Origin of the sequence: Chryseobacterium gleum (assembly GCF_900636535.1) — a bacterium.
Taxonomy (GTDB): Bacteria; Bacteroidota; Bacteroidia; order Flavobacteriales; family Weeksellaceae; genus Chryseobacterium; species Chryseobacterium gleum.
The window spans coordinates 2595214-3056586 of sequence record NZ_LR134289.1 but is presented as its reverse complement, the minus strand read 5'-3'; the positions used below and the strand labels follow the sequence as shown (position 1 = coordinate 3056586).

Here is a 461373-nt window from a genome sequence, read left to right as displayed (position 1 = left end):
TTGGATGAATATAAAGTACAGGGTTTTTAGGATTGGGAAAGCTCCCGAATCCATCCAGTTCAATTTCAAAAGGATCCATTTCTGTACTGATTTTCTGGAAAGCAGTGTGAATATCACCTTCCAGTTCCAGTTCTCTTGGAAAAGGAGGGAGAAGAGTAATATGGGCCTCATTCTGCAATGCTTTGGAATTGTCATAATGAATAGCCAGATCTCTTTTAAAGTTTTTTACTTCTTCAATAATCTCTTGTGGAGGATAAACTGCTATGAAGTACATTTTTTTCATGGAACAAGTTTGATGTGCTTTTATAATGTAATGTCAGATTATTGTTTTGATCTCAGTTGCGAAAGCGTATTTTCAAGATGGTCAGTAATCTTTTTTACTTCAATATGAGGTCTGAAGATCACTCCTTTTCCTTTTTCTTCATCTGCAATATTAGATAAAATAATGACAGAGGTTTTTGTGTCCGGATAATAGATGTTCAGAGAAGGTGAACCTTTTACATAACCACTGTGGAAATAAGAACTGGGTTGGCCGATATTCAGCATAATTCCATAGGCATAACCCATTTTTCCAAAGATGGCATGGCGCCTTTCCGCACTTTTTGCCATAAAAAGTTTCAGTGTTTCCGGTTTTAATATTTTTCCGCCATACAGAGCGTTATTCCATGCATGAAGATCCTGAATGGTAGACAATATTCCGCCAGCCGGAGTTCCGATTTCCTTTCCTCCTAATCTTTTCGGCATGTTGGGAACTTCCTGAAATTTAGCAGGCGTGCCAATATAGGCACTTGCAAAATTATATCCTTTAAAAATATCTCCCGTAGAAGAATGTGTCATTCCTGCCTTTTTGAAAAGTTCCAGAACATTCTCATCATATGATTTCCCGGAAACCTTTTCCACAATTTTTCCAAGTGTATTGAAGCCGTCATTTGAGTAGAAAAAATCTGAGCCGCTCTTAAACATCAGCTTTCCACCCATGATATTTAACCCTGAGGTGTGGTTTAACAATTGATGAATCGTTATATTCTCATATTCTTTGGTCTGAAATTCCTTCAGATATTTTGAAGCTTTATCGGTTATGTTCAGTTTTCCCTGTTCCATCTGCAGTAAAATTAAAACGGCAGTGAATTGCTTGCTTACAGAGCCTATGGCAAAAATAGTATTGCTGTCAATTTTTGTTTTTCTTTTAAAATCTGAATAACCGTTTTCTCTTCTGTAAAGAGGTAAAGAGTCTTTGAAAACGGCAATGCTTCCATTGAAGTGATACTTTTTAAAAGTAGAATCAATCTGTTGTTCCAAAAGTGTTTTCTGAAAAGCTGAGATAGTAGAGTCTATAATTGCTTTTTTATCAACGGCATTGACTTTTGGAGCTTCAGTGGTACAGGAAAACAAAAAACAGAAAAGGGACAGGAATATTAAATTTTTGATCACAGGTGTTGTATTTTTAAATGATGATTGTATTATTAAAGATACTAAAATATCCAAAAGAGCATTATGGGATGCAAATTGCGTGCTAGAAAGGGGTTTTTATACCGGCTCTTTGTCATTTTATGGTTCCCTTTTAATATTTTTGAATAATATTTGTCACAAAATTATGAATGAACAGTTGAAAAACGATTCAGCAAACGTACGCCATCTGCTGGATATTGTCAAAGAACAGGGAATAGAATACCTGAACTCTATTGAAGAAAGATCTACATCGGTAGTCAACCATACATTAGAAAAACATACACTGCCTGATTCAGGATATGGAACGGAAGAGACTCTGCGGATTTTTAACCAAAAATTTGAACCGGTAATGGTAGCTTCTTCCGGGCCAAGATACTGGGGATTTGTAACCGGCGGCGCTACTCCGGCATCTGTTGCGGGAGACTGGCTTACAACTATTTATGATCAGAATACCCAGACTATGAAAGGTCAGGGAGATATTTCAGGAGTTATAGAAGTGGAAGCAATACGGCTTTTGCAGGAGCTTCTTCAGCTTCCGGAAAGTTTTTTGGGAGGTTTTGTAACGGGTGCTACCATGTCCAATTTTACCTGTCTTGCTGTTGCCCGTCAATGGCTTGGAAAAGCGCTTGGAAAAGATATTGCCAGAGAAGGGATTTCTGAGAAAATAAAAGTGCTGGGTGCCACTCCTCATTCTTCTTCTATTAAATCACTTTCGTTATTGGGGTTGGGGAGCAATAACATTATTCAGATTAAAATTCAGGAAGGAAACAGTGAAGCTATTTGCATAGAGGATCTTGAAGAAAATATCCTGAAACTTAACGGTGCACCATTTATTTTAATTTCCAGCGGCGGAACGGTGAATACAGTAGATTTTGATGACTTTAAGGCAATCAGCAGGCTAAAAGAAAAATATAACTTCTGGTGGCATATTGATGCTGCTTTTGGTGGTTTTGCAGCCTGCTCAACCACACACAGGCATCTTGTAGAGAACTGGGAACTTGCGGACAGTATTACAGTAGACTGCCACAAATGGATGAATGTACCTTATGAGAGTGCTGTATTTCTGATTAAAGAACAGTATAAAATCCTGCAGATTGAAACTTTTCAGAACTCCAATGCTCCTTACCTTGGAGATCCTTTGGATAATTTCAATTATTTAAATTTTCTTCCTGAGAATTCAAGAAGGCTGAAGGCACTGCCGGCCTGGTTTTCTCTTATGGCTTATGGTAAAAAAGGATATCAGGAGATTGTAGATGATAATATATCCTGGGCGGAAAAATTTGGAGACCTGATTGAAAACAGTAATGATTTTAAACTGCTCGCTCCGGTAAGATTGAATACCGTTTGCTTTACATTAAAGGATGATACAAGGCAGAATGAGGTTGATTTATTTTTGGAAAAGGTCAATGATACAGGGAAAGTCTTCATGACTCCAACTTTTTACAATAATCATAAAGGGATTAGAGCAGCTTTTGTTAACTGGATGACCGGTGAAAAAGATGTTCATACCGTATTTGAAATTATGAACGAAGTTTTTACTTCATTAAAATAACATCTTGAAAAGCTTGTGGATAATAGTCCACAGGCTTATTTTACTAACAGATCACAAAACCAGAAGGTATATTCTCCGTCTTCCTCTTCAGGAGTTGTTTTGGGTTTAGGATAGGTTTTCTTGACTGTTTCTCCGATTTTAAACCGGATTGGCTTTTTGAAAATTGGGCCGTCAAAAGTAAAGGTGTGAAATTCTCCGTTTTCTCCGCACGGATCCACATTTTCAGGAAGATCATCAATGAATTTCTCATCAATAATCCGGCCTGCAAAACTTTGATCAAGGTAAGATCCGTTCACACACGTTACAATCGTTTTAAAACCAAGGGCTAAAAATTCATGGATGAGGTTGGAGGTATCTTTTTTCCAAAGCGGAAATACTGCTTTCATACCGACTGCATGTAATTGGTCTTCCCTATATTTTCTCAGATCCTCCAGAAAAATATCCCCGAAAACGGAATGCGTAATACCCTGAGCGTGAATTTCAGCCATTGTTTTACTCATGATTTGCTGATATTCTTCCATGGACGGTTCTTTAGGAAGTTCCATTTTAATTAATGAAATTCCCAGGCTTTCAGCCTGCTTTTCTAAAAGAGAAATAGGTACCCCATGCATAGAAATCCGTTGAAATTCCTGATTGATACTGGTAAGCAGAGTGCAAATCTCGTATTGATCCTCCTGTAGTATTTTGTAAAGGGCAAGCGCAGAATCTTTTCCGCTGCTCCAGTTGAATAAAGCTTTTGGTTTCATTGTAAATAAAAATCTTCCAAAAATAGGGAGATTTTATTGATTTGATTTTTTATAGAAAATTGAACAAAATAGGAGAAAATCAATGGTGTAGGATTTCTATCTTTTCGTGAAATTTACTTTTGGTAAGATATTCTTTTTTTAATTGTTCGCTTGCCTGAGTATCAATAAGTTTTGATGTATATGGTTCTTCAAAATCGGAATAACTGATTTCTCTTTTGTATTGAGTGTTGGAATCAAAGGATTCATTATCTTTTTTTCCATATGTTGTAAGATAAATATGTTCCTGGTTTAGAAGTTCAATCCAGTTATTGTGTTTATCAAACTGATAGGTGCTTTTTGTAAAGACATTATCACCTTCATTCCGTATTTCTTTATCATAAGTAATATACCCAAAATCATCATATGAAAGCAGATGATGCGTTTTGTTTTTATTGATCGGGCTCTCTTTCAGGTTGTTGCTGTAATTTTTTGTTATTGTTATTCTTTCTGCCTGATTTTTTGAGTTAAAAATTGTTTTATCTACAGAAGAGAATTTTAATGGTTCAGAATCTAGGGAATTATAAATAAGATCTCCATTATCATTATATTCAAAGACTTCAGTTTCCTTATTATTTCCAACAAAATTATGGGTTTCTTTTTTTGTTACTTTTTCAGGAAACTTTGAGTTGCCATAATAGTAGATCCTTTCATATTTTAGTTCAAACTTATTGGGAATGCGTAAAGCTCTCTCTTCTTTAGTCATTCTCTGCTGTTTGTCAAAAGTGAGTTTTCTTTTTTCAATATTTAATCCTGTTCTTTTTTCAATGATGTATACCTGAACAATTATATTGCTGTTTTCAATATGATATTGATATTCAGTATAATTTCTGAAATCAAGGTTTCCATCTGTTCTATTGTACTCATATTTACTTTTCAGGTTACCAATATTATCATATGTATATTCTGTAACAGCGTCGTAGTCATCATAATAATTTATTATATGAGAAATAAGAGCATTTTCATTATATATGACTATTGAACGGAATCCGTCAGAATACTGTTGTACACTATTTAATTTTCCTGATTTGTTAAAATGTATTTCTGCGAGTAATTTTTTTGCGTCTTTAGGGTTCTTTTCCAACAGGGATTCTTCATAAATCTTTGCAGAACCGACAGGATGATTAAAACTAAATCCCTTTTCAGGATACCGAAGGGCATAATAGGTAGTAAGTAAAAAGTTTTGCCCTAAAATCATTTCCAGTTTTTCAGGTGGTAAATAATTGTTTTTATTTTTATTCTGGGTAAAATATAAGTTGAAAATAAGAATTAGAGAAAGGAATATGATTTTGGTCATTGAGGTTAGTTTAATGTTAAAAATACAAAACCTCAAAGAAATACTTTGAGGTTTTTATTAAAAAATGTATGTCAGATTCCGGACTTACATATTTCTTCTGTATTTACCACCTACTTCAAATAAAGCATTGGTGATCTGTCCTAAAGAACAGTATTTCACAGCATCCATCATCACTTCAAATAGGTTCTGCTGGTTGATGGCTGCGTGCTGAAGTTTTCTTAAGGCTTCCTCAGACTTGTTTTCATTGGCTTTCTGGAAGTTATGAAGAGATTCAATCTGTGCCTGTTTTTCCTGTTCTGTAGAACGGATAACTTCTCCCGGTAAAACCGTTGGTGAACCATCTTTTCCTAAGAAGGTATTTACTCCGATAATCGGATATTCGCCGGTATGCTTCAGCCATTCGTAATGCATAGATTCTTCCTGAATTTTTGAACGCTGATACATCGTTTCCATCGCTCCGAGAACACCTCCTCTTTCCGTAATTCTGTCGAATTCTGCATATACTGCTTCTTCCACAAGATCCGTTAATTCTTCAATAATGAATGATCCCTGAAGCGGGTTTTCATTTTTAGCCAAACCTAATTCTTTATTGATGATCAGCTGAATTGCCATCGCTCTTCTTACTGACTGCTCAGTAGGAGTGGTAATCGCTTCGTCATAAGCATTGGTGTGGAGAGAGTTACAGTTATCATAGATCGCATAAAGCGCCTGAAGAGTAGTTCTGATATCATTGAAATCAATTTCCTGAGCGTGCAGAGAACGTCCTGATGTCTGAATGTGGTATTTCAACATCTGGCTTCTTTCATCAGCTCCGTATTTTAATTTCATTGCTTTTGCCCAGATTCTTCTTGCCACACGTCCGATTACTGAATACTCAGGATCGATACCATTGGAGAAGAAGAAAGATAAGTTCGGTGCAAAATCATTGATGTCCATTCCACGGCTTAAGTAATATTCCACATATGTGAAACCGTTAGCGAGGGTAAATGCCAATTGGGAAACCGGATTAGCTCCTGCTTCGGCAATATGATATCCTGAAATGGAAACAGAGTAGAAGTTTCTTACTTTTTCTCTGATGAAATATTCCTGAACGTCACCCATTAATCTCAGGGCAAATTCTGTAGAGAAAATACATGTATTCTGAGCCTGATCTTCTTTTAAAATGTCAGCCTGAACGGTACCACGAACGGTAGCAATCGTTTTAGCTTTAATTTCTGCATATACTTCGGCTGGGATCACTTCATCACCTGTTAATCCTAAAAGCTGTAGTCCCAAACCATTATTGGATGGAGGAAGCTCACCGTTGTATTTCGGCCTTTCTAATCCTTTATCATCAAATTTTTCTTTAAGTTTAGCCTCTACTTTAGCTTCTAAACCATTATCTTTGATATATTTTTCAACATTCTGATCGATAGCAGCATTCATGAAGAAAGCCAGCAGCATCGGTGCAGGACCATTGATTGTCATTGAAACCGAAGTTAATGCATTTACAAGATCAAATCCTGAATACAGTTTTTTAGCGTCATCCAATGTAGCGATAGAAACTCCTGCATTTCCGATCTTACCATAAATATCCGGTGGTAAAGCAGGATCCTGGCCATACAATGTTACAGAGTCAAAAGCTGTTGATAAACGTTTTGCAGGCATTTCTGCAGAAACATAGTGGAATCTTCTGTTGGTTCTCTCAGGACCTCCTTCTCCTGCAAACATCCTTGTCGGATCTTCACCGGTTCTTTTGAACGGATAAATACCTGCCGTATAAGGGAAACTTCCCGGAAGGTTTTCCTGCCCTTTCCATTTGATCAGATCGCCCCAGTCATTGTATTTTGGTAATGCTATTTTTGGAATTCTCAGATGAGATAAAGATTCAGTTGATGTTTCAACTTTAATTTCTTTTCCTCTTACAAAATAAGAATAGAACTCAGCATGGAATGCTTTTTTCGTATCATCCCATGTTTTAAGGAAATCGATGTTCTCCTGCTGAAGCTCTTTTTCTGCTTTTTGGTATTCTGCATCCAAAGCTTCATTGGAAATTATATTTTTTACTCCTTCAATATGATACATTTTTCTGGCAAGCTCAGCCTGCTTTTCAACATTGGCATCATATTGTTTGTTGTTTTCGACAATTTCAGAAAGGTAACGAACTCTTTTCGGAGGGATAATGGTTACTTCATCTGTGATTTCCTGCTCTACAAAAGTATTTAAGTGTAGATCTGAAAACTTTTCGTTTACTTTTGAAACTAATCTGTTGTATAATTCAGTAGTGCCATGGTCGTTAAACTGAGACGCCTTCGTTGCATAAACCGGCATATCTTCCAGCTGACTTTCCCACAAAAGGTGGTTTCTCTGGAATTGTTTTCTTACTGCCTGGAGAGCATCCAATGCACCACGTTTGTCAGATTTATTTAAAGCGACAAGATCTGCATAATCTAACATATCGATCTTCTCCAGCTGTGTGGAAGCTCCGTATTCAGGAGTCATTACATACATAGAAACATCTGCAAAATCCGAAACTTCTGAACCGGACTGCCCGATTCCTGAAGTTTCAAGAATAATAACGTCCGGATGGGCCAGTTTCAATACATTCAGTGCAGAATGAATAAACGGAGAAACGGAAACGTTATTTTCTCTGGTTGCCATGGAACGCATATAAACTCTTGGATCATTGATCGCATTCATACGGATTCGGTCTCCCAAAAGAGCACCTCCTGTTTTCTTTTTCGAAGGGTCAATAGAGATAATGGCTATTTTTTTATCAGTATTCGAACGTAAAAAACGTCTTACCAATTCGTCTGTTAAAGAAGATTTACCTGCTCCTCCGGTACCTGTGATACCAATGATCGGAATGGTTAAATCTTTGGACTTCTCATCGATTGCTTTTACCAGCTCAGGCTTCTCATCTGAAAAGTTTTCAACCGCAGAAATGATTTGCGCAATGCTTGAAGGGTTTTCAAAACTGATATCATCAAGATCTTTTGCTGTAACATCTTTTCCTGTAGCAAAATCTGATCTTTGTACCAGATCATCAATCATTCCCTGAAGACCAAGTTCACGGCCGTCATCCGGAGAATAAATTCTGTCGATTCCGTAAGACATAAGGTCTTTGATCTCTTCCGGCAGGATTACACCGCCGCCGCCGCCAAAAATTTTGATCTGAGGCGAGTTTTTCTCTCTCAGAAGGTCGTAAATATATTTAAAATATTCATTGTGACCTCCCTGATATGAAGTTAATGCAATGGCATTGGCATCTTCCTGAATGGCTGTGTTTACAACTTCCTCTGCCGATTTATCGTGTCCTAAGTGGATCACTTCGCATCCTGTTCCCTGTATAACACGACGCATAATATTGATCGCAGCATCATGCCCATCAAATAATGAAGCAGCCGTTACGATTCTTACCTTGTTGGTTGGAGTATATTTTTGGGTTTCCATAAAAATTCTAGACAGTTTCTAAGTTCTCAAATATAGTAATAAAATGAAAACCTCGTATCGTGAGGTAAAATTCTGATTTTTAAACGTTTATGGTAATTGTTTTTTAAGCTCGAAATACTTTGTTAGAGGCTAGGTCTGTATTTTACAGATTACTACGCTATTCTGTAAAAATATAAATGTCAGCAGATAATAACCCGCTGACATTTTTTCTTTTGTGTCATGAAGCTTGGTCTTTATTTCATAAAAAATGATCTGTATTATTATTTTTCTGAAAAAAGTGTTTTTCTTTTGCTGTCCAATCCCCAGTTTAATCCTAAAAATGTAATGAGATTATTTTTGTCGCCATAATTTTTTCCAAATGCAGCATTGATGTACACACTGTCAGACACTTTATAGTTGATAATTCCGTTGGAACGGTAGGTATCATCCAAATCACTGCTTCTGTAGATGAACTCATATCCGATAGAAAATCTGTTGTATACAAGCTCTATTTTCCCACCGAAATCATAATTATTGCTTCTGCTGAATCCACTGGCTGCATTATAAATTGTTCTATCCTGCAGGTATCTTGCGACGGCATAGAAGTTTAATCTTTTCTCAATTTTTGAAGGTTCTGTAGAGGTCTCTCTGATTTTTACTTTTGATTTTTTCTGATTTTGATTTTCGGATGAGTCTGGCTTCGGCTTTGGTTTGGACTCCAGATTGATCCCAGAACTCATGGTCATCCAGAATCCTAGTTTCCCAAACTGATTATTTTTGAACTGATTATCTAAAAAGAAAGTACTGTAGGCCGAAGCAATATCTAATTGAAAAGCAGGTTTTTCATCAAGATACTTTTTATAATTTTCAGTTTTCGTTTTGTAATAATCTGTGACAAATCCTTCTAATGCTTGTGCTAGTTTTTTCTCCTTTTCACTGTTGCTGATATTGGAAGCAACTATATCTTTATATTTCTGTGATTGGTAAAATTCACTCTGGATGTCAGTTAATTCTCTGGAAATATTATTGCTAGAAGTGGTAATGGCTTCTATATTTTTTTTATTTCTGATTTTAAATACTGTGGTTCGTAAAGAAAAAGATACCGAAGGGTTTTCCGTCTCAAGGTCTTCAATTTTATAATTTCTCAGAAAGGCAAATGAGACAGAAACGTTTTTGGCTTCACTGAAAATGTTATTTTTATACTCATAACTTTCATCTGTTTTTTTAATGCTTTTAATGCCTGCATATTTTAAAGCATCCATCTCTGTTAAAGGAAATAAATGGGTAGGGGTAAGCTCTACCGCATAGGCATTGGGAAGGCCATCATTTTCGCTGAATGAATTGACAATACTGCTCATAAAAGCCTTTTTTGATTTCGGGGTCTCCAGATCAGAACTTGCTAAGCCGAGAAGCATTACACTTGGTGCATTGGAAAGTTCCAGTTTGTTTAATTCTGCACTGATTTCTTTGCTTTGAGCAAACAATAATGCCATATTAGACACCAGCGCTGCTAGTAGTACTATCTTTTTCATAGCTCAACTTTTATGTATTTATAAACACCATAGATAAACTTACCGGCTAGATCATCGGTTGTTTTACCTTCAAAAGGATTGAAGTGAAAACTCTTGGAAGGAATCTGAGGGAATTCAAACTTTATCCTGCATGTATTGATTAAGATCTGCAGATGATTCACCTGCATATTAATATTGAAAGAAGTAGCGAAAAGTAAATTGTCTGATGCTAAATCTGCTTTTGGAATGGTAAAAGAAAATTTATCATCATTTAAATTATTGTCATCTATTCTCTTTCCGTTAATGATAAAATGCGGGTCGCCAAATTGTGTGTTGGCACTGATTATTACATTCACTTCAACATTATTTTCTTTAAAGTGCGTAATTTTTACTGTTTTTTGAGGGATTTTTTTCATGTCTGTTAATTTTGGTGTTGTGTATTCCCTTCCAAATCCTATCTTAAAATGAGGAAGAAATTTTAGTTTTGATTACTTCAAATTTATGGTTTATAGCACTGGTTGTCAATTACCTCTTTGGGTACTATTTATTTAATATGATGAAGTTAACCGATTTTGCTTTATCAGTTTATGAAATCTGCTTTTAATTCATTTATTAAAATATTTACAACGATTCCATAGCCCGTTTAAATTCTCTACTTTTGCAGAATATTTCTACAGACATGCAAAAAGCTTTGATGTATTTCGCCCTGGGAACCGTAGTAAGTTTCCTTATCAATTATTTCTTTTTAAGTTCTGAAAACATCGGACTGGATAGTTACTATGCCTTTGCCTTTGGCTCAGCCTGGGGAATTGCTTATTATCTGGATACTCCTGATTTTACGCTGCCAAAGAAATTAGGCCTTTCATTTGTGGCAATGGGGCTTCTGGTTCTTTTAGGAACATTGATTTTTACGCTTGAACTGGCAATCCCTTCTATTCTGAAGTTTTCAACAGTTTTCGTTGCCTATTATTTATTTGCAAGTTTCAGAGGTAATAAATCTCTTAGAAACTAGTGCAGCATAATAAAGCTCAGATACATCAGCACCAGGAACATCAGAAGCAATCCGATATAATTAACAATAAATAATAAGGAGCCTTTCAGTATACTTATTCTTTTTTTTGTTTCATATACCCTGTGGTGCGCTACAAAGAAATAGATCGTCATATAAGTAGCCAGCGCCAGACATGTCAGAACATATAGTAAGGTAAGTATACTATTGTCCGGTAGGAAACTTGTGATTTTTTCTCCTACGATAAACATCAGCACTCCTAATAAGAGAAAGGAGAAATAATGAAGGGTGAAAATCCCATGATCAAAATACCACCATTTTCTCTTATTATGGAACAGCCATAAAAAGAATGCAAATATCGGGAGGTACACAAAAAGTGCTTTTGGAATAGTATGGATGAAGTTTTCCTTATATTTTTCCCAGATCTGATGTTTACTATATCCCTCTTCTTTTAGATCAAATACTTTATTTGCAATGGGACGCATCAATGTATAGATGCCAGTATTATCTTTAGCACGAATAGAATCATATTGCTTCATCGTGTAGGCTTTCATAATGGATGCTTCTTTAGTATCAAATGTACTGTCAAAAAGCTCATCCTTTTCCTGTTCGTCTTTTATCTTTAAAGTATCCAGCGTTTTTTGTGCTGCAGCAGCTGTTTCATGAGATAACAGACCTCCTTTCTGCAAATCTTTTACAACGTCTTTAGAGATTTTCTTTTGCTTTTCTGCTTTTACTTCTGTTTTAATAGAGCTGGGTTTCTCTGCCTCCTCTTTGGCATGAGGTATAAGATTGGGAAGAAAGAACGTAATAAAACTTATGAAAATATATAGTTTTACAGGTGCTACATACAATTGTCTTTTTCCTGCCAGATATTCCTTCGTAAGTTTGCCGGGACGGGTAAAAAGATACTGTATAGTTTTCCAGAACTGTCCGTCATAATGGGTGAAATCCTCTATGAAATGAGTAAAAAGAAAATGAAACGGCTGTCTGCTTTCAATGTTTTCCTGCCCGCAGTGGGGGCAAAACCTTTCTTCAACCTGATGTCCGCAGTTAAGACAGGTTTTATCATCTCGTAGTTTTCCGTGGCTCATGAATTATGGAATATGATTGTCACAAATATAATTATTTCAGTGAAAATATAATGATATGGGATGATTTTAAAGAGAACGTTAAAGTAAATTTAATAAAAGAAAGAGTTGAGGGAATAAACTCTTTGCTGGTTCATTGTGCTTTCAGAATCTTCGAAAGTGTTTTTTCATCGCCCATCAGTTCGCAAGATTTATGCCAAAGCTGTAAATAATGTTAAAATCTATTGATACTGGGGTATATAGCTAATAATATATAGATTAAATAAAATATGTTTTTGGGTTACAAAAATAATTTGTACCTTTGCACACCCTTTTAGGGGTAAATTATGTTTAATCTTTAACTAAAACGTGTGAATACATTAAGTTACAAAACTGTTTCAGCGAACAAAGCTACTGCTAATAAAGAATGGGTTGTGGTAGACGCTGAAGGACAGCCGTTAGGTAGATTAGCTTCTACGGTTGCAAAGATTTTGAGAGGTAAGCACAAAACGAACTACACACCTCACGTAGATTGTGGTGATAACGTAATCGTTTTGAATGCTGGGAAAATTACACTTTCCGGAAACAAGTGGGCTGATAAGACTTATATCTGGCATACAGGATATCCTGGTGGACAGAAGTCTATGACTGCGGCTGAACTTCAAAAGAAAGATTCTTTAAAGGTATTAGAGAAGTCTGTAAAAGGGATGTTACCTAAAAACAGATTAGGAGCTGCTATCCTTAAGAACCTTTATTTATATGAAGGAACTGAGCACAAACATGAAGCTCAACAGCCTAAAACAATTAATGTTAACGAATTTAAATAATTAATTATGTCTATAGTTCACAAAATCGGAAGAAGAAAAACTTCTGTAGCTAGAGTTTATGTAAAACCAGGTTCTGGTGTTATTACAGTAAACGGTAAAGACGCTAAAGAATATTTCTCTACAGATGTAATGGTTTACAAATTAAACCAACCGTTCATCCTTTCTGAGACTGTTGGTCAGTATGACGTTACCGTAAACGTATTCGGTGGTGGAAATACAGGTCAGGCAGAAGCTATCAGATTAGGTATTTCAAGAGCTTTATGCGAAATCAACGCTGAGTTCAGATTAGCATTGAAGCCAGCTGGTTTACTTACAAGAGACGCAAGAATGGTGGAAAGAAAGAAGCCAGGTCAGAAAAAAGCAAGAAAGAGATTCCAATTCTCAAAACGTTAAGATTTCTCGTTGGCAGATGGCTTATGGCTATTGGCTACAGGAATGTATTAAATTTTTTTTAAACTTAATCTCGGCGAAAAGCCCATTGCCAAAAGCAAAAAGCAGACCGCCAATTGCCCGTTACGTTTAGCATCCAAACGCTTCTCCCATCTAAAGAAGTTGTTGATTGTTTAAAAGACGGAAAGTAAACTAACAAAAACAGAAAACATGGCAAAAGCAAATGTAAAAGACCTTTTAGAGGCTGGCGTACACTTCGGTCACATGACCAGAAAGTGGAACCCAAATATGGCTCCATACATTTTTATGGAGAAAAACGGTATTCACATTGTAGACTTACATAAAACAGCAGTTAAATTGGATGAAGCTTGCAACGCTTTAGAAAAATTAACTTCTGCAGGTAAAAAAGTTCTTTTCGTAGCTACTAAGAAGCAGGCGAAAGAAGTTGTTGCAAAACACGCTTCTGAACTTAATATGCCTTATATTACAGAAAGATGGCCAGGTGGTATGTTAACGAACTTCGTTACTATCAGAAAGGCTGTAAAGAAGATGAATGCTATCGACAAAATGAAAAAAGACGGTACATTCGAAACTTTATCTAAAAAAGAAAGATTACAGGTTGACAGACAAAGAGCTAACCTAGAGAAGAACTTAGGTTCTATCGCTGACATGGTTAGACTTCCATCTGCTGTATTTGTAGTTGATATCTTAAGAGAGCACATCGCGGTAACTGAAGCTAAGAAATTAGGTATTCCAGTTTTCGGTATCGTTGATACAAACTCTGACCCAAGAAAAGTTGACTTCGTTATCCCAGGAAACGATGATGCTTCTAAGTCTATTGATATGATCCTTAGCGTAGTTTCTGAATCTATCAAAGAAGGTCAGTCTCAAAGAAAAGCTGATAAAGAAAAATCTAAAGAAGAAGGAGAAAAAGTATCTGCTGATACAGATGCTGATTTCGATGCAGAATAATTGAAGATTTTCTTTAATATAGGAAAAACGCTGGATCGAAATCCAGCGTTTTTTTATTTTTATATCGGATTACAGGCCGTCTTAGAGTACATTAGATGTATTGGTTTAATATTCCATTAAAAATAAAAACCTGCAGAATCCTGCAGGTTGTATTTAGTTTGAAAGCTTTATAGAATAAGAAGTGGTTATGAATTTTGTAGATTGGTACGTTGAGTTACATAAAACTCCGGATAATCTGTAGTTTTGATTTTTAGGAACCATCGTGTATCCAATCTTCCCTGCACCGATAGGGATTTTCTTGAAAAAATTACCCCCGCTTATTGTAAGTACCATATTACATGGCGATTTATTTTCAACCGAAATAGAAGTTCTGGGATTCTGTGGATCATCATTGTTAAGAAGATCGTTAAGAACTTCAGCTGTTTCCGGTTTGTAGGTCTTTATGAGTTCATTATATTCTCGTTCTGTATTGGCTCTGTTACCTGTTGAATTACCGTAGGATGTTCTTCCGGGATAACCGCCGTAATTTACATTACAGCCGGCAAGAATCACTGAAAATCCGGCAAAAACTAATAGCTTTTTCATACTACTATTTTATTTTTTGATTTTTCTTTTGTTTGATGGCTTCTTGTTCTGAACTTCATCCTTTTCGGTTGTGCTGTTTTCTATTTCTGCCGTTTTCGGGCTGTCAACCGTTACAAATATACTTTTTTTAATATCTTTCTGGGAGAAATATTTTATATCACAGATATTACTGCTTAGGGTATATGAACCTTTATTGATTACAATAAAATTTTCTCCGTGTGCAGGAACAGCGAGGTTATAATAGTCTTTTCCCTCAACCCGTAATACAATATTACAATCCGAATTATTTTTAAATAAGAGTATAGCCTCCTTTCGTGTAATATCTTCATTGAACATTGCGTTCAGAAGCTTCACTGTCTTTTCCTTATGTTCAGAAGAAGTTTCTGCGATAAGTTTTTTAAACTCTTCAGCATCATCTGAATTAGGATTTCTCATGATGTTTTTAGGAATATCGGAGATAACAGGCCTTGCTTCCATAGGCTTGGCTGTACGGGCACCTTTGGTCCATTCTGCATTTTTTAAGGCAATAAGCTTGGGCTTCAGTACGCTTTTCTTCGGATCATCAGGGTGCGTATTCTTAATATACTCTTCAATTTCTTTGATATCAATGCTTTTCAGAATGTCTTTATTTCTTTTTTTCTGTGCAGATATCAGGTTGGGGAACAGAAATGTGAAGATTAAAAATAATACGATTAAACGTTTTCTTTTCATCAATTGTTATTTTTATATCATCAGCTTATCCGGAATTTGATGTAAGTAATGGTTTTTCCTTTGGCTGAGAAAAGTTCTTCATAATATGTTTTGATATCTCTCAGATGTTCGGTGTTCGGGTCATACTCCGGAGCTCCATAGATGTCGTGATGAGCACTGATGATTTCATAGCCGGCTCCCTGTAAATAACCTAATGTATAGCCATGTAAAAACTCTGAATCTGTTTTCAAATGGATGATACCACCAGGCTTCAGAAATTTTTTATATCGGTTCAAAAAGTCAGGATGAGTTAATCTGTGTTTTGTTCTTTTGAATTTGATCTGTGGATCAGGAAACGTAATCCAGATTTCATCCACTTCATTTTCAGCAAAGAAATAGTCAACAAGTTCAATCTGGGTTCTCAGGAAAGCAACGTTATTCATATTGTTTTCTACAGCTTCTTTAGCGCCGAACCAGAATCTTGCCCCTTTGATATCAATTCCGATAAAGTTTTTCTCAGGAAATGCTTTTGCGAGTCCTACAGAATATTCGCCCTTTCCACATCCTAATTCCAAAACGATTGGATTGTCGTTCTTAAAAAAGTTTTCTCTCCATTTTCCTCTGAGTTCGAATCCTTTTAAGGCATCTTCTCTTGTAGGTTGGATTACATTTGGTAATATTTTGTTTTCTGCAAATCTTGCTAATTTATTCTTGCCCATTGAGTTATAAAATGAGTGCAAAAATACTAAAAATTTATGGAGAATCTTTGTCTTTTGAAGGTAAAAGACAGGAAGATACTTCAGTTAAAATTAAGATTAATGGCTTCCTAACGCTACCATAATTGGTCTTTCAATGGTTTTTTGTGAAGCATATTGAGCTCCGCAAACCAGACTGGAGAAAAGATACTGGCCTTTTTCAATAACAATAGAACCTTCACCCTGAGCCGGAACTGCCAGCCTGTACTTGGTGGTTCCCACGCCTTCAATCCTAACAATGATATTGCAGTCTGATTTATTCTGAATCATGACAATGCATTCCTTGGCATTAGGATCATTATTGAATAGAGAATTGAGGATTTTTACGGTTCTGTTTTTGTGCTCTACCGGGGACACTGCCATCAGCATATTGAATTCTTCAGCTTCTGCATTGGGAATCGCTGTATTAGCTGTTGCATTTACAACAAATGTATTCTGGGCATTACTTGGAGTATAGACAGTAGTGGGTTGTTTTGCTGCTAATTCAGCCTTATATTTTGCAATCTGTTTTTGTTTGATGATGGCGTTCATTTCATCAAAGGTAATCTTTGTAGAAGGCCTTCTTTTCAGCATAGCAAGCATTTCCTGCATATCTTTTACCTTCTGATCAGCAGGATGTGCGTTTTTGATGTATTCTCTCATCATTTCCATAACCCTGGGTTTCAGAACGGATCTTCGGGGATCATCAGGATGAGCGTCTCTTAGAAAGGCATTGATCTCATAGATATTTTTACTTTTCAGAATATCACTGTAGTCTTTCCCTTTTTTTTGAGCAGACACAGTAAATAAAAACATACAGCTAAGAAGTAAAAGTACTTTTTTCATTAATTAATATTTAATTAGGAATTCGGTGCTCCTCCTTTAATTTGTGTTTTGGTTGTTTAGTTTTATTGGATAACGAAATATCCTGTGTTTTTATTTTTAAACACATGTTTGTGAGATAAAATTAAACATATTTTTGAATAATGAAGAATTATATGTGGTAAAAGTTGAATAATTCATATTGAAAACATTGCGAATGGCTATTGGAAGACATTTTTCGGATATTCGAAAAAAAATAATCCATGTGTTGACATGGATTATTTAATTATTATTTGATCTGAATTTTTAGTTGCTGCTTACAACCTCTTGAAGATGAGAACTCCTAAGTCTTTTCTGATAGATCGGAAGATATTTTTCAATAGGAATTTTAATCGCTTCAAAATTGCCCGCCAATACATAAGCCTGAATATTTTCAGATGTATAAACAAACTGAAGGAAGTTATCAATCAGATTTTCAGGAATTTTAAATTTCGCAAAATAATCTTTTCCAAGGTAATTTTTAATCTGTGCAACAGAGCTATTCATTCTTTCGTAAGCCTGATAACGTTGTTTTTTCTTTCTTTCTCCGGAAAGGATGTCATAAATACTTTCAAGACTGAAGGTAAGACCTCCGTCTCTCAGCCCGGCTACAGGAAGTTCAGGTGGTGTTCCGTCACCTTTCGGCTCGGGAAGGCCAATAACTTTCTTAAGCGCATATGCTTTGTCTTCTTTTCTTAAAGCGTTCACATCATAGCGAAGATTCCCTGTAGGTTTGAACCTGCTGAGAACGATTTCCTGAATTTCATAATACGCGATTTTAAGCTCAACAAGGTTTTTTTGTTGCATTAACTGAGGAGTCAGCTTAATATCTTTTCTTTCAGTAACAATAGAGGTAAACCGGATCACATCCCCTGCGTTGGCAGGAATATTAAAATTACCGTTGTAGTCCGTAAGAACGGTTTTCTGTGTATTCAGGTTTGTGACATAGACCTGATTGAGATATAAAATAGAGTTGTCTCTCAAAAATACCTCACCGGAATATATTTGTGCATTAATTTTTGCCAGAAAAACCAATAGCAGTAGAGTAAACAGTTTCTTCATATAATGCGCAAAATTACATAGAAATAAAGCAATTCTACCTTATTAGATTAAGAATAGTGGTTAAAGTTATATTAAACTTTGGGATTTAATTGTTAAGGAGTGTTAGAAATTTACCATTCATTTAAAAAATGGAAGATTTAAGTAAAAAAGCCGGAAGAAAAAGCAATTGAAATACTTTACGCTTTCTTCCAACTTTTTTGCTATTGTCTGTGTTTTACCAACAGCCAGCTCGAGTATTTTACCAAGAGGGTAGAGCCATATTCTGTCCAGGTGATAAAATACCAATAATTTGCTGTAGGAACATATCTGCCACCAACTCTTCCGTCCCAGGTATATCTGTTTTCTCGAGTCCCTCTGAAGACTTCCGCACCATATCTGTCAAAAATACGGAATACCAGATTTTCATTCTTCATTAATTCAGAATAATCTATTGCTTCATTATAGCCATCTCCGTTCGGTGTAATTGTATTAATCAGATTAATGACAGCAAATGATTTCTTAACATCTTCACACATTCTGGAATCTTTTACAAATACATTGTGAGCTCCTCTGGGAACGTTATAGAATACATTGGAACTTTGCCAAACCACACCATCCAATGAATATTGATAAGGAGGTGTGCCTCCACTTACCCCAACTTTTACTGTTGTTCCGTCAATCTCAATAGATGTTATGACAGGAAGGGGTAATTCTGTAACGTTTACATATTGCTTATATACGCAGCCATTAAAGGTGAGTTCTACCCAATAACTTCCCGGAGGAACATTGTTAATAGAAGGCGTAGTAGCACCTGTACTCCACAGGTATCTTTCAAAGCCAGGTCCGGCATCAAGTTTCGTAGTGGTGTTAGGGCAAATAGTTTTATCTTTTAATATATCCGATTTTTTAGGCACTTTAATGTTTATTTTAAGTGTACCTACTTCAGGGCAAACCCCATTTTTTTCAAAACGGATATAATAAGTCTGTGAATTTGTAATATTAACAGGTGATAAAACCGCATTTACATTGTTCTGAGCATCTGCTAAAGTAGCATGGAAAGTGAACGTAACACCCGGATCCAATGTAAACTGAGGAATAAATTGAGCTAAATTGACACTTTTTATTCCATCCAGGTCATCATCACAGGTACTTTCTGTAACGTTTTGGGTAATCAATGTTAGCTTTGCCCCGATACTCAACTGTAATGGCTTGATGACAGAAGCACATCCATCCGGAGAATCTACTCTGATGTAAATTGTCGTAGTAGCCGTGTAGCTCCAGTTGTTGGGAAGTGTATTATTGTTTCCGGCGTTAGCATCTGCCATACTTGCATAATATCTTACATTGGTAAAATAATTTGGATTATTAAGTACAATAGGGGTAATGTTGGAAAGTGTAACAGTCACTGTTCCGTCCAGATTATCATCACAGAAAACCCCGTTGTAATTGTCCAGAATAATAGCTTTATTGAAAAGAGATAATGTTATCTGCGCAATACTTTTACAGCCAATATTGTTATTTACAACTGCGTATATAATCGTACCATTAGGGGCAGTGTAAGCTGTTGCATTGGTTATTAATGCTGCAGCATTTTCATTCTGAGCATCTACAAGTGTAGGATAATATGTAATGGTAACAGGAGAACTGCTGCTAACATTTGCTGTAGTCAGATCAAAGGTTCCCTGTCCGTTGATATCACAGGCATGTAATGCTGCATTCGTTACTGAAAGAGTCTGAATATTGATGGTTACAGTTACTGTTTCACAATCCGGAAAGTCAGGGTCATTTCCGCAGAATGTATATGTAAATGTATCTGTTCCTGTTGTACTGGGATTATTAACAGTGTAAGTAATAGCGCCTGTAGCAGGATTTATAGCAATCGTACCTAGTGAAGGAGCTGTTGTAATTGCTACAGTGCCGGGATCTGGAGTTTGTGATGAACTACTGAATGCAGGAATTATAGTTTTTGCATTACAGACGTTGTATGAAATATTGGATAATTTTGTGCAATTCAGAATTTTAAACTGTTCAGTGACTAAAGGAGCACAACTACCCATCGTTACAGAGCAGGTATAATACCCCGGTAATGTAGGAGTGATAGAAGAAGTAGTGGCTCCGGGAATAATAGCCCCGTTTCTGTACCATTGGTAGGTATCATAGATGAGCGGGTCCACAGTAAGGACTACTCCGGGAATACAACCGCTACCAGATTGTAAAATAACGGGCTGCGTTGGAAAACCTGCAAAAAAACCTCCGTATCCTACAGCATCACTGCCAGCAGTAATTCCTGCCATAATTGCTTTATCTGAAACTATAGTAATATTCCCTGCTACATTGGGGATCCCGTAAGTAACCCAGTTGGTGGTACCTGTCATATTATAAGGTCCGGTAAATGCAGGAGGATTGGTGCCGTTTACTGTAAGGTTAGCTCCTCTTTCAGTAATAATATTTAGTTTTGTTGGAATGTTCAGAATTCCCCCGGGATTCCCATTGGAATGAACAAAGTTTTCATTGATAAGTCCCAGTTCATTAATCTGTTTCGGAAGGTAACAGTTCAAAGCCGGAATAAAATTGAATCCTCCGGTAGCTGTTTCGTTTCCTGTATTCGAAGCTCCTGCTAAAATTTGATAAACATAAGCGTTTTTAGATGTCTTCAGGTATAAATTGTAATGTCCGTTTCCCTGAAGAGTATATTTGGAATCAGGAATAACAAAATATTTTCCTTCATTTATAGTTGCTATAGGAAGAATTTCATTATTGACAAAGATCTGAGTATTGTTTTCAGTAGCAATTACAATGGCTCCTTCCATGTGAGAACCAATCGGGCCGTTGCCCTTTACAAGAGCAAACTCATTTCCCAGCCTGTTGACAGGTACTGACTGGTCCATTAAAATATCTGAACTGGATGGAAAGTTTCCTGCATATTGTCCGTTAAAATTTCCATTAGTGACATTAATGGGCTTATTTGAAGTGATTTTTGAACCAATAAAGCCGTCAGAGTTTCCGGCTATATTGCCGATCCCGTCAATAATGTATGATTGTCCTTTATTTAAAGTAAAAGTTATTGTCGGATTCGTAGCTCCGGTCATTCCGTTTGAAAACTGAACAGTAGGGCTATATCCGGAAATGGTAACAGTTGTATTATCTTCAGTTGCGAGTACACTGGTCATAAAGTTCAGAATACCATTGCTCACAGTGATAGGAGCAGAAGCTGTATAGAATTTTTGCCCTGTGGAGGGAATTCCTTTGGAAGTAATTATTTCTGCATGATTGAAGACTGAAAATCTTAAATTGGCATAAAAAGGAAATTCTGCCTTAAGGTATAATCCTTTGGTTGTTGGTGTAAATAAATCCGTCTGCAGTTTGGTGATAATATAATTCCTTAATACATCAAATTTCTGCGGGTTATTTTTACTGATATTAACGGTTCCGATCAGAACATTATTGTTATAAATACTTACTGGAAAAGGAGTTGTTCTGTTGGTAGATAAATACAACTTCTGATAGGGAGTGGATGAAACTGTTCTGTCTATCATGGGGGCAAACCAATGCTCTCTGTCCAATTGGGAAAAAGCAGAGGTGAAAATGCAAAACATAAACAAAAAAGATAAAATTTTTTTCATTCAGCGGTAGTCTTTATCACAAATTTAGTAATAAAAAGTATTAAATTTTTGAAAACAGCATAAAAAAAATGATTTCGAAATTGCAGTTAAAAATAAATTAAATCTATATTATTTTTTTGTTTTTGCACTATCTAAAAAATAAATTTAGAGATAAAATAAAATAAGCTGCGATTGTACAATCGCAGCTTATTAAATATAGTTTTAAACTAATTATTACTCTCTGTTCTTAACAAGGATCCAACCCGTATATTTTATTGGAGTCTTCTCCTTATTAGATTCATTCCATGTAATATGATACCAGTATGTTCCTGTTCCCAATTTCTTATCAAAATGTTTTCCGTCCCATCTGTAGTTATTGAATCTGTTTCCGGTGAATACCATATTTCCGTATCTGTCATACACTACAAAGCTTAGGTTTTCTTTATAAGCAAGCTCACTGTAATCAATGTAATCATTTACGTTATCCCCATTAGGAGTAATAGCATTTAACAGATTAGGAATGGTAAGTTCTACAGCAATAGGGGTACAGTTATAAAAATCTTTTACATAAAAAGTATGCTGTCCTCTTGTCAAACCCGTAAAAGTATTTGAATCCTGCCAGTTAGCAGTTCCGTCAACTGCATATTTGTAAGGAGCTTTACCGCCGTTGACAATTACAGTTGCTGTATTGTTGTTGATCTCAACAGTTTGGATTACCGGATCTTCCACTTTTTTAACTTTTACTGTCTGTGTAAGGAAACATCCGCTTTTACCAAGAATTACTGTATATTCTCCAACACCTACATCTCTGATGCCTGAAGTGGTAGCACCAGTGCTCCATTGGTATGAATCGTATCCTGGACCGGCATCCAGATTAGTTTTTGCGTCCATACAGATATACTGATCTACAAGTACCGGTGACTTTTTGATAGGAAGTACAATCAGTTCAATTTTCGCATTTGCGGTACATCCTTCAGCAGTGGTTACTTTTACATATACAAATCCTCCTGTTGAAGGGAAGTTTTCCGGAGTGGTAATTTCATTGATCCCTGCAGTAAGATCATTCAGGGTACGATAATATTTTTTTACAACAGCGTTATAGTCTGTTACCTTAGCTTTCGTAAGATCGAAATAAGCATAAGGTGCCACATCATACCAGCAAGCTTTAATGGATGTATCCGTAACAATGAATGGTACTACAGTAAGGTTTAACGTCACCTGTTCACAATCGGTAAACTCAACTGAGTTTCCGCAGAATTTATAAACTATTTTATCCGGGCCTAAATATCCGGGATTAGGTGTATAAGTGATTGTTCCGTTTGGATTCACTACAGCTGTTCCTTTCGTAGGAGGGGTTAAAATTACTACTGTACTTGGAACCACCGTTTGTGTGGAAGAAGTAAATGTAGGAGTTATAATTTTTGTAGAACAAGCATTTAATGCCTGAGTTGTTTCTTTTAAACAGGTTTGTACTTTATAGATTGGAGTTGTCACAGGTGGACACGTACCCATTGTTACTTTTACGGTATAGTTTCCTGACTGTGTAGGTGTGTAAGTATAAGTAGTTGCTCCAGGAATAGCTACTCCGTCACGGTACCATTGGTATGTTTCGTATCCGTCATCTACTTCCAGAATAATTCCCGGAACACATTCTCCTGCTTTCTTGGCGATAACAGGAATGGATGAGAATCCGGCAAAATATCCTCCGTACCCTGCTGTACTATACCCCCCATTGATCCCTGCTGTTACAGCTTTTGTGGAATTAATTTTAATATTTCCTGTTACTCCTGTTATTCCATAAGTAACCCAATTACTGTTTCCTGTTAATGGAAATGGTCCGTCTGTAGCAAGGGGAGGAACATCGTTTACTAATACAGTGGCGCCCGCTTCAGTTAGAATATTTAATTTTACGATTAAGTCTCCTTGTGTAGTACTTGCTCCGCCTGGACCAAGTGGCATCTCATTAATTTTACCGATTTCATCAATTTTTCTCGGCAAGAAACAGTTTAATGGCGGAATATAGTTGAATCCGTTGGTTGCAGCATTTGATCCGATTCCTATAAACTGGTAAAGATATACATTCTTGGTAGTTGAAATAAACATATTGGAATGTCCAGTACCTTGGCTTACATAGCTTGTTTCATTGATTCTATACCATTGTCCCGATGCAAGTGTTGCAACAGGAGTGGTTCCACCGTTTAAATAAACTTCCGTGTTATCTTCAGTAGCAATAATAAGTCCTCCTTCCATGTTCAGGTTAGGAGCTGTAGATCTGGTTTTTACCATTGCGAATGTATTGCCAAGCCTATCAACCGGAACTGATTGATCCAGAATAGGATCTGTACCGGATGTTGGGGTTGAGAAGTTACCGTTGCAACTTCCATTGGTAAGAGTTACAGGCTTATCTGCAACCACTTTGGCTCCCATGAATCCTGTTTTGTTAGCAGATTGCGTTCCAGAGCCTGCAAAAATGAAAGATTGTCCTTTCTGTAATGTAAAGGTATGAGAATTGCTGGTTGGAGTTCCGTTGATAAAAACTACTCCGGCAGTAGGGTTCCATGTTACAGTGACATTAGTATTATCTTCAGTAGCCAGGATGCCGGCAGTAAAATTGTAAAAACTGCTGGTATCAGTATTAGGACTTTGAGCAACAAAAAAAGTTTTCCCAATTCCTGCCTTTCCTTTGCTGGTAATAACCTCCCCGTGTATATCCTGAGCAAGTCTTAAACTGCAGTAGAATGGTTTTGCTCCTTTCAGATAGAGTCCCTTATTGATAACAGTAAAAGCATCAGTTGTTGAACCTGTAGAAATAAGGCCGTTGGCAACCTTATAGGTTTGTGGGTTACCTTTGCTGATCGTAACTGTAGTAATAGGAGCGTTATTGTTGTAGATTATCACATCAAAAGGTGTAGGCGAGTCAGTAGAAAGATATATCATGTTGGTATAGCTTCCGTAACTGTCATAATAAGGAGCAATCCAATGCTCGGTATCCCTTTGTGCAAAGAGTGTATTAATTGTCAAAAAAATTAATACCAGACTGAGTAGAAATCTTTTCATGTGTATGGAATTAGGATTTCTACAAAAATAAAATAAAAAATGAATTACTTTTAATAAAATTTAAATAAATGTTAAAAAAATACCCTCAATTTTTAACTAAAAGCTATATTGGGTATGAAACTGGTAATTTGAAGTTTGCTTGGTCATAATATATAAGCTGAATTGTTATAATTATAAAGGTATTTAGAATAAAAAATCCCGGTGAATTCACCGGGATTCAATATTTTTTTGGAAAGATTGATTAAGCTAAGCTTACTCTTACAAATCCTGTTACTTTTAAGTCTGCGTTTACAGATTTTACATAATCAGCAACTGAGATACTTCCGTCTTTAATGAAATCCTGGTGTACCAAAGTGTTGTCTTTGTAGAATCTCTGCATTTTACCTTTAAGGATGTTATCGATAATGTTTGCAGGCTTACCTTCTTCAGTAAGTTTGTGTCTTTCGATCTCTAGTTCTCTGTCAATAGTTTCCTGAGAAACAGCGTTTTCGTCAAGAGCAATTGGGTTCATTGCAGCAACCTGCATAGAAACAGCTTTAGCAGCTTCTTCAGCTCCGTCTACTTTAGCAGAAAGAGAAGTAATAGCAGCAATTTTGTTTCCTGCGTGGATATAAGCTCCTAAGAAAGCTCCCTGGATTCTTTCGAAAGAACCGATTTCAATTTTCTCACCGATAACTCCTGTTTGCTCAACTAATTTCTCAGCAACAGTAATTCCGTGGAAGTCAGTAGCTAAAAGTTCTTCTTTAGTAGCTGCGAAGATTGCCATTTCAGCTAGTTCGTAAGCTAGCTCAATGAACGCTTCATTTTTAGCAACGAAGTCAGTTTCACAGTTTAAAGAAATTACAGCACCTAAAGTGTTGTCTTCGTTTACTCTTGCGATTACTGCACCTTCAGTAGACTCTCTGTCAGCTCTGTTAGCAGCAACTTTTTGTCCTTTTTTTCTAAGGATATCTACCGCTTTTTCGAAGTCTCCTTCAGCTTCAACTAGAGCTTTCTTGCAGTCCATCATACCTGCACCTGTTTGGTTTCTTAATTTAGCTACGTCTGCAGCAACTGGTGTATAAGACATAATATCTATTATTTTTTATTTAAAGATTAGTATTAATTTTTAGCTTAATTTTAGAGCAGTGCAAAGATAATGATTTTAATGATAAACTAAAAAATGACTTTTCACGTTATTAATATATTTAATACTATTTTAAAGGTTTGATTAATGAAAAAAATCTTCTTCCTTCTATTTATATGCATTTTTGCTCTAGGTTTTTCCCAAAAAAAGAAAAAAACAAAATCTAAAGCTGTTGTTGAGAAAGAAACCGTAATTATCTATACAGAACAGGAAGCTGAGACTTCAAAAGAGGCGAGAGTAATTGCCGGCTTTTTAAAACAGAATCCCGGACATGCCAAAACAGACTACTTCAAAAGGAAACTGATTGATATTATTATGGCGGATAATTCCCCTGAAGCAAAACCAACCATTAAGCCTATCAGTAAGGAAAAAATTGAAAATATTGTTAAGAATAATGAATTGAACAGCGGAAAGACGATAGCCACTAATAAAACATATACTGCCAATGGGAAACCTGTTTCTAATAATACAGCAGCTGCTATAGAAGCTTTAAAAGAGGAAAGAAGAACAACTAACTTTGCATCTGTAGGTTCTGCAAAAAGTGCCGGTACTTCTAAAGCTGGACCCAGTGAAGAAAATAAAAGAACAGCAGCAATGCTTACACACCTTTTTAATAATGATATTAATAAAAACGAAGCATATATCAATATTAAAAACAGATCCACCTGCAATCTTATTGTAAAGATAAGTGGTAAGAAATATTATAATCTCAGTGTACCTGCCAAAGGAGAAAATTTTATCCTTGTAGATAAAGGTGAATATGTGCTGACCACAATGGTTTGTGATGCAAAGTATTCATCCTTGAAGAAAATCACCCAGGATATTGAAATTGCACTGAATATTGAATAGGATTTTTAATTAATAGAATAGAGGAAAACTAAAGCAAAAAGGTTAAGAAATTTTTTCTTAACCTTTTTATTTTTATCCTTTAAACTGACCCATCGCAATGAACTTGTCCTGTCTCTGGGTTTCAAGCTCCTGTCCTGTGAATTTGGAGAAAGTTTTGATGTTTTGTAAAATCGAATTTTTCAGGTTCAAATAGGTTGTCTCCTGATCATAATGAGCGCCACCAAGTGGTTCTTCAATGATTCCGTCAATGAATTTTTCTCTTAATGCGTCCTGCGGAGTAAGATTTAATGCATTGGCTGCATCTTCCTTATGATCCCAGTTTCTCCATAAGATAGAAGAGCAGCTTTCTGGTGCAATTACCGTATACCATGTGTTTTCAAGCATATATACTTTATTTCCAACACCTATACCTAGTGCTCCGCCGCTGGCTCCTTCTCCGATGATGTAAGTGAAGATCGGAGTTTTCAGCTGCACCATTTCAAAAATATTTCTTGCAATAGCTTCTCCTTGTCCTCTTTCTTCTGCTTCCAATCCAGGATAAGCTCCCGGTGTATCTACTAAGGTTACCACAGGGATATTAAATTTTTCAGCAAGCTTCATTAGTCTTAAAGCTTTTCTGTATCCTTCCGGATTTGGCATTCCAAATCTTCTGTGCTGTCTTTCTTTTGTCGTTCTTCCTTTTTGAGTCCCTATGATCATTACTCTCTGACCATCCAAGGTAATCAATCCTCCAATCATTGCCGGATCATCAGCGAAATTTCTGTCTCCATGAAGTTCTAAGAAACTGCCTTTATCTGCCATTCCGTGGATGTAGTCTAATGTATAAGGACGATCCGGATGACGGGACAGTTGTACTCTTTGCCAAGGTGTAAGATTTCCATAGATTTCTTTTTTCTTTTCTAAAATCTTATCCTCAATCTGGCTGCATGCTAATTTTACATCAACACCACTTTCTTCTCCTACTAAAGAACACGTCTGGTATTGGTCCATCAATTCTTTGATAGGAAGTTCGAAACTTAAATATTCCATTTCTTGAAGTAAATTAAATCTTTCAAATGTATGAAAAATTATGGTTATTCTATTTAAAATTATTTATAGCATTGTTTATTCTGGAGATACTTTCCTCTTTACCAAGGGTTTCCAGAATATCCGGTACATCCGGTCCTTTCAATTCTCCTACCAGGGAAAGACGTAAAGGCATCATCACTTTACCCATGCCTAATCCTTTATTTTCGGCGAAATCATGCATGGTTTGCTTCAGGATTTCAGCAGTAAAGTCGGCAGATTCAAATGTTGAAGCCAATTCACCTAAAATGGACGATGTTTCATCATTCCATGCTTTTTTCGAAGCCTTTTCATCATAGGAAGTTGGTGCTTCAAAGAAGAATTTTCCGTTTTCATAGATATCTTTAGGGAAAGTTGCTCTTTCTTTCATCAGGTGAATAACCTTTAGTAACTTTTCATCAGATACACCGGAAAGATCAAGGTCTGTATTTTTCAGGATCTGAAGAAGTTCTTCGTCAGAATTCATCTGAATATACTGATGATTAAACCATTCCGCTTTTTCTTTACTGAATCGTGCGCCTGCTTTATGTACTTTATGAAGATCGAATTCCTTAATCATTTCCTCCAAAGGAAGAATTTCCTTATCATCTGCCGGAGACCACCCCAATAGCGCTACCATATTGATGAAAGCATCAGGAAGATAACCGTTTTCTCTGTAACCTTTAGAAATTATACCAGTAGCGGGATCTTTAAAATCAAGAGGAAATACCGGGAATCCGAACTTATCTCCGTCTCTTTTGCTTAATTTCCCTTTTCCTTCAGGTTTTAAAATTAAAGAAAGGTGTGCAAATTGTGGCGCTTCCCATTGCATGGCTTCATATAATAAGGTATGAAGTCCCAAAGAAGGGAGCCATTCTTCTCCACGGATAACATGAGATATTTCCATTTCATGGTCATCGATAATGTTGGCAAAATGGTACGTTGGCATTCCATCATTCTTTACCAGAACTTTATCATCTAAAGTATTTGTATTTACAGAGAATTTCCCACGGATAATATCCTCAAGATTCAATACTCTGTCCACAGGCATTTTAAATCGTACTACATAAGGAATTTTTTCATCCAGCAATCTCTGAACTTCGTCTTCTGAAAGGGCGAGACTGTTTCTCAAACGGTTTCTTGTTTTATTATCATAGGAAAAGACATCACCTCTGGCTTCGTATTCTGCACGGATGGCATCCAGTTCTTCTGCAGTATCAAAAGCGATATAAGCATAATCTGTTTTCAGGATCTGCTCAGTATATCTGTCGTAGATATCTCTTCTTTCAGATTGTCTGTAAGGAGCAAACTTTCCTCCTTTTTTAGGACTTTCATCAGGGATGATTCCGCACCATTCTAATGCTTCCTCAATATATTCCTCAGCTCCTTCTACATATCTGGCGGTATCAGTATCTTCAATTCTCAATACAAACTCACCACCCTGGTTTTTAGCAAAAAGGTAATCATATAATGCGGTTCTTACGCCTCCCAAATGTAACGGTCCTGTAGGACTTGGAGCAAAACGTACTCTTACTTTCTCCATTTCAATTTAAATTTTTGCAAATTTACTTAATTTATAGTTTTTAAAAGTGCTGTGGAACTTAATTTTAACGAGTTTTTTTAAGAAGTACTTAAAACAATATAGCAGGCCTTAAGACCTGCTATATTAGATGTGTATTGTTTAGTTTACCATTGGAAATCACTAGCTCCTTCAAGCTTATATTCATTTCCGTTTACAGTGGTAGTAAATGTACCTCCAATTCTTGCTGTTTTAGGAGCCCAAACATAATCTTTTTTGCCACCTGTATTTCTTATAACGCTTCCATAATCTGACAAAAATCCAAGTGTCTCAATCTCACCTATGCCTGAACCATAAAATCTTGCATAAGCATCTAATGCAGGCCTCATTGAACTAGGATATAGAACCCATTGGCCATTAACATATGCATTAGATCCTATTTGAGTAAAATTACGATAAAATGTAAGTCCTAAGTCATCCTTATGCTTCTCAACACCCACATGCCATGTAAGATTGTATACTCCATTTGATAATAAAACGCCTTCTTTCACTGAAACTACTCCTATATATTTTCCTGTTGAAGTTTCGGACTTTATAGTAGAAAGTTCATTAATATCTGTAGTAATAGCTGTTTCATAATCGAGTGTTGGCTCCACTGTATAGATTGACTTTCTTAAATACTTAGAATATTTCTGGAATAAGCTGTCTGCTTTTTCTTTATCAAATAATACAAGAAAGTTGATTTCGTCTGCCAGATTCTGAAGACTTGTAAATTTAAAAGATTCTCTTTCCTTATAGACTGATTTTAGCTTTAAATCATGATAAAAGGTAGCATTCTTTTCAACATCGTTAGATGGTGAGGTTGCTGTAAAGCTTTTGAATTCAGACGAAATTCTTTTTTCTTCGTCTTGTCTGAATTTGCCAATTCTATTAGTCAGATCAGAGACTTTTTCTGTTGCTTTAACTTCATTTGAGTTTTCTATGCTGTCATTTGTGCAAGAAAGCATAGTAGCTCCAATTGATACCGCCAATATAAGATTTGTTAATTTGAAAGATTTTCTTTTCATGTCTGTTTTATTGATTATTTTATTTGAATGTCGTATTAAAACTATAGTACCATATTTTTTGAATGGTGCGAATATAATAATTATTTCTTTATTTCGTGATTAATTAGATTTAAAATTTCCAATATTAAATAGGGTTTAATTATGGTTGTTTATAATTTTAAATTCACTATGTTATGATATTTTGTTCTTTTTCTTTAAAATATTGTAATAATAACATATGGTTTATAATATTTTTTAGCATAATATAATTTTATGATAAGTTACCTCGCCATTTACTTTTCAGTTTTGGATTATTGCTGGTAGCAGATTCTTATTAATCTTATTTTAATTAAAAATTAAATTCACGTAATAATGATATATATCAGTGCTTAATCCTTTTTTCACTCGTTGTTGAATATTATATTTGCAAAAACTTTTAAATAACCTATGAAAAAACAAATTTTATTTTGCTTCAGTAGTCTACTGATGCTTTTTATGAGTTCATGTTCTTCAGAAGATCTGAATCCTGAAGTAACTCCGGAAAATTCTGCTAAAACCAATCGTTTGTCAGCCGCTAAATTCGCAGGAGATGGAATTTACGATGTGCTGGGACATGGTTATAATGTTGCCGGTGAGTATGCCAATGCTACTGCTGCTGGTTTTAAAGTGATCGACATTGACCGTTTTAAATTGGAGCAGGCAAGCAGATTAATCAGCGAAAATACATTCTCACAGGAATACACCGAAGAATATGGAGAAAATGCAGAATCATATTCTAAGATGGTTTCCACTAAAGTCAACGCTACTGCCGGTATTCCATTGTTCAAGAAAACACTTTCAGTAGGATTCAATTCTGCAGTAACTACCAACAATAAGTTTGAGGGAAAATACATCTACGGAAGCTATAATCTTACGATTAAACAAAAAAGAGTAAGATTCAATGCTACTACAGATATGCTGGGAGATTACCTGACCCCGGAATTTGCTCAGGATTTGCAGACAAAAACCCCACAGCAGATTGTACAGGATTATGGAACACACGTAGCAGTTGATATCTATACTGGAGCGAAACTGGATGTTTTATTCCAGGCGGAAACAAGAAGTCAGAGCCGTGACCGTGCTGCAAGAATTGGTGTAAAGGTAGGAATGAAGGATATCTTTGATGTAGATGTTACCAATGATGTAAATACTTCAGAATCATCCATGAACTATTCTAAAAAATTGGCTTATAAAACAAGAGGGGGAGATCCTTCAAAAGGGCTTGTGGGAGATCTGAATCTTGATCAGACCAATCCTAAGATTAACATTTCCAACTGGCAAAACAGTTCTAATGCGAGCAATTCAGTCCTTGTAGATTTCGGAAGTAACGGATTGGTTATTATTTATGACCTAGTAAAGGATGCTGCTAAAAAAGCTCAGCTTAAGGCTTATGTAGATCAGTATCTGATTGACAATAAAGTGTACATGGAATTCAATACAATTCCAATTTACAGATATTACAATGGAGTAGATCATTATTATACAAAAACTCCGGGAAGCTACAGCGGATATTCTTTTGAAGGAACAGAGTTTAATGCATTCTTATATAAAGCTCCGAACACTATTCCTATCTACAGATACTGGAATGGTAAAGATCACTATTATACAAGAACTCCGGGATATTACCAGGGATATGTAGATGAAGGAATCGAGTTTAACGCTTTTGCTACTCAGGAGCCTAATACAGTTCCAATCTACAGATATTGGAATGGTAAAGATCATTATTATTCAAGATCAAGTGTGAGACCTTCCGGATATGTATATGAAGGAATTGAATTCTACGCATACTAAATAAAATATTGATATTTTACAAAGGAGCCGTCTCAAAGCTGAGACGGCTCCTTATATTAATAAAATGAGTATTCAGAAACATTTTCGTTGTAAAAAGAACACTGAAAGAATATTTCCGGTGCGCTTATCATTAAAAATGTATTTTTGTAGCTTATAAATTTATTTATCAATGAAAAAAGCAATATGCCTTTTTATAGTTGGAGAAAAATATCAGAAAATATTTAATAAAAGTAAGGTTCAGTTTGAGAGGTATGCACAAAAATGTGGAGCAGATTTAATCATTCTTGACAAGCCTTTGGATGAAACTTTTTATCGCCCTTTGTTATCCCAAAAATTATTGATACCATCTCAAACAAGGCAATACGATATTGTTTTGTTTTTGGATCTTGATATTATGATATCGGAAAAAGCACCATCTGTTTTTGAATATCTTCCCGAGAATAAATATTTTGGAGCAGTCCTTGATCCAAGGGGTACAGAAGAATTTAACAGGACATGGGGGCATATCCCAAGAATATTAGAAGAAACTTCCGAAATATATTTTACAGATAGGCATTTTGAAACTCATCCTTTATTAAAGGGAAGTATTAATGGAGGAGTATTTATTTTTCGCCCAAAGAAAGTGGCTGATATATTTAAAGACTATTATTTTTCTGAACATAATCAGGGAGAATTGAATAGCTTTGAGGAAACTCCCTTGGCATATATCTCTCAAATCAATGAATGGTTTGAAGCGCTGCCCCCTGAATTTAATGTTCAGGTTATGTATAAAATAAAAGGAACCAATAAAGGAAATCAGATTGAGGCTGAAGAGAAAAATATTCCAAAATTCATAAAAAAGTATTTTTATAAAAAGAATGAATACTGTATGCTTCCTACAAAAACATATAAAAACTTTGTAAGAAATATTATTGCAGAAAATTATTTTGTTCACTTTGCAGGTAACTACCCGATAATTTATAATTAATGAAATGAAAGTCATTAGAAAAATATTAAAAAAAATCGTAAGCATTTCTTATGGTATAACAGTGAATAACGAAGCTGATGAAATTGCCCGCCTTTTAAATGCTTTGCTCCCCTCCATAGATAAAAATGATGAGGTTATTGTGCTGCAGGATATTACTCATAAAAATCAACAAGTTGCAGATATCCTGGATACATTTGGCAACAAGATTATCCGGATAGAAGCACGGCTGGATGGAGACTTTGCAACCTTCAAAAATAATCTGATAAAAATTGCCGCTAAAGACTATTTGTTTCAAATTGATGCGGATGAGATCCCTGAACCTTCCCTGATAGAAGAAATAAAGCCTTATCTCTTTAAAAAAAGGAAAAAAGATGTTTTCATGGTTCCCAGAATCAATATTGTAAACGGAATTACCGATGAGCATATAGAGCGTTGGAAATGGCAGGTAAATGATAAAGGATATATTAATTTTCCGGATTATCAGCATCGTATTTTTAAACTTAACAGAGGTATCAAATGGGAGAATAAGGTGCATGAAAAACTTTGTAATTATAAAAAAATTGCAGGTCTTCCGGCATCAGATTATTCCATGTGTCTGCTCCATATTAAAGAAATTAAAAGACAGGAGCAGCAAAACTCTTTTTACGACACTATTGTATAAATAGCCTATGAGTATAAAAGTAATTTTAGACGCAGATGTTATAGCAGATTTCTACAAGGATAACAGGACCGGAATTTTCAGGGTTACTTTGGCCTTTTTTCGGGAATTAATTAAGAGTAATGGCATAGATGCATTCTATTCTCACCTGAGTGTATTTCATAACGAGACCTCTACAAAAGAAATTGATCATTTTTTTTCTGAAAATTCCCTGTCAGTAAAAAAGGCTAACCAGAGATACAGAAGGCCTTTTTTACCGTTTAGAAAAGAAAAGCTTTTCCGTCACTTTTACTATAAAATGGGAATTTATAATTATAAAAACATCCATTTTGAAGAGGTTTTTAGCCAGGCTGAAATTTTTCATTCTTTTTATTATCCCATTAATAATGAGATCAGGAAGTATGAAAATCTAAAAAAAGTGGTTACCATCCATGATCTGATACCAATTATGTTCCCGGATCTGCACTTTAATGCAACGCTTATAGAAAATATAATAGAAAGTATAGGAAAGGATGGATATGCTGTCTGCGTCTCAGAAAACACAAAAAGAGATTTGCTTAATTACGCGCCTCATCTCAACCCTGAACATGTATTTGTTAATTTACTGGCAGCCTCAGACTCTCTTTTTTATGTGTGTGACAATGCTGAAAAATTTAACTCGGTAAAAGAAAAATATAATCTTCCGGAAAAGTACTTTTTAAGTGTAGGAACTTTAGAGCCACGCAAAAATGTAGATTTTGTAATCCGTAATTTTATTAAAGTTATAAAAGAAAATAATATTGAGGATTTAGGGCTGGTGCTAGTAGGTGCTAAAGGGTGGGATTATGATAAAATTTTTGATGAGTACAATAATGCACATGAATTAAAAGATAAAATTATCATTACAGGAAGGGTACCGGATGAAGATCTTGCCAGTTTGTATAGTCATGCTCACTCATTTTATTACATGTCTTTTTATGAAGGCTTTGGGTTGCCTCCTTTAGAGGCTATGCAGTGTGGTGTGGCAACTGTTACATCTAATACTTCATCTTTGCCGGAAGTCGTGGGAGATGCTGGAATTATGCTGAGCCCGGATGATGATGAATCACTATCGCAAACAATGCTGAATTTATATGCAGATGAGGATTTGAGAAAAGAATATTCAGAAAAAGGATTGGAGCGCTCTAAGCTGTTTTCCTGGAAAAAAAGTGCAGATGGACTGGTTGCAATTTATCAGAAAATTAGTAATAATAATTGATCATAAGTTATTTATACTGAACTGTATGTAAGAATAATAAAAAAATGTTTCCGCAGCATGGGAAACATTTTTTTGATTTATTTAAGCAGTTCAAAAATTTCTTCTCTCTGAGCTTCAATAGAAAATGGATAGATGGCTTTCTCAGAGTTATTATGCAGAGTATTCCAGGTAGCTTCATTAGTGCAGATTTCAATAATGTTATCTGCGAATTTTTGATAATCTTCGTTTCCTGAAATTAAGGCTGTCACCCCGTTTTCCAAAAACATACCTTCAGCACCAATCTCTGTCGTTAATACAGGAAGAGTATATTCCAAAGCCTGACCGATTTTACCTTTCACGCCGGCTCCAAACCTTAGTGGTGAAACCGAAGCAAAACATTTTTTGTAATAAGGAATAACATCTTCTACAAAGCCGGCAATTTCAAACCTGTCAGAATTCATTTTCTCAATAGATTCAGGAGCTTCTGAACCGATAATGGTGATTTTGAGATCTGGTAAAATTTTCCACACCAAAGGCATGATCTGATGATAAAGAATTTCTACCGCATCCACATTAGGATCATGCAAAAAAGTTCCGATAAAGAAAATACCTTCACGTTTTTCAAATGGCGGCATATCTTCCGGTTTCACTTTTAAGTTATGAACATTACTTACTGTAAAAAGTTTGGAAGGATCCACAAAAGAGGTCATAAACTCTTTTTCTTTATCACTTATTACCGCTATTTTATCAGCCTGCTTGCAAAGTTCAGTTTCTATGTGCTTGTAATATACCAGCTCTTTGGCTCTGTTCTTATCATATTTTATTTCAAGACCTCTTTCCATTCTAAGATAATGGATGTCTACCATATCATAAACAATCTTGGCTTGCGGAGCTTTTTTTCTGAAAAAATCTAAATAATGTTCAAAAAGCTCGGGTCTGTGACACCACACAAAATCCAGCTTTGGCAGCAGCTTATTAATAAAATGTTTTTTGCCTTTCATAATGCCATATTTCCCTATGAAAGGGGTGTAAACAATTACATTATGGTCATTAAGGTTTTGTATATATTTTTTTGATTCAAGCTTAGGAATAGCTTTTCGCCAGTCCATCAGATACACATTATAATGTTTTGCCAGAAATTTTGCAATTTCGGTAATTCTATTTGATGCTGAATCTTTATCAAAGGTAGGAATCTGGCTGTCTACAATGAGAACATTCTTTTTATTAGGATCAGGAGTAATGTCCTTTACAGATAAAGGATAATGCCTTTTTAAATATACATAATTTTTAATTTTTCTTTTGATACCCATAATCTTTATAATTTGAATATTTTCTTTGTAAAGTTTCTGACACTATATTTATCAATAATATCTTGAGAAATTGGTTTATACTCCAGCTCCAGAAAATTTTTAATTTCATCTGTATTTAATCTGCTGCTGTCTATAATCAAAATATTATTGGGGTGATAAAATTCGTATTCTTGTACTGCTGTGTTGGTTGTAATGAGTTTTTTTCTGTATCCTAAACTTTCAAACGTTCTGAAAGATAATCCTTTCTGATCTTTTCTCTGAATGTCAATCATTGCTTTAGACTGAGCAATCAATTTCTTGGTTTCATCAAGTGAAAGATATCTTGTGGTTGAAATTAAATGAGGATATTCTAATTTTTGATACCAAAATAATACAAAATAAATATTTAATCCACCTTCAGCCAAAGCTGCTGAAACTGCATTGATTTCATCAATTCTGGAATCGTAAGATGAAACATTGAAAATGTCATACTTTATTTCTTCATGTTCTAAAGTCTCATCATAAATGAAATTAGACGTTTCAATAAAGTTGTATTTTTTAATATCCTCTTGTTCATATGAGTAAATTTCGTCAAAAAAATGGGCAATTTCAAGCTGTCTGGGAAATTTTTTACAGCTGTCATATAAATACGCTGTAAATGTCTCTGTATTATTCTTTAATTGTTTTAATAAAGAATCATCCAGCATATCCGGTCTGATCACAAAAATAATATCCTGCTTCTCTTTTATCCGGTTTAAAATCTGCTGATTGAAATATTTTTTTTTAATATTACTTCCAAATAATTTGGTAATGCCATTCCAGACTTTTACAAAAATATTGGGATACTTATATTTTATAGTATCTGTTTTAATATCAGTGACCACAATATTATGATGAAAACTCAGCTCCTGAACAACAAAATCAAGATAACCGTACGCAAAAGGGTAAATTAAAGTAATTTTCTTAGGCGTCATTTCTTAAATATTTCTTTCAACTTGTTTTCAAATGCAATTTCTTCATTCAAAACCATATTTTTATAGCTGCTAAATTGTGAAATATGATCAGGATAGTTGTCCAAAACCTCTTTTATTTTTGCAATAATTTCAGGAATTATTTTTTCATTAAAATTGAATTTGTATTGATCAGGAATCATTAAATCTTCATAAAAAGCAGAAGAACCGTTTTTTCCGGAAATAATGCAACAATCCTGAGATACAGATTCCCTCAGCATTTTGTCTCTCCCCGGATTTTCACCAAAATCCACATACAATAATGATTTTGCCATCAAATCCTTAATTTGATCTGCATTCATATTTTGTACAGGAACCCACTGTAGATCCGGCGAATTCTTAATGAGTTCAGAAATCTCTTTTTTTCCTTTTCTGGGGTTGTATAAAATAGTTTTGTTAGAAAGATCTTTCTCTATTCGATCCGTATTTTTCAAAAAGCTTGGATTGATATAGTCACATACAAAATCTATCTGGCTGGCAGGAATTCCATGGTCTTTTAAATAAATGGAAGATCTGTAAGACTGTGCCCATTGATATACGTTGGGTAAATGTTCAAAATGATATTCTTTATCATTTTGTTTATAAAATAATTTTGTAAAGAAACTTTGTCTCCGTATTCTGTGATCCATCAGAATTTTATAAAAATCAACGCTTAGCCACCAGATTACTTTTTGACTTTCAGGATATTTTTTTACAAGGAAAGTCATAGATTCCGGGATGATCAGAATGTTTTGGGGCTTATCTTCTACAATTTCAATTTCTTTAGTAGTATAAACATTGTAATTAATAGGCTTTGCATTTTTTCTTTGGGGGATATAATGCATAAAAACATTTTTAATCCTCAAATTATACAACTTATCAGCAAGTTGGTGCAATGCTTCCGGCCCGCCGGTAACACTGTTGGGAGGACAAAATATGATGATTTCGGATTGATCTGTATACGTTAACATGATTTTGTTACTTCAAATATATTTAAGATAATTGAAAAACTCTCTCCACCCAACTATCCAAAGTATATCTGTAGTAGATTTCTTCCGGAATTTTCTCGTAAGGCTTTTCAAAGAAAGATTTGTCAAGATTACTAATATTTTTGTTTAAAATCAAAATATTATTGGGATTGTAAAAGTCATAGGTTTTAATGGCTTCGTTATCAGTAATGATTTTCTTATCAAGGGCCATGGCTTCAAAAACTCTGAAGCTGAGTCCGTATTGCCCTTCACGCATAAGGTCCAGTAACACTTTAGAGTTTTTATAATACTTGGGAAGATCATTATGCGGAATTTTTTTGATACTGAAAATCAAGAAAAGATTTTTCGGTACCGTCATGAAAATATTGGTCAGCTGATGCTTCCATGATTTCTTTCCGATAATCATGATCTGAAACTTAAGTCCCAGTTCAATCAGTTTTTTAGCCAGTAATTTGATGAGTGAGACCCTTCTGTTATCATAAGAAGTAATGTAGAAAAGGTCCATTTCGGGTTGTTGGCTTTCTTCTGAGCAGTGCGGAAGGTAAATATAATTCGTTAATTTTTCGAATCCGTGTTTTTTAACATCAATATGATCGAAGGAAAATACTTTGTCAAAAAGATACAGTTTATCTTCTACAGGAACTCTTTCAAGATTATCATAAAGGTAGGTAACCAGGCGGTCTGTATATTTACGGATTTTTTTAAGCGTAGAAAGATCAAACGTATCAGGATTCATCACCAGTATCTGGTCCTGATGTCCTAATTTTTCAAGCGAGTCCAGAACGTATTTCTGTCTTTTTTCGGTCTTGAGATTTTTATTTAAAAAAGTTTTGCTGAGAGCATTTACAGCCCTTTCATTAAAGTTGGAATGAGTAACAGTACTGATCTTTATATGATGAGCATCAATACCTCGTTTGCATAATGTTTCAACAATATACTTATCATAATCCCAAAAATCATAACTAATGATACAAATCTTCATTCAACTAATTTTGCTCTTTTTTTAATGATTCATAGGTTTCATAAACACTTAAAGATTGCAGGTATGATAGCTGATACCCTTCTTTTCCGTCTAAAATTCCAAGTCTCATTATATAGGCTTTAAAGAATTTAAAAGCTGTTTTAAGATATTGAACTAAAACATTGTACTTTTTTCCTTTTGCAGCCAGTTCTTTCCCCTTTAAAACTCCGTAATGAATCATTTTTTCTTTGTAGGATTCATAATCTGAAACGGAGTAGTGGAGTAATTTATTTTTTAAAACTCCGATGGTCCCCTTCACCTCCAGAGTTTCGTGTACCTTTTTACCTGCCATATATCTGGCCTTCGATTTTCTGAACAGTCTGAAGTTTTTATCAGACTGAGTTCCTGAAAAATGTATAGGTTTCTGGGCAAAAAAGAATTTCCTGTAAAAATAGTAGGCATCCTTTTGCCCGGTTTTTTTCAGCTCATCAATGATTTCCTGCTTCAGGGCCGGCGTAATTCTTTCATCACCGTCCAAAAATAAAACCCAGTCGTTGGTTGCAGCATCCAGAGCTAGATTTCTTTGCTTTGTAAAGTCTTCAAATTTATTCTGAATTACTTTTACATGCGGGAATTTCTTTGCAATTTCTACAGTTTTATCCGTACTAAAAGAGTCAACGACTATTATTTCATCACAAAAATCAAAGGACTCAAGGACAGCCTGTATATTTTTTTCTTCATTATATGTTATGATTAAACCACTTATATTCATCACAACGCTTTGTTTGATAGAGAAGTACATAAATACTTCCCTTAATATTGTTTTTTAAAATAGTTTTAATCTGCCAAAGATAAGTTTTAATTTGAATTTTATGATCGAATCTTTGCCTTTTATATCAATTCTACACAGCTCGTAAGGATGCCGGGTAGGATAATAATTCACTTTATTTCCTATTCTTACTGCAAAATCAATTCCTAATTTTTTTAAAATTGAAAAAAAAGCGGATTTATCCTCTTTTTTTTGAGGATATTTACCATAAGGATATGCCAAAACCTTGGAATAGCTGATGTTTTGGGCATCCAGCACCTGCATATTCTTTTTTAGATCTTTTTCTATAAAATCAACAGAAGCATCTTTCAGATTTACATGGGCATGGCTGTGGAGTGCAATCTCAAAGTATTTTTTATCGAGACTTCTGATTTCATCAAAGGTCATCATCGGATAATTTTTATATCCATTTTCAATAAATCCGGTTGGGATGAAAATAGTTGCTTTCAGATTATATTTTTCTAGCAAGGACGGCAGGTATTCAAGGTTATTTTTGTATCCGTCATCGAAGGTGATTATAATATTCTTTTTTGATGAAAGAGTAAGCTCTGAAAAAAAATGCGGTGTATATTTTTTACGGCTCAGATAAGAAAACTGCTGCTCAAGATTTTTTAAGGTGACTGTAAGGTCTTCATGGCTTTCTTTTTCAATCTGGTGATACATGAGGATAACCAGTCTGTTATAAGGAAGTGCAAAAAGATACAGACGGAAATACACGACGATAAATATCGCCAACACAACAGGAATCAGGTAAAGAACCATACTATCTACTGTGTTTTTTCAATTCCGACAATCTTATTTTTTCACGAAGCTTAATATATTTTAAAAAGGTATAGTAAGACATTGTTTTAGCAATATAAAAGCCAGGAAATCCATCCAGAAACCCAAGTCTGAAAATAAAGACCTTGATAAACTCGAATACCGGGCTTACAATGATCTTAAATCTTTTGACTTTCATTCCTCTTTCAAACATTTTCTCAGCCATCATATCAGAATATTTATTGATTTTTGAGACATGATGATGGATGCTTTTGTAGGTATAATGATTCAGCCTTCCCTCCATCATACAGGCTTTCTGGTCAGTAATCAGAAACTCATGAACTTTATCATCAGAATACCTTGCATATTTTTTTCTGAACAGCCTTTCACGGTATACATTTCCCCATCCTCCGAATCTGATCAGATGAATTCCCAGATGATTATTGAATTTCGCTTTATACACATTGCACGCTTTGCTTTCAGAAGAAACAATCTTTTGTATGGATTTTTTCAGCACTGCATCAGGAACTTCATCTGCATCCAGAAACAGAACCCATTCGTGGGAACATAAATCAAGGGCATGGTTTTTTTGTTCACCATACCCGTTAAATGTTTTCTCAAAGAATTTTACCTGAGGATATTTTTGAGTGCAAATCTCTTTTGTCTTATCTGTTGAAAAGCTGTCGACAATGATGATTTCATCAACGATGTCTGTTAATGAATCTAAAAGTCTTACGATGTTCTCTTCTTCATTATAAGTAATGATTGCAAGGGAAAGAGCCATTTCTATTTAAACTCTAGAATAGTCTTTTCAATAATCTTCACACAATCCAGTAATTGTTCTTCGGTAATTACCAATGGTGGTGCCAGTCTTATGATATTGCCGTGGGTAGGTTTTGCCAGCAATCCGTTTTCTTTCAGTTGTAGACAAAGATTCCAGGCAGTGGAACTTTCGGGAGTATCATTGATAAGGATAGCATTTAAAAGGCCTTTTCCTCTTACTTTGGTGATAAGATCTGTCTTTTCGATCAGTTTCTCTATTTCAGCTCTGAAAAGTTTCCCTAATTCTTCAGCTCTTTCAGATAGATTTTCTTCAGCTACTACATCCAGTGCAGCAACGGCTACAGCGCAGGCAATAGGATTTCCTCCGAATGTAGAACCGTGTTGTCCGGGCTTAATTACATTCATAATGTTGTCATTCGCTAAAACAGCTGACACAGGATACATTCCTCCGGAAAGAGCTTTCCCCAAGATCAAGATATCCGGCTGCACATCTTCATGGTGGCATGCAATAAGTTTTCCTGTTCTTGCAATACCGGTCTGAACTTCGTCAGCAATAAAAAGAACATTGTGCTTTTTACACAGCTCAGAAGCATTTTTTAGAAAATTTTCATCCGGAACATATACTCCGGCTTCCCCCTGAATAGGCTCTACAAGGAATGCCGCAATATTTGCGGCCTCTCTGTTTAGGACTTCCTCCAAAGCAGCAATATCATTGTAAGGAATTTTAATAAATCCTGGGGTAAAAGGTCCGTAGTTCTGGTTGGCATCCGGATCATTGGAGAAAGAAACAATAGTGGTTGTTCTTCCGTGGAAATTGTTTTCGCAAACGATAATTTTTGCAGCGTTTTCTGCAATTCCTTTCACCTCATAGCTCCATTTTCTGGCTAATTTTACAGCTGTTTCCACAGCTTCAGCCCCGGAGTTCATAGGTAAAACTTTATCAAATCCAAAAAGACTAGTAATTTTTTGTTCGTATTCTCCTAACTTGGAGTTGTAGAACGCTCTTGAAGTTAAAGCCAGCTTTTGTGCCTGCTCTACCAGGGCTCCTACAATTTTAGGATGAGAATGTCCCTGGTTCACAGCAGAATATGCTGAAAGAAAATCATAGTACCTTTTCCCCTCCACATCCCAAACGAAAACACCTTCTCCGCGGTCCAGAACTACTGGAAGTGGGTGATAGTTGTGCGCTCCATGTTTGTCTTCAAGGTCAATAAAATACTGTGAGTTTTTTGTTTGTTCTGCTGTTGACATAAATTTTGGTTTTCAACAAATTTACACAATATTAATGATACCCATAAACAAAAATAGAGTAGAGTATAAGGCTTTGATTAGAGTATATTTTGAGGGAAAATGAATCCTTGAATGGAAAATATTTTCTTAACGGATAACAGTTGCAGGTATTCTATCTTTAAGAATAAGAAATTTATACTGAGAAGATAATTCTACATTTTAGTGATTCCAATATTGATTTGCTGTTCCATCAGGACTATAATTTTTAAATACTTTCCCCTAATTAGCTTTTGATTGGGGGTTGTCTTATAAATTGTTCTGGTACGAAATATCAAAAACTTTTTCCATTTGTTTTTCGTTAACAGAGCCAGGTGTTGCCTTTAATAAAGTATTGCGGAGCCAAACTGCCAGACTGTTTTCATAATGGGATATTTTACCGATGGCTGAGCTTGTATTGACGATGTAATGTGCTTTTTTCATACGCAGTTTTTCGTATTGAGTGAAAACTTCCTCTACGTTTTTCCCTTCACCAAAAAGTTTTCCGAGGACATATGCATCTTCAATGGCCTGGCAGGCACCTTGTCCCATATTAGGAGTTGTTGCATGGACTGCATCTCCAATCAGGCAAACGCGGTCTTTTTGCCATTGATAAATCGGTTCCAAATCGATAATGTCGCTGACAAATATTTTTTCTTTCGGTGTTACGGAAATCATTCTTGGAATTTCGGGATTAAATTCAGCAAAAAGCTCAGCAAGATTATTGGGATTTTTAACCAGGTGCTCGTTAACCACAGCATACCAGTAAACTTTGTGATCGCTAATTTTCACGAAGCCGAAGCGTCTACCTTTTCCCCAGGCTTCATAAGCATGGTGATTATATTTTTCTGTCCAATCAGATTCGATGACAGCACGCCAGCATTTTTGCTTGGAAGATCTGAGTTTTCCAATATTTAAAATTTGATGACGTACTACTGATTTAATGCCATCTGCTCCAATAACAGCATCTGCACTAGCGATAGTTCCGTCTTCAAAAGTGAGTTGATAACCGTTTTCCTGTTCGATTTTGGATAAACGTTTAGAAAGTTTAATGTTTTCAAAACCAATTTCTTCAGCCAGAATCATTTGCAAATCGGCACGATGAATGGCAATATTGCTTACTCCATATTTACTTTCGAATGTATTCAGTTGTACGTCCGATAAGGTTTTGAGTTGTGGATCAGTAATGTTAATAGTTGAAATTTTATGACCTGCTTTTTCGATTTTGTGGCGAATGGCAAGTTTGTCAAAAATCTGCATGGCATTATTAGCCATAATGATTCCGGCGCCCACAGGTTTTATTTCGGGTGCACTTTCATAAACGGTAACGTCCAGATTATTTTTTTGTAAGGCTAAAGCGGTTGTCAAACCACCAATTCCGCCACCGATAATTGCTATTTTCATTGTGATTGCATTTATATTATGAGGCAAAATTACAGGTTGGAAAAACCAAAAACGTTCACTTAAGTTAATTTTCAGAAATTAGTAAATTCTTTTCCGGATTCTGCTTAGCGATTGTGGTGTAATTCCTAAATAGGACGAAATATATTTCTGTGGAATTTTGTTCAGAATTTCGGGTGACTTTTTCAGGAGATTGAGATAACGTTCTTCCGGTGTATAAAAAAACAGCTCGTCCAGCCTTTGTTTTGCATCCAGAAAAGCTAAATCGGATATGCGTTTTGCCAGCCCAAGCCAGAAAATATCTTTCTGAATTAAAATCTCAACATCTTTTTTATTAAAATATAAAACTTCAGTTTTTAGAAGAGCCTGTATAACAGCCATTGATTTTTTTCCGGTAATATAGCTTGCGTAATCACCAATTACGTCATTATTCACCTGTAAAAGATAGCTGATATCTTCGCCTTTCTCGTTGATGTAATAAATCCGGACGGCGCCATTCAAAATGAGTCCTAAACGATCGAATACTCCATTTTTAGGTTCTATCATTTTGTTTTTATCATAAGTTATGATATAGCAAATATCCAAAAATTCCTTCGCACGCTCCATAGAAATCTGAAGTGTCTCTGCTAATTTCTCCTGTATTGCTGATGTCATCACTCCCATGTCGGTTTTAATTGATACTGCAAAAATAACTTTTCCCGCTTTATTACAACGAAATAGAGTATACGACTAAAGAAGGCGCCTTTTCGGACGCCTTCTTTTTATATCAATGATAATTCTTTTTAGTGATTATCGTATTTTTTATCCATTACAAAATCTTCCATGAATTTTGTAGTATAGTTTCCTGAAAGATAATCTTCATTATCCATCAGCTGTCTGTGGAAAGGAATAGTGGTTTTTACTCCTTCAATATAGAATTCTTCAAGAGCACGTCTCATTTTTGCAATAGCTTCTTCACGGGTCTGAGCCGTAGTGATAAGTTTAGCAATCATTGAGTCATAGTTGGAAGGAATTGTATATCCGGAATACACGTGAGTATCTACTCTGATTCCGTGTCCGCCAGGGATGTTTAATCCTGTTATTTTTCCCGGAGACGGTCTGAAGTCTGCGTAAGGATCTTCTGCGTTAATTCTACATTCGATTGAATGTAATTTAGGATAATAGTTGATTCCTGAAATAGGAGTTCCTGCAGCAAGAAGAATTTGTTCTCTGATCAGGTCATAATCAATTACCTGTTCAGTAATAGGATGCTCTACCTGAATTCTTGTGTTCATTTCCATGAAATAGAAATTTCTGTGCTTGTCTACAAGGAATTCAATAGTTCCTACCCCTTCGTATCCAATGAATTCAGCAGCTTTCACAGCAGCAGCACCCATTTTTTCACGAAGTTCATCCGTCATGAAAGGAGAAGGAGTTTCTTCAGTTAATTTCTGATTTCTTCTCTGTACGGAACAGTCTCTTTCGGAAAGGTGGCAAGCTTTACCGAATTGGTCACCGGCAACCTGAATTTCGATGTGCCTAGGCTCTTCAATCAGTTTTTCCATATACATACCTCCGTTTCCAAAGGCAGCTACAGCTTCCTGAATAGCAGATTCCCAGTGATCTTTAAGGTCTTCAGCTTTCCAAACAGCTCTCATCCCTTTACCACCACCACCGGCAGTTGCTTTAATCATTACAGGATATCCTGTTTCTTCAGCAATCTTTACAGCGTGTTCATAAGATTCAATTAATCCATCAGAACCTGGTACACAAGGTACACCTGCTGCTTTCATAGTAGCCTTAGCGTTTGCTTTATCTCCCATTTTTTCAATCTGTTCAGGGGAAGCACCAATGAACTTGATGCCGTTCTTCTGGCAGATTCTTGAGAAATTAGCATTTTCAGATAAGAATCCGTAACCTGGGTGAATGGCGTCAGCATTGGTAATTTCCGCAGCAGCAATAATGTTAGGGATTTTAAGATATGAGTCTTTACTCATTGCAGGACCAATACATACCGCTTCATCAGCAAATCTTACGTGAAGACTGTCTTTATCAGCAGTAGAGTATACCGCAACGGTTTTGATCCCCATTTCTTTACAAGTACGTAAAATACGCATTGCAATTTCGCCACGATTGGCTATTAATATTTTTTTGAACATCTTAATACGATTTGAAATTTGAAAATTTGAAATTTGAAATTGACTTATCATCAATTATCAATCATCATTAATCAATATTTAATTAAGATGGATCTACTAAGAATAATGGTTGGTCGTATTCTACCGGAGTAGCATCGTCAACTAAAATTTTAACAATTTTTCCGCTGATTTCAGATTCAATCTGATTGAATAACTTCATTGCTTCAATAACGCAAACTACTTTACCAGCAGAAACTTCATCACCTACATTTACAAATACATCTTTATCAGGAGATGGTTTTCTATAGAAAGTACCGATCATTGGAGATTTGATCGTTACATATTTGCTGTCATCAGATGCCACTTCAGCCTTTTCAGCAGGTGCAGCAGCCGGAGTTGCAACAGGTGCCGGAGCAGCTACTGCTTGAGGAGCAGTGTGATATACTGCAGGTTGTGCATAAACAGCATCGCTTCCAGCTAATGGAGTTTTAATAGTGATTTCGAAATCTTTAGTTTTGTACTTCACTTCTGAAACTTCAGCCTTAGATACAAACTTGATAAGATTTTGTATGTCTTTAATGTCCATAAATTTGATATTTGATTTGATGCCAAAGATACCAAAAAAACGTAAAAAACAACAAAAAACCGCCAAATTTTATCAAAATTGGGCGGTTTTTGTATTAAAATGAGGCTTTTTCAGCGAAAAGCGACTCTTAGTTTTCTTCAGTAGCAGCTACTTCTTTTTCCAATACTACTTTACCTCTGTAGTACAATTTTCCTTCATGCCAGTGAGCTCTGTGGTATAGGTGAAGCTCTCCTGTTGTTGCATCTTTAGCTAATTGAGGAACTACAGCTTTGTAGTGAGTTCTTCTCTTATCTCTTCTTGTAGACGACTGTCTTCTCTTTGGATGTGCCATTTTCTAATAACTTTTTTAATTGATGAGCGATGAGATTCATCATCTCATCATATTTAAATTATTCTATTTAATTATTGTCTCTTAATTTTTTTAAAGCATCCCATCTTGGATCGCTTTCATGTTCTTCCTCTTCTGCTACTTCAATATCTTTAGGACTGAACTGGTCAAGAATTTTAAGATCTTCATCACTTACATTCGGTGAAATCTTTTTCATCGGGATAGAAAGCATTACATTTTCGTAGATCAAATGCGCTACGTTGAAGGCGTGCTCTCCGGTAGGAATGGTAATCACATCTTCATTGCTGTCATCATATTCTTCCCCGAAATTTACCAGAATCTTGATCTCATTCTCTATAGGATAGTCGAAATTTTCATTTGTGATGTCACAAACCAATTCAACCAGTCCTTTAATTTTAATCTCAAACTCCAGGAAAGTAGTGTGTTTATCAAGTGATACATTCACTTCTATTCTGGGATTTGTAAATTCCTGCTCAGTGTCAAATAATTGAAAGAACGTTTTATCTATCTCAAACTTGAACTCGTGTCTTCCGTTTTTAAGTCCGGAAAAGCTTACGTCATAGTTTCTTAACTTGTCCATAAAATGAGTGTGCAAAAATATGCATTTTTTTTATAATAACAAATAAAATCTGAAACAAATTAATTTAAAATTTGTTTTAAAGATTTATGCTTCAGTTTCCTCCGGTAGATCTTCATCTATTCCGTTGTCTACAGCCATTTTTCTAGGCTGCAGGCGGTCGCTCATCAGTTCACTGTATTCACTTCTGTTTTTGAAAACCTTAATAGCAGTGAAGATGGCTTCTGTAAAACTTTGTTCATCAGCGATATTTTTTCCTGCAATATCATACGCAACTCCATGATCCGGAGATGTTCTGATAAAAGGAAGTCCTGCAGTATAATTTACCCCTTCTTCATACGCTAATGTTTTGAACGGAGCCAGCCCCTGATCATGATACATTGCGAGCACTGCGTCAAAATTTTTGTATTTGTTGGGCTGGAAAAAGCTGTCTGCCGGAAAAGGTCCGAATGCCAGTATTCCATTGTCAGAAAGTTCTTTAATAGCCGGGCTGATGATTTCAATTTCTTCATTTCCGATAACACCTCCGTCACCAGCATGTGGATTTAACCCTAATACAGCAATTTTAGGTTTTTGAATGCAGAAATCTTCTACAAGCGTTTGGTTCAATACTTTGATCTGCTTCTTTATTTTTTCTTTGGAAATATTTTCAGCTACCTGTGCAATAGGAATATGATGCGTAGAAACAGCCACTTTAAGATCTTCAGTCACGAGGAACATGAGTCCTTTTTTGTTGAATTTTTCCTCAAAATACCCTGTATGTCCTGCATGTTTAAAGCCCATCTTTACCATTTCATCCTTGTTGATCGGTGCGGTTACCAGTACATCAATATCACCTCTTATCAAGGCTTCAGTAGCTGCTTCCAGAGAATCAATCGCCATTTTGGTAGACTCTTCAGTGGGAACTCCCAATTCAACATTCACGTTTTCTTTCGTGAGATTCACCATATTAAGCTTACCTGCCTGGGCCTGTGAAGCTTCATTGATGTAGTTGAAATTGAGATTCAGCTTAAAAATATTTTTCTGATAAGTGAATAATTTCCCCGAACCAAAAATTACAGGAGTGAAAAAATCTGTAATGGTTTTGTCTTTCAGAGACTTCATAATGATCTCCGGACCGATGCCGTTGAAATCACCGATTGAAATTCCTACTCGTACTTTATGGTTTTTTGGGCTCATTTTGATTATCTTTGAAGATTATAATTTACAAATTTAGCAAAAAATAATATGTTCACAGGAATTATTGAAGCAGTTGGTGTTATTGAGAAGATTGAAGAAAAAGGAAGCAATATAGATTTTACCCTTACATGTCCTTTTACAAACGAGCTGAAAATAGACCAGAGCCTGGCACACAACGGCTGCTGCCTTACGGTTGTAGAGATTAAAGACAATCATTATGTGGTTACAGCAATCAACGAAACATTGGAAAAAACCAACCTTGGGAAATGGGAACTGGGAACTGTTGTGAATCTTGAACGCTGCATGAAGATGGATGGAAGACTGGATGGTCATATCGTTCAGGGTCACGTTGATAAAACCGGTGAAGTGGTAAGTATTGAAAATAAAGACGGAAGTTATTTCATTACCATGAAATATGACAATGACGGAAGTTTTGTAACGGTGCCTCAGGGTTCCATTACAGTAAACGGGATCAGTCTTACTGTTGCTAAAAGCGAAGATGCTCAGTTTTCCGTAGCTATTATTCCTTATACCTGGGAATTTACAAATATGAAACATTTGAAAATTGGTGATAAAGTAAACCTGGAATTTGATATCATTGGTAAGTATATTGCTAGGTTAATTAAAAAGTAGAATGTCAATTAATAAGTATAAAGGATATAGCTTAAGGAACCGGGTGTTTTTCGGATTTCTGCTGGTATGCTTCTTAAGTGTTGTTGCCACCTCGCTTGTTCCTTATTTTGTGTTAAGGAATAACTCCATGCAGCAAAGTAATATTGACATGCAGGAGAAGACCAATGCTGTGATGCGGTATCTGGACTATGCGGTAAGCCGTACATTGGTGGAGACTGAGGATCTTCCTACGGTTTTAGGGAACAAAATTTTTGAAATTGCAGATATTAACCAGCATGATATTGTTATTTATGATCTGAAAGGGAATTACCTGCTTTCCAACAAAGATGAAAGCCTGATAGACCAGAAAACCATTTCCATTGATATCATTAATAAAATTCTTTCTACTGATGCAAGGGTTGATCTGACTAGGTATGATACTGCTAAAGATGCTAAACTTACCTCTTCCTATCTTCTGCTGAAAAATAATGAGCTTGAGCCCATCGGGATTGTTTATATTCCTTTATATCATAATGAGTCTGCTTACCTTGATGTTCTTCATCAATATGTAAAATATATTCTTCTGGTCGATATATTCCTTATCCTTTTTAGTATCTGGATCAGCTGGGTTACTTCTAACAGCCTTGCAAAAACCATTACGAAGTTCTCTGATATGATTACGCGTATTACATTGTTTGAAAACGAAATGCGCCCTATCAGATATTATAAGAATGATGAGCTTAATGCGCTGGCGAGAGCTTATAACAGAATGATTCTGCAGATTCAGGACCAGAAAGAGAGGCTTAGATTTAAAGCTTCTGAAGAAGCTTGGAGAGAGATGGCCAAACAGGTAGCCCATGAGGTGAAAAACCCATTAACCCCGATGAAGCTGACCATCCAGAATTTTGAAAGAAAATTTGATCCGGAAGATCCGAATATTAGAGAAAGGGTAAAACAGATGAGTAAAACCATTGTGGATCAGATTGATCTGATTGCTACGGTAGCCTCGGCTTTCTCAGAATTTGCAAAGCTTCCTGAAAAAAATAATGAAGTCATCAATCTGAATACAGAAGTTGAAGATATTCTCCGGGTATTCAATGATGACAGTATTTTTATGCATGCCAATAAGAGCAATATTATGATCAATATGGACAGGATTTATCTTTCCAGAATCATAACAAATCTTGTTACCAATGCAAAACAGGCAGAAAGCGACCAGAGAAAACTGATCATTAATGTAGATGTGGAACAGCATCAGAGAAGAGTAATGATCTCTGTTCAGGATAACGGAATAGGAATTCCCGAAAACATGTACGAAAGAATCTTTGAACCGAATTTCACGTCTAAAAACAGCGGAATGGGGCTTGGGCTTTCTATGGTGAGAAAAATGATTGAAGATTATAAAGGTGAGATCTCTGTGAAATCTGAAGTAGGGAAGGGATCTACATTCATTATTACACTGCCTACTAATTTATAGTGAAACCTTTTACATTTAAGCAATTTGAAATCCAGCAGTCTAAAGATGTCTTCCGTGTGGGAACAGACGGTGTTCTGCTTGGTGCTTTGGCTGATGTTGAAAGTGCTTCCAATGTTCTGGAAGTAGGAACTGGTACAGGGCTAATCTCTCTGATGCTGGCGCAAAGAAATCCGCATGCTGAATTTTTAGGATTAGATATTAATGAAGATGCAGCACAGCTTACCAGACTCAATTTTGAAAATTCTCCTTTCCGTCTAAGGCTGAAAAATAGCCATCAGGATTTTAAAACTTTTGAAACGAGTGACCGGTTTGATCTTATCGTATCCAATCCTCCGTATTTTGAAGAATCGGGATCTGAAAAAGATAAGATAGCCCGTCAGACCGTAGAACTGAACTTCAGCCAGTTGATAACCAGAGCGGCAGAATTGTTGTCTGGCAGCGGAATTTTTTCCTTGATCATACCTGTTGAGGCGGGAGAGATTTTTGTTTCGATAGGTAAAGAGAATAATCTGTATCTGAAAAGAAAGATTAATATTAAAGGAATTGAAGGTTCAAAGACCAAAAGACTTATTCTGGAGTTTTCTTCGGAAGCTAAAGAGGTTGATGAGTCTGATTTTATTATAGAAAAAAGTCCGAGACAATACTCGGACCCATATCTTGAACTCACCAAAGAGTTTCATGTTTTTAAGTAAAGAAGCTAGAAATTAGATTTTAGAAGTTGGTTATTTCTGACTTTCTTAATCTTTTAGTTCTTATTCGAATAATTCTGAAGTATCCAATACAGAAACTTTTCCGTCCTCGCATCTGATCGCTTCACCAGGGAAGTTCTGGATCATATGGTAATCGTGTGTTGCCATTACTACAGCGGCACCATTTTCAAGAGCAACCTGCTTCAATAATGTCATAATTTCGTTGGAAGTTTCAGGGTCAAGGTTTCCTGTAGGCTCATCTGCCAGGATAAGATCAGGATGGTTAAGAAGAGCTCTTGCGATAGCAATACGCTGTTGTTCTCCTCCGGAAAGTTCATGAGGCATCTTATGCTTTTTGCTTTTCATGTTCACGCTTCCCAGAACCTCGTTGATACGGTCTTCCATTTTTACTTTGTCATTCCAGCCTGTGGCTTCAAGAACAAATTTTAAGTTCTTTTCAACTGTTCTGTCCGAAAGTAACTGGAAGTCCTGGAATACGATTCCTAATTTTCTTCTCAGGTTAGGAATGTCAGAAGGCTTTAGCTTTGCCAGATCAAACCCTACAACCGCTCCGTGCCCTGATGCCAATGGAATATGTCCGTAAAGCGTTTTCAGAAGAGAGCTTTTTCCGGAACCTGTTTTTCCGATAAGATAGCAGAATCTGCCTTTTTTAATGTTAAGATTTACATCAGAAAGTACAGTAAAGTTTTTTTGCGCAATCTTGGCGTGTTGTAAACTTATGATGTTATCTCCGGAGATATGTGTATGTGGCATAATTAAATTTTAAAGGCTGTTTTCTAACAAAAAAATTTCAATCTTTAAAAATAGAAAAAAGAAGTCTATCTGACTCTAATTTTAGTAAATTTTAACAACAAAAAATGCCTGAAAAGTAACTTCTCAAGCATGTTTTGTATATGATAATGTAGAAATTACCTCTTAGCGCGTGCAGCACTTACAGTTAATCTCTTTCTGCCTTTAGCTCTTCTCGCAGCCAAAACTCTTCTTCCATTTGGCGTAGACATTCTTTCTCTGAAACCATGTTTGTTTCTTCTCTTTCTTTCTGATGGCTGGAATGTTCTTTTACTCATTACTATATGTTTAAATCGTAATTAATCTATTAATTTTCAGGTTGCAAAGATATATAAATTTTTATAAGTTACAAACTTTAATTATCTTTTTTTAAAATTAAATTTAATGTTTTTCGGTCAGGCTTTTACAAACCCTCATGGCAAAACCATTTTCCGGTACAAAAATAATATTTAAATGATTTATATAAAAGCTCTATCTTTGAAAACTTTAATTTTAACGAAAAATAAACACCGGATGTTTACACCAGCAGAACTTTTAGATATCAATACATTACTTACCCAAGACAGCAAAATAGTGATCCTTACCCATTATAATCCGGATGGAGATGCTATTGGTTCAAGTTTGGGATTGAAACATTATCTGAAAGCAAAAGGAATTTATGCAGAGGTTATTGTACCTAATGATTTTCCAAAGTTTCTGAAATGGATGCCGGAATCTAAAAAAGTTATTATTGCTGAGTATAAAAGAAAGCTGGCTTCTGATATGATTGCAGGAGCAGACGTTATTTTCTGTCTGGATTTTAATTCTCCGTCAAGGATCGGATTACTGGGAGACTGGCTGATAAAAGCTCCGGGAAAGAAAATCCTTATTGACCACCACCAGCAGCCGGAAAAATTTGATTTTGTGTATTCGGATACGGTAATCCCGGCCACTTCACAGATGATCTATCATTTCATAGAAGCAATGGATGATGAAAAACTGGTGAACCAGGATATGGCAGAATGTCTTTATACAGGAATTATGACAGATACCGGTGGTTTCCGTTTTCGTTCCACCAGTGCCACCACACACAGGATTATTGCTCATCTGATTGAAAATGGGGCAGATCCTGCGATGATCACCTCCAATACATGGGATACCAATACGGTTTCGCGCCTGCATTTACTTGCCCTGGTTCTTGGGAGAATAGAAGTGGTGAATGATGGTACAGTAGCGGTTTTGAGCCTTACAAGAAACGAGCTGAAAGAATATGGTTTCCAGAAAGGAGATACAGAAGGTTTTGTAAACTATGGCTTAAGTATTGCCGGCGTTAAAATGTCAGCATTCTTTATGGAAGATTTATATGAAGACTTTGTTAAAATTTCTTTCAGGAGCAAAGATGATGTGGATGTAAACCAATTCTCAAGAAAATATTTCAATGGTGGCGGGCATATTAATGCAGCGGGCGGAAAATCTTTAGATTCTCTGGCAGGGACCATAGAAACCTTTAAAGATAAAGTCAAAGAGGAAGGCTGGTAGGAATACATAAAAGGCAAACTATAAAAGTCCGTATATTCTTTATCCAAAATCCTGGATACTTTTACGATATCCCTTTTCTTCAAGCTCCTGACAGGTATATTCGTACACCTGCTGAAACATTTCATCCATATATCTTTTATTGAAAAGACTGTATTTTGTCATTTTGGGCGGATCCAGAAATATATTGCAGTATTTGGCTTTAGAATACACGGATTTTGCAATCGCCAAGTGAAGGATTCTGTCAAACTCCTTCATCAGGCTCATTTTTTTTAATTCATCATAACTGATGGAGTTGACATGGGAAGCAATCAGGAAGTTACATTTATCAATGATAGGCTCAATGGGAAGATTGTCCAGAACACCTCCGTCCACATAAATTTTCTCTCCCATCCTTACCGGAGGAAGAATAAAAGGAACACTTGATGAGGCCAGCAACGGTCCGAAAAGTTCTCCCTCAGAAAAGAAATCTACGATACCTTGCGTCATTTCAGTAGCTGCAACATAGACAGGAATTTTTAAAATACTAAAGTTATCTTCAGGAAAATAATCTTTGAATAATTTTACAATAAAGTTGGAGCTGAAAATTCCGTTTTTTGATAATTTTAATGCAGATCTGGAGAAAAAAGAAGTTTGTCTTACAATTTCCATCATTTCGTCCGGTGTCTTTCCAAAAGAATAAAAAGCACCAATAATAGAGCCTGCGCTGGTTCCGGAGATAATGTGCGGTTTCAGATTATATTCTTCCAAAGCTTTCAGTACGGCAATATGAGCAATTCCACGCATTCCTCCGCCTGAAAGTGTAAGCCCGATAACCGGTGGTGCCGGTGGTTTCTTTTTTTTGAATGAAAATAAAGCCATTACCAAAATTATCCTCTACTAATATACAGGATTTTTTGTTAAATAAGACTTTAATCTATCAGGAAGAATGTTATAAAACCAGTTTTTTAGGTAGATTGTGAAGAAGTTCCGTATTGATGATTTCTGCACAGATACCTGGCTTTTCCCAGTGACCGTTATGTCCGCAGTCCAGGATATAAGATTTGATATTCGTCCTGTCCGGAAGATGTTTGATCATCATATCGGTTTTTACGGCGTTATCATGTTTACCGGCTAATACCAAGATTTTAGCTTCCAGGTTTTCAAGGACATGTTTTTTGTCTGTTCTTTCTACCATACCTTTTACACAGGCTAGAGCCCCTAAATTATTGGTGGAAAGAGCTGTTTCGAGTGCTGTTTCAATTTTTCCTTCCAGAATATCCCTTTCATTTGGATTGAATAAATTGGGTACTCCGGCTCTTGCATAATGGGCAAATGCATCTTTTATAATCCTGTAACTCTTGATGCGCTGCTGTTTTTTCTCTTCATCATCCGGAAAATAAGTAGAGAAAAATAAAGTTAAGCTTTTTAAAAGACCAGGGTATTTTTCAGCAAAGGCAAGTGCAGTATATCCTCCCATCGAATGGCCCAAAAGGTGAACTTTCTCTAAATGCTGATCATCCAGTACTTTTTTTACCTCCCCTGCCATCAGTTCCATGGTATGAACCTCTGCGAGAATTTCAGACTGTCCGTGGCCCGGAAGGTCAATTTTAAGGAATGAAAAATCTTTGGAAAGATGATGTTCCATGTCGCTCCAGATGGATAGATTTTCCATAAAACCGTGAAGAAGCACCAAAGTTTCTTTTCCGTTTCCTTTTCTTTCAAAGTTCAGCATAATTCCAAAAATTTAGAAGGTTAATAATACAGCAGGTTATCTGCAGACGCGTTTCTCCTTTCAAAATTAATCAAAAAAAGAGCATTTAAAAAATGCCCTTGTCTTTTATTGGGTTAATTCTTTATAAACCTTTGTTTCCCAGGGTTTGATATCCGTTACACCATATCTTTCCTTTTTAGAAATCGCAAGATTGTCCAGCATGTCTACAAAATTTTTGTAATTGGCTTCGTCTGTTGGTTTTACAATCACTGTGAATTTATCAGGCGCCGGAGCATTTTTATACGCTTCAGCAATGATCTTTGAAATTTTTAGTCCACTGAAATCTGTTTCTTTCAGATTTCCAACATTCAGATCTTTCTGATTGCTCTGATGATAAAATACGCGGTTGTCTTTTCCAAGGATAAAGGTAATCTGGTTTTGATCTCCGATTACAGGAATATCCGTAGGATGAGGGTTGGGATCTTTTGCCGGTAATCCTAAATCCATTACGTTAGGTTTTGTAAAATTAGTGGTGAACATAAAGAATGTGATCAATAAGAATCCCAGATCAACCATAGGAGTCATGTCTACTCTGATCATTTTTTTCTTTTGTTTGCTGCCTTGTTTCTCTTGTGCAATTACTTCTGCCATGATTTAAAGTTTTTAAATATTAAACGGTATTTGTTGGGTAATTCAAACAAAACACATGCCTTGTTTGCTGAATAATCAATAGATTCATGAATTTATTGATAGTTTTTATATTGAATTTTAAAATTCCGTTTCTTCTTTTAAAACTGATTAATTAATGATGTTTCTGGCTTTCTGATAATTGTATTTTCAGTATCATATTTTTCAAAATTGATTCTAAAATTTTTCATCAAGTGCTGCAAAAAAAAACTCACACGGCAAAGTGTGAGTTTTCAAATGATATGTAAATAATTTTATTTATTCTTTTTATAGTAATTAACCCCGCATTCTAGGAATTTTTTAAAATCCTCTTTTGGCATGTATCCTGAAACCGGTGTGTTGATTACTTTTCCGTCCGGAGTGATCAAAACATAGTGAGGCTGTGAGTTATTATTAAAGTTAACCTGCTGGAATAAGCTCCATCTGTCACCAATTGTTTTTACCTTTTTAATCTGCCCGTCGCCAAGGTCAATTTTTGTTTTCTGATCTTCAGGAAGCTCTTCCTTATCATCTACATATAAAGAAGCTAGTACTACATCATTCTGAAGGATAGGCAAGATGTCTGCTTCACTCCAGACAAACTCTTCCATTTTTCTACAGTTTTCACAACCGTATCCGGTAAAGTCAATAAGAATGGGTTTATCTTCTTTTTTAGCCAATTCCACCGCTTTGAAGAAATCATGTTCAGGGTGCATTCCCAGAATTCCGTCTTTTTCATCATGGAAATAACTTACATTCAGTGGAGGTAAAATTCCGCTTAATAGCTGAAGTTTCGGACGGTCAGATGGAATTAATCCCTGGATCAGGTAAATTACAAAACCGATTCCCAATACCCCCAATACCTTTCTTGTAACAGAGATTTTAGGTTTTTTATCATCATGCGGGAATCTGATAAATCCTAATAAATATAGTGCCAATCCTAATGCAACAATGATCCAGATAGCGATAAAAAGCTCTCTTTTTAAAAGGAAAGTTTTGGATACAAGGTCTGCCTTAGATAAGAATTTCAATGCTAATGCCAGCTCTACGAAACCTAAAACTACTTTTACGGTATTCATCCATCCTCCTGATTTCGGAAGACTTTGCAGCGCTTGCGGGAATAAAGCCAGTAGTCCGAAAACAATAGCCCAGGCAAGACCAAATCCTGCCAATGCAAATGTCAGCAACATCGGGACATTTGTAGAACCTGTTACCGCACTTCCTAATAAACTTCCTAAGATAGGTCCTGTACAAGAGAAAGAAACAATTACCAACGTTAATGCCATGAAGAAAATTCCGATAATTCCTCCCGCTTCTTCAGCTTTGGAAGATTTGTTGGCTATTGAACTTGGCAACGTGATATCATAATACCCGAAGAAACTTCCAGCAAAGAAGATGAATATAATAAAGAAGGCAATATTAAGCCATACACTTGTGGAAATTTCATTGAAGATATTTCCTGCAATACCGTCGATAACGTGGAATGGAATACTTAATAAAACGAAGATAAGAAGAATGAAAAAACCATAAATAAGGGCATCTCTTTTTCCTTTGGCTTTATTTTTAGTTCCTTTTGTAAAGAATGAAACTGTCAACGGAATCATCGGGAAAACACAAGGCGTAAGCAATGCGATTAATCCTCCGATAAACCCTAAGAACAAATAAGTCCAGTAATTTTCATCCACTTTTGCGGAAGCTGTACCGCAATCTGTTAATGGTTTTTTGAAATCTATTGTCTCAATTTTCAGCTGCTTAGGATCCAGTTTTGACGTTTCTGTGATCGTAGCTTCGTTTTTTGCAGGATTTTCATTAACCGTCTCAGTTACTTTTACTGAGTCTTTTACAGGAGAAGCTGTTTCTTCAGTTACCGTCTCTTCCGTTGCACCTTTTGGTGTAACTTTCTGGTTGAATTCTAACGTATTAGGAGCAAGGCAAACTCTGTCATCACAAGTCTGATACGTAATTTCAGAAGTGACATCTGCAGGTTTTGCCGGATCTTTTAGCTTAAACTTCTGCTTAAAACCGGCTGAATTAGAATAGTAAACAATTGTTCCCCCGAATGCTTCAGAAAATTCTTCGTGTTTTTTACCCACTTCGGTAAACTTTCCGATCAGTTCGATATTCTTTCCTGTAACTTTATATTCAGTAGGAATTCCGGTGTCTTCCGGTAAATCTTTGGAATAAATGTGCCATCCGCTTTCCATTGTCGCATTCAGCACTGCTTCGTACTGGTTGTTGCCAAGGTCATTGATGGTGAATTTAAACTTTACAGGATTTTTTATCTGTGCATTAATCCCCGTCGCTAAAAATAATAGAATTAATAAAAACCAATTTCTAAATTTCATTGTTCATTTCATTAAAAATTTTGAGACTCCATTTCGTCTTCTCATTCATTGCATATCGTCTGTCCTGTCTGATTGGGATAACCCCAAGTACAGAATCATTGCTGTCAGCAAGTATCCAGATTTTTTGCCTCGCTAAAATAGATAATTTTTCGTCCCTAAAAAATTTAGAAACTTTCTTTTTCCCCGAAAAACCTGTGGGATAGAATTCATCACCTTCTTTTTGCTTTCTTAAACGCAGTGGGAAATGAAGTTTTTCAGCATCAAAATCCCACTCAAAGCCTTTATTGATTCCATCAATGCTTTCAATATGATCTACGAGATTGATGGTAATCTGGTTTTCGGAAAAATCAAAATGATCGATCAGTACAATTTCTTCATCAGATTTCTTTTCCTGACTTCTGCTAATAAAAATCAGTTCGTCACGGTTAACAATTAACTGATATTCTTTTGAAAAAAAAGAACTGTTGTTTTCCGCTTTAAAAATTTTGGGGATTTCTTCCTCCTGGTTGAAACCGTATTTTTTTAAAATTTCAAATTTTACGAAATCGCTTTCCTGATTCAGCTTTTCCTTTGATAAGATTTTATAGTCCTGGTTAAATACTGTAAGGTTATTTTCTATTTCCTGAATCTGTTTCTGAACAAAATCCTTGGTTTGATTCAGCAGAGAAGAACTTTTTCTAAAGTTGTCCAAAAAATGATCGTTGGTTTCCATCAACATCGGAACAATCTGATTTCTAATCTTATTCCTCAGATAATCATTTTTTTTATTGGAGAGATCTTCCCGGAATTCAATATGGTTCAATTCTGCAAACTGATAAATTTCTTTTTTTGAAAAATTTAAAAGCGGTCTGAGAATATTATTGTCATGGGAAGGAATGCCGCTTAATCCGTTGATGCCGGCAGCCTTGGAAAGATTGATGATAAAAGTCTCCAGCTGATCATTCAAATGATGGGCTGTTACCAGAAATTCCAGTTTTTCCTTTTCCTGGATTGTTTTGAAAAACCTGTATCTGAGTTCCCGTGCCCAAAGCTGAATAGAGTTTTCCGGTTTCTGATCTTTTTCTGAAACTTCATACAGATGAAATTTTATATGATTTTTCTCACAAAAATCCTGTACTGTTTTCTGATCCAGATCCGAATCATTACCACGAAGTTTATAATTGATATGAGCAACCTGAAACCGGAACTTTGAATCCTGAATTTCCTGCCCGAAATCCCTGAACAAAGAGGCCAGGACCATAGAGTCAACACCTCCGCTTACTGCCAGAAGAAAGGTGTGCTTTTCCGGCTCGTGAACGAGATTTTTTAATTGATTGATAAAGGTTAATTTTTTCAACATATATGTTGAGAATTTCTTTTATGCAAAGATAACCGATATAATTCAATTGAATTTCCCTAACTTTGAGTAGTCTAAAAATGATTATTTATGAAGATTTTAAAAATTTTAGCAGTTTCTGCAATGGCGCTGGGAATGACATCTTGTGTCAGCAAAAAGCAGTATGATGCTTTGAGCACAAACTATAAGCAGTGTATTGAAAACATCGGGGAAAGGCAGAGAGAAATTCAGGATTTGAAATCTCAGAACTCTGCATTGACAGGTGAAAACAATTTGCTGAAAAGTCAGCATGATGCTTTAAAATCATCATTGGATGCATGTTTGTCCAATACCGGAAAAAGTTCTGCTAACATTGATAAGTTGGTAGGAGAAATCAATGCTTCCAATTCTTATATCAAGCAGCTGATCTCAAGTAATGCGAAGAACGACAGTCTGAACCTTGCATTGTCTAACAAACTGAAGAGATCTTTGGATAATGTATCAGATGAAGATGTTCAGGTAAAAGTATTGAAAGGAGTAGTAATGATCTCTCTTTCTGATAAAATGTTATACAAAACGGGGGATTACAATATTTTACCTGCCGCTCAGGAAGTGTTAGGTAAAGTAGCGAAAGTAATCAATGATTATGATAAATATTCAGTGCTGATCGAAGGTAACACGGATAATGCTCCATTAAACTCACCGAATCTTCCGAGAGACAACTGGGATCTTTCTGCATTAAGAGGGACTTCTGTTGCTAAAGTTCTTCAGACTCAGTTTGGTGTGGATCCTGCAAGAATTACAGCCGGTGGGCGTTCTGAGTACAACCCGAAAGCTACAAACATGAGTGTTTCAGGAAGAGCAGAAAACAGAAGAACAGAAATCATCATTATGCCTAAACTTGACGAGTTTATGAAACTGATGGATATCGCTCCTAAAAAATAATCACTCAATCATCATATATTAAAAAAATCCCGAAGCAATTCGGGATTTTTTTATGTTAATTGTCGACATTAAGCTTATTAATTCTTAAGTTTCAAGTACCGTTTCAGACAAAAATAAACCCCGAAGGTGGGCGGGGCTTATTTTTAATCAAATTAATTCTTCCTTTTTCAGGAGCGAAATAATTCGTTGCAAAAATGAAGTGGATATTTCTGTCTTACTTTTTGCTGCAGAAGAATCAGTTCTACCTCTCGGTAAAACTTTTTTCTGATTCTCATGGTTAGTTTGTGTCTCTCCTGCAATCATCTTGTTTCTCTTAGTGTTTTTACCCCTTATTCTTATGGCAAACTTAGCACTAATACCACAAAAATACCATCCGTGTTTTCCCGGTATTTTATATGGGGTTTTTACTGATATTTAGATTTTATACATTTAATAGTTGATTTTTAAGTATATAATTAGTTGATTAATAAAAGAATGTGTATATTTATATCTCCATTAAAGGAAATATTATAGAGATGTCCGAAAATCTAAAGAGTAGGAAATTAATACTAAACTAAAATTATTATGAAAAATTCAAAAAAACTTTCAAGAGGAGAAATGAAAACTGTACAAGGTGCTATTAACGGGTGTAATCCACAGATATTTTGTACCAGCCTACAAACAAAGTGTTGCCCAGGATGGGTTTGTGCTGGTATAAGAGAATATTGTATTGCGATATAAAATTCTAAAAGCTAAGTACACGAATAAAGAGGGATTAATTTCTCTCTTTTTTTATATCTTACTTTGCAGTGTAGAAAGAAACTTTAAAATCCTTAAATTTGTTTAAATTAAAATTATATGAGTTTTTTTGAAGAAAAGAATCCTGAAATGGATAGATATTTGGAAGCACATGCTTCTTCGGAATCTGAAATTCTGAAAAAGCTGAGAAGGGAGACTTATCAGAAGACGACACAGCCTCATATGATTTCAGGATATCAGCAGGGAAGATTGTTGACCATTATTTCCCAAATGTTGAAACCGAAAAGTATTCTTGAAATAGGAACTTTTACAGGATATGCTACTTTGTGTCTTGCATCAGGATTGGCAAAAGACGGAAAAATTACAACATTGGATGTGAATGAGGATCTTGTCTATCTTCCGAAAAAATATTTTGAATCTAGTGAATATGCCAGCCAGATTGATTTTAAACTTCAGGATGCCAAGGAATATTTAAAAGAAACAGATGAATTTTTTGATTTGATTTTCGTAGACGCTGATAAGGAAAACTATGCCGAATATTTCAGATTGATAAAACCACATACGAAGTCCGGAACTGTAATTCTGTTTGATAATGTTCTGTGGTACGGAAAAGTATTGGAAGAAAATCCGAAGTTGAAGTCTACCCAGTCTATTCAGGAGTTAAATGATTTAGCGGCAAAAGACGAAGATTTTGAAAATCTTATTTTACCTTTGCGTGATGGAGTCAACTTTCTTCGCAGAAAGTAACTGAAATATTCAAGGATTAAACATTTAAAGAGATACAGCATAGTATTTTGATCTTTAAATTATTCAATCTTTAAATTGAGAATTAATGAATAAAGGAATTTGTATTGTTACAGTAGCGCCGGTCCGTGCAGAGAATTCTGACAGGGCTGAAATTGTTACGGAAATATTGTTCGGGGAAAGTGCCGATATTTTGGAAGTAGATAAAAACTGGACCAAAATAAAGATGCACTATGACGGCTATGAAGGATGGATGGATACCAAACAGCTAAAACCGGTAACAGATGAGGAGCTCGCTAATAGAAAAGTGACTGTCGTTACTGAAGATTTCTCTTCCGTACTGATGAATGACGGGAAGACTTTACTGTCGATGGGTTCAGAAGTGGAATTTCCGGTGGTGGCCTCAAGAAGAAGCCATGATGTACGTGAAAGTATTGCGCTGACGGCAAAAGAGTTCCTTAATGTACCCTATCTGTGGGGAGGCAAAAGCTTTTTTGCAGTAGATTGCTCCGGCTTTACCCAATTGGTCTATAAAATTCACAATATTAAAATTCCAAGAGATGCTTCACAGCAGGCTGAAGTGGGAGAACCGCTTACCTTTGTAGAAGAAACACAGCCCGGGGATCTTGCTTTCTTTGAAAATGCTGAAGGGAAAATTATCCATGTAGGAATTATGCTGGACAATCAGAAAATTATTCATGCTTCTGGAAAAGTAAGAATTGACACTTTGGATTCCACCGGGATTTTCAATAAAGAAATGAATAAGCATACTCACAAGCTTAGAGTGCTGAAAACTGTAATCTAGCCTCGGTTAAATCTCATTTGAAATGGAAAATATTCTTTTTATAATTTTTGATATTTTTAATTTTGGATGGGTAGCTTTTTTATGGTGGTTTACCCTGAAAAATTATAGTGCTTTGCCAGATCGTATTCCTGTGCATTTTGATCTGGAAGGAAAACCAGATGGCTTTGGAGGGAAAATCTATGCCTTTCTGATGCCAGTACTGGCGCTGGGGCTGTATGCAGTGTTCACCTATGGAACCAGACATCCTGAGGATACTAATTTCCCGGTAGAGATTACAGATAAGAATATGAATGCCCAGTTTTTAATTATGAAAATCGGATTGAGAACTCTCTTTCTTATATTAGGCATGATTTTTTTGAATATTCAGGACTATATGTTCAGATATGCTGCTGATGATAAGGCTAAACCTAGAATCTCAATCGCCACCATTTTTTTATCAGTTGTATTGTTTGTTCCTTTATTACTTTTCATTACTCACTTGTTTAAATGATACATTCTAAAGAAAATTCAGAACACTATATCTGGGGAAACCAATGTGACAGCTGGGTCCTTAAAAATACGCGAAACTTATCTGTGAAGCAGGAAAAGATGCCTGCCGGAACTTCAGAAAAACTGCACTACCATGAGATAGCGGATCAATTTTTCTACATCCTCAAAGGAGAAGCAGTATTATTTATCAATGAAGAAAAGTTTTGGGTTAAACAAAATGAATCTATTTCTATTGCACCGGGAACAAGGCATTTTATCTCCAATGAATCTGAAGCGGAAATTGAGTTTTTAGTCGTATCAAATCCTCCTACGGATCATGATAGAATTGAAATTAAAGAATAATTAAAAATGGCTTTTCTATATAATCTATTTATCAGTCTGCTGACTTTTGGAATGAAGGTTTTCGCCTTGTTTAATGATAAAACTAAAAAAGGCGTTGAAGGGAGGAGCGAGTCTTTGACCAAAGTAAAATCTTCATTTTCACAGACAGATAAGGTAATCTGGATGCATGCTGCCAGTTTAGGAGAATATGAGCAGGGATTGCCGGTTCTGGAAAAGCTTAAGGAAATTTTTCCCGACCATAAAGTCCTGGTAACTTTCTTTTCCCCGTCAGGATATGAGAATGTGGTGAAAAAGAAGCATATGGCAGATGTAATCTGTTACTTACCTTTCGATAAAAAACATACTGTTAAAGAGTTTATATCACAATTTAACACTGAACTATTTTTTACGGTTAAATATGACTACTGGTATAACCTGCTTGCTGAACTTAAGAATCAGGGAGCAAAGGTTTATGTAATTTCAGCATTGTTCTATGAGAGACAGTCCTTTTTTACCTCGTATGGGAAATGGTTTGTAAAACAGCTTCAGGACAATGTAGACTGGTTTTTCCATCAGACTCAGTTTTCATTGGCCCTTGCGAAAAGTGTAGGGTTGATAAAGTCTTCTGTAACGGGAGATACAAGGTTTGACAGGGTAAAACAACTTCGTGAGCGCAACAATCATGTAGACTTTATTTCTGATTTTAAAGGAGAAAGTAAAGCCATTGTTTTCGGAAGTTCCTGGCAGGCTGAAGAGAAAATAGCAGAAGCTGTTTCCCGTAAAAATAATACGGTGAAGCTCATCATAGCACCTCATGATCTGAAAAGAGTAGAGCATCTTAAAAATATATTCCCAGATGCCTTATTGTACAGTGAAATACATAATTTTCAGTCTTCAATTCGCAATTCCCAGATTTTGATTATAGACAGTATAGGCTTGTTATCAAAACTATATTCATATGCAGAGGTGGCTGTTGTGGGAGGAGGATTTCACGATGCGGGCCTTCATAATATCCTGGAGGCGGCAACTTTTGGTGTTCCTGTGGTCTTTGGAAATCATTACAAAAAGAATCCCGAAGCTGATGATCTGATCGCTGCTGGTGGCGGAAAGTCTTTTAAAGACGAATATACGACTGCAGAATTTGTTTTATTTCTTACCAATGAGGATAATAAAGAAGAACTTGCGGAGATGTCCCGGAATGCAGGAAAGTTTATAGATAATAAGCCTGATTCTACCAGAATGATTCTTCAGAAAATCTTATCTTAAAAATCCCTGGCTTTTAATTTCTTTCATGATCTGATCAATATTCCCTGGAATTTTATCACATTCAAACCAATTAAGATCAAGCCCATTATTAATACACAGCTTTTGCAGGTAGTGATTTTCTAAGATTTTATCTGAAGTTTCACGAAGATATTCATCAATTTCCAGCCAGTAATCTTCATCCAGTTTTTTAATTAAAAGCAAAGATTTAAATACTTTGTTGATCATATAAATATAAAGCTTGTAAACATTATCAAACCTCTGCCTGCTGAGGTCGCTGTTGTTTTCCAGTACTTTGTTGATCAGAAGAAGATTCAGTGAGACTTCCCCGAATTTGTCAGTGGTGATTTTGACGTGTTCAGTAATTTCAGCGCTTATTTTTCGAATAATGGTCAGAAAATATTTGGCGTTTCCGATATATTTTGCAGCTAGGAGGACCTGTTCTTCCACATGTTCTTCCATGGCATTTCTTTTATCATCCGTAGTTTCCGGGTCAATCAGTTCGAAATACAGCTTTTTGGATAACAATTTGTCCTTCCTAAGGAGTCTGAAAATGAGTTTGTCTTTCTCGGCACCTGAAAAAGCACTCAGAGCGGCTTTGAACTCTTTTGAATACTCCATTAATTAAAAATTTTCGAATATTTGAGGAATCCATTTAGCGCCCAGTTAGCCGTATAGTATAATGATTTTAATGTTGAAAATCCCATGAAATCTTTATAGACAAGGTATTGATCTTTGATGATGTTTTTTTTATTTCTGGAAACACTGTTTTCCCGCATTCTGTACTTTGCCAGCGTTTTTTTTACTGGCATCCCTTCCGGAATGACCTTTAAAAGATTAAGCCACATCACATGGTCCTCGCGTTTGCTTTTTACGGGGAACAGGAATTTACCAACTCTTTGGGTATCATACATGGTAGAGACAGGAGCAAGACGGCATGTCTTCAGCAGATTGGAGAAAGTAACTGTTTTGTCAGCCAGAAAGTCTTTCAGAATTGGCTGCAGCTGCTCATTACATCTGGAATAATTACAGTAGACAAGTTCTACATGGTGTTCCTGCATATAACCGGTCATTGTTTCAAGATATTCGGGATACCAGTAATCATCAGAATCCAGAAAGGCAATATATCTTCCCTGGGCTCTTTCCAGGCTGTTGTTCCTTGCATTTCCTGCGCCTCCGTTTTTCTCCAGTACCTGCAGCTTTATTCTGGGATCATTATATTTCCTGATGATCTCAACAGTATTATCTTTAGAAAGGTCATCAGTGATCAGCCACTCCCAGTTTTCATAGGTTTGGTTAAGAACAGACTGTATGGTTTCCTCGATAAATTCTGCAGAATTATAACATGGAGTAATAATGGAGACAAGATCTTTCATTTATGCTTTTTGAATTGTAAAATTATAAAAATCTTTTTTCATAAAGATGCCAGGAAGCAATTCCTACCCCGATTACTACCAACATGCATACCAATCCCATTAAATAAGGATTGTAGCTGGCGAAAAGCCCCAATGTTGCAAATACCCTGATAATAGGGAAGTGGAATATATAAATGCCGTAAGTGAAATCTCCGTACTTTCCAAAATTGTTCAGGAACTTAAATGAATAAGCAATGTACAGAACAATAATACTGATCATCATTGGAGAAAATAGTTTTATTTTAAAAATAAGATCTATCCAGACAGTAATTATGGCAATGATGAATAAAGCATTTTTATGTTTGATAAACTTATCAAAGTTAAAGTAGATCAGCATTCCGCCAATGAAATAACATAATGATCCCGGTAATTGTCTGGAAAGGGCAGCTTTTCCGGCCATTTCAAAATAGTTGAGATAAATTAGTGAGAGAAAATACAATACAATCAGACTGATATTCCGGTATTTGTTATTTTTTCCAAACAATAAAAACATCAGTGGAACAGCAATATAAAAGCACATTTCTATTTTAAGGGTCCACAATGCTCCGTTTACCGCCTGGTTTCCGAATACTCCGGGTAGCCATGGCGCTTTAAAATTCATGAAAATTGAATTCCAGAATAGGTATTTATACACCTGTGTATTGCCAAAATATTCAGAAAAAGGTAAAGTGCTGACCAGACTTAATAATGTTGCACATAGAAATACAACTAACAAATAGGCAGGAACAATTCTGTTAAATCTCTTTTTGGCGTAGCTTTTTAAGCTTGATGATCTTTCATAACTTCTCGCAATAAGAAAGCCACTAACGATAAAAAATGAGAAAACAGCCACTTCCACAGGGCTGTACGTTAAAATTGTAAGCTGGTCAGCGCCGCTTAATGCCCCCAAATGTCCTACAAAGACAATGAAAGCAAGGAGAACACGTATAAAATCAAAATTGTTTCTCGTTATATCCTGCATTTGTATTTTGTTTCATGCAAAAATAACTTTTTTAATACAATGAATGATGCTCATATATTCATTATTTGTTAAATAAAGGGAAAAGTACATCAGAGTGTTTTAAAATATATATAAATAAAGCCCGATGAAATAATTTTTCATAAAAAATAGTAATATAAATCAAAAAAATTATAATTTTAGCGCTTGAAAAAATTGATCTATGAAGAAATTAGCATTACTATTTGCAGGTTTGTCTTTGTTTGCAGCTACAGGATGTAGTGATAATAATGATACTGTTCTGGAAGCTCCTCTGGTTGGGACCTGGCAACCATTAAAAGAAGTAGTTACTACTGTAGAGACCGGCGAGGATCCGGTGTCTAACACAATTACTTATACTGACTGTCAGAAACAGACCAGATGGTGGTTCAGCGCTGACTCCAAGGGAGGGAAAACAAACTGGGGAGATACTGCTACGCCCGGTCAGTGTGCTATTCTTTCAGAAATAAAATTCAACTATACCTATAATAAAGAAGGAAAAGATGTCCAGATGAAAATTCAGGGAGTCGTAGAGCCACAGAATGCAAAGATTATTACTTTGAATGAAACAACGCTTAATCTTGCAGTAAGAGAGGAAACTCAGGATCCTAAGATATTCCAGACAAGAACATTTACCTTCAAGAGAGTTCCTCAATAATAGTATATACTTCAGGATATAAAAACAGATCTCATCTCCGGATGGGATTTTTTTGTTGAAGCCGGAATTGCAATTCATCATAAATTAAATTTCTATTTCCTTTAAAATCATTATTTTTGTGATTCTTGTAAAAAGGGAAAAATAATTCAATATTAAAGTCTAACATATAACATCTATATAAAGTGTTTTACGATCATCAGCAGATAGAAAAAAAGTGGCAGAAATACTGGGAGGATAATCAAACCTATAAAACCTCTAATAACACAGATAAACCTAAGTTTTATGTACTCGATATGTTTCCATACCCATCAGGAGCAGGACTTCACGTAGGTCACCCGCTGGGATATATTGCATCGGATATCTATGCGAGATATAAAAGACATCAGGGGTTTAATGTTCTTCACCCGGTAGGATATGACAGCTTTGGTCTTCCTGCTGAACAGTATGCTATCCAGACAGGGCAGCATCCGGCAATTACTACAGAACAGAATATCAACAGATATGAGGAGCAGTTAAGAAAAATAGGTTTTTCATTTGACTGGAGCAGAGAAGTAAGAACTTCAGATGCATCTTATTATAAATGGACGCAATGGATTTTTATCCAGCTATACCATTCCTGGTATAATAAAAATACAGACAAGGCAGAAGCTATTGATTCTTTGATTCAGCATTTTGAAGAAAAAGGAACGGAAGGCTTAAATGCAAATCAGAACGATGAATTAAATTTCACAGCAGAAGAATGGAAGAATGCTTCCGATCTTGATAAAGAAGATATCTTATTAAACTATCGTCTTGCCTACAGAGCAGAGACAACTGTAAACTGGTGCCCGGCATTAGGAACAGTACTGGCAAATGATGAGGTGAAAGATGGAAAATCCGAAAGAGGAGGATTCCCGGTTTTCCAAAAGAAAATGATGCAGTGGAGCATGAGAATCTCTGCATACTCTGAAAGACTGTTACAGGGATTAAATACTTTAGACTGGCCACAGCCGTTGAAAGATTCTCAGGAATACTGGATTGGAAAATCTCAGGGAGCGCAGGTTAAGTTTCAGGTAGAAGGTCATGACGAGATTGTTGAGGTATTTACAACAAGACCTGATACCATCTTTGGAGCAACCTTTATGGTGTTGGCTCCGGAAAACCCTTTAGTGGAAACGATTACTACTGATGCTCAAAAAGCAGAAGTAGACACTTATATTGAAGAAACTTCTAAAAAGACCGAAAGAGACAGAATGTCTGACGTGAAAAACGTGAGCGGTGCTTTCACCGGAAGTTATGCAATCAATCCGTTCAGCAATGAAAAAATGCCGATCTATATTTCAGACTATGTACTGATGGGATATGGAACAGGTGCGGTAATGGCCGTTCCTGCACATGATGAGCGTGATCACAGATTTGCTAAGAAGTTTAATCTTGAAATTAAAAAAGTTGTAGAGACTGAAGAAGACGTTCAGGAGAAATCTTTTGATTCTAAAGATTCCGTTTGTGTAAACTCTGATTTCTTAAACGGATTACATTATAATGATGCGAAAGCAAAAATAATTTCCGAGATCGAAACGAAAGGAATCGGTCATGGAACTACCAACTACAGACAGCGTGATGCTATTTTCTCAAGACAGCGTTATTGGGGAGAACCTGTTCCTATATATTATAAGGATGGAATGCCATACACGTTGCCAACTTCCGCTTTACCTCTGGAACTTCCTGAAGTTGAAAAATACTTACCTACAGAAGATGGAGATCCGCCACTAGGAAACGCAAAAGAATTTGCATGGGATGAGGTTAATCATAAAGTAGTTGCTACAGACTTAATTGATGATAAAACTATTTTCCCTTTAGAATTATCTACTATGCCGGGATGGGCAGGAAGCTCATGGTACTTCCTTAGATATATGGATCCTAATGATCAGGAAGCTTTTGTTAAAAAAGAACTGGCAGACTATTGGGGACAGGTAGACCTATATATAGGAGGAAGCGAGCATGCAACCGGCCACTTATTATATTCCCGTTTCTGGAACATGTTCTTAAAAGACAGAGGATATATCAGCCATGAGGAGCCATTCCAGAAATTGATTAACCAGGGGATGATCTTAGGGATGAGTGCATTTGTGTACAGAATTGATGGTACAAATCAATATGTATCCAAAAATCTGGCTAAAGATTATAAAACTCAGCAGATTCACGTAGATGTATCCTTATTAAAAGGTACCTCTGATGAATTGGATACAGAAGCTTTCAAGGCATGGAGGCCGGATTATGCTGATGCAGAATTTATTCTGGAAGATGGAAAATACATCACAGACCGTGAGGTAGAAAAAATGTCCAAGTCTAAATATAATGTAGTAAACCCTGATGACATCTGTGAAGAATATGGTGCGGATGGTTTAAGATTATATGAAATGTTCTTAGGACCATTGGAGCAATCCAAACCTTGGAATACACAGGGACTAAGTGGAGTATACGGTTTCCTTAAAAAATTCTGGAATCTTTATTTTAATGGAGATGTATTTGAAGTTTCAGACGAAGAACCTGCAAAAGCGGAATATAAAGTTTTACATACCTTAATAAAGAAGGTCGTATATGATATTGAAAACTTCTCTTTCAATACATCCGTATCATCATTTATGATTGCTGTAAACGAACTTCAGAAAATAAAATGTAACAAACGCAATATTTTAGAACCGTTAGCCGTTATCATTTCTCCTTATGCTCCTCATATCTGTGAAGAATTGTGGAATTTATTAGGACATGATACTTCGATAGAATTTGAAAAATTCCCGGTATTGAATGAGGATTATCTTGTTGAAGACGAAATTGAGTATCCGGTAAGCGTAAATGGCAAAATGAAGTTCAAAATTTCACTTTCAGCTCAATTATCTGCCAAGGAAGTGGAAGATTTGGTGATTTCGAACGAGAAAATGCAACAGATTTTGGAGGGTAAAACCCCTAAAAAAATCATTGTAGTCCCTCACCGTATTGTGAATATCGTAATTTAAAAAAAAATTAACATTGGGAAATTAAAAAAAATGAGAGTCTAATTTTTTTGATTTTTTAATTCAAACGTTAAATTTGGAAAAAATAAGTAAAATAATTTAAAATAATTATTATTTCGAAATCGTATTAAAATTTCTTTATCAAAAAAAAGCAAAATGTTTAATTAAGACTCTTGCATTTTAATTAATTTTGCCTTTAATTTACACCCTGTAAAATTTTAAAACAATATAATTTAGTTAAATATGGAAATGAATGTTTCAAAAAATGATGAGCAAGTAGTTGCTAGAAAGGCAGGAGGTTTAAATCCAGCTGTTATTATTCCTATTCTATTTGCTATAGGAGTATGTATTTATTTATTCGTTCTTGGTAGCCCAGGAAACTTTAAAGATGCAGACAAACTAGGAAGTGGATCTGTAGCTTTTTCAAGTGTTGAAGGAAAAGACATTCACCCAGAATCGTTTTTAGGTATTATCTACAAAGGAGGGGTTATCGTACCAATCTTGATTACTTTCATGATTACTGTAATCGTTTTCTCTTTTGAAAGATATTTCGTTCTTGGTAAAGCAGCTGGAAAAGGAAACTTAGACAACTTCGTTGTTCAGGTAAGAAGCTTACTAAACCAAAACAAAATCGACGAAGCTATCGAAGAGTGTGACAGACAACAAGGTTCTGTTGGTAACGTAGTAAAAGAAGGTCTTACTACTTATAAAGCACTTGCTCACGATACTACATTAAATAAGGAGCAGAAAATGGTAGCACTTAACAAAGCTATCGAAGAAGCTACTACTCTTGAGATGCCAATGCTTGAGAAAAACATGATGATCCTTTCTACTCTAGGTACGGTTGCAACGTTAGTAGCACTACTAGGAACGGTAATCGGGATGATCAAGGCGTTCTTCGCATTAGGTTCAGGAGGTGGTACTCCGGATGCTGCTGCTCTATCTACAGGTATCTCTGAAGCCTTGATCAACACGGCATTAGGTATCGGTACTTCAGCAATCGCTATTATCCTTTACAACTTCTTTACATCTAAAATTGACGGATTAACTTACAAGATCGATGAGATCTCTATGAGTATCCAACAATCTTTCGCTGAATTCAACTAAGAATTAGCAAGATATTTGCATTAGCAATTAAAAGAAGTTTAATTAAAAATATTTTATAATAATGGCGAGAGTCAAACCAAAAAGACATGGAGTAATTACGGACATGACTGCAATGTGTGACGTTGCGTTCCTACTCCTTACGTTCTTTATCTTGACCACTCAGTTTAAAAAACCTGACGTGGAGCAGATCAAACCGCCATCTTCAATTTCGGAAAAATTGCTTCCTGATGCTAGTTTAATGACTATCAATGCTACTCCGGACGGAAAATTCTATTTCCAGCCAGTAGAAAATGCATCAGAAAGAGTTGCTCTTTTGGATAAAATGGGACAAAAGTATGGAATTACTTTTAACAACAATCAAAAGGCTGCTTTCCAGAAAGTTCAGGCAATCGGTGTTCCAATGAACCAGCTTAAAGGCTACTTGGATATGTCTGAAGATGAGCAGAAAAATTATAAGAGTCCTACAGGAATTCCTATGGACAGTACAAATAAGCAATTAATTGATTGGGTAAAAGAAAGTTTGAGCGTTAATCCTGACTACAAGTTAGCAATTAAAGGTGACGTTACTACTCAATACCCTAAAGTGAAAAGCCTATTTGAAGGTTTAAGAGATATTGATTTTCTTAAATTTTGGTTGATTACATCACAAGAAGGTAAACCTAACGAATAATATCGATAGAAATGGCAGAAGTACAAGTACAAGAAAAAGGCGGCAAGGGCGGCAAGGTCCGTTCCAAGAAGCAGAGTACCAGAGTCGATATGACTCCGATGGTGGACTTGGGTTTTCTATTGATTACCTTCTTTATGTTCACAACTACGTTCAGTAAACCGAATGTTATGGATTTGGGTCTTCCGGCGAAACCGAAAAAAGATCAGCCGAAACCACCTCCAACAGAAATTAAACTTTCGAACTCTATCTCTATATTATTAGGTAAGAACAACAGAGTATTTTGGCACCAGCAGGATGCTACATCCCTGAATGACCAGACTCTTATGGAAACTACCCTTGATAGAGAAGGAATCAGAAAAGTAATTCAGCAGGCAAAATCTAGAGCTGCAGATCCGGCTAAATTTACCGTGATCATTAAGCCGACTGACGATGCTGTATATAAGAACTTTGTTGATATTCTTGACGAAATGGCAATTACCAAGAGTGAGCAGTACGGTGTTACTGATATCAAGCCTTGGGAGAAAGCTGTGTACGAGAAAAAAGTAGGAGGTGCTGCTGCACCGGCTGCTGCTACAAAGTAATTTAACCATAAAATTGTTATATCTAATCTATGGCAGATGAAAATGTATACGGTCAGAATCTTACTTTAGACGAGATCGTATTTGAAAATAGAAACAAGGAATATGGTGCCTATGATCTTAGACATCAGTATCCGAGACTTTTAACAAAGTCTTTTATCATCGGAACAGCTTTATTCCTTTTGGCAGCTTTGTCTCCGTTCATCTATCTTACGATTAAAAATCTTACAGCTCCGCCTAAACAGGAAGTAAAGGCAGATCTTGTAGATATTATCGAAGAAGATCCGATTATCGAGCAGCCTAAAGAAGAAGAACCACCTCCACCACCACCACCTCCAAAAGAAGAGGAGAAAATTGAGGTTATTCAGAACGTGGTTCCTGAGCCTGTAAAAGCTCCGAAAATTGAAACTCCACCACCACCGATCTCTAAACAGTTGGAAACTACAACCGGTTTACAGAATCAGGAGGGGGTAAAAGCTCCGGCTTATACACCACCACCGCCACCACCATCTACAGGTACTAAAGCAAGTACAGTAGAAGTAAAAGCGAACAACCCTAACGAGATCTATAAAGATGTTGACCAGTCTGCAGAATATCCTGGAGGTATGGGAGCATTAAGAAAGTTCCTGGGTGATAACTTTGATACTTCTTTGATGGAAGGAGGAGAAGGAACACTTAAAGCTAAGCTTAAGTTCGTTGTAGAAAAAGACGGAACTGTATCAAACGTTACTATTGAAGAGAAATCTCCAAATGGCGACTTTAACAGTGAAGCTGTACGTGTAGTTAAGAAACTTAAAAAATGGACTCCTGCGAAGAGAAACGGGGAGAGCGTTAGATCTTACTATAGCGTACCATTTACTATGAACTTTGAATAAGACTTATTTATTCAAAATATAAATAAAAAGAGAGGCATATGCTTCTCTTTTTATTTTTTTTGGTATTTTTGTTACATGATGTTCAATTGGTTATCCCTGGTTACGGGATTGTTTTATATCGTTTTAGGAATTGTAGTGATTGTCTACAAATTCTTCTTTACTATTTTAGAACCTGCTGTTGCCTACGCATTAGGAGTAGTACTGGTTATTTATGGTATTTTCAGAATTTACAGGGCGATCTCAAGAATTAAACAATCGAGAAATGAAGAATAGTTTCAAGCTTGCAGTAATTTTTGCTTTGAGCATAATGCTGGCAGGCTGCAAAAAGGAGAAAAATGCTCCTTCCTATCACAAAGGTGATCTCACAATTTTTACTGACGAATCCTTTCAAAGCGTTACAGAAGCATTAGCTGAAGGCTATATGATCAACTACCCTGAAACCCACATCAAAGTAGAAACCAAGAAGGAAGATTTAGGACTTCTTGATCTTTTAAAAGGAAGTGCTAAAGTGGTGGTAATGTCCAGAAATCTTACTCCCGAAGAAATAAAAACATACGAGGAAAGAACAGATTTAAAGTTTCTTCCTGCCAGATTCGCTGCAGATGCAGTCGTTTTTGTTGTGCCTAAAGATTCTCCGAAAGAAAGTATTTCTATGGATGAAATCAATAACGGGCTGACGTCTGATAAAAAAGAATTTATCTTCGACGGAACCAATTCAAGTAATCTGAATTTTGTTGCTGAAAAATTTAAAAAAACAGCCAAAAGATTTGAAATTTTCCATTATTCCCGGAAATCAGAAGATTATTGAGGAGTTAGGGAAATATCCGGATAAAATAGGCGTTATTGGCCTTAATACTTTTAGCCGTCCTTATGATAAAACTTCGGAAAGACTAAGAGAGATGGTAAAGGTTCTTCCTGTGGTAGATAAAGGAAAATCATATAACGCAGATTTTGATGGGCTCCGTACTATGGAATATCCGTTTACAAGAGTACTTTACTTTCTGATTAACGAAGGTAATTTTAATATCGCCAATGGATTTATAAGATTTTCATGTACCCATTTGGGGCAGAAAATTGTACAGAAAGAAGGTTTGCAGCCTTATAATCTGTATAAGAGAGAAGTGCAGATGCGTTAAAAAAAATTAAATTCACAATTTATTCCCATTAAAAATAAAGATTTGGTCTGAAAATTGTGTAGAATATAACTCAATTATTTAGAAAATATAAAATGAAAGATATAATGAATATGAATGTAAAGAAGATTGCTTTTGGAGCAGCCGTGGTATTTTTTACCGGTTTTGCCTCTGCACAGACATTGCAGGATGGTATCAACAGTATAGACAGTGATAAATTTGCACAGGCAAAAACAAACTTCACTGAAATGATCGCTAAAGAGCCTACAGCTGAAAACTACTTCTATTTAGGAAATACTTTCTTAAGACAAGGAGAGCCGGATTATGCTAAAGCAACTGAGAACTTCAACAAGGGATTAGCTGCTGACGGTAAAAGCTATCTTAACAAAATCGGTTTAGCTGCTGTTAAATTAGGTAAAGGGGATAAAAATGCCGTTGCTGAAATTCAGAAAGTAGTTACTGATTCAAAAGAAAAAGATGCTGAAGTATTATTCAGAGCTGCAGAAGCTTTAACTTTATTTGAAAAGAACAGTTCTCCTGATCTTGCTATTCAGTACCTTAATAAGGCTATTGAAAAAGCTGAGAAAAAAGGAGTTCCTGCACATTATTATTATACATTAGGAGACGCTTACAGATTGAAAAGATCTCCGGGGGAAGCAATGTCGGCTTACGACAAGGCGTTACCTGTAGCTAAAAATAAAGCTTCCGTTTACACGAGAATGGCTACATTATGGATGGCTGCACAGGTATGGCAAAAAGCGAAAGAGAGCGTTGATAAAGCAATTGCAGTAGACCCTACTTATGCTCCGGCATACAAGGCATTGGCTGGTTATGATATCAGATACCAACAAAATGCAAAAGCTACACAAGACCTTATCAACTATACAAAATATGCTGATGAAGATCCATATACTCAATTAGAAATTGCTAAATTATACTTCACCAATGAAGATTATGCAAACTCTAAAATGGTATTGGACAAGATTTTTGATAAAATTGACGATCCTATTAAGTTCAAATTAAGAGCTTACAACGCATATGCAGACAGAAACTATGCAGATGCTAAACAGAATATGGATACTTTCGTTTCTCAGGCTGAGAAAACAAGAATATTGCCTGCGGACCAAGGTTTACAGGGACTTATTGCTGCTGGTTTAGCAAAAGATGAAAAAGATGCTGCTAAAAAATCTGCTTTAATGGCTGAAGCTCAGCAAAAAGTGGGTATTGCAAAAGCTGCTAAGGATGAAACAATGAAGTGGGATCTTGAATTGGCTAATATCGCAGGTGGTGGAGGTGCTTCTCAGGCAGAAGCAGACAAAGGACCTACTAACCCTACCATTGAAGCGTTGAAAAAGCAAGTGGCCGCAAACAGCCAGGACTCTGATGCTTTATTTAAGTTGGCAACCGCTTACCAGAATGCTAAAAACTGGAACGGAGCTATCCTAACATGGCAGAAAATGTCAGCTCTTCTTCCAGACTGGGCACCGGCATACTATAGTCAGGGATATTCTTACCAGCAGGCAGGAAATAATGAGGCTGCAAAACTGGCTTATGAAAAATTCATCAGTACAGTAAAACCGGCTGATCAGGAAGCAAACAAGCAGACCCTTGCTTATGCTTACTTTGCTGTTGCATATATGAGCAAAGATTCTGATCCTGCAAAAGCAAAAGATTATGTAGCGAAGTCTTTACAGCTAGATCCTACTTACCAGGATGCTGTAAAATTAAATGCAGAAATCAACAAGTAATTTAAAATTTAAATTATAGATATTAAAACTTCCCATTCGTAATGTTTGGGAAGTTTTTATTTTAAATCCTATCTTTGAATCTATGAAAACTGATATACTTGCTTTTGGTGCGCATCCTGACGATGTGGAACTGGGATGCGGAGGAACTATTGCTAAAATGGTTTCTGAAGGGAAAAAATGTGTGGTTGTAGATCTTACAAGAGGTGAGCTCGGAACAAGAGGAACAGATGAAACCAGAAAAACGGAAGCGGCCGATGCTGCCAAAATCTTGGGTCTTTCCGCAAGAGAGAACCTGGGGATGAAAGATGGATTTTTGGTAAATTCAGAAGAATATCAGATGAGGATCGTAAAAATGATTCGCAAATACAGGCCTGAAATCGTCTTAGCGAATGCGATTGATGATAGACATCCGGATCATGCAAAAGGAGCGAAATTAGTGTCAGATGCGTGCTTTTTGTCCGGACTGAGAAAAATTGAAACGGTATTGGAAGGGGAGAGCCAGGAAGTATGGAGACCGAAGCATGTTTTTCATTACATCCAATGGAAAAATATTCAACCGGAATTTGTGATTGACATATCTGAGTTTCTTGATAAAAAAATTGATGCATGTATGGCCTATAAAACCCAGTTTTATGATCCAACTTCTAAAGAACCTGAAACTCCAATTACCACAAAAGACTTTTATGAGAGCTTGACTTACCGTGCACAGGATTTAGGCCGGTTATCGGGAGTTACTTATGCTGAGGGGTTTACGTCTGAGAAGTTAATTTCTTTGAAAAATTTTGACGGAATTGTTTGGTAGTTGAGGAAATTGTCCTATATTTGCACTCAGAAAACGGTGATTGTAGCTCAGTTGGTTAGAGCGTCGGATTGTGGTTCCGAAGGTCGTGGGTTCGAGACCCATCATTCACCCAAAGAAAGTACACTTTTTGAAAGTGTACTTTTTTATTTCCTATCCATTTTCAATCATTTGCAACTCAGTTTTCATCTACTTTTTATTGAATACTTTTTTCAGTTTGTACTTATAAATCTTGTGTAAATATGCAAAAATGGTTTTTACTAAAATCTTTAAGTACTCTTGAAGCAGTTGAAATTATATTCTTTTAAATAGGAATGATGACTTCAGAGCATAAAAAAAGCATCTTTTTCAGATGCTTGTGTTTTTAGATATTCTTTTTTAAACTTCGTCGTCAGAATCTATTGTATAAGATCTGCTTTTGAAATCCTTGTCATGTTTTTCTGAAATTACATCCTCACCCTTTTCATTAATGATGAAATCTGTGGACTCATTAAACATCTCCTGGAAACTTTTAAAATCTTCTTTATAAAGGTAAATTTTATGCTTCTCGAATGTAGCTTCCCCATTCTCTCCGAAATTCTTCTTACTCTCAGTGATTGTAAGATAATAATCTCCCGCTTTCGTCTCGCGCACATCAAAGAAATAAGTTCTTCTTCCTGCTTTTAACACCTTCGTGAAAATCTCATTTTCATGGCGTTCCTTGTATTCACTCATTGTTAGATATTTTTTAATCTTGTTAAGAACAAATATAAAAGAATTCTTTTAATCACAAAATTTTTTTTATGATTTATTTAACAATTGAGAACGAAATGGCTATGCGGTTACAGAATTGGCAATTTCAGTCAGGTTGATAATCTGGTGGGCTTTTTGAGCGCTAGACTCTCTGTGTGTGATAATTATGGAAGTGGCATTACTGATTTTTTTATCAATATTTTCCAGAATATTGTGTTCGGTTTCGGTATCTAAAGCGGATAGAGAGTCATCAAAAATAATGATATTAGGGTCTTTAATTAAGGCTCTGGCGATACAAATTCTCTGCTTTTGGCCCCCTGAAAGCATGACGCCACGTTCACCTACAAGTGTTTTATATTGGTCTTTGAACTCAACAATATTTTTGTGAACATCTGCAATTTTGGCATACTCTACTACTTTTTCGTGAGAAGGATGGTCGATGGCAAATCCAATATTATTTTCGATAGTATCTGAGAATAAATAGCTTTCCTGAGGAATGTATCCAATAAAGTTTCTATAGTTATCCAGATTATGGTCTTTAAGATTTTTACCATCAATCAAAATTTCACCCTCAGTTGGATCTATCAGTCGGCATAAAAGAAGGGCAATTGTTGATTTTCCGCTTCCGGTTTTACCCATAATAGCCAGAGATTCGCCAGCTTTTACTTTGAAGCTTAAATTATCCAGTGCCTTGATTCCCGTATTAGGATATACGTAAGAAACATTTCTGAATTCTATATCTCCTTTAATAGGGTAGTTTTCAAAATTAGTGTTAATGATCTCGGATTTCTTATCCATAAATTCATTGATTCTTTGCATAGATGCTTCAGCCCTCTGGTTCACGGAAGTTACCCATCCAACCATAGAGAAGGGGAAAATCAGGGTGTTGATATACATGAAGAAATCAGCAATTTTACCAATGCTTAACTCTCCGGCAATATACTTTGTACCGCCTATCAATATGATGGCAACGTTCAATAATCCAATAACAAAAAGAATAATGGTGAAGAAATAAGCTTCTGTCTTCGCAAGATCTAAAGCCTTATTCTGGTAATCAGTAACTTTAACTCCGTAGTTTTTTTCAATATATTTTTCTCTCGCGAAAAATTTTACGACACGGATTCCGGAAAAACTATCCTGAACAAAAGTGGAAATTGCAGACTGGCTTTTCTGCATGATCTTCGATTTTTTGTTAATAATCGAACTTACTTTATAAATTGCATATGATAAAATAGGAAGCGGAAGTAAAGTCCACATCGTCATGGAAGCATCCGTTTTTACCATATAAATAGCAGTGATCAGCACAAGAACAATCAGGTTGGCCACATACATTACTCCGGGCCCGAGATACATTCTTACAGCCACTACATCTTCACTCAGCCTGTTCATCAGGTCTCCAATAGTAGTCTGCTTATAATCCGTTAAAGATAAATCCTGATAATGTCTGTAGATTTTATTTTTAAGCTCATATTCTATCCTTCTGGAAGCAACAATAATGGTCTGTCTCATCATGAAGGTAAAGAATCCGGTTAGAAGAGAGCATCCTATGATAATTCCAACATAAATTAAAACCTGTTGGTTAAAGCCAAGATTCCCACTTTTAGTAAGTTCATCTACAGATTTCCCTACAAACTGAACCTTATATATGTTAAAGAAATTACTGGCAATAATAAATAGTACTCCCCAAAACAATAATATTCTGTGTTTCCAAAAATAAGGATTTAAGGTTTTTAGCGCTTTCATATAGTTTGACAAAATTACAAAAATGTCATCACACTACGAATTTCATCAATTTTAAATTTTGTATCTTTGCACCCATAAAAAAGCTCTTTGAATGTTAGGAAGACGACAAATCCGTGAAAAAGTAGTACAGACAGTGTATTCATACTACCAGAATCCTGTAAAATTTGATGTTTTAGAGAAAAACATGTTTGCCGGGATAGAGAAAATCTATTATCTGTACATCTACCAGCTTAATTTTTTGGTAGCTCTTAAAGAATTGGCAGAACACCAGATCGAAATTGGTAAGAATAAGTTTCTTAAAACTGATGCTGATATCAATCCTAACCAAAAATTCATCAACAACCAGGTATTGCTTAAACTGGAAGAAAATCCTGAAAGATTATTTTTTACCGGCCAGCACAAGCAACTGAAATGGGATATGCATGATGATTTATTGGTGAAAACTTTCCAAAGAATTACTGCAGGGAAACGTTATCAGGATTTCATGAAAGAAGAAGGTTACTCTTTTGAAGAAGATCAGAAATTTATCGGTAAATTATTTTTAAGATATATTGCTGAGAATGAAGATTTTCATGATTATTTAGGAGATAAGGAACTTTCATGGTATGATGATATCCACATTGCCAATTCAATGGTACAGAAAACAATTGGTTTCCTGAGAGAGGATGAAGAAAGCAGAACTTTGATCAAGATGATTAAAGATGAAGATGATAAAACTTTCGCTGCAAAACTGTTGAAAGACACATTGAACAACTGGGAGAACAATGAAAAGAAACTGGAAGAAAGACTCGAAAACTGGGATCTGGAAAGAGTTTCTCTAATGGATAAAGTAATTTTGTCTACAGCAATTGCTGAACTTGATAACTTTGCTTTCACGCCTTCAAGAGTCATCATTAATGAATATATTGAGATTGCAAAAGTATTTGCTACAGACCGTTCCAATATTTTCATCAATGGTATTTTAGATAAATATTGTAAAGATCAAAATAGAATATAAAATGAAAAAGACGTTATCAATTATCGCCTTGTCAATTATAGGCTTTGGGTTAGTTTCATGTAAAAAAGAAAATAAAGAAACTCAAGGTACTGAAACTGCAGCTACTGACTCTGCAACCGTTGCTGCTCCTCTAACTACTGATTCTGCAGCAGCACCTGCAACTGGTGAAGCAGCAGCTCCGGTTTCTAATCAACCTTCTACTTCTGTTGCTTTATCTGAAAACAGTTTCGATTTCGGAAAAATCAAAAAAGGAGATAAAGTAGAGCACGTATACGAAATTACCAACACGGGGAAAAACCCATTAATCATTTCTGAAGTGAAGCCAGGATGCGGATGTACAGCTCCGGACTTTACGAAAGAACCAATTATGCCTGGTAAGAAAGGAAAAGTTACGTTGCACTTTGATTCTTCAAGCTTCGACGGAAACGTTCAGAAGTATGCAGATGTTTTTGCAAACGTAGAAAAAGCTCCGATCAGATTAACGTTCACTGCGAACATTCAACCATAATAATTAAAATATGCTGACATTATTTTTACAGGCACAGCCTCAGGGATCTTCATCAATGATGCTGATCATGATGGGTGTAATGTTTGTAGGGTTTTATTTCCTGATGATAAGACCTCAGATGAGAAAACAGAAGCAGGAAAAGAACTTTCAGGAAAACCTTAAAGTAGGAACAAGAGTTGTACTTACATCAGGTCTTCACGGAAGAATTGCTCAGGTTCAGGACGATGGTTTTGTAATCGAAACTTTATCCGGAAGCTGAAATTCGAAAAAGCTGCGGTTTCAAGAGAAATGACAGAAGCCCGCTTTGGAGCAAAATCTGCTGATAAGGCAGACGATAAAAAAGAAACAGCCACTGAAGAAAAAAATAATTCAGTCTGAAAATATCTGGTTGCGGCGGGTGAACGAAGTTCACCCGCCGCAGCTTTTTTATGCACAATTATAAAAGCAAATTCATCCTGTGTTGATTAGCGAAAACATATTGTTTAAATAAAATTTATCTTTGTGCTATGAATCAAAATACAAACAAAACGGTCCTGATTTTGGGAGCTAATTCAGATGTTGCCAAACAATGTATAAAGCAATATCTTGAAAAAGGATTTTCAGTAATTGCTGCCTCCAGAAATACAGCTTCACTGGAAAATTTTATCGGCTCAAATAATCTGGATCAATCAAAAATTTCTGTTTTGTATTTTGATGCTGCGGATTTTGATTCCCATCAAAAATTCTATTCTGAACTTTCTGTAAAACCGCATATTGTAGTGTATGCCGCAGGCTTTTTAGTAGACAATCAAAAAGCACTAACTGACTTCAAGGGAGCTAAACAAATGATGGAGGTCAATTACATGGGAGGTGTATCTGTTCTGAGTATTATTGCAATGGATGAAGGCAATAAGAATCTGGAAAGGATTGTCGGGCTTTCTTCATTGTCCGGAGTAAGAGGAAGGAAAAGCAATTTTGTCTATGGAAGTACAAAGGCCGCATTTACACAGTTTCTGGCTGGATTGAGACAGGAGCTGGCTTCCCGTAAAATCATTGTGAATGCTTTGGTCATCGGCTATATCAGAACAAAAATAAACGAAGGGCTGGATTTGAATGGATCTCTGATCATGGAACCAGAGTATGTAGCGAAATTCATTGTCAATGCAGGAAATTCTTTTACTATTGTTCCAAACTTTAAGTGGAAAATTATTTACCATATCCTGAGGCTTTTACCGGAAAATCTGGTGGCAAAATTACCTTAGGTAATATTTATTTAATTGTTATTTTCTTTAAGGTTAATACACTTCGGTACCGTTTTTGTAATTCTATGACCCGAAAATTATTTCTTCCTGCAAAATTCAATTTCTGAATGATTATTGAGTAAAGCTGAAACATTCCGTTCTGCTTGCAATCTGTTTTTAAGGATCAATATAATTTACTTTCACTCCGGGAGTGTAAGGTAAATTTCTGTTTAAATTTTGCAGGAGATATCAATACCTTATTGATATAAATAGTAAAACACATATAATACAAAAATGGACGATTTAGAATTGAACAACATTCAGCAGCACTGGGATACATTAATCTCTTCAGCAATTTCATGGGCTCCGAGAATTTTTACTGCAATCATTTCTGCATTATTAATTTACCTGATTGGATCGTGGATGATAAGAATGATTAAAAAATTGGTTGAAAAAGCTTTCAAAAAACGGAATATGGAAGCTTCTCTGCAGCATTTTCTTTTAAACATTATCAACTGGGGACTGAATATTCTTTTGTTCATCGTAGTTGTAACTCAGCTGGGCGTGCAAACTTCTGCATTTGTAGCCATGATTGGTGCCGCAGGTTTGGCAGTAGGTTTAGCTTTACAGGGATCCTTAACGAATTTTGCCGGTGGAATTTTGATTTTATTATTAAAACCTTTTAAGATTGGTGACTTTATTTCTACCAATTCAGGAGTTTCAGGAACTGTAGATGCTATAGATATCTTTCATACAAAACTCATTACACCACAAAACCAACTGATTGTTATTCCTAACGGCGTTGTTTCCAACAATAGTATTACCAATTTTACTCAATTGGGGACAAGAAGAACATCATTGGATATCGGAGTTGCTTATGATGCAGATTTAAGACATACAAAAGATCTTTTAATGAATGTCATTAAAAATAATCAATATGCTCTTTCAACACCTGCTCCACAGGTAGTGGTAACAGAACTTGGTGAGAGTGCTGTCAATTTATCTGTAAGGGTAAGCTCCTCCACTGAAAACTTCTGGGCTATGAATGAGGAACTGATCATTAGTTGTAAAGAAGCTCTCGACAAAGCAGGAATCGGAATTCCTTTTCCGCAAAGAGATGTACATATTTACAATCAATAATTATATTTAATTTTTTAAGAAACTCCTGCATATATTATGTGGGAGTTTTTATTTTAATCTATATTCTGCAGCGCCTCCAAAGCCTTCATCATATCAATTCCCTTACCTAAAACCGGCTTGAACAAATCACCCTTTTCTTTAATCCTTTCAAGAGCGTTATCAATATTAAAATCCGTAGGCTTCACTCCTGGTTTTAATTCATCCCAATCCAGAGGCATAGAAACTGAAGCTCCCTGTTTAGGTCTTAAGCTGTATGCACTTGCCAGGGTTTGCCCGGTTCTGTTCTGCAGGTAATCAAGATAAATTTTTTTGTTATCTCTTTTCTGAAGGCTTCTCTCTAAAGTGGTGAGTTCAGGAAGTTTTTCATTTACCTGTTTCATCAGAATATGGGCGAAGTCTTTTACCTGGTCAAAATCATATTTACCACCCATCGGAATATAAACGTGAATGCCGGTGCTGCCTGAGGTTTTGCAATAGCCTTTTATTTTAATCGATTTTAAAACTTCATTCACCTGAAGCGCTGTTTCAATCACATCATCAAATGTATTCTTTTTTGACGGATCAAGATCCAAAACAAGGTAATCAGGATGTTCAAGATCAGGAAGTGAACTGTTCCACGGATTCATATCAATACATCCTAAATTATTCAGATAGGCTAAGGTTGCTTTATCATTACAGTAAATGTAGTCGATGTATTTGTCATTCGATTCAGAATATACCTGCGTGGTTTTTATCCAGTCCGGTATGGTGTCTCCTGCATCTTTCTGATAAAAGCCCTGTTCTTCAATTCCATTGGGAAAACGGTTCAGAGAAAGAGGGCGGTTCTTCAGATAAGGTAAAATATAAGTCGCCACAGACTGGTAATAGTCAATAACATCTCCCTTTGTAATGCCATCTTTAGGAAAATAGATCTTATCCTGATTGGTCAGTTTAACTTTATGCTTATCTAGTGTGATCTCCTTTTCTTTCTCAGAATTTTCAGTTTTTTTAGATGATGTTTTTGTCTTCATTTCTTTAGGTTTTTCGGTGAAGGGTGATTCCTTGATATCTTCTGGTCCTTTGTCCTCTCTGACGGTTATAAAAACAGGATGTCTGAATATTCCGTCCCGGGTAATTTCAGAGTATTTGATTTCGCATACCAGTTCCGGCTTTATCCACGTTACAGGCATATTCGTGTTAGGAATTTTTTCGAAAGGGGAGGATTTTACAATTAATTTCTCAAGTCTTTGATAAAGTTCCTTTAAAGACGTTTTATTAAATCCTGTACCTGTATGGCCGCAATAGGTAAGTTTTTGATGAATATATCTCCCCAGTATCAATGCCCCGAAACTTTCACGTGATCCTCTCGGTTCTGTAAAACCACAAATAATTACTTCTTCAGTATTTGAAAATTTTATTTTAAGCCAGTCACTGGTTCTGTGGTTTTCAATATATAAACTGTCTGCCCGCTTTGCAATCATACCTTCCAGCTGCATTTTTTTCATTTGTTTGAAAAATTCAATACCTTTTTCAGGAATATGATCACAATATTTAATGGTATCAGTTTCAATTAAAGCTTCTTTTAAAAGTTCTTTGCGCTGAATGAGCGGAAGTTCTTCAGTAGAATGGCCGTTCAGCCAGAGAAGGTCAAAAACCTGGTAAACAAGTGGAGTGCCTGGATTATCCCCGATTTGCTGTAGAAGCTGGAAGTTGGGTTTCCCCTGTTCGTCATAGGCGACAACTTCGCCATCCAGAATCATCTGATATTTTTGCTTATCGAAATCCTGAACAATTTTGTCAAATTTTGTTAAAAATGAAATCCCGTTTCGGGAATAGAAGAGTGGGCTTTCATGGCTGAGGTCCGCAATGGCTCTGTAGCCGTCCCATTTTATTTCAAATATCCAGTCTTTATCGTTGAAAGCATCTTCGGAAAGTTTGGCCAGCATTGGCCTGATGAAAGATTTAAGCTTTTTTTCGTTTGTTAAAGAATTGAAGCTTCTGAATGGTTTTTCAGAAGTTACGACTTCTTTTCTTCTTTTCTTTTTAGGCTTTTTTTTTCCTCTAAAAATTTTGTGACCAAAGATTTTGGTGATGTGTTTTCTTCAGCATCATACGGACTTTCTGCAAATTCGTCTTTATGCTTAATGAGCAGCCATGAGTTGTCATCCGTATTTTTCATTTTTACCAAAGCAAATTCTCCTTTTAGTTTTTTGCCGTGCAAAATAAACTTTAAAGAACCAGCATGAAGTTCTTTCAGAAGTTCTTTTTCATCAGAAAGCTTAGAATTCTCTTCCAAAGGTTCGTAAGTTCCGCTGTCCCATACTTCCACTTGTCCGGCTCCATAATTTCCTTCTGGGATATTACCCTCAAAATCTTTATAATCGTAGGGATGATCTTCTACCATCATGGCAAGACGTTTGTCTTTTGGGTCTAAAGACGGACCTTTCGGAACAGCCCAGCTTTTCAGTACACCTTCCATTTCAAGCCGGAAGTCATAATGAAGCCTGGAAGCTGCATGTCTCTGTATAACAAATATCAGCTTGTCTTTGCTTTTCTTTGTTTTTCCCTTTGGTTCGCTGGTTTCATTGAACTTTCTTTTGTTATGATAATCTTTGAGTGCCATTACGATGCGGATTTGGATTTAGAGGTATTCAGGCTGGCTTTTAATTGGGCCATAAGGTCGATCACTTTACCTTCTTTTGCAGGCTGAGCTTTGTTGGCTTTTACGTTTTTGCCTTTTGCTTTCTGTTTGATGATCTTCATCAATTCATCAGAATAGGTATCTTTATACATAGCGGGATCAAATTCCTGTGAAAGCTGCTCAATCAGACTTACTGCCATTTTGAGCTCTGCAGGTTTGGGAGCCTTTTGGGCAGGGATTTTTAAATCTGCATAATCCCTTATTTCCTGAGCAAACCTTAAACGGTTCAGGACTAAAATTTCATCATTGTAAGGACGTATCATTCCAATAGCTGCGCTGTCACGGAGTACAAATGTCCCTACGCCTACCATGCCGGTTTTTTCAAGTGCCTTCAATAAAAGCCTGTAAGCACTTTCTCCATTTTTCTGAGGTTCCAGATAATAAGGTGTTTCAAAATAAACACTATCTACTTCCTCTTCTTTAACGAATTGGTCAATAGAAAGTATTTTTGTCTTTTCAGGGCTTGCTGCTTCGTAATCTTCTTCATCAAGAACGATGTATTTGTCGTCCATGAGATAACCTTTGACGATGTTTTCCCATTTTACTTCTTTTCCCGTATTTTCATTCACTCTTTTGAACCGGATATTGGAAAAATCAGACTTATCGAGCATGTCGAGATCCAGTTTTGTGGTTTCCGTTGCCGAGTAAATTTTAACAGGAATGTTTACTAAACCGAAGCCAATGGCGCCGTTCCAAATTGCTTTCATTGTCTTACGTTTTTAAAAATCAAGCAATTAATATGCCGCCAGAAGATCATGTGGTACCTTTTGTAAACTTTGTTACCAAATGACAATTGTTTTTTGCGGTGACTTTTATACCTTTATATTTCCGCAATTCGTGGCTGATAATACATATGGAAGAGCTTTTTACTTATATCAGAAAATTCGTAACACTAAATCCTCAGGATGAGTTTTTGATTGCTGAGGGAATTCAGGAAATCACTGTAAAGAAAGGGGATCTTTTTGTAGAAGCCGGGAAAGTAAGCCAAAGAATTGCTTTTGTAAAGAAAGGTGTTTTCAGATCTTTATATTATAACAGACTGGGAGATGATTTTACCAGATATTTCATTTATGAAGGACGGTTTATCGGGGATTTTCAGGGCTTTACTGATCAGTTGCCTGCCCATGAAGATATTGAGGCTATTACTGATGCTGTTCTGTTGGTGATTGATTTTAAGCACTTTAAAATTCTGGAAGATAAAATTTCCGTGTGGCCTGTTTTGTTTGCAAGAATTCATGGCTTTGTTGCCGAGAACAAACTCAAAGTGGCGAGCATTATGCTGAATCAGGATGCAAAATCACGGTATATTCACTTTTTAAATCATTATCCCGGCCTTGCCAATAGAGTTCCGCAGTCTATGCTGGCATCCTATCTTGGGGTTACACCTTCTTCGTTGAGCAGGATCAGGAGAAATATCTTATAAGGTTTGAGAGTAGGAGAGTATAGTGTTTATGAGTTTTACCAACTTCTGATATCTCATAATCGCTTTTTGTCAAATGACAATGGTCTTTCTGTCTGACTGCCATAGCTTTGCCTCATAAAATTTAAAGTACAAATATGGATATTGTATTAGGACTACAATGGGGAGATGAAGGTAAAGGTAAGTTTATTGATCTTATCAGTGAGAATTATGATATTACAGCTCGTTTTAACGGCGGATCTAATGCTGGGCACAGCATAGAAAGAAACGGCCGCAGAATAACGCTTAAAATGATTCCTTCGGGAATCTTTATGAATAGTGTGCAGAATGTGATCGGTACCGGAACTGTTATTGATCCGGTAAGTTTTAAAAAAGAAATTCTGAATCTTCAGGTATTTGATAATACTATTCAGCCGGAAAACAATATCATTATTTCTCAAAAAGCACACCTCGTAATGCCAACACATAAACTCCTGGATATTTTTATGGAGGAAAGCTCTGAGTATACCACGATCGGAACTACAAAAAATGGGATTGCTCAGGCATATTCAAACAAAATACTAAGACAGAACCTGCGAGTAGGAGATATATTTTCATCGGATTTTCAAAGCAGGGCGCTGCATATTCTCAATAGAGATTACAGGATGCTGGAAGAAGGAGGAATGATTGTTCTGCCTGCTTTAGAGGAAATCAGTAAAGAGTTTTTTGATGCGGTGGAATTCCTTAAAAAATTCAATTGTACAGACACGGAGATTTATCTTAACAAAGCTTTATCTGAAGGTAAAAAAGTTTTGGCAGAAGGATCTCAGGCAGCGATGCTGGATATTGATCACGGTACTTACCCGTATGTAACATCTTCTTCAACGACCGCATCAGGGGCAAGTAGTGGTTTAGGTATATCACCGAAAAAGATCGGTGAAATTTATGGAATAGCAAAAGCATATTGTACCCGTGTGGGGAATGGCGCATTCCCAACGGAACTTTTAGATGAATTTGGAGATGATCTCAGAATGAAGGGGAATGAATTTGGTTCCAATACAGGTCGTCCAAGAAGAGTAGGCTGGCTGGATCTTCCTGCTTTAAAGTATGCGGTGATGATTAATGGGGTTACTCAATTGGTTCTGACAAAAGCCGATGTTTTAAGCGGATTGAAATCTGTAGCAGTCTGTACTCATTATGAACTTGAAGACGGAAAAAAAGTAACGGTTTCGGGATTGCTTCCGGAGAATGGAAAACCGGTATTCAAATGGATGAATGGCTGGAATGCTGATTTTTCCGCAATGAAAAATCCTTCAGAGCTGCCCAAAGAAATGAATGAATTTCTATCATTTCTGGAAGCGGAATTGGGAATTCCGGTGGCTTATATTTCTACCGGGCCGGGAAGGGAGCAAATGTTGAAATTGGGCATAAAATGATTTTAGACAGTTATAAACAGAAGAGGTTAGAAAATTTATTTTCTAACCTCTTTATTTGTGTAAAAAAGCTTAGTTAACTTTTGTAAGAGTAAAGCGCTGTTTTGTAGAAGGCTGAACCGTTTGATCCGTAGTGCCGATTATAATCGGGGTAAGATTCGTTGTTAAACCATCTTTTACCTCCAATCTTAATGCCGGCGCATTCTTGGGAGCGAATCCAAAACCATTGTTCCCAAGATTAAATAATAACCATTTCTGGGAATCTGTATTAGCATTGGTTCTTAATTCAACAGCTGTTCCACTTGTTGTTCCGTTACCTTTTACAGTCAGTACTTTTGAAGGATCCAGTATGGATTTGATGATGTAATACCCATGATCTGATTTGCTGAAAGTAAACCTCTGGTTATTTCCTGTAGATGCTGAATAAAGAATTACGCTGGTGCCGTCTGTAGTAGAACTTCCGGAAATATCTACATTTTTATCATTCGCTAAAGCTGTTGTCATAGTATAAGTTCCGTTGATTGCAGAGCTTGCATTGACTGGTCCGTACAAATGATTGATTCCTGCATAATCACCTGCAGATAATCCTGTTCTTTGCTTGGTAAATGTAGATCCGTCAAGTTTAGTCATTACAGGCTGGCTTGGATCTATAGCAAAATCTGTAGACTGATACATCATGACTGAACCGAAATCAAACGCACCATATCCTGCGTAATCATTGTAAAGGTTGAAGTTATGGCGGCTTCCTTCTACGGCTTTGTTAACATCTACAATTATGTACTGGTCTCTGTCCGGACGACACTGTTCATGCATGATTCCCATGGAATGCATTATTTCGTGGGCGATAATGGCGGGATATGTGATATTATAAATTTTAATACCGTTTACTCTGTTTTTCTGCCATCCAAGCGGAGAGCTGTTGGAGGTTGTATAAGTAAAGGTGATGTATTCCGTTTGGTTCGTACGTTGAACAAACTGCATACTGGTTTGAGAAGAGATCATATCAAACGCTTTGTTGATATTGGTAAGGAACGTATTATAATTCTGGGTGCTCATAGTTCCCTGGCTGGGTAACGTATAATAGACTGTTGCATTCGGCCATGTCTTAATAAATGAGCTTACAATAGTGCTTTTTTCAGTCGTGGATATTTCAGAATTGGCCTGCATTTTTAACTTGTCAAACTGCTCGGCGCTAATCGTAATATCATCTGCATAAAAATATTCACCATTTACTTCATTAACGTAGGTATATTTTCCGTTAATTAATAATTTGTGAATCTTTGTATTGTCCAGTTTTGTTGTTGTTTGATCTATTGAATCTGATTGTGCATTTTCAATATCCGACCTGCATGAATTCAGTGCCAGAACAAGGCATCCTGATAAGAGTAATAGTTTGCTTTTCATATTATTTAATATTGGTTGGTGATCTGGTTTTAAATATGAACAGCTATATTATTACCCACGCAAAAGGTTAAATCTTCATTATAATTCAGCTGTGTGCTGTAAATATATTAATAAAAGATTATTATTGTATATAACATAATATAATGATTGTTTTATTAGATTATTATGAAATAAATGTAAATGTTTCGTTAATTAATTTGAAATATTTTATTTTTTACTATTAAATTTAAAATTAAGTTATTTCACTAATATTTGATTTGCAAATGAAAGTTGTACTTTATACTACTATAGAGTTGATTTTGTTGATGAATTAATAAAATGCACTGAAATTTGTAAGGCTATAAACTCCAAATAATGCTGTCTTATGAACATGCATTTTTGTAAGAGTTGAATTGAATATTCCTTTAATTAAGAATATAAAAAAAGCGGGGTAAATACCCCGCTTTACATTTATGCTTTTAAGTTCAATTGTAATTCCAGTTCGTCTAGCTGTGCATCGGCAATAGAAGCAGGAGCATCAATCATTACATCTCGTCCTGAATTGTTCTTAGGGAAAGCGATGTAATCTCTGATCACTTCATTTCCGTCAAGAATAGCTACCAGACGGTCAAACCCGAATGCTAAACCTCCGTGTGGCGGTGCGCCATATTTAAACGCATTCATTAGGAATCCAAACTGAGCTTCAGCTTCTTCTCTGGTAAATCCTAATAAATCAAACATTTTAGACTGAAGATCTTTATCAAAAATTCTGATAGAACCTCCACCGATTTCGTTTCCGTTCAGAACCATATCATATGCGTTGGCTCTTGCTTTTCCAGGATCAGTTTCCAATAAATGAATATCTTCCGGCTTCGGAGAAGTGAAAGGGTGGTGCATTGCATGATATCTTTCAGTTTCTTCGTCCCATTCCAACAGAGGGAAGTCAACAACCCAAAGTGGTGCAAACTCATTGCCTTTTCTTAATCCTAAACGGTTACCAAGTTCCATTCTCAACGCAGAAAGCTGAGCTCTTACTTTGTTTTCGTTTCCGGAAAGAATCAACATTAAGTCTCCTTCTTTTGCCCCGAATTTTTCGATGATTTTCGCTAAATCCTCTTCATTGTAGAATTTGTTTACCGATGAGGTTTTTACTCCATCATTCTGGAATTTTACCCAAACCATTCCTGAAGCACCAATCTGCGGGCGTTTTACCCAATCAACAAGCTCATCAATCTGCTTTCTTGTATATTCTGCACATCCTTCTACATTGATTCCGACAACCAATTCAGCATCATCAAATATCTTAAAGTCTTTTCCTTTTACAAGCTCATTCAGTTCTACGAACTCCATTCCGAAACGGATATCCGGTTTGTCGTTTCCGTATTTTCTCATCGCATCTGCGAAAGTCATTCTTGGAAAATCTCCGAATTCCTGACCTGTAATATCTTTTAAAAGAGTCTTAGTCATTCCTTCGAATACATTCATAACATCTTCCTGCTCTACAAAAGCCATTTCACAGTCGATCTGTGTAAATTCCGGCTGTCTGTCAGCTCTTAAATCCTCATCACGGAAACATTTTACAATCTGGAAATATTTGTCCATTCCACCTACCATCAAAAGCTGTTTGAAAGTCTGTGGAGACTGTGGCAATGCATAAAACTGTCCCGGATTCATTCTGCTCGGTACAACGAAATCTCTTGCTCCTTCAGGAGTAGATTTGATCAGAACAGGTGTTTCCACTTCAATGAAACCTTCGTCAGACAAATAATTTCTTACTTTCTGCGCCATTTTGTGACGGAAGATCAGTTTATCTTTTACCGGATTTCTTCTGATATCCAGATAACGGTATTTCATTCTTAATTCCTCACCGCCGTCAGTTTCATCTTCAATGGTAAAAGGTGGCAGCTGAGAATCATTCAGAATCGTCAGTTTTTCCACAAGGATTTCAATTTCTCCTGTCGGAATATTAGGATTTTTGCTTACTCTTTCAATAACTTTTCCGGTAGCCTGAATCACAAATTCACGGCCCAGTTTTTTAGCCTCTTCCATCAGTTGTGCTGAAGAACGCTCCTGGTCAAAAACCAGCTGGGTAATTCCGTAACGATCTCGAAGATCTACCCAAATCATAAATCCTTTATCACGGATAGTCTGTACCCATCCTGATAGTGTAACTTCTTCATTCAGATTTTTCAGAGATAGCTCTCCGTTGGTGTGTGATCGAAACATAATTATTTGTTTAAAGTTCAATGTTTAAGGTCCAATTGCGGACCTTGAATTTTTCGTTGGCAAAGATAAGATTTTTGCAGGTTTTATAAATAAAAAAAACTTCCTTTCGGAAGTTTCATATATTGTTTTTAGATTTTTTAATCTCTATTGCCGCCTTTTGCGATCAGAATTTTCTTTATTTCTTCACTGCCTTTTGTTTCGTCAGCTACTTCAAGAGGTGTTTTATTCTGACATTTTTTGTTAACATTGGCTTTATTGTCCAAAAGGAAATTCAGAATATTCTTTCTGTCAGCCATCACACTGAAACCAAGAGGTGAATAAAGTATATCTCCAACAAGGAAACATTTGTTGTAATCTCCCGGTGCAAACTGTTTTTTAAATGTTGCTATATCATCAGAATAAATGGCTTTCATCTTTTCCTGAGTCATTCTCTGGGCAGATAGCATGCTTCCGGACAGTAACATTCCAAATAGAAAGATAGTAGAGATTATTTTTTTCATAAGAATAATTTTTAAGAATATACAAATCTAAATTAAATTTTATTACCAATTGCTAAGTTTTTCTAATAATTGGATTTGTATTTTTGAGATTATCTAAATTAATAATTGTGAAATGACAAAATATGTTGAATTTTTGAAAAAAGCGTTTAGCGGGGAAGAGACAGATTTTACCAGAGTAAATATCAGAAGTGCCGTATTGCTTTTAGCTATTCCCATGATGCTGGAAATGGCTATGGAGTCCGTATTTGCGCTTGTAGATCTTTATTTTGTCGGCCATTTGAAAGAAAGTGGTTTTGCTATCCAGACAGTTGGGCTTACGGAATCTGTACTTTCAGTAATGTATTCTATTGCGATAGGGATGAGCATGGCAGCAACAGCTTTGGTGGCAAGGAGAATCGGGGGAAAAAATCCGGAACAGGCTTCCAGAAGTGCTGCGCAGGTATTGCTTGTTTCCTTTGCTATTACGTTTGTTTTAAGTTTACTGGGAGTGATCTATGCAGAAAAAATTCTGATTCTGATGGGGGCTAAACCAGAGGCTGCATATTATGGAAAGAATTTTACCAGGATTATGATGGGAAGCAGTACGATTATCATGCTTTTGTTTTTAATCAATGGGATTTTCAGGGGAGCTGGAAATGCGATGATTGCGATGAAAAGTTTATGGATAGCCAATATTGCCAATATTATTCTTTGTCCGGTTCTGATAAAAGGCCTGGGTCCTGTGCCTGCTTTGGGATTGACCGGAGCTGCTCTGGCAACTACCATAGGACGCAGTATTGGGGTTATTTATCAATTATACCATCTTTTGGTGGCAGATACTCAGATAAGAATAAGACTTTCTTATTTTAAACCCAATTATGAATTAATCCAATCCATCATAAAAATTGCAACACCGGGAATCTTTCAGTTTGTCATTGCTTCTTGCAGCTGGATTTTCCTTGCAGAATTGGTAGCAACTACAGGAGGAGAGAATGCATCGGCAGGTTATCAGACTGCTTTGAGATTAATGATGTTCTTCATGCTTCCGGCCTGGGGATTGAGTAATGCAGCCTCCACATTGGTAGGGCAGAATATGGGAGCTAATGAAATGATGAGAGCTGAACAGTCGGTAATGAAAACCGTAAAATATAATGTCATCTTTATGCTGGCAGTAAGCCTGATATTTATTTTTATGGGAAATTTTTTAGTAGGTTTTTTCACTCAGGAAACAGCCATTAAAGACTTTGCCAAAAATGCGCTTCAGATTATGAGTACCGGATTTATTTTTTATGGAATCGGAATGGTGATGATTAATGCTTTTAATGGTGCTGGTGATACGTGGACTCCAACCTGGGTTAATCTTTTTGGGTTCTGGCTGTTTCAGATTCCTCTGGCCTATTTTTTATCGAAATATTTTGAATTGGGGCCTAAAGGAGTTTTTATTTCAATTCCTGCAGCAGAAACCTTAATTACCATTGTCGCTTTTATTTTATTTAAAAAAGGAAAATGGAAAACGATAAAAGTTTAAGAGGCTGGATGCTGGAAGTCCTGGCAGCCTGAATATTTAAATAGCCTTTTGTTATCAAAATGTCCCGTCCTGAAATAAGTTGACAATTAATCGACTTATTTATGAAAGATCAAGTATTAAAAAGAGAAAAGCGCACACAAAGAGACTACAGTATAGCCTTTAAATTAAGAATAGTTTCTCAAGTAGAAAACGGCGATTACACTTACAAGCAGGCTCAAAAAGAGTATGGTATCCAGGGAAGAAGTACTGTTTTGGTTTGGTTGCGAAGATATGGTAACTTAGAGTGGAGTAAACCTAAACTTCATACTATGCCTAATTCCAAAGAAACACCAGCTCAAAAAATTAAACGTTTAGAAAAAGAACTAGCTGATGAAAAGCTAAAAACCAAGGTTCTTAATACGATGATTGATATCTCAGATAAACAATATGGGACTCAAATCAGAAAAAAGTTTTCCTCCCAACAATCTTCCAACTCCACAGACAAGGAATAAGTATATCAAGACTGTGTAGATTGTTTGGGATAAGCCGTCAGGCTATTTATCAAGCTAAGCAAAGGATTTTAATCCGGGAAAACCAATTACTGAAGGTAAAATTTCTGGTTCAGGAAATACGAATGAAGTTACCTAAATTAGGAACAAGAAAACTTTATCATCTTCTTAAAGAACAGCTCATACAGGAAGATGTCAAATTGGGAAGAGATGCTTTATTTGCCTACTTAAAAAGAGAGAATATGCTAATCCGTAGACAAAAGAAATATATTAAAACAACATTTTCAAAGCATTGGCTTAGAAAGCATCCCAATCTGTTGAAGGATTTGAGAGTAGAAAAAGCGGAACAGGTGTTTGTAAGCGATATAACTTATCTTAAAACCAAAGAATCTACATGTTATTTATCTTTGGTAACAGATGCCTATAGTAGAAAGATCATGGGATATTCATTAAGTTCAAATATGAACACTGAAAATGTTGCGAAAGCTTTAAAAATGGCAATAAAAAATAGAGGTTCAAGTGGCCCATTAATTCATCATTCAGATAGAGGTTTGCAATATTGCTCTGGTTATTACCAGAAAATACTTAATAAGAATGAAATCAAACCGTCAATGACTGATGGTTATGATTGCTATCAAAATGCACTGGCAGAAAGGGTGAATGGAATATTGAAACAAGAATTCCTTTTTTATAAAACAAAGAATATGCAAGATCTAAACTCATTAGTAAAAGAAAGTATTTATCTTTATAATACTAAAAGACCACATCTAAGCCTTAATATGCAAACTCCAGATAAAGTGCATAAAAAATCCGAAGAAATAAAATATCTCTCCGGATTAAATATTGTTTAATTTATGTCAACCTATTTTAGGACGACTCAAAATGAAAAAAGATAAGTGATCTGCAGATTGAGAGTCGAAACAGATAACCTGATAGTAACTTCCAGCCTCCCACTTCCAGCTTCCTTCTTATTTTATAAAACTTTAACAGCTTCTTTAATTGGATTTTAGCGCTGTATTTTTTAAATTCGTAGGAACAACAAATACATCATACTATGGGAAAAGGAGACAAAAAATCAAGAAGAGGAAAGATTAATTCCGGAAGTTATGGTAAAAGAAGACCTAAAAAAGCCTCAAAATCTTTTGTAGCTTCTGAAGAAAAATCTAAAAAGTAATTAAAAATAAAAAGACCGAAGATTATATCTCCGGTCTTTTTTATGAAAATTAAATTAATTATTTACCTCCAAGAATATTACCAAGGATGCTGCCTAAGCCACCACCTCCTTGTTGCTGGTTTCCACCGCCGCCCAATACACTTCCCAGTATATCATTCAGGGGATTTCCAGATGATTGAGATTGTCCGCCGCCTAAAACACTTCCAAGAATATCATTTAAAGGATTAGACTGCTGAGCCTGAGCCTGATTTGAAGCATTTCCAAGGATTCCTCCCAACAAATCTCCCAAGCCGCCTGCTCCTACATTATTTTGTTGCTTTTGTTGACCGATGTAACCCATTACAACAGGTGCAAGCATAGCAAGAATAGGTCCAATTTTATCTATTGAAATCCCGGTGTTTTGTGACAACTGGTTTTCGACAGTACTTTTTTGTCCGCCAAAGATATGATCAAGAATAGATCCGCCTTCAGCCTGTCTTGCTTCAATTTGTGAAGCGTCATTTAAAATACTTCCGTTATGGTCTTTATCTAAAGCATTATTTAAAGCTTCTGCTTCTTTTGCATCCTGAGACTTATTTCTAAGGTAAGAAATAATAAGAGGGGTCGCTACAGCTAATAGGGCGATCACCTGGTTTTTGCTGATTCCGAATTTGTTTTCAGCCTGTTCAGCAACCTGGTTGCCTGTATTCCCTGTAAGTAGGTCAATTAAACTCATTTTTTGTGTTTATTTAGTATTAAGTACACCAAAGTTATCAAAAAATATGCCTCATAAAATGACCGTCTTTCATAATTATTGTTAAAGTTTTCTGATCTGTTCCTCTGTATATCCTTTGCTTTTTAGCAGCTTTATATATTCTACAGCACTATTGGTCATCCATTCAATAGATTCCGGTGCCTGTTTTTTATCAATGGTAAACTCCAGAATCCCTACATTGTTGTTCATCCATGGAAGCACATAATAAGAGAGCCCGCCTTTATACTCCTTAAAGGAATGGAATTCTTTTCCTTTCTCTGTTAAGGATATGACTTTATAAAGCAGAAGATATCCCACAGGAATTAACAGACAAATCCATGAAAATTTTCTCAGATGAGCATACTTTGCAGCAGAAAGACCATACCCGATAGACAAAGCAAAAATAATATTGAAAGGCAGGAAGAAAACGTAATTGTCTGATACTGCATAAAAGGTTGAAAATCCATATACACATATAGCTCCCACTGCAAAAACAAAAAACATTTTTCTATTGGCCTTGTACAGAAATAAGATACCTGCGACTCCGAAAAATGTAAAAAGGTTGAAATTATAAATAAGATATACAAAAGATTGAAAAAAATCCTTTACATATTGAATGAAATCTTTTCTCAGAGAATCTTCTACCCATGTTCCCTGGTCAGAACTATAAGGAGATTTGAAAGGAAGCCCCTGGGATATATTTAAAATGAATAATGAAATGAATAGCAGAATAAAAATCAATAATGATGCTGCCGCATATTTTTTTTCATTCCTGAAATAAAATAGAAAGACCAGTAAGGCAGGAATCAGAAGAATATTCTGAATATGCACCCATAAGCTTATCCCTAAAAATAAACTGCTTAACAGGATATATATTCTTTTGTTTTCAGTAAAACTTCTGATAACCGAAAAGAAAAAAAGACTTACCCAAAGCGAATTATAAGTATATACTTCTACGATTTCAGCATTTCTCCAAAAGGTAAAACTGAAACCAAATACAAAAGCAGCCGTAATAGATGCCCATTCTTTTTTTGAAATACTTTTTACTGTAAGATAAATGACAGAAACTGTAGCTGCTGCCGAAGAAACTACTAAAAACCGGCTTGCTTCAATTGCGTTGATGCCTGCCAGATTTTTAATGAAAATAACAGTATTAATATATAAAAAGTGACTGGTTGCAGTAGCGGTTGTTTCCCATAGGCCTTTTTCTGCACTCAGTACAAATCCTATACAGTCAGCAAAAGGAATTTTTGAAAAACTTCCACAATAATAAATACCAAGAAAAATAATAAATAAAAATACAGCTGATAAAGATTTGTTCATATCAGTTCTTTACAATGGGAACATTAGAACAAGCTTCTCCGAACATCAGCGATTTTACTATTGGTTTTAATTGTTCTACCAATTCAATATAAGCATTTTCAGGAATTTCCTTATCAGAGCAGCCTTTTACAAGCACTCTTTTTCCTCTCATTTCCTCAAAATCATAAGTCTGGATAGCATTATGCATTAAAATAACCTCCAGATCTTCCCTGCTTCCAAAAACTATTTTCCTGGCCACGTCTGTAAGTTTTGCTGTTAAAACAAAATAAGCCCAAAGTGGAATAATAGTATCTACAGAATTGTAGATGTATATATAAGTGTCTTTATACTGTTCAGTATCTATTGCATCTACCTTTTCACGGAAATCTTTTTCTTTGAGAATCATCTCCTGAAAAAGAAAATCTTTAAGGTCAATACCCTTTCTTTCCCCTTTTGGAAGTAAAGTGGTAAGGTCAAAATTGATAAGGCCGCTTTCTGCAACTTTATTCCTGATTTCAAATTCTTCTGACATTTTTTATCATTATCTTTGAACAAATTTACGAATTAAGATCATATCTGTCTTAATTTGTTCTCTATCCTTACTATAGAAATGAAATATTATATTATTGCAGGAGAAGCTTCCGGTGATTTGCATGGAAGCAACCTGATGAAAGCCTTGAAACATAAAGATCCTAATGCGGAATTCAGATTTTGGGGAGGTGATCTGATGAAAGCTCAGGGTGGAACATTGGTAAAACATTATCGTGACCTTGCTTTTATGGGATTTCTGGAAGTTGTGATGAACCTCCGCACTATTCTGAATAATATCAAATTCTGTAAAGAGGATATTCAGAAGAACAGACCTAATGTTTTGATTCTGGTAGATTATCCGGGTTTTAACCTGAGAATTGCCAGATTTGCCAAAGAGCTTGGAATCAAAGTCGTCTACTATATTTCTCCGCAACTTTGGGCGTGGAAAGAAGGCCGTGTAGAGATTATTAAAAAATATGTGGATGAAATGATGGTCATCCTTCCTTTTGAAGAAGATTTTTACAGAAAACATGGAGTCCATTCTCATTTTGTAGGACATCCTTTGCTGGATGCTATCTCAGATTTGCAGGAAATCAGTGTTGAAAAATTCAAATCTGAAAACGGACTCAATGAAAAAGAAATCATTGCTCTTTTACCGGGTTCCAGAGAACAGGAAGTGGAAAAGATGCTTGAAATGATGCTTTCTGTAAGACCGCAATTTCAAAACTATCAGTTTGTGATTGCCGGAGCGCCAAGTCTTCCGAAAGAATTTTATCAGAAATATGTGGATGATAATGTTCACTTCGTTTCCAATAAAACCTATGACTTGCTAAGATGTTCAAAGGCGGCTCTCGTAACTTCCGGAACGGCTACTCTGGAAACCGCTTTGCTGAACATTCCTGAAGTGGTTTGTTATCGCGGAAGCAAAATTTCTTATGCCATTGCAAAAAGACTGGTGAAAAATATCAATTACATTTCTCTGGTTAACCTAATTATGGACAGAGAAGTGGTGAAAGAACTGATTCAAAACGATCTGAATACTAAAAATCTGGTAACAGAACTCAATAAAATTCTTACAGGAGAAAAAAGAGAGCAGGTTCTGAATGACTACCATCTTCTGAGAGAAAAACTTGGTGGAAAAGGAGCCAGTGAACATGCTGCTGAGGTAATCTTGAAAGTGTAATATTACCAAGGTCTTTGAGAATTTAATTACTTTTTAACTATGAATTATTTTAGCCGTTTCCTGCTACTACTGACAATTACATTTTTTTCAAACAGCTTTGCTCAGCAGAATGATGAAAGAGATAAAGTCCAGATATTTTATTACGGATGGTACGGAAATCCTGCAACAGATGGAAGTTATCAGCACTGGAATCATGAGATCCTTCCTCATTGGAATAATCCGAAATGGAATAACCTCGGGCACCATAAAGGAAGAGATGATATTGGTGCTAATTTTTATCCGGCACTGGGGAATTACAGCTCCAATGACCCAAAGATCATTGAGAAGCATATGAAAATGATCAGGGATGCCGGAGTGGGAGTAGTTGTAGTAAGCTGGCTGGGAAAAGATTCATATACAGATAAAAGTCTTAACAAATATCTGAATATTGCAGACCGGTTTAATTTAAAAATAGCATTCCATATAGAGCCTTTCTATAAAAATACAGCAGAATTAAAAGAACAGCTTTCTTATCTCATAAAAACCTATTCTCATCATCACGCTTTCTATAAAAAAGAGGGGAAACCACTTTTCTATATGTATGATAGTTATAAAATTCCTAAGGAAGAATGGGCTGAAATACTATCCAAAAACGGAAAAAAAACAGTTAGAAATACAGATTTAGATGCTGTTTATATCGGGCTTTGGGTTGAAAAAGATGATGCGAAATTTTTTGATTCAGCAGGTTTTGACGGCTTTTATACCTATTTTGCCAGCGAAGGTTTTGTGTATGGAAGTACAATTGCCAACTGGGATTTTATGGCAAGTTTTGCTAAAGAGCATCACCTGATTTTTATCCCTTGTGTTGGGCCGGGCTATTCAGATACAAGAATACGTCCATGGAATGAAGCTAACTTTAAAAGCAGAAACAATGGAAAGTATTACGAAAATATGTTTGATGCTGCCATCAAAGTTAATCCGGATTTCATTGGAATCACATCATTCAATGAATGGCATGAAGGAACACAGATAGAGCCAGCTGTTCCTAAAAAAGCAGGGGATTTCAAATATGAAGATTATGGGAAAGATCCTTTATTTTATATTAAAGAAACAAAGCGTTTGACGGATAAATTTCTGAAAAAGAGATAACATACTTTCAAACGTAATTTTTGTAAAAATAAATTAAGCGTTCTGTTGACATCTTTGATGGATAACGAGGCGCCTATCAGTTATTAAGGAGATAATACATCACTCATTAATTATCTAATTTTTACAGATAATTAATTGGAATTGCAAAAACAACCTCTTCTTATTCTCGCAGTATGCTTTATTCTTGGAATTTTTTTCCAGGATGAAATGGTGTTGGCAGAATATGCTATTTATTGGGCTACTGCAATTTGTTTAATCCTTCTGGCTATAGTATGCTTTCATTCTTATTTTCTGTACAAAACCAGGACAGCTTTACTGATGCTTTTATTTTTTGGAGCGGGAATTATTCTTCATTATTATAATTCCTTTTCATCAGATGAACATTCGCAGATAAAGCAAAAAGAAATAATTGTTTTTAAGATTTCTCAAAAACTGAACTCTACGGAAAAATATAGAAAATATGAAGGAACAGCACAAACCGGAAACAAAAGTTTAAGTTCAATTTTTTATGTTCCAAGAGATTATAAAGAGCTGGATTTTATTCATTACTACAAGACTGAGGCTTATATTACACAGCCTAAAGCTCCTCAATATGATTTTCAGTTTGATTACGTCCGGTATCTCGCAAGAAAACATATTTATTATCAGACTTATATTTCAAAAGAAGTCGGATCTGCAGAACGGTATGATTTAACAATAACAGATAAGTTGCGGCAATACAGGTTTAAAGTTCTTAACAGAATTGATAAAACCGGAATGTCAGGAAAAAGCAAAGAATTTTTAAAAGGCCTTATTCTGGCGGATCGAACAGAAATTGATGCGGATACTGTCAGAGATTTTAATAAATCCGGGTTGGTTCATTTTCTGGCGATCTCCGGAACCCATATTGTTGTGATTTTCGGGATGTTTTACTTTTTGCTGATTCGTTTTACCCCTTTAAGCTTCAGAAAATATGCAATGGTTATCAGTTTGGCTTTTATCTGGCTGTTTGCTGCTTTTATCGGATTTGGAAATTCGGTTCTGCGTTCCTGTATTATGCTCAGTGTTTATTTTACCTTCATTTTACTTCAACGGAAATCGGATCTTCTTCATTCATTGGCATTATCAGCCTTCTTTATTTTAATTGCTGATACACAACAACTTTTTGATGTAGGATTTCAGCTCAGCTTTTTAGCTGTTTTGGGAATTTTTTGGTTGAATCAGCCCTTGTTAAAATACTTTCCCAGGCAAGATAGTTATATCAAAAAAATACTGTTTAATACCATTACAGTATCTCTGTCGGCTCAGCTGGCAACACTGCCTGTTGTGCTGTATTATTTTCATCAGTTTTCATTGATCTCGATCATTGCGAATTTTGTTATAGTTCCTTTCTCCGAAATCATTATTGTGTTTTCATTCTTAATGACTGCGCTCATTTCTGCCAGCGCCGATTTTGAATTGATAAACAGGTTATATGATTTTGTGATTCAGATTTTACTCAAGATGATCCATTGGTTTGCTGAGGTAGATGTATTGTTCTTTGAAAATATTCCGATGAATGGGATAGAAGTACTGTCTGTTTCTGTTGTTATTTTTTTACTAAGACCTTTGATACTGAAATTTAATTTTAAAAATTCAATGACATTGATAATGGCCGCTTTAGTATTTCTGATGATAAGAACGGGGAGTACAGCTTTTGAAAACTGTAAAGAAGAAATATTGGTTCATACCTTTGGTAAAAACAAAGTTTTCTCCATAAAAACGGGGAGTAAAGTATCTTTCTGGATTTCGGATATGAAAAGTGAGTCGAAGATTGTACAGTATGTCATCAATCCCTATTGTGCTTCCAGACGAGTGAAATATTTTGAGATAAAAAGCATGTCATCCTCTGCCCAAAAAGTGGTTTTCAGAGATAAAATTTACCATCTGAAATGATGGTTCTTAAGATAGAGATTTTCGTGCATTTATAATGGATGAATTCTTATTTAGAAAGATTACAAACTGTCTAATTGTGAGATTTCTCACTTTTTGATATTGTTAAACTTTCTTAATTTTGTGGAAATTCAAATTTAAACTTATATGGCAGGTTTAACGAGTTCTACGATAGGTAGAAAATATGCTATGGCATTATCAGCTCTATTTTTGCTGATTTTTCTTATACTGCATTTGACGACCAATTTGTTATCAGTTCTGAATCGTGATGCATTCAATACAGCATCAGATTTTATGGGCTATAATCCTTTTGTGCAGTTCTTAATGCAGCCTATTCTTGGTTTTGCAGTAATTTTCCATTTCATTATGGGGTTTGTGTTGGAAATTAAGAATAATAAAGCGCGTCCTATAAAGTACGCATCTAACAATCCTTCTGTGAACTCTTCATGGATGTCCAGAAATATGATTATTTCAGGAGCAGTTGTTTTAGCTTTTCTAGTGCTTCACTTTTACGATTTCTGGTTACACGAGATCAACTACAAGTATGTAGAAGTTTTGACTCCTGATGCAGAACGTTTCTGGCCGGAGCTTCATGAGAAGTTTGCGGATATCTGGAGAGTGGCTTTGTATGTAATTGCTTTTGTTTTATTAGGCTTACACTTAGCTCACGGATTCCAGTCTTCATTCCAGTCTATCGGGGCAAGACATCCAAAATATACACCGGTAATCAAAGCTTTCGGGAAATGGTATTCAATCCTTATTCCTGCAGGGTTTATTTTTATCGCAATTTTTCACTTTGTAACTCAATAATATCAATATACTAATATGAGTAAATTAGATTCAAAAATTCCAGCGGGTCCTTTAAAGGATAAATGGAAAAATCATAAAGACCATATGAACCTTGTTGCACCAAACAACAGAGATAAGATTGATATTATTGTTGTAGGTACAGGTTTGGCAGGAGGTTCTGCAGCAGCTACATTAGCTGAGCAAGGATACAATGTAAAAGCATTCTGCTACCAGGATTCTCCAAGAAGAGCTCACTCTATTGCAGCTCAGGGAGGGATCAACGCAGCTAAGAATTATCAGGGAGACGGTGACTCTACTTACAGATTATTCTATGATACCATCAAGGGTGGTGACTATAGAGCAAGAGAGGCTAACGTTTACAGACTAGCTGAAGTTTCTGCAAATATTATTGACCAGTGTGTTTCCCAAGGAGTTCCTTTCGGGAGAGATTACGGAGGTCAGTTAGATAACCGTTCATTTGGTGGGGTTCAGGTAAAAAGAACTTTCTATGCAAAAGGACAAACCGGACAACAGTTATTATTAGGTGCTTATTCTGCAATGAGCCGTCAGATCGGTAAAGGTAGAATCAAAATGTACAACCGTCATGAAATGATGGATCTTGTAATTGTTGACGGAAAAGCAAGAGGAATTATCGCAAGAAACCTTGTAACAGGTGAAATTGAAAGACATTCTGCTCACGCTGTAGTGATTGCTTCAGGAGGATACGGAAACGTATATTTCCTTTCTACCAACGCAATGGGATCAAACGTTTCTGCAGCTTGGAAAATTCACAAGAAAGGAGCTTACTTCGCAAACCCTTGCTATGTACAGATTCACCCGACTTGTATTCCGGTTCACGGAACACAGCAGTCTAAACTGACTTTGATGTCTGAATCATTAAGAAACTCAGGAAGAATCTGGGTTCCTAAAAAGATTGAAGATTCGGTAGCCATCAGAGAAGGTAAACTGAGACCTGAAAATATTAAAGAAGAAGATAGAGATTATTATTTAGAAAGAAGATATCCTGCATTCGGTAACCTTGTACCTAGAGACGTTGCTTCAAGAGCCGCTAAGGAGAGATGTGATGCCGGATTCGGAATTGAAAATAATGATACAAAAGAAGGTGTTTACCTTGATTTCTCTACAGAGATCATGAAAAAAGGTAGAGAAGCTGCTATCGAAAAACATATTCATAACCCGACAGATCAGCAGATCTATGACCTTGGTAAGAAGTGGGTAGAGGAGAAATACGGTAACTTATTCGTAATGTACGAAAAAATTACAGCGGATGATCCTTACAAAACTCCAATGAAGATCTATCCTGCAGTTCACTATACAATGGGAGGTGTATGGGTTGATTATAACCTTCAGTCTACCATCCCTGGATGTTTCGTAATCGGTGAGGCCAACTTCTCAGATCACGGTGCAAACAGATTGGGAGCTTCTGCATTGATGCAAGGTCTTGCTGACGGATATTTTGTACTTCCTTACACGATTGCAGATTACCTTTCTGCAGATATCAGAACAGGAGCTATTCCTACCAATTCAGGAGCGTTTGACGAAGCTGAGAAAGGAATTAAAGAGAAAATTGATTTCTTCTTAAATAATAAAGGAACTCATTCAGTAGATTATTTCCATAAGAAACTGGGACACATCATGTGGAACAAAGTAGGTATGGGAAGAACTCCTGAAGGATTGAGAGAAGCTATCAAAGAAATCGAAGAAGTAAGAAACGATTTCTGGAAAAACGTAAAAGTACCTGGTGAAGGAGAAGGGATGAATACTGAGCTTGAAAAAGCATTCAGAGTGGCAGACTTCCTGGAACTTGGACAATTAATGGCTATCGATGCACTACACAGAAACGAATCTTGTGGTGGACATTTCCGTGAAGACCATTCAACTCCGGACGGAGAAGCGGAAAGAGATGACGTAAACTACAAATACGTCGGAGCTTGGGAATATCAGGGAGCAGATATCAACGCGGAAGTGTTGCATAAAGAAGAACTGATCTACGAGAACATCGAGGTTAAAACTAGAAGTTATAAATAATCTCCAACCTATAAATATAACATTATGAGTGCAAAAAAAGGCTTACATCTTACGCTGAAAATTTGGAGACAAAAAAATAGTAAAACTAAAGGTCAGTTTGAGACCTATAAAATATCAGATGTATCTACAGACTCTTCATTTTTAGAGATGCTGGATATTCTGAACGAAAATTTAATTAACGAAGGTAAAGAACCTATCGCTTTCGATCACGACTGTCGTGAAGGAATCTGCGGGATGTGTTCCCTTTACATCAATGGTAGAGCTCACGGGCCGGATACAGGAATTACTACCTGCCAGCTTCACATGAGAATGTTCAAAGATGGTGAAACTATCGTTATCGAACCATGGAGAAGTGCTGCTTTCCCGGTTATCAAAGACTTAATGGTGGACAGAAGCGCATTCGACAGAGTAATGGCCGCAGGTGGTTTCATTTCTGTGAATACTTCTGGTAATACATTGGATGCTAATGCTATTCCGGTTCCGAAAGAAGATGCTGACAGAGCAATGGATGCTGCGGCTTGTATCGGATGTGGTGCTTGTGTAGCTACATGTAAAAACGGATCAGCAATGCTTTTCGTAGGAGCTAAGGTTTCTCAGTACGCATTGCTTCCTCAAGGTAGAGTAGAAGCTAAGAGAAGAGTTCTGAACATGGTAAAAGCTATGGATGAAGAAGGATTCGGTAACTGTTCAAACACAGGTGCGTGTGAAGTAGAATGTCCTAAAGGGATTTCGCTTGAAAACATTGCAAGAATGAACAGAGAATACATGGCTGCTCTTGTAGATCAAGGATAGAATTGATTCAAATACATAGAAAATCGCCTTCATTTTTGGAGGCGATTTTTTTATGATAGGGATTGGCCTGTTAAAGTTTGTTAACTTATTGCCGGGTTTTTGCTGTTTTTTATTTATTAAGTATATATTTGGAGCGTAGTTGAATGGGTTTCAAAAAACACGTTCAATTGCTTTTTTACCATGAAAAAGAGATTATTAGACAATACAAATCCTGCTTTTGAACGGTAATAATAAAATTTTTAAAAAAAATTGATAGTGTGAATTAGCAAGCCCTAAAAAGCGTATTTTTGTGTAATATTAAAAATTGAAATGAAAAAATATCTTTTATTGTTTATCATCGCATTTTTTGTGATGTCTTGTTCAAAAAAAGTAGAAGTAAAAGGAAAAATTACTGGAAGCTCACCATTAGAAAGAATTGAATTTGTAGAAGCTTCAGGAGTAGGAACCCTGCCTTTAATTAATATAGGTCTGGATAAAGACGGAAACTTTTCAGGAAATTTTGAAGCTCCTAAAGATGGTATGTACGTAATCAACTATGCGGGCAGACAAAACCTGATCTATCTTGAAGGAGGACAAAAAGTAAATATCTCCGGAAACGGAGCTACTTTCCCAAATGAATTCGTCATTACCGGAGATGCTAAAAAGAACAATGATTTCCTTACAGCTTCTCAGAAGTTTTTAGCTGAATATGGTACTAAGGTTAACTTACAGGTATTAATGAGTGGAGATGAAGCTGCATTTTTGAAAGGGATGCACAAAATTGAAAATGATATTAATAAAAATGTAGATGATCTTGCAAAAAAGAATAATCCAAGTAAAGCACTTTTAGAATGGAAGAAAAACGATGTGAAAGTAACCATTCTTAATTTACTTGCCAATTATGAAATGTCTCACGGGCCAATGTCCGGAAACCCTTCTTACAAAGCTTCTAAAGCTTTCAAAGATTACGAAACACAGTTAGAAACTGATAAAGATGCGATGGTGAAAACTATTCCTCTTTACAGACAGTATCTTCTTGTAAAAATGACTCCAGATTTCCAGAAATATGCTGAAGCAAACAGCAAGGGAAAAACAGGAATTACAACTTCTGAGATGTTCGCTCAGTATTTAAAAACTAAGAAAGATTTGTCTCAGACTGCAAAAGATTATCTTTTGGCATTTGTAATGGCTCAGGCTGATATTCATCCTACAACTCCTGCTGCAAACATTGATAAGATTAAAAAGATTATCGATTCAGATATTAAAGATGCTACGATTAAAAGTGATCTTTTAAAAATGCAGGTGGCTATTACAGGACTTAAAATCGGAGAAGCAGCTCCTGAAGCGACTTTGGTAAAACAAGACGGAAAGGCATATAAACTTTCTGAAAACAAAGGTAAACCTTATATGCTGTTCTTCTATGCTTCATGGAATCCTTACATCAGCGAAGCTACAGTACCAGTATTGAAAGAAGTGGTGAACTTCTACAAGTCTAAAATGAATTTTGTATATGTAAACGTTGACGATACAAAAGATCAGTTCATTAAGACAAGCAACTCTCTGTTAAAAGGAATTCAGGGAGTAAATGTTTACGGAGAAGGAGGTTTGAACTCTGATATTGCTAAGAAATATGGAGTATACGGATTCAAATTACCTTGCTTTGTCATCATTGATAAAGATGGTAAAATTGCCAGCAGATCTTTCGTAAATCTTGGTGAGCAGGAATTAGTAACTATTCTGGATAAACAAACAGGTCTTTCAGCGCCAAAAGTAGATCCGAATGTTCAAATGCAGCCACAATTACAGCTTGATCCTTCTGCCGCACAGCAGAAAGCTCCACAGCCAGCAAATCCGCAGCCGGCTCCGACAAAATAATAAACTTTAACACAGTATAGAAACCTTATCTTCGGATAAGGTTTTTTTTATTGTATTTTTGCAAACTGAAACGTAAGGTTTCAATTAGGAAAATAGAAAATTTTAGAATGAGCAGGAAGAAAAAAAGAGATATAGTTCTTGAAAATATAAAGCTGTTAACAGCCGGTGCAAAAGGCGTTGCAATCGGAAGAACAGACGAAGGTAAGACCGTAATGGTCTCAGGTGCAATTCCAGGTGATGTTGTCAATGTGAGAGTGAAAAAAGCGAAGTCAAAATATTATGAAGGCGAAGCTGTGGAAATTCTTGAAAAATCACCTTACAGAGTAGAGCCTAAATGTATCCACTTCGGTACCTGCGGAGGGTGCAAGTGGCAGAATATGAGCTATGAAAAACAGCTTGATTTTAAACAGGAAGAGGTCTACAATAATATTAAAAGAATCGGCGGTATTGATGATTTTGAAACCGTGCCAATTCTAGGATCTGAAGAGCAGTATTTTTACAGAAATAAAATGGAGTTTTCTTTCTCCAATGCAAGATGGCTTACCCAGTACGAAATCAGTTCTGAAGAAAACTTTGGAAGCAAAGACGCTTTAGGTTTCCATATTCCGGGAATGTGGAGCAAAATTCTTGACCTGAAAGAATGTTTCCTTCAGGAAGATCCTTCCAATGCCATAAGACTGGCTGTAAAAGAATATGGAGTAAACAATGGACTGGACTTCTTTGATGTAAGAAATCAGGAAGGGTTTTTAAGAACCTTAATGATGAGACAGAATTCCAAAGGAGAGTGGATGGTTCTTTTCCAGCTTTACAGAGAAGAAAAAGAAAACAGAGAAAAGCTTTTTGAATTCTTATTAGAGAAATTCCCTCAGATTAAAACGTTGGTGTATGCTATCAATTCTAAACAGAATGATTCTATTTATGATTTGGATATCAATGTATATTTTGGGGAAGGATACCTTATGGAAGAAATGGACGGACTGCAGTTTAAAATCGGCCCGAAATCGTTCTTTCAGACCAACTACAAGCAGGCTTTGGAACTGTATAGAAAAACTCTGGAGTTCGCAGACCTGAAAGGAGATGAAGTGGTGTATGACCTTTACACAGGAACAGGAACAATTGCGCAGTATGTAGCAAGAAACGCAAAACAGGTCATCGGAATAGAATCTGTGCAGGAAGCGATAGATGCAGCTATAGAACATGCTGCATTGAACGGACTTACCAATACAACATTCTATTGTGGAGATATGAAAGATATCTTCAATGATGAATTCATGGCTAATCACCCTAAAGCAGATGTATTAATCACAGATCCACCAAGAGACGGAATGCACCAGAAGGTGGTAGAACAAATCTTAAAACTTTCACCGGAAAAAGTAGTTTATGTAAGCTGCAACTCAGCAACGCAGGCAAGAGACCTTGCTTTGATGAAAGATCATTATACTTTAGTAAAGATCTTACCGGTAGATATGTTCCCGCAGACACACCATGTTGAGAACATTGCATTGCTTGTTAAAAAATAAATTATTTAAATTTGAATTTCCAAATCTTAATATGAAATACTTTAAATTTCTCATTGTAATCTGTTTTTTAGGGATGCTTTTTTCCTGTGGCGGTGATGATGATATCTGTGAAAGCGGGGAAGGAACTCCCAGAATGAAGGTAGGTTTCAGGACACTGGCAAGCGGAAAAGATACAACCATAGATACTTTGTATGTATCAGTAGACTATGGTGCAGGAAAGGTGGATCTGGGAAAACTTGCAAACATTGATTCCAGGTTAATTCCTTTACGTGTAGACAACTCACCCTATACAGATGTTTATTTCAAAACCAGATTAAAAGGGCCGGAGTCTCATGTAAGAATAAGTTATAGCACAAAGTCAACCTATGTGTCTCCTGGATGCGGAATCAAAAAAACTTATGAAAATTTAACTTCAGAATTAGTAACTCCGAATCCTGTTCAGAAACTGGAAGCCGGACAAAATCAAATAGAGAATGAAGACAAGACTAATCTTTACCTTTCTTTTTAGTTTATTGGGAATAATAAGCTCGGCACAAGAGAAAAAAAAGGAAGCAGAGAAGGAAGTTCATGAGAAATATAAGCCTAATTTTATGGTTGGGCTTGATGTATTGAATACCGGAGTTGGGTTCTTTTCGGACAGAAAACTGTATCAGGGATTTATTTCTTCGAAAATCAGAGGAAATGTACATGCCATTGCAGAAGCAGGTTTTGAAAAAAATATATACCAGAAGAACGGTTATGATGCTAAAGTAAATGGTCCTTTCGTTAAGCTGGGAGCCTTCTACATGTTGGCAAAAGATGCAGAAAATGAATTTAACGGATTTTATGCAGGAGGGAAGGCTGCCGGATCATTCTACAACCAGGAATATATGGCCGTGCCCGTTCGTGGATTTGGAGGAAGTAACTCTTCTGAAGCTTTTCCTTCATCATCGCAGTCTTCTTTCTGGCTTGAGGGAACTATAGGCGGCAGAGTACAGTTATTTAATTCCAACTTCTATATCGACGTGAATCTTCAGCCAAGATATCTGGTGTACACTTCCAAGCAGGACGATATTTCTCCAATGATTGTTCCCGGCTTTGGAAGAAGTTCTTCAAAGTTCAATATGGGATTTGCATGGAATGTTGCTTATAAGTTTTAAAAATAGCAAACCTTAACTTTTAAAATATATAAAATACAAACTTTAGAATATTCTAAAGTTTGTATTTTTTTTAATGAATAGGCTTGATGGGTATATAATATTAAAAAATATTAACTTATTTTATCTGTGTAAGTTATAAATTAGCTATATTTGGCGGAAATTATAATTGTGTTTTAATTTATGAAAAGAGTATTTACTGCTTTAATGTTTACTTTTATAGGAGGAGCAGTGTTCGGCCAATGGACACCAACTTCTTTTAAAAAAGGAGACGATAACAAAAGAAGTACAGGATTTAGAGTAGATCAATCTAATGTAAGAGGTAATGGGTACTATAAGTTAGACCTGAACTTACTGAGATCTCAGCTGAAGAATGCACAGGAAATGGGAGCAAATTCCACTCCTGTAGTAATTTCTCTTCCTACTATGAGTGGGAAGATTGAAAGATTTAATGTATACAGTTTTCCAGTAGTTGTAAAAGAGCTGGCAGATAAGTATGAGTTAGGATCTTATGTTGGAACAAGTGTCGAGGACCCAACCAAATATTTAAGATTCAGTATTGCTCCTAATGATTTTCAGTCAATGATCATCCATGGGGATAAGTATGAATTTATTGACCCTGCTTCTGCGGATAAAACAGTTTATGCTGTTCATCCAAAAACAAAAAAGGAAAAAAATGGGTTCTTATGCTCTACGGAAGAATCTCCTGCTGCTAAGAAGGAAATAGATGCTTTATTAAAAAACGGACAGTCGTTCACTAATCAACCAACAACTTTCAACAAGAGTTCTGATAAAAAATACAGAACAATGAGATTGGCAATGTCTGTTACAGGGGAGTACACTCAATACTTTATGACACTTGCTGGTGTACCTGCTACCGCTACAGATGACCAGAAAAGAGCTCCTGCGTTGGTTGCTATCAACAATACTCTGACCAGAGTAAACGGAGTTTTTGAAAAAGATTTTGCTCTGCATTTGAATTTACAGAATTTTCCCAATGTAATTTATATTGATCCAGCTACAGATCCGTATGCCGCTGCTGCAACCGGGGCACAAGGTGCATGGAACGGACAGCTGCAAGCAGCTTTGACAGCCAATGTAGGAAATGAAAACTATGATATCGGACATTTGTTCGGTAAATCAGGAGGTGGAGGAAATGCCGGATGTATCGGATGTGTATGTATTAATCCTACCACTACAGTTCCTAAAGGAAAAGGTTCAGGGTTTACTTCTCCTGCAAACGGAATTCCATCAGGTGATAGCTTTGATATCGACTATGTTGCACACGAGATGGGGCACCAGTTAGGAGCTAATCATACTTTCTCTCACAATATTGAAGGAAGTGGAGTAAATATGGAACCTGGTTCAGGATCTACCATTATGGGATATGCCGGTATTACTGGTCCGGATACAGATATTCAGCCTAATTCTGATGCCTATTTCCATAAAGCAAGTATCGGTCAGGTTCAGGCTAACTTAATCGCGAAAACCTGTGATGTGGAAACTACAATTACCAACAATCCACCGGTAATTAATGATCTTCCAACATATACGATTCCTAAGGGCACTGCTTTTGCTCTGACAGGTACTGCTACAGATCCGGAAAATGACCCGATGACTTATTCTTGGGAAGAAGTAGATGATGCTACACTTTCTATTGATAAATATAACTTAGGAAATACTACCTCAGGAGCTTCATTCAGATCTGTCGCTCCAAGCACAAGCCCAACAAGATACTTCCCGAAATTTACATCTGTAATGAGCGGAGTATTGAATAATGCAAACAATACCTGGGAAGCTGTATCTACTAAAGCTAGAACTACAAAATTTGCATTAACCGTAAGAGATAATAATTCAGTTGTATCTCAACAGCAATCAGCTTTTAAAGTTCAGACAATTGTTGTAGGAGATAATGGCCCTTTCAGATTAGCTAACCAATATGCTGATGTGAATACTCCGACTCCGATTCAGTGGATTGTTGCCAATACCAATGCAGCTCCTTATAATGTTGCTAATGTAAAAATTGATTATACTACAGATAACGGAACAACCTGGACTGTATTATCTGCTTCAACTCCTAATGACGGAACTGAAAACTTCACTTTCCCTTCTTCATTGAACGGTCAGACTATTAAGGTAAGAGTTTCTTCAATAGGAAATGTTTTCTATGCTGTAGGACCTGTTAGCATTGCACCTCTATCTGCATGTAGCAGTGCTGCACCAACTAATGTTGCTGTAAGTAATATTACTGTATCTTCAGCGAGTGTATCCTGGATGTCTTATACCGGAGCAACATATAAGGTACGTTACAGAAAGGTAGGTACAACTGCATGGACTGAAGCTGATGCAACAGTTCCTTCAATTAATCTAAGTAATTTAATTGATGGTACAACATATGAAGTTCAGGTAGCTTTAGTTTGTGGTACTGTAGTAGGTACATATTCGACTTCTGTAAACTTCAGTACCCCGGCTATGACTTACTGTCCTGCTTCTACTAATGCTTCAAACTATGAGTATATTGCAAATGTAACACTTGCCAACGTAAATAATACTTCTGCAAGCAGTACATATACAAACTACACAACAAATACAGCACTTCAGATTAACATGACAAAAGGAAATGTTTATCCTATGTCTGTTACGGTTGGAAACCCTGATGTTGCAGATTATGATACAGTAGCTGCATTTATTGATTTTAACAAGGATGGTGTATTCAGTGATTCTGAAAGAGTACTGAATTACCCTGTAACATTAACACAGCCATCAACTGTAGTTAGTGGAAATGTTACAATTCCAGCTGATGCCGTAGAAGGACAGCCGTTAAGAATGAGAGTGGTAGCTTTCTATGTAGGTGCTGGTACTGGAAACGGAAACGTTGGTCTGTCATTACCTACAGATTATATATGTGGAGATAATTTTGATTACGGAGAAGTTGAAGACTATAACGTAGTTATTACAGGTAACCTTGCTACTGCTGAGACTGCTGTTAAAAATAATGGTATTCAGATTTATCCGAATCCGGTAAGTGATGTTCTAAACATTACTAAAGTTTCAGACAAAGCAACTTATAAAATCTATAGTGCTGCAGGACAATTAGTAGATAAAGGAAATATCAATAATGGAAAAGTGAATGTTTCCGCTTTAGTTAAAGGTGGTTATGTAATTACAATAGATGATAAAGGAGTTGAGCAATTCAAATCTAAATTCATTAAGAAATAAGCATAACTTTTAAATATTAGTAAATCCCCGGAAATTTCCGGGGATTTCTTTATTTAAAGCATAAAGAGATAATTTGCTATTTTTTTTCAAAAAAAACCTAAATGCACTTATAAATTAATAATAAAAAATGATTAGATTTGTCTGATTAATATATAATGAAAACATTATGAAGAAACTCTTTACCTCTTTAATTCTGTTTCTCTGTTTGATTTGCACAGGCTTTGTATCTAAAGTCTCGGCTCAGGCAGGCCAGATCGGGACAGGAACGGGTACCTCAGTGTATCTCCCCATACGTTCCTATTACGGGTATAGTTATTCCCAGCAGATTTATACTGCTGCGGAAGTTTCGGCTGCCATTGGTACGTCGACCTATATCACAGCCGTAAAGTTTTATGTAGACACCGTATCAAACTCTCCGGATTCCTACAAGGATTGGGTTGTTTACATGGGAAACACCACCCAGAATAACTTTACGTCCAACACAAACTGGATTCCATTAGGTTCCTTAACTCAGGTGTATGCAGGAGATTTACCTGCCATATCAAATGGAAACTGGGTTACTCTTCAGTTGAATACTCCGTTTATCTGGAATGGAACAGACAATCTTGCGATTGCTGTAAATGAAAAAACGCCAGGCTATTCATCTTCTCCGGGTACAGCCTGGGGAACTTATAATGCTGGGGCTAACAGAGGTATTCTTTATTATGAAGATACAACAAACCCAAATCCGGCTTCACCGCCTTCTGCATCAAGCAGATATTCTGATATTCCCAGAATACAGTTGGTAAGCCATCAGCTGACTCCATGTACTACTGCTCCGCCAACGAATATTACTGTAAGTAATATAACTACGGTGTCAGCAGTTGTTAACTGGTATACGGCTACAGGTTCTACTTATGTAGTAAGATACAGAAGTTTACCTTCAGGTACATGGCAGCAGGTTAACGTTACAACTCCTCTTTCAGGAAGTGCAACAATTTCCGGACTTACAGAGCAAACCCAGTACGAAGTACAGGTGGCTACTGTCTGTGGAGGTACTCAGGGAGCATTTTCTTCCAGTGTAAACTTTACAACTCCGGCACTTAGTTATTGTAACTCCGGTGCTACGAGTACTTATATTGATGGATATATCAACCAGGTTGCAGTTAACGCACAAGGTGCCCCATCTATGTATAGTAACTCTGATCAGAGCGGTTATACAGATTACAGTACAGATCCTTCAAGAGTGGTTACTTTGGTAAGAGGAGGTAGTGCTACGGTTTCTGTTTCAAAAACGTGGCCAGGTTATCAGTATGGCTTCTTAACAGGAGTTTGGATTGACTTTAACCGTAATGGTATTTTTGAAGCATCTGAAAGAGTACTTACTTCACCAAGTAATACCACAACTCCGGTAACAGCTACATTTACAGTTCCAACTGCTGCCGCTGGTGCTTATACAGGAAACCTGACGACAAGAATGCGTGTTGTATTAAATGAATACAGCCCTATTAATGCTTGTGGAACATACTCTTATGGTGAAACTGAAGACTATGCAGTAAAACTGATAGATCTGTCTGCTTGTAGTACAGCACCACCTTCCGGCATCATGGTGAATAACGTAACTCCTTCTTCAGCTAATGTTACCTGGGTTTCTACTACAGGAGCTACCTATATTGTAAGATACAGAGTTTCTCCTTCTGGAGCATGGCAGCAAATTGCAGTCAACACACCATTGATCAGTAACCAATTACTTTCAGGATTGTTGGAACAAACAACATATGAAGTACAGGTAGCTACTATTTGTGGAGGAACAACAGGTGCTTTCTCTCCAAGTGTTACTTTTACAACACCTGCTCTTACCTATTGTACAGCTGGTCCTACAAGTAATACTGCAACAAGCGGTTATATTAATAATGTAACGGTTACTCCGACGAACACTCCTATAATGATAAGTAATTCTGTATCTGATAATTATAAAGATTATACAACAGATGCAACGAGAGTAGTTATCTTTGAAAGAGGTTCGGCCAATAATAAAATTTCTGTAAACAAATACTGGCCTGGTTCTCCTACATCATATGGAGTTTCAGCATGGGTAGACTTTAACAGAAACGGAACGTTTGAAACAAGTGAGAGAATTCTTAACACCACTTATAACACAACTACTCCGGTAACGGCTACTTTCTCAGTACCTACTGTTGCGAGTGGTAATGTATATACAGGAAATCTTCCTACCCGTATGCGTGTTGTAATGAGATATTTTGATAATGCTAACCCTTGTGGAACATTCTCTCAGGGAGAGGTGGAAGACTATGCAGTAAAATTTGTCGATTCTCAGAACTGTTCAACGGCTCCTCCTACAAATATCACGGTAAATAATATTGGTGCAACTACAGCAACTGTATCATGGGTTGCTACTGTAGGAGCTACTTATAATATCAGATGGAGAACTACTCCTGGAGGTGTTTGGCAAACTGCTACAGTTCCTGCCGGCCAGAACTTCTATGGAATTACTGGACTTACAGAACAAACGAATTATGAAGTTCAGGTTTCAACAACTTGTAATGGTTCTACAGGATCTTACTCCGGCTCAGTAACATTTACAACACCACCGTTGTCTTACTGTCAGATGACAGGTACAGGAACAAATGACCACATTTCAAATGTAACAGTTACCTCTTCGAACCTTGGTGTTCCACCAATGAATAATACTTCGGTACAAGGTAACTATACCAGCTACACTACTCCTGAGACACTGATTACTTTAGATGTAAATTCTCAAAATAATAAAATCTCAGTAGCAAAAGGCTGGACGGGTTCAACAGGAAACGATGCTGTAACAGCCTGGATCGACTTTGACAGAAACGGACAGTTTACAGATGCAGAGAGAATTTTAATTTCTCCGGCTAATACAACTACTCCTGTTACGGCTACATTTGCAGTCCCTTCAACAGCTTATACTGGTGCATTGACGACAACAATGAGGGTAGTACTGAAACGTTCAAATGCTCCTGTAATGTGTCAGAATGCTGTGGATGGAGAAGTTGAAGATTACAGAGTAAGAATCAGACCTTGTAGCAATGCAACTCCGAACGCTCCGACATTTACAACTACTCACACAACAGCTACTGTTACTATCACAGGAACAGGAGTGAGCTACGTGGTAAGATACAGAGTTCAGGGAACAACAGCGTGGACTGAAGTATATGCTTCTACACAATTAGGTAACCTTCCGCTAGTTATCAATAACCTTACACCTGCTACTACTTACGAGGTTGAAGTAGCTGCAATTTGCGGGGATGTTGTAGGAACGGCTACTCCAATCAAGACATTTACAACAAGATGTGATCCTACACCTCCTAATGTAACCGTAAGTAATATAACTCCAACAACCGCATTGATTACATGGGCTCCATTAGCGGCAAGTTCTACGTACACTATGAGATGGAGAAAAGTGGGTACCACTACATGGACAACTGTAAGCTTACCTGCGCCACCAGCGAATACTTATGTTTTAGGAAGTACAACTCCATTAGAGTCGTATACAACATATGAAGTTCAGATCGCTAACCAGTGTAATGGTGAAACGACACTGAATCCATATTCAAATCCTAAAGTATTTACAACAGAAAGAATCTGCGAGATCCCGCCACCAGGATTAACAATTACTCAATTGCTTCCTACATCAGCGGCAATTCAGTGGGATCCTTTCCCTGGAGCAACGTATGTTCTTAGATATAGAAAAGTAGGTATTCCAAGCTGGACAGAAGTACCATCATTAGTTAATAACCTTGTACTGACAGGCCTTACAGAATTAACAAAATATGAAATGCAGGTAGTAAATATCTGTAACGGTACGCCAGGAAACTATACTCCTCCTTACTACTTTACAACACCTACAGTAATCTACTGTAAGATGAAGGCTGAGAACTCTACAGGAGAGCATATCTCTAAAGTAACTGTTAAGCCTACAGGTAAGAAAACAATGGAGAATGAGTCCGGAGCTTCTACATATACAGATTATACAGGAGTGCCTAAAACATTCATCGAGATGATTCAGGGATCAACGGATAACGAGATCATTATCGAGAAAAAATGGACCGGAACTACTTACAATGAAGGAATCGCTGTATGGATTGACTTCAACAGAAACGGAGAGTTTGACATCAACGAAAGAGTATTCACTTCTTCACCTAATTCAAACAGCCCGGTTTCAGGTAAATTCAATGTACCAGCAGATGCATTTGTAAGTATGACAGACTATAAGTACGTTGTGATGAGAGTAGCAATGTCCAGAGATGGTATTCCGGTAAACTGTACAGACTTCAAGAACGGAGAGGTAGAAGATTACACGGTAAGAATTTCTAAACCTGCTGTTTCCAATCCGATTGATCAGACAAGTGTTATGATTTATCCTAACCCGGTAAGTTCAGTATTGTTTGTGAAAAATGTTAGCAAGAGAGCTAAATATAAGATCTACAATGCTGCAGGGCAGGTAATCGCAGACGGTATCTTATTAAATAACCAGATCAACGTAAGCAGATTGATTAACGGTGTTTATGTAATCGATATCGATGATAACGGTAACACTACACAAAAGAAATTTATCAAAGAATAAGACATAAATTTCAAATAGAATAAGCCTCCAGAAATGGAGGCTTTTTTTGTATTGGATTCTCAACACGTAAATGCTTTTCGCAAAAAAAACTCGTTAGAAAGCTTCTAACGAGTTTTTATTTATTCAATGCCGAAGATTACCTTTTCGGTCTGTTCCTTTAATTCTTCCAGATTGGTATTATTGTAAATAATGCAATCTGCCATTTTAATTTTATCCCTTTCAGGCATTTGTTTTTCCATGACTGCTTCTACCTCACGGTAGGTTTTGTTATCTCTGTCCATCACTCTTTTGATTCTGATATTATCCTCAGCGGTTACCAAAAGAGATTTATAACATTGTCTGTTCAGTTTGAGTTCAAAAAGAAGAGCTGTTTCTTTGAAAACTAAATATTTGCTTTGTTTGTTTACCCAGTTTTCAAAATCAATTTTTACTGCAGGATGAATGATTTCATTTAATTCTTGAAGCAAATCTCTATTGTTAAAAACTTTATCTGCAACAAATTTTCTGTCATACAATCCGTTTTCATCGTAAGCATCTTCACCAAGAAGTTCCTTGATTTTTATTTTCAGTTCTTCGCTTTCATTGACAATAGCTTTGGCCCTGTCATCAGAGTAATAGACCGGAAAACCGAATTCCTCTATAAAATGAGCCACAGTAGTTTTTCCGGAGCCTATTCCGCCGGTTAAACCTATGATCTTGGGTGCTGGTTCCGGCTCTGTCTGCTGTGTTTCTGAATGTAATTCTTCCATAATTAAAAATTAATATCCAAAAACATCATTAAAGCTGAATGTCTCATCAAGTCTTACCCCTTTATCGGTCATTTTCAAACTTGCAAGTTCATTGTGGGCATCATGTTCAAAGAACAATAAGTATTCATTATCTACACACTGCTTAAGGAATTTTCCTTTTTCTTCCAGTGTTAAAAGAGGTCTGGTGTCATATCCCATCACATATACCTGGTTGATATGTCCTGCTGTAGGAATAAGATCGGCTGCAAAAACAATAGTTTTTTCCTGGTATTGAATTACCGGGAGCATTTGCTTTTCTGTGTGGCCGTCTACAAAAATCACATCCATTTTAAGATCCGGTGCAAAACCGTAGTTTCCGGTGGTAGGAAGAGGCAAAAAGTTAAGCTGTCCACTTTCCTGCATCGGCATAATATTTTCCTTCAGGAAGCTTGCTTTTTCTCTTGGATTAGGTTCTGTTGCCCACTGCCAGTGGTTTTCATTCGTCCAGAAGTTGGCATTTTTAAAAGCCGGTCTGTATCCGGTTCTGTCATCGTTCCATTCTATAGCGCCCCCACAGTGGTCGAAGTGGAGGTGTGTAAGGAACACATCCGTAATATCTTCCTTTACAAAGCCGTATTTTTTAAGATTTTTATCAAGGGTATCATCGCCCCAAAGAGAGTAGTGACCGAAAAATTTATCATCCTGTTTATTGCCAAGACCGCAGTCTACAAGGATCAGTTTTTTTCCGTCTTCAATGAGCAGGGAACGGGTTCCCAATTCGATCAGGTTTTTTTCGTCTGCCGGGTTGGTTTTTTCCCACAGACTCTTCGGGACGACTCCGAACATGGCACCGCCGTCCAGTTTAAATTTTCCACATTGTATTGGATATAACTTCATATGTATATTTTGATTATTTTTTTATTAATTTCATTTTCTCCGCAATTTTTCTTGCGTTATCATCAGATTGCTCAAGCTGGGTGATGATATTGTTAAAATCATTTTCTTTTCTGTTCTGAGAAAGTTTTTGTTTAATAAATATCTCAGTTGGAATAATTTTAATCCCAAAAGCTCCCTTCATTTCTTTTTCCACAAACTCCCTTCCCATATCTTTCACCATCATCGGACATTGCTGGAAACTTTCATATTTAGATGTTAATTTATCCAAATGGGTATACAGTTCATCATGATCCATTATTTCAACTTTTCCGTGAATCTGTACAGCTTCATAATTCCAGGTGGAAACATTAATATGATCATACCAGCTGCTGGATATATAAGTGTGGGCTCCCAAAAAGTCACAAAGAACTTCATCACCGTTTTTTAAGGTTTTTGCCTGGGGATTAGCCCTTGAAATATGAGTTTCAATATAAATATTTTCAGGATCGTCTTCGTTGAGCATCATCATTGAATGAGTTGCCCGTATCTTATCAACTGAAGAAATCAGTAAAGCAAAAGAATTTTCTCTGATGATCTCTCTCATCAAATTATAATCTTCACTTTTGTATAATTTAGGTATAAACATAAATTAATCAATTCTCATTAATTTTAAACTTTAAACCTTGAACCTTGAATTTAAAATAGCTCTCCCGGGTTTTTAGGTCTTGTAATATTCAGATGTCTGTAGGCTTTGTCCGTAACTTCTCTTCCTCTCGGAGTCCGGATAATAAATCCTTCCTGAATCAGAAAAGGTTCGTAAACCTCTTCCAGTGTTTCCGGATTTTCACCAATGGATGTTGCCAGGGCAGAAATACCAACAGGCTTTCCTTTAAAATTTTCAATCATAACACGCATGATCTTATTGTCCATCTCATCCAGACCAAATTCATCCACATTCAGAGAGTCCAGCGCATATTTAGTGATCTTAATCTCAATTTCACCATTTCCTTTTATTTCAGCGAAATCACGTACCCTTCTCAGCAATGCATTCGCAATCCTCGGAGTTCCGCGGCTTCTTCTTGCAATCTCAATGGCTGCATCTTCATAAATGATGACTCCCAGAACTCTTGCACTTCTCTGAATAATCATAGACAGAAGTTCAATAGAATAATATTCCAGCCTGCTTTGAATCCCAAATCGGGCAAGCATTGGTTTGGTAAGCATACCACTTCTTGTAGTAGCTCCTACCAAAGTAAAAGGATTTAATCCAATCTGTACGCTTCTGGCATTGGGACCTGTTTCCAGCATAATATCAATCTTGTAGTCTTCCATTGCAGAATACAGATATTCCTCTACAACAGGAGAAAGGCGGTGAATCTCGTCAATAAAAAGCACATCATTTTCTTCCAGATTGGTCAATAAACCGGCTAAACTTCCAGGTTTATCCAATACAGGACCAGAAGTAATCTTGCAGTTTACTCCCAATTCATTGGCGATAATATTGGCTAAAGTAGTTTTTCCAAGCCCCGGCGGGCCATGCAATAAAACATGATCCAGAGCTCCGCCACGTCTCTTCGCGGCAGTAACAAAGACCTCAAGATTTTCCAGCGTTTTTCTCTGTCCCGCAAAATCTTTAAAGCTCTGGGGACGGATCTGCTCTTCCTGCATCAGCTCCTCTCGTGAGTAGTTTTCCTTATCTGGATGTAAAAAATCTGGCATTAATTCATTTCATTTACCTCAAAGATAGCAAATTTAGACTAAGATTAAAGGGCAGATTGAGAAAACGTTTAGATTGAAGTCAAGGTTCTTTCCAAGGTTAAAAATGAGAAGACCTAAGATTTAAATAATTGGGATATTTTAAGTATTTTTGAGAGGAGAAATTATTAATAAAAATTAATAAAATTTTGAATGTTTAGCAGAAAGATACTGATTGTAAAATGAGTCGGTCTCAATCTAAGCATTACATTAACTTTAAGCGAATGAAATTAATAGGACCATTCAGGCAGGTGGTAACGCTTGCTGACCTTCCTTTAAGAGGAAAAATTTCCGATGAACAGCTGGAAATTATTGTAGACGGAGGAATAATAGTAGATCAGAATACCATTCATAAGGTTGGAAATTTTGAAACATTAAAAACAGAAAATCCTGCCATAGAAATTGAGCATATTGAAGGAGAACAGATTGTTCTTCCTGCTTTTGTAGATTCTCATACCCATATTTGTTTCGGAGGAAACCGTGCCAATGATTTTGCCATGCGTAATGCAGGTAAAACCTATCTGGAAATTGCAGAAAGCGGCGGTGGAATCTGGAGTTCTGTACAACACACAAGAAATGCGTCAGAAGGAGAGTTGCTGAAAGCCTTAGTAGAAAGAATCAATTTTTTGGTTGGCTTGGGGATTACCACAATTGAAATAAAGAGTGGGTATGGTCTGGATGTGGAAAATGAACTGAAAATGCTTAGGATCATAAAAAAGCCCAGAGCGAAACAAAGGCAACTTTAGTTCCTACATGTCTTTCAGCACACTTGAAACCAAGAGATTTTGAAGGAAGTAATCCTGAATATCTTGACTATATTCTTACTGAAATTTTACCAAGAGTTAAAGAAGAGGGCTTGGCAAACAGGGTAGATATTTTTATTGAAAAATCTGCATTTCAACCTGAAGAAAGTAAAGAATTCTTACGTAAAGCAAAAGAATTAGGCTTTGAAATTACGGTTCATGCGGATCAGTTTACTCCCGGAAGCTCAAGAATTGCAGTAGAAGTAGGAGCAAAGTCTGCAGACCATCTGGAAGCAACCATTGATGAAGATATTCAATTCCTTGCAAAGTCTGACACTGTAGCAACAGCTCTTCCCGGAGCGAGCCTGGGATTAGGAGAAAAGTTTACTCCTGCAAGAAAATTATTGGACGCAGGTGCTATTGTAGCCATTGCAAGTGACTGGAATCCCGGATCTGCACCTATGGGCAATTTAATAACCCAGGCCTCTATTCTGGCCACTTTTCAGAAGCTTACAACAGCTGAAGTATTGGCAGGCATGACATTCCGCGCTGCTTATGCATTGAACCTTGAAGACAGAGGACAGCTGCATGCAGGCAAGAAAGCAGATTTTGTCACTTTTAGAACTAATAATTTCCAAAATGTATTGTATAATCAGGGGAGTTTAAAAGCTGATAAAGTATATATTGATGGAAATCTGATATAAAAATTATAAATTAACCATATTTGTTCTTCAGGCAGCCGGTTTCCAATGTCTGCTGAATGAAGAACAGACAATAGGCAAATGACTGAATAATGAATAATATTTGGCAAGGCAGATTGGACGGAGAAGAGCTTCTCTATCACAGGATATTTCAACGAGTAAAAGAAGAGCGTAATTATGACAATATTTCTACAGGTGATTTTGCATTGCATGGTTTTGCCGTAGATGAAGGTGTCAGAAGAAATAAAGGCCGTCAGGGCGCTAAAGATGCTCCCGATGTTATCAGAAAAAACATGTCTAATTTTCCTGTAATCCTTCCGGATTTTTCAATGCTGGATTTTGGAAATGTTACCTGTGAAAACGGCAATCTGGAAAGTACACAGAATGATCTTGCCAAAAATGTTTCAAAAGTACTTTTAAAAGGCGGAAAATCACTTGTTCTGGGTGGAGGTCATGAAGTGACTTATGCGCATTATTTGGGGGTTAAAACAGCTTTCCCTGAACAAAAAATAGGGATTATCAATATTGATGCTCATTTTGACAACAGACAGCCTGAAAAAGGAGTCGGGCCAAGTTCAGGAACAGGATTCTGGCAGATTGCGCAGGAGGGACCGATCAATTCTCTGCATATTGGAATTCAGAGAAACTCAAATACATTGAAACTTTTTGATACAGCTCATCAATACGGGATGAAGTACATCCTGGCAGATGAATTATTTTTTGAAAATCTTCCTTCCATTTACCAGCGCATTAATGATTTGCTGGACAATGTGGATTTTGCCTATCTTACTATTTGTATGGATGTTTTTAATGCATCAATTGCTCCCGGAGTTTCCGCCGCAGCGTACAATGGTATCTTTGCAGATACAACCTTTATGCATTTTTACAGGCATATCTTAAAAAACAAAAAACTGGTTGCACTGGATGTCGCAGAAGTGAATCCTTCTTTCGATATTCAGGACAGAACCGCAAGACTGGCAGCGTGTCTTGTGAATGAATGGCTAATGATGTAAGGTAAAGCTATATTCTTCCGATAGAGAAAATCATTATTTTATTGACCCCTAAGGAATGGAATTTGCTGATTTCACCGTGCTTTAAAATAAAAGCACTTATAAATTCATTAGCTGAATTTAAAACAGAAATTTATATTATGGAACAATTAATTGAAAGCAAGCTTATTAAAGCAGATAAAGCGTTTTCAGTGTGGAGAAAAGTGCCGTTTGAGGAAAGGCAGAAGTTAATTGCAAAAGCAGCAGAGATTTTAAAGAATAATTCGGAGAAATTTGGAAGGATCATTACAACAGAAATGAATAAGCCCATTTCTGAATCCATTGCTGAAGTGGAAAAGTGCGCATTAATGATGAATTATTATGCAGCTGCAGAAAATATATTAAAACCTGAAAAAGTAGAATCTGAATTTGCTTACTCTGAAGTTCATTATGCTCCGAAAGGGGTGATTTTAGGAGTAATGCCCTGGAATTTTCCTTTCTGGCAGGTATTGAGATTCGCTATTCCCGCGATTCTGGCTGGAAATACAGTGGTTTTAAAGCATGCATCAATTTGTTTCGGAAGTGGAAATGCTATCGAAGATGTTCTTTTGGAAGCTGGTTTCCCGGAAGGGATTTTCCAGAATCTTGAAGTGGGACACAAGGATGTAAAAGAAATCCTTGAGCATGACACTGTAAAAGGAGTGAGTTTGACAGGTAGTGGAAAAGCAGGCGGTGAAGTAGCTTCAATAGCAGGATTAAATATCAAGAAATCTTTACTTGAACTGGGAGGAAGTGATTCTTTTATCATTTTTGAAGATGCTGATCTGGAAGAGGCTGCAAAGGCAGGAGCAAAATCAAGGCTTCAAAATTGCGGGCAAACCTGTACTGCAGCTAAAAGATTTATTATTGATGAAAAGATTGAAGATCAGTTTTTACCTGTTTTCATTGAAGAATATAAAAAATATGAGATTGGAGATCCTTTAGATAAAGAAACAAAATTAGCAGGAATGGCAAGACCCGACCTGGCAGATCAGCTGGAAGCCCAGTTCAACAGAGCATTGGAAAATGGTGCAGAGATTATTATTCCTTTGGAAAGAGTTTCAGAAAATGAATTTAAACCAGGTTTAATCAGAGTTCAGGAAGGGAATCCCATCTTAAAAGAAGAGCTTTTCGGACCGCTTGGTATGGTAATGACTGCAAAAAATGACGAAGAAGCTTTACAAATGGCGAATGATATTCCTTTTGGACTTTCCAATTCTGTTTGGACCAAAAATAAAGAACGTCAGTTATTCTTTATTGAAAACCTTGAATCTGGAACGGTCAACATTAACAGAATGACAAGCTCTGATCCGCGTTTTCCGTTTGGAGGAACAAAAGCTTCAGGATATGGAACAGAATTGTCTCTGTTAGCCTTGAAAGAATTTGTAACAGCTAAAACTATTGTAGGTAATTAAAATATATACGGATGTCATCCTTTATAAGTTAATAGTATACTTTACACTATAAATAAAAACTCCCGGAAAGTGATTCTCGGGAGTTTTTGTATGTTTTTACAAAAGTAATTTTGTTTATTGCTTATACTGTCGTCAATCTCAGTGTATTTGTTTTTCCACCTTCATATGATGGAGTAGCATTGATATTGATTACAAAGTCTCCTGTCTCAATATAACCATAATTATGAGTCAGCATATTTACCTGGATGATTGTTTCATCTGTAGACTTCTTCATGTCATAATAATAGGCGTGGACACCCCAAAGCAGGTTCAGCATTGTAATCACTCTTCTGTTACCACTGTATACAATAATGTGTGAGTTTGGCCTGTGTGCTGCCAGCTGGAAAGCCGTATATCCTGAATGAGTAAGTGTTACAATAGCAGAAACGTTTGTTGTTTTGGCAATTCTTACTGCTGCAAGACAAACCCTGTTTGTAATAAATCTCTCATCGATGCAGTTATAATCTTTCTCGATAGGCTCATTTTTATGCTGATAGAAATGAGTAGTTTCAATATTCTTTACAATTTTAGCCATGTTTTCCACAACCTGTACAGGATATCTACCTACAGAAGTTTCTCCTGAAAGCATTACTGCATCAGCTCCATCCAATACAGAGTTGGCTACATCATTTACTTCCGCTCTGGTTGGCGTTAAGCTGTTGATCATAGTTTCCATCATCTGGGTAGCGATAATTACCGGTTTGGAATAAAATCTTGCTTTCTCTACCAGGTTTTTCTGAATGGCAGGCACTTCTTCCATCGGAACTTCTACTCCCAGGTCACCACGGGCAACCATTAATCCGTCACATTCAAGAAGGATTTCGTCAATATTTTTAACCCCTTCAGGTTTTTCAATCTTCGCAATAATCGGAGTCTTGAATTTACCATTCGGATGGCTTGCAATTAATTCTTTCAGGTCAATGATATCCTGAGCATGACGCACAAAAGAAAGAGCAATCCAGTCAACTTCCATATCAAGCATGAAATTGGCATCCTGAATATCCTTTTCTGTCAATGCAGGAAGAGATACCTGTGTATTAGGCAGGTTAACCCCTTTTTTTGAACTTAGAGGCCCCCCCTGGATGGTTTTAGCTTTTACAGTATCTTTTTCATTGGTTTCAGTAACTTCCAGTACCAGCTTCCCGTCATCGATAAGGATTCTTTCCCCTACTTTTACGTCCTGTGGAAACTGTTGATAAGTCATATATACCTTTGTAGAATCTCCCTCCATCTTTTCATTGGTGAAAGTAAGAATATCACCAGGATTAAGGTAAGATCCTTCCTTTACTACACCTACTCTCAGTTTAGGACCCTGAAGGTCTCCCAAAATACCCACTGAATAACCATACTCGCTGTTTAGCTCTCTAATTATTTCAATATTTTTTCGGACTAAGTCGTAATCTGCATGGGAAAAATTTATTCTGAAAATATCAACACCCGCTTTCATTAAATCTAACATTACCTCCTTTGACGATGAAGCAGGTCCTAGTGTTGCGATAATTTTTGTCTTCTTTAAATACTTATTCATAATACTGGATAATTTGATAAAGTTCCTCTTCAGAACTCAGTGTATAATCTTGAATTGGAAACACAAGATTTTCAGGGAGCAAAATTACGGAAAAATCAGGAAACTGTTCCGAACTATGCAAAATATATTCTACATCTACCTGATTATTTAATAAAAATTTAATGTTTTCTTCTTCTGTAAAGAGTTCTGTCTGAATTTTTTTTTGCTTACTTTCAGAAGATTTATTTGAAATGAAGGTAAAACAGGTCTTTGTAGACTTGTGATAAGCCTCAAATCTTGGAAAAAAATAATCATAATATCCTCCGTGAAAGACAAGATCTTTCTTTCTTGAAAAACAGAGGTTGTTGGTTTGATTTATTTTATAGAAAAACTCATGAGCGGGTATATCTTTTGCTAATCTTACCAGTCCTATGGCAATATCTTCAAATTCTATATCATCAAGATCATAAAGTTTTTGAATTTCCAAGTATATTTTCTTTTTTGTTTAAAATATAAAATGCCCTCTGTGCTGCCTTTTCCTCTGCTTTCTTTTTGGAAGTCTCTGTTGCATTAGCAATTTTCTCTTCTCCCAGCCATACATGACACCTGAATACAACAGATTTATTGGCCTGTATTTCCTCACAGGTTTCGTACTTTATATTGACCTTTTTCTTTTGGCTCCATTCGAGCAGAAGACCTTTATAGCTTACAATTTTATTTTCCAGCTTATTGATCTCGGAAGGGGTCAGCAATTTTTCCAGAATGATCCTTTTACAGGCATCATAATGGAAGTCTAAATAAACGGCACCTATTAAGGCTTCGAATAAATTCCCGGAGATATTCTCTCCCAAAGCTGAAGAACTGTTTTGCTTTTGCAAAAGGTTGGTAAGCTTGAGATCTTCTCCTAATTTATTGAGGTTTTTCCTATTAACAATCTTAGATTTCATTTGTGTCAGGTATCCTTCATTAGCCTGAGGATAGGTCTGGAACAAATGACAAGAAATAATTGTACCCAAAACAGAATCTCCCAAAAATTCAAGTCTTTCGTAATTACTGTCTTGATTTTTAGAAGAATTTTTCAAAGAAAAAGCTTCACGGTAAAGAGCAATATTCTGTACCTCTGTACCCAACACTTTTTTAAGTTCGGTACTGAGAAAATAATCTCTCTCCGTTAATTGTCTTTTTCTTTTTTTGAGAAGGAATTTAGAAAAGTATTTCTGTAACTCCATTCATTGAATTTAGATTTTCTTAAATAGAACGCAAGCGTTGTGCCCGCCAAATCCAAAAGTATTGCTCATGGCTACTTTTACATCTTTCTTTACAGCGGTATTAAACGTAAAGTTTAATCTGCTGTCAATGTTTTCATCATCAGTAAAATGGTTGATGGTAGGAGGAACAGTACCATGAATAATAGTTCCCAATGCAGCGATAGCTTCAATAACACCTGCAGCACCTAAAAGGTGGCCAGTCATTGATTTTGTAGAATTAATCTGAATATCGTAAGCATGCTCGCCTAATAATTTCGAAATTGCATTGGATTCTGCGATGTCTCCTAATGGAGTAGAAGTACCATGCATATTGATATGATCTACTTCATCAGCAGTTAAGCCTGCATCTTCCAAACAGTTTTTCATTACCAGATAAGCGCCCAGACCTTCAGGATGTGGAGCAGTCATGTGATGTGCATCAGCACTTAAACCACCTCCCAATAATTCTGCATAAATTGTAGCACCACGTTTTACCGCGTGTTCATATTCTTCAAGAACGATACATCCGGCTCCTTCACCTAATACAAATCCATCTCTGTCTTTGTCGAATGGTCTTGATGCTGTTTTTGGATCGTCATTTCTTGTAGAAAGTGCCATCATTGCGTTGAATCCACCGACACCACTTGCTGTAACGGCTGCTTCAGAGCCTCCACACACAATCACGTCTGCTTTTCCTAACTGGATCAGCATTTTGGAATCAATTATAGCATTTGCTGAAGATGCACATGCAGATACAGTAGTATAATTAGGTCCGTGGAAACCATATTCAATTGAAATATGTCCAGGAGTAATATCCGCAATCATTTTAGGAATAAAGAAAGGGTTGAATCTCGGAATTTCCGTATTGGCCCATCCTAACACTTCAGTTTCAAAAGTCTCTAATCCTCCGATTCCGGAACCCCAGATTACACCGACTCTGTTTTTATCTACATTATCTTCAATAATTCCGGAATGCGCTACTGCTTCTCTTGCAGCAACAAGTCCCAATTGAGTATTTCGGTCCATTTTTTTAGCCTCTTTCTTATCGAAATGCTGTAGCGGATCGAAGTTTTTTACCTCGCAAGCGAACTTTGTTTTAAAGTTTGTGGCATCAAAAAGAGTAATCGGAGCGGCACCGCTCTCACCTTTCACAAGATTTTCCCAGTATTCTTTTGCATTATTTCCTATTGGTGTTATTGCTCCAAATCCGGTTACAACTACTCTTTTTAATTCCATAAACTTTGTTTAATTTCTTTTTTTGTTGAAGAATATTATTTATTTACTACTTCTTCGATGTAAGCGATAGCGTGTCCTACAGTAGTAATTTTTTCAGCTTGGTCATCAGGGATCTGAATGTTAAATTCTTTTTCAAATTCCATGATTAACTCAACTGTATCTAGTGAATCAGCTCCTAAATCGTTAGTGAAGCTAGCTTCAGGAGTTACTTCTGTTTCTTCAACGTCAAGCTTATCAGCGATGATAGCTTTTACTCTTGATGCAATGTCTGACATAGTAAATTATTTTTTTAATTGTTAGATGGTGCAAATATATAAAATTCTTTACGATAAAACATTTTTTTAGTCTTTTTTGTGGACCAGAAGGTTTTATTTTGGGTTGTGGAGTTTTAGTGTTTTAGTTTTCAGTAGGTTATATTTATTATCAGAAGATGAATGTAAAATCATTATTTAGAAAGACTGGAAGAGTCCCGGAATGATATGCTTTTAATTTCCATCTTATGGACTCAGTTTTCAGAATATCATCTTACAATTAACTATTTATTTAGCTAAATAGGTTTTTTACTTTTTGAAACATACTTATATATAGTATATAATGCATAGAATATTCTAAATATTAGAATGTAATAAAAAAACCATCGAGAAATCGATGGTTTTGTGGAGTTGGAGGTTTTCGAACCTACTATATTTTAACATATTTCAAAATATGTAATATGTCTATTTATCAGTATTTTAGCTATATTTGTATAAACTAATATACTTAGTTTTTATGTCTAAATATAGAAGAAGTAGCACCTAAACTGGCACCTGATGAACTACACTTTTAAACTTAAGCAACCCAATGGTACAAAGGAATCTTTGATTTATTTCCGTTCTTTTTTCAACAATGAAAATAAGAATTTTATCTATTCTACGGGTGAGAAAATAAAGCCAAGCGAATGGGATTTTGAAGGTAGGCAACCAAATGATCTAAACGGAAGAACTAAAAGAGCAGAGATTCATCGAAGTGTAAAAATGCAATTAGATCGATACAGCAGTTTCTTTACCGAGATTGTTAATCGATATAAGAATATAAATGAAGAACTTACCGTCGATATTCTTAAACAAAGATTTGATGAAAAGTTCAAAAAAATTACTGTTAAAAGTGATTTCTTTAGAATTTATCAGGAGTTTTTAGATGAGAAAGAAAACGACTATACTGGAAATTCAATTTCAAACTCTACTTTGAAGCGTTATAAATGCAATAAGAATTTACTCGAAGATTTTGAAAGTACTTGTAGAGTTAAAATCAGTTTAGGTAAATTTGATGATAAACTTTATAATAAGTTTTTAAAGTATTGTATTGAAGAAAAAAAGCATTCTGCAAATACATTACATAGAAATGTTGGTCTACTCAAAACTTTTCTTCTTTGGGCTCTCAATAAAAAATATACATACAATAACAATTTTATTACTTTTAAAAAACCTGCGAAATTCACAACTGATGAAATAGCTCTAAATTATGAACAAGTTGAGCTCATTTACAATTATGACTTCAGTGATAATAAAAGATTGGAAAGGGTACGTGACCTTTTTGTTTTTGGATGCACTACAGGAATGAGGTTTGGCAATTACAGCACGATCTCAAGAAGTGATGTTGATGGTAATTTCATACGGGTTATTGATTTAAAAAGTAAATCTAAAAACTTAGCAATTCCTTTAAACAGTATTTCTAAATCAATACTTGAAAAGTATGATTATAATCTTCCAAGTATTACAAATCAAAAGATGAATGAATATATTAAAGAGGTTTTTAAAAAGCTGGAATTTACTGATGAAATAAAGAAGACTATGAAGTATGGTGATGAGTTGGTAGACCAAAAAGCTGAGTTTTGGACAAGAATTTCCTCACATACAGCAAGGAGAAGTTTCATCACTATAATGAAGAACAAACGAGTTCCGGATAAAGTAATTATGAGCTACACTGGTCACACCAGTTTAGAAGTCTTTAATGCCTACTACAGACCAAGTGAAGATGATAAGATCAACTATATGAATGAAGTTTTTAAATAATCAATAATTTAGATTATGGATCAGAAAAAGCTTTACGGACGTTGGAATTTTTGGGAAGAATTTGTAAGCTATCCAATGATGATTTATTTCTGGGTTAGAAGGCCAAAAATTCACGAACGTTTGCGAAGTAAAATTGAAAAAGCCCAACAAAAGTCCTCTAAAATCGTTCTCGATGAAAAGTTGAGAAATGAATTTTTGATTAGATATGAAAAGTTAGATAATTTCTTCAGTTTTCATTTCAAAGATATTGATCAATCAAGAAATCACAATTTTGAAGAAAAGATCCAATACTGTTTTAATCAATATAAAAAAGAATCAAACAGCCTGTTAAGTTCAAGTAATCTGATGAAATTGCAGGGCAATTTTTTAAATGGTGCCGAAACTACACTTTTTTTATATTTCGCCCTAAAACACAAAACAAATAGAGAAATTGCTTTATCAGATATTATAATTGGTGATAACAGTTCAAAAATTTTCCTCGCTTTTTTAAAAGACAAAAAATTCATCGATGAAAATCATAACCTGCTGGTAGATCAGAAATCTTCATTCATAAGAATACACCGATTCTTGAAGGACAATCATATCATCAACCCCGATTATCAGGATACCACAATTATTGAGGCTATGGAAAATGAATATAATACTACTTTTGACAAAGGAACATTTTCACGAGCAATTACTGTAAAACCAAATGACTTTGAAGAAAATATCTACAAAGAATTATCGAAGTTACTTAATATAGAGTATTGACTGTATAGCTGTTAGAGTTAAATTAATTTTTAAATAAATAGCAGAAATTTTAAACCTGATATAAAAAATTGAATCCGTAACAATGAATCAAGTTGATTTTAATTTAGCAATGCAAAGTGTGATTAAAGATCATTTAAATGCTCCAACAGAAGAATTAATTATGAACGTAACTGCCTCTCGTTGGGAACATCACAACTGGGCAATTTCTGGATTTGAAAAAATTTTAGAAGGAAGAAAATTGTCTTTTAATATATATACTGAGAAATTTTTCAAAGAAAAAATTGTTGAGAAATTCTCTAGATCATATCCTGGCTGGGCAGATAATATTCGAAAAATGATGAATGAATTAATAGAAAACGGGTGGAATCTATCAATCCCTCTAACTGCTAAAAATTATCACGGAAGTTTTGAATGTTACATTGATACTAATGACATAATTTTACAGAAAATAATTGAATCGAATTGTGATTTGATAAATTTAAAATGCTCAAGATGTGGATTATCTGGTGACGAATATATTTCTGACGGAGTATGTGAAAAATGCAGATGAGAAATAAATAAAAATCCAGTATACAATATCCCTTCGTTTTAATTACAGAGACATTACCTCACGATGTCAATTCTGAAAATTAAGAAATTCTCTTTGGTCTTTACATTACCGAGGAACAATATGTCTACACCATTAATTTATATATAACTAAATATCAGCTATCAAACTTTACGCAATTGAGTAGAATTGCATCATTAGTTATTCCGATCATACAATTTTGTCTGCAAATAAATACAACAGATTATGCAGACAACAAATCCATTCCAAACCATTCTCGACGAATTAGGGGAAGTAAAAGACTTACTCTATTCCCTAAAAAAAGAACCTGAAATCGAGTTGAAAAAGAAACTATACTCTATCAAAGAGTGTTCAGAAATTCTTAAACTGGATTACCAGACCGTACGCTCACACATTTTAAAAGGCAACATCAAAGCAGAACAAATAGGAAGATTCTACAGGGTCAATCATTTTGATCTGATGGATGCTTTAAACGAGGTCAAATCGCTTAAGTATAGGAGATAGATAGAGATTTTATTTATCAAATAATCTAATTCACCCTTCCGCATTTCATGTACGGAACCAAACCTTTAAAATATGAGCGAAAAAATTCCATACCTCAGAGTAGGGATAACCTATTATAAGACTATCGAGAAACCATTGATCTCAGGAGACAAAATTTCAATTTTGGTACGATGGAACCGTGAAACAATTATTAGCGATCACGGAAAAATCTACGTTTCAAAAGTTTCAAAATATGATGGCTTCTGCTGTATTCCTTCTCATCTTAATTATAAGCAGATCATCGACGGATTCTACAATATGTACAATGAAATTCCTTATCAACCAATCAATGAAAGTATAAGTCCTGAAGATTTAGAAAACAAAATTCCATTCTCACTAAAATTTATGGAGCATATTTTCGGAGAGCAATTGGAGCTAGGCCTAGATTACATAAAGATATTGCTTGAACATCCAACGCAGATACTTCCAATTCTTTGCTTGGTAAGTAAAGAAAGAGCTACTGGAAAATCAACTTTTATCAAATGGTTGAAATCTATCTTCGGATTAAATATGACCTACATCAAAGGAGACTCATTCAGCAGTCAGTTCAATTCAGATTGGACTTCAATGCTGATTGTTGCAATTGATGAGGTATTCTTTGATAAAAAAGAAATCACTGAACGCTTAAAATATCTTTCTACTACTGACAAAGACAAAAAGGAGGCAAAGGGAAAAGACCGTGAAGAAGTCGAATTCTTTGGCAAATTTATTCTCTGTTCCAATAATGAAGATAACTTCATTCAGATCGATGAAAATGAGATCAGATTTTGGATCATCAAAGTAAAATCAATCAAAAGCGAAAACACCGAATTTCTAAAAAATCTCAACAAAGAGATCCCTTATTTTCTTCGATACTTAATTCAAAGACCTTTCCACAGTCGTAAGGAGACAAGGATGTGGTTCACAGACTCCCAGATCAGAACAAAGGCTCTTCAGAAACTGGTGTGGAAAAATAATAACAAACTGGAATCCAAGATCATCGAACTTTTATATGAGTTTTTCGAAAGTACTGAAGACAGCAAAATCCATTGTATTCCTCAGGACATTTTCAATATGCTTGGCAAGATGTTCAGCAAACAATACTGGACAGTCAACGATGTCCGGAAAATACTGAAAGAAAACTGGAAACTCGAACCACAAAGTAATTCTTTGGCTTACATCAAATACGATCTTGATCATGGTTTAAATTTTTTCCAACAGAACAAAACAGGACGGTATTTTACAATAGATAGGAATTTTATTCTTCAAAGATTTGATGAAATGATGAATTAATTGATAAAGAAAATAAAATCAATTAGTTAGATCTCATCAAAAGCCTCATCAAATTTTTAAACCTTGATTTTTGATGAGAGGATGATGAGAAGAACATTTCTACTTTGCTGAGATGATGAGACTTTGATGATAGTGCAATTTATTATTATTCAGTTTCTTATATGGTTTTCTCATCAATTCATCAAAAATTAGTCAAAACTAAACTCTTCCGCCTGAACTGAAAGGACATCTACTATTAATCACTAAAAAACATTAAAAATTACAAAAATGAACTGCAAACAATTCAACAGCATATCGTTGCAAGAAGTCCTCCTTTCTCTCGGACACCTTCCAACGAAACAAAATGAAAAAGAAGCTTGGTATCTCAACCCCTTTGCCAGCGAATCCCAAGCCTCTTTTAAATTAGATAAAAGGATTAATGCCTGGTATCTCCATTCAGAAGGTATCGGCGGGAACAATACCGACTTTATGAAAAAATATTTGAACACTTCGGTCAATGGAGTTCTGGACTGGGCGCAAAAACAAAATTTTTCTTCTTTTCATCAGCAAGCACAGATCAAAAAGTCGGAACCAAATTACAGAATTACAGAAATGCTGAATTTAGAAAATCCAAACCTGAAAAAATATTTACAGGAGCGTGGATTGAGTCCTAAAATCTATGATTACATAAAAGAGGTGCGATTTACAGTCGGAGAAAAGGAACTCTACGCAATTGGCTTTGAAAATTTATCCGGAGGCTTTGAGCTTCGTAATTCTTTTTATAAAGGGTCATTGTTGAAAAAGGATATTTCAATAATTAATCTCAATTGTGGTTTACAGGACATATCAAGTGTTGAAGTTAAAAATATCAAAAGTGCAGCAGTTTTTGAAGGCTTTATGGATGCCTTGTCTTTTGTAGAAATGCAGAGATCTTTCGCAGGAGATATTCTCGTAATGAATTCCATTGCTCTTTTAAACAAATCCATAGAATGTTTGAAAAACTACTCTGATATCAATCTGTTTCTCGACAACGATAATGCGGGAATTAAATGTAAATCTCAGATTATAAAATCATTTCCGGAAGCCAAAGATCATTCCGGAATTTATTCCAACCATAAAGATCTAAACGAATTTTTGATACATCGAATAAAAAATGATGTAGCTGATAAATCAGGAAAACAATCTGAAAAATTTCCTGAGCCTGATAAATTAGAAGAGATAAAGCGGGAACCGGAAATTAGAAACTCAAATAGTTTTAAAATGAAGCGTTGATAAAGCGTGCTGTATGTTTTTTCCAACTACCCGCAGAAGTTAGGAGCGCATTCGCAACTTTGAAGGTCGTTCCTCCCAACAAAGTTTCAAATACGCTCTGCGAGGCTTTAACCTGAGTAAGATAGGATAAGGTTGACTGGTACCAACCTGTATAAAAAATACGCAGGTCTATTAACGAAGGTGCGTAAAAAATGCACAGGTAAAATTAATTGCTGTATAATTTTTATACAACAGTTTTGATTGGAAACATATAGCACAAACTTAAAAGATGAAAACTAATGAAGACTTCAATTAATTTCAAAGCAGTCAAATCGGACTCTGAAACTCATAATTTCAGAAAGAAAACTTTCGACTACATCCGTAAAGATCTGACACCAAACAATGAATATTGGTTAGAACAGAAAATATCTGATAGAATGCAAAAGATTGAAGCATATTGCAAAGCTAAGTCAGGAAGAAAATTGCAAAAGAATGCAATGCCAGTTCGGGAAGCTGTAGTTGTTATCAAAGAAAATACAACGATGTTGGAACTTCAAAACTTGGCAAAAAGACTGGAAGATGAACTGAAAATCCGTGTTTTTCAAATTGCTATTCATAAAGACGAAGGACACACCGATAAAGACACGAAAGAATGGAAACCGAATTATCACGCTCATTTAGTAGCTGACTGGCAAGATTTGGGAACTGGTAAAACACTTAAGCATCAATCTTACCATTATTCAAAAATGCAGGATCTGACAGCAGAATGCCTGAATATGGAAAGAGGAATTTCAGGTTCAAGAGGAAGATTGGAAGCAATTGAGTTTAAGATTCAGCAGAAAGAAGAAGATCTCAAAGTTTTGGAAGAAAGATTCAATATATTGAAATCTGAAATGAGTTCGACTAAATCGGAGGAGCTGGTTGTAAAGGAAAATGATTTTCTAGGTTTTATAAAAATTAAGACAGACAAGACCATTGCGAATTATGAAAAAGCATTTCGAAGCTACAGAAGTATAATTCAAAAAAATAAAACAGAATTGGAAACTAAGTCCAAGCAAATTTTCGAACTCAGTACAAAGATTGATAACTCTAAGAAAGAAGTTCAACTATTTGAAAATAAAATCTCTGTGCTGTTGACTGATCCAAACGTCTTTGCTTCAGAAAAGAAAAAATATTTAGATTCTGTCACCAATATTCTCGAAAGAGAGATCAAATTTGAAAGATATAGATATCCCAGAGTTGAAAGATCTGACAGAGAAACTCTGATCTCTGAAATGGGTAAGATAGCAGAAAAAGTAAGTAAAGAAAATAATATTCCTTTTTCAGCATTTAATGAGATCTTTAAAGATTCAGAAAATAGTGTTAGATTTTTATCATTATTACGTTTTGGAAATGAAAATCTGAATTATAATAATGAAGATATTCCAATTCAGAAGAAAAAAAAAGGTAGAAAATTTTGATTAGACTAAAGCCCAAAGGAAACTTAGGATATGAAGCATCTAAAAATTAAATCATTATATTAGCAATAGAAAAAGCTCTTAGAAAGTTATTAGTAATAAATAAATCTCAAAGTTATCTTACATTTTATGAATACGCCAACAGAAGAAGATATCCTAAAAGCGATCAATGAATCTGGATATTTATTTGAACAAGAAATCGGATTTGTTATTGAAAAATTCGGATTTAATATTCAAACCAATTCTGCATTTAAAGACAGTGAAGAAGAAAGATCAAGAGAATTAGATGTAACAGGTTATAAGAGATTTTTTTATGATGAAAAGAATAAAATTTCAATCGGTATAAGAATATTATGTGAGTGTAAGAATAACAAAAACCCATTTGTTTTTATAACCCGTAATAAAGGTAAAATTGATAAGAATTATTCTCCTCCTAACTTTCTGTATCCAGCGGCAGAATATATGGTTCCTGTAGATGGGCAAAAAAATTCATTTTATAGAAAAGATGGATTTATGTATTATAATATAAATGAAATCTTTCCATATAGTATTAAAGATTACAAAGCAGTACAATTCTGTAAGCTTGTTCAAAAAAACAAAGAATGGAACGCATTTCATGATGGAATTTATGACTCTATATTAATGCCATTAAGTAAAAGTTTAGACTACTATAAAAATAAAGATATAGCTATTAGAAGTGAAACTTGGAAAAACTATATTATTTATTTTCCAATTGTAGTATTAAATTCGAAGATATTTTCAATAGATTCTCATATAGACAAAAGTAAAGTGAATGAAATTGGGTATATTTCATTTACTCGAGAAATTGAATCTAAAAAACAAAATAATAAATACCTAATTGATTTTATTTCTAAAGAATTTTTAGAAGAATATCTGGAAAGTCATGTAAACGATTTTGCTGAAAAGTTTAAAGAAAATATTTTAAAGAAGGAGTCTGATAACAAATTTTTGTAGTATTATTTTATCGAAACTTGTTGTTTTGACTGGAAATTTCGGCTTTGAAAATCCTACAAATGTAAAATATCAAGAAAGTTTTGTGTAATTTTTTACAATAGAAAAAATGAAATCAGTTAAAGAATCAGTTGAGATAATTTAATTAGTAGAAATCTTAACAAAAATGTGTGATTATTTAGAAAATTTAGATTTTGAAAAATTTATAAAAATAGCAACTTTTATAACAACTATTGTTTTGGCAGTAAAAGCACTATTAGAATATTCAAAATCACAAAAATGGAAGAGAAATGAATTTTTAGCAAAAGAAATGAAGGATTTTTTCTCAGATAGAGATGTAAAGAAAGCGCTTCTCATTCTAGATTGGAATCGAATTGATATACCACTTTATGAGAATGAAATTCCAAGCAATAAAGAAAGATCAATATTTTTTGTTGATGAAACTCATTTAGAAAATTCGTTGTCAGTTTCTCCAAATTCCGAATTCAACGATGAAGAAACTATAATTCGAAAAAGTATAGACGAATTCTTAGTTCGTCTATCAACTTTACAAAATTATATTGATAATAACCTTTTTACAACCAAAGATCTTAAGCCATATATCATTTACTGGATGGGGCTAATTGGCGATAAAAATAGGGCAAATAAAAATCCCATCTATATAGAAAAATTATGGCTTTTTATAAAGAGATATGAATACAGTCAAGTTATCAAAATGCTAAAAAATTATGGATATGAAATCTAATAAAGATTTCTGCTAAAATATTCTATGCTACAAAATAATACCGCCTCTTTCTTATAATTAATTGAGAAGTTGTGTTTTTCAAGATCCTCAAAATTAAAGGGGTCTATTTAATGAAGTCGCCAATTCATATTTTCTTTGTAAAAGAGCCCACGCCGTTGTATATGCTACAAGAGTATTTAGTGAGTGTCCAAGACCTCACCCTACGGGTGTACAAGCACCCTCGATATTTTTCAGCTATCCAATAATTAATTCAATACCTGCTTTTTCAGCTTTGTATTTTATTTTGGTCTGCAATTCATAATAATTCCAATTGCGAAGCACAAATTCCTGTTCCTTTGCAATCCCAATTTTGTCCTCCTGATTTTTAAGGATCAATGTGCCAGCTTGTTGCTGTACGCAGAAATCGATAAGCTTTCGGCTATACATATGAAGTCGGTGAGTTACATATCTACTTTCAAGATTCTCTGTTTTGTACAATGCCTTTTGTTTGCGTTTGGATCCATTTCCTGAGCGTGCGTAGGCGATACCGTCTTGAATCCTTTTTTGACTTGCCTGAATCGCTAACCTTCGATACAAAAACTCTTCTTTTGAGCCAATATTGATTCGTAAATTGTTAGCTTTTGCAACTATTGGGTGTTCCAGAGACAAGGAGGCTTCCGCAATGATTTCGGGTTTTAAATGATTCTCTTCCTTTTTGAATTCAAAAACTGCAAGCCAGAAGATCTTCCTGTCTTTCAGTTGAATTTGTGATGTGCATAGCTTTATGTCTCCTTTTAACAGGCGTTCCATTGTCACTCGCTTATCAGTATAATCTTTTCCTAGGTATGTTTTGACAGGAATCGCAAACATATTGAAGCAAAAAGCTTTTTTATCGGGATCATATTTCATTTTGCTGATGCATTTGACCGGAAGCGGGATCGGAATGTCTCTTTTGTAATTTCTAACTGATTTTGTTCCTTGCCAATAATCAGCTTTGTTTTTGGAGAAAGTTGATTGAATCGTGTTGTTCAGGCTTCCCAAAATGTCTGTTGGGATTTCTCCTTTGAAACGGTCAAATACCATTCGTGCCGTAGTGCCAGTTTTCGAACGGTTAAACATTCCCATCTCATCTTTTTTTTCATCAGCTAACTTATATTGTATTTCTTCTGTAAGATAAAAGAAATCTTTGATCATTTCCTGAACATACAAATGGGAAGCGATTAAGTTTGCGGCTCGGAAACATAGGTTCTGATATCGGTAGAGTTTTTCCCACATTTCATTTTTTTTATCTGACGGTAGATCAATCATCAACTGAATTTTTCGGGTCAGTGTCATCGTGGATTTTTCCATATCAAATAGTTATTTCAGAGTTGTTTTGATTCTGTAAATATTGATAAGCATAAAGAAAGTCCTGATGGACTTCCTTCTCAGAAAGTTTGAGCTCCCGTGCAATGATTGCAAAAGAAGATTTCTCCCTAAATCTTCTTTTTATAATTTCAATTTGCTGACCGCTGAGTTCATTTTGTTTAACCTCATTTTTTTTAGATTTAATTGGTGGCTCGTCATTAGAATTTTCCCTTAGGATTTTTCTTAAATCATTTATTGCCCTAGTTACCTCATTGCTAATATCTTTGACACTGCTTCCCATTGCTTCTGCAATAGGTTTGTACTGAAAGCCATATTGAAGGCAAAGTTCGATCAGGTATTTTCTTTTGGGGCTTATCACCTTTAAAACCTTATTGACTTCGTCAAAATTTTTCTGATCTGATTCCTGACGAAGAAGATGTTCTTTGTCTTGCACAGGATCATATCCAACAATATAATCCTGATAGTTCTCAAAACTTTCAAGTGAAGCTGTTAGGCGAGCGAATTTATTTTTCGGAGTATTGAAATAAGTTATGCAGTCTCTTTTCAGAACAAACCGTAAAAAGCCAAGAATATGATTTGGAGTCTCAATCGAATCACGGTGTAACCAGAGTTTAAGAAATGTATCCTGCACCAGCGTTTCCACGGCAAAATCATCCTCAAGCATTTGTTTTCCTATCCAGAAAAGGAGTCGTTTGTACCGTAAATGGATATGTTCTAATGAGGATGGATTGCCTTTTTTCAGTAGTTTATATAACTGAAAATCAGTTAGTTTTAAGGGTGGTGAGTTTGTTCTTTTCATAAGCGGTATTTTTCAGCTTATTGATTGCTAAAAGAAATTGCTTAGATATCCGAATGAATTATCTGTACCACTTTATGCACTATCTCACTGCATATTGCCCAAAATAAATGGCGTGAAACTCAACATATCCGAACTGGGGCACTGGTATACCTTATATGCAGATAAGTGAGCTCACGCCTAGGTCGTGAGCTACTTTACTTATCCTCTCGCATATTAAAAATTACCAGTTTTCAGTTCGAGATTCTAAGCAATAGCTTCTATATTTCTTTGAAGTATCGCAAAGTTACATTTCAATAACTTATTTTACAAATATAAAAATATTTTCTAAATTATGTACTATAGTACATAATTTTTTTTGATGTTTTTCATTCACTTTGGTTTATGAATGAATCATTAGAAGAAATAGAAAGATATGTTATAAAACGTGTTAAAGAAATACGAGAATCAAAGAATGTCACCCAAGAGGAGCTCTCACTTTCTATTGGGAAGAATATTGGATTTATTTCACAGATAGAAGCTCCATCTAAAAAAGCAAAATATAATTTGATCCATCTAAATCTAATTGCAATAGCATTAGGATGCTCCATTAAGGATTTTCTTCCTGATGAGCCGATCCGAGATAAGAAATACGATATTAAAGAAATCCAAAATAAAAAATCTTGATATGAGTTGGTAATTTTGATTTTAGGAAAGAAGATAACTATTATCATTGAGAGAGAAGAACTAGCAAAAAGATATTAGTTGTTTGTATTGAGAATTTTGCTAATACTTATTTTTAAGTGATCCTCTTCGCAGTGTATTATGAAACTTGATGCTGCAAATCCCTTTGAAAGCTTATTTATTAACAAAAGAATTCGCTTTGTATACCTATAAAAATTGGTTAAGGTTTAGAAGATATAGTCAAATTATCAAATCTTATAATAAAATCCTCATCAGTATTAAGTTTGCTTTCCTTCTCAGATCTTTTAGCAGGATGTAACGTTTTAATTTTTAAAAACATTTCACGTATGGGATCATTAAAATATGTTTTTACGCTTGCTAAGCTTTCTATTAATTGATACCAAGAAGTCCAGGCAACTGTTTCGTCAAGATCTACACCTGTGAAATTCATCTGATTTCGGGATACGATAAATAAATATATTTCTTTTATCTCAGTTTTAGTATTAAGTTTTTTTTCTATCTGTAGTGCATTAAGTAAAGTATTACTATCATTTAATGAAATCCACTTTTTTATTTTCGCAATCCACTCATTAGCTTTAGGAAATAGATTAGATATTCTGCTATAACGTTCTTTCATAGAATAACCATATCGATCCTGCCATTTTAATTGAAAAAGTCCTAATGTTCCCGTCGCCTCATCGAAAACAACTGCATCAATATCTGTTCTAATTCCATTGAAAGAAATATTTATTTCTTTTGGAACTTTAATAACATTATTTTGCGGAAACAATTTAAACAATTCATTTCTGAATCTGTTTTCTCTATTATTTACAGCTTTATCATAATCCTTTTTATATTTACGTTTAAGTTCCCTGTTTAAAATTGAAAAAGGATTTGAAAAACAACCTGAAATAGATCTTATTAATAATTCGCCTCCGACTTCAATAAATATTGGTGGCGGTGTACAAGGATACTCCAGGTAATAATCAAAGTTGTCTTTCGTCAATGTTATTGCTTCAAATATTTGTTTTATCTCATCTTCTGACCAATCCATATAGTCAGCATAATCACTAATTGCTTTTTGTTTAGGCTGTGTATATGTTAGAAGATTTTCAAGTAATACTTTAGGATTTTCTTCTTTTAACATAAAACAGGCGTCGGTATGCTTTATTCCAACTCCTACAATTAACTCTACAATCGTTACATACTTCCAATATTCAATTCCTCCAAAAATATCTTTATTGTCAAAATCATCATATCCCTGCATCATCAAAAGCCTATAATGACCCTCTTCATTATAGTAATCGTCAATTTCAGGAGTAGTATCATAACTTATCAACTGACCGAAAGGATTAAGGAGTAGTTTTCTGAAATCTGTTTTTATCTTTTTTACATTAAAATATTTTGTCTTTCTTTTTTCTTCGACAAATCTTCTAGCAATCTTGTCTACAAAAAAATCAAAACTATCTCTATCAAAAGATTCAATATCATTATTACTATTAATAAATCTAAATGTGTAATGTTGATTATTTACTTTTTCAAATTTTATTAAACCAGCTTTATCATAGGAAATTAATTGTTTGCATAATTCAATTTTACCGCAATAAATAATATTTGATGTCGTCCAGCCTACTGACTCGTCTGTCATAATTGCAAACGGTAAGTGCTTGTTAATATCAATATTAAAATAATAAGGTTTTAAAAGCCTTGGCCAACCATATTCAACTAATTTTCTATAAACTTTAACTTGTTCATCTGATAATTCTTCAGAGTGCATATAAAATGGCAGAATTGTATCTATACAGCGAATAATATTTTGTATCGCCATATACGGAGAGCCTGTATAGGTAGTTCCAATTATTTTGCTGTTCTCTTCTAATAGTAAAGTTATTTCATCTGTTGGTGTCATTATTTTGTTTTAACCAAGATATTAAAACTTATTTAATTCAGATGTTGGAATTTAAATTTAATGTATTTATCATTAACTTGTAGACATGTAGATTACTTGAGAATGAGGTAAATATTGTAGTTAATGAATTGCTTTACTCCATTAAAAAAAAATCTTTTATTTTAAAAAGTTATTAAATACTTTTGTATATTAAACGAATTTTGTATACATGAAAACTAACAACCTATATATCGATCTTTTTGCAGGCTGTGGGGGCCTTTCTTTAGGGCTACATAACGCAGGTTGGAATGGTTTATTCGCAATAGAAAAAAATCCAGATGCTTTCAAAACATTAGAACACAATTTAATAAATAAAAAAAAACATTTTGATTGGCCAGAATGGTTGCCTAAAAAGAATCACGATATAAATTCTGTCTTGAGAACTTACAAGAAAAATTTAAAGTCTTTGAGGGGTAGTGTTTCACTGGTTGCTGGGGGGCCTCCATGCCAAGGCTTTTCAATGGCGGGCAGACGAAATGAAACTGATGAACGTAATGACTTGATAAATTCATATATTAAATTCGTCGAATATGTTATGCCAAAAGTCATTTTTTTTGAGAACGTCAAAGGCTTTACTATGGAGTTCAAAAAAAATAAAGAAAAGGGCATCGCATACTCTTCGGTTGTAACACAAAAATTACAAAACCTTGGATATTATGTCAAAGGTAAGCTAGTAAATTTTGGCGATTATGGTGTTCCACAGAAACGAACCAGATTTATACTTATTGGAGTCAGAAACGATATTGTAAATTCTTCTCAGGAAATAGTGGATAACTTTTTTTCATCTCTTGAATCTAAATCTTTTAGTTTTCTGGAAAAAAGAGGGTTATCAAAAGACACCAATTTACAAGATGCTATTTCTGATCTTCTTAGATCAAATGGTACACAGGAGTCGCCAGATACAAAAAATTTCCAAGCAGGGAAATATGGTCAACAACAGTCTTCTTATCAAAAATACATGCGTAAATGGATACGACGTGAAATAGCTGATAGTCATAGATTCCCCAAACATACTCCCGCAACATCTGAAAGGTTTAAAGTTATACTTGATTTATCAACTAATCGTAGAAATTTAGATGTAAGTAAAGATGTCCGTGAAAGATACAATTTAAAAAAACATACTATAATTCCATTATGTGGTGACAGTAAAAGTCCTACAATTACCACTTTGCCGGATGATTATATCCATTATTCTGAACCTCGTATACTTACGGTTAGAGAATATGCGCGTATACAGTCCTTTCCTGATTGGTACGAATTTCAAGGTAAATATACAACTGGTGGAAAAAGGAGAACGCAGGAGGTTCCACGATATACTCAAATAGGAAATGCTATTCCACCATTGTTTGCAGAACAAGCTGGTATTTCATTAATAAAATTACTAATACCAAATGAGCAGAGAGAATTTACATTTTAAAACAAATATCCAAATTAAAAACATCATTGGAAAAGATCTTATTAATGATGATAATATTGCGATTTTAGAATTAGTTAAGAACTCATTTGACGCTGATGCTAAAAAAGTTAAAGTCACATTTAAGAATTTGAAAGAAAATGATGATTTAAGTGTCGAACAATTTTCTAAAAATACTTCGAGAATTATTATTGAAGATGATGGAGTCGGTATGAATTTTACCGACATCCAGAATAAATGGTTAAATATAGCCTATTCTGAGAAAAAAGAAAATAATCATCAATACAATAGGATGATGGCGGGGGCAAAGGGAGTTGGTAGATTTTCTTGTGACCGCCTAGGGGAATATTTGAATCTCTATACTAAAACAGGTGCAGATAATGAATTTTTAAAATTAAGTATTGATTGGAAATTATTTGAGGTCAATGATATAAAAAAGGAAATTAATGAAATAATCTTAGATTATTCTTTTCTAAATAAAAGTGAATTTGATTTATTAGGATTTGATATCTCAAACCATGGAGTAGTTTTGGAAATTATTAAATTAAGGAGTAAATGGGTTTATTCTGAAACTGATAAAGATGGTAATACTTTTTGGGACACTGAAAAGTTTACCAATTTAAAAAAATATTTAGAAAAATTAATTAATCCAAATCAGGCATTCGAAAAAAATGATTTTGGCATTTTTATCAGTGCGCCAGAATTTGAATCTGAAAATAGTTTACTTGAGGGCCATAAAAAATTTTTAGGACAGGTTGAAAATACAATTTTTGAAAAATTAGATTTTCAAAGCACAAGTATCGAAAGTTCTATCATTGAGAATGGTAGTGTTATTTACACGGAATTAAAAGATAAAGGTGAAACGATTTTTTGGATCAAGGAATTAAATGAATATTACCCTCTAATAAAAAATGCAAGTATTACTTTGTATTATCTCAATCCTTATGCAAAAGCTTTTTTTACTAAACAAACTGGAATTAGATCGGTTGATTATGGATCAATATTTTTATTTATAAACGGTTTTAGAATACCACCATATGGTGAAGTCGGGAATGATTGGTTGGGAATAGATCAGAGAAAAGCTCAGGGTTTTGCAAGATTTATTGGTTTGAGAGAATTTGTTGGACGTATAGAAATCTTAGATGATAATAATGACTTTCAGATAGTTTCGAGTCGAGAAGGTATTGTTAAAAATGAAAATTATAAGGCGTTAACTTTAAGGGATGATAACAAAAGCTATTTTTTTAAAACGCTTCGTAGATTAGAAAGATATGTGGTTGAAGGTCTAGATTGGGATAGTATTCCAGAGGAATTAAAAAATAAGATAGCTGAAATAGAAAAAAAAATCATTTCAGGAGAAACAAAGGAAGAAGATTTATTATTTAGAGAAGAAGCTGATGTCAAACGAAATAGGGTTTATGAAAGTATACATAATATTATTGGTGCTCGTGCGGATACTGTCTTAGAATTATATATAAATGAGGAGCTTATTTTAGAAAAAATTCAAATAGAAAAAGAAAATTCTGAAAAAGAATTTGAAAGAATTTTAGATGATTTTGAGAAACATAAAATAGATATTGATTCTTTAAATCAAATACTTTTACGAAAAGCGGAACAAGACAAAGCACTAGAAAAAGAATTAAATTCTTTAAATCGCTTTACAATGAATGAAGCGACTTCTCATGGTATATTACAATTGCAATTATATAAAAACCGAAATAAAGAACAATCTAATATAATTTTACAGCTCAGAAAAGAGTTAGAAGACGCTCAGCTAAAACAAAGAGAGGCAGAAGAAAAATCAAAAAAGGCAGCTGATGAAGTAAACTCTGCAAAGGATGAGCTTGCTAAAGCGAATGCGGAAGTTGAAAAAGCCAAAAATGAACTCAATGAGACAAGATCTCAAAATCTTTTCCTAAAATCGGTAAAGTCACAAGATTTAGATGATATTGTAAATCTTATGCATTTAATTGGTATTTCAACCGGAACGATACAAAATTATGTTAAAGGAACTATTTATAGACTAGAAAATAATATTGAAATTTCAAATAAACAGTTGAAGGATGTTTTTTCTAATCTTAATTTTGAATTGAACAAGATTTATTCAATATCAAAATTTGCTACAAAGGCTAATTTTAAAATAGACTCTAAAGATTCGTATTTAGACTTAAAAGCTTTTATTGAAGAATATTTAATAAATATTTCCAAACCGTTTTTTGGATCCACTATTGATTTTATTGTTTATGACAATGATTTGAAAGATTTTGTGACAAAATTTAAGCCACTTGAAATTACCATAGTTTTAGATAATCTGATAAATAATTCAAAAAAGGCGATATCTGCAAAAAAATTAAATGAGTCAAATATTAATTTTAAAGGTAAGATCGAGGTCGATTTTGACAGCCCAAATACTGAAACATTATTATTAAGATTTAGAGATAATGGAATTGGAGTTTCAAAGGAGATTCAGAATAAGATATTTGAGTACGCATTTACGACCACTGAAGGTTCTGGTTTAGGATTGACACACATACAAGAAATATTAAAAAAAATGAATGCGAAAATTGAAATTAATAAAGAGTATTCTGACGGAGCGGAATTTATAATAACTTTTAAAAAAAATAATTAGAAAAAAAACAAATAATATGGATTTTACAATTTTAATGTATGAGGATGATCAGCAATATAAAGATTCATTTGAATATAATTTAGCACCAAAAGTAGAAACAAAAGGAAGAAATTTGGTAATACGCCACAGGCTAAATGGTGATAGTATTGAACAAGATTTAATGATGATAAGCCCCGATCTAATTATGATTGATCACGACTTAGGCGCAAGTACTGGTGATGAGTTAATTGAGATTTTAGATAGTACACCAGAAAATATTAAAGTGATGCTAATTTACTATTCGGGAGGGGAAACATTGGATGATTTGCAAGAAACTGTAAAAAAATATAAGTGTCATGTGCAATGTTTTACCAAGGAAGGTGATGAGTTAGAAAATGCAATACTTAGTATGATTAGATGATTTTTTATTAATAATAACAACTAAGTACTCTCTAATAAGTATTTAATGAATTGAGGCTTAGAATTTACTCTGATGATTTTCACAGAAAAAATATTAAATATGATTATGCCAATGCATAATCATATTTAATATTGTCCATCAAAGAAGTTATAAGATCAGCTTAATAAAAAGATATTTTGAATTTTTCTGCTTTCCTTCCGTATTTAATATTTTATTTAAATAAATTTATTTAAAGATTATAATCGTTATTAGTAAGTGTCAGAATATCTTCACCAATTTTCAATATAGCTTTTTTATTTTCCTCATATAATTTAATTTTAAATGTTCTATTTTCTAAATCTTCAGAAATTACATTTAATATTCTATTATAAACATTGTCCAAATTTTTTCTATTAATTTCGCATTCCCAAATAACTATAACATTCCAGCCTAATAGAATATTGTCTTGAACATTTTTATAATCCCTTTCAATATTCTTATCTATTTTATGTTTCCAGAACTCAGTATTTGTTTTTGGTATGTGAGCAATTTTACAAGCTTCGTGGCCATGCCAAAAACAACCATTAACAAATACAATCAATTTGTATTTAGGGAATACTATATCTGGTTTACCAGGAAGCTTTTTGTAATTGATACGATATCGCATACCTTTAGCAAACAAGAATTTTCTTAACAACAATTCAGGTCTAGTATTTGTAGACTTTATCTTACTCATTACGTTTGATCTTTTCTCCTTATTCCAAATGTCCATACTATAATGTAACTAATTATATACCAATTAATTTTTGAAGATTGAGTAAATACTGAATTATTTGGAATTTGAGATTGCTAGATTTTAATATTTTTAATTTTTGAAAAGAGTGGGAACTTATCTATTATCATGTGCACCTAGATTGGCACCTAAAAATAAAAAACCCTGTAAATTAATAATTTACAGGGTTTTAAGTGGAGTTGGAGGGATTCGAACCCTCGTCCAAACAAGCAATACATAAGCTTTCTACATGCTTATTCTGCTATTGGTTTTCGACGGGAAGCAGAGAGCAGACGCCCAACTTCCGGCTTATCTTCTAAGGTTTTCGTGCTTTAGCCGAAGCTTCTAAAGCCTTATTTCCGCATTCCTATATCCCAGGATCAAACGCCGCAGAACAGAGCATTTGTGGAATATCTTGCTTCCCTACTGAAATCTTCGGGAAAACGCTTGAATCTACTATACTTCGATATTAAGCTGCAAGAGCGAACTCTTCGTTGCCAGTTAAAATTCTGTAGCAAGGGATTATAGAGATCGCGCTACGGTTCTCTGCATGCTTACTTACCCATTCGTCTTGCTGTCGAAACCAGTCAACCCCATGAATAAAGTGAATGCAAAGATAGTATTTTTTGTTTATATTTCGTTAATATAGATGGTTTTTAATGGAAATCAGAGTTTAAAAAATTTACTTGAAGGAGGTGAGAATTGAATATTAAGTTATTGTGGATAAAAATATTATTGTCTGCTAAGGTCCTTTATTACGGCGGTTTTTCGAAGATCCGGGGCAGAGTGGTGATGGTTTATTGTAATATATTTTGTGTTCTCATAAAAAATGTCTATTTTTGCAATCCAAAATGAGATGTAAAATATGTTAATAATTCCAGTAAAAGATGGTGAATCCATCGACAGAGCTTTAAAAAAATACAAGAGAAAATTTGATAAAACAGGTACAGTTCGTCAATTAAGAGCTAGACAACAGTTTATTAAGCCTTCTGTAACTTTGAGACAAGCTAGACTAAAAGCTGCTTACAAACAAAGAACACTTAGCAAAGAAGAGCAGGCTTAAGATTTTTTCTTAACCATATATTAATTCATTTCTTAAATTCTTATATTTGAGAAATGAATTTTTATTTTTATACTCCATGATGCTGGAAAAGTTTTTAGAATACCTGGAATTCGAAAAAAGGTACTCTCCTCATACTGTCACAAGCTACAAAAAAGACCTTGAAGACTTTTCCCATTTCTTTCTCCGAACAGAATCTTCCGACAATTTAGCCAAAGCAGACAAGAAAATTATCAGGAATTTCATTGTCGAATTGAGTGAACATAATATTTCCAAGAGAAGCATTAATAGAAAGCTGTCTTCTCTCCGTAGTTTTTATCTTTTTCTTTTAAAAATTGGTGAAATTAAAGTTTCTCCCACTGAAGGGATTTCTTCCCTGAAGTTTTATGCTGAAAAACAGATTCCTATGTCTAAAGAGGAAATGGCAGATCTGAATGATAGGGTTTTTGAACAGGTACATGATGTGCTTGAAAAATGCATTATGGAAGTTCTTTATCAGACTGGCATGCGTAAAGCTGAACTTTGTGGCCTGATATTTGAAAATGTTGACTTATACGGAAAAGAATTAAAAATAATAGGAAAAGGGAATAAAGAAAGGGTAGTTCCCATATCCAGTGAACTGGCTGAACTTCTTACAAGTTATCTTGAAATAAGAAATCCGCAGACAGAATATAAATCATATTTTTTTGTCAATAAGAAAGGGAAAAAACTCAACGAAAAATTTGTTTATGTGGTAGTTAATAAGTACCTTAGTCTTATAACAACAAAAGAAAAAAAAAGTCCTCACATCCTTCGGCATAGCTTTGCTACACACGTTTTGGATAATGGGGCGGAGATCTCCAAAGTGAAAAAAATATTAGGGCATTCCAGTCTTGCCAGTACTCAGGTCTACACGAATGCTAATATTGAACAATTGAAAAAAGTGTTTAATCAGGCTCACCCTCGAGCATCAAAAAAAGAAGAATTATGAAGATTTCAGTACAATCAATTGGTTTAACTCCACACGAACCACTAGAATCACACATCGACAAAAAAGTAAGCAAATTAGATACCTTCTACGACAAGATTCAGGAGTGTAAGGTATTTTTGAAAGTTGAAAATAATTCGGATAAAGCGAATAAAACAGCCGAGATTATTTTAGCGGTTCCGGGAGACGATATCGTAGTAAAGAAGACTACTACAAGTTTTGAAGAAAGTCTGGACCTTTGCGTTGATACTGCTAAAAAGCTATTAATCAAGAAAAAAGAAATGGCATAGGAAAAAAAGTTAAAAAAAGTTTATAAAAAATTTGAGAATTCAAAAAATCCGTTCTATATTTGCACTCGCAAAAAAGGAACAGCGATCTTTTGAATTCTTTTTTATATTGCCTCCATAGCTCAGTTGGCCAGAGCACGTGATTTGTAATCTCGGGGTCGTGGGTTCGAATCCCTCTGGAGGCTCATAAAATATAAAACTTTGGGGAGATTCCAGAGTGGCTAAATGGGACTGACTGTAACTCAGTTGCTTCGGCTTCGTAGGTTCGAATCCTGCTCTCCCCACTTTATATTTTTATAAAATAAACTTGCAGGATTAAAGAAGTTTTCTTAGTTTTGCACAGCGTTTACCAATAATTTTGGAAACAAAATTGCGGAAGTAGCTCAGTTGGTAGAGCGTCAGCCTTCCAAGCTGAATGTCGCGGGTTCGACCCCCGTCTTCCGCTCAAAAAATCACTCTTATGGTGTGATTTTTTTTAACACTGAAATGTGTAGAGTAGAGTTTCTCAATCGCTTTCAGTCCTTATTAAAATGCCTCCATAGCTCAGTTGGCCAGAGCACGTGATTTGTAATCTCGGGGTCGTGGGTTCGAATCCCTCTGGAGGCTCATTTTAATATAAACATGAGGGGAGATTCCAGAGTGGCTAAATGGGACTGACTGTAACTCAGTTGCTTCGGCTTCGTAGGTTCGAATCCTGCTCTCCCCACATTTTATATTATAAAAAAAACTTGCAGGATTAAATAAGTTTTCTTAGTTTTGCACAGCGTTACCAATAGTTTTGGAAACAAAATTGCGGAAGTAGCTCAGTTGGTAGAGCGTCAGCCTTCCAAGCTGAATGTCGCGGGTTCGACCCCCGTCTTCCGCTCAACGAAAAATCACGCTACTTAGTGTGATTTTTTTAGTTGATGCCGACTTAGCTCAGCGGTAGAGTGCTTCCTTGGTAAGGAAGAGGTCACGGGTTCAAGTCCCGTAGTTGGCTCTCCATTTTCCCGAATTTGTTCGGGATTTTTTTTACCCGTCAGGAAAAAAAATGGCAGTCTACAGATGCTTATCGTTAAACATCTGATTGGAAAAATTCTAGAAATCATTTCCCATCCTTCATAAGCTTTCTATTGATAAACCGAAATGCAGGCATCATTGAAACTTTTGCTTCACCTTTAGAATCACAATCATAAATTTTCTTTAAATTCGTGTAAAATAAATTTTGATGAATATTCTTTTATTGGAAGATGATCTCATTCTGTCTGCGGAGCTTTGCAGATTTTTAGAATCAAATAATTTTAACTGTGATAAGATCTACGACGGGGAGACTTTTCTCCGCCAGATAAAAAATAATACCTATGATCTGTATCTGCTGGATATCAATGTTCCTAAAATAAACGGACTTGATGTTTGCCAGACAATCCGTTCTTTTGATAAAAATACCCCAATCATTATCATTTCTGCTTATGGAGATATCTCTGATAAAAAAGATGCTTTTACAAGGCTTGCTGATGATTATCTGGTAAAACCTTTTCAGTTTGAAGAGCTTCTTTTAAGAATCAATTCATTGTTGAGAAGAAAAGCTCCTTCTGATAATGCAGATCAGGATATTCTAAGAATTGATGACCTTATTATTAACAAGACAGAACAGAAGGTGTATCGTGGAGGAAATGAAATAACCCTTACGCTAAAAGAATTCCAGCTGCTGGTTTATCTTGCCGAGGCGCAGGGAAGAACAGTTTCCAAGCAGCAGATCACAGAACATGTCTGGGAACATAATTTCAATACGAATACCAATACGGTGGAAGTTTATATCAACTTTCTGAGGAAAAAGATTGATAAAGATTTTAAAATAAAACTGATCCACACCCGTTCAGGTTTCGGATACTACCTAAGTCCATTATAAATGTCTTTAAAAAGAAAGATAGCTTTAACGATCAGTATCGCCTTTTCATTACTTTTTGGAATGGTGATGGCGGTCATTTATTTATCTTTTAATGATTTCAGGAGAGATGAATTTAAAGAACGGTTCCGACAGAGACTTGAATTTACTTCCCATTTTATCTCAAAATCCAAAGACTTTGAAGAAGAAGCTCCCGTTTTTTTTAATGAGAATTCTGATAATATTCTTTTGAATGAAAAAATCTTAATTTTCAACGAGAAAAAAGAGTTAATCTACAGTACAATCAAAGATCGGAATGTTACCTGGGACAGCGCCATGCTGAAAGAGCTGGATAAAAAGAAAATCATTTATACCGAAAAAACAGTTCCGGAAATTTATGCAGCACTCAGGAATATTAATGGTGAAAACTATTATATCCTTACCAGCGCCTTTGATACTAACGGAAAATCCAAGCTGGGATACCTGAAATATCTTTTGATTACAGCTTATGTGATGAGTACCATGCTTATTGGGTTTTTCAGCTATTACTTTGTTGAGAAGTTTCTTCGTCCGCTGGAAGACCTTAACAAAGAAATTTCCGAGGTTACCGCTCATAAACTGACCACACAGATTCCTGTTGAGCAATCTAATGATGAAGTCAGCGTTCTAGCAAAATCTTTTAATACAATGATTGCAAGACTGGATGATGTATTTCAGTCACAAAAGGATTTTACGGCAAGTGCTTCGCATGAGATCCGGACTCCTATTACAAGAATGGCATTTCAGCTGGAGAATCTTATTAAATTCGAAGAACACTCACCGGAAACATTATCTTCTTTAAAACAAATTCAACGGGATATCTATCAGTTGTCAGATCTTACCAATTCGCTTTTGCTGCTGACAAAGTTTGATAAAGAAAATATTCAGAGCATTTATGAAGAAGTAAGAATTGATGAAGTAATTTTTGAAGCTTTTGAGGCTGTAGAAAAAAGTTATCCACAGCTTAAACTGGATTTCCTGATTAATGAAGACAGCTCCGAAAATGCGTTTCTGACGATAAAAGGAATCCAGTCACTCCTGGTGATTGTCTTTATCAATTTGTTCAAAAATGCTGCCGTTTATTCTGATAATACAGAAGTAAAAGTTTTGATTACCGAAACAAATGATAATCTTTCCATTGAAGTTATTTCCCATGGCAATACCATCCCTGAAGAAGAGCAGAGTAAACTGTTTGAAGCTTTCACAAGAGGAAACAATTCTCAGAATATTGCAGGATCAGGTTTAGGACTCAGAATTGTCAAAAGAATCCTGGAATATCATGATGCAGATATCATCTACTCTTCACCTGAAGAATACATAAACAGGTTTACACTATATTTTAAAAAATAAATTAAAGCAGCTGATCTGGAAAACAGTTGCTTTTTTTGTTAAACTCCCGATTAAATTTTTAATAAAAATATCAACGTTCCGGGAAAAAGATTTCTTTTTTTATTGATGAAGCTTTCATGAAACAGCCTGTTTAAGGCTATTTTAATTTTTTTTAAGCGTCATTTAAGTTTCTTTTAATCGCATCAAAGCAATTTTGTATTTTAAAAAGAAAAATAATGAACAGAATTGCAGTGCTGTGCCTCGCCGTTTCCTCGTTCATGGCGGCACAACAGCAGATGTCTCTTTTGGAATGTGAAGAAGCCTTTCAGAAGAACAACCTCCAGCTGCTCGCCGAACAATATAACATCAATATGGCTGATGCGGATATTCTGCAGGCTAAAATCTGGGAATTACCTCAGTTAAGCGGGCAGTTCAATGCCTATAATCCTCAGGATAAAAAGTTTTTTGATGTCGGACACTCAAAAGGAGCAGGAATTACACAATTGATTTATATGGGTGGTAAAAAGAAAAATGAAATCGCTTTTGCCAAATCCAATAAAGAACTGGCGCAGCTTCAGTTTTCCCAATTACTTGCCGACCTGAGAGCCCAACTCCGTTCTGCTTATTTTAATCTTTACTACGAAAAGCTAAAACTTGAAAATACCAACAGGCAGCTGGGATATATGAATGATCTTTTGAATGCATATCGTATACAGTCAGCAAAGGGAAACGTTTCTCTCAAAGATGCTGTAAGACTACAAAGTATTGTAATCCAGCTGAATCATGACAAACTTGAGATTAATAAAAATATTCTGGATTTCGAACAGAATTTAAAAGTCTTAACAGGTGTTTCAGAGGATATAGAACCAACAATGTCTGAGGCAGAAGCCAAAGAAGCTTTGTCAGCACAACCTTTTGGCGATGAAGAAGAACTTAAAAGTAAAGCTCTTGAGAATAATGCTGATTACCGGTACAATCTTAAACTCATTGATAACAGTAAGCTCTATGCGCAGTGGCAGAAATCTTTGAATGTACCGGACGTCACAGTAGGTGCTGCATGGGATCAGGCAGGAGGAACCTTTAATAATGAAGCAAATCTGACATTAGGAATTCCTTTACCTTTATGGAAAGCCAATCAGGGGAATGTGGAAAAAGCTAACTATGCTATTCAGCAGAATCAGAAAAATGCTGATTTTCAAAAACTGACCCTTGAAACCAAAGTGCAGTCTGCTTATAAAACCTGGAAAGCTCAGTATGACCAGCTACAGGATGTTAAAACCACAGATCTTCAGAATATGGAGCTTGTCTACACCGGAATGCTGAACAATTTCAGAAAAGGAAATGTGAATCTGATTGAGTTCACAGATTTTATGGACAGTTACAGGGAAACAGCCCTTCAGATCTATGATATGAAAAATGAGATCATGCAATCTGCAGAACAGCTTAATCAACTAGTACAAACGAAAATCTTCTATTAAAATCATGAAAACATATATTATCCCCGTATTGATGGTCCTTTCGTTAGCGGCCTGTTCAAAAAAAGAGGAAGAAAAAACCAACCAGGCCAAAAAAGGATTTGAATTAAGCAATACCATGTTGAATTCCATTTCCTTAGCCAAAGTTGAAAAAAAGAATATAGAAGATGAATACAGCTTTTACGGCAAAATCTCTGCAGACAAAAACAGCTATATAGATGTATACCCATTGGTAGGAGGAAACGTAATGAGTGTCAATGTGGAACTGGGAGATTATGTGAAAAAAGGGCAGGTTTTGGCTACTATCAGAAGTACTGAGCTTGCAGAAATCCAGAAAGATGTCAGTGATGCCAAAACCGATCTGGTAGTGGCAAAAAATAACCTTCGTGTTGCCAAAGAACTCTACGAAGGAAAGCTGAATACCGAAAGAGATGTTCTGGAAGCCAAAAGCCAATTACAAAAAGCCGAAGACCAATTGCAGAGAGCAACAGCGGTAAGTACTGTTTATAATGTGAAAACCGGAAACATATACAGTGTGGTGGCACCGATAAGCGGATACATTGTTCAGAAAAGTATCAATAAAGATATGCAGCTGAGAAGTGATAGGAGCGATAACATTTTTGATGTTGCCAATACCACCAATGTATGGGCCATTATGAATGTCAATGAATCTGATATCGATAAGATCAGCCTTGGAATGAAAGCTCAGGTTTCTACACTTTCTTATCCGGATAAAGTTTTTGATGGTAAAATTGATAAAATATTCAAGATTATTGATCCGCAGACCAATGCTATGCAGGCAAGGGTGGTCCTGGATAACGCCAACGGACTTCTGATTCCGGACAGTAAGGCAACGATAAAAGTTTCCAGTCTGGAAAGTAATACAACCTTAACGGTGCCTTCCAAAGCCGTCATCTTTGATGATAATAAAAGCTTTGTAGTGATTTTTAAATCCAGAACGGATGTAAAGATCAGAGAAATTAAAGTGCTAAAGCAGGTAGGTGATATCACTTATGTTGCCGACGGACTGAAAGAAGGAGAAGAAGTAATTACCAACAACCAGCTGCTGATCTACCGCTCACTGAACAGCTAATCTTATGAAACCCTTAAGAATGCTACATTTTTCTTTAACGGCTTTTTTAGGTCATCAATTTATCTGTCATGAATAAATTCATTAAAAATATAATTGCTTTTTCATTAAAAAATAAAGCATTTACCTTTATCTGGGTTGCAATTTTAGCCATCTCCGGATTTATAAGTTTCAAAAATATGCCTATTGAAGCTTTCCCGGATGTTACCAATACCCAGATCGTAATCATTACCCAATGGAATGGACGTAGTGCGGAAGAAGTAGAACGTTTTGTCACCACACCCATCGAATTGGCGATGAGCCCGGTTCAGAAGAAAACAAGTGTGAGAAGTACCACTATGTTTGGACTTTCTATTGTTAAAATTCTGTTTGACGACGGGGTGGATGATACTTTTGCCAGAAATCAGGTCAATAACCAGTTAAGAACCATTAGCCTTCCTGACGAGGTAGATCCCGAAGTACAGCCACCCTACGGGCCAACCGGGGAGATTTTCCGATATACATTGGAAAGTAAAACAAAAGATTCCCGGGCATTGCTTACTTTACAAAATTGGGTGATAGACCGTGCTTTAAGAGGGGTACCTGGTGTTGCCGATATCAATGTCTTCGGAGGGCAGGATAAAGTTTTTGAGCTGAGCATTGATCCCAGAGCACTGGATAAATATAATCTGACTCCGCTTCAGGTATATGATGCCGTTACCAAGAGCAATCTGAATGTTGGCGGTGATGTTATTGAAAAAAACGGGCAGGCTTATGTGGTAAGGGGGATTGGTTTGGTAAAATCAGTTGCGGATATTGGTAATATTACCATCCAGAATGACAGCGGAAACCCTGTGCTGGTAAAAAATGTAGCAGATGTTCATGAAAGCTCAATGCCAAGGGTAGGGCAGGCCGCGTTGAATCATCATGACGATACGGTGGAAGGAATTGTTGTGATGAGAAAAGGAGAGAATCCGAGAGAAGTTCTGGTAGGAGTAAAAGCTAAAATCAAAGAGCTTAACGAAAAAATTCTTCCCAAAGATGTCAAAATGGTCACTTTCTACGATAGGGACAACCTGATGGATTTTACCACTCATACCGTAATGCATAACCTTATTGAAGGAATTGTACTGGTAACGGTAATTGTTCTGATCTTTATGGCCGACTGGAGAACAACGCTGATTGTTTCCATCATCATTCCATTATCTCTGTTGTTTGCATTTTTATGCTTAAAACTGGCTGGAATGAGTGCCAATCTCCTCTCTTTAGGAGCGGTAGACTTCGGGATTATTATAGACGGAGCCGTCGTCATGGTGGAAGGACTCTTTGTGATGCTCGATCATAAAGCGCACCGGTATGGAACAGAGAAATTCAATAAACTAGCGAAAGGGGGCTGGATCAAGCAGACCGGTACCGGATTGGGAAAAGCCATTTTCTTTTCAAAATTAATCATCATTACTTCTCTGATTCCTATTTTTTCATTCCAGAAAGTAGAAGGGAAAATGTTCTCTCCGCTGGCCTTCACACTTGGGTTTGCATTAATGGGAGCACTGATATTTACTTTAACCCTGGTCCCTGTTCTTTCCCATATCCTTTTGAATAAAAATGTGAAGGAAAAAAATAACCCTTTTGTTAACTTCTGGGACAGAATCGTTTTAAAAGGCTTTAATTTCACATTTAAGCATAAAAAAACCAGTATGATCGTAGCGGTCTCCTTCCTGGCAGTTACTCTGTTTTCCGGAAAATTCCTTGGAACAGAATTTTTGCCGCAGTTGAATGAAGGTTCATTGTGGATTACTGCAGAAATGCCGATGAGCTCCTCACTGAAAGAATCTCTGAAAACCGCAGACCTTCTAAAGAAAGACATTATGAGCTTCTCTGAGGTAACCGATGTGCTTGCGCAGACCGGAAGAAGTAATGATGGGACGGATCCCAACGGATTCGGATTTGTACAGTTTGCAGTAAACCTCAAGCCAAGAGAAGAATGGAAACGTAAAATTACTTATGATGAACTGATTAATGAAATTGACAAAAAGCTCAGAAGCTACCAGGGAATTACTTTCAACTATTCGCAGCCTATTTCAGATAATGTGGCAGAAGCCGTAGCAGGCTTTAAAGCAGAAAACGGGATTAAAATCTACGGTGATAATCTGGAAACACTGGATAAGCTTGCTCATGAAGTTTTATTGAAAATCAAAGATGTGGACGGGGTAAAAGATCCCGGAATAATTAAAAATATCGGCCAGCCGGAAGTAAGTGTTGTTTTGGACAGAGATAAAATGGCAGCTTATGGAGTAATGCCGGCAGATGCGCAGGCTGTGCTGGAAATGGCTTTTGGGGGTAAAACTGCTTCGGAAATGTTTGATGGTGAAAGAAAATTCCCGATCCGTCTCCGGTATTCGCAGGAATACAGAACCGATGAAAACGACATTGCTTCTTTGATGGTTCCTACTCAGGATGGAGCCAAGATTCCTTTAAAGGAAATAAGTACGATTGTTAAAGATAACGGAGCTGCATTTATTTACAGAGATAATATCAAACGTTATATCGGGGTTAAGTTCTCAATCCGTGACAGGGACCTGGGAAGTACGATTGCGGATGCTCAGAAAAAAGTAGCAACCATTGAACTGCCGGATGGTTATTCCGTAGGATGGACCGGACAGTTTGAAAATCAGCAACGTGCCTCTCACAGACTTGCGCAGGTGGTGCCGGTGAGTATTCTCATGATCTTCTTTCTGCTGTTTATCCTGTTTGGAAATATTAGGGACTCGCTTCTTGTATTAGCTAACGTACCTTTTGCCTTAATCGGAGGAATTATCGCCTTGCATGTTACCGGAATCAATTTTGGAATCTCTGCCGGAGTAGGGATGATTGCCCTTCTGGGAATTTGTATCCAGAACGGAGTAATCCTTATCACAGAATTCCACCAGAATGTTAAAAACGGCCTTGATATAGATACTGCTATTTTAAATGGAGTGAAATCAAGAACAAGACCGGTGATTATGACTGCCCTTATGGCATCTATCGGGCTTATGCCCGCGGCGTTGTCTACAGGAATCGGTTCAGAATCCCAGAAACCTCTCGCCATTGTTATTATTGGAGGATTGATTACAGCAACCATGCTTACCCTGCTTATTTTCCCGATTATTTTCTGGATTTTCAACAGAACCAAAAAACTAAGCCAAATCTGATCTTATCTTTCATTTATATTAATTGAGCCTGGAATATTCTGTATTTCAGGCTTTTTAGTAAAAGGTTTCAGAAAGTTTTTTTCAATCCGGAAAAATGTGTAAATTTGCAGTCTCAATACGTTAAAATATAAGGTTTGTCCTTCACTGGATGAGAATATTGAAAGTTTTTTTAATAAAAAGTTTTTGGTATTTAAAAATTCATTATATTTGCACACCGAAAATTTGAAAAACAATAAATAAATAATTTTAAATCATGGCAAAGGAAACGTTTAATCGTAACAAACCACACTTGAACATTGGTACTATTGGTCACGTTGACCATGGTAAAACTACACTTACTGCAGCTATCAGTAGTGTATTAGCTAACAAAGGTCTTGCTGAGAAAAAAGACTTCTCTGCTATTGACTCTGCTCCAGAAGAAAAAGAAAGAGGTATCACTATTAATACAGCTCACATCGAGTACGAAACTGAAAACAGACACTATGCACACGTTGACTGTCCAGGTCACGCTGACTACGTTAAGAACATGGTAACTGGTGCTGCTCAGATGGATGGAGCAATCTTAGTATGTGCTGCAACTGATGGACCAATGCCTCAAACTAGAGAGCACATCCTACTTTGCCGTCAGGTAAACGTACCAAGAATCGTTGTTTTCATGAACAAAGTTGACATGGTGGATGATGCTGAGCTTTTAGAGCTTGTTGAACTTGAACTTAGAGATTTATTATCTACTTACGAATATGATGGAGATAACTCTCCAGTAATCCAGGGATCTGCTCTTGGTGCTCTTAACGGAGACGAGAAGTGGGTTAAAACTGTAGAAGAATTAATGGATGCTGTTGATACTTGGATCGAGCAACCAGTAAGAGATCAGGATAAGCCATTCTTGATGCCAATCGAAGACGTATTCTCTATTACAGGTAGAGGTACTGTAGCAACTGGTAGAATCGAGTCTGGTGTTATCAACACTGGTGATCCAGTTGATATCGTTGGTATGGGTGATGAAAAATTAACTTCTACAATTACAGGGGTTGAGATGTTCAGAAAAATCCTAGACAGAGGTGAAGCTGGTGATAACGTAGGTCTATTGTTGAGAGGTATTGAAAAAACTGACATCAAGAGAGGTATGGTTATCGCTAAGAAAGATTCTGTTAAACCACACAAAAAATTCAAAGCTGAGGTTTATATCCTTTCTAAAGAAGAAGGTGGACGTCACACTCCATTCCACAACAAATACCGTCCTCAGTTCTACGTAAGAACTACTGACGTTACAGGTGAAATCTTCTTACCAGAAGGTGTAGAAATGGTAATGCCTGGTGATAACTTAACAATCACTGTAGAATTGTTACAACCAATCGCTCTTAACGAGGGTCTTAGATTCGCGATCAGAGAAGGAGGTAGAACAGTTGGTGCTGGTCAGGTTACTGAAATCTTAGATTAATATCTTAAAATATAAAAGCTTCCGTAAGGAATCTCTTTACGGAGCTTTTTAACTACGGGCATCGTCCAATGGTAGGATACCGGTCTCCAAAACCGTTGATCAGGGTTCGAATCCTTGTGCCCGTGCAAATATAAATTATGAGTTCATTTGTCGATTTTTTAAAAGGTTCTTATAACGAATTCAGACATAAAGTTGAATGGCCAAAATGGGCTGACCTTCAGTCTTCTACAATTGTAGTGACTATTGCGACAGTGATTCTGGCTTTATTTACCTTTGGAGTTGATGAATTGTTTTCAAAAGCAATCAGCAACATAATAGGAATGTTAATCAACTTGTTTAATTAACAAAAAAGTATTTTCCCATAATGAGCGAATTGAAATGGTATGTGCTGAAAGCTATCAGCGGACAGGAAAATAAAGTGAAAAACTATATTGAGACAGAAATCAAACGTCTAGGGTTTGAGCAGTACGTTACTCAAGTGGTTATTCCTATGGAAAAGGTAATCCAGATTAGAAACGGTAAAAAAGTTCCTAAAGAAAGACCTTACTATCCTGGCTACTTAATGATCGAAGCTGATCTGATGGGAGAAATTCCTCACGTTATCAAGAATATTCCTGGAGTTATTTCTTTCTTAAGCTTAACAAAAGGAGGGGATCCTGTTCCAATGAGAAAATCAGAGGTTAACAGAATGCTTGGAAGAATGGATGAACTTTCTGAATTTGCAAGTGATGTTGAGATTCCTTATGTAGTAGGTGAAAACGTTAAAGTAATCGATGGACCTTTCAACGGTTTCAATGGTACAGTTGAGAAAATTCTTGAAGACAAAAAGAAAATTGAAGTTTCTGTATTGATCTTCGGTAGAAAAACTCCAATGGAACTAAGCTACATGCAAGTAGAAAAAGTTTAATATTATTTTATAAAATATAAGAAGACTGCTTAATAGCAGTCTTTTTTTATTTATAGAATTCTGGTATTTTACAGAGTTAAGTTCAGATAAAGACATTGTGAAGATGTATCCTTAAAGAAATTCAATGATGCTTTCTAAACTCTATAACATTAAGGTTGATTTTAAAATTCTAATATTCTATTAACTTATAATATATAGATATTTAATTTTCATAATTTTTCCCTGTCATTAGAGTTTTTTTAAGTTTACTTAAAATTATTTTGCTGTTGTTTAAAATTAATAACTCTGTTAAATGCTTATGGAGAATAGTTTACTTTAACATTTATATCACCATTTTGTGATTGTTTTTATTTTTTTGTAGAGATCACTTTCAAATCGGTTAATTCAATTTTGGATGGCATGTTTCTTGCAGCCAAGGTGTTAACTAATCCATTAATTTTATATTTTTAATTTCATACACTGCTTGCAGTTGTAGAATAATTTTCTGTTTTAAGTAGAAAATAAAAAAAATATAAAAAAATGGTTGGTTAAAAACACAAGTCTTATATAAACACATACCCAATGACAAAAATTATTTCGATGATCACTCTGGTGAGTACATCTGTGCTCGCGAACGCACAGGTTGGTATCAATACTGCGACACCTGAAAAGGAGCTTACAGTAAATGGTACGATGAAGACATCAGGAATTGTTTTCAAGCAGCCAATGGAAAAACTGAAAGCGGATGAGAATTACACTTTCATTATCAAATCGCCGGCTCCGGAGAACAAAATTACTGCTTATAATGACTCTTTTGTACCTAATTCACCGGCTCCCATTAACCTTATTCAGTTCAAGATTACGTGTGATCCTGCAGATAAAGATTGGGTGAATCAGTTTGATACAAAAATCAATTCTAAAAAATTTCTGGTAGTCATTTCTTCTTTTGGCTTTACACAACCTACAAGAACATTTTCCGCCAACTGGCTAACTCCTGTACCTCAGATTTTTGCCTATTCGTCGGGAGGAACATGGAAGCTGAAGGCTGATTATCAAGGATTCTCTCCGGATTCATCACTTCCTACCGGGGTTTGGACACTCAACCTGTTGGTATTTGACAGATCATATGCCAAGGATTTCAATTCTACACAAAACCTTAACTCTTCAGGAACGGGGGCTGCAGCAGCTCCATTAATTCAATAAAACATAAATTATTATATGAAAAAAATTATTGCGATACTCTTTACGGGTTTTGCTGCATTAAGTATGCATGCCCAAGTAGGAATCAATACAAATACGCCGAAAGGAACTCTTGATGTGGAAGGAGAAACATTGGTAGAGTCCTATTTGATAGATACGGAAAATACGAAGGCAGGAGGAAACTATCTTCTTCTTACCCGTTCAAAAGACAGCTCACCGGTAGGTAAAGTTAAGCTGCTGGATATAACGCTTCGTAATGTAGCGCCTGTAAATATGTATAATATTGTATTGAAAAATGTGAGACAGGATGAAGTTGTAAATCTCAATACAGGATTAGATGCGAGCAAATATGTTGTGGCTATTACAGGTGCTGTTTTTACAGAAGCGGTTTCAGCGGCAAATATGACAACAAATCCAAAATCGTACGGATCTTACTCTACAGAAATTACTCAGGTAATCAGTGGCGGTAAAAGTTACCATGCTATTAATTTAGCTTTTAAAGGGGCCGGAACTGTTTCATCTCAAAACGGTACATGGACGTTTACTTTAAATGTCTTTGAAAAATCATTAGTTAAAGACTGGGGAACTTTCAACGGTTCTGTTTCAGCATCAGCTTCGCCTGGCTATTCAGGAGTTTCAACCAACACACCTCTAGGACTTCAATAAAAAGCTATGAAAAGAAAAATTTATATCACAATAATCATGTGTCTGGGATTGTTTATAAATGCCCAGCAGGGAAAAGTAGGGATCAACACAGCAAATCCTACGGAAACACTTGATGTTAATGGTAAAACATATACCAATTCTTTATATCTGAGAAATCCGGGAGAGCCTACCATGTCGGGAGGTAGCTTTCTGGCAACTTCAGAAAATGCTTTGCAGCTATATGACCCAAATTTGGAAAGCAGCGGATTGTTTAATTACCTTAAACTTACCCTTACCGGAGTGCCAGGTACAGGAATTGAAGATTATGACACAAAGATAGACGCTAACAATTTCCTTGTTGTACTCCATAACTATTCATTCAAACTGAATGATGGTACGACCAGTGTAATGCTTGACTACGGAGATAACGGTATTAATGATAACAAACAGGGATCTCCTAATGTTGTTGCATTCAAAAGTAACGGGACATGGCATATCAGAGCAAAATTTACAGACAGCAGAATTATTGCTATGAATGCATCCACACCGTCAAGAACGTATAATAACTTTACCGTTGATCTGTATCTGATGGCATACAAAAGATTAATTGAAAAACAAAACATCAGTGATGTTAATGCCGATCTGGGAGGAAATGATGGCTCTACCCAGACGATTAATAAACCATCGGGTTTTTAACAGATTTTCCCGTAAGAATATATGAGACGGCTATTTAATTTTAAATAGCCGTTTTATTTTTATTACCCAGAATACTTAAGAATTTATTTCCGTGGGATAACAACTATTTTATAAAACTTTTTAAAAATCAGTAATTTCCATTTGCTATTTCAAAAATATTTTATACTTTTGCAGTCCAAAAAGTAGGTTTGTCATAGGTGAGTACGATAACCTACTGAATAATAAATGCTTCCAAACTCATTAATTATTCAAATTTAAAAAACAAACAATGGCTAAGAAAGTCTTTAAAATGGTAAAGCTTCAGGTGAAAGGTGGCGCAGCTAACCCTTCTCCACCAGTAGGTCCAGCATTGGGTTCTGCAGGTGTGAACATCATGGAGTTTTGTAAGCAATTTAACGGAAGAACCCAAGATAAGCCAGGGCAAGTTTTACCTGTAGTAATTACAGTATACGAAGACAAATCTTTTGAATTCGTTATTAAAACTCCACCTGCAGCAATCCAGCTAATGGATGCAGCTAAGATCAAGGGAGGTTCTGGTGAACCAAACAGAAACAAAGTAGGTTCTGTAACTTGGGAACAAGTAAAGAAAATCGCTGAAGATAAAATGGCGGATCTTAACTGTTTCACAATTGACTCTGCTCTTTCTATGGTTGCAGGTACTGCCAGATCTATGGGATTAAGAGTAACAGGAACTAAACCAACTAACGCTTAAAACTTAAAGAAATGGCAAAATTAACTAAAAAGCAAAAGGAAGCTTTAAGCAAAGTAGAAAAAGGAAGAATCTATAACCTTGAAGAAGGTTCAGCTCTTGTAAAAGAAGTGAACACTACAAAGTTTGATGCTTCAGTAGATATCGCTGTAAGATTAGGTGTAGACCCTAGAAAAGCAAACCAAATGGTAAGAGGTGTTGTATCTCTTCCTCACGGAACTGGTAAAGATGTTAAAGTTTTGGCTTTAGTAACTCCAGATAAAGAAGCAGAAGCTAAAGCTGCTGGTGCTGACTATGTAGGTCTTGACGAATATTTACAAAAGATCAAAGAAGGTTGGACAGACGTTGACGTTATCGTTACGATGCCAGCTGTAATGGGTAAATTAGGTCCATTAGGTAGAGTATTAGGTCCAAGAGGTTTAATGCCAAACCCTAAGTCAGGAACTGTAACCATGGAAATTGGTAAAGCAGTAACTGAAGTAAAAGCAGGTAAAATTGATTTCAAAGTAGACAAGTATGGTATCATCCATGCTGGTATTGGTAAAGTATCTTTCGATGCTGCTAAGATCAAAGAAAATGCTCAGGAATTAATCCAGACATTGATCAAAATGAAGCCAACTGCTGCTAAAGGAACTTATGTGAAGTCTATTTATTTGTCTTCTACAATGAGCCCGGGTATTGCAATTGATACTAAATCTGTTAACTAATATTTAATCCTAAAACAATGACAAAAGACCAAAAAGTTGTAGCAATACAAGAGATCAAAGATTTGCTTCAGGATGCAAAAGTAGTATACGTAGCAGATTTAGAAGGTTTGAACGCTGGTAAATCTTCAGATTTCAGAAGACAGGCTTTCAAGCAAAATATCAAAGTGAAAGTTGTTAAAAATACACTTTTACAAAAAGCAATGGAGCAAATTGATGGAGTAGATTACTCTGAAATGTTCCCATCTTTCAAAGGAAACTCAGCGTTGATGATTTCTGAAACAGCTAATGCTCCTGCGAAATTAATCCAAGGATTCAGAAAGAAAGAAGAAAAGCCGGCTTTGAAGTCTGCTTTCGTTCAGGAAACTTTCTATATTGGTGACAATAACCTGGATATGTTGGCTAACATCAAGTCTAGAGAAGAAATGATCGGTGAAATCATCGGATTACTTCAGTCTCCAATCCAGAGAGTTGTTTCTGCTCTTCAAAACAAACCTGAAACTGTAGAAGCTAAAGCTGAAGAAGCTGCTCCTGCTGTTGAAGAAACTCCTGCTGCTGAAGCTCCAGAAGCTGCTGCAGATAGCACTGAAGAAACAAGTGCTGAATAATTACACTCAAAAAATTAAATAAATAATCAACAAAAACATTACAACAATGTCAGATTTAAAAAATTTAGCTGAAACGCTAGTAAACCTAACTGTAAAAGACGTAAACGAATTAGCTGCTATCCTTAAGGATGAGTACGGAATTGAGCCAGCTGCTGCTGCTGTAGTAGTTGCAGGTGGAGCTGCAGGTGAAGCTGCTGAAGAAAAAACTGAATTCGACGTAATTCTTAAGTCTGCAGGTGCTTCTAAATTAGCTATCGTTAAATTAGTAAAAGATTTAACAGGTGCTGGTCTTAAAGAAGCTAAAGATATCGTAGACGGTGCTCCAGCTCCAATCAAAACTGGTGTATCTAAAGACGAAGCTGAAGCTCTTAAGAAGCAATTAGAAGAAGCTGGTGCTGAAGTAGAATTGAAATAATTTCAATTTTATTATAAATATAGAAGCCCGGGCAATACGCCCGGGCTTTTTTTGTTGTAAATTATTGTAAATCTGTGTTTTAATTTATAATTGTATTCGATTATTGTTAACTCCTGTTTTGTTATATTTTATTATGATTGGTTATTTGGTTGAAAATAACAGATTATTTTATATTTTATTTATCTATTATTTGTTTTGTGTAAATTTTTATTAATAAAATATATTTTTGATTGAAAAAATATTATATTTGTAAAGGAAAAACACACATAATTGGATAGAAATTATTTTCTTTCTTATAGTCATAAGATAATACTTCTGTTGCTGCTGGTGGCTGTGGGAAAACTAAATGTTAAACTTATATCTGTAACTGATGGTAAAGATGTTTTACTTTATTGTGCAGATATACATACTCAGCGATGCATAACTGATGTTTCGGTTCATCATGGGGTGGATGGCACAGTTTTACATAAATCTGCTGATCATAATTCAGTCAATTCACTGTGTTCTGGCTCACAGCATCATCTTTCTCTTTCTAATCATCTTTTTATCGAGATTTTACTTGTTAAAAATATAAAGACTATTGCTAATCATAATGATCTGATATTTTTGCATCTTTTCGGAAGACGAAATACTTTTTTCAACTTTAAGGAATACGGAAACTTTAATATTAATTCAGCCAGGCTCATTGATGGGTTTAAATTTATTATTAAAATTCCCGATAAGCTGATTCATACAATTAACCATTAATTCTGAACAATTTACGGTGTTTTTGTTGTGAAATATTCGTTATTTCATTTATTGTCAGATGAAATCTGCTATAATTTTCATTTTTAAAAGCGCATATAAAACATCATATATCATTAGAAATGAAAGATAAATAAGTAGAACTAGTTCTTTTACAGTTGGTTTGTTAATTAACGCACAGATAGGGATTAATTCATCCTTACAAAGCTTCTTTTGATATTGCAGGATCACCTTTCAATAGAAGTAAAACTTGAAGGAGGATTGCTTCCAGGAGTACAGAAGTAGAATTAAAATCTAAAAATTACTAGGCAAGGATAGTACGGTTTAGTTAAAACAGATAGATTAAATCAAAAATAAAATCTTATAAGGTTATTGTGAAATAATCATAAGATTAGCTTGTGTTGTGGAGGGGTTGCTCATCGTTGGCAGCCTCTCTTATTTTAAAAGCCTCAAAATGAGATGATTTATTTGTTATTGTGGATAACTTTTTGTATCTTTGCCCCTCTTTTGGCGCGAAAAATTGTTTGTAAATTTATAAAATACTGAAAATCAGCTCTTTCATTGTGTAAAGCATGGAAGGGATTTCTTGTATATAAATACAGCAGAATTACTGCCTCAAAAGTAAGAAAAATATTTTGCATTACGCTGTGAAAAGATATACCAGTGTTGCAGTTAGAAAGAGCCGGGTACAAAGGAGAAAGAGCATAAGGTCTTTCGTGAGCGCCAAAAACACTTCTACCTTTACTTTTGCCTTGTTTCTCGTTCTTTTCTGATATTTTTTAATGAATCAAAATATTTTTTAACCCTTTCTTAAAAGTTTTATGAGTAAAACAAAATCAACAACTCAAGGAAATCCGAGAATTAATTTCTCATCAGCGAAAGGAAAAATCATCACTCCTGACTTTTTGGATATCCAAATCGAGTCTTTCAGAGAGTTTTTCCAGCTTGATACACTTCCTGAAGCCAGAAAGACAGAAGCTCTTTACAAGACTTTCCAAGAGAATTTCCCAATTACGGATTCAAGAAACCAGTTCGTATTAGAATTCTTAGACTATCTGGTAGATTCTCCACGTTATTCAATTGATGAGTGTGTGGAAAGAGGACTTACTTATTCAGTTCCTCTAAAAGCTAGACTTAAATTGTATTGTACTGACCCGGAACACGAAGATTTCCAGACTGTGGTTCAGGATGTATATTTAGGTCCGGTTCCTTATATGACGCCGAGTGGTTCTTTCATCATCAACGGTGCTGAAAGAGTTATCGTTACGCAGCTTCACCGTTCACCTGGTGTATTCTTCGGACAGACTTACCACGCAAACGGAACCAAACTTTACTATTCAAGAATTATTCCTTTCAAAGGATCTTGGATGGAATTTACAACAGATATCAACAGCGTAATGTACGCGTATATCGACCGTAAGAAAAAATTACCATTAACAACTTTATTAAGAGCGATCGGGTATGAGTCTGATAAGGATATCCTTCAGATCTTCGACCTTGCTGAAGAAGTGAAAGTTTCTAAAGCTGCCCTTAAAAAAGTGGAAGGGAGAACATTGGCTGCGAGAGTATTGAACACATGGTTCGAAGACTTCGTAGACGAAGATACAGGGGAAGTAGTTTCTATCGAAAGAAACGAGATCATTCTGGATAGAGAAACCATCTTGGAAAAAGAACACTTAGATCTTATCCTTGATGCTGGAGTGAAATCAATTCTTATTCACAAAGAAAACAGCAACGAATTCTCTATCATCCAGAATACATTACAAAAAGACCCTACCAACTCTGAAAAAGAAGCGGTAGAGTACATTTATCGTCAGTTAAGAAACGCAGATCCGCCAGATGAGGAAACTGCAAGAGGAATCATTGAAAAATTATTCTTCTCTGAGCAGAGATATTCTTTAGGTGAAGTGGGACGTTACAGATTGAACAAAAAATTAGGTCTTAACATTCCTACTACAACTGAGGTTCTTACAAAAGAAGATATTATTGCTATCGTAAGACACCTTATCGAACTTGTTAACTCTAAAGCTGAGGTTGATGATATTGACCACTTATCAAACAGAAGAATTAAAACTGTTGGTGAGCAATTAGCAGGACAGTTTGGTGTAGGTCTTTCAAGAATTGCAAGAACAATCAAGGAAAGAATGAACGTTAGAGATAACGAAATCTTTACTCCGCTTGACCTTGTAAATGCAAAGACATTAACATCTGTAATCAACTCATTCTTTGGTACCAACCAGCTATCTCAGTTCATGGACCAAACCAACCCTCTGTCAGAGATCACTCACAAGAGAAGATTATCTGCACTGGGACCTGGTGGTTTATCAAGAGAAAGAGCAGGTTTTGAGGTTCGTGACGTTCACCATACTCACTATGGAAGAATTTGTCCGATTGAAACTCCGGAAGGACCAAACATCGGTTTGATTTCATCTTTAGGAATTTATGCGAAAATCAACAACCTAGGTTTCATCGAAACTCCATATAGAAAAGTGGAAAGTGGTAAGGTTGATCTTAACGCTGATCCTATTTACTTAAATGCAGAAGACGAAGAAGCTAAGGTAATTGCTCAGGCAAACGTTGAATTGAGCGATAACGGTGATTTCGAAACAGACAGAATTATTGCAAGATTGGATGGTGATTATCCGGTAGTAGAACCTAATCAGGTAGACCTTATCGACGTAGCACCAAACCAGATTTCCGGTATTTCCGCTTCATTGATTCCATTCCTGGAGCATGATGATGCGAACCGTGCATTGATGGGATCTAACATGATGCGTCAGGCCGTTCCTCTATTGAAGCCACAGGCTCCGATTGTTGGTACAGGGCTTGAGCAACAAGTTGCAAGAGATTCAAGAATTTTAATTAACGCTGAAGGTACAGGTACAGTACAGTACGTAGATGCTGACAAAATCGTAATTAAGTACGAAAGAAGCGAAGACGAAGATTTAGTACAATTCGAGTCTGCTACTAAAACATACAACCTTACCAAGTTCAGAAAAACCAACCAGAGTACAACCATTACCCTAAGACCAAACGTAAGGGTAGGTGATGTAGTGGAAAAAGGACAAGTACTTTGTGACGGTTATGCTACTGAAAAAGGAGAATTGGCTCTTGGTAGAAACTTAGTGGTAGCGTTCATGCCTTGGAAAGGATACAACTTCGAGGATGCGATCGTAATCAACGAAAAAGTTGTACGTGAAGACTGGTTTACTTCAATCCACGTAGATGAATATTCTCTTGAAGTTCGTGATACCAAATTAGGTATGGAAGAGCTTACAGCAGATATTCCAAACGTATCTGAAGAAGCTACCAAAGATCTTGACGAGAACGGTATGATTAGAATCGGTGCTGAAGTGAAGCCTGGAGATATTATGATTGGTAAAATCACTCCAAAAGGTGAATCAGACCCGACTCCTGAAGAAAAACTTCTTAGAGCAATCTTCGGTGATAAAGCTGGTGATGTGAAGGATGCTTCATTGAAAGCTGACTCTTCATTAAGAGGAGTTGTTATCAACAAGAAATTGTTCTCCAGAAATATTAAAGACAAAAAGAAAAGAACTGAAGAAAAACTTAAACTTGAAGAGATTGAAAACACTTACAAGGCTAAGTTTGACGAGTTGAGAAATACTTTAATTGAGAAATTAAATACACTGGTAAGCGGTAAAACTTCTCAAGGGGTACACAATGACCTTGATGAAGAGATCATCGGTAAAGGTGTGAAATTCACTCACAAGTTATTAACTTCAGTTGAAGATTATGTAAACGTTAGCGGTTCAGACTGGACAGTAGACGCTGACAAGAATGAATTGATCAAACAATTGATTCACAACTACAAAATCAAATATAACGACATCCAGGGAGTTAAAAACCGTGAGAAATTTGCTATTTCAATCGGAGACGAGCTTCCGGCAGGTATCATGAAGCTGGCTAAAGTTTACATCGCTAAGAAACGTAAACTGAATGTAGGGGATAAGATGGCAGGACGTCACGGTAATAAAGGTATCGTATCAAGAATCGTTCGTGAAGAAGATATGCCATTCCTTGAAGACGGAACACCGGTAGATATCGTATTGAATCCACTTGGGGTACCTTCACGTATGAACATCGGACAGATTTATGAAACAGTTCTTGGATGGGCTGGTCAGAAACTGGGAATGAAGTTCGCTACACCAATCTTTGACGGAGCAACTCTTGATCAGATTACTGAATATACAGACAAGGCTGGTCTTCCTAAATTCGGTCACACTTACCTTTATGATGGTGGTACCGGAGAAAGATTTACTCAGGCTGCGACTGTAGGTGTTATTTACATGCTGAAACTAGGACACATGGTTGATGACAAAATGCACGCGCGTTCTATTGGTCCTTACTCATTGATTACTCAGCAGCCGTTAGGAGGTAAGGCTCAGTTCGGAGGTCAGAGATTCGGAGAGATGGAGGTTTGGGCACTTGAAGCATTCGGTGCATCTAACATCCTGAGAGAAATCCTGACTGTGAAGTCGGATGACGTGATTGGTAGAGCAAAAACTTATGAAGCAATTGCTAAGGGTGAATCTATGCCTGAACCAGGTATTCCGGAATCATTCAACGTATTACTTCACGAGTTACAAGGTCTTGGACTAGACGTAAGATTGGAGGAGTAAATTAAAGATTTAATTACTAAAAATTAAAGAATTAATAAACTCCGAGATGATAAGAGCGAAAGTGTAAAGCTTTCAATCTTTAATCTTTATAATCAAAAATAAAATTATGTCAAATAAAAATAAATCAAGTAGATTTAATAAAATAACCATCGGTTTAGCTTCACCGGAGTCTATTTTACAAGACTCAAGAGGGGAGGTTTTAAAACCGGAAACTATTAACTACAGAACTCACAAACCTGAAAGAGACGGGCTATTCTGTGAGAAAATCTTTGGTCCTGTAAAGGATTACGAATGTGCTTGTGGTAAATACAAGAGAATTCGTTACAAAGGGATCGTTTGTGACCGTTGTGGAGTAGAAGTTACTGAGAAGAAAGTAAGAAGAGAGAGAATCGGGCACATCAACCTTGTAGTTCCAATTGCACACATCTGGTATTTCCGTTCATTACCAAACAAAATCGGATACCTTTTAGGAATTCCTTCTAAGAAATTAGATATGATCATCTACTACGAAAGATATGTAGTGATCCAGCAGGGTATTGCTAAAAAATTAGACGGTTCTGATTTTGAAAACATGGAATTCCTTACAGAAGAAGAGTACCTGGATATCATGGAAACTCTTCCTGTAGAAAACCAGTATCTTGATGATTCTGATCCAAACAAATTCATCGCCAGAATGGGTGCTGAAGCTGTGGAAGATCTTTTAAAAAGAATCGATCTTGATGCATTGTCTTTCGACTTGAGACACAAAGCTCACAACGAAGGTTCAAAACAAAGAAGAACAGAAGCTCTTAAAAGATTGAACGTTGTAGAGGCATTAAGAGGTGCCAATACAAGAATGATCAACAGACCGGAGTGGATGATCATGCGTGTACTTCCTGTTATACCACCAGAACTAAGACCATTGGTTCCATTGGATGGAGGACGTTTCGCTACTTCTGACTTAAATGACCTTTATAGAAGAGTTATTATCAGAAATAACCGTTTGAAGAGACTATTGGAGATCAAAGCTCCTGAAGTAATCTTGAGAAACGAGAAGCGTATGCTTCAGGAATCAGTAGATTCATTATTCGATAACACAAGAAAATCTTCTGCAGTAAAATCTGAATCAAACAGACCATTGAAATCACTTTCTGATTCATTGAAAGGTAAGCAAGGTCGTTTCCGTCAGAACCTACTAGGGAAAAGGGTTGACTACTCTGCGCGTTCGGTAATTGTTGTAGGTCCGAACCTACAGCTTCACGAATGTGGTATTCCTAAAGATATGGCAGCTGAACTTTACAAACCGTTCATCATCAGAAAACTGATTGAAAGAGGTATTGTAAAAACAGTAAAATCTGCAAAGAGAATTATCGACAGAAAAGAACCGGTAGTTTATGATATCCTTGAAAACGTGATGAAAGGTCACCCGGTACTATTGAACAGGGCACCTACTCTTCACAGGCTGGGTATTCAGGCTTTCCAACCTAAGATGATCGAAGGTAAGGCAATCCAGCTACACCCGTTAGTAACTACGGCCTTCAACGCCGATTTCGATGGTGACCAGATGGCGGTACACTTGCCGTTAGGACCAGAAGCGATCCTTGAAGCTCAGTTATTGATGTTAGGTTCTCAGAACATTCTAAACCCTGCAAACGGTTCTCCAATTACGGTACCATCTCAGGACATGGTTCTTGGTCTTTATTTCATGACCAAACAGTTGGATTCAACTGAAACTATGAAAGTAAAAGGTGAAGGTCTTGCATTCTATTCTCCTGAAGAAGCGGAAATTGCTTATGCAGAAGGAAAAGTTTCTCTAAATGCTAAGGTAAGATGTAAATTACCTGTTAAGGAAAACGGAGAAATCGTAACAAGACTGATCGAAACTACTGTAGGTAGAATTTTATTCAACCAGATTGTACCTAAGCAGGTAGGATATATCAATGAACTTCTTACCAAGAAATCATTGAGAAACGTTATCGGTAAGATCCTTGCTGATACAGATTTCCCTACAACTGTGAAGTTCTTGGATGCAATGAAAGATCTAGGGTATTCAAATGCATTCAAAGGAGGTCTATCGTTCTCTCTTGGAGATATCGTAGTACCTGTGGAGAAAAAGCAGATGATTGCACAATCAATTGAAACTGTAGACGAAATTAGAGCTAACTATAACATGGGTCTAATTACCGATACAGAACGTTATAACCAGGTAATCGACGTTTGGACAAACACCAACGCCGGATTAACTGAAATGATCATGAGCAGAATGAAAACTGACCAAGGTGGTTTCAACTCTGTATATATGATGCTTGACTCTGGAGCGAGGGGTTCTAAAGAACAGATCCGTCAGTTATCAGGGATGAGAGGTTTGATGGCAAAACCGCAGAAAGCCGGTTCTACCGGAGCGGAGATCATCGAAAACCCGATCCTTGCGAACTTTAAGGAAGGTCTTTCGATTCTAGAGTACTTTATCTCTACCCACGGTGCCCGTAAAGGTCTTGCGGATACCGCTCTTAAGACAGCCGATGCCGGTTACTTAACGAGAAGATTGGTAGACGTTGCACAGGACGTTATCGTTACAGAAGACGACTGTGGAACATTAAGAGGTACAGAAGTTACTGCACTTAAGAAAAATGACGAGATCGTTGAAAAAATCTCTGAAAGAATCTTAGGTAGAGTATCTTTACATAATGTTTACGATCCTGAAACAGATGAATTAATCACTGAGGCTGACCAGGTAATTACTGAGCAATTAGCGAAGAGAATTGAGGAGGCTGGATTAGAAGCTGTTGAGGTTCGTTCACCATTAACTTGTGAGGCTAAGAAAGGTATCTGTGCGAAATGTTACGGTAGAAACTTAGCAACAGGTAAGATGATCCACATGGGTGAAGCGGTAGGTGTAATTGCAGCACAATCAATTGGGGAGCCAGGTACTCAGCTTACGTTGAGAACTTTCCACCAGGGGGGTACTGCAGGAAACGTATCGGAAAACCCATCTATCGTTGCAAGAAGAGATGGTATCGTTGAAATGGATGAAGTAAGAACAATTACTTCTGAAGATGAAAACGGTAATACTGCTGAGGTTGTGGTTTCCCGTTCAACAGAATTCAGATTAGTTGCTGATAATGAGTCAAGAACTCCATTAATGGTAGCTAACGTACCTTACGGATCGATATTATCTGTAAAACCAGGTGATAAAGTGAAGAAAGGAGATACAATCTGTAGATGGGATCCGTATAACGCGGTTATCATTGCTGAAACTTCAGGTAAGGTAGAATACGAGGATATCATCCAAGGTATTTCATTCCAGCTTGAAATTGACGAACAGACAGGATTTGAAGAGAAAGTAATTTCTGAATCCAGAAATAAGAAAGCCGTACCTACCTTGAAAGTGGTAGACTCTAAAGGAGTTGAGCAAAAAGCTTACAACTTACCGGTAGGAGCCCACTTAATGGTTAACGATGGTGAAAAAATTAAGGCGGGTAAAGTCTTAATCAAGATCCCGAGAAAATCTGCAAAAGCAGGGGATATCACCGGAGGTCTTCCGAGAGTTACCGAATTATTCGAAGCAAGAAACCCTTCAAACCCAGCGGTTGTTACTGAAATCGACGGGGTAGTTTCTTACGGAAAAATCAAGAGAGGTAACCGTGAACTTATTGTTGAGGCTAAAACTGGTGAAAGAAAGATTTACCTGGTAAAACTTTCCAACCAGATTCTTGTTCAGGAGAATGACTTCGTAAGAGCAGGTTCTCCGCTTTCTGACGGTTCTATCACACCGGAAGATATCTTAAGAATTAAAGGTCCAACAGCTGTTCAGGAATACTTAGTAAACGAGATTCAGGAAGTTTACCGTCTACAGGGGGTAAAAATCGACGACAAGCACTTCGAAATTATCGTAAGACAGATGATGACGAAAGTATCTATTGTAGATGGAGGTGATACTCAGTTCCTTGAAGGAGCTCTTGAGCACAAGTATGATTTCTTGGAAGAAAACAACAGAGTATTTGGTCTTAAAGTAGTAGTAGATGCTGGTGATTCTAAAGAATTCAAACCAGGTCAGATGATTACTGCAAGAGAATTAAGAGATGAAAACTCTAAGTTGAAGCGTGAAGATTTAGCATTGGTAGAAGTAAGAGAAGCTCTTCCTGCTACAGCAACTCCTGTACTGCAAGGTATTACAAGAGCTGCCCTTCAGACTAAATCATTCATGTCTGCAGCATCGTTCCAGGAAACCACTAAAGTTCTTAACGAGGCAGCAGTTGCTGGTAAGATAGACGATCTTAACGGTCTTAAAGAAAATGTAATTGTAGGACACAGAATTCCTGCAGGTACAGGTCTTAAAGAGTATCAGAACGTTATTGTAGGTTCTAAGAAGGAATTCGAAGACCTTAACTAAAATTAATGATTTGAAATTTGGGATTTGAAATTATTTTTATATTTTCACAATCTCAAATTTCGAATTTTAAAAACATAATTTATAACAATGGACAACAATCAAAATCCACAAGACGGGAACATCAACATCGAATTAAATGAAATGGTAGCTGCTGGTATCTATGCTAACCTGGCTTTAGTAAACCACTCTCCATCTGAATTTGTAGTAGACTTTATTCAGTTGATGCCAGGTGTTCAGCAGGCGAAAGTAAGATCAAGAGTAATTCTTGCTCCACTTCACGCTAAAAGAGTATTAAACGCTCTTCAGCAGAACATCGCTAACTACGAGCAGCAGTTCGGAGAAATCAAAGAAGTTGAGCCTTTCGTATTAGGAGGAAACAACGTTCAAGCGTAGGATTTCTTTTACAATAAATAAAGAATGCCCTGGTTTTTTACCGGGGCATTTTTTTATTATCTGTTTTGCATATAATTCACTAATCAGTTTATTTTTTTCTTTTTTTATCTTTTTCGCAATTTTATTTTAAAAATATAGCAAAAAAATAGAAATAACTCAATTTAATATATTAATGTTAATTTTTGTTATAAATTATTGATAATTAATTTAAATTAGTTAATAAATTCGTTTTTCTTGATTAAATTTGTAAAAAATTGAATGGAATGAAAATCTACCCTATTGCAGTAGCTTTACTCTGCGTCAATGTATGCGCACAAAAGCAAAATACACTTAAAGACAATCAAAAACACTTGCAGAAGCTGTATGCTAAATATGACAAAGACCTTAAAAAGGCTCATAAAATTGCAAAAGCGGCAGGAATACCTCCTAATTCATACAATGAGGAAGACTATAAAAGAACAATGGATCCTGTAACAGGGAGAACAAACTTTGAAGGACTGGCAAAGATAAACGAAGATATCTTAACAGGTAAGTATCAGCCTTCACAGCCTATGTCTTTTATTTCTAACAATACCTCTGCTACAGGTAAAATAGTAAATGAACCCTGGATTGAAAGAGGTCCGTATAGTGTAGGAGGAAGAACAAGGGCAATCATGTACGATCCAAATGATCCTACAGGTAAACGGGTTTTTGCAGGAAGTGTTTCAGGAGGACTTTGGGTAAATCAGGATCCTTCTGTAGCTACTAATGAATGGCAGCCATTAAGTACATTCTGGGCAAATACTTCCGTTTCAAGTATTACTTACGATCCAAACAACCCACAAGTTTTCTATGTAGGAACAGGAGAAGCTCCAACTGCTGATGCAGTAGGATCAGGAATATGGAAATCAACGGATGCTGGTGTAACATGGACCCAGATTTTCACCATTCCGGTTACTTATTCTTCATCCGGAGTAAGAAACGGTAACTTTTATATTAATGATATTAAAGTAAGAAATAATAATGGAGTTTCTGAAGTATATGCAGGAGTAAGTGGCTCTTATGTAGGAATTTCGTTTAATGACGGATGGCAGGGATTAAGCCAGGCCGGATTGTACAAATCTACAGATGGAGGAGCAACATTTACAAAAAACAGCAGTTTATTGGCTCTTAACACAACTACTGGTGTAACCAGCACAACAGGATATTCTATTCAGCAGATAGAAATCGGAGCAGATAACTCAGTATGGGTTTCTACCAGATCTTCCAGATTTTCAAATATAGATTCCGGAGGGCGAATTTTTAAATCCGCTGACGGGAATACATTTAATCAGGTATATAATGTAGGGAACAGTGGCTCGAGAGTTAATTTTACACTTTCCAGAACAGATGCCAATAAAATATATGCATTTATGCAGGGAGCATCTTCTTCAGAGCCTATCAGAATTGCAAAATCTACAGATGGAGGAACAACATGGTTGGCAACTAATGATGCTGCACCGGTTTTAGCATTGCCTACTGCTACTGATACCAGTATTCCTGCTAATGACTTCACAAGAGGACAGTCTTTCTATGACCTGATCATTGCGGCAGATCCTTTGGATGATAATACACTTTATATTGGGGGTATCGATTTGTATAAATCTACGAATGGAGGAACAAGCTGGACGCAGATCTCCAAGTGGTCCAATAACAATAATATGGCCGCTTTACAGGTTTCACAGGTGCATGCTGATCAGCACGAAATTGTCTTCAATCCTTATAATAATTATGGAACAGGGCAAATGATGTTTGGAAATGACGGAGGAATCTATTATGCTGCCAATAAAGCTAATATCGGCGTTGTAGGTGGGTTTGCCTCCAGAAATACCAGATATAATGTCACTCAGTTTTACTCTGCCATGCTGAACCCAACGAAAACACCTGCTGACGAAGAATTATTGGCTGGAGCACAGGATAATGGCTCATGGTGGCTGTATGGAGTACCACAGGCAAATAATTTCCTTACCTCTCAATCTGCTACAGGAGGTGACGGAATGTATACCGAGTATGACGATCAGGATAATTATGAAATCGCAAGTTATGTTTACAATAGCCACTATTTATTGACTAACAACTCATACTATCTTATTTCTACCAGTGCTAACAGAAACATGGGGCACTTTGTCAATGAAATTGCTTTAGACAGAACCAATGATGTTTTCTATTCTTACCGTTCCGGACTGACACTTTTCAGAACAAGCGGACTTTCTGCAACAGCAACATCTTTTACCAATAATGTGGTTACAGTGGGAACTGCACAATCAAACGAGCAGATTTCATGGATGAAAGTATCTCCGTATACAACTGCTTCCACAACACTTTTTGTAGGAACCAATCTGGGAAGAATTTTTAAAGTAACAAATGCCAATACCACAGCATATGCTGCAACTTTGTTAACCTCACCGGTAACAGGAACTGTTTCTGATATAGAATTTGGCGCCAACGAAAATGAGATTATTGTAACTTTTTCCAATTATAACCTTACCAGTGTTTTCTATTCTACAGATGGAGGAACAACCTGGCAGAACAAGGAAGGAAACCTTCCTGACATGCCGGTAAGAACCGTACTCAGAAACCCCGACAATCCGAATGAAGTGCTGGTAGGAACTGAAATGGGAGTTTGGGGAACAACTAATTTCCTGGCAACAACTCCGGAATGGGCTTCAGTGACAGGAAATATAGGAAATGTAAGAATTACCAACTTAGATTACAGACCTGTTACCAAAACAGTTTTGGTTTCTACCTATGGCAGAGGAGCATGGACAACCCAAAATACAGTACCTGCTTTGTCAACAGCTGAGACCAAATCTAAGAAAGACATGACCATTATATATCCGAATCCTTCAAAAGGAATTTCCCATTTGAGATTTAATACCGCTAAATACAGCAGTGTGGATATAAGCATCGTGGATGGCTCGGGAAGATTAGTTTACAGTAAGAAAAATGTGAAGTCTGATGAAGAGTTCGGACAAAAACTTGTACCTGGAAATTATATTTTAAAAGCCGAGTCTAAAGGTGAAATCGTATATAGCGGTAACTTCCTGGTATTAGGACGCACAGGCGGTGATGATGATTAGAAAATGAATAATCAATTGTATATAATATTATTTTGGATGCTGGCTTCCTGCGGGATGCCGGTATCCTCTTTGTCTCAGGATAAAACAGTATCCGTGATTTCCGCTGAAAAAAAAGAATGGATAGGAGGAAGAGCTGGCGTAAGAGGAGCGGTATATACTGTTAAAATGAAGAAGAAAAATAACAGTGTCATCACTGTAAAAACTTTTAGAGCGGAAGGAAATACCATTCCGTTTGTACAGAATAATGCGGGCAGTATAATAACAGTAATCGGAAATCTTCCCTACAAAAATGATGAAGATATAAAGGCTGCTGATCAGATGCCGGTTGGATCACCTGTAGAAAATTCTGTTCCGCAAAAATTAAATCCAAAAGACAATTGGATAGAGTATACTGTAAAAGGTTCACAGGTATTGCATAAAATAAATTTTGAAAGATTTATATCCATAGAAACATCTGAAGAGCCTGCACCTTAAAATTAATTTCAATCTTTGAATAAAAAATTACTTTTTATTTTTCTCTGTTTTCCGGTAATCATATTATTCAGCAATGTGATGTATTCTGTAGTTTCTCATGTTAAAAGAGAACTGTATGAAAAGACACAATACAGTATTGCAAAGAATAATTTCAGGAAATCCGAAACCATCTGTTTTACCGAAAAAGATCTTACTGAAGCAGAATGGAAAGAAGAAAAAGAATTTACACTTCATGGATTTTCTTATGATATTATCCGGATCAGTAAAGTGAATGGGAAAAAATATTTTTTCTGTTATATTGATAAAAAAGATATTATCATCAATTCTTTATTAGACTTTTCCAAAAAAATTGCTTTTAAAAAAACATGCTTAAAGCTGCAGATTAACCTTCCCGGTAACAATAAAAGCATCCTTAAGACACCGGGCTTTTTTGCCGTTTTTGAAAAAAAGGAATTTTGTTTTTTTTCAGATCATTTCTTAAAAACCATTTCCAAACATTATAATCAACAGGAAAATACTCATTATTTATCCATTATTTTTCCCCCTCCGGAAATTCATTGCTGCTACAATCAAATATGATATTAATGGTAATAAATTTAAATAATGAAAAAATATATAGGCATAGCAGCTTTGTTAGGCTGTACTATTGCACATGCTCAGCAAACACAGGAAGGATCAATTGATGAGGTCAATATCCTTGGAAGAAAAAAAATTAAGCAGGAACGCGCAGAATTCAAAAGACATGCTCAATCTGTAGAAACCCTGTCTGAAGAAGATCTTAACCGAAATAATCCCGCAGCAATTGACCAGACTTTATCCACAATGCCAGGACTTCAGGTAGATAAACGAACGAATTTCGGAGGGCAGAGGCTCGTCCTGAGAGGATATGGGAATGATCAGAAATTTAATAACTGGGGAGTAAAAGCCTACTGGAATAATATGCCCTTAACAAATGCCGAAGGAATCACTGTTTTGGACGATGTGGACTTTGCTTACGTAACCAATGTTGAAGTGATCAAAGGTCCGGCCGCAACCATGTATGGAGGAGGTGTAGGTGGAGCTGTACGCTTCTATACACGTCCGGATTTTACAAAAGGAGTATCAGTTTCAGAAAATGCAATGTTTGGTGCTTTCAAAACCTTTCAGTCAAGAACACAGCTGAATGTTGCTGATGATAATTATTCAGTAAGTGCTGCATACGGACATCTTGAAACAGATGGATACAGACCCAACGGGGGAGGTTTGAAAAACTTTTTCAATGTCAATGGTACGGTCAAATTGAGCAAAAAAGATCAGTTAAGCTTCTTTGCAAGTCAGGCTTATTCCTATGAACATACTTCAGGACAGATTTCATATGCTGATTATTATGCAGGGATTGATAATGGAAATGCCGCTTATATCAGCAAAAATGCCGGCACAAAAATAAAATCCACAAGAGTAGGATTGAGTAATTCCGTAAGTCTTACTTCAAACCTTAGAAATTATACCACTTTATTTTATTATAACGGAAATACAGAAAGTGTTTCAGCAGGAGCATATGGAGTTACAAGTTCCCCGAATGTAGGGTTACGTTCTACTTTTACCCTGAAAAATGAATTTAAAGACTTTGAAAACCGACTGGATTTTGGAGCTGAGATACAGAATTCTGTTTCTACAACTTCCAGCTATCGCTTCGATGGGAATAATCCATCACAACCATTACTGACCACAGGAATGTCCGGAGCTTCTTATTTTAAGTATAATAATAATCAATCTACCTATTTTTTGATCGATTATCTTACGTATAAGCCCTGGGGACTTACATTATTGGCAGGAATAAGCGGTAACAGAACCAACTATGACAGGAAAGACCTTTTTGCTTTGCCAGGGTTGGTTGCAGGCCGTAAGGACCAGTCGTTCAACAAGAAATATGACATGGCCTATACGCCTCACTTTGCATTACAGAAAGAATGGAAACATCAGATCTTTAATCTAAGCTATAGTGAAGGATATAATTCTCCTACGGCAGCTTCTTCGTTTATAACAGCTACCAACACGGTAAATGATGATCTGAAACCTGAGCGTGCAAAAATGCTGGATTTCAGTGTACATGGGCTTTTACTCAATACAAAATTAGATTACCGTATTTCAGCATTCAGAATAGACTATTCCGACAAGCTTACACAGCTCACAATTCCTAATAGTAAGATTCCGGGACAAACCTATTGGACAAATACCGGAAGTCAGAAAAATACAGGACTTGAGTTCAGCGTAGGATATCAGTACAGAACAGAGAACTCATTTATTGAGAGAATTGTTCCCTTTGTAAATCTTTCTTATTATGACGCAAAGTATAAAGATTTTACAACCATAGTCGGAGGAATAGAAAAACCTTATGATCACAAATCTGTGGTGGGTGTTCCAAGAAATAAATATGCTGTAGGATTAGATATTTTTACCAAGCCGGGATTTTATCTTGTGAATACCTATAACTATCTGGGAAATGTTTATTCTGATTTTAACAATGAGAATCTGGTAAAAGGTTTTGGGTTACTTAATTCAAAATTAGGATTTAAAAAGTCATTCAATAAACTGGATCTGGACCTGTATGTGATGGGCAATAATCTTACGAACCAGATTAACTATACCTTTTTATTCTTGGGGAGTAATATCAATGATTCAGATAAGGGAAGCAATTATACAGTTCCTACAGATCTTAATCCCGGACCCGGAAAAGCTTATTTCTTTTATGGATTCAATGTAAAATACAGATTCTAAATTCAAAAACTTTACTCTATCAAGTTGATTTTGATGATAAAATACCCTGGTTTTGTCAGGGTATTTTTATACCCTTAAATAAGAAAAAATAAAACTAAATTTTATTAATTGTTAATTTTATTTAATAACTTAAAAATATATAATAACGATATATCATTTTTATATCTTTGTTTATGAAAATGTAGAAAATATAAGTTATGATTGATAATTCTTTTGTTGTAAGTAAATTTGGCTTTCTTGGTGCTGATTTTTTATCAGAGCTCGAAAAGCATGCTGTTGTTACTGATATAAAGGCAAAAACTGAAATCATAAGGGAGGGGCAGAAAAATAAGTTTGTTCCTTTTTTAATAAAGGGTTCCATCAAAGTTTTTACTCTTAATGATGGAAGAGAGCTCATCTACTATTATATTAAACCGAAAGATAGTTGTCTCATGACCTTTTCATCTATTCTGACGGATTATATCAGTAGAGTATATGCGATTGCCGAAGAAGATTCCAGAGCGATTCTCATCCCTGTTTCTGTAATGCATGAATGGCTGATCAGATTTCCGGAGATCAACAAACTGTTTTACCATGAATATGATCGCCGGTTTTCCGAGGTGATGAATATGGTGAATGATGCAGTTTTTCACAAGTTGGATAAGAGAGTGCTGAATCATATCAAACAGCAGATTTTGTCCACCGGAAACAACCCGATTAAGATTACTCACCGTGAAATTGCCAGCAGTCTGGGAACTTCCAGAGAAGTAGTAAGCAGGGTTTTGAAAAAAATTGAAAGCGAAGGAGAAATTGTTCAGACTAAAGAAGGAATAAAAGTTCCTGTAAATGAAAATGTTAGGACAGTCTAATTTCAATTGTTTGAAAAGTTTATTTCTGTTATTGATAAAAACAATTCGACTGGTGACTTTTATCACCTGATTTTGAATTGGGAACTCAATAAGTTTGTTATATCATAATTTAATTCAAATTGTATATGACAAAAACTCTCTTATTTTTGTCGGTACTTTCATCAGGTCTTGTCTTTGCACAGGAAGATCTGCTGAAAGATATTGACACGGTTAAAACCAATACAGAAACTTCACAACCCGCTTTCAAGGCCCTGCAGATTGTAACAGGACAATCTACAAAACTGGCAGCCAAAAAAGAATGGTATATTGTGGTTGCCCATAGATTTGGAGATATAAGTGCAGGATTTAAAGACTTTTTCGGTCTGGATCACGCTTCAACCAAATTGGGGGTGATCTACGGTATTTCAGATGCCGTTTCAGTAAGCCTGTCCAGAGAAACAAACATGAAAACGTTTGAAGGTGCTGTAAAATACAGGCTGGTAAGGCAAAATGAAAATTTCCCGGTAGATATCGTGGGATACAATGTAATGGCAGCCAATACTGAACTGGATAAAGATACATATCCACACCTTAAATTCAGTGACAGACTTGCCTATCTTACCCAGGCATTGATTTCAAGAAGATTCAATGATAAACTTTCCTTACAGCTTACCCCTTCTTTTGTTCATAAAAACCTTTACGAACCTACTATTGAAAACAAAAACCAGTTTTTAGCAGGTTTGGGAGGACGCTATAAAGTTTCAAAAAGGGTTTCTGTGAATGCAGAATACTTTGTGAATTTTGACGACCACAGTTTTTATAAAAACCCATTATCACTAGGGGTAGACATAGAGACCGGAGGACACGTGTTCCAGCTTTTACTTACAAACTCCCAGATTAATTCTGATATCGGATATCTTACCAATGCCACCGGAGCATGGGGAAAGGGACATATTTTCTTTGGGTTTAATCTTTATAGAGTTTTTTAATATGAAAAAGCTAACATCCTTATTGATATTGTCATCAGCAATCATACTGACGGCTTGTGACAGCAGAACTTATGAAGAAATTTCTGATAATACTCCCATCACAGTACCTGTAAAATATACAGCAGATGTAAAACCTATAGTGGATAACAACTGCATCAGCTGTCATTCTGCCGGAAGCTTTAAACCATTGGTTACCTATGATCAGGTAAAAAACAACATAGACGGAATTCTGGATCGTATCCAAAGGCCAAACGGAGATCCCGGGAAAATGCCTCAGGGAGGATCTTTATCCGCAGCCCAGATCAATATTTTCATCAAATGGAAAGCTGACGGACTCAATGAAAATTAAAAAAAATTGATATGAAAAAATTAGCATTATTAAGCGTATTACTGCTTTCCGCGGGTTATGCTTCAGCACAGAAATACAGTTCTAAAACAGGGAAAGTGACTTTTGAAGCTTCGGTTCCTTTGTTTGATGATATTTTTGCCCAGGATGATAATAATATTGTGATCCTCAATGCAGATAATGGTGAAATGGCATCAGTCTCAACCGTTAAAAACTTTCATTTTAAAACCAAATTAATGGAAGAGCATTTCAATGAAAGCTATGCAGAATCTGCAAAATATCCGAAAACAACTTTCAAAGGAAAAATTGTCAACTTTGATAAGACAAAGCTTACAGCTAGTCCTCAGAAATATACCGTTCAGGGAACTTTAAACTTTCATGGGGTAGACAAAGCTGTTGCTTCTGCTGCCACATTATACTCAAAGGACGGGAAGATCTATATGCAGGGCAGTTTTATAGCAAAGCCTGCAGACTATAAAGTGACTATTCCTAAAATGGTTACCAAAAAAGTTGCTGAGAATGTTAACATCGAATACAACTATGTAATGGTAAAACAATGAGAAATATAATCTTAGTGTTAGGACTCTTTCTGGGGATATGCCTATCGGCCCAGGAAAAAGCAAAATCAATCTTTGATATTGCCAGAAGCGGAACCGTTGCTGAAGTACAGGAACTGATGAAACAAAATCCGGATGTGATCAATCAAATCAACGAGAACGGATTTTCACCTCTTATTTTGGCTTGTTACAGGGGAAATGTCAGCGTTGCAGATTTTCTGATTGACAATGTAAAAGATGTCAATTATAAAAGTCGTGAAGGTACTGCATTGGCCGGACTTGCCATCAGATACAATAAAAATCTGGTGGAACATCTGCTTAAGAAAAAAGCAGATCCCAATATTGCAGACGCTACCGGATATACCCCTTTATTCTGGGCTGTAAAATCGGGAAATAAAGAGCTGATAGAACAACTGTTGAAATATAAAGCAGATAAAACCAAGAAAGATTCAATGGGAATGACACCTTTTGAATATGCATTGCAAACCAACAACAAAGAAATAATTAATCTCTTAAAAAATTGATATGAAAAAAACTCTACTAGCGCTTAGCGTACTTCTTGCCAATTTTGCATTGGCGCAGTTTTCGTCAGGAACGGTAAACTTACCGGCAACTTCCATGACGGTGAAATTAGATACGACTCCTACCGGAGCAACGATTACAGTAACAGGTGACAGCAACTCTATGTTAGGAATCGGCTTTGGAACTGTGGGAATGGCTCCGGGATCAGACGGGTTTATTTACAACTCATCTGCTAACAGAGATTATACATTTATCGGAATGACAACTCCTACCGCTGATGCAGTTCAGGACTGGACTGAAACTTCCAACACTGTTTCAGGATCTACAAGAACTGTAGTGGCAACTAGAAGTCTTTCAGGAGGATCAGGGGATTTCGCTATCGCTAATGCCGCAGGAACTATTAATATCTTCTATTCCCGGAAAAGCGGAGGTACTTCATTAGGATATCACGATGTAGGAAGAGGATATGCAACATTAACAATGACTGCAGCTTCTTTGTCGACCAATGAAATTGCTGCTAACAACAAAAAGGTAGATCTTTACCCAAATCCTGCTAAAGCAACAGTAAGTTTCAAAAACTTTGATAAAATCAAGACTGTTGATATCTATGAAGCAACGGGAAGAAAGGTAAAATCAGTAAAGCCTGAAGGCGAAAGCATCAGTGTTGCAGATTTACAATCAGGAAGTTATTATGTTGAAATCCTGCTGAAAGATGGAACCATATCTTACGAAAAACTGATTAAAGAATAATTTTTCAGAAAAAACACACCTAAATATTTTTTAAACAAGGTACCTCTGATCTGTCAGGGGTACCATTTTTTTTCTTAAAGTCCCGATGTCAGGGCGATTGCGTTAAAATTCGTATATTTGTGTATATCCGGATTCTTAACAAAAAGGCAATTTTTAGCTTTATAACTTTTACGCACAATGGAATTTAAAACCTTAGCCAATATCACAACAGATGAGCTTTTATCAGTATTCAATTATTCATTTTCAGATTACGTTGTTCCTTTTCATTTAACGAAAGAGGTACTTATTTCAAAAATTGCTGCAGAAAAATTAGATATGAGTTTATCTGCAGGGGCATTTGAAGATGGCAAACTCGTTGGTTTTATTCTTCAGTCTGAAAAAGTTGAAAATGGTGAAAAGATTATTTACAATGGCGGAACGGGAGTTATTCCGGAAAGCAGAGGTAAGGGATTGGTGAGAAAAATGTATGATTTTATTATTCCTGTTTTAAAAGAAAGAAATGCCAATACATTATTGCTGGAGGTTATTCAAGGAAATCAGCCGGCAATCAGAGCTTATGAAAACCTGGGTTTTTCGGTTGTGCGAAGATTACTTTGTTTTAATGGAAGTATTCAGCAGGCAAAAGAAAATGCTGAGGTTTCTATTAAGGATTTGAAAGACTTTCAATGGGAGTTGTTACGCTCTTTCTGGGACATCGAGCCTTCATGGCAGGGATCTGTTTTCGTGCTGGACCCGATGCCGGAAAGCTATATTACCTTGGGAGCTTATGATGGAGATCAGCTCGTTGGATATATTGTTTATGGGGCGGCAGCTAAAAAAATATACCAGTTTGCAGTAGATAAAAATTACAGAAACCGTGGAATTGGCACAAAGCTTTTTAATGCCATCAGAGAAAAAAATGGCGGACAAACCATAGCCTTAAATAATGTGGATGATTCCTCGGAAAGTACCAGCAAATTCCTTAGTGAAAAATTAGGACTTAACAACTGGCTTTCACAGTTTGAAATGAAAAGAACGATTTAGTGATCTTTAATTTTGATTCAAAAAAATAACCGTTTTAATATACTTTTAATCTTTTAAACTTTCCAGGCAGAAGTATAGAATGTAACTTTGCGGAAAATTTAAAACAATGAAGCGAGGAATCCATTTTTTACTCTTGCTGATCTCTTTTACGGCATTTGCACAGCAGGTAAATATTGATACAGCCCAGGTTGTCATCCCAGGAAGACAAAACAGTACCGAAGCACAGTCAAAGCCTTATGTGATTATGATATCTACTGACGGGTTCCGTTATGACTATGCCCGGAAGTACAATGCAGAAAACCTTTTGAAGCTTGCCAATAGCGGTGTAAAGGCTGAAGCAATGATTCCAAGCTATCCAAGCATTACATTTCCCAACCACTGGAGCTTAATTACAGGACTTTATCCATCTCATCATGGTCTGATCGATAATTTTTTCTACGATTACAAGAGAAAAGAAGGATATGCGATGAGTAACAAAAAAAATGCTGAAGACGGAAGCTGGTATGGAGGAACTCCGCTTTGGGGACTTGCCGAAAAACAGGGAATGGTATCAGCCTCTTTAATGTGGGTAGGATCTGCCAGTGATGCAGGAGGAATGAGACCTACTTATTATTATCCATATCATGAGAAATTCACACCTTCTGAAAAAGTTGAAAAGGTGGTAAACTGGCTGAAATTACCGGAAGATAAAAGACCTCATTTTATTTCATTGTATTTTCCTGAAGTGGATGGGAGCGGACATCATTACGGTCCTGATGCTAAAGAAACTGAAAATGCAGTACATCTGATAGATCAGGCTGTTGGCGATCTTGTTCAGAAAGTAAACGGCCTTGGCTTAAAAGATGTCAATTTTGTTTTCGTTTCAGATCATGGGATGATCAAAGTAGACGGTGGCGCACCTCTTGAAATTCCGGCTGTTCTTTTTGATAAAAACAGATTCGATTTTTATAATTCTCAGACTTTGCTAAGAGTTTATGTTAAAAATCCGGATGAGGTAAAAAAGGTGTATAAAGAACTGAAAGCCGGTAAAACAGGTGATTACGAAGTATATCTTGATAAAAAACTTCCAAGATATCTGCATTTTGCAGCCAGAGATGATCAATACAACAGAATCGGACAGATTTTACTGATCCCGAAAGCCCCTAAGATTTTTCTGGAAAAAGGCAAGAAAACTTCGGTTGGAAAACATGGTTACAATCCTAAAACTGTTCCGGAAATGAAAGCCACATTCTTTGCATGGGGACCGGAATTTAAAAATAACCTGACTATCGGAGAGTTTGCCAATATCAATGTCTATCCTTTGGTGGCAGAAATTTTAGGACTGAAAATTGATCAGCCTATCGATGGCAAGCTTAAAGTTTTAAAGGAAACACTGAAAGAGAAAAAATAATCTTAAGGATTAAAAAATAATAGTAAACGAGTTTCGGCGCACCTTTGGTGCGCCGAAACTCGTTTAATTTATCTTGTTACAAGATAAAAGAAATTAAAATCTGGAAGAAAACTCCTTCGCAAAATCTTCCAATTTAACACTTCCTGTCACAGGAGAACCGTGATCAATAAAATCTTTTTGCACAACCCCTGTTCTGATTCCTCTACCCATTTCAACATACAGTTTAGCCATATCTTCGGGTAATCCGGCCTGAAGCATTCCGTTTAAAGACTCTTCATCAGAGAATTCTACCCATGGAAGCTCAGGTTTATCAACTGAAGTTCCCAGAACCTTTGCAAAATCCGAGGCTGTTCTTACATCACTCACAATATAACGGATATTGTTGGTATTTCCTCCTTTTACCAGTTCTTCAGCAGCTGCTTTGGCAATATCATTGGGATGTACAATGGGTATTTCAACACTTGCAGGATAATTTGCCCCAATGATTCCTACATTTTGAATTAATGGAATATCGTTGAAAAAATTATTGTAAAAATATCCTGCCCTTAAAAAAGTAAAAGAGGTATTTTCTACTTCATTATACAATTTCTCAATATTATGAAGACCTGCGATAGGGCCATTTTCTACGGGAGATTCTGCTCCTACGCTGCTTAACATTACTGCTCTTTTTACATGGGCTTTTTTCAAAGCTTCCGCATAATTTTTTCCTGCATTGGTTGTGTTTTCCACAATCTTATCCGGACTGATCGCGGGAGGTGTCATTACAAAAACAGCATCAGCTCCTTCAAATGTCTCAGTTAAAAAGTTAACATCTGTGATAGATCCTATGGCCGGGGTTGCTCCCAAAGATTCAATATCCTGTTTTCTGTCCTCATTGCTGCTTATAACAGTAACAGTATGCCCTTCGGCAATTAATTGTTGGGCTAATGGTTTAGCTACATTTCCTAATGATCCTGTGATTACGATTTTCATATGTAAATATTTTTTTATTTCTGGGAACAAAGTTATATTTGTACTTACTTTTATACAAGTACTTACCCTAAAGTATGTAGATATGACAGCTATCAAAGAGAGTTCAACCATTCAGGAGAATAAAAAGACAGTACAGGATTGTCCGGTAATGTATGTTATGGAAAGAATCGGAGGATTTTGGAAACCTATTATCCTGTTTAATCTTTCCACAGGAGAAAAGAGATACAGCGAATTGAAAAAAGCAATTCCTGCCGTAACAGAGAAAATGCTGATTCAACACTTGAAGCAGCTTGAAGCAGATGGATTAATTGTCAGAACGGCAAAGCCTGTCATTCCTCCACATGTTACTTATAAATTAAGTGAAGCCGGTAATGAACTGGCTCCCGTTATTGATGCGATGGCTGCCTGGGCTTTTCAGGATATGGAAAGGAATGATAACAAATATGCTGAAGGAAACAGATATATCACCAATCAGGATCAGAATGCTTTTAGCCGGAATCTGAAAAAATAAAAACAGGCGCTTCAATCTGAAGCGCCTGTTTCTGCTAATATTCTATAGAAGATTATAAAGACTGCATATCAATAACGAAGCGGTATTTTACATCGCTTTTCAGCATTCTTTCATAGGCCTGGTTAATATCCTGCATCTTAATCAGTTCAATATCAGAAACAATATTGTGTTTTCCACAGAAATCCAACAGTTCCTGAGTTTCTGCAATACCTCCAATCAAAGATCCTGCAACAGAACGGCGTTGGAAGATCATCGGTCTCGTACTTACCTGCGTTTCCTGGAATTCACCTACGAATCCTACAAGAACCAGAGTTCCGTTCAGAGAAAGAGTCTGCATATAAGGATTGATGTCGTGCTCATAAGGTACCGTATCAATGATAAGATCAAATTTACCCTTTACAGCATCCATCTGTGAATCATCGGTAGAAATTACTACGTGATCTGCTCCAAGCTGTTTCGCATCATCTGTTTTTCCCGGAGTTCTTGAGAATAGAGTAACTTCCGCTCCCAATCCTTTTGCTAATTTAATAGCCATGTGTCCTAAACCGCCTAACCCTACAACTGCAACTTTTGAACCCGGGCCGGCGTTCCAGTGTCTTAACGGTGACCACGTGGTAATTCCGGCGCATAGAAGAGGTGCTACTGCTGCCAGATCCAGATTTTCCGGTACACTTAAAACAAAATGTTCGTCAACCACTACTTTTTGGGAATATCCTCCAAAAGTATGGCCGCCTAGATGTTTATCTTTTCCGTTATAAGTCCCTGTAAATCCATTCTGGCAATATTGTTCCAAATCGTGTTTGCAGCTGTCACAATGTCCACATGAATCTACCATGCATCCTACAGCCGCAAGATCTCCTGCTTTAAATTTTGAAACCTCGCTTCCTACTTTTGTAATTCTTCCCACAATTTCATGACCCGGAACTACAGGATACAAAGACCCGCCCCAGTCGTTTCTTGCAGTATGAAGATCAGAGTGGCATACCCCGCAGTATAGAATTTCAATTTCTACATCTTTTGCGGTGACTTCTCTTCTTTCAATATTCATTTCTTTCAGATCTGCTGTGGTAGACTCTGCTCCATAAGCTTTTACTGTAATTGTACTCATTTTTATATTTAGTTTATTTAGGATAAATTATAATGTTTTTCATTCGTTATGATCTTGTTGCTTTACAATCCGTTGTCTATCTGCCGTTCGGAGTGGAAATCCATAACGATACAAAAGTGGAAACTTTTCAATAAACCATACTTATACAGATTACCGAATTACTTACCAATTTTACAGGCACTATTTCAGTTATAAAGGAAAGTGGTAATTTTGAATAGAATTAAAAATATACTTCATGGAAAATCAGGAGGTTGAAATCTATAATAGTGTCTCGGAATATAATAAAATGGCCAATCATGAAACCCTTCATCCGTTGGTCAGTATTATTGATTTTTCAAAATCCGATCTTATCTGTCAGCATAAAAGAAAATTCGGCTTTTATACCGTTTTTCTGAAAGATGTCATGTGCGGAGACATGCTGTATGGAAAGCATAGCTACGACTATCAGGAAGGAACACTGGTTTTCATTGCTCCAGGACAAACCTATGGAATCTATAACAAAGATAAATTTGTTCAGCCTGCAGGCTTTGCTTTGATTTTTCATCCTGATTTAATAAAAGGAACCAACTTAGGGAAGAATATGAAAGACTATTCCTTCTTCTCTTATGATGTGCATGAAGCCTTACACCTCTCAGAAAAAGAAAGGGAAGTGGTACTGGACTGCTTTAAAAATATTAAGCTGGAACTGGAACAGGCTATTGATAAACACAGTAAATCTTTAATTGTTAATAACATTGAGCTGTTCCTTAATTACTGCATGCGTTTTTACGACCGTCAGTTTATTACCAGAGATCATATCAACCAGGGAGTGATCGGGAAATTTGAAAATCTGGTTGATGATTACTTAAAATCCGAGGACCCGAAAAATATTGGTTTTCCCATGGTCAATTATTTTGCAGAAAAACTGAACCTGTCTGCCAATTATTTCGGTGACCTGATTAAAAAAGAATTAGGTATTTCCGCCCAGGAATTTATCCACAATAAGCTTATTGATGTAGCTAAAGAACAAATTCTGGATCAGGAAAAAACAATCAGTGAAATTTCCTATGATCTAGGGTTTAAATATCCGCAGCATTTTACGAGACTTTTCAAAACCAAAGTTGGTATTTCTCCGAGTGAATATAAAACCCTGAACTAGTTTTTTAACACGAATAACACTAATCTTTTCACGAAAAACACAATAATTATTAGTGGATATTAGTGCGCTTATTTGTGATATTCGTGTTTAGATTATTTTTTTAACACAAATAACACCAATCTTTTCACGAAAGGCACAATAATTATTAGTGGATATTAGTGCACTTATTTATGACATTCGTGTTTAGATTATTTTTTTAACATGAATAACACTAATCTTTTCGCGAAAGACACAATAATTATTAGTGGATATTAGTGCGCTTATTTGTGATATTCGTGTTTAGATTATTTTTTTAACACAAATAACACCAATCTTTTCACGAAAGGCACAATAATTATTAGTGGATATTAGTGCACTTATTTATGACATTCGTGTTTAGATTATTTTTAACACGAATTACACTAATCTTTTCATGAAAGACACAATAGTTATTAGTGGATATTAGTGCACTTATTTGTGACATTCGTGTTTAGATTATTTTTTTAACATGAATAACACTAATCTTTTCGCGAAAGACACAATATTTATTAGTGAATATTAGTGCGCTTATTTGTGACATTCGTGTTTAAATTATTTTTAACACGAATGACACTAATCTCTTCACCAATTGAAACAATAATTATTAGTGAATATTTGTGCACATATTCGTGACATTTGTGTTTAAATACTTACATTTAAAAAGAAAAGTTTTTCACAGTTTTAAAGATGACACCAAATCAGCAAGACACTACTGTTTTTAATACCAGGTTCGGGAAAATTACAGCACTAAAAGAAGAAGGAATTATCAGGATTAAAAGTATCCGGTATGCCCACTCTGAAAGATTTAAAAAACCGGTTGCTGTAGAAGCTTCTTTATCTTCAATCATCATTTCTCCGGAAAAAACTCCGGTTTGCCCGCAGGCTTTAAGTCCACTTGTTGAAAAAATGATTGGAGCGACTCCTGTTGAAAGTTTTGAACCCGATGAATCTACCCAATACCTTTCCATAACCCGGCCTGAGACAATTTCTGAAAATGAAAAACTTCCTGTCGTGGTTTGGATCCATGGAGGTTCCCATGAAATAGGCTGTGGCGATCTTGCTACTGCTGATCCTGCTGAATGGGTGAAAGAACAGCATATTATTGTTGTTACGGTTTCATATCGTCTGGGACTTTTCGGTTTCCTGGGAGGAGATGAAAAAAGACCTGCCAATCTAGGGCTGTTAGATATCATTGAAGCTTTGAAGTGGATTAAAAAATATATTGCAGATTTCGGAGGAGATGAAAATAATATGACTCTTTTAGGGCAATCTTCCGGAGGTGATGCCATCGCCCATTTGATGATTTCGGAAGGCGTTGAAAACCTGTTTCAACGTTTGATTATCCAGAGCGCTCCTCTGGGCTTACGTCATAAAAGACAGAAAATGTCTGCAGAATTTCTGAAAAAAACTGAAGTATTGAAAGATGAAACCGATGTTTTAAAAATGATGGAGGAATATAAGACATTCGTTCCTTCAGTAATAAAATATGGTTTGAAAGCAGCAATGCCTTTTGGTACGCAGTATGGATTCTTTCCTTTGTGTAAGGAAGAAGAGTCGGTGGAGATGTGGAAAAAAAATGCCCGGAAATATGATGTTTTGATTGGATTGAATAATGATGAAACCGCATTTTATCTCAAGACATCAGAAGCTTTAAATAAATATTTCGGAAAAGGATTGGGACTAAAGATTATGGATAAAACTGTTGAAAAGACTACAGAATTTATCTATGGAGCTCCGGCAAGGCAATTTGCTGAAAATCTGGCAGATGCCGGCGGAAATGTTTACCTGTTTAGAATTCATTCAAAACTGAAAGATAATCATATCGGGGCACCGCACTGCATTGATCTTCCTTTAATTTTTGGCAATGAAGCCGCCTGGAAATCTTCTGAATTGCTGAAAAATATTCCCTGGAGCCGCATTCATGAGAACGGGAAAAAACTGAGAGCGCTCTGGGCAGAATTTGCGCGCACCGGAAAAATAGCTGATACCTCAGAAAGACCGGAAATCCTGGAACTCCGAAAGATATAACTGCACATCAGCTTACCAGGACCTCTCAACTTAATTGATATTCATTAAAGACTTAGACATTCCTCTCCTGTGGAGGGTGGCGAAAATTCAAAGAATTTTGGACGTGATGGTACACCGAAGTATCAATACTCGTTTTCAATAATATAAATTTTATATATTGATTTATATTTTTAGTGTAAAACTTTCATTCATAATTATAGTTTTTAATGTATATTTAATAACTAAACCATAAAAAAATAATAATTATGAAAACAAACAAAGATTTCAAAGTAAAAAAACTTAACCGTCAGGAGTTGAAGAGCTTAAAAGCCGGAGATATCAACAGAGGCAGAGTGTGCTGTACTTCAAACGAAGACGGACAATGCTGTGAATGGGCTAAAGATATCTGGTACTGCCAGTATATCTATTGCTAAATACAGTCTGATAAAATATAAGGCATACATAATTATCATGTATGCCTTTTTATGTATAGAAGTTTATTTTATTCCGGGATCCAGACGCTTACATTTCCCGCCGGAACAGGAAAGTTGCCCCAGCCATTTTCATCAATGATCACTTTGTCTTTACATCGTTTCAATAAATCTTTAAATTTTTTCCCGGCGTAAAGTGTTCCGACCTCCATAGGCTTATTATAAGCATCTTTATTACTTAAGACTACGGCACAGCCTGTATGATCATCGTCTCCTGTACGAACCCACCCGAGACAGTTGGCGTCCTCAAAATAATCATGCTGATCACCATAAGCGTGATCTTTTCTTGCCTTTAACAGCTCTTCAATACCATCTATTTTGGGCATGAATATTTCCTGGTCATTACCTTCTCTGTCTTTATCCACATAATGAGCTCCGTAGAGATCAGGATAAAACACACATGGATAGCCATCTTTTCTCAATAAAATAAGTGCATAAGCAATAGGTTTGAACCAAGGCTCTACAGGAGCTTCGAGATCCTGTAATGGCTGTGTATCATGATTGGCTACCAAACTCACAGAATGCATGGGGTCTGCCTGGGTAAGAGTTTCATCGAAAATCCGTCTGAGATCATAAGAACTCCCTTCTCTGGAAGCTGTATGAAAATTATTCTGTAACGAACTGTCGAAAAGACTCATGCAGCCTTCTGTCACCTCAATGTATTTCTGGAGAAGATGAAGATATCCCGGAGCCCAGTATTCTCCAACGGCGAAAATATCTTTTCCTGAATTGGAGCGTAACAGCGTAAGCCATTCTTTGTAAAAATCAAAAGAAATATGTTTTAAAGCATCCAGTCTCACTCCGTCAAAATCTGTCTGGTCAAAATACCATTTTGACCAATTGTTGAGTTCTTCCCGTACAAAAGGATTCCGGTGCTCGATGTCATTATACATCAGGTAATCATAATTTCCTTTTTCATCATCAATCATTTCTTCCCAGTCATTTCCATATTCAGATTGGATTTTAAAGATATGAGAGTCCATACCTTCGGCGTAATCCACACCACTGAAACAGGTAAAATTCCATTCAAAATCAGAATATTTTTTTCCTCTTCCGGGAAAGGTAAATTTGGTATAAGACTCTATTTCGATGACATCAGAGATTACTTTCTCTCTGTTTTCTTCGTCTACTTTTACTACTTTGAATTTTTCCAGTTCGTCACCGCCTGCTTTATGCCCCAGAACAATATCTACAATCACTTGTATATTGTGTTTTTTTAAGGCTTTAATAGCTTTGATATAATCGTTTTTGGTGCCGTATTTTGTGGGAATGGTTCCTTTTTGATCAAACTCTCCTAGATCATACAGGTCGTAGGCATCATATCCTATCGAATATCCGCCGTTTGTACCTTTATAAGCTGGAGGAAGCCATGCAGATGTTATTCCAAGTTTTGCTAAATATCCGGCCTGTTTTTCGGCCTCTTTCCATAACTTTCCGTCTCCTTCAGAATACCAGTGGAAAAACTGGATCATGGTTGGGTTCATACATTTACTGATTTGGTGGATACAATTTAGTAAAAAAATATGACCTAGTCACTTTCAAATTCTTCAAACGGGATTTTTAGTTGAACAGAAACCTGCTTTTTTTCTTCTGTGTTCAGATGAGAAAGAGATAATCCTAATAAGCGGACCGCCTTATCGAAAGGCCGAAGTTCCCATAGTTTTTTTCCGGTAGTAAAATACTGTTCAGGAGAAGAAAAATATTCTTCCTTTGTGATACTTCTTGTGAAAAGAGAGAAATCTTTATACTTTATTTTTAATGTTAAAGTCCTTCCGAGAATATTGTTTTTCTGTAATCTCTGATGAAGTTCCTGTGCCAGACTTTCCAGTTTTTCATTAATCTGCTGTTCATCCAGAAGATCTTCAAAAAATGTTCTTTCCACCGCTACACTTTTCTGAATCCGGTGAGGTTTTACCTCAGAAGTATGAATACCGCGCACCACGTTATAATAATGCTGGCCGGACTTTCCAAAAATTCTTATCAGATCTTCAAGAGATTTCTTTTTTAAATCTTTTCCTTTATAAATTCCTAAACTAAACATTTTGTTAGCCGTAACCTTTCCTACACCATAAAATTTTTCTACAGGCAATTCTTCCAGGAATTCTTCCATCTTATCCGGGTGGATTGTTTTCTGGCCATTGGGTTTATTGATATCGGAAGCTACTTTAGCCAGGAATTTATTGACCGAAATTCCTGCAGAGGCTGTCAGCCCGGTCTGTTCAAAAATTTTCTGACGGATTTCTTTGGCGATGAGGTTGGCAGACTCCATTCCCTTTTTATTTTCGGTGACATCAAGATACGCTTCATCCAATGATAAGGGTTCTACCAGATCCGTATATTCATAGAAAATTTCCCGGATCTTTTTCGAAATTTCTTTATACCTGGCAAAGCGGGGAGGAACAAAAATAAGCTGCGGGCATTTTTCTTTGGCAGTCTTACTGGGCATGGCAGAACGAACACCATATTTTCTGGCTTCATAGCTTGCGGCAGCAACAACACCTCGATGCTGTCCACCTACAGCGATGGGCTTACCTTTCAGTGTAGGATTATCATGCTGCTCCACAGAAGCATAGAATGCATCCATGTCCACGTGAATAATTTTACGAAGAGGCAAAGAAAAATCCATATACAAAGATATGGATTCATTTATTGACGGTAAATTTTTTGTAGAAGGGAAGTCTGAAGCTGGGAGAGGGAAGTTAATGAGGACAATATAGAAATTGATGACCTGTTTATTGAAAATTAATAAAAAAAATCACAGGCTTCTTAGTGCATAAACTACTTCCAGCTTCAATCTTCCAGCTTCCTGCATTTTACTCCTTCAGTCTCATGGTGAGCAGATGCGGCTCAAAACCTGCTTTTTCATAAGCTTTTACAGCAGATTCATTCTGAGCATATACATCCAGTCTTACTTCATTCATTCCTCTGGATTTCGACCATGAAATAAGTTCATCGGTAATCACTTTATTGATTCCTTTTCCACGATGTTCAGGCCTGACGTACATAAAACCTAAATAGGCATATTCTTTAAACTGATAGTAATCTTTCTCTGCTTTTTTAATCAGGGCATATCCTGATGCAATAATCTCATTATTTTCTTCTGCAACAATTACTGTCGCATCCGGAGACTGTATCAGATGTTTTAAATCATAATAATGAATCTCTCCTTCAATAAGGGTACTGTTGAATGGTCTTTCAGCAGTCACAATGCCCTGTTCAAATTCTAAAAGAGTTTTTAAATCCTGTTCTGTAGCTTCTCTTGTGATCATGGTGTTATATAAATAAAATGTTAAAACTCATTGAAAGCAGATCATTTCCAATGAGTTTTTATGTTTTAAAGTTAATGGCAACTATTTTAAAAGTTGGTCGATGGTTTGTTGAATCTCAGGATCTTCAGGTGATATTGCGTAATATTTTGCAATCGAGGATTTCTGATCGATGACTATATATCTTGGGATCCAGTTAAGATCTACATAATTATTAAAATCATTTTTCCAGCCTGTGGAAAACCAATAGTTTTCTTTGTGTTTCATATCAAATCTTTCAAGACTTTTTTCAAACCCTTCTTTTGAACGGTCTAATGACAGAAATACAAAATCGATATTCTTGTTTTTTTCTTCCAGTTCCTTAGCTTTTGGAAGTGCGTTTAAACAGTCTCTGCACCATCCTGCCCAGAAATCAATAACTAAAACTTTTCCTTTATGCTGATCAAGAATCTGCTGTATGGTCACACTTTTTCCATCTTCATCTTCCAGTTTTTGCTGTAAGGCTTCTTTTGAAAATCCTGTTTTAAGGACAGCAGGGACTTTTTGTGAATAACTTATCCCAAAAATTCCCATCATAAAAATTAATATCAACTTTTTCATCTCGTACAATTTCATTTATACAAATCTAAACAATGGATAGCAATCTGAGATTGATTTCTTTGGAATTAGTAAAAATTTATAATATTGATGGACTCTATGGGAAGGAAAGAGGATGTCTGGAAACCACCCCTTCAAAGGAGAAGAATGTTACGTCTTCAGTTGTACTATGGGGTTATTTCTACTGATAATTTTTAATCAGGCCTTTGACAACAGCAATTACATTGGGCATTGCTTTGTTGGCGGCATTCAATACTTCTTCATGGGAAACGGCGAAAGCAATATCCGGTCCGCCCAGATCTGTGATCACTGAAATACAGAACACGTCCATTCCCATATGTCTGGCAACAATAACTTCAGGAACAGTGCTCATTCCTACCATATCTCCGCCAATGGCTTTGATCATTCCATATTCTGCAGGAGTTTCAAAAGTAGGGCCTTGCAGAGCCACATAAACTCCCTGGTGTATTTTAATATGCTGATCAGCAGCGGCATGTTCCGCTGTTGCAATCATTTTTTTGTTGTAAGGTTCGCTCATATCCACAAAACGTGGTCCCAGCTCATCAATATTTTTTCCACGAAGCGGGTGCTCAGGCATCATATTGATGTGATCTTTCAGAATAACGATATCTGCAACGCTGTAGTCTGGGTTTACGCCTCCGCAGGCATTCGAAAGAATAAGATTTTGAATTCCAAGCAGATGAAAAACTCTTATCGGGAAAGTGACTGTTTCCATTGAATGTCCTTCATAGTAATGGAAACGTCCGCTCATCATCAGTACTTTTTTTCCTTCCAGCTTTCCGTAAACTAGTTTCCCGGTGTGGCCGGCTACTGTAGTTTGCGGAAAATGAGGAATGTCTTTGTACTCTAAAACGTGGATCGGTTCTACTTCATTTTGTAATTTCCCCAGTCCCGATCCTAAAACAACTGCAAAATCAGGAGTTTCCTGGATGATATTTTTGATAAAATCTGCAGTTTCTTTAATTTTTTCTAACATAATCTAAGATGATTTGATTGAATTCTTCTTTCTTATCAATCAATACATTGATAGGCCAGTAGTAAACAATTTCTCTAAGATAGTCAAAAGTTTTCAGACGTACGTAATCTTTCTCTGTGGTTAATATCAGTTTATATTCTCCTAATTTTTTATACTCCGCAAGGATTTTTTTTATATCATCATCCGTAAAATTATGATGATCTCTGAACTTTAAATGTTTTACCCTTTTTGAAAATTTTGCCAGATGCTCCAGAAGCGGTTTCGGATTGGCAATTCCGGTGATCAGTAAAATATCGTAATAATTCAGGTTGTTATCCGGAAGCATTTTATCTTTTCCATATACATTTTCGTCGTAACCGATGGAAGAAAAGAATACTTTTTGTCCATATGAAGGTTTTATTCTTGAGATATAATACCTTTTTGTTTCCTCTGTCAGTTCATCAGGACATTTGCTGACCATAATAATGTCGGCTCTTTTGTATCCTGAACGGGATTCTCTGAGGTCTCCGGCTGGAAGAAGGTAATCCTTGAAAAACGGATCATTAAAGTCGGTCATCAAAATATTGAATCCTGCCTTGATCGCTCTGTGCTGCATGGCATCATCCAATACGAGAACCTCCAGATCCATATCGCTGATCACTTTTTTGGCACCCGGAACACGATCTTCGGAAACTGCAATGACAAAGCGGTTTTTAAAACGCTCAAAAAGCTGCATTGCTTCATCACCCACCATTTTGTAGTTACTTTCGTAATTGGTTACTTCGTAGCCTTTGGTCAGCCTTCCATAGCCTCGCGAAAGCACACCGGTTCTGTAATGTTTGGATAGAAACTGGGCAAGATACATCACCATGGGCGACTTTCCGCTTCCGCCCACAGAAAGGTTCCCGACATTGATTATCGGAGTCTTGAATTTCGTCGACTTAAAAATTCCCAGATCATACATTGTGTTTCGGATACCCGTTACCAAATGATAACCGAGGGAAAAAGGATAAAGGTACCATCTTTTCATACGTTTGCAAAAATAGGAATTTTCATAAGCATAGATGTAATATTCTCAAAGACTTTTCAACAAATATTTCGTTAAATTAAAGTATTTTTGTGGAGTTATTACAATACTTTGAGATACTTTATTGAATTTTCTTACAACGGAAAGAATTATTTCGGCTACCAGATACAGCCGGATGCTATTTCTGTACAGGAAGAACTAGAAAAGGCGCTGTCTACAATTTTGCGCGAAGAGATTAAAACTACGGGAGCAGGAAGAACAGATACGGGAGTTCATGCTAAAAAGATATTTGCCCATTTTGATACGGAAAAAGAGTTGGATGACCAGCTTCCCCGAAGGCTGAACAGTTTTCTTCCGCCTGATATTTCCATTAAAAGGATTTTTCCTGTAAAAGATGATTTCCATGCCCGTTTTGATGCGACATACAGAACTTATGAATATTATATCTCCCTGGAAAAAAATCCGTTCACGCAGGAATCTGCCTGGCAGCACTGGAAACGTTCTCTGGATGTTGATGCAATGAATGAAGCGTGCAAAATTCTTTTTGAATATGAAGATTTTACCAGTTTTGCAAAATTAAAAACTGACAACAAAACCAATATCTGTAAAATTTACAAAGCAGAATGGGAGCAGAACGGAGCGGAACTTAAATTCACAGTTTCTGCGAATCGCTTTTTAAGGAATATGGTTCGTGCTATTGTCGGAACAATGGTAGAAATAGGAACCGGAAAACTGAAACCTGAAGATCTCCGTAAAGTAATTGAAGATAAAAACCGTAACGCTGCAGGAACCTCAGCACCGGGACACGGACTGTATCTGGTGGATGTAGGCTATGAATTTTAAATAAAACAAAAAAAAACAAATAATCATGTTATCAATTTTTATTCTTATCGGTGCTTACCGGTATTATGCACAATTAGCAGAAAGGTTTGGAAAAACAAAGTGGCAGTATGGTGTTCTGGCTATTGGTATTTATTTAGGAACCCAGCTTTTGTTAGGTTTTGCTTACGGGATGTATCTGGGTATTACAGATCCTGAATCCGCAGAAAATGTAAATTATACAGGATTTTCCGCAGTGAATATCGTTGGCTGGTTAATCTCTATTGTTGCCGTTTGGGGAGTTTATAAATTCCTTGAAAATAAATTGATCAAAGAAAGATCTGTAAAACCAATAGTCGAAATTGACGAAATCGGGAAGACTTCTGAATAAGATCTTATATACTGAAGTGGATGCAAAAGAATGGTTAATATATTCATTTTGTAAATGGCTGGTATCTGAAACTTTCTATGACGATTTGCAAAAGTTGTAAAGGCAGTCCGGGTATAATGTCTTATTTTTGCATAGAATTTATATTTTAATTCTATCTTTCGATTCGTACAATGAAAAAACAAGATACCTGGGGGATTATAAAAAGGCTGTTCTTTATCGGAATGAAATTTCGTTCTTGGTTCATCCTTACCCTTATCATTTCTATATTTCTTTCGATAGTTTCTACTTACAGGCCTTATCTTACCATGCAGGTGGTGGATAATGATATAACAAAGCTTCATGATAAGGCTTTGATGATGAAACATATCTATATCCTTGTGGGATTGGTATTTGCTGAGACGATTTTAAACTTTTTCCTGGTTTATTTTTCAAATTTCATCTCACAGAATGTGATCAGGGATATCAGAGAGCGTTTGTATGCTAAACTGATTTATTTCAAGACTTCATTTTTTGATAAAACCCCGATCGGGCAGCTGGTAACCCGTGCAGTAGGTGATGTGGAAACAATTGCTACTGTTTATACAGACGGTTTCCTGATGGTATTCGGGGATATCCTGAGAATTCTGTTTGTATTGGTCATGATGTTCAGTACCAATGTTCACCTGAGTTATATTACACTGGCTATCTTACCTTTGATGGTAGTGATTACGAGATTCTTCCAGAAAAGACTGAAAAAAGCTTTCGGAGATGAAAGAAACTGGACGGCCAATCAGAATTCTTTTGTACAGGAAAGACTTGCCGGAATGCCAATTATCCAGGTATTCAACAGACAGGAAGCAGAGTTTAAGAAATTTGATGATATCAATATTACCCTCAAAGGGGCGTTGCTGAGAACCGTATTTATTTTCTCTCTTTTCTTCCCCGTAGTAGAACTTATTTCATCATTATTTATAGGATTTATCCTTTTCTATGGTGGTTATATTACCATCAGTGCCGGAGTGGTCATTGCATTCATTCAGTATATTTCTATGCTGATTCGTCCTTTGAGACAGATTGCAGACCGTTTCAATAATATCCAGCGGGGAATTGTAGGTGCAGAAAGAGTGCTGGGATTAATGGATGAAGAAAACTCAATGCCGAATAACGGAACAGTGAAGAAAGATCATTTTGCCGGAAAAATTGAATTCAGGAAAGTCCACTTTGCTTATGACGAAAAGCAGGAGGTACTGAAAGGGATTGACTTTAAAGTAAATCCGGGAGAAACGGTAGCTATCGTTGGAGCAACTGGTGCCGGAAAATCTACCATCATCAGTTTAATCACAAGGCTGTATGACATCAATTCCGGAAATATTCTGATTGACGATGTGGATTTAAAAGATTATGAGTTGTATAATCTGAGAAGCCATATCGGAGTTGTACTGCAGGATGTATTCCTTTTCCATGGAAGTATTTTTGAAAATCTTGCCTTCGGTGATGAGAGTATAACACTGGATAAAATAAAAGCAGGAGCGAGAGAAATTGAAGTTGATCAGTTTATCGAGCAGCTACCCGGCGGATATGATTATGTAGTGAGCGAAAGAGGTTCATCCATTTCTTTAGGGCAGAGACAGTTGTTATCTTTCCTGAGAGCTTATTTATCAGATCCGAAAATTTTAATTCTGGATGAAGCAACCTCTTCCATTGATCATGAAAGTGAAAAGCTGATCCAGAGAGCAACAGAAAAAATTACCAAAAACAGAACATCCATTATTATTGCTCACAGACTTTCCACCATTGAAAAGGCAGATAAGATCATTGTGATGGAGCATGGTAAAATTGTAGAGGAAGGCAAACATCTTGAGCTTTTGGATAAGAACGGATACTATGCAACGCTTTACAAAGCCCAGCTTCGCCATGAGGTAGAAATGGAGGAAGAAAAAGAATCATAATCCGTAAGGAATGATTCCAAGATCTTTTTTCCAGGCATCACCATATTTTTCTGTTAACGTTTTTGCAACAGCCAGGTTGTTTTCTTTGGCCTGTTTAGATATTTCATAGCTTATGATGCAGTTTTGGTAAAAAACTCCTGTATGGTATTTGTTTTTAAAATCTTCGTGGTTTTTAGACATGATACCGAACTGAATAAAGTAAGGAATGTTTTCTTCTTTTGCACCTGATTTTGGACCTTTCTGTTGTGTAAGCACTGTAATTTCTGTTTTCTGAGCAAACAGTAATCCTGAAAATGGTAATGCCATAAGTAAAAGCGCTAATCTGATTTTTTTCATGAGTATTGATTTGTAGGTATGATAGAGAAATAACCCAGAGGTTAAATCAACAAAAAAGAGAATCATTCTGGATTCCCTTTTTATTAATAAAATTTTGAAAACGGAATTGGATTTCAATCCTGAATTTTCAAATGCTTTTTAAAACTGCAGAATACAAAATTCTGAACTGTCTCAAAAGGAGTAATATGATCTTCTGTAATACACTTTATTTTTGTAAAACCAGCTTTGAATTTTTCAGCTAATGACTCTTCATCATACTGTTGAATATCCAGTCCGCTGCATTTGGTGGGACCGTTTTTAGAAAAAGTTCCGATAATCATAAAGTTATTTACATTCTTTTCTGCAATATCAATATATTTTGAAACCTGTTCCGGTTTTGTAAGGAAATGAAAGGCTGCTCTGTCATGCCAGATGTCATATTTTTCCGTAGGTTCAAAAGCAGTAATATCTGTAGCAATCCATTTTACTTTGTTAGCAGCATCTCCCAATCTTTCCTGCGCTTTTTGCAAAGCTTTGGCAGAAATGTCAAGAACAGTAATGTTTTCATAGCCTTCCTCAAGAAGAAAATCAACAAGGTTGCTGTCGCCGCCTCCGATATCGATAATGCTGGCATCTTTTCCCAATCCCGAAGATGTAATAAAGTCAAGTGATGTCTGAGGCTTTTTCTGTGTCCAGCTTACCTGGTCAGGATTTTTGGTTTCATATACGTTTTCCCAGTGGCTTTTGTTGTCGGAAGATATCATGATTCTTTTAATTGATTATTGATCTCTTCAAATTTATTAATTAATTCGTCAAGTTTGCCTTGCTGTTTTTTTATGGTTCGTGGTCTCAGATAAAACCAGTTGAAAGCAATCCAGGCTGAGGTTACAGCATAGGTCAGAATGGCTGATCCAAGAGTCATTCTTGATGTGTATTCATACATATAAAAGCATATTCCGAGAAACAGCATGATGAAATAGAGATTGAGTATGGTGGTCTGCATAAACTTCTGCTTATTTTTTACCACATACAAATTTTGGAGATATTCGTTATTTGATTGAGTCTGATCAATTTTGTAGAATACCATAAACATTTTGTTGTAGGCAAGCAGGAAAATAACCATTCCCAAAACAACAAGTACAATTCCTATTTTTGTCGTGATCATTTCAGGCTGGTAATGGTACCAGATGAAAAGAATCAATAAAGAAGTGGCAATTAATCCAATGTTAGCAAAGACCAGTCTGCGCAGATTCTGATTTCTGAATTTTTTCAGTTTACCGAGAAGCTCTTCCATATTGGGTTTGTTGGAAGTCTGCTGCTTCCATATATTTTTAAAGTCGATATTAGAATCCATTTTCTTTAAACTTTTGCGTTAATTTTTCTTTTATTCTGTGAATCTTTACCCGGATATTGGATTCTGAAAGTCCTACAATATGGGCTATTTCAGCCTGCTTTACCTCTTCCAGTTCCAGTGAAATGATGATCCTGTCCGTTTCCGGCAGTTGCGAAATATACTGGTAGAGCATTTGTATCTGAGGCTCCATGGATTCCTGCTTTTTCTCTTCCAGATTAACCGGTAAATCTGCTTTGGCAAATTTCTTTTCCTTTTCAATCTGCCGGAGACAGTTATTGGAAGCAATTCTGAAAATCCATGTTCCAATGCTGGATTCATTCCTGAATTTAGGGAGCTGCTGCCATACAATGATAAAGGTTTCCTGTGCAAGATCCTGTGCAAGTTCGGTGTCATTCACATATCCCATGCATAAACGGAATATCCTTTGCCAGTAGAGTTCGTATATCTCTTCAAAAACCATTATTTCGAAGATAAAAAGTTAGCAAGCTGGTTAAGATACCAATCCTTGTCATCATACATGATGAAATGCAATCCTTTTGAAGCATACTGCATATTGGCGTTTTTTAAATTCCTGTACTGGCTTTCAATTGTTGGCTTAAGGTTAACAAAAAACGATTCCAGAAGAATAAGAGAGGGACATTGTATATTTTTTATTTTTTCTCTGAGATCGGTATTGAAAAAGTCGCAGTACATTTTTGCAAATGTTTTTCGGTCTGACTTCACACTCCATCCGATTACAGTTTCCTGCATAGAAGGATCTGCCAGGAGACGTGGGATTGCCTGAGCCTGCATTTTTCGGAACTGCTCGTCGTTCATAGCGGTTAATTGAGTAATGGTAGATGAACAGTCATTATTTTCTTTTGAAGTGAAATTGGGGTCAGACATTGCTGCCAGGCACGGAAGAGCATCAACAATAATGATTTTACCTGCAAGTTCAGGATAATCGGCTGCGATAGCCAAGGCAAGGCCGCCTCCCATGCTGTGTCCGATGATGATGGGTTTATCAATTTTATTATTTCTGATATAAGCTGCGATTCCATTTTCCCAATCTTTAAAACTGGCTTCTGCCTGTGGTTTTGTTCCGGCAAACCCAGCCATCGTTAAAGTGTAACAAGTGAAGTTGTTTTCAAACTTTGCAGCCGTTTCACTCCATACATCTCCTGAAGAAGCAAATCCCGGAATAAAGATTAATGACTGGTTACCTTTTCCGCTTTTCTTTACTTCAAACGGATATGCTGTTTGCTGTCCAAATATGTTGCACACTGCTAAAAAAAATAACATGATGATCAGAAGGAATGTAAATTTTTTCATGATTTCTAAAGTTTTAAGGTTTATTTGTCTTTTAGAGACGAACCTTTAAAAAATGTTACACAAAAATTTATTTTTTATGAAAAAAAATATTTCTCCTTCTCCGAAACCCTTATATTCAGGGCAAAACCATATGGAATTTATTTTATAAAAATTAATGGCTCGTATTATTCAATAATAAAAATTATTAACAATGAATCCTGTTAATCTAATATTCTTCCATAGAATCTGCTGATGTCAAAATAAAATCCCGGCACTTTATATTTACCTTTTTCAAACTCCTGATAATCGCATTTTCCTTTAAGGCTTTGTGATTGGGTCTCCATCTGGAACCTGTTGAGCAATACATATTCATCAGTTACAGAAATAACATGAAAGCCTGTTTCACATGTCAATCCATCACCGGAAGTCAGAATAGCGTTTAATAAGCCGTGAAAATTCCCAGCAATTTTTTCAGCAGTGGCGTCATCATTGTTTAAGTGATACAGATAAGCAAGATAATTCATTGCACGCAGATCCAGCGGATTTTCATCCAAAGCATCCAAAAACAGTTTGATTCCTTTTGAGAGATCTTTTTGTGAAATACCTTCACCACGATAATATTTGGCTACTTCTTCTGCTTTCTTGCCGATCTTATAGGGATGATATTCTTTTTGAAAGGTATAGCCGAAATACAGATGACGATATTGGCTGCCTGTAAGAAGCGTATCATTCTGTTTTAATCTCTTTAAAAGTTTCGGATAGTAGAATTCCGAGTTTTTATCTTCAATATTTTTTTGAATGGCAGCATAATCCGGTGCTTTGAATTCCATTTTCTGACCGTGCAGAAAAGTGAGCATTGTTAAAAAGAATAATGAGAAAAATGCTTTAATAATCATGGTTTGTATAATGTTGTTGCAATTTTTTATAAAGCTAAAAATACGAAATATGTATTAATCGAATATTATTAACTGACAATCTGTAAAAAAAATGATAAAATATTGTAAAAGTGTTACTTTGTGTTAATAAATTTACTAACTTTATTCGGAATTTGAGAAGTTACCCCTAATATTTGAAGGGGTAAATGGAATTTTTAACTAAAAAATCAAAAATATTAATGAGCAGTAGTATCCAAGATGAATTTAAAGTCTTCAAAGACGAATTGAGAAAGTTGAATATTGAAGTACAGAAAGTAGTAAAAGTAGGAAACGGCAGTATGGATTTCCATGAGGTTTTCTATAAATCGCCAAGATATCAGGAGGTAAAAAGCATATATGTCCAGCGTCATAATCTGGACAGTATGATTGAAAAATTTAAACAGGCCTATCATTAAAATAGAAATAGCGCCGCAGAGAACCTGCGGCGCTATTTTTTATAAAGCTCTGAAATTTTAATCCTTATCCAGGGTAGAGATCTTTTTAGTATCCTTCATTCCGATATAAACAATAAGCGAAAAGAGAATACATCCGGTAATGTACCAGTAAAAATACTCTTCAGAACCAATTTTCTTAAACCAAAGTGCAATATATTCTGCAGTTCCTCCAAATACTGCCACGGTAATAGCATAAGGAAGACCTACGCCAAGTGCACGGATTTCAGAAGGGAAAAGTTCTGCTTTTACTACTGCGTTGATGGAAGTATAGCCGCTTACAATAATTAATGCAGCCATGATCAGGAAAAATGCACTCCATATTGAAGTGGTAGTGCTGAGGGCTGTAAGCAGCGGAACCGTACATAAAGTTCCCAGTATTCCAAATCCTAAAAGGAGCGGTCTTCTTCCTATTTTGTCCGAAAGTGCTCCAAATACAGGCTGAAGGCAGGCAAATATAAATAAGGAAATAAAAGAGACCAGTGTAGACTCTTCCTTAGTAAGATGCACGGTATTCACTAAAAATTTCTGCATATAAGTGGTGTAGGTATAAAATGCCAGTGTTCCTCCTAATGTAAGACCTACAACAGTAAGTAAAGCTTTGGGGTGTTTCAGTAACTCCTTTACCGTTCCTTTTTTCTTTTCACTCACTTCTTTTTTATTTTCAAAAGCTTCGGTTTCATGGAGGTTAGCCCGAAGATACAATGCGATAATAGAAAGCATAGCCCCGATCACAAAAGGGATTCTCCAGCCCCATTCTTCAAGCTGGGACTCTGTCAGCAGCAATTTCTGCAAAATAAGCTGAATTCCTAAAGCAATCAGCTGACCGCCAATTAAAGTGACATATTGAAAACTTGAATAAAATCCTCTTCTATCCTGTGTAGCCATTTCGCTGAGGTAAGTTGCGGAGACTCCGTATTCTCCACCAACACTTAAGCCCTGAAGCAGTCTTGCGAGTAAAAGTAATAAAGGAGCCAGAATGCCTATAGATTCGTAAGTTGGAGTAAGCGCTATCAGTAATGATCCGAAAGACATCAGCAGAACGGAAAGCGTCATGGCTTTTTTTCTTCCTATCTTATCTGCAATACTCCCGAACATCCAGCCGCCGATTGGCCTCATGAGAAAACCTACTGCAAATATTCCAGCAGTATTCATCAGTTGTGCATTAAGGTCAGAATCCGGGAAAAAGGAATGAGAAAAATAAATGGCAAAGGCAGCATACGCATACCAGTCGTACCACTCAACAAGATTTCCGATAGATCCGCCTATGATAGCCTTGATTCTTTGGCCGGTGGTGATTGAGGTCGAGTTCATAGTATAATTCCAGAAAGTTTTTTATGGGATTCAAGATACAAATTTCAGAAAAAAAATAAACCGTACTGATATAGAACGGTTTATATATTATACATGGTATATTTAAAATCTGTATCCTATCGAAAGTCCGCTTCTGAAACCTGCCCAGGGACCGTCAACTTTTATTCTGGCTCCATTGGCATTGGTTTCTACTGTATATTTTACAAACGGAATATCAAGGTTTTCAATTTCCTTTTTAAGCTGAGCCTGCATATCAGGAGTCAATACATAATCTGAGGTCATGGTAAAATCCCCTTTTCCACTTCCGTAATGGGCTCCGGCAATCCAGAAGTCAAGCACAAGATTCTGACTTCTTGTCAAAAAGAATTGTACTCCAACCATCAGTCCGCCGCTGTTTCCTTTGGTATCTCCCTGGCCTTTAATAGGGATCTGGTAGGTAACCCCACCCGGACCCTTATAATCATAATAAAAATCAAAAGTATTGGAAGTGACGCTGGAGTAACGGTAATAAGGCGCAAAATAAAATCCTTTGCCATATCCTTTACCGATGTAAAATCTTGGTTCAATGGTGAAATTGGTTGCTTTTACTCTAAGATTCTGGAATCTTTTCTCATCTTCATCTTTCAGAAAAGTATTAATGAAAGGCACTTTTCCTTCCGGCATAGTTCCAAAACCGATATTCACAGAAAACCACTGGTTGATGGCCCGTTCATAAGACAGATTGATATTTCTGAATGCATACGCCGTGACATTGGTTTTGATGATATTCATCTTTTCTGCCGAACTGTTGGGGATTTCCTGTGCCTCCAATTCGGAAAACAGAAAGCACGGAATTAATATAAGTAACTTTTTCATGACTTTATATTTTGCAGTGTAACGAATAATCAGCAAAAAACGGGCTGAATTTAACATAATAATTAAAATTTAAATGAAATTATGAATATTTTTTTAATGAGTTGTTATCAATGTAATAAACATAAGAGATGGGTTGTTTTAATGGTACAATTCATCTTCAGAAATGAAAAAAACTATATATACCATTTTCTTCCTTTGTGGAGCTTTCATATTCTCTCAGGAGAAGAAAAGTGATACGGCTGATATGGCGGCTACCAAAGAAATTCAGGAAGTTATTTTAAAATCTCAGCGGAAAAAACAGTTTGCGGATAAAGCGGTTTATACCTTTGATAAAGAGGCTCTTGAGAAAGCCCGGTACGCAAAAGATCTGCTTCGTACTCTTCCGGAGTTACAACTGGATCCGGTAGCGAATACGATTACCAGTACAAAAGGAGGAACAACATTATTTCTTATCAACGGAATTGAAGCTACGGATATGCAGATCCGGAGTGTGGCGCCCAGTGAAGTAATAAAGGTGGAGTATTATGATATACCGCCGGCAAGATGGGCAACACGAGCTGATACTGTAGTGAATATTCTGACAAGGTCTACGGAAACAGGATATGTTTTTGGAGCTGACGTTTCCACAGCTTTGGATACTGGTTTTGTGAATGGATCTGCCTATGCCAATTATACAAAAGGGAAAAATAATTTCGGGTTGGAATATTCCGTGAATCTGAGGGACTATAACGACAGAAGGGTAAACAGTATCTATGATTATCAGCTGAACGGTAAACATTACCGTTCAGACGAAAACAGGAAGGATCATTTCGGCTATACTTTCCAGAATATCGCCTTGCGTTACACCAGGCTCGTTCCTGATGATTATGCTTTTCAGGTAAAGTTGAATATGGATATTTTCAGCAGGTTTTCAAAAGGAACAGGGCAGAGTGTATTTACTGAAGATGCCCTGAAAGAGGAACATGCAATGTTTAAAAATAATGGCTCAGATTATGTAATTCCCAAGCTGGATCTTTACTATTCGAAAAAGATTGGGGAAAAAGATGAGCTGAGCATTAACGTAGTAGGATCTCACTATACTACCAATACTTCCGAAACAGCCAGCGAGTGGATTGTAGGTTCAGGTCTGTCGGTGTATGATAATGATATGATGCTTAAAGCAAAGCAGACGAGCCTGGTAGGAGAGCTGGCCCATACTCATGATTTCAAAGCAGGAAAGCTTTCATCCGGATATCGTATTTCAAGGTCTTCCATTTCCAACGATCTGAATAACCTTGCCGGATATTCCCAATACAGTGTTAATTATCTGGAGCAGTATTTTTATACTGAATTTTCGGGAAAAGTTGATCAATTCAGCTATCGTATCGGTGCAGGTCTTACGAATATTCACAATAAAAGTGCAGAAAATACTTTTGATGAGTGGACTTTTACTCCAAAGGTTATTTTAGCGTATCAGATTAAAAGCAATCAGAATCTTCGCTTTACATCCGGTTACAATCCGGTGAGCCCGTGGAGTAATGCTTTAAGCAGCAATGTGGTACAATTGGCACCCAATGTTGTTCAGAGAGGAAATCCTTTCTTAGAATCTCAACAGGTATTTTCCAATAACCTGACCTATTCTTTTAACAATAAATATTTTGATTTTAATGCGGGATTATTTTACCGTTATACCAACAGGATAATCAATCAGTATTATGTTCAGGATGATGTGTTGGGAGGCTATGCACTTACTTATGAGAATGGTAAAAAAGGACAGCGGTATGGTGTACAGCTTACAGGATCTTATAAACCTTTCGGAAACAATCTGCTTGTAGTAAAAGCTGTGATCACGCCTACTTCTGAAACTGTGAGAACAAGTAGCGGTGCTTTAATTAAAAATGATTATTTAGGAAATTATTTTGTAGTTTCTTCGGAGTATAAATCTTTTTCTGTTCAATATCAGATTAATATTCCGGTGTACAGCCTTAGCGGTGCTTTCCTGAATACGAATGAAAACCAGAATAATATTTTTGTCAGTTACAAACATAGAAACTGGACATTTTCCACAGGAATGTATTGGATAGGAATGCCTTCGGAATATAAAACGAAAAGTCTACCGGAAAGTCTGGTAGATTACAGAGTTCATACTCAGATTATGAATAATAAATCTATGTTTGTATTAGGGCTGAGTTACGATTTCTCCAAAGGAAAAAAGACCGATATCCAGCGAAAGCTTAATAATGAAACAGCCCCTGCAGCAACTTTTTAGATGCTCATTTGAATGTTAATAAGAAATCCCCGCTCACTTGTAGGAGCGGGGATTTTGCTTTATTATTTCTTGATGAATTTTGTATTTTTGGTGTCTGTAGTATTTTTTCCACTGATCTCAATGAAGTAAGACGCTGGCGGAAGATCTGAGATCTGTACGTTTCCGGATTTTATATCTGACGTTTTAACCAGCTTTCCGTCCAGACTGTAAATATTTGCTTTGGAATAATTATCCGTATTTCCTTTAAAACCAATAAAGTCCTGTGCAGGGTTAGGATAAACAGTCAGATTTTCTTTTTTCACGGCATTGCTGGTTGACAGGAATGTTTCGTTCAAAGCTAATGCAGTGGCTACTGTCTGGCTAATGCTCAACAATGGAATACTGATATTTCCACTTGTAGAACTTAGCAGCGCATATCTGTGAGAAGCATCATAATACGCATAAGCAGTATTGGTAAGTGTTCCTATAGAGTTAGAATAAGTAACATCAAAAGACGGATACAGATTAAAATTCTGTGTATATTTTACTCTAAGCACGTTGCTGTATGTTTGATTTCCTATAATCAGGGTTCCATACGCGTCAGCAATGGCAGTCATTGTCCCGCTGAACAATCCGTTGGCGGAAGATGAAGAAAATATTCCTTTGGCTGTGTCGTTTTGTGCAGGTCCGTAAGTTAGTGGATAACTGATATAGGTACCGTTGTCCACACTAAAGTTCAGGGTGGCCTGAGGGTTTACAATTCCCGTGATTTCCAGTTTGGTAGAAGAAGCTTTGTAGTAAACAGTTGTTGTTCCATCTAACATTTTAATGGTTGAACCAGGAAAAGTTGTGATTTCAGCAGAAGTTGGCGTCAAATAGGTTGTTTGTGATGAAGCTCCCATCGTAAGTCCTCCATTTGAAAATGTTGTATTAGCACCAGTTGCGGAGTTATTTACGCCTCCGTTTACAATATTGTAATTAACAACATTCCCGGCAATAGGGTCATTGGCTGCTTTTGTAAGCGTAATCTGCGCAGAGAACATGGCAGATGCTCCTAATAAAAGGAGTAAAGATTTTTTCATAGTCAGAAATTTTTGTTAAAAATAATTAAAAAATAGTATTCAAATGTTAATTTATTTTGTTTTTAATTGAATATTTGCAAAAACCGCCTGCTGATCATATCAACAGGCGGCTCTGTGCGCTAAAAATGTTTAAGTTTAATTGCTCATTACCATTTTGCGGTAAGCATAAATATCTTCGATGGTCACCACGCTCATCCCTTTTCTGTTGGCAAAGTCCACAATTTCAGGAAGTCTTGCCATAGAGCCGTCTTCGTTTGTCAGTTCACAAAGTACGGCATCGTCACCCAGATTAGCCATTTTTACAAGATCTACACTGCCTTCGGTATGACCGCGTCTTTCAAATACACCACCTTTTCTGGCGATCAGAGGAAAAACGTGGCCAGGACTTGCAATATGCTCTGCCTGTGCATCTGATGCTACAGCTGTTCTGATTGTTGTGACACGGTCTTTGGCTGAAACACCGGACTCTACGCCTTCTCTGGCTTCAATGGAAATTGTGAATGCGGTCTGGTTTTTTGAGTTGTTGGTTTCCACCATCGGACGAAGGTTGAGGTGACGGCTTTTTTCCTCAGAAATGCATAGGCAGACGATGCCGCTGCATTCGCGGATCAGAAGCGCCATGTCCTGTTCTGTAATTGTGGAAGCGGGAAAGATGATATCACCTTCATTTTCGCGGTTTTCATCATCTACTAAAAGAATACCTTTTCCCTGCTGTAACGTTGTAAGTGCTTTTTCTACACGTTCTCTGGAGTTTGCTCCGAATTGTTCCAATAATTTTTCCATGTTATTTTACTTTTAAAAGTTAAAATAGTCTTCGGTACATGGAAATGAAATACGATACAATAAGAGTCCATAAGGAATCTTACTGATCATCTCATTTTCTTCTCCCATCCAGACTTTAACTGTCGGTTCCGGAATTTCACCAGATCAGTCCCTTCAAAAAAAGGGAGTCGCGGACTGTAACCGCCGGTAGGGAATTTCACCCTGCCCCGAAGAAAACTTATACTAAGTTTTGCTGTATGTTGTAATTTAAATTTTTATTTCATTGATAGTATTTAACGCACAGACCGCTAATTTCGGGAAGTTTTTTGAATTGGAAAAGAAATTTTCAGGTTTTATAAAGTGTATAAGAGCGCTTTTAAGATCATTCAGAATTTATCTTCAGGCATTTCTTAATATTTTCTCCATTTTCTTTCCTTTTGCCAGCTCATCAATCAATTTATCCAGATATCGTATATTTCTCATCAGTTCATCTTCAATTTCCTCCACACGATATCCGCAAATGAGACCTTTGATCAGTGAAACATTCGGATTGATCCGGGGAGCTTTTTCGAAAAATGTTTTCAGATCAGTTTTATGATCTAATAGTTCCTGAAGTTCTTTTTCATTATATCCGGTTAGCCAGAATATAATCTCATGAACTTCTGATTTTGTACGTCCTTTTCTTTCCGCTTTTTGAATGTAATGTGGATAAACACTTGCAAAAGGCATTGCGAAAATTCGGGTATTCTGCATATTGATTGTTTATTGGTTTCTTAGTCTAATCTTTTTATGACCTGATCAAGTATCCTGTTAAACTCTTCCGGCTTTTCCAGCATAGGGTAATGCCCAACGCCTTCAATGGTTACATAATCATAGTTTTTCAGATATTTCCGGTTGTTTTCCAAATGCGTGGGAGAAGCATCTGAATTAATAGCTATAACGGGTACCTGAATCTGTTTTGCAATTGTTTTGAAGTCTGTTTTATATAAAGGCCACAGAGCATTGATGGCCAATTCAGGTTCATTTTGAAGGAATTCGCGCTGTACTCTTTCTTTTACATCCGGTGGAGTTCCTTCTGCAAATAAAAATTGCGGCAGAAAGCTTTCCACAGTGTATTTGAAGTCTTTCCTGTATTGAGAGAGCACTTCTTCAGCTTGCTGCTCAGTAAATGATTCGTCGAGGTTTTTCAATGTATCTATCAGAATTATAGCTTTTACAGCCGGAATTTTCAAAGAAGCTTCCAAAACATAGGCTCCGGACATTGAATGTCCCACAAGAATTATTTCCCGGGCATGAACAGCATCAGCAACGGCTTTAATATCATCGGCATATCGGGCACTTGTCCATTCTTTTCTGGATGAATCAGATTTTCCGTGTCCGGCAAGATCCATCAAAACAATATGATATTGGTTTTTTAAATATTTCCTCTGACCTTCCCACCACTCGGTGTTGCCGAGCCATCCATGGATAAAAATTAAAGTTGTATTTCCGTTGCCTGATTCTTTATAATGAATTTTCTGTCCATCTGATGAGATTGCGTGTTTTTCCATTTCAATGAGTAATTGGTGTATTTTATTTTTAGCCCAATTTACAAAAAGGCTATTAGAAATTCAATGATTTAGGTGGTAAAAGCAGCCCTGCATTTAAATACAGGGCTGTGAAATTTATTTTTTATCAGTTGATCTCAGGTTGACTATAATAATGGCATATGGTGTTCCCAGCAGATCTTTTATTTCACATTTGAAAAAAATAAGATTTTTTAAAAACTGCTGGTGAGAAATTTCAATCCTGTATTCTATTCCTGTCGGCATAGCCTTGCTTGCAAAACCTTCCAGATTGTCTATTTCATACGTGCCGGTATTTCCCATGAAATTAAGGATTTCCCTTAACGTACAATTCATGATAAAAACAGAAGGTACAATGGGGTAGTTTTCAAAATGACCTTTACATTGATTAGGCGTAAAAGGATTGAGTAAAACGGTAAATTTATGTTCATTTTCTATTATAATCCTGCCTTCGGGAAGATTTTCATCGTAATATTCCACAGGAGCATCATTGAAATAGTCTTTGTAAAAAAGTTTAAACGTATCTTTTGCAATGATATGATAATCAAGCTCGAAAGAGTAGAGTGGTTCCCCGGAGTGATTATCTCTCATCAGGAGTGAAGACTTACCTTTTCTTTTGGATTCCAGGAAGCTTTCACAGATGATGGAAGCGGAATCGGATTTTTTATAGGAAAGTTGCCTTATCCTCACCTTTTCACCCATAAAATAAATCGGGTCTGTGGAGGAGGTGTTTAAAATTCTGTAAAGGTTACAGCTTCCTAATGAAGATAATATCTTTATCAGTTTTGAAAAATTTTCATTGCTGAAATCGTAATCTGAAATTTCAGCTTCCATCCTGCTGCCATTATAAATAATATTTTCGGGAATGGAAAGGTACGGTACAGTTTCCCCGAGATAAGGGATGATGTTTTTTTTGATGTCTGTTGTTGTCATTTGAATGAGGGATTATTAAGTTATTCAATCTGTTTTCATTTGTGGATAACTTTTTCATCATCGTGTTGTAGTTTTTTTTGTGCAGATGGGTATATAATGGTTATTTAGGTTTTGTGTAATCGGTAATAATAAATAAGAATCGTTATCATATCTGTAGTTTGTTTTTGTGAATATATTCCTAATTACTTGAATATAATTGTTTTGTGGTATTTATTTCTTTGCGTGGTGATTTGTTTTTAATGCAATTTATAAAAAAATATTCATAATGAATTATGAATAAATGTTCATTATTCAAATTGGGAAGATGGATGTATAAAGGTGTAACTGTGGATAACTTATTCACATAACTTATCCACAGAATTTTCTATGCTGAAAATTCTGAAGAAAATAATTTCATTTTTAATTTATTGAATTATAGGGTGTTATTGGGTTATTTTTTAATGATTAAAAAACTTATCCATAGTTTATCCACAACGGTAGATTGTTATATAAAAAGTTATCCACATTTTTTGTTCAGTGTAACATCTTATTTCTCTGATAAAAGTTTTTCCAGGATTGTTTTCCCATCTGCATTATCAGGATTTAACTGAAGTGATTTCTTATAATTTTCAATTGCTGATTTTCTATCCCCTTTTTTCATATAGGCCTCGGCCAAGCTGTCATAAGCATTCCATGAATCTGGATGATCCTTTACATTTTGTTGAAACAAGTCGAGTGCAATATTGATATTTCCCGCGCGAAGTTGCCCGTATGCACGATTATTAACAAAGTCTTCTGTTGGATGCACTGTATATCCAAATTCTTTTGAAAGACGATCGAAATGTTGGTGAATTTCTTTGGGAGTCATTAATACAGTACTGTAGTTATCAAAAAACCAGTTCTTATAAATAAATTTTAAACCATCAAAAATGCTTTTATAAGTTACTGAAAAATGATTTTCTTCTTTATAAAATTTAAAATCCCATTCAAAAGTTGCAGGAGAAAATTGTTTAAGTTGCTCTGTTATCAGATTAACTTTTTGAGTATCTTCATCTCCTAGGGTAACAAACATTTTTCCTTTTAGATTTTTCCTTTGAAGCATTTTATGAAAATCAGCCATTACAACCATATTTTCGTTGTGAATAGCAGGACTTATCAGGATTGTAGACTGAAATAAATCCGGAAGAGTATTTTTTGCATACAAAGCAAATTCACCTGCCAGCGAATGCCCCATCAAAATTCTGTAAGGCTGAGTTTTAAAACGTGAGTTTATTTGAGGTATCAATTCCTGATCAATAAATTTCAAAAATCTCCCGGCACCATCAGCAACTGATATGCCTGAAGGGACTTCTTTTCCATTAACTACATTATGACGGATATTTAAATCCTTGCCTCTGTTGATATTAAGTATGGCTACAACGATCATTTTGGGAATTCTGTTCCGATCATAATCTGAAAGGTAATCAGTCATTTGAGATACATATTTAAAATGAGCATCACCATCTAGCAGATATAGAACAGGATAAGCCTGAGAAGAGGAGTATCCTTCCGGTAAATGAATCCATATGCTTCTTGGTTGATTAAGAATTTCTGATTCGATCAGAAAGGCGGTATCCTGAATAGCTGGAATTTTTTCAAGCTGGGAAAAAACTGAAAGATAGCAAAGAGAAAAAAATAGAATAAAAGTTTTTCTCCAAAGAAGAGAATAAGTCGCTGAAATCATATAGGTGGTATCGTTTTTATAATGTGCTGGCTAAGGGATCTCTCTATTTAATCTTTATAAATATTCCAGAAGTTAAAATCTGTCATAGGAGCATCTGTTATTCCGATATTTCTTCCCATCGTTACAATCTGTCCTCTGTGATAGGTGCCGTGAAGAATAGCATGCTGGATATATTCGTACTTGGAAAAGTCACATTGAAACCATTGGGATTCTATCTTTACATTTTTAGAAAGATCATCTTCAGACAAGCTTTCCACATAATCTACCAGTTTTTGTGAATTGTTTTTTATAGCATTGAAAATATCTTCTTTGCTGGTAACTTCTGTTGTTTTGGTAAAATCAAAATCATTATTTTCGGAAATGTGGCCCCACCAGTATTCCTGGGTTTGCCAGATATGATGCAGGGTTTTTAAGATTGTAGGAAAGCTTGAAATGGTTTCCTGATTCAGCTGTTCATCGGACTTTGTGGATAACCAGTCAATATATTTGTTGACTACCCAGTTGTTGTACTGTACACTTTTGCTGACTAATGCTTTTAGGCTCATAATATTATATTTATTGGATTTGAGAAATGATGCTATAATCCGAAATGCCGGTCTTTGCCTGTATTTTCAGGATTGATGAGGGCTTTGTTGCTGTATGTTGCAGCTTCAAAATCGCTGATGCTGACGGAAAGAAAAGAAATATCAGGCAGCAATTCAGAAAGTAGGCTGGTTATTTGTCTGGAAAGGTCAGCTTTTTGTTCTGTAGTACGTCCTTCCATAATATATCCGAAGACATGCAGGAAATTTTTCTTGCCTGCACCTAATCTGTAATACTGATAGGGCTGAAGCCTCACTTTAATATCATTGAGAGCAAACAAGCCTGTTGCATCCGCTGTTTCATAAACGGTATCCAATAATTCATCAGGTGTTCTCTGCTGAAGAATATCCTGCGAACATTCTATAATAAAATGAGGCATAAATATATTTTGTGGTTTGATTTTGTGTGAGATAAAAGTAATAAAAATGTTAATAGATTTTCAAAATAAAAACCATTCTGTTTTCAGAACGGTTTGAAAATGTGTGTTTTTTACTTGAAAATAACGATTTTATAGATTTGATTTCCTGATAGTGTATTTTGGCTGTACAATGTCGGTCATGTCAAGAACAATATCATAGGCTCCATCTTCACTGATAGGAAAGTCATAGGCATCAAGAGCAATAGATTTGCCATCGTTATTAAGCCCGAAATTGTATGCCCAGTCATTATTAAATCTGAATTTAAAATTGCCTTTGGCCAGCTTATAATTTTTCAGAAAATGAATATCCGGATTTTGGGGATCTGTCTGCAATGGGATATCTTTTCCGTCCCAACCGTTAGGAGTAGCATTGCCAATGATGCCCCAGGAAGGGATATTGGAATTTTTTTTAACTTCTTTCACAGTTCCATCCCAGAAATGAATGACAGCAGTGTCCGGTTTTCCGTTTTGATCTGGCTTCAATGTGAAGGAGAACTTTTCATCAAGTTGAAATGAAGTATTGCTCACAGGTAACAATGAGCATCTTGAATAGCCGTCTTCTCTGAAAATGAGCTGACCATCAACAAATGATATATAAAAGTTTGAGTTTCCGTCAGAATATATTCCTTCCAGCTTTTTTAAATCCTTAAGACTTATCTTTGCTGGGGTAGGAACACTGTAGGGTTGATCATATAATATTTTTTCGATCTTAGGAATGATAAAATCAGTGTGTGATAATTCTGAATTGGATATTACAATGAGACAGATATCATCTTCTAAAACCCTGTAGTATCTGGTTCTGTATCCGGGACCGCCACCATCATGACCCACCGTTTTTTTTCCGGAAACATCCGAAATCTGAAAACCTAAACCATAATGATCGTTAAGATAAGGTGTAAAAGCTTTATCTGTTGTTTCTTTTTTCAGAATAGTATAATTCTTGAGAGCTTCATTGAATTTAAAAAGATCTTCCACCGTTGAGTACATAGCTCCGGCTCCAAAAGGATGATCGGTTTTAAAGCGTAATGCTTCGTTTGATCTGTTATCAGATAAAAATTCATACCCAAATGCTTTGTTTTCATCCGTAAGCTTATTGAAATTGAAGCCACTGTGATCCATTTTCAGGGGCTTCAGGATATTATTTTCTATAGCTTTATCATAATTCAGACCTGTCACTTTTTTTATAATATAACCGAGGATATAGTATCCGGAATTGGAATAATCCCATTTTTTACCTGGAGAGAAATTGAAAGGTTTAGCAGAGATATATTTTATAAATGTTTCTTCATCAACTGTATTTTCAGAGCCTGTTTCATTGGGAATACCAGACGTGTGGGAAAGCAGATTGGCAATGGTAATGCTGTCGCCTTTCGGAAAGTCAGGATAATATTTGGAGAGTTTGTCATTCAGAGATAATTTTCCTTGTTCTGCCAACTGAAAAATAACGGCTGCAGTAAACATTTTAGTAGTAGAGTAAACCCGATAAATGCTGTTATTTGTATTTTTCTCTTTTTTTGGAGCGTTTCTGTAGCCATAGCTTTTTTCAAAAATAATTTTTCCTTTTTCAGCAATCAGAACAGAACCACTGAACAGACCGGCTTGGTCATAAGTGGCAAATAATTGTTCCAGTTTTTTGGATTTCTGTGAGAAAAGAGAAACATTAGACAATAATAAAACGAGGCAGGTTACAATCGATTTCATTTAGCTTTTTATAATAAGACACTTTTAAGTGTGATGTCGTTACATGTTATTGAAGAAAATAGAGATGAAAATTTTTATTTAATTTGAATTAAAGTCTTAACACCATACACCATAATCATTGATGCTTTTCCAGTTTCAATAAAATATTTTAAGATTTTTCCATTTTCCAGAATGATTTTTCCAAAAGTGACTTTCTCATTTCCGTATCCTTTAAAGTTTCCATAAAATCCATTTTCTGCATTCATAATGAGTCCGGATTCTAAAACTCCGTTTTCGGATGTAACCAATTTTTGAGTTGTCAGAATGCTGTAATTATCCAAGTCTATAATGGTAGAACAGATCAGTAACTCTTCTTCATTTAATTGGATAGGAATGTTTGGGTGTGCGTTTGAAAAAGAATGGTTATTTTCATGGAATTGTGTCCATTGAAAATCATCATAAGGCTTAATCGTACTTCTTTTAATTTTTGAGATGCAGATGCGGTGCTTTGCCTGATCAGTTTTTTTCATTTTAACACTAACTTTTTTTATTTCAATGGTGACTGGCATAATCAGATATTTTTATGACAGGCTTCTTTCATATAATTTTGTTTTAAAAAGCCCGAAATTGTTGATCCTCACCGTTGGCGAATCCAGTTCCCAACTTGGAAATTCGTCGAAAGCTGATCTTCTAATTTCATGATTCCAGGCGTTACTTTATAATCAAACTCATAACTTTTTTCATCTGTAATAATTTCCAGTCCGGATTGCCTGTCATTAAATTGGGAAGGAATACTGAATGAATATACTGCCATAATTTTATCCCATTTGATGAATTCCATACTGTTATTCTGTTGAATGTAAAATCCGTCAGTTTTGTATTGAAAAATCCCGTCATATTCGTGCTGTTTATCCATTTCCTTTTCAAATGAAGCATAATCTTTTTCTTCAGGACTATAGAGCTTGGATATTGAGAATGCAAGAACCACAAGACAAATAAAAATAATGGCAAATGTAATTTTTTTGTCATCATAAACAGGGTAGTTGTAAAGAGTCAGTACCAATACCAGACTAGTAATTGCGATTAACTTTTTCATATTAGGGGAATATATATTTAAGTAGTAGTTGAGCTGAACGGATATCATTAATTTATTCATTAGTACTATTATAAAATCTGAATAGCTGAAAAAATATATAGGGCTCTCTAAAAATAGTATTAATGAATGATGATATTACAGTCTATTAAAATGATTTTAAAACAATGGTTCCCCATTCAAATCCGTCGTTAGTACCTCACTCATATAATCAAAAAAAGGCCGCATGGCAAGCAACGTCAGAATAGCTTCCTTCTGAAAGTTATCTGATAAAACTTCTTTATCTGTAAATTTCCGCATCACCAGAAATTGTTTTTTTCTGATTAGGTCAATAGCCGGATGGTTTTTATCAAAACCGCGCGGTGCTGTTTTTACAGCGTCACCTTTAAGCTCTCCAAAATATTTGATAAAAGTTTTATCAGAGATAATTTTTTCAATTTCTTTACTGCTGATTTCAAATTCTTTACGGATGCGAAGCAAATCTTTGGCTTCAGGGCCCCAAAATCCGCCTCCTACAAAACTGTTGCCCGGTTCCAGCTGTATATAATATCCGCCTCTCAGCATAGGTTTTGAACGGGAATATCCAACGCCAAAATTCGTTTTATAAGGTGTTTTGTTTTTGGAAAAACGGACGTCATTGTAAATCCTGAAAATATGCATTCCTTTGAGCTGATCATGCTCCTGAAGTTCATTGTAGATCTTGGTAAATACAATTTTATTTTCCTTTACAATAGCATCATATTCAGATTTGTGCTTTGCGAACCATTCCCGGTTGTTATTTTCTTTTAGCTGGGTGAGAAATTCAAATGCTTTTTTCATATTCAGATCAGGACTTTCCTTCGTTGATATATTCTTGATAATCTTCTTCTAATTTGTCAATTTCTTTGATTAAAAAGTCATAAATATTTCCTTCAAATACTTCGTAATCTTCCTCATCATATTTATCATACTCAATCTTTATGATTCCGTTATCTGTATAAGCTCTGTACAGATTTCCGCTGCGTTTGAAAAATAGCTGGCCAAGAGGCTTTTCTTTATATTCAAGAGCTTCAGCGTGTTTCTCTTCAAAACCCATCCATGAAGGCATTTCTTCATCCTGCGAAAGCCCGTACACGAAAAAGCCGTACCCGAATTTCCAGGCCGGAAGAACATCAAATTCCTCAGGTCGTTTCCATATTTCTTCTTTAACGTCGAAAATTAAGGAGCCGAATGTTGTCAGGAAATCTTTAACATCTTCACTGAACGTAAAGCCCGTACCTTCTTCATACTTTGTAATTTGTTCCTCAGTTGCGGGTTTGGCCACAGAGCCCATTACGAAAAAATCATCATTTAATTTCTTTTTCCTGTCCCAGAATTCTTCTTTAGTTGCCATGTTTTTTGTTTGGTTTATGCCGTCATCATTGATCAGACCGTTATTGAACAAATATAAGGGAAAGTTGGAGGGATAAAAAATGAAGGAAGGGTAAATGATGTGGCTTACTCATTTTCAAATGTAAAACCATTTTCTTTTGATTTATCGATTCAGAGATGTATCATGAATTTTATATCAGCAAAATATTTTACTTCTTTTCATTCAAATATAAATAGTCTCCTTTAATTAATGATTTAGAAAACCCTTCCATTCTCACCTGTAAAATTAAAGGCATTGGAAATATACCTGATTTTCTTTTTGATAATTTGTTGAATGAATCGATGAGCAGTTGTAACTCTTCCTTTGTATAACTGCTGAATGAGTTATAGACGGCATCGTCCATTTTTTCGAGCTGAATGCTTTTTATAATTTCGTTTTTCTTGTTTTCATCCCATTTTTCTAATCTGGATGCGAGATTTATTCTGTCAATGCAGTAATTATAGATATACCTTTTTAATTCGGTGGTCTCCATCAGTTTATCAATTAAAATTTTATTTTCTTCAGTTGGGTAGCCTACCGGAGGCGGTCCTGCCTGAGCAAATGATTGTAAACTAAACAAGAAAATTGAAATGTAAAATAATTTTTTCATGGTTAAATATTGTCTGGACTAAGAAAACTAATTGTATCCTTTGATAGTTCTTTATTAATGAATTATTGTATAAAACTTCTAGCGTTCCACACTTTTAAATTCTGAATTTACTTTCCACAATCTATATTCTACACTCCATTTTTCAGGAATATAGAACGGAATAGCATAATATCCACTATATTCTCTGAAAATCTTTTGAGAACTTAAAATCTTCTTTTTTACTTTTTTGGTTTTATCACAGTTAGATTCAGTATTATTGAAGGAGATAATGTCTACAGGCACTTCTTTGGGAAGTATATAAAAGGGATATCGATAAGGTAGAATTGCATATTTTTCTTCTAGGTTTTTCATATTAAAACCAAAATCGCTAATTGCTGAACAATCAGAAACTTCAATTTCCATCCCGAATCTGATTTCAACTTTGTAATCTTTGTCATTCTCAATTTTCGGAAGTTTAAGATCAACTCTTTTCATTCCTTTTTCAGGCTCAGGATAATTAGGCTTTTCCTGTGAATGTAGAGTTAATGAATATAAAACATAAAAGGATAAAATTATTTTTTTCATTGTCAGAAGGTATTTTAATTGTTAACCAAATAAGTTCTCCTTACTTAGCATGTTTATCTTGATTACAAAGCTGGATATTTCATTTATTCATTTTCGTTGAAATCCTCTTGTCTTGATATAAATAAGGTTATACCATTAATATTTTTTTGAGAAATTTTATATAAGTTAAAACGCCACTCATTAATGATCCATGCGTCATACCCGGATTTGTCCGGTTTTAATTTTACAACAATAGGTTTCCCTGTTTTGTTTAGGTATTCTCTGATTTTTACATATTTCTCTTTGAAGATTCTATCAAATTGAGTTTGATTTTCATTTCTGATAGGAAATAATTTTTGCAAACTGAATTAAAAAATTTTGTTCTATTCCAATCAATAAACAAAGCTTTTAATTCCTGATCATTTTTAGTGAATAAATATTCAATATCTTGCGTAATATATTCATTTTCTGATTTTATAAAATCTATGGTTTCAACCTCAACTTTTTCAAACTTACGGGGGTAATATCCATTGTGATTGATGGTGGTTCTATTGTTTTGAATGTCTAATCCGAGAGTTGTTTTTTCAAACTCAATGATTTCTTTTTTTGATATATTATTTTTATTGGAAATATCAGAAATTAACCGGATAATACTGTCAGACTTTATGTACTGTAAAGTATCGTATTGGTAACTTACTTTGGTGATATCAATATTATGATGATCTGTTTCAAAAAAGCCAAATGCGTTATAACCGTTATTGAATCTCAGGAATTTATAATCATTACGGGTATTTCTGAACTGATTATACCATGAAAAAAAACTATATTTTTCTTTGAAATTGTGAACGATTTCTACCTTATTCTGATGAATTCTGGAAATGGCAGTGTTGTCTTTTAGCTGAGTAATCTGATATAGCTGATCGTCGGCAACGAAAGAAGTCATAAAAGCGTAATTTAATTGCTCAATAGATTTTCTGCTATAAGGATCATATTGAACAGAATCTTTATAAACAGAATTAACTCCCTTATTATAATCATAGGAATCAAACATCCCAAATTCCTTTTTATTGATATAATCGTAATATTGATTGGGTTTACATCGCGTCAATTTTTTAGGATTGGTAATTTCCCAGATGGAAGAAAGATTGGTGATGTAAAACTTTCCTGCTAAAAAATTAATGTTCTTGCCATTTAGGCTTGCAAAAAATTCTGACTTATCTTTTGTGTTGATGAACCATGTTGCTTGTCCCCATTCTCCAAAACTTTTATACATAACTTTATAATTGTCATCTTTATACACCAGATCATCGCCTTTAGTAGTTTCTATAAACTGATTACTCTTTGTATCAAGTACATATCTTGTATTATTATTGAGCTGAGCATATACATGATCGTCCAGTGCAAACAAATCCAGATAATAGCTATTGGAAAGCTCTTCCGGTAATTTTTCTGAGAATAGTATCTCCCCCTGAAGGTTATATTTTATCAGATACTTTCTTTTATGGCCAAAGTCATACATTTGGGTTTCTTCAAATATTGAATAATAATCATTTTTAAACTTTAAAGAAGTTATCATTTCAACTTTTGAAGCGGGTCTGAAAATATTGTTCGTATTGATTTGGATTTGGCGTTCGGTGATATTGAAGGTTTGTCCACTGATATTTAAATGAAGTATCAGGGCTAGAAAAATCACAATTGGATTTATATTTTTCATGCTATTTGTATAATGGCAGTAATGTTGAAAATAATCTGATTTATTTAATTCTATTCAGGGTTACTACATTTTGATGGCCACCAATGGCCTCAAAAACTTCATTTTGAGATTGTACATGTGACCATCCTTTGTTGGCAAGCTCTGCTCTGATCTCTTCCTCTGACTTATCTTTAACGACATGATAAAATGCAAAATCAACAACTTCAGCCGGTACTCTTTCAATGACATATTTCGTAAGTACAGAGGCTAACCTAAAGTAAACAAAAATACCTGTTAACCCAAGTTGTACAATCCATATAATGATCCATCCAATCCATCCTAAATTTATTTTGTTAACTGTAAAGCCGTGTAAAAATCTTATTTTTAGGAAATTCCAAAATCCAATTCTCTCAAGATTATTCGTGTTTAAAATTATTTCATACTGAAAATATTCATTCGAAGCATATGTTAGCACGATCATTCCGCCTAGTAGATATAACAGTTTATTAAAATCAGTATAATTAGAGAATTTAATTAAATATTTCATCACACAAACAAGAGCTGTTGCTACAAGAAACTCAAAAAGACCAATAAAATATAGCCCTTTTATAGAAAGACACGCTACCAGAAATCCAGTAATCAGGGAAACAAATATACCACCAATTACCGATAGTATGATAGTAGGAATTTTTGCCGGTATTGGTTGGGGTAGTGTTTCAGGGATTACATAGTCATCCCAGTTATTTTTCTTTTCTATTTCCTTTTCGAGATCCTTAAGCGCTTGTATATTGAACGTTTTTAATGTTTCCTGATAAGCATAAATAAATAGTTTAACTCTCTTAGAGTTTTTTCCATTGTCCCATATTTCGTTACCTAAAGATTCGCTTTTTACCAGGACTCCGCCATTTTTATAATTTACTGTAATAATTTCCGTCCAACGCTCATTTATCCATCCTGTATCTTTATATTTTGCTTCGATACTTTGATCATCTTTATAAACGATATCCCAGCCTAATTTTTCAAATGTTTTTTCTGCAATGGCAATAAAAAGTACTTCGTTGACAAATGTTCTGAATTCTTCTTTATATTTAGGAGTGAAGCCAATACTGTGTTTTCGGGTTATCGTTTTTTCGTAGTTTTTAAAAATATTTTCCATTTGTAGTTTTCAGGTATTAGTATCGGGCTAAAGCTTTTGTGAATAAATTTAAATATAGGAGGAGAATTCTGATGTTGAAGTTTTATTTATTGAATAATACCTTCCATAGAACATGTCTTGCATGCTGGTCTATCTGGTATTAATTAGTCTCCGGATTATTATGACAGAATTGTGTGTCTGAAGCTTACTATCATCTTACAATTCTAATCTTCTGCAAAACCCCTTTCTCATCTTTAAAACTAAAAATATAAGTTCCTCTTTGTACTTTAGATAAATCTATATTTCTGTTATAATAGGCAAAGCCTCTGTTGATCACTTCTCCATCTAAAGAGTACACGGTAAACTCAAATTGATTGCTGTTATTTTTATTGCTGATGATAAAACCATCTTTAGATGCATTGGTATACACTCTTGTTTTAGTCTCACGGTCTTCCCCGGCTGTATTTGAAGAGAGCGCGTTTTCAGAAATATCTGCTGCCTGTAAGCTTTTAATAGCTGATTTGGTTACAGAAGTTGTACTTCCGCCGATGATGTATAATTTATTGTTATAAACTTCCGCTGCAGCGTGTCTTCTGGGAATCATATTGGATGACAGCTGATGGAATTTATTGGTTGCGGTATCAAAATAGGCCAGAAACGTCTGATTATTATAACCTCCTGCAATAAAAATCTTATCACCGGATACCGCTAATGAATGTCCTGATATCCCGGCCGGCATCGTAATCTGATCGGTCCAGCGATTGGTGTTGATGTCGTAGATATTGATCAGGCGGGATGAAGTACCGTTGAAACCGCCAATGACATACAATTTATCATTCACAATTTTGCCCTTTGCTTCTCTGGAGGTGGGCATATCCGGTAATGGATGCCAGGTATCTGAAGCAATATCATAATATTGGAATCTGTTGGAAAATGCGGTTGTTGCAGCGCCATTCAGTCCGCTGCCGCCGAACACATATATTTTTCCGTTATGGATGGCAGAACCGGCATTTCCTGTATAGGAGCGGTTAACAGCTCCCTTCGTTACTTTCAGGGTTGCAAGATCTACAATTTCAAGATGGCTGTTTCCCCAGCCGTTAAAAATATAGATTTTATTATCATACGTCTCCGAATTAGCAAATTTTTTAGGACTGATACTAACATTGAGAAGACTCCATTTGTTGTCTGTAATATTGTATTTTTCAATATAATTGGCCATACCTCCGCTTTCCTGATATCCGTTGCTCACATAGATATTATCATCTACAATGACACTGGTTGTAGCTCCTCTCCCTAAAGACATATTGGCGAGACTTTTAAAATTAAGCGTTTGTGCATGAGCCAGCAGTGAACTTAAAAATAACAGGAATAATAATTTTGTTTTCAATGGTATGAGGTTTAGTGTATTTGTTTTTATCTGATTTTCTTTATAAGAGTCCGGACTATTTTAGTACTGGACTTTAAGAGAGTAACCATGTTTTAAAGATAGGAAAAAGTTGAAGAGAATTTTTCTAGAATTGCTTTTACATCAGATCAATGATTCTGCCACTTTTAAGTTTGAATGGCCCCTGCAAACTGCTATTTTCCTGAATTGTTCTATCCATAGCTATATAGAAGTTTTCCCAATGTTCTTCTAGTTGATCATAATTTTTTGTTTCCCAATACTCTCCTTCATCAACAACATTGAGACATTCGAAATATTCTTTTAAAATCTCAAGTAATTCAATTATTTTTATGTGTATTTCAGTGGATGCAAATTGGGTTTTGCAGAATTCCTGAATGTACAAATCTTTATCAAACTCGAAAATTAAGGGTTCTGAATTTTCGTGAGGTTGTATATGAACACCTTTGGTAGGACCTTCATAGTTTACATTTTCTTCGTCTTTTACTCTTTTCAGAGTTACAGATTCATTTTCAAATTGAAAATAATCCCATTCTTGAAATGATGAAAACTCAATTACTTTTTTTACTAATGTATTGTAGCTTTCTTCATTTTTAAGTCGTCCTTCAAAATGAATTGTTATTCCCATAGATAATATGATTTTAATGGCTTACTACGAAAATATCAAAAAAGAATTTAATATAAATTCTTGTTGAACATTTAAATTATGCAGTAATATATTATGATTCTATCCGGATTCATAAGAAAAATGAAAAGGTCTATGTTTTATTTATGAAGAATTTAATAGTTATTTTATCTTTTTCAAGTCCATTTCCGAATATAATCTATACTGTATATTTCCTGTGTTTTCATATACTTTGTCGTATAAAACTTTTGCTTCCCGGTATTTTCCCAATTCATCATAAAGTGCTCCTAGCATATAAGCAGCTTCTATTTGATCAGGTTCATTTTTTAAAATTTCTTTATAAATCCTTTCAGCCAGTTCATTTTCATTATGGGCAAAATACCAATTGGCTATTTCCCAATAATCAGTTAAAAGCTTTGTTTCAGTAAATTTATTTTTTAGAGAATCAATACTCATTTCTTTGTAATCATTTCTAAACTTGTCCATCCCTGTTTTCTTTACATCAGCCATATGAATATAGAAAGGATCACAATTATTTATTAATCTGATCATAAGGTCTTTCATGAAATCATTTCTGTTTTTGTTAGCTGTGCTATTATGGAAGTTTTCAAAATCTTTCTGAAGTTTTGACATTACTTCATAGGAACAAGTTTTAAATGTTTCATCAGTATAATTTGTTTTACCAGATAAACAAGTGCAAAATTCCTTTTCAAATTTTTGTGGAAAATCCTGAGCTTTAATGTGAAAAGAAATTGAAACAGAGAACAATATTCCTAATAGTAATTTTTTTTTCATGTATAGCTTTATTTTATTAATGTTCTTCTGTTCATAACAATATTCTTAATCACAATAAATTGTCAGTCGTATCTGAGACTTTACGGAGCGGGTATTAACTCAGGTTAGCAACAGTTATTATTTTAATTGAATTTCAATCTTTTTATCTTCCATAAATAACTTTATCCAATTCGGAACTTCATTATTTCCTGGAATGCATTCGATTAAACTTTTATTATTTTTATAATTTTCTATAGCTTTTTTCCCAAACTTGATTTTCATTTCATAAATTTCATTGCCACTATATCCAATCCAGGCTTTTGTTATTATTTGCTTGTTGTTTTCAATATTATGATAAAGTAAAGATTTTGAGTCTTCTGGTAAATGACTTATACCATCACACCAGAAAGTCTTAGCATAATATTTTATATTTTCATTTTCAATGTTTTTAAAATCCAGAGACCATTCTAAATGACTGCAAAATTCTAAATTAAACACGGGTTTATTAAGATTATAATTAAAAGCACCACAATTGGGACATTCAATATATTCTCCATTCAATTTTTCAAACTCACATGCTACACATCTGCCATTTCTATTATTTACATGTTGAATAATAATTTTTGCTTCATTTTTGTCTACATTGAATTCGTCAATTATTTTTTTTTCAGCAAATACTTTTAAATCGTTTTGCATCAAAATATAAAGATCAAGCTTTTGTTCTTCAGAAAATTTTAGAGTAATCACTTCATTTTTACATTTGTTGCAATTCGTTTTCATTCTTAATTTATTTTTTGGTACAAACATCCAAATTTAGATATTCAATTAACATTTGAGAATATCTATATGTTCAAATTTAAATAGGGAGCATACAATCGTGCGGTAGTGGTGGCTTTAATGTTAAAAGAAATTGAAATAGAGAACAATATTCCTAAGAGTAATTTTTTTCCATGTATAGCTTTATTTTATTAATATTCTTAATCACAATAAATTGCCAAACGTATTTGATCAAATCCACCTTTTCCTCTGAAACGAAATAAGTAGGCACTTAAATTTTTACTGTGCCATTTTATATCATCCCTTACTGTTTTATCTTTGGATTTTTCTAAATCTTCATATACTTCAAGGTAGGGGTTTCCGAGATTTTCAGTTATATATTTTTTTATTTCGTGGAATTTTTCGTTAAAGATTGCACTCGAAGTTTCAATTTTTTCATTTTCATTCCATTCATAAGACTTGAATTTGATTTGCTCATCTTTGGTAAAAAAATAATCTACTTTAAGAATGAAGTTGTTTTCGTTTCTTTGATAAGATCTGGGAATTTCAAACTTATATTTTTGAAAAGCGGGATAAATATCTTCTCCAATTCCCCAAAAATAGCCGAGAGTAATATCTTTTGACTTCTTATCAAGTTCTTCTTTTTTAATTTCACTGAAGCTTTTAAAGGAAAGATCAATTTCATTTTGAACAGGAACGTCACTATATTTACTCAGTGAGCAACCATAAGAAATTAAAATAATAAGAAGAAAGAGAATTCTTGATTTCATGAGAATATATATTGTTATGATCGTATAAATGAAAAAAAGCGTCGGGAAAGTGTTGATTTTTACTTAGTATAATCCCCTGCAATAATAGATTTTTCCATTGTACTTACAATCTCAGAAACAGGAATGGTAAATATCCCGGCATTTCCTTTATCGAATTCTTTTTTCCAGTAAGAATATCCGTCGAGTTCAAGAGAATCCGGCTTTTTGCCGGTCTCACTTTTCAGGGTGGTTATACTTTTGTTCAAAGCTTCTTCTGATAGGGGAAGATGGCTGAGCTTTTCTGCATAACCAGTAGGGCTGGCAGGGTTTTTCATCTTCAAACCACTGACAGAAATATGAATCACTTTTCCGGTTTCAGTGTATTCCTCAATCTTTAAAATTGTAAGTGTTGAGCTTTTTTCCGTAGGACGGGTTTTGTAGTTCCATTGCTGGCCGACACGGTATTGGTTTTTTTTTGCACAGCTGAAGGCCAGCAAGAATAATACTGCTATGAAAGTATAGAGTTTCATGAAGGGGTGGTTATTAGTTTTGTTTTTATTTCTGAATCAGCTGCTCCAGCCTGGCCATCATTTCATCTTTTTCTTTCAGCATTCTTTCGTACAGCGCAATTTTTTCTTCGTGCAGTTGTAAAACCTTATCTATAGGATGAAATGAAGGATTATGATTTATACCATTAAGTATAGAACCATTATCAAATGTATTAGCAATAATATTCACTGCTTGTTCCTCATCCATATTCTCAATAGCTTCCACAGGAACTTTCAGAATCTGGCAAATCCTTTCTAAAATATCCTCTTCTATAGTTTCTTTCTGCTCCAACAGCGAAATCTTCTTCTGGTTCCAGTCTTCACCAAGATCAAAAGCCAAAGCCTCCTGCTTGATGCCCAACATCTCCCGAAAACGCTTGATATTTCTACCCTGATGTATTTTTTTGTTTTGCATATTTGTGTACGTTATAGAAACAAATATAAGTAAAAGTTGGGGGATAGGAAATGGGGGAGTGGAGGTATTTTAGATGTTGGGATTATAAAGAATCCGAAGTTGGAGACTTCGGATTTGTTTTATTTAAATATTCTAATAGTATGATCTAAAAGTCTATGCTACAAGATACAATCGTGCGGTAGCGGGGTTTTTTAGTTAATATTAAAGATTTCATCAATGGTATCACTCAACCAAAAATTGAGAAATATGAATAATGTAACAGTAAAAAATATCCAAAAAAGATATTTCCCCCATAGAGTATAAACATTATGTTGTCTCTCATATCCTTTTTCATAATAATGTTTTAATAATTCTAATATCCTTAAAGGCCAAAAAAATATACTGAAAAGTATAATCAAAAATATCCTAAATCTATTAGGTCCAATGATCAATCTCATTATCGATGTCTCACTATGATGATGACAAATTTTTTTATAAGATGAATTGTAGGTGAAAAAAAATATAAATCCTAGAAACAAATAAGTTTTAAACAATTCATACAATTCATAATTAAAAAGTGAGATTACATAATTTAGGGGGTAAAGAAAAAAGTTTCTAATCTTTTTAAAAATATCCAAAAAGAACAAGAAAAAATTTCCCCATTTAATTAACCCTGGAATAAGATCTTTACCGAAATTTATTATTCCAAAAGAAGTTATTAGAATATTTATTGGAAGCAATATTTTATTAGCTAAGCTAGTAGTTGATTTCATTCAATATTTTGGAGTATGGGTTAAAAATTTCAGATAATGAAAAAGTATTGGCAAAATGCAGGTAAAAAAATAAACTTTTAGGTTAGTTTTGAACCAAGTGTAGCCAATTTTTCCATTAAACTAATAAAAATATGTGGAGTGGAAAAATAATGGCTGCTAATTAGGAAAGATTTTCAATTCCGACACTAGCCTTGCATTTTTGCGACTACGAAATTATAGACAATATTTAATTATCTGTTATTGATTTTTATATTCTAACTTGTAAAAATCTTTTGGACTGCCTTTAAATCCTTGCCCTCTTATAAAGAGATTAATAGCAAATGGAGATGGTTCTAAATGTGCAACAATGTTATCTAAGTCGATAACAAACCCAGCCCCGTGCCCACTAAAATAGTCACTTATTAAAAGTTCTTTTGATCGGAGAAAGTCTAGTTCTGAATCTATTTGATGTACACTTTTAATTTCTACTATTTTTGATAATTCGTCTAAAGAAATTTCAATATGATTTGCTTGGATAAAACCATTTTTGTCAACATTCATAATACATTTGCTACAAATATAATTTAATATTTTAACTTGATTTCTTGTCAATTGTTTCAAAGTATTTACAAATATTAAATTTAAATCATCCCCATCATCCTCATTACATGAAGATGCAATTAATCCAGCCCACATTTCTTGAATAGTATCGTCGTCGCACCAAGATCCATTTTCAATAATTTCTTTAATTACTCTTGGATGTGCATTCAAATTGATTTCTCCATCAATAAACTGTAGTTTGTCATTGGACTTTTCAATTATTTTTATAATATTATTTAGTCTCCAATGTCGAACTTTGTCTTTATACATTAATCCTAATTCTTCAGCAGCGGGTAAACAAATTCTACTTAATAAAGCCTCAGCAGCTCCAAATCCTTTTTCAACAGCAATTTTCAAAGATTCACCATATGGTGCTAAACCCAAAAGATCCGTAGAAGTTTTATTGTTATTATTATCCATCATATTTGTTTAATATTGTCCATTCAAATTTACGCATTGCACCAATATACAATTTATAATTGCGTTAATGTTGTTTTTAGCTATCTATTTATTAACCATTAAATATAAAATATAAATATGTTATTTCCTTACGGGAAACCATAAAGCAAAAAACCGCCCTACAAAGTAGAACGGTTTATATATTAAATTTGTCTTAGCTTACGCTGTTACATCATTCCTGGCATTCCACCACCCATTGGCATAGCTGGTTCAGCGCTTTTTACTTCAGTGATAACACGGACATTTTCTGAAGTTTCCGGATTTTGGAGAATATTTTAAAAGGGGAGTTTTTTAATTTTGAATAATAACTGCTTTTGTTGGTAAGTAATTATCTACTTTGCTTCTTTCAATAATTTCAATTTCAACTTTTTCGAAATCGTTTGTCTGCATTTGAATTTTAGCAGTTTCATCATGTTTGTATATTTTTGAATTTAGAATTTTTAGGATCTCCATAAATTCATTATTCATAAATGGCTCAATAAAGCAAAGACTATAAACTTTTCCGCTGGATTTATAAGAAATAAATCTTGGATTTCCTGCAAAATATTCATTCCTATTGAGTTGTTTTTGTTTGACAAAGGATTCAATATTTTTGCCAGATAATGAGTTTAATTTGTTAATTTCTTCTGAAGTTAATGTATATTGGAAATAGTTTTTCCCATCCCAGCTATCTGAATAGACGGTTAAGTTTCCTTTCTTATCTAATGTAGCGTAAGATTTAATTTCAATTTTATTATTTGATATTAATTCATAATCAACAATTTTTAAATCTTGAATTATATTTTTTTGTGAAAACAGATTTATACATAAACATATAAAAATAAGTAATGCGAACTTTTTCATGATTGATTAATCGGTTTGAATGTGCTTTTTGTTGTAATTACGGTTGATATTCAAATTTACACTTTAAGCTCATATATGATATATAATTGCAAATAAAATTTTAAGTAAAAAGTTCTTTAGATTTTCTATATAAAAAACCGCTCTGAAAATCAGAACGGTTAATATATTAAATTGTCTCAGCGACACGCTATTACATCATTCCTGGCATTCCACCACCCATTGGCATAGCTGGTTCAGCACTCTTCACTTCAGTGATAACACATTCAGTCGTTAAAAGCATTCCAGATACAGAAGCTGCATTTTCAAGGGCAGCTCCTATTACTTTAATTTGTTGAGTTGAGAATCTGTGAGATTTTGAATAATAGTACTTCACTTATTCGTTAATAAATACAATAAGCTTGTTATCAGCTGTTTTTGAAATGATTGTATCATTTCTTTTTTCCGTAATTTTGTATTTTCGTGAATTGAATTTAATGAATTCTTTGTTTTCAGAGTATTTTAATAGGAAGGATTTTTTTTGATCATTATTATAATTCATTTCAAAAGGAAATTCAAATTTTTGAACTGCAAAACCTTCACTGGCTACAACCCAATATTCACACAGTATTTTATACTTGTATTTATATATTTGTTTAATAAGATATTTTTTGTTTTCAAATTTTATGAAACAGTTTGGAGGATAAATATTTTTGTAATTCGTATTGTATTCAGCACTTTCAATAGTTAATTTTAACTTTGTACTTATCAGAATTCCAGCAAAAATAATTATTAATAAAAATAGAATTTTAAAATATTTCATTACATTCAGTTGTTAAAGCATTCTGGAAACAGAAGCTGCTTTTTCAAGAGCAACTGTTATTACTTTAGTTGGGGCAATGATAAATGCTTCAAGTATATGAACATACTCGTCAGTTTATTCGTTGATAAAGGAAAGTTTAAAAATTTTCACATTATTGAAGCCTCCATTTTCAAAATATTCAGTTTGTACAACAAAGTATGTTGGAGCATTTTCAATTACTTTGAAAGTGAGTGATTTATTTTTGAGATATGCTTCATCGTAATTACTATTAGTTTCCTTCAAATTTAATTTGTAGGTACATTTATCAGTCCATTCAATTTTATTAATTGTATAAACGTTATTATTTCTTGTTTCGATAACTTCATTTTTTGTAAATGTCAGATACGATTTTTCTCTTTTTTGTAGTGTTTCATAATAGTAAATTCCTGTTTTAATATCGTCACAGTTAGAAATGCTTTCTTGCTTTTCGCGGATGAATTCTTTTTTTCTGTAATCTAAAAAACTTTTACAATTACTTAGCAAAAGTCCTTCAATAGAAACGTAATAATCCTGAATGTCTTTTGTATTTGTATTCTGAGGGTCATTAAATTTTCTTACGACTTCAGCGTAGTTATTTTCAAAACTTTTTGAACACACTCTTCCAGTTTTTTTTCCGGATCTTTTAAATTTTCTACATTTCCTAAACAGGTACAGATTTCGTTTGAAATTTTTTCCTCTAAATTTTGAGAGAACAAACTCATTGAGCTAATCAATAAAGTAAATTGTAGTATACGTTTCATTTTGATACAATGATAGATAGCATTCAAATTTACACACTATACAATAAACAACTATGCTCATATTGTTTAGGTTTAAGCTATCTGTTTTTTGGTTATTAATTTAAGATCTAAATATACTATTTTCTTAATAATAACCATGCTTAAATAAAAACCGCCCTACAAAAGCAGAACGGTTAAGTTTAGCACCTTTATAAAGTCGGATAATTTTGATTAAAGAAATTTTAATCTCGTTCCATTATCCGGTACCAATTTTTTTCTAACTTCCAATTATATTCAGGTTTTACTTTTATTAGTTCTTCGTATTGCTTTTGTGTCTCATTATCATTTGTGAATATAAAATAAGTTTGTGGTGCTTCGAAAAAGCCCCGAGAAATCCAGAATTTGATAGTTTTCGTACCTTCTGTTTTATTTTGATAAACCCAAATATCATTTCCGCCATTTGAAATAATGGGGAAGTCAAATGAAAGTTTACAAATGCCATTATTCATTTTTGTATTGGGTTTCAATTTTTCTGTTAAAACATCTTTTACTATTTGATTGCGCTTATTGTAAGAAATACTCCAGTCAATTTTTTCAATAATGGAGTTGGGGATTTTGTTGAAATTGTAAAACGTTAGAACTAATAAACTCAATGTTACTGAAAGATTTATTATTCTGTTTGCCTTTATGTTTTTCTTTTCTTTGATTAATTTTATGACTTGTCTTACTGTTAAAATTAGCAAGATTATACACACTAAAAGCCAAGAAAATGGTTGGATAAAATAGGGAAGATAAAAGTAGTCAGCAAGAACAAAAACTAACCAGGTTATTACCAATATTACTATTTTTTTTGTCATTCAATTCGTTATTAAGTTTTGTTTGTCATTGGTTCATCGGATTATGTTAACACCCAAATTTGCAAATTGCTCCAATATACAATTATAAATGAATTTTCAAGTAAAAATCCTGTTGGATCTATTGTAAAACAAAAAAACCGCCCTACAAGTAGAACGGTTAGTATATTAATTTGCTTCGGTCGCTGACCGTTACATCATTTCTGGCATTCCACCACCCATTGGCATAGCTGGTTCAGTGCTTTTTACTTCAGTGATAACACATTCAGTTGTTAAAAGCAAGATTGTATTTATTTTTTTACAATAACTTGCTTCGTGAGGGATTTATTGTTTTTGAAAGTTAATTTTAGGTAATATATTCCAGGAGAAAAATCAGTCACATCTAACTTAATGAAATCTTTTGTATTTGTAATGAATTTAGGAGTTAAAAATCTTCCATCAGCACTATATAATTCTACTTTTTCGGCTTTGCCATTTAAATTTACATTGATATAATTGGAAGTAGGATTTGGATATACAACAAATTGTTTTTCAGTTTCTTTTTCTGATGTACCTAGAACTGTATACCCGGTAAAGCTTCTGTATATTTTTCCATTTGTTCCTGCTGTGAAAATATAATTATTAACTAATTCAAGAGAGTTTAATCTATACTGAGTTGTTACTGATGACCAATTTATTCCGCCATTTATGGTTTTGTATATTTCACCATTTTCATTTACAATATATCCTATATTAGGGGTGTAAAATTTTGTTAATGTATAATAGCCGTAAGGAACTGACATTTGTGTCCAACTTAGACCACCATTTGTTGTTTTGTAAAATATAGAGTTATCTCCCGCAAAGTAGCCATTATTTTCATCAACAAAATGAAAAGAGTTGATTCCATCTCCTGCTAATTCAATGAGTTGATTCCATGTGTTACCTCCATCTATAGTTTTATACATTGCTCCATAATAATTCCCAACTCTATTAGCATAACCCACAAGCGAGTTTACAAACTGAATATTTCCAAAGGCTTGGTTTGATACCTGTGTCCAACTGCTTCCTCCGTTTGTTGTTTTCATGACTTTTTTTTGGTTAAAACCACCAGAAATAAAACCAGTATTACCATCCAAAAAACAAATAGAACTTATCCCTTCGTCTATAATATCATTTCCATTATTTAATATTTCCCATGTTGATCCTCCATCAGTTGTTTTATAAACATGTCCTCCATATGTTCCTCCAGTAGTTGCATACCCTAAGTTTTCATTAATAAATGTGAAATCACTACTATTAACAGATGTGCCAAGATTTAACGTGCCAACCAATGTCCACGTGTCACCAAAATTATTGGTTTTGTAAAATTGATTATTAGTTAATGCAAAACCAACATTATTCACTATTTGTAGTTGTCTGAAATCATTGTAGGTGGGCGAATGTTGTGTCCATGTGTTTCCTCCATCTATGGTTTTAATTATTCTTCCTCTTGCTCCTGTAGCAAACCCTTTGTTACTATCCTGAAAGAAAATGCCATACATTGAAGTATTGTCAAAGTATCCGTTTTGGAAAAAAATCTGGCTCCATGTAATTCCGCCATTAGTCGTTTTATAAGTTGCACCATAATTACCTGTGGCAAAACCATTATTTTCATCTAAAAAGTAAAAATCATACATTGCTTCAAATGATCCTGTAATTTCTGTCCAACTTTCGCCACCATCTGTGGTTTTAAATAAGTCATCGTGTTGTCTTGATGCAAAACCGACATTCTGGTTTATGAAATAAACTGTCAAAAAGTTAGATGGGTATACATTAGTATTATAAGTATTATACCAGGTGTTGCCACCATCTATAGTCTTCTGTATCTTGCCGTTATTACAAACAGCATGTCCAATCAGAGAACTTGTAAAGGCCGTTTTGACAACTGTTACGTTTGGAATAGTATAATTTATCCACGTAGTTCCACCGTCAAGGGTTTTAATAATACTATTCGAACCTGATAGAATAATTGTGTTATTGTCTATAATATTTACTGTATTAAAAGAAGTATTAAAGCCAGTAGATATTTGTTGCCAACTTACACCATTATCTATGGTCTTTAAAATATAACCGGAATCCCCTACAATATAGCCAATCCCATTCTTAAAACTAATATCATTGCCACTTAAAATATTTTGTTTTTTTGTCCAGGTCGCACCAGAATCTATAGTTTCTAGGAGTTCATTTGATGTAATTATAAAACCGTTATTACTAGAAACGAATTCAATATGCTTTCCAGTGTTTGTTGTTGGCTTGGGGTTTAATAACTCCCAATTAGTCTGAGAAAATATTTCATTAAAAGTAATAGTAATTAAAAATAGTAAAAGTATTTTTTTCATTTATGATTTTCTTTTTATAACGTTTTTATTGTGATCAGGTACGATCATGAAGATATAATATTTATAAGCAAAAATAGTGTGAATGCAATTTTAGTTAATTGCTAAATCTTTTTAGAACTTTGATTCAAGTTTAAAGTTTGTATAATGTATGCTTTCATGGTTTTATTTAGAGGGCCAAATATAGTTAAAAAACTAATACAGAAAAAAACCGCCCTACAAAGTAGAACGGTTTATATATTAAATTGTCTCAGCAACTCGCTATTACATCATTCCTGGCATTCCACCACCCATTGGCATAGCTGGTTCAGCGCTCTTCACTTCAGTGATTACACATTCAGTTGTTAAAAGCATTCCAGATACAGAAGCTGCGTTTTCAAGGGCAACTCTTGTTACTTTAGTTGGGTCAATGATTCCTGCTTCAAGCATGTGAACGTACTCGTCAGTTTTCGCATTGTATCCGAAGTCTCCGTTTCCTTCTGCTACTTTAGCAACGATTACAGAACCTTCACCCCCTGCGTTGGCAACGATTTGTCTTAATGGCTCCTCGATAGCTCTCTTAACGATTTTGATCCCTGTAGTTTCATCAGCGTTAGATCCTGAAAGATTGTCAAGTGAAGAAATTGCTCTTACTAAAGCAACACCACCACCTGCAACGATACCTTCTTCTACAGCCGCTCTTGTAGCGTGTAGGGCATCATCTACTCTGTCTTTTTTCTCTTTCATTTCCACTTCAGAAGCAGCTCCTACATAAAGTACAGCAACACCTCCAGCTAACTTAGCCAGTCTTTCCTGAAGTTTTTCTCTGTCGTAATCAGAAGTTGTAGTTTCCATCTGAGCTTTGATCTGAGCTACTCTTCCTTTGATTTTAGCTTCGTCACCACCTCCGTTTACAACCGTTGTGTTGTCTTTGTCGATCGTTACTTTCTCAGCAGTTCCAAGCATATCCAAAGAGATGTTTTCCATAGTGAAACCTTGCTCTTCAGAAATCACCTGTCCACCTGTAAGGATCGCGATATCTTCTAACATTGCTTTTCTTCTGTCTCCGAATCCAGGAGCTTTTACAGCAGCAATTTTAAGGGAACCTCTTAGTTTGTTTACTACCAAAGTAGCTAAAGCTTCACCTTCAACTTCTTCAGAGATAATTAATAGAGACTTACCACCTTGTGCAATTGGCTCAAGAACCGGTAACAATTCTTTCATGGAAGAGATTTTCTTCTCTACTAAAAGGATATATGGGCTTTCAAGTTCAGCTAACATTTTCTCAGGGTTTGTCACGAAATAAGGTGACTGGTATCCTCTGTCGAACTGCATACCTTCTACAACGTCTACCGTTGTATCAGTACCTTTAGCCTCTTCTACAGTGATTACTCCTTCTTTACCAACTTTCCCGAACGCTTCAGCGATTAAAGAACCGATGGTATCATCGTTGTTAGCAGAGATAGAAGCAACCTGCTTGATTTTTTCTGAAGAATCTCCAACCTCCTGAGATTGAGATTTAAGGTTTTCAACAACAGCAGTTACCGCTTTGTCGATCCCTCTTTTAAGATCCATCGGGTTAGCACCGGCAGCTACGTTCTTAAGACCTTCTCTTACGATAGCCTGTGCCAATACAGTAGCGGTAGTAGTACCGTCTCCTGCAATATCATTGGTTTTGGAAGCTACTTCTTTTACCATCTGAGCTCCCATGTTTTCTACCTTATCTTCAAGTTCGATTTCTTTTGCTACAGAAACACCGTCCTTAGTTACGTGTGGAGCACCGAAAGATTTTTCGATCACTACGTTTCTCCCTTTAGGACCTAAAGTTACTTTTACTGCATTAGCCAATGCATCTACCCCTCTCTTTAGCGCGTCTCTTGATTCAATATCGAATTTTATTTCTTTTGCCATAATTTTTTATTGTATTAATGTACTTTGTACAATGTATTAATGATTTTGTATTCTGAAAATATCATTTTACATGAATACATTTTACTTTTTACAAATTAACCGATGATTCCCAATAAGTCAGCTTCTCTTACGATTAAGTAATCTTTCCCTTCTAACTTCAATTCAGAACCTGAATATTTACCATAAAGTACTTTGTCACCTACCTGAACCGTTGTAGGCTCGTCTTTTTTACCAGGACCTACTGCTACTACAGTACCTTCTTGCGGCTTTTCCTTTGCAGTATCCGGGATAATAATACCTGAAGCTGTTTTAGTTTCTGCTGCGATTGGCTCTACCAGAACTCTGTCTGCCAATGGTTTAAAGTTTACTGACATAATATATTTAATTTTTTAATTATTTCTGTCTTGAAATTCTCTAAATGTATGCCATGAGGCGCCGATGGCTGAAATGGCAGATTTTTATTTTCCGAATGTGAAAATTTGGCAGAAAAATTATTTTTTACGGGCCGGAATTCCGAAAAGATAGCTGGTTAATACAGGTACTACAAACAAAAGAACGGTAACGGCAGAAACTAAAATTTCCATGGTATGGCTGCCTAAAAATTGAGCGAATGCCGTGGCAGGGTAGAAGTGCTCATACAGAGATAAGCTTAGTTTAATTCCTAAAACAGCAATTACAATAAAAGCAGCGGTTTCCAGGAAGGGGAATACCTGCATAAGGCGTACAAACCACTGCGCAATAAATCTCATGGCTAAAATTCCTATAAAAACACCTAATGTAATCAGAAGTAAGTTGTCTGAGAAAGCGACTGCCGCAAAAACATTATCTATGGAAAATGCAAGATCCATTACTTCTACAATGGCAACCGTAGCCCAGAATTGCCCCAACAATCCAATTGAATTTTTATACAGCCAACTGGATTCTTTGTTGGGGTTTTCTTCTGAACTTTCATCATCACTTGTGTTTTTTATTTTTTTGATAAACCAGTCAACAGAAATATAAATTAAATACAAACCTCCCAGCGGTTTCAGCCACCACACGGAAATCAGCACAGAAGCAAAAATAAGAGCCAGTCCGCGGAACACATAAGCTCCTAGGATTCCGTATTTCAAAGCTTTTTTTCTTTGATTTTCGGGAAGATCCATAACGATGGTAGCCAATACGGCTGCATTGTCTACGGAGAGAAGGCTTTCAATAAGGATAAGATTACCGATAATGGCTATCGATTTTGCCGGGTTTTGTAATATGTCATTTAAAAGGTGGGTAAAATCAGGAAACATCATTTTTTAAAGAAATAGTATTTTGGTTAATTTTTGAAATAATGGCAGCCGAAACGGTAATGCCTATGAAGTTGGTAACAGATCTGGCTTCATTCATAAAGCGGTCTATGCTGTATAATAGCGCAAGATCTGTGGCCGGAATTTTTCCGAACCGGCTTAAGGTGAACATCAGGGCAAGAAAGCCTGACCCGGGAACACCCGAAGCTGTTTTTGATGCAATTGAAATGGTGATAAAAAGCCAGAAATAATCTTTCGTCGTAAGCGGAATATTATAAAGCTGGGCCAGGAAAATACACGAAATTGGAAGGTAGATGCAGGCTCCTGCCAGATTGAAATTATATCCCAAAGGAATAACAAGGCGAAGAATTTTTCTGTCATATCCCTGTGATTCCATTTTATCAAAGATCATGGGAAATGCCGTCTTTGAAGAAGAGGTAGCTACTACCAGAATGATTTCTTCCTTGATGCTGATCAGAAAATCCCAGAGGTTAATTTTAAAATAAGCGGTTATAACCCCTAAGATCCCGAAAATAAAAAATACACTGGTAAGATATACCGTGGCAACAATCTTACTCAACGGTAGTAAAGTATTAATTCCGTAGACTGAAATTCCGTAAGCGATATTACAGAAAATAACAACAGGAAGAAAAATGTAAACATACTTGATAAGTTTGAAGAACAGGTTTCTTCCCACATCTATAGCTTTAAGAATGTTATTCTTTTTCTTTGAAAGGCCAATCACGACTCCCGCAGATATTGATATTAAGAGGAAAAGTACATAATTGCTGATATGTAAAGGATTGGTAATCCTTGTTAAAAATCTTTCCGGAAGTGCTTTATGGGAAGAAATAATAATTCCTGTATTGGCACCTGGCTTTAGAAGAAGCCCGGAACCGATTCCCAATAAGATACTGATAGATGTGATGATCAAAAAATACAGTACCATCTGGCTTACAATTTTAAAAGCATTTTTGGTACTGAAAATATAGCTTACCCCATACATCACCGCAATGAAAATAACGGGAACGATCAAAACCTCAAGAAGCATGAAGAAGTAACTGCTCACCGTTTCCAGATGCTTACTGACTTCCGGAAAATAATAGCCGGTTAGTGCCCCGCAGATAATCGCTGTGAACACATAAAGCGTAAGGTTTCTTAAATAGGGATCTGTAAATGTTTTTTGCTTGATAGGTTTCATCACTCACTTTTTATAGGATAAGATTACGAAATTTAAAGTTATAACCTTATATAATACCAAGAATCAATGCACTCACCAACATGATGATGGAGGAGCCCAGGGCCCATTTCAATGTATATTTTAAGTGATCTGAAAACTCCACACCTGCCAGTGATACCAGCAGATAGGTAGACGGAACCAGCGGACTGAGAAGATGTGAACCTTGCCCGATAAGACTGGCTCTTCCCAATATTTCAGGCGCAATTCCCAATTCATGTCCGGTAGCAACAATGATAGGCAGTATCCCGAAATAATAAGCATCATTGGACAGGAAAAAAGTAAACGGAATACTGAATAAGGCGGTTATGACATTCATATAACCTCCCCAGCTTTTGGGAACTATTTCTATCATACTGTTTCCCATCGCCTGCATAATACCTGATCCGTTAAGGATTCCTGTGAAAATTCCGGCTCCGAAAATCATTCCCGCTACAGACAATGCATTTCCTGCATGTTTGGAAATTATTTTCTGCTGGTCTTTCAATTTCGGATAATTGATGATAGAAGCAATACAGAAAGCAATCATAAAGGCAATTCCCAATGGAACAATATCCAGGATCATCACCACTAAAAGGGTAACGGTAAGGGCCAGATTGATCAGGATCAGTTTCGGGCGGCGGAGTGCAGGATCTGCTTCCCCAATAATATCATTGCTGTTGTAGCGTGTAAATTTGCCATGTTTTGCAATTCTTATTTTTTCCCTTCTGCCCAAAATATAGGCAACAAATATAACCCACAGGATGCCTATTGCCATAATAGGAATCATAGGAACAAAGATTTCGGTATGTCCCAGCTTCAGAGAGCTCATTACCCTTGCTGTAGGCCCTCCCCAGGGAAGGATATTCATGATCTGCCCGGCAAGCATAATGATGCAGGTAAGAATCAGAGGGTTCATACCTTGTTTTTTGTACAGCGGAAGCATGGCGGCTACTACAATTAAGTAAGTGGATGAGCCATCTCCATCCAATGAAACGAGTGCAGTAAGAACAGCGGTTCCTATTGTTGTCTTAACGGGATTGTCCCCAACTGCTTTTAAAATTATGTTGACAAGAGGCTCAAAAAGCCCCGTGTCTATCATTAAACTGAAATATAGGATCGCAAAGATCAGCATAACACCGGTCAATGCAATTTCTTTGACACCATTTTTCATCATATCTCCAAGCTGTGGACCAAAACCCGCAATGAGGGCAATGGCTACAGGAACAATGACCAATGCTGTAAGCGGAGTCATTTTTTTGTTCATGATGAGAATCATGAAGATGAAAATCATTAAAAATCCGAGAAATGTAAGCATAGTTATATAGATTGGTGGGTGTTATTGTTAATCTTTTTTTCTCCAGTCAAAAGAATTTCGGAAGCCGACGTAGGCATAATTGTCTGTTCTGTGGTCTCCCAGCTGGTTAATAAATGCAAATTCAAGTGCAGAGGCTTTGCTGATTTTTATTCCAAGTCCTGCCGTAATACGGTTGCTGTCGAAGATGTTTTCCTTGGTGGCATTAACACGGACTTCATTTTTTAAAATACCATAATATTGTCCTGTTTTCCCAAAAGGTATTCTCATGGAAAGAAGGTACCTTAACCGTACTTTAAACTCATCGGGATTGTTCAAGAAACGTTCTTCTACACGAAATCGATGATTAATCAATGTTCGGCCAATGTGCCCGGTCAGGGTAACCTGTTGAAAAGGCCTTGTTTCATACCGGGTTACTTTTTCTCTTTTGGAATTATAAGAATTCAGGACAAGAAACATTGCTCCTGCTCCGGGTTCTACACCGGGAGCTACTTCGTACTCTAAATACGCATTCACAAGGAATAATCTTCCGTCTCCGCCCAGATCAAATGACCTGTATTGGGAAAGTGCAGTTAAATTGGTTTTATCAGTAAGTTTTGAATTCATGATATACTGATACCACATATTGTAGTTGTCAATACTTTGCCCTTTTACCCAATAATTGTTGATAATTATTAACAAAAAAACAAGTGTTAATTTTATAGTAAACTTCATATAATATTTGATTAATATTCTAGCTTCTCAAATATATTTATTAGCATAAGCGGCTTATGAATTTTTCAATCAATGACAGTTTTTCTCAGCAAACTGCATTTTGAGGCAAAAAGATATTTATATTTGATGCGTTTCAAAATAAGGTATGGGCTATGTTTTTAATCATTAATTTTATTTTTATATTATTGATTATCAGGATTTTATTTAATGGTAAAATTCTGGATAGCCTCATGAAGTACCGTTGGAAATTTTTACTGAGGTTTCAGCATATTTTTTTCCTTTTTATCTTCATTCTGATGACTTATTTCACCGAAAACTACTTCCTGGATTCAACTCAGCTGGTGATAAGTATTTTTTTGAATACCATTTTCAATGTGGGAATTTATTATCTGGTATACTATTATCTGGTTCCCAGGTTTTATTTATCCAATAAATATCCGGAGTTTATTCTTTATGCTTTGATCTGCTTTTTGGTGTCCAGTCTCTTCAGGATTTTGTGGGAGCCTGCAGTTTTTCAGATGGATTTCAGCGGAAAGGGTTATCATGTAGGATTTCTGTATAATGTATACATCTCGCAGGGGATTGTGATTCTCGTGGGGTCTTTTCTGGGAATTACCAAAGACAAGTTTTTAATAGAACAGGATGTAATCAGCCTTGGAGAAGAGAAGGACCAGCTTTATCTTGATTTGCTGAAATCTAAACTGAATCCCCATTTTTTACTAAACACTCTTAATAATATATATGCGAACAGTTTTACCCATTCGGAAAAGACCTCGGATTCTATTTTACAGCTGAGCAGGCTTCTCAAGTATATTATTTATGACAGCGGAAAAGAAAAAGTAACCGTTTCCCAGGAATTTTCTTCACTGAAAGCGCTTGCCGCTTTGTACCAGCTTAAATATAATAACCAGTTGGATATTGTAATGGATATTGAAGATCAGGAAGAGTTTGATATCGTTGAAATTCCTTCTGCTGTATTTCTTACTTTATTTGAAAATGCTTTGAAACATTCTGCAATAGGAGAAGATTCTCAGGGGTTTATAAAACTGTTCTGTAAAATTGAGCGCTCTGAGCTGTATTTCGAGATTATTAATTCTGTAGGGAAGGATAGAAGTAATCCGGTTGAATCAGATTATCACGGGTTGGGTAACGAAGCAATTATTCATATATTGGAAAAATTTTATGCAGATCAGTACGAGTTTTACTCCGGACCGAAATACAGTGATCAATATAAAATTGCCTTAAACATTATTATAAATGGCTAATCTGACTATCGTAAATGTAGACGATGAATATCCTGCATTACAGCTTGTAAAACAATATTGTGCTCAGCTTGAAGATGTTCAGCTGCTGGCTTCATTTCAGAAACCGGAAGAAGCGCTGGCTTTCCTGAAAGCGAATAAAGTAGATCTGGTTGTTTTCGATATCAATATGCCGGGAATCAATGGTGTGGAACTTTTGCAGCAACTTCCTGATCCGCCGCTGTGTATTTTCCTTACGCTGGAAACTAAATACGCAGTGAAAGCATTTGAGCTGGATGTTGTTCATTATCTCATCAAGCCTGTGGATTTTGAGACTTTTAAAAAAGCCGTCAATAAAGCAAGGGATTTTGTTCATTTTAAAAGTTCAGCCAATAACCGGCAGCAGGAAGATTTTATTATGTTCAAATCCAATTATGTCATGAATAAAGTCTTTCTTAAAGATATTCTCTGGATACAGGGTTTCGGGGAATACATTGTATTGATGACGCCCCTGAAAAAATATATGATTCTGGAGAGAATGTCCAATTTTGAAGAAAAATTTCAGCATTTTGGGTTTATCAGAATTCATAAATCTTATATTGTATTGTCAGATCACATCAGTTCTTATAATTCCAGCCATGTTTTCCTTAAAAATGGTGAAGAGCTTCCGCTGGGGCGTACCTATAAAAAGAATATTAAAGCACATTTAAGTTAAAAAAGAAAGCCGGAAATTTCCGGCTTTAAATTGTTATCAAATGACTGCATTACGGACAAGACTGGCCGGGGCCGATCCATAGGATACATTGTCCTTTGTAATTGTACTCGCAGCAAAAACGTCCTGCCGCTCCGCCATTGATAGATTTCTGAGCATCTCTGCTTAATACTTTGGCATTTTTCATAGTTAAAATATTTTGGTTTGTACATCCTGAGCATTTAATGTCAATCAGGATTTTGACACTGGTGTAAAAGAAGTGAATCAAATATACTATTTTTCCTTGTAATGTGATATATTTTTGTTGATCATTTTTATAATAAAATTTTGATTATCAGTTGTTAATGGTTTTTGTTCGGAATGCCAGAAAGTGAGAATATAAATAGAAAAGCCGGACACTTCCGGCTTTTCAAAATTGTTATCAGTTGATAGAACTAAGGACAGTTTTGTCCTGCTCCGATCCATAAAGTACATTTTCCGTTTTCGTCGCGTTCGCAGCATACGAGTCTGGAAGCAAGTCCGCCATGGATTGTTTTTTGAGCATCTCTGCTTAATAATCTGGCATTTTTCATAAGTAATATTTTGTTTTTTTATCCTGAACATTTATTGTCAATCAGGACTTTTGACATTTTGTGTTGATGATAAATCAAATATAAATATTTTTAAGTCAGGGTATTATGTTTTTTAGACGCAAGCAAGATATTGATATCTTTCAATACTTTATCGGATTGTTTCCAAAGACATCCTTCTTCCTGCCATATCCATATCCTGCTTTTCGATTTTCCTTGTTATGGTATCAATATAATAAGTTGTGGTAGCACTTCTGTTGCTGATGTCATCATTTGTTTTTACCATCCAGACCGGTTTTCCGTTGTATTCTGCTTTTTGAGTATCAAGGATGTAAGCCTTCATTATTCCTTTTTTCTCAGATTTAGGATTATAGTCAAAAATGGAAATTTCTGCAGTATAGTTTTCTTTTAAGGGAAGATATCTTATAAGCATTGCATAACTGCTGCTGTCAAAATAATTGGTTGCAGGAATTTCAATGATCTCTTTTTTCTGGGATTTTTTATCCAGGTAATAGCCGGTGACTTTATCTTTCCCGGATCTAAGGACCATATCTCTGTTTACATTGTAAGAAGAATGGTAAATGGGCTCGAAGTCCGATATTTTTACAAGGGTAGAATCGGTCCACTTGGCATCCGGAGCCTGTTTCATCTTTACCGTTGTTCTGATCAGGAGATCCGATTGGTTCAGCTTTTTGATTTCTGTAATAATGGTTCCTATTTCTATTTTTGTATCTGCTTTTTCTGCATACCATACAGCTTCAGAAGTCTCATTTTTGATCAGCTTCGGATTAATCCCTGAGTTTTTTGGATTCAGCAGGTTTTGGGCAAAAAAATTAGCACTGCTTAGTATTAAAAGGAAAAGAATGGTTCTCATGATCTTTTTAATAATAAGTAGTGCTATATCTGTTAAAAGTTACAACAGATTGGTTTTTAACTCTTTCCTGCTGCTTGCATCGGATTGACCTTTCCGTTGGAGCTTCCTCTTACAGGTGCTCCGTCCTGTTTTTGTTTGAAGAGCTGGAATTTAGAAGTTTCAGTACCTGATCCGGCGCTGCTCCAGAAGTTATTGTTCGTATCAATATCAGCAGTCTCTCTCATCGGGTCAAGCTGAATTGATTTTACTTTTTTATCAAAATAATACGTCTTGGAAACTTTTTGCTCATTTAGTCTCCATATCTGCGCAGCAGATTTATCATATAATTTGGAACCGTCCTCAAAAGTAAACTCAAGAATAATAGGCATTACCAAACCTCCTTTGTTGACAAAATCAATCTGGTATCCTGTAATATTTTTAAATTTCTCTTTATCCTTCGCATCCAAAGGAAGACTTGCTTCTGTTTTAGTAGTGTATTCCTTATTATTATCTACCTTTTCCTGGCCTCTGTCATATCTGTAATAGAAATCCTGAGCATCCTTATCAGTATCCACATAGAATTTAATATTTCTGTCTTCTCTGTTTCTGATTTTTGAAAGATCTTCAAAGCTGTTTACCAATGGCTTTTCAACCTGGTATTTTACTTCAGCAGCAACCTTTGGATTGGTCTCAAGATCAGGAACTGCTACCGTTACTTTATCAATGGCAATATCTACAGGGTCTGTTCCGTAGAACCAACCTCTCCAGAACCAGTCAAGGTCTTCACCGCTGGCATCTTCCATCGTACGGAATAAATCTGCAGGTTCAGGGTGCTTGAAAGCCCATCTTTTGGCATACGTCTTAAATGCTTTATCAAAAAGCTCTCTTCCCATAATGGTTTCACGAAGAATATTAAGTCCTGTAGCAGGCTTTGAATATGCATTCGGGCCGTACTGAACAATATTTTCAGAGTTGCTCATGATAGGCTCCAGCTGGTCTTTCGGCAGTTTCATGTAATCTACAATAGTCCATGCCGGTCCTCTTTTGGAAGGGAATTTATTATCCCATTTTTCTTCTGTAAGATATTCTGTGAAGGTATTCAGGCCTTCATCCATCCATGCCCATTGTCTTTCATCAGAATTGATGATCATCGGGAAGAAGTTGTGCCCCACTTCATGGATGATTACTCCGATCATTCCGTTTTTGGTTCCTTCGGAATAAGTACCGTCTTTTTCAGTTCTTCCGAAATTGAAACAGATCATCGGATATTCCATTCCATTGGCAGCTTCTACGGATTGTGCTACAGGATATGGATAAGGAATGGTAAATTCCGAATAGGTTTTAATCGTGTGGGCAACTGCTTTTGTGGAAAACTTTCTGTAAAGACCATAAGATTCTTTCGGATAGAAACTCATTGCCATAACCTTATTGTTGTTTTCAGGAATCGTTACACGCATTCCGTCCCACACAAACTTTCTGGAAGAAGTCCATGCAAAATCACGAACATCTTTGGCTTCAAAAAACCATGTTTTTCTTTGTTTTGAATGATTTTTCTCTGCTTTTTTAGCTTCATCCAACGTTACGATTTCTACAGGCTCAGAGGCATTTTCAGCTTTTCTGTATCTTGAAAGCTGATCAGAAGTTAATACCTGATCATAATTTTTACATTCTCCTGTTCCGCCAACAATGTGATCAGCAGGTACGTTAATTGAAACTTTAAAGTCTCCGAAAACCAATGCAAATTCACCTCTTCCGGTAAACTGATGGTTCTGCCATCCCTGGAAATCACTGTATACACACATTCTCGGATACCATTGTGCCATTGTGTACAGGTCATTGCCGTCCTCAGGGAAGTTTTCATAACCACCGCGGCCTCCCATCTTCATTCTGTTGGAAATATTGTAGTTCCAGTCTACTTTGAAAACGAATTTTTCTCCCTTTTTCAAAACCTTAGGAAGGTCAATACGCATCATGGTTTTATTCACGGTATATTTCAAAGGAGTTCCTGAGGCATCCGTTACTTTTTCAAGAGTAACGCCATAACCGTTATCCTTCACAGGAAGCTCTGTTACTTTAAGCTGCTGGTCAGTCGTTGAAGGGCGAAGAACAGATGATGTATCATAGCCTGCATTTCTGATGTTTGAATGTTCGTTTTCATCCAGCTGCAGCCAGATATAATCCAGATCGTCAGGAGAATTGTTGTAATAGGTCACTGTTTCTGAACCTTTCAGATTTCTTTTATCCTCATCCAGATAAGCGTTGATGTTGTAATCTGCTCTGTTCTGCCAGTATCCATGTCCGGGAGCTCCTGAAGCTGTCCTGTAAATGTTGGGCGTTGGCAGAATAGTTCCCAGCTGCTCAAACTTATTACCGTGATTGCTGCCCGGGTTATTCTGAATATTTTGTGCGGTGAAACCTGTATATGCAAATACAGAAAGTGAAAGTATGGCAACTTTTAGTTTCATAACCGAAAATGATTTATTAATGATCAAAGATAACAATAAGCTGTTGAAATAATGAAAATATTTAACTTTTAAAAAGGAATCCTTTCCAAAGTCATTTTTAAGGATAAAGCGAATACCCCGGAAGAGACAAACAGAATCCAGTCTTTTTTATTCACCTTGAAAAGATTAAGAAGAATGAACAGGATTATCAAAATTGCAAATACTATTACAATTTGCCCAAGCTCCAATCCGATATTGAACCCAAGCAGAGGTAAAGCAATACTCTGGCTTTTAGCGATCATCACCCTTGCCGTATTCGCGAATCCCATTCCATGAACAAGACCAAAGATGAGAGCGAGATAGTAGTTGGCCCGCATTAAGGTCTGTTTCTGATTCTTCATAATAATATTATCCAAAGAGGTCAGAACAATAGTAAGAGGAATTAAAAACTCAACCCAGTCTGAAGGAACTCTGAACACATCCAGGACACTTAAAGCCAATGTAATGGAATGCCCGATCGTGAATGCGGTGACAAGAATCAGGATTTTTTTCCAGTCACTATAAGAATAAACAGCAATAAGTGCCAGCACGAAAAGCTGATGATCCAGAGCATCCAGAGAAATAATATGCTCCCATCCGAGGTTTAAATAAAAAAGGAAATCCTGCATTTTGATTAAAAATTTTTACAAAAGTAAACATTTCGTATGGAGGAACGAATCTCTTGGAGGGCTGCAGCAGCCTTTTTACACTTTTCACACGAATTAAAAGAAATAGGATTTTCGGGTTTGGTATTTTATTAAAGAATACACAGGATAGATATTAGTAAATAATGGCTTCTTTTGAAGGAACCGTCTCTATAACTGTTGCTTTTTTTATATTTGCTGTAAATTAAAGTTCATGCCGGGTAAGTTTTTTTGGAGTTTTCTTTTAATATTAACACTTGTATTTCAGAGTTTTGTAAGTGATGATGCTGTGCATCCTTATCATGTGGGTTCTGTTGAAATTAATTATAATTCAAAATCCAGAACATTTGAAGTGACCGGAAGATTCTTTCTGGATGACATGGAAAACGGATTGGGCAAAAAATATGGCGGAGCTTTTCATTTTAACGATGAAAAATATAAGGCAAAACTAAATGAAGCCCTGCCCAAATACTGTTCAGAATATTTCAAATTAAAAGCGGATAATAAATTTTTGAAAGTAAATTACATCGGCTATGAAGAAGATCAGGAGTCTGTAAATATATATCTTGAGTCTGAACCTGTAGCTACTCCTAAAAAAGTAGAAACTGCGGTGAGTTTTCTGTATAACCTTTTTGATGATCAGATCAACATTGTACATATTATTGTGAATGGGCAAAGGAGCAGTGAAAAACTTACCTATCCTAACCGCTATCTCTATAAACAGTTCTAAGAATATATATTTAGTATATTGTAATTTCACGCAAAGATTTCAGCGTATGATATTATATTTTTGAGGAAGCAAAGGAGGAATCAACTTTGTTGATTTTTTCTAAGCGGCACCAAATCCATGCAGCCTGTTCAGCGACTTTGTCGCCTTCTTAGCTCACTTAATAATAACAAAACTTAATTTAGTCTTTGCGTTTTAAACAGTAAGACAAATTTACAGTTTATTAGTTTTCCAGCTGAAGCAACGTATTGATTCCTTTTGCGTGAGCCAGTAGGTCAGGAAAAAAGTCATCATAACATTGCTGAAGATGATCTTTATTTTTTAAGAAAGCTTCAAATACGGGTATGTCTTTATCCAGGTATTTTGCTTTATTCAGCACATTCTGAATACTGAATTTAATTCCCCAGTCTTCACGGTAGTTATAGAGCCAGTCGTCCTGCTCCATTTTAACAAGCATCCTTTTAAAGTTTTCGGGAAGCCATTGCTGATGCGAATTCAAAACACTGTAAACATGGAGGGAATGAGCCTTCCATTCTGCCAGTGAATGAAGGGAAAGGTCTTTCGCCACAAAATGATCCATAGAAACATCCACAAATGCACCGGCATATAATCTTACCAAAGGAGCAAAAACTTTTTTGGCTTCATGAATAGCAGGGTGGGAATCTGTAAATGTATCAATTGCCCTATGCAGGGTAATACCATCCTGAATATCTTTCGGGAAAGAAAAACGATCTCTGTTGCGGATGAAATCTTCGAGAAACTGTCCCACGATCTGCCCGTCGGTAAAAGAAAGAAAGGAATGCGCCAGATAATTCATAACTTAAAGGTATGAATTAAATGTGAATGTTTGATACTGGTGAATAGTGAATAGTGAATCCGCTTCGCTCGTAAATTTTTATTCACATTTCAATTGACTATTGACTTGCGAAGCAAAAATTGACCATTCACCTTAGAAAAGTCTCTCATGAAAATCTTCAATCTTGCTCACTTCTTCAATCTTAATTCCGAATTTTCTTTTCGGGATTTTATTAAGATTGGAAACGAATATTTTTTCATAACCCAATTTTTCCGCCTCGGTAATTCTTTGTTCAATCTGTGCTACAGGACGTATTTCACCACTTAAACCGATTTCTCCGGCAAAGCAGTAATGCTCAGAAATGGCAATATCTTCATTGGAAGAAAGAACAGAGGCAATAACTGCCAGATCCAGTGCCGGATCGTCTGTTTTGATCCCTCCGGTGATATTCAGGAAAACGTCTTTAGCTCCCAATTGAAATCCGGCTCTTTTTTCCAGTACAGCTAAAAGCATATTCAGCCTTTTTGAATCAAAACCAGTAGAGCTTCTTTGAGGAGTACCATAAACGGCTGTGCTTACCAGAGCCTGGATTTCAAGAAGCATAGGTCTGTTTCCTTCCAAGGTTACCGCAACGGAGTTTCCTGAAAGTTCCTCAAATTTCTTGGTGATCAGAATTTCGGAAGGGTTTTTAATCTCTTTTAATCCCTGTGAGATCATTTCATAAATCCCGATTTCAGACGTTGAACCAAAACGGTTTTTATTCGCTCGTAACAATCTGAAAAGGTGATTCCGGTCGCCGTCAAAATTCAGAACGACATCCACCATGTGTTCCAGAACCTTTGGTCCGGCAATCTGCCCGTCTTTGGTGATATGGCCTACAAGGAATACCGGGGTATTGTTTTCTTTGGCATATTTGATGATCTCATTGGAGCATTCCCGGATTTGAGATACGGTACCCGGAGAACTTTCTATCAATTGGGACTGCAATGTCTGAATAGAATCAATAATCATAAAATCCGGTTCCAGCTTTTTTGCCTCATGAAGAATTTTCTCCAGTGAAGTTTCAGTAAAAAGGAAACAGTTCGGATTTTGAATATCCGTAAGCCTGTCCGCCCTCATTTTAATCTGAGAAGCACTTTCTTCCCCGGAAACATAGAAGATTTTTTTCTTCATTTTCAAAGCAAGCTGAAGCAGAAGGGTAGACTTTCCGATTCCCGGCTCACCGCCAATCAAGGTAACGGAACCCAAAACGATTCCGCCTCCCAATACACGGTTCAGCTCTTCGGAAGGAGTTTTTATTCTTGGTTCCTCACTCGTTTCCACTTCAACAATATTAATCACATGTTGTTTGGTTTTTGAGAAAGGCGGTGTTTTATGGGAGGGTTTTTCCACCACTTCTTCCACTAAGGTATTCCACTCTCCACAATTTTTACATTGTCCCATCCATTGAGGGTACTGGGTTCCGCAGTTTTGACAGAAGTATGCTGTTTTCAGTTTTGCCATACTGCGAAGTTATAAAAAAAAGCATTTTTCTTTCAGAATAATCTGTTTGAATTTATATTAAAAACTAATGTGCCAAGGTAGAAATATCTTTCATATCTTAGCTTCATTCAATAAAATATTAATGTAAAATATTATTACAATGAAAAAAGTATTTTTATCTTTCGTATTTACGCTTTTAAGTATTGTTGCCTTTGCACAGGGAAGCTGGCAGGTAGACCAGATGCATTCTTCTGTTAATTTTAATATTAAGCATATGGGAATCAGTTTTGTGCAGGGAAGGTTCGACAAATTTGACGGAAGAGCTGCTACCGGTGGCGCTAATCTTGATAATGCCGATTTAAGCTTTGCCATCAGTGTTTCCAGTATTAATACCGGAGTGGATATGAGAGACAGACATCTTATAAGCGAAGATTTTTTCGATGTTGCCAAATATCCTACGATTGAATTTAAAAGTTCTTCCGTAACAAAAGATAAAAACAACAACTATATCGTTAAGGGAAAACTGACAATAAAAGGAGTGGAAAAAGAAATCAGCGCACCTGTGACATTCGGGGGCGTTACGAAAAATAAAGACGGAAAAGAAGTAATGGGAATTCAGACAAAGTTTACGGTAAACCGCCTGGATTACGGAATCAAATATGATCCGACAGGAGCTGGTATTGCAAAAGATGTGGAAGTAGCAGCTTACTTTGAACTGGTGAAGCAGTAATTTTCCAACGATACATAATATATATAAAGGTTTTCCATTTGAGCGGAAGACCTTTTTTATTGTCAAATAAATTTTTACGCAGGTTTTATAGTCGTTTGAGCTGTGTTTTTATATTTTCAAAATGTAAATAATTGCTTTGTATTTCTTTTTCCCCTAACTTTGCACAAACCTAATCTAATGAGTAAAAAGAATACAAAGTACATCTTTGTGACAGGAGGTGTAACTTCATCTTTGGGAAAGGGAATCGTTTCTGCTTCTCTGGGACTTCTACTAAAATCACGCGGCTTTAATGTAACGATCCAAAAATTAGATCCTTATATCAATATCGACCCGGGAACTTTGAATCCTTATGAACACGGAGAGTGTTATGTGACTGAAGATGGTGCGGAGACGGATCTGGATTTAGGCCACTACGAGCGCTACCTTGACGCTCCTACATCCCAAAACAACAACGTTACTACAGGAAAAATTTACCAGACTGTCATCGAAAAAGAAAGAAAAGGAGATTTCCTTGGAAAAACAGTTCAGGTAATTCCTCATATTACTAACGAAATCAAACGTAGAATTAAAATCCTTTCAAAACAGAACTACGATATCATCATTACTGAGATCGGTGGAACTGTGGGGGATATCGAATCTTTGCCATACATTGAAACTGTTCGTCAGCTTAAATGGGAGTTGGGAGAAAGTAATTCTATGGTGATTCACCTTACTTTACTGCCTTACCTTGCTTCAAGTGGGGAATTAAAAACGAAACCATCCCAGCATTCCGTTCGTCAGTTAATGGAAAGCGGAATCATGGCAGATGTATTGGTGTGCAGAACAGAACATAAAATTCCTAAAGATCAGAGAGCAAAGCTGGCTCAGTTCTGTAACGTTCCTTTAGACAATGTAATCGAATGTAAAGATCTTGAAACGATCTATGAGGTTCCAATGTATCTTCAGAAGCAGAATTTCGATGATGTAGTTTTGAAAGCGCTGGATCTGAAAAGTGATAAAGATGCTGATCTTAAAGACTGGAAGAGTTTCCTTAAAAAATTCCAGAATCCTAAGAAAACAGTTGAAATTGCCTTGGTTGGAAAATATGTTTCCCTTCAGGATTCATACATTTCAATTGCTGAAGCTTTCAAACATGCTGGAGCAGACCTTGAAACTGAAGTAAAAGTAAGATGGGTATACAGTGGAGACATCACTGAAGAGAATATCAAAGAAACCCTGAAAGGAGTGAATGGTATCCTTGTTGCTCCAGGTTTCGGAGACAGAGGAATTGAAGGAAAAGTTCTTACCGCAAAATATGCAAGAGAAAATAAAATTCCAATGCTGGGAATCTGTTTAGGGATGCAGATCATGACAGTTGAATTTGCCAGAAATGTTTTAGGACATACAAAAGCGAATTCTATGGAATTTGATACCGCTACTCCGGATCCTGTTATTTCCTTAATGGAAGAACAGAAAAATGTTGTAGATAAAGGTGGGACAATGCGTCTCGGAGCATGGAAATGTGCTTTGAAAAACGGTTCTAAGCTATATGATATCTACGGAAGCAAGAATATTTCTGAAAGACACCGTCACCGTTATGAATTCAACAGTGATTATCTTCAGGAATTTGAGAAAAATGGTTTCCTTGCTACAGGTACCAACCCTGAAACCGGTTTGGTAGAAGCCCTTGAGCTTCCTGATCACCCGTTCTATGTAGGGGTTCAGTATCACCCGGAATATAAGAGTACGGTAGCAACACCGCATCCTTTATTCAGAGCTTTCATCAAGGCTTGCGAAAAGAAATAAGGTAAATATTTTATCATAAACGTCTATACATAAACTCAGGCTGATTATTGTCAGCTTGAGTTTATTATATAGTAACAACGTAAAGCATAGAGTTTTGATAAAAAAACAGTATTTTTGTCAGCTCAATTTACGTACACCAGTATGTATATTTTAAACGTAAAATTTTAATATAAAATAAAATGCAACAAAACAACGGAATCGATAAGAAGCAGATGATTAGTTTCGCGGTTTTATGCCTTGTTCTATTCGGCTTTATGTTCTATTTCCAGAACAAACAAGCAAAAGAAGCGGAGCTGAAAGCTCAGGAGCAGAAAACGGAACAAGCAAAAAATGCCGTAAAGCAAACTCAGGCAACCAATATCAATCCAAATGTAACTCCTAATGCCATTCAGACAGCAAGTCTTGGAAATAATGAACTGAAACTTGAATTTTCAAGCTTGGGAGGACAGGTTTCTAAAGTAGAGCTTTTAAAATATAAAGCCTACAACCATAAAACAGACAATGCGGATCAGCCTCTTTATCTGATCACTAAAAATAATTCAAACTACGGCTTTCAGTTTAAAGATAAAACAGGGAAGACCGTTAATACTAAAGATTTAGTTTTCTCACCTGCTGTTAATGGAAATGCTGTAACGCTGACAGCGGATTATAATGGTGCTGTAATTCAGTTCATTTATACGTTACTTCCAAAATATACTTTAGACTTTAAAGTAAGAACTCAGGGACTTTCTAAAATTACTTCTGACAATAAAGCAGATTTTATTTGGGATTATAATGTAAGAAACTTAGAAAAAGGTAGGGCTCAGGAACAATCTCACTCAGAATTTTCGTATGCTTTCAATAATTATAAAGATTATGATTATGACGGAAGAACGACAATGGATGAGGAGAAAGAAACTCTTAACTGGATTGGTGTAAAGCAGCAGTTTTTCTCCTCAGTGATTGAAGCTAAAAACGGATTTACTCAAAGTAAAGGTAATCAGGAAAATGTTGAAGAAGGAGAATATCTGAAGAAATTCAACTATGAAGGTTTTGTTCAGATGACAGGAAGTGAGTTGAATCAGGATTTCACATGGTATTTCATGCCATTGGATTTACCATTACTTAAATCTTATGATAAGAACTTTGATGAAATTCTTCCATTAGGATGGTCGTTCATCGGGGCGATGAACCGTTATTTCTTCATGTGGTTGTATAGTATTATCGCAGCGTGGGGGTTATCTGCAGGTTGGGTAATTTTTGTGATGACGATTATTGTAAAACTGATTCTTTCGCCAATCATGTATAAGCAGCATAAGCTGAGTGCGATGATGAAAGTAATCCGTCCGGAAATTGATGAAGTAAATGCAAAGTTCAAGGATGCTGATCCAATGAAGAAACAGCAGGCTACAATGGAAGTTTACAGAAAAGCCGGAGTGAATCAGATGGCGGGATGTTTACCTGCATTGGTTCAGATTCCTATTTTCTATGCATTATTCCGTTTCTTCCCGAACTTTATTGATCTTAGAGGACAGGGGTTCTGGTTTGCAAAAGATTTAACGGCTTATGATGATTTGATCAAGCTTCCGTTTAAAGTTCCTTTCCTTGGAGACCATTTGAGTATTTTTGCATTAGCTTGTACGATTGTTATTTTGATCTATACGGTAATGACTTCAGGAAATATGCAACAGCCTCAGCAGGAAGGAATGCCAAATATGAAGGTGTTAATGTATATCTTCCCGATTACATTCCTGTTCTTCCTTAATACTTCGGCTTCAGGTCTTTCTTGGTATTATTTTGTATCGAATGCGATTAACATTTTAATTATCCTGGTTATTAAATATGTGATTCTGGATGAGAAGAAAATCCATGCTCAGATTCAGTCTAACAAGGAAAAACCAAAAGCAGAAGGTAAGTTCCAGAAGAGAATGAGAGAGATGATGGAAAAGGCTCAGGAACAGCAGAAAGCTCAGGAACAGCAGAGAAATAAAAAGAAATAATTCTTAATTATAATATGTTAAAGAGCAGCAATTTTAATTGCTGCTCTTTTTTTATGTATGTTTTTATTTAGAATCATTTTAAATTTCCAATCGGACTGTGAGAATTTAATAATTGGAAATCAGCTGTTTTCAGTCATATTTCAATCTGAAGGATTGTCTGTGATATATCGTTGGACCGTGCTTTATAAGGGCTTCCTGGTGTTTTTTTGTAGCATAGCCAAAATTAGTGTCCCAGCCGTATTCAGGATGCTCTTCGTGAAGCTGCATCATGAGTTTATCTCTGTAGTTTTTAGCAAGAATAGATGCCGCAGCGATGGATAACACTTTGGAATCTCCTTTGATAATGCACTGGTGTGGAATGTAATTATAGGGATGAAATTTGTTTCCATCAACCAAAATAAGTTCCGGAGTTATAGTCAGTTTATCCAAAGCACGATGCATAGCATGAATGCTTGCATTAAGAATATTATGTTCATCAATAAAGGAAGCTGGAAGCTCTGCAATAGCGTAATTTTTTACATTGTCCTTGATATAACTATCTAATTCCATGCGGGTTTTGAATGTTAGTTTTTTAGAATCATTAACTAAATTTTGTTCAAAACCTTCATCTAAAATTACCGCAGCAGCTACCACCGGACCGCTTAAACATCCTCTTCCTACTTCATCACATCCTGCTTCGATGTAAAGGTTTGACCAGTTTTTTATTAGCTCCATGTTTGAAATAATAACTGCAAAATTAAATAAACAAAAATATTAATCCAATGTTTGTCCTAACGATTTTATAAAGTGAATATTATGAAGATATTTTTACGTTTGATTTTTAATATTTTAGATTAGCACTTCTTAATGAAAACAGGTTTTTTTTGATAATAATGCTTTTACGTTATAGTGTATATGTCTTTTCTTCTTTTTCTTGACGATTGAATAATTAATGAGTATTATTAATATTTTATTTTTTTTATGTTTTGTTTAAATTTATTATATGTTTTTATTGTTTATGTTGCTTTTATTCTTTGTTTTGTTGTTAAGTTGATGTAATAAACATTAATTTTTGTGCTTGTTGTTGTTTTTTAAATAATGTAGTTTAATTGGTTGTTAATATTTGTTAAAATATTTATTTTTAACAAATATTAATATTTTATTTATTGGTTTTTTTAATGATAGTTGAAATTTTATATTTTTTTAAGAAAAAGTTTTGTGTTTTTAAGAAAGTTTTACAAATTTGTAACCTGTAAAAAATAATTGAATTCGATATGAAGAAATTAACTGCAAGTGTATTTGCGGTAGTACTATCATCATCATTTGTGATGGTATCAGCCCAAAACACTAAAGATACTCTAAAGACCAAAAATATAGAGGAGATCGTTGTTACGGGTGCCTTAGGTATTAAGAAAAAAGCTGATGCTATTACAAATGCCCAACAAATAGTAAGTACTAAAGAACTTAATCAGGCTGCTGCACCAGGGGCAGTTCAGGCATTAACAGGAAAAGTATCTGGGCTTCAAATTACCAACACAAACAGTGCCGTAGATCCAAGTTTTAAAATTATTTTGAGAGGTTCAAAATCAATTACTGGTAATAATCAGGCTTTGGTTGTTATTGATAATGTAATTTCAGATGCTGCAGTTTTAAACTCTTTACCTCCAGAAATTATTCAAAGTGTAAATGTTATTAAAGGATTGCAAGGAGCTGCTTTATATGGTTCTCAAGGGGTGAACGGAGCTATTATTGTTACAACTAAAAGAGGAACGAAATCTGAAAAAATTCAGGTTAATTTGACTTCTGCTGTTGAAGTGACTCAAGGGTTTAAGTATCCTCTTATTCAAAAGAAATATGGAAAGGGGGTTCAGGATGACAGTTATAGTGATGCTGATTATGGTGGTACAAACTATGTGCCTTGGGAAAATATGTCTTGGGGAGCAGCTTATGACTATCCAGGATTTGGAGGAACAATGGTGCCAAGTGGTTTGCCACAGGCAGATGGTAAATTTATTTATGAAAATTATTCTCCAGTAAAGGATCATTTTTCAAAATTCTTCACAAATGGTGTTAGTTTTCAAAACGGAGTAAGTGTGAATGCAGGTGGTTCTGATGGTTATGCATTTATGTCAATCAATAGGCTTGATAATGCTTTTGTTGTTGATGGAGATAAAATGAGACAAAATAATTTCTTGTTCAAAGCAGGGAAAAAGCTTGGGAAATTAAGAATTGATGGGCAGTTCAATTATATAGGTAGATTAGTTAATAAAACTGATTCTGGTATTTATGATGATATCTTACAAATGCCATCTACTAATGATATTAGAAAATATAGAAATTCTGGAATTGGGGGATATCTTACTGCTTATTCTACTAACCCTTACTGGACAGTGGAGCATGCAAGATATAATACTAACAGAGATTATCTAAATGGTATATTGTCATTACAATATGAATTTAATAAGCATATCAACATTAGCTATACAGGGAATTTAAATCTTACTAAAACTCAGCAGGATAACTGGAATGATGGTTCAACTGGCATTATCAGTTATTCTAACACAGGAGTTCCATTCTTAGATTCTCACACTTTGAATCAATTCGGATCTCCAGATGTTACAGCTTATTATTTCAACAGAATATACAACGATAGAAAATACTATGGAGATTTAATGTTAAATTTCGATTATGATTTAACATCAGATTTGAACTTGAAATTTAACCTAGGGAATAATATTCAAGATAGTTATTCTACTGCAAGAACTGTTGGAGGAACAGGATTATTTATTCCAGGATGGTATAACTATAATAATGTATCCAATCCATCTCAATATGGAAGTACGGATGCTCAGGCTGATGGTGGATATATGGATAATTATACTACCAGAAACAGAGTATTTGCCGGATTTGCCAATTTGGATTTAGCTTATAAAGATTATTTATTCCTAAATGGGACTTTCAGATATGAAAAGAATTCTGTTTATACTGTAAATAGCAGAGATCCTCTTACAAACAACAGATTGACAAATAATAAAGCGTATTCTTATTATTCAGTTGGGGTGTCTTTTATTCCGACTAAAGCTTTTGATTTTGGTGGCAATGTGCTAAACTATATGAAAATTGCACCAAGTTTCACGAAGGTAGGAAACTCATCTGGTATAAATCCATATAACGTTAATGCTACTGGTATCATCCCTACAGGTTATCCTTTCGGACCTATGCCTTCATACATTATGTCTACATCCATCACTAATCCTAGTGTTAGACCTGAGTTTGTAAATACTTTTGATCTAAACCTTGCGTTAGGTTTCTTAAAGGATAGAATAACCTTGGAAGGATCTGTTTACCAATCTACTACGCAGGATTTGATTAGTAGTATCACTCCTTCGAATACATCTGGATTATCTTCTTATAGAGACAATATTGGGAAGTCTAGAATGAAAGGTTTTGAAGTTGATTTGGGAATAACTCCAATCAAAACACAGGATATTACTTGGAATCTCCATGCAGGTTATGCAATGTCTAGAACAAAATTATTAGAATTAAGCAGTGGTGCAGAGAGAGTTCCAATCTTGACGTATACAACTCCTTCAGTTGGTTTAGCAGCAGTAGTAGGAGAGAATTTCTATTCAATTGTAGGAACAACTTATCAGAGAGATCCAAATGGTAATATTATTGTAAATTCCAATGGAGTGCCGTTAGTAAACTCCGCAACAAAAGTATTAGGAAGTTTAAATCCTGACTATACGATGACATTTAATACTTCTTTCAGATATAAAGCATTTACATTGTCGGCTGTAGCGGATTATCGTAAGGGAGGTAAGTTTGTGTCATTTACAAAAAGATTGTTGGCATTTACTGGAGGACTAGAAGAAACAGCAAGCCAAGATAGAACTCAAGGTTACGTTGTGCCAGGTTCTGTGCAGCTTGTTAATGGCTCATATGTTCCAAATTCAACACCTGCTTATGGTGATGATTATAATGGTGCAACGACATATTGGTCAGGGTCAATTTACAGAAATGTTGGAGAAAATTTAGTAGTGGATGCTACAGCATTTAAAATTAGAGAAATTGCGGTATCATATGATGTTCCAAAATCTGTTTTAAATTCTACCTTCATAAATAGCCTTAGTTTGAGCTTGTATGCTAGAAACCCAATTATTATTTATTCTAAAGATAATAGAAACTTTGCAGACCCTGAAACAGCAAGTAGTAACGATAACGCTGCGGGAATTGCTTTAACGACTCAATATCCTACAACAAGAACCTTTGGTTTTAAAATTAACGCAACTTTTTAATTAAGAAAATGAAAAATAAATTATATATAATTGCTTTGTCAAGTTTATTGCTTGGAGCTACTTCATGTAATGATTATCTTGATATTAATGAGAGCCCAGATAGAATTTCTGTAAATGATCTGACTCCTAACTTTGTTTTTCCAGGAGCTGTTACAAACAGTTACTATGTGCAGGCAAGAAGGTTAAATCTTTTTGCAGGAATAATGATGAATAGTGTTGCAGGAAACTCCTACTCCTATGGAACGCCTTTTGTAGATGAATATTCTCCAAATATTACTAGTGCATTCTATGCTGATGTTTGGGATCAGTTATTCAGAAATGTAGCTAACTTCCAGTTTGTTTTAGATTATAGTGATCCAACAGGAGAATATACGCAATATAAAGCGATGTCTAAAATCATGAAAGCTTATTATGTTCAAACATTAACTGATTTATGGGGGGATATGCCATATTCAGAGGCTTTCAAAAGAGAATTAAACCTTACTCCTAAATATGATAAAGGAGAAGATATCTATAAGGCTTCTATTGCTGATATTGAAAGTGCAATCCAGATGATTGATTCTAATAAAGGTACTAATCCAGGTAGTTCTGATGTTGTTTTCAAAGGATCTATGAGCAGCTGGAAAGCTTTTGCTAATACATTGAAACTTAGATATCTTATCAGAATGTCTAATGTTACAGGTGATTTAGCAACTTATAGAGATCAAAAACTTGCAACTTTACAAGGGGCAACATTTAATACAGCTGATGTAACTGTTAATCCTGGATATTCTCAAAGTTCTGATGCTCAACAAAACCCTTGGATGAACTATTATGTATACACAAGTGCAGGTGCTCAACCTCAAAACTGGACTTTAGTTGTACCTTCAGAACATATTGCAATTGCTTTAAATGGTAATGCCGTTCATAGAGAGGGGCAAGCTACAGTTCCGGACACAAGAAGTGTATACCAAAAGTTTAATGGAATTGTTGATGGAAGAAGAGGTAGAATATTTACTTTGGTTTCAACAAAAGATAATAATAATGTTACTACAGCAAATGTTGAGGGAGTAAGACAAGGTGCTACTCCTGGGCAGCCAGGTGCTCCATCACTTAGAACTGTTTCAAGAACTGGTGATGGATTAATTGTAGGGTCTCAAACTATTGGAGCTACTGATGCTGCTGGAAGAAAAGCTGAATTAATTCAGAAAGGCTCTTCAAAAGCAGGGGTTCTAATGACAAAAGCAGAAACAGAATTTTTATTAGCTGAAGCTGCCCTACGTTATCCAGCACAATTTTCTGCAGCGCAGGCACATTTCGAAAGTGGTATTACTGCGTCTTATGCTTACCTAGGTGCATCTGGTGCGACAGCTTATATAGCTAGTGTGAATGCAGTGCCTAAATTAGGATGGACTGGTACGGATACTAATAAGCTTGAGGCAATTATGACTCAAAAATGGATTGCTTTAACAGGAATCAATCCTGAACAATCTTATTTTGATTATACAAGAACATCTTATCCGGAAACGCCGTTACCAACAATCTCGCTTAAAGCGGTTAAACCAAACAGATTGTTGTATCCAAATTCTGAATATCAATCAAATGCTAACAATGTACCAAGTATGGCAGCAGATGATGTTTTTGCTAAAAATAAATTTACCCCATTCTGGGCTAGAAACTAATTTTTGTAATACAATTTTAATATATTTTACCGCCTTCGGGCGGTTTTTTTTTGTTTCTGAGAGCTGTACTCTTTATTATAAAATTGTTTGCATGATATCTATAACAATTATAAGGTCGCTTTTTTTTTGATTAAATTGTTGTAAATCAATATGTTTAAATTGCTTATTTATAATTTTTTTCATAGAAATTATCAATTTAAACAATTGTTATTATTTTTTAAATAAAATTAATGATCTGATAATTTGTTTTTGTTAAATATTTTGTTTTTAACTAATTTTAATAGTTTTTTTATTCTTTTTATTTGCTAATATTGAATTAATTGCAAATTTTTCACATTTTACTTTGTGGTATTAATAAAGTTTTACAAATTTGTAAAGTCACAAAATTAATTTGATATGAAGAAACTAACAACCAGTCTTATTGTTTTAGTATTGTCTTCATCTGTTGCTATCGCGAATGCTCAACAGAAAAAAAACGATACTATTACACAGACAAAAGAGATTGAAGGTGTGGTGGTAACTGCACTTGGAATCAAAAGAGAGAAACGGTCTCTCGGTTATGCCACACAAGAAGTAAAGGGGGAGGATGTGAATAAAAACCCTACTACTAACTTTCTGAATAATTTATCTGGTAAAGTTGCAGGTTTGGAGATTAAACAGAGTACGAACTTTGGAGGATCTATCAATGTGGTTACAAGAGGCTTTAAATCGCTATTAGGAGATAATCAAGCCCTCTTTGTTGTAGATGGGGTACCCATCATGAACAAAAATATTAATACAGCGAGCCAGGCAACAGGTGGTGGTGGTTATGACTATGGAAGTTCAGTGTCAGATATTAACCCTAATGACATTGAAACTTTGAATGTTCTTAAAGGAGCAGCTGCAACAGCACTTTATGGTTCTCGAGCTCAAAATGGCGCAATCATTATTACAACAAAAAGAGGAAAGAGAAACAAGGAAGGTATTGGGATGGAGTTTTCTACTTCCATCACAATGTCTACAATAGATAAATCTACATTTCCTACCTATCAGACTCAATATGGACAAGGATATACTGGTAACAGTTTTAGCAGTACATTATATCAGGGAAGTCCAAGGGTAGCTTTCGGAAACGATGCTTCATATGGATCTCCTTACGATGGGTCGATGGTTTGGCAGTATGGAGCATTCATTCCGGGATCACCTACCCAAGGGCAAAGAACACCATGGCAAATTGCAAAAAACGGTCCTATTAAATTTTTCAATACTGGGACTAATTTCGTAAATAGCTTAGCATTTAGTGGTGCTGATGACAAATCAAGTTATCGTTTAAGTTATACTAATACTGATGCTACGGATATTATGCCGAACAGTTCATTAATAAAAAATAATTTTAGTGGGAATGCATCATATAAACTGACTGATAAATTAACGGCTAATCTTTATGCAAACTACATTACGCAGAAAACTATTGGTCGTAATACTACTGGTTATAATGATAATATCATGACTAATTTCAGACAATGGTGGCCCACCAATGTTGATATAAAAGATCAGGAATATTTATATCGCACTTTCCAAAAAAATTATACGTGGAATATGCGAGGTATTTCTGATTTAACTCCGGCATTTTGGGATAATCCATATTTCCAGAGATACGAAAATTATCAAAATGACTCCAGAGATCGATTTGCGGGAAATTTTAGCCTAAGTTATGATGTCACAAAGGATATTAATCTATTGGTAAGGATGGGAAGGGATGGATATACCATGATTACTGAAGACAGGAAAGCGGTGGGTTCATATGCTGGAAATAGTTTTGGTTTAAATGGTTCGGTTAATCAACCTTCAGGTTATGCAACAAGTCTTTATAAATTTTCTGAAACCAATTATGATTTTATAGGAACTTATAAAAAGAATATTACGGATGACTTTAATGTTAATGCATTATTAGGGGGTAATATTAACGTACAGAAAACATATTCTAATCAACAGTCTACATCAGGAGGTTTGTATATTCCAGGTATTTATACTATTGCAAACTCTGCATCGGCACCAGTTCGTCCGTTAATTTCTGACTTAACAAAGTATGTGTATGGAGTATTTGCCCAAGTTTCATTGGGTTATAAAAATACTTACTTTTTAGAGGGAACCTACAGAAGGGATCAATCTACAGCACTTCCTGATAATGATGCTGTATACTGGTATCCATCTTTGTCTGCAAGTGTGGTTTTTTCAAATTTAGTGAAAGCGAATTGGTTAAGTTTTGGAAAAATTAGGGCTGCTTATGCAAAAGTAGGTTCTGATACTGCTGCTGATCAACTGTTGAACAGATATTTTGCACAGCCATCCTACGGAGATATCCCGATATATGCTTATAATACGACTTTAAGAAATTTTGAACTTAAATCTCAAGGGCTTAAAAATTTTGAAGTTGGTATTGAGGCAAAAATGTTTAAAAACCGCTTAGGGTTTGATGTAGCATGGTTCCAAAACAAAGCATATGATCAGATATTACCATTACCTGTATCTTTTGCTAATGGAGCGTTGGCAAAAACTCAAAATGCTGGTGAATTAACCACAAAAGGATTTGAGGTATCCATTAATGCTACCCCAATTAAATCAACTAACTTTTCTTGGGATCTTGGCTTAAACTGGTCTAATCCTTGGACGAAAGTAACGGCACTAGCACCAGGTATTGAAAATATTACAATGGGAAGACTGCAAGGAGGTGTTAGTATTAATGCCCCTTTAAATGGTGATTATGGATCAATCTGGACATCTGATTATGTTTATGATTCAAATGGAAATCCTATCGTGGGAGCGAATGGAGCTTATTTGGTGACTGACACACCTACTTATAATCAGGGAAGTTTCCAGGCTAAGTGGACTGCAGGATTAAGTAACACAATCTCTTATAAAAATCTGTCATTAAGCTTTTTAATTGATTGGAAAAAAGGAGGTAAGGTATATTCGTTAGATCAATATTATGGATATGGAACAGGTATATATCCTGATTCTGTGGGGTTCAATGATTTAGGTAATCCTATTAGAAATACACTTGCCAATGGTGGAGGTGTTATCTTACCAGGAGTAATGGAAGATCCTAATAATCCAGGACATTTTATTACAAATACCATTAGATTGGATAAATCTCAATCAAGTCAGGTTTTGGGAACAGATCTTCCAGGCGCGGCTTATGTTTATGATGCAAGCTTTGTGAAATTAAGAGAAGTAGCTATTACTTATAGGTTTGATAAACATGTATTTAATTCTAAATTTATACAAGGGATGTCTGTAAGTTTAGTAGGTAACAATCTCTGGATTATTCATAAAAATCTGCCATATTCTGATCCGGAGGCAGGTTTGTCTTCAGGGAATATTCAAGGGTATCAATCAGGACCTATGCCGGCTACAAGAAATATCTCCTTTAATGTAAAAGTTAACTTTTAAAGAATATGAAAAAATATATATTAACACCAATATTGGCTCTGTTGTTTGTAGGTTGCACAACGGGTGATGATGTGAATCTTGATCCACATGCTAACTATAATACAACCCAAGAATCTTTGCTTACCTATGCGCAGAAAGAGCTTAGTGATTATATGAATACACCTAATGTTAATGAAAATAACTTTAGGCTTACAATGCAATACTGGCAAGAAACGATTTATGTAAATGAAAGTAACTATGATTTTACAAACAGAAATGTTTCAAATAATGTTTGGACTGATAACTATGTAAATGTATTAAAGAATTTAGACCAGGCGGAAAAAATAATCAATGAATATGTTCCAACACCTGCAGAACAATCTACTTGGCCAGGAAAGAAGAAAAATCAACTTGCAATTGTAGATATAATGAAAGCCTTTACCTATCAGGTTTTGGTAGATACATATGGAGATATTCCTTATACTCAGGCTTTAAATATTGATCTTTATCCGCTGCCAAAGTATGATAAAGCATCAGATATATACTCTTCACTTATTTCAAAATTAAGTACGGATATAAATAATTTATCCGGTAGCAGTGGAACTTTTGGCAATGGGGATATATTTTATAATGGAGATATTTCAAAATGGAAAAAATTTGGTAATTCGCTGTTGTTAAAATTAGGGATTGCTTTAGCAGATGTTAACCCTGCTTTAGCTCAGTCTACTGTAAATCAGGCAATTTCTGGAGGTGTTATGACTTCTTCAAGTGATAACTGTCAGTTCGCATATTTGGCTGCTTCTCCTAATCAAAATCCTATATTCCAGGAAACGGAATCAAGAGATGATTTTATTGCAGGAAAAACATTAGTAGATTATATGAATACAACTATGGATAATAGAATTACTAAATATTATACCGATGTTGATGGCGTATATATCGGGCAGGTAATTGGTTCTCCGGGAGAGTTTTCAGAATTTTCTAACGCTGGTGATTTTGCTTATACAGCTACAACCCCTGGGCTTATTATGACATATACAGAAGTTTCATTTTATCTTGCTGAAGCTGCTGCAAGATGGGGGATAGGTGGAGCGCCGGCTACTTTATACAACTCAGCTGTAACGTCTTCTTTTGCAGATTGGGGATTAGCATCTGATGCAGCTGCTTATATTGCATCACATCCTTATAATGCTGCTAATTGGAAAAAATCAATTGGCGAACAGGCTTGGGTGGCAATGTATAATCAATCAGTGACTTCCTGGAACTTCTACAGGAGATTGGATTACCCACAACTTGTAGCTCCCACTACAGCAATTCCAAATGCTGGGGGAAGAGTTCCGGTAAGGCTTCAGTATCCAGCAGCCGAAGCAACAACAAATGGTACTAATTATGCCGCTGCAAGTGCTGCTATTGGTGGGGATAAATTAACTACAAAAATTTTCTGGGATGTAAATTAATGCAATAATTTTTTTAATATAGATATTATACCGCCTTAGGGCGGTTTTTTTATTTAATAATATCATTATTTAATATTTAAACGGAGTAATATGAATAACTAAATTGAATTATTTTTCTTAATATTTTAAAATTATAGTATTTTTTTTATATATGTGAATTTTTTAACTTATTTTTTTTGTTAATTATTGTATTTTGTTGCTTATTGATGATAAATTTTTATTTTTTTTAACGTTTTTATTTGAATTATTGAATATAATCGACAAATTTGTACGGATATAAAAATAATTGATATGAAGAAACTAACAGCAAGTCTTCTTGTTTTAGTATTGACTTCCTCTATGGCTATAGTAAGTGCCCAGGAGAAGAAAGATACAATTAAAGCAAAAGAAATTGAAGGAGTGGTAGTAACTGCACTGGGTATTAAAAGAGAAAAAAAATCTTTGGGGTATGCATCGCAGGAAATTAAAGGAAGTGCGCTTACAGATGGAACAACGAATACCGGAAATATTGCAGCGCAATTATCTGGTAAAGTCGCTGGACTTAATGTTACTACAAATAACAACTTTGGAGGATCTTCCAACCTTTTAATTAGAGGAGTTAAGACACTGGGAGGAGGTAATCCTTTAATTGTTATCGATGGATCACCTGTTAATAATGCCAGTACTCGGGAAATTCAATTGACTATGGGAATGCCCTTTCTGATATCAACCAGGAAGATATTGAATCCATAAACGTATTAAAAGGAGCAGCAGCCTCTGCACTGTACGGTGAAAGAGGGTTAAATGGTGTAATTGTTATTACAACCAAGAATGGAAAAGGAAAGGATGATGGTTCCTGGGGAGTTACACTTTCCTCTGCAATACAGGTAGGGTTTATTGATAAATCCACTTTCCCTGAGTATCAGACAAGATATGGAGCCGGTTACTCTCAAAAATTTGGTACTCAGGCTTCCGATGGTTTGAATAATGCAAACTTTGGAGCAGATGCTTCTTGGGGACCTAAATTTGACCCCAATTTATTGGTGTATCAGTGGGATTCATTTAATCCTTTATCTCCTAATTATCAAAAAGCTACCCCTTGGGTAGCCGCTAAAAATGGGCCGATTAAATTTTTCGAAAATCCTGCCTCATACATTAATAGTGTAACATTAGAAAAAGGACAAAAAGGGAAAAACATCAGTTTTAATTATGAAAATATGATGTCTGATGGATTAATACCCAACTCGCACCTTAATAAAAATAATTTCTCTTTAAAGATTAATTATGATCTAACCCCTAAATTACATACATCTTTTTATTCTACAATGACTTTGCAGGATACTAAAGGTAGAAGTATTACAGGGTACTCAAACAATATAGCTACCGGCTTCAGACAATGGTGGCAAACCAATGTGGATATTAAGGATCTGCAAAATTTATATTTTGCAAATGTAGATCCACATGTAGCTAATTTGTCCAATAACTATGGTAACGTTACCTGGAACAGGAAGTCTGCGGCAAATGGGGCTCCCGCGTATTGGAATAACCCATATTTCCAGGCCTATCAGAATTATTCTTCAGACAAGAGATACAGAAGTTTACCTATGGTCAGTTAACATATGATGTGATTGATAACATTTCTGTTACCGGAAAAGTTTCTTATGACAGATCAAATCTTATGGCGGAAACGAGATTGGCTGTTGGATCTTTACCTCAGGCTTTTGGACAGTCAAATAACTCTATTGGTTCCGGATATGGAAGACGTGATATACTACAGACCGAGACCAATTATGACTTAATGGTGAATTATAAATTTGATATCACAGATAATATTAACCTTTCCGGAGTTGTAGGAGGAAATATACGTCGAAATTATTATAATTCAATCTATGCTTCTACAGAGGGAGGATTGATAGTACCTGGAATTTATGCTTTATCCAATTCTAAAAAAGCACCTTTGGCACCAGATGAAAATCAGTTTACAACCCAAACAAACTCAGGGTATGTTACCGCTTCATTTGATTTCTTTAAAAAATTCTATATAGATGGAACCTGGAGAGTAGACCAAAGTTCAACATTACCTGCAGGAAATAATGTGTATAACTATCCTTCTGTAACTGGTTCAGTTATTATGTCCGAAATCTTAAATACTAAGAGCTGGATGAATTTCTGGAAGCTGAGAGCAAATTATGCAGAGGTTGGAGGAACAGCAGATCCTTACCAACTGGCTAATAATTACAGATCTTCGGGGATTTTATCTGGTGTAGGAATATATAATTCAATTTTAAATCAGCCAAACCCTAATTTAAAACCACAGAGATCTAAAGAGTTTGAAATAGGAACTGAAGCTCATTTCTTAAAAGATAGAATAACGGTCGATTTTGCTTATTATAAAACCAAAACAATTGATCAGATTATTTCTCTTCCTATTTCTTCCGGTGCCGGATTTACTGCTAAAATAATTAATGCAGGTAGAATTGATAATACTGGCTACGAAGTACAACTGGGATTGGTACCTGTAAAATTAAAAGATTTCACATGGAATATCGATGTTAACTGGTCAAAAAATAAAAATGAGGTAGTTAGCCTGTATCCTGGAATCACCAACCTTTTATTGAATAGTTTTCAGGGAGGTGTCTCTTTAAATGCCAGAGTAGGAGAATCCTGGGGAACGCTAGTAGGTGCTGATTACACGTATTTAAATGGCGAAAAAGTAATTGATCCGAAAACCGGGAAATATTTACAAAATCCAAATCAGGTGATAGGTAATACTACTCCGGATTGGATTGGCGGTATCAGAAATAGCTTTAGTTATAAAGGCTTCTCTTTAAGTTTCTTAATTGATATGCGTAAGGGGGGTGATATATTCTCAACAGATATGTATTATGGATTGTCATCCGGTCTGTATAAAGAAACTGCTGAAGGAGACTTCAGAGATAAACCTATTATTGTACCTGGTGTTCTTCCTGATGGAACTCCAAATAATATTGCAATATCACAGCTTGATAACAGTGGTTCTACCGGATACAAAACACAACCTGCACGCGAATTTGTTTATGATGGATCTTTTATTAAGCTAAGAGAGGCAAGTATTGGCTATATGCTTCCAAAATCTTTATTGGCAGGTACAAAGATTTATGATGCTAAGATTTCAATTGTAGGGAGAAATCTCTGGATAATTCATAAAAATTTACCATATGCTGATCCTGAAGCCATGGTAGGAGGAGGGCTTAACTCTTACGGATGGTCAATAGGTTCAATGCCTACGACAAGAGATCTGGGTATTAATGTTACATTTAAATTCTAAATTACTTTAAAAATGAAAAATATTATAAAAATAAGTTTGGTGTCTGCATGTATTGGATTAGCTTTAAGTTCATGTCAAAGTGATTTAACTTCTCTGAATGATGACCCTAAACATCCGTCGGTTCTTCCATCTGATAACTTACTGGCTACTGCATTATATCAGTCATCTTATTATATGGATAACCCTAGTGTAAATTTCAATAATTACAGATTCTTTACACAACAATGGGCAGAAACACAGTATCCGGACGAAACTCAATATAATTTGGTAACCCGTAATCAGCCTCGTAATCATTTTAACAGAATGTATGTTTACAGTATTAACAATCTGAAACAAGCAAAGGTGAATCTGATGAATGAGGTAGAGACGGATGACATACGCACCAACAAATTGGCAACCTTAGAAATTGAAGAAATTTTTATTTGGGAAAATATTGTGGATACTTATGGGGATGTTCCTTATTCTGAAGCTTTCAAACCTGATGAGATTTTAACTCCTAAATATGATGATGCTAAGACTATTTATCTTGACTTGATCAAAAGAATCGATGCTGTTACTGCTACTATAAAACCTGCAGCGGCAGGTTATAGTGATTTGGTTTACGGAGGTAATATGACTAAATGGAAGAAGTTTGCAAATTCTATTAAATTAAGATTAGGAATGAATTTAGCAGATGTTGATCCTGCATTGTCAAAAACCACCGTTGAATCTGCAATTGCCAGTGGTGTTATTTCTTCTGACGATGACGCTTACAAATTTAAATATGATGGAAATACTTTTTCCAATCCGGTATTTGATAATTTAGTAGCCTCAAATAGGAATGATTTCTTACCTAGTGAATTAGTAATTAATACTATGAGCACCCTTTCTGACCCAAGAATGGATGTTTGGTTTACCAAAGTAGAAGGAGTATATAAGGGAGGAGTCTTTGGAGAATTAAATGATCCATATACTAAATTCTCTCAATTAAGTTCTTATTTCAGAAGTGCTACTACAGCATCCAATCTTTTTAGTTATGCGGAAGTAGCCTTCTTAAAAGCAGAGGCTGCTGCAAGAGGTTATTCAGCAGGAGGTACAGCTGTGGATCTTTATGCTGCAGCTGTAAAGGAATCTATGAGAGAGAATGGAATAAGCGATGCCACTGCAGATGCATATGTGCTTGCACACCCTTATAATCCGGCAAACTGGAAGCAGTCTATAGGTGTCCAAGCTTGGATTGCTATGTTTAATAAAGGTTTTGCTAGCTGGAACTTTACAAGACGTTTAGATTATCCTATTCTTGTGAATCCTCCAAAATCTAATTTATCTTCAGTGCCTTACAGAATGCCATATTCTGATCAGGAGTATGTCCTAAACGGAGCTAATGTAAAAGCCGCTGGTGATAAAATTGGTGGAGATAAGGCTACAACAAAGCTTTTCTGGGATAAGAATTAACACATATTTTATTAACATTCATATTATACCGCCTTCGGGCGGTTTTTTTATTTCCGTATATTTGTACTTCAAAATTTTGACATGAAATGCGGGCTATTACATGTGGCCTATGAAAAAATAAGTATGAACACATGAATATTAAAGATATTATAGAGCAAAAACTTTCGGAAGTTATTTTAAATGTATATCAGTTAAAAGACATTAAACTGGAAGTTCAGGAAAATAAAACGGAATTTGAGGGCGATTTTACAATTGTCACTTTTCCGTTGGTAAAACAGTTGAAAAAGAATCCTGAAAGCATCGGGGTTGAATTAGGGGAGGCTTTGACAGAGCAGACGGAGCTTTTTGAAAGCTTCAATGTAGTAAAAGGATTCCTTAATGTTAAGGTTAAAAATCAATTGTTTGTGGATAATTTCAGATCCGTAAGTGAAAATTTCTCTACAATAGAAAAGAAAAACGCTACGGTAATGGTAGAATATTCTTCACCGAATACTAACAAGCCATTACACTTGGGGCATATCAGAAATAATTTATTAGGATTCTCAGTTGCTCAGATTTTAAAAGAGGCCGGATATGATGTAATCAAAACTCAGATTATCAATGACAGAGGAATTCATATCTGTAAATCCATGCTGGCATGGGAGAAATTCGGCAATGGAGAAACTCCCGAAACAGCCAATACCAAAGGAGATAAATTTGTTGGAAACTATTACGTAGAATTTGACAAAAACTATAAAAAAGAAATTGCAGAGCTGGTAGAGCAGGGTGTAGGAGAGGAGCAGGCTAAAAAAGAGGCTCCGGTAATGAAAGAAGCTCAGAAAATGCTTCTCGATTGGGAAAACGGGGATGAAAAAGTAAGAGCGCTTTGGGCAGAGATGAATTCATGGGTTTATAAAGGATTCAATGAAACGTATAAGAGATTAGGCGTTGACTTTGATCAGGTTCAGTATGAAAGCAACACATATATTTTAGGGAAAGATCTTATTCAGGAAGGGCTGGATAAAGGAGTTCTGTATCAGAAAGAAGATGGTTCTGTATGGTGTGATCTTACCGATGAAGGTCTTGATCAGAAGTTATTGCTTCGTTCAGACGGTACTTCTGTTTACATGACTCAGGACCTTGGAACAGCTGTTGAGCGCTTCAAACAAAATGATATTCAAAAACTGATCTACACCGTAGGAAATGAACAGGATTATCACTTCCAGGTTTTATTTAAAATCCTGAAAAAATTAGGATATGAATGGGCAGACCAGCTGTATCACCTTTCTTATGGAATGGTAGAGCTTCCGGAAGGTAAAATGAAATCCCGTGAAGGAACTGTTGTAGATGCCGATGATCTGATGCAGGAAATGTATGAGACTGCAAAATCTAAGGCTCAGGAATTAGGAAAACTGGAGACTCTTTCTGAAGAAGAGAAAGAAGCTTCTTATGAAACAGTAGGACTGGGAGCATTGAAATATTTTATGCTGAAAGTGGATCCTAAGAAAAAAATGTTGTTCAATCCTGCAGAGAGCATTGATTTCAACGGTAATACAGGTCCGTTTATTCAATATACTTATGCACGTATTCAGTCATTGTTGTCTAAAGCAGGTGCTTTGCAGGCTGAAACAGCTGAGATTGAATTAAATCAGTCTGAAAAAGAATTGATTATGCAGTTGGCAAACTTTAAAACTGTTGTAGCCAAGTCAGCAGAAACATTAAGTCCGGCATTAGTTGCAAATTATGTTTATGACCTTGTGAAAACATACAACTCCTTCTATCAGAATAATCCGATTCTGAATCAGGAAGATGAGAAGATAAAACAATTCCGTTTGAATATTTCAGATATCACAGCGAAAACGATCAAAAAATCGTTGGAACTGCTGGGAATCGGAACCGTAAACAGAATGTAAAAATAAAATCCTCCTGAATTTCAGGAGGATTTTATTTATCAATTAATCGGTTTTAATACTGGCAATTCGGATCGCGCATCTCAAAATCCCGAATCTCGAATTCTGCATTTTACGTCTTATCATCGGGCTCACTATGCATCTGCCTCAAACTATCTGCATACAACTTAGCCGGAGTCCATCGCGCATGTTTGGAAAGCGTGACTTTATATCCCTTTTTATAAGTATAAACCTTGGTAAATTCTGCACCAAAGAAGATCAGCATACAGGAGTAATTGATCCACATCATGATGAGAATAACCGTTCCGGCTGCACCAAAGGCTGAGGTAGGTTTTACCTGGTTAAAATAAAGACTTAATAAAAATTTTCCGAGGGTAAACAAAACGGTTGTCAGAAATGCACCTTTCCATACAGGCTTCCAGCTAATCAAAACATCAGGGAGCACCTTAAACATTAAAGCAAATAGAAGCATCACCAGACCAAAACCCACCGCAAAATTGACAAGTTCTACCAACATATAGGTTTCAAAACCAAAATATTGGGTGATAATTGTATTAAACAAGCTGATCAGAGAAGATAAAATCATGGTGATCATTAAGAGGAATCCCAGAATAAGGATCATTCCTAAAGAATTCGCTCTGTCCAGTAAGAATTTAACCAGTGCTTTTTTGGGAGCAGCTTCTACTTCCCAAAGTGTATTCAATGAATGCTGAAGCTGGAAAAAAAGCGTTGTAGAACCGAAAACCAATGATCCGACTCCTACCGCTTTCATAAAAATATTTTTTTTGTCAATCAAAGCACCCGCCAGCATTCCTTCGATACTTTTTGCCACATCCGGTCCCATAATACCGCTGATCTGGGTACTTATCTGTCCGCGGATGGCTTCTTCACCGAAGAAATTTCCTAGCACCCATATAATAATGATCAATAATCCCGGGATTGAAAAGATAGCATAATAGGCAAGACTTGCTGAATCTTTAGATGCAGAAGAATTATTCCATTCTGTAAATGTGTCTTTCAGAACCTCCCAGAAAAATTTTGCAGTTTTGATCATATTAAAAAGGATATCCGATGGCAATATTTAAAACAAGATTATCTTTTCTCCAGCTTGGATCCCCGAAGTTAATTTTATCGAAGGCCCATCTGTCTCCTTTCTGATAATAAGGAACTCTCAGTGGCATTGCAAGATCCAGCCTTAAGATCAGGATAGAAAAATCCAGTCTCAGACCAACTCCGGCTCCCACCGCAATTTCATTTAAAAAATCTTTTGAAAACTTAGCCCCCGGTCTGTTTTCATCATCGTGAAGAAGCCAGATATTTCCGGCATCTACAAAAACAGCTGCATTTAAAAACTTATAAAGATTGGCGCGGTATTCCGCATTTAATTCCAGTTTAACATCTCCTGATTGGTCAAAATAAGAACCTTCCGGTATGGTTCTCGGATCGAAGCTCCCCGGTCCCAATGTTCTTGCACGGAAAGCTCTGATACTGTTACTCCCTCCTGAGAAAAATTGCTTGGAGAAAGGTATAAACTCTGAATTTCCGTATGGATAAGCGATTCCTCCAATGAATCTCGTTGCTAATGAAGACTTTTCAGTGAACTTATGATAGAACCTGAAATCATTTTCAATTTTTACATACTGGCTGAAAGGAATCCCAAATATTTTCTTTTCCTTATCTTTTTTTACATCAGCTCCTGTAACCAGCCCTGTGATATTTCCTGCCAGATCAAGGGTCCCTTTATAATAAATGGTATTGGTCTTAGGATACATGGTATTGGTGTAGGTGTAAGAATAGGTTGGACCGAAAATCAACTGTCTGTCTACAACTCGTTTCATAGCAGGATTGTTGGCAGACTTAATCTCGTATTCTTCTGTAACATTTGCCGGAGAAACCAAAGTAATATCAATCACTTTAAGATCATGTTCTTTCCTTGCATTTTCTTTCCATAAATATCCGAATGAACCAGTGAAATTATTAAGCGTGTAATACTGGGTTCTGTTTTGGAATTCATATCCCAATGTGATATTGGTTCTGGGAACAAACTCACTGGAAGAATGAAAACGGAAAGGTGCCACAATTCTCGGAATTGAAAGCTGTACATTCGTTCCTGCACGGAAAATATTATTCGCATTCTGAGCGCCACCCATCTGGAAATCAAAAGCCCCGTAAATTGCGGCTTTAAATTGTTCCGCACCTCGGAAGAAATTTCGGTGGGTCCAGTTAAGGTTTAGTTCACTACCCGCATAGTTGGCAGAATTGGTTCTTCCCAATGCTTCCAGACGAAGGGATTGGATTTGTCTCGGGGTTAATAAATAATAAGCATCAAATTTATGACTTAAAGAATCAGATACGATAAACTCATTCTTTACAAACTTGAAAACACCCAGACTGATCAGCCTGTTCAGGGTAAGGTTATGATTGGAACGGTTATACAGATCTCCCTGTTTGAAATATAAAGCTCTGTCAAAAATCTTTGGTTTGAATTTATGCTGTGGATCAATTACATATATATCATCGAAAGCATATTTTGAAAGAGAGTCTTTATTCATAGGGATGCTGTACTTACCGTCTTTTACATCCTGAATATTATAGTTGGGAAATACAATTACCTTATCAATACTGAATTGCTGAGTCGCTAAATCCGGAGTATTGTCTTTCAGTTTTACGTTGAGCTCAACCTTATGGTTTTTGCTTACCGTACTGTCTGCCTGTACAATAATATTATCCGGATGGAAATAATAAAAGCCTCTTTCCTTTAACCTGTTATCAATTCTTTCTCTTTCTGCTTTAATGACATCAAGGTCAAAAGGTCTACCATTTTTGAGAAGGGTTTTATCAGCAAAGCTCTGGATTTCTTGATTGACCAATGTAGAATCTTTCTGAAACTTCACTCCATCAATAAGGTATCGTGAACCTGGTCTCACGGTATATATAACCTGAGCCTTTTTATTTTTTGAAACCGTATCATAGGTAGCTTTAGCATTAAAATACCCTTTGTTTTCAGAGTAATTTTCAATAATATCTTTATTGAATTCTCTGTCTACATCACCTAATAAAACTGGTTTTTCACCCACTTTATATTTCAGCCAGTAATTAAAACCTTTGTCTTTTTTAGGCTCTTTGGCTATGTTATAGAAATACAGCTTTGGGCGCATTCCTAAAAATGTAGAATTGGGTTTAGGAGTGAGATTCGCTTCCAGCGCAGCCTGCAATTCTTTTTTTTCTTTTTTCGAAATCGTATCGTTTTCAATTTTTACTTCAGCTCCTGTGTAGAGCATCTGGCCCTCTTTCAAAAACCTGGTATTGCTGCACGAAATCACCGTTGATGCCATTCCGGAAACCAACAGATACTTACAATATATATGGAACTTATTACTCATTATTTAAATTCTACCACTTGGTTATTTTGATTCTTTTTCGGTTTTTTCTCTTTGGTTTTCTGGAAAATCTCCCGGAATTTGTCATAATCCAACGTAATTATGAATCCGACTCCGGTTTCTATGATCTGCCCCTGAAGAGCTACCTGATATTCATCCTTACGATAAGCACGCAGCATATATCTTCCATCTTTGGAAAGGCTGTAATCTACAGAAACATTCCCTGCAATGTTGGTCATGTTTTCATTCTGACGGGCCTGGCCTTCCAGTCCGAAATTGCTTCCCACCGTTACTTTCAGTCGGTCATTCAGTAATTTTTTACTGATATCCACATTCAGATCGGTTCTCGTATTTTTCTCCCCGCTGGAATAATCTTCTGAAGAATCAAGACCAAAATTAAGATCCACCCCTTTAATCAGGCCTGCCGCAAGATTATTCAATTGCTGAGAAAGGATTTTACTCACACTCTGTCTTGCCATGGTTTCCGCAGACATTCCTGCTCCGCTTTCAAATGGATTCTCTCCTATAAAACGGTTCAGAAGCAATAAGGCAAAAACCTGCTTATTCAGTTCTGATTCCTGGGTTCTGACCTGAGCGAGTTTCTGGTCGATAATATCTTTTACATTGGTGGATACGGCATTATTTTTTTCATCCGTGGTAATATCGAAAGTGAGCTGAGGTTTCAATAGTTCACCTTTCATTTTCAATAACGCATTGAAAGGAACCCTTTGTTTAAACTGATTGATTGTGGAGGCACTTTCTCCACTGATCTGCTGTTCTACAAGATCAATAGGCGGAGCTTCTGTTTTGTACACGGCTGTAATATCCATCTGAGCCATTGTAGGTTCACCGGTCCAGGTAATAGTACTTCCTTTCTGGATGTCAAATTTACGTTTCAGGAAGCTCACAGAGAGATCATAGCTTCCCTTGTCCACTTCATAAACTCCTACCAGTGTGGTTTTCCCTGACGGATCTATTCCGCCGGTTAATTCTGCCTCGCCCTGAAGCTGTACAAAATCACCATTGGCTTTATCAATAATTAATGAAAGTTTTGCTTCTTTGCTGACCTCAATATTAACACTTACATCCATTCCTTTGATACGGCTCTGTGCATTAAGTGAGTCTGCTTTAATTGTTTTATTCAAAACTACCTGATCCTGGTCTACAAACTCTACAATGCCGTCTCTTTCCTGTAAAGAGGGGCTGGATTGTGGAAGAACAAAAGTGAAATCCGTATTGTCAGCTACGCTTAACCTTCCGTCTACTTTTGGAAGATCAAGATTTCCACGGATATGAAGACCTGCATCAATGGCAAGAATACCATACATAATCGCATCATTGGATTTTTCCGAATTAACCACTTTAAAGTCTTTGGCATTAACATTAAGGTTAAAGGCAAAATCTCTGTATGTCTGGGTAAGAATCTGCCCATCCATAACTAGTGCGTTACCGTCTTTATCTTTTATTTTGAATTTGTCAAACTCAATTCCACGGCTGGTAAAATCTATTTCATCGCTAAGATGTCTGAAATCACTTCCTGTTTTGGCAATTTCCAGTCCGGCATCATTGAATTTTACTTTTCCTAAAATATTCGGTTTATCACTGGTCCCTGTAATCGTTAAGTTTCCTGAAAGATAGCCTTCCGTATTGGTAATCGCGTTCATGGAGAATCCCTGAATACTCTTCATCTGAAGCTGATTGATCGCCATATTCAGATCGAAAGTACTGGATGAGGTATTGTAATCTCCCAGGATTTTTACATCATTGTTATTTCCGGAAAGAGCGATATCGGCATTTAAAACATTCGGTGAAGCATTGTTCACTTTTACTGCAAGATTTCCAACAGGACTTCCATAGACAATTAAATCTGAAATGTTCAAATCAGAAGTGAAGGTCATTTTTTTAGTCACATCACGAAGCTGAGCGGTTCCGTTAATAGTTCCTCTTGCAAGTACCGTATCTTTTTTAATAAGTTCCGTAATGGTTTCAATCTTAAAATCTTTCAACGAAATATTTAAAGGACTGCTGGGATTGTTGTTTTCCGACTGAACAGCAATTTCACTGCTACCGTTAGATAAAATAAAGTTATCTGCCAGAATTCCTTTGCCGCTGATCTGGATTTTATTGTTTTCAGCAACATTCCAGTCAGTGTAATTCAGTTTTAGACCATTGGGGTTAAGCGATATTTCGGTAATGTCATTCAAGGATTTTGCGTTTCCTGCAATCAGAAACCGGGTGGCATCCTTTTCATCTTTTGTCGTGACATTGTATCGGATTGTGTTATCGGCAACATCTCCGTCAATATTGATTTTATTTAAAGAAAAGCTTGAGCTTTTTAAAGCCGCAACGTTCAGGCTGTACTGCAGAGCCTGATTTTCATTCGTAACTTTTAAAGCTCCTTTTTCAATAGAATTTTCGCCATACAATAATCGCGGAATCTGTCCGTCAATTTCAATTTTCTGAGAATCGGCATCATAGTTTCCGGCCAAATTTATGGTTTCAAAATCTTTCAGGTCCGGAACAAATTTTCTGATCAGGTCATCATTTTTGATTTTTGCCGTAAAGGTAAAATGCTGTACCGGATCAATTTTCTGGCTTTTATCAGGTTTCTGGAACTGATAATACTGATTGATAGTTTGCGTTAAAGCTCCAAAAATCTGAGTGAGCTTATATTTTCCTTTCAATTCTGCATCAGCAATCTGGGAATTGAAAATAATCTGCGTGGAATCCTGAGTAGATGATGCTTTCAGATTGACTTCCTGTACGGGATACACTTCTTTGGTATCTGAAAAAGCAAAATCTTTAAGGTTGAGATATCCGTTCAGATTATTTGGATCCAGACTGGTAAAATCACCATCAATTTTTCCGGCAATGATCATTGGTTTTTCATAGAAGCCAAGTTTATTGACATCCAGTTTGATGACTTCTCCATTCACTTTTACCGTTGGATTTTTTTCGTTATAAACGCCTGAAGCAGTCAGTTGTAAACTTGCATTTGGATCTTTGGAATCCAAAATAACATGATAAGCCCCTTTGCGAATCTTTCCGGTAAGATTCATGTTTTGATAACGGTACCCTTTGTAGACAGCAGAAGCTACGTGTCCTTTTAAATCTGCATTAGCATTTTTAAAGTCAAAACTTTCTCCTTTCGCTGCAATTTGCGCAGTCACAGGGCCAATATCTTTATTCTGAATAATTTTTCCTACCTGTATTCCCTGCAGATTGGCTTTTATATCATACAGTTCATGATTCTTTTTTTGCATGTCTACCTGTGCGATAATGGCTGCATTTCCGAGAGTAGAGTAGAGGTTCAGATCGGTATTTACTACCTTTGTGGTGCCTTTTGCATTTCCTTTAATGCTGAAGTGGGAAGGAAGCGAAATATTGGATGGAATTGTATTTTTAGGGACAAGATTGAATATCGTTTTGGCACTGGAAGAAAATTCGCCTATTCTCAGATCATAATATAACTGATTCGGATTCATCGCGTTCCTTATTTTTCCGGAGGCCATTACCCTTAGCTGATCCAGCCCGGAAACTTTCAGATCCTGAATCAAAAGATCATTGACGCTCCCTTTTACATTAGCATTGACATTAAGGACAGCATTCGGATATTTATTAAAAGGTACTGTATTTCTTAAAGTCGGAGCCAGATTCAGAATATCTGAAAATCCGATTTTGGAATCTTTGATATTGGCTGAAATTTTCACGGCGCCTAAGTTTGAACTCAGCTGATCAATAGAGTTATAATTTAAAATAACCTCATCGCGCAATAGTGTTTTTGGAGTTTGCAGATAAAGGTCTTTGAGATAAGCCTCTTTTTCACCATACACAAAATCCGTATTGAACTTCTGGATATCCAGACCTCTGCCTTCTTTAATCTCTGCAGAATTTACCGTTCCGGCAAAAGTATTATTCTCCATTTTAAAGCTTCTCACCTCAACATTCATTTTTGAAAAATTAAGATGGTTGAAGTCCATTCCCTGTTTAGTTGGAGCAATGGCAGTATTATTATAGGTTGCTTTTACATCATTCAACACGAGTTTTCCTAAAAGAAGCTTCATGGCCTTATCCTGATCGGAAACTTTGGAAACCTCAGGTTCTTTTGTGTTTTTCGGATTGGCATTTTTAGCGGGAAGATAAAGGTTGGCATTAATATCTGCCCCGGAAAGGAAAATATTCGCTACGTTGAAAGCGTTGTTTTCGAGATCCAGTTTATTAACCTTTGTGCTTAGCTCTTTAAAGATAACTTTTGCAAATGTTTTGGTATTTTCATCACCGTAATCAATATCGAAATGGGTAAGCTTAATGCCTCTCAGTCCAATATTCATCGGCTTTTTTTCATTGAGGAAATCTACTTTTTTCTCTACCTTTTTAGCAACTTCTTCTACAAGGTCCTGCTTTAGCTTTAATTTTAGTCCGTCAAGATTAATATCATTGACAGCATAGTTGTTTTTGTTAAGATCAAAAGTTTTTACCCTTGTATCGAACGATTTAAAATAGAGCTGAATATCATTCTTCGACTGCTGGTCATTGAAGGTAACGCCAACATCTTTTAAATTGATTTTATCGAGAGAAATAATAAAAGGTTTGGAAGGACTTTCCTCTTTATCACTGGTCGCAAAAGCATCAATAATATAATCAAAATTGAATTTGCCATCCGGTTTCCGTACCACATTGGCGCGGGCTCCTTCCATATTGACGGATGTAATATCTGCTGTAGAATTGAGAAGTTTCAGCATGTGTAAGCCTACATCCAGTTTTTTCACTGCCAGAAGGGTATCTACGTCCTGTCCTTTGAGATAGAGGTTTTCCATAACAAGGCTATTAGGAAACCCAATGTAGACTCTTTCAAGGCTTACCGGAGTTTTGATTTTTTTCTCCAGGTAAACAATGAGTTTATCTTTAATGAAATTTTGAACGGCAGGAAGTCTTAAGCTTAATATCAACAGGGTAAGAAGAACCAATATTGAAATAAAGGTTATTGCAATACGCCTTAAGAGTTTTGTGGTGTTGATTTTCAGTTTCAAATGCGATGTGGTTTCTAACAAAGATAATAATACTATTTTATTTGGTCTTTGTTGTGGTACCCTTTTGCGTATGCAAAAATCCTGCCTTGACCGTCTTTTTATGGAATTTTTAGTTTGTAGTTGTCAAGTGAATAGTTGAGTAGGACGAACCAAGGCAAGAATTGTTATTGTAAAAAACGCCCCCTTTTTATCATTTTTTTAATGTTGAAAAGGTTAGTTAGCAAAAATGAAAATTCAAATGTTAGTGTAGTAAGGGGGCGTGGCATGGTTTATAAGATAGATAATAAATTTTTTTATTCATTTCCGTTTTCCCATTTTACCTCTTCTCCCTGAGGAGCTGCTCCGCCTTGTGCGGTTGTAATAGGAGCAGTTTCCTGATTGATATGGTAAATGTAAGCGGCAATTTTTTCAGCATCTCTTCCGGTAATGGTTCCCTCCTTGATGAAAGGTCTCATGGTAGGATTGTTGGGAGAACCGTTTTCAAGCATCCAGAAAACATTTTTAAATAAGCTTTTTTCTTTAATATTAATCCAGTGAGTATCGGTAAGGTTGGGACCAATGCCGCCTTTTCCTCCGTCTCCGTGGCAGGTAACACAATTGGTTTTGAAAAGTTCCTGTCCTTCTGCAATATTATCAGCACTGTACTTGGCAGATTCCAGATTGATCTGCGGGGCACTTTTTTCATACTCTTCAATGGAAGCTAACATGGTTTTTGCCTCTTTGGTGTATTCTACATCAGGATGGGCGTAATCTGTAAAAGAGAAAGCTACCAGATACACGGCACAGAAGATACATCCGAACCAAAACAGACCGATCCACCATTTTGGAAGAGAATTGTCAAGCTCCGTAATTCCATCGAAACCGTGATCGATAAGGATATCTTTTTCTTCTGTAGCGGTTTGCTTTTTGAAGGCAGAATTCCATAACTTCTGATAATAAGGAATCTTTTTTTGCTCCAGATATTGTTTTTTCTCTTCCTCTGATAATCTGCTGAAACTTTCATTCTCCACCAGATCTCCAATGGAGTTCATGATCAGCAGAAGGATAACAGCGATTAATATCAGTGCCCAGAAAAAAGGAGAAGAAAAATATCCTGAATCTCCGGCGAACATTTCAAAGGCCATGATCGTTAAACCTATCGTTGTTGCGATATATACTGAAATTGGGGTTCTCGTTTTCATTGCAATACAATTTTAAATGTTACTCTACACTTGCGGTTTGCACCTGTGTTGTTTTAATATCTGTACCTAATCTCTGCAGATATGCAATCATGGCTACAATTTCTCTCTGCTCAAGCGGTACATAGGCCGATCCTTTTGCTGCTTTTTCCTTTGTCATCTGATCTTTCACGTCGGTAGCTTCAGAGTAGATTCTTTTTACAATTGCTTTTGACTGATTGTCTGCCCACTGATTGGCAGAATCGATCTGAGCTTTTGTATAGGGAACATCAAAAGCATTTTTCATCAGCTTCATTTTATCCACCATTTGTGTTTTATCAAGTTTATTGGTAATTAACCATGGGAAACGTGGCATAATAGAACCTGCAGATGTAATCCTTGGGTTATACATATGTTTGAAGTGCCATGAATCCGGGTTTCTGCCTCCTTCTCTGTGAAGATCCGGTCCTGTTCTTTTAGATCCCCATAAAAATGGCCTGTCATATATGAATTCTCCTGCTTTGGAATATTGTCCGTTTTTTCCTTCAAATCTTACCACTTCATCACGGAATGGTCTGATCATCTGAGAGTGGCAGGCGTTACATCCTTCCCGGATATATAAATCTCTGCCCTCAAGTTCCAGTGGAGTATAAGGTTTCACTGCAGTAATGGTAGGTACACTTTGCTTAAGGGATAGTGTCGGAACAATTTCCACCAGTCCGCCAATCGCTACTGTAATGAAAGCTAATATTGAAAGGAGAGTAGGTGTTCTTTCCAGCCAAAGGTGTACGCCTTCGCCTTCTTTTCTTGCGCTTCCGATATTGGCCAGTGCAGGTGCTTCCGCCGGAACTTCTTTCTGGAATGAGCCTGCTTTAATTGTTTTAATCACATTAACAACCATCAGAATAGCTCCTGAAATATAGAATAACCCTCCTAAGAATCTCATTTTATAGTAAGGAATAACAGCGGTTACGGTATCCAGCCAGTTTTTCCATAACAGTGTTCCGTCCGGGTTGAACTGTTTCCACATCAATCCCTGTGTGAACCCTGATATATACATAGGTACGGCATAGAAAATAATTCCCAATGTTCCCAGCCAGAAATGCCAGTTGGCTAATTTTACAGACCAGAGTTTTGTTCTCCACATGATTGGGATCAGGTAATAAACAATTCCGAATGCCATGAAACCATTCCACCCAAGGGCACCAATATGTACGTGACCAATTACCCAGTCAGTATAGTGACCAATTTTATTTAATGATTTTGTTGCTAGCAGAGGTCCTTCGAAAGTAGCCATACCATAGCAGGTAACGGCAACTACAAAGAATTTCAGAATAGGATTTTCTCTTACTTTGTCCCATGCTCCTCTTAAAGTAAGAAGACCATTCAGCATTCCTCCCCATGATGGTGCAATAAGCATAATGGAGAATCCGGTTCCTACGGCTTGAGCCCATGCCGGCAAAGCTGTATATTGAAGGTGGTGAGGCCCGGCCCAAAGGTATACAAAGATCAGCGACCAGAAGTGAATAATGGATAATTTGTATGAGAATACCGGTCGCTGAGCTGCTTTTGGCATAAAATAATACATCAGACCTAATACAGGAGTGGTTAATACGAATGCTACCGCATTATGCCCGTACCACCATTGTACTAATGCATCTTTTACTCCTGCATATACAGAATAGGATTTCCAGCTTGTGAAAGATAACGGAACTTCAAGGTTATTGAAGATGTGGAGCATGGCTACAGCAATCCAGGTTGCCATATAAAACCATATTGCTACATATAAATGTCTCACTCTTCTTTTAGCGATAGTTCCGAACATGTTGATTCCGAAAATGATCCATGAGAATGCAATTAAGATGTCAATAGGCCATTCATGCTCGGCATATTCTTTAGACGTATTGATTCCCATAAGGAATGTAATCACTACACTTACAATCATCAGCTGCCATGACCAGAAATGAATCCAGGAAAGGGTATCACTGTACATTCTGGTTTTAAGAAGCCTCTGCATACTGTAGTAAGCACCACAGAAAAAGGAGTTACATACGAAGGCAAAAATTACAGCACTGGTATGAAGCATTCTGATTCTTCCGAATCCCATAGCTCCCTGTGTATTGATCAGTCCCTGAATATTACCCGAAGCCAGGCTTTTAATAGTTGTATCATCCGTACCGAATAAAAATTCAGGCAATTCAGGATAAAAAAGCATCAATGCAGCTGTAAGCCCCAGCAGAAATCCTACAAGTCCGAATGCGATAGTCGCATAGAGGAATGCTCTGACAATGGTATTGTCATAATTAAATTTTTGCGTCTCCATAAATTCCAATAGTGTTTACCGAAGTGATATTTCCTTTGAAAAAGGTGTATTTTTAACCTTTTTATATGTTAAAAGTAAATATCATGTAACGTGTATAATGTTTTGCCAAAGGTATTTATTAACTTTGTTGAAGGCTAATAGATAATCTTCTAAAATATACCGAAAACTACTAAAACAGAAACGATGAAAGTTTGTGGACAAAATATCAGAAAAATACGTAGGAGTAAAGATCTTACGCAGGAGTATATGGCCTTTGAAATGGGAATTTCCCAAAAGGCTTATTCCGATATTGAAAATTCCAAAGTGAAGATCAATCTGGAAATACTGACTAAAATATCTGATATTTTAGAGATCAGACCATCCGATATCTGCAGTATTTCTCATAAGTGCGGAACAGACGGTTTCGAAGATAAATACCAAAGCCTTCTGGAATATATGAAAAAGAATAACATATCAATTCCCAAAGAATTTCTATAAGCTGTAATATTATCTTTTAAAATATAAAAACAATGATCTCCCCGGACAGAGGGAGATCATATTTTTTTGCGAACAAAAAAGACTGTGTTTCTAGTATGCCTGATGACATGGCATTGATGAGGGAACAAATATTTGGTTTGTCAAATTTATTATAATCAATACAGTATTAATAAATAATTATGTAGAAAAAAAATCACATAATTGTGGATAAATATTTACAATAAATTTAATTTTGTATAATATATTTGCCTTAAATATAATGCTGGCCCTCTGAATGAAGCATCTCTACTTTATTTCACTTCTATTTTTTTTATGTGTCAACGGCCAAAGCTATACGACCCAATGGTATAATATGGACAATGGCCTGCCTCAAAACAGTATCAAAGACATTGTAAAGGACAGATATGGTTTTATCTGGCTGTCCATGGAAGGTTGGATCATGAGATATGACGGGAGTAACTTTGTACAGTATAATAATTTTAAACTTAAAAACTTAAGTTTTGGAGACTTCTATGGCAGTATAAAAAAAGACAGCATCTCTGTTTTTAACACTTCTGAAAAAAATGTTCTTTTAATTTCACGTCGAAGACCGGAGGTTATAGCTGCCAATAATACATTTGAGAATAGAGAAGTTTTGAAAAATAAAATCTATAAAAGAATTGTAAGAAATACTCTCACGACCAGATATATATCTTATTATGTTAATTCCTATTATGTTCAGTTGGATGAAGGAACCTACTACTTTGAAGATAACAAGATTGTTTACGTTGATAAAATAAGTAAGAAAAGAACTATCATTACCGTTGGTTTTTCCCATGACCGGTTGAAAAAAATGTTTGTTCATGGCGAATCTGTATTCATTAGTGATCCGGTCCGTAAGAAAATAATCAGATTATATAAAGGAACATTATTAGAAATAGAAGCCGATTCTATTTATACAGATCAGGAAACGAGAATGTACTGGCAGCAAATTTCCGGACAGGTTTTTATTATTAACCGTGGTAAGATATACAGAAGTGAATTCTCAGGGAGTAAGCTAAAACTCACTTTTTTATTGGAGTATAAGGATATTGATAAAGACATCTCCGGGGCTATATTTTATGATGAGGTGGCAAGGAAACTCTATATAGGAAGTTCTGTTAATGGATTGAAGATTCTGAGCCTGTCAGATTTCTCGGTTTCCAGAAAAAATCTGCCCTATCAGGATGAGGTTTGCTATGCGGCAATTTCTTATGGTGACAATTCTGTTCTGACACAGGAAGGAATAAAATATTCCCGCAATACTTCAGAAAGGGTGTTTTCTGCTCCCCAATCCTATGATAAGAGATACATATTGGAGGATAATGTAGGAAATCTTATATATCGGGAAAATAATTCCATTCATGTAAGGTATAAAAATACCGGATTTTCAAAATATGATTCCATTTCTTTTCAAGGTAAAGAAATTGACGGGCTTTATAAAGATGAGAATCTTTACAGTGCATCCATTGTAGATAAAAATCAGTTTTATCTCTATTTGTTTGACCACGATAATTTTAAGAAAACTGAAAAGATTATTCCATGTGAAAATAATATAGATGCTGTTTTCAGATATAATAAAGACCTCCTTTATCTGGGAAGCAGCGGAGGAATTTATGTATACTCTTTTTCCCGGAATAAAGTGATAAAGCAGATAGGTAAAGGCCTTCCTGTAAAACAAATCATCAGAACAAAAGAGGGAAATATCTGGTTCACGACTTACAGCAGAGGAATTTATCTGATGAAAGATCAGAAAGCAGTCAGAGTTCCTTCCGATAAAAATAATTTTCTGGCGAATGCTCATTATTTGTTGGAAGATCAGCATTCCAATTTATGGATATCTTCTGATAACGGGTTGTTCAGGATTAATAAAGATAATCTCCTGCAGTATATGAAAAGTCCACAGGGAGTGATCACTTATTACCGGTATACTAAAAAACAGGGGCTTTTGAATAATGAATTCAATGGAAGTGCAAACCCTTGTGCTCATGTGCTGAAGGATGGACAATTTGTATTTCCGTCTATGGAAGGATTTGTATTTTTTAATCCCGCAAATATCAGAGTTTATTATCCGGGTAGTAAAGATATTTATTTGGAAAGAGCAAGAGTAAAAGGAAAAATGATTCAGCTGAAGGATAAACTCTTTCTGGAATGCGGATATAAAAATGCGGAACTTTATATAGATATTCCTTATTATTCCGACCTTGACAATATCTATCTTCAGGCCAGGCTTTCAGGGAGTGAAGACAGTCGATGGATTAACATCAAAAGTGATCGGATATTCCGGTTAGCCAATATAGAACCCGGAACTTACAATCTTATCATTCGGTTTTTATCTTCCGAAACCGGGAAATTCGTATATAAAACACTTCCTGTAGAAGTTGAGGCTTATTTTTATCAGACCCTGTTCTTCAAAATCCTGGTCGCAGGGATTATCATTTTCGTTATTCTGGTGATTGTACAGATTCGGACCAATTTTTTAAGGCTGAAAAATAAAATACTGAAAAATACCCTGGACCATAAAGACAAGCAACTGCTGGAAACCAGTAATAGACTTAAAAACCAATCCGATTATCAGAAAAAACTGGTTGAAAGTATCAGTCATGATATTACAACTCCGGTAAAATTTATTGCACTTCTCTCACAGGAGCTCAACCAGTCTGAAGATCCGAAAACACAGAAAAAATATTTTGACAGCATTTACAAAACCTCAGAGCAGCTTTATAAATTTACATTAAGCCTTAAAGAATATACGGAACTGTATAAACAGGAAAATACAGAGAACGAAGAATATTCTATCTATGATCTTATTGAAACCAAAAGGTTATTGTTTGAAGAAATTGCAGCCCGTAAAAAAACATTTATCTACAACTTCTGTGATCATCAGCTGAAGAGTAAACTTAATAAAAATATTCTCCTCGCAGTTTTCCACAATATCATTGATAATGCAGTGAAAAACACTTCAGACGGAGAAATCATCATTACATCAGCCTCTGCAGAATCCCATATCGAAATCAATATTGCTGATACCGGAACCGGCATGTCTGATGAACAGATGATCTATTATTCCGGACTGTTTAAGAAAAACGAGAACGAACATATGATCTTTAAAAATTATGGTTTAGGGCTTCATATGGTTGTTCAGCTGATAAGAAAGATAAATTCTGAAATAACGTTTCATAAAAACACTCCGAAAGGAACCCTCATTAAAATCCTTATTAAAATATGACAAAAAAAATACTCATTGCAGATGACCATCATGTGGTAAGAATCGGGACAGCTTTGATCCTGGAGAAAAATTTTAATGATATAGAAGTAGATTTTGCAGAAACTTATGACGAAGCAAAACAGAAAATTGAATCCGGAACATTCGATCTGCTTATTCTTGATATTGAACTTCCCGGAAGTATTCTCAAATCAATGGTTAAAGAAATAAAAAGCATTTCACCGGAAACATTTATTTTGATCTTTACTTCCTATAAAGAAAATATTGCGCTGCAATATATTGAAGAAGGAGCAAATGGCTTTCTCAATAAACAGAGTGACCCTGAACATTTTGTCAAAGCTGTTGAAGTTATATTTAAAGATGGATATTATTATACTTCTGAGATGATGAATGAGATTTTAAAAGGGAACCAAAGGAAAAAAGCCATTGAAAATCTTTCAGAGAGAGAACTGCAGGTTTTTAATCTCCTTGCAAAAGGAAACGGGAACCTTGAAATTGCAAACACCCTTAACATCGAAGAATCTACCGTAGGAACCTACAAAAGAAGAGTCTACCAGAAATTAAAGATTTCCAACCTTGTTGAGCTGCTGGAAATTTACAGCGAGATTCATTAGAGCAATTTTCTTAAAGTCATAATATCACTACAGTTTTGTGGAAAAATACGTACAGTATCTGTTCCTTATTTACTCATTTTTCGCAGTAGGTTAGTGCTTCAATAAATTTTAAAAACAATTTCAATGAAAAAGATTTATGTTATGATTTTAGGGATTTTTGCGAACTTAGCCGTCGCGCAGGTTGGGGTGAATACTCCAAATCCCCAGGGAATGTTTTATTTAGACGGAAAGAAAAACAATGAGGCATCAGGTCCTGTAAGTTCCGCTAACCAGGCAGATGATGTAGTAATGACGTCTGATGGCCGCATAGGCATCGGGAATAATAATCCGGCGGCAAGTTTAGATATAAAGACCGCAGGAACCTTAGCTGTTCCGGTATCAGGAATAAAAATTGCGGATGGCGCACAAAATGATAATTATGTCCTGACTTCTGATGCCAATGGCAACGGTTTATGGAAACCTGTAAGGCTTACCGTTGTAAGAGGCACCAATGGACCTGGAGTAGATATTCCTTTTACATTTACTAACGCATTCAGTTATACAGGATCTTATATCGATTTGCCTCCTGGAAAATGGCTGGTAACTGTGCAGCAGCTTATTATTCCAACAGGAGCTGTGTTAATCAGTGATCAATGGATGTGGCTGAGAACAAGCTTTTCAGATCAGCCCAATATTGTACCTGGAGACGTGGCTGATATTTCAGGAGATATTTCCCAGGCTCCGGTTTTGGTAAGTGGGCTTATTCAAGGGCCGACTGCTCCAACGCTTACAAGATTTTCTATTATTCAGGGAAGTCTGGTGATCAACAATTCATCCGGTGCTGTAAAAAGATATAAATATATTGCAGGAAATAATGTAATTGGTGGTGCACAGACAACTGCTACCTATTTTCAGGGATTTGGAGGAAACTTTTCCGAAAATATTATTTATGCAGTCCCAACAAATTAAACGACAATTATTAAGATTAATCTCTTAGAGAGAAAGATCAATGATTTTATATTAGTGTTCAGATAAACCTTGGCAAATTGCTGAGGTTTTTTCTTGTCGGTTCTGCTGTCAATTCCCAATTTCGCCCATGGAATGTGAATTTCTCTGAAAAGTTTTTATATATTTAGCGACCGAATAATTCATTCAATGAGCAACGAAAATAAAACAGGACAAAACGAGAATTTAGTTAGAGGATTAACAAACCGACATATACAATTAATTGCCCTCGGAGGTGCTATCGGAACCGGGTTATTCCTGGGAATCGGGCCGGCTGCAGTACTGGCTGGACCATCCGTAATTTTAGGCTATGCTTTGGCAGGTATCATCGCCTTTTTTATTATGCGTCAGCTTGGTGAAATGGTAGTTCAGGAACCCGTATCGGGAAGTTTTAGCTACTTCGCTTACAAATATTGGGGAAACTTTCCAGGATTTGCTTCAGGATGGAACTATTGGATTCTCTATATTCTGGTGAGTATGGCCGAACTTACGGCTATCGGACATTATATTCATTTCTGGTGGCCGGAGATTCCGCTCTGGGTTTCCAGCTTATTCTTTTTTGTAGTCATCAATGCACTTAATTTAGCTTCTGTAAAGGTATATGGAGAAACAGAATTCTGGTTTTCCATCATCAAGGTAGTGGCTATTATTGCGATGATTATTTTTGGTGTATATCTTTTAATAAGCGGTACCGGAGGAGAAAAAGCGAGCATTACCAATTTATGGAATGATGGAGGATTCTTTCCGAAAGGATTATTTAATAAAACAGAAAGCGGATATTCAGGATTATTTGCAGCCATGGCGATGATTATGTTCTCTTTCGGAGGACTGGAGCTTATTGGTATTACTGCTGCTGAGGCGAAAAACCCGGAGAAAACAATTCCGCAGGCAACCAATCAGGTGATCTACAGAATCCTTATTTTCTATGTTGGTGCTTTAGTAATTCTGTTTTCATTAAGCCCTTGGAGAGATATCACAGAAGGATCCAGCCCTTTCGTAATGGTATTTCAAAATCTGAACGGTCTTGAGTTCAGCCTTTTTGGGAAAGTGATTCAATTCAATACTTTGATTGCCAATGTTCTTAATCTGATTGTTTTAACAGCTGCTTTGTCAGTGTACAACAGCAGTGTTTACAGTAACAGCAGAATGCTCTTCGGATTAGCTCAACAGGGGAATGCCCCGAAATTTTTGAAAAAGCTGAATAAAAATGCTGTGCCGATCAACGCAATTATTGTGTCGTCATGCTTTGCAGGAATCTGTATCATCATCAATAAATTAGTCCCTGAAAAAGCTTTTGAATATTTAATGGCCCTGGTTGTATCCACTTTGATTATCAACTGGCTGATGATATGCTACACCCACCTGAAGTTTAAAAAAACAATAAGCGCAGAAGGAATCCATTCAAAATTCCCATCTATTTTTTACCCGGTATCTAACTATATCTGCATTGCATTTCTGGTTTTGATTTTAGGATTAATGAGTATTACAGGTATGGAAATTCAGGTGATTCTGATTCCGGTCTGGCTGGGCTTTTTATTTGTGATGTATAAATTATACAAACCGAATTAGGAATTAAAACAATCTTTGAAAAGGTGGAAATCATGTGATTTTCACTTTTTTTGTTTGTGGATAGTAGTGAAATTAAACTTTTAAGAGAACTGCAGATAAGAACAATTCGGGAGGATATCATAGTTTTTCCAACTTATTTTTTGTACATTAGTAACAGGTTATATTTCAAATTAAGGTGAAAATTTACATCTGATGTTGAAATTCCTGCGGACGAACCGAACACCGCATCACAAAGTAGGAAGAACCAAAAAAGACACCTATGGCCAATTTATTTCAAACCCTTACCAATACTGTAAAACATTGGTATATCCCGTTAATCTTCGGAATTCTGTTCCTGATCTTCGGTTTTTATGTTTTCAGTGTACCGCTTGCAACGTATGTGACACTTTCTATCTTTTTCAGTGTTTCATTCTTATTTTCAGGCATTACTGAAATATTCTTTTCTTTACAGAACAGCAAATCCCTGCAGGGTTGGGGCTGGTTTCTTGTGAGTGGATTATTAACAACGGCAATAGGAATTTATCTTATCGCAAACCCTCAGATTTCTATGGCAGTACTTCCGTTTGTCATCGGATTCACATTGTTGTTCCGTTCTTTTCAGCTATTAGGTTTTGCCTTTGACCTGAAAAGCATGAGAATAATGAGCTGGGGAAATGTGGCTCTTGCCAGCGCGGGAGGGATTATATTTTCTCTATTGCTGATATTCAACCCGGTATTTACTGGAATTTCCTTGGTAACCCTTACCGGTGTTTCCTTCATATTCATGGGAATTGCTTCCATTATGCTGGCTCTGGATTTAAGAAAGATAAAAAAGATTCCGGGCAAGGTAAGTCAGGAATTAAGAGACCGGATCAGGTCAATACAGGAAGAGATTGATGAACTTAAAAAATAATGCAGCGTTGAATTATAATAAAAAAGACCTTACATGAAGGTCTTTTTTTGAATAAAGTAAAATATCTTAAAGCTCCAGAATCCACTTCTGAAGTTCAGTCTCAGGTGATAGTTTCAGCTTTTTCTTGAGTCTATATCTTTTTGTTTCTACTCCCCGTAAGCTGATGTTTTCATACTGACAGATTTCTTTATTGGTAAGGTTTAATCTGATATAGGCACTGAATTTTATATCATGCTCTGTAAGTTCTAGTGTATGCGTAATTAATTTTTCATAGAATTCAGGATAGACTTCCTTAAAACGTATCAAAAATAAAGGACTTCTGCTCTCCATCAATTGGATGATTTCTTCAAAAGAGTCGTTTACTTTTAATTTAAGAACATCTGTTTCCAAGATCTTTTTTTCAATAATCTTATCTTTTTTGAGCTCCTTTTTGATATAAATTTTTCGTATGAAATAGAATAATATTAAAAATACAGCGATAATAGCCAGAGCTATCACATAAAATGTTTTTCTTTCTTTTTCCTTCTCCTCATGTTTTAACTCAATGAGCTTATTGACAGCAAGATTTATAGCTTCTTTTTCGTTTTTATTGATATCATCATTAAGAACAGTGTATTTTCTTAGATACTCATTGGATTTGTCAATTTCATTCAAAGACTTATATACACTTGAAAGCGTATCATATACCGTCAGTAAGGAAGTTGGAGTATTTTCCGTTTTTTGAAAGATATCAAGTGACTGCAGATAATATTCTAATGCTTTTTTTTTATCTCCTTTCACATTAAAGAGATCTCCATAGCTGAACAATGCAGTTGCTTTTTCAACATCAGATGCATCATCCGAAAGGTCCATGGCTTTATTCATATAATATTCAGCAGAATCTAAATGAGTTTTTTTTGCAATAAACTGATCTGCTGTTCTTGTATAAGAAGTAATATCAGGCTTTACACCCATTATTTTCTTCTTTATAGCCCGCAAAGAGTCAAAATTTTTATCTTTAGGCAGGTTTTGCTGTTTCCATGAATAGTTGTAATCCTGGGCAAATTCTCTCTGCTTAAGATCAGAAATTTTCTTTATATAAGTTTTTGCCTGGTCAAAGGCTGCATTAGATTGTTCATAAAGTCCCAGACGTGTATAGGTTCTTCCGTATTCATTATATAAATTGGCATTTAGAAAAGGATCATTACTACGAAGCAGCTCTTTTTTAGCCTTGTCAAGATATTCCAGACTTTCCTTATTTCTGCCAAGTCCGTTTAATAAGCTTGCTATATTGGTATATGCCATAATAATACCTTTAGTATCATTACTTTCTTCATATTGTTTAATAGCATTAATATTAAATTTTAAAGCTCCTTTTGCGTCTAATTTCTTCCTGTATTCTAATGTTGTTTTTATAGGTTCAGGCTGAAAAGAAAAATCCTGAGCGTTATACAATATGGAGAAAAAAAAGAAAATCAGATAGAGTGTTTTAATTCTAAAATTGGGGAACATATTTTAAAAAATTATTAAAGCAAAAATAACTTTTTTATGAATATGATTAAAAAATTAATTAATTATAGATTATTCTTACACGTACAGAGCGTAAAATATACTTCAAAAATACTCCAGTCAATATATAAAATGCTGTTTGTTAATTCATTTAAGTGTGAAGTATATTTAGCGTAATGTTATGAACAGATAATATTGATACATTTATAACGAATTAATTTTTTTTTCATTCTTTCATGTTTGAAAATTGTTTGTGTTTATGAGCGGGGATTTTCATGGTCCCTGCTTTTTAAATGATTCATAGAATATCAGTGTGAGGTATTTATTTTTTTCTTTATTCATCCACAAAATGACTTCTAAATAGTTAATAATTCACTTTTTCTATTTACTTCAAAGCTACTTCACTTGTTTTGTAATTATTTGAAATTCAATTATTTGTATATTGAAGTGTTTTTGATGTAGGATTTTTCTTGTTTACAGGCAGTAAGTTTGCATCATCTAATTCGAACATTGAAAAAATTTCAGACCGGTCATGTTTTTCAGTACGATTCTAAATACACACAAAAGAAAAAAATTTAAACATCAAACTTTTTTAAAACGTAAACAAATGAAAAAAATAATCATTTCATCAGGAATGCTTTTCTCAAGTCTAGCTTTTTCCCAGGTAGGCATAAATACTCCTAATCCTCAAGGCTCTTTTCATGTAGATGGGGCAAAAGATAATGTTTCAACAGGAGTTCCGACAGTGGCTCAACAGTCTAATGATTTTGTTGTGCTTAGCAATGGGAATGTCGGAATGGGAACAGTAAGCCCTACAAACAAACTTGATATTCGTTCCACAACCAATGGGGCACTAAAAATTGTAGATGGAACCCAGGGAAATGCGAGAGTTTTAACATCTGATGCGAATGGTGTTGCGACCTGGAAAGATCTTCCCGTATCAGCAAATACTAATATTTATAATTCAAACGGAACACTTACAGGAGCCCGTACAGTAGCTCAGGGAACCAACTCTTTAGCTTTTACAAGTACTGCTACTACTGGAACCAATCACTTTTCAGTAGATGGGAGCACATTTTCAGTAGATGCAGTTACCAATAGAATTGGTATAGGAACAACAACTCCTAAGAACCGTTTAGATCTAGGTCCTGGTAATGGTAAAAAATTAGCATTATGGAATAGTACTGCTGGTGACGATTTCTATGGACTAGGAAATGATGCTAATGTATTGCAGCTTTTTGCAGGAGCTACGGATACAGGAAGTGCATTAATGACTTTAAATAAAAATGGAAGAGTGGGAATTGGAACCACAAATCCACAAACTAACTTTCATACTATAGGAACCCGGAGATTTGAAAACACGACCCAAGGTTCAGTTCCGGTAGGAGCAGTACTTACAGCAACTGATACTAATGGTACGGCAGAATGGAAAACAGCGTCAGCAAATGTTGCTGTAGGATCATTAGGAGCAGGGTATGATCTTCCTTTTTCTCAATTCTCAGATTTTAGATATACAGGATCATCCATTACTTTACCACCGGGGAAATGGATGGTAACTATTTCATTACTAGTAGCGCCACGTGGGACCATTACAGCTAATGACTGGTTGTTTGTAAGAAGCACCTTCTCGGAGAGCAATCTGACAACAATTGGACAGACTGGTACTCAGTCTCCAGACGTCATCAGACCTACCTTAATGAGCTTTCAATTGGTGGGGCCATATAATGGAGGACAGAAATATAATGTAGCCACAGGTACTATACAGATTAATAATACATCCGGAACAGCTAAAACTTACAGATATGTTGTTGGGAATACTCAGGCAAGTGGTACTGTAGCAGGAGCCGGATTAAATTCAATAGGAGGGTCATGGTCTGAAAATGCAATTTATGCTGTTGCAGTTAATTAATAATAAAAGTAAATAAAATTCAATATAAATATTTCAGGTAAGTAGCTGCAGGGAATGAAAAGAAAATCTGTATCAAACAGCGTGTTGGGTATTATTTCTGTTTCAATGATGGTGCTTTTAATTCCCATGGTGGCTGCAGTTTTTATAAATACCAGTACATCTTCGCTTTGTATTTCAGTTTTTTTAATTCTTCTTGAAATTGAATTTCTTTTTCTTTGCTTTATTCCAAATTGGAAATTGTTGATTTTTTTAAGAGGAAATATCAGGGATAAAGATGTTAGACTCAATTATTTTTTAACAGTAATTCCTTTTTTTCTTATAGGAGGATTTGTATCACTGTGGTCTGCATCAAAGCTTTATTTAGAAACAATTGCTGCGTTCATGGATTACAGGGCTGGTACTTTAACATATTACAGTAAAGGCAAATTCCCTGGTTGGATTACATACAGTATAGAAAGTGATTATGTTGAATTTACTGCAGAGACTATTTTAAGGCTTTTTTTTGCAGGGTTATGGGGATTTCTACTGGAGTTTGGGATATTGCTGATAACCGTAGCATTTACTTTTATTATTAGGCCAACCTTTCGAAACACTCAAACGTAGTGCATTATCGGTTTGAGATTGGAATCTTAATTTAAGAATATAAAATATTGTGTTATAGATATGGTTTTTATAATCTGTTATTTGTATTAATTTAACATTGTAATGATGTTAAAAAGTGTAAATTTGATTGAAATTTAGCTTTATTTAAATGAAAGTTTAAATAGTAAGTGAATGTTTCTTAAAATACTCAAATCACACAATTTTAAATTTAAGAAAATGAAAAAAAACTTCACTCTGGCAATGATATTCTTTTCTGTCATTGCATTTTCACAGGTAGGGATCAATACTCCAAACCCTCAAGGCATACTTCACGTTGATGGCGCAAAAGATAATCCGGCAACCGGCTCTCCAACCGATGCGCAACAAGCCAATGATTTTACAGTAACTTCGGCAGGTAATGTAGGTATTGGTAATACCACGCCACTATCGAATCTCCATATAAAAAACAGGGGAACCGCTACGGGCATTGGTGGCGGGGAAGCTACCAATACAGGATTGCTGATAGAAAATCCTGTTGTTAACAGTTCCATATTATCGATCTTAAGAACTACAGGAGCGACGGGAGTAAAACAAGCCATAATGGGTATAAATCCTAATTTTAATAGTAATAATGGTGCATTTATTATTTCTCGTGTTCCTGGTGGAAGTGATTGGTCAATGGACTTAACCCTGGGTAATATAGGTGTCGCAACCAATACTCCTACCAATACTTTAGATGTTGCAGGCAGTACCAGAGTAAGAACCATGGATGTGGCAGCAGGTGCTACCCTTATTACGCCGGTATATTCAGATGCCAATGGTGTCCTGAACAAAGCTGTTGACAATATTTATGGAACGGTTATTAATAACACAGTTACCATAACATCAGGTGCTACAAATACCTTGATTGCAGGTCTTGCCAATAATGCAGTATATAAAGCTGTGATAAACGTTAGTAATAGTTGTGGGCGCATTGGTATTGCAGAATATTATGTCACTAATAATGCTATTAACAATTCCTTCTCAATCAAAGGAATAGATGGAATTTTAAACACAGATACCACTGCTAAAGCTCCTACTTTTACTGAAGTGAACAGATTTACAACAACCGTTGTTTGGTCAGGAATCCCAAATTGTGCTGCAGGTGGGACTAATATTGCATTCAATTATACATTAACAATGCCATCAGCCGGAACAATAGATCTTACCAACAATGGTGATGCAAGCTTACAGTATAAAGTGATACTTACAAGACTTTTTTAGTTTTATAGAATTCAAAAAAATATTATAAACAAAGGCTGCTTTCATTATAGAGGGCAGTCTTTTTAATCATTATCTAAGACAAATACCTAAAGTTGTGATGAAGTGGGTAGCTATCCAGATGTATACGTTAAAAATTGGATAGGTATTACATATTCTGCTTTCCAAAATTGCTGTAATGTATACTCCCTGATAGAATAAATAAATTGAAGTTGGATAAAAAACAAAAACCATCCTTAAAAAGGATGGTTTGTAGACCCACAGGGATTCGAACCCCAGATGACTGAACCAAAATCAGTAGTGTTACCGCTACACCATGGGTCTCTGTTTGTTTTAGTGGTGCAAATTTACAGCTTTTTTCTTTACTTACAAGAACTTTTTGAAATTTTTTTTAAATTTACTGTAGAATTTATTTACGGAAATTATGCTGATAGACTTCAATAATCTCAATATTAACAAATTATCATTCGATACAGAATTTGAAAAAAAAGTGAAAATATTTCTGGAAGAATGGTTCTCAGAAAAAACTGGGGTAAATGTCCAGACTTCAGGTTCTACAGGAATTCCAAAGATTTTTGAAATTGAGAAAAGGAAAATGGTCAATTCAGCAGTGATGACCTGTAATTTTTTAGGATTAAAAGAAGGGGATACGGCATTGCTTTGCCTGCCTGTGGAATACATTTCCGGTAAAATGATGATTGTCCGTTCTATAGAAAGAAAACTGAAGTTAAAAATTACTGATCCTTCATTAAAACCGGCAGAAAATCTGGAAGAAGAAATTGATTTTTGTGCCATGACGCCACTTCAGGTAGAGAATTCACTGAACAAACTTCATCTGATTAAAAATCTGATTATCGGAGGTGCTGCTGTTTCAGAAAGCCTGAAAAGCAAGATCCTTAAGATGAACCTTAGTAATTCCAACCGTATTTTTGAAACCTATGGAATGTCCGAAACCCTTTCCCATATTGGTTTAAAACAATTGATGCCGGAGCAGGAAGAATACTTCACTGTTTTTGAAAATGTAACGATTTCTCTGGACGATAGAGGCTGCCTGGAAATTTTTGCACCTAATGTAAATGCTGAAGAACTGCAAACTAATGATTTAGTTGAAATCAGGAATGAAAATCAGTTCAAATTCCTGGGAAGAATTGACAATGTAATCAACTCCGGAGGGGCAAAAATTTTCCCTGAAACCCTTGAAGCTTTAGTGAAAAAGGATATTCCGAACGAAGCAATATTTATGGGACTGCCGGATGAGAGTTTGGGACAGAAATTGATATTGATTATTGAAGGTGAGGAATCTGATGTGGTGAAAAGAAAGATTTCAGAAATTCCGTTTGAAAAAAGCTTCCATAAGCCCAAAGAAATTATTTTCATCAAAGAAATCCCGAGAACACCAAACGGGAAAGTAAACAGAATGGAGCTGTATAAAAGTATAAATATTTAGCCACGGTTATTGAGATCGGATCTAAAACGTAAAGAAATGAAAGACTTTTCAAAAGAACTCAGTTTCAAGACGTCCCGCAGCAGTGGGGCAGGAGGGCAGAATGTAAACAAAGTAGAAACTGCTGTGACCGTACTTTGGAAAGTGAATGCATCAGAATTTTTTAATGAAGATGAGAAAATATTAATTCAGGATAAACTGAAAAACAGGATCAATGCAGATGGTTTTTTATTTCTCACCGTTTCTGAAAGCAGAACCCAGCTGATGAATAAAAATAAAGCCATTGAAAAAATAACTGAAATCGTAAATAAGGCCCTCATCATTCCCAAAAAAAGAACGGCTACCAAACCTTCAAAAGCCCAGAAACAGAAAAGACTGGACAGCAAGAAAAAGCTTTCAGACAAAAAAGAAAACAGACGTTTCAGGTTTTAATGTGTTTTTCCGGAGAAAACTCTATTTTTGCCGGAAATTTTAAAACCATGATAAAAAAATTAATCACACTTGGAGTATTTTCCATTTCCATGATCTCTTTTGCACAGAAATTTTCTATCAAACCTTCCGTAGGATATGCCTGGAGAACAGCAAAAACAATTTCCGGACTTAGCAAAGAAGAAAAAGACTACGTTAAAGACCTTAAAAACGGGTTAAATTTTGATATTGCTGCGCATTATGCCGTGAAAGATGGCCTTGCATTTGGTTTGAAATATTCTAATTACAGTGCATCCAGTGACGGATATCTTCTTGGTTATGTGAACGGAATGCCCGTGTCTGTTCCTGTGACTACAAAAGATAATATCACATTCTTCGGAGTTTCCGGCCTTATTTCAAATGATAATTCATCCACAAGACATAAAATATTTGCAGATCTTGCGCTGGGGGTAATATCTTACACCACAAAAACAGGAGATGTAAAAGGAACAGGGAGTACTTTTGGTGCAGAAATCGATTTTGGCTATCAATATGAGATCAGCAAAAACTTCCTTATAGGGCCAAAGGTTGGCTTAAGTGGTGGTACGCTGAGTAAAATGAAGTACAACGGAGTTACTTATAAATTTGATGACGATCAGAAAGAAGGTTTGCATAGGGTTTCTTTGAGTGCAGCTGCTACATTCCGTTTTTAAGTGTTATATTTGTAGTAATTACAACATCTCATTAATAATGGCAGCAACAATTTTTTTATCAGCAGAAAGCAGACAATCAGGATTGTTGCTGTCGTTACTTTATCTTCACACAGATTCTTTTCTGAAAAGTTCTAAGGACTTTATCAATTAAGCCCTGTCAGGATCCAAGGCAGGGAATCATTTCGGATTTTATTTATTATTTTTTGCGGTTTTCTATAGAAGAAGGCTGTCATACGCCTGTATTCTACATTGGATCATCGGGGAATAACTGCATTTTAATTTTTTAAAAATGAAAAAATATGTCCAATCATATTATTGTAACCACCGGAATTTATGATGCTATAAAAGATACATTGAGAAGAAAAAAAGTGAGCATCGAAGAAGAAAAAAGATTGACTGAAGAACTTAGAAAGGCAAAACAGGTTCTGAGAAGGGACCTTCCTGCCGATATTGTAACAGTGGACAGAAAAGTAACGTTGAAAGACCATACTCTGAATTTTGAGCATGAATACATTTTTGTGCCTTCGGTAAAAGAAAAACTTAAAAAGAATAAATATTCCATCCTCTCAGATATTGCTCTTGCCGTAGTAGGATATAAAGTAGGAGATGTTATCAGCTGGCCTTTCAGGGACGGAGAGAGGAAAATCGAAATCCTGAAAGTGGAACCCTGGGAAGGATAATCCTTACTGAATATTTTTAAGTTGAATGATAATAAAGCGTGGCTCATTTTGGGTCATGCTTTTTTATAAATAGAAATTTCTAATGTTGAAACAGAGGAACTAGTTTTTTTACACACTCTAAATTTACTTTTATCAGGGATAAAATCTTTGCACCTTCAAGCATGAATCATGTTGGAAAAACTAGCGTGCTTTCGTTTCCGAACAACAACTATTTAAGCATTTCATTTAACAAATGATAAAAAAAGACTTCTCTATTACACTTTCTTCAAGTGCTTTGACTGCATTCCGTTTTTAAGTTTTATCTTTGCAAAAATTTTAAAAATGAGCAAACCGATAACTGAATTCATAGAAAAGTATTACCTGCACTTCAACGCAGCTGCATTGGTAGATGCTTCTAAAGGATATGTTGCACATCTTAAAGATGGCGGAAAAATGATGATTACTTTGGCAGGTGCAATGTCTACTGCTGAATTAGGTAAAATTCTTGCAGAAATGATCCGTCAGGGAAAAGTAGATTTTATTTCTTGTACAGGGGCTAACCTTGAAGAAGATTTAATGAACCTTGTAGCACACTCTCACTATGAAAGAGTTCCTCATTACAGAGATTTGACTGCTCAGGACGAATGGGATCTTTTGGAAAGAGGCCTGAACAGAGTTACAGATACATGTATTCCTGAAGAAGAAGCATTCAGAAGATTACAGAAACACATCGTGGAGATCTGGAAAGATGCTGAAGCTAAAGGTGAAAGATATTTCCCGCATGAATTTATGTACAAAATGATCCTTTCAGGAGTATTGGAGCAGTATTATGAAATTCCTAGAGAAAACTCATGGATGATTGCAGCGGCAGAAGCAAACTTACCAATCGTGGTTCCGGGATGGGAAGATTCTACAATGGGTAACATCTTCGCTTCTTACTGTATCAAAGGAGAGCTTAAACCTACTACAATGAAATCAGGAATCGAATATATGACTTACCTTGCTGACTGGTACACTAAAAATTCAGGAGGAAAAGGAGTTGGATTCTTCCAGATTGGTGGAGGTATCGCTGGAGATTTCCCTATCTGTGTAGTACCAATGCTATATCAGGATATGGAAATGCATGATATTCCTTTCTGGTCTTATTTCTGCCAGATTTCTGATTCTACAACATCCTACGGTTCATACTCAGGAGCAGTTCCAAATGAGAAAATCACCTGGGGTAAACTTGATATCACTACACCTAAATTTATCGTTGAAAGTGATGCAACAATCTGTGCACCATTGATGTTCTCTTATATCTTAGAAAACGCTTAAGGATAAAATTCTCACAAGAGATTACCATACAGCGCTTCAATTTATTTTGGGGCGCTTTTTATTTACCATCTTGATTATATTTGGCTGGAACAGCACATTATACAAATTTAAGGCGTAAGAAAATCAAAGATTTCAGCAAGGACTATATATAATTCAACAGTCTACAGTTTATCAGAGGTTAAATTCTGTCAGAAAAAACTAGCGCATTTGCGTTTTCCAAAATTCTCCACAGGCATCTGTGAAGTCTGTGTCATCTGTAGGTAAACCTACCAATTATTCCAAAAAGTCAATCCAAAGAATTCACCAGCACAAAATAACGATACGCCAGAATTCCCTTTTCCATCTTGGTAAGATGATTAGGGTCTTTATGACTCAGCTTAGGAAGAACTTTTTTGTTGATGGCATTCAGCAGCCTGAAAAATGATTTTTTCATATCTTTATCTTTTAATGAAACATCATTGTTATTGATATGAGTTCAAAAATGATGCAAAAAAGAAATTGATATGGACGAAATTTTCAAACAACAGGTATACGAAGTGGCAAGACTGATTCCCAAAGGAAGAGTATCTACCTATGGTGCCATAGCAAAGGCTGTTGGCTATCCTAACCATTCCAGACATGTAGGAAAAGCAATGGGAGGATGTCCGAAAGACGTTCCTGCACACCGTGTCATTTCAAGTTCAGGAGTATTATCTGTTCCGGAATTTCAGCCAAAGCTGGAGGCAGAAGGAATCATTGTTGAAAATCTCAGAGTAAAAAATTTCAAAAAACTGTTCTGGAATCCGTTAGCTGAATTGTAAATTTTAAGTTTCGGAAACAAAGATTTTTTAACGCAAAGTTTCTATCTATAAGCTGTACTATTTTTAAGGGAGCAAAGAAGGGAATCAATTTCATTGATTTTTTTAAGCGAACGTATTACCCCAAAGCTTCATCAGCGACAAAGTCGCATCTCTTTGCCACCTGAAATAAAACATTCAAATCATTAAATACTTTGCGTCGAAAAACTCATACATCAATATTACATATCACAAAAAAAATGTCACTCCATAATTCATGTAAGTGACATCAATATTTTTAAAGTTTCAAACCGAGTTATTTTTTTCCGTCCGAAAGACCTTTCAATTCTTTTTTAAGCCTTTCGTTTTCTTCTTTTAATAAGGCGATATAGTTTTGTAGGTTTTTAATGATGTCTCCAGGGATATTATCATAATTATTCTGATTAGTGATTACTCCTGCAGAAGATGATCTGTCATTAAATACAGGATGGTCATTATTGATTATTACTGCAGGCTCATCCTCTTCATAAATGTCCTCAATCGGTACATCCAGAAAACGGGCAAGTTTATCCCACTCATCTCTTATAATTCTTACATCGCCGCTTTCTTTTCTGCTATAGTTGGATACATCTGTTGCGATAAAATCGGCTACCTGTTGTTGAGTATAACCTTTTTGCTTTCTGATGAGACGTAATTTTTCTTTTTGCATGACCTACATTTTATACAAAAATGGCAAAAAAGGAGAAGCTATACAATAAAAAGGAGAAAAAAATATGTGCGGAAGAATAAGATTAAAGATAAAATGAAAATAAACTTAAAACAGAAGTGTTATCTGATTTAATTGTTGAAAATTTTCTTTCAGATCACTTCTGATTGATCAAAGACTATGTGACAAAAGAAAAGATTTGAACCTTCAGGGTTTTCATAAGCTGTTTATAATTTTTATACTTTTTTAAACAAAAAGACTGCTTCAAAATTGAAACAGTCTCTTGTCTTATTTTTCAAGTTGCTTATAGCTTCTCTGTATAAAATCTGTCAGGTCTTTTCCTTTCAGTAAGTTTTGAGAAAGCTTGGCAAGATCCAGTGCGTATTTGATCAGATTCTCTTTCTCTTCAGCGTTCTCCGTTTTTAAAATCTGATTGGAAAGTTCACTGTTTGAGTTCACCACAAGATTGTACATCTCCGGGAAGCCTCCCATTCCGAACATGCCGCCGCCACCTGTTGCCTGCATTTCCTTCATTCTTCTCATGAATTCAGGCTGGGTGATTGTGAATGGCGCATCGCTGCTGTCAAGATCCTCAAGCTGAACGGTGAATTTTGAATCTTTGATAGCTTCTTCCACATTCTTTTTCAAAGCTTCTTTTTCAGTTTCGCTCAGTTTTGAAATGATAGGTTCATCTTTTTTGATCAGGTTGTTCACATGATCAGCATCTACTCTTGCAAATGAGATGTTTTCCTTCGAAGTTTCCAGCTTCTGGATCACGTGCGAAATGATAGGAGAATCTAATAGAAGAACTTCATATCCTTTATCCTTTGCAGATTGGATATAGCTGTGCTGTTCATCAGCATTGGTAGCATACAGAACAACCAGTTTGTTGTCTTTATCCGTTTGTACAGGCTTGATTTTTTCAACCAATTCGTCCCAAAGGAAATACTTACCGTCTGTTGTAGGATATAATGTGAATTTGTCTGCTTTTTCAGCAAATTTTTCTTCTGTAACAATTCCGTACTCGATAACTACTTTAATATCATTCCATTTTTTCTCATAATCCTCACGGTTTTCGTTGATTAAAGAAACCATTTTATCGGCTACTTTTTTCGTGATGTAAGAAGAAATCTTTTTCACTGCACCATCTGCCTGAAGATAAGAACGGGAAACGTTTAATGGGATATCCGGAGAATCAATAACTCCTCTCAGAAGCATCAGGAAGTCAGGAACGATCCCTTTTACTTCATCTGTTACGAATACCTGGTTTTGGTATAGCTGAATTTTATCTTTATCGATATTTAAATTGTTGCTCAGTTTCGGGAAGAATAGAATTCCGGTAAGGTTGAAAGGATAATCAACATTCAGATGGATATTGAATAACGGTTCCTCAAACTGCATTGGGTACAGCTCGTGGTAAAACTTCATATAATCCTCATTGGTCAGTTCACTTGGAGCAATTGTCCATGCCGGTACCGGATTGTTGATGATATTGTCTACCTCTTCTGTTTCAGCTACTGCATCTTCAGGAGCATCTTCCGGCAAAGGAAGCGTATGCGTTTTTGTTCCAAATTTAATAGGAACAGGCATGAATTTGTTATACTTTAATAACAGTTCACGGATTTTTCCTTCTTCTAAAAATTCTACTGAATCTTCAGCGATGTGCAGAATGATTTCCGTACCTCTGTCTGTTTTGTCAGTAGTTTCTTCCAATGTGAATTCCGGGCTTCCGTCACAGATCCAGCGTACTGCCGGCTCATCTTTATAAGATTTTGTAAGGATTTCCACTTTTTCTGCCACCATGAAAGCAGAGTAGAAACCAAGACCGAAATGCCCGATAATTCCGGCATCCTTCGCAGAATCTTTATATTTTTCCAAGAACTCTTCAGCTCCGGAGAATGCAACCTGGTTGATGTATTTCTCAACTTCTTCACCCGTCATCCCAATACCCTGGTCGATGATGTGTAAAGTTTTCTGGTCTTTATCAATTTTAACCTCAAGTTTTGGATTTCCGTATTCCACTTTTGCCTCACCAATACTTGTAAGATGCTTTAATTTTAAAGTAGCATCAGTGGCATTGGAGATCAATTCTCTCAGGAATATTTCGTGGTCACTGTAAAGAAATTTTTTAATAAGCGGGAAAATGTTTTCCACAGATACATTAATATTTCCTTTAGTCATCATATTTAGATTTTAATTTTTAAAATTCTTTCTCAAAAAAAATACCATGCAGAAGAATGTGACAGAATGACATTTTTTTAACCTGAAACAAGCCCGTTATGTGAATTTGTCGAAGAAATATCTTATTTTTAGTTCTTAAAATATTTTAAAAATGAAGTTGAAATGTACAGTCTTTATGCTGCTCATTATGACCTGTTGGGTATATGGGCAGAAGAAGCCTTTAGACCATTCTGTTTACGACAGCTGGCAAAATATCGGGGCAAGAAAAATCTCAAATGATGGAAAATGGATCGCCTATTCTGTGGATGCTCAGGAAGGGAATTCAACCCTTTCTTTATATTCCGTTAAAAATAAAACCTCAAAGAAGTTTGAAAGAGCGGCAAAAGTGGATTTTACCAATGATTCCCGATTTGCTGTTTTTCAAATCCGTCCGCAGTATAAAGATATAAAAGCGGTAAAGGATAAAAAACTGAAGAAAAATAAATTAACAAAAGACAGCCTTGCCATTGTTGATTTTTTTAATGATAAAACAGAGAAGATCCCTAATGTAAAATCATTTAAAATTCCGGAAAAAGCAGGTTCTTATGTTGCTTATCTTCTGGAAAATCTAAAGGATAAATCCTCGGATGATGGTTCTGAAAAAGAAGATAGTGATGAAAGTAAGGATGAAGATAAAAATGTAAAACCATTACAACTGGTAGTGCGGAATCTTTTAGACGGAAAAAGTACAACTTATGATAATGTAATCCGTTATGAGTTCAGTAAAAATGGGAAACAGCTGGTTTTTATAACCAAAAAGCCGGATGAAAAGAAAGAGAAAAAAGAAGGAAAGGATTCAGATGAAAAGACTGCGGACAAAAAAGAAACTGATAAGTCAAAACCAAAGAAATATGCATTACAAACCGTACAGGTCGTTGATCTGCAAAAAGGAACTGTCAATACAATTTCTGAAATGGAGGGAGACTTTTCACAATTGTCTTTTGATGAAGAAGGAAATCAGCTGGCTTATGTAGGAACTCCTTCTGCACAGAATGATCTGGTGAAACTATATCAGCTGTATTACTTTAATTTTAAAGGAAATAAAAAAGAAATTATAACCAATGAAAATGCACAGATGAAGAAAAATTGGGTAATTTCTGAAAACAGATTGCCTTTGTTCAGTAAAAATGGAAAACAGCTGTATTTTGGTGTTGCTCCAAAACCTGTTGCAAAGGACACGGCCATGATTGCGAACGATCATGCTGTTGTAGATATCTGGAATTATAAAGATGATTATCTGCAAACCGTACAGTTAAAGGAATTGAAAAATGACCTGAAGAAATCCTATGCTGCAGTAATGCAGACAGAAAAACCTGGTTTCTTCACCAACATCGATGGAGAAGATCTTGATACTTTACGTCTCGTAAACGAAGGAAATGCCGAATTTGCGCTGGGAATTACCAGTATCAATAACCGGATTTCTTCACAGTGGGAAGGCTCTACAAAGAAAACCTATTTCCTGATCGATAATAAAACAGGAGACAGAACCGAAATTATTAAAAATCTTAACGGAGCAGCGGCTGTATCTCCTCTTGGAAAATTTGTAGTGATTTTTGACAGGGAAAAAGGGCAGTGGCTAAGCTATAATGTGAAAACAAAACAAACCCTTCCGCTCAGTACAGGTGTACCTGTTTCTTTTGTAGATGAGGAATTTGATATGCCGGACTTTCCAAATTCTTATGGCATTGCATCCTGGACAGATAAAGATGAATCTGTGATTATAAGAGACCGCTATGACCTTTGGGAATTTTTCCTGAACGGCTCAAAAAAGCCAAGAAATATCACAAACGGATTCGGACGTAAACATAAAATAACATTTGATACGTATGAACTGGATAAAGATATTAAAAGCCTGAACCGCAAATCTCCTATCTATTTATCAGCATTTGATAATACATCCAAGGCCAATGGGATCTTCAAAACAACCATTCAGTCCGGTTCTGATCCTGTAAAAATTCAGATGGAAAATGTCTGGGGATACAGAAGTCTTCAAAAAGCAAAAAATGCGGAAGAGTATATTTTAGTAAAAGAATCATATACAGAATCTCCAAACCTTTTTGCTACATCAGATTTCTCAGAACAGCAAAAACTGAGCAATACCAATCCGCAGCAAGCCAAATATAACTGGGGTACGGATGAACTGGTACACTGGACAACGCCAAAAGGGAATGTATCTACAGGGATTTTATACAAACCAGAAGATTTCGATCCGAATAAAAAATACCCTATGATCGTCTATTTCTATGAAAAACTTTCTGATAACCTGAACCGTTATGTAGCTCCGGCTCCCACACCTTCAAGATTGAATATTTCTTATTTTGTGAGCAACGGATATCTGGTTTTCACTCCTGATATTTCTTACACAGATGGTTTCCCGGGAGAATCTGCCATGGAATATATTAATTCCGGAGTTGAAAAACTAAAGCAAAATTCCTGGGTAGACGGTGCTAAGATCGGAATTCAGGGGCAAAGTTGGGGAGGTTATCAGGTAGCTTATCTTATTGCACATACCAATATGTATGCAGCAGCATGGAGTGGAGCACCCGTTGTCAACATGACTTCTGCATACGGAGGAATCAGATGGACTTCCGGAATGAACAGACAGTTCCAGTATGAAAAATCGCAAAGCAGATTAGGAAAGAATTTATGGGAAGCTCCGGATCTTTATATTAAGAACTCACCGCTCTTTACCATTGATAAAGTACAGACTCCGGTAGTTATTATGAGTAATGATAAAGATGGCGCGGTGCCCTGGTATCAGGGAATTGAAATGTTCACCGCATTACGCCGTCTCGGAAAGCCGGTATGGCTTCTGAATTATAATGGTGATGATCACAATCTGATGAAACGCCAGAACAGAAAAGATATTCAGATCAGGGAACAGCAGTTTTTTGATTATTATCTGAAAGGAGCTAAAGCTCCGGTCTGGATGACAAAAGGGATTCCGGCCACCCAAAAAGGAAAAGACTGGGGATTTGAGCTTACAGATGATAAACCTAATTAAAAAGTTTCGGCGGAGCCAAAGGCTCCGCCGAAACTTTTTAATCCTTCCCGGAAAAAATTAATACAGAAGGATAAACTGACACAATGGCATTTTTTTTATGATGAGCCTGTTGAGCACTTTTATTATATTTACCGCCAATTATAAATAACAGTATGGGAATCTTTGATTTTTTTAAAAAGAAAAATAACAATCAGGAAAATGGAAGTACTTTGGTTCAGGAAATGGAAATGCCAGAGGAAAAAATAGTTGAGGAAGTGGTGGAAGAAGTTGTGGAAACAATACCGGAAATCCCTTCACAACCGGCAGAAGAGCCGAAAGTAAATGAAGAATATGAAAAAATCAAAGTTTATAATGATTATGTCGTTTATTCTATAGCGCTTCAGCTAAGAGGAGAGTATACTCCTATTTCTGCTTTTGAAAAAGAAAATGGTGAGGTAGAAGGCTTTGCCTATATGGTGACAGAAGATGCTTATGCACTTGCTCCGCAGCAGGCAATTTCACAAATGGAAGAGAAGTTTGAAAACGAACTTCAGGAAGGTAAGATCAGATCTTATATGATCCTGTATCATTCTCAGTTTGATAACAATGGTAATCACAATCCGGCAACACAGGACGGAGAATTCAAGGCAATTTCACTTGCTTATCATTTTGCAGGTTCTGATAAAGCAAAAACAGGACTTCCTTATATTTTCGAAAATCAAAATATAACTTATAAAGGTTTTGCAGAGTTTTCACATGAGGAAAATAATGAAATCATGAACCATCAGCTGATAGATGGCAAGGATTATTTCCCGAATACAGAAGGAATTGCAGCACCTGAAATGACCAATGAAGCAGGAATTATCATCAGAAAATCCAATGTTCATAATCTTGTGAATACATGGAGCGGAGTTTTTGGGCATCAGAATTTCCAGACTAAAGATTACGGCCAGTATCTTAGCACAGTTTTAATGCAGTCTACCGTTTCTGATCCGGCTGGAGAAGCTAAAAATAAAACAGAATTTGAAGATGTAAGATTCAAAACCATTGTTACAGATGAATTGAGTACCATAATTCCGGAAGTAAAAACGGATTATACCCTGGATTTTGAAACAAGATCAATCAGAGAATGGGAAAATACATTGAATCTGCAGGCAATCGTAGCGGGTCCGGCAAGGGATACTTTTGGAGTTTGGTTTTTCGCTACTGATTATGCTGAGAACAGAAATATCTACATGACACAGCCGCATCAGAAGGTAAATATCAGTGGTATTATTTTCATCCTTGATGTCCATACCAACACAGATTTACCTGACGGTACTAAAATGAGTGAAGATTTCACAACCTATGCTCCAAGTCAGGATCTTCCTAACTATGCATGTTTTGATTTTATTGGCCAGGTTGTAGACTTTAAGGAAACAGAATTGCTTGAAGACGGAAGCGTTAAAGGATATATCCTGAAACTGAAGTTGATCACAAATGAGGAAAATGAGGATTTCTTCACCATTGATGCCTTTGTAAATAAAGAAAACATGAGATTTGAAACTCCTGCAAAAGGTATGAAAGTCACCGGAGCACTTCAGCTACAGGGAAAAATTGCTGAATAATTTTTTTAAATATAAAACTCAAGAGGTTGTTCTGCGGAATGACCTCTTTTTTATTTCTAATAATTAGTTGATGATTTAAACGCAAAGAAATAAGTGATTCGAAAGCTGATTGTAAGGAAACAAAGGGTTTCGACTTGTCGCTGATGGAGCTTTGTGGTGAATGATGCGTTTGCTTAGTAAGAATCAATGAAATTGATTCTGTACTTTGCTCCCTTCAAATATTTTGGCATACAGATGAGATCTTTGCGTTAAAAAAATGAGAACAAAAAAGGCAGTCCTAAAGACTGCCTTTTCTTATATTTTCTGAAAAATTATTTGTTTTTCATTTCTTCCTTGATCTTAGCTTCCAATTCTTCAGCAAGATCCGGGTTGTCTCTTAAAACATCTTTTACGGCATCACGTCCCTGACCCAATTTGGTCTCTTCGTAGCTGAACCAAGATCCGCTTTTCTTCACGATTCCCATGTCAACAGCAGTATCAAGAATTTCTCCTACTTTAGAAACTCCTTCTCCGTACATGATATCGAATTCTGCCTGCTTGAAAGGAGGTGCCACTTTGTTTTTCACAATCTTCACTTTCACGCGGCTACCGATCGCTTCATCACCTTGTTTGATAGGTGCGCTTGCTTTTCTGATATCAATTCTTACAGAAGCATAGAACTTAAGAGCGTTACCTCCGGTAGTTGTTTCAGGATTTCCGAACATTACACCGATCTTTTCTCTCAACTGATTGATGAATATAACGGTACATTTCGTTCTTGAAATAGTAGCGGTAAGCTTTCTTAATGCCTGAGACATTAATCTTGCATGAAGACCCATTTTGGAATCTCCCATTTCACCTTCAATTTCAGCCTTTGGTGTAAGAGCGGCAACAGAGTCAATCACAACGATATCAATAGCTCCGGAACGGATAAGGTTATCTGCAATTTCCAATGCCTGCTCACCGTTGTCCGGCTGGGAAATGATCAGGTTTTCAAGATCGATTCCTAATTTTGCAGCATAAGTTCTGTCAAAAGCGTGCTCTGCATCAATGAATGCAGCAATACCTCCTGCCTTTTGAGCTTCAGCAATAGCGTGAAGGGTCAGCGTTGTTTTACCTGAAGATTCAGGACCATATATTTCAATGATTCTTCCTTTTGGATATCCGCCTACTCCTAAGGCAATATCCAATCCTAAAGAACCGGAAGGAATTACTTCTATTGTAGTGTCTACGGCATCATCACCCAGAGTCATTACAGTTCCTTTTCCGTATGTTTTATCTAATTTGTCAAGCACTAAAGCGAGTGCTTTTTTCTTATCATCAATGTTACTCATCGCTATTAAAATAATTTCTCAAAAATACATAATTTAAATATCAAAAGCTAATATTATTTGTCTCTGAAAGCTGTTTTTAGAGTTAAAAAATGATAAAATTTTACTACTGATCTCATTCATAACTAAGCAGATGCGAAATGTGGTATGAGTGTAATAAAATATTAACGGGAAAGAGGCTGGAAGCTATTAAAGCCTATAAATGTATTGAACTTAATTATATTATTTATTAGGTGAGATTTATCATCCAATAAAAACTTCCATCTTCCATCTTCGGGCTTCCTGACTTATTATCCTAATGAAAATTTGAATTCTTAGTGATGTTCAGATAATCTTCCAGCACTTTCATCTGATCTTTGTTTCCTCTTTTTATTCTGGCCTTGTGGCTTACCAGTTTGTCATACATTGTATTGAAAAGTATTTTTGATTTTGGAAATAATGTTTTGTACGGAACATCAGGGATTTGTAATCTTTTACACACTTCATCATCCAACAGAAACCAGGTACAGCAGATGTGAAGGTATCTTAAGTTCTTTCTTTGAAATTCAAACTTTAAGATAGGATTTTCCAAGGATTCATCTAATAAAGAATGGGCAAGAAGTACAGAATCTTTGTCTGAAGGAGGCTGAACAGAGGTCCATAAATAAAAATACTCGGTAGCTTGTTTTTTATCATCAGGTAGAAGCTGTTCCGGTATTCCCAAAAGGTAACCTACGTATTTCCAGAGATGGAAAATTCCCTGTTCCTCTTCAGCAGAAAAACGATTTCCCAGCTTTTTAAGACTATGAAGAAATACCAGACTGAATCCAATGTACGTTGCCATCATATCCCAGGAATTAATGGGCTCTCCCCAGTTTTCAGAATCCCAGTCTTTATAATGCTTTTTAATGGAAAGTCTGGCATAAGAATGGATCAGACGGGTTTTGATAGCAAATTCATAACCTTTTGCATGAACTTCCAATGCATTATAGCGGGTAGCGTTTACCCAGAAATCCAATGTTTCTGAAAGACGTTTCACTGCACCTTTTTTCAGTGCTTCAGTAACAATAAGAGGTTTGTTGAGGTAGGCATAATCATAGCCGCCGATCAGACAATAATCCCTCAACGAAATCAGGGAGTCCAGGTTGCTCCTCATGCAGAGTTCAGCACCGCTTTTGAGTAAATTGTAATCAAGCCAGTCCGGAACTTTCTGAGTTTGGCTGAACAATTTTTTTACACTTTCAGGAACATCATCCGTCTCTGAAACCCCATCTCTGATGTAGTGTTCAATTTCCCTGGAAGCCTCGTGGAATTTTTTAGTGAAATAAACATCTTTTACCACCTCGTCACCGATCTCATCCGTATGATGAAAATAGGGAGCAAATTTTTCAAAATGCTCAAAACTCACTTCTGCTCCGGAAAATTCAATAAGCTGTTTTCCATTGCCATTTTCCCAAAAATTCCTGAAATGAGGAGCATCTTTAAAACGGGGTTGTATCATGTTCATTCCTTTACCTATAAAAGTACAAGTTTTATGCTGAAATGTTTTGGTGAGATTTATCAGGATTGCAAGACGCTTTCTACAGATATCCCCATTCAAAGGTTTTCTTAATCAGTTCAGAACTGTTTTTGCAGTCTGATTTTCTCAGGATATTTTTTCTATGGGTACGTACGGTTTCCTCAGAAATATTTAACAGATCAGAGATTTTTCCTGTTGAATATCCTTTCGCAATACAGTTGATGATTTCAACCTCTCTTCTGGTAAAGATGACCGGGACAGACTCAGGAAATCTGTCGTGTTCTGTCCACTGCATCTGATGGAAATCTTCTCGGCCGTTGATTCCGGAAACTAATACAACATAAGAATTTTGATGGGTGATGTGTTCGATATTGGTATGTATATTAACAGCCTGCAACAGTCTGCCATCTTCATCTTTATAAGTGTGCAAAGCCTGATGGTGGAACAGTTCATAATTGCCTTTTGAAGTTTTCATTCTGAAACAATAACTGGTTTTCAGTTCCTGCTGATAATCAAAGCCGTCAATTTCTTTCATTTTTTCGATGGACATTCTTTCAGCTTCCATCACAAATTTCAGATCATCCGGATGAATAAGATCTATGATTTCTTTTAGATGTCCAGGGTATTTACTGAAACCATGTATTTTCAAAATATCTTCATGATGGTTGCAGAGGGTGCTGTCTGCAAAATTGATCACATAATAGTAGAACTTTCCCGGAGCAAAAATTTCTCCGATCATTTTTTCAATGGCAGGAACAGGTAATATTCTGTTATCATTCTGTAAAATTTCAGGATAGGCATTCCATACTTCAATGAGGGGATGCGGTTTTTTTGCGTGAGTCAGATGTTTTTTCTTCATTGGTTAAAGTTTTCTTAAAAATAATAAAATTATGTTAAAAAAAAACCCCTTTTGTGGTATTTCGTGTGGTAGGAAAGTATTGTAGCTTTAAATAAAAACTAATGACCATTTTAAAAAAACTTTAATCTGAAAAATAAATAACCATGAAAACAAAAATTGTATTACTGTTTCTGCTCGGATGGGTGGGGATGGTTTGCGGACAAATGAAAGTATTGTCAGAAATTGATTCAGAAAATTTTAATTATTTAAAAGATACAAAAACGAGTTCATCTTTTATACAAAAAATTACTAATAGTAATGATAAAACCTTGGAATGTGTTATTAAAAAGTACACAGGGTTAGGATTATCTGATATATCTGAAAATAATGTATTGGAAGGGAAAGAAAAGATAGGAAAATACTCAGTTTGTTTATATGATGAAGGAGATATTTATAGATGTAATGAAAAAAATGAGAATCATCAAATTTTAATTGACAATGATATTGAAGTATTTACTATTGTGGGACAGAATAATAAAAGACTTCTTTTCGATTCCGATAATGGTGTTTTTTTAATAGAAATCAGTAAAGATAGAATAAATGAGAAGGAAAGAGATATGCTAATTAATTTTATTAATATAGGATATAATTGTGATGAAGAAATTGGTACAGCTGTACATCCATCAACTTTTAATGATGACTTAAGACTTATCAGAAATGGAGTTATTCTGAATTCATCAGATAATGCAACTAACAATAATGCGGTTACTTTTACTAACGGAACCAATGATACCAGAATAAATGTTGGGGCTAATTTTAACTTCAAAGAAAAATGGTTTCTGAATTTTGGAATTTATACAGCAAGTTTGAAAACAGGTTTTCTTTATTCAGATAAAAGATGGAAAGATGATATAGGAGCTTTACTTACAATTAATAGAGTTGTTTTAAATGAGACTATGTTTTTTAATAAGGCTGATTGCGAAAAATTATCTGATAAAAGGAAAAAGTATAGGGACTCTATTGTTGCAGAGTATGGTAACTTAAAGAAGAGTTACGATATATATGACCAAAAATTAAAAAAACTTATTAAAGATAAAGAGAATATAGAAAATAAATCAGATTACACAGAAAAGGATGTTAAAGAATTGAAAGAGATTCAAAAGGAAATTTCTTTAGTAGAAAAAGAGATTGATCTTTATACTAAAATAAAGTCAAATTCTAAAAAATATATAGATAGTAAATTGGAATCATTTGATAAAAAAAATGATATTCTTCAAGGGAGTAAATTACATTGGATTAAAGCGACTCTTGATCTTTCCAATCAAAATGTAAAATTAGATACAGCTAATCTATTGTCGCTTGTAAAAGATGGTGAAATTAAAAATTTCCCTAAATTATCTCTAGAGTTATCATACAATTTCAATAGACAAAAGAAAACTTTATTAAATGCGCAAGGTTTTTTAAATGTAACGATGGGAAGTATACTTGACGCTGGTATAGGAAGTGAAAAGCCTTTTTTAAAAGAGGAAGATAGTGAGGTCTTTATATTTGATAAGTCTGGAAGACAATTAGGTAAATATTCTTATTTAAAGAGAGCGTTCTGGACTTTAAAATCAGGAGCACAAGGCTCTTTGTTTGTATTAGGGGATTTTGGTATTACCGGATATGCTTCGCATACCTTTGCTTTACAAAATATGAGTTATATGGATTATAGAAATAGGTATACATTATTGGGTGGATTTATTTTTAAAATTAATAATGGTGAAGATAATAATAAAGCAACTTTTAGGATTTTGGCTGGTGTCGAAAATGAACCATATCATACAAGGGCTTTGAAAGATAGTTTTATGGTCAAAGTAAGTATAGGAGTTCCATTTGGAATATTCAGTAAAAATAAATAAGATGTATAATCAAAAAACCTTCCCATCGGGAAGGTTTTATATTACTCATTGCTTATCGCTCATTATTGATTATAAAGAAGCAGCGTGTACAAGCATATCAACTAATTTGTTTGAGTAACCCATTTCGTTGTCATACCAGGAAACAAGTTTTACGAAGTTAGGAGAAAGCATGATACCAGCATCTTTGTCGAAGATAGAAGTTCTCTTATCTCCTACGAAGTCCTGAGATACTACTGCATCTTCAGTATATCCTAGGATACCTTTCAATTCACCTTCAGAAGCAGCTTTGATTACTGAACAGATTTCTTCATAAGAAGCAGCTTTTTCAATTCTCACTGTTAAATCTACTACAGAAACGTCAACAGTTGGTACTCTGAAAGACATACCTGTTAGTTTTCCGTTTAGTGAAGGAATTACTTTTCCTACCGCTTTAGCAGCACCTGTAGAAGAAGGGATGATGTTGTTCAGAGCAGCTCTACCACCTCTCCAGTCTTTCATTGAAGGACCGTCAACAGTTTTCTGAGTAGCTGTTGTAGCGTGTACAGTTGTCATTAAACCTTCTACGATTCCGAAGTTATCGTGAATTACTTTAGCTAAAGGAGCTAAACAGTTTGTAGTACAAGAAGCGTTTGATAAAATTTTGATATCATCAGTAAGTTCCTTGTGGTTTACCCCCATTACGAACATTGGAGTATCATCTTTGGAAGGAGCAGAAAGGATTACTTTCTTAGCACCTGCAGCAAGGTGTTTTGCAGCGCTGTCTTTATCAAGGAATAAACCAGTAGATTCTACTACGTAATCAGCACCGATTTCATTCCATTTTAGGTTGCTTGGATCTTTTTCAGCAGTTACTCTGATTCTTTTCCCGTTTACTACAAGATCATTTCCTTCTACAGAAACTTCACCTGGGAAAATACCGTGTACAGAGTCATATTTTAACATGTAAGCCATGTATTCTGCATTGATTAGGTCATTGATTCCTACAACTTCAATGTTGTCTCTTTCAGTCATTGCTCTGAAAACAAGACGTCCAATTCTACCAAAACCGTTGATACCTACTTTGATTGTTGACATAATAGTTTGTTTTTATTAGATTATAAAAATTAGATTGCTAAAATTTTTGAAATCAGTAAAAGGTCTTTATTGATTTCATTATGTTTTTTAATGGCTTCTTCAATAGGAGTATACGTCAGATCATTAGAACGCATTCCTGCCATTACATTGGTTTGTCCTTCCATCAGCCCTGTTACAGCTCCATACCCCAGACGGCTTGCCAGAACTCTGTCTGCACAGCTTGGAGAACCTCCTCTCTGCATATGTCCCAGAATAGCTACACGAATGTCATAATCAGGGAATGTCTGTTTTGTTTTTTCGGCAAGTTCATATACGTTGGCTAATTTTTCACCTTCCGCTACCACAACAATGCTTGATGCTTTTCCTGTTTTTTCAGCATCTCTGAATTTCGCGAAAAGCTCATCAATACTGTCTTTTTTCTCAGGAATTAAAATATCCAGAGCTCCTGTTGCCAATCCACTGTTTAACGCAATAAAACCGGCATCACGACCCATTACTTCCACAAAGAAAACCCTGTTGTGGGAAGTGGCTGTATCACGGATCTTGTCAATGGCATCCATTGCAGTATTCAAAGCAGTGTCGTATCCGATGGTGTTATCAGTTCCGAAAATATCATTGTCGATAGTTCCCGGGATACCGATTACCCTGATCCCGAATTCTTCATTAAAGATTTTCGCACCTGTGAAAGTTCCGTCTCCACCAATACAAACCAATCCGTCTATTCCAAGCTTTACGCAGTTGTCATAAGCTTTCTGACGGCCTTCTTTAGTTCTGAACTCAGCAGATCTGGCAGACTTTAGAATCGTTCCACCCTGGTTGATTATATTTTTTACGGAACGGGCTCCCATTTTCAGGAAATCATTGTTGATAAGGCCGTTGTAACCTTCTCTCACCCCGTAGCATTCGATATTATAGTAATTGGCGGTTCTTACTACCGCTCTTAATGCCGCATTCATACCCGGAGAGTCACCTCCTGACGTAAGAACTGCAATTTTTTTAACAACACTCTCTTTCATCAAGAAAAAAATTTCGAACACAAATTTACAAAAACAAGTTCAGATTATCGTAGTAACTTTCCAATAGTTTTGAATATAAATTATTAAAAGCTTCTGAAGTTTGTAGGTTTAAAAAAATATCTTGCCGTTTTTGTTTCAGCAGCATGGATGTCAAGATCATACCAGGGCGTAAAATACGGGTTAAAAGGATTTGAAATCACATGAACGGATTGTGCAGGCGTGAAACCTTCACTTAATAAGTACAATCTTTTTCCTTTCTGATTCTTGCAGACTCCTGATATAAAAGCAATATGCCCCGGACTGCCTGGTGTAATCAGAATATCTCCCGTTTTAAGATCAGAATTTTTTGTTACCGGTTTTGTCTCTTTATGTAATGAAATTGTTCCTGCATAATTGAAAATCAGATCCAGGTAATTTCTGAAGCTTTGATAAGAATCATCAGGAGCTGCAACTTTTCTGAAGCTGACTGAATTTCCACTGACAAAAGCTCTCATTCCGTTTTTATAATCATTCCAGCTTAAAAGGTCGCCACTTGTAAAATGAAATTTAATTTCGTCAAATTTTTTTGCTTTATAAAGATATTCGGCTCTCATGCGGATAACAGCATCCGCGCATTGCTGAAGATCTTTATTTCCTGTATCAATGTCGAAAACAGCTTCATGCAGATGCTGGGTAGAAATTGGAGTTCCATCATATTTTACAATCTGGCTCCCATAAGGCTTCAGTTTAAAATTTTCAATAAAGTATCCGAAAGAACCAGGTTTTTCTTTAACCCATTCATAACCATCAGGAGCAGAAAATCTTTGACGAATGGTATTTTTATTCTTATTGATTTTTAAAGCATTTACTGCAATTAAATGCTCATTCTTATCCGGTTCGGGCAGTAAACGGTCTGAGAATTTTTCTTTTGTGCAACCAGTGCAAATGAAAATAACTGTAATTCCTGTAATAACTTTTTTCATGCGTTCTTAGTTAACACAAATATCCCCTTTTTTTATGTGTCTCCAATAAAGATTTTGAAATCACATTAAACCTGTTATACTTCTTCTTTTTCCGGAATCAGCAACTTTCCCCAATCATTCAATTGCCAAAGGATTTCCACAAGTTTTTCACCAAGTTCTGTCAAAGTATATTCAACCCTTGGAGGAAGTTCATTAAAGGATTGTTTTGTTAAAATGCCATCATCTACCATTTCAGTCAGCTGTTGATTTAAAACTCTGCGGTCTACTTTAGCAATCCCACGTAGAAATTCACTGGGGCGTTTTTTCCCTTCATTAATCTGCCAGACAATAGGAATTTTCCATTTTCCACTGATGGTATTGACGGCGACTTCCAATGGACAAATTTTATTTTCTTCAGCTCTTCCCTTTGTTTCCATAAAATTGACTTTTTTATCCCTATGGGTGAAAAATGTGCGGTATTGTTTTTGTCCGCCTAGTTTAAGACTTTTGTAAAGATAATCATTAAAACAGCATGACAGAAAAAAGGAAAGGTGCCCGCTCTATCAAAGATATTCCACCGGATATTTTGGAACAGTTGAACAGAGGAGAAATTGAAACTGCCAATCTTACGGAATGGCTGGCGGTAGATCAAAAATTGTTGCTGGAAAATCTGCTTTTGCAGAATGATCGTAAAGAATATCTGATGCCAGTTTTAGAAAATATAAACCGGCTGAAAAAACAAACCGTCAATTCGATTAATGAAACGATAGGAATTGGTTTGCTTACTCTTGCAGTAAAAAATAAAGATGATGAATTTCTGCTGAAGCTCTCAACTCATCCTGCAGACCTTGTACGTTGCTGGGCAGCATATACCATTGGAAGAAATAATGATTTAAAACTGAAAGAAAAATTAGATAAAATTCAGTCATTTGCTTCCGACTCTCATTTTGGAGTAAGGGAAATCTGCTGGATGACAGTACGTCTGGATATCGCCAGAAATCTTGAGGAAAGCTTAGCCATTTTATCAATGTGGACAACACATGATAATGAGAACGTGAGACGTTTTGCCAGTGAATCCACAAGACCAAGGGGTGTTTGGTGTGAGCATATTGATGCTTTAAAACAAAATCCGGGACTTGGACTGGAAATTCTGGAACCTTTACGATCAGATTTATCCAGATATGTACAGAACAGTGTCGGCAACTGGCTGAATGATGCCAGTAAATCACAACCCGAATTTGTAGTGGAAATCTGTGACGAATGGCTCAGGGAAAGTCCGACAAAAGAAACGCAGTATATCGTTAAAAAGGCTTTAAGAACGATAAAAAAATAAGAGTTATCCACAAAATTGACATGTGAAAGTGCTGTTGCGTTTTATAGATTGCAGATTTATAGACATTTACATACATTTTTTATCTCCCTTTTTCTTTGGGAGTGGCTTTATTAACTCATTCTTTACACAAAAGCAAGGTTGAAATTATTTTCAATGTTAACGGTATGTTAACTGTAAAAAAGTTATCCACAATATGAGTTTTCTATTAATGTGGATTCTATCTGTCAATAAATTAACAGGTTAAATAATTAGCTTGTAAAAACGCTTGAAATGTTGTCTTTTTTGGCCAAAATAAAAAGTTATCCACAATATGGAATTTTAATTACCATTTTTCAGTTAGGTATTTCCAATATCTTTTCGGGACGTGCTGAATATGGAGTTTCATATTTTTTCGTTCAACAATATTGGTTTTGGTAAAATATCGCTGCCAGAGTACCTGGTAATTTTTTTCTTCATCATGGAATTTTTGCTGATAATGATTTAAATCAATTTTTTCATCAGGGTAGAAAAATTCAGAATCGTTAAGGTCATATAGAAGGCCGTAGTTTCTCCGAAGGTCATAGATCATCCATTTTTGGTTCTGGTAGCGGTTATGAAAATGTTTTCTGATCAAAGGAAGAACATTGAAATCAGGATCGATTTTGGAGAAAAAAACACCATCCTGCATTTTTTCAAAACGTACAAAGGCTGTCATTCTATGTCTTTCCCGGTCCACAGATTTGCAGATCTTTGAAATTTTTAAGATATCAGAATCGGCAAAGTTTTCAAGAATATTTTGTCCGGGATGCTTGATGGACTGTTTTACAGCTGACAAAATTAAATTTTCCAGCTCGGGATCTTCAGATAAAAATACTTTTAAGAGTTGATGAATTCCGGGCTTTCCAATGTTTTGCTCCAGTTTATTGAGAACTCTTTCGGATTTCTCCGGCTGCGTAATGACTTTATGAATTTCTGCAAAAATATTCTCCTGATGAAAATTTTCTCTGCTTACGATCTCTACATCTTTATAACGGTATTCAAAAACTTCAAATACTGCTGTGAAAAGACCGTCAAAACTTCCATCGTAGAGTAAGGTTGTCATGTGTTGAGTTTAAAATTTATTTGTGCCTGTCATTCTAAATGAAATAAAATGAAGAATCCGGTTTATTGAAGAGATTCTTCCTTCGTCAGAATGACAATAATGCTGTTACATTTTTATAATAAGAAATTTGTGATCATTTGTGAAAAACATTAGTGTCATTTGTGTTTATTGAAACTGTTCAAAAATATTAAAACCATTAAGAATGATTTAAGAAATAAAGTAAAGTTAAGATAAATCATTCTGATTTTTAAGCTTAAAGCGAAGCTCATCTTAATACTCTCAGCACCTTAATAGAATCTTAATGTTTCAAAAAATAAACATTTAAACAGATCATTAAAACAAAGTCAGCTGTTGCGAAAACTGGTTATGGAATTTGGAAGAGCTTCCACCAATCAGCAGCTTTCTCAAGTTTTTGTCCGTTAAGTATTTCAGGTAAGCATTTCCCGCAGTAAAATCAATAAAATATTTTGCACGGTTGACAGCCGCTCCCAGTTTTTTCAAATGATCCATCGTTAAAATCTGGAAACGTCTGGCACTTATAATTTTCTGAGCTGTTTTTACGCCAATTCCCGGAACCCTTAAAATCGTCCGGTATTCGGCAGTTTGAAGATTCACCGGGAACTGATCTAAGTTTCGCAATGCCCAGCTTAATTTCGGGTCCATTTCCAGATCGAGAAAAGGAACATTCGGATCTAAAATTTCTTCCGCTTTAAAACCATAAAATCTCATCAGCCAGTCCGACTGATAAAGCCTGTTTTCGCGAAGCATAGGTACTTCTGTGGTTAAAGAGGGCAGCCTTTGATCTTCCAGCACCGGAACATACCCGGAATAATACACTCTTTTCAGATTAAAATTTTTATAAAAGTGGTCCGCTACCTTAATGATCTGCAGATCATTTTCATTGGTTGCTCCCACAATCATTTGGGTAGACTGTCCTGCAGGAGCAAACTTCGGAACTTTTTTAAGGATTTTCTTTTCATCTTTATATTGAATGATACCTTTCTGAATATACCGCATCGGGCTGATCATATCCTGTCTGTTCTTTTCAGGCGCCAATAATTTCAATCCGCTTTCCGTAGGAATTTCAATATTAACAGATAAACGGTCAGCATACAACGCCGCTTCCTGCATCAGATCATCACTTGCTCCCGGAATAGATTTCAGATGAATATAACCGTTGAAATTTTCTTCCAGACGAAGCTTTTTAGCCACTCTTACAAGACGCTCCATCGTTGTATCTGCATTCTTAAAAATTCCTGAGCTCAGAAATAAACCTTCAATATAATTCCTGCGGTAAAAATTGATGGTAAGATCTACTACTTCTTCTACGGTAAAAGCAGCTCTTTTGATATCATTCGAACTTCTGGAAACACAGTAAGCACAATCGTAGATGCAATGGTTGGTCAACAGAATTTTAAGCAGGGAAACACATCTTCCGTCTTCCGTATAGGTGTGGCAAATCCCACTTGCAGAACTGTCGCCCAAAGCCCCTTTTTTATTCTTTCTCGTGCCTCCGCTTGATGAGCAGGAAACGTCATATTTCGCTGCATCAGCAAGGATTTCGAGCTTTTCTTTAAGGCGGTCAAAATTCATTCTTTTAGTGATTTGATATTATTTGTATCAATGTAATTTTTAATATTGTTCAAATTTAGTTCCAAAATTGATAAAAGTCAACCTTTTTTCATAGAAGTTATCAACAAAAAAGAGCCTCAAAATCATTATATTTACGGCTCATTAAAGTTTATATCATGAATCATAAACCAATCGAAGGTTTTTCCAAGCTTCCAAAGCAGGGGAAAATCGACTGGCTCGTAAACGAATATCTTGAAGGTAACCAGGAATATCAAAATATATTACAACAATACTGGAATGATGATGCAGATCTTCAGAAACTTCACGAGGAATTTTCTGAAAATACCATCTCCAATTTCTATATGCCTTACGGAATAGCTCCGAACTTTTTAATCGATGGAAAACTGTTGGCACTACCAATGGCTGTTGAAGAAAGTTCAGTAGTAGCGGCTGCTTCCAAAGCAGCGAAATTCTGGATCGATAAAGGTGGTTTTAAAACAACCATTATCAATACTGAAAAACTGGGGCATACCCATTTTATTTTTAATGTAGAACCTCATAAACTGTTACACTTTTTTAATTTCAGTTTAAAGAAAAAACTATTTGAAGCCACTGAAGATATCACTGCCAATATGAGAAAACGCGGCGGTGGTATTTTAAATATCAGTCTGGTGGATAAAACAGCAGAAATGCCCAACTATTACCAGCTGAAAGCAAGCTTTGATACGGTAGATTCAATGGGGGCTAACTTTATCAACTCATGTCTTGAGCAGTTCGGGAAAACATTGAGACAGGAAGTAGCTACCAGTGAAGATTTTACTCAGGAAGAAAAGAATTCACTGCAGATTGTGATGAATATTCTTTCCAATTTCACGCCTGACTGTATCGTGAGAGCTGAGGTTTCATGTAAAATGGAAGATTTAAAAGATGACAGCGGAATTTCTCCTGAAGAATTTGCTTCAAAATTCAAGCAGGCTGTGACCATTGCGGAAATTGAACCTTACCGTGCCACGACTCACAATAAAGGAATCATGAACGGAGTAGATGCAGTTGTGATTGCTACAGGAAATGATTTCAGGGCAACGGAAGCCTGTGCGCATACCTATGCTGCAAGAGACGGACAATACAGATCCCTGACTCACTGTACAACAGATAACGGAGTATTCAGATTCTGGATCGATTTACCAATTTCTGTTGGAGTAGTAGGAGGGCTTACAAATCTTCACCCGCTGGTAAAATTTTCCTTAGCACTTCTTGGAAAACCTTCTGCACAGGAATTGATGAGCATTCTGGCAGTTTCGGGGCTTGCACAGAACTTCGGTGCATTACGTTCTCTGGTAACCACAGGAATCCAGAAAGGACATATGAAGATGCATTTATTGAATATTCTGAACCAATTGGGGGCTACCGAAGAGGAAAAACAGCACTTTGTGACGTATTTTAAAGACAAGACAGTAAGCCATCATGAGGTGATCAACGAGTTTAACAGAATGAGAGGAAACTAATGTTACAGATCATTTTGCCTATTATATTCCTTCTCTTTGGTTTTTTTCTGAAGAAAACAAATAACGAAGGTTTCAGGAGTTCCAAGAGATTTGCCAATATGTTTATCATCCTGGGAATTTCTACACTGGTTGCCAAGTTTATTTTAATGTATATAAAATCAAAATAGTGAAAAAGAGCATTGTATTTTTCTTATTGATTTCCGGTTTAAGTTTTTCGCAGCAGAAAAGTTTAAAGATCAATGATCTGCAGCCAAAATCTGAAAACTATGTGTTTCCTGTAGTTACTTATCCGGAAAATCAAACGGCTGCTAATAAGATCAATACATTTCTTCAGGTTGATGAACTTGAATATGTGCCGGGTTCTGGTGGAAACCCTTTTAAACTGGCTTCTACAGCTACCAATTCTTACTCCAACTACCTTTATTTCTATGATTGGGAGAAATTGGAAACTCCTCAAAATATTTTAACGATAGGTATTCATGGTGAAGCTTCGGGAGCATATCCGGAAGAATTTGCGGACTGGAAGAACTTTGACTTGAGAACAGGAAACTTTATTAATGCTGCAGATTTATTTCAACCCGGTTCAGTAAAAATTGTAGATGGGATCATTCAGAAACGAGTAAAAAAAAGAATTTCTGATTTTCTTGTCAAACTGAAAGCTGAAAAAAATCCTGAAGAAGAAACTGAAGATCAGATTGCACTTTACGAAGATTGCTTTACAGAGCATACTTTGGGAAGTGTCAAATACTTCTTTGGAAAAGATAAACTGACTTTTGTAGCTGGAAGATGTTCCAATCATGCTATGAGAGCACTGGATGAACTCGGCAGCCATGAGATAGAATTCACTTACAAAGAATTGGAAAAATACTGGAGTTCTTATGCAAAAAATTTAATTTCCGGTTCTGAAAAAACAGAGATAACCAGTCTTAATAATAAACTGTATCATGGTAAGATTGACGGAAAGTATTCCATCACCGTTTTGATCGATCAGGTATATGATGACGGCTCTTTTTCTGCAAAATACTGGTATGATAAAAATAAAAAGCTGATTGAGTGGAATGGGAAGATAAAAGGCAATCATATCTCTATCATAGAAAACGATTATTACAGCGAAGAAGCCCATCAATGGGTTTTCAAAGCATTAGTAGAGGCTGATTTGCAGGGAAAGAAAATCATCGGAACCTGGCAGGATTATAAAACAAAAAAATATTTAACCTTAGAATTAGAAGAGTTATAAAATGAAAACAATCACATTAGTATTTGGCGCAGTTTACGGTATGGTATCTGTGATCCTGGGTGCATTCGGAGCACATGCTTTAAAGAAAATATTGGCTGTGGAAAGGCTGGAAAGTTTTGAAACAGGAGTAAGATATCAGATGTATGCCGCTTTTTTCCTGCTGATCATCGGGTATATTTTAAAATTTGAGACTTCAGCTGAAAAATGGACCTCCATTCTGATGATTGCAGGAACATTTTTATTCTCTGTAAGCATTTATTTTCTGAGCATGCAGGATTATCTGGGAATGAATCTTAAATTCTTGGGACCTATTACTCCGCTTGGAGGTCTGATGATGATCTTAAGCTGGGGAATGCTGATCTTATATTTTGTTAAAAACAGAATTTAAGATTGAGAAAAAAAAGACAGTTCATACGACCATTCAAACTCTTCTGTCTGAGAAATTAGCGGAAGAATAAGAGAAAAAGGAAGGATATGTTAAAAATCAAGTCAGCCAGTCTTTAAATTTTAAGTCAATAAACTTGAACTTCCGTGTCTTTTTAGTAAATTTGTCAACCTTTAAATTTTTAAATAAAATAATAAAAATAATATGAATCTTCACGAGTATCAATCAAAAGAGATTTTATCAAAGTACGGAGTGGCTATCCAACGTGGTTTCGTTGCAAACAACGTAGACGAAGCTGTAGCTGCTGCAGAAAAACTAACTGCTGAAACTGGCGCTCAAGGGTGGGTAGTAAAAGCTCAGATCCACGCAGGTGGTCGTGGTAAAGGTGGTGGTGTAAAGTTCTCTCCAAACATGGATAAACTTAAAGAAAACGCTCAGAACATCATCGGAATGCAGCTGGTAACTCCACAAACTTCTGCTGAAGGTAAAAAAGTAAATTCTGTTTTGATTGCAGAGGATGTATATTATCCAGGTGAAACAGAAACTAAAGAATTTTATGTTTCTATTCTTTTAGACAGAGCTGAAGGAAAAAATACCATCGTATATTCTACTGAAGGAGGTATGGATATTGAGCACGTTGCTGAAGTAACTCCTCACCTGATCCACAAAGAAATCATTGATCCTGCTTTAGGTCTTCAAGGGTTTCAGGCTAGAAAAATTGCTTTCAACTTAGGTCTTGAAGGAAATGCTTTCAAAGAATTCGTAAAATTCATCGGTTCACTTTACAATGCTTACACAGGTATTGATGCTTCTCTTTTCGAAATCAACCCGGTGTTGAAAACTTCTGATAACAAAATTATCGCTGTAGATGCTAAAGTAACTTTAGATGACAACTCATTATTCCGTCACAAAGACTTAGCTGAATTAAGAGATACAAGAGAAGAAGATCCAATGGATGTAGAAGCTGGTGAAGCTGGTCTTAACTTCGTTAAATTAGACGGTAACGTTGCTTGTATGGTAAACGGAGCTGGTCTTGCTATGGCAACTATGGATATCATCAAATTATCAGGTGGTAACCCAGCTAACTTCCTTGACGTTGGAGGTACTGCAGATGCTCAGAGAGTACAGACTGCTTTCGGAATCATCTTGAGAGATCCGAACGTAAAAGCTATTTTGATCAACATCTTCGGAGGTATTGTAAGATGTGACAGAGTTGCTCAAGGGGTTGTAGACGCTTACAAAGCTATGGGAAGCCTTCCGGTTCCATTGATCGTAAGATTACAGGGAACTAACGCTGTAGAAGCTAAAAAATTAATTGACGAGTCTGGTCTTCCGGTTCACTCTGCAATTACTTTAGAAGAAGCTGCAAATAAAGTAAAAGAAGTTTTAGCATAAGCTGAAATTTTTAAATAAAATAGAAAACCGTTCCAATTTTGGAACGGTTTTTTAATGTATGAGAAACAATATTCATGAAAAACTTATATATTCCGGAACCATGTTCTGAAGATTGGGAATCGATGTCTCCACACGAAAAAGGCAGGTTTTGCTCTGCCTGTAATAAATGTGTTATTGATTTTACTCAAAAAGAACCTAAAGAGATTCTGCAAATTATAACGGAGAAGAAAGAAAAACAGATCTGCGGAAGATTTTATAATCATCAGTTGAAAATGCCTGATCAGTCTGAAAAATGAAGGAAAGCTTCTTTAGGTACATCCCCTCTTATTTTCAGAATAATAAAATAGTACTCACACTATTTTCTTTAGTTTTATTTTTAACAGGCTGTTCAAAACCTAAAGAAGAGGTTTGTATGACAACAGGATTTGTAGATGTAATAGAAGAAGATTCTACAGTTACCAACAAAGATTATGTTATGGGGAAGGCTGTTATAGACAATGATACAATTGCTAAAATTCCTAAAAAAGATAGCGCAGTAGTTCACAATCACAGTACAAAATAATTTGTTAAAAGTACGATGATTGGTTGATAATTCTTTGCCACAAGTACGCAATTTTTTTTTTTATATAAATTCTTGCGGTATTACCTACAAATATTGTTTCATTTGATACGGCTTAAACCTAACAGGTTTCAAAAACCTGTTAGGTTTTCTTGGTAATCCTCATAAAAAAACACCCGGTTTTTAAGGTGTTTTATTTTTAATTGTTTTGTTACTTATCCTGATGGTTTTCGGGAAAATTGGTTTCTCCACTTGTAATACTGATACTGGTTGGCGTTACCAGCTGAATTTTGTCTGTATCAAAACGTTCTTTAATATTTAAGTAAGCTTTACTTCTCACCTGTGCAAGATTGGCTCCAACCTTGATCCAGAATTTAACCTGAAGGTTGAATGAACCCTGCTTCAGATCGGTGAAAATAACTTCTGCAGTATCCAACTTATCTACATTGTCAAGGTTTTTTATCACATCCAAAATTCCTTTTTGTGCTTTACTGATATCTTCGTCTGCAGGAATCTCAAAATTTAAAATAATCCTGCGCTGTGGAGAAGCTGTAATATTGTAAAACGGAGCATTGAAAACAACCTGGTTGGGAATATAAGCTTTCTTCCCGTCATCGGTAAGAATTTTCGTAGTTAGAAAACCGATTTCCTGAACCGTTCCGGAATGGGTTCCGATGGTAATATAATCTCCTACTTTAAATGCTTTATCAATTCCTATCAGCATTCCTGAGAAAATACTTGAAACAAGATCTTTTAGTGCAACCCCGGCAATAACCCCGGCTACTCCCAAACTTCCTATAAATTTCCATAAGAAGCTACTGAAGCCCATAATTTCAAGAGAAATAAAAGTACCCATCAGCATAATCAGAAATCTGAAAATACTGATCAGTGTAACCAATGAACTCTCTTTCTGGCTTTTCGGGAAAAATTTATGAAATAATTTTACTGCTCCTTTGCTTAAATATTTACTGCTGATAAGGAAAAAGGTAAATACCAGAATTCCGACAATCAGTTTTGGGGTTAGCTCGGCAAAGGTCACATACCAATTTTCCAATACTTTATACACAACATCTACATACCTGAGTCCGGTTTTCTCCATGAGTAAAATTTTAGTTAAATATATAAATTTTCATCAAAAAATTTGCCAGTTCCAAAAAGTCTACTAAATTTGTAGACTATAAAAACGGAATATTATGTCAATCAAATTAGGAGATACAGCCCCCAACTTTCAGGCAGAATCATCAGTAGGTGATATTAATTTTTATAACTATCTGGGAGATTCCTGGGGAATTCTATTTTCGCACCCTGCAGATTATACGCCGGTATGCACTACAGAACTGGGATATACAGCAAAGCTGAAGTCTGAATTTGATGCCAGAAATACGAAGGTGATTGCTCTGAGTGTAGATGGGGTAGAAGATCATCAGAATTGGGTAAAAGATATTAATGAAACTCAGAATACGCATGTGCAGTTTCCTATTATTGCAGACAAAGACAGAAAAGTTTCGGAGCTGTATGATTTTATCCATCCTAATGCTTCGGCTACAGCTACTGTACGCTCGCTTCTGATTATTGACCCTTCCAAAAAAGTGAGACTGATTATTACCTATCCGGCCTCTACAGGAAGAAATTTTGAAGAAATCCTTAGAGTGCTGGATTCTTTACAATTGGTAGATAATTATCGGGTGGCAACACCTGTAAACTGGGAAAATGGAGAGGATGTTATTATTCCTCCCACTATCTCAACAGAAGAAGCACGGAAAATATTCCCCAAAGGTGTAACGGAAATAAAACCGTATTTACGTTACACACCACAACCTAATACATGATTTATTTGATTTTTTATAGTTTAGTTTTAATTTGTACGAAAAGCGCCCCAGAAATAAAATTTCCGGGGCGCTTTCATTTTTTTATAAGTATTTCAGTGATTACTTAACGTCGTTGATGATCTGCTTAGCTTTAGATGTTGGAAGATAAATCTGGAAACCTAAACCAAAAGTAATTTTGTTAGTATATCCACCGCTTCCGAAACCTGCGTTTGCATCATATTTTACTAAACCTTCCAATCCAATGTTTGGAGTGATGAAGTAAGAATAACCAGGTCCGAATCCGAAGTTAAGACCGTTAGAAGAAGAACCTCCTTTTGAAATAGACGTTCCACCAATACCAACGTTACCTTCGAAGAACCATCTTCCGTGGTGAAGCAAATTGTTTACTCCCTGCTCTCCCGGGTTAAGATAGTAACGTCCTAAAGCACCTACGTTATATGTGAAAGTAGTTGGTGCATCTTTAGCCCCTTTGAAACCTAAATCCACATATCCTCCCAATGCAATGTTATCCTCAATAAAATAAGCTCCTTTCGGTTGAATATTAAAATCATAGCCTCCTCCTTTGTTTAAACCGAAGTTGGCACCTGCAAGGTTACCCCCTACCATCCAATTACCTTTCTGAATCTGAGCGTTTGCAGTTGCTGTTAAACCTGCTACGGCTAATATCCCTGTTAAAATAAGTCTTTTCATAATTTATTATTTTAATAATTAAATGTTTATTATTCACGAATTATAGAAAAAACAATAAATGTGCCATACTCTTAATTTTACGTAATTTTTCTAAATAAACGTTAAGATTGTCAGTGAGATATATTTTATCTTTTTAACATATTAGTTGAAGATATGATAATGATAAAGATAATGAAATAAGGTTTTTAAAATGAAAATGGTAAGAATAGGTGGCAGATCATTAATTGCATAAACGTATAGTTTCTTAAATAAATAGAAGAATGATAGAAATAATGAGTCCGGCAATGGTAAACCTGATTCCGCGTTTGAAAGCCTTTGTTTTGGGATTAAACATCCAGAAACTTGAGATCACGAAAAAGAAAAGTGAAACTCCGAAGAATACACTCAGGGGCGATATGGCATCTTTAGATTGAGATTTGTGGAGAGAAACCATTTTGTCTAATACGAATGGTAATTCTTTTTTGGTGTACTTCGCTTTTCCGGTTGCACTGTCATAAGTTCCTTGTTTAAAATAAAGGATACTTCCTTCTGTTTTTTCAACCTCAAGGCCTTTCATCTTAAGTTCCTTTTTCAGTTCTTTTTCAGAAAGATTGGCAGCGATGTTTTTTTCATATTTCTTTTCGCTCTTAAGGAAATCAGTATCTCTGTATACCAGAAGGATTCCGCTTATTGAGTATACCGCCATAATTCCAGCAAGGAAATACCCCAGATAGCGGTGTGTAACTCTCATAAAACTTCTTGTGTCTTTAATCTTATCCATATCTTGTTTTGTTTTTATTTTAAAATTTCAAAAGTGGAAACTGCAACAATGCAATTTCCACTTTCATGAAAGAATTATATAAACTCTAGAGTTTGTATGTCAATGTAAAATAGTAGTTTCTTGGAGTGATCGGATTCACTGAGTAATTTTCGTGAACATTGTAATTCACGACATCAAACAGGTTCCCAACTTTCCCCTGGATAGAGAATTTTTTCCACTCGTAGCCTACAGATACCATTACTGTAGTGTAATCTTTTAATGCAAATGATCTACTGATTCCATTTCTTGCACCCAACCCTGTAGAGCCATTTTTTGTGTCATTCCATCCAGCTAACCTATCACCGATGAAGTAAGCACCTGCACCTACTTTCAGTCCTTTTGCAAAACGAGTGAATTTATAAAATACAGATGCATTGGCTGTTGTGGCTGGTGTCCTGACTAATCTCTGATTTTCAACATATCCAAAACCATCTGGTGTATCAAGATACACAGAGTTATTATAAGAGAATCCTCCGATAATTGATAAGTTTTCTGTTGGATTTCCAGTGATATCCAACTCAATACCGCGGCTTCTCATTTTTCCTGCAAATTCTTTATAGAATGAGTCTGAATTCGCTTGCCCGTTTGCCAATTGAGGTGCGGTCTGATAGTAATTATTATAAATAATCTGATATACTGTTAGGTTTACAGCTAAAGCATTATTCCAGAAATTCTTTTTTACACCTGCCTCATATTGATCGATGGTAGTAGGCTTTAATGCTTGCTCATAAATATCTTTTCCTGTATTTTGAGCAAAAGAATTGGTGTAAGTTGCAAATACGGAAAGGTTATCATTTGGCATATATACTAAACCGGCTTTTGGTGAAAATGCTCTGTCTGATATAGCTGTATTTTTTTGATCAACATCTCCAAGGTCGTTTGAAAATGTATTTTTAGTATTGGTCATTGTTTCTAAATAAGACCATCTTAAACCAGCGATTACTTTTAACTGCTTGGTAAGGCTTATGAAGTCCTGAATATAAATACCAAATCTTTGAGTGGGAATTCTTGTTCTGTCTTTTAGGGAAGCGTCAGGTATTTTTCCGCTGGCCCAACTTGATGGATCATCTAAATAAAGGTTGTTATTTATGGCAGCGGTGTTACCATTAGTTCCATAAACAGTCGGATTGGTGTAAGTATAATTATTTTGAACACCATAATCTCCATCAGTACCAATTAAAACCTTGTGATTGATTTTTCCAGTATTGAACTCTCCATTAATATTAACTTGTAATGAAGTATAGTTTTGTTCATTAAATGTTTTATTTAAAGGTCTTTGCCAGAAAAGACGATTTGTATCCTTTTCATATCCCCACTGTACTCTTTCAGTAGAATAATAGTCCTTGGTGTAGTTCTGATAAGAAGCAACGGCATTTAATGACCATCTGTCTGTAAACTGGTGATTAAAAGTTATGTTGGTAGAAACTTGTTCCACATTTTGATATTGCCAGTCAGCACCTAAGAAAGCATTTTTAGGAAGAATGTCGTTTATTCTATAACTTCCATCAGGATTAGTGATGGATCCAAGACCAAAATCAGGAGTGAAATTATTTTTAAGATAATCCGCTTCAACGATCAATTGTGATTTTGAACTTAAATTGAAAAGGAATGATGGATTGAAGTAATATTTTTCCGATTCTACAACATCCCTGAAGCTTTCCGCATATTCATAGGCTCCGTTTACTCTGAAAGCAATATTTTTAGATAAAGGACCATAAATATCAACTGTTGGCTTATAAGAATTCCAGCTTCCACCATTTAATCCCATGCTTCCACCAAAATTGAATTTAGGTTTTTTTGTAATCATATTGATAACACCACCAGCTGCAGTATTACCAAAAAGCATGGCATTTGCTCCCTTTAAAACTTCTACTCTTTCCAGGCCGCTTACCTCAGGGAAAACACCACTGTTTACTCTTGAACCATTTTTAAAAATATTATCATTTCCTAGAATGAAACCACGGCCACCAAAGCTGTCTTGAGAATTTCCTCTGGATGACGTGATATACAATCCGTTTACATTCTGAAGAACATCACTCAACTGTTTTGCCTGCTGTTGCTCAATGATTTCATGGGTAACAATAGCAATCGGCTGAGGATTTTCCATTACCGTCAGATTTGACTTTGTCGATAATGTCCTTGCCTGGTTAGGATTTCCGGTTTTATGAAGATTGATATCCTCAATAGTTTGAGTTCTGATAGTGTCTGCTTCAGCGTTTTTCAACTGTGAACTTGCCGAAACAGCGATAAATAGAAGACCTAAAGAAAGTAATTGTCTTTTCATTTTATTTTTATGTAGAACAGTTTTAAATAAGGCGCAAATGTAAGTATTTGTTTAGAATAGATAAAAATAATTTTATGATTTAAATCATATTTAATGAGTTAATGAGATGGATTATTTCTATACTTTTGAAAGCAAAGAAGCAGTATAATAGTTTTTTGGATAGCTAAAAAATAGTAAGATAGATTATATCTTAAGAAAGGAAAAGCATATCTTTGAGTTTTATGTAAATAGCGAGGTAACTTTTTCTATAGATCCCAAAGATTATTGTTAACTATGGTTGAGATGTTTTAAGCGGTCTTAAATATTGTAGATAATGCAGAAACATTAAATGATGATATAAAAATTTTGTTATGTAACAAAATTTTATAAATTTGTTATATCAATTTGTTGTCTCAACAAAACAACAAATTAATTAAAAAAACCTCCTAAAGTAGGAGGCTTTTACTAGAACAGATCTTATTGCTTCTTCTTTATTAAAGGTTTGATCTCCTTGAAAAGTTGAATAAGAACTACTATAAGTTCCAGAAACGAATTAATATTTTCCATTTTGGAATTTCAAAATAAACTCGAGTTAGCGCTCGAGTTTATTTGTATCTCAAAGTTAATAAAACGTTTGTGATTTTTTTTAAAAAGTTTTCAACATTTATCAAATTTTCCTTTAAATAAAGGGTTTTTGGGATGGTATTTTAAAAATTCCTATTTTGGCGTATTTTATCAGTTAAACATTTTTTATTAATGTTTTGAAATTTAGGTTTTTACGTTTAAACACCCTTGTTGTAAAATAGGATAAAATGGGTATTTGTACGCATTTTAATATGTATTTGAAAGAGAAATGGTCGAAAATGTAGAATTTCAACTTTGACTTTGTCACAAGCTTTTGATAATATTGAAGAGTTTTTATGATATTTGTTAAAAATTATAATATGCAATTGGTAAAAGCAGGGCTTTGTGCCTTTGGAATGAGTGGAAAAGTTTTCCATGCACCGTTTTTAAAGGAGCATCCGGGATTTTTTATTTCTGCGGTGGTAGAAAGAAGTAAGGAAGAGTCGAAGGAAAAGTATCCGGAAGCAACAATTTACCGTTCCGTAGAAGAGATGCTTCAGCAGGCAGATATAGAACTGGTGATCATCAATACTCCCGTTCAGACTCATTATGAGTATGCCAAAAAAGCATTGGAAGCGGGCAAAAACATTATCGTGGAAAAACCTTTTACGGTAAATGTTTCTGAAGCGGAAGAACTGGTAAAGCTGGCTGAAGAAAAAGGATTGTTCCTGAGCGTATATCAAAACAGAAGATTTGACCGTGATTTTTTACAGGTTCAAAAAGTGTTGGAAGAAGGGAAATTGGGAAATATCAAAGAGGTTGAGATCCGCTTTGACAGATTCCGTACCACTCCCAGCGGAAAGCAGCATAAAGAAAGTCCTGATCAGCTGGGAGCTGGATCGCTTCATGATCTTGGAGCACATCTTGTAGATCAGGCTGTACAGTATTTTGGATATCCTGAAAAATTGTTTGCAGATGTATTTTCTATGAAAGGAAAAGAATTTGCAAATGATTATTTTGAGATTCTTTTATTCTATAAAAATGATCTCAGAATAAGACTGAAATCTTCGGTTTTCAGTAAAGAGGGTCACTATGCTTACACTGTTCATGGAGATAGAGGAACTTTCCTGCAGGAAAGAACCGATAACCAGGAAAATGAACTGGTAGCAGGTGCTGTTCCTGAATATGGAAAAGAATGGACACAGCCTTTGAATGCTCCGGATGGAATTTTAAACTACCTGAATGGTGATTCTGAAACAGAAAGAATTCTTACCTCAAGTGAAGCCGGAAATTATATGGATTACTATCAGAAGATCTATGAACATATTGTCTTCGGGTATGCCTTACCATCTCCCGGAAAAGAAGTTATTCAGAATATGAAAATCATTGATGCTTCTTTGGAAAGTGCAAAAGAAGAAAGAATAATCAAATTATAAATGATGCGTTATGAATTATGAATGAATTCAAAATTTCAGGTTCAAGGTTTAAAGGTTCAGGTTGATCATAGTTATGATTAGAAATTTTCAACTCATTTACACTCAAACCCTAAAACACTCAAACGCTCCGACTCATTCATAATTCATAATAATTATTAAAGTAGCTCCTGTAGCTCCAGCCATCTCATTTCATGGTTCTCCAGTTTTTCTGAAACGGTTTCCAGCTCTGAAGAAAGTTTGGCTATCTTCTCATAATCTGCTTCATTGTTGAGTTTATCCAGAATTTTAGCACGCTGTTCTTCCAGTTCAGGCATTTCTTTTTCAATGGTTTCCAGCTCTCTCTGTTCTTTGAAAGTTAATTTTCGTTTTGTATTTGAAGGTCCTGTACTTTGCACTGTGGAAACAGGTTCTTTAACAGGTTCAGGCTTCGTAGCTGTATTTTTTTCCAATGCTTCTTCACGGCTTCTGGCTTCTCGGTATTCTGAGAAGTTTCCTACAAAATCCCTGATTTTCCCATTTCCTTCAAATGCCAGAACATGATCTACAATTCTGTCCATGAAATATCTGTCGTGGGAAACAATAATCAAAGATCCCTGAAACTGCTGAAGGAAGTTTTCCAGAACCGTTAATGTCGGAAGGTCAAGATCATTCGTAGGCTCATCAAAAATCAAAAAGTTTGGATTCTGATACAAAATATACATCAGGTGAAGTCTTCTTTTTTCACCTCCTGAAAGCTTTGAAATGGGAGAATATTGAGTTTGGTCATCAAATAAGAACAATCTCAGGAACTGTGAAGCAGATAAGCTTTTACCATTGGCTAAAGGATAAAACTCAGCAATTTCCTTGATGAAATCAATCACGCGCTCATCCTCTTTATAGGTAAGTCCTTTTTGTGAAAAATAACCGAAAGAAATTGTCTCTCCTGTTTCAATTTCTCCTTTATCAGCTTTTTCATAACCTTGAATAATATTAAGCAAGGTAGATTTTCCGGCACCATTTTTCCCAACAATTCCTACTTTTTCTCCGCGTTGAAACTGATAGCTGAAATCTTTTAAAAGAACTTTAGGACCAAAGCTTTTATCAATATGCTTAAGTTCAAGAATTTTATTTCCTAAACGTTTCATTTCAAAATCCAGTTCCAGCCCGTCTTTTCTGGTGTCAGTTTTGGCTACTTTTTCAGTTTCGTAGAATGCATCAATTCGGCTTTTTGATTTTGTAGTTCTGGCTTTGGGCTGTCTTCGCATCCATTCCAGTTCCTTTCTGTAAAGGTTGTTGGCTTTATCAATCGTAGCATTAAGGTTTTCTTCCCGAATCATTTTGTTCTCAAGATAAGTGGCGTACGAGCCGTTATGAACATAAAGATTCTGATCTTCCATTTCCCAGATAATATCACAGACGCTGTCCAGGAAATACCGGTCGTGCGTTACAAGCAATAAGGTTATTTTTGCTTTGTTCAGGTAATTTTCAAGCCATTCTACCATGTCCACATCAAGGTGGTTGGTAGGTTCGTCCATGATAAGAAGGGTATGCCTGTGCTCAGCTCTTGTCTCTGTTAAGAGTTTAGCTAACGCTACACGTTTGATCTGTCCTCCGGAAAGAGTTCCCATTTTCGCCTCAAGATCTGTGATTTTAAGCTGTGAAAGAATCTGCTTCATTTCATTCTCCAGATCCCAGGCTTTATGAACTTCCATATCAACCAAAGCCTTTTCAATAAAATCATTATCTGTGGAATGCAGTGACTGATGATAATTCTTAAGTGCCAGAATAGGCTCTGAATCAAGAGTCATCATAAATTCCTCAATGCTGAGATTAGGATCATAATCGATTTCCTGGTCAAATAATACCACCTGGATATCTTTATTAATGATCGCAGTTCCGCTGTCTGCAATTTCTTTACCCATTAATATTTTCAGAAGCGTAGATTTTCCACTCCCGTTTTTGGCAACAATAGCTATTTTATCTCCTTCATTGATGTGAAAAGAAATGTTTTTAAACAAAACCTTGATGCCATAAGATTTGGTAAGATTTTCTGCAGAAACGTAATTCATTGGGAATTAATGGTTTGATTTTAATTTGGAATTGAACCGCAAAAATACGAAAATGTACCTGAAATTTTCTGCAACCTCTTTTATAAATCAATATTTATAATTTTTTAATAAACCTGAGGGAAGTACTGAAAAAACTATTCAGTAAATTTGATTGGCTGCAATGTAAATAGTTCTTAAAAAAATAATAATACAAAATCTGATTGAAGTAATGAAAAAAGTAATTGTTGACATGGATGGGGTAATGGCAGATGTGTATCATCAGCTGGTGCAATTTGAAAAAAGAGATACCGGAAGAGAAGTTAATATCAATGATTTAGTAGGAAAGCCGGAGATAGAAGCCTTTCCAAACGGAAAAAAACACGTTAATGAAGTAGGTTTTTTCAGAACTTTACCGGTAATGAAGGGCAGCCGTGAAGCAATAGAATATCTGAACAGTAAATATGAACTTTATATTGTGTCAGCCGGAATGGAATTTCCCAACAGCTTAAGAGAAAAATACGACTGGCTCGCGGAACATTTTCCATTCATTACATGGGAACAGATTGTTCTTTGTGGAAGCAAAAAAGTAGTCTCCGGAGATGTCATGATTGATGATTATCCTAAAAACTTAGATCATTTTTCCGGTCAGAGATTAATTTTCACCCAGCCTCATAATGAGTTGATCGAAAATGATACTTACAAAAGGGTTCACTCCTGGGAAGAAATTATGAGTATCCTTTAACTCTAAGGATTAAATCATATAAATTCTGGGAATTTTTAAAATAATTTTAACTAAAGACAGGATAAATTTAAGAAAGTATTGGGAGCTCAGAATGTTCAAAATAAATAAGTTTGCGTCAAACTTTTAACATGAAAATATTCCATACTCTGTTTTTTCTTATTCCTGTCATTGCCCTTAAAGCACAGGTTATTTCCGGAACCGTTATTGCCAAAAATGAAAATAAGCCGATTCCCTATGTGAAAGTTGGGATAGAAAAGAGTTCAACCGGTACAATCTCTGATGAAAAAGGAAATTTTTCAATAGATCTTTCCAGTGTTGATCCCCTGCAGACCATCAAAATAGAGGTGCCTGGCTATGATCTTTATCATGAAACCGTTCAGAGTTTTAAACAACATCATCAGCAAAAAATATTTTTAACAGAAAAAACTAAAAATATTAAAGAGGTTACCATTAAGCCGAAAAAACTGGTTGATAAAAATTGGGGAGTTAATACAAAGACGAAAAGTGTTATTTATTCCGTAAATCCGGAATTTGATATGAAAAGTTTTCTCGGAGAAACAGCTTTAGAATTCAATGCTAAAAAAAGATCAAAAATTAAAAATATCAATCTGAATATCGCCAGTTATGTTTCTGCACAGCCTGTCTTGATGAGATATAGTATTTATAGTGAAAAAAATGGATTTCCGGATAAGAATATTCTTGACGAAGAAATTACAGTTGAGCTCACTGAAGATATGATCAAAGACGGAACATATACTCTGGATGTGAATGATCGTAATATCTGGGTGCAGGGAAAATTCTTTATTGGTATACAGTTTTTAAAAGCATTTGACGGCAGGATCAAAATAAGCGCAGCTTTGTTCAGAACAGGATTTATAAGAGAGTTTTATGGTGACTGGCAGAAAATGACCATTGCTGCACCAGCCATTAATATTGATGTGAAAATGGATAACAACGACAGCAATAATCAGAATGAAAATGATTAATGCTGGTGTACCTGAGCAGCTGAAAAACCGATCAGCCGATTCAACATACATTTTTCATCCTAATCCAGTGTCAGTCTTTTCAACGACCATGAACTGCCATTGTAAATATCGAGATCCACTTTTGCATTGATGCCGTGTACAATTCCGTTTTCTGTAAATTGCCAGAAGTCCCACTGGTCATCTGGAGAAGGGGAGGGAACATCATTATAATTGGCCAGCCATAAGGGATAGCCGTCAAATTCACCTTTCAGAAAATCTTTATAGTAATGATAGTACGTGTAGATGATAGGTTTTTCACCATAGGCATCTTCTATAATTTTGCACCACACCTTCAGGTCTTCAACCAGCTTTTTGTTGGTTTTACGTTTCGGGATTTTTTCAATATCAAGAATCGGAGGAAGGTCTCCGCTTTCAAGTTTTACATTTTCTAAAAAATTATTGGCCTGGATCACAGGATCTTCATCCGCTCTGTAAAAATGGTAAGCTCCACGGATAAGATCGTGTTTTTTAGCGCTTTCCCAGAACTCATCAAAATGCTTGTCGGCACTTCGGTTTCCCATGGTTGCACGCATCACCACAAACTCCAGTGGAATTGTTTTATTTCCAATGCTTAGGCTGTCCCATTTGATATCCTCCCTGTTCTGATAGTGGGAAACGTCAAAGCCATAGGTTTTATCAAGGTTACTCGCTAAGATTCTCTGGATTCTTGCCGCTTCCTTTTCACTGTTATGAAGTTTTTTATGCTTAAATTTATTAAAGTACAGGGCATAATAATAACTAACGGTCTGTTTTAAATAAAAACCGGTTCCTATCAGTGCTATAATTAATATTGCCAATATCACCCACCTCCGGAAAAAATACTTCTTCCGTCGGGATTTGTGGACTCGTTTGGCAGTTTTTTTGGTGTACTTTCTCGGTGTCATAAAGTTTTGCAAAACTAACTTTTTTCACTGCTAAATGCTAAATAAAATCAGTAAATTTGTGTATTATGGAAACACGCGAAAAAATCATCATTATAGGAGGAGGATTTGCGGGGCTGCAGCTTGCAAAAACATTGAATAACAAGAATAAAAAGGTCATTGTTCTTGACCGGATGAACCACCATATGTTTCAGCCGCTTTTTTATCAGGTAGCCTCAGGAAGGATAGAACCTTCCAACATTTCTTTTCCCTTCAGAAAGATTTTTCAGCAGTCCAGAAACACACAGTTCCGTATGACAGAGGTGAAAGAAATTGATCCTGCTAACCATAAGGTGATTACCGACGAAGCAGAATTTACTTACGATAAACTCATCATTGCAACGGGCTGTAAAACTAATTTTTTCGGTAACAAAGAACTGGAAGGAAAAGCTTTCGGAATGAAAAATACCCAGGAAGCCATCAGCATCAGAAACCATGTTCTGATGACCTTTGAAAAACTGATTATTGAAAAAAGCCGAAGCGACGATGGTAACTGGAATATCGTTATTGTGGGAAGCGGGCCGACGGGGGTAGAATTGGCAGGTGCTTTTGCTGAAATGAAAAAAGATATCCTTCCAAGAGATTATCCTTATATGAATTTTGATCATCTGAAGATTATTCTGGTAAGCTCTACAGAAAAGCCGCTTGCAGTAATGAGCAGCGAGGCGCAGGAAAAATCTGAAAAATACCTTAAAGACCTTGGTGTAACTTTTTTGAGTGGGGAAGTGGTAACAGATTATGACGGTGATAAAGTACATCTCAGAAGTGGTAAGGAAATTCCATCCAATAATGTGATCTGGGCAGCAGGAGTTACAGGAAATGTTGTAGGAGGTTTTCCGGAGGAAAAATTAATAAGGAACAGATATATTGTAGACCGATATAACAAAATAAAAGGTTACGATAACATTTACGCTATCGGGGACATTGCCTATATGGAAACCCCAAAATATCCCCAAGGGCATCCTCAGGTAGCGAATGTAGCCATTAATCAGGCAAAAAATTTAGGTAAAAATTTATTAAAGAAGAATCAGCAGGAATGGAAAGAATATGAGTATGATGATAAAGGCTCTCTGGCGACTATTGGAAAGCACAGAGCCGTTGTCGATCTGCCGTTTATAAAATTTCAGGGATTTCTGGCGTGGTATTTCTGGATGTTTCTCCATTTAATGCTAATTTTGAGCGTTCGAAATAAGCTGGCCATATTCTTTAACTGGATGTGGAGCTATATCAACAAAGATTCTTCTTTAAGATTAATTATTATACCGACTAAGAAAAACGGAACATTACAATGAGAATTGACATAATAAGCGTACTTCCGGAATTGATGGAAAGTCCTTTCAAAACTTCTATTTTGAAAAGAGCTATGGATAAGGGACTGGTGGAAGTACATTTTCATCATTTGAGAGACTGGGCTACCAATAAACACAGACAGATTGATGATGAGCCTTACGGAGGCGGAGCGGGAATGGTCATGATGGTTGAGCCATTGGATAAATGTATTTCTGAGCTTAAATCTCAAAGAAGTTATGACGAAGTAATTTATCTGACACCGGATGGCGTTACTTTAAACCAAAAAATTGCCAATACGCTTTCCATTAAGGAGAATCTGATCTTTCTCTGCGGACATTATAAAGGAATAGATCAGAGAGTGCGGGATCTCCATATCACTAAAGAGATTTCCATTGGAGACTATGTGCTTACCGGAGGAGAACTTGCTGCCTGTGTGCTTGCAGATTCGGTGATCAGATTGCTTCCCGGAGTTTTAAATGATGAACAAAGTGCTTTAACAGACAGTTTTCAGGATGACCTTCTTTCACCGCCAATTTATACCCGGCCTGAGAGCTATAAAGGTCTGGACGTTCCTAAAATCCTCTTAAGCGGAAATTTCGGGAAGATTGAAGAATGGCGTCATGATGAGGCTGTAAGAATTACCAGAGAAAAACGTCCTGATTTACTGTAAGCGATCGTCAGAATTATCCAATTTTTAATTATGTATTTAATTCCATTTGTTAATTATAAATGGAATAATATTTGTTATTAATTTAATAAGTGCGAAAAATATTAATATTTCTAATTTTAAATTGAAATTTTATTTCTATTATTTCGGATTTTATATATTGTCTCAATTTTGATTAATGTATAAAAACTCATCAATAGTTGAAAAATTAATTTATTATAGCTGATTTCATTGGTATTTTTTACTATATTTGGACTGTTTTTTATTGGAAATTGATTTGCTCGCTTCGAAATAAATCAAAGAAAATTTGAAAAAAAATAATAAATTTACATTGCAAAAGAAAAAGAACATAATAATTAAAAGTTTAGAAATTAGTGTAGATGGAGCTGTTCTCTTTTTATAATGTTGAAAATTTATTTTTACCCGATCCGAAACCTGTCCATAAATTAGATCCTACCCGGTCAGGATTAAGGAATTGGGATGAAAAGAGATATAGAAATAAGCTTTTCAAAATCTCCCACGTATTTCAGCTGATGAAGGAGGATAATGGTGTTCTGCCATTTATGATAGGATTGTCTGAAGTTTCCGGAAGGAAAGTTTTGGAAGATCTTGTGGAGATGGAGCCCTTTAATTCGGAATATGGAATTGTACATTATAATTCCATGGACGAAAGAAAAGTGGATGTAGCCATGTTATATGATAAAAATAAAGTAGAGGTAATAGATTCAGAAACCATTACTTTCTTTTTTGAAATAGTAAATAAAAACACAGAAAATTACGACACGACAAGAGACGTACTTTTTTCAAAAATTAAATATAAAGGGGAAATTATTAATGTATTTATCGCGCATCTTCCCTCTAAACGCGAAAAAGATATTAATAAGCCTAAAAGAGCCTTTATATTAAATGAAATCCGGCAACGGATTATGAAAATAGTGGATGCTGATAAAGAGCATGTCATATTGTGTGGTGATTTTAACGAAAACCCGGATGATGAAAATTTAGTACAGATTCTCTATGACAATGAGCATGAGAAGGTTTTAGTGAACCCTTTTCAACAATTGTTTTCTACAAGAAATTATTCTACTTTTCATTATAAATCTGGATTGCTGTATGATCAGATCATTATGTCAAGATCTCTTCTTGATAATAAGACGCTGGCTTTTCAGGATGCTCATATATTTAATTCTGAAAAAATCCGCAGCCGGACCAGGAATTTTGAAGGACGGCCTTTCCGTACTTATGCCGGTACACGGTATTTGGGCGGATACAGTGATCACTTTCCGGTTTTTGTAAAATTTAAAAATTTACAGTAAAAAACATAAATAATAAAAAAAGTAGAAAATGAAAAATTCGAGCAACACAAGCTATCATTTGGATTCTATTGACAAGGAAATTATCTACATGCTGATGGATAATGCTAAAACTTCTTTAGCCCACATTTCAAAAAATGTCGGAATTTCCACCACTGCAGTGCATCAAAGAATCAAAAAACTCGAACATGCAGGAGTTATTGAAAATTCAATTTCGTTCCTTAATCCTAAGAAAATTGGATATAAGGTGATTTCCTACATTGGTGTATTTTTGGATCAGCCAAGCCACTATCCGGAAGTGGTAAAGTCTTTGCATGATATCAACGAAGTAGTGGAGGCCCACTATACTACAGGGAACTATACCATATTCCTGAAAGTTCTTTGTAAAGATAATGATCATCTAATGCAGATCCTTAGCAAACTTCAAAAGCTGAAGGGAGTAACAAGAACAGAAACTTTTATATCTTTGGAACAAGGTATTTACAGACAATTGAAAGTATAACGACATGAACATAGCCCAATATTTGGATTCTACTTACCTGAAAACACCAGAGCAATCAGGTATATCCCACGAGGAAACACTTCAAAAAGATAAACAACTTGCGCAGGAAGCCATAGATAATGGAATCTTTGCCGTGATGATTCGTCCGGATTATGTATCTGAGATCAAGAAATATATTCAGGAAAGAAATTCAAATGTTGCAGTAGGAACTGTAATAGGCTTTCATGAAGGTACTTATTCTATTGAAGAGAAGCTTGCAGAAGCTTCAAAAGCAATAGAGGATGGAGCCGATGAACTGGATTTTGTGATTAACTACACTGCATACCTGCAGGGAAATATAACACTGGTAAAAGAGGAATTTGTACAATGTACTAAACTATGTCTAGAGCATCATAAAATTGCAAAATGGATTATAGAAATCGCAGCTTTGACTGATGCACAAATTGCAGATCTTACTAAAAATATTTCTACCTGGGCAGAAGAGAATTTCTCTGAAAACGAACTGTCGAAAATTTTTGTAAAGTCATCAACAGGATTCTACAAGACTGCTGAAGGAAAACCTAACGGAGCGACCTTTGAAGGAATAGCAATTATGCTCAATAACGCCGGTAAGCTTCCTGTAAAAGCAGCTGGAGGAGTAAGAACTCCTGAAGATGCTGAGAAAATGATCAATATGGGAGTAAAGAGAATCGGAACCTCTTCAGCATTGGCACTAATTAAAAATGAAACTTCATCAGAAGGATATTAATATAAATCCTAATAAAATAAAAACCATCAGTTTTGCTGATGGTTTTTTTATTTTTATAGCTGTGCCTGATATTCTTCGTAGAATTGTTGGGTTTCTTTGATCAGGCTGTCCATTCCTTCCATGGTGAAAACTTCAAGGAATTTTTTTCTGAACTCCTTAAAATGAGGAATACCTCTGAAATAGTTGCTGTAATGTTGTCTCATTTCTACCAAGCCTAATCTTTCTCCCTTCCATTCAGCACTCCATTCTGCGTGTTGACGAACCGCTAATAATCTGTCTGAAATTGTCGGTTCAGGTAAGTGTTCCCCGGTTTTAAAGAAATGCTTGATTTCGTTAAATATCCATGGATATCCGATAGCTGCACGCCCGATCATGATACCGTCGCATGCATACTTTTGTTTATATTCTAATGCTTTTTCAGCAGAGTCTATATCACCATTTCCGAAGATCGGAATCTCAATATTCGGATTTTGCTTGATTCTTGAAATATGCTCCCAGTCAGCTTCACCCTTATACATCTGGGCACGTGTTCTGGCATGTATCGTAAGAGCTTTGATTCCTGTTTCCTGCAGACGTTCTGCCACTTCATCAATATTAATGCTGGTGCTGTCCCATCCTAAACGGGTCTTTACCGTTACCGAAAGGTGAGTAGAGCTTACCACGGCTTTTGTAAGACGGACCATCAGGTCGATATCTTTCAAAACACCAGCTCCTGCACCTTTGCACACTACTTTTTTTACAGGGCATCCGAAATTAATATCTACAAGATCCGGATTTACCGTTTCAACAATTCTTGCAGACATGGCCATAGCTTCTTCATCTCCACCGAAAATCTGTATTCCGACCGGTCTTTCATAATCGAAAATATCAAGCTTTTTACGGCTCTTGATAGCATCACGAATTAAGCCTTCAGAAGAAATAAATTCCGAATACATTAAATCTGCGCCATGCATCTTACACAAACGTCTGAACGGAGGATCACTTACGTCTTCCATCGGAGCCAGCAAAAGTGGAAATTCCGGCAGTTCTATGTTGCCTATTTTTATCATGGTGCAAATTTACGAAATTCTTAAAAAACAAAATTTTTATAAGTAAGATGTGGTACTATGTTTTGCTTGTGTTGTTGTGTTTAAGGTATTTTATGATATTTTGTTTAGTTTTTATCAAATATATTTAATTGATTATCAGTATTTGTTGAATTTTATTAATAATTATTTTTTATATTTAGTATAATAAAAATTAATGTCATGAGAAAAATTCTATTTTGTTTGATGGCAATTTTGGTTTCATCAACTTTTTATTCACAAGTCAATATTTCTGCTACGGCGGGAACAGCCACAGGAACTTATACTACGTTAAAGGGAGCATTTGATGCTATTAACGCAGGAACACACCAGGGTGCCATTACAATCAGTATTACAGCAAATACAACCGAAACAGCAACCGCCAGTCTGAATGCCAGCGGAGGAGCAGTAAATTATACGTCAGTTGCTATAAAGCCTGCGACGGGAGTTACGGCCACAATTTCAGGTGATATTGCCAATGGACCTTTAGTGAGAATTCAGGGAAGTAATATCACCTTAGATGGAAGCAACACAGCTTCAGGAACCACAAGAGACCTTACCCTTACCAATACTTCTGTTACAGCACCACAGGTATTAACTTTTATAGCAGCTTCAGCTGCTGCCGCCAATACAAATATCACGGTTAAAAACCTGAATATCGTAAACGGTATCAATACCTCTTCCGCATTTATTATGTATGATGGAGCTGCAACTCCTACAGGGGGCTTCTTTAATAATGTGACCATCCAGAATAATTCTGTGAAGAAAGCCTATATAGGAATGTATTTATTTGCAGCTGCAGCTGCAGGTAACGGCGGTAACACTCTGGTGACAGGAAATGATGTGAGTGCTACCGGAGCAGATGCCGTTCGTCTTTGTGGAATTTATGTGCAGGGAGCAGACGGAGTAACTGTAAGTAATAACACAATTGGCAATTTTGAAACTACAAATGCTGAGATTAAGAGGGGAGTCTGGTTTGCAACTGCAACCGTAAATTCTTCCATTACTTCCAATACCATTACTAATCTAGGTTATTCGGGAACTGGTGCCGGCGGAGCTTCAGGGATAACGATAACCTCCGGTAATACAGGAGCTTCTGCAGTGGCTAATATTAATGTAAGCGGAAATACGATTTCCAATTTTACTTCCAGTGGAACGGGAAGTCTTTTTGCCGGAATTTATGCAGGAGGTACCTTGACGTCAGGTATGACCATCAGTAACAATAAGATAAACGGGATTAAAAATACCAACGTATCAGGATATGGCGCCCAGGGTATTTATCTTGCAACAACAAGTCTTGCTTCCAATACATTAGTTGCCAATAATGTTGTGAGTGGTGTAGCAGGTTATGGATATGCAACAACCGGAGGAGTGAATGATAACGGAAACGGAATTGTTATTGCTTCAGGAGGCGGATACAAGCTTTATTATAATACTGTTGTAATGAATGTCAGCCAGACTGTAGCAGGAAGACCATCTGCTTTAAATATTACAAGCGGAGTAACCGGTGCCGGAGGTATTGATGTGAGAAATAATATTTTTGTCAATACTCAAACTCAGGCGGGAGACAGATATGCTATTTACGCAGGAGCCGCCAGCAGTGTTTTCTCTACCATTAACTATAACAATTTCTATTCTACCGGTACAAATCTTGGCTATATAGGAGGAGCAGCAAAAGCTACCCTTGCAGATATCCAGGCAGGATTCGGAGGAAATATAAACTCACTGAATATACTACCTGTATTTGTATCAGCCACTGATTTCCATTTGTCCGCTACAGGAAATGCCGCTCTTGACAATAAGGGAACTCCGGTAGCAGAAGTAACATTGGATGCTGATGGCAATACAAGGAATGCGGTAACACCTGATCTTGGAAGCTTTGAATTTACAGCAACTGTATTGGCAGTGAATGAAGCTGCGAAAAAGAATACGGTTAATGTGTATCCAAACCCTGTTACAGATTACCTTTATATCAATAATGACAGCAGAATCAAAGATGTTGAAGTATATAATGTTTCAGGACAAAGAATTCTTAGTGAAACAATTAATGCTGAAAAAGGCACTGTCGACATGAGACGGTCTCCTGCAGGTATTTACATTCTAAAAGTGAATGGAGAAAAAGGATCACAGTCCCTGAAAATTATTAAAAAATAATATTGAGCTTATTACCAAAAAATAATCCCTGATAGTGATATCGGGGATTTTTTATTTTGAAGATCATCATTACTATTAGAAGCTTGCTTTTACCTGCATACTTCCGATATGAATCGTACGGTCACCAGAATTTCTTCCTTCGTAATTAAGGTTCAACTGGATAAATGAGTTGATAGCCTGCTGAATAAATACACTCCATACCTGGTTTTTTCCAGACTTCAAACCATCCAGCATCTGGTTTCCTACAATACTGAAATTGTTTCCTGTAAAATTATTGCTGATAAATGAGAAGTTTCCGCGGATTGAAGTCTTTCTGCGTTCCCATTGGATGGTTCCTGTAACATCAAAAGCTTTAAGAAGCTCTTCTCCGTCCAATCTCTGTTTTTGACGGAAGGCAGATGATAGTTCAGCCTGAATGGCGTCTGTGAATTTATAAGTTGCCTTAGGCTTGGTTTCAAAGTTATTCAAACGGTAATCTCTCGTTGTAAATAATTGTGAAGAGTTTTTAATATCATGAACCGAGTTTTCCCAATCTACCCTGAATTCTTTATTGAACCAATATCCGATATTCAGGAAGTGAGAAGTCTGCTCGCGTTCTTCATTACTGAAATTGGCATTGATGAGATTATCGTTGGTAATAAACCTGTAATTTCCATTCCAGCCTGATTTTTCAGTTGGATTAAACTGTACGGAAGCAAGAATATTCTGGTTTTTAAGAATCTGGTCACTGTTCTTCTCAAAAGGATTCAGGACGAGAACCTTATCCTTTTTATAGAATGAGTTTTGGGAATTTAATGAAATATTAAAATTCCACCGCTTTAAAAATCCGTTTTCTGAATTAAAAACAATGGCTGGATTCACAAATAATGCCAGCTGTAATTTATTTTTATTAGACGGCAGGTACCTCACAGAATTTGTATACACCCGGATATATTGTGCAAGGTCGGAATATTCGGCAATTTCAAATTCGTCCAGCTGCTGAACGCCATCTCCGTTGTAATCGGTCCATTTATAAACACCCTGTCCATCAGTTACTTTAATGTATTGGAATTCTCTCTGTGCTTCCTGTCCGTTTCCAAGTTCATAGAAAGCCTGAAGGCGCATTCCGTTTCTGAAAAGCTGCTGGTTGTATAAGATGTTTCCAACTACGAAATCATTATTTCTGGTTACTTCACCTTCTGCACCCGAGTAGAAAAACTTTCGGTAATGAATTAAAGTATTTAAAGTGGTTCTTTCTGTTTTGATGATCTGACTTTCAGCCATGATTCCCAGAATATTGTTCATATTCTGAAGTCTGTTGTCACGTACCGAGTCATTATCCCTCATGTATACTTTTGTCAATAATTTGGTTCTGGTGCTGTCTCCGATTTTCTTTTGCAAAAAGATTTCCTTCCAGCTAAAGCTCGTGACATCCATAAGCTGGGTATCGTTATACTTCTTCTCGTTATGCTCCATACTTCCACCGATGGCCCAGCTGCCTTTCTTACCGGTGAACTCCGTAGAAACTCCTCCACGGATGAATTTTGTATCCTGAAGGGTAGCATTGGTACTCAGATAAGACAAATTCCCCTTGGTAAAAAACTTTCCTGTAATCCATCCGAAATCCAGGTCATTTTTAATCCCTTTGTAAGAATCCTGTTCATTCAGATAATTGATACGATAATTTAGTGTAGACTTGTTATTCCATTTATTCAGGAAGCTGAAAATAAATCTGTTTTGGGTTCTGTTATTGAACTCCTGTGTAAGGTTGAAATCCCTGGAGAATTCCACATCATTAATTCGGTCGAGGATATGAAACTGTCTGTCTATGTATTGGTATTCAAAACTAGGCGTCCCTTTCCATGTATTCTTTTTGAAACTTTTATTCCCAAAAATACGCCATGCATATCCTATGTTCTGATCAGAATCTTTTGACGAAAATAAATTGACATCATAATTACTCAGGGAAATATCTGCTCCTATTTTACCTTCATTCAATAAATATTCAGAATTCACAGAGTATACCTGTGATTTCTGAGGAGAAGGAAGTTTTCTTACCGCTCTGTAATCTCCGGCGTTAGGCCCTACATATTGAAAAACACGTCCGTTATTTGTGGTTTGTGCTATTTTATAATCCCCCAGATTAGCTCCGAAATAAGTAAAAGAAACCTGATAAAGTGTTAAGCTTGAATCAGTAGAGTATTCATAGAAATTTCCGGCAGAGTTTAGTTTATATAAAATTTTATTGACATCATATTCGGTAACCACTCCTGAAGGGGCATACATCAGGTCAGGATTATTTCCAGCCTCAGCAAGAATCTGCTCGTCTTCTTTAGAAAGATTTAAAGAAAGAGGAGCATTCTTATTGTCATTTTCCATGAACCAGTTTAATCCTACTTTGAATTTTTCTCTCTGATGTTCCAGTTTTCCTGTAAACAGGTATCTTGAATAATTTCTGTTGGCATAGTTATAGGAAATAGTGATGAAATTCTGCTGGAAAATAGGACGGAAACTGGTAAAAGTAACTTCACCGGTGTTGTAGTTGATAATATAATCCTGGTTTTCACCACGCTTCATTAGAATACCATCTATGAAAACCTGTTCGGATCCGGAGATCAGAGTGATAAACTGTTCACCGTTTTTACCTGTCAGACGGTATGGCCCCTGGTTACCTTCAACCCCTTGAAAACGGATTCTGTGGAATTCACTTCGGGCAACTCCTGCGGAAATATCTACCAAAGTCTTGTTTTCTTTCCCAAATTCTGTCTGAAACTGAAGTCCCATACTCCTTCTCTGGTATTTGGCAAAATAATTCTTAGCTTCTATAAGATCAAGGTGGCCAGCTCTGAGGATAGACTTTTCCTTAATATTAAGCTGCATGTATATTTTATCAAACTCCTCTAAAGTTTGGGTATAACCATCAGCCTGAATAGGAAGGTTATGGTCTGAAATACTTGCTAAGATGGTAACGTCTTTTGATAATCGTCCTGAAATCTGAAGGTCCATGGAGCTCTGTACAGACTGTCCCTGGTTGTTACCAAAAGTAATACCACGGATAATAGAACCTTTTGAATTAAGCTCTCCTAAAAATCTCTTTTTATCATTCTTGGCGAGTACGGCTTCATCAATAACGATCTTGTTATGTGTTCTTATGAAATCCAGGGTGTCTTTTGCGAAGATATCCTGTTCCAGTTTTGCAGCAAGAATACTGTCTCTTTTGATGCTGTCTTCAGGGACATTGGGATTTTTCCATGAAAATACCTGAGCATTTCCTGAAAATATGCCTAAAAAGAATACAACGAATAGAATGACAAAATTCCGCAACTTTTAAAAATAATTCGTAAAAATAATTAAAAAATGTTAACATTAAGAGGTTAACTATAATTAACAAAAACTTAACCTCTTTATTGCCCCAAATCAAAAATTAGATGTAGTTTTGTTATGTAAGTAAATTATTAACAACAAAAAATTTAAATCATGAAAAAACTTTATTCGTTATTTGCTACAGTAATGTTAGCAAGTGGAATTTTTGCGCAAACAGTCTTCAGTGCTACATTTGATGATGTAACAGGAACAGGAGGAAATGATGGTGCTTGGAGTGGAGGTATTGCATCAAGCGGATTTGCTGATGGATCCAGCTCTTATACAACTGGCGGAAACTGGACTTTTACTAAAATTTATAAAGGAAACGGATGTCTTAAGGCAGGTACAAGTAGTCTAAAAGGGTCAATTACTACTCCAACTTTTAACTTAACAGGATCAGCTACCCTAACATTCAGAGCAGGTGCATGGGATGGAGCTAGTGAAAAAACTACTTTAAATATATCTGCAACAGGTGCTACTCTAGATCAGGCAAGCGTAACTATTGTAAAAGGAGCTTTTTCTAACTATACCGTAAATATTACAGGCGCTACCGGAGCTGTAACTCTTACATTTGAAGGATCTGCAGCTGCCAATAACAGATTCTTTATTGATGATATTATTGTAAGCACAGGAACCCTTGCTGTTCTTGATACTAAAAACGTAAAATCAGCCAACTTTGTAAAAAACTCTTTCGTTAAAAACAACGAAATTGTTTTCGGATCTGATGTAAAAGACGTAAAAGTGTTCAATATGTTCGGACAGCTTGTAAAAGAAGCTTCTGTAAAACAGAACGAAGCGGTAAGCGTTGCTGAATTGGCAAAAGGAAACTATATCATAACAGGTACAGTAAACAACCAGCCGGTTTCTCAGAAAGTTCTTAAAGACTAATTTCTTTCAGATAAAAATAAAAACAGCCACTCCAATAAAGTGGCTGTTTTTTTTATGAGTATTCTGATTTTTAGATTTTTATATGATGCATATTTCTTAATTTGGTGGTACTGTTTTTGATGTTTTATGATTACCCATTCTAAAAATAATAACGATGAAAAAAATCTTTACTCTGTTTGGACTTACATTATTGACTTCTTTTTCAAATGCCCAGATTGTGATCAACGAGATCTATGGTGGGAATGCAAGCTCTGGTGCTGTATTGAAAAATAATTATATTGTCCTTAAAAATATCGGAAATACACTGGTTTCTCTTACGGGTGCCAGTATTCAATACGCACCGGCGATAGGTCCTTTTTCCGAATATCATACTTTGCCGGACCTTACGCTGGGACCTGATGAAACTTATTTGATTCAGGAGTCCGCGATTGATGGAGGAGTGGAGAATCTTCCGACACCTGATTTTATTGCAACCACAATTACAAATTTTGACGGAACTCCCAATAAATCTTCCGGGCTGAGAATTTCCAGTGTATCAGGGAAAATTGCTTTGGCCGGAAATATAGTACAGGTAACAGGGCCTTCTGCATCCAATGTACTGGATTTTGTGGGATATGGAGCAAATGCAGATCAGTTTAAAGGAGATGGGCCGGCTCCTTCCCCTACTGCTACCACTGCTATTAAAAGAAGCCTGTTAGGAAATGATGATAATATGGCAGACTTTTCCCTTGAAGGAAGCGTAAAATCGGGATTTGTACAGAATCCTTTTATCAAAGACAGTAAAGTAGTGTTCGGAACTGAGGTAAAAGACGTAAAAGTATATGATACATTCAGGCGGGTCGTAAAAAAGTCACCGACGAAGCTGGCTTCATCACTTGATATTGCAGAGCTTCCAAAAGGAACTTACATCGTCACAGGAACCATTAACGATATTCCGATTTCACAGAAAATTATAAAAGATTAGTTTTTAATAAAAAGAACAGCAAATATTGATAAGCTGTTCTTTTATTTTATATACGTGTTTTCTGTCCATTGAATGCACAAACAGAATCAGCAATAATTTACTGTTAATACCAACCTCTTCTTGCTGCGTTAATAATGGAACCAAGATTGAGAATCAATGTATATCTGATACGTTTTCCATAATCTTTGAATGAAGGTTCAAATCCTAAAGAAGATTGTATCGGAAAATATACTTCCAGAAAATCCGGAATGATCCTTACTTTAACTCCGGTGTCCCATATAAATTTAGCCGGAAGATCTTTATTTTTATAAACTCCCGCATCTGCATATACATGGAATATTTTCCATACACTAGAATCCACGTTGGCAGAGGTAATCCATTGGTTTACCGATCCCGGCAGAAAAGATTTAAAACCGCCATCAGCAAGTATAAACTGCTGTGAAAGAAGACCGCTGCTGGCACTTTCTCCTAAAAGAGTATAAGAGAAGGAATAGTTGGAAACCCTGGATATTCCATAATTGAAAAGGTTATTGCGGGTATCGTTTCTTAGGAAATATCCGGCAAACAAACGTAAACTGAGCTTTTGTTTAGGAGCAAATTCCCATCTGTAGAAGCCTTCAGCTGTTATTTTGTTGAAATCTTCCATTCCCTGGGCACTCAGGCTAAAACTTTTTTCATGAATCATCTGGCTGTCACTATAGCCATATCCGATACTCCAGAGATTGTATTTGCTATAGTCATTATTAACAATCATTTCGGGGCTCAGATCTCTTTCAAAATAATTATAGGAAATTCCGATACTTCTGCTTACCGTACTTCTAGGATTCTTTCTGAAACTGATAGAGGAAGATATGGATGTTTTTCTATACGCCAGATCATAATCATAATGAAAGTATGAACCGGAAACACCGAATGTCAGACTCCGGATGATGCTTTCAGCTGGCAGAAAAGAGTAGGATACAGCTCCGGATCCCGTTAATTTTCCTGTTCCGGTACTGTAGGTTGGTGTAACGGAGTACAGAAATTTCTGATCAAACAGAGACTGATTTTTTAAATTAATTCCCAAAAGGAACTTATCATAAGTATTGTTGAAACGTACTCTTGGGCTGATGTAAATTTCATTGTATTCCGGGTTAGGAATATCTTTTAATAATTTAAGTTTAATTTTTTTTGCATTGGAAAACAATCCCTTTGCATAAAGAAAGTTATCCCTGTAATTGGATTCAGGAAAAATATAACCGTTATTTAAAGTAATCTTATAGATGTTTTCTGAAGCAGGCAGAGATAAAATGGAAGTACGTTCATTTTCTTCAGTGTCTATCCAGTATTCCTTTTTTCTCCTTCTCTGGTTTCTGTCTGTAGTTTTACCGGAATAGAGATATCCGTGTTTTTTACAATTCTTATTTGCAGGGAATCATTTTCTTTTCTGATATTTTTCAATTTAAAATCAACCCTGTTTTTCTGTTTGAAAAAGCCGGAAAGATAAGCCGATGATTTATTTTTTTCAGAAAGATCCGTCAGAAACTCTTCAGGATTGATTTTCTTTCCCGAGTTTTCAGAGATATAATTTTTTATAATTTCATTAAAAGTGTCATATCCCATTTTATCAGCCGAATAGTTGAAAAGACTTCCGGTTTCAAAGCTGCTGACAGCCATATCATTGAAATTACTCAAAACAGGAAAATGCTCATCGATCTTCTGATCAAGATTCTGCAGCATGATATACTGATAAGAAAGTCCGTAACGATCAAGAAGCTTCACCTTGGAAGCATGGAATAGCTTTAAAGGTTTAAGGCCAAATATTCTGGTCTCAGGAAGTGTGCCGAGAAGTTTAGTATCAGCATAGAATTTTTTGAGATACTGAATTTCCAGGTAAGATTTTAAACCATTTTTAAACCAGTGATCTTTTTCTTTATCTGCAATTACTTTTTCATCCAAAACTTTCTTGGCCATGATCCCAAAATAATCCAGATCTGTATTTTCTGTATCAGTAAATAGACGGAATCTGAATTTCCAGAAAGTAATATCATTATTTCCGAAAAAATCTTCTTTGGCTCTGAATTTATCTGAAATAAAAATACTTTTCGGAAGGAATCCTATGCGTTCTTTAATGAACTTTAATTGCAAAGGAAGATAAAATTCCAGGTTTTGTTTTTCCTCCGGTCTCAGGTTATATCCAAATTTGATATCTATTTCCTCTCCGTCAACATTGGTTTTTATAGAAGGAAAGGCTGTTGTGGAAACCAAAAATTCAGGGTCTGAATCAAGGTATCCCTTAAATGAATTCATCTGAACCTGTGGAAGATTACCTTCTACAAAATTATTAACAGGAATATCAAAGTTGATGGTCCAGAAAGTATTGAAACTTACCTGCTCTTCAATATCATGGTAGTTTCTTTTGGAAATATTGTCCGGATCAAAATGATCCGGAACAATAAAGAAATATTTTAATAAAGTATTCTGAGCGGAAGTTCCGTATCCCGTAAAAGTTTTATCGGGAAGCTGCATTTTGTACTGCAGCTTTAAAGAAACATTTTCACCAGGTTTTAATGCACTTTTCAGAGGAATAAAAATGTTTTCATCTGAGAGCGTATTGACAGGTGTCACTTCATTTTCTGAATCTTTAATATTCAGTTCAAGTAGTTTCCCTAATTGACTGCTCTTTGCAAAATGCAAATCATTATTACGGTCTTCCAGTTTTCTGTAGACTAAAGAGGTGCCGCGTTTATTGTACGCGGAAACCCAATTCAGAAGTTTTATGGTTTGCAGGTCTTTTCCGGAATGATTGTAATAAACAATTTCCTGGCTGACTTCAAGGTTCTTTTTGTCAGGAGACAGTTTAGCTTCAATGTATATACTGTCTGTCTGCGCAGAAACCTGTACAACTCCCCATAACAAAATAAGGCAAATGCTGATCTTTTTCAAATATTCGTGATAAAGCCCAAATATAACTTATTTTGTATATACTTTATAGGATTTTAACCCTGAATTGCTTTTTTTTCCAAAGAATTAATATATGCGTTCCATCCCTCTGTCTTATAGGTGATCGCAGAGGCTTCAGGATCATCAGATTTGTAAATTCCTCTTCCTACGATAATAAAATCAGTATGAAGTGTTTTGAAAACATGTTCAGGAGTGTTATACTGCTGTCCCTTTCCATCTCCGGAATCTGCAAGATTTATACCTGGAGTGAATAATAAAAGTTCTTCAGGAAGTTTATTCTGAGATACGCCGCCAATTACATTAGGATGAGATAAAGCTACTTTTAAAGCCTCTTCACGATAGCTTGCTGTTGTTAATGTTCCTTTGGAAGACATTCCAATAATAGCTACCACTCCCACATTTTTGAAACAGTCTAAAGATTCAAAACCTCCGATAACCTGAGATGTGACAAAATCTGCCCAATCTGTTATTTTAAAAACTCCGCTTGTAAACTGAAGCTCCTGTGTATTTCCGATATCAGCAAATTTTCTGTCTTCCATCAGTAAAAACTGGTGCTTGGCAGCAATTGCTTTCAAAGGAGTAATTGTTTTTTCATATTCGAAATCAGAAATAATATCGATATGTGTTTTTAAAGCAATAACATGCGGGCCTACTTTTTCAGCAAACTCCAATAGCTCCTGGGTTGTAGTAACGTCAGCAGAAGCAATAAGATTTGATTTTTTCGCCAAAGCTGTTTGCAGTAATTTTTTTGAAACTGAATGCTGTGCAGCCTGAAGTTTCTGCTCATAGGAAGATCTGGTTTCTTCTTCGAACTGGATATGGTTACCCTGAAGGAAGTCCTGGATTCTTTTTACTTCTTCATCCGACAATTCTCCGGTTTCCTGAAGAATAGTGCATACTTCTGAAATATTGAAAAGCGTATGTACTCTGTATCCTTTGCTTTCCAATAGTTGTTTTCCTCCCTGCTCTCTGTCCAGTACCACAACAATATCTGAAACCTTAAGATCTTCCTGTTCTATTTCAGGAATGGTTTCCAGTAAAGATTTTCCTGAAGTGATGACATCTTCTACCAGCAGACAGTTTTGCCCTTTCTGATAAATACCTTCAATCAGTTTTTTTGTACCATAGCTTTTAGCCTCTTTTCTTTTAATAATTAATGGAATATAGCTTTCCAGCGACATTGCAGTAGCCATAGGAAGAGCAGCATAAGGAACTCCACAGATTAAATCAAAATTATCTAACGGAAGCATTTCCAATAAATAATTCGCAAGATTTTTTAAAATTTTAGGATCTGAAGCCAAAGGTCTCAGGTCTACATAAAAAGGACTTTCAATACCACTTTTTAAGGTAAACCTTCCGAATTTGATGATGCCTAGTTTGTAGCACTCTAAGAAGAATTCTTTTTTACTTTCCATTATTTTTTATTAGATGTTGCAAATTTAAGGAATTGAAATAAGGCTTAAAAATTTATCACTCATTTGTAAATAAAAAACCATCCCGAATGTATCAGGATGGTGTGAAAAATATAATAAACTATTATTTTATGATTTCGGCATCAATAACTTGAGTGCCTCTGTATTTTTGCTCGGCTTCCCATAACAAAAACTTGTCAACCTCTTTGATGAGCTTGGGAATGGTAAGTGACAATACTGCCAGATCGTCCATTACGCCAAGTACCGGTATGGCAAATTCAGGAAGCAGGTCGATAGGAGAGATGACGTATAAAATTCCTAGTAAGGGAAGAATAATGTCTATGGATTTCATGGGATAAATTCCTTTTCTCCACATTCTGACCATTCTGAAAATATCAGGGATTTTTTTTACAAAACCCTTGTGGTTGATAGCTTCCTTTGCAAGATTTAATTTTGAATACTTCATTTTGTGTTTGGATTTAATAAATTTTTCAACGCTATAAATTTCACAAATCCTGTACCAACAAATTATAAAATTTAGTTAAAGTATTATTTGATAATATTGTCAATGAACTGATGCACAGTCTCTGTGTCCCAATCTTTTGTAGCATCCTCCTTAATAAGGATTCTTCCATGCTTATCCAGCAGGAAAGTGGTAGGAAACACCTTAGGAAGAATTTTCTCAGAAATCGGGCTTTGTGCAATATATACAGGAACAGTATAATTATTTTCTTTCAAAAATTTTCTTACATCTTCTTCTTTATCATTCATCGCAATCAGTACAAAATCTACATGATCTTTTCTGGAGTTATACAATTTCTGAATAGAAGGCCACTCTTTTCTGCAGGGCGGACACCAGGTTCCCCAGAAGTTAAGGAATATACCTTTGTCTTTAAAGTTTTTCAGGTTTGTGCTGGGTGCATTAATGCCTTTGAGCTCTATATCATAATCTTCTTCACTTATATGTACTGCATTTTCAATAGTTGCAACGGGAAAGAATGTATCCTTTAGAAAATTTCTTACTCCGGGTATTAAAGCAATACCGGCGATAACGACGATTAATACAAGATAAATGATATTTTTTTTCATATCTCTTTTTTTATAGCAGATCTAAAATTTCCTGAACAGCATCTTTTCCTCTGTTTTTAGCGTAATATATCTGCAGATCATTATAGAACGTGTCTTTTGGATATGCTTCAGGATCAGCTTTATATTTCATCAAAAGTTCATATCCGTATTTTGGACGTGGCCCCCATGAATTTTTTACATTCAGGTCTTTATCCAGGATAAGGACTTTAGGAATAGATTCCGTGCCATTGGTCAGAAACTGATTGATTAAACTCTTATCGCTGTCTCTAAGAAAAACCCTTACTTCATTATGCCCTTCAAAAAATCTGAAAACAGCCGGAACGGTTGCGCTTGCATCTCCACACCATGCTTCGGAAATGATTAAAATCTTTCCGTCAAAGTTTTTGGCAGCAAGTTCTTTCAGCTGATCTTCATCCGGAACGTATTTTTTTACTGTTCTGTCCATTCTTTGAAGACCCAGTTCATAGTATTGTTTATAGTCAGCTTCCTGTTGGTTGGCAGGATGCTCTAATCTTTCTTTTGCAATCTGAAGATATTCTTCAAAAGAAATTCCTTTATCCCAGTAATTTTTCATTACCAAAAAGATTTATGTTAAAAATTATTGATATTTCTTGTTTTGTTGATCAGGAACAGATCTGCCAATACAAAAGCCGCAAGGCTTTCCACCACAGGTACCGCTCTTGGAACTACACAAGGATCGTGACGTCCTTTTCCTTCTACCACTACAGGATTTCCATCCTTGTCGATACTGTCCTGAGGTCTCAGAATCGTGGCTACAGGTTTGAAGGCTACACGGAAGTAGATATCCATTCCGTTGGAAATTCCACCCTGGATCCCTCCTGAAAGGTTAGATTTTGTAGTAAAATCTGTATTGAAGGCATCATTATGTTCCTTACCTGTCATTTTAGCTCCGCAGAAGCCGCTTCCATATTCAAAACCTTTGCAGGCATTGATGTTCAGCATTGCTTTTGCCAGTTCGGCCTGAAGTTTTGAAAAGATAGGTTCACCGATTCCGACAGGAACATTTTTAATTACACATGTAATTGTTCCTCCGATAGTATTCCCTTCTTTTTTAATCTCTTTGATTCTTGCAATCATCTTTTCCGCCGTTTCAGCATCCGGGCAACGGACATCATTGCTTTCTGTCTGAGAAAAATCTAATGCCTGATAAGGTTTTTCACAGAAAATATCTCCTACGGAAGAAACGTAAGCGTTGATCTCAATATCTGGTAAAAGCTGCTTGGCAAGAGCTCCAGCAACTACCCAGTTCATGGTTTCTCTGGCAGAAGATTTTCCTCCGCCGCGATGGTCTCTGAAACCAAATTTCTGATCATAAGTAAAATCAGCATGACTTGGACGATATGCACCTGCAATATGGTCATAATCCTTTGATTTCTGATTTTCATTTTCAATGATAAAACCGATTGGAGTACCTGTTGTTTTCCCATCAAAGATTCCTGAAAGAAACTTTACTGTGTCACTTTCTTTTCTTTGTGTAACAATTGCTGACTGGCCGGGTTTTCTTCGGTTCAGTTCATATTGAACCTTATCGAGATCTACCGTTAAACCTGCCGGAAAATTATTGATGATACCGCCATAAGCCACTCCGTGACTTTCTCCAAATGTTGTAAGACTAAGAAGATTACCTAATGTATTGAACATGATACAAAATTACCGTTTTTTATTCAGATAATAAAGTTTCGGGATTAGTTCTGTTTATATGTGTTTTTGATAGTATTGATAATCTTTTGGACTTCTCTTTTTTCATCTTGAGACATTTTTTTCCAGATAAATCCTTTCTTAACATCATTCTTGTCTGAAAGCTGTGGAAAAATTCCTGCTTTTGCATCATCAAAAAGATAAGAAGGTGTTATAGCTGGAATAGGAGTATCAAAACTATAAGGATACTTATGGACGACATTAAAATTGAAATTCCCTACTTTAAAGGTGTTAAACTTTTCGTATTTGTAGTTTAAAGGTTTATAAAGCTGTTCTTTTTCAAATCCTGCCATAAAACTTCCGGCCCGGAAACCTGGTATATATTTCCGGACAAATTCCGGATACGATAAGATGGAAACAAAAAGCAAGCTGAGCGCAGAGAAAACAACGATGGATTTTTTTTGATCAAAATATTCGTATAACATGACAAAGAATATCACAAAAAAAACATCCAGAAAAAATCTGTATTGGGCTGAAAAAGCCAAAATAAAAATACTTTTTATCAATATTGAAATGCAGATGAAGGTAATGAGCTTTCGCTTTTTTATCACTGTAAATAGTATGAAAATAACCAGGCTCAGAACAAAAAGGATATTGATTTTTGATTTAATCCCGTCAAGAGAAAACCAGTTTTTAATATGATCAACGGTAGAAAATTGTTGAATTTCTTTATAAGTATATTGCATATCATAGGTTTTCATGACGGCAAATTCTGAAGATATTTTTAACACTTCCGGATTGGGTTTCCAGAATAGTCCTAAATCACCTATGGCTACGGGAAAGATAGGGTATCCGAATGTCCATAGATTTTTAAGAAAAAATAAAAAAAGAATGGGGGTGCCTAAAAGAAGCTGTTTGAAATTATTCTTAAAAATAAAAACAGAGCTTAAGAAAACCAGAACTGGCAGCCATATCATCGTTGGCTTTATTGCGAAAACAAATGTTGAAAAGGCAAAAAGGAGAGTGGTATTTTTATTACCTGCTATGAGTTCATTTAAAATAATCAATGAAAAAATAATACAGGGAAGGTCTGGGCTTGGAGATTGTGAAAACAGTAGCAGAACCGGAAGAAAACAAAGATGAATCCAGTTTTTTCTTTCAACAATATACAATACATAAATGATCAGTAGGACTGTGTTAATCCTTAAAAAGGGATCTGAAAAATTTGAAAATCCGGCCTGAAAAATATGCCAGACAGACATCTGTCCTAAGGTGAGGTCTACATTGGAAATTCCCTTTATCAGTCCATGTTCTGTGAGCCATTTTAACGTAGGAATATAATATCCAAAATGATCCAATATATAAGGATAAAAGGAACCGGCAAATAGGGTAAGGAGACTTGCAATCCCAATCAATCTAAAGTCTTTTTTTGAAAAATGATAAAGCTCCAGGTAGAGTTTATTTCTAAAGAAAATGAATAACCCAAAGAATATTGAAACTGATTCTACATAAACATTCAATGGAAAAAAGAAAGAGACAATTGTCCATGTAAGGCTTATTATGAGAATTCCGGACAGGATTTTACCGGTGATTCCACGAAATAAAATCCCCGATAAATTTTCTATGATTTCCCCCCAGCCCATTAAGACCGGGATAATGAAAATTGAAGAAAACAGAATCAGTAACATAAAAAAAGATTGCTTAAAAATAAGCAATCTTTATCTTTATTGTGAAAATATTTATTAACGAGGTTGTACCCTTCCGTCTTTTCTATCCTGAGATCTACCAATAGTATATCCTGTAGCACCACCTACAACACCACCAATTACAGCACCTAGTCCTCTGTTTTTCTTAGCAACAAGAGCTCCGACAGCAGCGCCACCTACAGTCCCTATGACGGTTCCCTTAGCAGCTTTGCTCCATCCTTTTTTCTGAGTAGTTCCCTGTGAAGTGCCACTTCCGTTATTGGCATAAGTACCGTTACTGCCTCCTGATCCGGAATTTGAACTTCTGTCTCTGTATATAGTTCGTGTTTCTCTGATCACTTTTGGTCTTGAATTATTTGCAGCAGCAACTTTGGCTTTGCTTTCTGATATACTATCTGCTTTTTTCTGAGCTTCATATACCATTTTTTCTTTTTCAATAGCCAGCTTTTGTTTTTCTATTTCCAGCTGTCTGGCCTGAAATTCAAGCTTCTGTGCTTCCAGTGATTTTTCAGCAACGCTGTCATCTTTCTTGCAGGCTGTCATTAAAAAGACTGATAAAAAACCTGCTAATACTATCTTTCTCATAATTCAAATTTTAAGCAATAAAGTCAAATGACTTTGATTTTAATTCTATTTTCAATTATGAAGCCAAATTTTAGTTAAGGAATGTTAAAATTAAGAATGGAAAAGGGAAATACTTCATGGATTTAATTGATTTTGTACTATTGATGCAGGGTTTAAGGCTTATTTGTAAATTTTAATTCACTGATAGTTTTTATTAAATTCATATAAGTTGATTATTTTTGAAGACCAAATTACTTTTAATATGAAAAAATCAATTTTTACAGTTTCAGCATGTATTGGATTGCTGGCTGTTGCAACTTCGTTTTCCTCCGCGGAAATAGTAGAGAATAATAAAAATGGTGCAGAACTATCTGATACAGCAACAAAAACGCAGACTTATAAAATCCGGTATGGACTTCTTTCAAAAAGCGGTACTAAAATTCTTTCGGGCAATTATGACGTAGGAAGTTTTCTTGCTGAAAATATGGCTACAGGAGAAGTATATGATACTTATTATAGTGGTGGATTCCAGTCGGTTCCGCAATACTATGATGGCCTTCCTGCAGGAACCTATACTTTTTCTGCCATGCAGGGTCAAGGTGGCTGGGTAGGGTATGGAACGGTAGTTGCTACTGTTTCGGATGCGCAGGTAGATTCGGATGGATATATTACAGTGTATATTCCGATCATTTGGGAAGAATAGACCTTGTGAACCCGAAAATATTTAGTTAAATTTACCTGTTCTTGAAATGAATATTATTAATTCATTTATAATTACTATTGATTTGTGTTATTTAATTATATTTTGTATTAAATAAATACTAATACGTTTTATTTATATAATATTTATTTTCTTCAGGATGAAGTCTGGATTCTTAGAGAAGTATTCATCATTCAATTTACTTATTGTATATGTTTTCAGTGTTTGAAAATGTAATAATAAAGATATGTTGCAATGACTCTACAATATTCTGTTTGGATTTTTCTAAATAGATTTTTTTCATCATTTGTGTTTTTTAGGCCTCCTAAGGGAGGCTTTTCTTTTATAGCTTTTATGATTCTACGCATATGTATGTTGGTCCGGAAAACGTATTTTTACTACATGCATTTTCGTTCCATATTTATCAAAATGGTTTCTTGTTCCGAGAAGCCATTTATTATATGTGAATATCTATCCTTGAAGAATTAAAATACGATATGTATTGGAGAAAAATTTGTAAACTATCAAAAAGGATGAGAATGGTAATCTCACCTTTTGATTATTGTCTCTTTTTGATAAATAACGAATATTCTATATTTAAAAGAAATAATAATTTTATGATTGTACTCATAAAATTAAAAAAAAGACTGATTTATCTTTGATAAAGAATTAATAGATAAAATAATTTTTATCTCTGATATAAAATTTTTTTTCATCATTTGTGTTTTTTGAGGCCTCCATTTCTGGGGGCTTTTTATTTTAATTTATACATCAAAGAGTAGTCTGCCATCAAAGGGGCTATCCCAAACAATATAGATTTTGTTATCAGATCTTCGTAATGGCGCCTGAACAACTTCATATTTTCCTTGTTCTGTCAGTTTTTCTACAATAAGATTAACTCCTTCTCCTATTTCACCAATTGTATATTCCAACTGATATTCTTTTTCATTGGTTTTTGTGAAATCTTCTTTATTAAAAATTTTTTCTGCCATGATGATTTAATTTTAAGAGGGTTCATTTATTTAAAGAACAAAAGTGTGCCAATTTGATAGTTAAAATTTTTTTGTGGCCGATCAAGTTATTTTAGAAAAAAATTATGTCCTGAATGTAAATTTTATTTTATTAAAATGTAAATTATTTTTTTTTTAATACTTTTGCGGGAGCGTTAGATTTATCTGAAATTATTATAGGTAATTATGAAGCTGTTTTTAAAGTATCAATATAATTGGTTTAAAATACTGAATTGATAAAAATGGTGCCTCGTAAATAAATGAATTTTTTTTCTTAAAATTGAAATTCTTGGCACGATTTTTCAATATAGAAATGTAACTCATGTTTAATTTGAGTTTTCATGGTTATTAGTTTTTATCCTCGGAATTTCCGGGGATTTTTTTTGTCCTAATTATGACCTTGCTCATAAACGTACCTTGGTAAATCATTTATCTTTGGGTAAGATAATTTTATCCACCATTACTTTTTGCATTATTTACCAAGCTCTTCGGGATCAATGAGGAGCTTGTTTTATGAATAATAAGGGAAATTCACATTATAAATAAAAAGCCATAAAGATTGAATAATGCGTGGAAGAGTACCGTTAGAACAAAACTGTATTTAGGAATGTGTTTATGGTAATAAATATAAAAGTTATTTAAAATAATGCCTCCAAAGAATGTCATTACGATGTAGAGCCAGTTATAATAATGCATTGATGCGAAAATGGTACTCATAATAAGGATGCAAAATGCTTTATTGTCGAGCCTTATCCATTTGCTTAAAATCAAATAGGGGAGATACTGAAATATAAAAGTTTCAATAAGTGGGGCAATGAATATGGCAATAAAGTTTAATTCATTTTTTGAGATATTTTGAGACTTATTGTAATTGACATCAAAATGTAAGTAGGTGTCATTAATATAATTGAAAAAATACCCATTAAGAACTGCCAAGACAAAAGAAATCAGAAAGAAGAGGATTAACTTTTTCATAGTAGTTTTGTTGGGAAAAATAGAGTTAAATATTAAAATGACGAAAACAAAAAAACCTCTAAATAACTTAGAGGTTTTTTCTGAGGTACCTAGCGGATTCGAACCGCTGTAGATGGTGTTGCAGACCACTGCCTAGCCGCTCGGCCAAAGTACCATTTTTACCATTTTCAGGTGTGCAAATATAGTAAAATTTCTTTATGCACAAAAGCTTTTAAGCAATTTCTTTCTTTCCAAGATCCTCAATTTCTCTTTTTGCTTGAATTTCAGCCTGATAATTTTTTATGTTAATTACTCTTGTTTCACTCCATTTATCGTGCCAGCCGTTTTCTCCGAAAAAAGAAAGAGAATTGAAAGGCACCATTCGGTAAAAAATACGCCCTACTATTTGTAATGGTGTGGGAGGATTTCCATCTATACTGATGACTTTTGTTCCGGTAATATATTTTGCAACGGTCTTTCCCAAATAATATTCCATGAAAAAGAAATAGGAGAAATAGACAAAAAAGTAAGAAATAATAATGGAAATGGCCACACTTGTATCATTATCAAGATCTTCTTCATAAATCACTTCTCCAAAAACAATAGTATAAAACAATGTAAAGGCGAAGAAGAATGTGTAAAATATAAACTGAATAAAGATCCTATCCAGAAAATAATTAAGAAATCTTGTACCGGTAGACGCTTTATGTCTATCAACAACAATTAAATATTTTCTCATGTTAATGTTATTAGTTTTTAGTTTTTTGAAATTTTAAAATCCGTTGACGAGGAGTTTTAATGAAGCATTCGTATCAATAACGGCAGTGATACCTGTATTGCTGAGTAAAATTTTACTAGGTTTAAGATTGAAAACTTTGCCATTCATTTTTAAGCCTTTATAATACTCCTTATTAAAGGTTTCTTCGATACTTTTTTTCGAATTTTCTTCCAATTCCTGGGTTGGGATGCCATATTCTTCCTCAATCATTTTTACAATTTTTCCCTGGAACAGAAGAGAAGCCGTTTTCTGCAGAATATTGTTGGTTTTCAGCTTAAATTTCGTTTCTGATAAAACAATTTTTCTTTTCGTTTCATCATACACCGGAATTCCTGAAATAATGGACGTTCCTTTTATGTAGCCATCTGTTTGAGCTTCAATGACCACTCTGTTATCTACACCATAAACTCTGATGTCCGTTACTTTTACTTTAGAATCACGTACGTCAAATTCTTTGTTCAGGAAAGTTTTTCTGGCCATATTACTTGCTTCTGTAAAAGGAATATTGGCTGTGGTCTGCAAGATAAACTTATCTGCAACAGCAGGTGTTGTATTAAAATTGGCAACGCTGGTTACCGGGGAAGAGGCAGCCGGTTTACTTCCGGTGAAAGTTTCGGAATAGATATCAACACCAAGCGTAGCGTTGATCTGATTTCCATAAAATTTCAGAGGGGTAATATTAACTCCTACCGGGCTTACTTTCAGCCATGTATTGTATTCTTCAGAGATATTGAAAGGCTGCAGAAAAGTATTCCAGGCCATTAGGGCGTATTGCTGGAAGTTCAGTTGTGTTGCCATTTGCTGATCTATTGTTTTGCAGAATTTCTCCTGTTGCTCTTTTAAGCTTTTTTCAACCAGAGGGGTAATAGGAATCTGTATTCTTCCATAATCAAGAACAGGTTTGGTTACCCATCTGAAGCCATTGGGACGGGTGTTTGTAGTAATGGTCCAGTTATTTTTAAAAGTAACTGTTGTATTGAAAGACATTACCGTTTCAAAAGTGGTATTCTGATACGTGTATACTCCTAATGTACCAATTCCTTTTTCTGCCCATATTTTTAAAGGAACCTCAATCAGTAAATTCTGGTTTGTTCCACCTACCAGGCGGATAGGTCTTGTTTTCCAGACTTTTACCTTAAACTGATCATTATTATTGTCTGTATAAGAGTCATCCTGATAAACAAGATCTTTCACAGAAGCATTGATCATATTGCTCAACTCAGAAAGAGGGATGGTCACAGGCATTGTGATACTGGACTTTATCTTTGGAAAGTTGTAAGCCGCCAACTGGTTATCAACGCCTGTCTGACCAAAAGCGCTGATCCATGTTACTAAAAATAATATTTTGAAAAATTTCAATTTGTATGTTTTTTTTAATCAACGAAAATAAGAATTTTAATTTTCCGGTTTAAAACTCTTTTCCAGCTCAATGCTTGCCCCTTTCATTTCTCCCTGCATAGGAGGTGCTGTTTTGGTGATTTTTAATTTAATATAATCAACCTGTGGAAAGCTGCTGTGAATTTTTGTAATCATTCTTCCGGCTACATGTTCCAGTAATCTGGATTTTATTTTCATTTCGCTGTGAAGGATGTCATTGATGTCGGCATAGCTTATAGTGTCATGCAGATCATCGGATTCTGCTGCTTTCCACAGATCGGTATGAAGTTCTACGTTCAGAATATAATACGTTCCGATAATATTTTCTTCCGGAAGTACACCATGGTACGCATATATTTTTACATCTTCAAGATATATTTTGCTCATTGTTTCAGATTTTATGAAGCAAAAATCGTCTTAATTCTTCAAAATCTGAATTTATTTCTACAGTTTTTTTCTCCTTTTTCATCAACTCATTCAACGACGCCGGTATTTCAATCCGGGTATGTATCGCTTTTTCAACCGCATCAGGGAATTTTACCGGATGGGCTGTCCCGAGGATAAATCCCTTTTGTTCCGGATTTTCTTGCAGGTACTGTGTAATGGCAGCATAGGCAACGGCACTGTGGGGTTCCAGAATATATCCATGTTTCTGATAAACTTCTGTGATGGTATTCATCGTTTGGTCATCATGAATGGAATACGCAGAAATTTTATTTTTTAAGGTTTCAAATTGGTATCCGAAAAGCTCTAGAATTCTTACAAAATTGCTTGGGTTGCCTACATCCATAGCATTGGATAGGGTAGCTACAGTTTTTTGTGGTTGGTAATTCTGAGTTTTAAAATAATCAGGAATGACATGATTAGCATTACAGGCAGCAATAAAATGGCTGGCAGGCAACCCTCTGAAATGAGCCAGAAGTCCGGCGCAGATATTTCCGAAGTTTCCGCTGGGTACACAGATTACGGGCTGTTCCTTATACTGCTGAATCCACTGTTTTAAAGCAATTAAATAATAAATTTGCTGGGGAAGCCATCTGGCAACATTGATAGAATTGGCAGAGGTCAGAAATAACTGATTATTGATTTCTTCGTCTGAAAACGCCTGTTTAACAAGGTTCTGACAGTCATCAAAGCTTCCGTTTACTTCCAGTGCAGAAATATTTTCTCCTAATGCTGTCAACTGTTTTTCCTGAACACGACTTACCCTGTTTTTAGGATAAAGAATGACTACGTTGATTTGTGGAATTTTATAAAAACCATTGGCAACGGCACCTCCAGTATCTCCGGAAGTGGCTACAAGAACAGTTACTTTTTTCTGCTCATCTTTCAGAAAATAAGACAGACAGCGGCTCATAAATCTTGCTCCAATATCTTTAAAGGCAAGAGTAGGCCCATGAAACAATTCTAAAATGGCTATCTGCTCACTGATTTTTACCAATGGGATCTCAAAACTGACAGTTTCCGCTACAATTTGTTTGAGTATTTCTGAAGGAATCTCGTTTCCGACAAAGTCTTTCATACATCTGTATGCAATTTCTTCATCAGAATATTGATGAAGATTCCGGATAAATTCTTCGTCAAGCTGAGGAATACTTTCCGGGAAAAATAATCCTTTTTCTTTTCCCTGGCCTTTTATAGTTGCTTCTTTGAAATTTATTTTTTCCAGAGAATCTTTTAAGTTATAATATTTCATTTTGTTTTATTTTTCTTCAATGATTTGAATTCCTGCCGGATTTATTTTTGAGACATATACAAAACTTTCTATTTCAATTTCATCATAGACTGATTTCATCATCTGAGCCATTTTTTCTGCCGTTTCTTTTTTTTCTGACAGCATGAAAATGGAAGGCCCCGAACCGGAAATACCGCCTCCCAAAGCACCTAGCTGTAAACTCATCTCTTTGATGTGGTCAAATTTCGGAATGAGAATACTACGGATTGGCTCTACAATGACATCATTGAGGCTTCGTCCAATTAATGGGATATCGTTTTTTTCAATTCCTGCTATCAGTCCTGCTATATTTCCCCATTGTTCAACAGCACTTTTTAAAGTGATATTTTTCTTTAAAATCTGCCTGGCATCTGAAGTTTTAACTTCCACCTGGGGATGTACAGCGGTTACAAACAGATCAGGACTGTTCAGCGGAATAATATCAATCGGGTTTGTTGATTTTACCAGGGTAATTCCTCCATAAATACAGGGTGCAATATTATCTGCATGTCGTACACCTGAAGCGAGTTCTTCTCCAAACATGGCAAAATGAACCATTTCTTCCTTTGTTAACTTGTTTCCTAATAGTAGATTGGCCCCAAAGGCAGCTCCGGCGGCACTTGCCGCACTGGAGCCGAGCCCGCTTCCAGGCTTGATGTGTTTATGGATGATTACTTCGAAACCTGTTTTCAGATTAAAATATTCCTGGATTTTTAATAGTACGATTCCCGCAACATTTCCGGAAGGCTCTTCAGGAAGTCCGAAAGCGTCGGTATGTTTTATGATAATGTCCGGAGTGTCCAGCAGTCTGAATTCCATCTCATCATAAGGTTCATGTACGGCCATTCCAAGAATATCGAATCCGCAAACCAGATTGGCAACAGTAGCCGGCACTTTTAATTTTATTTTTTTCATAGTATTATTTTAAATAGAACGGATTATATCTGCAAAAACTCCGCTTGCTGTTACATCAGCTCCGGCACCTGCTCCTTTTACAACCAATGGTTGTTCAGAATATCTCAAGGTTTTGAAAATGACAATATTATCTTTACCATAAAGATGAAACAGATCACTTTCGGGAGCAATATGCTGTAATCCCACCTTAGCTTTTCCATCTTCAAACTCTGCAACATATTTTAGTATTTTACCTTCGTTTTTGGCGTTATTTAGTAAGTTTTTAAAATGATCTTCATACGTTGTAAGCTTTTCATAAAAATTATCAACACTTCCCTCCATGCATTCTTCCGGTAGAAAACTGATATTTTCAATTTCTTCAAACTGAAGCGGATATCCTGCCTCTCTTGCCAGAATTAAAATTTTTCTTGCCACATCCTTTCCGGAAAGATCAAGTCTCGGATCCGGTTCTGTGTATCCTTCCTTCTGAGCCTGTGCTACCACTTCAGAAAATGTTCTGCTGCCGTCATACTCATTAAAGACAAAATTCAATGTTCCACTTAATACAGCTTTAATAGATTGGATTTTATCTCCGCTTTTGATCAGGTCGTTAATGGTTCCTATAACCGGAAGCCCGGCACCTACATTGGTTTCAAAATAAAAATTGCAGTTGTGATTTCTTGCAGTGTCTTTTAATGTTTTATATTGTTTAAAATCTGAAGAAGCTGCAATTTTATTACAGGCAACAATATTCACACTTCTCTTCAGTAAACTTTCATAAATTTCCGGAACATCAGCACTTGCCGTTACATCAACAAAAACAGAGTTCCTCAGATTCCTGCGGATGATTTCTTCAGCAAATTTTCCGGCAGAAGCTTTTTGTCCCTGCTGATCCCAGGTAAGGTAATTTTCTTCAGATATCCCCTGATCCGCAAATAGCATATGTTGACTGTTGGAAATTCCTGCAATTCTCAGATTGATTAAAAAATTTTCCTTTAAATAATCATTCTGATTATAAATTTGCTGGACCAGTTTTGAACCTACATTCCCTGTTCCGCAGATATAAAGATGGATCTGCTTGATTTCAGATTCAAAGAATTCTTCATGAAGTACATTCACCGCTTTTTTACTGTCTTTTTCTGAAATGACAATACTGATATTTCTTTCAGAGGATCCCTGTGCAATAGCCCTTATATTGATGCCGTTATTTCCGAGACATCCAAACATCTTTGCGCTGACTCCGCTTCTGCTTTTCATATTTTCTCCTACTAAAGCCACAATGGAAAGACCGGTCTCAATTTTTACAGGAAAAACTCTTTTCAGGTTGATATCATCAGCAAAGGAACTGTTGATTGAATATTCAGCCCGTAAAGCATCTTTTTCTTCAATGGCGACAGTAATGGAATGTTCTGAAGATCCTTGGGTAATCAGAATTATATTTATTTTTTCCTGACTTAAGCATTGGAATAATTTTGCCGAAATACCGGGAATTCCAACCATTCCGCTGCCTTCCAGGGTAAGCAGGGCAATATGGTTCATATTTGAAATTCCTACCGCAACCTGCCTTTCATTCTCAAAAGATTTAAGCTGATGAGAAATTAAAGTTCCCTGAGCATCAGGATCAAACGTGTTTTTGATGATCAGATCAATATTTTTAACCATAACAGGCTGAATGGAAGGTGGATAAAGCACTTTTGCTCCAAAGTGGGACAGCTCCATTGCTTCATGATAAGATATTTCTGAAATAGGCTTGGCATTGGAAGCAAGACGGGGATCTGCAGTCATCATTCCGCTGACGTCAGTCCATATCTGAAGCTCTTCCGCATGAACAGAAGCTGCAATGATAGAAGCTGTGTAATCTGAACCGCCCCTTCCCAGTGTTGTCGCATTATTTTTTTCATCGCTGGCTATAAAACCCGGGCCTACAATGATACGGTTCTGATTTTCATTGAGAAAACTGACAATATTCTTTTCAGTACAACCCAAATCTACTTTGGCATGAGTGAAATTACTGTCTGTTCTGATAAGGTCTGCGGAATTCATCCACACACAGTCCAGTTCTTGATGCTGTAGTCTTGCGGTAATAATTTTGGAAGACAGAAATTCTCCGTAAGAAGCAATTTTATCTTTGATTCTGCAGGTAAGCTCACCAAGAACAGAGATTCCGTTACAAAGGTCTTCAATATCATTAAAATGTTTCTTCACAAAACTCAGCCATGAACTTTGTTCTGCAATAGGAAAAAGTTCTTTCACTAAGTTAATATGTTTTTCCTCAAGGTTTTGAATGATCTGAATATACTTTTCATCTTTTACAGAAGCATTTTCAGCTGCTTTGATCAATTGATCTGTAACACCATGAAGCGCTGATACAATTACGACAACTCTGTTTTTTACAGATTCACTTTTTATGATTTTTTCCACCAGTAAGATATTTTGAGAATGAGCGACTGATGTTCCGCCGAATTTTAAAACTTTCATCAATTATTTATTTGAAGTTGGATAAAAAGAAGTAGTTACTCTTTGAAAAAAGAGTACGGGTACCGGAAATAATATGTGAAAATTTACCCCGTTATGGGGTAGTTGTTGTAGTTGTGAATGTAGAAACAGAAGATATGCCTGAAATAAGCGATTTCAGGGCAGAAATATCAGATATGTTTCTTAATAAATTCATTGTAACGGAACAAATGTACAAATTATTTTGAAACGGCCAACTTTTTAATACTATAAAATTTATTTCCTTTTTTAGAGATATATTTGTTGTAATTGATTAAAAATCTTATATTTAGGATTCTAACTATAATAAATGTAACCATGAAAAATTTTAAAAAAGTGAATCGCAAAAATCTAAAATCTATCAGTGGAGGAGATGTGAATGATTGTTTTGAGTATTGTCCAGCGGGGCCATATGGACCAGGTGAACCAAAGTCGTGTGCAGATTATCACGCCTTACCACCATGCTGTAAAGGAAGAGTACTGGTTAGTTTTGAATGTTTTGATCCGTATTGATTTTTAATCCATAAACAATAATAATCTTATTTCTAATCTTAAAATTAAAACGTATGAAAACAATTAAAAAATTATCACGTGAACAAAAGAAAAGTATCACCGGAGGATTCACTGATATCCAGATTGAAGCTTGTGGTGGTGAACAGTTTGTATGTTTCCGCGGAGGTGGACAATGGGGATGCTGGCGGAAACCGGGAGGAACCTGTTATGCACCCATGCTATAAGTATTGGTATGTTAAATCAGTTAAAAATTAAAATGACTATGAAAAATATAAAGAAATTAAACCGAAAAGAGCTTGAAAGAATAAACGGAGCCGGCCCGTCAAGATGTGCAGGATGTCCGCAGAATGCTACATTTGGAGATGGTCCGGGGTATCAGTATTCCTGTGCTGCATATCAGGGACTTCCTGATTATTGTAAGATGTGTGTTCTGGTGAGCATAGAATGCGTGGACGGAGGAGTATCTTAAACTAAATATTTGTAAGATAATAAGAAAGCACTGTGAAGAACAGTGCTTTATTTTTTTAACAATTGTCTGGAATGAACCAAAAATTATTTTATACTTTTAGAAAGATCAAGCATGGCTTCAATAGGCTTCAATGCTTTTAATCTTAATTCTTCGTCGATAAGAATTTCAGGAAGCTCATACTTCATGCACAGATACAATTTTTCCATGGTATTACGTTTCATGTAAAAACATTCTGAACAGTTGCAGCTTTCGTCAAAAACCAGAGCAGGGATCAATTCCTTGTGAGGAGCGCGTTTTTTCATTTCGTGAAGAATTCCTTCTTCTGTAGCGATAATGAATTTCTGGCAGTCGTCTTTTTCCACATAATTCAGCAAGGCAGAAGTAGAACCTATAAAATGAGCCAGCTTTAAAACAGCTTCTTCACTTTCAGGGTGGGCAATTAGTTTTGCATCCGGATTGTCTGCCAATTGCTGTGCAATTCTTTCCATTGAAAAAGCTTCGTGTACTACACAGCTTCCATCCCAAAGGATCATATCACGTCCTGTTTTTTTAGATAAATATCTTCCCAGGTTTTTGTCCGGAGCAAAGATAATTGGTCTGTCTTTCGGAAGGGCCTCAATAACTGTTTCCGCATTGGAGCTTGTTACGATAATATCACTTTCTGCTTTGGTTTCCGCATTACAGTTGATGTAAGTGGCAATTAAAGCATTCGGGTGTTGCTCACGCATTTTTCTCAGTCCTTCTCCGGAACAACCGTCTGCCAGTGAGCATCCTGCCATGGTGTCAGGAAGAACTACTTTTTTGGTCGGGTTCAGAATTTTAGCGGCTTCTGCCATGAAATGTACTCCGCAGAATACGATCATATCAGCATTAGTGTCTTTTGCCTGTCTTGCCAGCTGTAAAGAATCTCCAAGAAAATCAGCGATATCCTGAATTTCTCCCGGCTGGTAGTAATGGGCCAGAATAACAGCATTCTTTTCCTCTTTAAGCTTAAGAATGGCTTTCACCAGTTCTTCTCCCTGAGGAATAGCAATATCTTTTATATCCAGAAATCCCCTTACAGGAATTGCAGATTTAGCTTTTTCTAATGTTTCGGTACTCATATCAACCTCAATTTTTTATTATCAGAAGCTAGAGGTTAGAAATTAGAAGTTAGATTTTGAGAGTATTTGATTACTTCCATCTTCTGGCTTCTATCTTCCAGCCATTAATTACTGATAAAACTTTTTATTAAACTTTCTATTTCTTTTTTAGCGGTATCAAGATCTTCATTGATCACGATCTTATCAAACTCGCCGGCGTAGGTCATTTCTTCTGATGCCTTCGCTACACGGGTTTTTATAGTTTCTGCATCATCTGTATTTCTGGAAATCAATCTTCGTTCCAGCTCTTCAATGGAAGGTGGTTCTATAAAAATAGACAAGGCCTTTTCGCCGAAGTATTTTTTTAGTGAAATACCTCCTTTTACATCTACATCAAAAATAACAACTTTTCCCTGATTCCAGATTTTTTCCACTTCAGATTTTAAAGTACCGTAATATTTATCAGTGTATACTTCTTCATATTCCACAAAAGCATCTTCAGAAATTTTCTGTCTGAACTCATCCGGGGTCAGGAAATGATAATCTACCGCATGAACTTCGCTTCCTCTCGGTTGTCTTGTTGTACATGAAATAGAAAATTCCAGTTCTGGAAATGTTTCCAGTGAATGCTTTACCAATGTAGTTTTTCCGCTTCCTGATGGTGCTGAAAATATAATTACTTTATCCATTTTTTTGATTTCGGGTTACGGGTTTCGAGTTTGGTGTTGCATTCTTAGAAATAAGAATCACGCACCTCGTACCTCGTATCTATCTTTACAATACGTTTAACGTTTGTTCTTTAATTTTTTCAAGGTCATCTTTCATCATCACAACCAACTTCTGGATTTCTGCGTGATTGGCTTTAGATCCAAGCGTATTGATCTCCCTCCCGATTTCCTGAGAGATGAAACCCAGTTTTTTTCCATTGAAAGATTCGTTGTCCATTACTTCTTTATAATATTTCAAGTGCTGGGCAAGTCTTACTTTTTCTTCAGAAATATCGAGCTTTTCAGTGAAATAGGCCATTTCCTGATAGAAACGTGTTTCGTCAACATTTTCAAATTCTTTCAAAGATTTCTGATAACGTTCTTTCACGCTGACAATTCTTTCCTCCTCAAAAGGAATTACTTCCCCAAGATACTTATCAATATTCTGAATATTCCTGTTTAATTCTTCATGTAAAATACCACCTTCCGTTTTCCTGAATTCTTCAAATCTGTCTACGGCATTATTGACAATTTTAGCCAACGCTTCCCATTCACCTTCTGTAAGTTCATCAGGTCTTGAGGTAATGGCATCAGGAAGTCTTACTGCCATTTTCAGGTATTCAAAATCGGGACCGTCAGAAGCTATGTTTTTAAGTTCGTTGATATAAGAGTCTATTAAATTTTTATTGATTTTTACATCATTGGACTCTTCAAGGTTCTCAATATTAACGTAGCAGTCTACTTTTCCACGGATAATTCTATCGTTAAGAATTTTTCTGATTTCAAATTCTTTTTCTTTGTAACGTAAAGGAATTTTTATATTCAAATCAAAGCTCTTGCTATTCAGAGATTTAATATCAATTGTAATTTTTTTTCCTTCAAAAACATCTTCGGCTCTACCGAATCCGGTCATTGATAAAATCATAGTTTTTTATTGTTCTACAAAGATAAACATTTAAGTCTATACTATAATACCATGAAACTTCAACATAAAATATATGATTATTCAATTTTAAATTGATTTAAACCATTACGTTTTGAATAAAGAAGTTAAGAATATTAAGATGAGCTTCGCTTTTTTAGCATAATACTTAAGGAAAACCTATTGGATTTTCTTCTTAATTAAACTTAACAGCTTAAATGTTCTTAATGGTTCAAAACAATTCGTAAATTTTTTGTATTTAAAAATAAAAATTCAAATAAGCATGTTTTCGTAAATTAGCGGGGTGAAAAAGAAAAATTTAATTTCTGTAGTAGGCCCCACCGGAATTGGTAAAACGAGGTTGGCAATTGATTTGGCCCAACATTTCAATACCGAGATTATTTCCTGTGATTCCCGTCAGTTTTTTAAAGAAATGAAAATAGGAACAGCTGCTCCTTCAGAAGAAGAACTGGCTGCCGCACCTCATCATTTTATAGGAAACCTTTCTGTGGAAGAATATTACTCTATCGGCCAGTATGAAGAAGATGCGCTTCAAAAACTCAATGAACTTTTTACCACTCATGACACTGTCATCCTTGTCGGTGGAAGTATGATGTATGAAAAAGCTGTGATAGAAGGTCTGCATGATTTGCCGGAAGCCAATGCTGAAAACCAGGAAAAGCTTCAGACAATGATGGAGCAGGAAGGAATTGAAAAGCTTCAGGAAATTTTACAAAATCTCAATCCCGAATATTTCAGTGTGGTGGATATTCACAATCACCGCAGACTTCTACGTGCTATTGACGTAATCTGGCAAACCAATACAAAATATTCTGAATTAATTGCAGTGTCACAAGATTCCAGAGATTTTAATGTGATCAGAATCGGAATTGAAGCTCCAAGGGAAGAACTGTATGACAGAATCAACCGCAGAGTGGATATTATGATGGAAAACGGATTGCTGGATGAGGTGAAAAGTCTTGAGAAATTCAAAGGATTGACGGCTTTACATACAGTAGGCTATGCTGAGCTGTTCAAATATTTTGACGGAGAGTGGGAGCTTGATTTTGCGGTTTCAGAAATTAAAAAGAATAGCCGCAGGTATGCGAAACGCCAGCTGACTTGGTACAGAAAGGCAGATGATATTCATTATTTACAGTTGGGATATTCTGAAAAAGACTTTGAAGATTTGCTGAAATGGATAGAGGAGCAGTTTGAAAAGTAAATACTGTTACATTATTAAATGACTTTAGAAGCTTTGAAAATATAGATTCCTACGGAATGACAAACTGGACGCTTAGTTTATCCATACAGTATGTCATTCCGTAGGAATCTAAGTTTATATTCATTGTAATAAACAGAAACAATACAAAAAATGCGGCTCTGAAAAGAACCGCACTTCAACAAATATAATTTAATTTACTACTTCCAACCGCCGCCTAAAGCTCTGTATAAATCTACAATGCTGCTTAATCTCTGTCTCTTAATGGAAGCCAGATTCAACTCTGCCTGTAGGAAATTCCCCTGTGCTGTAATCACTTCCAGGTAATTGGCTGAACCTCCTTTATATAAAAGCTGTGCACTTTTAATTCCGTCTTTCAGTGTAGTGGCCTGCTCTGTAGCTTTCTGTTCCTGAACTTTTAAATTCTCATTGGAAACCAATGCGTCAGCAACTTCACCCACCGCATTCAATACAGACTGACGGAACGCAAGAACATTTTTCTCTCTTTGAATTTTAGCTACTTCCAGATTTGTTTTCAATTGTCTTTTCTGGAAAATAGGCTGGGTAATTCCTCCTAAAACCGATCCGAATAACGAAGCCGGAATCTGGAACCAGTTATCAAATTTGAAGGAATTCACTCCTCCGTTAGCTGTAATTTTTAATGCCGGATACATATTGGCCTGAGCAATTCCTACCATGGCATTGGATTCTAATAAAACCAATTCCTGCTGACGAACGTCCGGTCTTCTGCTTACCATTGCTGCAGGAAGTCCGGCAGAAATGTTTTGTGGTAAGGAAGTATCAGACATTTCGAGCGTTCTGTTGACTTTATTAGGAAGTTCTCCCACCAGAATGCTCAATGCATTTTCCTGAATGGCAATATTCTGTTCCAGCTGGGCAATCAGAAGTTCTGTTGCCTGTTTTTGTGCAGCAGCCTGCTGTACTCCCAAAGAAGTATTATCGCCGCTTTCCCACATTTTTTGTGTCATTAATAGCGTATTGCTGGTCAGTTCCAGATTGGATTTTGCAATAGCCAGTTGTTTATCAAGCATCAGCAGGTTATAATATCCTTGAGCAATGGCTGCTACTACCTGAGTCTGGACTGCTTTTGAACCTTCATAAGTCTGAAGGTACTGCATTCTTGAAACTTCTTGCTGGTTTTTGATTTTTCCCCAGATATCAGCTTCCCATGAAAGGTTGAATGCTGCATTATAATCCTCAACATGGCTTGAGCCTAAAAATAAATTTAAGCTTTGCCCGTTCATGCTGTTTTTGGAAGGCCTTGAGATCTGTCCGCTTACTCCGAAACCTACATCCGGATATTGCATATATTTTGCCTGTTTCAGTTTTTCCTGTGAAGCCGCAACCTGCTTTAAGGCAATTTGAAGATCATAATTATTTTTAATTCCTTTTTCAATCAGTTCCTGTAAAATAGGATCGCTGAAAAACTGTTTCCACTCCAGGTTGGCGATGCTGGCAGTGTCGGCAGTTGCAGTATACTGAAACTTTTCCGGAAGCGGCAGATCAGGCTCCGTGTATGCCAGTTTTGACACACACGATACAGAGCCTATAGCCAGCGCAAAAGTTAGAATAATATTTTTTACTCGTTTCATAGTTTTTAAACTTTTAATTGAATACAAAACTTAGAGAGGTTTCTATTGATGCAAAATTGTCTTTAGTAGGAGAAAATCTTTAGCTTTTGTAAACCATTAAGAATAGGCAGGTGAATAGTTAACCCCTTTAGTCTTAAAGTTTTCTCTAAGTTTTTGTATTTCATTTTTTATTAGTGACTGGCAGCTAAAAGTTCTTCCTCCATTTGTTTTTTCAGAAGTCTTTTCTTTTTTCTGCTCGGCATTTTTTCATGCAGATACTGGAATATTACATACATTACCGGAATAATGAAAATTCCGAATAGTACTCCGGTAAGCATTCCTCCTACAGTACTATAACCGATAGAATGGTTCCCTTTTGAAGATGCACCTTGCGTCCAGATCAATGGAAGCATTCCCACGATGAAGGCGAAAGAGGTCATTAAGATCGGTCTTAAACGTAATCTTGATGCCTGAAGTGCGGATTCAATTAATGATTTTCCTGCTTTTCTTCTCTGTACAGCAAACTCTACGATCAGGATGGCATTCTTAGCCAATAGTCCGACAAGCATGATCAATCCTACCTGAACATAAATATTGTTATCAATTCCTGCCAATCCTGTGAAGGCAAATACTCCGAAAATCCCTGTTGGAATAGTAAGAATAATAGCAAAAGGAAGCACATAACTTTCATACTGAGCAGCCAGCAGGAAGTATACAAACAGAATACTTAAGAAGAAGATAAATGCAGTCTGTCCGCTCGTTTTGATCTCCTCACGGGTAATTCCTGTCCACTCATATCCATATCCTCTAGGTAGTGATTGCTGGGCAACTTCTTCTACCGCTTTGATGGCATCTCCGGTACTGTATCCCGGTTTTGGAGTTCCGTTGATCGTTACGGCGTTGAATAGGTTATTTCTTGTTACCGTTTCAGGTCCGAAAGATCTTTTTAACTTTACTAATGTTTTTGCAGGAACCATTTCGCCTGATTGATTTTTAACATAAATTCCTTCCAGTGAATTGATGTCTGTACGGTAAGGAATATCGGCCTGAGCCATTACTCTGTAATATTTTCCGAATCTGTTGAAGTCCGATACAAAGCTACTTCCGAAATAAATCTGCATGGTCTGCATCAGTTCTGTTACCGAAACACCCAACTGGTTGGCTTTATCCGTATCCACATCAATAGTGTACTGAGGATTTCCAGCTGCATAAGTGGTAAAGGCAAAAGCAATTTCCGGACGCTTCATCAGCTCACCAATGAACTGCTGAGTGGTTGTTCCCAACTGTTCAAAAGAACTGTTTGTTTTATCCTGAAGCATGAACTCAAATCCGGAAACGTTACCGAAACCTTGTACAGTAGGGAAGTTGAAGAAGAATGCATTGGCATCTTTTACCTGGCTTACCTTTCCTGTTAAAGTTCCTGCAATCTGATCAGGATCTTTCATCTCACCACGCTTGTCATAATCTTTAAGTTTAATGAAACCTGCAGAATATGGAGAAGCGTTAGCATTACTGATAAAGTTCATCCCGTCGGCTACCCAAAGGTGATTCGTTGCCTTTTCACCATTGATGATCTTGTCGATCTGAGCCGTCGCTCTGTGTGTTCTTTCCAATGAACTTCCCGGAGGAGTATTTACCGCATATAATACAAATCCCTGATCTTCAGTAGGAATAAATCCTGATGGTGCTTTTTTAATCAGGAAGACACTTGCTGCTGTAATTACTACAAGACCTCCTATCGCAACCCATTTATTTTTGATTAAAAACTTAAGACTGTAGATGTATTTTCTGGTCATGCTGTTGAAGCTGGCATTGAATGCATTGAAGAATCTTGCACCAAAACCTTTTTTATGACCGTGCTCACCATGTTCTCCCTGAGGATCATTCAGGAACATTGCACATAATGCCGGACTTAATGTCAATGCGTTTACTGCTGAAATTAAAATCGCGATAGCTAATGTAAATGCGAACTGTCTGTAGAAAACTCCTGCAGGCCCCTGCATGAAGCCAACCGGAATAAACACCGCACACATGACCAATGTAATGGAGATAATCGCTCCTGAAATTTCGCTCATTGAGTTCATCGTAGCATGCTCTACCGGCATTCCCGTCTGTTCCATTTTAGAATGGACGGCTTCTACCACCACAATCGCATCATCCACTACAATACCAATGGCCAGAACTAATGCAAACAGTGTAAGCATGTTAATACTGAAACCAAATAACTGCAGGAAGAAGAAGGTTCCGATAATTGCGACAGGTACTGCAATGGCAGGAATTAACGTAGATCTGAAATCCTGAAGGAAAATATATACTACGATAAATACCAGAATGAAGGCAATCACTAATGTTTCCACAACCTGATGAATAGAAGCATCCAAAAAGTCTTTGGAATTATACATGATGATGGGTTTTACTCCTTTGGGAAGGGTAGTTTCCATTACTTTTACCTGCTTTTCAATTTCCGTAAGGATTTCGTTAGCATTGGATCCTGCAGTCTGTAAGATCGCGAATCCGGCAACCGGTTTTCCATCCACTCTGTTGGTAGCAGTGTAGGTGTAAGAACCAAATTCTACTCTTGCGACATCTTTCAATCTTAGGAAAGAGCCATCACTATTTGCTTTGATAGCAATGTTTTCATAGTCTTCACCCTTGTTCAGTTTTCCTTTATATTTAAGGATATACTCGTAAGTTTCCTTACTGCCCTGTCCAAGACGGCCCGGAGCCGCTTCAAGGTTGTGATCTTTAATGGCTCCCAAAACTTCCTGAGGAGAAAGATTGTTAGCCGCCAGTCTATCCGGTTTCAGCCAGATTCTCATCGAGTAATCCCTTGTTCCGAATACCTGAGCCTGTGCTACTCCCGGGATACGCTGTATCTGTGGAATAACATTAATTTTCAGGTAGTTTTGAAGGAATAATTCATCATATTGTTTTGCATCTTCACTGGTTAATCCCATGAACATAATCATACTGTTCTGAACCTTCTGTGTGGAAATTCCCGCCTGTACCACTTCCTGAGGCAACTGGCTCATCGCTTTGGATACACGGTTCTGTACGTTTACCGCGGCATTATCCGCATCAGCACCTTGCTTGAAGAAAACGCTCAGGGTCATAGTTCCGTCGTTACTGGAGTTGGAGGTCATATACGTCATGTTCTCAACTCCGTTTACCGCTTCCTCAATAGGCGTAGCAACAGAACGGGCTACAACCTCAGCATTAGCTCCAGGGTAGAATGCCGTTACCTGAACACTCGGTGGAGCGATGTCCGGGAAGAGGGCAATCGGTAAATTAAAGAGAGACAAAGCTCCCAATAATAAGAGGATTATGGAGATGACCGTTGAAAGGACCGGTCTTTCTATAAATTGTTTTAACATAAGAAGTTTATTTTTTTAAGTCTTCTGTATTCGGAAAAGGATTATAATGGTTTCGCTTTTAATAAGCTGTCAGAAGAAATATTTTTCGGCTTGATAGAAGCACCGTCTTTTAAGTTTCCGATTCCTGTGTAAACTATTTTTTCTCCGGGTGCAAGCCCTTCAGAAATAAAATAATAGCTATCCGTTTTTCCTGATATTTTGATCGGTCTTCCGGTTACCTTCTGATCTTTACCCATTACATAGACATAAGTTTTATCCTGAATTTCGAAAGTAGATTCCTGCGGAATTACTACAGCATTCGAAATCAGTTGAGGCATACGCACTCTTCCGGTGTTTCCGGTTCTTAAAGTTCCGTTGGCATTAGGAAATACAGCACGTACACTGATGGCTCCTGTAGTTTTGTCAAACTGTCCGTCTACGATGCTTAGTTTTCCTTTTTCAGGATATGTACTGTTATCAGCGATCACCAGTTCTACCATTGGCATATTTTTCAGTTTCTCTTCTAAAGTCGCTCCCGGATATTTATTCTGAAAGCCAATGAAGTCAAGTTCACTTAAAGAGAAATAGGCATAGATTTCACTGATGTCAGATAATAATGTCAATGGATTAGGATCTGTTCTGGAGATCAGACTTCCTTTTTTGTAAGGAATTCTTCCTATATAACCACTTACAGGAGCGGTAATGGTGGTAAATCCTACATTGATTCTGGCGCTTCCTACAGAGGCTCTTGCCTGTGAAGCAGCAGCAACAGCAGCTTCGTAATTGGCTTTGGCTGTTTTAAGCTGTACATCAGAAACTACCTTTGCAGCAACCAGTGGCTGAAGTCTGTCTACTTCTACTTTTGCTTTCTGAATATTAGCATTGGCAGCCTGCAGATTAGCCTGTGCCATGTTCATCTGTTCGCCATAGCTTCTGGAATCTATTTTAAATAATGGCTGTCCTGCTCTTACATAAGAGCCTTCCTCTACATAGATTCTGTCAAGATAACCGTCTACCTGAGATCTGATTTCAACATTGTTTTTTCCTTCCAAAGCAGTAGGGAATTCCTGATATGTAGTAGCGGGTGATGTAATAACGGTATAAACCGGAAGTTCTGGAGCTGGCGGCGCAGCATTGGTGCCTTCTGCGGCCTTAGTGCAGCTCTGTAAAAGAATTATACTTGCAATAAGTACAATAAACCTTGTTTTTCCAGGTATTTTCATTGTTAGTTTAATTTTTAATGAAGTGTTAGATTTAAGTAAAGTTCTTTTGATAAATGCTGTTTTTTTTCCTAACAGTGTTAATAGTTAGTTCAAAAAAAATTACAGGATTTTTAATGTGCAATTAAGTCAATCGTTTCCATAGCTGAATTTTTTAATGTTGCTTTTATATATAAGATGAGGTGTATATGTGTTAATTTTACTAACAGTGTTAATTGATAAGCAAAAAATGATTACTTTTAACAGCTGAATGTTATGAATTGCTTCATAATAATTTTATTTTTTAGTCAGGAATAAAAGAATAATTTACATTGATTCAGTGTTAATTTTCCTAACAGTGTTAACTTTTAATTCAAAAAAAATTTACAAAGACTTAATAAAAGCCGAAACAGTTTCGTCCAAGGTCGTCTTATTCATCGTTGAAGGGATATCAGCAGTACGCATCATCATAATAGAGATCATTCCGTGAACGGCGGAAAACAGGGCATGAGACATATGACAGGCATTGTCTGGATTGGACCCGTTTTTCTTAATAATCTCATAAGTACATTCATAGATCAGTTCCTGGAATGATGAGAATTCCTTTTTCATCTGTCCTTTTCCACAGCATTGCATTCCAAGACCAAACATCAGCTGGTAATATTCCTTATTTTTAAAAGCAAAGTTCCAGTATGCATCCACAATCGCAACAAGCTGCTCTTCCGGAGTGTCATGTTTTTGCTGAGCTTTTAACAATTCTATGTGTAACTTGTGAAAGCCATCTAATGAAATTTCAAACAGGATGGCATCTTTGTTTTCAAAATAATCATATACTACAGGAGCACTGTACTCAATAGCATCTGCTATTTTACGCATAGAAAGTGAACCCCAGCCTTCGGTTTTAGCCAACGTAAAAGCAGCCTGCAAAATATTTGCACGGATGGATTCTTTTTCTCGTTGACGGCGTTCATGTAGACCCATGATATTTTTTTACTAACAGCGTTAGCAAAACTACAAACTTTTTGATATAACTTCCAAAGGATATTTTGAGTTTTATGGGTTCACCTACTTTTTAAAGAAAATTAATTAAAGGCTGGAAGCTTGAAGAATGGGAGCTGGAAGTTATTTGTAAGGTCAAATAATATAATAATAGAATTTGACTATAACTATTTTGGAGACTTGAAAATCTTCCTGTTCCTTCTTGGATTAAAAACTAAAATGTCTATTTCAGAACCCGACTCAATTAACAAAAGAAATAATTATCTTTGCCAGTAAAGAAAAAAGGATATGAATACTCCATCAAATATGCTGGCATTAGGAACAAAAGCACCGTTTTTTGAACTTCCTAACCCGTCAAAAACGAATGAACTTCAGTCTTTGGAAGAACTGAAAGGAGAAAAAGGAACACTGGTCATCTTTATGTGCAACCATTGTCCGTTTGTTCTTCATGTGATTGATAAGATTAATGAATTATACGAAGATTACAACGAAAGAGGCATTGAATTCATTGCAATCAATGCCAATGATATTGAAAAATATCCGGCAGATTCTCCGGAAAAAATGATTGAATTCCAGATTGAAAGAAGATTTGATTTTCCTTATTTATTCGATGAAAGCCAGGCAGTAGCCAAAGCATATGATGCTGCGTGCACACCGGATTTTTATTTCTTCGATGATAAACTGGATTTGGTATACAGAGGTCAGATGGATGATTCAAGACCGGGAAATAATAAAGATGTAACCGGAGAAGATTTAATCATTGCTTTTGAAAATCTTTTAGCTGGAGAGCCTCAGGAAGAAATTCAAAGACCAAGTATGGGATGTAATATTAAATGGAAATAATTGCTGGTTTCTAGTTGTTTAGTTACTGGTTTTTACTAATACAAAGCTGCTCTTTGGGAGTGGCTTTTTTGTTGATCGCAATATAGTTCACCTATTATTCACACAGTTTGTCACTCCGTAGGAGTCTCGGCACAGCTTGTATTCTTTTATTGTAAACCTCTGAAAAGTAAGTCTGGATTCCTACAGAATGGACAAAAACAACGTTTAGTATAACCATACGAATTGTCACTCCGTAGGAGTCTCAGCACAACTTGAATTCTTTATTGTAAACTTCTAAAAAGTAAGCCTGGATTCCTACGGAATGGACAAGCACAACGTTTGGTATAACACAAATTGTCGACAATAACCCAAACAAATTGTCAAAAACTTATTTTAGCTTTAGTCTCCTGTTCAACCTTTAGATCCAGATTCACTTTATTATGCGTATGATTTCTTATAAACTCAGATGGTGTTTTCCCCGTATATTTTTTAAACATTCTGTTGAAATACGTTACATTATTAAAACCACATTGGTAACTGCATTCTGAAATAGACCTGTCCTGTACCATTAAGAGACATGCCTTATTGATTCTGTATCTGTTTACAAACTCTGTAAAAGTGATCTGTGTTGCTTTTTTGAAAAAATTACAGAAAGCTGGTAGTGTGAGGTTGGCAAGTTTTGCAACGTCTTCAATATCAATTTCCTTGTCATAATGGTGTTCTACATAGGTAAAGATATTTTCAAGGCGAGCTTTATTTTTGGAAATAATCGTGTAGGGCATAATTTCTTTATTCAGAAGATCATAATCTTCACATTTCGAAAGTTCAAAAAGAATTTCCAAAAGCAATAAATATCTTTTGTAGCCTTCTGATTCCAGCATAAGTTTCAATTTGGGAAGCATTACTTTTTTTACTTTATGGTGAAAGTGAATCCCGTATTTTGAAAGTTCCAAAAGATTTTTGATGGATCGGGCTTCTACTTCCTGTTCAGGAAACTGAAGGATTTCTTCCTTAAACTGAAGGACAATTTCTTCATGAGGGTCAATGGAGTTCAGCCCGAATCCGGAGTGAGGAATATTAGACCCGATTAATACAAGATCTCCATTCGTGTAATTACTTTTATGGTATCCGACATGGCGGGTTCCGCTCCCGGAAATGACACATACCAGCTCAATTTCGGGATGATAGTGATATTCCCATTTGAATTCTGAAATAGGAGAATTATTATGAATAGTGCGGAATGAACTCTTTTCATTAGGAATCACCCTTTCAAAAGTAACTTTCATTTAATTAATCATATTTAATTCTTAAAAATACTAATTATATTAATATAGTTCAAATATTGATTTACTGTGTTAAATTATCGTTAACACAAATGCTTCTATCTTAGCCGGCAAGAAGTAACCTGAATGAAAAATAGTAACATCAAGGCCGTTTTATTTTTAAATTATTTTGTCTTTGCCATTCTTCTGAATTCTGTAGGAACAGTGATCCTGCAGGTACAGCAGAATTTTGGAATTTCAAAATCCTCGGCCAGTGTTCTGGAAGGCTTTAAAGATCTTCCGATTGCCATATGTTCATTCATTCTTGCTTCATTTCTTCCCAAAATAGGAATCCGGAAATCAATGCTGATTGCCCTGCTGCTGGTAAGCAGTATGTGTTTTATAATGCCGTTTACCAATTCCTTCTGGGTTTTCAAATTATTATTTGCCACTGTAGGAGTTTCATTTGCCCTGATCAAAATATCGGTTTTTACTTCTATTGGATTGGTAACTGAAACAGATAAGGAACATTCCAGTTTTATGGGATTTCTGGAAGGGTTTTTCATGATCGGAGTATTAGCCGGGAATGTTTTGTTCAGTTTATATATTGACGATCATAATCCGGAATCTACCCAATGGCTGAATGTTTATTGGGTTCTCGGAGGGCTTTCCAGCTTATCTTTTATATTCCTTTTCTTTTCAAAACTGGATGAGAAAGAAGCGAAAAGTGAGAAAACAGATCTGTTGGGAGATTTAAGAAACAGTGCAAGTCTGTTCAGTTATAAAAAAGTGTTGTGCTTTTTATTATGCGCTTTCCTTTTTGTACTGGTAGAGCAGAGCTTTCAGACCTGGACTCCCACTTTTTATAAAGAGATTTTAAAAGTGCCGACTTCTATGAGTATTCAGGCGGGAGCAGTTTTGGCAGGCGCTTTCGCACTGGGAAGATTCTTGTCAGGTTTCTTCTCTAAAAAATTCAGCTGGATCTATGTGGTTTCTTTTTGTGTAATAGGTTTTGCCATTAGTTTGCTTCTGGTTCTGCCATTAACTCACAATATTCATATAGATACCAATACAAGTTGGCTGAATGCACCTTTGGTCGTGTATTTATTTCCTCTGATGGGAGGTTTGCTGGCACCTATTTATCCGAGTATTAATTCTGTAATTCTGGCGTCGATACCGAAATATTTGCACAGTGCCATGTCAGGGTTGATTGTTGTTTTCTCAGCAATCGGGGGAACTATAGGTTCCATCATTACCGGTTTTGTGTTTCAGGAATTCAGTGGACAGCGGGCATTCTATCTGTCTTTGATTCCTCTTTCATTACTGATCACTTCAGCGGTTTTCATGAATAAATTAAAAATTAATCCTAAAAAATAACAATGAGTAATCAACTTTATATAAACGATATCCAAACCCTTTTTGATGACGTGCAGAGATCTGAAATTTTTGAGGATCAGAAAATGATGACGGATGCAGTTCCTCTGTTTCCCATTGTAAAGATCAATGAAGATTATGAAAAAACGAAAGACAGTCCCAGTTTTGATCTGAAGGGTTTTGTAATGGCTCATTTTGACTTTCTAGGAGCCAGAGTTTCTGTTCAGAGAGAAGATCATCTTCTGATTGTGGATCATATTGAAAAATTATGGGACGAACTGACCCGAACGGCATATGAGGAAAAAGGAACCCTGTTAAAATTACCGAAACCTTATATTGTTCCGGGCGGCCGTTTTAATGAGTTTTTCTATTGGGACAGTTATTTTATCATGCTTGGATTACAAGCTTCCGGCAGGATAGAAATGATGGAAAATATTATTGAGAACTGTTCTTACCTTATTCAGAATGTAGGATTTGTTCCCAATGCGAGCAGAACTCATTTCCTGAGCAGGTCACAGCCTCCTTATTTTTCATTAATGCTGGATCTTCTTTTTGAAACAACTCATGACCAGGAAATTTATACAAAATATTATGACACTCTTGAAAAGGAGTATGCTTTCTGGATGGATGGCGAAGAAGGACTTGAAAACAATTCCAGTATAAAAAGAGTGGTAAAAACACTAGACGGAGATATTCTTAACCGGTATTACGATGCAGAAAATTCACCACGTCCTGAAAGCTATCTGATCGATATTGAAGATCATGAAAAAGCAACAGGAGCTGAATTTTACAGAAACATAAGAAGTGCCTGTGAGTCAGGCTGGGATTTTTCCAGCAGATGGTTCGCAGACGGACAAAATATACAGACAATAGAAACGCTGAACCTTGCACAGGTTGACCTGAACTGCCTTTTGTGGCATCTGGAAATGACTTTGGCAAAATCTTCAGCACTTCAAAATCTGAATGAAAAAGAACACTATTTTTCAGAAAGAGCAGCAAACCGAAGACAGATGATCAATCAATATTTCTGGGATGAAAACACTAAGATTTACAAAGATTATCACATTAAAAAAAACACAAAAACACCGTCTGAACATATTGCTGCTCTTTACCCTTTATTCCTTGGTATTGCAGATCAGAAGCAGGCTGAAGCAGTTGCAGAAGCGGTGGCTGAAAAATTTCTTTATCCGGGAGGCTTGGTGACGACCACTAAAAATTCAGGACAGCAATGGGATCTTCCCAATGCGTGGGCTCCTTATCAATGGCTGGGGTTCAAGGCAATGAAAAATTACGGCTTTGATGAACTGGCAGAAAAAATTAAAAATAACTGGTGTTCCAACGTAGAAAGAGTCTACCAGAATACCGGGAAACTGATGGAAAAATACAATGCATTAGACACAGAAACAATAGCAGGCGGCGGGGAATACCCCAATCAGGATGGATTCGGCTGGACGAATGGAGTGTATTTACAATTACAACAAAACTGAAACTAACTATAAAAATAAGGCTATGAAAAAAAAATCAATCTTTTTAATCGCCGCAACAGCTACGTTATATTTTAATAATGCTTATGCCCAGGAAACACCGCAGGATTCTGCAAAAGTTTCCTCCATCGATCAGATTGTCATCACAGGAAACTCAAATCCTAAGAAAAAAATAGAATCCAGTACAGCGATTTCCACATTCAGTTCCAAAGAAATTCAGAAGCAAAATCCGATCAGTGCAGCTGCTTTATTGCAGAGAGTTCCCGGATTTGCTGTGGAAACCTCTGGAGGTGAAGTAGGTAACAACCTTTTTGCAAGAGGTATTCCTTCTGCCGGAGCCTATGAATTTGTACAGGTACAGGAAGATGGTCTTGCGGTTTTTGAAGACGGCGCACTTCAGTTTGCCAATGCGGATAATTTTTTCCGTGTAGATAATTCCGTAAGCCGTATGGAAGCTTTGAGAGGAGGTTCAGGATCTATTTTTGCAACCAATTCTCCCGGCGGTCTGATCAACTTTATTACAAAAGAAGGAACCAATGATTTCAGAGGTACGGCAAAGCTGGAAACCAGTACCTACGGATTAATGCGTACTGATGTTAATGTAGGCGGAGCATTGGTTCAGGATAAATTGTTTTTCAATGTCGGTGGCTTTTACAGAACAGATGACGGTATCAGAAAAACAGGCTTCAAAGCCAATAACGGAGGGCAGATCAGAATGAATCTGAAATATGTTTTTGATAAAGGATATGTGAAAGTTTACTACAAAAAACTGGATGACAGAAATACATTCTTCCTTCCCATTCCTTTGATCCAAAACGGAAATAAACTGAAAGGATTTCAAGGTTTTGATCCCAACTATGGAACCTACAGCTACAGAGCTATCAGCCAGCTGAATATTCCGCAGGCCGGAGGAGGATTTTTCAACAGAAATCTTGAAGACGGAATTCATCCGAAAGTTGATGTTGTAGGTGCTGAATTTAAATATGATCTTGGAAAGAATTTCAGTGTTTTAAACAAGACAAGATATACGGATATCAATATGAACTATACCGGGATTTTTCCGGCAGGAGGTCCGAAGCAGGCTTCTAAATATGCAACAGATCAGGTAAAAGACGGCGGACTTGGGATGAGTGACTATCAATATTCTCTGGTAAGCAACGGAGCTGTTGTAAATCCTGAGTTTGTTCAAAAATTAGGATTCTGGGCGATTGATAAGCAGATGAATAATTTTGTGAATGATCTGCAGTTCAATTATAAATTCGATAAAGGAAACGTTACAGCAGGTTTTTACAAATCCAACTGGAAATCCCAGCAGTACTGGAACTGGAGCAATATTCTGACAACAGCTACAGACAGACCTGAGCTTTTGAATCTGGTAAATCCATCTCTTAGCCCATCCGATGACGGATACTCCAAGACTTACAACGGAGTGATGGATATGACATTTTTACAAAGACGAACACAGACTCAGGGAAGTTTGAATGACCTTTATGTAAACTTAGACTATAACATTACCGATGCCTTAAGTATGAATGGAGGGCTTCGTTACAGCCATGACTATTATAAAGGAAATTTTGCCAACACAACAACTGCCAATTTAAATAACTCCGGGTTAACCACTGATGGAACTCATGGTTTCAACACGACTACAGCGGATGATAATATGAGCGTATTGGGAAATAAATATACCTACTGGAATTATAATATAGATAAAGTTTCTTTCACATTGGCTGCCAATTATAAGATCAACAGGGAGAATGCTGTATATGCACGTTTTTCCAATGGTTTCAGATCTCCGAATGAGGAAGCGTATTACAATTATTTTTCCAACCCGACACCGGATAAACCTTTAAAATCAGTAACAACCAACCAGCTGGAAGTAGGATACAAATATTACTCGCGTACTTTTGATGTAGCAGTGATTCCGTTTTATTCTACATTAAAGAATCTGTCATTTACCGATATCTTTTCTGATGGAAAATCTGAAAACACTTTTGCCAATACACAAAACTATGGAGTTGAGGTGGAAGGATATGCCCGCTTATTCAATAATATTTTAGAACTTACCTTCAACGGAACTATTCAAAGTCCAAAATATAAAAACCTTGAAGCAGGAAGTGTTCTGGAAGGTAATGTAGTAAGAAGAATGCCGAAATTTTATTTCAATATTTCTCCGGCAGTGAATATCACAAAAGAATGGAGAGCTTATGTAAGCATGAATTATTATGGAAAACGTTTCCAGGATGAGAAGAATGTACAGACATTGCCTTCTTTCACAGAATTTGGAGCAGGAATGTCTTATCAGTTAGGGAAAATACGTTTTGCAGTGGATGGTACCAATATTTTCAACACCATTGGTATTACAGAAGGAGATCCGAGAGCAGGATCGCCAAACGGGGATGGAATCATCATGGCCAGACCTATTATGGGGGCTGCTGCCAGAGCATCAATCACTTTGGATTTCTAAAATCTGTTTCTTTATAACAACAAAACCGTCGGAATTTCTGACGGTTTTGTATTTTTTATATAAGTTATCAGCCTAAGTTTGATTCAAAACATTTATAACTCTCAAACCCTAAAATTCTCCGACTCTCTTACTTCAAAAACGGATTATACTGTTTCTCAAAGCCGATTGAAGTAGGATTTCCATGTCCTGAAAAAACCTGGGTATCATTATCTAAAATAAAAAGTTTCGTTCTGATTCCTTCAATCAACTGATCATAATTTCCTTTATACAGATCTGTTCTTCCTATGCTGCCTTCAAAAAGCACATCCCCTGAAATCATGAATTTTTGATTTTCGTTATGATATACCACGCTTCCGGGAGAATGTCCCGGAACATGATAAATTTTAAACTTTTCTCCATCCAGATCCAGCTCTTCTCCTTCTTTAATATATTCGATCTCTACTTTTACAGGATCTATCTTCATTCCAAATCTCACACCGCTTGCCTGAAGCATGTCCAGTACTTCCTGGTCTTCCTGATGCATATTCACAGGAACTTTAAAAGTGTCAAAAGCCCATTGCAGCCCGAAGACATGGTCAATATGAGCATGTGTCAAAAGAATTTTCTGAATCTTCAGTCCTTTCTCAGTAATGAAATTATCAATAGCCTGAGTTTCCTGAGCATTCATATTTCCCGGATCTATTAACCAGGCATTTTTATTTTCGTTATAGATGATGTAAGTATTTTCGCTGGCAAAATTGAAAACGAAACCTTGAATCTGAAGCATATCTGAATATTTTTTATTCAAAAATACGATATTATTAAGAAAATGGCTATTTTTCGCTATCTTCGTCATAATGAAAACTTTGCGAATACTCTTACTTTCTTTGAGCGGATTGGTTTTTGGGCAAAATATCCAAAGTATCCAGCTGTTCAATCCTCAGACCAATGACGAAACTCCTGTCATTAAGATAGGAGAACAATTGGTTCTTGGTTTTGATGATCTTACCAACAGCAGTCAGATCTACCGGTATACATTCAAACATTATGACAGAAACTGGAATGAAGATAATCTGTTTTTTACAGAATTTGCTACCGGAAGTATGAATGCACTTCTGGACCAGTTTCAGTATTCTTTCAATACATTGCAGGCTTATACTCATTATAAACTGGTTTTTCCGAATGATAAAATCCAGCTGAAAGTTTCAGGGAATTATGAGCTGATTGTTTATAAAGATTCAGCTGATCAGCCTCTTTTCAAAAAAAGGTTTTATCTGGTGGAAGATGTAACTTCTGTGGGATTAAATATTTCAAGATTTGCAGATGCAAAAAATCCGAACGTTAACCAGAGGGTGGAAGTGAACGTTTCTCCGAAAGGAGGAGATATCTCTTCCAATGTCAATTCAATCACGATGAATGTGATGCAGAATAACAACCCGAATATGGTGATTTCCAATCTTAAGCCGAGCAGTGTTTTAGGAAATCAGATACTTTTCCAGCAGATGAACCTCGTTTTTCCGGGAGACAATGAGTTTTATTATTTTGATAATAAAAATATGAATATGGCAGCAGATATGGTGCGTGCCACGGAAATAAAAGATGATGTCAACCAGACTTATCTTCATCCTGTATGGGCTTTTCCCCTGAATTACCAATATCAGCCTGACGTCAATGGTGCATGGTATTACAGAAGAAATGACCTGGGAAGAGAAAGAGATGCAGAAAGAGAAGCTGATTATTCATGGGTACACTTTTATCTGGATTCTGATCCTGTAGACAAAGAGATTTATGTTTTGGGGGGATTTAATAATTATAAGCCAACAAAGGAGAACCAAATGCAGTATGATTCTGCCACTAAGCAGTATGTTGCTAAAATATTTCTGAAACAAGGTTTCTATAATTATGTACTTGCAACGAAAGAAGCAAACGGCCCATTGAACTTTGGAGAAGTGAATGGTAATTTCTGGCAAACGGAAAACCTTTATCAGGCATTTCTGTACTATGCACCTTTCGGAAGAAATTACGATGGACTTATGGGATATGGAGAATTCAGAACTCCGGTTGCGAATAAGCGTTAGTGATCTTACATTACTTATAAAATTACATACAAACGGGACTATCTCTTGAGATGGTCCTTGTTTTTTGTCCATATTAAAAGAATTAATCTCTTAAAATTCGGCTCAGGACTTAATTTTTTTAATTATAATGCACAGCATAGTGAAAAAAAATAATTCACAAAATTTTGATTTTAATTAAATATTTTAATATAAAATTTATATTACTGAAAAATTATATTTAAATAATTTTCTTTGTTTTAAAATCATCATTGTGTTTTGTTTATTGATTTATAATATCAATTGAATTTTATTCATTGTTTTTATTGTTTTATTGCGAAAAGTTTATAAATTCGTCATCACAATCAACCATTATTAATATGAAAACGAAATTTATCTTAGTGGCTAGCGTTGCTGCCTGCTCTTTTGTTTTTGGACAAAACACACCATCAAAATTAATTCCGGGTAAAAGTGGCTTACATGCCGAATTTATGAGATTTGACAAAAATGCGCCGGCATTCCAGGGAAGCCCTGTTTTATTTGACGAAGCATCTCAGAGACTGTCTCCCGCACAAGCCCGCAAACTAGGCCTGGAAAAGGATGCATTAGGTTTCGAAACTCAAAGATTCCAGCAAACCGTCAATGATATTCCTGTAGAATACGGAATGATGGCGGTACAGACAAAAAACGGTAAAATTGTAGGACAATCAGGAAAGTGGATTCTTAATGTGCCTAAAGGACTTGAGAAGAAAGCCAATATTTCTGAAAATATTGCTTTACAGAATGCTTTATCGTTTGTAGGAGCGGAATCCTATAAGTGGAAAAACAAAGAAGAGGAAGATTTTCTTAAAAAAGAAACCGGAGACCCTAATGCAAGCTATGCTCCTAAAGGTGAGTTAGTGTATTATTCAGATCCTGATGATGACAAGCTGAATGATTTAAGGCTGGCTTATAAATTTGATATTTATGCTGAAAAACCATTAAGCAGACAAAATGTTTTTGTAGATGCTAAAAATGGGAAGATACTAGGTGTAGATGCGATTATTCACGAAGTAAATGCTCCGGGAACAGCCGTTACAGCATATAGTGGAACCCGTAATATAACCACAGACTCATATAACGGAAGCTACCGCTTGAGAGAAACAGGAAGAAATGCCGGAACAGCTGTGGAAACATACAACCTGAAAAAAGGAACCAGCTATGCTTCTGCTGTAGACTTTACAGATACAGACAATAACTGGAATAATGTTAATACCAATAAAGATCAATACGCTACAGATGCTCATTGGGGAGCAGAGATGACAGTGGATTATTATTATACAAAATACGGGCGTAAGAGTATTGATAATAATAACTTTGCTATTAAATCTTATGTGCATTATTCTACCAACTATTTTAATGCATTTTGGGATGGTTCCAGAATGACTTATGGTGACGGAAGCTCTACTACAAACGGCGGAAAACCTTTAACAGCCATAGATGTGTGTGGTCATGAAATTACACACGGTTTAACTTCTAAAACAGCTAATCTTGCTTATCAGAGAGAATCAGGAGCTTTAAATGAAGGTTTCTCAGATATCTTCGGGAACTCTATAGAGCGTTGGGCAAGACCTACGCAGGCAAGCTGGACCCTGGGAGAAGACTTCAGTTATGTGATCAGAGATATGTCCAATCCAAATGCTTACAGCCAGCCGGATACTTATAAAGGGAAATACTGGAAAGATGCTACTACTACAGGATGTGCTGTACCGGGGCAAACTACCAATGACTATTGTGGAGTACACACTAACTCCGGAGTACTGAACTTCTGGTATTATCTTTTGGTAACAGGAGGCTCAGGAACTAATGATAATGGTTTTGCTTATAATGTTTCCGGAATCGGACTGGATAAAGCAGGCGCTATCGCTTACAGAACATTGACAACTTATCTGACTTCGTCATCCAATTATGCCAATGCCAGAACTTACTCTCTTCAGGCAGCAGCAGATCTATACGGTGCCGGAAGCAATGAGGTGACACAGGTTACCAATGCATGGAATGCAGTAGGTGTAGGAGGTGGAACTTCTCCTGCAGGCTTGGTAGCATCAACTTCAACTATTTCAGCTTATACCATCAGCCCGAATCCGGCAACTGACAGATTCACTGTAAACTTTGAAGGTAAAGCAGGAAAAGGAATTGTAGAGTTGGTAAGCCTTACGGGTAAAAAAGAAATTTCTGAAAAAGTTGAAATCACTGACGGAGTGAATAAACTTAACATCCAGTTACCTTCCAACATTCTTCCGGGAGTTTACATTGTAACCGTAAATGGGCAGAAAGCAGGAAACCTGATTAAAAAGTAACACCAAATAAATTTTTAATATATTCAACAAAAAGGCCGCAAGAACTAACTTGCGGCCTTTTGTATATTTTAAACGTATAAATTAAACCAGATAGAAATCGTTAAGCTTTTCTTCGCAAAGGATTTTTACCACTTCAATCCAGCGGTCTTCATCATTCAGACATGGGATATAATGGAAATTTTCTCCGCCTCCATGCAGGAACTGTTCTTTACCTTCTACGGAAATTTCTTCCAGTGTTTCAAGACAGTCAGAAACGAAAGCCGGGCATACAATAGCCAGATTTTTTATTCCTTTTTTACCAAGATTCTCAAGTGTTTCGTCTGTATAAGGCTCAATCCACTTGTCTTTTCCTAACCTTGACTGGAAAGAAACAATGGTTTTTTCTTTAGGCAAATTCAGTTTATCGATGACAAGCTGTGTCGTTTTATAACATTGGTGACGGTAGCAGAACTGATGACTTGGATTGTCTTCCCTAGAACAACAGTCATTAAGGTTACAGGTCCTGGTAGGATCTGTCTTATAAATATGTCTTTCCGGAACACCGTGATAAGAGAACTGAAGAGCATCGAAATTTTCTGGAAGCTTCTCTTTAATACTTTCTGCAAGGCAATTGATGTAAATATCCCTGTTGTAGAAAGGCTGAATATAATTGATCTTCACCTGTGGAAACTTCTTTTTCCTTACTTCTTCAGCTTTTTCAATTACAGTCTCAGTTGTACTCATCGCATATTGAGGATATAGAGGAAAAAGAACAATTTCAGTGATTCCCTGATCCACCAGTTTCTGAATACCGGTTTCAATGCTTGGTTCTGCATATCTCATCCCGATTTCCACCGGAACATCTACTACCTTTTGCAGTTTTTTCTGAATCTGTTCAGTAATAACAATCAGTGGTGAACCTTGATCCGTCCAAACCGTTTTATAGGCTTCTGCAGATTTTGCAGGTCTTGTTTTCAGGATAATTCCCTGTACAAGCAACGCACGGAAGATCCAGCGATAATCAATCACTCTTTCGTCCATCAAAAATTCATCAAGATATTCCTTTACGTCGTTTACAGAAGTTGATCTCGGTGATCCGAGGTTGACCAGTAAAATTCCTTTCTTATTCAATATTCTAATTTTTAATTATGAAACAGACGTTGTAAAATCTGTTACTAATTCTGCTACTTTAGCAAAGGTATTACTTTCCAGTAAGCCATTGCTGTCAAATTTGCCTTTTATCCCTTTTATCAATACCTGATGTTTATCATCTGTTACTGCACCCAGAGTTTTTAAAATCAATAACAACTCCTCATGTCCTTTTTCCCCGCTTGCGGAAGCTGTAATGACTGCTGTCGGTTTATCAGAAAAAACTGTTGTGGAAACACACCACTCCAACAGATTTTTTAATCTTCCAGGAATACTGAAAATATATTCCGGTGTGGAAAATATGACTCCAGCTGAATCTTTAATAGCTTCTCTGATCTTAAGAACTTCTTCAGGAGTATTGTTATCTGTTAATGCAGTATCAAAATGCGGAAGAACAGAAAGATCATCATAGATTTTGAAATCCGCATGACCCGCTTTTTTCAGTACCTGTTCCATCAGTTTCAGATTGCTGGAATTTTCAGAAGCACTTCCTATAATGATAACAATTTTCTTTCCGGCAGGCATTTTTTAACTGTTTTATCCGTTTACGGCTTCTACTTTTTCTACTAAGTCCGGAACGAATTGTTTTAGAATATTTTCAATTCCGTTTTTCAAAGTAGCTGTAGAACTTGGGCATCCTGAACACGCACCTTGCAGAAGCATTTTTGCCGTTTTATTCTCCTGATCATATTCCATCAGGGAAATCTTTCCACCATCATTTTCTACGGCAGGAGCTACATATTCATTTAAGATATCAGAGATTTTCTGTTCATCTTCAGTATAATCTCTGTTGATAATTTTTTCAACAGGGTTTTCATGTTTCTGAGGTTCTATTTTTGAAATCTCACCTCCGTTTTGAAGATATTCAGCAATAAGAGCACGGACAGTCATCATTACCTGATGCCATTCCACAGAATTATCTCTGGTAACGGCTACAAAGTTATCAGAAATGAAAACTTCCGTTGCAAAATCAAATTCTTTAAAAATAGCCTGAGCCAAAGGAACTTCTTCTGCAGCGTCTTTCGATTTTACTTCCACAAAACCCTCCATCAGTAATTTGCTTGAAACAAACTTCATTACATTCGGGTTCGGAGTCATTTCAGCATAAATCTGATACATTTCTTTTTTCTTCTGAAGATAGATTCTCGGGTTAGCCAGTAATTCATCTTCAATTACGTTTTTCAGACTTTCAGCAACATGTTCCCACTCCACAGTATCCTGCTTTGCCACAGCAACAAAGTTAGCTGTGATGAAAATTCTTTCCACAAACGGATAATTGAAAAGTTCCTGTGCCAATGGAATTTCTGATATATCTGAATTTCTGTCCAGCTCTAAAGAACCCGGGATGAGATTGTAGTCTGCTACAAATTTCATCACTTTTGGGTTTTCAGTTGGTTCTATAAGTACGGTACGCATTTTTTCGTTAAATTTGAGATACAAAAATACGCATTAGAAGTCAGAAGCTGAAGATAGAGAGTTAGATTTTTGCTATCGCTGTAATTTAGAAGTTAGATACCTGAAATTATATGGCAAATATCATATTCTCAAATCGGCTTATTTTCGAATTTTCAAATTAATATTATGGCACTTATAAAAGAACTTTTAGGAAAAGCACCACAGATCGGAGAGAATACATTTTTGGCAGAGACAGCAACCATTATTGGGGATGTTATCTTGGGAAAAGACTGCAGTGTCTGGTATAACGCAGTGATCAGGGGAGATGTTAATTATATCAGAATGGGAGACAAGGTGAACGTTCAGGATAATGCAATGCTGCACTGTACCTATCAGAAATATCCTCTGAATATCGGAAATAATGTCTCTATAGGACACAACGCGATTGTGCATGGATGTACTATTAAAGATAATGTATTGATCGGGATGGGAGCCATTGTAATGGATGATTGCCTGGTAGAAGAAAATTCTATCATAGGAGCAGGTTCTGTCGTTACTCAGGGAACCCACGTTAAATCCGGAGAAGTCTGGGGCGGAGTTCCTGCAAAGAAAATCAAAGATATCAATGCACAGTTACTGGAAGGAGAAGTGAACAGAATTGCGGATAATTATGTGAAATATTCTTCATGGTATAAGGAAAATGTGAAGGATCATCAGTTTTAAAGATTGTCAATAGTCAATTCGCTGCGTTTGTCAATTATTTGAAGACATTCACTATTCATTGGCGAAAAATTCACGATTAACAAATATAAAAGCTCCGTCCCCGGGACAGAGCTTTTTTCGATTTGATATAGAACCTTTGCTTTATTGTTAGTTAGGGTCAGGTGTGATCATTCTTATCTTGCCATTGATGCATTTTAGGGATATAGGAGGCATGACCATCATACAGTCTGACACAATATTATACTTTTCATTAAAAGCTCTCACTTTATCCGTATACTCATTGACTCTCGGCAGGAAAGTCTCTTCTATTTTCTTTGGATAGGCTATGTATTGCTGAGGCCCGCCGCAGGATTTTGATCCCATTGGCGTAAATGCCCAATCACTGGCATCCGTACATTTTTCGCCTGATACTTCAGAATCAATGGAAGCTTTTAGTTTATCCAGTTGAGCCTGTTCATACTTCTGGCTGTCTTCATCAGCAGGTCTGTCTGCAATATCGACAGGAAGATTGGTATTGGCATTTTTTGATGTATTACAGGAAACCAAAGTTAATGTAGTACATAATACTATTGCCGGGATATGAAAGAATAATTTTTTCACAATAAACTTTTTTCTTTTTAAGAATTTTCAAAACTTATGCCAAGGTAAGAAAATCAAATTCATTTCCGTATTTTTGACAACGATGAACAATCATTTTTTTGACTTAATAGAATACACCAACAGAAGCGTTTTTTTAACCGGGAAAGCTGGAACAGGAAAGACGACATTTCTTAATGATTTTGTAAGGCGTACCAAGAAAAAGCATATTGTGGTGGCTCCTACGGGAATTGCTGCCATTAATGCAGGAGGTGTGACAATCCACTCCATGTTTGGACTGCCGTTGAGAACCTTTCTTCCTACTACAGAAAGGATAGACACCAGTTTGGCTAATAATATTGCTGATCTGATGCCTCATTTCAAATATCGTAAAGATAAACTGAAGCTTTTGAGGGAGGTTGAAATCATCATCATTGATGAGGTTTCGATGCTGAGAGCTGATGTTCTGGATATGATGGATTTTTCCTTGCGGTTTATCAGAAGGAATAATCAAAGATTTGGTGGCGTTCAAATGTTGTTCATTGGGGATTTGTATCAGCTTCCTCCGGTAGTGAGGGATGAGCATATCCTGAAAATGTATTACAATTCACCTTTCTTTTTTGACAGCCATGCCATTAAAGAAATTCCCATTGTTACCATTGAGCTGACAAAAGTATACAGACAGTCTGATGAAGAATTTCTGGAAATCCTGAATGCAATCCGCGATGGAGATGTGGATAATATCGATTTTGACCATCTTAATGAAAGGTATGATCCTGACTTTGATATGGGGAAAGAATCTTACGTTTATCTGTGTTCCCACAATAAAATGGCAGATGAAATTAATCAGGAAAAACTGGCAGAGATAAAAGTAGATCCTCAGGTTTATGAAGCTAAGCTTGTAGGAGACTTTAAAGAAAATCAGTTTCCCAACGACCAGTTTTTAGAACTGAAAATCGGGGCCCAGATTATGTTTATCCGGAATGATATTTCCGGTGAAAAGAAATATTTTAACGGAAAACTGGGGGAGATTATAGGATTGGATGAAAATGAAATCCGGGTAGTATTGGATGAAAGTGAAAGAGAAATTGTTGTAAAAAGAGAAACCTGGGAACAGAAAAAATATTTCCTTGATACAGATAAAAATATCAAGGAAGAAGTATTGGGAAGTTTTGAGCAGTTTCCTATTAAGCTGGCATGGGCGGTTACAATTCACAAAAGTCAGGGATTAACATTTGATAAAGTCATTATTGATGCTGGAAAAAGTTTCACTGCCGGTCAGGTGTATGTTGCTTTATCCCGTTGCAGAACCCTGGAAGGAATTGTTTTAAAATCAAAGATTACTCCCGAAGTTATTTTTAAGGATAACCGGATTTTACATTTCCACACTGATACAATTGCCAATGATCATGTTGAAGCCATTCTTAATCAGGAAAAATATGATTACAGCATCAGAAAAGTGCTGCGTACGCTTGACTGCACTTGGTTTTTGAAAGAAGTGGAAGAGTGGAATAACCTTTCCATTGTAACAAAAAATATTGATCATGTCAAAACCAAACAGCTTTATCTGCAGTTAAAGCATGAAGCGGTGAATCTTGGGAAAATATTTGAAAAACTGGAACGGATTATTTTCCAGAAAGTCAATAATTTTATTGAACAGAAAGAAGAATGGTCCGAAATTGAAAGCAAATCAAAAGGTGCAGTTAATTTCTTCTTTACTGAGACCAGAAATAAAATATTCGATCCTTTGAAAGAATTTTATGCTGAAATAAAAGGAGCAAAAGGATTAAAACAGTACAACGAAGAATTTAAAAGCTGGCTGGAAGACATTGAAGAATATCTGAATAGCTTAAGAGAAATTCATCTTCTTGAAACGAAACTTTTAGATGAAAAGAATGATAAGGAAATCAATCTGAAAATTGCTAAAGTCCCTTCTCAGGTTTTAACCTTCCAGTTGTTTGAACAGGGAAAAACCATCGGAGAAATTGCATTGGAAAGAGGTTTGGTGAAAGAGACCGTTATCGGCCACCTGGCTAAGTTTGCAGAACAGGGATTGCTGGATATTTCCAGAGTCATCACTTCAGATAAGATTAAGGCTTTTGAAGATGAGTTTTACAGAAACCCTCACGAAACCCTTACAGAGTGGAAAAATGCACTGCCAAGCCATTTTGAATTTAACGAAATCAGGATTTTGATTAATCACTATAATTATAAAAAAGAAAAGAACTCGTAAGAGTTCTTTTCTTTTTATGTGAAAATTTTGCAAAACTAAGGATACATAGCATTAATGGTATTGATATCTCCTGTAGTAAAGCCGGTTCTGTTATAAGTGAAATTGCTGTTATCAGCTCTGGTAATCGTTGGTAGCCCGTTTTTAGAGTACGACGTCGGCCAGTACATCATCACAGAATTGATATTAAAAGGGCCGATGTCTGTTCCGGAACTGTAGATATTGAAATTATAAGATTGTCCGTTCTGGATATTGTTCCACAGGATTTTTACATATTGATCCCTGTCTTTACGCGTATGCTCATGATAAAGACCTACTGTATGTCCCATTTCATGAATAACTGATCCCACAGAAATATATTGATCCAGAGAAATCGTTTGTTTTCCTCCCTGATATCCGATATGTGCCCACCCATCTGATCCTGATGAGCTTCCGAATATAAATTCAACATAATTAGACTGATTGGTACGGTAAATCCATTGAGTATTGGTTTTAGTATTATACTCATTAATTGCAGTATTGATTTTGTTTACGTTGATAGAGCCCATATTGCTTGCAATCGTGTAGTAAATCTTACCGTTTGGCCACCTTGAAAAACTGGCTCCGCCTTTATTAAGTTCACTGCCTTCGGATAGCTGTTTATCGGTAAGAACAATATCTCCCTGAAAAAAATTCATTCCGTTTTTTCTTTCATAGGTAATGTCCTGACCGTTCAATTGTCCTTTTTTTACATTGTCAATGTCAAAGGCATTGGTTTGTGCTTCAGATGCAATTTCATCATTATTTTTACTACAAGATGAGAATGTTGCAGCAATAAGAAAAATTATAAGCATAATTTTTCCTGTCAGTATCTGTTTATAAAACAGACTGTTTTGTTTTTTAATCATATTAATATTTTTAAGAATTTGGTATACGAATATAATAAATATATCTCTTTTTGTTGATTTATTTTTCTTAAAATATAATTTTTATTATCATGATTTGAATTTTTAAAATTCTATATATAAAATCAAACAGAAAAGAATTTTATTCCAATAGTTTTTCCCTGAACTGATCAATTGTTTTTATTAATTACAAAAAGTAACTAATGCAGTTTTTATGTTTTAAATTTGCCTTGTTTTTCAGATTAAAGAAAAACTAACATCATAATATGAAAAATTTTGAAATTTCTGTTTTGGACCTTGCCCCGGTAAAGCAAGGAAAAAGCATTCACGATACTTTTCAGGACAGCTTATCATTAGCTAACCACGCTGAAAATTTAAATTACAAAAGATTCTGGCTGGCGGAACATCACAATATGGAAAGCATTGCAAGTTCAGCAACCTCTGTTTTAATAGGTTTCATTGCCAATGGAACGAAAAAAATCAGAGTAGGTTCTGGAGGAATTATGCTTCCCAACCACAGTTCTCTGATTATTGCTGAACAATTCGGAACACTGGAGTCTTTATTTCCGGGCAGAATTGATCTTGGGTTAGGAAGAGCGCCGGGAACAGATGGCTTAACGGCTCAGGCTTTGGGAAGAAATCCAGCCATCATCAATGAACAGTTTCCAAGACAGATTCTTGAGCTTCAAAGATATTTCTCCAAAGAAAATTCTGATGCGATGGTTCGTGCAATACCCGGAGAAGGACTGGATATTCCGCTTTATATTCTGGGATCAAGTACAGACAGTGCCTGGCTGGCTGCGGAACTTGGTCTGCCTTATGCATTTGCAGGACACTTTGCTCCGGAGCAGATGGAAATGGCTTTTAAAATCTACAGAGAGCATTTTGAACCATCAAAATATCTGGATAAGCCTTATATCATTGCCTGCGTAAACGGTGTGGCTGCAGAATCTTCCGAAGAAGCTCACAAGATTTCCACTACTTTATTCCAGGCATTCATCAATATTGTAAGAAACGACAGAAAACCATTTGCCCCGCCGGTAGATGACATGGATGAAATCTGGTCACCAATGGAAAAATCTATGGTTTTACAGAAACTGAGATATACATTTATTGGTGATCAGGCAGAAATTCAGCAAAAGCTTAAAGATTTCCAGGAAAGGTTTGAGGTAGATGAAATGATGATCAATTCACATATCTACGATCATCAGAAAAGATTAAGATCTTATGAGATTTTCAGAGCGGCAGCAGACTCACTATCCAAAGCGTAATAAACCATCCATAATTAATTGGCAGATGCTTATTTTTATGAGTATCTTTGCACAAATAAAAAGTAAAAATGTCCGATATTAAATTAAATACTATTCCAGAGGCTATTGAAGACCTTAGAAATGGTAAAATAATCATAGTAGTAGATGATGAAGACAGAGAAAATGAAGGTGATTTTCTTTGCGCGGCAGAGCTTACAACGCCGGAAATTATCAATTTTATGGCTCTTCACGGAAGAGGGCTGATCTGTATGCCGCTTCCTGAAAAAAGATGTGATGAGCTTGGACTTGAAGTAATGGTAAGCAGAAGCAGCGATCCTAAAGAAACTGCTTTCACAGTATCGGTTGACCTTTTAGGAAACGGAACATCTACCGGAATTTCTGCAGGAGACAGAGCAAAAACAATTTTAGCACTGATGGATGAAAAATCCAAACCTACAGATTTTATGAGACCAGGCCATATTTTCCCGCTTCGTGCAAGAAAAGGAGGCGTATTGAAAAGAGCAGGACATACAGAAGCCGCTATCGATCTTACCAGCTTAGCCGGTTTAAAAGAAGGAGGGGTGATCTGCGAGATCATGAATGAGGATGGTACAATGTCACGTCTGCCTGAACTTCACGCTTTTGCCCAGAAGCATGATATGAAGATCGTTTCTATTGAAGACCTGATCCATTATCAGCTTAAAAAAGGAAATCTTGTGGAAAGAATTGAAGAGAGAAAAGTAAAGACGTTTTACGGAGACTTTGATTTCTATGCTTTCAGAGAAACTTCAAATGAACAGATCCATTTTGCCTTAACAAAAGGCGCCTGGACTGTAGACGAGCCTGTTTTGGTAAGGGTACAGTCATCAGATTCTTATTTTGATGTATTGACAAGATTGAATAACGGTGAGAAGCCATTGCTGGAAAAAGTAACCAATATGGTGAATGAGGCTGGAAAAGGAGCTATTATTTTCATCAACAATGTTTCCAATTCTGAAAATACATTGAGAAAACTTCAGCAGTTCCTGAATTATCAAGACGGGCAGGAACAACATCCTACTTTAGCATACAATTACAGAGATTATGGAATCGGAACGCAGATTTTAAAGAATTTAGGAATCAACAAGTTCAAAGTAATCACTCAAAACCCTAATATTAAGCCTCAGGTTGGAGGTTATGATGTAGAGGTTACTGAGATGGTGCAACTATAGTGAAATGAATAGTCAATAGTGAATTTTTTCACATCAATGGCTGTTTACAATACAAAATATAAGGTTTAGGATTTTCTGAACCTTTTTTTATTTTTAAACCATGACTGAGCCTTTAAAAAAACATATCCGGAGTTATATTGATATTTCAGATGAAAAGCTGGAGAAATATTGCAGTGCTTTCAACCTTAGGAAAATAAAGAAAAAGGAATTTCTTTTAAAAGAAGGTGAGATCTGCGAATTTGAAGGGTTCGTACTGAAGGGCTGCTTTAAAGTTTTTCATACCCATCATAATGCAGCTGAACAGATATTATATTTTGGCATTGAAAACTGGTGGATTTCGGATATTGATAGCTTTGTGAACCGTATTCCTTCAAAGCTTAATATTCAGGCTCTGGAGGACAGTGAGATTCTTCTTATTCCCAAAAAAGAAAAAGAGAAACTGTATGCCGAAATGCCTGAGATTGAAAGATTAATGAGGCTTAAATTTCAAAAATCAATTATAGCATTGCAGCGCAGAATCATTGACAACCTAAGCAAGCCTTCGGATGAACGGTATGTTGAGTTTTTAAAGGATTACCCGCAAATAGCGCACCGTCTTACCAATATTCAGATTGCTGCCTACCTGGGAGTAACGCCTGAATTTATAAGCAGAATCAGAAAGAAAATTGTTAGTAAAGCATAATCTTTCTTTGTATTTAAAATTTAAAAGTCCCGGAAGCTGTAAATACTTCGGGACTTTATTTTGAGTATCTTAAAAGATGTTCTTTAATTCAGAGTGATTCCATCAAAGTTTCGGAAGCCGTTCAGAAAATCTTTTACCATCATTCTCTTTTTACCTTCCAGCTGAAGTTCCAATGGATAATAGATTCCATCCTGTGTATAAATTTTAAATCCGCTCTTTGAGATGTCCAGTGTTCCGGCAGGTTTACCATGATCAGAAAGTTCAAACTTACCTCCGAATATTTTTAAACCTTTTTCTTCGTTTTCGATCTTTAAAGTAGTGAATGCTGCTGGGTAAGGAGACATTCCAAGAATGAACTGGTGAATGGTCTTTGAAGGCTGCTGCCAATTGATCCGGGTATCTTCCTTGAAAATTTTATAAGCATTTTTAGGATGTTCTACCTGTGGCTGAGGCTTCTCCTGAATGACATTTTCTGCAAGCCCATCCAGCGTTTTCACAACAAGCCCTGCACCCATTTCCATCAGTCTGTCGTGAAGGCTTCCGGCATTTTCATCAGGTAAAATTTCTATTTCCTGCTGAAGAAGAATATTCCCTTCGTCAATTTTTTCGTTAATAAAGAAAGTGGTTGCTCCGGTTTTTTCTTCCCCATTGATTACTGCGTAATTGATAGGAGCTGCTCCTCGGTAATCAGGAAGCAATGAAGCATGAAGATTGAAAGTGCCCATTTTTGGCATTTCAAAAAGTACCTTAGGCATCATTCTGAAAGCAACTACTACAAAAACATCAGCATCCAGTTTTCTAAGTTCTTCCAAAAACTCCGGATTTCTCAGCTTTTCCGGCTGAAAAACAGGAATATTGTTTTCTTCTGCATAGATTTTTACCGGTGATTGGTGAATTTTCTGTCCTCGTCCGCTTGCCTTATCAGCAACGGTTACTACACCTACAACCTGATGATGAGATTGATGGATGGCCTCCAGAGAAGTCTTTGCAAACTCGGGAGTCCCTAAAAAAACGACTTTCAATGATTTCATACTGCAAAGATAAGTTTTTGATCTGAGAGTCGGAAGGTTTCAGGTTTGGGGTGGGAGAGTATGCGAATATGAAAGTAGGAGAGTGGAGAGTTTTAGAGTATAAGAGTATAAGAGTATAAGAGTATAAGAGTATAAGAGTATAAGAGTATAAGAGTATAAGAGTTTTAGAGATAGACTGCTAATATGACTACATCATATCATGTCCAGGCATCTTTCTTATTACTCATCACTCATTACTTATTACTCATGATTCAGCGCATACGTTCTGAAGTTCAGCATCCTTACCTTTCCGGAATCTAATAGGAAAATCAGATTTTCCAGAATATTTTCTTTGGAATGATAACTCAGCTGTATAGACAGTTCTTCAATGGTCGCAGACTTTTTGGCTAAAAGATTGATGATTTGCTGGGAAATATTTTTTCCAAAGATAGACTGCTTATTTTTTTCACAGACTGAACATTGACCACAATTTTTTGAATTTTTTTCGCCAAAATAAGCAAGAATAAGTTTCATTTTACAATAGTCATTGTTTTTTACGTAAAATTTCATCTCTTCCCATTTTTGGATTTTGTTCCTTTGAATATGTTCAAATAGTTTCCAGTAAGCATTATTCGCAGCTCTCTCATCACGGGGTTTCAGGAATTTAATACTGGAAAGCGCTCCGTCGATATATTCAAGGTAATTTTTTTGTTGAAGTTCCTTCAGTCGTTCTTTAATCAAAGGAACGCTGATGTTAATTTTATGGCTTACCTGCTGCTCACTGAACATTACTTTATGAGTCGTAATTCCTGATATAGTACGGTAAAGAAGCTCTATAAAATAGGCGTCTTTTTGTGGTAGCTGGTCGATCTCATCCGCTTTAATGAAAAGTTCGAGTGAAGACAGGCTTTTGTTGTCATTGTAGTAGACAATTTCCTGATTATGCAGAAAGTTGAGTACATTGTTGATCTTTGCCTTCGACAGTTTTGTAAAGTTCTGTATGCTGAGGATATTTAACTGAAATGTTTTTTCAGGAAGTTCAAACTCGGCTACCTGAAAAATAGAGTAGAGGTAACTGATAATCTTCAAAAATTCAGCTTTGTTAGGAGTCTGATTTTTTAAAACCTGATCAAAATTCAATAATTCCTGCCTGTTCCAAAGCATAAATGCAAAACTGTCTTTTCCATCTCTTCCTGCTCTTCCGATTTCCTGATAATAGTTTTCCAGGGATGCTGCAGGAGAGTAGTGAATAACAAAACGGACGTTATCTTTGTCAATACCCATTCCAAAGGCATTGGTAGAAATCAGGACATTATTGTCACTGTTGTTCCAAAGATTCTGCTTTGCATTTTTTTCTTTAGTTGTTAAGCCTGCATGAAAATAATCTACGTTTTTCAGCTGATTTTTCTTCAGAAATTCTGCCAGCAGTTCTGCTTCTTTTCTCGTCCTTACGTATACAATTCCGGAGTCGTTGCTGTATTTTAAGATGTCAAAAACACGCTGGAATTTATCAGATACTTCATCAGTAAAGATTTTGATATTTTCTCTTTTGAAACTTTTTTGAAAAACAAATGGATTCTTCAGTTCCAGTTTATTTTTAATTTCTTCCAGCACTTTTGGAGTAGCTGTTGCAGTCAAAGCAAGGCAGGGTATCTCAGGGTTGTTACTTCGAAACCCCTTTATATTCTGATAGCTGGGTCTGAAATCCTGTCCCCATTCCGAAATACAGTGTGCTTCATCCACTGCAATGAAGGATAATTGTATTTCCTCCATATTTTGGATGAACTGTGCATTGGTAAGTCTTTCAGGAGAAACATACAGTAATTTTGTAAGTCCTTCCTTACAACGGCCATAAATTGTTTCAGCGTCATATTCATCCAGCTCAGAGGAAAGGTATTCTGCTTCTATGCCACGGGATTTAAGCTGATTAACCTGGTCTTTCATCAATGCCAGCAGCGGGGAAACTACAAGGCAGGTTCCTTCCTTCAATAGGGCAGGCAGTTGATAACATAAAGATTTTCCTGCTCCTGTGGGTAACAGAACCAGAGTATCTTTTTCATTGATGACGGCATTGATAATTTCTTCCTGAGAATCTCTGAAGTCGGTATAACCCCAGAAATACTTAAGAGTATCATATTTTAGTTTTTGAAAATCCTGCGGAGAAATCATGTTGTAAAAATAAGGAAAGAATCAGGACAAAAAAAGCCACGCATGGCGTGACTTTTATATAATATATTAATAAGTTTATTATTTAGCTTCGAAGTATACTCTTCTGTTGGCTCTGTTTTTCCATTCAGGGCACTTCGTTGCTGGTTCACACTCAGGATATTTAAGGTCTTTTTCACCTTTTCCTATGGCCTGAAGTTTACCTGTCTGAACACCGTTTTTAATCAGATAGTTCTTAACGTTGTTTGCTCTTCTTTCAGATAGTTTCTGGTTGTAAGCGTCAGTACCTCTTGTATCAGTAGCACCGATTACATTGTAAGAACCACTTGAAGAATTAATATAGTTGACAGCATTGTTTAGGATTGGAGTATTTGATGGTAAAATTCTGTCAGAATTTAAGTCAAACTCGATGCCTTCCAATTTAGTTTCTGTCTCTACTACAGGTCCTGTTGTAGCTACAGGACAACCGTTGTTTTCAACAGGTCCCGGAACGGTAACACACTTATCGTAAAGGTCAATTACACCATCAAGGTCTGTGTCAAGAGCAACTCCGGCACCATCCACTCTTGCTCCTGCAGGAGTATCAAGCTGTCTGTCCCAATCGTCACATACCCCGTCGTTATCAGCATCTCCTTTTTTACATACTTCGATATCCTGGTTTTTATTAGCCAATACATCAAGTTTGTAATAGATTTCCTGAAGCGGGTCATGCCACATTAAGTGAGACTCATGTTTTCCAAGTTTTAAAGAAACCCCTAAAGTAGCGTTGAAGAAGTTATCAGAAACCTGCTCAGAACGCTTGTTGATTGCGCTGTAGGCATCACCTCCGCCATCAAACTCATCATCACCGGTTACCACATACATTAATCTACCTTCAATGTCGATTCTTCTGTTCACTTTAAATTTCAGACCTGTACCAGCCTGCATGAACATAGAACCTAATTGGAAAGGTTTAACTTCAGTCATTAGTCGTTGCGGTCCGTTACCTACTTTCTGATATGCTCTGTAGGCAATAGTACCAACACCTGCGTATCCATGAAGAGCCCATCTGTAAGGAGAATGGTTATCAACTCTTCTCAATAGATTAGAGAAGTTGATATCTCCTAAGATTGAGATGGCGTCATACTGAGTTCTGGCTCCTACTGCAGTTGCATCTGGTGCTGTTTTTTTAGTATTGAACCATCCTTGTCTTGTTTCACCTCTGTCATATTGTAGGTTGATTCCGAAAGCATGGGTAATTGCTTTGTCAATACTTACATACGCTGAATATCCAAAAAGGTTTTTACCGTTACCGTTTTTGATAGAGGTTAAATCCGCTGACTGAAGAAGCGGAACACCCACCCCGGCAGAAATTGACCAATCATTAAATCTTTTTGATTGATTGGTGAATGGGGAAACGTTAGCAGATCCCGAAGAAAATGTATTAGGATATTCTCCTTTTGAAACTGCCGTTGAGTCTTGTGCATAGGTAGCAGAAGGAATTGCTAATGCTAATGCAACAATTGCTAAACTTAATTTCATAGTGTTATTTTTTTAAGTTAAGTTATTTTAAATGATTTTTTACGTTAAAAAGCGATTTTGTATTAATTTTTTTCAAAACAAACTTGTTGATTTTTAATGTGTTTCATGCCAGTTGTCCTGAAAATAATGATAAAGGTAGGTAAAAAAATTCGTAGTAGAAAAAAATTAAACCGAAAAGAACAATTCTTTCCGGTTTATGTATTTGAAATTAATTCTTCTTTTTCTTAGCTGGAACTTTTTTTACTGCTTTTTTTACAGGAGTATCTTCATAGTCTTTCTTTTTGATAGAATCCCATTCTGAACTTTCTACAAATCTTACAGTAACTTTTCTGTCTGCCATTCTTTCAGCATCTGAAGCTGATGCAGGAATTGTTGCTTCAGCAGAACCTACACCTCTTGATTTCAGAACATTTTTATTAATACCTCTGCTTTCCAAAGCTCCTACAACAGCCGCCGCTCTTTCTTTAGACAGTCTTAGGTTGTAAGCTGCGTTTCCTTTGATATCTGTATGTCCTGTCAACAGGTAGTTTCCACCATTTTCTTTAATAATTGAAGCTGCAAGATCCAATTTCTCATTAGATTCAGGTCTGATAGTAGCCTTATTGAAATTAAAATAGATATCTTTAAGAGTCTTTTCTACTTCTACAGCAGTTTCTTTATGATCTTTAACAACAGGACAGCCGTTGTTTTCAACAGGTCCCGGAACTGTAACACACTTATCGTAAAGGTCAATTACACCATCAAGGTCTGTGTCAAGAGCAACTCCGGCACCATCCACTCTTGCTCCTGCAGGAGTATCAAGCTGTCTGTCCCAATCGTCACATACCCCGTCGTTATCAGCATCTCCTTTTTTACATACTTCGATATCCTGGTTTTTATTAGCCAAAACATCAAGTTTGTAGTAGATTTCCTGAAGCGGGTCATGCCACATTAAGTGAGACTCATGTTTTCCAAGTTTTAAAGAAACCCCTAAAGTAGCGTTGAAGAAGTTGTCAGAAACCTGCTCAGAGCGCTTGTTGATTGCGCTGTAAGCATCACCTCCGCCATCAAACTCATCATCACCAGTTACCACATACATTAATCTACCTTCAATGTCGATTCTTCTGTTCACTTTAAATTTCAGACCTGTACCAGCCTGCATGAACATAGAACCTAATTGGAAAGGTTTAACTTCAGTCATTAGTCTCTGTTGTCCGTTACCTACTTTCTGATATGCTCTGTAGGCAATAGTACCAATACCTGCATATCCATGAAGAGCCCATCTGTAAGGAGAATGGTTGTCAACTCTTCTCAATAGATTGGAGAAGTTGATATCTCCTAAGATTGAGATGGCGTCATACTGAGTTCTGGCTCCTACTGCAGTTGCATCTGGTGCTGTTTTTTTAGTATTGAACCACCCTTGTCTTGTTTCACCTCTGTCATATTGTAGGTTGATTCCGAAAGCATGGGTAATTGCTTTATCAATACTTACATACGCTGAATATCCAAAAAGGTTTTTACCGTTACCGTTTTTGATAGAGGTTAAATCTGCAGACTGAAGAAGCGGTACGCCCGCACCTACCGAAATAGACCAGTCATTAAATCTCTTGGATTGGTTCGTAAATGGGGAAACATTAGCAGATCCGGAAGAAAATGTATTGGGATATTCTCCTGTCGAAACTGCCGTTGTGTCTTGCGCATAACCAGCCATAGGAATGGCTAAAGCAAATGCAGCAATTGCTAAACTTAATTTCATCGTGTATTTATTATTTGATTTCTTTTTTTGAAAAAAGAATTTTAAGTTTTTGATTATTTAACCGGGCATCCGTTATTTTCAACAGGTCCTGGAACAGTTACACACTTATCATAAAGGTCAATAACTCCGTCAAGGTCCATATCCAAAGCAACTCCGGCGCCATCTACTCTTGCACCTGCAGGAGTATCAAGCTGTCTGTCCCAGTCATCACATACTCCGTCATTATCAGCATCGCCTTTTTCACAAACAACAAGATCGGTAGCTGCATTTTCAAGAACGCTGGTTCTGTAATAAGCTTCCTGAAGCGGATCATGCCATGCCAGGTGAGATAAATGTTTACCTAGTTTGAAAGATACTCCTAAACTTACTGTCCAGGCGTTATCTGATCTTCTAGAGTTTAGCATGTTATATTTTGAACCTGGTGTAGAAGGATCATAATCATTAGGATCAGCCCATCCGCCACCATCAAATTCATCATCACCACTGATGATGTACATGGTTCTTGCTTCAATGTCAATAAGTTTGGAAACATTATATTTTATCCCTAAACCTCCCTGATAGAAGATCGAGTTGATATCAATATCCTGTTTGATAAACAATGGGGTTCTTCTTGGAGTTGTGCTCCATCTGAATTCATCGTTGTCATGTAATGATGTTCTGAATCCCTGTAGACCAATACCCATGTATCCATGGAAAGCCCATCTGTATGGAGAATGGTTGTCTACTCTTCTGAATAAGTTTGAGAAGTTGATATCCCCTAATAAAGAGATATTGTCAAATTGTGTCGTTGCAGTAGCGATTCCTGATTTAACACCTGCAGCACCAGGAAGCTGGGCTGTTTGTTTTGTTTCTCCTCTCATATACATAAGGCTTAGACCAAATGCATGTGTGATTTGTTTGTCTACGCTTACATATGCATTGTATCCCCAATTGGTCTTATCCTTACGGATAGATTTTAAATCGGAGTGTACCATAAATGCAGGACCTCCTCCGACAGAAATAGACCAGTCTCTGAAACGTCTGGCTTTGTTGTCAAAGGGTTGTACATTAGCGGAGCCTGAAGAGAATGTATTAGGATACTCAGTAGAAGAGCTTACTGTAGTAGCATTGCTTTGTGCGAAAGCTGCAATTGGCAATGACGTAGCCAATAATAATAAACCTAATTTCATACAATATGTTTTATGTTTTAAATAAAATCTTTTAATAATACTCTGGAAAAATCCCTTTCAAAAAGATGTTTTTTATGAGGGATTTCTAATCTTTCTGATTTAAAATTTAATTCATTATACTTAATGATATCAATATCTATTATCCTGTCAGTATAGCCTCCGGATACTTTTGAATCATTAATTCTTCCCATTTCAACTTCTATATTCTTAATACAATCAAGCAGTTGAATTGGAGAAAGATCTGTGAATATTACTGTTGCAATATTACAAAAAATATTGGAACTGGCAAACTCTACGGGTTCAGACATTAAATATTCGCTGATTTGTGAAATGTGATTTCCTGCATCGCTGATTCTCTTTAAAGCGAGCTCTACATTTTTTTTTGCTCTCCCAGGTTACTTCCTAGTAACAAAACTACCTTATACTGCGACATATTGGAAAATTGATTGATTTATGAGAAGTTTCTTCAAAAATGTTTTGGCAAATATAGTGGCAATTATCATACTTTGCGCTCTGTTTTTCATCTTTTTCATTATGATGCTTGTATTCAGTGCTATGGGAAATGATAAGTCGGTGGCGGTGAAAAAGAACTCGGTTCTTACGATTAATTTAAAGACCAATATCATTGATAGCCCTACAGAAGAGGAAATGGGATTATTCGGTATAGGAGCTCAAAATAAAAGTATCCTTATCTATGATGCAGTGGAGGCTATTAATAAAGCCAAAACTGATGATAATATTAAAGGGATCAGTATAGAAGCAGATGACCTGAACGCGGGGCTTACCCAAATTGATGATCTTAGAAATGCAATTGAAGATTTCAAGAAAAGCGGAAAATTTGTATATGCGTACGGAAACGGAGTATCACAGTCGGCTTATTATTTAGGATCTGTTGCCGATAAATATTACCTGCATCCGGCAGGAATGATCGAATTAAAAGGTCTTTCTACCGAGGTTACTTTCTTCAAGGATTTTGCTGATAAATACGGTATCGGGATAGAAGTGATCCGTCACGGTAAATTCAAGTCTGCAGTAGAGCCTTTTTTAAGAAATGATATTTCACCCGAAAATAAAGAACAGCTAAGCACTCTTCTGAATGACCTCTGGAAAAACACATCCAATAAAATGGCTGCTTCAAGAAAGATTGATACCGCCCAGTTCCGAACCATTACAGACAGCTTATACGGAATGATTCCTGAGCAAAGCTTACAATATAAACTTGCAGACAAACTGATGCAGAAATCAGAATATGAAAATCTTATCAGGGCAAAATTAAATGTAAAAGAAAAGGAGAAACTGAACAAAATTTCTCTGGCAAGCTATATCAGTTCTTATGCTGATGATGATAAATCAGGTGAAAAGGTAGCTGTACTGTATGCTTCCGGTTCTATCAATAACGGAGATGAGTACAATGATATTCATTCTGAGAAATATGTGAAGTATATTAAGAAACTTCAGGAGGATGATAAGGTGAAAGCGGTTGTTTTCAGAATCAACTCTCCGGGGGGAAGTGCTAATGCTTCAGATGAAATCTTATTTGAATTGCAGCAGCTGAAAAAGAAAAAACCTTTGATTGTTTCTTTCGGTGATTATGCAGCATCAGGAGGATATTATGTAGCCATGGCTGCGGATAAAATTTATTCAGAGCCTAATACACTTACCGGTTCTATCGGAGTTTTCGGGGTAATGCCTTATTATAAAGATATTGCGGCTAAAAACGGAATCCGAGCAGATATTGTTGCAACCAATGCCAACTCTATGTATTATTCAGGTTTAAACGGAGTGACTCCTTATGGCGTTAATATGATGACAAGAAGTGTGGAAGGCACCTATAAGAGGTTTGTACATTTTGTAACTCAGAACAGAAAGAAAACTTTTGAGCAGATCGATAATGTAGGAGGAGGCAGGGTATGGAGTGGTGTTCGTGCCAAAGAGATAGGATTGGTAGATGAACTTGGTACATTAACAGATGCTGTGAAGTTCGCAGCGCAGAAAGCGGGATTAAAATCATATCAGGTAGATGCCTTTCCTAAGAGAATGTCGCCGTTTGAACAAATCTTCAAAGACCTGAATGAGGAAGATGTTTCTGCAAGAATCATTAAAAACAAGATAGGGAAATCCAACTATGAAATTTTACAGCAGATCACAAACAAAAAACTACAGTCTGAGGTGAAAATGGAAATGCCGTATCAGATCAGAATTAACAACTAACTAAATTTATATTGTATACAAAAATCCCGGACCTGAAATTTCAGATCCGGGATTTTATTTTTTATCAGCGTTAATATCAGCTTTTCCTTGTGGCCATTCCGTAAATCCAGAGGATAATTAAAGCACCTCCGATTGAAAGAATCCAGCTTCTCGGATTCCAGAATGAAGTGACATCTCCCCAATGCAGAATGTAAACTCCTATAGCTCCTCCTACAAATGCTCCCAGAATTCCCAGGATAATAGTGATTAACCATCCTCCTCCCTGAGTTCCAGGCATGATCATTTTAGCGATAGCACCTGCAATAAGACCGAATAAGATCCATGTTAGTATTCCCATAGTTGCAAATTTTTTTAGTGTTAATATTTAAAAATGATTTGTTTACTAATATAAGGGAAAACATGATATAAATCATCTTTTCTTGAAGAATGAGTCTACAAATTCCGTACCATTAAAAAGCTGCAGGTCCTGCATTTTTTCACCTACACCTATGTATTTAACCGGAATCTGAAACTGGTCGGAAATACCTATTACAACACCTCCTTTTGCTGTTCCGTCAAGTTTTGTTACTGCTAAAGCGTTTACTTCTGTTGCGGCTGTAAACTGCTTGGCCTGTTCGAATGCATTTTGCCCTGTGGAACCGTCAAGTACCAGTAAGATTTCATGAGGCGCATCAGGAATTACCTTCTGCATAACTCTTTTAATCTTGGAAAGCTCATTCATCAGGTTAATCTTATTGTGAAGCCTTCCTGCGGTATCAATAATTACGACATCTGCATTTTGGGCTACCGCACTTTGTACTGTATCAAATGCTACAGAAGCAGGGTCGGAACCCATTCCCTGTTTCACAATCGGAACATCAACTCTTTCACTCCAGATCGTAAGCTGATCAACAGCCGCCGCTCTAAAGGTATCTGCCGCTCCGAGAACTACTTTTTTACCTTCTGATTTGAACTGGTGGGCAAGCTTTCCGATAGTCGTTGTTTTTCCAACTCCGTTTACTCCTACAACCATAATAACATATGGTTTTTTGGAAGTGTCAATATTTCCTGTACCTGCATGCGGATTTTCAAGCAATAATCCTGAAATTTCTTCACGAAGGATTTTATCCAGTTCGTTTACACCTACATATTTATCTCTGGCAACACGTTCTTCAATTCTTTCAATGATTTTGATAGTGGTAGAGGCGCCAACATCGGAGGCAATCAGTACTTCTTCCAGGTCATCCAGAACCTCATCATCTACTTTGCTTTTACCGACAACGGCTTTCGTCATTTTTTCAAAGAATCCCTGGCTGGACTTTTCCAGTCCTTTGTCTAAGGTTTCTTTTTCTTCTTTTTTGAAAATATTTTTAAACCAACTCATAGTTTCAGTTTATTCTTATTTATTTTTAATCACTGCTGTGGCTTCTACCTCTATAAGCACATCATCTCTGAAAAGTCTGCTCACTTCCACAAGGCTGCTTACAGGAGGATTTTGAAGGTTGACATACAAATCCCTTACTTTTCTGAATTCAGGTGTTTTTTTGATATCTGTGGTATAGATTACCATTTTGATAATATCTTTTCCCGTAGCTCCATACTCATTCAGAATGTTTTCAATATTTCTGAAAACCTGCTGTGTCTGCTCTTCAATAGTATTTCCAACAAGTTTCCCTTCCAGATCCAGAGGCACCTGTCCGGATAACAAAATCATTCTGGAACTTCCGCAGTCAATGCTTACTGACTGTGAGAGCCCTTTTATGTCGAAAACTTTCGGCGAACTTTTATATTCTGCAGGATTCATTTTTTTCTGACTGAATGAAAATAGAAAAGTTGCTGTGCAGGCCAGAACAAGTATCTTTTTCATACTTTACTGATTAATAATCTGGTGCACAAAGATAACAAAAAAACTACCCAAAATATGAGTAGTTTTTTATATTGTAAACAAAGTACCGATTATTTTTTCAAATAACCATCTACTTCATCAGCATTCATTACTTTTTCTTCGAAAACGTAAGCTCCTGATTTAGAAGACTTAACCATTTTCACCACTTTAGTCATCTTTTTAGACTGACCGCTTTGTAGGGTTGCTACTACTTTCTTTGCCATGGTAAGTTATTATTTATAAATTACTTAATTTCTTTGTGAATGGTAGATCTCTTAAGAACAGGATTGTATTTTTTCAATTCCAATCTCTCTGTAGTGTTCTTTTTATTTTTTGTAGAAATGTATCTAGACATTCCTGGCATACCACTTTCTTTGTGCTCTGTGCATTCAAGGATTACTTGAACTCTATTTCCTTTTTTTGCCATGATTTATTAATTCTTTTTAATCAATCCGTTTCTAGTAGCTCTTTCAATAGCTTCCTCGATTCCAATCTTGTTAATCACTCTCAATCCATGAGCTGATACTTTCAGTGTTACGTGCTTATCTTGCTCCGGAAGGTAAAACTTCTTCTCTAATAAGTTAATTTCAAAACGACGCTTCGTTTTGTTATTAGCGTGAGAAACGTTGTTACCAACCATTGCACGCTTTCCTGTTATTTGGCAAATTCTTGACATATCTCGATGTTCTTATTTGTATAATATTTGAGAGTGCAAAATAACGAAGAATTTTTTAGATAGACAAATCTTTTGAAAAATATTTATAAATAAGTGGCTGATTAATAATATTGAATTTTTAAAATAACAGAATCCTTGGGATACAGCAGATAATCAGTGCTGATATATTTCATACAGACTTTTTTTCAGCAAAAGAATTTAATAATTTATCTTTGTTTTTAATTAATCTAAATAAAAATAAATATGAAGAGGATTTATATTTTTTGTTCTATGCTGCCCATATCCCTGATGGCTCAGAATTTTACGGAGATACAAACGGGCATGAATAATTTTTATTATTCAGCGGCTGATGTTGCAGATATAGACAACAACGGGACATTGGATATTGTGGTGAATGGAGCGATAGATTCTGATGGCGATGGGAATGTAGACAGTACCTATAATGAAGTATATCAGAATAATGGAACTACATTACTGCCGTTTACAGGACTGGGAGGAGATGTAACGCATCTGGGAGATATTAAGTTCATTGATTATAATAATGACGGGCTGATGGATATTATTTCCACAGGGCTCAGCTATATGGATGTTGTTAATTATAAACAATACCGGTTCAAAAATACCGGAGCAGGATTTATAAAAGAGGAAGAATTGCCAGGTAAGATTTACGTTTCTCTGGAAGTTTTTGATTTTAATCATGACGGAAAACCTGATTATGCCCTTAATGGAACTCAATATGCGCACGGCGGAGGTTTCGGAAACAGCCTTGATTATTATAAAAACACAGGCAATGATTTTGTCATGACGGAAAACTGGGTGGATGGGACCCAGAATGGAAGTTTTAAAGTAGTAGATCTTAACAATGATAATCTACTGGATCTTGTGATTATCGGGTCGGATATCAATGGAGACGCAGTATCTAAAGTATATATGAATCAAAATGGAATTCTTGTACCTACACAGGAACTTCCTCCCGTAGCCGTAGGAAAAATAGATTTTGCGGACTTTAATGCTGATGGCTTTCAGGATATTGTAATGATTGGAAGAGATATAAATGACGAAGGATATTTTGCTGTTCTGATGAATGACGGAACGGGTACACTGACCCCACAGGTAATTCTGGAGAATGATATTTCAGATATGGCATTAAGTGTCGGGGATTTAAATAATGACGGGTATTACGATTTTATCATTTCAGGAAATAAGAATTACAATGCTGTTGTGAAAACGTATCTGTATAATGTTTCCGATAACCAATTTAATGAGGGAACAGTAACCGGAATTACCGAACTGGGAGGTCCGGGACTGGTGCAGCTTTTTGATTTTAATAATGATCATCACCTGGATATTTTGTTGGGTGGATTTGATTGGTCTGCATCTGATCTGCCTTCACTGACGAAAGTTTTTAAAAATACTTCTACATCAGTCAATGCGAAACCTGCAGCTCCGACTCAATTGAATCTGACCAGAAACGGTAACCGGTTCAATTTTACATGGAGTGGTGCATCAGATGATAAAACCCCGGTGAATGCGCTGCGCTATGAAATTTCGGTAGGTTCTGCAGAGGGTGCCCATGATATTGCCAGATATGTAGTCACAACACCATCATGGTTTCTGGAGCTTGATCCGGCTATTCAGAATGTATACTGGAGCGTAAAATCTATTGATGCCTCAAAGGTGTATTCTGATGCTTCCACACAGAATTTTCTGGGAACAGCAGAAATCAGATCGGAAAAAAAGCTGATGATCTATCCCAACCCTGCATCAGATAAAGTTTATATCAAAGGGGAGAAGGTTTCAGAAGCGGAAATGTATTCAATGGATGGAAGAAAACTTAATATCAGTGTAAATGGAGATCAGTCTGTGGATGTTTCTCATTTACCCAAAGGAGTATATCTATTAAAACTGAAGATAAAAAACGAAATAACCACCAGAAAGCTTACGATTAAGTAATTGAATCAATTCTATCTTCTATCAATGAGAAAAGCCGGACGTCCAGCCGGCTTTTCTCTTTTTTATTGCTCAAAACTTAGGTTGTGTCGTTCGTGTAAAGATTTTTGCGGTTTGTGTTTAAAAATTACACTTTCTTTGTTTTCTTTTTAAACCATTCAATCAGGTAGTAAAACAATAAGAATCCTAATGCAAATATGGAAAACCTTGAAAGAAGGTCTCCCGCTCTCGTATAAAACGTCATGGTATCATATAGATTTACCTTTGCAAATAAGGCTGTCTGGTCACCATAGAAAGTATCGGCAGTGACCTCTCCCTTTGCATTAATATGCGCTGAAATTCCACTGTTGGCAGCACGGGCAATTTCCCTTCTTGTTTCAATGGCTCTCAGTTTAGCATAAGATAAAAGCTGTTTGTGTCCCTCTGTTACTCCCCACCAGGAGTCGTTGGTCATAATTCCTAAGAAATTAGCTCCTTTTTTTACATAATCTGTTACAAATTCACCATAAATGCTTTCATAACAGATGATAGGTGCCAGCTTTCCTTTGTTGTAAGGATTTGAAAAAGCCACTCTTTCTTTATCTGTTCCCAAAGAAGCCACAGTTCCTCCCAGATTCAGCATCGCATCTCCTAACAAAGGTTTTAAAACATTCATATAAGGAAATATTTCAACACCTGGTACCAACTTCCCTTTGTGGTAAACCTGTACTTTTTGGTTAGGGACAAGCTGAATGGCAGTATTATAGCTGCTTACCCAAACACCACCATTGATCTGATATGCCTCTTTAGGTAAGTCAGCAGGATTATAATAAAAACGGTGCGACGAAATTCCTGTGGCAAAAACAGATCCCGGATGGTTGGATAAAAATCCTTTAATATTGTTGAGTAGTAAACTTTTTTCAAAAGCTGTTTCGGAAATAGAACCTCTTCCGGGCAGTGCTGTTTCCGGTGCAATATAATAATCAATCTTACCCGCGGAATTTTTTTCAGCAAGGGCTAATAAATCCTGTTCTATGGTGAGACTGTCTTTTGAATATTTTTCAGCATAAGGATCGAGGTCCGGCTGCAGCATCAGGACATTAACCTGACCGGCTGGCTTTTCATCAAAAGTATTGTATTTAATGACCGAGATAATCATCGGCAGAGCAATTAAAGCCACAATGATCGCCGAGTTTTTAATCAGGTCTTTTCTCTTTCTTCCTGCTTCCCAGGTTCTTACTGTATAAAAAATCAGGACATTAGCTAAAAGAATCCAGAAACTTCCTCCGGTTGCTCCCAATGTGTCATACCACTGGATCAGTTTCGGGTATTCAGAGAATACGTTGCCAAGGTTCAGCCAGGGCCATGTTAATTCCCATCCCAGATGGAATTTTTCAAAGCTCATCCAGATGGCAATCAGAAATCCCAATCCCCAATAGGTACCTTGAGCATTTTTATACCAGTGATAGCATTGAAACACCAAAGAATATAAAAGTGAATTTACCAGTACCGGAAATAAAACCGCCATCAGAGAGTGGCTTCCGTCAGGATTCTTTGAGCCATACAGCCATCCCGTAGTAACTACATTCCAGATCACGAAACATAAGTAAGATAATCCGAAGACCACCCAGCTTTTTCTTTTATAATCCGAAAATTTTGAAACACCATGCTCCATCATCATCAGAGGAACAAGAGCGAAAAATATAAAAAACGGAACCCCGTAAGTTGGCCATGAAACCGACAGCAGCATTGCTGAAATAAGTGTAAGCAGAACGTATTTCATTAAATTATTTTAATACACAAATTTAATGTTTTTGAAATGAATATATTAGCAGTTCAATGTTAAAGAAAATATATAAAATCATTATTGTTCCGTATACACTTTTGCTGCTTTACCTGATGTTTTTGGGGATGGGCAGATTTCAGTATGATGAAAATTTAATTACCATAGAACCTGTTTTATCAACGATAAAATTTATCCAGGGCCCGAATAAGACTATAGATATTGTGAAGATTGTTTTGGGCAATATTATTATGTTTATCCCTTTTGGATTTCTTGGGTGGATAATTCCTGAACTGAAAAAACTGAAACCATTGATATTTGGTTTTATCTCATGTATCGTTATTGTGGAAGCACTTCAATATTTTACAAGAATGGGAATATTTGAGGTAGATGATATCATCCTGAATACTTTTGGGGTGTATCTGGGATGGGAGTTTTGCAGGATGATTGAAAAGAGATTTAGCTATTAAGTTCTTTCGCCCGTTTTTCAGCATTCAGAATTCCCTGTTTCAGAATTTCTTTGAAACTGTTTTCATCAAAAGTTTTTAAAGCAGCTTCAGTAGTTCCTCCTTTGGATGCAACATCTTTAATAAGTTCCTCAAGATTCTTTTCTGAGTTATTGATTAAATGATAAGCGCCCAGCATGGTCTGCTTTACAAAAAGTTTGGAAAGGTTTTCTTCAATGCCCATTTCAATACCTGCCTTGATCATGGCATCAATAATGTAATAAAAATAAGCAGGACCGCTTCCTGAAAGGGCCGTGACACCGTCCAGAAGCTCTTCGTCTTCCAGATAAACTGATCTTCCGGTACTGTTCAATAATCTTTCAATATTGATTAACTGACTGAAAGAAATTCCGTTGGCAGCGGTATACCCGGTAATTCCCATACCCAGAAGAGTAGGAGAGTTCGGCATGGCTCTTACAACCAGCGGGTGATTCAGGAGCTTTTGGATTTTTTCAATATTAATTCCGGCCATGATGGATAAAACCATCTGGTTTTCTTTTAAAGTAAACTGAATATTTTGCGCAACCGTCTGGAAGTCCTGGGGTTTTACAGCAATGATGATTAAATCCGCATCAATGTCTTTTACTTCTTCGAAAGTGGAAATTTTAGATTTGGGGAATTCTTCAGCTATTTTGGTGATTTTTTCCTGATTTCTGATAATCAGATGAAGGTGTTCAGGCTTGATCAGTTCATATTTCAGAAATGATTTTGAAAAGGAAAGTCCCATATTTCCGGCTCCAAGAATCGCTATTTTCATTACGGATTGTAAATTTTTTAGCTAAAATAATGATTTTCCGGAGATTGGATATCAATTGATTCTGAATTAATTTTGTTGGAAAACGCAAGGACGCAGCGTTTTTGAATAAGATGCTGTTTTAAGCGCAAGAAAATCAAAGATTTTCAGCAGGAGTAAAATAAAAGTAATATCATAAAGATCTGTGCTATCTGCGAAATCCGTGCAAAAATATATTGCATAAAATACGCAGTAGTAAATTGCATTGGAGATAAAATCCCTGGTGCTTAAAAATATTCGACACAGATAATTAAGAATAAAAAAGGCTGAAATCATATGAATCAGCCTTATGTATTTTAAATAATATTTACTTCCCGCTCAAGCTCTATCCCGAACTTCTCCTTTACAGAATTGATAATTTCCGTAGAAAAATCAAAAATCTCTTTTCCTGTAGCGTTTCCGGTTGCATTGATGATCACGAGAGATTGTAATTTGTGTGAAGCAACATTCCCGATCTGTTTTCCCTTCCATCCACATTGCTCAATCAGCCATCCGGCAGGAACTTTTACCATATCTCCGTTTGGATAGCCCTGGATATTTTCAAATTTTTGTTTCAATGCTTCAAATTGGGCCAGAGGAATCGTTGGGTTTTTGAAAAAGCTTCCGGCATTCCCGATTTCTTTAGGATCCGGCAATTTACTTTGTCTGATATTGATGACTGCCCTGGAAACATCCTGAATAGTTGGATTTTCAATGCCAAGGTTTTCCAGTTCGGATTGGATGGCACCATATTCCGTTTTGATATGGTGATTTTTTTGGGTGAGATTAAAAGTTACCTCCAGAATAACATATCTGCCTTTCCCTTCCTGTTTGAAAACAGAGTCTCTGTAACCAAACCTGCATTGTTCAAGATTGAAAGTTGTAAGCTCAGAATTCTCCAGATCCAATACCTGACAGCTGACAAAAATGTCTTTTATTTCTGTTCCGTAAGCTCCAATATTCTGCATTGGAGAAGTACCCACATTTCCGGGAATCAATGAAAGATTTTCCAGTCCGCCGTAATTCTTTTCCAGGCAATACATCACAAATTCATGCCAGTTTTCACCTGCTTTTGCGGTTACCCATACTTCATTTTCATTGATGCTTTCCTCCGAAATTCCTTTTAAATTTAATCTGATGGCAAGACCTTCAAAGTCTTTAGTCAGTAAAATATTGCTTCCGCCTCCTAAAAACAGAAGCTGAAGAGATTGGTTTTTTGCGAAAATAAGCGCCTCTTTTAATTCATCAATCGTATTGACTTCAGTAAAATACCGGGCCCGGGCATCAACACCAAATGTGTTATAAGGCTTTAATGAAAAATTTTCCTGCATGTTTTATTGGTATTCTTTTGGGAGAATTTTGTCTAATTGTTCTTTAAGTTGTTGTAACTGCTTGTAATGTAACGTGTCTGAATAAGCGTTCACATAGATATGTGATTTTTTGGGAGTCCGGATCTGGAACGTTTCATCTGTCCCATCCACAGACTGTTGGCTTGGAGAGCTTTTTATGTAGTCAAGATCTGTGATTTTGACTGATGATATAAGCTTTTTCCATATTTCCGGATTAATGGCAGATGACCATTTTTTATGAGTTTGATTGGCTGTCATCCCTTTTTCAGCAAAAACAGAATCTTCTGTGGCTTTGATAATTCTGTAACTTCCGAGGTTTCCTCCGATTTCCGATACACTGACAAATGTAATTTCGTACGGGTTTTTATGGGAATCAGATGGTTCTGCTTTTTTTGAATCACAGGAAAAGAATGCCGACAGCAAAAGAATCGAAAACAGGATTTTCAGATAGCGTTTTTTTGTTGTCGGCATAAGTTATACTTTACAGGCTGAATTCTTCTCTGTACTTCTTTAAAGCTTCTTTAAGAATTTCAGCACTTCTTTTTAAATCTTCTTCTTTCAAAACGTAGGCAATTCTTACCTGCTTTTTTCCTAATTCAGGATTGCTGTAGAATCCTCCTGCAGGTGCAACCATGATGGTTTCATTATTAAGAGAATATTTTTCAAGCAGCCACTGTGCAAATTTTTCAGTATCATCTACCGGAAGTTCAGCAACGCAGTAGAAAGCTCCTCTTGGCTTAGGACAGATCACGCCAGGAATCGCATTTAAAAGATCTACCAATACATTTCTTCTGTGGGTATATTCTTCTCTTACCGCTCTGATATAAGGACCGTCGTTCTGGTGTGCGGCTGTTGCTGCAATCTGTCCCAAAAGAACAGGGCTTAGTCTTGCCTGGGCAAAAAGCATAGCCGCATTACGGATTTTGCTGGAACGGGTAACCATACATCCTATTCTTACTCCACACATTGAATAACGCTTGGATTCAGAATCAATAATGATACAGTTTTCAGCTAATTCCGGGAACTCAAGCATTGAGATCTGCTGCTTTCCATCATATACATATTCTCTGTATACTTCATCAGAAATAATTACAATATCGTATTTTAAAGCAATTTCTGCCAGTTTCTGAAGTTCTTCACGGGTATAAAGATATCCGGTAGGATTTCCAGGGTTGCAGATAATGATTGCTCTTGTTTTTTCTGTAATTTTTTTCTCAAATTCCTCTACAGGAGGTAAAGCAAAACCTGTATCAATAGTAGAAGGTACAGCTACTACGTTTACATCAAATGTGCTGGTAAATCCATTGTAGTTGGCATAATAAGGCTCAGGGATAATCACTTCATCACCTTCGTCACATAAAGTAGAGATGGCAAAGTTAAGAGCTTCAGAACCTCCGTTGGTAACAATAAAGTTATCAGGAGTAAGATCTGAGAAACCTAATGAATGATAGTATTCAGTAAGGGCTTTTCTGTATTCGATATTACCTTCAGAAAGCGCATATTCCAATACTTTTAAATCGATATTTTTTAAAGCATTTAAAGCTGTTTCCGGAGTTTCAATATCAGGCTGTCCGATATTAAGGTGATATACTTTTATTCCTTTCTGTTTTGCTTGTAAAGCAAAGGGAACCAGTTTTCTTACCGGCGATGGCGGCATATGCAGTGCTCTGTTTGAAATATTCGGCATTGTTCAAAAAATTTGTATGACAAAAATAGGATTTAATTTCTCAATAATAAAATTATGAGCCAATAAGAAAATATTCCTGAACTTTTATATTCTTCGAAAAATTCAGTTATTATAGTGGTTTTTGATATGGATTTCCTATGTGTTTTAAATAAATGTTATGATTTTGTTAAAAATAATATTTTTGTATTGTTATTTTTTGTTAATTTCGCTGTAAATGTGATTAAAATGGCAATAAATTTATTTTCTAGAGTGGTACCTGCTATCGCTCTGTTTTCAGCCTCTGCAATGATGGCTCAGAATTATCAAACTATGCCGGTTTCCTCAGGCTTTACGGCTGATGTAATTGCGAACGGCATAGGTTCTTCATCAGTTACTACAAACAATGATGTAGACGGAGTTTCTTACGCTTTTGTAGCCAAAGATTTTCAGCTGACTTCCACAAGTCCTGCCATTACGTATGGTATACCTGTGGACGGAGTTATTAATTCTGTGGTGGCAACCACTCCGGGATTGAGCTTTCAGCTGGCAGGTCTGAATGCCAACAATTCTTTAAGGCTGGCTGCAATTAATGATAACGGAACCCTGACATTTACGGCACCGAAAGCTGCTACCAAGCTTTATATGCTTGCCGTAAGCGGAAGTGGTACTTCAACGGTAAGTGTAGTGGTGAATTTTACCGATGGCAGTTCCCAGACGTTTTCAAGTATCAGTCTTGCTGACTGGTATAATGGATCTAGTTTTGCCATACAGGGAATAGGAAGGATTAAAAAACCGGGGGCTACTCCTGCATCCGGTGATGATGTTCCTTCACCTGAAGGTGGAACCAATCCAAGATTATATCAGGCTGAATTGGCAATAGACGCAGCAAACCAGGCGAAGCTGATACAAAGTGTAACGGTAACCAAAGCAAGTGGTTCAGGTATCCCGAATATTTTTGCTTTTTCAGTGGATGCTTATTCAGATTGTATGCCTCCTGTATTACAGGCAGTTTCAGGAATTACAGCCAACTCTGCTTTAGTTTCATGGACAGGTAATGCAGCCAGCTATGATGTTTACCACAGTACTTCAAATACAATACCTTCGAGCTCTGTGACACCTACTTATCCAGGTGTAACGGGAACAAGTACAACAATAGGAAGTCTTAATTCCAATACGACTTATTATTATTGGGTAAGATCCAACTGTAATACTGCAACCGGCCAAAGCGCATGGTCTTTTGCAGGAACATTTAAAACAGCCTGCTCTACTTTCACTGTCCCATATACAGAAAACTTTGATACAACCAGTACCGGTTCGAGTACCAACAACAACGCTCCAAGCTGTTGGGCATATCTGGAAAGTGCATCATTTGCAGGCTATGGATATGTGACTACAACAAATAACTATTCGGCACCTAATGCTTATTATCTATATAATTCAACCGCTACTACAGGAAGTCAGATGTTGGTTGCTCCTCCAACGATCAACCTTTCAGACGGAACGAAACGTGTGAGATTCTATGCAAAAACAGGAACAACAGGGACTCCTTTATTAATAGGTACTCTATCTAATCCTGCAGACCCTGCTTCTTTTACCCCAATTGGTTCTCCTATTACTTTGACAACTACCCACACGCAATATACGGTTAATATTCCTGCGGGTTCTGATTTGCAGTTAGCATTTAAGCATGGTATGGGAGGTACCGGGCGTTCTATTTATATTGATAATATTTCTGTTCAGAATATTCCTTCCTGCTTTGAGCCGACTGCCGTTACATCATCCAACGTGAATTCAAATTCAGCAACAATCGGATGGACAGCCCCATCTTCAGCTCCTGCGGGCGGATATGAGGTGTATTACAGTACAAGCAATACCGCACCTGATGCTTCCACTGTTTTGAATGCAGCAAACTCTGTAACATCTACAACAACTTCTGCACCGATAAGCACATTGCAGCCATCTACAACCTATTATGCATGGGTGAGATCTAGCTGCAGCGCAACTGATAAAAGCATCTGGACTGAAGTTCCTGTATCATTCACAACTACTTGTCTTCCGATAACTACACTGCCTTGGAGTGAAAATTTTGATGCGATGACGAATATAGGCTCTGCTATCGTTCCAGGGTGCTGGAAACAAAATCCGGGAGGAAGTTCATCCAGCTATAACTTTACTTCAGCCAATGCTTCCCAGCAAGCTTATAATGATCCTAAATCTGCTCCGAATTATCTGACGATCTATTATCCATATAGCAATGCCGCTTATTTATGGACACCTACATTTACTTTAACTGCAGGAACTTCATATGAATTCTCATTCTACTGGGTAGGAGACGGCTATGCAGGCTGGCAAAATGAAGTATTGGTAAACAACGGACAAACAGCGGCCGGTGCAACCAGTTTAACGACATTTATCACTTCTGATCAAACAGCAACAGGAGGAGGTAACAGCACCGAATATACTAAGGTTACTGTTTCATATACCCCAACGACTACCGGCGATTATTCATTTGGAATTAAAGCTTTGAATACAACAACGGCGCCATATTATATGGGATTTGATGATTTCTCCCTTACACAGTCTAATTTAAGCACGGCTGAAACGTCTGTTAAGAAAAAAGAAATCAATGTATATCCTAATCCTTTCAAAGATGTTCTGCATGTTGCGGATATCAAAAATGTTAAATCTGTAACCGTTACGGATGTAGCAGGAAGAGTGGTGAAAACTATTGATAATCCAACTACAGAACTTCAGTTAGGAGATTTAAATGCTGGTTTATATTTAGTGACAATGAACTTTAAAGATGGCTCGAAATCAACAGTAAAAGCCATTAAGAAATAAAATTTTTTGAGTTAATAATTTCTGTAGGCAGTTGCATTCGTGTGGCTGCCTTTTTAATGGCCTTTTCACATAATAACTGGAAAAAATTATTATCGGAAATGTTCATAAAATTATTATACATTTGTGCCGAAAACTATAACAACCATGAATAGATTTAAACTCCTTTTTTTACTGCCCATATTATGTTCCGGATTCTCCCGGGCTCAGCGAATTGATAAAGAAATAATCAGCTTCCAGCTTTTGAAAGAACCGGTTTTTCCTACAGACCTTTCCAACAGAAATTACACGATTACCGTAAAATCTCCCTATAATATTACAAAAGATGATGTGATAAGAATTTCAAAAGAAGATTATCAAAGGAAGGTGGACAATTATCAGACGAATGTTGAAAATGCCAAGTACGAACATCAGGAAAGATTAAAAGACTATGATGCTGAGGTAAAAAAACTACAGGAGAAATACAAGCTGGAATCAGCAGAATACAATAAATTATCTGCAGTTGAGAAAATTGCTGCAACCAACGGAGCTCCTATGTTGAGATTACCTTCAAGGCCAATCCTGAATATTCCTCCAATGCCGGTTTACCAACAGCCTGATCTGAGAGACGCCCTTATCGTTGATAACAAAATTCTGGCGTCACAAATGGATGTGACAGGTTTTTCAAAAGGCGGAAATTATCTTGACATCGTTATTGAAATGGAAAGAACAACCTTCCAGGATAACCAGGGAAAAACTTTTGCCAATCAGCCTACAAGGATCGTTGCCAAACAAGGCGGTGCGGTAAAGCTGGATAAAACCTATTTCTCAGATTTTACTGAAGTAGCAAGTGTTCCGACTAATGAAATCAATTTGAATGCCCAGGAAAAAAGATATCTTCAGAGAACGATGGACCGTACAAGGAATATTATTAATGAAAATTTCGGTTATCAGACAATCAATTCCACGGTAACTCTGGCGACGGTAAAGAACAAAGGAGAATATGATGATCTGGAAAAAGCATACATCTACGTGACGACCAATCTGAAAAAACTTCAGGCAAAATCAGACTACGCCCCGAATAAAGTAGCCATGGAAAACATGCAGAAAGGAATTGATCTCTGGAAAACCGCTTTGACAAAAGTGAATTACAATGACAAAAAGGCTGTTTACAACCAAAAGATCGGCGAATACCTTTATTTTAACCTGATCAGATTGAATATTGCTTTAGGTAATTACCAGGAAGCAGAGAAATATTTAAATGAGTTGCAGGAACATTTAGTAGATATCAAATTATCCTACGATGCCAATCTTGAACTGAAAAGATTGGAAGAAAAAATTTATAATAACTAAAGAAAACAATATGATTAAACAGATTATTGCTTCGGCATTAATAACCGCTTCTGTGTACAATTATGCACAGACAAAAGTGACTGAAGGAACAAAGTTCACAGTGGACGCCAATCTTGAAACGGATGATAAACTGGTACTGGCAGATGATTACAACTCATATATGTTCAGCGCCATCAATATTGACGGCCTGATGAGAAATGTTTTCCCGCATAAGAAATTACTGATGAGAAAACTGGATCAGAACGGAAGCCTTGTGGATACATATGTGAAAGATTATGCCAACAAAACAAATGGTGTCCTCCACAACTACCTTGGCTCACAGCAGATTGATGATGACAAATTTATTGCATTTACTGAAGAGTATTTCGGGAAAGAAAACAGAAAGGAGGTATTTCAGCATGTTTTCAGTAAAAAAGAAGGCACATTTACCACCAAAAGCATTGCAAAATACAGCATCGAATCTACCAACAAATCAGGAACCACTTATGTTCTTTTTTCGGAAAATGGTAAATATGCAGCGATCTTCAATGACAGATATGCCAACAAAAAAACAGATAACGTGAATGATGTTCTGGTCCTGGATCTGAGAACACTTTCTCCGGTTTGGAACAAAGAGATCACATTAAGCAATGATTATGTCGAAAAGTCTTTAACACTGACTAACTCAGCGAAGATTGTTGTACTGAGAAAAGCTGCAGGATGGAAGGAATCCTATAAGCTGGAACTTGTTTCGAATACTGAAGATAAAGACCTTCCGTTTGATGATAAATATATTCCTGAAAAATTATATGCATTCAGTAAAAATGACAGCGATTATCTGGTGACATTTGGAAGAAAAAACGCTGCGGTTACCATTGGTGCAAGTACGTTTGGAACAATAATGTTTTATGATATGAAGTCCGGAAAAGCAGTAATCAGCAATACCAATTTAGCCGGAAGCAAAGATATGAGTGATGTGAAGGTCATCAAAACGATTGTAAAAGGAGATGAAACTTTAATGGCTGTACAGCAGGAAACGGTGACAAGACCGATGCCGACGGCAATGAACCGTTTCCCAGATCCTGTGTATTCATTGGATGCGGGAATGCTGATCAAATTCAATAAAGAAGGAGAAGTAAAGCAGTTTGTGGCTGCGGGAACTTCTACAGGAAAAAGAATTCATGTGGTTGAAGCCGGAGATAAACTTTATATTTCTGCTTTCTATCCAAAAGGAGCATTCGGGAATACAGGATTTTCTATGAAAGTCTTTGATTTCGCCAATCTGAAACCTCAGGAAGTAAGCCTTGATTATAAAGGAAGAAACTTTTTCCAGAACTATGGCTTTGCAGATGGAAATATGATTCAATATGTTCCGAATGTTAATAAAATGATGTTCCTTCAAAAGAGTGGTAAAGATGTTCAGATGTTCAATGTATATAATTTTATAAAATAATTGTATTTTAGAAAAAATTAAAATATGCAGATTCAGTCAGTTTCCGTAGAAGATTATATCTCAAAAATTCCTGAAGAAAGGCAAGAGGCTTTTAAAAAACTTTTTGATACAGTGAATGACAATCTTCCCAAAGGTTTCGAAGAAGCTACAAATTATGGGATGATCGGCTGGGTAGTTCCTTTGGCAACATTTCCTGCAGGATATCACTGTGCACCCGGGACCCCGCTGCCATTCATTAATCTGGCTTCCCAGAAGAATTTTATAGCACTATATCATATGGGACTTTATTCAAAACCGGAACTTCTTGATTGGTTTGTGGCAGAATATCCAAAACATTCCAAAAAGAAGCTGGACATGGGTAAATCCTGTATCCGCTTTAAAAAAGCAGAAGATATCCCTTTTGAACTGGTCGCTGAGCTTAGTAAGAAAATGACTCCCGACGACTGGATCGGAATTTATGAGTCGCAGTATAAGAAATAAAAAAGAACCCTGAAATCAAATAGATATCAGGGTTCTTTTTTGCGCTGAAAGCTTGAAGTTTGAAGCTGGAAGTTATAGTTGTGTTTTTAGAATCAATGTTTGTCGTTTGGTGGGTATGTCTTGTAGGATTAAAAAAGTTTAATTAAATGGTGGGCATGTATTCATCGGCTTCCGGAACTTCCACTCTCCAGTTTCCATCCTCCAGCTAAAAATGAATATCCCAGATTCCTGCTTTACGCTCAAGTTCAATTAAAGCAGATGCATTATCAGCAAGAACCTGATAATAGTCTTTCCTTACATTATTATAGGTTCTCTGGGCATTCAGAACTTCAAGGATAGAACTTTCTCCTCTTTTATAGCTGTAAATAATTCCTTCCAGAATGGTTTGTGCTTCTGCAAGCATTCCATTGTGGAATTGTCTGAGCTGTTTCTGGGTTGCCACATACTGTTGATAAGCCTGCATTACTTCAGCTCTTATGGCTTGTTCGGTCTGTTTATATTCAATTTCTGCCTGTGAAGATGCCATTTCTGCTATTTTTACCCCTGCATTTCTTTTGTTGGAAAATTTCAGGGGAATGCTAATGCCCATTTTTACAGCATTTACAGTGGGAGAGGGTGCAATTTCGTTAATGGCTTCTGTGTGGCGTTCTGCTCCTGCACTGATGCCAAGGTCTATGACACGGTTGGCTTTTTCAAGACTGATCAGGCTTCTGGTAACTTCTGTATTTTGTCTGGCGGCCAGTAAATCTGCTCTTTCATTCAATGCCTGAAGAATCAGGTCATCAATACTGAAATCCCTGTTGAAAGCATTTAAATTTCCGCTAACCTCTCTGTCCATAATTTTGCTGTCTCCCAGAAATACAGATAAACTGGTGAGAGCCTGCTGTTCTTCACTTTCAGCCTGATATACTTCGTTGAGGAGAGAAGCTGCTTCCAGCTTACTTTGTTTGGAAGTCACGAGTGATATGGTTCCCAACCTGTAGCGAATACTGTCGGACTTTGCAAGCTGCTGCATGTTTTTATAAGAATCCTGTTGTACTTCAAGCAATGCTTTGGATTTTAATGCATTGATATACCCTAAGCTGGCATCTGCACGAAGGTTCCTGAAGAAATCCTGCAATTGCAGTTTGCTAAGCTCAGATTGGTTTCTGGCCAGATTTACCCTGGCTTTTCTTTTACCGCCAAGCTCAAGTGTCCAGCCAATTGATGCCCCGTAAACATAACCCATATTTTGATTCACACCATTATTGGTGGTTTCCATTTCCAATTGAGGATCAGGAAACATATTGGCGGTCCGGATAGCAGCTTCAGCCATACTTACATTGTATTTCTGAGAAGCATAACCTAAATTTTTACTTCCGACAAGACTCAGGTATTCTCCAAATGACAAAAGCTCTTTTTCCTGTGCTTTTACACTTGTGATGCTGAGCAATACAATGGATACTATGATAAAGTGAACTCTAATTTTCATCTGATTCTAAATTTTGTTTTTTGTTTCTGCATTCAGCCATAAAATAAATCGCCGGCAGTACAAATAGGGTTAAAACAGTGGAGAACATCAGCCCGTAAACAATGACAGTTGCCAGTGGACGCTGTACATCTGAACCGATTCCTGTAGCCAATGATGCAGGTAACAATCCGATTATAGCAACCGTTGCAGTCATTAATACAGGCCTGAAACGGTCTTTTGCCCCTTTGACGGCAGCCTTTTTCAGTTCATATCCTTTCTTACGCAGATCGTTGATGTGAGAAATCATGATCACTCCGTTCTGGATGGCAACTCCAAATAAAGCGATGAATCCTACAGCTGAAGAGACATTCAGAGACATTCCCCGGATATTGAGTGCCAGCATTCCGCCAAATAATGCCAATGGTACAATAGACATCAGAACCAAAGCTTGTCTGAAATCTCCAAATGCACCATATAACAAAAGAAACATAATGGCCAGTGCGAGTGGAACAATAAATGCAAGTCTTGAATAAGCCCTGTTTTGATTTTCAAACTGGCCACCCCATTTGATCTGGTATTTCTCGTGGTCGTATTTAATGTCTTTTTCAATTTTATTCTGAGCGTTTTTCAGGAAAGATGAAAGATCGGTACCTCTCAGATTAAGCTTTACCGTAAGATGACGTTTGTTCATTTCTCGGGTAATCGTGCTTTCTCCGGTACTCAGTTTCACTTCTGCTACCTGTGACAATGGGATTTTGGCTCCGGAAGCTGAGGTCAGCATCAGGTTTCCGATTTTATCCGGAGTATCGCGGCTGTCTTCCGTGTAACGACAGGAAATATCATACACTTTATTGCCGATAAAGATCTGGGAAATGGCTTTTCCTCCCAATGCCACTTCAATAAGGTCGGCAACATCTGCTACATTCAGACCATATTGAGCAATTTTGTCCCTGTTCGCAATGATCTGCAGCTGAGGTAACGGCGGCTCCTGATCAATGGCAAGGTCTGCTGATCCCGGGATTTTATTCAAGGTAGACAGAACATCTTCTGCAATGCGTCTGGTTTCTTTAAAATCTTCTCCATATACTTTTACAACCAGTTCACTGTGAGCGCCGGAGATTTTATCCATCACTCCGTCAATCATAGGTTGTGAAAAGCCTACCGTGAATCCCGGCATGTCTTTATAATCTGCCGCGAGTTCTCTGATGAGGTCTGCTTTTGTTTTTCCGGAAGGCCATTCGCTGTAAGGTTTTATTCCAATAGAAACCTCGAAATGAGAAGCTGTCCACGGATCTGTGCCATCATCATTGCGGCCTGCCTGTACCATCATATAAGTGATTTCGGAATGTTTCAGGGTACGGGCCCGCAGGGTATCACTCATTTCTTTTGATTTTGCTAAGGATATTCCCGGAGGCAGCTGTACCTGCAGCCAGATAGAACCTTCATCCAGCTCCGGAAGAAAATCTTTTCCTACGGTGTAAGACAGAATTCCGGAGGATATCAATATAATAATGATTGGAATAATAACTCTTTTGGGAGCCTGCATTATTTTTTCTATTTTTTTTCCATAGGCAGCAGCAAGTTTTTCCAACCATTTATTATGATAGATTTTTTGTGGTTTGCGATAGATGACATACGCTAATCCCGGGATAAGAAGTAATGCTACAGCGAGCGCGCCCAGCAGAGCGTATCCAACAGTAAAAGCCATGGGGGTAAACAGTTTTTTCTCTACCCGTTCAAAAGCAAACAAAGGCAGATAAGCGGTGATGATAATAATTGTTGAAAAGAAAATGGGCTTGGCTACTTCAATCACCCTTTGGGTAATAGTTTTTTCTTCCAGTGCTTCTTCCGGATTTTCTTCCCTTTTTTTCAGAATGGTTTCCAGCATAACGATGCTTCCATCTACGATAATTCCGAAATCAATAGCTCCCAGTGAAAGCAGATTGGCCGGAATGTCAGTAAAATGCATTAATATAAATGCAAACAATAAAGAAAGCGGAATGGTAATCGCCACCAGCAATGCTCCGCGCCAGCTTCCGAGAAATACAATCAGAATAATAATAACCAATACAATTCCTTCGGTAAGGGTATGAGAAACTGTGGTGAGTGTTGTTTTTACAAGATCTGTCCGATCCAGAAAAGGATGGATTTTTACACCCGGAGGAAGCGTTTCTTTATTAAGTTCTTCAATGGCTTCATGTACACCCGCCAGCACTTGCGAGGGATTTTGCCCTCTTAGTAAAAGAACGATTCCTTCTACACTTTCAGAATAATTACGTTTCCGGTCGGTATAGCCAAGAATTCCTTTTCGCTCAAGGTTTCCGTATTTCAATGTTCCTACATCATTTAAAAAAACAGGAACGCCATTTTGGGTTTTTACTACAATTTTCCCAAGGTCATTTAAATCTTTTACCAATCCTATCCCACGGATCACATAGGCCAGGTTTCCGCGGGGAAGCATACTTCCTCCGGCACTTACATTATTTTTGGAAATGGTTTCAGTTACTTCTGAAAGAGAAAGCCCATACTGTTCAAGCTTATGAGGATCCAGTTCGATCTGGAACTGGGTGGTAATCCCTCCGAAGTTGGTAACATCAGCAATTCCGGAAACCTGTTTGATGCGGGGAATAATGACAAATTTTTGTAAATCCGTCAATTCACGCAGACTGTGGTTATTGCTTTCTATGATATAGCGGTACACTTCGCCGATGGGAGAGGTGAGGGGATCTAATCCGGGCTGTGCACTGTAAGGAAGCTCTACATCTGTCAGCCTTTCCTGAATGCGCTGCCGGGCCCAGTAATCATCAATTCCATCATCGAAAACCATAGTGATAATGGAAAGCCCAAAGGTACTTTTGCTTCTCATCACATGCATTCCGGGAAGTCCGTTCAGTGATCTTTCCAAAGGGATGGTGATCTGCTGTTCTACTTCTTCAGCGGCCAGTCCCGGAACCTGTGTGACCACCTGGGAAGTTACATCTGCAATATCGGGATAGGCCTCTATGGATAATCTGGTCCAGGAATAATATCCGAAGAATCCCAGTAAAAGGAAGAGAGCAAGCATCAGCCACCTCTTCTGTATGGAGAGTGTCAATAATTTCTTCATAATTTTTCATTTACATTATTTTACATCCGGCATATAAATTCCGCCTTCACTCATGATGATTTCTCCGGGTTTTAAGCCTGCTGTGATTCTTACTGTTTTCTGATCGGTTTCTCCTGTTGTCACAAAGCGTTTGATAAACTGGTTTTTACCGGTTTTTACCCATACATATTGAGAGCTGTCCTCCTGCATTAAGGCTGTTACAGGAATCATCACAGCTTTTTCAGGAGCTGTTGAAAAATTAACGGTAGCGAACATACCCGGTTTTAGTTTCCGGTCCGGATTATCACATTCAATAAGGACTTTGATGCTTCGGGTATCTTCATCCACCATTTCATTGATATGATATACTTTTCCGGTAATGTTTCTGTCCGGATAGGCGCTTACTTTTACGGAAACCTGATCACCAATACTGACAAAGCGGATGTCTTTTTCTTTCACATCACCGGAAATCCAGACTTTGGATAATTCTGCGATAATCATTACCGGATCTGCATCTCCTTTCAGATATTGTCCGTTTACAATTCTGTTGGAAACAATTTCTCCGTTAATGGGAGCTTTTACCACAAGCGGACTTCCTATACCTCCGCCTTTGCTGTTATATACTTTTAATGCTGAAGAAGCGTTGGAAAGGGATGTTCTTTTATTTTTAAGATCGGTTTCCGCTTCGTCCAGTTCTTTCTGGATGCCGACTCCGTGTTTGACCAAGTCCTGCTGGCGTCTGTAATTTTTTTCTGCAAGCTGTGCATCATTCAGGGCATCTGTATAATCTTTCTGAACTGAAAAATAATCGGAAGAAAGGATTTCAAAAAGAGGGCTTCCGGCCGAAACATTCTGTCCAAGCTGAATAAAGGATTTGGTAATTCTTCCGGAAAAAGGACTGGCAATTTCCGCGTAATGATTGGGAATGGCCTGAATTGTTCCTGCTGAAATTATCCCGTCACTGTGTTCCTGTTCTGTAACGGCCTGCGTTTTAATTTTTTTGAAAACAGGATTATTTTCCGGTATTGTGACCTGATTATCCTGAATGATTATTTCCTGTTCGTTTTTTTGCTGAGGTATATTATCCTTACAGGAGACTGCAAAGAGAATTACACTGCTTAAGATTATTCTTTTCATGTTCTTAAAACAATTGAGTGCTGTTGCTGATTTTTATTTTTTCTGTATTGTTTTTCCGGGTGTTGAGCAGTTTTTTACTCCTTGCTTCTTTTTTGGAGGATAGAGTGGGTCTCAGGAATATGTTTGTAGAGACAATGAAGAAAACTGTAATAAGGGCTTCTTTAGGATATCCGAGAGCACATAAAGCACCTATGGCTGCAGAGCACCATAATGTGGCTGCCGTATTGAGGCCTCTTACGGTAAGGCCGTCTTTCATAATAACACCGCCACCGAGAAAACCGATTCCACTGACAATATATGAGGTAATTCTTCCGGCTGCATCACCACCAATTCTGATGGCTATCAATACGAAAGCTGCAGAGCCGATGCATACAAGTGTGTTGGTACGGAGACCTGCATTCTTTTTACGCCATTGTCTTTCGAAGCCAATACCGGCTCCCAGGCAGAATGCAGTCAGTAAACGAAGGGTGAATTCAAAGGTATTCATAACTTTTCCTGTTTTTATAAAGCTTTTCAGCTGTACGGGAAAAGTAGGTACAACTAAAGCTTTTAAGATTGATAATTACTGTAAGGATCTGAGTCCATATGCTTTATTTTTTACTGTGCAAAAGTAAAAAGGGCTGAAGTTTTATGCAGTTAGAAAAGCTTTAGAATATGATTAGAAAATTATTAGAGAAAATAATTTCTTGTTTAGAGTATCAGGAAAAGAATTAAAATATTTATGTATTAAGTCTTATTAATAAGTGAAAACTGTACCCATTGCAAAAGGTAAAAAATCAATACATTTGATGGCAGTTATTTTATATGATGAATTTCACGGTTTACAGTATAAAATAAGAGTTTGTTAATCCCGGAAACTTCTTTCCAAAATCTTTTGAACGATATATTTTTAGGCATGAAAAAATCAAATATAGCAATACCGGCTACGCTTTTAGCAATTATCTGTGTACAGGGAGGAGCATCCATTGCGAAGCAGCTTTTTCCTGCTATAGGAGCTATTGGTACTGTTACTTTAAGGATTGTACTTTCAGCGGTTCTGCTTACTTTGATTAACCGTCCGAAATTTTTAACATTTAACAGACAGAAGTGGCAATATTGTGCAATATACGGAATCGGGCTGGCAGCAATGAATCTTATTTTTTATATGGCTATTCAAAGAATTCCATTGGGGCTGGCTGTGACTGTAGAATTTGCGGGGCCTTTATTTCTTGCACTGGCTTTATCCCGTAAACTGCTGGACGTAGTATGGGCTTTGCTGGCTTGTGCGGGAATTTTACTGATCGTACCGTGGCATAATGATCATGTAGATTTGATAGGTCTTGGATTGGCTTTTCTGGCAGGGATGTTCTGGGCTGTTTATATCATAATGGGAGGTAAGGTTTCTAAAATAATGGACGGAAAGGATGCGGTAACAACAGGAATGATATTCGCGAGTCTGGTGATTATTCCTTTTACCATATGGGATGGTGCTGTTTTCAACCTGACTCCAACCATTTTTGTGAAAGGTCTCGGTGTGGCGATTCTTTCGAGTGCTTTACCATTTTCTTTGGAAATTATGGCTTTGAAAAGACTTCCGGCTAAAACTTTCAGTATTCTGATGAGTCTGGAACCTGCATTTGCTGCACTTTCCGGCTTGGTCTTCCTTGCTGAAAAATTATCTTTTTTACAGTGGATTTCTATTGCCTGTGTAATTGCTGCAAGTATAGGAACAACTGTTTTCAGCAGAGCATCTAATCATTAAAAGATTTTGTCCCAAGATGAGATTACATTGGAAAATACAGCTTATTCTGCTTCTGATCTCACTTTTTTTCTTTGGCTTAGGCATACAAAGTATTGCAGAAGAAAAAAAGTCCGGAACTCTTTTATTCAGAAATTTTTTACACATTATACCTTTTGTGATCAGTAGTATAGTTTTTATCATCAATATCCGTAATCAGAACAAAAAAAAGTGATGATGCTTTTCCAGAAGGTTATGTAATGTCAAATATCACGGTGAAAACAGTCTCATTGTATTCTGATACTGCATTGATTTTTGCATGGTGAAGATGAATGATTTTTTCCGTAAGAAATAATCCTATTCCATGTCCCTTTTTCTGCCGTGAGGCTTCACTTCTGTAAAATGGCTTGAAAATATGCTGTAAATCTTCTTTAAAAATAATATTTCCTGTATTGCTGAAAGTGATGGTAAGAGTTTTCGAATGAACGCTCACATCGATCAGGCAGGTATGTTCCGGGGAATATTTGCATGCGTTGTCAATGAGATTATTAAAAGCAACCCTAAGAAGATATTCATTTCCCTGAATAATAAGCTGATGTTCTTCTACAGAGTCTTCTATGTTCATTGAAACTTTATATCCTGAATTTTCTTTTATTGTTTTGGTATAAGATTCCAGAAGAACTTCATCCAGGCGTACTTCAGCAAAACTGATTTCATTGGGATCATAACTCGCTTTGGCAAGATCCATTAAGCTATTGGAAAGCGCTGCCATATTTCGGGCATCTTCCAGCGCATATCGGATGGTTTCCTGATATTCTTCTTTGGTTTTGTCCTTTTCTGAAGCCAGTTCAAGTTCTGTAATAATAGCAGATAAAGGCGTTCTCAGTTCGTGTGAAATATTGGCTACGAAATGCTTTTGAGAGTCAAAAGAATTTTCAAGCCGCTCCAGCATTCCGTTGAAGTTTTGGGCCAGTTCATTCAATTCATCCTTTTCTTTCGTTGTTTTCAGGCGCAGCTGTAATTTTCCGGCGGTAATCTTTTTGATCTGACTTACCATTTCACTGAGTGGCCTCAATGCTTTTTTGGAAAGAAATATTCCTGCCAGATAGATCAGGATCAGAATACTGAAAAAGGAAATAATACTGATGATTAAAAGATGCGTAAGATATTCGTATCCGTATTTGTCATAAGCAGCGGCTGTTACAGCATAAGATTTTCCTTCATAATGATACACCATTCCAATGACCTGCAGATCATTTAAGAAGAAAGTGATTCTTTTTTTCCGGAATATCTGTGAAAGCATTTCAGGAGTTTCCTTTACATAATCTACCCTGGCATCATCATGATAAACCAATTGCTTATTGCTATCATAAATTGCTACCTGAACCTCATTCAGTGTTCTGGTATTATTTTGATAAAGCTTATGCATTTCCTGCTCGGGTAATGAACTTCTGAAAAAAAGGTCCGCTTTGGCGATGGCTTCGTTCTGGAGTTCGCTGTAAAACGATTTCTCTCTGGCTTCCCTGGATGAATAATAGATCGAAATACTGTAAACACTGACAAGCATTGCAGTGATTAAGGTAAAAAGCAGTGTTAGCCGGGTCCTGATTTTCATCCGAATATTTTTAGTTTATTTCCGTCATTATTGCCCAATGCCTGACTCGTAATTTTTCTTCAGAATAAATCCCATGCCGGCCTTGGTGTGAATAAGCTTAACTTCAAAATCTTTGTCAATTTTCTTCCGGAGGTAATTGATATAGACGTCAATAAAATTGGTTCCGGTATCAAAATGGGTTTCCCATACTTTCTCAGCAATTTCACTTCGGGAAAGAACTCTTTCTGAATTTTCAAGCATAAATTTCAGAAGATTAAACTCTTTGGGCGTTAATTTGATCGGGATATGATCTCTGATTACTGTTTTCTGTTCCAGATTCATTTCAATTCCGTCATATCTCAGTATCAAAACCTTCTGATGTCTCTGTTGAGAAAAGCGTTTCAGGAGTACTTTGATTCTTGCCACCAACTCCCGCATTTCAAAAGGCTTGGTGAGGTAATCATCCGCTCCGGCATCAAATCCTTCCAGTTTATCATCAGTAGTTCCCAGCGCGGTAAGCATAATGACAGGAAGATCGGGTTTTAAAGCTTTGATCTCATTGCAAAATTCAAGTCCATCTTTTTTGGGCAATACAATATCCGTTACAATCAGATCAAAATGATTCTGCAGGGCCAGTTTCATTCCTGAATTTCCATCATAAGCCACAGTAACCTCAAATTGAGCTTCCTGAAATCCTTTTGCAATCAATTTTGAAAGTCTGTCGTCGTCTTCAACTAATAAAATATGTGGCATGAGAATATTGAAAATGTTTGGGTTGATAGGAAGAATACATCAATATTCCCACAAATGTAATGAATTCTATTTTGTAATTTTGATTCCGAAGTATAATCAGATGTCAGAATTTACAATGCCTCTAGGAAAAAAAATCAAAGAAATTACAATTACAGGATTTTGGTTCTGTTTATTGGTCATATTGGCTCAGTGTAGCAGCAATTCTCCGGGAACAGTACCGCTCAAAAACGGAGATCTGCTTTTTGTTACCGCAAAAGAATCCGGACTATCCGGGGCAATCAATAATGTCACTCAAAAACAGAAGTCTGCTTCATTTGACCATATAGGAATTCTTGAAAAAGAAGATAGCCGTTTTTATGTCCTGCATGCTGCTCCTAAGGGTGGTTCCCAGAAACAGGATTTAAAAGATTTTATAAAAGATCAGAAAGAAGAAGGACAGCAAGTAATTGTTTACCGTTTAAAACCGGAATACCGGAAAGCCATTCCTGAAGCTGTTAAAAAAGCACACGCCATGCTGGGAAAACCTTATAATTTTAATTACATTCTGGATGAAAATTCATATTACTGTTCGGATTTTGTGGAAAGAGCCTTTCGTGAAGATCATATTTTTAAATTGGAACCTATGACCTTTATTGATCCTAAAACGGGAAAAACGAATACATTCTGGGAAGAATTTTATACTGAAAAAAATCTGAAAGTCCCTGAAGGAGAGCCTGGTTGTAACCCCAATGGTCTTGCAGGTTCGGAGAAACTTGAAAGGATAGGAAACCTTTAAAAACAAAGAGAAGCTGAGATCGGCTTCTTTTTTTTTGTGTTAAATTTTAAAAAATATTAGTCTACTAATTTGGTGGACTAATATTTTTTTATATTTTTGTCACAGATTTAAATGCAGAGCGCGATATGATCTGACAATGTTTAACCCAAAAATGTTTAGCAATGGTTACACCTAATCCCGGCCTGCAGGTTTTACAAAACAAAATAAACCTGCCTAAAAAAGAATTGTTACTGGAAATAGAGTTGAATGGCAAAATGAAATTTGAACATTTGATGAACACCATCTATAACCAATTAGGCATCTGTCATAGAGTGTTATCTGCTAATGTAGAGTATGTGAACGGATATAGTTTTGGTTCCGTACAGTTATATATTAATGTCAATTCAGAAGACTTTCAGCTGCTTGAGGTCTATCTGAATAAAAATAAACTTATCAATACGACGGTAGAATATACCTGCAGAACATATTTTTAAGTGAGATTCATATAGTTTTAATTACCCAAAGTGTCCGGTTCTTTTACCGGGCACTTTTTATTTAAAAGTTATTTGAGAACCAATATAGAGTTGATGGTCGCTATTTGATGGGGAGTATTCCTCTCCTCTGGAAGGTGTCGAAAATAGCCAATAAAAAAAGCGTTCAGAATATTCCGAACGCTTTTGTATTAAATAAATAATTTTAAATTCTCTCGATGTCAGCACCAATAGCTCTTAGTCTTCCATCGATATTTTCGTATCCTCTGTCGATCTGCTCGATGTTGTGGATAATTGATTTTCCTTCTGCTGAAAGTGCTGCAATAAGAAGTGCATTTCCGGCTCTGATGTCCGGGGAAACCATTGTGGTTCCTCTTAAAGGCGCTTCCTGATTTAGCCCGATTACGGTTGCTCTGTGCGGATCACATAAAATGATCTGAGCCCCCATGTCGATTAATTTATCCACAAAGAATAATCTGGATTCAAACATTTTCTGATGAACGAGAATGCTTCCTTTTGCCTGAGTAGCCACTACTAAAATGATAGATAATAAATCCGGTGTAAATCCTGGCCATGGAGCATCCGAAATAGTCAGGATAGATCCGTCAATAAATTTCTGGATTTTATAATGCTCCTGAGCAGGAATATAAATGTCATCATTACTTTGCTCAAGCCGGATCCCTAATTTTCTGAATGTATTCGGGATAACCCCAAGCTGGTTCCAGTTTACATTTTTGATGGTGATTTCAGACTTGGTCATCGCTGCAAGACCAATCCATGATCCGATTTCTACCATATCCGGAAGCATCGTGTGCTCCGTTCCTCTAAGGTATTCTACCCCTTCAATGGTAAGAAGGTTAGACCCGATTCCTGAGATATTGGCTCCCATTCTGTTCAGCATTTTACATAATTGCTGAAGATAAGGTTCGCAGGCAGCGTTGTAGATTCTTGTTTTTCCTTTTGCCAAAGCCGCTGCCATTACAATATTGGCAGTTCCGGTTACAGAAGCTTCTTCAAGCAGGATAAATTTTCCTCTTAACTCTTTAGCTTTTAAAGAGTAGAAATATTCTTCTTCATCATAATTAAATTCTGCACCTAATTCAACAAGTCCCTGAAAGTGGGTATCCAGTCTTCTTCTTCCGATTTTGTCCCCACCCGGAGTCGGCATATAAGCTTCTCCATAACGAGCCAACATTGGCCCCATCAGCATAATCGATCCTCGTAATTTTGCTCCGTCTTTTTTAAATTCGCTGGATTTTATATAATCAAAATTTACCTGATCCGCTTTGAAAGTATAATCTCCCTGTCCGTTTTTTGTAACTTTTACCCCAAAATCTCCAAGAATTTCAATCAGTCTGTTCACATCATGAATATCCGGAATGTTTTTGATTCTTACTTCTTCGTCCGTCAGGAGAACCGCACATAAAATTTGTAGAGCCTCATTTTTGGCTCCTTGTGGAGTTATTTCACCCTGCAGTCTTTTTCCTCCTCTTATTTGAAATGTTCCACTCATTATTTTCTGTTTTTATGATTGTTATTATGCCTTCTTTTGTTGGGCTGGTTATTGTTCTTATTATTGCTGTTGTTCCTGTTGTTATTGTTATTATTTCGGTTGTTGTTATTATTGGTGTAATAGATTTTACTTTTTTCAAGAGAATCTATTCCGGTAAGATCCAACCTGTTTTCAGACAGTTCTTTCAGATGGCGGAAAATCACATCATCCGTCACATGCTCTTTATTATAGACATTGTAAGACTTCTTCATATTGTTGGCAATCACCTCAATAAGAGCTTCTTTTTCTTCTCCTGTTTCTAGTTCGATTGCTTTTTCTATTAGCTGAAGAATACTTTTTCCGTAAAACTTAAAGTCACCCTGAAGTTTTGGATATTCCATTCTTTTAGGTCTTTCCGCCAATTGTTCTCTGGTAGGAAACGGATAGGGAGATTCTACATCCAGATCATAATCTGCAAGAATAAAAAGATGATCCCAAAGTTTATGTTTATAATTTTCTTCGTCGCGAAGTTGCGGGTTTCTCTGACCCATAAAATCGATGATTGCCATAGCCATCTCATTCCTTTCCTCTTTGGTAGGAAGTTCTTTACAGCGCTCAACCAACTGTTGTATAATTCTGCCGTATTCCGGCATATGAAGCTGAGTTTTTTGGGTGTTATATTCCATAGTATGCAAATATATGGATTAAAAGAAAAATTGTTTCGAGAATCTTAAAATTTTATGATTTTTTAATGAAAAATTTAAATGTCTTTCTTCCTGATTTATTATTGAAAATTAAAATATTTCCCATTCATTTGAATTTGTTTTTAATAAAATTGTATCTTGTTTAATAGATTCATAATTAATTATTGCGATGAAAAAAACATATTTTTTCCTTTCCCTGCTGGCTTTAGCGTTTGCTCACTCATGCCGGAACAGTGATGAATTAACAATGGAACCTTCCAAAAAGGAAGAGGTCCACAATAAAACGGTGAATGTAACGAACCATGACGGGCGGCCTTTCAGTACAGGAAGCGGTTCAGGCTCTGCACAAAGTAAATTTATTGCCGGGCCCGGCGGCGGAGTATTGATGCAGGGTTTCTACTGGGATGTTCCTGATGGTGGCAATTGGTGGAATACTGTTAAAGATAAGCTGACAGCGTGGTCCAATGCGGGAATTGGTGCTGTATGGCTGCCTCCCGCATCAAAAGCACAAAACGGAGCATACTCTATGGGATATGACCCTACAGATTATTATGATTTTGGAAACTTTAATCAGAATGGGAGTGTGGAAACCCGTTTCGGGTCAAGGGCCGAGCTGGAGGCATTAATTACTAAAGCGCATGATGAAAATATGCAGGTGTATGCAGATATTGTGATTAACCATAACAGCGGCGGGCAATCCGAAGCCAATCCTTTTACCGGAACCAATACCTGGACGGATTTTTCGGGAGTGGCTTCAGGAAAATTCCAGAGAAACTATAATGATTTTTATAAGAATGCCTACGGAAATAATGACGAAGGAGCTTTTGGAGGTTTCCCGGATCTGTGTCATGCCAATCCTCATGTGCAGGACTGGCTTTGGGGAAGAGATGATTCTATTGCTAAATACTATAAAAACGTGATGAAATTTGATGGCTGGAGGTTTGATTACGTCAAAGGTTTTGGCCCGTGGGTTGTCAATACATGGAACTCTAAGGTTGGAGGATTCTCTGTAGGCGAGCTCTGGGATTCCAACGTAAATACATTGGATTGGTGGTCCAGTAATGCCAACAGTTCTGTATTTGATTTTGCTGCTTATTATAAAATGGATGAAGCTTTTGATAATGGAAATTTAAATGTTCTGAATGATGATATGATGTGGAAAAGAAACCCTTATAAGGCAGTTACTTTTGTAGCCAATCATGATACAGATATCATCTACAATAAAATGCCGGCATATGCTTACATTCTGACCCATGAAGGATATCCGACTATTTTTTACAGGGATTATGAAGAATGGCTGAACAAAGAAAGGCTTAATAACCTGATCTGGATTCACAATAATAAAGCTACCGGAACAACTTCTATTCTGTATACCGACAATGATGAATATATAGCAAGAAGAAACGGGTACAATGGTAATCCGGGGCTTGTTGTTTACATCAATACTTCATCAAGCTGGCAGGAAAGATGGGTGGAAACCAATTGGAGCAGTCAGCAGATTAAAGATTTCACAGGGAATTCAAGCTGGTATCCAACCACTCAAGGTGATAAATGGGTGAAAATCCAATGCCCGCCAAATTCTTATTCCGTCTGGTCGCTTAATTTATAAGTAATGGGTAATGGGTAATGAGTAATAGATGTGATGAAAATGAGTCTTTACTACTAGTCTCAGCCTGTTATGATCCACTAAGCTTGTCATTCCGTAGGAATCAATTCAATCCATCATATTGCAAAAGAATTCTTACGGAATGATATTTTTCTCTAAAGTTACACCTGAATAAACTTTTTTCTCTGATGCTGATCCGGCAGATAACACCTCTGATTGGCCAGCTTCATTCTGTTTCTCGAAACAAGATCGTAAGCTTTGTCACTCAAAAACCTGGGAATAATTTTGCCTAAAAAAGCGAGGGAGTATATTCCTCCTAACAGTTTGGCAATGTGAAGTATTGCTCTTGATTTAATCAGATAATATTTTCCCGGTTTCCAGAGGTACATGGTATTGAATATATGAGTATCCAACCCCCTTTCGGATAAAAACTGCTGTCCGAATTCAGACTGAAGGGAAGCAAACATAAACTGGTCTTTCCGGTCCCGCTCAAGAATCCATTGCACCCAGAAATTACAGACACCGCAGTCTCCGTCAAAAAATACAATATGTTTATTTTCCCAGTTTTCCACAACTTTATTTATTAAACATGATTCCTCTCTCAGTATCTTCCTTTACCTTTTTGAAATATTGAATAAGATTTGTACGCTGTTCATCCGAAAGTTTGGCATTCTGATGCCCTATATAATAAGATTCAAGCGGCATTTCTTTCTTTTCAACCATTTCTATACATTCATCCAGTTTATGAAGCTGTCTCTGAGGCTCATAGACTGCAAAGGTAGAAAAATTAAGGCTTTTTCTGCCTTCATCAATATGATTTTTTACCCACCATGATGTAGGGGAAATATTAGCATACCAGGGATAAGTTGTTTCATTGGAATGGCAGTCATAACATGAAGTTCTGATGGTACGGGCAATTTTTTCCGGGGTATTTTTTATTTTCAGAAAATCCATACCTGGTGTAAGCGGCGGATTGGTCTTATCAATAGGGAAGAATTGAATGATAATAAAGGCAACGAGAATGACTACAATTATTTTTTTCATAGCAGGTGTTCATATTTTGATAAATATAAAGGTAGTTAATTTTTTTTATGCTTTGGCTGGAAGTTGTGAACAGAGAAAAATTTACCGGTCAGTTTTTTATTTAACTATTAATTTCCTATTCATTTATACAAATGTCCTGAGGAATATTTTTTGTCTGTTATAACTTCCAGCTTCCTATTTCCTTCTTCTCGCTTTTTCTCTTACATTGAGTTATTCTAAATAGAGCAAAGCCAACCCAATGAATTTAAAAAATGATTAACTTAATACCACAATTATGTCCTGGAAATTATGCGGGCGGAAGAATTTATTTATAGTTTTTAACTATCATTGAAATAAAAATTAATAGATTGTATTTATTGTTTAATCGTTGTAGGTTTGTGATGTTCTTACAACAGAGAATGTAACTGAATTAATCAACATAAAATAAACGACAATGGAAAAAGATTTGAATGACATCAGCAAATGCCCGTTTCATAACGGAACCATGAAGAAGAATAATGTAGCCGGAGGCGGAACAAAAAATTCTGATTGGTGGCCTGATCAGCTTAGAGTAGATCTGCTTCGTCAGCATTCTTCCCTCTCTGATCCTATGGATAAGGATTTTGACTATGCCAAAGCATTTGAAAGCCTTGATCTGGAGGCTGTAAAAAAAGACCTTCACGCATTGATGACAGATTCACAGGATTGGTGGCCGGCGGATTTTGGTCATTACGGGCCTTTGTTTATCCGTATGGCATGGCACAGTGCCGGTACTTATAGAGTAGGAGATGGTAGAGGCGGAGCAGGAGCAGGGCAGCAACGCTTTGCACCGTTAAACAGCTGGCCGGATAACGTGAGCCTTGATAAAGCCAGAAGATTACTTTGGCCGATCAAACAGAAATATGGAAAAAACATTTCATGGGCAGACCTTCTGATCCTTACAGGGAATGTTGCTCTTGAATCGATGGGCTTTAAAACATTTGGATTTGCCGGAGGACGAGCAGATGTATGGGAACCGCATTCCGATGTATATTGGGGATCAGAAAAAACATGGCTTGGAGGCGATTTACGTTATGCTCATGGCTCAGAAGGGGTGGTAGAAGGTCAGTCAGCTGTTCTTCCTACAGATGATAATGCAGATGGGGATATTCATTCAAGAAACCTTGAAAATCCATTGGCAGCCGTACAGATGGGACTTATTTATGTAAATCCGGAAGGACCGGATGGAAACCCGGATCCGATTGCAGCTGCTAAAGATATCCGCGATACTTTCGGACGTATGGCGATGAATGATGAAGAAACCGTTGCCTTGATTGCCGGAGGACATACTTTCGGTAAAACACACGGAGCAGGTCCTGCAGATCATGTAGGTAAGGAACCGGAAGGCGCAGGAATAGAGCTGCAGGGACTTGGATGGGCAAGTACTTATAAATCAGGAAGTGGAAGAGATGCCATTTCCAGTGGTCTGGAAGTAACCTGGACAGAAACTCCGACTCAATGGAGTAATTATTTCTTTAAAAATCTTTTTGAAAATGAATGGGAACTGACAAAAAGCCCTGCAGGTGCTCACCAATGGGTAGCCAAAGACGGAGCTGAAATCATTCCTGATGCATTTGATTCTTCTAAAAAGCATAAGCCGACAATGCTTACAACAGATCTTTCTTTAAGATTTGATCCTGTTTACGAAAAAATTTCAAGACATTTTTATGAAAATCCTGATGCGTTTGCTGATGCATTCGCAAGGGCATGGTTCAAGCTAACCCACAGAGACATGGGACCACGTGCCCGTTATCTGGGGCCGGAAGTTCCACAGGAAGAGTTAATCTGGCAGGATCCTATTCCTAAAGTAGATCACGAACTGATTGATGAAAATGATGCAGAAGCATTAAAATCAAAAATATTGAACTCCGGATTAAGTATTTCCGAGCTGGTTTCAACGGCCTGGGCTTCTGCTTCTACTTTCAGAGGAAGTGACAAGCGTGGTGGTGCCAACGGAGCCAGAATCAGACTTGAACCTCAGAGAAACTGGGAAGTCAACAATCCTTCACAATTGAATAAAGTATTAGGTGTTCTGGAAGGAATTCAAAAAGAGTTTAACGATTCTCAAAGCGGAGGTAAGAAAATATCATTGGCAGATCTCATTGTTTTAGCCGGTAATGCTGCTGTTGAAGTGGCGGCAAGAAACGCAGGTCAGGATGTGAAAGTTCCTTTTGCACCCGGAAGAATGGATGCTTTGCAGGAGCAGACAGATGTAGAATCTATGGGATATCTGGAACCTGCAGCTGATGGATTCCGTAATTATCTGAAAAGAAAATATACCGTATCTACAGAATCCTTACTGATTGATAAAGCACAATTACTGACTCTTACTGCGCCGGAACTCACTGTATTGATTGGAGGAATGCGTGCATTGGATACGAACTTTGACGGTTCAAAACATGGTATCTTCACAAACCGTCCGGGTGTTCTTACCAATGATTTCTTCGTAAATCTTTTAGATATGAGTACGCAGTGGAAAGCAATGTCAGATGATAAAGAATTATATATAGGAAGTGATCGTTCAACCGGCCAACCGAAATGGACCGCAACCCGTGCCGATCTTGTCTTTGGATCCAATTCTGAATTAAGAGCTGTTGCTGAGGTATACGGAAGCTCCGATGCACAAAGCAAATTTGTCAAAGATTTTGTAGCTGCATGGACGAAGGTGATGAATCTGGATAGGTTTGATCTGGTGTAATAAGTAAAAATGAAAATAAGCAAAGGCAGCATTTATGGCTGCCTTTTTTATTGATCTCAATATCGATAATACAAATATTTTACTATAAATGTCTTAATCATTATATCTACGAATGAGGTTGTTATTTATAGAGTTTGTAAATTTGAATGCCATTAATGAAAGGGATGAAAACAAAAGAGCTTATCAATA

406 protein-coding genes, 11 tRNA genes, 1 other RNA gene, 3 pseudogenes and 1 riboswitch (2 of these 422 cut by a window edge) are annotated in these 461373 nt (G+C 36.1%); of the genes and pseudogenes, 205 read left to right on the top strand and 216 right to left on the bottom strand.

All coding sequences use genetic code 11. The features are described from left to right. Both EL165_RS13940 and EL165_RS13935 read right to left on the bottom strand, forming a co-directional pair. Window positions 1–283, bottom strand: the 5' portion of a protein-coding gene (locus tag EL165_RS13940) for a 2'-5' RNA ligase family protein (protein WP_002976206.1). 242 nt of this gene lie to the left of the window's left edge; the window shows 283 of its 525 coding nt (coding positions 1–283); the start codon lies at window positions 281–283; its stop codon lies off the left edge, out of view. Between the two features lie 38 nt (window positions 284–321). Continuing rightward, the gene (locus EL165_RS13935) at window positions 322–1431 is read right to left on the bottom strand and encodes a serine hydrolase domain-containing protein (protein WP_041461369.1); all 1110 of its coding nucleotides are present in this window, start codon (window positions 1429–1431) and stop codon (window positions 322–324) included. A gap of 163 nt (window positions 1432–1594) precedes the next feature. Here EL165_RS13935 and EL165_RS13930 point away from each other — a divergent pair, with 163 nt between their 5' ends. After that, on the top strand, window positions 1595–3001 hold the full coding sequence (locus tag EL165_RS13930; RefSeq protein ID WP_041461570.1) for a pyridoxal phosphate-dependent decarboxylase family protein: 1407 nt from the start codon (window positions 1595–1597) through the stop codon (window positions 2999–3001). 35 nt (window positions 3002–3036) lie between these two features. Here EL165_RS13930 and EL165_RS13925 read toward each other — a convergent pair whose 3' ends face one another. The 5 genes from EL165_RS13925 to EL165_RS13905 form a co-directional block, all read right to left on the bottom strand. Beyond that, a complete protein-coding gene (locus tag EL165_RS13925) occupies window positions 3037–3747 on the bottom strand; it encodes a Dph6-related ATP pyrophosphatase (RefSeq protein WP_002976209.1) in 711 nt (236 codons plus the stop codon). Between the two features lie 79 nt (window positions 3748–3826). Then, window positions 3827–5080 carry a hypothetical protein gene (locus EL165_RS13920; protein ID WP_002976210.1) on the bottom strand — a complete coding sequence of 418 codons (1254 nt, stop codon included), beginning with the start codon at window positions 5078–5080 and terminating at the stop codon, window positions 3827–3829. A gap of 84 nt (window positions 5081–5164) precedes the next feature. Further along, a complete protein-coding gene (locus EL165_RS13915) occupies window positions 5165–8512 on the bottom strand; it encodes a methylmalonyl-CoA mutase family protein (RefSeq protein WP_002976211.1) in 3348 nt (1115 codons plus the stop codon). A gap of 260 nt (window positions 8513–8772) precedes the next feature. Continuing rightward, window positions 8773–10023, bottom strand: coding sequence for a hypothetical protein (locus EL165_RS13910; protein ID WP_002976212.1), 1251 nt, complete (start codon window positions 10021–10023; stop codon window positions 8773–8775). Then, window positions 10020–10418 (bottom strand): hypothetical protein, encoded by a 399-nt coding sequence (locus tag EL165_RS13905; RefSeq protein ID WP_002976213.1) that lies wholly within the window; start codon window positions 10416–10418, stop codon window positions 10020–10022. Before EL165_RS13905 ends, EL165_RS13910 begins: the two co-directional genes overlap by 4 nt. A 263-nt stretch (window positions 10419–10681) precedes the next feature. Between EL165_RS13905 and EL165_RS13900 the strand changes: the two genes are divergently transcribed. Continuing rightward, window positions 10682–11014, top strand: a complete 333-nt coding sequence (locus EL165_RS13900) for a hypothetical protein (RefSeq protein WP_002976214.1) — start codon at window positions 10682–10684, stop codon at window positions 11012–11014. Here EL165_RS13900 and EL165_RS13895 read toward each other — a convergent pair. Further along, on the bottom strand, window positions 11011–12105 hold the full coding sequence (locus tag EL165_RS13895) for a DUF3667 domain-containing protein (protein ID WP_002976215.1): 1095 nt from the start codon (window positions 12103–12105) through the stop codon (window positions 11011–11013). The two genes, EL165_RS13900 and EL165_RS13895, sit on opposite strands and share 4 nt — an antisense overlap. 347 nt (window positions 12106–12452) lie before the next feature. Here EL165_RS13895 and rplM point away from each other — a divergent pair, with 347 nt between their 5' ends. The 3 genes from rplM (at window position 12453) to rpsB (ending at window position 14270) form a co-directional block, all read left to right on the top strand. Beyond that, a complete protein-coding gene (gene rplM, locus EL165_RS13890; protein WP_002976217.1) occupies window positions 12453–12908 on the top strand; it encodes a 50S ribosomal protein L13 in 456 nt (151 codons plus the stop codon). Between the two features lie 6 nt (window positions 12909–12914). Then, a complete protein-coding gene (gene rpsI, locus EL165_RS13885) occupies window positions 12915–13301 on the top strand; it encodes a 30S ribosomal protein S9 (RefSeq protein ID WP_002976218.1) in 387 nt (128 codons plus the stop codon). Window positions 13302–13508: 207 nt separating this feature from the next. Then, entirely contained in the window at window positions 13509–14270 is a 762-nt protein-coding gene (gene rpsB, locus EL165_RS13880) for a 30S ribosomal protein S2 (RefSeq protein ID WP_002976219.1), read from the top strand. A 153-nt stretch (window positions 14271–14423) separates the two neighbouring features. Here the strand turns inward: rpsB and EL165_RS13875 are convergent, their stop codons facing one another. The 8 genes from EL165_RS13875 to tsf form a co-directional block, all read right to left on the bottom strand. Continuing rightward, window positions 14424–14855 carry a DUF6759 domain-containing protein gene (locus EL165_RS13875; RefSeq protein ID WP_002976220.1) on the bottom strand — a complete coding sequence of 144 codons (432 nt, stop codon included), beginning with the start codon at window positions 14853–14855 and terminating at the stop codon, window positions 14424–14426. Window positions 14856–14864: 9 nt separating this feature from the next. Further along, window positions 14865–15566, bottom strand: a complete 702-nt coding sequence (locus EL165_RS13870; protein ID WP_002976221.1) for a DUF6759 domain-containing protein — start codon at window positions 15564–15566, stop codon at window positions 14865–14867. Window positions 15567–15586: 20 nt separating this feature from the next. Next, window positions 15587–16264 (bottom strand): tRNA (guanosine(46)-N7)-methyltransferase TrmB, encoded by a 678-nt coding sequence (gene trmB, locus EL165_RS13865; protein WP_002976222.1) that lies wholly within the window; start codon window positions 16262–16264, stop codon window positions 15587–15589. Between the two features lie 96 nt (window positions 16265–16360). Continuing rightward, window positions 16361–17125 (bottom strand): DUF6759 domain-containing protein, encoded by a 765-nt coding sequence (locus EL165_RS13860; RefSeq protein WP_002976223.1) that lies wholly within the window; start codon window positions 17123–17125, stop codon window positions 16361–16363. 282 nt (window positions 17126–17407) lie between these two features. After that, window positions 17408–18202: a hypothetical protein gene (locus EL165_RS13855; RefSeq protein WP_002976224.1), complete on the bottom strand. Its 795-nt coding sequence runs from the start codon at window positions 18200–18202 to the stop codon at window positions 17408–17410. A gap of 200 nt (window positions 18203–18402) precedes the next feature. Beyond that, window positions 18403–21804, bottom strand: a complete 3402-nt coding sequence (locus EL165_RS13850) for a T9SS type B sorting domain-containing protein (RefSeq protein ID WP_041461370.1) — start codon at window positions 21802–21804, stop codon at window positions 18403–18405. Window positions 21805–22017: 213 nt separating this feature from the next. Beyond that, entirely contained in the window at window positions 22018–24840 is a 2823-nt protein-coding gene (locus tag EL165_RS13845) for a T9SS C-terminal target domain-containing protein (RefSeq protein ID WP_002976226.1), read from the bottom strand. Window positions 24841–25081: 241 nt separating this feature from the next. Beyond that, window positions 25082–25909 (bottom strand): translation elongation factor Ts, encoded by an 828-nt coding sequence (gene tsf, locus EL165_RS13840; RefSeq protein ID WP_002976227.1) that lies wholly within the window; start codon window positions 25907–25909, stop codon window positions 25082–25084. A 144-nt stretch (window positions 25910–26053) separates the two neighbouring features. On the opposite strand from tsf, the gene EL165_RS13835 reads away from it, so the two are divergent. Next, window positions 26054–26815: a DUF6759 domain-containing protein gene (locus tag EL165_RS13835; RefSeq protein WP_002976228.1), complete on the top strand. Its 762-nt coding sequence runs from the start codon at window positions 26054–26056 to the stop codon at window positions 26813–26815. 72 nt (window positions 26816–26887) lie between these two features. On the opposite strand, the gene EL165_RS13830 is transcribed toward EL165_RS13835, so the two are convergent. The 3 genes from EL165_RS13830 to EL165_RS13820 all read right to left on the bottom strand — a co-directional run bounded on the left by EL165_RS13830 (window position 26888) and on the right by EL165_RS13820 (window position 30385). Further along, window positions 26888–27844, bottom strand: a complete 957-nt coding sequence (locus tag EL165_RS13830; protein ID WP_002976229.1) for an acetyl-CoA carboxylase carboxyltransferase subunit alpha — start codon at window positions 27842–27844, stop codon at window positions 26888–26890. Between the two features lie 49 nt (window positions 27845–27893). Continuing rightward, window positions 27894–29402, bottom strand: coding sequence for a glutamate--tRNA ligase (gltX, locus tag EL165_RS13825; protein WP_002976230.1), 1509 nt, complete (start codon window positions 29400–29402; stop codon window positions 27894–27896). Window positions 29403–29545: 143 nt separating this feature from the next. Continuing rightward, window positions 29546–30385, bottom strand: coding sequence for a hypothetical protein (locus tag EL165_RS13820; protein WP_126358644.1), 840 nt, complete (start codon window positions 30383–30385; stop codon window positions 29546–29548). Between the two features lie 486 nt (window positions 30386–30871). Between EL165_RS13820 and EL165_RS13815 the strand changes: the two genes are divergently transcribed. From EL165_RS13815 to EL165_RS13800, 4 genes are all read left to right on the top strand, one after another. Next, window positions 30872–32254: an MAC/perforin domain-containing protein gene (locus tag EL165_RS13815; protein ID WP_002976232.1), complete on the top strand. Its 1383-nt coding sequence runs from the start codon at window positions 30872–30874 to the stop codon at window positions 32252–32254. Between the two features lie 169 nt (window positions 32255–32423). After that, window positions 32424–33221, top strand: coding sequence for a glycosyltransferase (locus EL165_RS13810; RefSeq protein WP_002976233.1), 798 nt, complete (start codon window positions 32424–32426; stop codon window positions 33219–33221). Window positions 33222–33225: 4 nt separating this feature from the next. After that, entirely contained in the window at window positions 33226–33882 is a 657-nt protein-coding gene (locus tag EL165_RS13805; protein ID WP_002976234.1) for a glycosyltransferase, read from the top strand. A 7-nt stretch (window positions 33883–33889) separates the two neighbouring features. After that, window positions 33890–35116 carry a glycosyltransferase family 4 protein gene (locus EL165_RS13800; protein ID WP_002976235.1) on the top strand — a complete coding sequence of 409 codons (1227 nt, stop codon included), beginning with the start codon at window positions 33890–33892 and terminating at the stop codon, window positions 35114–35116. Between the two features lie 77 nt (window positions 35117–35193). Here the strand turns inward: EL165_RS13800 and EL165_RS13795 are convergent, their stop codons facing one another. The 15 genes from EL165_RS13795 to pdxA form a co-directional block, all read right to left on the bottom strand. Beyond that, window positions 35194–36405 (bottom strand): glycosyltransferase, encoded by a 1212-nt coding sequence (locus EL165_RS13795; protein WP_002976236.1) that lies wholly within the window; start codon window positions 36403–36405, stop codon window positions 35194–35196. A gap of 5 nt (window positions 36406–36410) precedes the next feature. Next, a complete protein-coding gene (locus tag EL165_RS13790) occupies window positions 36411–37358 on the bottom strand; it encodes a WaaS/CpsH family glycosyltransferase (RefSeq protein WP_002976237.1) in 948 nt (315 codons plus the stop codon). Then, on the bottom strand, window positions 37355–38344 hold the full coding sequence (locus EL165_RS13785) for a hypothetical protein (RefSeq protein WP_002976238.1): 990 nt from the start codon (window positions 38342–38344) through the stop codon (window positions 37355–37357). The genes EL165_RS13790 and EL165_RS13785 overlap by 4 nt, the downstream gene beginning before the upstream one ends. Before the next feature lie 22 nt (window positions 38345–38366). After that, window positions 38367–39344, bottom strand: coding sequence for a WaaS/CpsH family glycosyltransferase (locus tag EL165_RS13780; protein ID WP_002976239.1), 978 nt, complete (start codon window positions 39342–39344; stop codon window positions 38367–38369). 4 nt (window positions 39345–39348) lie between these two features. Continuing rightward, entirely contained in the window at window positions 39349–40095 is a 747-nt protein-coding gene (locus EL165_RS13775; RefSeq protein WP_041461573.1) for a glycosyltransferase family 2 protein, read from the bottom strand. Window positions 40096–40149: 54 nt separating this feature from the next. Beyond that, window positions 40150–40914 carry a polysaccharide deacetylase family protein gene (locus EL165_RS13770; RefSeq protein WP_002976241.1) on the bottom strand — a complete coding sequence of 255 codons (765 nt, stop codon included), beginning with the start codon at window positions 40912–40914 and terminating at the stop codon, window positions 40150–40152. A 1-nt stretch (window position 40915) separates the two neighbouring features. After that, complete coding sequence (locus EL165_RS13765) at window positions 40916–41695, bottom strand: glycosyltransferase family 2 protein (protein ID WP_002976242.1); 780 nt, start codon at window positions 41693–41695, stop codon at window positions 40916–40918. 2 nt (window positions 41696–41697) lie between these two features. Then, window positions 41698–42945 carry an ornithine--oxo-acid transaminase gene (rocD, locus tag EL165_RS13760; protein ID WP_002976243.1) on the bottom strand — a complete coding sequence of 416 codons (1248 nt, stop codon included), beginning with the start codon at window positions 42943–42945 and terminating at the stop codon, window positions 41698–41700. 285 nt (window positions 42946–43230) lie between these two features. After that, window positions 43231–44364 (bottom strand): FAD-dependent oxidoreductase, encoded by a 1134-nt coding sequence (locus tag EL165_RS13755; protein ID WP_002976245.1) that lies wholly within the window; start codon window positions 44362–44364, stop codon window positions 43231–43233. A 78-nt stretch (window positions 44365–44442) separates the two neighbouring features. Next, on the bottom strand, window positions 44443–45015 hold the full coding sequence (locus tag EL165_RS13750; RefSeq protein WP_041461575.1) for a Crp/Fnr family transcriptional regulator: 573 nt from the start codon (window positions 45013–45015) through the stop codon (window positions 44443–44445). A 128-nt stretch (window positions 45016–45143) separates the two neighbouring features. Continuing rightward, window positions 45144–46499 carry an acetyl-CoA carboxylase biotin carboxylase subunit gene (accC, locus tag EL165_RS13745; protein WP_041461372.1) on the bottom strand — a complete coding sequence of 452 codons (1356 nt, stop codon included), beginning with the start codon at window positions 46497–46499 and terminating at the stop codon, window positions 45144–45146. A gap of 82 nt (window positions 46500–46581) precedes the next feature. Continuing rightward, window positions 46582–47064, bottom strand: a complete 483-nt coding sequence (gene accB / locus EL165_RS13740) for an acetyl-CoA carboxylase biotin carboxyl carrier protein (RefSeq protein WP_002976249.1) — start codon at window positions 47062–47064, stop codon at window positions 46582–46584. A gap of 127 nt (window positions 47065–47191) precedes the next feature. Further along, on the bottom strand, window positions 47192–47395 hold the full coding sequence (gene rpmF / locus EL165_RS13735) for a 50S ribosomal protein L32 (RefSeq protein WP_002976251.1): 204 nt from the start codon (window positions 47393–47395) through the stop codon (window positions 47192–47194). 67 nt (window positions 47396–47462) lie between these two features. Beyond that, window positions 47463–47993, bottom strand: a complete 531-nt coding sequence (locus tag EL165_RS13730) for a YceD family protein (RefSeq protein ID WP_002976252.1) — start codon at window positions 47991–47993, stop codon at window positions 47463–47465. Window positions 47994–48077: 84 nt separating this feature from the next. Next, complete coding sequence (gene pdxA, locus EL165_RS13725; RefSeq protein ID WP_002976254.1) at window positions 48078–49169, bottom strand: 4-hydroxythreonine-4-phosphate dehydrogenase PdxA; 1092 nt, start codon at window positions 49167–49169, stop codon at window positions 48078–48080. 48 nt (window positions 49170–49217) lie between these two features. Here pdxA and EL165_RS13720 point away from each other — a divergent pair, with 48 nt between their 5' ends. From EL165_RS13720 to EL165_RS13710, 3 genes are read left to right on the top strand one after another with little or no spacing between them, the layout of a single operon-like run. Next, window positions 49218–49802 carry a riboflavin synthase gene (locus tag EL165_RS13720; protein ID WP_002976256.1) on the top strand — a complete coding sequence of 195 codons (585 nt, stop codon included), beginning with the start codon at window positions 49218–49220 and terminating at the stop codon, window positions 49800–49802. 1 nt (window position 49803) lies between these two features. Then, window positions 49804–51258: a sensor histidine kinase gene (locus tag EL165_RS13715; protein ID WP_041461373.1), complete on the top strand. Its 1455-nt coding sequence runs from the start codon at window positions 49804–49806 to the stop codon at window positions 51256–51258. Next, complete coding sequence (locus EL165_RS13710; protein WP_002976258.1) at window positions 51258–51950, top strand: tRNA1(Val) (adenine(37)-N6)-methyltransferase; 693 nt, start codon at window positions 51258–51260, stop codon at window positions 51948–51950. The genes EL165_RS13715 and EL165_RS13710 overlap by 1 nt, the downstream gene beginning before the upstream one ends. 60 nt (window positions 51951–52010) lie before the next feature. On the opposite strand, the gene EL165_RS13705 is transcribed toward EL165_RS13710, so the two are convergent. Beyond that, window positions 52011–52721 (bottom strand): cell division ATP-binding protein FtsE, encoded by a 711-nt coding sequence (locus tag EL165_RS13705; RefSeq protein WP_002976259.1) that lies wholly within the window; start codon window positions 52719–52721, stop codon window positions 52011–52013. Between the two features lie 155 nt (window positions 52722–52876). After that, entirely contained in the window at window positions 52877–53035 is a 159-nt protein-coding gene (gene rpmH, locus EL165_RS13700) for a 50S ribosomal protein L34 (protein WP_002976260.1), read from the bottom strand. Window positions 53036–53270: 235 nt separating this feature from the next. Between rpmH and EL165_RS13695 the strand changes: the two genes are divergently transcribed. Continuing rightward, entirely contained in the window at window positions 53271–54275 is a 1005-nt protein-coding gene (locus EL165_RS13695) for a DHH family phosphoesterase (RefSeq protein WP_041461576.1), read from the top strand. Window positions 54276–54314: 39 nt separating this feature from the next. Here the strand turns inward: EL165_RS13695 and EL165_RS13690 are convergent, their stop codons facing one another. From EL165_RS13690 to tilS, 5 genes are all read right to left on the bottom strand, one after another. Then, window positions 54315–55133, bottom strand: coding sequence for a patatin-like phospholipase family protein (locus tag EL165_RS13690; protein ID WP_002976262.1), 819 nt, complete (start codon window positions 55131–55133; stop codon window positions 54315–54317). 70 nt (window positions 55134–55203) lie between these two features. Beyond that, a complete protein-coding gene (locus EL165_RS13685; RefSeq protein WP_002976263.1) occupies window positions 55204–55986 on the bottom strand; it encodes an alpha/beta fold hydrolase in 783 nt (260 codons plus the stop codon). A 105-nt stretch (window positions 55987–56091) separates the two neighbouring features. Then, entirely contained in the window at window positions 56092–56616 is a 525-nt protein-coding gene (locus EL165_RS13680) for a biopolymer transporter ExbD (RefSeq protein WP_002976264.1), read from the bottom strand. 290 nt (window positions 56617–56906) lie between these two features. Then, window positions 56907–58976 (bottom strand): protein-disulfide reductase DsbD family protein, encoded by a 2070-nt coding sequence (locus tag EL165_RS13675; protein ID WP_002976265.1) that lies wholly within the window; start codon window positions 58974–58976, stop codon window positions 56907–56909. Further along, window positions 58966–60315 carry a tRNA lysidine(34) synthetase TilS gene (gene tilS / locus EL165_RS13670; protein ID WP_002976266.1) on the bottom strand — a complete coding sequence of 450 codons (1350 nt, stop codon included), beginning with the start codon at window positions 60313–60315 and terminating at the stop codon, window positions 58966–58968. Before tilS ends, EL165_RS13675 begins: the two co-directional genes overlap by 11 nt. Window positions 60316–60402: 87 nt before the next feature. On the opposite strand from tilS, the gene EL165_RS13665 reads away from it, so the two are divergent. From EL165_RS13665 to EL165_RS13640, 7 genes are all read left to right on the top strand, one after another. Then, window positions 60403–61236 carry an OmpA family protein gene (locus tag EL165_RS13665; RefSeq protein ID WP_002976267.1) on the top strand — a complete coding sequence of 278 codons (834 nt, stop codon included), beginning with the start codon at window positions 60403–60405 and terminating at the stop codon, window positions 61234–61236. A 564-nt stretch (window positions 61237–61800) separates the two neighbouring features. Next, window positions 61801–61956 carry a CCPGW family putative bacteriocin gene (locus tag EL165_RS26660; RefSeq protein WP_407936191.1) on the top strand — a complete coding sequence of 52 codons (156 nt, stop codon included), beginning with the start codon at window positions 61801–61803 and terminating at the stop codon, window positions 61954–61956. A 117-nt stretch (window positions 61957–62073) separates the two neighbouring features. Continuing rightward, window positions 62074–62721 (top strand): O-methyltransferase, encoded by a 648-nt coding sequence (locus tag EL165_RS13660; RefSeq protein WP_002976269.1) that lies wholly within the window; start codon window positions 62074–62076, stop codon window positions 62719–62721. A gap of 85 nt (window positions 62722–62806) precedes the next feature. Continuing rightward, window positions 62807–63523: a C40 family peptidase gene (locus EL165_RS13655; protein ID WP_002976270.1), complete on the top strand. Its 717-nt coding sequence runs from the start codon at window positions 62807–62809 to the stop codon at window positions 63521–63523. Between the two features lie 22 nt (window positions 63524–63545). Further along, entirely contained in the window at window positions 63546–64013 is a 468-nt protein-coding gene (locus EL165_RS13650; RefSeq protein ID WP_002976271.1) for a DUF1648 domain-containing protein, read from the top strand. Continuing rightward, window positions 64010–64354, top strand: a complete 345-nt coding sequence (locus EL165_RS13645; protein WP_002976272.1) for a cupin domain-containing protein — start codon at window positions 64010–64012, stop codon at window positions 64352–64354. Before EL165_RS13650 ends, EL165_RS13645 begins: the two co-directional genes overlap by 4 nt. Before the next feature lie 6 nt (window positions 64355–64360). Beyond that, window positions 64361–65599 (top strand): 3-deoxy-D-manno-octulosonic acid transferase, encoded by a 1239-nt coding sequence (locus EL165_RS13640; RefSeq protein ID WP_002976273.1) that lies wholly within the window; start codon window positions 64361–64363, stop codon window positions 65597–65599. Here the strand turns inward: EL165_RS13640 and EL165_RS13635 are convergent. From EL165_RS13635 to EL165_RS13625, 3 genes are read right to left on the bottom strand one after another with little or no spacing between them, the layout of a single operon-like run. Continuing rightward, a complete protein-coding gene (locus EL165_RS13635) occupies window positions 65591–66217 on the bottom strand; it encodes a calponin homology domain-containing protein (RefSeq protein WP_002976274.1) in 627 nt (208 codons plus the stop codon). The genes EL165_RS13640 and EL165_RS13635 overlap by 9 nt on opposite strands. Then, entirely contained in the window at window positions 66217–66972 is a 756-nt protein-coding gene (locus EL165_RS13630) for a glycosyltransferase family 2 protein (RefSeq protein ID WP_002976275.1), read from the bottom strand. Before EL165_RS13630 ends, EL165_RS13635 begins: the two co-directional genes overlap by 1 nt. Window positions 66973–66994: 22 nt before the next feature. Further along, window positions 66995–67972, bottom strand: a complete 978-nt coding sequence (locus EL165_RS13625) for an acyltransferase family protein (protein ID WP_002976276.1) — start codon at window positions 67970–67972, stop codon at window positions 66995–66997. A gap of 199 nt (window positions 67973–68171) precedes the next feature. On the opposite strand from EL165_RS13625, the gene EL165_RS13620 reads away from it, so the two are divergent. From EL165_RS13620 to EL165_RS13570, 12 genes are all read left to right on the top strand, one after another. Continuing rightward, window positions 68172–68645 carry a lipocalin-like domain-containing protein gene (locus EL165_RS13620; protein ID WP_002976277.1) on the top strand — a complete coding sequence of 158 codons (474 nt, stop codon included), beginning with the start codon at window positions 68172–68174 and terminating at the stop codon, window positions 68643–68645. A 182-nt stretch (window positions 68646–68827) separates the two neighbouring features. Next, window positions 68828–71641 carry a leucine--tRNA ligase gene (gene leuS / locus EL165_RS13615; protein ID WP_002976279.1) on the top strand — a complete coding sequence of 938 codons (2814 nt, stop codon included), beginning with the start codon at window positions 68828–68830 and terminating at the stop codon, window positions 71639–71641. A 240-nt stretch (window positions 71642–71881) separates the two neighbouring features. Further along, window positions 71882–72745, top strand: a complete 864-nt coding sequence (locus EL165_RS13610) for a MotA/TolQ/ExbB proton channel family protein (RefSeq protein ID WP_002976280.1) — start codon at window positions 71882–71884, stop codon at window positions 72743–72745. 61 nt (window positions 72746–72806) lie between these two features. Beyond that, window positions 72807–73415 carry an ExbD/TolR family protein gene (locus tag EL165_RS13605; protein WP_002976281.1) on the top strand — a complete coding sequence of 203 codons (609 nt, stop codon included), beginning with the start codon at window positions 72807–72809 and terminating at the stop codon, window positions 73413–73415. 11 nt (window positions 73416–73426) lie between these two features. Beyond that, window positions 73427–73996 (top strand): ExbD/TolR family protein, encoded by a 570-nt coding sequence (locus EL165_RS13600; RefSeq protein ID WP_002976282.1) that lies wholly within the window; start codon window positions 73427–73429, stop codon window positions 73994–73996. Between the two features lie 29 nt (window positions 73997–74025). Then, on the top strand, window positions 74026–74868 hold the full coding sequence (locus tag EL165_RS13595; protein WP_002976283.1) for an energy transducer TonB: 843 nt from the start codon (window positions 74026–74028) through the stop codon (window positions 74866–74868). A 75-nt stretch (window positions 74869–74943) separates the two neighbouring features. Next, window positions 74944–75141 carry a DUF308 domain-containing protein gene (locus EL165_RS13590; RefSeq protein WP_002976284.1) on the top strand — a complete coding sequence of 66 codons (198 nt, stop codon included), beginning with the start codon at window positions 74944–74946 and terminating at the stop codon, window positions 75139–75141. Then, on the top strand, window positions 75131–75676 hold the full coding sequence (locus EL165_RS26585; RefSeq protein ID WP_346724697.1) for a substrate-binding domain-containing protein: 546 nt from the start codon (window positions 75131–75133) through the stop codon (window positions 75674–75676). The genes EL165_RS13590 and EL165_RS26585 overlap by 11 nt, the downstream gene beginning before the upstream one ends. Further along, the gene (locus EL165_RS26580) at window positions 75636–76004 is read left to right on the top strand and encodes a type 2 periplasmic-binding domain-containing protein (protein ID WP_346724696.1); all 369 of its coding nucleotides are present in this window, start codon (window positions 75636–75638) and stop codon (window positions 76002–76004) included. Before EL165_RS26585 ends, EL165_RS26580 begins: the two co-directional genes overlap by 41 nt. A gap of 92 nt (window positions 76005–76096) precedes the next feature. Continuing rightward, a complete protein-coding gene (locus EL165_RS13580; RefSeq protein WP_002976286.1) occupies window positions 76097–77749 on the top strand; it encodes a tetratricopeptide repeat protein in 1653 nt (550 codons plus the stop codon). An 82-nt stretch (window positions 77750–77831) separates the two neighbouring features. Next, on the top strand, window positions 77832–78551 hold the full coding sequence (bshB1, locus tag EL165_RS13575; RefSeq protein ID WP_002976287.1) for a bacillithiol biosynthesis deacetylase BshB1: 720 nt from the start codon (window positions 77832–77834) through the stop codon (window positions 78549–78551). Window positions 78552–78586: 35 nt separating this feature from the next. After that, window positions 78587–78662 (top strand) — tRNA-His (locus tag EL165_RS13570). Between the two features lie 264 nt (window positions 78663–78926). Here the strand turns inward: EL165_RS13570 and EL165_RS13565 are convergent. Both EL165_RS13565 and EL165_RS13560 read right to left on the bottom strand, forming a co-directional pair. Then, entirely contained in the window at window positions 78927–79262 is a 336-nt protein-coding gene (locus EL165_RS13565; protein WP_002976288.1) for a DUF3276 family protein, read from the bottom strand. 99 nt (window positions 79263–79361) lie between these two features. Then, window positions 79362–81023, bottom strand: a complete 1662-nt coding sequence (locus EL165_RS13560; RefSeq protein WP_002976289.1) for an ABC transporter ATP-binding protein — start codon at window positions 81021–81023, stop codon at window positions 79362–79364. Window positions 81024–81114: 91 nt separating this feature from the next. Between EL165_RS13560 and EL165_RS13555 the strand changes: the two genes are divergently transcribed. The 5 genes and pseudogenes from EL165_RS13555 (at window position 81115) to EL165_RS13535 (ending at window position 84888) form a co-directional block, all read left to right on the top strand. Beyond that, entirely contained in the window at window positions 81115–82020 is a 906-nt protein-coding gene (locus tag EL165_RS13555) for a transcription antitermination protein NusB (protein ID WP_002976290.1), read from the top strand. Between the two features lies 1 nt (window position 82021). Beyond that, window positions 82022–82528 carry a DUF1573 domain-containing protein gene (locus EL165_RS13550; protein WP_002976291.1) on the top strand — a complete coding sequence of 169 codons (507 nt, stop codon included), beginning with the start codon at window positions 82022–82024 and terminating at the stop codon, window positions 82526–82528. A gap of 10 nt (window positions 82529–82538) precedes the next feature. After that, window positions 82539–82906 (top strand): annotated as a pseudogene (yajC, locus tag EL165_RS13545) (preprotein translocase subunit YajC). 128 nt (window positions 82907–83034) lie between these two features. Further along, window positions 83035–83769: an SDR family NAD(P)-dependent oxidoreductase gene (locus EL165_RS13540; protein ID WP_002976293.1), complete on the top strand. Its 735-nt coding sequence runs from the start codon at window positions 83035–83037 to the stop codon at window positions 83767–83769. Between the two features lie 273 nt (window positions 83770–84042). Next, entirely contained in the window at window positions 84043–84888 is an 846-nt protein-coding gene (locus EL165_RS13535) for a mechanosensitive ion channel family protein (RefSeq protein ID WP_002976294.1), read from the top strand. 53 nt (window positions 84889–84941) lie between these two features. Here EL165_RS13535 and ligD read toward each other — a convergent pair whose 3' ends face one another. The 3 genes from ligD to ku form a co-directional block, all read right to left on the bottom strand. Next, window positions 84942–86813, bottom strand: coding sequence for a DNA ligase D (ligD, locus tag EL165_RS13530; RefSeq protein ID WP_002976295.1), 1872 nt, complete (start codon window positions 86811–86813; stop codon window positions 84942–84944). 71 nt (window positions 86814–86884) lie between these two features. After that, window positions 86885–87490, bottom strand: coding sequence for a DNA polymerase ligase N-terminal domain-containing protein (locus tag EL165_RS13525; protein WP_002976296.1), 606 nt, complete (start codon window positions 87488–87490; stop codon window positions 86885–86887). Beyond that, the gene (gene ku / locus EL165_RS13520; protein ID WP_002976297.1) at window positions 87490–88275 is read right to left on the bottom strand and encodes a non-homologous end joining protein Ku; all 786 of its coding nucleotides are present in this window, start codon (window positions 88273–88275) and stop codon (window positions 87490–87492) included. Before ku ends, EL165_RS13525 begins: the two co-directional genes overlap by 1 nt. A 146-nt stretch (window positions 88276–88421) precedes the next feature. Between ku and EL165_RS13515 the strand changes: the two genes are divergently transcribed. Further along, window positions 88422–88991: a Crp/Fnr family transcriptional regulator gene (locus tag EL165_RS13515; RefSeq protein WP_002976298.1), complete on the top strand. Its 570-nt coding sequence runs from the start codon at window positions 88422–88424 to the stop codon at window positions 88989–88991. Between the two features lie 134 nt (window positions 88992–89125). Then, window positions 89126–90403: an adenylosuccinate synthase gene (locus EL165_RS13510; protein WP_002976299.1), complete on the top strand. Its 1278-nt coding sequence runs from the start codon at window positions 89126–89128 to the stop codon at window positions 90401–90403. A gap of 69 nt (window positions 90404–90472) precedes the next feature. Here the strand turns inward: EL165_RS13510 and EL165_RS13505 are convergent, their stop codons facing one another. The 3 genes from EL165_RS13505 to EL165_RS13495 form a co-directional block, all read right to left on the bottom strand. Beyond that, window positions 90473–91804: a M12 family metallopeptidase gene (locus tag EL165_RS13505; protein ID WP_002976300.1), complete on the bottom strand. Its 1332-nt coding sequence runs from the start codon at window positions 91802–91804 to the stop codon at window positions 90473–90475. Window positions 91805–92254: 450 nt separating this feature from the next. Next, window positions 92255–94009 (bottom strand): aspartate--tRNA ligase, encoded by a 1755-nt coding sequence (gene aspS / locus EL165_RS13500; protein ID WP_002976301.1) that lies wholly within the window; start codon window positions 94007–94009, stop codon window positions 92255–92257. 137 nt (window positions 94010–94146) lie between these two features. Then, window positions 94147–94509 carry an ankyrin repeat domain-containing protein gene (locus tag EL165_RS13495; protein ID WP_002976302.1) on the bottom strand — a complete coding sequence of 121 codons (363 nt, stop codon included), beginning with the start codon at window positions 94507–94509 and terminating at the stop codon, window positions 94147–94149. Window positions 94510–94621: 112 nt separating this feature from the next. On the opposite strand from EL165_RS13495, the gene EL165_RS13490 reads away from it, so the two are divergent. The 3 genes from EL165_RS13490 to EL165_RS13480 all read left to right on the top strand — a co-directional run bounded on the left by EL165_RS13490 (window position 94622) and on the right by EL165_RS13480 (window position 97678). Then, the gene (locus tag EL165_RS13490; protein ID WP_002976303.1) at window positions 94622–96016 is read left to right on the top strand and encodes an MATE family efflux transporter; all 1395 of its coding nucleotides are present in this window, start codon (window positions 94622–94624) and stop codon (window positions 96014–96016) included. A gap of 101 nt (window positions 96017–96117) precedes the next feature. Next, a protein-coding gene (locus tag EL165_RS13485) for an IS3 family transposase (RefSeq protein WP_429825934.1) occupies window positions 96118–97355 on the top strand; the annotation gives its coding sequence in 2 pieces (ribosomal slippage) (window positions 96118–96466 and window positions 96466–97355; 1239 coding nt in all). Window positions 97356–97558: 203 nt separating this feature from the next. After that, the gene (locus tag EL165_RS13480) at window positions 97559–97678 is read left to right on the top strand and encodes a 30S ribosomal protein THX (RefSeq protein WP_002976304.1); all 120 of its coding nucleotides are present in this window, start codon (window positions 97559–97561) and stop codon (window positions 97676–97678) included. A 58-nt stretch (window positions 97679–97736) separates the two neighbouring features. Here EL165_RS13480 and EL165_RS13475 read toward each other — a convergent pair whose 3' ends face one another. From EL165_RS13475 to EL165_RS13465, 3 genes are all read right to left on the bottom strand, one after another. Continuing rightward, a complete protein-coding gene (locus EL165_RS13475) occupies window positions 97737–98393 on the bottom strand; it encodes a DUF937 domain-containing protein (protein WP_002976305.1) in 657 nt (218 codons plus the stop codon). Between the two features lie 81 nt (window positions 98394–98474). Continuing rightward, the gene (locus tag EL165_RS13470) at window positions 98475–99734 is read right to left on the bottom strand and encodes a protein O-mannosyl-transferase family (protein ID WP_002976306.1); all 1260 of its coding nucleotides are present in this window, start codon (window positions 99732–99734) and stop codon (window positions 98475–98477) included. A 1-nt stretch (window position 99735) separates the two neighbouring features. Next, complete coding sequence (locus tag EL165_RS13465; RefSeq protein WP_002976307.1) at window positions 99736–100245, bottom strand: DUF2480 family protein; 510 nt, start codon at window positions 100243–100245, stop codon at window positions 99736–99738. A gap of 78 nt (window positions 100246–100323) precedes the next feature. Here EL165_RS13465 and lpxB point away from each other — a divergent pair, with 78 nt between their 5' ends. The 12 genes from lpxB to EL165_RS13405 all read left to right on the top strand — a co-directional run bounded on the left by lpxB (window position 100324) and on the right by EL165_RS13405 (window position 120422). Continuing rightward, window positions 100324–101427, top strand: coding sequence for a lipid-A-disaccharide synthase (gene lpxB, locus EL165_RS13460; protein ID WP_002976308.1), 1104 nt, complete (start codon window positions 100324–100326; stop codon window positions 101425–101427). A gap of 39 nt (window positions 101428–101466) precedes the next feature. Then, window positions 101467–102555: a glycoside hydrolase family 99 protein gene (locus EL165_RS13455; RefSeq protein WP_002976309.1), complete on the top strand. Its 1089-nt coding sequence runs from the start codon at window positions 101467–101469 to the stop codon at window positions 102553–102555. A gap of 141 nt (window positions 102556–102696) precedes the next feature. Then, window positions 102697–104469 (top strand): ComEC/Rec2 family competence protein, encoded by a 1773-nt coding sequence (locus tag EL165_RS13450; protein ID WP_126358643.1) that lies wholly within the window; start codon window positions 102697–102699, stop codon window positions 104467–104469. A 144-nt stretch (window positions 104470–104613) separates the two neighbouring features. Further along, on the top strand, window positions 104614–105276 hold the full coding sequence (locus EL165_RS13445; protein WP_002976313.1) for a succinate dehydrogenase cytochrome b subunit: 663 nt from the start codon (window positions 104614–104616) through the stop codon (window positions 105274–105276). A 15-nt stretch (window positions 105277–105291) separates the two neighbouring features. After that, a complete protein-coding gene (locus EL165_RS13440; protein WP_002976315.1) occupies window positions 105292–107304 on the top strand; it encodes a fumarate reductase/succinate dehydrogenase flavoprotein subunit in 2013 nt (670 codons plus the stop codon). Window positions 107305–107328: 24 nt separating this feature from the next. Next, window positions 107329–108096, top strand: a complete 768-nt coding sequence (locus EL165_RS13435; RefSeq protein WP_002976316.1) for a succinate dehydrogenase/fumarate reductase iron-sulfur subunit — start codon at window positions 107329–107331, stop codon at window positions 108094–108096. Window positions 108097–108405: 309 nt separating this feature from the next. Next, window positions 108406–109950: a TlpA family protein disulfide reductase gene (locus EL165_RS13430; protein WP_002976318.1), complete on the top strand. Its 1545-nt coding sequence runs from the start codon at window positions 108406–108408 to the stop codon at window positions 109948–109950. Between the two features lie 107 nt (window positions 109951–110057). Then, window positions 110058–111470, top strand: coding sequence for a 23S rRNA (uracil(1939)-C(5))-methyltransferase RlmD (gene rlmD / locus EL165_RS13425; RefSeq protein WP_002976320.1), 1413 nt, complete (start codon window positions 110058–110060; stop codon window positions 111468–111470). Between the two features lie 31 nt (window positions 111471–111501). After that, entirely contained in the window at window positions 111502–111978 is a 477-nt protein-coding gene (locus EL165_RS13420) for a DUF6452 family protein (protein WP_041461579.1), read from the top strand. Continuing rightward, complete coding sequence (locus EL165_RS13415; RefSeq protein ID WP_002976325.1) at window positions 111944–112609, top strand: DUF6048 family protein; 666 nt, start codon at window positions 111944–111946, stop codon at window positions 112607–112609. Before EL165_RS13420 ends, EL165_RS13415 begins: the two co-directional genes overlap by 35 nt. A gap of 180 nt (window positions 112610–112789) precedes the next feature. After that, a complete protein-coding gene (locus tag EL165_RS13410; RefSeq protein WP_002976327.1) occupies window positions 112790–115825 on the top strand; it encodes a reprolysin-like metallopeptidase in 3036 nt (1011 codons plus the stop codon). Between the two features lie 166 nt (window positions 115826–115991). Then, window positions 115992–120422 carry a GEVED domain-containing protein gene (locus EL165_RS13405; protein WP_002976329.1) on the top strand — a complete coding sequence of 1477 codons (4431 nt, stop codon included), beginning with the start codon at window positions 115992–115994 and terminating at the stop codon, window positions 120420–120422. Between the two features lie 119 nt (window positions 120423–120541). On the opposite strand, the gene coaE is transcribed toward EL165_RS13405, so the two are convergent. From coaE to ruvB, 4 genes are read right to left on the bottom strand one after another with little or no spacing between them, the layout of a single operon-like run. Continuing rightward, entirely contained in the window at window positions 120542–121171 is a 630-nt protein-coding gene (gene coaE, locus EL165_RS13400) for a dephospho-CoA kinase (protein ID WP_002976331.1), read from the bottom strand. Window positions 121172–121180: 9 nt separating this feature from the next. Further along, entirely contained in the window at window positions 121181–122047 is an 867-nt protein-coding gene (locus EL165_RS13395) for an MBL fold metallo-hydrolase (protein ID WP_002976334.1), read from the bottom strand. Window positions 122048–122060: 13 nt separating this feature from the next. Further along, a complete protein-coding gene (locus tag EL165_RS13390; protein WP_002976336.1) occupies window positions 122061–122672 on the bottom strand; it encodes an FMN-binding negative transcriptional regulator in 612 nt (203 codons plus the stop codon). A gap of 50 nt (window positions 122673–122722) precedes the next feature. Then, window positions 122723–123745, bottom strand: coding sequence for a Holliday junction branch migration DNA helicase RuvB (gene ruvB / locus EL165_RS13385; protein WP_002976338.1), 1023 nt, complete (start codon window positions 123743–123745; stop codon window positions 122723–122725). Between the two features lie 260 nt (window positions 123746–124005). On the opposite strand from ruvB, the pseudogene hutI reads away from it, so the two are divergent. The 3 genes and pseudogenes from hutI to EL165_RS13370 all read left to right on the top strand — a co-directional run bounded on the left by hutI (window position 124006) and on the right by EL165_RS13370 (window position 127668). Then, window positions 124006–125228: pseudogene (gene hutI, locus EL165_RS13380) on the top strand (imidazolonepropionase). Window positions 125229–125317: 89 nt separating this feature from the next. Beyond that, a complete protein-coding gene (hutG, locus tag EL165_RS13375) occupies window positions 125318–126238 on the top strand; it encodes a formimidoylglutamase (RefSeq protein ID WP_002976342.1) in 921 nt (306 codons plus the stop codon). A 137-nt stretch (window positions 126239–126375) separates the two neighbouring features. Next, complete coding sequence (locus tag EL165_RS13370) at window positions 126376–127668, top strand: aldehyde dehydrogenase family protein (protein WP_041461581.1); 1293 nt, start codon at window positions 126376–126378, stop codon at window positions 127666–127668. A gap of 121 nt (window positions 127669–127789) precedes the next feature. Here the strand turns inward: EL165_RS13370 and pyk are convergent, their stop codons facing one another. The 5 genes from pyk to EL165_RS13345 are packed head-to-tail and all read right to left on the bottom strand — an operon-like array spanning window position 127790 to window position 131972. Beyond that, window positions 127790–129235 (bottom strand): pyruvate kinase, encoded by a 1446-nt coding sequence (pyk, locus tag EL165_RS13365; protein ID WP_002976346.1) that lies wholly within the window; start codon window positions 129233–129235, stop codon window positions 127790–127792. Further along, window positions 129228–129701 (bottom strand): IPExxxVDY family protein, encoded by a 474-nt coding sequence (locus EL165_RS13360; RefSeq protein WP_002976347.1) that lies wholly within the window; start codon window positions 129699–129701, stop codon window positions 129228–129230. Before EL165_RS13360 ends, pyk begins: the two co-directional genes overlap by 8 nt. Beyond that, window positions 129679–130443: a ribonuclease III gene (gene rnc, locus EL165_RS13355; RefSeq protein ID WP_002976349.1), complete on the bottom strand. Its 765-nt coding sequence runs from the start codon at window positions 130441–130443 to the stop codon at window positions 129679–129681. Before rnc ends, EL165_RS13360 begins: the two co-directional genes overlap by 23 nt. Window positions 130444–130452: 9 nt before the next feature. Beyond that, window positions 130453–131697 carry a beta-ketoacyl-ACP synthase II gene (fabF, locus tag EL165_RS13350; RefSeq protein WP_002976350.1) on the bottom strand — a complete coding sequence of 415 codons (1245 nt, stop codon included), beginning with the start codon at window positions 131695–131697 and terminating at the stop codon, window positions 130453–130455. 35 nt (window positions 131698–131732) lie between these two features. Beyond that, entirely contained in the window at window positions 131733–131972 is a 240-nt protein-coding gene (locus EL165_RS13345) for an acyl carrier protein (RefSeq protein ID WP_002976354.1), read from the bottom strand. A gap of 534 nt (window positions 131973–132506) precedes the next feature. On the opposite strand from EL165_RS13345, the gene EL165_RS13340 reads away from it, so the two are divergent. From EL165_RS13340 to EL165_RS13300, 9 genes are all read left to right on the top strand, one after another. Further along, complete coding sequence (locus tag EL165_RS13340; protein ID WP_002976356.1) at window positions 132507–133748, top strand: tyrosine-type recombinase/integrase; 1242 nt, start codon at window positions 132507–132509, stop codon at window positions 133746–133748. Window positions 133749–133763: 15 nt separating this feature from the next. Then, window positions 133764–134498, top strand: coding sequence for a hypothetical protein (locus tag EL165_RS13335; protein ID WP_002976358.1), 735 nt, complete (start codon window positions 133764–133766; stop codon window positions 134496–134498). An 82-nt stretch (window positions 134499–134580) separates the two neighbouring features. After that, the gene (locus tag EL165_RS13330; protein WP_002976360.1) at window positions 134581–135048 is read left to right on the top strand and encodes a hypothetical protein; all 468 of its coding nucleotides are present in this window, start codon (window positions 134581–134583) and stop codon (window positions 135046–135048) included. 243 nt (window positions 135049–135291) lie between these two features. After that, the gene (locus EL165_RS13325; protein ID WP_002976362.1) at window positions 135292–135570 is read left to right on the top strand and encodes a helix-turn-helix domain-containing protein; all 279 of its coding nucleotides are present in this window, start codon (window positions 135292–135294) and stop codon (window positions 135568–135570) included. 72 nt (window positions 135571–135642) lie between these two features. Further along, window positions 135643–136881 (top strand): primase-helicase family protein, encoded by a 1239-nt coding sequence (locus EL165_RS13320; protein WP_002976364.1) that lies wholly within the window; start codon window positions 135643–135645, stop codon window positions 136879–136881. A 267-nt stretch (window positions 136882–137148) separates the two neighbouring features. Beyond that, window positions 137149–138132, top strand: coding sequence for a toprim domain-containing protein (locus EL165_RS13315; RefSeq protein ID WP_002976366.1), 984 nt, complete (start codon window positions 137149–137151; stop codon window positions 138130–138132). 278 nt (window positions 138133–138410) lie between these two features. Continuing rightward, complete coding sequence (locus EL165_RS13310) at window positions 138411–139571, top strand: hypothetical protein (protein WP_002976367.1); 1161 nt, start codon at window positions 138411–138413, stop codon at window positions 139569–139571. 126 nt (window positions 139572–139697) lie between these two features. Further along, a complete protein-coding gene (locus tag EL165_RS13305; protein ID WP_002976369.1) occupies window positions 139698–140543 on the top strand; it encodes a hypothetical protein in 846 nt (281 codons plus the stop codon). Between the two features lie 163 nt (window positions 140544–140706). Next, window positions 140707–141285: a hypothetical protein gene (locus EL165_RS13300; protein ID WP_002976371.1), complete on the top strand. Its 579-nt coding sequence runs from the start codon at window positions 140707–140709 to the stop codon at window positions 141283–141285. A 234-nt stretch (window positions 141286–141519) separates the two neighbouring features. Here EL165_RS13300 and EL165_RS13295 read toward each other — a convergent pair whose 3' ends face one another. Beyond that, on the bottom strand, window positions 141520–142614 hold the full coding sequence (locus tag EL165_RS13295) for a hypothetical protein (RefSeq protein ID WP_002976373.1): 1095 nt from the start codon (window positions 142612–142614) through the stop codon (window positions 141520–141522). A gap of 1 nt (window position 142615) precedes the next feature. Further along, window positions 142616–143296, bottom strand: a complete 681-nt coding sequence (locus EL165_RS13290; RefSeq protein ID WP_232529131.1) for an RNA polymerase sigma factor — start codon at window positions 143294–143296, stop codon at window positions 142616–142618. 516 nt (window positions 143297–143812) lie between these two features. Here EL165_RS13290 and EL165_RS13285 point away from each other — a divergent pair. After that, the gene (locus EL165_RS13285) at window positions 143813–144094 is read left to right on the top strand and encodes a helix-turn-helix domain-containing protein (RefSeq protein WP_002976378.1); all 282 of its coding nucleotides are present in this window, start codon (window positions 143813–143815) and stop codon (window positions 144092–144094) included. A gap of 217 nt (window positions 144095–144311) precedes the next feature. Here the strand turns inward: EL165_RS13285 and EL165_RS13280 are convergent, their stop codons facing one another. Further along, the gene (locus tag EL165_RS13280) at window positions 144312–146000 is read right to left on the bottom strand and encodes a hypothetical protein (RefSeq protein ID WP_002976380.1); all 1689 of its coding nucleotides are present in this window, start codon (window positions 145998–146000) and stop codon (window positions 144312–144314) included. 208 nt (window positions 146001–146208) lie between these two features. On the opposite strand from EL165_RS13280, the gene EL165_RS13275 reads away from it, so the two are divergent. The 3 genes from EL165_RS13275 to EL165_RS13265 are packed head-to-tail and all read left to right on the top strand — an operon-like array spanning window position 146209 to window position 150482. Further along, complete coding sequence (locus EL165_RS13275) at window positions 146209–147456, top strand: DNA cytosine methyltransferase (RefSeq protein ID WP_002976382.1); 1248 nt, start codon at window positions 146209–146211, stop codon at window positions 147454–147456. After that, entirely contained in the window at window positions 147431–150082 is a 2652-nt protein-coding gene (locus EL165_RS13270; protein WP_002976384.1) for an ATP-binding protein, read from the top strand. The genes EL165_RS13275 and EL165_RS13270 overlap by 26 nt, the downstream gene beginning before the upstream one ends. A gap of 16 nt (window positions 150083–150098) precedes the next feature. Continuing rightward, window positions 150099–150482, top strand: coding sequence for a hypothetical protein (locus EL165_RS13265; protein ID WP_002976386.1), 384 nt, complete (start codon window positions 150099–150101; stop codon window positions 150480–150482). Window positions 150483–150711: 229 nt separating this feature from the next. Here EL165_RS13265 and EL165_RS13260 read toward each other — a convergent pair whose 3' ends face one another. Beyond that, window positions 150712–151233, bottom strand: a complete 522-nt coding sequence (locus EL165_RS13260; RefSeq protein ID WP_002976388.1) for a very short patch repair endonuclease — start codon at window positions 151231–151233, stop codon at window positions 150712–150714. A gap of 192 nt (window positions 151234–151425) precedes the next feature. After that, window positions 151426–151828, bottom strand: a transfer-messenger RNA (tmRNA) gene (gene ssrA / locus EL165_RS13255). 270 nt (window positions 151829–152098) lie between these two features. Here ssrA and rpsU point away from each other — a divergent pair. The 42 genes from rpsU to EL165_RS13045 all read left to right on the top strand — a co-directional run bounded on the left by rpsU (window position 152099) and on the right by EL165_RS13045 (window position 192703). Continuing rightward, window positions 152099–152296, top strand: a complete 198-nt coding sequence (gene rpsU / locus EL165_RS13250; protein WP_002976389.1) for a 30S ribosomal protein S21 — start codon at window positions 152099–152101, stop codon at window positions 152294–152296. Between the two features lie 79 nt (window positions 152297–152375). Beyond that, window positions 152376–153263: a tyrosine-type recombinase/integrase gene (locus tag EL165_RS13245; RefSeq protein ID WP_041461583.1), complete on the top strand. Its 888-nt coding sequence runs from the start codon at window positions 152376–152378 to the stop codon at window positions 153261–153263. Then, a complete protein-coding gene (locus EL165_RS13240; RefSeq protein ID WP_002976393.1) occupies window positions 153260–153550 on the top strand; it encodes an HPF/RaiA family ribosome-associated protein in 291 nt (96 codons plus the stop codon). The genes EL165_RS13245 and EL165_RS13240 overlap by 4 nt, the downstream gene beginning before the upstream one ends. A gap of 108 nt (window positions 153551–153658) precedes the next feature. Next, window positions 153659–153732, top strand: a tRNA-Thr gene (locus tag EL165_RS13235). An 18-nt stretch (window positions 153733–153750) separates the two neighbouring features. After that, window positions 153751–153831: transfer RNA gene (locus tag EL165_RS13230), tRNA-Tyr, on the top strand. Between the two features lie 88 nt (window positions 153832–153919). Continuing rightward, window positions 153920–153992 (top strand) — tRNA-Gly (locus EL165_RS13225). 87 nt (window positions 153993–154079) lie between these two features. Then, window positions 154080–154153: transfer RNA gene (locus EL165_RS13220), tRNA-Thr, on the top strand. Window positions 154154–154172: 19 nt separating this feature from the next. Beyond that, window positions 154173–154253, top strand: a tRNA-Tyr gene (locus EL165_RS13215). An 86-nt stretch (window positions 154254–154339) separates the two neighbouring features. Then, window positions 154340–154412: transfer RNA gene (locus tag EL165_RS13210), tRNA-Gly, on the top strand. Between the two features lie 42 nt (window positions 154413–154454). Continuing rightward, window positions 154455–154526, top strand: a tRNA-Thr gene (locus EL165_RS13205). 228 nt (window positions 154527–154754) lie between these two features. Further along, entirely contained in the window at window positions 154755–155435 is a 681-nt protein-coding gene (locus EL165_RS13200) for a response regulator transcription factor (protein WP_002976395.1), read from the top strand. Further along, window positions 155436–156800 (top strand): HAMP domain-containing sensor histidine kinase, encoded by a 1365-nt coding sequence (locus EL165_RS13195; RefSeq protein WP_002976398.1) that lies wholly within the window; start codon window positions 155436–155438, stop codon window positions 156798–156800. Between the two features lie 215 nt (window positions 156801–157015). Continuing rightward, window positions 157016–158257: a TolC family protein gene (locus EL165_RS13190; protein WP_002976400.1), complete on the top strand. Its 1242-nt coding sequence runs from the start codon at window positions 157016–157018 to the stop codon at window positions 158255–158257. A gap of 4 nt (window positions 158258–158261) precedes the next feature. Then, window positions 158262–159347 carry an efflux RND transporter periplasmic adaptor subunit gene (locus tag EL165_RS13185; RefSeq protein WP_002976402.1) on the top strand — a complete coding sequence of 362 codons (1086 nt, stop codon included), beginning with the start codon at window positions 158262–158264 and terminating at the stop codon, window positions 159345–159347. A 68-nt stretch (window positions 159348–159415) separates the two neighbouring features. Further along, a complete protein-coding gene (locus tag EL165_RS13180; protein ID WP_002976404.1) occupies window positions 159416–162514 on the top strand; it encodes an efflux RND transporter permease subunit in 3099 nt (1032 codons plus the stop codon). 253 nt (window positions 162515–162767) lie between these two features. Further along, the gene (gene tuf, locus EL165_RS13175; protein WP_002976407.1) at window positions 162768–163955 is read left to right on the top strand and encodes an elongation factor Tu; all 1188 of its coding nucleotides are present in this window, start codon (window positions 162768–162770) and stop codon (window positions 163953–163955) included. A 54-nt stretch (window positions 163956–164009) separates the two neighbouring features. Next, window positions 164010–164080, top strand: a tRNA-Trp gene (locus tag EL165_RS13170). Between the two features lie 12 nt (window positions 164081–164092). Next, on the top strand, window positions 164093–164299 hold the full coding sequence (gene secE, locus EL165_RS13165; protein WP_002976410.1) for a preprotein translocase subunit SecE: 207 nt from the start codon (window positions 164093–164095) through the stop codon (window positions 164297–164299). 20 nt (window positions 164300–164319) lie between these two features. Next, on the top strand, window positions 164320–164862 hold the full coding sequence (nusG, locus tag EL165_RS13160) for a transcription termination/antitermination protein NusG (RefSeq protein ID WP_002976412.1): 543 nt from the start codon (window positions 164320–164322) through the stop codon (window positions 164860–164862). A 561-nt stretch (window positions 164863–165423) separates the two neighbouring features. Continuing rightward, a complete protein-coding gene (locus EL165_RS13155; RefSeq protein WP_002976414.1) occupies window positions 165424–166044 on the top strand; it encodes a hypothetical protein in 621 nt (206 codons plus the stop codon). Window positions 166045–166059: 15 nt separating this feature from the next. Then, the gene (locus EL165_RS13150) at window positions 166060–166707 is read left to right on the top strand and encodes a hypothetical protein (RefSeq protein WP_002976416.1); all 648 of its coding nucleotides are present in this window, start codon (window positions 166060–166062) and stop codon (window positions 166705–166707) included. 6 nt (window positions 166708–166713) lie between these two features. Further along, window positions 166714–167382, top strand: coding sequence for a hypothetical protein (locus tag EL165_RS13145; RefSeq protein ID WP_002976418.1), 669 nt, complete (start codon window positions 166714–166716; stop codon window positions 167380–167382). Window positions 167383–167650: 268 nt separating this feature from the next. After that, window positions 167651–168094 (top strand): 50S ribosomal protein L11, encoded by a 444-nt coding sequence (rplK, locus tag EL165_RS13140; RefSeq protein ID WP_002976420.1) that lies wholly within the window; start codon window positions 167651–167653, stop codon window positions 168092–168094. An 11-nt stretch (window positions 168095–168105) separates the two neighbouring features. Beyond that, complete coding sequence (rplA, locus tag EL165_RS13135; protein WP_002976422.1) at window positions 168106–168798, top strand: 50S ribosomal protein L1; 693 nt, start codon at window positions 168106–168108, stop codon at window positions 168796–168798. A 17-nt stretch (window positions 168799–168815) separates the two neighbouring features. Beyond that, window positions 168816–169403: a 50S ribosomal protein L10 gene (gene rplJ / locus EL165_RS13130; RefSeq protein ID WP_002976423.1), complete on the top strand. Its 588-nt coding sequence runs from the start codon at window positions 168816–168818 to the stop codon at window positions 169401–169403. Window positions 169404–169449: 46 nt separating this feature from the next. Beyond that, window positions 169450–169818 carry a 50S ribosomal protein L7/L12 gene (rplL, locus tag EL165_RS13125; protein ID WP_002976426.1) on the top strand — a complete coding sequence of 123 codons (369 nt, stop codon included), beginning with the start codon at window positions 169450–169452 and terminating at the stop codon, window positions 169816–169818. A gap of 270 nt (window positions 169819–170088) precedes the next feature. Then, complete coding sequence (locus EL165_RS13120) at window positions 170089–170565, top strand: hypothetical protein (protein ID WP_041461376.1); 477 nt, start codon at window positions 170089–170091, stop codon at window positions 170563–170565. 818 nt (window positions 170566–171383) lie between these two features. Then, window positions 171384–175205, top strand: a complete 3822-nt coding sequence (gene rpoB / locus EL165_RS13115; RefSeq protein WP_002976434.1) for a DNA-directed RNA polymerase subunit beta — start codon at window positions 171384–171386, stop codon at window positions 175203–175205. A gap of 106 nt (window positions 175206–175311) precedes the next feature. Continuing rightward, complete coding sequence (rpoC, locus tag EL165_RS13110) at window positions 175312–179577, top strand: DNA-directed RNA polymerase subunit beta' (protein WP_002976435.1); 4266 nt, start codon at window positions 175312–175314, stop codon at window positions 179575–179577. Window positions 179578–179664: 87 nt separating this feature from the next. Next, window positions 179665–179970, top strand: coding sequence for a DUF3467 domain-containing protein (locus tag EL165_RS13105; RefSeq protein ID WP_002976436.1), 306 nt, complete (start codon window positions 179665–179667; stop codon window positions 179968–179970). Window positions 179971–180233: 263 nt separating this feature from the next. Continuing rightward, window positions 180234–183068 carry a T9SS type A sorting domain-containing protein gene (locus EL165_RS13100; protein WP_002976437.1) on the top strand — a complete coding sequence of 945 codons (2835 nt, stop codon included), beginning with the start codon at window positions 180234–180236 and terminating at the stop codon, window positions 183066–183068. A 3-nt stretch (window positions 183069–183071) separates the two neighbouring features. Continuing rightward, window positions 183072–183542, top strand: a complete 471-nt coding sequence (locus EL165_RS13095) for a hypothetical protein (RefSeq protein ID WP_002976438.1) — start codon at window positions 183072–183074, stop codon at window positions 183540–183542. 15 nt (window positions 183543–183557) lie between these two features. Then, window positions 183558–184121, top strand: coding sequence for a hypothetical protein (locus EL165_RS13090; RefSeq protein ID WP_126358642.1), 564 nt, complete (start codon window positions 183558–183560; stop codon window positions 184119–184121). A 24-nt stretch (window positions 184122–184145) separates the two neighbouring features. Further along, window positions 184146–186299, top strand: coding sequence for a TonB-dependent receptor (locus EL165_RS13085; RefSeq protein ID WP_002976440.1), 2154 nt, complete (start codon window positions 184146–184148; stop codon window positions 186297–186299). Between the two features lie 197 nt (window positions 186300–186496). Then, the gene (locus EL165_RS13080; RefSeq protein WP_002976441.1) at window positions 186497–187147 is read left to right on the top strand and encodes a Crp/Fnr family transcriptional regulator; all 651 of its coding nucleotides are present in this window, start codon (window positions 186497–186499) and stop codon (window positions 187145–187147) included. 125 nt (window positions 187148–187272) lie between these two features. Continuing rightward, window positions 187273–188115, top strand: coding sequence for a DUF5777 family beta-barrel protein (locus EL165_RS13075; RefSeq protein WP_002976442.1), 843 nt, complete (start codon window positions 187273–187275; stop codon window positions 188113–188115). 1 nt (window position 188116) lies between these two features. Then, window positions 188117–188464, top strand: coding sequence for a hypothetical protein (locus EL165_RS13070; RefSeq protein WP_041461378.1), 348 nt, complete (start codon window positions 188117–188119; stop codon window positions 188462–188464). Between the two features lie 11 nt (window positions 188465–188475). Next, on the top strand, window positions 188476–189021 hold the full coding sequence (locus tag EL165_RS13065) for a YceI family protein (RefSeq protein WP_002976444.1): 546 nt from the start codon (window positions 188476–188478) through the stop codon (window positions 189019–189021). After that, the gene (locus tag EL165_RS13060) at window positions 189018–189542 is read left to right on the top strand and encodes an ankyrin repeat domain-containing protein (RefSeq protein ID WP_002976445.1); all 525 of its coding nucleotides are present in this window, start codon (window positions 189018–189020) and stop codon (window positions 189540–189542) included. The genes EL165_RS13065 and EL165_RS13060 overlap by 4 nt, the downstream gene beginning before the upstream one ends. A 1-nt stretch (window position 189543) precedes the next feature. Beyond that, entirely contained in the window at window positions 189544–190290 is a 747-nt protein-coding gene (locus EL165_RS13055; protein WP_002976446.1) for a DOMON domain-containing protein, read from the top strand. A 177-nt stretch (window positions 190291–190467) separates the two neighbouring features. Then, on the top strand, window positions 190468–191313 hold the full coding sequence (locus EL165_RS13050) for a GNAT family N-acetyltransferase (protein ID WP_002976447.1): 846 nt from the start codon (window positions 190468–190470) through the stop codon (window positions 191311–191313). Window positions 191314–191419: 106 nt separating this feature from the next. Next, window positions 191420–192703 (top strand): alkaline phosphatase family protein, encoded by a 1284-nt coding sequence (locus EL165_RS13045; protein ID WP_002976448.1) that lies wholly within the window; start codon window positions 191420–191422, stop codon window positions 192701–192703. Between the two features lie 93 nt (window positions 192704–192796). On the opposite strand, the gene EL165_RS13040 is transcribed toward EL165_RS13045, so the two are convergent. Further along, entirely contained in the window at window positions 192797–193675 is an 879-nt protein-coding gene (locus EL165_RS13040; RefSeq protein ID WP_002976449.1) for an NAD(P)H-binding protein, read from the bottom strand. Between the two features lie 82 nt (window positions 193676–193757). Here EL165_RS13040 and EL165_RS13035 point away from each other — a divergent pair, with 82 nt between their 5' ends. Further along, complete coding sequence (locus EL165_RS13035; protein WP_050791086.1) at window positions 193758–194186, top strand: winged helix-turn-helix transcriptional regulator; 429 nt, start codon at window positions 193758–193760, stop codon at window positions 194184–194186. 52 nt (window positions 194187–194238) lie between these two features. Here EL165_RS13035 and EL165_RS13030 read toward each other — a convergent pair whose 3' ends face one another. Next, a complete protein-coding gene (locus EL165_RS13030) occupies window positions 194239–195294 on the bottom strand; it encodes an NAD(P)-dependent alcohol dehydrogenase (RefSeq protein WP_002976451.1) in 1056 nt (351 codons plus the stop codon). 235 nt (window positions 195295–195529) lie between these two features. Between EL165_RS13030 and EL165_RS13025 the strand changes: the two genes are divergently transcribed. The 3 genes from EL165_RS13025 (at window position 195530) to EL165_RS25855 (ending at window position 198891) form a co-directional block, all read left to right on the top strand. After that, window positions 195530–196432, top strand: a complete 903-nt coding sequence (locus EL165_RS13025; RefSeq protein ID WP_002976452.1) for a helix-turn-helix domain-containing protein — start codon at window positions 195530–195532, stop codon at window positions 196430–196432. Between the two features lie 705 nt (window positions 196433–197137). Next, the gene (locus tag EL165_RS13020; protein WP_002976453.1) at window positions 197138–198478 is read left to right on the top strand and encodes a carboxylesterase family protein; all 1341 of its coding nucleotides are present in this window, start codon (window positions 197138–197140) and stop codon (window positions 198476–198478) included. Window positions 198479–198723: 245 nt separating this feature from the next. Beyond that, window positions 198724–198891, top strand: coding sequence for a hypothetical protein (locus EL165_RS25855; protein WP_002976454.1), 168 nt, complete (start codon window positions 198724–198726; stop codon window positions 198889–198891). 68 nt (window positions 198892–198959) lie between these two features. Here EL165_RS25855 and EL165_RS13015 read toward each other — a convergent pair whose 3' ends face one another. The 4 genes from EL165_RS13015 to EL165_RS13000 form a co-directional block, all read right to left on the bottom strand. After that, complete coding sequence (locus tag EL165_RS13015; RefSeq protein WP_002976455.1) at window positions 198960–200432, bottom strand: alpha-amylase; 1473 nt, start codon at window positions 200430–200432, stop codon at window positions 198960–198962. Between the two features lie 44 nt (window positions 200433–200476). Next, window positions 200477–201574 carry a DNA polymerase IV gene (dinB, locus tag EL165_RS13010; RefSeq protein ID WP_002976456.1) on the bottom strand — a complete coding sequence of 366 codons (1098 nt, stop codon included), beginning with the start codon at window positions 201572–201574 and terminating at the stop codon, window positions 200477–200479. 187 nt (window positions 201575–201761) lie between these two features. Then, the gene (locus EL165_RS13005; RefSeq protein WP_002976457.1) at window positions 201762–202217 is read right to left on the bottom strand and encodes a GNAT family N-acetyltransferase; all 456 of its coding nucleotides are present in this window, start codon (window positions 202215–202217) and stop codon (window positions 201762–201764) included. An 81-nt stretch (window positions 202218–202298) separates the two neighbouring features. Then, window positions 202299–202814, bottom strand: coding sequence for a TlpA family protein disulfide reductase (locus tag EL165_RS13000; RefSeq protein WP_041461379.1), 516 nt, complete (start codon window positions 202812–202814; stop codon window positions 202299–202301). A 32-nt stretch (window positions 202815–202846) separates the two neighbouring features. On the opposite strand from EL165_RS13000, the gene EL165_RS25850 reads away from it, so the two are divergent. Beyond that, window positions 202847–202999 (top strand): hypothetical protein, encoded by a 153-nt coding sequence (locus tag EL165_RS25850; RefSeq protein WP_002976459.1) that lies wholly within the window; start codon window positions 202847–202849, stop codon window positions 202997–202999. Here EL165_RS25850 and EL165_RS12995 read toward each other — a convergent pair. Both EL165_RS12995 and lpxK read right to left on the bottom strand, forming a co-directional pair. Beyond that, the gene (locus EL165_RS12995) at window positions 202993–203808 is read right to left on the bottom strand and encodes a purine-nucleoside phosphorylase (protein ID WP_002976460.1); all 816 of its coding nucleotides are present in this window, start codon (window positions 203806–203808) and stop codon (window positions 202993–202995) included. The genes EL165_RS25850 and EL165_RS12995 overlap by 7 nt on opposite strands. Then, window positions 203792–204817, bottom strand: coding sequence for a tetraacyldisaccharide 4'-kinase (gene lpxK / locus EL165_RS12990; RefSeq protein ID WP_041461380.1), 1026 nt, complete (start codon window positions 204815–204817; stop codon window positions 203792–203794). The genes EL165_RS12995 and lpxK overlap by 17 nt, the downstream gene beginning before the upstream one ends. 108 nt (window positions 204818–204925) lie before the next feature. Here lpxK and truA point away from each other — a divergent pair, with 108 nt between their 5' ends. From truA to EL165_RS12975, 3 genes are all read left to right on the top strand, one after another. Beyond that, complete coding sequence (gene truA, locus EL165_RS12985) at window positions 204926–205657, top strand: tRNA pseudouridine(38-40) synthase TruA (RefSeq protein ID WP_041461381.1); 732 nt, start codon at window positions 204926–204928, stop codon at window positions 205655–205657. A 25-nt stretch (window positions 205658–205682) separates the two neighbouring features. Continuing rightward, complete coding sequence (locus EL165_RS12980) at window positions 205683–206024, top strand: hypothetical protein (protein WP_002976463.1); 342 nt, start codon at window positions 205683–205685, stop codon at window positions 206022–206024. A 170-nt stretch (window positions 206025–206194) separates the two neighbouring features. Next, window positions 206195–207952: an ABC transporter ATP-binding protein gene (locus EL165_RS12975; protein WP_002976464.1), complete on the top strand. Its 1758-nt coding sequence runs from the start codon at window positions 206195–206197 to the stop codon at window positions 207950–207952. Here EL165_RS12975 and EL165_RS12970 read toward each other — a convergent pair. The 6 genes from EL165_RS12970 to EL165_RS12945 form a co-directional block, all read right to left on the bottom strand. Further along, window positions 207947–208288: an FEKKY domain-containing protein gene (locus tag EL165_RS12970; protein ID WP_126358641.1), complete on the bottom strand. Its 342-nt coding sequence runs from the start codon at window positions 208286–208288 to the stop codon at window positions 207947–207949. The two genes, EL165_RS12975 and EL165_RS12970, sit on opposite strands and share 6 nt — an antisense overlap. 113 nt (window positions 208289–208401) lie before the next feature. Then, complete coding sequence (locus EL165_RS12965; RefSeq protein ID WP_002976466.1) at window positions 208402–209031, bottom strand: class I SAM-dependent methyltransferase; 630 nt, start codon at window positions 209029–209031, stop codon at window positions 208402–208404. Further along, the gene (locus EL165_RS12960) at window positions 209028–209621 is read right to left on the bottom strand and encodes a hypothetical protein (RefSeq protein WP_002976467.1); all 594 of its coding nucleotides are present in this window, start codon (window positions 209619–209621) and stop codon (window positions 209028–209030) included. The genes EL165_RS12965 and EL165_RS12960 overlap by 4 nt, the downstream gene beginning before the upstream one ends. Beyond that, complete coding sequence (locus tag EL165_RS12955; RefSeq protein ID WP_002976468.1) at window positions 209611–210081, bottom strand: RNA polymerase sigma factor; 471 nt, start codon at window positions 210079–210081, stop codon at window positions 209611–209613. The genes EL165_RS12960 and EL165_RS12955 overlap by 11 nt, the downstream gene beginning before the upstream one ends. Beyond that, the gene (locus tag EL165_RS12950; RefSeq protein ID WP_002976469.1) at window positions 210081–210932 is read right to left on the bottom strand and encodes an alpha/beta fold hydrolase; all 852 of its coding nucleotides are present in this window, start codon (window positions 210930–210932) and stop codon (window positions 210081–210083) included. The genes EL165_RS12955 and EL165_RS12950 overlap by 1 nt, the downstream gene beginning before the upstream one ends. Before the next feature lie 200 nt (window positions 210933–211132). Beyond that, window positions 211133–211768 carry a DUF4919 domain-containing protein gene (locus tag EL165_RS12945; protein WP_228370498.1) on the bottom strand — a complete coding sequence of 212 codons (636 nt, stop codon included), beginning with the start codon at window positions 211766–211768 and terminating at the stop codon, window positions 211133–211135. A 257-nt stretch (window positions 211769–212025) separates the two neighbouring features. On the opposite strand from EL165_RS12945, the gene EL165_RS12940 reads away from it, so the two are divergent. Next, window positions 212026–212241, top strand: coding sequence for a hypothetical protein (locus EL165_RS12940; protein ID WP_047435309.1), 216 nt, complete (start codon window positions 212026–212028; stop codon window positions 212239–212241). A 57-nt stretch (window positions 212242–212298) separates the two neighbouring features. Here the strand turns inward: EL165_RS12940 and EL165_RS12935 are convergent, their stop codons facing one another. Together EL165_RS12935 and EL165_RS12930 are read right to left on the bottom strand one after the other, a co-directional pair. Further along, on the bottom strand, window positions 212299–213591 hold the full coding sequence (locus EL165_RS12935; RefSeq protein ID WP_002976472.1) for an MFS transporter: 1293 nt from the start codon (window positions 213589–213591) through the stop codon (window positions 212299–212301). Window positions 213592–213693: 102 nt separating this feature from the next. Next, entirely contained in the window at window positions 213694–214446 is a 753-nt protein-coding gene (locus EL165_RS12930) for a DUF3575 domain-containing protein (RefSeq protein ID WP_041461587.1), read from the bottom strand. A 163-nt stretch (window positions 214447–214609) separates the two neighbouring features. Here EL165_RS12930 and EL165_RS12925 point away from each other — a divergent pair, with 163 nt between their 5' ends. Further along, a complete protein-coding gene (locus EL165_RS12925) occupies window positions 214610–216694 on the top strand; it encodes a TonB-dependent receptor domain-containing protein (RefSeq protein ID WP_002976474.1) in 2085 nt (694 codons plus the stop codon). Window positions 216695–216756: 62 nt separating this feature from the next. Here the strand turns inward: EL165_RS12925 and EL165_RS12920 are convergent, their stop codons facing one another. From EL165_RS12920 to EL165_RS12740, 37 genes are all read right to left on the bottom strand, one after another. Continuing rightward, on the bottom strand, window positions 216757–217755 hold the full coding sequence (locus EL165_RS12920; RefSeq protein WP_002976475.1) for a T9SS type A sorting domain-containing protein: 999 nt from the start codon (window positions 217753–217755) through the stop codon (window positions 216757–216759). Window positions 217756–217890: 135 nt separating this feature from the next. Further along, window positions 217891–218538 carry a 3,4-dihydroxy-2-butanone-4-phosphate synthase gene (ribB, locus tag EL165_RS12915; RefSeq protein ID WP_002976476.1) on the bottom strand — a complete coding sequence of 216 codons (648 nt, stop codon included), beginning with the start codon at window positions 218536–218538 and terminating at the stop codon, window positions 217891–217893. 92 nt (window positions 218539–218630) lie between these two features. Then, window positions 218631–218756: riboswitch (FMN riboswitch) on the bottom strand. 160 nt (window positions 218757–218916) lie between these two features. Continuing rightward, window positions 218917–219270 carry a DUF2200 domain-containing protein gene (locus tag EL165_RS12910; protein ID WP_002976477.1) on the bottom strand — a complete coding sequence of 118 codons (354 nt, stop codon included), beginning with the start codon at window positions 219268–219270 and terminating at the stop codon, window positions 218917–218919. A 20-nt stretch (window positions 219271–219290) separates the two neighbouring features. Beyond that, window positions 219291–220067 carry an alpha/beta fold hydrolase gene (locus EL165_RS12905; RefSeq protein WP_002976478.1) on the bottom strand — a complete coding sequence of 259 codons (777 nt, stop codon included), beginning with the start codon at window positions 220065–220067 and terminating at the stop codon, window positions 219291–219293. 114 nt (window positions 220068–220181) lie between these two features. Beyond that, entirely contained in the window at window positions 220182–221015 is an 834-nt protein-coding gene (locus tag EL165_RS12900) for a hypothetical protein (RefSeq protein WP_002976479.1), read from the bottom strand. Window positions 221016–221541: 526 nt separating this feature from the next. Continuing rightward, the gene (locus tag EL165_RS12895) at window positions 221542–222717 is read right to left on the bottom strand and encodes an alpha/beta hydrolase-fold protein (protein WP_002976480.1); all 1176 of its coding nucleotides are present in this window, start codon (window positions 222715–222717) and stop codon (window positions 221542–221544) included. Between the two features lie 47 nt (window positions 222718–222764). Next, entirely contained in the window at window positions 222765–223262 is a 498-nt protein-coding gene (locus EL165_RS12890) for a DinB family protein (protein WP_002976481.1), read from the bottom strand. Between the two features lie 32 nt (window positions 223263–223294). After that, window positions 223295–223678, bottom strand: coding sequence for a 5-carboxymethyl-2-hydroxymuconate Delta-isomerase (locus EL165_RS12885; RefSeq protein ID WP_002976482.1), 384 nt, complete (start codon window positions 223676–223678; stop codon window positions 223295–223297). Between the two features lie 129 nt (window positions 223679–223807). Then, window positions 223808–225418, bottom strand: a complete 1611-nt coding sequence (locus EL165_RS12880; protein WP_002976483.1) for a serine hydrolase — start codon at window positions 225416–225418, stop codon at window positions 223808–223810. A gap of 74 nt (window positions 225419–225492) precedes the next feature. Continuing rightward, on the bottom strand, window positions 225493–225927 hold the full coding sequence (locus EL165_RS12875) for a hypothetical protein (RefSeq protein WP_041461384.1): 435 nt from the start codon (window positions 225925–225927) through the stop codon (window positions 225493–225495). 107 nt (window positions 225928–226034) lie between these two features. Next, window positions 226035–226493, bottom strand: coding sequence for a hypothetical protein (locus EL165_RS12870; RefSeq protein WP_002976485.1), 459 nt, complete (start codon window positions 226491–226493; stop codon window positions 226035–226037). 156 nt (window positions 226494–226649) lie between these two features. After that, a complete protein-coding gene (locus EL165_RS12865; protein ID WP_002976486.1) occupies window positions 226650–227309 on the bottom strand; it encodes a DUF2461 domain-containing protein in 660 nt (219 codons plus the stop codon). 7 nt (window positions 227310–227316) lie between these two features. Then, window positions 227317–227862, bottom strand: coding sequence for a hypothetical protein (locus EL165_RS12860; RefSeq protein WP_126358640.1), 546 nt, complete (start codon window positions 227860–227862; stop codon window positions 227317–227319). Between the two features lie 187 nt (window positions 227863–228049). Then, window positions 228050–228490, bottom strand: coding sequence for a hypothetical protein (locus EL165_RS12855; RefSeq protein WP_002976488.1), 441 nt, complete (start codon window positions 228488–228490; stop codon window positions 228050–228052). Window positions 228491–228568: 78 nt separating this feature from the next. Then, complete coding sequence (locus tag EL165_RS12850) at window positions 228569–229054, bottom strand: ecotin family protein (RefSeq protein ID WP_002976489.1); 486 nt, start codon at window positions 229052–229054, stop codon at window positions 228569–228571. A gap of 268 nt (window positions 229055–229322) precedes the next feature. Next, window positions 229323–230747 (bottom strand): hypothetical protein, encoded by a 1425-nt coding sequence (locus EL165_RS12845; RefSeq protein ID WP_002976493.1) that lies wholly within the window; start codon window positions 230745–230747, stop codon window positions 229323–229325. A gap of 40 nt (window positions 230748–230787) precedes the next feature. Further along, complete coding sequence (locus EL165_RS12840) at window positions 230788–231882, bottom strand: MFS transporter (protein WP_002976495.1); 1095 nt, start codon at window positions 231880–231882, stop codon at window positions 230788–230790. A 190-nt stretch (window positions 231883–232072) separates the two neighbouring features. After that, window positions 232073–233248, bottom strand: coding sequence for a Kelch repeat-containing protein (locus EL165_RS12835; protein ID WP_002976497.1), 1176 nt, complete (start codon window positions 233246–233248; stop codon window positions 232073–232075). Window positions 233249–233384: 136 nt separating this feature from the next. Further along, the gene (locus EL165_RS12830; protein WP_002976500.1) at window positions 233385–233891 is read right to left on the bottom strand and encodes a hypothetical protein; all 507 of its coding nucleotides are present in this window, start codon (window positions 233889–233891) and stop codon (window positions 233385–233387) included. 159 nt (window positions 233892–234050) lie between these two features. Next, a complete protein-coding gene (locus tag EL165_RS12825) occupies window positions 234051–234683 on the bottom strand; it encodes a tetratricopeptide repeat protein (RefSeq protein WP_002976502.1) in 633 nt (210 codons plus the stop codon). A 117-nt stretch (window positions 234684–234800) separates the two neighbouring features. Then, window positions 234801–235442 carry a hypothetical protein gene (locus tag EL165_RS12820; RefSeq protein WP_041461386.1) on the bottom strand — a complete coding sequence of 214 codons (642 nt, stop codon included), beginning with the start codon at window positions 235440–235442 and terminating at the stop codon, window positions 234801–234803. 197 nt (window positions 235443–235639) lie between these two features. Continuing rightward, complete coding sequence (locus EL165_RS12815) at window positions 235640–236209, bottom strand: hypothetical protein (protein ID WP_002976506.1); 570 nt, start codon at window positions 236207–236209, stop codon at window positions 235640–235642. Between the two features lie 59 nt (window positions 236210–236268). Further along, window positions 236269–236718 carry a hypothetical protein gene (locus EL165_RS12810; protein ID WP_002976508.1) on the bottom strand — a complete coding sequence of 150 codons (450 nt, stop codon included), beginning with the start codon at window positions 236716–236718 and terminating at the stop codon, window positions 236269–236271. Between the two features lie 25 nt (window positions 236719–236743). Beyond that, the gene (locus EL165_RS12805; protein WP_002976517.1) at window positions 236744–237151 is read right to left on the bottom strand and encodes a helix-turn-helix domain-containing protein; all 408 of its coding nucleotides are present in this window, start codon (window positions 237149–237151) and stop codon (window positions 236744–236746) included. Window positions 237152–238140: 989 nt separating this feature from the next. After that, window positions 238141–238905: an Abi-alpha family protein gene (locus tag EL165_RS12800; RefSeq protein WP_002976522.1), complete on the bottom strand. Its 765-nt coding sequence runs from the start codon at window positions 238903–238905 to the stop codon at window positions 238141–238143. A gap of 327 nt (window positions 238906–239232) precedes the next feature. Next, window positions 239233–239784, bottom strand: a complete 552-nt coding sequence (locus EL165_RS12795; protein ID WP_002976524.1) for a hypothetical protein — start codon at window positions 239782–239784, stop codon at window positions 239233–239235. Window positions 239785–239974: 190 nt separating this feature from the next. Then, on the bottom strand, window positions 239975–240157 hold the full coding sequence (locus EL165_RS12790; protein ID WP_002976526.1) for a hypothetical protein: 183 nt from the start codon (window positions 240155–240157) through the stop codon (window positions 239975–239977). Then, a complete protein-coding gene (locus EL165_RS12785; RefSeq protein ID WP_002976528.1) occupies window positions 240158–240583 on the bottom strand; it encodes a hypothetical protein in 426 nt (141 codons plus the stop codon). Between the two features lie 114 nt (window positions 240584–240697). Continuing rightward, window positions 240698–241219 carry a hypothetical protein gene (locus EL165_RS12780; RefSeq protein WP_126358639.1) on the bottom strand — a complete coding sequence of 174 codons (522 nt, stop codon included), beginning with the start codon at window positions 241217–241219 and terminating at the stop codon, window positions 240698–240700. Between the two features lie 364 nt (window positions 241220–241583). Next, window positions 241584–242198, bottom strand: coding sequence for a hypothetical protein (locus tag EL165_RS12775; RefSeq protein ID WP_002976532.1), 615 nt, complete (start codon window positions 242196–242198; stop codon window positions 241584–241586). A gap of 287 nt (window positions 242199–242485) precedes the next feature. Beyond that, window positions 242486–244552, bottom strand: a complete 2067-nt coding sequence (locus tag EL165_RS12770; protein WP_002976535.1) for a YCF48-related protein — start codon at window positions 244550–244552, stop codon at window positions 242486–242488. 261 nt (window positions 244553–244813) lie between these two features. Beyond that, window positions 244814–246439: a chaperonin GroEL gene (groL, locus tag EL165_RS12765; protein ID WP_002976536.1), complete on the bottom strand. Its 1626-nt coding sequence runs from the start codon at window positions 246437–246439 to the stop codon at window positions 244814–244816. 95 nt (window positions 246440–246534) lie between these two features. Beyond that, window positions 246535–246813: a co-chaperone GroES gene (locus tag EL165_RS12760; RefSeq protein WP_002976538.1), complete on the bottom strand. Its 279-nt coding sequence runs from the start codon at window positions 246811–246813 to the stop codon at window positions 246535–246537. 117 nt (window positions 246814–246930) lie between these two features. Beyond that, on the bottom strand, window positions 246931–247722 hold the full coding sequence (locus tag EL165_RS12755) for a TerC family protein (protein WP_002976541.1): 792 nt from the start codon (window positions 247720–247722) through the stop codon (window positions 246931–246933). Continuing rightward, the gene (locus tag EL165_RS12750; RefSeq protein ID WP_002976543.1) at window positions 247709–248917 is read right to left on the bottom strand and encodes a cation:dicarboxylate symporter family transporter; all 1209 of its coding nucleotides are present in this window, start codon (window positions 248915–248917) and stop codon (window positions 247709–247711) included. Before EL165_RS12750 ends, EL165_RS12755 begins: the two co-directional genes overlap by 14 nt. Window positions 248918–248963: 46 nt before the next feature. Then, window positions 248964–250250: a CitMHS family transporter gene (locus EL165_RS12745; RefSeq protein WP_002976546.1), complete on the bottom strand. Its 1287-nt coding sequence runs from the start codon at window positions 250248–250250 to the stop codon at window positions 248964–248966. Between the two features lie 27 nt (window positions 250251–250277). Continuing rightward, entirely contained in the window at window positions 250278–250928 is a 651-nt protein-coding gene (locus tag EL165_RS12740; protein WP_232529130.1) for a DUF2490 domain-containing protein, read from the bottom strand. A gap of 329 nt (window positions 250929–251257) precedes the next feature. On the opposite strand from EL165_RS12740, the gene EL165_RS12735 reads away from it, so the two are divergent. Both EL165_RS12735 and EL165_RS12730 read left to right on the top strand, forming a co-directional pair. Beyond that, entirely contained in the window at window positions 251258–252226 is a 969-nt protein-coding gene (locus tag EL165_RS12735) for a sensor histidine kinase (RefSeq protein WP_228370499.1), read from the top strand. Then, a complete protein-coding gene (locus tag EL165_RS12730) occupies window positions 252219–252917 on the top strand; it encodes a LytR/AlgR family response regulator transcription factor (protein WP_002976552.1) in 699 nt (232 codons plus the stop codon). Before EL165_RS12735 ends, EL165_RS12730 begins: the two co-directional genes overlap by 8 nt. A gap of 49 nt (window positions 252918–252966) precedes the next feature. On the opposite strand, the gene EL165_RS26500 is transcribed toward EL165_RS12730, so the two are convergent. The 5 genes from EL165_RS26500 to EL165_RS12715 all read right to left on the bottom strand — a co-directional run bounded on the left by EL165_RS26500 (window position 252967) and on the right by EL165_RS12715 (window position 257448). Further along, a complete protein-coding gene (locus tag EL165_RS26500; RefSeq protein WP_002976554.1) occupies window positions 252967–253101 on the bottom strand; it encodes a hypothetical protein in 135 nt (44 codons plus the stop codon). A gap of 247 nt (window positions 253102–253348) precedes the next feature. Further along, window positions 253349–253486, bottom strand: coding sequence for a hypothetical protein (locus tag EL165_RS25845; RefSeq protein ID WP_164720337.1), 138 nt, complete (start codon window positions 253484–253486; stop codon window positions 253349–253351). A gap of 148 nt (window positions 253487–253634) precedes the next feature. Then, window positions 253635–254357, bottom strand: a complete 723-nt coding sequence (locus EL165_RS12725) for a DUF3108 domain-containing protein (RefSeq protein WP_002976556.1) — start codon at window positions 254355–254357, stop codon at window positions 253635–253637. Window positions 254358–254413: 56 nt separating this feature from the next. Beyond that, window positions 254414–256801, bottom strand: coding sequence for a M1 family metallopeptidase (locus EL165_RS12720; RefSeq protein WP_002976557.1), 2388 nt, complete (start codon window positions 256799–256801; stop codon window positions 254414–254416). Window positions 256802–256869: 68 nt separating this feature from the next. Then, window positions 256870–257448, bottom strand: coding sequence for a HupE/UreJ family protein (locus EL165_RS12715; protein ID WP_002976558.1), 579 nt, complete (start codon window positions 257446–257448; stop codon window positions 256870–256872). 229 nt (window positions 257449–257677) lie between these two features. Between EL165_RS12715 and EL165_RS12710 the strand changes: the two genes are divergently transcribed. Beyond that, entirely contained in the window at window positions 257678–258193 is a 516-nt protein-coding gene (locus EL165_RS12710) for a DUF6702 family protein (RefSeq protein ID WP_002976559.1), read from the top strand. A gap of 220 nt (window positions 258194–258413) precedes the next feature. On the opposite strand, the gene EL165_RS12705 is transcribed toward EL165_RS12710, so the two are convergent. Both EL165_RS12705 and radA read right to left on the bottom strand, forming a co-directional pair. Further along, entirely contained in the window at window positions 258414–259007 is a 594-nt protein-coding gene (locus EL165_RS12705; RefSeq protein ID WP_002976560.1) for an acyl carrier protein phosphodiesterase, read from the bottom strand. A gap of 132 nt (window positions 259008–259139) precedes the next feature. Then, window positions 259140–260489, bottom strand: coding sequence for a DNA repair protein RadA (gene radA / locus EL165_RS12700; protein ID WP_002976561.1), 1350 nt, complete (start codon window positions 260487–260489; stop codon window positions 259140–259142). 139 nt (window positions 260490–260628) lie between these two features. Between radA and EL165_RS12695 the strand changes: the two genes are divergently transcribed. The 3 genes from EL165_RS12695 (at window position 260629) to yidC (ending at window position 264962) form a co-directional block, all read left to right on the top strand. Then, window positions 260629–261198, top strand: coding sequence for a YceI family protein (locus EL165_RS12695; protein WP_002976562.1), 570 nt, complete (start codon window positions 260629–260631; stop codon window positions 261196–261198). 177 nt (window positions 261199–261375) lie between these two features. Then, window positions 261376–262983 carry a CTP synthase gene (gene pyrG, locus EL165_RS12690; RefSeq protein ID WP_002976563.1) on the top strand — a complete coding sequence of 536 codons (1608 nt, stop codon included), beginning with the start codon at window positions 261376–261378 and terminating at the stop codon, window positions 262981–262983. A 179-nt stretch (window positions 262984–263162) separates the two neighbouring features. Continuing rightward, window positions 263163–264962, top strand: coding sequence for a membrane protein insertase YidC (gene yidC, locus EL165_RS12685; RefSeq protein ID WP_002976564.1), 1800 nt, complete (start codon window positions 263163–263165; stop codon window positions 264960–264962). 129 nt (window positions 264963–265091) lie between these two features. Here yidC and rnhB read toward each other — a convergent pair whose 3' ends face one another. Then, window positions 265092–265676, bottom strand: coding sequence for a ribonuclease HII (gene rnhB / locus EL165_RS12680; protein WP_002976565.1), 585 nt, complete (start codon window positions 265674–265676; stop codon window positions 265092–265094). Between the two features lie 539 nt (window positions 265677–266215). Here rnhB and EL165_RS12675 point away from each other — a divergent pair. The 10 genes and pseudogenes from EL165_RS12675 to argS all read left to right on the top strand — a co-directional run bounded on the left by EL165_RS12675 (window position 266216) and on the right by argS (window position 282380). After that, window positions 266216–269239: a SusC/RagA family TonB-linked outer membrane protein gene (locus EL165_RS12675; RefSeq protein WP_002976566.1), complete on the top strand. Its 3024-nt coding sequence runs from the start codon at window positions 266216–266218 to the stop codon at window positions 269237–269239. Between the two features lie 8 nt (window positions 269240–269247). Beyond that, window positions 269248–270900 carry a SusD/RagB family nutrient-binding outer membrane lipoprotein gene (locus EL165_RS12670; RefSeq protein WP_002976567.1) on the top strand — a complete coding sequence of 551 codons (1653 nt, stop codon included), beginning with the start codon at window positions 269248–269250 and terminating at the stop codon, window positions 270898–270900. A 396-nt stretch (window positions 270901–271296) separates the two neighbouring features. Continuing rightward, a complete protein-coding gene (locus tag EL165_RS12665) occupies window positions 271297–274332 on the top strand; it encodes a SusC/RagA family TonB-linked outer membrane protein (protein WP_002976568.1) in 3036 nt (1011 codons plus the stop codon). A 5-nt stretch (window positions 274333–274337) separates the two neighbouring features. Continuing rightward, a complete protein-coding gene (locus tag EL165_RS12660; protein WP_002976569.1) occupies window positions 274338–275768 on the top strand; it encodes a SusD/RagB family nutrient-binding outer membrane lipoprotein in 1431 nt (476 codons plus the stop codon). 291 nt (window positions 275769–276059) lie between these two features. Beyond that, the gene (locus EL165_RS26340; RefSeq protein WP_232529188.1) at window positions 276060–276500 is read left to right on the top strand and encodes a TonB-dependent receptor plug domain-containing protein; all 441 of its coding nucleotides are present in this window, start codon (window positions 276060–276062) and stop codon (window positions 276498–276500) included. After that, window positions 276473–276535 (top strand): annotated as a pseudogene (locus EL165_RS26655) (hypothetical protein); the annotation flags it as partial. The gene EL165_RS26340 and the pseudogene EL165_RS26655, both read left to right, overlap by 28 nt. Before the next feature lie 192 nt (window positions 276536–276727). Beyond that, a complete protein-coding gene (locus tag EL165_RS26330; protein WP_232529187.1) occupies window positions 276728–277363 on the top strand; it encodes a hypothetical protein in 636 nt (211 codons plus the stop codon). Window positions 277364–277371: 8 nt separating this feature from the next. Beyond that, entirely contained in the window at window positions 277372–279054 is a 1683-nt protein-coding gene (locus EL165_RS26325; protein WP_232529186.1) for an outer membrane beta-barrel protein, read from the top strand. A gap of 12 nt (window positions 279055–279066) precedes the next feature. After that, the gene (locus tag EL165_RS12650; protein WP_002976571.1) at window positions 279067–280488 is read left to right on the top strand and encodes a SusD/RagB family nutrient-binding outer membrane lipoprotein; all 1422 of its coding nucleotides are present in this window, start codon (window positions 279067–279069) and stop codon (window positions 280486–280488) included. A gap of 131 nt (window positions 280489–280619) precedes the next feature. Next, the gene (gene argS / locus EL165_RS12645) at window positions 280620–282380 is read left to right on the top strand and encodes an arginine--tRNA ligase (RefSeq protein ID WP_002976572.1); all 1761 of its coding nucleotides are present in this window, start codon (window positions 280620–280622) and stop codon (window positions 282378–282380) included. Between the two features lie 109 nt (window positions 282381–282489). Here the strand turns inward: argS and EL165_RS12640 are convergent, their stop codons facing one another. The 5 genes from EL165_RS12640 to ccoN form a co-directional block, all read right to left on the bottom strand. Continuing rightward, window positions 282490–283431 carry a YihY/virulence factor BrkB family protein gene (locus EL165_RS12640; protein ID WP_002976573.1) on the bottom strand — a complete coding sequence of 314 codons (942 nt, stop codon included), beginning with the start codon at window positions 283429–283431 and terminating at the stop codon, window positions 282490–282492. A 1-nt stretch (window position 283432) separates the two neighbouring features. Next, window positions 283433–285760: a translocation and assembly module lipoprotein TamL gene (gene tamL, locus EL165_RS12635; RefSeq protein WP_002976574.1), complete on the bottom strand. Its 2328-nt coding sequence runs from the start codon at window positions 285758–285760 to the stop codon at window positions 283433–283435. Beyond that, window positions 285760–290787 carry a translocation/assembly module TamB domain-containing protein gene (locus tag EL165_RS12630; protein WP_002976575.1) on the bottom strand — a complete coding sequence of 1676 codons (5028 nt, stop codon included), beginning with the start codon at window positions 290785–290787 and terminating at the stop codon, window positions 285760–285762. The genes tamL and EL165_RS12630 overlap by 1 nt, the downstream gene beginning before the upstream one ends. 293 nt (window positions 290788–291080) lie before the next feature. Further along, window positions 291081–291968, bottom strand: a complete 888-nt coding sequence (locus tag EL165_RS12625) for a cbb3-type cytochrome c oxidase N-terminal domain-containing protein (protein WP_002976576.1) — start codon at window positions 291966–291968, stop codon at window positions 291081–291083. A 19-nt stretch (window positions 291969–291987) separates the two neighbouring features. Next, on the bottom strand, window positions 291988–294267 hold the full coding sequence (gene ccoN / locus EL165_RS12620) for a cytochrome-c oxidase, cbb3-type subunit I (protein ID WP_041461593.1): 2280 nt from the start codon (window positions 294265–294267) through the stop codon (window positions 291988–291990). A gap of 183 nt (window positions 294268–294450) precedes the next feature. On the opposite strand from ccoN, the gene EL165_RS12615 reads away from it, so the two are divergent. From EL165_RS12615 to EL165_RS12590, 6 genes are all read left to right on the top strand, one after another. Continuing rightward, complete coding sequence (locus EL165_RS12615) at window positions 294451–294744, top strand: helix-turn-helix domain-containing protein (protein ID WP_002976578.1); 294 nt, start codon at window positions 294451–294453, stop codon at window positions 294742–294744. A gap of 352 nt (window positions 294745–295096) precedes the next feature. Continuing rightward, a complete protein-coding gene (locus tag EL165_RS12610) occupies window positions 295097–297991 on the top strand; it encodes a sensor histidine kinase (RefSeq protein ID WP_002976579.1) in 2895 nt (964 codons plus the stop codon). Then, window positions 297988–298602, top strand: a complete 615-nt coding sequence (locus EL165_RS12605; protein ID WP_002976580.1) for a response regulator transcription factor — start codon at window positions 297988–297990, stop codon at window positions 298600–298602. The genes EL165_RS12610 and EL165_RS12605 overlap by 4 nt, the downstream gene beginning before the upstream one ends. A 123-nt stretch (window positions 298603–298725) precedes the next feature. Continuing rightward, on the top strand, window positions 298726–299550 hold the full coding sequence (locus tag EL165_RS12600; protein ID WP_002976581.1) for a hypothetical protein: 825 nt from the start codon (window positions 298726–298728) through the stop codon (window positions 299548–299550). 186 nt (window positions 299551–299736) lie between these two features. Then, window positions 299737–301155: an amino acid permease gene (locus EL165_RS12595; RefSeq protein WP_002976583.1), complete on the top strand. Its 1419-nt coding sequence runs from the start codon at window positions 299737–299739 to the stop codon at window positions 301153–301155. A 259-nt stretch (window positions 301156–301414) separates the two neighbouring features. Beyond that, entirely contained in the window at window positions 301415–302047 is a 633-nt protein-coding gene (locus EL165_RS12590; protein WP_002976584.1) for an HdeD family acid-resistance protein, read from the top strand. A 66-nt stretch (window positions 302048–302113) separates the two neighbouring features. On the opposite strand, the gene EL165_RS12585 is transcribed toward EL165_RS12590, so the two are convergent. Continuing rightward, complete coding sequence (locus EL165_RS12585) at window positions 302114–303538, bottom strand: tetratricopeptide repeat protein (RefSeq protein WP_002976585.1); 1425 nt, start codon at window positions 303536–303538, stop codon at window positions 302114–302116. 604 nt (window positions 303539–304142) lie between these two features. Here EL165_RS12585 and EL165_RS12580 point away from each other — a divergent pair. The 3 genes from EL165_RS12580 to EL165_RS12570 all read left to right on the top strand — a co-directional run bounded on the left by EL165_RS12580 (window position 304143) and on the right by EL165_RS12570 (window position 307289). Further along, window positions 304143–305444, top strand: coding sequence for a hypothetical protein (locus EL165_RS12580; protein ID WP_126358638.1), 1302 nt, complete (start codon window positions 304143–304145; stop codon window positions 305442–305444). Window positions 305445–305498: 54 nt separating this feature from the next. Then, a complete protein-coding gene (locus EL165_RS12575; protein ID WP_041461389.1) occupies window positions 305499–306047 on the top strand; it encodes a hypothetical protein in 549 nt (182 codons plus the stop codon). Between the two features lie 216 nt (window positions 306048–306263). Continuing rightward, window positions 306264–307289 carry a hypothetical protein gene (locus EL165_RS12570; protein ID WP_126358637.1) on the top strand — a complete coding sequence of 342 codons (1026 nt, stop codon included), beginning with the start codon at window positions 306264–306266 and terminating at the stop codon, window positions 307287–307289. Between the two features lie 250 nt (window positions 307290–307539). Here EL165_RS12570 and EL165_RS12565 read toward each other — a convergent pair. After that, window positions 307540–307610, bottom strand: a tRNA-Gln gene (locus EL165_RS12565). A gap of 100 nt (window positions 307611–307710) precedes the next feature. On the opposite strand from EL165_RS12565, the gene EL165_RS12560 reads away from it, so the two are divergent. From EL165_RS12560 to EL165_RS12540, 5 genes are all read left to right on the top strand, one after another. Then, entirely contained in the window at window positions 307711–308733 is a 1023-nt protein-coding gene (locus EL165_RS12560) for an AMP-binding protein (RefSeq protein ID WP_002976590.1), read from the top strand. A gap of 36 nt (window positions 308734–308769) precedes the next feature. Further along, window positions 308770–309162: an alternative ribosome rescue aminoacyl-tRNA hydrolase ArfB gene (gene arfB, locus EL165_RS12555; protein ID WP_002976591.1), complete on the top strand. Its 393-nt coding sequence runs from the start codon at window positions 308770–308772 to the stop codon at window positions 309160–309162. 47 nt (window positions 309163–309209) lie between these two features. Further along, a complete protein-coding gene (locus EL165_RS12550) occupies window positions 309210–309851 on the top strand; it encodes a DUF2715 domain-containing protein (RefSeq protein ID WP_126358636.1) in 642 nt (213 codons plus the stop codon). A 299-nt stretch (window positions 309852–310150) separates the two neighbouring features. Beyond that, on the top strand, window positions 310151–310531 hold the full coding sequence (locus EL165_RS12545; protein WP_002976593.1) for a GreA/GreB family elongation factor: 381 nt from the start codon (window positions 310151–310153) through the stop codon (window positions 310529–310531). Window positions 310532–310852: 321 nt separating this feature from the next. Next, window positions 310853–311827 carry a deoxyhypusine synthase family protein gene (locus EL165_RS12540; RefSeq protein ID WP_002976594.1) on the top strand — a complete coding sequence of 325 codons (975 nt, stop codon included), beginning with the start codon at window positions 310853–310855 and terminating at the stop codon, window positions 311825–311827. A 286-nt stretch (window positions 311828–312113) separates the two neighbouring features. Here EL165_RS12540 and EL165_RS25840 read toward each other — a convergent pair whose 3' ends face one another. Then, window positions 312114–312260: a hypothetical protein gene (locus EL165_RS25840; protein WP_002976595.1), complete on the bottom strand. Its 147-nt coding sequence runs from the start codon at window positions 312258–312260 to the stop codon at window positions 312114–312116. Between the two features lie 70 nt (window positions 312261–312330). Here EL165_RS25840 and EL165_RS12535 point away from each other — a divergent pair, with 70 nt between their 5' ends. Then, on the top strand, window positions 312331–312627 hold the full coding sequence (locus EL165_RS12535) for an MGMT family protein (protein ID WP_002976596.1): 297 nt from the start codon (window positions 312331–312333) through the stop codon (window positions 312625–312627). A gap of 292 nt (window positions 312628–312919) precedes the next feature. On the opposite strand, the gene EL165_RS12530 is transcribed toward EL165_RS12535, so the two are convergent. Next, a complete protein-coding gene (locus EL165_RS12530; RefSeq protein WP_002976597.1) occupies window positions 312920–313312 on the bottom strand; it encodes a helix-turn-helix transcriptional regulator in 393 nt (130 codons plus the stop codon). Window positions 313313–313597: 285 nt separating this feature from the next. After that, entirely contained in the window at window positions 313598–315490 is a 1893-nt protein-coding gene (htpG, locus tag EL165_RS12525) for a molecular chaperone HtpG (protein WP_041461390.1), read from the bottom strand. Between the two features lie 151 nt (window positions 315491–315641). Between htpG and EL165_RS12520 the strand changes: the two genes are divergently transcribed. Both EL165_RS12520 and EL165_RS12515 read left to right on the top strand, forming a co-directional pair. After that, window positions 315642–318533, top strand: a complete 2892-nt coding sequence (locus EL165_RS12520) for an alpha/beta hydrolase family protein (RefSeq protein ID WP_002976599.1) — start codon at window positions 315642–315644, stop codon at window positions 318531–318533. A gap of 152 nt (window positions 318534–318685) precedes the next feature. After that, window positions 318686–320119, top strand: coding sequence for a hypothetical protein (locus tag EL165_RS12515; RefSeq protein WP_002976600.1), 1434 nt, complete (start codon window positions 318686–318688; stop codon window positions 320117–320119). 311 nt (window positions 320120–320430) lie between these two features. Here EL165_RS12515 and recA read toward each other — a convergent pair whose 3' ends face one another. The 3 genes from recA to EL165_RS12500 form a co-directional block, all read right to left on the bottom strand. Beyond that, entirely contained in the window at window positions 320431–321432 is a 1002-nt protein-coding gene (recA, locus tag EL165_RS12510) for a recombinase RecA (protein WP_002976601.1), read from the bottom strand. 292 nt (window positions 321433–321724) lie between these two features. After that, window positions 321725–322909 carry an oxygenase MpaB family protein gene (locus EL165_RS12505; protein WP_126358635.1) on the bottom strand — a complete coding sequence of 395 codons (1185 nt, stop codon included), beginning with the start codon at window positions 322907–322909 and terminating at the stop codon, window positions 321725–321727. A gap of 79 nt (window positions 322910–322988) precedes the next feature. Next, window positions 322989–323786 carry a response regulator transcription factor gene (locus EL165_RS12500; RefSeq protein ID WP_002976603.1) on the bottom strand — a complete coding sequence of 266 codons (798 nt, stop codon included), beginning with the start codon at window positions 323784–323786 and terminating at the stop codon, window positions 322989–322991. Window positions 323787–323929: 143 nt separating this feature from the next. On the opposite strand from EL165_RS12500, the gene EL165_RS12495 reads away from it, so the two are divergent. After that, window positions 323930–325666: a coiled-coil domain-containing protein gene (locus tag EL165_RS12495; RefSeq protein WP_002976604.1), complete on the top strand. Its 1737-nt coding sequence runs from the start codon at window positions 323930–323932 to the stop codon at window positions 325664–325666. 69 nt (window positions 325667–325735) lie between these two features. Here the strand turns inward: EL165_RS12495 and gap are convergent, their stop codons facing one another. From gap to EL165_RS12475, 4 genes are all read right to left on the bottom strand, one after another. After that, entirely contained in the window at window positions 325736–326740 is a 1005-nt protein-coding gene (gene gap / locus EL165_RS12490; protein ID WP_002976605.1) for a type I glyceraldehyde-3-phosphate dehydrogenase, read from the bottom strand. Window positions 326741–326769: 29 nt separating this feature from the next. Beyond that, window positions 326770–327756, bottom strand: coding sequence for a 6-phosphofructokinase (gene pfkA / locus EL165_RS12485; protein ID WP_002976606.1), 987 nt, complete (start codon window positions 327754–327756; stop codon window positions 326770–326772). Window positions 327757–327839: 83 nt separating this feature from the next. Next, window positions 327840–328718, bottom strand: coding sequence for a DUF4846 domain-containing protein (locus EL165_RS12480; protein ID WP_002976607.1), 879 nt, complete (start codon window positions 328716–328718; stop codon window positions 327840–327842). Between the two features lie 74 nt (window positions 328719–328792). Then, a complete protein-coding gene (locus tag EL165_RS12475) occupies window positions 328793–329134 on the bottom strand; it encodes a winged helix-turn-helix transcriptional regulator (RefSeq protein ID WP_002976609.1) in 342 nt (113 codons plus the stop codon). 95 nt (window positions 329135–329229) lie between these two features. Between EL165_RS12475 and EL165_RS12470 the strand changes: the two genes are divergently transcribed. Next, a complete protein-coding gene (locus tag EL165_RS12470) occupies window positions 329230–330030 on the top strand; it encodes a DNA alkylation repair protein (RefSeq protein WP_002976611.1) in 801 nt (266 codons plus the stop codon). A 322-nt stretch (window positions 330031–330352) separates the two neighbouring features. Here EL165_RS12470 and EL165_RS12465 read toward each other — a convergent pair whose 3' ends face one another. Together EL165_RS12465 and EL165_RS12460 are read right to left on the bottom strand one after the other, a co-directional pair. Then, window positions 330353–331111, bottom strand: coding sequence for a TIGR03915 family putative DNA repair protein (locus EL165_RS12465; protein WP_002976613.1), 759 nt, complete (start codon window positions 331109–331111; stop codon window positions 330353–330355). A 333-nt stretch (window positions 331112–331444) separates the two neighbouring features. After that, entirely contained in the window at window positions 331445–332704 is a 1260-nt protein-coding gene (locus EL165_RS12460) for a putative DNA modification/repair radical SAM protein (protein WP_002976615.1), read from the bottom strand. A gap of 155 nt (window positions 332705–332859) precedes the next feature. Here EL165_RS12460 and EL165_RS12455 point away from each other — a divergent pair, with 155 nt between their 5' ends. From EL165_RS12455 to EL165_RS12430, 6 genes are all read left to right on the top strand, one after another. Beyond that, the gene (locus EL165_RS12455) at window positions 332860–334188 is read left to right on the top strand and encodes a hydroxymethylglutaryl-CoA reductase, degradative (protein WP_002976617.1); all 1329 of its coding nucleotides are present in this window, start codon (window positions 332860–332862) and stop codon (window positions 334186–334188) included. Window positions 334189–334354: 166 nt separating this feature from the next. Next, on the top strand, window positions 334355–335425 hold the full coding sequence (locus EL165_RS12450; RefSeq protein ID WP_002976621.1) for a hypothetical protein: 1071 nt from the start codon (window positions 334355–334357) through the stop codon (window positions 335423–335425). Window position 335426: 1 nt separating this feature from the next. After that, complete coding sequence (locus EL165_RS12445; protein WP_002976622.1) at window positions 335427–335813, top strand: DUF423 domain-containing protein; 387 nt, start codon at window positions 335427–335429, stop codon at window positions 335811–335813. A 201-nt stretch (window positions 335814–336014) separates the two neighbouring features. Continuing rightward, on the top strand, window positions 336015–337205 hold the full coding sequence (sucC, locus tag EL165_RS12440; protein ID WP_002976626.1) for an ADP-forming succinate--CoA ligase subunit beta: 1191 nt from the start codon (window positions 336015–336017) through the stop codon (window positions 337203–337205). Window positions 337206–337279: 74 nt separating this feature from the next. Further along, a complete protein-coding gene (locus EL165_RS12435) occupies window positions 337280–337501 on the top strand; it encodes a hypothetical protein (protein ID WP_002976628.1) in 222 nt (73 codons plus the stop codon). Next, complete coding sequence (locus tag EL165_RS12430) at window positions 337498–337767, top strand: hypothetical protein (protein WP_002976630.1); 270 nt, start codon at window positions 337498–337500, stop codon at window positions 337765–337767. The genes EL165_RS12435 and EL165_RS12430 overlap by 4 nt, the downstream gene beginning before the upstream one ends. Before the next feature lie 208 nt (window positions 337768–337975). On the opposite strand, the gene EL165_RS12425 is transcribed toward EL165_RS12430, so the two are convergent. Then, entirely contained in the window at window positions 337976–338863 is an 888-nt protein-coding gene (locus EL165_RS12425; protein WP_002976634.1) for a mechanosensitive ion channel family protein, read from the bottom strand. Between the two features lie 94 nt (window positions 338864–338957). On the opposite strand from EL165_RS12425, the gene EL165_RS12420 reads away from it, so the two are divergent. Beyond that, on the top strand, window positions 338958–339593 hold the full coding sequence (locus tag EL165_RS12420) for a peroxiredoxin (protein WP_002976635.1): 636 nt from the start codon (window positions 338958–338960) through the stop codon (window positions 339591–339593). Between the two features lie 99 nt (window positions 339594–339692). Here EL165_RS12420 and EL165_RS12415 read toward each other — a convergent pair whose 3' ends face one another. From EL165_RS12415 to EL165_RS12405, 3 genes are all read right to left on the bottom strand, one after another. Then, complete coding sequence (locus EL165_RS12415; RefSeq protein ID WP_002976637.1) at window positions 339693–340283, bottom strand: outer membrane beta-barrel protein; 591 nt, start codon at window positions 340281–340283, stop codon at window positions 339693–339695. A gap of 244 nt (window positions 340284–340527) precedes the next feature. Next, window positions 340528–341043, bottom strand: a complete 516-nt coding sequence (locus EL165_RS12410; protein WP_002976639.1) for a membrane protein — start codon at window positions 341041–341043, stop codon at window positions 340528–340530. An 85-nt stretch (window positions 341044–341128) separates the two neighbouring features. Next, a complete protein-coding gene (locus EL165_RS12405) occupies window positions 341129–343366 on the bottom strand; it encodes a TonB-dependent siderophore receptor (protein ID WP_002976641.1) in 2238 nt (745 codons plus the stop codon). A 923-nt stretch (window positions 343367–344289) separates the two neighbouring features. Between EL165_RS12405 and EL165_RS12400 the strand changes: the two genes are divergently transcribed. Continuing rightward, on the top strand, window positions 344290–345345 hold the full coding sequence (locus EL165_RS12400; RefSeq protein WP_041461598.1) for a Gfo/Idh/MocA family oxidoreductase: 1056 nt from the start codon (window positions 344290–344292) through the stop codon (window positions 345343–345345). A 155-nt stretch (window positions 345346–345500) separates the two neighbouring features. Here EL165_RS12400 and EL165_RS12395 read toward each other — a convergent pair whose 3' ends face one another. Continuing rightward, complete coding sequence (locus EL165_RS12395; RefSeq protein WP_002976644.1) at window positions 345501–347393, bottom strand: ABC-F family ATP-binding cassette domain-containing protein; 1893 nt, start codon at window positions 347391–347393, stop codon at window positions 345501–345503. Between the two features lie 208 nt (window positions 347394–347601). On the opposite strand from EL165_RS12395, the gene EL165_RS12390 reads away from it, so the two are divergent. Both EL165_RS12390 and EL165_RS12385 read left to right on the top strand, forming a co-directional pair. Further along, complete coding sequence (locus tag EL165_RS12390) at window positions 347602–348114, top strand: 5' nucleotidase, NT5C type (protein ID WP_002976647.1); 513 nt, start codon at window positions 347602–347604, stop codon at window positions 348112–348114. 128 nt (window positions 348115–348242) lie between these two features. Then, entirely contained in the window at window positions 348243–349100 is an 858-nt protein-coding gene (locus tag EL165_RS12385; RefSeq protein ID WP_002976649.1) for a carboxypeptidase-like regulatory domain-containing protein, read from the top strand. Between the two features lie 59 nt (window positions 349101–349159). Here EL165_RS12385 and EL165_RS12380 read toward each other — a convergent pair whose 3' ends face one another. Further along, window positions 349160–350023 (bottom strand): glycoside hydrolase family 25 protein, encoded by an 864-nt coding sequence (locus EL165_RS12380; protein WP_002976650.1) that lies wholly within the window; start codon window positions 350021–350023, stop codon window positions 349160–349162. A 65-nt stretch (window positions 350024–350088) separates the two neighbouring features. Here EL165_RS12380 and EL165_RS12375 point away from each other — a divergent pair, with 65 nt between their 5' ends. From EL165_RS12375 to deoC, 5 genes are all read left to right on the top strand, one after another. Continuing rightward, the gene (locus EL165_RS12375) at window positions 350089–351351 is read left to right on the top strand and encodes an NAD(P)/FAD-dependent oxidoreductase (protein WP_002976652.1); all 1263 of its coding nucleotides are present in this window, start codon (window positions 350089–350091) and stop codon (window positions 351349–351351) included. Then, window positions 351348–352019 carry a tRNA (guanosine(37)-N1)-methyltransferase TrmD gene (trmD, locus tag EL165_RS12370; RefSeq protein ID WP_002976654.1) on the top strand — a complete coding sequence of 224 codons (672 nt, stop codon included), beginning with the start codon at window positions 351348–351350 and terminating at the stop codon, window positions 352017–352019. The genes EL165_RS12375 and trmD overlap by 4 nt, the downstream gene beginning before the upstream one ends. A gap of 377 nt (window positions 352020–352396) precedes the next feature. Continuing rightward, a complete protein-coding gene (locus tag EL165_RS12365) occupies window positions 352397–353332 on the top strand; it encodes an endonuclease/exonuclease/phosphatase family protein (protein WP_002976658.1) in 936 nt (311 codons plus the stop codon). A gap of 28 nt (window positions 353333–353360) precedes the next feature. After that, entirely contained in the window at window positions 353361–353831 is a 471-nt protein-coding gene (locus tag EL165_RS12360; RefSeq protein ID WP_002976659.1) for an Lrp/AsnC ligand binding domain-containing protein, read from the top strand. Window positions 353832–353835: 4 nt separating this feature from the next. Continuing rightward, on the top strand, window positions 353836–354579 hold the full coding sequence (gene deoC / locus EL165_RS12355; protein WP_002976661.1) for a deoxyribose-phosphate aldolase: 744 nt from the start codon (window positions 353836–353838) through the stop codon (window positions 354577–354579). Window positions 354580–354632: 53 nt separating this feature from the next. On the opposite strand, the gene dusB is transcribed toward deoC, so the two are convergent. Next, entirely contained in the window at window positions 354633–355628 is a 996-nt protein-coding gene (gene dusB / locus EL165_RS12350; protein ID WP_002976662.1) for a tRNA dihydrouridine synthase DusB, read from the bottom strand. A gap of 198 nt (window positions 355629–355826) precedes the next feature. Between dusB and EL165_RS12345 the strand changes: the two genes are divergently transcribed. After that, on the top strand, window positions 355827–357797 hold the full coding sequence (locus tag EL165_RS12345; RefSeq protein ID WP_081457756.1) for a T9SS type A sorting domain-containing protein: 1971 nt from the start codon (window positions 355827–355829) through the stop codon (window positions 357795–357797). 75 nt (window positions 357798–357872) lie between these two features. On the opposite strand, the gene EL165_RS12340 is transcribed toward EL165_RS12345, so the two are convergent. Continuing rightward, on the bottom strand, window positions 357873–361100 hold the full coding sequence (locus tag EL165_RS12340) for a hypothetical protein (RefSeq protein ID WP_002976666.1): 3228 nt from the start codon (window positions 361098–361100) through the stop codon (window positions 357873–357875). Window positions 361101–361253: 153 nt separating this feature from the next. Between EL165_RS12340 and EL165_RS12335 the strand changes: the two genes are divergently transcribed. Together EL165_RS12335 and EL165_RS12330 are read left to right on the top strand one after the other, a co-directional pair. Then, a complete protein-coding gene (locus EL165_RS12335) occupies window positions 361254–362027 on the top strand; it encodes a T9SS-dependent surface endonuclease, AS87_RS02955 family (RefSeq protein ID WP_002976669.1) in 774 nt (257 codons plus the stop codon). A gap of 154 nt (window positions 362028–362181) precedes the next feature. Further along, window positions 362182–362991: a T9SS type A sorting domain-containing protein gene (locus EL165_RS12330; RefSeq protein ID WP_002976671.1), complete on the top strand. Its 810-nt coding sequence runs from the start codon at window positions 362182–362184 to the stop codon at window positions 362989–362991. Window positions 362992–363094: 103 nt separating this feature from the next. Here EL165_RS12330 and EL165_RS26320 read toward each other — a convergent pair whose 3' ends face one another. The 9 genes from EL165_RS26320 to EL165_RS12290 form a co-directional block, all read right to left on the bottom strand. Further along, a complete protein-coding gene (locus EL165_RS26320) occupies window positions 363095–364177 on the bottom strand; it encodes a hypothetical protein (protein WP_232529185.1) in 1083 nt (360 codons plus the stop codon). 131 nt (window positions 364178–364308) lie between these two features. After that, entirely contained in the window at window positions 364309–365916 is a 1608-nt protein-coding gene (locus EL165_RS26315; RefSeq protein WP_232529184.1) for a gluzincin family metallopeptidase, read from the bottom strand. A gap of 53 nt (window positions 365917–365969) precedes the next feature. Continuing rightward, window positions 365970–367349: an orotidine-5'-phosphate decarboxylase gene (pyrF, locus tag EL165_RS12320; protein WP_002976676.1), complete on the bottom strand. Its 1380-nt coding sequence runs from the start codon at window positions 367347–367349 to the stop codon at window positions 365970–365972. Between the two features lie 121 nt (window positions 367350–367470). Further along, window positions 367471–367812, bottom strand: coding sequence for a YkvA family protein (locus tag EL165_RS12315; RefSeq protein WP_002976678.1), 342 nt, complete (start codon window positions 367810–367812; stop codon window positions 367471–367473). Window positions 367813–367895: 83 nt separating this feature from the next. Further along, complete coding sequence (locus EL165_RS12310; protein WP_002976681.1) at window positions 367896–368435, bottom strand: TlpA family protein disulfide reductase; 540 nt, start codon at window positions 368433–368435, stop codon at window positions 367896–367898. A gap of 10 nt (window positions 368436–368445) precedes the next feature. Then, the gene (locus EL165_RS12305; protein ID WP_002976683.1) at window positions 368446–369009 is read right to left on the bottom strand and encodes a thioredoxin family protein; all 564 of its coding nucleotides are present in this window, start codon (window positions 369007–369009) and stop codon (window positions 368446–368448) included. Between the two features lie 17 nt (window positions 369010–369026). Continuing rightward, complete coding sequence (gene aroC / locus EL165_RS12300) at window positions 369027–370097, bottom strand: chorismate synthase (protein WP_002976685.1); 1071 nt, start codon at window positions 370095–370097, stop codon at window positions 369027–369029. Window positions 370098–370141: 44 nt separating this feature from the next. Further along, window positions 370142–371782 (bottom strand): LIC_10190 family membrane protein, encoded by a 1641-nt coding sequence (locus tag EL165_RS12295; protein WP_041461391.1) that lies wholly within the window; start codon window positions 371780–371782, stop codon window positions 370142–370144. A gap of 54 nt (window positions 371783–371836) precedes the next feature. Beyond that, window positions 371837–372385 carry a glycine zipper domain-containing protein gene (locus EL165_RS12290; protein ID WP_002976688.1) on the bottom strand — a complete coding sequence of 183 codons (549 nt, stop codon included), beginning with the start codon at window positions 372383–372385 and terminating at the stop codon, window positions 371837–371839. 241 nt (window positions 372386–372626) lie between these two features. Here EL165_RS12290 and EL165_RS12285 point away from each other — a divergent pair, with 241 nt between their 5' ends. Then, window positions 372627–373067: a hypothetical protein gene (locus EL165_RS12285; RefSeq protein WP_002976690.1), complete on the top strand. Its 441-nt coding sequence runs from the start codon at window positions 372627–372629 to the stop codon at window positions 373065–373067. A gap of 761 nt (window positions 373068–373828) precedes the next feature. Here EL165_RS12285 and EL165_RS12280 read toward each other — a convergent pair. From EL165_RS12280 to thrA, 9 genes are all read right to left on the bottom strand, one after another. Continuing rightward, the gene (locus EL165_RS12280; RefSeq protein ID WP_002976691.1) at window positions 373829–374056 is read right to left on the bottom strand and encodes a hypothetical protein; all 228 of its coding nucleotides are present in this window, start codon (window positions 374054–374056) and stop codon (window positions 373829–373831) included. Window positions 374057–374605: 549 nt separating this feature from the next. After that, window positions 374606–375049 carry a CPBP family intramembrane glutamic endopeptidase gene (locus tag EL165_RS12275; RefSeq protein ID WP_002976693.1) on the bottom strand — a complete coding sequence of 148 codons (444 nt, stop codon included), beginning with the start codon at window positions 375047–375049 and terminating at the stop codon, window positions 374606–374608. A gap of 83 nt (window positions 375050–375132) precedes the next feature. Beyond that, window positions 375133–375203 (bottom strand) — tRNA-Cys (locus EL165_RS12270). Window positions 375204–375260: 57 nt separating this feature from the next. Then, window positions 375261–375767, bottom strand: coding sequence for an RDD family protein (locus EL165_RS12265; RefSeq protein WP_002976695.1), 507 nt, complete (start codon window positions 375765–375767; stop codon window positions 375261–375263). A gap of 33 nt (window positions 375768–375800) precedes the next feature. After that, a complete protein-coding gene (locus tag EL165_RS12260) occupies window positions 375801–377165 on the bottom strand; it encodes a DUF4403 family protein (RefSeq protein WP_002976698.1) in 1365 nt (454 codons plus the stop codon). A 36-nt stretch (window positions 377166–377201) separates the two neighbouring features. After that, window positions 377202–377570, bottom strand: coding sequence for a dihydroneopterin aldolase (folB, locus tag EL165_RS12255; RefSeq protein ID WP_002976699.1), 369 nt, complete (start codon window positions 377568–377570; stop codon window positions 377202–377204). Between the two features lie 4 nt (window positions 377571–377574). Then, window positions 377575–378879, bottom strand: a complete 1305-nt coding sequence (gene thrC, locus EL165_RS12250) for a threonine synthase (RefSeq protein ID WP_002976701.1) — start codon at window positions 378877–378879, stop codon at window positions 377575–377577. A gap of 6 nt (window positions 378880–378885) precedes the next feature. Beyond that, entirely contained in the window at window positions 378886–379812 is a 927-nt protein-coding gene (locus EL165_RS12245) for a homoserine kinase (protein WP_002976703.1), read from the bottom strand. A gap of 9 nt (window positions 379813–379821) precedes the next feature. Beyond that, window positions 379822–382269: a bifunctional aspartate kinase/homoserine dehydrogenase I gene (thrA, locus tag EL165_RS12240; RefSeq protein WP_002976705.1), complete on the bottom strand. Its 2448-nt coding sequence runs from the start codon at window positions 382267–382269 to the stop codon at window positions 379822–379824. Window positions 382270–382602: 333 nt separating this feature from the next. On the opposite strand from thrA, the gene EL165_RS26650 reads away from it, so the two are divergent. From EL165_RS26650 to EL165_RS12235, 3 genes are read left to right on the top strand one after another with little or no spacing between them, the layout of a single operon-like run. Further along, window positions 382603–382797, top strand: coding sequence for a bacteriocin-like protein (locus EL165_RS26650; protein ID WP_002976707.1), 195 nt, complete (start codon window positions 382603–382605; stop codon window positions 382795–382797). 53 nt (window positions 382798–382850) lie between these two features. Further along, a complete protein-coding gene (locus tag EL165_RS25835; protein ID WP_157967441.1) occupies window positions 382851–383021 on the top strand; it encodes a bacteriocin-like protein in 171 nt (56 codons plus the stop codon). A 38-nt stretch (window positions 383022–383059) separates the two neighbouring features. Beyond that, window positions 383060–383266 carry a hypothetical protein gene (locus EL165_RS12235; protein ID WP_126358633.1) on the top strand — a complete coding sequence of 69 codons (207 nt, stop codon included), beginning with the start codon at window positions 383060–383062 and terminating at the stop codon, window positions 383264–383266. Window positions 383267–383349: 83 nt separating this feature from the next. Here the strand turns inward: EL165_RS12235 and nadA are convergent, their stop codons facing one another. The 3 genes from nadA to EL165_RS12220 all read right to left on the bottom strand — a co-directional run bounded on the left by nadA (window position 383350) and on the right by EL165_RS12220 (window position 385980). Beyond that, window positions 383350–384369, bottom strand: a complete 1020-nt coding sequence (gene nadA / locus EL165_RS12230) for a quinolinate synthase NadA (protein ID WP_002976710.1) — start codon at window positions 384367–384369, stop codon at window positions 383350–383352. A 104-nt stretch (window positions 384370–384473) separates the two neighbouring features. Next, window positions 384474–385037: a guanylate kinase gene (gmk, locus tag EL165_RS12225; protein ID WP_002976713.1), complete on the bottom strand. Its 564-nt coding sequence runs from the start codon at window positions 385035–385037 to the stop codon at window positions 384474–384476. A gap of 85 nt (window positions 385038–385122) precedes the next feature. Beyond that, window positions 385123–385980, bottom strand: a complete 858-nt coding sequence (locus EL165_RS12220; RefSeq protein WP_002976716.1) for a YicC family protein — start codon at window positions 385978–385980, stop codon at window positions 385123–385125. A gap of 301 nt (window positions 385981–386281) precedes the next feature. On the opposite strand from EL165_RS12220, the gene miaA reads away from it, so the two are divergent. Continuing rightward, window positions 386282–387202: a tRNA (adenosine(37)-N6)-dimethylallyltransferase MiaA gene (gene miaA, locus EL165_RS12215; protein ID WP_002976717.1), complete on the top strand. Its 921-nt coding sequence runs from the start codon at window positions 386282–386284 to the stop codon at window positions 387200–387202. Between the two features lie 197 nt (window positions 387203–387399). On the opposite strand, the gene EL165_RS12210 is transcribed toward miaA, so the two are convergent. From EL165_RS12210 to EL165_RS12195, 4 genes are all read right to left on the bottom strand, one after another. Further along, a complete protein-coding gene (locus EL165_RS12210; protein ID WP_002976719.1) occupies window positions 387400–388812 on the bottom strand; it encodes an efflux transporter outer membrane subunit in 1413 nt (470 codons plus the stop codon). Window positions 388813–388982: 170 nt separating this feature from the next. Beyond that, window positions 388983–392165, bottom strand: coding sequence for an efflux RND transporter permease subunit (locus EL165_RS12205; RefSeq protein ID WP_002976721.1), 3183 nt, complete (start codon window positions 392163–392165; stop codon window positions 388983–388985). A 41-nt stretch (window positions 392166–392206) separates the two neighbouring features. Then, on the bottom strand, window positions 392207–393367 hold the full coding sequence (locus tag EL165_RS12200) for an efflux RND transporter periplasmic adaptor subunit (protein WP_002976723.1): 1161 nt from the start codon (window positions 393365–393367) through the stop codon (window positions 392207–392209). 360 nt (window positions 393368–393727) lie between these two features. Then, window positions 393728–394324, bottom strand: coding sequence for a TetR/AcrR family transcriptional regulator (locus EL165_RS12195; protein WP_002976724.1), 597 nt, complete (start codon window positions 394322–394324; stop codon window positions 393728–393730). 306 nt (window positions 394325–394630) lie between these two features. Between EL165_RS12195 and EL165_RS12190 the strand changes: the two genes are divergently transcribed. Further along, on the top strand, window positions 394631–395185 hold the full coding sequence (locus EL165_RS12190; protein ID WP_002976725.1) for a thioredoxin family protein: 555 nt from the start codon (window positions 394631–394633) through the stop codon (window positions 395183–395185). A 359-nt stretch (window positions 395186–395544) separates the two neighbouring features. On the opposite strand, the gene EL165_RS12185 is transcribed toward EL165_RS12190, so the two are convergent. Then, window positions 395545–396450: an AraC family transcriptional regulator gene (locus EL165_RS12185; protein WP_002976726.1), complete on the bottom strand. Its 906-nt coding sequence runs from the start codon at window positions 396448–396450 to the stop codon at window positions 395545–395547. 123 nt (window positions 396451–396573) lie between these two features. Between EL165_RS12185 and EL165_RS12180 the strand changes: the two genes are divergently transcribed. The 3 genes from EL165_RS12180 to EL165_RS12170 are packed head-to-tail and all read left to right on the top strand — an operon-like array spanning window position 396574 to window position 401751. After that, window positions 396574–397803: an MFS transporter gene (locus EL165_RS12180; RefSeq protein WP_002976727.1), complete on the top strand. Its 1230-nt coding sequence runs from the start codon at window positions 396574–396576 to the stop codon at window positions 397801–397803. 2 nt (window positions 397804–397805) lie between these two features. After that, the gene (locus EL165_RS12175) at window positions 397806–399287 is read left to right on the top strand and encodes a trehalase family glycosidase (protein ID WP_126358632.1); all 1482 of its coding nucleotides are present in this window, start codon (window positions 397806–397808) and stop codon (window positions 399285–399287) included. 22 nt (window positions 399288–399309) lie between these two features. After that, window positions 399310–401751, top strand: coding sequence for a TonB-dependent receptor (locus tag EL165_RS12170; protein ID WP_041461603.1), 2442 nt, complete (start codon window positions 399310–399312; stop codon window positions 401749–401751). A 127-nt stretch (window positions 401752–401878) separates the two neighbouring features. Here EL165_RS12170 and EL165_RS12165 read toward each other — a convergent pair whose 3' ends face one another. Beyond that, the gene (locus EL165_RS12165; protein ID WP_041461604.1) at window positions 401879–402517 is read right to left on the bottom strand and encodes an MBL fold metallo-hydrolase; all 639 of its coding nucleotides are present in this window, start codon (window positions 402515–402517) and stop codon (window positions 401879–401881) included. Window positions 402518–402587: 70 nt separating this feature from the next. Here EL165_RS12165 and EL165_RS12160 point away from each other — a divergent pair, with 70 nt between their 5' ends. Together EL165_RS12160 and EL165_RS12155 are read left to right on the top strand one after the other, a co-directional pair. Next, a complete protein-coding gene (locus tag EL165_RS12160) occupies window positions 402588–403808 on the top strand; it encodes a type IX secretion system plug protein (protein WP_002976732.1) in 1221 nt (406 codons plus the stop codon). Between the two features lie 356 nt (window positions 403809–404164). After that, window positions 404165–406123 carry a M4 family metallopeptidase gene (locus EL165_RS12155; RefSeq protein ID WP_002976733.1) on the top strand — a complete coding sequence of 653 codons (1959 nt, stop codon included), beginning with the start codon at window positions 404165–404167 and terminating at the stop codon, window positions 406121–406123. An 81-nt stretch (window positions 406124–406204) separates the two neighbouring features. Here EL165_RS12155 and hemH read toward each other — a convergent pair whose 3' ends face one another. Genes hemH through EL165_RS12140 form a run of 3 tightly spaced genes read right to left on the bottom strand, consistent with a single transcriptional unit; the run spans window position 406205 to window position 408667 of the window. Then, complete coding sequence (gene hemH, locus EL165_RS12150; protein WP_002976734.1) at window positions 406205–407233, bottom strand: ferrochelatase; 1029 nt, start codon at window positions 407231–407233, stop codon at window positions 406205–406207. Between the two features lie 15 nt (window positions 407234–407248). Continuing rightward, window positions 407249–407776 (bottom strand): NADPH-dependent FMN reductase, encoded by a 528-nt coding sequence (locus EL165_RS12145; protein ID WP_002976735.1) that lies wholly within the window; start codon window positions 407774–407776, stop codon window positions 407249–407251. 12 nt (window positions 407777–407788) lie between these two features. Next, window positions 407789–408667, bottom strand: coding sequence for a NifU family protein (locus EL165_RS12140; RefSeq protein ID WP_002976736.1), 879 nt, complete (start codon window positions 408665–408667; stop codon window positions 407789–407791). Between the two features lie 165 nt (window positions 408668–408832). Between EL165_RS12140 and EL165_RS12135 the strand changes: the two genes are divergently transcribed. Next, a complete protein-coding gene (locus EL165_RS12135) occupies window positions 408833–409369 on the top strand; it encodes a gamma carbonic anhydrase family protein (RefSeq protein WP_002976737.1) in 537 nt (178 codons plus the stop codon). A 147-nt stretch (window positions 409370–409516) separates the two neighbouring features. Here EL165_RS12135 and EL165_RS12130 read toward each other — a convergent pair whose 3' ends face one another. After that, window positions 409517–409969: a hypothetical protein gene (locus EL165_RS12130; RefSeq protein ID WP_002976738.1), complete on the bottom strand. Its 453-nt coding sequence runs from the start codon at window positions 409967–409969 to the stop codon at window positions 409517–409519. An 82-nt stretch (window positions 409970–410051) separates the two neighbouring features. On the opposite strand from EL165_RS12130, the gene EL165_RS12125 reads away from it, so the two are divergent. After that, the gene (locus EL165_RS12125) at window positions 410052–412178 is read left to right on the top strand and encodes a helix-turn-helix domain-containing protein (RefSeq protein ID WP_002976739.1); all 2127 of its coding nucleotides are present in this window, start codon (window positions 410052–410054) and stop codon (window positions 412176–412178) included. 35 nt (window positions 412179–412213) lie between these two features. On the opposite strand, the gene EL165_RS12120 is transcribed toward EL165_RS12125, so the two are convergent. Next, window positions 412214–413062, bottom strand: a complete 849-nt coding sequence (locus EL165_RS12120) for a M12 family metallopeptidase (protein ID WP_002976740.1) — start codon at window positions 413060–413062, stop codon at window positions 412214–412216. Between the two features lie 263 nt (window positions 413063–413325). Here EL165_RS12120 and EL165_RS12115 point away from each other — a divergent pair, with 263 nt between their 5' ends. From EL165_RS12115 to EL165_RS12105, 3 genes are all read left to right on the top strand, one after another. Beyond that, window positions 413326–414330 carry an LLM class flavin-dependent oxidoreductase gene (locus EL165_RS12115; protein ID WP_002976741.1) on the top strand — a complete coding sequence of 335 codons (1005 nt, stop codon included), beginning with the start codon at window positions 413326–413328 and terminating at the stop codon, window positions 414328–414330. Window positions 414331–414398: 68 nt separating this feature from the next. Beyond that, window positions 414399–415520, top strand: a complete 1122-nt coding sequence (gene ribB, locus EL165_RS12110; protein WP_002976742.1) for a 3,4-dihydroxy-2-butanone-4-phosphate synthase — start codon at window positions 414399–414401, stop codon at window positions 415518–415520. A gap of 100 nt (window positions 415521–415620) precedes the next feature. Then, a complete protein-coding gene (locus tag EL165_RS12105) occupies window positions 415621–416202 on the top strand; it encodes a Crp/Fnr family transcriptional regulator (RefSeq protein ID WP_002976743.1) in 582 nt (193 codons plus the stop codon). 83 nt (window positions 416203–416285) lie between these two features. Here the strand turns inward: EL165_RS12105 and fmt are convergent, their stop codons facing one another. The 6 genes from fmt to folK form a co-directional block, all read right to left on the bottom strand. Continuing rightward, a complete protein-coding gene (fmt, locus tag EL165_RS12100) occupies window positions 416286–417233 on the bottom strand; it encodes a methionyl-tRNA formyltransferase (RefSeq protein WP_002976744.1) in 948 nt (315 codons plus the stop codon). A 240-nt stretch (window positions 417234–417473) separates the two neighbouring features. Beyond that, window positions 417474–419381, bottom strand: a complete 1908-nt coding sequence (locus EL165_RS12095; protein WP_002976745.1) for a RecQ family ATP-dependent DNA helicase — start codon at window positions 419379–419381, stop codon at window positions 417474–417476. A gap of 78 nt (window positions 419382–419459) precedes the next feature. Then, a complete protein-coding gene (locus EL165_RS12090; RefSeq protein ID WP_126358631.1) occupies window positions 419460–420899 on the bottom strand; it encodes an OmpA family protein in 1440 nt (479 codons plus the stop codon). A gap of 208 nt (window positions 420900–421107) precedes the next feature. Beyond that, window positions 421108–422634 (bottom strand): OmpA family protein, encoded by a 1527-nt coding sequence (locus EL165_RS12085; RefSeq protein ID WP_002976748.1) that lies wholly within the window; start codon window positions 422632–422634, stop codon window positions 421108–421110. Between the two features lie 53 nt (window positions 422635–422687). After that, window positions 422688–423803 (bottom strand): hypothetical protein, encoded by a 1116-nt coding sequence (locus EL165_RS12080; RefSeq protein WP_002976749.1) that lies wholly within the window; start codon window positions 423801–423803, stop codon window positions 422688–422690. A gap of 17 nt (window positions 423804–423820) precedes the next feature. Then, window positions 423821–424135 carry a 2-amino-4-hydroxy-6-hydroxymethyldihydropteridine diphosphokinase gene (gene folK / locus EL165_RS12075; protein ID WP_346724699.1) on the bottom strand — a complete coding sequence of 105 codons (315 nt, stop codon included), beginning with the start codon at window positions 424133–424135 and terminating at the stop codon, window positions 423821–423823. Between the two features lie 121 nt (window positions 424136–424256). Here folK and sppA point away from each other — a divergent pair, with 121 nt between their 5' ends. Further along, a complete protein-coding gene (gene sppA / locus EL165_RS12070) occupies window positions 424257–426014 on the top strand; it encodes a signal peptide peptidase SppA (RefSeq protein WP_002976751.1) in 1758 nt (585 codons plus the stop codon). A gap of 76 nt (window positions 426015–426090) precedes the next feature. On the opposite strand, the gene EL165_RS12065 is transcribed toward sppA, so the two are convergent. The 6 genes from EL165_RS12065 to rpmB form a co-directional block, all read right to left on the bottom strand. Continuing rightward, window positions 426091–426351 (bottom strand): GlsB/YeaQ/YmgE family stress response membrane protein, encoded by a 261-nt coding sequence (locus EL165_RS12065; protein ID WP_002976752.1) that lies wholly within the window; start codon window positions 426349–426351, stop codon window positions 426091–426093. 72 nt (window positions 426352–426423) lie between these two features. Continuing rightward, window positions 426424–427377, bottom strand: coding sequence for a signal recognition particle-docking protein FtsY (gene ftsY / locus EL165_RS12060; protein WP_002976753.1), 954 nt, complete (start codon window positions 427375–427377; stop codon window positions 426424–426426). A 15-nt stretch (window positions 427378–427392) separates the two neighbouring features. Next, on the bottom strand, window positions 427393–427860 hold the full coding sequence (locus EL165_RS12055) for a RidA family protein (protein WP_002976754.1): 468 nt from the start codon (window positions 427858–427860) through the stop codon (window positions 427393–427395). A gap of 89 nt (window positions 427861–427949) precedes the next feature. Then, a complete protein-coding gene (locus EL165_RS12050; RefSeq protein ID WP_002976755.1) occupies window positions 427950–428102 on the bottom strand; it encodes a DUF4295 domain-containing protein in 153 nt (50 codons plus the stop codon). Between the two features lie 20 nt (window positions 428103–428122). Then, window positions 428123–428305: a 50S ribosomal protein L33 gene (rpmG, locus tag EL165_RS12045; RefSeq protein ID WP_002976756.1), complete on the bottom strand. Its 183-nt coding sequence runs from the start codon at window positions 428303–428305 to the stop codon at window positions 428123–428125. 6 nt (window positions 428306–428311) lie between these two features. Next, window positions 428312–428554, bottom strand: coding sequence for a 50S ribosomal protein L28 (gene rpmB, locus EL165_RS12040; protein ID WP_002976757.1), 243 nt, complete (start codon window positions 428552–428554; stop codon window positions 428312–428314). Between the two features lie 243 nt (window positions 428555–428797). Between rpmB and EL165_RS12035 the strand changes: the two genes are divergently transcribed. Then, a complete protein-coding gene (locus EL165_RS12035; RefSeq protein ID WP_041461394.1) occupies window positions 428798–430507 on the top strand; it encodes a T9SS type A sorting domain-containing protein in 1710 nt (569 codons plus the stop codon). 124 nt (window positions 430508–430631) lie between these two features. Here the strand turns inward: EL165_RS12035 and lnt are convergent, their stop codons facing one another. After that, a complete protein-coding gene (gene lnt / locus EL165_RS12030) occupies window positions 430632–432266 on the bottom strand; it encodes an apolipoprotein N-acyltransferase (protein ID WP_002976759.1) in 1635 nt (544 codons plus the stop codon). A gap of 56 nt (window positions 432267–432322) precedes the next feature. Here lnt and EL165_RS12025 point away from each other — a divergent pair, with 56 nt between their 5' ends. After that, window positions 432323–432736, top strand: coding sequence for a VanZ family protein (locus tag EL165_RS12025; RefSeq protein WP_002976760.1), 414 nt, complete (start codon window positions 432323–432325; stop codon window positions 432734–432736). Here EL165_RS12025 and proC read toward each other — a convergent pair. From proC to EL165_RS12005, 4 genes are all read right to left on the bottom strand, one after another. Then, window positions 432726–433529, bottom strand: a complete 804-nt coding sequence (gene proC, locus EL165_RS12020) for a pyrroline-5-carboxylate reductase (RefSeq protein WP_002976761.1) — start codon at window positions 433527–433529, stop codon at window positions 432726–432728. The genes EL165_RS12025 and proC overlap by 11 nt on opposite strands. 332 nt (window positions 433530–433861) lie before the next feature. Continuing rightward, entirely contained in the window at window positions 433862–434875 is a 1014-nt protein-coding gene (gene murB / locus EL165_RS12015) for a UDP-N-acetylmuramate dehydrogenase (RefSeq protein WP_002976762.1), read from the bottom strand. Window positions 434876–434878: 3 nt separating this feature from the next. Further along, the gene (locus tag EL165_RS12010) at window positions 434879–435364 is read right to left on the bottom strand and encodes a hypothetical protein (protein ID WP_002976763.1); all 486 of its coding nucleotides are present in this window, start codon (window positions 435362–435364) and stop codon (window positions 434879–434881) included. Between the two features lie 10 nt (window positions 435365–435374). Continuing rightward, entirely contained in the window at window positions 435375–436580 is a 1206-nt protein-coding gene (locus EL165_RS12005; RefSeq protein ID WP_002976764.1) for a pyridoxal phosphate-dependent aminotransferase, read from the bottom strand. Between the two features lie 225 nt (window positions 436581–436805). Here EL165_RS12005 and EL165_RS12000 point away from each other — a divergent pair, with 225 nt between their 5' ends. From EL165_RS12000 to EL165_RS11985, 4 genes are all read left to right on the top strand, one after another. Further along, entirely contained in the window at window positions 436806–439400 is a 2595-nt protein-coding gene (locus EL165_RS12000; RefSeq protein ID WP_164720336.1) for a fibronectin type III domain-containing protein, read from the top strand. Between the two features lie 144 nt (window positions 439401–439544). Next, the gene (locus EL165_RS11995; protein WP_002976766.1) at window positions 439545–440729 is read left to right on the top strand and encodes a hypothetical protein; all 1185 of its coding nucleotides are present in this window, start codon (window positions 439545–439547) and stop codon (window positions 440727–440729) included. Between the two features lie 10 nt (window positions 440730–440739). Further along, window positions 440740–442161, top strand: a complete 1422-nt coding sequence (locus tag EL165_RS11990; RefSeq protein WP_002976767.1) for a hypothetical protein — start codon at window positions 440740–440742, stop codon at window positions 442159–442161. Between the two features lie 24 nt (window positions 442162–442185). After that, window positions 442186–442641 carry a DUF1801 domain-containing protein gene (locus tag EL165_RS11985; protein WP_002976768.1) on the top strand — a complete coding sequence of 152 codons (456 nt, stop codon included), beginning with the start codon at window positions 442186–442188 and terminating at the stop codon, window positions 442639–442641. Window positions 442642–442846: 205 nt separating this feature from the next. On the opposite strand, the gene EL165_RS11980 is transcribed toward EL165_RS11985, so the two are convergent. From EL165_RS11980 to EL165_RS11965, 4 genes are read right to left on the bottom strand one after another with little or no spacing between them, the layout of a single operon-like run. Continuing rightward, window positions 442847–444112, bottom strand: coding sequence for a TolC family protein (locus tag EL165_RS11980; RefSeq protein WP_002976769.1), 1266 nt, complete (start codon window positions 444110–444112; stop codon window positions 442847–442849). Next, window positions 444102–447197, bottom strand: a complete 3096-nt coding sequence (locus EL165_RS11975) for an efflux RND transporter permease subunit (RefSeq protein WP_002976770.1) — start codon at window positions 447195–447197, stop codon at window positions 444102–444104. Before EL165_RS11975 ends, EL165_RS11980 begins: the two co-directional genes overlap by 11 nt. A gap of 15 nt (window positions 447198–447212) precedes the next feature. Continuing rightward, window positions 447213–448313 (bottom strand): efflux RND transporter periplasmic adaptor subunit, encoded by a 1101-nt coding sequence (locus EL165_RS11970; protein WP_002976771.1) that lies wholly within the window; start codon window positions 448311–448313, stop codon window positions 447213–447215. 4 nt (window positions 448314–448317) lie between these two features. Continuing rightward, window positions 448318–448800 carry an MgtC/SapB family protein gene (locus EL165_RS11965; RefSeq protein ID WP_002976772.1) on the bottom strand — a complete coding sequence of 161 codons (483 nt, stop codon included), beginning with the start codon at window positions 448798–448800 and terminating at the stop codon, window positions 448318–448320. Window positions 448801–449208: 408 nt separating this feature from the next. Here EL165_RS11965 and EL165_RS11960 point away from each other — a divergent pair, with 408 nt between their 5' ends. After that, window positions 449209–450054 (top strand): EamA family transporter, encoded by an 846-nt coding sequence (locus EL165_RS11960; RefSeq protein ID WP_041461396.1) that lies wholly within the window; start codon window positions 449209–449211, stop codon window positions 450052–450054. Window positions 450055–450283: 229 nt separating this feature from the next. On the opposite strand, the gene EL165_RS11955 is transcribed toward EL165_RS11960, so the two are convergent. Both EL165_RS11955 and EL165_RS11950 read right to left on the bottom strand, forming a co-directional pair. Beyond that, window positions 450284–451645 (bottom strand): ATP-binding protein, encoded by a 1362-nt coding sequence (locus tag EL165_RS11955; RefSeq protein WP_002976776.1) that lies wholly within the window; start codon window positions 451643–451645, stop codon window positions 450284–450286. Between the two features lie 27 nt (window positions 451646–451672). Beyond that, the gene (locus EL165_RS11950; RefSeq protein ID WP_002976777.1) at window positions 451673–452377 is read right to left on the bottom strand and encodes a response regulator transcription factor; all 705 of its coding nucleotides are present in this window, start codon (window positions 452375–452377) and stop codon (window positions 451673–451675) included. Between EL165_RS11950 and EL165_RS11945 the strand changes: the two genes are divergently transcribed. Further along, complete coding sequence (locus EL165_RS11945; RefSeq protein WP_002976778.1) at window positions 452376–453152, top strand: YiiX/YebB-like N1pC/P60 family cysteine hydrolase; 777 nt, start codon at window positions 452376–452378, stop codon at window positions 453150–453152. The two genes, EL165_RS11950 and EL165_RS11945, sit on opposite strands and share 2 nt — an antisense overlap. Before the next feature lie 161 nt (window positions 453153–453313). Next, window positions 453314–453625: a hypothetical protein gene (locus EL165_RS11940; RefSeq protein WP_002976779.1), complete on the top strand. Its 312-nt coding sequence runs from the start codon at window positions 453314–453316 to the stop codon at window positions 453623–453625. 202 nt (window positions 453626–453827) lie between these two features. Here EL165_RS11940 and murA read toward each other — a convergent pair whose 3' ends face one another. Further along, on the bottom strand, window positions 453828–455135 hold the full coding sequence (murA, locus tag EL165_RS11935) for a UDP-N-acetylglucosamine 1-carboxyvinyltransferase (RefSeq protein WP_002976780.1): 1308 nt from the start codon (window positions 455133–455135) through the stop codon (window positions 453828–453830). Next, window positions 455135–455800, bottom strand: a complete 666-nt coding sequence (locus EL165_RS11930) for a DUF4290 domain-containing protein (protein WP_002976781.1) — start codon at window positions 455798–455800, stop codon at window positions 455135–455137. Before EL165_RS11930 ends, murA begins: the two co-directional genes overlap by 1 nt. Before the next feature lie 187 nt (window positions 455801–455987). On the opposite strand from EL165_RS11930, the gene EL165_RS11925 reads away from it, so the two are divergent. Then, the gene (locus tag EL165_RS11925) at window positions 455988–457427 is read left to right on the top strand and encodes an alpha-amylase (protein ID WP_002976782.1); all 1440 of its coding nucleotides are present in this window, start codon (window positions 455988–455990) and stop codon (window positions 457425–457427) included. 158 nt (window positions 457428–457585) lie between these two features. Here the strand turns inward: EL165_RS11925 and EL165_RS11920 are convergent, their stop codons facing one another. Next, window positions 457586–457996, bottom strand: coding sequence for a thiol-disulfide oxidoreductase DCC family protein (locus EL165_RS11920; protein WP_002976784.1), 411 nt, complete (start codon window positions 457994–457996; stop codon window positions 457586–457588). A 4-nt stretch (window positions 457997–458000) separates the two neighbouring features. Then, window positions 458001–458468 (bottom strand): heme-binding domain-containing protein, encoded by a 468-nt coding sequence (locus EL165_RS11915; protein WP_002976786.1) that lies wholly within the window; start codon window positions 458466–458468, stop codon window positions 458001–458003. Between the two features lie 433 nt (window positions 458469–458901). Between EL165_RS11915 and katG the strand changes: the two genes are divergently transcribed. Beyond that, complete coding sequence (katG, locus tag EL165_RS11910; protein WP_002976788.1) at window positions 458902–461184, top strand: catalase/peroxidase HPI; 2283 nt, start codon at window positions 458902–458904, stop codon at window positions 461182–461184. 164 nt (window positions 461185–461348) lie between these two features. Further along, window positions 461349–461373, top strand: the 5' end (the start) of a protein-coding gene (locus EL165_RS11905) for a hypothetical protein (protein WP_126358630.1). 494 nt of this gene lie beyond the right edge of the window; 25 of the gene's 519 nt are visible here — the first part of the coding sequence; it begins with the start codon at window positions 461349–461351; its stop codon lies off the right edge, out of view.

What these genes read in the sequence shown, in the direction of transcription:
- EL165_RS13930 (WP_041461570.1), top strand. Translation starts at nt 1,595, where the DNA reads ATGAATGAACAGTTGAAAAACGATTCAGCAAACGTACGCCATCTGCTG.
- EL165_RS13925 (WP_002976209.1), bottom strand. Translation starts at nt 3,747, where the DNA reads ATGAAACCAAAAGCTTTATTCAACTGGAGCAGCGGAAAAGATTCTGCG.
- EL165_RS13920 (WP_002976210.1), bottom strand. Translation starts at nt 5,080, where the DNA reads ATGACCAAAATCATATTCCTTTCTCTAATTCTTATTTTCAACTTATAT.
- EL165_RS13915 (WP_002976211.1), bottom strand. Translation starts at nt 8,512, where the DNA reads ATGGAAACCCAAAAATATACTCCAACCAACAAGGTAAGAATCGTAACG.
- EL165_RS13910 (WP_002976212.1), bottom strand. Translation starts at nt 10,023, where the DNA reads ATGAAAAAGATAGTACTACTAGCAGCGCTGGTGTCTAATATGGCATTA.
- EL165_RS13905 (WP_002976213.1), bottom strand. Translation starts at nt 10,418, where the DNA reads ATGAAAAAAATCCCTCAAAAAACAGTAAAAATTACGCACTTTAAAGAA.
- EL165_RS13900 (WP_002976214.1), top strand. Translation starts at nt 10,682, where the DNA reads ATGCAAAAAGCTTTGATGTATTTCGCCCTGGGAACCGTAGTAAGTTTC.
- EL165_RS13895 (WP_002976215.1), bottom strand. Translation starts at nt 12,105, where the DNA reads ATGAGCCACGGAAAACTACGAGATGATAAAACCTGTCTTAACTGCGGA.
- rpsI (WP_002976218.1), top strand. Translation starts at nt 12,915, where the DNA reads ATGTCTATAGTTCACAAAATCGGAAGAAGAAAAACTTCTGTAGCTAGA.
- rpsB (WP_002976219.1), top strand. Translation starts at nt 13,509, where the DNA reads ATGGCAAAAGCAAATGTAAAAGACCTTTTAGAGGCTGGCGTACACTTC.
- EL165_RS13875 (WP_002976220.1), bottom strand. Translation starts at nt 14,855, where the DNA reads ATGAAAAAGCTATTAGTTTTTGCCGGATTTTCAGTGATTCTTGCCGGC.
- EL165_RS13870 (WP_002976221.1), bottom strand. Translation starts at nt 15,566, where the DNA reads ATGAAAAGAAAACGTTTAATCGTATTATTTTTAATCTTCACATTTCTG.
- trmB (WP_002976222.1), bottom strand. Translation starts at nt 16,264, where the DNA reads ATGGGCAAGAATAAATTAGCAAGATTTGCAGAAAACAAAATATTACCA.
- EL165_RS13860 (WP_002976223.1), bottom strand. Translation starts at nt 17,125, where the DNA reads ATGAAAAAAGTACTTTTACTTCTTAGCTGTATGTTTTTATTTACTGTG.
- EL165_RS13855 (WP_002976224.1), bottom strand. Translation starts at nt 18,202, where the DNA reads ATGAAGAAACTGTTTACTCTACTGCTATTGGTTTTTCTGGCAAAAATT.
- EL165_RS13850 (WP_041461370.1), bottom strand. Translation starts at nt 21,804, where the DNA reads ATGAAAAAAATTTTATCTTTTTTGTTTATGTTTTGCATTTTCACCTCT.
- EL165_RS13845 (WP_002976226.1), bottom strand. Translation starts at nt 24,840, where the DNA reads ATGAAAAGATTTCTACTCAGTCTGGTATTAATTTTTTTGACAATTAAT.
- tsf (WP_002976227.1), bottom strand. Translation starts at nt 25,909, where the DNA reads ATGTCTTATACACCAGTTGCTGCAGACGTAGCTAAATTAAGAAACCAA.
- EL165_RS13835 (WP_002976228.1), top strand. Translation starts at nt 26,054, where the DNA reads ATGAAAAAAATCTTCTTCCTTCTATTTATATGCATTTTTGCTCTAGGT.
- EL165_RS13830 (WP_002976229.1), bottom strand. Translation starts at nt 27,844, where the DNA reads ATGGAATATTTAAGTTTCGAACTTCCTATCAAAGAATTGATGGACCAA.
- gltX (WP_002976230.1), bottom strand. Translation starts at nt 29,402, where the DNA reads ATGGAGAAAGTAAGAGTACGTTTTGCTCCAAGTCCTACAGGACCGTTA.
- EL165_RS13820 (WP_126358644.1), bottom strand. Translation starts at nt 30,385, where the DNA reads ATGCTTTCTTGCACAAATGACAGCATAGAAAACTCAAATGAAGTTAAA.
- EL165_RS13815 (WP_002976232.1), top strand. Translation starts at nt 30,872, where the DNA reads ATGAAAAAACAAATTTTATTTTGCTTCAGTAGTCTACTGATGCTTTTT.
- EL165_RS13810 (WP_002976233.1), top strand. Translation starts at nt 32,424, where the DNA reads ATGAAAAAAGCAATATGCCTTTTTATAGTTGGAGAAAAATATCAGAAA.
- EL165_RS13805 (WP_002976234.1), top strand. Translation starts at nt 33,226, where the DNA reads ATGAAAGTCATTAGAAAAATATTAAAAAAAATCGTAAGCATTTCTTAT.
- EL165_RS13800 (WP_002976235.1), top strand. Translation starts at nt 33,890, where the DNA reads ATGAGTATAAAAGTAATTTTAGACGCAGATGTTATAGCAGATTTCTAC.
- EL165_RS13795 (WP_002976236.1), bottom strand. Translation starts at nt 36,405, where the DNA reads ATGGGTATCAAAAGAAAAATTAAAAATTATGTATATTTAAAAAGGCAT.
- EL165_RS13790 (WP_002976237.1), bottom strand. Translation starts at nt 37,358, where the DNA reads ATGACGCCTAAGAAAATTACTTTAATTTACCCTTTTGCGTACGGTTAT.
- EL165_RS13785 (WP_002976238.1), bottom strand. Translation starts at nt 38,344, where the DNA reads ATGTTAACGTATACAGATCAATCCGAAATCATCATATTTTGTCCTCCC.
- EL165_RS13780 (WP_002976239.1), bottom strand. Translation starts at nt 39,344, where the DNA reads ATGAAGATTTGTATCATTAGTTATGATTTTTGGGATTATGATAAGTAT.
- EL165_RS13775 (WP_041461573.1), bottom strand. Translation starts at nt 40,095, where the DNA reads ATGAATATAAGTGGTTTAATCATAACATATAATGAAGAAAAAAATATA.
- EL165_RS13770 (WP_002976241.1), bottom strand. Translation starts at nt 40,914, where the DNA reads ATGGTTCTTTACCTGATTCCTGTTGTGTTGGCGATATTTATCGTCGTG.
- EL165_RS13765 (WP_002976242.1), bottom strand. Translation starts at nt 41,695, where the DNA reads ATGGCTCTTTCCCTTGCAATCATTACTTATAATGAAGAAGAGAACATC.
- rocD (WP_002976243.1), bottom strand. Translation starts at nt 42,945, where the DNA reads ATGTCAACAGCAGAACAAACAAAAAACTCACAGTATTTTATTGACCTT.
- EL165_RS13755 (WP_002976245.1), bottom strand. Translation starts at nt 44,364, where the DNA reads ATGAAAATAGCAATTATCGGTGGCGGAATTGGTGGTTTGACAACCGCT.
- EL165_RS13750 (WP_041461575.1), bottom strand. Translation starts at nt 45,015, where the DNA reads ATGACATCAGCAATACAGGAGAAATTAGCAGAGACACTTCAGATTTCT.
- accC (WP_041461372.1), bottom strand. Translation starts at nt 46,499, where the DNA reads ATGTTCAAAAAAATATTAATAGCCAATCGTGGCGAAATTGCAATGCGT.
- accB (WP_002976249.1), bottom strand. Translation starts at nt 47,064, where the DNA reads ATGGACATTAAAGACATACAAAATCTTATCAAGTTTGTATCTAAGGCT.
- rpmF (WP_002976251.1), bottom strand. Translation starts at nt 47,395, where the DNA reads ATGGCACATCCAAAGAGAAGACAGTCGTCTACAAGAAGAGATAAGAGA.
- EL165_RS13730 (WP_002976252.1), bottom strand. Translation starts at nt 47,993, where the DNA reads ATGGACAAGTTAAGAAACTATGACGTAAGCTTTTCCGGACTTAAAAAC.
- pdxA (WP_002976254.1), bottom strand. Translation starts at nt 49,169, where the DNA reads ATGAGCCCAAAAAACCATAAAGTACGAGTAGGAATTTCAATCGGTGAT.
- EL165_RS13720 (WP_002976256.1), top strand. Translation starts at nt 49,218, where the DNA reads ATGTTCACAGGAATTATTGAAGCAGTTGGTGTTATTGAGAAGATTGAA.
- EL165_RS13715 (WP_041461373.1), top strand. Translation starts at nt 49,804, where the DNA reads ATGTCAATTAATAAGTATAAAGGATATAGCTTAAGGAACCGGGTGTTT.
- EL165_RS13705 (WP_002976259.1), bottom strand. Translation starts at nt 52,721, where the DNA reads ATGCCACATACACATATCTCCGGAGATAACATCATAAGTTTACAACAC.
- rpmH (WP_002976260.1), bottom strand. Translation starts at nt 53,035, where the DNA reads ATGAGTAAAAGAACATTCCAGCCATCAGAAAGAAAGAGAAGAAACAAA.
- EL165_RS13695 (WP_041461576.1), top strand. Translation starts at nt 53,271, where the DNA reads ATGTTTACACCAGCAGAACTTTTAGATATCAATACATTACTTACCCAA.
- EL165_RS13690 (WP_002976262.1), bottom strand. Translation starts at nt 55,133, where the DNA reads ATGGCTTTATTTTCATTCAAAAAAAAGAAACCACCGGCACCACCGGTT.
- EL165_RS13685 (WP_002976263.1), bottom strand. Translation starts at nt 55,986, where the DNA reads ATGCTGAACTTTGAAAGAAAAGGAAACGGAAAAGAAACTTTGGTGCTT.
- EL165_RS13680 (WP_002976264.1), bottom strand. Translation starts at nt 56,616, where the DNA reads ATGGCAGAAGTAATTGCACAAGAGAAACAAGGCAGCAAACAAAAGAAA.
- EL165_RS13675 (WP_002976265.1), bottom strand. Translation starts at nt 58,976, where the DNA reads ATGAAATTTAGAAATTGGTTTTTATTAATTCTATTATTTTTAGCGACG.
- tilS (WP_002976266.1), bottom strand. Translation starts at nt 60,315, where the DNA reads ATGTTGAAAAAATTAACCTTTATCAATCAATTAAAAAATCTCGTTCAC.
- EL165_RS13665 (WP_002976267.1), top strand. Translation starts at nt 60,403, where the DNA reads ATGAAGATTTTAAAAATTTTAGCAGTTTCTGCAATGGCGCTGGGAATG.
- EL165_RS26660 (WP_407936191.1), top strand. Translation starts at nt 61,801, where the DNA reads ATGAAAAATTCAAAAAAACTTTCAAGAGGAGAAATGAAAACTGTACAA.
- EL165_RS13660 (WP_002976269.1), top strand. Translation starts at nt 62,074, where the DNA reads ATGAGTTTTTTTGAAGAAAAGAATCCTGAAATGGATAGATATTTGGAA.
- EL165_RS13655 (WP_002976270.1), top strand. Translation starts at nt 62,807, where the DNA reads ATGAATAAAGGAATTTGTATTGTTACAGTAGCGCCGGTCCGTGCAGAG.
- EL165_RS13650 (WP_002976271.1), top strand. Translation starts at nt 63,546, where the DNA reads ATGGAAAATATTCTTTTTATAATTTTTGATATTTTTAATTTTGGATGG.
- EL165_RS13645 (WP_002976272.1), top strand. Translation starts at nt 64,010, where the DNA reads ATGATACATTCTAAAGAAAATTCAGAACACTATATCTGGGGAAACCAA.
- EL165_RS13640 (WP_002976273.1), top strand. Translation starts at nt 64,361, where the DNA reads ATGGCTTTTCTATATAATCTATTTATCAGTCTGCTGACTTTTGGAATG.
- EL165_RS13635 (WP_002976274.1), bottom strand. Translation starts at nt 66,217, where the DNA reads ATGGAGTATTCAAAAGAGTTCAAAGCCGCTCTGAGTGCTTTTTCAGGT.
- EL165_RS13630 (WP_002976275.1), bottom strand. Translation starts at nt 66,972, where the DNA reads ATGAAAGATCTTGTCTCCATTATTACTCCATGTTATAATTCTGCAGAA.
- EL165_RS13625 (WP_002976276.1), bottom strand. Translation starts at nt 67,972, where the DNA reads ATGCAGGATATAACGAGAAACAATTTTGATTTTATACGTGTTCTCCTT.
- EL165_RS13620 (WP_002976277.1), top strand. Translation starts at nt 68,172, where the DNA reads ATGAAGAAATTAGCATTACTATTTGCAGGTTTGTCTTTGTTTGCAGCT.
- EL165_RS13610 (WP_002976280.1), top strand. Translation starts at nt 71,882, where the DNA reads ATGGAAATGAATGTTTCAAAAAATGATGAGCAAGTAGTTGCTAGAAAG.
- EL165_RS13605 (WP_002976281.1), top strand. Translation starts at nt 72,807, where the DNA reads ATGGCGAGAGTCAAACCAAAAAGACATGGAGTAATTACGGACATGACT.
- EL165_RS13600 (WP_002976282.1), top strand. Translation starts at nt 73,427, where the DNA reads ATGGCAGAAGTACAAGTACAAGAAAAAGGCGGCAAGGGCGGCAAGGTC.
- EL165_RS13595 (WP_002976283.1), top strand. Translation starts at nt 74,026, where the DNA reads ATGGCAGATGAAAATGTATACGGTCAGAATCTTACTTTAGACGAGATC.
- EL165_RS13590 (WP_002976284.1), top strand. Translation starts at nt 74,944, where the DNA reads ATGATGTTCAATTGGTTATCCCTGGTTACGGGATTGTTTTATATCGTT.
- EL165_RS26585 (WP_346724697.1), top strand. Translation starts at nt 75,131, where the DNA reads ATGAAGAATAGTTTCAAGCTTGCAGTAATTTTTGCTTTGAGCATAATG.
- EL165_RS13580 (WP_002976286.1), top strand. Translation starts at nt 76,097, where the DNA reads ATGAAAGATATAATGAATATGAATGTAAAGAAGATTGCTTTTGGAGCA.
- bshB1 (WP_002976287.1), top strand. Translation starts at nt 77,832, where the DNA reads ATGAAAACTGATATACTTGCTTTTGGTGCGCATCCTGACGATGTGGAA.
- EL165_RS13565 (WP_002976288.1), bottom strand. Translation starts at nt 79,262, where the DNA reads ATGAGTGAATACAAGGAACGCCATGAAAATGAGATTTTCACGAAGGTG.
- EL165_RS13560 (WP_002976289.1), bottom strand. Translation starts at nt 81,023, where the DNA reads ATGAAAGCGCTAAAAACCTTAAATCCTTATTTTTGGAAACACAGAATA.
- EL165_RS13555 (WP_002976290.1), top strand. Translation starts at nt 81,115, where the DNA reads ATGTTAGGAAGACGACAAATCCGTGAAAAAGTAGTACAGACAGTGTAT.
- EL165_RS13550 (WP_002976291.1), top strand. Translation starts at nt 82,022, where the DNA reads ATGAAAAAGACGTTATCAATTATCGCCTTGTCAATTATAGGCTTTGGG.
- EL165_RS13540 (WP_002976293.1), top strand. Translation starts at nt 83,035, where the DNA reads ATGAATCAAAATACAAACAAAACGGTCCTGATTTTGGGAGCTAATTCA.
- EL165_RS13535 (WP_002976294.1), top strand. Translation starts at nt 84,043, where the DNA reads ATGGACGATTTAGAATTGAACAACATTCAGCAGCACTGGGATACATTA.
- ligD (WP_002976295.1), bottom strand. Translation starts at nt 86,813, where the DNA reads ATGCTGGCCAAACTTTCCGAAGATGCTTTCAACGATAAAGACTGGATA.
- EL165_RS13525 (WP_002976296.1), bottom strand. Translation starts at nt 87,490, where the DNA reads ATGGCACTCAAAGATTATCATAACAAAAGAAAGTTCAATGAAACCAGC.
- ku (WP_002976297.1), bottom strand. Translation starts at nt 88,275, where the DNA reads ATGAAAGCAATTTGGAACGGCGCCATTGGCTTCGGTTTAGTAAACATT.
- EL165_RS13515 (WP_002976298.1), top strand. Translation starts at nt 88,422, where the DNA reads ATGGAAGAGCTTTTTACTTATATCAGAAAATTCGTAACACTAAATCCT.
- EL165_RS13510 (WP_002976299.1), top strand. Translation starts at nt 89,126, where the DNA reads ATGGATATTGTATTAGGACTACAATGGGGAGATGAAGGTAAAGGTAAG.
- EL165_RS13505 (WP_002976300.1), bottom strand. Translation starts at nt 91,804, where the DNA reads ATGAAAAGCAAACTATTACTCTTATCAGGATGCCTTGTTCTGGCACTG.
- aspS (WP_002976301.1), bottom strand. Translation starts at nt 94,009, where the DNA reads ATGTTTCGATCACACACCAACGGAGAGCTATCTCTGAAAAATCTGAAT.
- EL165_RS13495 (WP_002976302.1), bottom strand. Translation starts at nt 94,509, where the DNA reads ATGAAAAAAATAATCTCTACTATCTTTCTATTTGGAATGTTACTGTCC.
- EL165_RS13490 (WP_002976303.1), top strand. Translation starts at nt 94,622, where the DNA reads ATGACAAAATATGTTGAATTTTTGAAAAAAGCGTTTAGCGGGGAAGAG.
- EL165_RS13480 (WP_002976304.1), top strand. Translation starts at nt 97,559, where the DNA reads ATGGGAAAAGGAGACAAAAAATCAAGAAGAGGAAAGATTAATTCCGGA.
- EL165_RS13475 (WP_002976305.1), bottom strand. Translation starts at nt 98,393, where the DNA reads ATGAGTTTAATTGACCTACTTACAGGGAATACAGGCAACCAGGTTGCT.
- EL165_RS13470 (WP_002976306.1), bottom strand. Translation starts at nt 99,734, where the DNA reads ATGAACAAATCTTTATCAGCTGTATTTTTATTTATTATTTTTCTTGGT.
- EL165_RS13465 (WP_002976307.1), bottom strand. Translation starts at nt 100,245, where the DNA reads ATGTCAGAAGAATTTGAAATCAGGAATAAAGTTGCAGAAAGCGGCCTT.
- lpxB (WP_002976308.1), top strand. Translation starts at nt 100,324, where the DNA reads ATGAAATATTATATTATTGCAGGAGAAGCTTCCGGTGATTTGCATGGA.
- EL165_RS13455 (WP_002976309.1), top strand. Translation starts at nt 101,467, where the DNA reads ATGAATTATTTTAGCCGTTTCCTGCTACTACTGACAATTACATTTTTT.
- EL165_RS13445 (WP_002976313.1), top strand. Translation starts at nt 104,614, where the DNA reads ATGGCAGGTTTAACGAGTTCTACGATAGGTAGAAAATATGCTATGGCA.
- EL165_RS13440 (WP_002976315.1), top strand. Translation starts at nt 105,292, where the DNA reads ATGAGTAAATTAGATTCAAAAATTCCAGCGGGTCCTTTAAAGGATAAA.
- EL165_RS13435 (WP_002976316.1), top strand. Translation starts at nt 107,329, where the DNA reads ATGAGTGCAAAAAAAGGCTTACATCTTACGCTGAAAATTTGGAGACAA.
- EL165_RS13430 (WP_002976318.1), top strand. Translation starts at nt 108,406, where the DNA reads ATGAAAAAATATCTTTTATTGTTTATCATCGCATTTTTTGTGATGTCT.
- rlmD (WP_002976320.1), top strand. Translation starts at nt 110,058, where the DNA reads ATGAGCAGGAAGAAAAAAAGAGATATAGTTCTTGAAAATATAAAGCTG.
- EL165_RS13420 (WP_041461579.1), top strand. Translation starts at nt 111,502, where the DNA reads ATGAAATACTTTAAATTTCTCATTGTAATCTGTTTTTTAGGGATGCTT.
- EL165_RS13415 (WP_002976325.1), top strand. Translation starts at nt 111,944, where the DNA reads ATGAAGACAAGACTAATCTTTACCTTTCTTTTTAGTTTATTGGGAATA.
- EL165_RS13410 (WP_002976327.1), top strand. Translation starts at nt 112,790, where the DNA reads ATGAAAAGAGTATTTACTGCTTTAATGTTTACTTTTATAGGAGGAGCA.
- EL165_RS13405 (WP_002976329.1), top strand. Translation starts at nt 115,992, where the DNA reads ATGAAGAAACTCTTTACCTCTTTAATTCTGTTTCTCTGTTTGATTTGC.
- coaE (WP_002976331.1), bottom strand. Translation starts at nt 121,171, where the DNA reads ATGGAAGAATTACATTCAGAAACACAGCAGACAGAGCCGGAACCAGCA.
- EL165_RS13395 (WP_002976334.1), bottom strand. Translation starts at nt 122,047, where the DNA reads ATGAAGTTATATCCAATACAATGTGGAAAATTTAAACTGGACGGCGGT.
- EL165_RS13390 (WP_002976336.1), bottom strand. Translation starts at nt 122,672, where the DNA reads ATGTTTATACCTAAATTATACAAAAGTGAAGATTATAATTTGATGAGA.
- ruvB (WP_002976338.1), bottom strand. Translation starts at nt 123,745, where the DNA reads ATGCCAGATTTTTTACATCCAGATAAGGAAAACTACTCACGAGAGGAG.
- hutG (WP_002976342.1), top strand. Translation starts at nt 125,318, where the DNA reads ATGAATAATATTTGGCAAGGCAGATTGGACGGAGAAGAGCTTCTCTAT.
- EL165_RS13370 (WP_041461581.1), top strand. Translation starts at nt 126,376, where the DNA reads ATGGAACAATTAATTGAAAGCAAGCTTATTAAAGCAGATAAAGCGTTT.
- pyk (WP_002976346.1), bottom strand. Translation starts at nt 129,235, where the DNA reads ATGAATAAGTATTTAAAGAAGACAAAAATTATCGCAACACTAGGACCT.
- rnc (WP_002976349.1), bottom strand. Translation starts at nt 130,443, where the DNA reads ATGGAGTTACAGAAATACTTTTCTAAATTCCTTCTCAAAAAAAGAAAA.
- fabF (WP_002976350.1), bottom strand. Translation starts at nt 131,697, where the DNA reads ATGGAATTAAAAAGAGTAGTTGTAACCGGATTTGGAGCAATAACACCA.
- EL165_RS13345 (WP_002976354.1), bottom strand. Translation starts at nt 131,972, where the DNA reads ATGTCAGACATTGCATCAAGAGTAAAAGCTATCATCGCTGATAAGCTT.
- EL165_RS13340 (WP_002976356.1), top strand. Translation starts at nt 132,507, where the DNA reads ATGAACTACACTTTTAAACTTAAGCAACCCAATGGTACAAAGGAATCT.
- EL165_RS13335 (WP_002976358.1), top strand. Translation starts at nt 133,764, where the DNA reads ATGGATCAGAAAAAGCTTTACGGACGTTGGAATTTTTGGGAAGAATTT.
- EL165_RS13330 (WP_002976360.1), top strand. Translation starts at nt 134,581, where the DNA reads ATGAATCAAGTTGATTTTAATTTAGCAATGCAAAGTGTGATTAAAGAT.
- EL165_RS13325 (WP_002976362.1), top strand. Translation starts at nt 135,292, where the DNA reads ATGCAGACAACAAATCCATTCCAAACCATTCTCGACGAATTAGGGGAA.
- EL165_RS13320 (WP_002976364.1), top strand. Translation starts at nt 135,643, where the DNA reads ATGAGCGAAAAAATTCCATACCTCAGAGTAGGGATAACCTATTATAAG.
- EL165_RS13315 (WP_002976366.1), top strand. Translation starts at nt 137,149, where the DNA reads ATGAACTGCAAACAATTCAACAGCATATCGTTGCAAGAAGTCCTCCTT.
- EL165_RS13310 (WP_002976367.1), top strand. Translation starts at nt 138,411, where the DNA reads ATGAAGACTTCAATTAATTTCAAAGCAGTCAAATCGGACTCTGAAACT.
- EL165_RS13305 (WP_002976369.1), top strand. Translation starts at nt 139,698, where the DNA reads ATGAATACGCCAACAGAAGAAGATATCCTAAAAGCGATCAATGAATCT.
- EL165_RS13300 (WP_002976371.1), top strand. Translation starts at nt 140,707, where the DNA reads ATGTGTGATTATTTAGAAAATTTAGATTTTGAAAAATTTATAAAAATA.
- EL165_RS13295 (WP_002976373.1), bottom strand. Translation starts at nt 142,614, where the DNA reads ATGGAAAAATCCACGATGACACTGACCCGAAAAATTCAGTTGATGATT.
- EL165_RS13290 (WP_232529131.1), bottom strand. Translation starts at nt 143,296, where the DNA reads ATGCTTGAGGATGATTTTGCCGTGGAAACGCTGGTGCAGGATACATTT.
- EL165_RS13285 (WP_002976378.1), top strand. Translation starts at nt 143,813, where the DNA reads ATGAATGAATCATTAGAAGAAATAGAAAGATATGTTATAAAACGTGTT.
- EL165_RS13280 (WP_002976380.1), bottom strand. Translation starts at nt 146,000, where the DNA reads ATGACACCAACAGATGAAATAACTTTACTATTAGAAGAGAACAGCAAA.
- EL165_RS13275 (WP_002976382.1), top strand. Translation starts at nt 146,209, where the DNA reads ATGAAAACTAACAACCTATATATCGATCTTTTTGCAGGCTGTGGGGGC.
- EL165_RS13270 (WP_002976384.1), top strand. Translation starts at nt 147,431, where the DNA reads ATGAGCAGAGAGAATTTACATTTTAAAACAAATATCCAAATTAAAAAC.
- EL165_RS13265 (WP_002976386.1), top strand. Translation starts at nt 150,099, where the DNA reads ATGGATTTTACAATTTTAATGTATGAGGATGATCAGCAATATAAAGAT.
- EL165_RS13260 (WP_002976388.1), bottom strand. Translation starts at nt 151,233, where the DNA reads ATGGACATTTGGAATAAGGAGAAAAGATCAAACGTAATGAGTAAGATA.
- rpsU (WP_002976389.1), top strand. Translation starts at nt 152,099, where the DNA reads ATGTTAATAATTCCAGTAAAAGATGGTGAATCCATCGACAGAGCTTTA.
- EL165_RS13245 (WP_041461583.1), top strand. Translation starts at nt 152,376, where the DNA reads ATGCTGGAAAAGTTTTTAGAATACCTGGAATTCGAAAAAAGGTACTCT.
- EL165_RS13240 (WP_002976393.1), top strand. Translation starts at nt 153,260, where the DNA reads ATGAAGATTTCAGTACAATCAATTGGTTTAACTCCACACGAACCACTA.
- EL165_RS13200 (WP_002976395.1), top strand. Translation starts at nt 154,755, where the DNA reads ATGAATATTCTTTTATTGGAAGATGATCTCATTCTGTCTGCGGAGCTT.
- EL165_RS13195 (WP_002976398.1), top strand. Translation starts at nt 155,436, where the DNA reads ATGTCTTTAAAAAGAAAGATAGCTTTAACGATCAGTATCGCCTTTTCA.
- EL165_RS13190 (WP_002976400.1), top strand. Translation starts at nt 157,016, where the DNA reads ATGAACAGAATTGCAGTGCTGTGCCTCGCCGTTTCCTCGTTCATGGCG.
- EL165_RS13185 (WP_002976402.1), top strand. Translation starts at nt 158,262, where the DNA reads ATGAAAACATATATTATCCCCGTATTGATGGTCCTTTCGTTAGCGGCC.
- EL165_RS13180 (WP_002976404.1), top strand. Translation starts at nt 159,416, where the DNA reads ATGAATAAATTCATTAAAAATATAATTGCTTTTTCATTAAAAAATAAA.
- tuf (WP_002976407.1), top strand. Translation starts at nt 162,768, where the DNA reads ATGGCAAAGGAAACGTTTAATCGTAACAAACCACACTTGAACATTGGT.
- secE (WP_002976410.1), top strand. Translation starts at nt 164,093, where the DNA reads ATGAGTTCATTTGTCGATTTTTTAAAAGGTTCTTATAACGAATTCAGA.
- nusG (WP_002976412.1), top strand. Translation starts at nt 164,320, where the DNA reads ATGAGCGAATTGAAATGGTATGTGCTGAAAGCTATCAGCGGACAGGAA.
- EL165_RS13155 (WP_002976414.1), top strand. Translation starts at nt 165,424, where the DNA reads ATGACAAAAATTATTTCGATGATCACTCTGGTGAGTACATCTGTGCTC.
- EL165_RS13150 (WP_002976416.1), top strand. Translation starts at nt 166,060, where the DNA reads ATGAAAAAAATTATTGCGATACTCTTTACGGGTTTTGCTGCATTAAGT.
- EL165_RS13145 (WP_002976418.1), top strand. Translation starts at nt 166,714, where the DNA reads ATGAAAAGAAAAATTTATATCACAATAATCATGTGTCTGGGATTGTTT.
- rplK (WP_002976420.1), top strand. Translation starts at nt 167,651, where the DNA reads ATGGCTAAGAAAGTCTTTAAAATGGTAAAGCTTCAGGTGAAAGGTGGC.
- rplA (WP_002976422.1), top strand. Translation starts at nt 168,106, where the DNA reads ATGGCAAAATTAACTAAAAAGCAAAAGGAAGCTTTAAGCAAAGTAGAA.
- rplJ (WP_002976423.1), top strand. Translation starts at nt 168,816, where the DNA reads ATGACAAAAGACCAAAAAGTTGTAGCAATACAAGAGATCAAAGATTTG.
- rplL (WP_002976426.1), top strand. Translation starts at nt 169,450, where the DNA reads ATGTCAGATTTAAAAAATTTAGCTGAAACGCTAGTAAACCTAACTGTA.
- rpoB (WP_002976434.1), top strand. Translation starts at nt 171,384, where the DNA reads ATGAGTAAAACAAAATCAACAACTCAAGGAAATCCGAGAATTAATTTC.
- rpoC (WP_002976435.1), top strand. Translation starts at nt 175,312, where the DNA reads ATGTCAAATAAAAATAAATCAAGTAGATTTAATAAAATAACCATCGGT.
- EL165_RS13105 (WP_002976436.1), top strand. Translation starts at nt 179,665, where the DNA reads ATGGACAACAATCAAAATCCACAAGACGGGAACATCAACATCGAATTA.
- EL165_RS13100 (WP_002976437.1), top strand. Translation starts at nt 180,234, where the DNA reads ATGAAAATCTACCCTATTGCAGTAGCTTTACTCTGCGTCAATGTATGC.
- EL165_RS13095 (WP_002976438.1), top strand. Translation starts at nt 183,072, where the DNA reads ATGAATAATCAATTGTATATAATATTATTTTGGATGCTGGCTTCCTGC.
- EL165_RS13085 (WP_002976440.1), top strand. Translation starts at nt 184,146, where the DNA reads ATGAAAAAATATATAGGCATAGCAGCTTTGTTAGGCTGTACTATTGCA.
- EL165_RS13080 (WP_002976441.1), top strand. Translation starts at nt 186,497, where the DNA reads ATGATTGATAATTCTTTTGTTGTAAGTAAATTTGGCTTTCTTGGTGCT.
- EL165_RS13075 (WP_002976442.1), top strand. Translation starts at nt 187,273, where the DNA reads ATGACAAAAACTCTCTTATTTTTGTCGGTACTTTCATCAGGTCTTGTC.
- EL165_RS13070 (WP_041461378.1), top strand. Translation starts at nt 188,117, where the DNA reads ATGAAAAAGCTAACATCCTTATTGATATTGTCATCAGCAATCATACTG.
- EL165_RS13065 (WP_002976444.1), top strand. Translation starts at nt 188,476, where the DNA reads ATGAAAAAATTAGCATTATTAAGCGTATTACTGCTTTCCGCGGGTTAT.
- EL165_RS13060 (WP_002976445.1), top strand. Translation starts at nt 189,018, where the DNA reads ATGAGAAATATAATCTTAGTGTTAGGACTCTTTCTGGGGATATGCCTA.
- EL165_RS13055 (WP_002976446.1), top strand. Translation starts at nt 189,544, where the DNA reads ATGAAAAAAACTCTACTAGCGCTTAGCGTACTTCTTGCCAATTTTGCA.
- EL165_RS13050 (WP_002976447.1), top strand. Translation starts at nt 190,468, where the DNA reads ATGGAATTTAAAACCTTAGCCAATATCACAACAGATGAGCTTTTATCA.
- EL165_RS13045 (WP_002976448.1), top strand. Translation starts at nt 191,420, where the DNA reads ATGAAGCGAGGAATCCATTTTTTACTCTTGCTGATCTCTTTTACGGCA.
- EL165_RS13040 (WP_002976449.1), bottom strand. Translation starts at nt 193,675, where the DNA reads ATGAAAATCGTAATCACAGGATCATTAGGAAATGTAGCTAAACCATTA.
- EL165_RS13035 (WP_050791086.1), top strand. Translation starts at nt 193,758, where the DNA reads ATGACAGCTATCAAAGAGAGTTCAACCATTCAGGAGAATAAAAAGACA.
- EL165_RS13030 (WP_002976451.1), bottom strand. Translation starts at nt 195,294, where the DNA reads ATGAGTACAATTACAGTAAAAGCTTATGGAGCAGAGTCTACCACAGCA.
- EL165_RS13025 (WP_002976452.1), top strand. Translation starts at nt 195,530, where the DNA reads ATGGAAAATCAGGAGGTTGAAATCTATAATAGTGTCTCGGAATATAAT.
- EL165_RS13020 (WP_002976453.1), top strand. Translation starts at nt 197,138, where the DNA reads ATGACACCAAATCAGCAAGACACTACTGTTTTTAATACCAGGTTCGGG.
- EL165_RS25855 (WP_002976454.1), top strand. Translation starts at nt 198,724, where the DNA reads ATGAAAACAAACAAAGATTTCAAAGTAAAAAAACTTAACCGTCAGGAG.
- EL165_RS13015 (WP_002976455.1), bottom strand. Translation starts at nt 200,432, where the DNA reads ATGAACCCAACCATGATCCAGTTTTTCCACTGGTATTCTGAAGGAGAC.
- dinB (WP_002976456.1), bottom strand. Translation starts at nt 201,574, where the DNA reads ATGGATTTTTCTTTGCCTCTTCGTAAAATTATTCACGTGGACATGGAT.
- EL165_RS13005 (WP_002976457.1), bottom strand. Translation starts at nt 202,217, where the DNA reads ATGATCACAAGAGAAGCTACAGAACAGGATTTAAAAACTCTTTTAGAA.
- EL165_RS13000 (WP_041461379.1), bottom strand. Translation starts at nt 202,814, where the DNA reads ATGAAAAAGTTGATATTAATTTTTATGATGGGAATTTTTGGGATAAGT.
- EL165_RS25850 (WP_002976459.1), top strand. Translation starts at nt 202,847, where the DNA reads ATGGATAGCAATCTGAGATTGATTTCTTTGGAATTAGTAAAAATTTAT.
- EL165_RS12995 (WP_002976460.1), bottom strand. Translation starts at nt 203,808, where the DNA reads ATGTTAGAAAAAATTAAAGAAACTGCAGATTTTATCAAAAATATCATC.
- lpxK (WP_041461380.1), bottom strand. Translation starts at nt 204,817, where the DNA reads ATGAAAAGATGGTACCTTTATCCTTTTTCCCTCGGTTATCATTTGGTA.
- EL165_RS12980 (WP_002976463.1), top strand. Translation starts at nt 205,683, where the DNA reads ATGTTATCAATTTTTATTCTTATCGGTGCTTACCGGTATTATGCACAA.
- EL165_RS12975 (WP_002976464.1), top strand. Translation starts at nt 206,195, where the DNA reads ATGAAAAAACAAGATACCTGGGGGATTATAAAAAGGCTGTTCTTTATC.
- EL165_RS12970 (WP_126358641.1), bottom strand. Translation starts at nt 208,288, where the DNA reads ATGAAAAAAATCAGATTAGCGCTTTTACTTATGGCATTACCATTTTCA.
- EL165_RS12965 (WP_002976466.1), bottom strand. Translation starts at nt 209,031, where the DNA reads ATGATATCTTCCGACAACAAAAGCCACTGGGAAAACGTATATGAAACC.
- EL165_RS12960 (WP_002976467.1), bottom strand. Translation starts at nt 209,621, where the DNA reads ATGGATTCTAATATCGACTTTAAAAATATATGGAAGCAGCAGACTTCC.
- EL165_RS12955 (WP_002976468.1), bottom strand. Translation starts at nt 210,081, where the DNA reads ATGGTTTTTGAAGAGATATACGAACTCTACTGGCAAAGGATATTCCGT.
- EL165_RS12950 (WP_002976469.1), bottom strand. Translation starts at nt 210,932, where the DNA reads ATGAAAAAATTTACATTCCTTCTGATCATCATGTTATTTTTTTTAGCA.
- EL165_RS12945 (WP_228370498.1), bottom strand. Translation starts at nt 211,768, where the DNA reads ATGCTCACTTTTCTGCACGGTCAGAAAATGGAATTCAAAGCACCGGAT.
- EL165_RS12940 (WP_047435309.1), top strand. Translation starts at nt 212,026, where the DNA reads ATGAGCAGTAGTATCCAAGATGAATTTAAAGTCTTCAAAGACGAATTG.
- EL165_RS12935 (WP_002976472.1), bottom strand. Translation starts at nt 213,591, where the DNA reads ATGAACTCGACCTCAATCACCACCGGCCAAAGAATCAAGGCTATCATA.
- EL165_RS12930 (WP_041461587.1), bottom strand. Translation starts at nt 214,446, where the DNA reads ATGAAAAAGTTACTTATATTAATTCCGTGCTTTCTGTTTTCCGAATTG.
- EL165_RS12925 (WP_002976474.1), top strand. Translation starts at nt 214,610, where the DNA reads ATGAAAAAAACTATATATACCATTTTCTTCCTTTGTGGAGCTTTCATA.
- EL165_RS12920 (WP_002976475.1), bottom strand. Translation starts at nt 217,755, where the DNA reads ATGAAAAAATCTTTACTCCTTTTATTAGGAGCATCTGCCATGTTCTCT.
- ribB (WP_002976476.1), bottom strand. Translation starts at nt 218,538, where the DNA reads ATGGAAAAATTATTGGAACAATTCGGAGCAAACTCCAGAGAACGTGTA.
- EL165_RS12910 (WP_002976477.1), bottom strand. Translation starts at nt 219,270, where the DNA reads ATGCAGAATACCCGAATTTTCGCAATGCCTTTTGCAAGTGTTTATCCA.
- EL165_RS12905 (WP_002976478.1), bottom strand. Translation starts at nt 220,067, where the DNA reads ATGGAAAAACACGCAATCTCATCAGATGGACAGAAAATTCATTATAAA.
- EL165_RS12900 (WP_002976479.1), bottom strand. Translation starts at nt 221,015, where the DNA reads ATGACAACAACAGACATCAAAAAAAACATCATCCCTTATCTCGGGGAA.
- EL165_RS12895 (WP_002976480.1), bottom strand. Translation starts at nt 222,717, where the DNA reads ATGATTTCAGCGACTTATTCTCTTCTTTGGAGAAAAACTTTTATTCTA.
- EL165_RS12890 (WP_002976481.1), bottom strand. Translation starts at nt 223,262, where the DNA reads ATGAGCCTAAAAGCATTAGTCAGCAAAAGTGTACAGTACAACAACTGG.
- EL165_RS12885 (WP_002976482.1), bottom strand. Translation starts at nt 223,678, where the DNA reads ATGCCTCATTTTATTATAGAATGTTCGCAGGATATTCTTCAGCAGAGA.
- EL165_RS12880 (WP_002976483.1), bottom strand. Translation starts at nt 225,418, where the DNA reads ATGAAATCGATTGTAACCTGCCTCGTTTTATTATTGTCTAATGTTTCT.
- EL165_RS12875 (WP_041461384.1), bottom strand. Translation starts at nt 225,927, where the DNA reads ATGAAAAAAACTGATCAGGCAAAGCACCGCATCTGCATCTCAAAAATT.
- EL165_RS12870 (WP_002976485.1), bottom strand. Translation starts at nt 226,493, where the DNA reads ATGAAAAAGTTAATCGCAATTACTAGTCTGGTATTGGTACTGACTCTT.
- EL165_RS12865 (WP_002976486.1), bottom strand. Translation starts at nt 227,309, where the DNA reads ATGAAAAAAGCATTTGAATTTCTCACCCAGCTAAAAGAAAATAACAAC.
- EL165_RS12860 (WP_126358640.1), bottom strand. Translation starts at nt 227,862, where the DNA reads ATGGCAACTAAAGAAGAATTCTGGGACAGGAAAAAGAAATTAAATGAT.
- EL165_RS12855 (WP_002976488.1), bottom strand. Translation starts at nt 228,490, where the DNA reads ATGAAAAAATTATTTTACATTTCAATTTTCTTGTTTAGTTTACAATCA.
- EL165_RS12850 (WP_002976489.1), bottom strand. Translation starts at nt 229,054, where the DNA reads ATGAAAAAAATAATTTTATCCTTTTATGTTTTATATTCATTAACTCTA.
- EL165_RS12845 (WP_002976493.1), bottom strand. Translation starts at nt 230,747, where the DNA reads ATGAAAAATATAAATCCAATTGTGATTTTTCTAGCCCTGATACTTCAT.
- EL165_RS12840 (WP_002976495.1), bottom strand. Translation starts at nt 231,882, where the DNA reads ATGGAAAATATTTTTAAAAACTACGAAAAAACGATAACCCGAAAACAC.
- EL165_RS12830 (WP_002976500.1), bottom strand. Translation starts at nt 233,891, where the DNA reads ATGGGAATAACAATTCATTTTGAAGGACGACTTAAAAATGAAGAAAGC.
- EL165_RS12825 (WP_002976502.1), bottom strand. Translation starts at nt 234,683, where the DNA reads ATGAAAAAAAAATTACTATTAGGAATATTGTTCTCTGTTTCAATTTCT.
- EL165_RS12820 (WP_041461386.1), bottom strand. Translation starts at nt 235,442, where the DNA reads ATGAAAACGAATTGCAACAAATGTAAAAATGAAGTGATTACTCTAAAA.
- EL165_RS12815 (WP_002976506.1), bottom strand. Translation starts at nt 236,209, where the DNA reads ATGAAATCAAGAATTCTCTTTCTTCTTATTATTTTAATTTCTTATGGT.
- EL165_RS12810 (WP_002976508.1), bottom strand. Translation starts at nt 236,718, where the DNA reads ATGAAACTCTATACTTTCATAGCAGTATTATTCTTGCTGGCCTTCAGC.
- EL165_RS12805 (WP_002976517.1), bottom strand. Translation starts at nt 237,151, where the DNA reads ATGCAAAACAAAAAAATACATCAGGGTAGAAATATCAAGCGTTTTCGG.
- EL165_RS12800 (WP_002976522.1), bottom strand. Translation starts at nt 238,905, where the DNA reads ATGATGGATAATAATAACAATAAAACTTCTACGGATCTTTTGGGTTTA.
- EL165_RS12795 (WP_002976524.1), bottom strand. Translation starts at nt 239,784, where the DNA reads ATGAAAAAGTTCGCATTACTTATTTTTATATGTTTATGTATAAATCTG.
- EL165_RS12785 (WP_002976528.1), bottom strand. Translation starts at nt 240,583, where the DNA reads ATGAAATATTTTAAAATTCTATTTTTATTAATAATTATTTTTGCTGGA.
- EL165_RS12775 (WP_002976532.1), bottom strand. Translation starts at nt 242,198, where the DNA reads ATGACAAAAAAAATAGTAATATTGGTAATAACCTGGTTAGTTTTTGTT.
- EL165_RS12770 (WP_002976535.1), bottom strand. Translation starts at nt 244,552, where the DNA reads ATGAAAAAAATACTTTTACTATTTTTAATTACTATTACTTTTAATGAA.
- groL (WP_002976536.1), bottom strand. Translation starts at nt 246,439, where the DNA reads ATGGCAAAAGAAATAAAATTCGATATTGAATCAAGAGACGCGCTAAAG.
- EL165_RS12760 (WP_002976538.1), bottom strand. Translation starts at nt 246,813, where the DNA reads ATGTCAGTAAACTTTAAACCATTGGCAGACAGAGTTCTGGTAGAGCCA.
- EL165_RS12755 (WP_002976541.1), bottom strand. Translation starts at nt 247,722, where the DNA reads ATGATGTTTCCTGATTTTACCCACCTTTTAAATGACATATTACAAAAC.
- EL165_RS12750 (WP_002976543.1), bottom strand. Translation starts at nt 248,917, where the DNA reads ATGAAACCTATCAAGCAAAAAACATTTACAGATCCCTATTTAAGAAAC.
- EL165_RS12745 (WP_002976546.1), bottom strand. Translation starts at nt 250,250, where the DNA reads ATGCTTACATTTCTCGGATTTTTAATGATTTTCATCTTCATGATTCTC.
- EL165_RS12735 (WP_228370499.1), top strand. Translation starts at nt 251,258, where the DNA reads ATGACTTATTTCACCGAAAACTACTTCCTGGATTCAACTCAGCTGGTG.
- EL165_RS12730 (WP_002976552.1), top strand. Translation starts at nt 252,219, where the DNA reads ATGGCTAATCTGACTATCGTAAATGTAGACGATGAATATCCTGCATTA.
- EL165_RS26500 (WP_002976554.1), bottom strand. Translation starts at nt 253,101, where the DNA reads ATGAAAAATGCCAAAGTATTAAGCAGAGATGCTCAGAAATCTATCAAT.
- EL165_RS25845 (WP_164720337.1), bottom strand. Translation starts at nt 253,486, where the DNA reads ATGAAAAATGCCAGATTATTAAGCAGAGATGCTCAAAAAACAATCCAT.
- EL165_RS12725 (WP_002976556.1), bottom strand. Translation starts at nt 254,357, where the DNA reads ATGAGAACCATTCTTTTCCTTTTAATACTAAGCAGTGCTAATTTTTTT.
- EL165_RS12720 (WP_002976557.1), bottom strand. Translation starts at nt 256,801, where the DNA reads ATGAAACTAAAAGTTGCCATACTTTCACTTTCTGTATTTGCATATACA.
- EL165_RS12715 (WP_002976558.1), bottom strand. Translation starts at nt 257,448, where the DNA reads ATGCAGGATTTCCTTTTTTATTTAAACCTCGGATGGGAGCATATTATT.
- EL165_RS12710 (WP_002976559.1), top strand. Translation starts at nt 257,678, where the DNA reads ATGCCGGGTAAGTTTTTTTGGAGTTTTCTTTTAATATTAACACTTGTA.
- EL165_RS12705 (WP_002976560.1), bottom strand. Translation starts at nt 259,007, where the DNA reads ATGAATTATCTGGCGCATTCCTTTCTTTCTTTTACCGACGGGCAGATC.
- radA (WP_002976561.1), bottom strand. Translation starts at nt 260,489, where the DNA reads ATGGCAAAACTGAAAACAGCATACTTCTGTCAAAACTGCGGAACCCAG.
- EL165_RS12695 (WP_002976562.1), top strand. Translation starts at nt 260,629, where the DNA reads ATGAAAAAAGTATTTTTATCTTTCGTATTTACGCTTTTAAGTATTGTT.
- pyrG (WP_002976563.1), top strand. Translation starts at nt 261,376, where the DNA reads ATGAGTAAAAAGAATACAAAGTACATCTTTGTGACAGGAGGTGTAACT.
- yidC (WP_002976564.1), top strand. Translation starts at nt 263,163, where the DNA reads ATGCAACAAAACAACGGAATCGATAAGAAGCAGATGATTAGTTTCGCG.
- rnhB (WP_002976565.1), bottom strand. Translation starts at nt 265,676, where the DNA reads ATGGAGCTAATAAAAAACTGGTCAAACCTTTACATCGAAGCAGGATGT.
- EL165_RS12675 (WP_002976566.1), top strand. Translation starts at nt 266,216, where the DNA reads ATGAAGAAATTAACTGCAAGTGTATTTGCGGTAGTACTATCATCATCA.
- EL165_RS12670 (WP_002976567.1), top strand. Translation starts at nt 269,248, where the DNA reads ATGAAAAATAAATTATATATAATTGCTTTGTCAAGTTTATTGCTTGGA.
- EL165_RS12665 (WP_002976568.1), top strand. Translation starts at nt 271,297, where the DNA reads ATGAAGAAACTAACAACCAGTCTTATTGTTTTAGTATTGTCTTCATCT.
- EL165_RS12660 (WP_002976569.1), top strand. Translation starts at nt 274,338, where the DNA reads ATGAAAAAATATATATTAACACCAATATTGGCTCTGTTGTTTGTAGGT.
- EL165_RS26340 (WP_232529188.1), top strand. Translation starts at nt 276,060, where the DNA reads ATGAAGAAACTAACAGCAAGTCTTCTTGTTTTAGTATTGACTTCCTCT.
- EL165_RS12650 (WP_002976571.1), top strand. Translation starts at nt 279,067, where the DNA reads ATGAAAAATATTATAAAAATAAGTTTGGTGTCTGCATGTATTGGATTA.
- argS (WP_002976572.1), top strand. Translation starts at nt 280,620, where the DNA reads ATGAATATTAAAGATATTATAGAGCAAAAACTTTCGGAAGTTATTTTA.
- EL165_RS12640 (WP_002976573.1), bottom strand. Translation starts at nt 283,431, where the DNA reads ATGATCAAAACTGCAAAATTTTTCTGGGAGGTTCTGAAAGACACATTT.
- tamL (WP_002976574.1), bottom strand. Translation starts at nt 285,760, where the DNA reads ATGAGTAATAAGTTCCATATATATTGTAAGTATCTGTTGGTTTCCGGA.
- EL165_RS12625 (WP_002976576.1), bottom strand. Translation starts at nt 291,968, where the DNA reads ATGAAAACGAGAACCCCAATTTCAGTATATATCGCAACAACGATAGGT.
- ccoN (WP_041461593.1), bottom strand. Translation starts at nt 294,267, where the DNA reads ATGGAGACGCAAAAATTTAATTATGACAATACCATTGTCAGAGCATTC.
- EL165_RS12615 (WP_002976578.1), top strand. Translation starts at nt 294,451, where the DNA reads ATGAAAGTTTGTGGACAAAATATCAGAAAAATACGTAGGAGTAAAGAT.
- EL165_RS12610 (WP_002976579.1), top strand. Translation starts at nt 295,097, where the DNA reads ATGGACAATGGCCTGCCTCAAAACAGTATCAAAGACATTGTAAAGGAC.
- EL165_RS12605 (WP_002976580.1), top strand. Translation starts at nt 297,988, where the DNA reads ATGACAAAAAAAATACTCATTGCAGATGACCATCATGTGGTAAGAATC.
- EL165_RS12600 (WP_002976581.1), top strand. Translation starts at nt 298,726, where the DNA reads ATGAAAAAGATTTATGTTATGATTTTAGGGATTTTTGCGAACTTAGCC.
- EL165_RS12595 (WP_002976583.1), top strand. Translation starts at nt 299,737, where the DNA reads ATGAGCAACGAAAATAAAACAGGACAAAACGAGAATTTAGTTAGAGGA.
- EL165_RS12590 (WP_002976584.1), top strand. Translation starts at nt 301,415, where the DNA reads ATGGCCAATTTATTTCAAACCCTTACCAATACTGTAAAACATTGGTAT.
- EL165_RS12585 (WP_002976585.1), bottom strand. Translation starts at nt 303,538, where the DNA reads ATGTTCCCCAATTTTAGAATTAAAACACTCTATCTGATTTTCTTTTTT.
- EL165_RS12580 (WP_126358638.1), top strand. Translation starts at nt 304,143, where the DNA reads ATGAAAAAAATAATCATTTCATCAGGAATGCTTTTCTCAAGTCTAGCT.
- EL165_RS12575 (WP_041461389.1), top strand. Translation starts at nt 305,499, where the DNA reads ATGAAAAGAAAATCTGTATCAAACAGCGTGTTGGGTATTATTTCTGTT.
- EL165_RS12570 (WP_126358637.1), top strand. Translation starts at nt 306,264, where the DNA reads ATGAAAAAAAACTTCACTCTGGCAATGATATTCTTTTCTGTCATTGCA.
- EL165_RS12560 (WP_002976590.1), top strand. Translation starts at nt 307,711, where the DNA reads ATGCTGATAGACTTCAATAATCTCAATATTAACAAATTATCATTCGAT.
- arfB (WP_002976591.1), top strand. Translation starts at nt 308,770, where the DNA reads ATGAAAGACTTTTCAAAAGAACTCAGTTTCAAGACGTCCCGCAGCAGT.
- EL165_RS12550 (WP_126358636.1), top strand. Translation starts at nt 309,210, where the DNA reads ATGATAAAAAAATTAATCACACTTGGAGTATTTTCCATTTCCATGATC.
- EL165_RS12545 (WP_002976593.1), top strand. Translation starts at nt 310,151, where the DNA reads ATGTCCAATCATATTATTGTAACCACCGGAATTTATGATGCTATAAAA.
- EL165_RS12540 (WP_002976594.1), top strand. Translation starts at nt 310,853, where the DNA reads ATGAGCAAACCGATAACTGAATTCATAGAAAAGTATTACCTGCACTTC.
- EL165_RS25840 (WP_002976595.1), bottom strand. Translation starts at nt 312,260, where the DNA reads ATGAAAAAATCATTTTTCAGGCTGCTGAATGCCATCAACAAAAAAGTT.
- EL165_RS12535 (WP_002976596.1), top strand. Translation starts at nt 312,331, where the DNA reads ATGGACGAAATTTTCAAACAACAGGTATACGAAGTGGCAAGACTGATT.
- EL165_RS12530 (WP_002976597.1), bottom strand. Translation starts at nt 313,312, where the DNA reads ATGCAAAAAGAAAAATTACGTCTCATCAGAAAGCAAAAAGGTTATACT.
- htpG (WP_041461390.1), bottom strand. Translation starts at nt 315,490, where the DNA reads ATGACTAAAGGAAATATTAATGTATCTGTGGAAAACATTTTCCCGCTT.
- EL165_RS12520 (WP_002976599.1), top strand. Translation starts at nt 315,642, where the DNA reads ATGAAGTTGAAATGTACAGTCTTTATGCTGCTCATTATGACCTGTTGG.
- EL165_RS12515 (WP_002976600.1), top strand. Translation starts at nt 318,686, where the DNA reads ATGGGAATCTTTGATTTTTTTAAAAAGAAAAATAACAATCAGGAAAAT.
- recA (WP_002976601.1), bottom strand. Translation starts at nt 321,432, where the DNA reads ATGAGTAACATTGATGATAAGAAAAAAGCACTCGCTTTAGTGCTTGAC.
- EL165_RS12505 (WP_126358635.1), bottom strand. Translation starts at nt 322,909, where the DNA reads ATGATACAACCCCGTTTTAAAGATGCTCCTCATTTCAGGAATTTTTGG.
- EL165_RS12500 (WP_002976603.1), bottom strand. Translation starts at nt 323,786, where the DNA reads ATGAAGAAAAAACATCTGACTCACGCAAAAAAACCGCATCCCCTCATT.
- EL165_RS12495 (WP_002976604.1), top strand. Translation starts at nt 323,930, where the DNA reads ATGAAAACAAAAATTGTATTACTGTTTCTGCTCGGATGGGTGGGGATG.
- gap (WP_002976605.1), bottom strand. Translation starts at nt 326,740, where the DNA reads ATGTCAACAATCAAAGTAGGTATCAACGGTTTTGGTAGAATTGGACGT.
- pfkA (WP_002976606.1), bottom strand. Translation starts at nt 327,756, where the DNA reads ATGAAAGAGAGTGTTGTTAAAAAAATTGCAGTTCTTACGTCAGGAGGT.
- EL165_RS12480 (WP_002976607.1), bottom strand. Translation starts at nt 328,718, where the DNA reads ATGAAAAAAGTTATTACAGGAATTACAGTTATTTTCATTTGCACTGGT.
- EL165_RS12475 (WP_002976609.1), bottom strand. Translation starts at nt 329,134, where the DNA reads ATGGAAACAAAGGGAAGAGCTGAAGAAAATAAAATTTGTCCATTGGAA.
- EL165_RS12470 (WP_002976611.1), top strand. Translation starts at nt 329,230, where the DNA reads ATGACAGAAAAAAGGAAAGGTGCCCGCTCTATCAAAGATATTCCACCG.
- EL165_RS12465 (WP_002976613.1), bottom strand. Translation starts at nt 331,111, where the DNA reads ATGACAACCTTACTCTACGATGGAAGTTTTGACGGTCTTTTCACAGCA.
- EL165_RS12460 (WP_002976615.1), bottom strand. Translation starts at nt 332,704, where the DNA reads ATGAATTTTGACCGCCTTAAAGAAAAGCTCGAAATCCTTGCTGATGCA.
- EL165_RS12455 (WP_002976617.1), top strand. Translation starts at nt 332,860, where the DNA reads ATGAATCATAAACCAATCGAAGGTTTTTCCAAGCTTCCAAAGCAGGGG.
- EL165_RS12445 (WP_002976622.1), top strand. Translation starts at nt 335,427, where the DNA reads ATGAAAACAATCACATTAGTATTTGGCGCAGTTTACGGTATGGTATCT.
- sucC (WP_002976626.1), top strand. Translation starts at nt 336,015, where the DNA reads ATGAATCTTCACGAGTATCAATCAAAAGAGATTTTATCAAAGTACGGA.
- EL165_RS12435 (WP_002976628.1), top strand. Translation starts at nt 337,280, where the DNA reads ATGAAAAACTTATATATTCCGGAACCATGTTCTGAAGATTGGGAATCG.
- EL165_RS12430 (WP_002976630.1), top strand. Translation starts at nt 337,498, where the DNA reads ATGAAGGAAAGCTTCTTTAGGTACATCCCCTCTTATTTTCAGAATAAT.
- EL165_RS12425 (WP_002976634.1), bottom strand. Translation starts at nt 338,863, where the DNA reads ATGGAGAAAACCGGACTCAGGTATGTAGATGTTGTGTATAAAGTATTG.
- EL165_RS12420 (WP_002976635.1), top strand. Translation starts at nt 338,958, where the DNA reads ATGTCAATCAAATTAGGAGATACAGCCCCCAACTTTCAGGCAGAATCA.
- EL165_RS12415 (WP_002976637.1), bottom strand. Translation starts at nt 340,283, where the DNA reads ATGAAAAGACTTATTTTAACAGGGATATTAGCCGTAGCAGGTTTAACA.
- EL165_RS12410 (WP_002976639.1), bottom strand. Translation starts at nt 341,043, where the DNA reads ATGGATAAGATTAAAGACACAAGAAGTTTTATGAGAGTTACACACCGC.
- EL165_RS12405 (WP_002976641.1), bottom strand. Translation starts at nt 343,366, where the DNA reads ATGAAAAGACAATTACTTTCTTTAGGTCTTCTATTTATCGCTGTTTCG.
- EL165_RS12400 (WP_041461598.1), top strand. Translation starts at nt 344,290, where the DNA reads ATGCAATTGGTAAAAGCAGGGCTTTGTGCCTTTGGAATGAGTGGAAAA.
- EL165_RS12395 (WP_002976644.1), bottom strand. Translation starts at nt 347,393, where the DNA reads ATGAATTACGTTTCTGCAGAAAATCTTACCAAATCTTATGGCATCAAG.
- EL165_RS12390 (WP_002976647.1), top strand. Translation starts at nt 347,602, where the DNA reads ATGAAAAAAGTAATTGTTGACATGGATGGGGTAATGGCAGATGTGTAT.
- EL165_RS12385 (WP_002976649.1), top strand. Translation starts at nt 348,243, where the DNA reads ATGAAAATATTCCATACTCTGTTTTTTCTTATTCCTGTCATTGCCCTT.
- EL165_RS12380 (WP_002976650.1), bottom strand. Translation starts at nt 350,023, where the DNA reads ATGACACCGAGAAAGTACACCAAAAAAACTGCCAAACGAGTCCACAAA.
- EL165_RS12375 (WP_002976652.1), top strand. Translation starts at nt 350,089, where the DNA reads ATGGAAACACGCGAAAAAATCATCATTATAGGAGGAGGATTTGCGGGG.
- trmD (WP_002976654.1), top strand. Translation starts at nt 351,348, where the DNA reads ATGAGAATTGACATAATAAGCGTACTTCCGGAATTGATGGAAAGTCCT.
- EL165_RS12365 (WP_002976658.1), top strand. Translation starts at nt 352,397, where the DNA reads ATGGAGCTGTTCTCTTTTTATAATGTTGAAAATTTATTTTTACCCGAT.
- EL165_RS12360 (WP_002976659.1), top strand. Translation starts at nt 353,361, where the DNA reads ATGAAAAATTCGAGCAACACAAGCTATCATTTGGATTCTATTGACAAG.
- deoC (WP_002976661.1), top strand. Translation starts at nt 353,836, where the DNA reads ATGAACATAGCCCAATATTTGGATTCTACTTACCTGAAAACACCAGAG.
- dusB (WP_002976662.1), bottom strand. Translation starts at nt 355,628, where the DNA reads ATGATAAAAATAGGCAACATAGAACTGCCGGAATTTCCACTTTTGCTG.
- EL165_RS12345 (WP_081457756.1), top strand. Translation starts at nt 355,827, where the DNA reads ATGAGAAAAATTCTATTTTGTTTGATGGCAATTTTGGTTTCATCAACT.
- EL165_RS12335 (WP_002976669.1), top strand. Translation starts at nt 361,254, where the DNA reads ATGAAAAAACTTTATTCGTTATTTGCTACAGTAATGTTAGCAAGTGGA.
- EL165_RS12330 (WP_002976671.1), top strand. Translation starts at nt 362,182, where the DNA reads ATGAAAAAAATCTTTACTCTGTTTGGACTTACATTATTGACTTCTTTT.
- pyrF (WP_002976676.1), bottom strand. Translation starts at nt 367,349, where the DNA reads ATGGAAAGTAAAAAAGAATTCTTCTTAGAGTGCTACAAACTAGGCATC.
- EL165_RS12315 (WP_002976678.1), bottom strand. Translation starts at nt 367,812, where the DNA reads ATGAAGTATTCAAAATTAAATCTTGCAAAGGAAGCTATCAACCACAAG.
- EL165_RS12310 (WP_002976681.1), bottom strand. Translation starts at nt 368,435, where the DNA reads ATGAAAAAAAATATCATTTATCTTGTATTAATCGTCGTTATCGCCGGT.
- EL165_RS12305 (WP_002976683.1), bottom strand. Translation starts at nt 369,009, where the DNA reads ATGAAAAATTACTGGGATAAAGGAATTTCTTTTGAAGAATATCTTCAG.
- aroC (WP_002976685.1), bottom strand. Translation starts at nt 370,097, where the DNA reads ATGTTCAATACATTAGGTAATCTTCTTAGTCTTACAACATTTGGAGAA.
- EL165_RS12295 (WP_041461391.1), bottom strand. Translation starts at nt 371,782, where the DNA reads ATGTTACTGATTCTGTTTTCTTCAATTTTCATTATCCCGGTCTTAATG.
- EL165_RS12290 (WP_002976688.1), bottom strand. Translation starts at nt 372,385, where the DNA reads ATGAGAAAGATAGTATTAGCAGGTTTTTTATCAGTCTTTTTAATGACA.
- EL165_RS12285 (WP_002976690.1), top strand. Translation starts at nt 372,627, where the DNA reads ATGAAAAAATCAATTTTTACAGTTTCAGCATGTATTGGATTGCTGGCT.
- EL165_RS12280 (WP_002976691.1), bottom strand. Translation starts at nt 374,056, where the DNA reads ATGGCAGAAAAAATTTTTAATAAAGAAGATTTCACAAAAACCAATGAA.
- EL165_RS12275 (WP_002976693.1), bottom strand. Translation starts at nt 375,049, where the DNA reads ATGAAAAAGTTAATCCTCTTCTTTCTGATTTCTTTTGTCTTGGCAGTT.
- EL165_RS12265 (WP_002976695.1), bottom strand. Translation starts at nt 375,767, where the DNA reads ATGAGAAAATATTTAATTGTTGTTGATAGACATAAAGCGTCTACCGGT.
- folB (WP_002976699.1), bottom strand. Translation starts at nt 377,570, where the DNA reads ATGAGCAAAATATATCTTGAAGATGTAAAAATATATGCGTACCATGGT.
- thrC (WP_002976701.1), bottom strand. Translation starts at nt 378,879, where the DNA reads ATGAAATATTATAACTTAAAAGATTCTCTGGAAAAAATAAATTTCAAA.
- EL165_RS12245 (WP_002976703.1), bottom strand. Translation starts at nt 379,812, where the DNA reads ATGAAAAAAATAAAATTAAAAGTGCCGGCTACTGTTGCCAATCTGGTT.
- thrA (WP_002976705.1), bottom strand. Translation starts at nt 382,269, where the DNA reads ATGAAAGTTTTAAAATTCGGCGGAACATCAGTCGCTCATTCTCAAAAT.
- EL165_RS26650 (WP_002976707.1), top strand. Translation starts at nt 382,603, where the DNA reads ATGAAAAATTTTAAAAAAGTGAATCGCAAAAATCTAAAATCTATCAGT.
- EL165_RS25835 (WP_157967441.1), top strand. Translation starts at nt 382,851, where the DNA reads ATGAAAACAATTAAAAAATTATCACGTGAACAAAAGAAAAGTATCACC.
- EL165_RS12235 (WP_126358633.1), top strand. Translation starts at nt 383,060, where the DNA reads ATGAAAAATATAAAGAAATTAAACCGAAAAGAGCTTGAAAGAATAAAC.
- nadA (WP_002976710.1), bottom strand. Translation starts at nt 384,369, where the DNA reads ATGAGTACCGAAACATTAGAAAAAGCTAAATCTGCAATTCCTGTAAGG.
- gmk (WP_002976713.1), bottom strand. Translation starts at nt 385,037, where the DNA reads ATGGATAAAGTAATTATATTTTCAGCACCATCAGGAAGCGGAAAAACT.
- EL165_RS12220 (WP_002976716.1), bottom strand. Translation starts at nt 385,980, where the DNA reads ATGATTTTATCAATGACCGGATTCGGTAGAGCCGAAGATGTTTTTGAA.
- EL165_RS12210 (WP_002976719.1), bottom strand. Translation starts at nt 388,812, where the DNA reads ATGAAACGAGTAAAAAATATTATTCTAACTTTTGCGCTGGCTATAGGC.
- EL165_RS12205 (WP_002976721.1), bottom strand. Translation starts at nt 392,165, where the DNA reads ATGTTAAAACAATTTATAGAAAGACCGGTCCTTTCAACGGTCATCTCC.
- EL165_RS12200 (WP_002976723.1), bottom strand. Translation starts at nt 393,367, where the DNA reads ATGAAAATACCTGGAAAAACAAGGTTTATTGTACTTATTGCAAGTATA.
- EL165_RS12195 (WP_002976724.1), bottom strand. Translation starts at nt 394,324, where the DNA reads ATGGGTCTACATGAACGCCGTCAACGAGAAAAAGAATCCATCCGTGCA.
- EL165_RS12190 (WP_002976725.1), top strand. Translation starts at nt 394,631, where the DNA reads ATGAATACTCCATCAAATATGCTGGCATTAGGAACAAAAGCACCGTTT.
- EL165_RS12185 (WP_002976726.1), bottom strand. Translation starts at nt 396,450, where the DNA reads ATGAAAGTTACTTTTGAAAGGGTGATTCCTAATGAAAAGAGTTCATTC.
- EL165_RS12180 (WP_002976727.1), top strand. Translation starts at nt 396,574, where the DNA reads ATGAAAAATAGTAACATCAAGGCCGTTTTATTTTTAAATTATTTTGTC.
- EL165_RS12175 (WP_126358632.1), top strand. Translation starts at nt 397,806, where the DNA reads ATGAGTAATCAACTTTATATAAACGATATCCAAACCCTTTTTGATGAC.
- EL165_RS12170 (WP_041461603.1), top strand. Translation starts at nt 399,310, where the DNA reads ATGAAAAAAAAATCAATCTTTTTAATCGCCGCAACAGCTACGTTATAT.
- EL165_RS12165 (WP_041461604.1), bottom strand. Translation starts at nt 402,517, where the DNA reads ATGCTTCAGATTCAAGGTTTCGTTTTCAATTTTGCCAGCGAAAATACT.
- EL165_RS12160 (WP_002976732.1), top strand. Translation starts at nt 402,588, where the DNA reads ATGAAAACTTTGCGAATACTCTTACTTTCTTTGAGCGGATTGGTTTTT.
- EL165_RS12155 (WP_002976733.1), top strand. Translation starts at nt 404,165, where the DNA reads ATGAAAACGAAATTTATCTTAGTGGCTAGCGTTGCTGCCTGCTCTTTT.
- EL165_RS12145 (WP_002976735.1), bottom strand. Translation starts at nt 407,776, where the DNA reads ATGCCTGCCGGAAAGAAAATTGTTATCATTATAGGAAGTGCTTCTGAA.
- EL165_RS12140 (WP_002976736.1), bottom strand. Translation starts at nt 408,667, where the DNA reads ATGCGTACCGTACTTATAGAACCAACTGAAAACCCAAAAGTGATGAAA.
- EL165_RS12135 (WP_002976737.1), top strand. Translation starts at nt 408,833, where the DNA reads ATGGCACTTATAAAAGAACTTTTAGGAAAAGCACCACAGATCGGAGAG.
- EL165_RS12125 (WP_002976739.1), top strand. Translation starts at nt 410,052, where the DNA reads ATGAACAATCATTTTTTTGACTTAATAGAATACACCAACAGAAGCGTT.
- EL165_RS12120 (WP_002976740.1), bottom strand. Translation starts at nt 413,062, where the DNA reads ATGATTAAAAAACAAAACAGTCTGTTTTATAAACAGATACTGACAGGA.
- EL165_RS12115 (WP_002976741.1), top strand. Translation starts at nt 413,326, where the DNA reads ATGAAAAATTTTGAAATTTCTGTTTTGGACCTTGCCCCGGTAAAGCAA.
- ribB (WP_002976742.1), top strand. Translation starts at nt 414,399, where the DNA reads ATGTCCGATATTAAATTAAATACTATTCCAGAGGCTATTGAAGACCTT.
- EL165_RS12105 (WP_002976743.1), top strand. Translation starts at nt 415,621, where the DNA reads ATGACTGAGCCTTTAAAAAAACATATCCGGAGTTATATTGATATTTCA.
- fmt (WP_002976744.1), bottom strand. Translation starts at nt 417,233, where the DNA reads ATGAAATCATTGAAAGTCGTTTTTTTAGGGACTCCCGAGTTTGCAAAG.
- EL165_RS12095 (WP_002976745.1), bottom strand. Translation starts at nt 419,381, where the DNA reads ATGATTTCTCCGCAGGATTTTCAAAAACTAAAATATGATACTCTTAAG.
- EL165_RS12090 (WP_126358631.1), bottom strand. Translation starts at nt 420,899, where the DNA reads ATGAAATTAAGTTTAGCAATTGTTGCATTAGCATTAGCAATTCCTTCT.
- EL165_RS12085 (WP_002976748.1), bottom strand. Translation starts at nt 422,634, where the DNA reads ATGAAATTAAGTTTAGCAATTGCTGCATTTGCTTTAGCCATTCCTATG.
- EL165_RS12080 (WP_002976749.1), bottom strand. Translation starts at nt 423,803, where the DNA reads ATGAAATTAGGTTTATTATTATTGGCTACGTCATTGCCAATTGCAGCT.
- sppA (WP_002976751.1), top strand. Translation starts at nt 424,257, where the DNA reads ATGAGAAGTTTCTTCAAAAATGTTTTGGCAAATATAGTGGCAATTATC.
- EL165_RS12065 (WP_002976752.1), bottom strand. Translation starts at nt 426,351, where the DNA reads ATGGGAATACTAACATGGATCTTATTCGGTCTTATTGCAGGTGCTATC.
- ftsY (WP_002976753.1), bottom strand. Translation starts at nt 427,377, where the DNA reads ATGAGTTGGTTTAAAAATATTTTCAAAAAAGAAGAAAAAGAAACCTTA.
- EL165_RS12055 (WP_002976754.1), bottom strand. Translation starts at nt 427,860, where the DNA reads ATGAAAAAGATACTTGTTCTGGCCTGCACAGCAACTTTTCTATTTTCA.
- EL165_RS12050 (WP_002976755.1), bottom strand. Translation starts at nt 428,102, where the DNA reads ATGGCAAAGAAAGTAGTAGCAACCCTACAAAGCGGTCAGTCTAAAAAG.
- rpmG (WP_002976756.1), bottom strand. Translation starts at nt 428,305, where the DNA reads ATGGCAAAAAAAGGAAATAGAGTTCAAGTAATCCTTGAATGCACAGAG.
- rpmB (WP_002976757.1), bottom strand. Translation starts at nt 428,554, where the DNA reads ATGTCAAGAATTTGCCAAATAACAGGAAAGCGTGCAATGGTTGGTAAC.
- EL165_RS12035 (WP_041461394.1), top strand. Translation starts at nt 428,798, where the DNA reads ATGAAGAGGATTTATATTTTTTGTTCTATGCTGCCCATATCCCTGATG.
- lnt (WP_002976759.1), bottom strand. Translation starts at nt 432,266, where the DNA reads ATGAAATACGTTCTGCTTACACTTATTTCAGCAATGCTGCTGTCGGTT.
- EL165_RS12025 (WP_002976760.1), top strand. Translation starts at nt 432,323, where the DNA reads ATGTTAAAGAAAATATATAAAATCATTATTGTTCCGTATACACTTTTG.
- proC (WP_002976761.1), bottom strand. Translation starts at nt 433,529, where the DNA reads ATGAAAATAGCGATTCTTGGAGCCGGAAATATGGGACTTTCCTTTTCA.
- murB (WP_002976762.1), bottom strand. Translation starts at nt 434,875, where the DNA reads ATGCAGGAAAATTTTTCATTAAAGCCTTATAACACATTTGGTGTTGAT.
- EL165_RS12010 (WP_002976763.1), bottom strand. Translation starts at nt 435,364, where the DNA reads ATGCCGACAACAAAAAAACGCTATCTGAAAATCCTGTTTTCGATTCTT.
- EL165_RS12005 (WP_002976764.1), bottom strand. Translation starts at nt 436,580, where the DNA reads ATGCCGAATATTTCAAACAGAGCACTGCATATGCCGCCATCGCCGGTA.
- EL165_RS12000 (WP_164720336.1), top strand. Translation starts at nt 436,806, where the DNA reads ATGGCAATAAATTTATTTTCTAGAGTGGTACCTGCTATCGCTCTGTTT.
- EL165_RS11995 (WP_002976766.1), top strand. Translation starts at nt 439,545, where the DNA reads ATGAATAGATTTAAACTCCTTTTTTTACTGCCCATATTATGTTCCGGA.
- EL165_RS11990 (WP_002976767.1), top strand. Translation starts at nt 440,740, where the DNA reads ATGATTAAACAGATTATTGCTTCGGCATTAATAACCGCTTCTGTGTAC.
- EL165_RS11985 (WP_002976768.1), top strand. Translation starts at nt 442,186, where the DNA reads ATGCAGATTCAGTCAGTTTCCGTAGAAGATTATATCTCAAAAATTCCT.
- EL165_RS11980 (WP_002976769.1), bottom strand. Translation starts at nt 444,112, where the DNA reads ATGAAAATTAGAGTTCACTTTATCATAGTATCCATTGTATTGCTCAGC.
- EL165_RS11975 (WP_002976770.1), bottom strand. Translation starts at nt 447,197, where the DNA reads ATGAAGAAATTATTGACACTCTCCATACAGAAGAGGTGGCTGATGCTT.
- EL165_RS11970 (WP_002976771.1), bottom strand. Translation starts at nt 448,313, where the DNA reads ATGAAAAGAATAATCTTAAGCAGTGTAATTCTCTTTGCAGTCTCCTGT.
- EL165_RS11965 (WP_002976772.1), bottom strand. Translation starts at nt 448,800, where the DNA reads ATGAATACCTTTGAATTCACCCTTCGTTTACTGACTGCATTCTGCCTG.
- EL165_RS11960 (WP_041461396.1), top strand. Translation starts at nt 449,209, where the DNA reads ATGAAAAAATCAAATATAGCAATACCGGCTACGCTTTTAGCAATTATC.
- EL165_RS11955 (WP_002976776.1), bottom strand. Translation starts at nt 451,645, where the DNA reads ATGAAAATCAGGACCCGGCTAACACTGCTTTTTACCTTAATCACTGCA.
- EL165_RS11945 (WP_002976778.1), top strand. Translation starts at nt 452,376, where the DNA reads ATGAGAATATTGAAAATGTTTGGGTTGATAGGAAGAATACATCAATAT.
- EL165_RS11950 (WP_002976777.1), bottom strand. Translation starts at nt 452,377, where the DNA reads ATGCCACATATTTTATTAGTTGAAGACGACGACAGACTTTCAAAATTG.
- EL165_RS11940 (WP_002976779.1), top strand. Translation starts at nt 453,314, where the DNA reads ATGGTTACACCTAATCCCGGCCTGCAGGTTTTACAAAACAAAATAAAC.
- murA (WP_002976780.1), bottom strand. Translation starts at nt 455,135, where the DNA reads ATGAGTGGAACATTTCAAATAAGAGGAGGAAAAAGACTGCAGGGTGAA.
- EL165_RS11930 (WP_002976781.1), bottom strand. Translation starts at nt 455,800, where the DNA reads ATGGAATATAACACCCAAAAAACTCAGCTTCATATGCCGGAATACGGC.
- EL165_RS11925 (WP_002976782.1), top strand. Translation starts at nt 455,988, where the DNA reads ATGAAAAAAACATATTTTTTCCTTTCCCTGCTGGCTTTAGCGTTTGCT.
- EL165_RS11915 (WP_002976786.1), bottom strand. Translation starts at nt 458,468, where the DNA reads ATGAAAAAAATAATTGTAGTCATTCTCGTTGCCTTTATTATCATTCAA.
- katG (WP_002976788.1), top strand. Translation starts at nt 458,902, where the DNA reads ATGGAAAAAGATTTGAATGACATCAGCAAATGCCCGTTTCATAACGGA.